Source organism: Frigoribacterium sp. PhB118, from assembly GCF_003751725.1.
Classification (GTDB): domain Bacteria; phylum Actinomycetota; class Actinomycetes; order Actinomycetales; family Microbacteriaceae; genus Frigoribacterium.
The window spans coordinates 1-449776 of the sequence record NZ_RKID01000002.1 but is presented as its reverse complement, the minus strand read 5'-3'; the positions used below and the strand labels follow the sequence as shown (position 1 = coordinate 449776).

Sequence of the window (449776 nt, the reverse complement as noted above, 5' to 3'; positions counted from 1 at the left end):
CGCGATCGGCGGACTGCACGACGTCAGCGGCAACTGGCAGATCCCGATGATCGGCGTCGCCGCGGCGGTCGTCGTGCTCGGCGTCAGCGGCGTGCTGTCGTCGCGACGCGTGCCCTGAGCCGGCCGGGCCGCCGGCCGGGCCGACGACCGGGCGGCCTCCCGGGCCGGGTCAGTGCTGGACGCCTCCGGCGAAGAGCACCTCGAGCGTCAACGGGTCGCGTCCGGTCAGGTCGCGCACGGACGACGTCACCTGCGCCACCTCGCCCGAGGCCATGGACGTGTAGGTGCTGACCCAGGCGTCCGCCTGGAAGGGCTCGGGTTCGAAGACGCGGCGGGACTCGTAGGCCTCGTCGACCGTCTCGTCCACGAACGTGAACGACCGTCCGCCGAGGGCGGTGAGGCGTGCGGCCGCCTCGGTCAGGGTGAACGCCTCCGACCCGGTGAGGTCGTAGGTCGCCCCGGCGTGCGACTCGTGGTCGAGCAGCACGACGGCCGCCACCGCCGCGACGTCGGCCCGGGCCACCGCCGCCACGCGCCCGTCACCGGCCGGGCCGCGGATCACGCCCTGCTCGTCCGCGAACAGCGGGATGAAGTCCAGGTAGAAGTTGTCCCGCAGGAACGTGAAGGCCAGCCCCGACTCGCGGATGTGCTGCTCGGTCGCGAAGTGGTCCCGCCCGAGCGTGAACACCGACTCGGCCGACGCACCGGCGAACGACGTGTAGACCACGTGCCGCACGCCCGCCTCGACGGCGGCGTCGACGAACGAGCGGTGCTGGTCGACGCGGTCGGGGGCCTCGGCCGCCGACACCATGAACAGCGTCTCGACCCCGCGCAGGGCCTCGACGGAGGCCGCCCGGTCGCCGTACGTGGCGACGGCGACCTCGGCCTCGGCCCCGTCGAGTCGGGGTGCCCGGGTGGCGTCGCGCACGACGAGCCGCAGCGGGACGCCCCGCTCGGACAGGTGCGCGGCCACGATGCCGCCCACGGCACCCGTCGCACCCGTCACGGCGACGAGGGACGAGGAGGCGCGGGCGGGTTCCCCGAGGGAGGCGGAGGAGGTCTCGGTCGAGTCGGTCATGCCTCACTGAACCATGCGCGGTGGGGGCGGCTCCCAGGCGGGGCCGACCCGCGCCTCCTCGTCCGCCCGGTGGGCCCCGATCGGCGTCGTTGCAGGGATCGAGACTCGTTATCGACTGCCCGGATCGATGGCCGTCGCCGACGGGCGGCGGTAGATTCGACGCCGGCCCGGAACGCCGGCGGACCGACCCGCCGGGCCGATCGCCACCCCACCCCACCCCACCCCGACGAGAGGCGCCCATGGGCCACGACCACGGACACGGACACGTCGCCGCCGACGGACGACGGCTCCGCCTCGCGATCGCGATCATCGCCCTCGGTTTGGTCGCCCAGCTGGTCGGCGCCTGGCTCTCGGGCTCCCTGGCGCTGTTGGCCGACTCGGGGCACATGCTCTCCGACCTGGCCGGGTTGGTCATCGCCCTCGTGGCCACGATCGTCGCCGCCCGACCCGCGAGCGGTCGACAGACCTACGGCTACCGCCGGGCCGAGGTGTTCGCCGCCTTCGTCAACGGCCTCGTGCTGCTCGCCGTGTCGCTCTCGGTCGCCGTCGCCGCCGTCTCCCGTCTCGTGGCGGTCGACGGGCACGAGGTGCTCGGGCTGCCGATGCTGGTCGTCGGCCTGGTCGGCGGGGCGACGAACGTCGCGGCGCTGCTCGTGCTGCGGGGCGGGGCGACGCACTCGATCAACATGCGCGGCGCCTACCTCGAGGTGCTCGGCGACCTGCTCGGCTCGGCGGCCGTCGTCGTGGCCGCCGTCGTCGTGCTGACCACGGGCTTCACGCAGGCCGACTCGCTCGGGTCGCTGATCATCGCGGCGATGATCGTGCCGAGGGCCTGGTCGCTGCTGCGCGAGGCGATCCGGGTGCTGTTCGGCTCGGCTCCGGGCGACATCGACCTCGAGTCGGTCCGCACACACATCGGCGACACCCCGGGCGTCGTCTCGGCACACGACGTCCACGCCTGGCAGATCACGAGCGGAGCGACCGTGTTCTCGGCGCACGTCGTCGTCGAGCGCGAGGTGTTCTGCGACATGAAGGTCGACGAGACCCTGGACGCTCTCGACCGGTGCCTCGCCGCCCACTTCTCGGTCGAGCACGCGACGTTCCAGCTCGAGCCGGCCGACCACGCCGGGCACGAGCGCGAGACGCACGCCTGACCGGGCCCCCTTCCCCCGGAGGCGCGGGTCGAGTGGGCAGAACGGGTCCCTCACCAGCCGCGGAAGGACCAGATCTGCCCACTCGGCGCGCCTGAGGCCCGGGCGACGAGCCCGTCAGGCGAGCGAGCCGAGCCACAGCCCGAGGGAGGCGACGCCCACGCACGCGACGAGCATGCCGAGGCCGTTCGCGATCGCGGCCCCGCGTCGCCCGGCCGCCAGCAGTCGCACCGTCTCGACGCTGGCGGTGCTGAACGTCGTGTACCCGCCGAGCAGCCCGGTGCCGAGCACGGCCTTCCACTCGGGCGTGACGACCGCCTGCAGGGCGAGGCCGGTCAGCAGCCCCAGCGCGAACGAGCCCGACACGTTGATGACGGTCGTGCCCCACGGGTAGGCGGAGCCGAGGCGGTCCTTGACGAGCCCGTCGACGACGAACCGGGTGGCGGCACCGACCCCGCCGGCCACCGCGACGGCGACGACGAGCAACGGGCTCACGAGGCGCGCCCCGCGAGACGTGCGCCGACCCGGATGCCGGCCGCGGCGGCGAGCACCCCGAGCACCAGGCTCAGCAGCCCGTAGAGCACGGCGACGGCGAGGTCGCCCCCGCCCGCCCCGGCGAGCGCCGCGGTCTCGGTCGCGAGCGAGCTGTAGGTCGTGAACCCGCCGAGGACGCCCGTCCCCACGAGGAGTCGGAGCCGGCGACGCCCGCCCTCGTCGGGCCCGGAGCGCAGCAGCCGCTCGAGCAGGACGCCGAGCACGAACGCCCCGACCACGTTGATCGCGAAGATCGCCGTGTCGAACGCCCCCCACGACGGCACCACGAGCGTGATCCCGACCCGTGCGGCCGTCCCGAGGGCGCCACCCAGGGCGACGAGGGCGATCAGGGACGGACGGAGGTGCGGGGCACGGGGGCGCGTGGCACCCGTCACCGGCGGCCTCGCGTCACAGTTCGTCCTCCCACGGCAGCGTCTGGCTGCGGGGGACAGGGGCGAGCGGCACGACGACGACCGGCCGGTGCTGACGGTGGCTGAGGTGCAGCGCGACCGAGCCGGCGAAGAACTCACGGACGCTGCCCCGCAGGCCGGCCTCGCGGCTGCCGACGACGATCAGCGGGGCGTCGAGCTGCTCGGCCAGGTGCGACAGGCACCGGGCGGGGTCGCCGGCGACGATCGAGGTGCGCAGCTCCACGCCGCGAGCCGAGGCGACCGGCCGCAGCCGCGCCTCCAGGTCGGCGTCGAAGGACAGCGTCTCGGTGTAGTCGTCGGGGTCGAGGGGGTACGACAGGACGGTGCCGTCGATGCCCTCGGCGAAGGCGAGCCGGTCGGGCTCGACCGAGACGCAGAGCAGACCGGTGCCGTACCGTGCCGCCAGGTCGGCCGCGGTCGCCACGACGGCCTCACCCGAGTTCGCCACGACGCCCGCGACGACGAAGCCGCGCGCGGGGTTCTGCTCGTCGGACATGGTCACCACCCTCTCACCGTGTCGCCGTCCCACGCGGCGCCACGGGCACAGTGAACCACCGACACGCCCCTCCGCGGAAGAGCAGACTGTCGGCATGTGCGGTCGCTACGTCGTTGCCCGGGCCACGTCCGATCTGCTGCCGAGCCTGCTCGACGGCCTGGGGCCCCTGCCCGACGACTTCAACGTCGCGCCGACGACCGTCGTGCCGGTCGTCCGGGAGCGGCACGGCGAGAGGCAGCTGCCCGGTGCCCGGTGGGGGTTCGTGCCGTCGTGGTACCCCGACCTGAAGAAGCGTCCGCAGCCGATCAACGCCCGCATCGAGACCGTGGCGACCAGCGGCATGTTCCGCCGGGCGTTCGCGAGCAGCCGGTGCATCGTCCCCGCACAGGGGTACTACGAGTGGGTCGTGACCGAGACCGGCAAGCAGCCGCACTACGTGCACCAGCCCGACGCGGGGCTCGCCATGGCCGGCCTCGTCACCGCGTGGCCCGATCCCGCGAAGGACGAGGACGACCCCGACCGTTGGGTGCTCTCGACGACGATCATCACGCGCGACGCCCACGTGGCACCGGGCGAGGTGCACGACCGGATGCCGGCCTGCCTCACCCCCGACTCGTACGACGACTGGCTGGGCGACGGCCTCGACGCCGACGAGCTGCTCTCGCTGCTCGACCGGGACTCCTTCGAGGTCGCCCACGACCTCGTGCAGCACGAGGTGAGCCGCGATGCGAACAACGTCCGCAACAACGGCCCGCACCTCATCGAGCCCCTGGGCTGACGCCCCTCGGACGAGGAGGCGCGGCTCGCGTCCCGTCCGGAGGCGCGACTCGCGTCCCGGCCGGAGGCGCGACTCGCGTCCCGGCCGGAGGCGCGGTCCGGCGCCTCAGCGCGCGTCGCGGTGGCTCGCCAGGCGTTCGCGCAGGTACGACACGAGTTCGCCCTGGGCCCGTCGGGACTCCCGCGTCAGCCGGTTGAGCGGAACGCGCCCGCCCGCCGCGAGGGCGGGGTCGCGCGGGACGACGACGAGCGAGCGACGGCCGAACTCGTTCTGCAGCGCCTCGCTCGAGCGCGTGGTCCGGTGCTCGCCGAAGACGCCGACGACCACGAGCATCACCCGGCGCAGGCCGCCGACCCCGTGCCGCTCGCGGATGCGGGCGAGGACCCGTTGGGCGTCGGCGAAGCCGACCGGGGTCGTCGGGGCCACGACGACCCCGAAGACGCTCGCGTCGTCGAGCAGGTCGAGGAGTGCGCCGTCGGCGTGGGCGCCGAGGTCGTGCAGGGTCAGCTCGTGGTCGACCCGCGGCGCGTCGTCGCCCCCGGTCAGCCGGGTCCCGAGGTCCCCGCCCGAGTGGTCGATCAGCCGGGGCACCGACTCCCCCGAGAGCTGGGTGAAGAGCAGGGCCGTGACCGTCGTGGTCCCGACGCCCCCGGCGACGCCCGCGACGACGACCGTCCGGCCGGTCACGAGCCCGCTCCGGCGACGTCGGCTCGTCCGTCGGCCTCGAACCGGGCCACCTGGACGATGCGCGGCGCCTGGCCGCGACGGACCAGGCGGCCTCGACCGGCGGTCATCTGCTCGGCGTAGACCTGCGGCACGATCGGTCCCTCGCTGCGTTCGCCCGACATGATGAACGACGACCCACCCGTGTCGCGCAGCGTCTGCAGCGCCGGGTCGTAGAGCGCCCGCGCCGAGCCGGCGACCGGCCTGCTGATCAACACGTGCAGCCGGAGGTCGCGGGCCGAGGGCAGGAAGGGCAGCAGCGGCTTGAGGGGCTCGGTGCCCCCCGAGGCGACGATGTCGTAGTCGTCGATCACCACGACGATGCGCGGACCGGCGTCGCGGTCGCCGGCCTGGCGCTTGGCGAGCTCGTCGGCCACGGCGACGGCGAGCGCGCGGGCGTCCGTGCTGGTCGAGGCATGACCGCCGAGGTAGTCGTCCGGCACCTCGGCGACCAGGTCGCCGCGGAGGTCCATCAGGGCCACGACGAGCTCGTCCGGGGTCGCCCGGTCGACGAAGCCGCGGACCAGTCCGCGCAGCAGGGTCGACTTGCCGGCCTTCGAGTCGCCGAACACGAGCAGGTGCTGGTCGGCACCCGGATCGAGGGCGACCGGCTGCATCGTGTCCTGCCGCAGGCCGAACGGGATCGCCTCGGGCTCGTCCAGCGCGTCGGGCAGCTCGTCCGGCGAGAGCTCGGTGGGCAGGAGGCGGATCGGTGCCGCCGCGGGGCCGTTCCAGCTCGACGCCGACCGGCGGGCGAGGGCCTCGAGGGCGTCGCCGACCTCGTCGTCGTCCGTGTCGTCCAGCACCGGCAGCGCCACCTGCGCGAACAGGTTGTCGTCGGTCAGGGCCCGACCGGCCTGGTCGGCCCGGATGGTCTGGGCCAGCTTGCGACCGATCACCGAGTCCGCGGGATCGTTCAGGTGCAGCTCGACCCGGGTGCCGACCAGCGGTTGCTGCGCCATCCGCAGTTCGTTCCACCGGGTCATCCCGAGCACGACGTGCAGTCCGTAGCTGCCGCCGCGCAGCAGCAGGTCGCCGAACGCCGTCTCGAGCTCGGCGAAGTCCCCACGCAGCTGGCCGGTGCCGTCGACGACGAGGACCACGTCGGCCGAGATCAGCTCGGGCACCTCGCCCGCGGCGTGCAATCGACGCAGCATGGCCAGCGAGTCGATGCCGTGGTCGCGGAACACGCGCTCCCGGGTCGTCAGCATGGCCGCCAGTTCTTCGAGCAGGCGCAGGAGGCGGTCCTTGCTCGCCCGTGTGGCCACGCCGCCGACGTGCGGGAACCCCTCGATCCGGCCAAGCCCCCCGCCCGTGAGGTCCATGCCGTAGATGCCGACCTCCTGCGGGGTGTGGGTCAGGGCCAGCGAGGCGACGAGGGTGCGGAGGAACGTGCTGCGTCCGGTCTGCGGCGCCCCGATCACGGCGACGTGCCCGCCGGCCCGGGCGAGGTCGAGCAGCCACGGGTCCTGCCGCTGCCGCGCCGGGTCGTCGAGCAGTCCCATCGGCACCCGCAGGCCGCCGGCCTGGTCCGCTCCGACCACCCGCGAGAGCGCGAGCCGGTCGGGCAGGGGCGGCAGCCAGACGGGGTCGACGTCGGTGCCGCCGCCCATCAGGCGGTCGACGGCCTCGTCGATGACGGCGCGACCGACGTCGGGCCGCGAGAGCTCGTCCTCGCCGCCGTCGTCGTCGCCGCCCGCGATGCCGTTGAAGGTCGGCAGCAGGAGCGCGGTCGGCCGCACGTCGTCGCCCGCCAGCGAGCGGGCGGCCTCGGTCGGCAGGGGGCCCGACACGTAACCCGCGCGGAACCTCCGGTACACCGAGGTGTCGACCTTGAGGAAGCCGAACCCCGGGACCGCGGGGAGGTGGAACGCGTCCGGCCGGTCGAGCACGATCGAGCTCTCGGCCTCGGAGAAGGTCCGCAAGCCGATCCGGTACGAGAGGTAGGTGTCGAGGCCCCGCAGCTTGCCCGCCTCGATGCGCTGGCTCGAGAGCAGCAGGTGCACGCCGATCGACCGCCCGATGCGACCGATGGTGAGCAGCAGGTCGACGAACTCGGGCTCCGCCGTGAGCAGCTCGCCGAACTCGTCGATGACGACGAACAGGTGCGGCATCGGCGGCAGCTCCGGGCGACCGACGCGCATCTCGCGGTAGTGGCTGATGGACGACGCGCCCCCGGCGTCGCGCAGCTGCTCCTGACGCCGGACGACCTCGCCCTGGATGCTGACCCGGGCACGTTCGGTGAGCTGCGCGTCGTCGGCCAGGTTGTCGATCAGCCCGGCGACGTGCGGCAACCCCGCGAACGGAGCGAACGCCGCGCCTCCTTTGTAGTCGACGAGGACCATGCTGAGGTCGTCGGGCGAGTGCGACAGGGCGAGGCCGAGCACGAGCGTGCGCAGCAGCTCGCTCTTGCCCGAACCGGTCGCGCCGATGCAGATGCCGTGCGGGCCCATGCCGAGTTGCGCGGACTCCTTGAGGTCGAGCAGGACCGGCGCCCCGAAGTCGTCGATGCCGATCGGCACGCGCAGGAAGTCCCGCGGCGAGCGCGGCGTCCACGCGGTCGCCGGCGTCAGCGTCGTCACGTCGTCGATGCCGAGCAGGTCGGTGATCTCGACGGCCTGGGCCGAGTCGACCTCGTCCTGCCTGCTCAGGCTGAGCCGGAGGGGGGTGAGCGTGCGGGCGACGGCCTCGAACAGCTGCGGGGTCGTGGCGTCGATCGTCGCCGTCTGCACGCGGACCTGGCCGTCGTCCTCGACGCGGGCGTCCGTCACGACCGCCTCGTCGCCCTCGACGGTGATGCGCAGCGTGACGTCGGACGGCTCGTGCAGGCGGTCGCTCAGCAGGTGGACGGTGGTCACGCCGAGGTCGGTCAGCGAGAGGTCGGCGTCGGGCACCGGGATGCTCGAGGCGACGTGCCCCCAGTCGTCGATGAAGACGACGAGGCGCGATCCCTCGGTGCGCGCCGTGGTGCCGATCGAGCGCTTCGTCGTGGCGGCCTCTTGCGCCCGGTCCCCCAGTTCGCCGCCGATGACCGAGAGCAACGAGGAGGCGCTGGTCGCGACCCGTCGCGCCGGCACCGGTCCGTCGAAGAGCGAGTCGTCCACGGCGTGCGGGACGAGGTCGAAGCCGCGCCAGTCGTCGGCCGCGCTCTCGGGGAACGCCGCAGCCAGGTGCACGTCGTCGGGCGAGTGCAGGGCGGCGAGCTGCAGGATCATCGAGCGCGCGACCCGCAGCGCGGACTCGCGGTCGCCCAGCACGGCGACCGATCCGGCTCGGTCGAGGTCGACCGTGATGGGCATGCCCCGGACGGTCGAGAGGTGCTCGACCACGGACTCGGCCTCGCTGGCCATGATCGGGTCGAACGGCTGCACGGGGTTCGGGTCCTCGGGGACGGACATCGGGAACCAGGTCAGGTCGCCCTCGCCGATCCGCACCGAGAGGAAGTCGTCGTGCTGGCGGCGGCGTTCCCAGAGTCGCGCGGGGTCGCGCACCAGCTCGAGCAGGGCGGCGGGTTCGGGGTCGAGCACGGCCGCCGTCGCCCGGACGGCCCGGGCCTTCGTGCGCATCCGCGAGCGCAGCCGCTCGAGGAAGTCGAGGTAGCGCTCGCGCTGCAGGCGCCGCTGCCGCGCCGCGTTGCCCCTCTGGCTGAGGGTGACCGCGAGGCCGCCGACCAGGGCGACGATGAGCAGCACGGCGCCGACCAGCAGGAAGAGCGGGTTCGAACTGCCGCGGTAGACGACGATCATCACGACGCTCGAGAGGGCGCCCACGACGGGGAGCAGGGCCTGCACGGGCACGCCGCCGACCTTGCCGTCGGCCAGCTGGGGTGGTGGCGTGATGTCCTCGTGCTCGGCGGGCTGGACGGGTCGCGTGATGCGCGTGGGCCGGTGGACGAGCTTGACGGTCATCGTCGGGCCTCCTGGTCGTCGGCGATCGCCGGGCGGGCGTCCCGCCCGCGGGCCTGGCGGCGTTCCGAGGGGCGACGTTCCGACGGGCCGGGATCGGCCGCCGACGGGGCCGGGCCGGGATCTCCGACGGGCGGGGCGCCCCTCGGGACCGACGCGGCGTCGAGGGGCAGCAGGGCGGCGGCGAGGCGGGCGTAGGCGATGCGGGTGCGCGTGCCCAGTGCGGCGCTCGACACCGGCCGACCGCCGGAACGGGCCGCGTCGTAGGGCACGCGCACGACGGGCACGGTCGGGTCGTCGCCGACCGTGACGGGGGCCGCGCGACCGGCGTCGCCGACGTCGACCAGGGCGATGACCACGTCGGGCCGGTCGGGGTGGTCCTTGATCGCGGGCACGAGGGCCGCGGCCTCCTCGGCGGCGTGGCGATCGGCGCGGGCCACGATGCAGACCGTCCGGCTGGCCGACACCACGTCGGTGAGGTCGGCACGCCAGTCGCGCACTCCCCAGTCGGTCACGACCAGGTCGAAGAAACGGCTGATCGGGGTGACCTCGTCGAACCAGCCCGCCGCGGCGGCCACGGCACGGGACTCGCCCCGGGGGTCGAGCGAGAGGGCGTAGAGGCCCGAGGGCGTGCGGGGCAGACCGTCGACGGCGTCGACCGACCGGCGTGCCGTGCGCCTCCGCGAGCTCGGTGCCGCGCTCGAACCGACCGGCGCGCCGGCCTGCCACAGCATGCCGCGGGGGCCGCGCGACGCGTCCACGCCGAGGACGAGCCCAGGACGGCGACGGGCGAGCAGGGCGGCGACGTAACCGGCGGTCGAACTCGCCCCGGCTCCGCCCCGTGCCTGCACGAAGCCGATGCGGCGCGACACCGGCAGCGGCCGCCGGACGATCTCGTCGACCGTCGTCACCTCGTGCACCCGGGCGCTCACGCTGCCGAGCAGGGCCAGCGGCGCCGACCGGACGAACGCGTCGAACGCGCTCACGAGAAGGCCCCGAGCAGGTCGGCGTAGACGCCGAACACCCCGAGCAGGACGGGAAGCAGGGCCACGACGCCGAGGGCCTCGACGGCGTTGCCCACGCGGCGCAGCGAGGCGCGTTGGTGGGCGACCGGGTCGACGCCGCCGGCCACGACCGCGACCACGACCCCGGTCGCGAACAGGACGACCACGAGCCACCCGGGAGCGAGCGGTTGGACGAGCAGGCCCCCGAGCAGGCCGATCAGGGCGGCGGCCCAGAGCACCCAGCCCTGGGCGGCGATCGGCAGGGCCCGGGTGCGGGCCGCGACGACGAGCACCACGGCGACCCCGAGACCGACCTGCCAGAGATCGGACGACCCGACGGACGAGGCGGCCGTGACCGCCACGGGCCCCGCCACCGCGAAGGTCGACCAGGTCAGGGTGCGGTAGGCGTCGCCGACCGTCAGCAGCACCTCGTCACGGCGACCCCGGCGTCCGTCGACCACCTGGTCGTCGAGACCGGTCAGGCCGGAGGCGCTCATGGCGAACCAGGGCAGCAGGCCGCAGACGACGACGGCGAGCACGGCGCCGACGCCCACGGCCCCCGCGTCCTGGACGCCGAGGGACCGCAACACGATCGGCACGGCCCCGAGCACGACGCCGAGGACGCCGCCCCACCACGCCGACCGGGAGCCGAGACCGGCGCCCGCTCCGAGCGCCAGCGCGACCCAGGCGAGCACGATCACGGCGAGCGCCACGTCGACCGGCGGCAGCTCGAGGGCCGGGACGGCCCCGAGCACGACCGCCAGGGGGGCCGCGCACCCCAGGGCGACCGAGGTCGCGGCGACGGCGAGCCAGCGGCCGCCGAACCGGCCGGACACGAGGGCCACCACGACGGCGAACCCGTAGACGATCGCGAGCGTGCCGACGGGCTCGACGTCGGACGCCCTGGCCAGCACCGTCGAGAGCGCCAGCGAGAGCAGTCCGATCGCGACGGCCGCCGTAGCCGTGCGCGACCGTCGCGTCCACAGGCCCGGGCGGCTGGCGAGCGATTCGGCCAGCACGTCGGTGACGTCCGCGACCTCGGGCGGCGGGGGCGCGGCGTCCTCGCGCAGCAGCCGGAGCAGCTCGCCGTCGACGATGCGCTGTTCGGCGACCGACAGAGAGGTGTCGAGCTGCTCCCCCGTCGAGCGGACGAGGGTCAGCGGGCGCGACACGGCACCGGGACGCTCGTCGAGGAGCTCCATGAGGCGCGGGATCAGACCACCGATCGGCTCGTCGGCGGGCACGACCATCTCGGCCTTGCGCGCCGTGCCGACGATGGTCAGCCGGGTGTAGTCGGTCATCGGGGCTCCGTCGTGGGGGTGGGGTCGGGGACGTCGGTCGACGCGGGAGAGGGCGACGGCGAGCCGGTGACCGGCACCGCGCCTCCTGACCCTCCGGTGGTCTGCGACTGGGTCGCGCGCTGGTCGGCCAGCACCGAGAGCACGAAGGACGTGCCGGCGCAGCCCGCGCAGGCGACCGCAGCGATGACCAGGCTGACGATCAGCCGACGGACGTTGTCGTTGACGAGCCGACGCTCGTCGAGTTCGCCGAACAGGAGGGCCGAGACCAGGCGGGCGCGGTGCGTCTTGACGGTCTCGAGCAGGACGACGTCGCGGTCCCCGCTCATGCGTCCACCACCCCGGACGGTTGGACGGTGAGGGTCCGTTCGCCGAGCTCGACGACGTATCCCGGTGCGGCCGGCCCGCGCAGGCCCGCCACGAGCGGCTGCCGCGTCCCGTCGGGCGCGACGAGCGAGGACCCGTTCGTCGACCCGAGGTCGGTCACCCACAGCACGGCCCCCTCCCACGCGAAGAGGGCGTGGGTCTTGGTGAGGCTGCGGGCGAGGTCCGCCCAGGCGAAGACCGGGTGCTCCTCGCCCTCGCGGTTGACCGGGGCGCGGCCGATCAGCAGGGTCGACTCGAGGTCGAGGCGTTCGCCGCTGTCGAGCTCGAGGACGATCGACGGCGCGGTGGTCGTGGGTCGGCCCTGGCCCGTGCGCCCGAAGGTGTTCTCGTCGGGTCGTCCCGCGGCGTCGAGCGGGTCGGTCGGGTGGAGCGGCAGCGGGGCGGAGGCCGCGACGGGGAGAGCGGGCCTCTGCACGAGCGGGGGCGACGACGTCATGGGGTCCCGGCCACGCCGCAGGTCGACCGTCACCGCCTGACGACGGATGCTGAAGCGTCCGCGGCGGTCGACCCTCAGCACGGCCGGCGGGCGACCGGTCAGGTCGTCCACCGTGCGCAGGGACAGGACCAACCGGCCCACCGAGCGCCCTCCGCGCACGTAGAGCACCACGTCGAGCAGCACGAAGACCAGGGCGACCACCACCACCGCGACCTCGACGGGCACGGGGACGAGCGCCGCGCCGGCCGTGGCGGACGAGGCGCCCGTGGCCACGCCGACGACGAGGACGCCGAACAGGACGAGGGGCACGCCCCAGTCGATGGCGACCGCACCGCGACGCCGCGACGGGGTCGCCGTCTGCACGCCCGCGAGCAGTCCCGAGTAGGTGCCGATGGCGCTGCCGGTCGCCGCCGAGACGATCCGCACGCCGCACCAGAAGCACCAGGTCGCGCCCGCACCGAGCGGTTGTCCGCAGCGTCCGCAGCTTCGCGCGCCGACCAGTGCGCCCACGGTTCCGCCTCTCGCCTGCGGGGTGCCGGACCAGGTCGTCGAGACCGACGAGGAGCGACCGCCCGCGTCCCCGGAGCGCACGATCGGCCCCAGGCTAGCCGACCCCACGTCCCCCGGTGAGACACCCGTTCCGGGGCCGTCACCCGCCCGTCCCCCGCCTCGGTCCCCCGACATGTACCCCGCAGACGGGTGGCGATCGAGACGGAATCGTGATTTCCTCATGAGTCGACCCGTGACGGGTCGCCATCAGATCGAAGCAAGGGGAGAACGACATGATGAAGTTCGCCATGGGGAGCGAGACCCTCACGCAACTGAGCCAGAAGACGAGCGGGGCCGGCGACGACCTCGGCGCGCTCGTCCGCCAGCTCGCCGACGCGGCCGCGCCGCTCGAAGGCCGCTTCAACGGAGCCGGCCGCGCCGCCTTCGACCGCTTCAAGGGCGAGGTCGACGGCATCTCCGTCGAGCTCAACGCCGCCCTGTCCTCGGTGCTGACCGGCATCACGGGCCAGAACCGTGCCTTCGTCGAGGGTGAACAGCAGATCGCCGACGAGACCACCTCGGCCCAGTCCGGTGCCGGATTCGAGAGCGCCCGCTTCGGCGGATCGCGCGCATAAGGGGGAACGACCATGGCCAACGCAACCGACCGCCGCGACTTCGACCTCGGAGCCTCCGGCAACGCCCAGGACAACTTCAACGCCGTCGCCAGCCGCCTCGAGGCGCTCATCACGCAGCGCGACTCCGACGTCAAGACCGCCATGGCGGACTACCAGGCCGACGGCTCCAGCGAGGAGTACGCGGGCAAGGAGCAGCGCTGGAACCGCGTCGCCACCGAGGTGCGCACGATCATCAACACGCTCCGCCAGTCGCTCGCGTCGAACGACGAGTCGGCCCAGACCGCCATGCAGCGGGCCAAGGCCGCCGTCGACGGCATCTAGGCCCGGCCCGTGAGCGACTCACGGGCGACGACCCTGCCCCACCCGCTCGCCGACGCGAGCGGGCCGGGGTGGATCGCGACGATCAGCACCGCCCCCGTCGTCGGCCTGACCTCGGGGCGGCAGGCCTTGCTCACCGACGCGAGCCGCGCTGGCGTCCGCGTCGTCGTCGTCACCCACGACGACGCCCGGCTCAGCTGGGCGCTCTACCAGGCCCTGCGCCTCGTCGCCGGGGCCTGGCTGGTGCGGGACGCCGACGGCCACCTGCGCCACGCCATCGGCGGTGCCCGGGTGGCGTCGTACGACGAGGCCCTGCTCGATCCCCTCGGCGACCCGGTCGACGGATCGGCGCGGGCGACCGCGCCCGCCGACGAGTTCGCCCTCCTGCCCCAGCCGGCGGTCGAGACGACGCGTCCATGGCTGCAGTTCTCCGTGGCCGTGCACCACGCGGCGAGGGCCGAGGCCCTGACCGGCACGACGACGGAGGCGCTGGTCACCGCCGTCGCGGGCGTCGCGCCCACCGTGTGGGGCACCTCCGAACCCCCTGCCACCGTCTGGGACCGCGGTCGCATCACGGCCCTGGCCCGGGCCCGCATGCCGCGGGACTCCCGGGTGCACGTCGCCGGCTCCGCGCCCGACGGCACGGTCTGGACCGGCACGATCCGCATCGCGCGCAGCGAGACCGGCCTGACCGAGGAGACCCGGCTGCTGTTCGCGCTGCCCGAGGCGACCGGCGTCGACGACGCGACCCGCGCCTCCTCGGCTCTCCGCAGCCTGTCCGAGAAGCAGCAGGTGCTGCTGGCGACGGCGTGGAGCCTGCGTGGCGCGGCCGACGCGACCATCACGCCCTACCGGCCGACGACGCCGCAGCCCCTCGCCGCGGTGGTCGGCGCGCGGGCCGTGCGGCGCCTGGGGCTCGACGCGGCCTCCTTCGCCGCCGAACACGGCGGGACCACGACCGGCAACGCCCGCACCCCCTCGCTCGTCGTGCCGTTCGGTGCCGACGCGACCCGGTGGCAGCGCTTCGCGGCGGCCCTCGACGCGATCGGCCCGGGTGTCGTCGCCGACGCCCTCCTCCCCCCGGCGGTGCGCCGTGCCCCGTGAGTTCGTGATCCTCTCCGCCGAGCCCGTGACGGCCGTCGAGGTCGTGACCGCGGCCGCGGCCGTCGACGGCGGCCTCGGTGCCGGGCGCCTCTGGCAGGGCGGCGGCATCCAGATCGCGTCCGGCGAGGGCCTGGTCCTGGCCGTGCTGCGCAGCACACAGCTCGAGGACCCCCGGGAGGCGCGGCGCGGCCTCGGCCTGCGGGTGACCGACCCGGCGTCCCAGGACCACCCCGCGGGCCGACCGAACGACCACCCCGCCACCGACCGCTGGTGGACCGAGGCCTACGGCCCCTTCGACGGGCCGCTCACCCAGGCGCTGGCCCGGCGCCTGGCCGACGACGTGCAGGGCACCCTCGTGACGACAGGAGACGACCGATGACCGCATGGAGCATCGAACCCGACGGCGTGGTGGCCGTCCTCACCAAGGTGCAGGGCTCGGCCGAGACGTTCGCGGGCACCTTCGCCGACGTCGAGACCGCCCAGGGCGAGCTGAACGCCGGCGTGGGCAGCGACATCCTCGTGTCGTCGGCCGTGGCCGTCGTCGACCTGATCTCGTCCGAGACGAACCGTGTGCAGGGCATCAACGCGCGCATCCTCGCCTGCGCGACCGGGGCGGGTGACGCGACGCTGGCCTACGTGAACGGCGACGAGGAGATGGCCGCGCAGACGCAGTCCGCCGCCGTGCAGGCCGCCGAGTCGGGCGACCTCAGCTTCTTCGAGGGGGGTCGCTGATGGCCACGAAGGGGTCGCTGATCGCACCGTCCGAGTTCTACGGTCTCGACATCGTGCCCGAGTCGATCGCGTCGGCGGCGGCGGGCTACAAGACCACGTCGACCGCGGTCACGACGAACGCCGAGGCCGTGATGACCGACTGGTCGGGGCTGTCCGCGTCGTACACCGCACCCGAGGGGCCGCAGTTGTTCGCCTCGATGGACCCGGTGCGCACCGACGCCGAGGCCGTCGCCGGCAAGCTCTCGACGGTGGCCGACCTCCTCGAGACGCTCGCCGAGTCGGTCACGGCACCGGTCGCGCGCATCAAAGAGCTCGTGACCGAGGCGAACGCCTTCCGCGCGTCGGTGGCCGGCGGCGTGACCCTCGACTTCTACGACCCCGACAACCCGCTCTTCCAGGCCAGCCAGATGAGCGGCGGCGGGGTGCCGATCGTGCCCGAGGGCCAGGGCGAGACGACCATCCCGTGGAACGAGCACACACCGTCGGTCGAGCGCAACAACGAGCTGCAGTCGCAGTACAACGCCGAGATCGCGAAGATCGACGCGGCCCGGGTCGAGTTCGAGAACGGCGTCAACGCCCTGCGTGACGACCTCTGCGTGGCTCCGCAGACCGCCGTGACGGGTGAGCAGCTCGACCTCGCCGAGGACAACCCGTGGGGTGCCCAGGGCAAGGGCGAGCGGTCGTGCCAGGAGTCGGTCGGCGACGGACTCGTCGAGTTCGGCACCAGCTTCGTCGAGGGCACCGTGTCGCTCGTCGGCTTCGACGCCGCGAACGGCTGGAAGCACGACTGGTCGTTCGCCGGCGAGGCGTGGACCGGCATGCTGACCGGTCTCGGCGCCCTCGCCATCACGGTGGCCTTCCCGGTGGCGCCCGCCCTCGCGAACCTGCCCGACTCGGCCGTACCGGAATCGCTGCGCGGCCTCCGCGACAACTACAAGCAGACGATGGACGGCATGGTCGGCGGAATCGTCGGCACGCCCGAGCAGTGGGAAGAGGACCCGGTCGCCGCCGGCACCTTCGCGGTGGCGAACGTCGCCTCGTTCTTCATCCCGGGTGCGGGCCAGGTCGGAGCGGGCCTCAAGGTCGGGTCGGGCGCGGCCCGGGCGGCGACCCTCACCGGCCGGCTGGCCGAGGTGGCGGAGGACGCGTCGCACCTGCCGAAGGGCCTGTCACGGGTCGAGGACCTCGTCGCGGAGTTCGGCGAGCACGCCGGCGGCCTGTCGAAACTCGACGACCTCGACGGTCTGACCGACACGATGGCCGCCCTCGAGCGCATGACCGACGTCGAGTTCTCCGGTCTCACCGGCGACCTGAAGGCGGGCGAGACCGTCGACTTCGGCTCGCTGTCGAAGCTCGAGGACTTCGCCGACTACGGCGACCTCGGTCGAACAGCCGAGGAGGCGCGAGCCGCGTCCGCCACGCACGCCGACGCGTCCGCTCACGCGGGTGGTGGCACCGGCTCCGACCCGGCCGCCGGTGCCGCCCGCGCCGCCGACCCCGGATCAGGCGGCACGACGCTGCTCGAACGTGGCGACGGCGGCGGGGCGTCCGATGCCGGTCGGGCCGACGGTGCCGGATCGAGCGATGCAGGTCGGGCCGACGGCCCTGGGACGAGCGACGCAGGTCGCGCGGACGGCCCTGGGACGGACGAGCCCGGTCGGGCCGACGGTCCCGTCGACGGCGCGGGTGCAACCCCTGACCGGTCAGCCGGTGGCGGCCATGACACGGACATCGGGGAGCTCGACCTGTCGGGCCCTGACCGGACGCCCACCCCGACCGAACCGACGCCGCACGCCACACCGGCCGTCGAGCACCACGTGACGGTCTCGGGCTCCGACCTGCCGACGAAGGAGAAGCCGTTCGCCCACGGTCAGGTCCTCGCCCCGGACACGGCGTACACGGTGCCTGGCCGGGGTGTGTTCTCGACCGACGCGACAGGTCGCATCGTCCACGTCGAGACCGAGTACGGCGGCAAGGGCAACCTGAACTACGACCTCATGCAGCCCGCCGCGGACACGACCTACGTCGTCGGTGGCAAGCACGTCTACGTCACGGACCACGCCAGCCGCACGGTGCTCGCCGAGTTCGACGACCTCCAACTCGGCGATGCCGACCGGTCCGAGTCGGTGCAGAAGCGCATCGGCAAGGAGGGCGGTGTCGGGTACGAGGGAGGCCACCTCCTGGCCAACATGTTCGGCGGCGGCGGCGAGAAGATCAACATCGTGCCGATGCTCCGAGAGGTCAATCGCGGCCGGGGCCACTCCTTCGGTAACCTCGAACGCGAACTCCGGCAAGCCCTGACCGCGTCCGACGGAGGCGCCGCCGACCTCAAAGTGCTTCCGGAGTACGAGGGCACGAACACAGTCCCGACCGGTGTCCAAGTCAAGATCCAGGCTCACGGTCAACCGCTACGACAGGAGTTCTACGACAATGTCCGGTGACGACAAGGTGAAGTCGGGTCTCGAAGCAGAACGTGATGCACTGAGAGAACTGGGTTCGCAGCTCCTTGCACTGATTCCTTCGGGTTCCGACCGCATCCGCATGCAGACAAGCATGGCTCGGGGTGTGATGGCCGGCGAGACGTTGCTCTTCGCAGCCGACGGCTCCCAGGAGTCGGCTGCTCCCGCGCGACGCACGTTCGAAGCGGCTCGTCGACTGAGGCGCCTGATGTACAAGCCAGGGGCAGGCACGTGGTTCACCGCCGTCTTCACCGTGACGGCCGCCGGAAAACTCAGCGCACAGTACGACTACGACAACGAACCCGAACTAGGTCACTTCGGTGCCGAGGAATATCGTGCCGACTTCGAGGATTTTCCCCGGACTGCCGAGAACACGCCCGAGTGGCTCGCCGCGATCCTCGCGGGTGCGCCCACCCGGCACGACCTCGTCGGCCGTGACGAGGGTCCCGTCTGAGAGTCGAGACATGGACTCGCGCAACAGGGCTGGAGTCACGTGACGCAGCCGTTGATGCCAGGGCCTCCACTGTCCTCCGCCAGCCTCGACGCCGCTGTCGAGCGTCTTCCCGACGACGTCGTGGCCCTGTGGCGTGACCACGGGCTGGGCGCGACGGCTGACGGGTACCTGCGCATCGTCGACCCCACCGCGTGGCAGGACGTCCTCGCCGAGGTCGCACCTCGATTCGCGGCGGCCACGCCCCTGATGTCGTCCGCCCTCGGAGACCTGGTCGTCTGGCTCGACGGCCGAGCGCACCTCCTCGAATTTCGACGGGGCACGAGCCGGATCATCGCCAACAGGCTCTCGACGCTCCTCGTCATCCTCGGCTACGAGTCGTTCCTGGCCGACCCCGACTACTTCGACTGGAGCCCCTTCCCGGAGGCGCGGGAGCGTCTCGGGGTGCCCCGCTCCGACGAATGCTTCGGTTTCAGCCCGCTGCTCGCCCTCGGAGGCCGACGATCTGCTGCGTCCCTCGAGGTCGTCGACATGCGCGAGCACGTCCTCCTGATCTCCTCCGTCGCGGGCCCACTGCCGTGACTCACGCCAGCGGCACAGACGCCGCATGCTCGCATCCACTTGCACGTGAGGTGGGGCTGTCGGTCGCGACCGCGCAGTCGACGACGGGCGGGACCCTGATCCTCGTCGGAGGCGGCACATCGCCCGATGCCTACCTCGAGGCATGCCTCACGACCTCGAGAGAACTGGCGGACTCAGGAGTACTCGGGCCCGTGCCGTCCGCTCACGACTCGGAGCCCCACGGCATGCCTGCCGAGAGGGACGCACTCCGCATCCTCGGCAAAGCGCTCCATGCCGTCATCCCGCGCGACCACGATCGAGTGATCGCCCGGATCAGCGTGGTCGGCGGAGTGACAGCCGGCACGATCGAGCTGCATGCCGCAAACGGCAGCTCGACCTCTCTCTCGTCCGGTCGTGGCGTCTTCCGGGCGGCCCGCGATCTCCGGAGGGTCATGAGCAAACCCGAAGCCGGGACGTGGTTCACGGGCGTGTTCACCGTCACCGCCGGGGGGAAGCTCAGTGCGAGGTACGACTACGACCACGAGCCCGAGCTCGGGTCTTTCGCCGCCGAGGCGTACCGCGCCGACTTCGACGAGTTCCCCCGCACGCCGAAGAACACCCCCGACTGGCTGGCCGCCATCCTCGCCGGTGCCCCGACCCGCCACGACCTCGTCGGCAGGGGTGGCACACATGAGCCGAAGGGAGAACCCGAGTCATGACACGACATGAGAACCCACCCGGACTCGAGCAAGGGCGCTCTGCGCTGAGAGGGGTCGGTCTGGCTCTTCATGGCGAGATCGCAGCGGGCTTCGATCGCATCGAGGCCGAGATCAGCATCGTCGGTGGTGTCTCCTCCGGAAAGAAGCGCCTCTACCGCCCGGACGGGACGGACGACTCCATCATGGGCACGAGGGACTCCACCCTCCGTGCTCGTGAACTCAGAGAGGCCATGTACAGGCCGAGGGCCGGAACATGGTTCACCGCCTGGTTCACGGTCACGGCGGAAGGGAAGCTCCGCACGCGATTCGACTACGACAACGAACCCGAACTGGGCCACTTCGCCGCCGAGGCCTACCGAGCCGACTTCGATGAGTTCCCCCGCACCCCCGAGAACACCCCCGACTGGCTCGCCGCCATCCTCGCCGGTGCCCCGACCCGCCACGACCTGGCCGGCCGAGCCGACGGTGGCGGCGGGGCCGAGCGATGAGCGAACACGACGACGGCGGTGGCCGCGTGCCGACCGAACGTGATGCCCTCCGTCGGGTGGGTCTCGCCGTCCACCGCATGATGCCTCGAGGCTCCGTCCGGGCGGAGTTCGACTTCTCCGAGGTCGGAGGCGTCCGGGTGGCATCCGTGGGTTTCTTCGACGAAGCCGGCCACGAGTCGTCCACTCCCGACACGGACGAGGCGGGCGCCGCCGCCTCCGACCTCCGACGGCTCATGTACCGAGCCGACGTCGGATCGTGGTTCAGCGCCCGCTTCCGGGTCACCGCCGCCGGCAAGCTCGGCACCTCGTTCGACTTCGACCACCGCGCTCCTCACACCTGGATCGACGACCAGGCCTACCTCGACGATCTCGAGTCGTACCCACGGCCCGCCGAGGCGATCCCTGGCTGGCTCGCCGCCGTCGTCGCCTCGCGATCGGCCGGAGGCTCTCCGTGACCGGCCTGACCGGCTGATCAGGCCGAGACGCCTCAGAGCGGCAGCACGGCTTCGAGGGCGAGCGGGTCGCCGTCGATCGCGATGTCGTTGAGCTGCCGGCCGACGAACTCCGCGGCCTCGACCGTGTCCGTCTCGATCCGGTGCCCCGTGCCCTCGACGACGAGCGCCCAGGTGACCGGCCCCCCGGAGGCGCGGGTCACCTCGAGATGGCAGCGCGTCAGTTCGCGGTCCTGTCCGAATCGCATGTCCGACAGGTCGGCGATGACCATGCACTCGAGGTCGTCGAGGAACCCGTGGAGGGTGGCGTCCCTCGCGATCTCGAGCCGCGCCTCCTCGTCGAGGTCGTCGGCGGACGAGGTGAACCGCGTGCCCTCGACGGTCCGGACGATCCACGCGACCTGGTCACCGACGGTGACGAAGGACTGCATGCTGCTGATCCTCGGCCCGATGTCGGCGTGCGCGTACACCGGGGGCAGGTCGGTGACGCTGACCACGACGCCGTCGCGGCGACCCACCACGCGGCGGTCGGAGTCGACGACGATGCGCTGGTTGCGGGGCACCCACGGGGCCTTCGGGAACTCGTCGAAGAGCACCTCGTCGAACTCGAACACGACCGCGCCCTGCTGGCTCATCGCACCAGACAACCACTGCACGGGCCGACGGCGACGGGTGGGACCAGAGCCGGGAAAGAGAGAAGGCCCACCCGGAGGTGAGCCTTCACGTTCGTGCGCGAGGGGGGACTTGAACCCCCACGCCCTTTCGAGCACTGGCACCTGAAGCCAGCGCGTCTGCCAATTCCGCCACTCGCGCGAACTCGTAGACTTTAGCACGCGTCAGAGGCCCGGAAGAGCAGCGGTGAGTACCTTTCACTCGTTCGGGCTAAGATCGGGCGACCAGAGACCCCGAACCTGGAGACCCATGGGACTGCTCGACAATTTCGAACGCGGGTTGGAGCGTGCCGTCAACGGTGCCTTCGCCAAGACGTTCCGTTCGGGCGTGCAACCACTCGAGATCACGAACGCGCTGCGCCGCGAGCTCGACACCAAGGCCGCGGTGGTCTCGCGTGACCGCATCCTCGTGCCCAACGAGCTCCAGGTGCGCCTCGCCCCCATCGACTACGAGAAGATGTCCGGCATCGGTCCGGCCCTGATCGACGAGCTCACGCAGCTCACGCAGCGTCACGCCACCGCCCAGGGGTACCAGTTCGCCGGGCCCCTCGGCATCCGCCTCCGCCAGGACGACTCGCTGAGCGTCGGCATCATGTCGGTCGACTCTCGCAACCTGCGTGGCGAGGTGCAGTGGAAGCCGTTCGTCGAGATCGACGGCAAGCGCCGTGAGCTCAGCGGTGCCCGCACGATCATCGGCCGCGGCAGCGACGCCGACATCACCGTTCAAGACACCGGTACCTCCCGTCAGCACGTCGAGATCCTGTGGGACGGGTCACGCGCCCAGGTCCGCGACCTCGGCTCGACGAACGGCTCGAAGCTCAACGGCAACCCCCTCACCAAGGCGCCGCTGCAGCCCGATTCGGTGATCCAGATCGGTCGTACGCGTATCGTGTTCCGCGTGCTCCCCCAGTCATCGACGCCCGACCCCTTCGACGGGCCCGACTCCACGGGTGGCCGACGATGACCTCAGCCCTCACCCTGCTGGTGCTCCACTTCGGCTTCCTGGCCGTCCTGTGGCTGTTCGTCTTCGTGATCGTGTTCGCGCTGCGGAGCGACCTCTTCGGGCAGCGGGCGCGCAAGATGCCCGCCGACGCCACACCCGGCAAGGCGAGCTCGACCGCCACCGCGCCTCCTGCCCCCGCCCCGCGTCCCGCGCCCGCCGCGCCGGCACCGACGCCGCAGGGTGACGGGCGCGCCACGCGCCTGGTCATCACCAAGGGCGCCAAGGCCGGCCTCGAGATGCCCCTCGGCGACGGGCCGCTCACCATCGGGCGATCCCAAGAGAGCAACCTCGTGATCCGCGACGACTACACCTCGACCCACCACGCGCGCCTCATGCTCTGGAACGGCCGCTGGGTCGTGCAAGACCTCGACTCCACCAACGGCACGTTCCTCGCCGGTGAGCGCGTGTCGGTCCCCACCCCCGTGCCCACGGGCGCGACCGTGACGATCGGGCAGACGAGCTTCGAGCTCCGGCGGTAGGCCCTCATGACGACGCACGCCAAGAGTGCCGCTCTGTCCAACGTGGGCAAGATCCGGTCCAACAACCAAGACAGCGGCTACGCCGGCACGCAACTCTTCGTCGTCGCCGACGGCATGGGCGGGCACGCGGGCGGCGACGTGGCCTCGGCCATCGCGATCCGACGGATCCGCGAGACCGACCGCGTCTACACCTCGCCGGGTGACGCCGAGTTCGCGCTGCAGTCGTCGTTGATCGCCGCGAACCAGTTGCTGGCCGAGACCGTCTTCGAACACCAAGAGCTCACCGGCATGGGCACCACCGTCAGCGCCATGCTGCGCGTCGGTGACAGCATGGCGATCGCCCACATCGGTGACTCGCGCATCTACCTGTTCCGCGAGGGCGAGCTCAGCCAGATCACCGCCGACCACACCTTCGTGCAGCGCCTGGTCGACAGCGGTCGCATCACGCCCGAAGAAGCGGCGGTCCACCCCCGACGCAGCGTGCTGATGCGCGTGCTCGGCGACGTCGACGCGGCACCCGAGATCGACACGGCGACCCTCGGCACGCAGCCCGGCGACCGCTGGCTGATCTGCTCGGACGGCCTCAGCAGCTACCTCGCCGAGGAGCGCATCAAGAAGGCCATGGCCATGGGTCTCGACGCCGAGCAGACGGCCCGGCGTCTCGTGAAGGAGACCCTCGACCACGGCGCCCCCGACAACGTGACCGTCGTCATCGTCGACGTCGACGAGTCGGGCGACTCGGCACTCGACGAACCCGTCACGGTCGGGTCGGCCGCCGCACCCCTCAGCTTCGACAGCGATGCCGGGCGCAAGCAGCTCCGTCTGCCGACGATCCTGCTGCACCCGCTCAAGGTCGCCACGACGCCGGAAGACAGCCACTTCGAGCCCGAGAGCGACGAGTACCTCGCCGAGCTCATCGCCGAAGACAAACGTCGCCGTCGCCGTCGCCGCATCACCTGGCTGACCGCCCTCGTCGTCGCGATCGCCGCGCTCGTCGCCGGGCTCGTGCTGACCTACCAGTGGACGCAAGACCACTACTACGTGGGCGAAGAGCGGGGCACGGTCGTCATCTACAAGGGCGTGCAACAGAGCCTCGGGCCCATCGGCCTCTCGAGCGTCTACGAGACCACCGACGTCCAGGTCGACGACCTGCCGAACTACACGCAGACCACCGTCGAAGACACCATCAACGCCGGTTCCCTCGCGGACGCCCGGGCCATCGTCGAGAGGTTGGCCGATGCCAGCAACCCCTGACGCACCCGGTGGTGACGCGACCGAGGTCATCGGTCGCGTAGGAGGCGCGCGCAAGCCGTCCGCGAAGGCGTCGCGTCCCACGAACATGACGCAGGCGATCTCGCTGCGCCTGCGCGAACCCGCGCGCCTCCGCAACCTCGAACTGCTCATGCTGCTGATCGCCTGCGGCGTCGCCGCCGGAGCGATGGTGCTGGTCCAGCTCGGTGCGACCGGCGAGGTCGACCCGACCGTGCTGATCGCCGGCTCGATGGTGCTCGGCCTGGCCCTGATCTTCCACGTCGTCCTGCGGGTCGTCGCCCGCGAGGCCGACCCGTTCGTCATGCCGATCGCCGTCACCCTGAACGGCATCGGCATCGCGATGATCTACCGCCTCGACCTGGCCGAGGGGCGTGAGGGCTGGGGCGCGCTGGGCATCAAGCAGATGGTCTGGACCGTCCTCGCGATGGTGATCGCCCTCGCCGTGCTTCTCGTGATCCGCAACTACCGGGTGCTCTCGCGGTACCGCTACATCGCGATGTTCGTGTCGATCGTGCTGCTGCTGCTGCCCCTCCTGCCGGGCATCGGCCGCGAGGGGCTGAACGCCCGCGTCTGGATCGACATCGGACCGTTCTCGTTCCAGCCGGGCGAGATCGCCAAGATCACGCTGGCCATCTTCTTCGCCGGCTACCTCGTCACCGCCCGCGACAACCTCTCGCTCATGGGGCCGAAGATCCTGGGCATGCGGTTCCCGCGACCACGCGACCTCGGGCCGATCCTCATCGTCTGGCTCGTCGCCATGGGCGTCCTGATCTTCCAGCGCGACCTCGGCACCTCGTTGCTCTACTTCGGGCTGTTCCTCGTCATGATCTACGTGGGCACGGGGCGCGCGAGCTGGATCGTGCTCGGCGTCGGCCTGTTCCTCGGAGGGGCCCTGATCGCCAGCACCTTCCTGGGCTACGTGCAGGGCCGTTTCGCCGCCTGGCTCAACCCCTTCGCCCAGTCCGAGTACGACGCCGTCGGCGGGTCCTTCCAGCTCGTGCAGGGTCTGTTCGGCCTGGCGAACGGCGGACTGATCGGCACGGGGCTCGGTCAGGGCCGTCCGCAGACCACCCCGCTCGCCGAGAGCGACTACATCTTCGCGTCGCTCGGCGAAGAACTCGGCCTCACCGGGCTCTTCGCCATCCTGGCGCTCTACCTCCTGCTCGTCTCCCGCGGGTTCCGCATCGGCTTCGTGGGTCAGGACGACTTCGGTCGCATGCTCGGGGTCGGCGTCGCCTTCGTCGTGGCCCTGCAGGTCTTCGTGGTCATGGGTGGCGTGACGAGGGTGATCCCGCTCACGGGCCTCACCGCTCCCTTCCTCGCCGCGGGCGGCTCGTCGCTCGTGGCCAACTGGATCATCGTGGCCCTGCTGCTGCGACTGTCCGACTCCGTGCGCAACCAACCGAGGCTGGTGATCGGCTGATGAACAAAGAACTCCGACGCGTGAGCTACGTGGTGCTCGCCATGTTCGTCGCGCTCTTCCTCTCGACGACCTACATCACGGCGTTCCAGGCCGACGCGCTGAACGCCGACGCCCGCAACTCGCGGGCCCTGCTCGCCAGCTACTCGGCGCAGCGCGGTCCCATCCTGGTCGGCGGCCAGGCGATCGCGCAGTCGACCCCCGTCGACGACCAGTACGAGTTCCAGCGCACCTACTCGCAGCCCGACCTCTACGCACCCGTCGCCGGCTACTACACGCTGGGTCAGGGATCCCGAGGCATCGAGGACGCCATGAACCGGTACCTCACGGGCAACGCGAACTCGCAGTTCTTCGACCAGGTCAACTCGCTGCTCACGGGTCAGGACCCCGAGGGGGCCACGGTCAACCTCACCCTCGACCCCACCGTCCAGCAGGCGGCCTACGACGCCCTCGGCTCGAACTCGGGCTCGGTCGTCGCGATGGACCCGAAGACCGGCAAGATCCTCGCGATGGTCTCGAAGCCCAGCTACGACCCCAACCCGCTCGCCAGCCACGACCGTCAGACCGTCACCGACGCCTACGACTCGCTGATCGCCGACCCCTCGGCTCCGCTGCAGAACCGGGCGATCCAGGGCGACCTGTACGCACCGGGGTCGACCTTCAAGCTGATCACGACGGCGGCTGCGCTCGAGAGCGGCGACTACACGCCCGACAGCGCCTTCCCCAACCCGTCGACCCTGACGCTGCCCGGCACCAGCACGAACATCAACAACGCCGAGGGCGGGAGCTGCGGCGGCGGCGAGACGGCCACCATCGCGACGGCCCTCCGCCTGTCGTGCAACATCCCCATGGCGCAGCTCGGCCAGGCCCTCGGTGCCAAGGCCCTCCAGGATCAGGCCGAGAAGTTCGGCTTCGGCGACGACTCCATCGGCGTCCCCCAGGCCGTCACACCGAGCCAGTTCCCTATCGAGGACTCCAAGGGCCAGGCCATCAACGACGCCACCCTCATGCTGCAGTCCTTCGGGCAGGGCTCCGACCGCGTGACGCCCCTGCAGATGGCCATGGTCTCGTCCGCCATCGCCAACGGCGGCACCGAGATGAACCCGACCTTAATCCAGAGCGTCCTGAACCCCGACCTGAGCCCGGTCGAGGATTTCTCGCCCTCGGAGTACGGCAAGCCCATCAGCTCCCAGACTGCGGCCACGATGACCGACATGATGGTGCAGGACGTCGCGAACGGTGCGGCGAGCAATGCAAGAATTGACGGCGTCGACGTCGCCGGCAAGACAGGAACGGCCGAGAACGGCCCCGGCGAGCCGTACACCCTCTGGTTCACCGGGTTCGCGCCTGCTGCTGACCCCGAGGTCGCGGTCGCGGTCGTCGTCGAGAACGGCGGCGGACAGGGCCAGTCCGCATTCGGCAACAGTGTCGCGTCACCGATCGCGAAGAAAGTACTAGAGGCGGTGCTGAACAAATGAGACCATCCGGCGGAGTCACCTTCGGTGGGCGTTACCAGCTGTCGACCCGAGTCGCCATCGGCGGCATGGGCGAGGTCTGGGAAGCCACCGACCTCGTCATCGGCCGCACGGTCGCCATCAAGATCCTCAAGGACGAGTACCTGGGCGATCCCGGATTCCTCGAGCGCTTCCGTGCCGAGGCCCGTCACGCGGCCCTGGTCAACCACGAGGGCATCGCGAACGTCTTCGACTACGGCGAAGAAGAGGGCAGCGCCTACCTGGTGATGGAGCTCGTCCCCGGCGAGGCCATGTCGACGGTCCTCGAGCGCGACCGCGTCCTGCCGACCGACAAGGTCCTGGACATCGTCGCGCAGACCGCCTCGGCCCTCCAGGCCGCCCACGCCGCAGGTCTCGTGCACCGCGACATCAAGCCCGGCAACCTGCTCGTCACCCCGGACGGCCGGGTGAAGATCACCGACTTCGGCATCGCACGCATCGCCGACCAGGTTCCGCTGACGGCCACGGGCCAGGTCATGGGCACCGTGCAGTACCTCTCGCCCGAGCAGGCGAGCGGCCACCCGGCGTCCCCCAGCACCGACATCTACTCGCTCGGCATCGTCGCCTACGAGGCCCTGGCCGGTCGTCGACCGTTCACGGGCGAGTCCCAGGTCGCCATCGCGATGGCACAGATCAACGAACAGCCGCCCGACCTCCCGTCGACGGTCTCCGAACCCGTTCGTCGTCTCGTCCTGTCCTGCATCGCCAAGAAGCCGGGCGAACGGCCGGCGACGGCCTCAGCCCTCGCCCAGGCCGCTCGGGCCCTCCGCCGCGGCGACGTGGCCGCCGCGACCGTCGCCGTCCCGGCGATCAGCGCCGTCGCCGCCACGCCCGCCGACACGGCGACCCAGGCCTTCAACGCCCAGGACGCCACGACGCAACTGTTCGATCCGATGGCCACCCGGGCCCAGAGCGCCGCCGGCGGTGCTGCCGCGGGCTACGTGGCCGGTTCGGCCGATCCCGACGCCCTGCGCGACGGCGACGACGAACCCGACGAGAAGAAGCGCAGTCCGTGGTTCTGGCCGCTGATCGTCCTCGCCGTCCTGGCCGTCATCGCCCTCGTCGTCGGCATCGTCTTCGCGGTCGGCAACACCGACGATCCCGCACCCGCGCCGACGACCTCGAGCAGCACGCCGACGCCGACCCGGACGACTCCGACGCCGACCCCGACCCCGACGTCCGTGACGGTGTCCTCGGGCGACTACGTGGGGCTGACCGAGGCCGCTGCCCGCGCCTCCCTCGAAGAACTCGGCCTGCAGGTCGACTCGGCCGACGCCGGGTCGAGCGCTCCGAGCCCCGACCAGGTCGGCACCGTCGCCAGCATCGACCCGACGGGTGCCCTCGAGAAGGGCTCGTCGGTGACGATCTACATCTACCGCGCGGCCCCGACCCCTGCCCAGCCCTCGACGCCCACCGCCACCCCGGGCCAGATCGAGGCCGGCGACACCGCCACCATCAACTGGCCCGCCTACACGGGGTGCCCGACCGGTTACTCGCTGACGGGTTACTCGTACACGATCACCGGCGGGACCGACACCTCGGGTCAGTCGGCCGGGGGCCTCGGTGCCAACGCGACGTCCCTCACGGTGACCGCCTCGGCTGCCGGCAACCTCACGGTCAGCTACGTGGCCAACTGCGGTCAGATCGCGTCCGAGCCGTCGCCGGGAGTCACCATCACGGTGACGGCCCCGGCCACGTCACCGGCCCCGAGCCCCTCGGAGGGCACCGACCCTCAGTAGGTCCGATCGTGACCCCGGTCGTGCAGACGACCGGGGTCACGAAGCCCTGACAATCATCCCTTCGGCCTAGGTCCGTACCCAGTCCGGGGGCTACCGCCCCGGTACACTGGCTCCGACCGTGTCGCCAGACAGGGGTGGGTCGTTGGGAGAACAGGCGTGGCTGAAGGTGTGAGAGAGAGCATCCATCTCCTCGCCAACCGGTACCAGATCGGTGACCTGATCGGCCGCGGTGGCATGGCCGACGTCCACGTCGGCACCGACGCCCGACTCGGCCGCAAGATCGCCGTCAAGCTGATGAAGCCCAGCCTCGCGACCGATCCGGCCTTCCGGTCGAGGTTCCGCCAAGAGGCCCAGGCCGCCGCCCGCATGGCCCACCCGACCATCGTCCGGGTCTTCGACGCCGGCGAAGAGGTCGTCCGCGACCGCCGCGGGCTCGACGTGGTCGTCCCCTTCATCGTCATGGAGTACGTCGAGGGGCGTCTGCTCAAGGACATCGTCGCCGAAGGCCCACTCGACCCCGACGAGGCCGTGCGGGTCACCTCGGGCGTGCTGACGGCCCTCGAGTACTCGCACCGGGCGGGCGTGGTCCACCGCGACATCAAGCCCGGCAACGTCATGTTGACCAACTCGGGCCAGGTCAAGGTGATGGACTTCGGCATCGCCCGCGCCATCAGCGACTCGGCGGCCACCGTCGCGCAGACGACGGCCATCCTCGGCACCGCGCAGTACTTCAGCCCCGAGCAGGCGCGCGGCGAGACCGTCGACGCCCGCACCGACCTCTACTCGACCGGCGTCATGCTCTTCGAGTTGCTCACGGGCAAGCCGCCCTTCACCGGCGACAGCGCCGTCGCGGTCGCCTACCGTCACGTCAGCGAGCCTCCCGTCCCCCCGAGCACGCTCGAGCGACAGGTCAGTCCGGCGCTCGACGCCGTCGTCCTGCACGCGCTCACCAAAGACCGCTTCGACCGCTTCCAGAGCGCCGCCGAGTTCCGCGACGATCTCGAAGCCGCGGGCGCCGGTCGTGCTCCGGCCCGCCGGCCGCACGCGGTCGACGCCGGCTCCACGCTCTTCGGCGTCAACCCGCACGCGAATGCGGGCAGCGAGGCCGCGCTGAAAGAACTGCAGTCGGACGACACCGGACGGCCCCAACGAACGCAGACCCGGCCGCCCGTCGCCTGGATCTGGGCGGGCATCGTGCTCGTGGCCGTCGTCATCGTCGCCGTCGTCTTTTGGGTGGTCAACCTGACGCCTCCCACCGTCGACAACGCCCAGTCGTCCCGCATCCCCGACCTCGTCGGGGTCAGCTTCGAGACCGGGTCCGCCCGCCTCGACGACCTGGGCCTGACGGTCGTCCGTGCCGACGCCACCAGCCCGACGATCGACGCCGGCGACATCGTGTCGACCGATCCGGAGCCCGGCACGTCCGTCCCGAAAGAATTCGCCGTCACGGTGACCGTCTCGTCGGGGCCCCAACTCGTCGCCATGCCGTCGGTCACCGGTCAGACCGTCGACGCCGCTTGGCAGGCCATCACCGATGCTGGTCTCGAACGGGGCCAGCAGAGCTCCGACTACTCGCCCACCGTTCCCGAGGGGTCCGTCCTCTCGTCCGATCCGGCAGCGGCTGCGCAGGTCGCCCTCGGCTCGGGTGTCGACATCGTGGTGTCCAACGGTCTCGTGCAGCTTCCCGACGTCACCCGCCAGCCCTCAGAAGAAGCCATCACGACCCTGCGCGACCAGCTCGGTCTGGCGGTCACCCCGCAGGCCGACCCCGGCTGCACCGGTGAGACGGTGTCGGGCATGAGCGTCCCGCCCGGCGACGTGGCTCAGGGCTCGGCGGTCACCCTGCGCATCTGCACCGGCTGAGCCCTCGCAAAAGCCACGGAGGGACGCCGAGGTCCGACGAAGCCAGTTCGACGCTCGGAGCGAGACGCCGGGAGCACGACGCTCGGACTTCGATGTACGGACGACGGGCTCGGACGTTCAGCCCAGGTCGACGAGCGGGTCGAGCCCCCGGGCCGTCACGGCTGCCCCCGGCAAGCCGGCGACCGACAACCAGTTGCCGATCATCTGGTAGCCGCCCTGGGTCAGCACCGACTCGGGGTGGAACTGCACGCCGTAGACCGGCGCGGAACGGTGCTGGAGGCCCATGATGACGCCGCCCGTGGTGCGCGAGGTCACCTCGAGCGTCTCGGGCACCGTCTCGTCCACCACGGCGAGCGAGTGGTACCGCGTCGCGGTGAACGGCTGCGGGACCCCGTCGTAGAACGCGCTGTCGTCGTGTTCGACCTTCGACGTCTTGCCGTGCATCAGTTCGTCGGCGTGCGTCACGGTGGCCCCTAGCGCCTCGGCGATGGCCTGGTGCCCGAGGCAGACGCCCAGCAGCGGCTTGTCGGCCGCCAGGGCGGCGTGCACGACGTCGATGGAGACGCCGGCGGCCGCGGGGGTCCCCGGGCCGGGCGACAGCAGCACGGCGTCGTACTCGGCGATGCGGTCGGCGGTGTCGGCCGCGTCGAACGCGTCGTTGCGCACGACGTCCGTCTCGGCGCCCAACTGCTGCAGGTACCCGTTCAGCGTGTAGACGAAGCTGTCGTAGTTGTCGAGGACGAGGATGCGCGTCATGGTTGCTCCACGGTGACGTCGGGGGTGGGCAGGAGTTCGTTGACGTAGGGGAAGACCCACTCGACGAGGGCGAACAGCACGGCGGCGATCAGGACGAGCACGAGCACGAGCCTGACCCACCAGGGTCCGGGCAGGATGCGCCAGAGGGCGGCGTACAAAGTCAGCCTCCGATTCCGGCAGCGGCGAGCTCGGCGGGTGCGCCGGCCGACAGCGGCTGCCACGAGTCGAACACACCGTAGGCGACGATGCGTTCTTGGGCGGTGAACATCGGATTGCAACTCGTCAGGGTGATCAGGCGGTCGCCCGAGGTCGCCGACACGTCGGGAGCGTCGGGCACCTGCTGCAGCACCGAGACCTGCGTGGCCTGGACGTACTGCAGGTTGCGGAACGAGTACGTGAACCAACCGTCCTGGGTCTGGACGTACATCTTGTCGCCCTCTTGCAGGTCGGCGATCTCGTTGAACGGCGCCCCGTAGGTGGTCCGGTGGGCGGCGATGCCGAAGTTGCCGACCTGGCCGGGCATCTGCGTCTCGTCGTAGTGGCCGATGCCGATCTTGTTGAGTGTTCGCACGGTGCTCGTCCCCCCGGCGATCGGGACCGCGTAGTCGGCGCCGAACCGTGGGACGTAGAAGTTGGCGAACTCCTCGGCCTCGCTGGGCGCCGCCCCCACGGGCGGCTCACCGTACGAGCCGTCGGACGACGGCTCGGGGGCCGCAGTCGCCGCCTGGTCGAACTGCTCGCTCAGCCGTGCCGCCTCGCCCTTGTGGGCGTCGGCGACGACGAGGTCGTTGAACCACTGCTGCCACCCGATGAAGAGCAGCACCAGGACGCCGGCCGTGATGAGCAGTTCTCCGAGGACGCTGACGAAGGAGGCGCGGGATCGACGGCGACGCTTCGTGCGTCTCGAGAGCTGGGCCTCGCCCCCGTGGTCCGTCATGACTCGATTCTAGGCGGGCTCCGCTCCCCCGGAGACTGTGGCGACCACCGGTGGACAACGTGTGGAGAGCATGTGGAGAACGCGGGCGTACCCGGGGACGGACGTGGCGACCCTCCCAGGACCGAAAAGGGCCTCACGGTACACTGTGCGCCATGGCCAAAGACACGAACCGCAGCACGAAGCCCGCCCGCACCGCAGAGGACGCGCCGAACCCCGTGTGGTTCAAGCCGGTCATGTTCGGCTTCATGCTCGTCGGTCTCGCCTGGATCGTGGTGTTCTACGTCAGCCAGAGCACCCTCCCGGTGGCTTCGCTCGGCTCGTGGAACATCTTGGTCGGCTTCGGGATCATGTTCATCGGGTTCCTGATGACCACCCGGTGGCGCTAGAACGCACCTTCGAACTTACACGCCTGTAACTATCCCCATTGTGGGAAACCCTGTGGATAACTTTCCTGTGGATAACTCGGGCGGGTGAGATCGCGTCGGCCGACGAGAAGAGGCGGCTCCCCGATGGGGAGCCGCCTCTCGTCGTTGACCGTCCGGGTGGCCTAGAACAGCCCGACCAGCTGGGCCGATCTGGCCATGAGCACCGCGACGACGATCACGCCGATCGCGACGAGCACGGGGATCTGTACGGCGTGCTTCGAGCGGTGACGGGTCTTCGAGAACAGGAACGCTATCGCCCCGCCCACGACGATGCCCCCGAGGTGGGCCTGCCACGCGATGCCGGGCACGATGAACCCGATCGCGAGGTTGATGCCGACCAGCACCAGGAGCTGGATGCTGCGACCACCGAGGCTGCGGGCGATGACGAAGAACGCCGCCATGAGGCCGAAGATGGCCCCGGAGGCACCGACCACGAAGCTTCCCGGTGCCAGGAGGGCGACAGCGGCCGAGCCGCCGATCCCCGAGAGGAAGTAGAGGGCGGCGAACCGACCTCGCCCCAACTGACGTTCGAGTTCTGCCCCGAAGATGTACAGCGAGTACATGTTGAAGAGGATGTGCAGGATGCTCCCGTGCACGAACATCGTCGTGACGGCGCGCCAGGGCTGCACGATCTCGAGCGGCGGGTAGAACGCCAGGGCCCGCGTGACCACGCCGTTGCCCGTCCCGGTCACGAGCTGCAAGAGGAACACCGCGACGGTCACGCCGATGATGCCGTAGGTGACGACGGGGGCGCCTCGCCGAGACGCGCTACGGACCCGACCGACCACCTGCGGTTGGAGGCGCGGTGCGTTGCCCCGCGCCTCCTTCACGCACTCCGGGCAGTGGACCCCCACCGCGGCGGGCGTCTGGCACTCGCCACAGATGGTGCGACCGCACCTCTGGCAGAGGACGAAGCTCTGCCGGTCGGGGTGCCGATAGCAGAAGTTCGAGCGGTCGTGCGGATCGGTCACCTAGACCTCGTCGATGGTGACGCTCTCGAGCACCACGTCCTCGAGGGGCTTGTCGCGGGCGTCGGTCTTGACGGCCTCGATCGCGTCGACGACCTTCTTGGACTCGTCGTCGGCGACCTCGCCGAAGATGGTGTGCTTGCCCTGCAGCCACGGGGTCGGAACCGTCGTGATGAAGAACTGCGAACCGTTGGTGCCCTTGCCGCCGCGCGAGCCGGCGTTGGCCATCGCGAAGATGTAGGGGGCGTTGAAGTTCAGCTCGGGGTGGATCTCGTCGTCGAACTGGTAGCCGGGCCCGCCGACGCCCTGGCCGAGCGGGTCGCCGCCCTGCAGCATGAAGTCCTTGATGATGCGGTGGAAGACGACGCCGTCGTAGAGCTTGTCGGTGCTGACCTTGCCGGTGGCCGGGTGGGTCCACTCTTTGGTACCGGTGGCGAGGCCGACGAAGTTGGCGACGGTCTTCGGGGCGTGGTCGCCGAAGAGGTTCACCTTGATGGTGCCGTGGTTGGTGGTGAGGGTGGCGACAGCGGTGTGCGTTGACATGTCGTCATTCTTCCACAGCCACCTCTGCGCACCAGCGACTCCCCAGGCACCGTTCCGTGACCTGTCAGGAACCTCCGTGCCACACTGGGACGGGCCAGCAACTCTGGCTCCACTGCCTACTCGTTGGAGGAACGTTCATGGCCCTGTCACGCAAGCAGAAGAAAGAACTCAAGAAGTTCAAGAAGCACGCTGTGGCGGTGTGGGGTGAGCAGCGCGGCGTGATCGACCACGCCGGCAAGGTCATCGGCGGCTACCGCGACGACGCCGTCAAGATCGCGAACAAGAAGGTCGTCCCCCAGATCAAGCACGCGGTGGACTCGAACGTCCGCCCCGTGGTCTCGCAGGGCCTCTCGACCGGGTCGCACTACGCGTCGGTCGCTCAGGACCGCCTGAAGCACGACGTCTACCCGGCGTTCTCGTCGGCTCTCGGCAACCTCGACCTCGCGAACGACCCGAAGGTCGCGAAGGCCGTGAAGAACGCCAAGAAGCAGGGCAAGAAGGCCGCGGCGAAGTACGTGCCGCGCCAGCAGAAGTCGGGCCCCGGCGTCGGCGGCGTCCTGCTGATCGGCGTGGGCGTCATCGCTCTCGGTGCCCTCGTGTTCGCGGCCGTGCAGACGCTCCGTGCCGACGACGAGCTCTGGGTCGCCGACGACGACGCCGACACCAAGGCGTAGTCCCCTACACCCCCCACGAAGGGCCCGCCTCCCCGGAGGCGGGCCCTTCGTCGTCCCTGCCCCCGACGACTGCAGCATTCGATGCTGATCCGGCCCTAGCCCCAGCACCAGCACCAGCACCAGCACAGACACTGCCTTGGGCCCAACGTTGCACGCACGTCGGCGAAGCCGACACGGGCCCGGAGGGCCCCCAGACCAGCAGAAGAGAATTGCCCCTGTCCGCTGACGGAGTCAGCGGACAGGGGCAAGGCAATCCAGTGGAGCCTGGGAGAATCGAACTCCCGACATCCTGCTTGCAAAGCAGGCGCTCTACCAACTGAGCTAAGGCCCCGACCCCCCGGTCACCGGGGGAACGAGCACGATCTCACCACCCTGCGCGTCAGGAGACGCGCGTGATGTGAGACCGGTACTGCGTGGGGCTAATAGGACTTGAACCTATGACCTCTTCGTTATCAGCGAAGCGCTCTAACCGCCTGAGCTATAGCCCCCGGACCGTCGTAAAGCCTACAGCACCACGACGGCGAACTCGAATCGGCGGGTTCAACCGACTCGAATGGTGGATCAGTTGTTGGTGAATCCGACGAGGAGACCGCCGGTGATGCGCACGCTCAGGTTGTAGAGGACGGCGACGATTGCCCCGAGGACCGTGCCGACGACCACGTTGAGGATGGCCACCACGATCGAGAAGAGCATGATCTGGCCGACGTTGAAGGTGTCCTGGATCGAGAAGCTCGAGTCGCCGAGGATGTCCCGCAGCAGGGCGTCGAGGTCGTCGAAGATGCCGGTCTGGTTCAGGATCGCCCAGATGAGGAAGGTGGCGACGACCGTGATGATGCCGATCGCGACCGAGATCAGGAAGGCCAGCTTCACGACCGACCAGAAGTCGATGTAGACCAGCTTGAGACGGACCTGCTTGGTGCCGGACGGTCGTTTCGCCTTCTTCTGCAGTCTCTCGGCGACACTACTCATTGTTCGTTTCCTCTCCGGCGGTTCCGGGGGCCTCGTCGTCGGTCGACTCGGCATCGACCGACGTGACGTCGGTCGTGGGGATCTCGGTGTCGGCGTCGACGGACTCGACGGACTCGACAGACACTACGGCCTCGGCCACGGCGTCCGCACTCTCGTCGACCTCGGCCGCGAGATTGCGCTCACTGTTGCGGGCCACGGCGATGATGCGATCGTCGCTCGCGAAGCGGGCGAAGACGACGCCCATCGTGTCACGGCCCTTGGCCGGCACCTCGGAGACGGCGGAGCGGACCACCTTGCCGCCGGACAGCACCACGAGCACCTCGTCGTCCTCGCCGACGATCAGGGCGCCGGCGAGGTCTCCCCGCGCCTCCGCGAGCTTCGCCACCTTGATGCCGAGACCGCCACGGTTCTGGACGCGGTACTGGTCGGCGGCCGTGCGCTTGGCGTAGCCGCCCTCGGTGACGACGAAGACGTAGCCCTCTTCACCGACGACGGAGGCGCTGAGCAGCGTGTCGTCGTCACGGAAGGTCATGCCCTTCACGCCCGAGGTCGACCTGCCCATGGGACGCAGCGACTCGTTGGTGGCCGTGAAACGCAGCGACATGCCGTGACGCGAGACGAGCAGCAGGTCGTCGTGCTCGTCCACCAGGAGAGCCGAGACGAGTTCGTCGTCGTCGCGCAGGTTTATCGCGATGATGCCGCCGGTGCGGTTCGTGTCGTACTCGGTCAGCGAGGTCTTCTTGATCAGGCCGTCGCGGGTGGCGAGCACGAGGTAGTCCGCGACCTCGTAGTCGCGGATGTCGAGCACCTGAGAGATCTGTTCGTCGGGCTGCATGGCGAGCAGGTTGGCCACGTGCTGGCCCTTGGCGTCGCGGCCGGCCTCCTGCAGCTCGTAGGTCTTGGCTCGGTAGACCCGACCCTTGTTCGTGAGGAACAGCAGCCAGTGGTGGGTGGTCGTCACGAAGAAGTGGTCCACGACGTCGTCGGCTCGCAGCTGTGCTCCGCGGACGCCCTTGCCGCCCCGGTGCTGGCTGCGGTAGTTGTCGCTGCGGGTGCGCTTGACGTAGCCACCCCGGGTGATGGTGACGACCATCTCTTCTTCGGGGATGAGGTCTTCGACGCTCATGTCGCCGTCGAAGCCGAACATGATCTCGGTGCGACGGTCGTCGCCGTACTTGTCGGTGATCTCGGCGAGCTCGTCGCTGACGATGGTGCGCTGACGCTCCGGCTTGGCCAGGATGTCCTGGTAGTCGGCGATCTCGCGCTCGAGCTTGTCGGCGTCGTCCTGGATCTTCTGACGCTCGAGGGCGGCCAGGCGACGCAGCTGCAGGTTGAGGATGGCCGAGGCCTGGACCTCGTCGACGTCGAGGAGGTCCATGAGACCCGCGCGCGCCTCCTCGACGGTCGGCGACCGGCGGATGAGCGCGATGACCTCGTCGAGGGCGTCGAGCGCCTTGAGGTAGCCGCGCAGGATGTGCGCGTCGGCTTCGGCCTTCTTCAGACGGAAACGCGTGCGGCGCTGGATGACGTCGATCTGGTGGTCGACCCACGCCGAGATGAAGCCGTCGAGCGCGAGCGTGCGGGGAACGCCGTCGACGATCGCGAGCATGTTCGCGCCGAAGTTCTCTTGCAGGCTCGTGTGCTTGTAGAGGTTGTTCAGCACGACCTTGGCGACGGCGTCGCGCTTGAGCACGATGACCAGGCGCTGACCCGTGCGACCGGAGGTCTCGTCGCGGATGTCGGCGATGCCGCCGATGCGGCCGTCCTTGACCAGCTCGGCGATCTTGATCGCGAGGTTGTCGGGGTTGACCTGGTAGGGCAGCTCGGTGACGACGAGGCAGGTACGACCCTGGATCTCCTCGACGTTGACGACGGCACGCATCGTGATCGAACCGCGGCCCGTGCGGTAGGCGTCCTGGATGCCCCGGACCCCGAGGATCTGTGCCCCCGTCGGGAAGTCGGGGCCCTTGACGCGCTGCATGAGCGCCTCGAGCAGCTCTTCACGCGTCGCGGTGGGGTTCTCGAGGTACCACTGTGCGCCCGAGGCGACCTCACGCAGGTTGTGCGGCGGTATGTTGGTCGCCATGCCGACGGCGATGCCGACCGAGCCGTTGACCAGCAGGTTGGGGAACCGGCTGGGCAGGATGGCCGGCTCGCGGGTGCGACCGTCGTAGTTGTCCTGGAAGTCGACGGTGTCCTCGTCGATGTCGCGCACCATCTCGAGCGCGAGCGGGGCCATCTTGGTCTCGGTGTACCGCGGGGCGGCGGCGCCGTCGTTGCCGGGCGAGCCGAAGTTGCCCTGGCCGAGCGCCAGCGGGTAGCGCAGGCTCCACGGCTGGACGAGACGCACCAGCGCGTCGTAGATCGCCGTGTCACCGTGGGGATGGAACTGGCCCATGACGTCGCCGACCACGCGCGAGCACTTCGAGAACGCGCGATCGGGGCGGTAGCCACCGTCGTACATCGCGTAGATGACGCGGCGGTGCACGGGCTTGAGGCCGTCACGCACCTCGGGCAGGGCCCGGCCGACGATGACGCTCATCGCGTAGTCGAGGTACGAACGCTGCATCTCGAGCTGCAGGTCGACCTGCTCGATGCTGTCGCGCTTCGGTGCCTCGGCGAAGGTCTGGGCACCCTCGGCGTCGGTGCCCTCGGGGGTGTCTGTCGGCTCGTCGGCCATGATTCTCCGTTTGTCGTGGTCTGCCCCGTGGTGCTCGTCGGGGCGCGGGCGTGCTCCGGATCACCCGGAGGCGCGCATCAGATGTCGAGGAAGCGGACGTCTTTCGCGTTCTGCTGGATGAAGTTGCGGCGCGACTCGACGTTCTCGCCCATCAGGGTGTCGAAGATGGTGTCCGCCGCCACGGCGTCCTCGAGCGTCACCTGCAGCAGCGTGCGGGTGTCGGGGTCCATCGTGGTCTCCCACAGCTCTTTGTAATCCATCTCGCCGAGGCCCTTGTAACGCTGGATCGCGTTCTCCTTCGGGATGCGCTTGCCGGCCGCGCGACCCGACACGAGCACCGCGTCGCGCTCGGCGTCGCTGTACACGTACTCGTGGCTGGCGTTGCTCCACTTGAGCTTGTAGAGCGGCGGCTGCGCCAGGTAGACGTAGCCGAGGTCGATCAGCGGCCGCATGTAGCGGAAGAGCAGGGTGAGCAACAGCGTCGTGATGTGCTGGCCGTCGACGTCGGCGTCGGCCATCAGGACGATCTTGTGGTACCTCGCCTTGTCGGGATCGAAGTCTTCTCCGATGTCGGCGCCGAAGGCCTTGATCATGGCCTGCACCTCGTTGTTGCCGAGGGCACGGTCGAGACGGGCCTTCTCGACGTTGAGGATCTTGCCCCGCAGCGGGAGGATCGCCTGGGTCTCGGGGTTGCGGCCCTGGACGGCCGAGCCACCGGCCGAGTCGCCCTCGACGATGAAGATCTCGCTGCGCGAGGGGTCCTTGCTCTGGCAGTCCTTGAGCTTGCCGGGCATGCCGTTCGACTCGAGCACGCCCTTGCGGCGGGTCTGCTCACGGGCCTTGCGCGCTGCCAGACGGGCCTGCGACGCGAGGATGCCCTTGCGGACGATCTCGGCGGCCTGCTTGGGGTTGCGGTCGAACCAGTCGTTCAGCTGCGACCCGGCGACCTTCTGCACGAACGACTTGGCCTCGGTGTTGCCGAGCTTGGTCTTCGTCTGGCCCTCGAACTGCGGCTCGCCGAGCTTGATCGAGATGACGGCCGTCAGGCCCTCGCGGACGTCGTCGCCCGAGAGGTTGTCGTCCTTCTCCTTGAGGAAGTTCTTCTCGCGCGCGTAACGGTTGATCAGCGTGGTCAGCGCTGCACGGAAGCCCTCTTCGTGCGTGCCGCCCTCGTGGGTGTTGATCGTGTTCGCGTAGGTGTGGACGCTCTCTTGGTACGAGGTGTTCCACTGCATCGCGACCTCGAGCGAGATCTTCTTCTCGGTGTCTTCCTGCTCGAAGGCGATGATGTCGTCGTGGACGGTCTCGACCTTCTTGGTCGTGTTCAGGTACTCGACGTAGTCGACGAGGCCCTTCTCGTAGTGGAAGACGTCGTGGCGGGGCTCGGCGTCGTCCTCTTGCACGCGCTCGTCGCTGAGCTCGATGCGGAGGCCCTTGTTGAGGAACGCCATCTGCTGGAACCGGGTGCGCAGCGTCTCGTAGTCGAACTCGACGGTCTCGAAGATCTCGGAGTTGGGCCAGAACGTGATCGTCGTGCCGGTGGTGTCGTCCTCTTCGCCCTTGGCCAGCGGCGCGACGGGCACGCCGTCGGTGAAGCTCTGGCGGTAGACGTTGCCCTGTCGGCGGACCTCGACGTCGAGTTCGCTGGACAGGGCGTTGACGACCGAGCTGCCGACGCCGTGCAGGCCGCCCGACACGGCGTAACCGCCACCGCCGAACTTGCCGCCGGCGTGCAGCACGGTGAGGACGACCTCGACGGTCGACCGACCCTCGACGGGGTGGACGTCCACCGGGATGCCGCGACCGTTGTCGACGACGCGGACGCCGCCGTCCTCGCGCATGGTGATCTCGATGTGGTCGCAGTGGCCGGCGAGGGCCTCGTCGACGGAGTTGTCGACGATCTCGTAGACCAGGTGGTGCAGACCACGGGGCCCCGTCGAGCCGATGTACATGCCGGGACGCTTGCGCACGGCCTCGAGACCCTCGAGGACCTGGATCGCACTGGCGCCGTAGGTGTCGTCGGGCTGGGCGTCGGTGGGATCAGCTGACATGTGCGTGGGGGCTCCTGCCGGACGGGACGAAGATGTGCCGACCGGTCGCGACCGCTGTCTGGGCGGCCCTCGGACGACCTTCCGAGTCTACCGCAGGCCTGTCCGCCGCGGGGCGAAATCCGCCCTCAGACGGATTTTCCCACCGCACTTGGACGATTCACCCTCGTCAACCATAAGTATCGCGAGGGCCCCGCCCTGGAACCGATCTGGGGCCGCGTTTCCAGGTCGGGGCGTTGGGTGCCAGGAAACGCACCGACTGGATGCCCGCGTCCGGGTACCTCTTCACGATGGTCGTCGTGACCTGCGTGCGCATCAGCCGCAGTTGCGTCGCCCACGCCGTCGAGTCGCACTGGACGGTCAACGTGCCGTCGTCGATCGAGACCGGATCCGAGTGCGCGGCCAGCTCCGCCCCCACCATGTCGGGCCACGCGGTCATCAGCTCGGACTGGGCCAACGGGCTGTTCCAGCCGAGTTCGTTGGTGACGGCCGAGAGGACGTCGGCGATGCCCCGGGGCTCGCGTCCCGTGCCGAAGGGCTGGCTCGGGGAGCCCAACTTGATCGACTTGCGCTTCCGGGCGTCGCGCGACCGCGAGTTGGGGTCGCCGAACACCCGGCGGAACCGCAGATAGACCCGTTGGGCCTCGCTGTCGGGCTGCGCCTCGGGCTCAGGAGGCGCGGGTGGCGTGGACGCCGGAGGCTGCGGTGCGTCGTCGACGCTCACCGCGCCTCCTCGGCGTCGGCGTCGCCGGGCCCCTCGTCGCCGGCCCCCTGGTCGCCGGCCGCCGCGGTGACCACCGCGTCGTCGCCCGTACCGTCGACGACGGGGGCGTCGTCGAGGATCGTCCCCTTGGCGATCCGGACCGTGTGGGCCTTGAGTCGTGAGGGGACGTCGCCCTCGACCGCTGCCGTGATGAGCACCTGCTCGTAGTCGGCGACGGCGTCGGCCAGACGTTCGCGACGGGATCCGTCGAGTTCGGCGAAGACGTCGTCGAGCACGATCACCGGGTCGCCCGTCGGCGAGTCGACCCGCACCACGGCGGCCGAGGCCAGCTTCAAGGCGAGGGCGAACGACCAGGACTCGCCGTGGCTGGCGTAACCGCGCGCGGGGAGCCCGTTGAGCGAGAGGAAGAGGTCGTCGCGGTGCGGCCCGACGAGCGTCAGCCCCCGCTCGAGCTCGGTCGGTCGGACACGGGCCAGTGCCTGACGGAAGACGTCGGGCACCTGGTCGGCGGGGATGGACTCGGTCGGCCCCTCGGCCGCGGTCGTCTCGTCGTCGGGTGTCGCGCCCCGGATGCTCAGCACCGTCGAGAGGTGTGCGGCGTGGTCCGCTCCCGCCACCGCGGCGTAGGCACGGGCCACCTCAGGGGCCAGGTCGGCCGCGAGCCGGTCACGCGCGACGACGAGTTCGCTGCCGAGGGCCACGAGACGTTCGTCCCAGATGTCGAGCGTGCCGAGCTGGCCGGCCTTCACCCCGGAGGCGCGGGCCGACTTCAGGAGCGTGTTGCGTTGTCTGAGCACCCGGTCGTAGTCGGTCTGCACGCCGGCGAACCGGGGCGACCGAGCCACCAGGAGTTCGTCGAGGAAACGACGACGACCGGACGGCTCGCCGCGGACGAGCGCGAGGTCCTCGGGAGCGAAGAGGACGCTCGTGAAGTAGCGCGGAAGCTCGCGAGGCTTGATGGCCCCCCGGTTGACCTGCGCCCGGTTCGGCGACGACCGGTTGATCTGCACCTCGGCCAGCAGTTCGCGCTCGTCGGCGAGTAGTCGCGCCCGCACGACGGCCGAATCGCGTCCCTGGCGGATGAGAGCCGAATCCGACGACACCCGGTGGGATCCGAGACTCGACAGGTAGCCGAGGGACTCGACCAGGTTGGTCTTCCCCTGGCCGTTGCTGCCGACGAAGAGGTTCGGCCCGCGCGCGAGGCTGACTTCGGCAGACGTGTAGTTGCGGAAGTCCGTCAGGCTGAGATGCAGTACTCGCACGCGGGCCGGTGGAGGCGCTAGGCCTTCTTGACGGCGTGGCCGCCGAACTGGTTGCGCAGTGCGGCGACGGCCTTCATCGTCGGCGAACCCTCGCCCTGACGCGAGACGAAGCGCGCGAAGATCGACGCGCTGATCGTCGGCATCGGCACGGCGTGGTTGATGGCTTCTTCGAGGGTCCAGCGACCCTCGCCGCTGTCCTCGACGTAACCCGAGATCTCGGCGAGCTTGGGGTCGGCCTCGAGGGCGAGGACCATGAGCTCGAGCAGCCAGGAACGCACGACGGTGCCGCGCTGCCAGGCCTTGAAGGTGCCGGTGACGTCCTTGATGAGGTCGCTTCGGGCCTCGAGCAGCTCGTAGCCCTCGCCGTAGGCCTGCATGATCGCGTACTCGATGCCGTTGTGGACCATCTTGGCGTAGTGACCCGCGCCGGTGTCGCCCGCGTGGACGAAGCCCTCTTCGCGAGGACCCTCGGGGCGCAGGGCGTCGAAGATCGGCTGCGCCAGGGCGACGTTCTCGGCGGAACCACCGACCATGAGGCCGTAGCCGTTGTCCTTGCCCCAGACGCCGCCCGAGACGCCGGCGTCGACGTACTTGATGCCCTTGCCGCCGAGGAGCTTCTCGTTGGCGAAGTCGCTGGTGAACTTCGAGTTGCCACCGTCGATGACCAGGTCGCCTTCGGAGAGCTCGTTCGAGAGCTCTTCGATGACGCCGGCGGTGATGTCGCCCGCGGGCACCATGACCCAGACGATGCGGGGGGCGGGGAGCGTGGTGGCGAGCTCGGCGAGGCTGGCGACGTCGGAGACGGCGGGGTTCGCGTCGTAACCGGTCACCTCGATGCCGCTGTCGCGCAGGCGGGCGCGCATGTTGTTGCCCATTTTGCCGAGACCGACGAGGCCGATGTGCATGAGGTTCCTTTGTTCGTGGCGGTGGGGCCCGGAGGCGGCACCGTTGCTGGCAGAGCGCTCTTAGCGCAGGAGGAGGTTGGGCTGCAGCAGGTACTTGTAGCTGTCAGCACCGGCCTGGTCTTTCGAGGACTGACTGGTGATCAGCACGGGACCGGGCTTGTTCGGGTTCTCCGTCTTGGTGAAGGAGATGCGGACGAACTCGGAATGAACCGCTCCGAGACCGTCGAGGAGGAACTGCGGTTTCAACGAGACCACCGTGTCCTCTCCCGTCAACAACGCATCGATCGACTCTGACGCCTGCGCTTGTTCGCTTCCGATGGCCTCGAGGGTGAGGCCGTCGATCGTGAACGTGAACCTGAGGGCCGCCTCGCGCTCGAGGACGAGCGAGACGCGGCGGACCGACTCGACGAGCTCGGCCGTGTTGATCACGGCGTAGTTCTCGACGGTGTCGGGGAAGAGACGCTTCACCGGAGGGAAGTTCCCCTTGATGAGCAACGAGGTGACGGTCTTGTTGTCCGCCTGGAACGCGATGAGCTCGCGCTCGTCGGATCCGGTGATCGAGACCGAGACGGTGCCGGCGTTGCCGAAGGTCTTGCCGACCTCTTGCAGCGTGCGTGCCGGGACGAGTGCCGTCGTCGTGGTCGTGCTCGCCACGGTGCCGGGATCGAATTCGATGCCTCGGACGGCGACGCGGTAACGATCGGTGGCGACGAGCGAGAGGGCGTTCTCGGTGACCTCGAGCTGGACGCCGGTGATGACCGGGGTGACGTCGTCGCGGGATGCCGCCACCGCGACCTGGGAGACGGCGAGGGCGAAGGAGTCGCCGGGCACGACGCCCGAACGGTCGCCGACCGTCGGCAGGGTCGGGTACTCCTCGACCGGCATGCTCAGCAGGGAGAAGTTCGCGGATCCGCAGCTGACCGAGATGCGGTTCTCCTCGGTGGAGAAGGTGACCGGCGCGTTCGGCAGACGGCTGGCGATGTCGGCGAGCAGTCGGCCGGAGACCAGGATCGTGCCCGGTTCGTCGATCTCGGCGGGGATGCTCGTCTGGGCCGAGACCTCGTAGTCGAAGGACGACAGGGTGAGCCCGTCGGCGTCGGCCTCGATCAGGACACCGCTGAGGATCGGCAAGGTGGTGCGCTGGGGCAGCAGCTTGACGGCGAAGGAGACCGCATCGCTGAAGACGTCACGGTTGACCTGGAACTTCACGCGGGGACCCCTATCGACTTCGCTCTCGTGGATGGCCGGTTAATAGTGGCACAGCATCGGGGTCCGCCCTTCCGGGAGGCGAAAGCCGAAGCTCCGGGCCCGGATCGATCCACAAGGTTGTCTCTCCATCAATTTCTTGTAACCAGGATTAACAGTCTTAACCGTTGTGCACAGTGTGGATAACCTGTTTAAAACCCCGGGGCTCGGCGGAACTACACGCGTGTGACTTGTGGACGGCGTGTGGAACCGAATGACAAGAATGCTCGGGGTCTGCCGGTCGCTCCGAGTGGGATCCCACAGGTCCCCCGGATCCGTGAACAAGGTCGACACGGTTATCCACGAGTTTCCACAAGTTATCCACACTGTGTGGAACGTGACTCCCCAGGGCCCCCTCACACCCGTCGAGCGCCCCCTGGAACGACGAACGGGCGCCGACACGTGGTCGGCGCCCGGACGGGACGGTCGTGGAGGACGAGCCGGCCTGGCCCGCCGTCCCGTCACTTGTAACGGGTGTCCTGCTTGATGCGGCTGGTGAGTTCGGTCACCTGGTTGTAGATCGAACGGCGTTCCTTCATCAGTTCGCTGATCTTCTTGTTGGCGTACATGACCGTCGTGTGGTCGCGGTTGCCGAACAGCTGTCCGATCTTCGGCAGTGACAGGCTCGTGAGTTCGCGGCACAGGTACATGGCGATCTGGCGGGCCGTGGCGATGGCCTGTGAGCGGGACGATCCGTAGAGGTCGTCGACCGTCAGCTTGAAGTAGTCCGCGGTGTGGTTGATGATGTCGACCGGCGCGATGATGTTGTCCTCGTCGAGCGTGATCAGGTCCTTGAGGACGGTCTGGACGAGGGCGAGGTCGACGGCGGTGCGGTTCAGGCTGGCGAAGGCCGTGACCCTGATGAGGGTGCCCTCGAGCTCACGGATGTTGCTCGACACCTTGGTCGCGATGAACTCGAGGACCTCGTCGCGGATCTGCAGCTTCTCGCTCTGGGCCTTCTTGCGCAGGATGGCGATGCGGGTCTCGAGGTCGGGAGCCTGGACGTCGGTGATCAGGCCCCACTCGAAGCGCGAACGCATGCGGTCCTCGAAGCCGGTGAGGTGCTTCGGCGGCAGGTCGCTGGTGATCACCAGCTGCTTGTCGTGATCGTGCAGGGTGTTGAAGGTGTGGAAGAACGCCTCTTGGGTGCTGTCCTTGCCCTGCAGGAACTGGATGTCGTCGATCAGCAGGATGTCGATCTCTCGGTACCTCTGCTGGAAGAGGCTCGACCGGTTGTTGGCGATCGAGTTGATGAAGTCGTTCGTGAACTCCTCGCTGCTGACGTACCTGACCCGGATCCCCGGGTACATGGTCTCGGCGTAGTGGCCGATGGCGTGCAGCAGGTGGGTCTTGCCCAGCCCCGACTCCCCGTAGACGAAGAGCGGGTTGTATGCCTTGGCCGGAGCCTCGGCGACGGCGACGGCCGCGGCGTGGGCGAACCGGTTCGACGCACCGATGACGAAGTTGTCGAAGCTGTACTTCGGGTTCAGGCGGGAGTCGTTGCGTTTCCCGCTCGCGCTCGTCTCGACCGGCGCCGGCACGAAGGGTGCCTCGATGTAGTGGACCGGCTCCGACTGCTCGACCTGCTGCGTGAGGGTGTCGGGGGTGATGTCGGGGTTGACGGTGATGGCGAAGCTCGAGACCGAGGTGTCGCCCAACCCGGCGATGGACTCGAGGAGGGGCTCACGGATCCGTTGTTCGAGCATGCCGCGGGTCAGGTCGTTGGGCACCTCGAGGTAGAGGGTGCCGCCCAGCACGCCCTTGGGCTCCACGAGGCTGATGAAGCCGTGCAGCTGCGGCGTGATGCGGTCGTCGGTCGTCAGCGTCGCGAGGACGGAACGCCACAGGTCCTGGACCGGGTCGACGGTGTGCGCCACTGGAGTCTCTTTCTCGCGGTTCGGCAGCGGACGGATCCGGCCGCCTCCGCGTGCGGGTCGCGTTCACCCGACGGTGTTCGAAGGGTACGAGTGCGGGACGAGTTATGCACAGCTTTCTCCACCGATCGGTTGGCGCCGTTCGGGCCGGGATCGCTGCGTGTTCCCCGTCGTCACGCGGAAGTACCGCGAGAAGTACCCACCTTAGTTCGACGGGGTGTGGAGTCCGCAATCAGAGTTTTCAACACTGTGGACAAACCTCCTGGGAAGCGGCCGTTTGACCCGGGCTCCGATCACGCGTACTTTTAATCAGTTGATTTCAGCCGCGTTGGCTGTACAAGACTTCTCGGATCGTGGCAACAGGCCTGGTCCGCTTTCCTGGAGGACCACCATGAGCAAGAGAACGTTCCAGCCGAACAACCGTCGTCGGGCCAAGAAGCACGGTTTCCGTGCTCGCATGCGTACGCGTGCCGGCCGCGCTATCCTCGCCGCCCGTCGTGGCAAGGGTCGCACCGAGCTCTCGGCGTAGCCACTTCCGTGTTGGCCCGGGCCAACCGGATCGTCCGCGCAGACGACTACCGAACCACCGTGCGCCGTGGCCGCAAGTCGGGCACGGCGCATTCGGTCGTCTACGTGCGGCGTCGTGACGACGAGCTGGTCCGGTTCGGTTTCATCGTGGCGAAGACCGTGGGCAACGCGGTCGTCCGCAACACGGTCCGGCGCCGGCTCAAGGGGGTGTGCCACGAACTCCTGCCGACGATCCCCGGCGGGCTCGACGTCGTGATCAGAGCCTTGCCAGGCAGCCCCGACGTTGCGTGGTCTACCCTGCTGTCGGACATCTCCGAGGTGGTCGACAGGGGCGTGAGAGCGTGACAAGAGCGGTGCAGTTCGTCGCGTTGCTTCCCCGCAACGCGTGCGTCCTCATCCTCCGCGTCTACCGCGCCGTCGTCTCCCCGCTCTACGGCGACGTCTGTCGCTACTACCCGTCGTGTTCCCGGTACGCCCTCGAGGCCATCCAGCTGCACGGCGTCGTGCGGGGCGTGGCCATGGGCAGCTGGCGCATCGCCCGGTGTCACCCCTGGGCAGCCGGAGGCGTCGACGACGTCCCCGAGCCCCGTACACAGAAGTACCGCGTCACGAAGTCCGGCTTCGTGACACCGCGATCCGGCACCACCGCCTCCGACCTCCTCGGGACGGGCCGCATCGCCGCACAGAGCCACGGAAAGGGCTGACCCGAACACCATGGACTTCATCGGCACCATCCTCTGGCCCCTGAGATGGGTCGTCGAGGCGATCCTCGTCGGCTTCCACAACGTCCTCACGGCGTTCGGCATGGACACCGCGGCCGGCAGCACGTGGGTGCTCTCGATCGTCGGCCTGGTCCTCGTGGTGCGGGCGTGCCTCATCCCGATCTTCGTCCGCCAGATCAAGAGCCAGCGACGCATGATGGAGATCGCGCCCCGGCTCAAGAAGATCCAGGACAAGTACAAGGGTAAGCGCGACCAGTTCAGCCGCGAGGCGATGTCGCGCGAGACCATGGCGCTCTACAAGGACACGGGGACGAACCCGCTCAGCTCGTGCCTGCCCCTGCTGATCCAGATGCCGATCTTCTTCAGCCTCTACACCGTGCTGCACAACGCGCAGCAAGAGAAGGTGGGCATCGGCCTGCTGAACGCGGCGCTCTCGAACTCGTTCGGTGAGTCGGCTCTCTTCGGCGCCCCCCTGAAGGAGACCTTCCTGGGTGCCACCACCTGGGAGGTCCGCCTGATGGCCGGAGCGATGGTGGTCATCATGACCGCCTCGCAGTTCATCACGCAGCTGCAGATCGTCTCGAAGAACATGTCGCCCGAGACCAAGGCGAGCCCCATGTTCAAGCAGCAGCGCATGCTCTTGTACTTCCTCCCCCTCGTGTTCGTCTTCTCGGGCCTGTCGTTCCCCCTCGGCGTCATGTTCTACTGGCTCACCTCGAACGTCTGGACCATGGCCCAGCAGTTCCTGGTCATCCGCAACATGCCCACCCCCGGCAGCGAAGCGGCCCTGGCGCGTGAAGAGCGCCTCGCGCGCAAGCAGCAGCGCAAGGGACTCCCGAGCATCACCGTGACCGAGATCGAGTCGGCGCCTGCGGTGCCGAAGACGACCCAGCGGACCCAGCCCGTCGGCAAGAACCGCTCCAAGAAGCAGAACGGCCCCAAGAAATGACCTCTGACGACTCCACGACCGACATCGTCGAGCCCGCCGCCGAGAACGACGACGCCGTCGTCTCGAACGACACCGAGGAGGCGCAGGTCGCCTCGGGCGACGCCGCCGACGTCCTCGACGAGGGCGACATCGCAGCCGATTACATCGAAGAGCTGCTCGACATCTGCGACTTCGACGGCGACATCGACATCGAGGTCCGCGGTGGTCGTTCGTACATCTCGGTCGACTCGAGTGGTGAGCAGAAGCTGCGCGTCCTGTCGAAGCCCGACACCGTCAACGCCCTCCAAGAGCTGACCCGCATCGCGGTGCAGACCAAGACGGGTGAGTTCTCCCGCCTCATCCTCGACATCGGGGGATCCCGCGCCACTCGCGAGACGGAACTCGGACGCCTGGTCGACCACGCGGTCTCGAAGCTCGAGGACGGCGCCACTTCGGCGGCCCTGCCCCCCATGTCGTCCTACGAGCGCAAACTCGTGCACGACATCGTCGCGGCGCGGGGATTCACCTCGGAGTCCGAGGGCGAAGGCCGCGACCGTCACACCGTCATCACGCGTCCCTGAGCCGGACGAGATGACCGACACGTCGACCCTCGAGGTCGAGCCCGCCGTCGCGGCGACGATCTTCGGCGACCGACTCGACGTCGTTCGCCGCTATGTGGCCGACCTAGCCCAGCACGGCGAAGAACTCGGCCTGATCGGACCGCTCGAGCTGCCGCGTCTCTGGACTCGCCACGTCGTCAACTGTGGCTTGTTGGCACCTCTGCTGGTCGCGGGTCGCGTCGGGGACATCGGGTCGGGAGCCGGCCTGCCGGGACTCGTGCTCGCTGCTGCTCGTCCGGACGCCACGCTCGTCCTGATCGAGCCGATGGAACGGCGCGTCGACTGGCTGACGGCTGAAGCCGATCGAATGGGGCTCGACAACGTCGAGGTCGTCCGTGCCCGTGCCGAGGACGTACAGCTGGAGGGTTGGCTCGACCAGGCGACCGCTCGAGCCGTGTCGGCCCTCTCCAAGTTGATCCCGCTGACGGCGCCGCTGGTGAAGACCGGGGGGCAGCTGCTGTTGATGAAGGGCGCTCGGGTCGACGACGAGATCGCCGCCGCCCGCAAGGTGATCGCCCGCCATCACCTCATCGACGTCGAGGCTCGTGAACTGGGCGTGGGGCTCGTCGACGAGACGACCCGGGTGTTCATCGCCACCTTGGACTGACTGGTCCGAGTGAGCGACGGTAATGTGGCTTTGACCAGGTCATGTTCGACTACTCGGGGTTTGCGCTCCGTGTCGACCGAAGTGGTTCGGCAGGCACGCGGACCTCGGGTCCCCGTCTTTGTCGGGGCCTGCCGATAGACTCGGTCTCCGATCCCCGATGATCACCGTGCCGCCTCGCAGCGGCGTGATCACACCTCCGGGTAGGTCGTTTCACGTGAAACATGGCGATACGGAGACCCTCAGTGAGTTCCTCGGCTGACGACGACAGAAGCACTCCCCTGGCTCGCGAGCTTGCCGACCTGAACCGTCGTAAGAAGGCCCTGTCTCGCGAACCGCTCCCGTCGCCCGCCTCGACCCGAGTGATCACCGTCTCGAACCAGAAAGGCGGTGTCGGCAAGACCACGACCACCGTCAACCTCTCCGCCGCCCTTGCGCGGAGTGGGGCCAAGGTTCTGGTCATCGATCTCGATCCCCAGGGCAACGCCTCCACGGCCCTCGGTGTGGAACACCGGGCAGAGACCCCGAGTGTCTACGACGTCGTGGTGAACGACGGCGAGGTAGCGGACGTCGTCCAGAAGAGCCCGGAGTTCGACACGCTCTTCTGCATCCCCGCGACCATCCATCTCGCCGGCGCCGAGATCGAACTCGTCTCACTCGTCGCTCGCGAGCAACGACTGAGCAGGGCGTTGTCCGAGTACCTCAGCAAGACCGAGGACGCCGGCGATCGTTACGACTACGTCTTCATCGATTGCCCTCCGTCACTCGGGTTGCTCACGATCAACGCGTTCGTCGCAGCCAGTGAAGTGCTCATCCCCATCCAGTGCGAGTACTACGCACTCGAGGGGTTGAGCCAGCTGCTGCGCAACATCCAGTTGATCGAGAAGCACCTGAACCCCAAGCTCAAGGTGTCGAGCATCCTGCTGACGATGTACGACGGCCGGACGAACCTTGCTCAGCAGGTCGTCGCCGACGTTCGCGAGCATTTCCCTGATGAGGCACTGAACACTCTCATACCCCGGTCCGTCAGGATCAGTGAGGCCCCCGGTTACGGGCAGACCGTCATCAGCTACGACACCAACTCCCCCGGGTCGATCTCGTACCTCGAGGCGGCCGCCGAACTAGCACGTCGAGGAGCACCCCAGTAATGGCAACCAAGCGAACCGGTCTCGGGCGCGGCATCGGCGCCCTCATCCCCGTCTCCGACGAGAGCCAGGACCGCCCGGTCGACGTCTTCTTCCCGACGGCACAGCAGACGGCCGACGAACTCATCGCCGTGCCGGGCGCTCGTCTCGCCAACCTGAATCCGCTGGACATCACTCCGAACGCGCAGCAGCCTCGGGCCGAGTTCCGCGCGGAAGAGCTTGCCGAGTTGGTGACCTCGATCCGAGAGGTGGGCCTACTGCAGCCCATCGTCGTCCGCCCGATCAAGAACGGCGGCAAGGGAGCAGCACAGTACGAGCTGGTCATGGGTGAGCGGCGCCTGCGAGCGACCAAAGAGCTGGGGCTCGCGACGATCCCCGCCATCGTCAAAGACACCGCCGACGACGCGATGCTGCGGGATGCCCTGCTGGAGAACCTGCATCGCGCCGAGCTCAACCCCCTAGAGGAAGCCTCTGCTTATCAGCAACTTCTTGCCGACTTCGGCATCACCCAGGATGAATTGGCGACCCGCATCGGTCGGAGCCGCCCCCAGATCACGAACACCCTGAGGCTGCTGAGGTTGCCGGCAGCCGTCCAACGGCGAGTCGCCTCCGGCGTCCTCACTGCAGGCCACGCTCGGGCGATCCTGAGCACGGGTGACCCGGTCCTCATGGCTCGTCTTGCGGATCGCATCGTCAACGAGGACCTCAGTGTGCGAGCTGCTGAGGCCATCGCTGCAGGTGGCAGCGCGAAGCCGAAGTCGACGCGCACGGCCACTCCCGGCAAGCATCAGGCTCATCTGGACGAGGTGGCAGAGACCCTTGGTGACCGGTTCGAGACGCGGGTCAAGGTGTCCTTGGGCGCTCGAAAGGGGTCGATCACCATCGATTTCGCGTCGATGCAGGACCTGAATCGCATCCTCGGCCAGTTGGGACACGACCAGGAGTCGTGACTCATTGCCCTCAGCGTTGAGCGGCATCGGTTTCACGTGAAACATCGGCCGCCCCTGCCTTTGCCGGTAGGGGCGGTTCGTGTTTGTTGGACGGGAACGTCACGTGAGGGCGTTGAGGTGGGGTGTTTCACGTGAAACAGTGCTGCCAGTCTTGCCGCAATCGGCCTCTCCGGCGCGAGGATCTGGCAGGGGTTCTCTCCAGAGGGTGTTGGTGAGCGGCTTTTTTGGCGGTAACGGCAGGCAGGGTTCCTGCTGGAGTGGACCGGTGCTGATTTCGGCCGTGATCCGGTGTCTTCGAAGCAGCACCAGAGGCTTGCGGTGTAAGTGCAGGTGCAGGTGCAGGCGTTCGACGCGCGCAGGTGCAGGGCGGAGGGTGTGCGGTCGCCGGCGCGAACTGCACGCGCACGCGCACGCGCACGCGCACCCGCACGCGCACCCGCACGCGCACCCGCACGCGCACCCGCGGGTGCAGTGCGATGGCAGGGGTACGCCGAGGTGCGGGCGCAGGTGGTTGCATGACTGCCAGTAGGGGCGAATGGACTGACGCGGGGGCGAGCGGAGGTTCTCATGCACGGACAGATGCAGGTTCAGGCCCTGTGGAGATAGAGACACCGTGTCGACGCGGGTCCAGACCCGCCTTCAGGGCAGTGCATACATAGGATGCGCGCGCCGTCAGCTGCACTTCCTGGGCATATGGTGACGCAAAGTGGACTCTGGAAACTGAGCCAGAGTGGTCGACGATGCTACGTCTTCCTCGAGCGGTTCGACATGGAGGCCCGGATGCATGGCTCTGTGCCTGTATGACGGCGCTCTTGGCGGCGGTCGCACTTCGTCTGCGGCAACGTTCCAACTCGGGCCTGATGACCACCGACGGGTTCGTCAGACTTGACGTTTGATGGTTCGTCGTTGCTTCTAGGGAGCCGTCGAGGTTCGATAAAACATACAGTTCACGGGCTACTTCTGTGTCCAGACCACGGGCAGACGACAACGAAGGTGCAGGGATCGTCGATGATCCTGGGTGCGTCCACTCATTGCACCTGTATGCCCAGAAGATCGACCATGGGCTTGCAGTACCCCGGCAGCCCGACGTTTCACGTGAAACGTCGACCACGTGTCGTCAGCGGAGGTGGTCGGTGACGGCCTTTTCAGCCAGAGCGGCGTAGAACATGCCCAGTTCGTAGCCGGCGGACTCCAGGGCCATCGGGACGAGCGACGTCTCGGTCAGTCCGGGCAGGACGTTGACCTCCAGGAACCACGGGGTCCCCGCGGCATCCACGATCAGGTCCACCCTCGACAAGTGGCGCAGCCCGAGGGCCTCGTGGACGGCCACGGCAGCCCGCGCCGCCGACTCCGACGCGACGGCGTCGAGCCGTGCGGGCGTGAAGAACGTCGTCTCCCCCGCGTTGTAGCGCGCCTCGAAGCCGTAGAACCCCTGGCGAGGAACGATCTCCACGGCAGGCAGGGCAAGGGGCCCGTCACCGGTGTCGATGACCCCGACGGCGATCTCGGTGCCCGTGATCTTCTGTTCGACGATGACGTCGTCGCAGTACGTGTACGCGTCGACCATGGCCCTGGGCAACGCCCCGATGTCGTCGACGACCGTGACGCCCTGGGCCGAGCCACCCCGTGCGGGCTTCACGACGACGGGCACCGGGTGTTCGTCGGCGATGGCCGCCAAGACACCGACGGCCCCGAGCTCGCGGAAGGCGTCGTGGGACAGCGTGATGCCGCGCGGTGTGGAGACACCGGCGCGACGTGCGAGCTCCTTGGCGGTCGGCTTGTCCCAGGCCAGTCGCGCGGCCGCCGCCGTGCTGCCGACGAACGGCACGTCGAGCGCCTCGAGCAGTCCGCGAAGGGCGCCGTCCTCACCACTCGCTCCGTGCAGGGCCGGCCACACGACGTCGGGACGTGACGCGGTGAGGTGTCCGAGCAACGAGGCGTCCGGATCGCGGAGTTCGACCTCGATGCCGTGGGTGACGAGGCTGTCGACCACGCGCCTCCCCGATCGGAGGGAGACGTCACGTTCGTGCGAGATGCCGCCGGCGAGGACGGTGACGGTACGCAGTTCGCTCGATGCCATGGTGGAACCTCTTCTTCGTGTCACGACGCAGGACCGTCTCGTGGTCCGGACGGCTACGAGACGATGAAAATGCTGGTCAAATGGTGTTCGGCGGCGGCACCACGACGCTCTGCGGGCGCGCGGCCCGGTTCGACAGGCTGGCTGTCGAGAACGTGCGCAGCAGGTCGAGTTCTCCGTTGACGACGTTCGCCAGGCGCGCGACACCGGTGCGGATGGACTCGGGCGTCGGGTAGCAGAAGGACAGGCGGATGTTCTGACGCCCGTCGCCGTCGGCGAAGAACGCCGTACCGGGGGTGTAGGCCACGAGTTCCTTCACCGCGCGGGGCAGCATGGCCTTCGAGTCGAGTTCGGCCGGGAGTCCGACCCAGACGAAGAAGCCGCCGTCGGGGACGTTCCACGTGAGCGACGGCAGGTACTCCCCCAGCGCGGAGATCATCGCGTCACGCCGTTCGCGGTACAGGCCACGGAAGGTCTCGATCTGCCCACGCCAGTCGGCCTGGTCGAGGTACTCGGTGATGACGAACTGCCCGAAGGAGTTCGGCGAGAGCGTGGCGGACTCGTTGGCGAGGATGAGCTTCTCGCGGATGGCGTGCGGGGCGAGTGCCCAACCCACCCGGAAGCCGGGTGCCAGCGTCTTCGAGAACGACCCGAGGTAGATGACGCCTTCGTCGTCGATCGAGCGCATCGCCTGCGGGGCCGGCTGGTCGAAGTAGAGCAGCCCGTAGGGGTTGTCCTCGAGGACGAGGATGCCGGCCGAGCGGCAGATCTCGAGGATCTCGACGCGTCGGGCCCACGTGAGGGTGACACCGGCCGGGTTGTGGAAGTTCGGGATCGTGTAGAGGAACTTGATGCGACCCCCACGAGCGGTGACGGCCGCGATGGCCTCTCGCAGGGCCTCGGGCACGAGCCCGTGCTCGTCCATCGGGACGTGCACGACGTCGGCCTGGTACGCCTTGAAGACCCCCAGGGCGCCCACGTAGCTCGGCGACTCGGCGAGCACGACGTCGCCCGGGTTCACGAAGAGGCGGGTGACGAGGTCGAGGGCCTGCTGCGAGCCCGTGGTGACGACGACGTCGTCGGCGCTGCCGCGGATGCCCTCCATCGCCATGATCTGCATGATGTGCTCGCGGATGGCCGGGGTGCCCTGGCCGCTGCCGTACTGCATCGCCATCGCTCCCCCGTCGGCCATGACGCGGTCGATGGCCCCCGTGACGAGCTCTCGGGGCAGGGCGGAGACGTAAGGCATGCCGCCGGCCAGCGAGACGACCTCGGGGCGCGAGGCGACGGCGAACAGGGCTCGGACCTCGGAGGCGCTGAGGCCGGCCGTACGGTCGGCGTACGAGTCGTACCACGGGTCGAGGTTGGTGCCCTTGTCGCTCATCGGTGTCCCTGTTCTGTCAGAGGGTGAATCGGTCAAGACTATGCCCGTCCCGACCGGGGACGACGAGAGCCCGCCCAGCGTGTGCTGGGCGGGCTCTCGTCGTGGTGTCGGTGTCGACTACGCGATGAACTCCGCCAGGTCGGCCTCGAGGGCCGGCTTGGGCTTGGCGCCGATGACGGTCTTGACGACCTCGCCACCGCGGTAGACCTTCATGGCCGGGATCGAGGTGATCTGGTACTTCATGGCGGTCTGGGGGTTGTCGTCGACGTTGAGCTTGACGATCTCGATCTTGTCGCCGTGCTCGGCGGCGATCTGGTCGAGGATCGGCGAGACGGCGCGGCACGGGCCGCACCACTCGGCCCAGAAGTCGACGAGGATCGTCTTGTCGGAATTGAGGACGTCGGCCTCGAAGGACGCGTCGGTCACTGCTTTGGCGCTGCTCATGGTGTTCCTTTCGTCAGGGTGATCTGGGTTGGCTTCAGGAGGCGCGGGTCAGGCGACCACGGACTCGGACGTCTCGACGCCCTCGGCCGACCCGACGGTCTGCTCGGCCAGGAAGGTCTGGTCGAGCGAGGCCAGGTAGTGCTCGACGTCGAGCGCGGCGACGGTGCCCGAGGCCGCGGCGGTGGCCGCCTGCCGGTAGGTGGCGTCGATGACGTCGCCCGCGGCGAAGACGCCGGTCAGGTTGGTCTTCGAGCTGCGCCCCTGGACGGCGATCGTGCCGTCCGAGGTCAGGTCGACCTGGCCGTGGACGAGGTGCACGCGCGGGTCGTTGCCGATGGCGATGAAGAGGCCGTCGAGGTCGAGGTCGGTCGTGCTGCCGTCGACCGTGTCGGTCAGGGTGACGCCGGTGGCCTTCTCGCCACCGAGGATGGCCGTGACCTGCTTGTCGAAGAGGAACTCGATCTTGTCGTTGGCGTGAGCCCGGTCTTGCATGATCTTCGACGCGCGCAGGCTGCTCGAGCGGTGGATGACGTAGACCTTCGAGGCGAAGCGGGTCAGGAACGTCGCTTCCTCCATCGCGGAGTCGCCGCCGCCGACGACGGCGATCGCCTTCTCCTTGAAGAAGAAGCCGTCGCAGGTGGCGCACCAGCTGACGCCGCGTCCGCTCAGGCGCTCTTCGTCGGCGAGGCCGAGCTTCCGGTACGCGCTGCCCGTGGCGAAGATCACCGTGAGGCTCTCCTCGACGGTGCCGTTGCCGAGCGTGACCTTCTTGACGTCACCGGTCAGGTCGACGGCGGTCACGTCGTCGAGCAGCACTTCGGCGCCGAACTTCTCGGCCTGCTCCTGCATCTTGAACATGAGCTCGGGGCCCTGGATGCCGTCGGGGAAGCCGGGGAAGTTCTCGACCTCGGTGGTCTTCATGAGTTCGCCACCGGCCTCGACCGAGCTCGCGACGATGAGGGGGCGCAGACCGGCCCGGGCGGCGTAGATGCCGGCCGTGTAGCCGGCGGGGCCGGAACCGATGATGATGACCTGGCGCATGGGCACCTTCCTGGGGGGAGAACTTCACGAGCGGGAAGACGACCCGCGAGCGATGGCTCGTGCGGTCGGATCCCTCGATCGTCTGGTGGAACGCATCCTACCGACGGGGCATTCCCGCCGGCCTGGCAGCGGACGCGGGGCCGCGGGGCTGCGGCGGCCGCCGTGACGGGTCAGCGACGCAGGAGGCGCGAGACGGCGGGTGCGAGACGAGCGGTCACCGGCGTGGTCAGCACCCGCAACTCGGGGATGCGGGCGAACCAGAGCAGGGCGCCGTAGACCAGCCCCATGACGGCCCCGGCCACGACGACCGTCAGCACGCCCGGCACGCGACCGGACTGCGCGAACCCGTCGGCGGCGAAACCACCCAGGACGGTCACGACGACGAGGCCCACGGCACCGGCGACGAGCGAGAAGGCGAAGAACTGGACGTAGCGGCGCAGCACCCAGCGGCCGTCGATGCCGCCCAGCCGTTTCTTGACGACGACGAGCGCGACCACGGCCTGGCTCGAGCCGGCGATCGAGGTGGTGATGGCGATCGCCATCGCGATGCGCTCGGGCGGCACCACGGCGGCCGAGATCGCAACGCCCGCGACGAAGATGCCCGACTGGACGAGCTGCAGGAAGAACGGCGTGCGCTGGTCGTGCATCGAGTAGAACACCCGCTGCACGATGAACAGGACGCTGAACAGGACGAGGCCGGGCATGTAGCCGAGGATGACCTCGGCGGTGCGGGTCGACCCGGCGAAGTCGACCTCGAAGAACCGCGCGAACGGGTAGGCCACGACGCACATGGCGACGGCGGCGAACACCATGAACATGCCGATGGCGCGGAGGGACTGCGACATGTCGGTGCGGACGGCCCGCAGGTCGCCACGCGAGGCGTGGCCGCTCATGCGCGTGAAGTAGGCGGTGCCGATCGACACGGCGATGATGCCGTGCGGCAGCATGAAGAGCAGCCAGGCGTTCGCGAGGACCGCGTTCGACGCCCCCACCTCGCTTCCCAGGGTGGCGACGCGGCTCTGCACCAGCCCGGCCAGCTGGGTGACGAGGACCATGCCGAACAGCCAGCCGGCGGCCTTGCCGGTGGCTCCGAGGCCGACGCCGCGCCAGCGGAAGTCGGGGCGGAAGGTCAGACCCGCGCGGCGCCAGAAGAGCAACAGGAACGCCGCCTGGGCCAGGACGCCGAGGGTGGCCGTGGCCGCGATGACGAAGATCCGGTCGCCGGTCCAGACGTCGACCGCGGAGTTCTCGACGGCACCGCCGAACATCACGATGAAGACGACCAGGCCGGCGATGGCCACGACGTTGTTGAGCACGGGAGCCCAGGTGAAGGGTCCGAACACCTGCCGGGCGTTGAGCACCTCGCTCAGCAACGAGTACATGGCGTAGAAGAAGATCTGCGGCAGGCACCAGTATGCGAAGGCCGTCGCGAGGGCGAGTTGGTCCGAGGTGAACCCCGCCCCGCCGTCCGAGCTCTGCTGAGCGTAGAGGCGGACGAGCACGGGTGCGAGCAGCGTGCCGGCCAGGCCGACGGCCGCGAAGACGATCGTGCCGAGGGTCACGATCTTGTTGATGAACCGCTGGCCCCCGTCGTCGGACGTCGCCGCCCGCACGATCTGGGGCACGAGGACGGCGCTGAGGAGGCCGCCCGCGATCAGCGCGTAGATGTTGTTCGGGAGCTGGTTCGCGAGGGCGAACGAGTCCGCCGCCCGGCTCGCCGACTGCCCGATCGCCGCGGCCAGCACGGCCGCCTTCACGAAGCCGAGGACGCGCGAGACCATCGTCCCGGACGCGAGGAGGATGCTGGCGCGACCGAGACCGCCCTGGTTGCTCACATGGACTCCTGGACGGGCGGCGAGGCGGCCGCATCGGGTGACGGGCCGTCGCCGGAGGACCGGGCCTCGTCGCGCGCCCTGCGGCGCTTGCGGAAGGTGCGGTACAGGCCGCCGAGGAAGAGTGCGGCGAAGGCGACGCCGAAGATCCAGGTGATGGCGGTCTCCCACCCGGCCTGGACCGAGAGCGGGACGTCGACCGGGGTCGCGATCGCCACGCCCGAGAGGCTGACCAGCTGCAGCTGCACGGACACCGTGCCGTTGGCGACGGACTGCACGGGAACGCTGACCCGGGTCTGGGACTGCGGTTGGATCGTGACCTCGATGGGGCTGCGCTCGATCGAGAGGATGGAGTTCGACGGCGTCAGGTTCAGCATCACTGTCGCGACGGAGTCGGTCCGGTTCTCGAGGTAGAGGGGCAGGGCCGAGCGGTCCCCGAGGATGGCGATCGGCGAGCCCTGGACCACCGCCACGAGACCCGACGTCGCCGTCGCGTCGGCCACGGCCGAGGCGACCTCGGCGGGGAACCCGTCGACGTTGTCGCGCCAGGCGTGCGACGCCAGGGCCATCGTCCGCAGCCGGGCCGTCTCGGTGACGAACTGCGGTTCGGCGAGGGCCGTCGAGAAGTCGACGACCTTCTGGTCGGCGGAGACGAGTTCGCTCAACTGGTCCAGTCGGGCGTCGCTCTCGGGGCTGTCGACGACGGTCGCCGTCGAGGGGGTGCTCGCCAACGCGTCGGTCAGGGTCGCGCCGCTGACCCAGGGCAGGCCGTCGACGGCCTGGAGGGTGCGGGTGAGGAACTGGCCGGTCGACGGCCACTCCCGCTCGAGCGTCGTCAGGAGGGTGCGGGCGTCGCTCGGTCGCTCGTAGGCGACGGTGGCGACGGTGGCGGACAGCCGGGCCATCGTGGACTGCCACTCGGCGAGGGAGGTCGCCTCGGCCGCCTGGGTGACCAGCGTCGACAAGGGGTCGTCCGAGACGACGGCCGGGACGCCACCAACCGTGACCGCGGCGTTCTCGGTCGAGTCGCCGTCGACGTCCACGTTGCCGCTGGAGACGATGGTCGACGTGTACGGCCCGGCGGCGAACGTCGTGAGGTCGGCGGACACGACGGACGACTCCCGCGGCCAGACGACGTCGCGCTGCGTCCACGGGAAGTCGAGCAGTTGAGCGGTGGTCGGCAGCACCACGCCGTCGCCGGGCGTGGGCTCGGCGGTCGGCTCGGCGGTGGACCCGTCGCTCGGCAGGGCCGAGGGGTCGGACCCGGCGACGCCCGTGCCCGAGCCGTCGTCCGTGCCCTGGCTCGGGGCCTCGGTGGGCGTGTCGGTCGCTGCCGGCATGCCCTCGAACCGGGCGGGGTCGACCAGGGTGTCGAGCGAGGTCACGGCCGGGACCGACGTGGCGCCGGCCTGACGCAGCCCCGCGACGTCGGCGTCGGCGTAGGCCAGGGGGAACATGTCGTTCGGCAGGGCCTGCAGTTCGGCGAGCCAGTCGACGGCGGACTGCGGGGCCTCGGTGCCGAGCAGGCGGATCGACGCGACGATCATCGGGTCGACGCCGAGGGTCGCGCCCGTGCCCGACACGGCGTCGAGCTCGCGTCGGAGCACCCCGCCGTCGGAGGTGTAGGCGGCGAGGGCGGAGGCGTCGAGGACGCCGGTCTCGCTCTCGGGCGTCGTGATCGGCACGGCGACCGCGACGCGGGTCGGCTGGAAGCTGTCGGCGGGGTACCAGACCACGCTGCTGCGGGTCTGCGCCACCTGGCTGCCCGAGGCGTCGAGCACGCGGGCCCCGAGCGCGCGTGCCCCGAAGGCGCGGCCGGTCAGGGAGAGGCGGTCGGCGGGCACCACGACGGTGTCGAGCGCCACGGACGACCCGGCGGAGACCGCCGGCACGTCGACCTGGACGAGCTGGCGCCCCAGGTAGTCGTCACCCGAGACGTCGTCGGGATCGAGCCACGAGGCGAGCTTGGACCGCGTGGTGAACGGTTCGCGGTCGAGGTAGATCCGGGCTTTCGTCGCCGCGAGGTCGCTGTCGCCGTCGTTCGTCACGGTGACCCCGAGGGTGAGGTCGTCGTCGGGTCGCAGCACGCCGTCGGAGGCCGGCTCGACGGTCATCGTGACGCCGTCGCCCGCAGGGGCGGACGCCGCTCGTGCCGCCGTGGCCGGCAGTCCCGCCGACACGACGAACACCGCCAACAGGGCGGCGATCACGGCGAAGAAGAGTCTCATAGGCGTCAGGTGTCGACGGCGACAGGGGCCGTTCGAGCATGCCGAGTCTAGGCAACGCCGACCAAGAAGCAGCGGCGAAGCGCCTGCGAGGGGGACGACGGGGTCGCGAGGCGCCGTCGGGGACTCAGCCCGCGCCTCCTCGGCTGTGGCAAGCTCTTTCGTCATGGACAGCGTCGCACGGGCCCTGCAGCGACTGGACGATCTGGCCGCCACCCCCCGCATCGAGAAGCTCGCCGCCGCGTTCGCCGCGGCCGGTCACGAGCTCGCCCTCGTCGGCGGTCCGGTGCGCGACGCCTTCATCGGCCGCCCGGTCAACGACCTCGACTTCACGACCGACGCCGACCCCGACGAGATCCTGGCGATCGTCGTCCCCCTCGCCGAGGCGCACTGGGACGTCGGCCGCGCGTTCGGCACGATCGCCGCCCGCGTCGACGGCGAGACCGTCGAGATCACCACGTACCGCAGCGACGTCTACGACGGCGAGACCCGCAAGCCCGTCGTCGAGTTCGGCGACACCCTCGAGGGCGACCTGGTCCGTCGCGACTTCACGGTCAACTCGATGGCGTTGCGTCTGCCCCAGCGCGTGCTCGTCGACCCGTCCGGCGGTGTCGACGACCTGCTGGAGGCGCGGCTCGCCACCCCGGGCACCGCGGTCGACTCGTTCCGCGACGACCCCCTGCGCATGATGCGAGCCGCCCGGTTCACGGCGCAGCTCGGCTTCACGGTGTCGGACGAGGTGCGCGAGGCGATGACCGCCCGGGCCGAGACCCTCTCGATCGTCTCGGTCGAGCGGGTCGCCGACGAGCTGTCGAAGCTGCTCAAGACCGAAACCCCCCGAGACGGTGTCCGGCTGTTGGTCGACACCGGGCTCGCCGACCATGTCGTGCCCGAGCTCGCGGCCATGCGCCTCGAGGTCGACGAGCACCACCACCACAAGGACGTGTACGAGCACAGCCTCACCGTGCTCGACCAGGCCATCGGCTACGAGCGCGAGCGGCACCCGGGCGAGGCACCCGACCTCACGCTGCGCCTGGCGGCCCTGCTGCACGACTGCGGCAAGCCCGCCACGCGGCGCCTCGAGCCGGGCGGCGTCGTCACCTTCCACCACCACGACGTCGTCGGCGCCAAGCTCGCCAAGAAGCGGTTGAAGGCGCTGCGCTTCGACAACGACACCATCGGTGCCGTGTCCCGGCTGATCGAGCTGCACCTCCGGTTCTTTGGTTACACGGAGGGAGGCTGGACCGACTCGGCCGTGCGCCGGTACGTCCGCGACGCCGGTGACCAGCTCGAGCGGTTGCACATGCTCACCCGCGCCGACGTGACCACGCGCAACCGCCGCAAGGCCGACCGGCTCGGCTTCGCCTACGACGACCTCGAGGCGCGGATCGCCGAGCTGCGGGAGCGTGAAGAGATCGACTCGCTGCGGCCCGACCTCGACGGCGACGACATCCAACGCGTGCTCGGCATCGGCCCGAGCCGCGAGGTCGGCGAGGCCTACCGCTTCCTCCTCGAGCTGCGGACCGAAGAGGGGCCGCTGGGGGCCGAGGTCGCCACCGAGCGCCTGCTGGCCTGGTGGAGCGCACGCGAGAGCGCTGGGGCGTAACCAGCCCGACGGGTGTCGACCCGCGCCTCCTCGGCTCTCGGGGGCCGGCGACCGCCGCCCCGGCATTGATTCAGGAGGCGCGCTCGGCTACGCTGGGAAGGTTGCGTCTGCCTCACGGCGGCGCCACGTCATGAACACCCTCCTGTCACAGACCGTCTGTGACCGTTAAGTCCGAAGGAGGTGGGTTAGTCATGCACCAGTACGAACTGATGGTCATCCTGGACCCCGAGATCGATGAGCGCACCGTCGCCCCGAGCTTGGACAAGTTCCTCAACGTCATCCGCAACGATGGCGGAACGATCGACAACGTGGACATCTGGGGACGTCGTCGCCTGGCCTACGAGATCAACAAGAAGACCGAGGGCATCTACGCCGTCGTCAACCTGACCTCGAACTCGGCCGCCACGGTCGAGCTCGACCGCCAGCTGGGTCTCTCCGAGGCCGTGCTGCGCACCAAGGTCCTGCGTGCCGAAGAGGCGATCGCCATGGTCGCCGCCGCCAAGAAGGTCAGCGACGAGAAGGCCGCCCGCAAGGCCGCCAACGCCGCTGCCGCCCCGGCTGCTCCCGCCGCCGAGAAGGCTGCCGAGTAGTCCGATGGCTGGCGAGACCGTCATCACAGTGGTGGGGAACCTCACCAGTGACCCCGAGCTGCGGTACACGCAGAACGGGCTCGCGGTCGCGAACTTCACCATCGCGTCGACCCCCCGCACGTTCGACCGCGCGTCGAACGAGTGGAAGGACGGCGAGGCGCTCTTCCTCCGTGCCAGCGTGTGGCGCGAGTTCGGCGAGCACGTGGCCAGCAGCCTCACCAAGGGCAGCCGGGTCATCGCTCAGGGCCGACTCAAGCAGCGCTCGTACGAGACCAAAGAGGGCGAGAAGCGCACCAGCATGGAGCTCGAGATCGACGAGATCGGCCCCTCGCTGCGGTACGCGACCGCTCAGGTGACGCGCGCTGCGTCCTCCCGCGACGGCGCTGCCGGTGGCGGCTCCTTCGGGGGTGGCAACGGCGGTGGCAACCGTGGTGGCCAGCCGGCTCAGGTCGGCGGCGGTCAGGCGCAAGAGCCGTGGGGTCAGCCCGCCGGCGGCCAGCAGGGTGGCAACACCTCTGGCGGCGACGTGTGGAACACCCCCGGTGGCAACGGCACCTACAACGACGAGACGCCCTTCTAGGCCTCGCCGTTCCCCTTTTAGTACTTCTTCATTCATCGAAAGTAGAAACCAATGGCTGGAAAGAGCAGCGGCGACCGCCGCAAGCCCCTCCGCGGTAAGGGCGGCAAGAACGCCGCGCCCGCGAAGTCGATCCGCGTCGGTGTCATCGACTACAAAGACGTCGCGACCCTGCGCAAGTTCATCTCGGAGCGTGGAAAGATCCGCGCCCGTCGCATCACCGGCGTCTCCGTCCAGGAGCAGCGCCTCATCGCCCGTGCCGTGAAGAACGCCCGTGAGATGGCGCTCCTCCCCTACGCCGGCTCCGGCCGCTGATCGGAAGGACCACCATGTCGAAGGTAATCCTGACCCACGAGGTCTCCGGCCTCGGTTCCGCCGGTGACGTCGTCGACGTCAAGAACGGCTATGCCCGCAACTACCTGGTGCCCCAGGGCTTCGCCGTGGCGTGGAGCCGCGGTGGCGAGAAGCAGGTCGCTCAGATCCGTACGGCCCGCGAGACCCGCGAGCTCAAGACGATCGAAGAGGCCCACGACCTCAAGCAGCGCCTCGAGGCCCAGAAGATCCGTCTCACGGTGAAGACCGGTGCCGACGGCCGTCTGTTCGGCTCGGTCCGCCCGGCGGACGTCGCCGACGCGGTCACCGCCCAGGGCGTCGCGACGATCGACAAGCGCAAGGTCGAGATCCCCACGACCATCAAGGTGACGGGTGAGCACGAAGCCACCCTCCGCCTGCGCGAGGACGTCATCGCGACGATCACGCTGACGGTCGTCTCGGCCAAGTAGCACCCCGGCGCCTCGGCGCCTGCTGTACGCGAGAGCGGCGGTCCCCCTCGGGGGGCCGCCGCTCTTCTGCGTGCTCGGGGGTGCGGGCTTCGGCCGGGGGGCGCGATGAACCCCGTTCACGAAGATGAACCCCGGTGCACCGTGGTTCATCTTCGTGAACGGGGTTCATGGGCTCGCCGGGAAGGGGGGGCCGGGCCGGGAGGGCGGGGGGACGAGGAGGCGCGGGGCGGCTGGGGTGGGCACCGCGCCTCCTCGGGGGCGTCCTGCGTCGCGATGCACCCGGTTTCGAAGGATGCACCCGGTTGCAACCGGGTGTTCGGCTCGAAACCGGGTGCAGCGGCAGGCATCACGAGGCGGCGGCAGCTCGCGTTGACAGGAGGGGGCGGCTCGTCTACTCTCGTGGAATCGGTTCCATGGAATCGATTCCACGCCGGGCGAACACCCTGCGACCCGCACCACTACGACGAGGTAGAGCCCGATGAACACCGTGACGATCAGGGACGTGGCGCAGCGCGCCGGCGTCTCGGCGGCGACGGCCTCGCGCGTGCTGTCGGGCAACCCGGCCACCTCCGCCGAGTCCCGGGCCCAGGTCGAACGGGCCGTGCGCGAGCTCGACTTCCGGCCGAACGCGCAGGCTCGTGCCCTGCGCTCGACCCGCTCCGACACGGTCGGCCTGCTCGTGTCCGACGTCCGCAACCCGTTCTTCGCCGACCTCGCCCACACCATCGAGCAGTCGTTGCTCGAACTCGGCTACGTCACCCTCCTCGGCAACGCCAACGAGAACCGCGAGCAGCAGGACCGCTACCTCGACACCCTCATCTCGCGTCGCGTCGACGGCGTCATCGTCGCCCCGCAGGGCACCGACTCCGCCAGCATCGACTCGCTGCTCGCCCGTGAGGTGCCGACGGTGTTCGTCGACCGCACGATCCCCGGCGTCGACGTGCCGAGCGTGACGACCGACAGCGTCCCCGGCATCCGGGCCGCCGTGCAGCACCTGGTCAACCTCGGTCACGAGCGCGTCGGGTACGTCGCGGGCCCGCAGAGCGTGTCCACCGGACGCGAGCGACTCGAGGCCTGGACCGCAGCGGCCGCCGAACTCGGCCTCAGCACCGACCCCGACCTGGTCTACGTCGGCGACTTCCAGTCCGCCAGTGGCTCGGCCGCCGTTCACGCCCTGTTCGAGCTCGACGAGCCGCCGACCGCCCTGCTCGCGGCCGACAGCCTCATGGCCGTCGGCGCCATCGCCATGCTCAACCGGCTCGGCATGCGCATGGGCACCGACGTCTCGGTCGTCGCGTTCGACGACATCGAGTGGTTCTCGCTGCTCGACCCGGCCCTCACCGTCATCGCGCACAGCGTCGAGGAGATGGGCCGCATCGCCGTCCAGCTGCTGCACGAGGTCATCGACGGGCGCACGCCCGACTCGGTCGTGCTGCCCAGCGAACTGATCGTCCGCGAGTCGACGACCCGCGCCTCCGGCGGAACCGCAGGAGGCGCGGGTCGCGGATCCGCGAGCGGCACCTCGGCGACGCGCAGGTCCACCGCGACCCGCGCCTCCTCGTCCCCGACGGACCCGACGGACCCCACAGAACCGACCGACCCCACCCCACCCCGACCCCTCGGCAGGAACTGACCCATGCCCCATTCGATCGACGACGATCGCCCCCTGCTCACGCTCGAGAACGTCAGCAAGTCGTTCGGCCCCGTGCGGGTCATCGACGACGTCACCGTGCACGTCCGGCCCGGCCGGGTGCAGGTGCTGCTCGGTGAGAACGGCGCCGGCAAGTCCACCCTGATCAAGATGATGTCGGGCGTGTACCAGCCCGACGCCGGCCGCGTGCTGGTCGACGGCGAGGCCGTCCACCTGCCGAACACGCACGCCGCCGAGAAGCTCGGCATCGCGACGATCCACCAAGAGCTCAACCTCGTCGCGTCGCTCAGCGTCGCCGAGAACGTGATGATGGGGCGGTTCCCCACGCGATTCGGCCTGGTCGACCGCAAGGAGCTCAAGAAGCGCGCCCGTGCGGCCCTCGACCTGATCGGGCTCGACGTCGACGTCGACCAGAAGGTCGGCGAGCTCGGCATCGCCCGTCAACAGCTGGTCGAGATCGCGAAGGCGCTGAGCATCGACGCGCGCATCCTGATCCTCGACGAGCCGACCGCGGCGCTGACCCGGCACGAGACCGAGATCCTCTTCCGCGTCGTCGAGCAGCTGCGCGCCCGCGGCGTCGGCATGCTGTTCATCAGCCACCACCTCGACGAGATCGCCGAGATCGGCGACACCGTGGCCGTGCTGCGTGACGGTGCGTTCGTCGCCGAGGTGCCCGCGTCGACCGGCGAGGACGAACTCGTCCGCCTGATGGTCGGCCGCGACATCGAGCACCAGTACCCGCGCACGCCGGGCAGCGAGGGCGACTCCCCCGTCGTGCTCGAGGTCCGCGGACTGACCGGGTCGGTCTTCCGCGACGTCTCGTTCGACGTGCGGGCGGGCGAGGTGCTCGGCATCGCCGGGCTCGTCGGCGCCGGTCGCACCGAGGTCGTCCGCGCGATCGCCGGGGTCGACAAGTACGACTCGGGCAGCGTGACCGTGCGCGGCAAGCGCCTGAAGAAGGGCGACGTCGCCGGGGCCATCGCCGCGGGCGTCGGCCACGTTCCCGAGGACAGGAAGGCGCAGGGGCTCGTGCTGGGCGCCTCCGTCAACGACAACCTCGGCTACGCGACGCTCGCCAGCAGCGCGAAGGGCGGCCTGGTCGACTTCGCCGGCCAGCGTGCGAAGGCCGACGAGGTCGCCTCGACCCTGCGGATCCGCATGCGCGACATCGACCAGGAGATCGGCTCGCTGTCCGGCGGCAACCAGCAGAAGGCCGTGTTCGGCCGCTGGATCATCGCCGGTTCGACGGTGCTGCTGCTCGACGAGCCGACCCGTGGCGTCGACGTCGGCGCGAAGGTCGAGATCTACGAGCTGGTGAACCGCATCACCGACGCAGGAGGCGCGGTCGTGATGGTCAGCAGCGAACTGCCCGAGGTGATGGGCATGAGCGACCGCATCCTCGTGATGCGCGACGGAGTCGTCGCCGGCGAGGTCGCCGCGGCCGACGCCACCCAGGACACCCTGATGACGCTCGCGGCACGCGACGTCCCCCCGACGAACTGACCCGAGAAGCACGGACCCGAGGACGACACCCATGACCACCACCACCGTGAAGGCGCAGCGACGCTCCTTCGACATCAAGACCTTCCTGGCCGCCAACGGAGCCCTCGTCGGGCTCGTCGTGCTGTGCCTGGCCCTCTTCATCGCGACGCCGGACTTCCTGACCGGGCGCAACCTGCTCAACATCGGCATCCAGGTGTCGACCGTCGCCGTGCTGGCGTTCGGCATGACCTTCGTCATCGTCGCGGGCGGCATCGACCTCTCGGTCGGCTCGGTCGCCGCGCTGTCGGCGATGGTCTCGGGCTGGTTCTTCGCCACGGCGGGGCTGCCCGGCGGCCTGGCGCTCGCCCTCGGGCTCGGCACCGGCCTCGTGGCCGGCCTGGTCAACGGGTTCGCCAGTGCGTACGGCAAGCTGCCGTCGTTCATCGCGACGCTCGCCATGCTCAGCGTGGCGCGCGGCCTGACCCTCGTCGTGTCGGACGGTCGCCCGATCGCGACTCCCCCGGCCGTGTCGTTCCTCGGGGGCAACATCGGGCCGGTGCCCGTGCCGATCATCGTGCTCGTGCTGGCCGCGATCGTCGCGTCGTTCATCCTCAACCGCACCGTCATCGGCCGCTCGATGTACGCCGTCGGCGGCAACGCCGAGGCCGCGCGCCTCTCGGGCCTGCCGGTCAAGCGCATCGTCGTCACCGTCTTCGGCCTGGCCGGGCTGTTCGCGGCCCTCGCCGGACTGCTGCTCGCCGGACGCCTCGACTCGGCCCAGCCGCAGGCGGCCTCGGGCTACGAGCTCGACGCCATCGCCGCGGTCGTCATCGGCGGCGCCAGCCTGGCCGGCGGCGTCGGCCGCATCTCGGGCACCATCATCGGCGCCCTCGTTCTCGTCGTCATCCGCAACGGCCTCAACCTGCTGAACGTCACCTCGTTCTGGCAGCAGGTCGTCATCGGCCTCGTCATCGCCCTCGCCGTGGGCGTCGACGTGCTGCGGCGCAAGACGCGCAGCAGCTGAACCCCTCCACCCAACCCAACCCGAAGGACACACGATGAAGTTGACCTCGTTCCGCAAGGCCGCCACCGTCACGGCGATCGCCGCCCTGGTCGCGACCGGCACCGCCGGCTGCAACCGCACCCCCGCCGGAGAGGCGGACCGCCCCACGGTGGTCCTGTCGCTCAGCACCCTGAACAACCCGTTCTTCGTCGAGCTGCGCGACGGCGCCACCGCCGAGGCGAAGAAGCAGAACGTCGACCTCGAGATCGTCGACGCCCAGAACGACTCGGCCACCCAGGCCAACCAGCTGGCGACCGCGGCCTCGACCGCCGACGCCGTCATCCTGAACGCCGTCGACAGCGACGCCGCGGGCCCTGCCGCCAAGGCGCTCAACGAGGCCGACGTGCCCATCGTCGCCGTCGACCGCGCGGTGAACGGTGCCGACGTCGCCTCGTTCGTGGCGAGCGACAACGTCGCCGGTGGCGAGCAGGCCGCCAAGGCCCTCGCCGAGGCGATCGGCGAGAAGGGCGAGGTCATCGTGCTCCAAGGCGTCGCGGGCACCTCGGCCAGCCGCGACCGCGGTGAGGGCTTCACCAAGGGCATCTCGGCCTACCCCGACATCACCGTCGTCGCGCAGCAGACCGCGAACTTCGACCGCGCCACCGCGCTCGACGTGACCACCAACCTGCTGCAGGCGCACCCGAACGCCGTGGGCGTCTTCGCCGAGAACGACGAGATGGGCCTCGGAGCGATCCAGGCGCTCGGCTCGCGCGCCGGCACCGACGTCCAGGTGGCAGCGTTCGACGGCACCGAGGACGGCCTCAAGGCCATCGAGGCCGGTACGCTCTCGAGCACGATCGCGCAGCAGCCCGCCGAGCTCGGCGCCCTCGCGGTCGACCAGGCCGTCAAGGCCGTCAACGGCGGCAGCGGCGACGAGGGCCCCTCGGACCAGGCCGTCGAGGTCATCACCGTCACGAAGGAGAACGTGGGTGACTTCACCGAATGAGTGGTCCTGAATCGCAGGGCGCCGGCACGGTCGTCGTGGTCGGGTCGATCAACGTCGACCAGGTCGTGACCGTCGACCGCCTGCCCCTGCCCGGCGAGACGCTGATCGGCTCGTCGATGACCCTCTCCCCCGGCGGCAAGGGCGCGAACCAAGCCGTCGCGGCTGCTCGTCGCGGCGCCCGCACCGTGATGATCGGCGCGGTCGGCGACGACGGACGGGCCGACGACGCCCTGCCCCACCTCCGCTCGAGCGGTGTCGACGTCAGCGGCGTCGACACCGTCCCCGGGCCCACCGGCCTGGCGATCGTCAGCGTCGGAGGCGACAGCGAGAACACGATCGTCGTCGTCCCCGGGGCGAACGGTGCCGTCTCGGCGTCGTTCGTCGGCGGGCACGCAGGCGCGCTGGCCGATGCCGCGGTGGTCGTCCTCCAGGGAGAGATCCCCGTGGACGGCATCGCCGCCGCCGTGCAGCACGCCGGAGGGCGCGTGGTGTTCAACCTCGCCCCGGTGATCGACGTGCCGACGGACGTGGTGAAGGCCGCGGATCCGTTGGTCGTCAACGAGCACGAGAGTCGGCTGCTGCTGGCCGCGTGGGCTGGTTCTGATTCTGCCTCGGCGTCGGACGAGGAGGCGCGGGTCGACGACGAGTCGGTCGTCGCCTCCCTGCGCGCCCAGGGAGTCACCTCGGTCGTCATGACCCGCGGTGCCGCCGGCGCGATCGTCTCCGACGCGTCGGGCACCGTGCTGGTGGCCTCGCCTCGCGTCGCGGCCGTCGACTCCTCCGGAGCCGGGGACGCCTTCGTCGGCGCCCTCGCCGCCGGACTGGCCGCTGGTGCGTCGCTCCTCGAGGCCGCTCGGGACGCCGTGCGCGTCGGGGCGTTCTCGGTGACGGGCGTCGGCACGCAGGCGTCGTACCCGACGCTGGATGACGAGCTGCCTGCGGCGGCTGCCGCCCCGACGGAGGGGTCGGCGGATGCCGACTCAGCGGACGGAGTGACCTCGTGAAGCGCGGAGGCCTGCTCAACGCCCAGCTGAACCACGCGGTGAGTGGACTCGGCCACGGCGACCTCGTGGTCGTCGCCGACTGCGGACTGCCCCTGCCTGCCGGAGTCCCCGTGGTCGACCTCGCCGTCGTCCACGGCCTGCCGGCCTTCGCCGACGTGCTGGACGCCCTCACCACCGACGTGGTCTTCGAGGCCTGCACGGCCGCGGACGAGAGCCACGACTCCCCCGCGGGTGCGCAGATCACGTCCCGGTTCGACGACGTGGCGTACGTCTCGCACGACGAGCTCAAGCGGCTGTCGGGTGGGGCGCGCCTCCTCGTCCGGACGGGCGAGGCGACCCCGTACGCCAACGTCGTGCTGCGCTGTGGCGTCCCCTTCTGAGGCACCTGCTCCCCCCTCGAACCCCGTTTACGAAGACGAACCCCGATCCCTGGTGGTTCTTCTTCGGAAACGGGGTTCTTCGGCTTGCGGGCCGACCCGCGCGTGGTGCGACCTCCCGGCCGCCCTCTCACCGGCCGTGATCGAGCCCAGGAGGCGCGGTGCCGGTCCCCGATACCGTCCTGACCAGGCTCTTCGCAGGCCCCCCTTCGGGGGTTACGGGAAGCTGAACGCAGGCTGCGTCGCTATCGGTCGAATGGGCCGAAAGTCAAATCCCTTGTGCACAGTCAGAAGTCAAATCGGATGTCTCAACCCCCGGTTTAGACAATTTTCTCCACACGACTGTGGAATCGAGAAAACCCTGGTCAAAGGCGGGTAATCGAACTGAAGTATCTCGTTGTCCACAGCGTGATCCACAGTTCTCCCCAGGGTTGTCCGGCGTTGCTCACCTGTTCTCCCCAGAGTTATCCACAGGTGCATTTGCTGTGGAGAACTTGGTGTCCATAAGGTGTACCCGCGCTCGTCAGGGGTGGGTCACGGCGGTTCGGCAGGGGGATGTCGGGGGTCTGTCGTAGAACTGCCCCAAGCGTCTTCGGTGCTGCCCCGCACCCACCCGATTTCTCGCTGGAGGACCCATGTCGATCGCCCATCTCGGTCTCGCTCCCGATGCGTCGAACGCCCGCGATCGAGACCGTGGTGGCCCCGTCAACATGGACCGCGTCCCGCCTCACGACCTGCTCGCCGAGCAGAGCGCGCTCGGCGGCATGCTGCTCAGCAAGGACGCCGTGGCCGACGTCATCGAGACGGTCCGCGGCATGGACTTCTACGTGCCCAAGCACGAGGTCATCTACGACGCGATCCTGGGGCTGTACTCGCACGGCGAGCCCACCGACGTCATCACGGTCAGCGACGAGCTGATGAAGTCCGCCGACTTGTCGAGGGCCGGGGGAGCGGAGTACCTCCACACCCTCACGGGCGTCGTGCCCACTGCGGCCAACGCGGGGTACTACGCGTCGATCGTCGCCGAGAAGGCGGTGCTGCGGCGTCTGGTCGAGGCCGGCACGCGCATCGTGCAGATGGGGTACGCGAGCGAGGGCGAGGTCGTCGACCTGGTCAACAACGCGCAGGCCGAGGTCTACAACGTGGCCGGTGGCGTGCAGACCGAGGACTACGTGCCGTTGAACGAGGCGGTGACGGTCGCGATCGACGAGATCGAGGCGGCCAAGGGTCGCGACGGTCAGATGACGGGCGTGCCGACGGGGTTCGCGCAGCTCGACGCGCTGACGAACGGGTTCCACCCGGGTCAGCTGATCATCGTGGCGGCGCGACCGGCGCTGGGTAAGTCGACGTTGGCGCTCGACCTGGCGCGGGCGGCGTCGATCAAGCACGGGCAGGCGTCGGTGTTCTTCTCGCTCGAGATGGGGCGCAGCGAGATCGCGATGCGTCTGATGTCGGCCGAGTCGAGCGTGCCGCTCCAGAACATGCGCAAAGGAACGGTCGACGCGCGGGACTGGACGAACATCGCGCAGGTGCGCGGCCGGATCAACGACGCGCCGCTCTTCATCGACGACTCGCCCAACATGACGTTGGTCGAGATCCGGGCGAAGTGCCGTCGCCTGAAGCAGCAGCACAACCTCAAGCTCGTGGTGATCGACTACCTGCAGCTGATGACGTCGGGCAAGCGGGTCGAGAGCCGTCAGCAAGAGGTGTCGGAGTTCTCGCGTGCCCTGAAGCTGATGGCGAAAGAGCTGCAGGTGCCGGTGATCGCGCTGTCGCAGCTGAACCGTGGTCCCGAGCAGCGTGCCGACAAGAAGCCCGCGATCAGCGACCTGCGAGAGTCCGGTTCGCTCGAGCAGGACGCCGACATGGTCATCCTGCTGCACCGCGAGTCCGCCTACGAGAAAGACAACCCCCGTCAGGGCGAGGCCGACTTCATCGTCGCCAAGCACCGCAACGGCCCCACCGACACCATCACCGTGGCGTTCCACGGCATGTTCTCGCGCTTCGTGGACATGCCCAGCTAGCGAACCGCCTGTGAATTCTCACGCGAATCTGCCACTTCTCACCTTTATTTGCCACATGTGAGGCAGGCGCTCTTCGTGGCAAGGACAATGTTGCGAAACGCGAGCGGGGATGGGCTCGGGTGAGATTCATTCATGATGTCAACGGTTCCCAGGCGAAATGTCGGTCACGGGTGCCACCTTCCCCTGACGTGGGAGTGGCAGATCTCTCCGCGCAATTCATTTTGAAGATCTCGGAAGTTGGGGGAGTCGTGGGCACTTGGCAGGGCCTCTCCTACCGCGGTGGCATTCCGGATGATGCTCTCTGACTGCCGCTGAGGGGGCGAACCACTGTCTCTTGTCGTCTGCGAGTTAGTTTGTCGAAATGCTGCCTAGATCGTCGCTTTTGACGAAAATCGACAATCTGATCTGCAGTTAAGCGGGCAGAATCTCGAATCTGCGATGTCCAATCGAGGGTCGCCTAGTGCGACAAGCTTCGGCGCATCAACTCTGCGGGGAGCTACGATTTGAACGGCGGCGGCGGCATCGAGTCGAGCCCCGGGGCCTAGACCGTCCCCGGCCAAACCTCCGGCTCCGGCGAGCTGCGCTCAATCAGCGAGCGGATATCCGCCTCATGCTGCACCGCCCAGGCAACGGCAGCCTTGAGGGTGTCGAACGTCCGCAGCCACGGCCGGCGGCCGCTAGCTTCACGGCAGTGCGCGTAGACGTCGAACACCCAGTGGCCCGTCGACCTGCGCGTCGTGACGTACCCGAGAGGCGGCGCCGGCTGTTGCTGCACGAGCCACAGCCCATGCGCACCTGGGAACACCGGGCGCGCATAGGGGGGCTGTTCCTGTCGCTTGGCGAGGATGCTCCGCATCGTGTCGCCTGATCCATGCACGCCCACAGGCGCACGGTAGGTCTAACCACCGACACGAGTAGTTGCAGAGGCTGCTCGAGCGTCCTTGGCAGAGCTCGGCCCGCCCGGACGTCGTAGCCGACTTGGCGCATAACGCTCGGACCCCGGCGGTAACCGGCTTTTGCTGCACTGCCGCGTCGCCGCTGTAGCGGATCGTTCACTCACGCCCCTCGCGACGGCGAGCGTGGCGCAGCACCTTCGCAACCTCCGGCGTCATCGAGTATTGCTCGCCGTCCCAGTCCCAGACGTAGTGCCAAACGTTGCCAGAGGATGTCTTGTAAAGCGGCAAACCTGCTCGACGAATCGCTTTTCCGACGCCTCCGAGCACACCTGCCACCCGGGCCACGCCTTTGGGGTGACCGAACAGAGCAGCGAGTTCATCTGGAGTGAGACGAACGGTTTCGTCATGAGCCTCGATCATCAGCTTGTTAAGCAGGATTTGGCCCTGGCCTGAGAGGGCCGACCACAGACGGTCGGCGATCGCGTCTGCGCCATCGCTAAGCACCCAGGAGGGAACCGTTCCCGAGTCAAGATGGGTGGGTCGGTCCGGGGTGGGAGTGTCGGCTACAAACTCACCGAAATGGATGTAGAACTCTTCGACACGGTGGTCTGGCACGTGAACAGTGATGGGGATCATCTTGACTCCAAGCTAAGTTACAAGCGAGCTTGTGCCCGCAGCTAAAGCATGCCCCAGGACAACCTAGGTTGCAAGCGAGCTTAGGCAATTCGGCTGTAATTGGTCTTTTGGTAGCTGTAATCGCGTTTCAACGGAAGGTCGTTCAACTGGCCGCCTGCCCCGCGGCGCGTGAATGCCATGCAAAGGACTGGCGAACGCAGTCGACAACTTGCGCGATGATTCATCTTGGGTTCTGAGTGTTGGTCATGAGGCCGAGGGTGGATCGCGCCGCAATTTGGGTGTTGACCGCGCCGGGTGCATTGCCGTAAGTCGCTGAACTCGTCATCAACGAATTAGAGGGGAACTCGTTCAATGGCTGAGCGGAAAATAGTTGAGTGGGACCAACTTCTTGACTTGGTGCTTGACGAGGACAACCCTCGTCACGAACCAACGAGCGACCGGGCTGAGATCATTCGGCAGATGGTGCTTCGCGAGAGCGTCCTTCCCCTTGCCCGCGACATTGTTGAGGTTGGCCTCAGTCCTCTGGAGTCATTCGGTGGCATGCAAGACGGTGACCACATCGTCATTTTGGAGGGTAACCGCCGCCTGACGGCCCTACTGCTTCTGCATGATCCTTCTCTTGCTCCTGTGAAGGAAAGGCCGGCGTTCGTCGCGATGGCTAAAACCTTCGATCCGATGACCGTGACGATTGAAGTCACGGTGCTGCCCAACCGTGCGGAAGCTAACAAGTGGATCACGCGCAAGCACCAAGGGGCTTTTGGAGGCGTCGGACCGCGGGAGTGGGACGCCGTTCAGAAGGCCCGCTTCGCGGGCGAAAGTTCCGGAAACGCTCTTGCTTTGAGCATTCTCGAGTATGCGGAAGAACACGGAGTCATCACTGCGGAGCAGAGGGCCGGCCGCATTTTGACTACCGTCACCCGTTACGTATCGAACCGTGAGGTCCGCGAAGACGGGTTTGGCATCACGACTGGGCGAGACAACGCGGACTTCGAGCTCTCTGTCCCTGAGTCGGTCTTCCGAAAGCGGCTCAGCAAGTTCTTCCTTGATTTGTTCGACAAGGAGAGCTCAGTCGGATCTAGAACGAAGGCCAAGGAGCGCGCTGCGTACGCGCGCGAAACCTTGAGCAAGATTGGCGTCGATACCACGGCGCCGGAAGCGCCAGCGAGTGACAACGGTGGCACCCAGGGTGACGGAGACGAAACAAACAACGAGGGCCATGCACAGGGCGATGGCCGTGATCCGGCAGGTAGACGAGAGAACGCACCCAAAGCGAGTGCAGAGTCGCGGGCTGAGGATTCAGCTGAGGACTTGACGCCCGAGGGCGAAGAGGGCGAAGGGTCGGAAGCCGGTGACGGAGCCGAGTTGAAGCCGACAACAAGGGCGAAACAAGCCTCGCGGAAATACTTCCTTGTGGACGCTCACCGGTTCACCACCCCCAACTCCAAGATCCAACGCATCGTCGAGGAGCTCGCTGTTACCGACAAGAAGCATCCGCTAGGGGCTGCGCTGCTCGCCCGCGTTCTCATCGAGGCGTCGTTCTTCACCTACGCCGAACGAACGACAGGGAGACAATTCGGTGCGAACGACAGCTCCCACGTGGTCATTAAGGACACGTTGGAGGACCTCAGAAAGTCTCAGACATCTGGGGTGGAACTCCTGAATAGAGACCAGAGACAGGCACTCGATCTCTTCAAGACGTACATAACCGACAAAAAGTACGTCCTTAGCCCCTTCTATCTCGGGGCCGTAGCCCACGGTCAAGCCTTTCCCGATTGGGACCACCTCATCAACAAGTGGGACGAGGTGGAGCCGATTGTGGCTTACGTCAGCAACCGCGCCGAGTGATCTCCGCGGGCTGGCCATGAGCGCTCGAGTTCGTTAACCTCAGCTCAGGATCACAACGGCAAGGACCCCCGTATTGGCAACCACCTTCACCCCCCTTCGGTATCCGGGCGGCAAGTCGGCCCTTCGCGGGCTGGCAAGCCGCATATTGGCGGACAACGACTTGCGACGAGCCACGTACACCGAGCCCTACGCCGGGGGTGCCGGCCTCGCCTTGTCACTCTTGTTCGATGGGGAAGCGAGAAGGCTTGTTCTCAATGACCTTGATCCGGCCATTTGGTCATTCTGGAATGCGACCCTGACGCAGACGGACGACCTTGTAGCGAAGATTCGGTCGACCGAAGTCACGATGGACGAGTGGCATAAACAGCATGAGGCTTACCGATCTGCCGAACGCGGCAGTGTCGAGCTTGCCTACGCCACCTTCTTTCTCAACAGAACGAACCGATCAGGCGTCATCACTGGTGGAGTCATTGGCGGCAAGAACCAAACTGGTGACTACAAACTCGACTGCCGGTTCAATCATGCCGATCTCATCTCAAAGATCGAAAGGATCGGGCGATACCGATCGAGCATTGAGCTGCACAACCTAGACGGCGAGCAGTTCCTTTCGCAGCTTGATGGGGACCGGGGGCGACAAGTGTTCTTCATCGATCCGCCCTATTTCCATAAGGGATCGGGTCTTTACGCGAACTTCTACGACGCTGACGATCACGCCTCGCTTGCTCGCACAATCCAGCAGCTCACAGACCCGTGGGTACTTACCTACGACTGGACGCCCGAAATACTTGCCCTCTACGAAGGCTTCGATAGACACCGCTTCGACATCACCTACAGTGCCGCCATCAAGCGAGTCGGCCAGGAGCTGATGGTCTCTAGCCGCGGTCTAAATGTTCTAGACGCACTCGAAGCCCGTGCGGCGGCCGCCTGAGAGACAAGCGTTGCTTGCACGAGAAGGGCGCAGTCGGCGACGGCGGCAGAAGCGAGAGCGCTCGATAGCCGATCGTCCCGCGGGCTCGGCCAAATGTCTCGACTAGTCGCAGGGTCAGCCGGTTGGTAGCTGCACCACATTGACGAGCACTCTCATGCTTTCTGGGGTGGCGTAAACCGCCGCGGCGTTCGTGGGCCGCAGGTCGATCACTTTTTCCACATCGCTCCAAGACGAGTAGACGACATTTTCGTACGCCCGAAGAGGCTGCGGACGGTTCGGGACGGTCGTAGAGATGTCGATCGTCACGTTCACCTCCCCCTCACTACTTGGTGCCCGCGAGGCGTCGAGTTCGACGTCGATACGAGCGGCGGGGAGCCCTTCGCCGGCCCAACCGTTGATCTCGACGCTCCGCACGCTGATGTGTTCAACGTTCACGTCCACGGTGACGGGGAAGGTTGCGTCGGTTTGCCGGTTCAGTCCTGTGATCTGCATGCAGAGACCCTAACGTCGGTGTCTCTCGGACAGGGGCTCGACCGCTTCGTCGCCCCGGCAAGGGATTTCCAAGCAGCAAGACCGCAAACAATGGTTTACGGACCGCGGGTGATCTGCTTGGCTCTCTTGATATGACAGCTCGTCGGGGCAATCCCCTGAAAACCTTCCAGAACAGAGACGACTTCTACGCCGCATACCCGGAGCTGGCAGATGGTTGGGGTGACGTGAAAAAGGCCCCGGGGAGCGCTCCCCTCGGACTGGACGTGGACAACGACGACGACTCCCTGGTCACTCTCTGCACCCCCGAGAAACAAGCCAGTGCGCTGCCAATCAGCGGCGTGACCGGCGTGGCGACCGAATACGACCACAAGACCGGCGAGATCCACGTGCTTGCCGAGGACATCACCCACGCCGCCGCGGAGCAGCGCTTCAAGCCCTAGTGGTGCGGAACCGATCGATTACGGGTGGACTCGGCCGGAGGTCGAATCTAACGGCCAGAAACGGTGACCTGTTCGAAACGGGGTTTCGAACAGGTCCGGGTTTCTGGTAAGCCCGCGTGCCGGGGTGCCCGTTCGACGGTCGTTCATCGGGACACCTCCTCGGGCCTGTTTCGGCCGGGTGAGGCCAAGCGCCGCCTGGCCTGCGGATTTGCGTATACCTGTCCCGCAACGCCCGCGTCTCGACCTCGGGACAGGATCTCGCAGCACAACGTGACGGTCTTGTAGCGCTCGGTGTTGACGATCAACACGTGCAGGTTGACCAGGGCCTCTCGGACACGACTCGAGCCCGGCCGGGACTCCGGGAGGCGCTGGCAGCGTGCCGTGCCGGCGACTTATTGGTCGTAGTCGGTCCAGCCGTGCGCTCTCGTCTCGACGCGGCCCCCGAGGTCCGCCTGGATGCCTTCGATCAGTGCCTTGACCTTCTCGTCTGACTTCGCGGCGGCGACCACGCGGGGCGGTTACCCAGGCTTGGATTTGGGTCGCGTCGAAGGCGATGGCTCGTATATGCCGCTGGTTTCAGCGCACCCCTTCGCAGTGCCGGCACGTGCACCCTGGACGCATCATGTTGTCGGGTTGCCAGCCCTCTACATAGGTTTGTGCGAAGAACGACTCGCCCGAGGTAATTCCTAGGTACATCCCTGTCGCTAGGAGGTCGTCCACAACCCTGACCGTCTTCTCCCGGTCGTAGCCTGGTAGGTGCAGGTGAGCCTGGAGGACGACCCAAAGCGTCATTCGAACCGTGATCTTGTGTGCAGCCGCCTCCTTGCGGCCGGCGCCGTCATCCAGAACAGCAAGCATGCCGCGGTGTTTGGCGACGGCGATGACAGCACACTCGCCCAGGTCACTGGTTCCAATGGTTGCGAGATTGGCCTTCGCCTCTATCTGGGTATCAGCCTCGGGCTCGAGCAACACTGCGAGCTTAACCCAGTCCATATCCTTGATGTCGGGGATTCCTTGATACTCATTCCTGCCAGCGCTGACTTCAAAGCCGACACTGTCTGGCACCACCAGCACACCTGTGGGTGCAAGTAGTTTGAGAATCTCCAGGTGCCCCGCTCGTGCTATATGAGTGAACGCCGAGGTATCGATTACCCACTGCAGCGTCCAAGGGTTCACCCTCTGTCCCCGGCGAGCATCGTTCTCAGGTCAGCCATCGTGGTGTCGTCCTGCGGTGGGAGGTCGTCTTTGACCAGCGTGCCTCGCAGGACCTCGAGCGTGCGCTCAGCGGTGAGCTCACCGCACGTGTAACTCTTCAGGACTCTGGCTTTAAATCCTGACGAGACCCACGGGTACGGCAACTTCTGTGCCACGGTGTAGCCCAGCCTCGCGAACTCACCCCCGACGGGTGTGTGCTCGCTCAGCTCGCGATGCGCATGGCCGTCGATGAGCTCGAGGTTGCGCAGCTGACTGACTGCAGCGCTCCAGCTCACCTGGAAGACCGCTGCGATGCTGATGGCGCGGTCTCGCGTGCTGAGAGCCTGCTTCTTGTTCCAGAGCTTGGTGACCCCGACCCTCGGTGCCAGCAAGTGGATCGAGAGGCTGCCAAGCATCTTCTCCGCGTCCTGCGACACCTCTTTGTCATAGGCGTCACCGGTAAGCCAGTGCCCAAGCTCGTGAGTCATAGTCATGCGGCGACGCCCTGAGGGGGCACGACCGTTTATAACGGCTACGCCGAGCTGGTTGTCGTCCTCGCCCACCTCGACCACCGCGCCATCGGGGCCGTTCTCGCCCAGGTCCGCAGCGAAGGCGATCATGCCGAAATGCTCAGCGAGCGCTCCGACGTCGTCCACTGGCTCGACCAACGAGAGGCCAGCCTGCTCGCGGATTTGCTGCGCCTTGCGCTCGGCGTCCTCGTGCGAGGTCGGGACCCGTAGCCATGCCGCACTGCCGCGCGAACAACCCGTGAGAACACTCCGCTGTAGCAACGTGGCCACGTCGGACGAGAACCACCGCAGCTCCCCGTCGAGCTGCGCGGTGCTCTCGTGCGCCTGCGCACTGTCGGTACGACGGCTCACCACCGCCGGCACCTCCGAGGCCAGGAAGTACGACAGCGGCTTGCCCAGTGCCTCGGCTATGCCCAGCATCTCGACGACGCCGACCTTGCGTCTGCCTTTCTCGATGTCCCCGATCGCGAAGCGATCAAGGCCGATGGCCTCACCGATGGCCCCCTGGCTGATGGCTCTCCGCTCGCGGAGCATCTTGATCTGAACACCCAGTGCCGTCTGATCCATGTGTGAGATTTTCCCACACTCGCCTCGCTGCTGCATGTGGGTCTTCTCGCACATGCTTCGGCCGGCGGCGTAAGCATGCCCTTGTGAACGGCGGCACCTCCTATCTGGGCGCGCTTGTCTGGGCCATGACCTAAACCCGGATAGAAACGGGGAGCAGTACACCTGACCCACCTGCCTGTTGTGCCGTCGCGCTAAACCGGTGGAACCGTTTGCGTTGTAGACCCCCTACAAGTAGGCCGCCAGTGCCAATAGCCGTTCGTTCATCGCTCGCTGGTATTGCGTAGGCGGCACTGGGCCGTTGAGGACTTCAACCGTCTGACGGGTGTCGCTGGGTCGCCGTGGTTCGGGCCGCGGCGACTCAGCAGGGCGAAGCGGCGTTGCTTTGCCGGGCCTCCACCTCGGCCGCAGCTAGGGATCTGCGGGTGCGTGGTGCACGGGTGGAGACGCTTAGATGAGCCAGCCCATGGCTGCTCGAGGGTCCGTGGTCGGCAGGCGTGCTCGGCGTCCGGACACGTGGAGTTCGACGGTCGTTTACAGACTCTCTGATGGTTCACGCGGTTTCGAAGGTGTCCCCGCAATCGCTCTCCGACACGGGAGGCCAGACTGCCGGACACAAACCTGGCGTGTTCCGATCCAATGACGACGCATCCAATGGACCGTCATCTACGCTCACGAGAATCACGAATGGATCTGACGCGTCGAGCGTGACGCCCACCTACTGGCCTCTTGGGATGGCCGACCGGACGATGACTTTTGTCTGGAGGGTTCACGCGACTTGCGTCTGTCGTCGGATAGACCGCCGACCTGACCGCGACAAGACTGATTACTGTCGGCAACACGAATGCAAGGACGAACAGGAACCCGAAAGAAACCCGTAATTCCTCGCGGATTCCCATTTGATAGAGAATCCATCCTTCTATCCCGACGAGATAGACGGCGAGGCTGCTGATAAACCAGAACTGGGACGATTTACTCACGACGCGACTGTGGGACAGGATCGCTAGACCAGCGACAGCAATCAGCAAGACCGGCACAATCTGGGACAGGGTCGAGAGCATGAGGTCCGTGGCGTGCCAGGGCCATGGTGACTGATCAAAGGTGATGTTCACGCCAATGTCTCCTGTCCCCGCTGGAGCTGGCTCAGAGAGAGCTTGACTGGCTTGCGTTGGTACCTGCGGCGGCTGCATGGGTTTCAGTATTCATGTCAAATCGACCTCATCCCCATCGAGCGGCGTATTCGATCACCAGGCTTCAAACTTTGCGCGAAGGCCGCTTAGAGATCTGGCTCTGCCATACATGCCGCAACCCCATAGTTGTGGGGACGGTCTTTCAGGTCGCGACCGGCTCCTTCCGGGCACTTGGGCGCGTCCACTTGTACCTGCAGGAAGGGCGGGTTGGTCCAACGCCTTGGCTAGTGCCCTCGGGGTGGGGCCCGTTTTAGGCCGTACCTAACCCGCGAGACCTTCCGCGAGCTCGTTCGCGACGGCTAGGAGGGCATCCCAGTCATACGAGTCGACTTCGCGGGGGCGGAGGAAGTTCACGCGGATTCGCAGCGGTTCCTCGGTACCGACGAAAAGGGCGTTCCCAGAGGCTTTCGCGAGCTCACCTTGGACGTCCAAGAGGGCTCCCGGCCCGTCGAGGTCGTGGGCCTTGAGTTGCGTCTTCACAGATGCGATCGAGCCCAACAGCGTTCTGCGGGTTGCGGCGTCGAGGTTGCCCGAGCCCCATTCCCTCGCCAGCGTGTGGAGGCCGGCGAGGAATTGAGCGGCTTCGGCGTAAACGATGTCGTCTCGGGCGGCGACCCGGGTGAAACGATTAGCCTCGATGTCGACCAGGCCGTACGTCTGCAGTTGGGCGATGGCTTCACGCACAGGGGTGCGTGAGACGCCGAGCCACTTGACGAGTTGATCATCGTTTAGGCGCTCACCCGGCTCGAGGGTGCCGTCGACAATAGCGGCGAGCATCTTCTCGAACACAACTTCGCGGAGGAGTCGGCGAGGGGCGGCATCAGGGTTTGAGGTGGGAATGGGAATACAGCCAGTCTCTCACATCCAAGGTCTGGTATTCCAGTGCTGATCGCGGCGTGTACCGCGGGATCGCCAACGACGCCCTTGGTGGCTCTGTCAGACGCTGCTGACGACTGTCCGTTCATGATCGCGAAGATGGCACGACGATATGCATACACCTCGAGAAGACCGGCCTTCCACTCCTCGTGGAGCTTGGCCAGGTTCCTTGTTGGATCGGGTGTCGGCCGGAACAGTTCGTACGGGGGTCTCGCCGCTCCTGATCCTCGTATGACTCTGGATCGTTCCGAGGCAGATCGGGAGAGGCCTCTGGAGCTGGCACAGGGGCAGGCAGGACGGGATTGCTCAGAGCGCGCGTGAGGAATTCTGCTCGCTCAGCAGCTGAAATATGGCCTTGGTCGCTCGCCTGGCTAAGCGCTCGAACAAGCTCCGGTGACCCCGGGAGTCGGGCGAGCAGCTCGAGCGCCTCGTCGCGGCTTTGCGGGTCGGGCTCGCTGAGCTTCTGCGTGATCGTGGCGACGTAGCCGGGGCGTTCGGAGTGCAGGTCCCCCACAAAGGTGTTCGCGTCACGTGATTGCCACTCATGTGTCCAGCGAGGCGCTGGATGCGAAGCCGTGTCGGCCACGGGCCACCTTCGTACATGGTGCTCAGTGTGCGGGCGAGATCGGTTCGGGCGGGGATCGGGAGATCCTGCAACAGGTCCTCGCACCACACCAGGACGTACTCGGTCAGGGAACTGGGAAGGCCTCGACTGTCGGACACGTCTGCACCTTCTCTCGGGTCGCGAGCACACTATCTAGGTGAGCCAGGGTGACATGACGATGTCCGTCACCCGTCTCACGTCGCCTCCATCTCGCAACCAAGCCACGGGGGTCTTGTTCCCTTCGCCGTAGAGGTCTTCTTGGGGTGTGCCCATGAGGCCGGCCAGGACGATCCAGCTCTGCTCCGAGCTCGCGGCTGCGATCACCTCCGCTAGTCCCGGCAGGAGCTTGCCGGGCGATGACAGGCTGAGCTGCCACTCGGGAAACCGGAGCCGGCCCGAGATCTCAACGGCGTAGAGCCGACCGTCAGCGACGGCGGTGGTGACCTCGTCCTCACTCCAGTGCAGAAACCCGGCAATCGCCTTGAGCGAGAGGGTTCCTGCGAGGCTCGAAAACCACGACTCAACGACCCGCAGTTGCAGGCTTCCGCGTGCGACGGATCGCCGAGCGGCGTCGTACTCAGTGGCCGAGAAGCGACCCGAGGCGATTAGGAAGGCCCGGTCGCTGTCGTCATCGGGTTCAGGCTTCAGCAGCGGCTCGATGGACAACAGCTTCTCGATCAGTGCGTCTATGAAGTAGTCCGCATCGTTGCCCAGCCGCCCGATTGCCTGGGCGAGTCGACGCACGGCGTCATCGGATGCAGCGCCGACTGGTGCGTTCTTGTCAGTTTTCGACACCGCGTTCTGCGCGTTGGATGAGGGTGAGTCCGTCATGGGCAGAGGCTGCCACAAGACAGCGACAATCCGAACGTCGAGGCCCACAGCAGGCCTCTGAGACATGTTCTGATCGCTGGCTACCGGGCTCGTGGCCCGGTTCGAGGCCTGCCGCGGACGACCCGAGTCTGCTCGAAAACGAGCACATGCATCACGACGACGAAGTACGAAATCTGCGATTTGGCTCGGGCGGGCGGTTTCTGCGAATGAGCTGTGACAAGGAGAAAGCAAGCAAGGGCAACGCCTGCGCCGACCGAATCACCGCTTCAGGACATCAAGAAGCCACCGAGGATGTCCACGAGCAGCTCGACGTCGCCGCCTCGAAGGAGCCACTCCGCGGGAGTCAGCTGAACTCCGTTTAGGTAAGCGTCCTGTTGGCGGGTGTTCATGAATCCGGCAATGCTCGATGGATGCATATCGTTATCGAAGGCCCGGACTAACTGCGCCAGGTCCGGGAGTACGGGCTCATCTCGGTCTCCGGTGAATTGCCACGTCGGGTAACGCAGCTCTCCATCGATGACAAAAGCGAAGAGGTCGCCGGGGAAGAATGCGGTGCTCCTGGGGGAGAGGCCTAGGCGGCTCGCGGCATCACGTGCCGTAGTGGCTCCGTCAAGGCCTTCTCGTTCTGTTCGTCGCTCCAGGCGGGCTAGATCACCTCGGACTACGCGAGCCTGTGCGTCGTTCCACTGCTCGAGGGTCATTGCCCCAGACGTGACGGCAAAGGGTTCCTGCTCCTCCGTGAGGCCACTGGGTTGCGGTGCTCCAACGCTCGGGCGATGTCCAAAATCGAACCCGCCGGCGTGGACTATTACTCGAGCCACCGTGGATCACCTCCCTGTTCGTAATGACTTCGGGCTTGCCGCGCGTTCCACCTGGGCGGCTGATGGCGCTCGGCGGCTGGATGCGGTTCTGCTCGTTTTCGAGTAAGACTGTGGGTGCCGTCACGCCCGATGGCGGCCCAAGTGACTTGCGGAGATGCCCATGGCTAATATGACTTTGGAGCACACCAAGCGGCGGTCTACGTTGACCGTCTTGAACGCGACTTGCCGGTCGCGTCCAGTGCTCGTCATAACCGAAGAAGCCACCCCAGATTCGAGCGAGTTTCGCGTCGGATCATTTCACCTGCCCGTGGGTGATGCAAGGGCCGTTCCGATGCCTCCTCGATGATCGGAACTTCACTGTGACTTCCTCTCCTTCCCGCCGGCCTCTCGGTGCACCCCCCAAGGTTGTGACCGACGAAGCTCGCGCTGCTGCGGTGATGAGCCAACTGCAAGCCGCAGACGATGAGATTCGCGAGGCTACTCGACGCCGCTTGCTTCTTGCGCGAGAGGCAAACGATCTTGGTTTGACGATGACGAAGATCGGCAGTGCCCTGGGCGTGAGCAACGTTGCCGTCTCAAATTGGATACGAGCGGCACGGGAAATAACCGACGATCGAGACGAATGATCTTGAAAGACAACTTGACTTAACTTGACATTGAATTAGTCTGCGGGGATGCATCCGGACCTTTCATCCCCCCAGCCGACTAGCGCGCCGTCAGCCGCCAAAGGTCCTCGACCCGTGTCCTTGCAAGTGGGCAAGACCAGCCGCCATGAAACAAGGCGACACTGACCTTGCGAACGTTTGACGATTTAGTCCTAGTTCAAATCCGCGGCAAATCGGGTCCGGGGAACGATGACTGAGGAGTCGGCGCCGTCTCCTGCAGGTCTGGGTCTTAAAGCCCCGGTCGGTATTCCACCCCGCAACAAGAGCTCGCTGTCATGGTCGGCTGTGCCGGTCAATGAGCTACGAACCGGAGCCTGGGTTCAGTTTCGTCCCAAGAGAGACACCTCGATAAGCAAGCCACTGACCGACTTGCAGGCGAGCGATCTCCTGGACGTCTATCCGGCGAGAGAGCCGGCCAACTACAAAGGCCGCAGGCCCACAACGGGCGCCTTCTGGTCATCCACGATGCAAGACATCGTTCTCTACGAGTCGCTACTTGAGCGTGAAACCGTCATGATGGCGGACTTTGACCCTCGGGTACTTCACGTCATTTCTCAGCCCTTTCGGCTGACGGCACTCGTGGGTGGCAAAGTCAGAACCCACACGCCGGACTATGCGCTCCTAGGAATCGACGCGGCCGTCGACGTCCTGAACTGCAAACCCGAACACCTATTGACTGATCCAAAGGTCGAGGAACTCCACGCGTGGGTGCACAGAGCAATAACCCAGGCTGGTCTTCGCCATCGGGTCGTATCGGAGTTACCCCAGCCAAGATCCACAAATCTGGCCTTCTTGTCGCACATGCGCAATCCCCGCTGGCGCTCGGGTCTCCCGCTTGACGTAGTCGCTGCTGCAGCGGAACAGCCAGTGGCCATCGACGCTCTCGTAAAAGCGATGGCTCCCGACCTTGCTCCCGAAATCTCACTGTCCTGTGTCAGAGCCCTCCTATGGCTGCAGATTCTGGTGACAGATCTCGACACCGCCTTGTCCGGGGCCTCGATTGTCAGGCTTTCGGATGCCTGACGCGCTTGCGCTGATCATTGCGATCGGAAGCACGGTCGTACACCGCGGCCAGAACTGGAAGATTGAGTCGCTCAGCCAAGGCAAGGCGGTCATCACTCGTCGCAACAAAATGCCCGTGGAAATGGATCTCGGTGAGCTAGTGGCTGCTCAGCCACAGGAACACCGGACAGCAGCAGCTCGTCGCCTGAAATACGCTCAGAGCTTCACGACGTTCGACATGATGCCAGCCGACGTCCAATCAGCTGCAGCCGATCGGGCCGGGCACATCCGTGAACTCGAAACCGGCTACCGGTCGGGAACAGCCGCTGTCGCCCTGGCCCACGAACCGCGCGACGAATACAACCCATCTCTCGTGCCGCAGCTAGGCAAACGGCAAGCGGCAAAAGCCACTGAACTCGGCATCTCGCAACGCTCGGTACGCGCCTGGTGTGACGAGTTCCGCAAGGGCGGAGAGCCAGCTCTCACCCGCCAATCCAGATTCCGGCCACGAGTGTCATTCCCAAGTGTGGACCCACGTCTCATCGCCGAAGTCAAAGCCATCGTGGCCGAGGCAAAAACAGAGACGCGACCCGTGACAAGCGTGCTGATCGCGGCCGCCTTCGCGAATCTCCCCGATGTTCCCAGGCCTTCAATGCCGACTATGTACCGCCTGGTGAACGAGTGCCAGAGTGGTTCTGGAATGCAAGCCGGCATCTCCAAGACGAGAGCCAGCATCAACGCCCGCCCGTCAAAACGAAACAACCACCGACACCTGATCTACCCAGGCCAAGTAGTCCAGCTGGACACCACAGTTCTCGATGTCTTCTGCGTCGATCCCGATGGTGGCCAACCGTTCCGCCCTGAGCTGACTGTCGCGATCGACCAGTACACCCGATGCATCCTGGCGATGGTCATCGCCCGAACCACCACATCGGCGCACGTCGCGAGCCTCATAGCCGAGATCCTCCAGCCGAAACCGCTCGACCCCGCTTGGCCGGGCAATCCTGTCTGGCCCTATCACGGTGTGCCAGATGCAGTGCTCTACACGGCTCACGATGAGCAGCCCCGATTTGGGCCCGTGGTCACGCCCGAGACGATCGTCGTGGACAACGGCAAAGTCTTCACCGGGAAAGAACTGAAACGGCTCGCCGCTCTGATCGGTTTCAGCCTCGAACCGACCCGACCTGCAAGCGGCTTCTCCAAAGCACAGGTGGAACGCTTCTTCGGAACCATGACCCGCGGAGCTCTCGCGCCCCTCCGCGGATATGTCGGAGGAGGGACAGAATCCACCCTCGGAGACCCCGCCTCCCAAGCCTTCTTCACCCCGACCGAAGTCCTCGAGTACCTGCGTCAATGGGTAGCGACCGTCTACCACTTGACACCGCAGAAAGACCTCTTTCCCCCAAACAACGAATTCGGCGGCCGATCGCCCTTTCAGATGTACGACGTGGGCATAGCCACCAGCGGCTTCGTCCGCGCTCCCGCCGACGTCAACCTTCGCTTCCAGATCCTTCCCTCGCAGCTGAGAGACATCCGGCACGGACCCATTCGTCTCAATAACCGGAAGTACAACGCCCCAGTCTTACGCGACTTCGCAGGCCGGAAGAGCGCCTACCCGGGAGGTAAGTGGCCCATCCACTGGGACACCAACGACATCAAAACCGTCTGGCTTCAAGACGACGATCACAACTTCCATCCCGTGCCCTGGACCGAGGGCGTGGACCTCCCCGCACCGTTCTCAGACATCGCTCGAAAAATTGTCGATGAGCAGCGCCGTTCCGTCCTCAGCGACCTGCAAACCAGAACGGAAGGCCAGGCGGACCTCCTCAAGTTCAACCGCTACGTCACCGACAGCGTTTACCCGTCTCCGAAGCCGAAGAAGGCAAAGAGGGCGCCCACAAAGCGGCACGTCGAAGCCGCCGCAGACTTCACGACCGCAAAAGGCAAGAGCGTCGTCGAGACGCTCCAGCACAGTGGCGTGGGCAAGGAGGAGCAGCCGCTTCCTCCGGGATTTGATCAAGTCGCTGGCTACCAGACGGGCTCCAAGACGTGACGCCAAATTTGGCAAAGGCCCGGCTAGGCCTTCCTCCTGATCCCCGTACCCATACTGACTGGGTTCGACAGGCAGGTATTCGTCGGACCGAGCCGGACCGGCTCACCGCCGAACAATTCGGCAAACTCACTCGCGTGCAGGCCGAGAAGTGGAACAGGGAACGCGCCGTGTTTCACGCCAACCCGCCGTTCGTCCACACCCCGCAAGCGGACCTGCTTCTCGAAGCCATGGACTTTCTCGTGACGTCCAACCACCAAGCGATCGACGAGGCGAAGCCGGCGCTCCTGTTGGACGGTCGAGCCGGTCAAGGAAAAAGCGCTGTCATGCGTCACTACCTGCACAGCTTTCACAAGGAGCAAGCCGAGCTGCGGCAGCGTGTTCAAGCCCCAGCGCGCGGGAGCCGCCCCATCGACGTCGTACACATCTCTATGCGCTCAGCAACGAACGAGCGAGGTCTCGCAGAGCGGCTCAGGGACTTCCTCGAGCTACCCCCCTTTAAAACCAACGAACGCGCCATGACGAACGCCGTCATCGACGCCCTGTTTGCCTGCAACGTCAAGATCGTCGCCATCGATGAACTGCACTTCATGGGCCGCTCGGTGGCCGCAGGGCACCGAATGAGCAACTACCTGAAAGACCTTCTCAACCAATCCCCCTGCACCTTCTTCTTCGCCGGCAACGACGTACTGGGAAGCGAAATCTTCCGCAAGAACGGTCAGCCCGATGCTGCAGGCGAACAGTTCCTCAGCCTCGTGCAGCCGCATGCCGTCCGCCCATTCGCCATCGGCGACCGCAACCCCGAATGGATGCGCACCCTGGCTGCTATCGAAGGCAACCTCCGCCTCACCCGCCAGCAGGATGGCGACCTCTTCTACCGGTGTGCAGACGTCGTGTGGGCCCTCACCTCCGGAAGCTGGCGGAGCCTGGCACAACTCATAAACCAGGCCTGTGCTCGAGCCATCGCCACAGGGGAAGAGCGACTTACCCCAGAGCTCCTTCTCAAGATCCCCCTGAACGCCCTCTCGGCTACCCAGTCCCCAAAGCTCCTCGCCACCCTCGGCGACGGAACCTGGACGTCCCTCCCCGAACCCGCAAATGCCTAGGGTGCTCCACCTGGCAATAGTTGTCTGGCCGGAAGAGGGGGAGTCCTTCCAAAGCTGGATCAGACGGTATAGCTCACGACTCAAAGTCAGCGCCTTGCAGCTCTACCAGTGCTTCGCTTTCACTCAAGACGAAACGCGTCTTGTAGCCAGCACGCATGGGTTCAAATTCACCGCGGGCATTCTCAAGAAGCTCAGCGAGGCGACAGCCATCCCCGCTGATGTTCTTCGTGCGACGGCATTCGACAGGTTCGACCACATGCCGTCCCTGGAATTCGACGAAGACAACCGCCTTAAGAGGCTTCGAAACTGGGTAAAAGGCACCCACTCTCGCTACTGCCCACAGTGTCTCAGCGAGTCAGGTGGGGCATTTCAATTGACGTGGCAGTTGGGATGGACCTTTGTCTGCACGAGGCATCACTCGGTTCTGCAGGACTGGTGCTGGTCCTGCCAGGGGCCAATATCCGTGATGGCTCCTCCGGGACTGGTCTCACCGGCATCATCATTTTGCTTCCGGGAACTCGAAGCGGGCGAAAACAAACGACGCGAGCGTTGCGACGCCGACCTGACAGAAGGACACGCAGAACCCCTCCCGGTTGACCATCCGGTCGTCCAGGCTCAAATTTTCGTGAGCGCCTTCTTCGAGCAGGGCAACGTGCCCGATCAACGCCTCGACATCTCTGATCTCAGGGCCATGTGCCTTGCAGTTCTCGCGGTGACCGATCGGGCTGCTCTCGAGCAAGCTGCCAACCTGAGCTCAGGAGAACTGGCTGGCCTTGAACCGGACAGCAGAAGGGTTGGTGCCGTCGTCCCAAGCGACGCTCTCTTCTTCGGAGCTCTCATCTGCGCCGCAAAACCACTTCTCACTGGGACTGAAAAGGCCGAGTTTCGCCTCCTTCGGGAACTCGTGTTCAGCAAGACAGGCAAGGGGTCCGCGACTGCGTGGTGGAAGAACGGACCGACCGAGGTCATCAACACTTTCGGTGGATCTGAGCACACACGCAGGAGAATCGCTCATGCCATTGACGCCGATCTGACATCACGGCAACGCATCTGGTTCGCCAGCGCGACCCCTGCCAGCAGCGAGACCGCCGTAGCGGGAGTCGACCTTCCCGACACCCTCTGGGGTGAGTGGTTATATGCCCTCAACCCTGGCGGCCCCCGCCGAATCAACGAAGTGCGGCGCACCCTCGACGCAACGGTGAAGCAGTACGGCGGCGCCTACAAAGCGGGGCGTCCAGAGGAAGGCGGTTTTGCTGCCGCCGAGAAACAAGACACAGCGGCCGACATCAGTTCACTAATCCTTGCCGACAATTCGGGAAGCAGCGGGGACTTCATCGAGGCGATCGCTTATCTCTTCGATGCAGCTGGCAAGACACGCCCGCGGTTGAGTTACAACATCCGTAAGAGTCTGGTCAGAGCGGAAGACCCGAACTTCTTCCCGTTAGAACACTTGGTCGCCCTGCGAAAAAGCGTGGGAGCTCGTGTGGATGTCGCTCCCCGGTACAGTCAGGCCCGGGCTTATGCCTACGAGCGCCTCACAGGGTCCTACCTCGACCTCATGCCACAGAGAATGCGCCGCATCGACGGTCTGACCTATCGTCGCCCCCACATGACCGACTTCCTTCTAGGTCTCAGCGCACAGCTCAAGGAAGCCATAGATCACTACCTCGGGCTCATCCTCGAGGAGGCCGATCTAGAAGCTCCGATCCATGAAATGCCCGCCTTAGACCTACTGCCCACCCGACTGCAACCAGGCGGCCGAATCGACGAGCTCAATCTGAAGTCCTTTCACGAGCTTCTCGAGCGCGGCGTACGGACAGTCGTGGGACTTGGACGGTCGGCTGGCATCTCAGCGGAGACGGTCCCGCTTGTCGCCGCTGCTCGTCCACCGCACTACCGCAGTCAGCATTCATCTACGGCCGATTGGGCGGGACTGCGTCGGGACATTCGCGCGAGCCACGTCGTCAGACACCCCTGCGCGTCGCGAAGCAGGATTTGAGCGACTAGCGGGGCCTTGGTGCGACGCTAGGACGTCTCGCCCTCGACGACTCGGAGGGCGAGGTGGAGATCGGATGCCTCGACCGCATCACCGGTGATGGCGGAGAGGAATCCGGCCACGGTGAGGTGGGCGGCCTCTGAGGCGGGGTAGTCGATGGTGGTGAGACGGGGCACGACGACTTGGGAGATGGGCGTGTTGTCCATACCGATCAGCGCGATCTCTTCCGGGACCTGGCGCCCGCGGATGGTGGCAGCTGAGAGCAGCGCTGTCGCGATGTCGTCGTTGTAGCAGGCGATCGCGACCGGTGCCGGGGCTAGAGAGTCCAGCGCGGCCAGGGCCTCATCCCTGTTCACGCCCAGCTTCAGGATGGTCGGCGAGGGCAGGCCTTGAGCTTGGCACTCGTCGCGGACGCCCGATTCGCGTTCGTCGCCGAAGACATCCTGACGGGCGTCGAGGAGGCGGGCGAAAGCGACCTGACGGTGCCCTCGTTCTGTGAGGTGTCGGACTTGGAGCCGTCCGATGTCGTAGTTGGTTCCACTGTGGCTGTCGAGTGGGGACGAGGCGATGAACTGCACGCCGCGCGAGCGCATGATCTCCTGCTCCTTGACCGAGAAGGGCATGAAGGACAGAACCCCTCTGGGGTTGGCCGTCGAGATGAGCCGGTCGAACATCTGAGACGACGGAGTCGAGAACCTCAGCAGCAGCGTCAGCCCGTGCTCGGCGAGTTCCTCAGTCGCCTTCTCGAGGATGTCCTGCAGGTTCACGCCGAAGGTCGTGTTGGGGATCAGTGCGACCACAAGGTCGCTCGTTCCCCGCACGAGGCTGCGAGCGGCAGCCGATGGGTGGTACTTCAGCTCCCGCGCGGCCTGTTCGACTTTCTCGCGAGTAGCCACTGCGAACTTGCCGCCGCGTCCATTGAGGATCTCGCTGACCGTCGAACGAGACACGCCAGCGTGGAGAGCCACATCGCGACTGGTGGTGACCACGAACTCCCCTTCTCTGGCCTATGACTGCCCCAAGCGTACTGGCGACGAGTGTCGCCAACACGATTTGCTACGTGACAACTGGCTTCTTCATCTGTATTGTCGCGTAACAACACCCGCCGAAGCCCCATCGGCGTGTAGATCTGGCCGAGCCTCCTGCTCGGCGTTCACGACAATGGAGTTCTGATCTATGTCCGGAAAACTCTCTGACGACGCGTCGTCGGCCCCCGCTCCCGATCCTCGTTTCACCGAGATCCCGCTGAACCAGCCAGCGGCCACCCAGGTCGGGGCAGAACGCATCGCGGACGCGATGTCCGACGCCCCTGAGGCGCCGACGAAGAAGCTCCGCACGAGGTACCTCGTGGCGATCTACCTCGCGCAGCTGACCCTCTACGTCGCCTTCATCGTGCCCATCGCCTTCTCGCTCGCGGTGCGGGTCGCACAGGTGGCTCCGGACAACCAGAACTCGGTCCTCGCCCTCGCCGTGGGCCTTCCCGGCCTCTTCGTCGTCCTCGGGACCCCGCTCGTGGGCGTCCTGAGCGACCGGACCCGTTCCCGTTTCGGCCGTCGTCGTCCGTGGCTCCTCTTCGGCAGCCTCCTGGGCCTCGTCGGGTCGTCGGCGATCGCCCTCACCGACGGCATCGCCGGACTCGTCATCGGCTGGTGCATCGCGTACACCGGCTACGGAGTCGTCTCGTCGATGCTGAACACGCACCTGGGTGACTCCCTGCCGGCGTTGCAGCGCGGACGGGTGATGGGGATCCTCGGCGCGATCACCCAGATCGCTCCGATCCTCGGCATCACCGTCGCCGGGGGCTTCGTCGCGAATCCCATCGGTCTCTTCCTGCTGCCGGCCGGCATCGCGTTCGTCGGCGGTCTGCTCTTCACCCTGGTGATGCGCGACCCCCAGTTCACCGGTGAACGTCCGCCGCTGAGACTCGCGAAGGTGTTCCAGGGCTTCTACTTCAACCCGCGCCGCTACCCGAACCTCGCCTGGGTCTGGATCAGCAAGGCCTTCGTCTTCCTCGCCATCTCGATGTCCGGCCTCTACGGCGTCTACCTCCTGACCAGCCGTCTCGAGCTGACCCCCGCGCAGGTCGGCGCCCTCCTGGCCGCCATCGGTATCCCTGGCGTCGTCACCGGCATCCTCGGCGCAGTCGGGGCCGGATTCCTCTCCGACAAGCTCAAGACCCGCAAGCCCTTCCTGGTCTTCAGCGCCATCGTCCTCGGTGCGAGCATGATCGTGACCGGCACTGCGACGTCGATTCCCCAGTACGTCATCGGTGGCCTCATCCTCTCGCTCGCGATCGGGTGCTACGGCGCGGTCGACCAGGCGCTCGCGCTGGACGTCCTTCCGCGCGACACCGATGAGAACGGCCGCTTCCTGGCGATCATCGGCATCGGCAGCACGCTGCCGCAGGCGATCGGGCCCTTCATCGCCGGCGCCGTTCTCGCCCTCGGCGCCGGCAACTACACGGTCGTCTACTTCGCCGGCGCCGCCATCGCCGTGCTCGGAGCCCTCTTCATCATCCCCATCACGGCTGGCCGCCGGGCCGACCTCGCTACCCACAGCATCCAGGTCATGGATTGATCGCGGGTGGCAGGCGGTCACGCCTGCCACCCCACCTCCACGGGGTCCCGACCACCTGACGGACGACCCGTTCGACTTGAGCACGTCCACCACCGAGAGTCGTCGCGCCGCTGAGCACCGGCGCGACGGCCCCGCAGCAAGGAGCACAACCATGACGACCACCGCGTTCAATGACGGCTGGAGCGTCCGAGACAAGACGAGCATCTTCGAGAGCCTCCAGGGCGCCGCCGAGACCACGCCGGTCACGCTCCCGCACGACGCGCTCATCCACCGAGACCGCTCTGCCGCCCCTGGACGCACCTCGCACACCGGGTACTTCCCCAGCGCGACGGTGGAGTACACCAAGACCATCGACATCCCCGAGAACTACCGGGACAAGCGTGTGACCCTCGAGATGCAGGGGGTCCATCGGGACGCGATGGTCTACGTCAACGAAGTCTTCGCCGCCCAGCGCCCGTTCGGATACTCCACGTTCTTCGTCCCGCTCGATGCCTTCCTGCACTACGGAGGCCCCAACACGATCCGCGTCGAGGCCCGCGCCCACGAGGACTCTCGCTGGTACACCGGCGTCGGCATCCACAGGGACACGCTGCTGCACGTCACTGAACTCGTCCACATCACCCCCACCGGCGTGCAGATCACGACGCCGGACATCGACTCGCGACGCGCCGTCGTCGAGATCGTCACGACGGTCCAGAACGAGAGCACCGGGACTGCCCAGCGCACGATCTCCACCGTCCTGCGCGACCCCGAGGGACACGTCGTCGCCACCGACACCGCCCCCCTCACCCTCCGTGCGGGATCGACCTCCGTCGCTCGCCAGCGGCTCTACGTCACGACGCCGCAGCTGTGGGACGTCGACAGTCCCTCCCTCTACACGGCCGCCACCACCCTCGCCGACACGGGGACCTCGGTCGAGGAACGCGAGACGACGTTCGGCATCCGGACGCTCCAGCTCGATCCCGTCGACGGTCTGCGCATCAACGGGACGACCGTCAAGCTCCGTGGGGCGTGCCTCCACCACGACAACGGCATCCTCGGAGCCGCCACCATCGGCCGCGCCGAGGAGCGACGCGTGCAGCTGCTGAAGGACGCCGGGTTCAACTCGATCCGCAGCTCCCACAACCCGCTCAGCCAGGCGATGCTCGACGCCTGCGACCGTCACGGGATGCTCGTGATGGACGAGACCTTCGACATGTGGACCATCGGCAAGTCCGCCTTCGACTACTCCCTGTCCTTCCCGGAGTGGTGGGAGCGCGACGTCGAAGCGCTCGTCGCCAAGGACTTCAACCACCCCTCGGTGATCTTCTACTCCATCGGCAACGAGATCCCCGAGACGGGGAACCCTCTCGGTTCCGACTGGGGCAGGAAGATCGCGGAGAAGATCCGGTCGCTCGACGAGACACGCTTCATCACGAACAGCATCAACGGATTCGTCGCCGCGATCACCGACGTCGCGCGGATGATGGCGGCGCAGCGCGAGGGGGAAGCCCCTGCCGGCGTGAACGCTGCGGGTGACTTCATGGGCGCGATCAACGCCTCCGACATGGTGACGGAGAAGACAGCTGAGTCCTTCGCCGCCGTCGACGTCGCCGGCATCAACTACGGCGAGACCCGGTACGTCGCCGACCGCGACACGTTCCCCAACCGCATCATCGTCGGCACCGAGACCTTCCCCCGGAACATCGACGTCAACTGGCGCCTCGTCGAGGAGAACTCGCACGTCATCGGCGACTTCACCTGGACCGGCTGGGACTACCTCGGCGAGGTCGGGATCGGCCGCATCCAGTACCTCGCCGAGGGGGAGATGCCCGCCTTCGCAGCTCCCTACCCGTGGCTGGCTGCCTGGTGCGGGGACCTCGACATCACCGGCTTCCGCCGTCCCATGTCCTACTACCGGGAGACGGTCTTCGGGCTCCGTCACGAGCCCTACATCGCGGTGCGCCCGCCGCAGCACCACGACGCGCAGGCGTTCCCCAGCCCCTGGGCGTGGTCCGAAGCCGTCGCTGGCTGGACCTGGGACGTCCCGACCGGCTCTCCCACGACCGTCGAGGTCTACAGCGACGCCGACGAGATCGAACTGCTCCTCAACGGCGACAGCATCGGACGCGCCCCCACGGGCCGCGACCACAGCTACCGCACGACCTTCGAGGTGCCCTACGCGCCCGGCCAGCTGACCGCCGTCGCCCTCACCGCCGGAGAAGAAGTGAGCCGGGCGAGTCTGCGGACCGCCGCCGGAAGTGCTCGCCTGCAGGTGCTGGCCGACCGTGACCACCTCGTCGACGACACGTCCGACCTCAGCTTCGTCACGATCGAGTTCCGCGACGCCGACGGCACCCTCATCACCGGTGCCGACCGCGCCGTCCGGGTCGAGGTCAGCGGCGCCGCGGTCCTCCAGGGCCTCGGAAGCGCTCGCCCAGACCCCACCGAGAAGTACGACGCGGACACGCACACCACCTTCCAGGGGCGCCTGCTCGCCATCGTCCGGCCTACCGGAGTCGGACCCGTCAGCGTGCAGGTGACCGCCGACGGTGTCGAGGCCGCCACCCTCTCCCTCGACGTGGCCGCGGCGGGCGCCGAGCCAGCCCACGAGACCGTCCTCGACCCGGCCATCGGCCGATGAGCACCCAGGAGCAGCACATGCCGACATTCCGTCCCGGATTCCTCTGGGGAGCCGCCTCAGCCCCCCACCAGATCGAGGGCAACAACCTCGCCAGCGACTGGTGGCGCAACGAGGGCATCATCCCCGGTCTCGAGCCCAGCGGTGATGCCGTCGACAGCTACCACCGTTACCGCGAGGACATGCAGCTGCTCGCCGCCGCGGGCCTGGACACCTACCGCTTCGGCATCGAGTGGGCGCGGATCGAGCCGCGCGCCGGCCAGGTGTCACGGGCCGAGCTCGCGCACTACCGTCGGATGATCGACACCGCCCTCGAGCTGGGCCTCACCCCGGTCATCACCCTGAACCACTTCACGGTCCCGCTGTGGTTCGCGGAGGAGGGCGGCTGGACCGGTGACACGGCCCACGAGCGATGGAGCAGCTTCGTCGACACCGTGATCCCGATCCTCACCGGAGTCGAGTGGATCATCACCTTCAACGAGCCGAACATGCTCTCGATGATGCTCAACGCGCAGAACGTCTTCGCGGATGCCGACGCGGACACCGGCGACTGGGTCAGCCCCACCGTCGAGGACCAGGAGAACACGGGGCGGGCGGCGATGCTCCCCGACCCGGACCCGGAGATCGGACGCCGTCTCGCCGAGCTGCACCACGCGGTGCGCGACCGGCTGCGCGAGCGCACCGGAGCGAAGGTCGGCTGGAGCATCGCCTGCCTGGCCCTGACCGCAGCCCCCGGCGGCGAGGAGACCCTCGAGAAGGTCCGCTACGTCTGGGAGGACCTCTACCTCGAGGCGTCCCGTGACGACGACTTCCTCGGCGTGCAGGCATACTCCTCGCAAGCTGTCGACAGCAAGGGCCTCGTCGCCCACCCGCCGCACCCGGACAACACCCTCACGGGCGCGGCCTACCGCCCCGACGCGCTGGGCATGGCCGTCCGCCATGCCGCCGACGTCGCACGGGTACCGATCCTGATCACGGAGAACGGCATCGCAACAGCGGACGACTCCCGCCGCATCGACTACATCGACGGCGCACTCGCAGGACTGGCCTCGGCCGTCGCCGACGGCATCGACGTCCGCGGCTACCTGCACTGGAGCATCCTCGACAACTACGAATGGGGCCACTGGGGACCCACCTTCGGCCTCATAGCCGTCGACCGGACCACCTTCGTGCGCACCCCCAAGCCGAGCCTGGCCTGGCTCGGTCAGCGTGCAGCCGCCGAGAAGGCGCCCCATGACGGCTGAGACCCGACGCGGGACCCCCGCAGACACGAGCGGTCTCGAGCGCGGCGCCGAGGTCTCCCGTGGCACCGCCGACCCCGAGACGGATGAGCGCCTCCCGAAGCGGGCGAAGCTGATCATCGGGCTGCTCCTGGCCTCCGCGTTCGTGGTGATCCTCAACGAGACGATCATGGGTGTCGCACTCCCGAGCCTCATCCGCGACCTCGGGATCACCGCCTCCACCGCCCAGTGGCTGACCACCGCCTACCTCCTGACAATGGCCATCATCATCCCCACCACCGGGCAGGTCCTCCAACGCTTCGGCACCAAGTCGGTCTTCATCGCTGCGATGACGCTGTTCACTCTCGGCACGCTGATCGCCGCGGTCGCGCCTGGCTTCCCGGTCCTGCTGGCCGGCCGCGTCGTGCAGGCCAGCGGCACGGCGCTGATGATCCCGCTGCTGATGACCACCGTGCTGACCTTCGTCCCGGCCTCACGCCGGGGACGCATGATGGGCCTGATCTCGATCGTCATCGCTGTCGCGCCGGCGGTCGGACCCACCATCTCGGGCCTCATCCTGAACTCGCTGTCCTGGCGATGGCTGTTCATCGTGGTGCTCCCCATCGCCCTCGTCGCGCTGGTCCTCGGTTCCCTCCTCATCACGGACATCGCCGAGACCCGGAAGACCCGCTTCGACGTTCTCTCGATCCTGCTCGCGGCGGTCGGTTTCGGTGGCCTCATCTTCGGGCTCAGCAGCCTGGGCGAGGCCGCCGGGGGAGAGGCTCACCTCCCGCCGGTGGTACCTGTGGCTGTCGGCGTGCTCGCCCTCGTCGCATTCGTCCTCCGGTCGTTCTCACTGCAGAAGCAAGACCGAGCCCTGATGGACCTACGCCCTTTCCGGACACGAGCGTTCACGATCTCCACGCTCCTGGTCATCGTCAGCATGGCGACCCTGTTCGGGTCGCTGATCCTCCTGCCGATCTACCTCCAGGACGTCCTCGGCCTCGACACGCTGCAGACAGGACTGACACTTCTCCCCGGAGGAGTGGCGATGGGAGTCGCCGCACCGATCGTCGGGCGCCTCTTCGACCGATTCGGCCCCAGGCCGCTCGTCACCCCCGGCGCCGTCCTGCTCAGCGCCTCACTCTGGGGTCTGACCACCGTCGACGAGAGGACCGACGTCGCCCTGGTGATCGGAATCCACGTCGCGCTCAACATCGGCCTCGGATTCATGCTCACCCCCCTGCTGACCTCGGCCCTGGGCTCACTGCCGAAGAACCTGTACTCGCACGGGTCCGCCATCGTGAACACCCTGCAGCAGGTCGGCGGTGCCGCCGGAACGGCCCTGTTCATCACGCTGATGACCACCGGGACCGTGGCCGCGACAGCTGGCGGGTCCGATGCCACCGCCGCACAGGTAGCCGGTGTGCACACGGCCTTCATCTGGGGCGCCTGCATTTCGATCATCCCGGTGCTGCTGTCGCTCCTCGTCCGGCGTCCGACCGGCATCGACCGAAGCGACATGCCCGCGCACTGACAGGCACCCACCACCCCAACTCCCGCGGCGGGCTGCGAGCTCACTGCAGCCGCCCACCGCGGAGACCCTCACGCCCCGCCCCACAAGGAGAACGACATGACGACGAAGTCCGAGAACACCACCCGCGAACGGGCCACTGACGCACAGACCGCGCCCGACACCGCAGGCAGCGATGCGAGGCGCTTCGCCGGGAGGACGATCATCGTCACCGGAGCAGGCTCAGGCATCGGCCGGGCCACCGCTCGTCGTGTCATTGACGAGGGCGGCCGGGTGATCGCCGTCGATGTCGTCCCCGCAGGCATCGACGCGCTGGCGAGCACAGTCACGGATGGCTCGGTCATCGCCGTGACCGCCGACATCACCTCCGCGGACGGGGTCGCGTCCATCGTCGACGCAGCCGGCCCGGACATCGACGGCCTCGCCAACGTCGCCGGGATCATGGACGGGATGACCCCGCTCCACGAGACGGACGATGCCCTCTGGCGCCGGGTCCTCTCCGTGAACGTCGACGGCACCTTCGCCCTGAGCCGCGCGGTACTGCCCTCGATGCTGGCACGCGGCCGCGGATCGATCGTAAACATCGCCTCCGAGGCCGCCCTCCGCGGCAACGCGGCCGGGACCGCCTACACCGCGTCCAAGCACGCGGTCGTCGGCATCACCAAGAGCTCAGCCTTCCTCTACGGGCCCTCGGGCATCCGCACGAACGCTGTCGCTCCCGGACCTACCGCGACAGCCATCGAGGGCTCGATGGCTTCCCAGTTCGGAGCGGAACGACTCGGTCCCTTCTTCGCGATGATTCCCCCGATCGTCGACGCCGAGACGATCGCCGCCTCCATCACATGGCTGCTGAGTGACGACTCCCTGAACGTGAACGGCGTGGTCCTGGCCTCCGACGGGGGCTGGTCGGTCCAGTGACGACACGCGTCACCCAGGACCGGGCGCCACGCGCCCGTCGACAAGACCCGTTCCCGCTGAGCCGGGACTGATCGATGCCACCCCGCCTCACGACCGAGCAACGCCGTGTCGCACAGCTCGGATTTCTGATCAGGGCCAGGCGTTGCGAGCAAGGCATGCGCCAAGAGGACCTGGCTCAGCTCGCCCGCATCGCACCGGCCACCTTGCGTCGCATAGAACGGGGCGAGGGTGCCGGACCCAACGTGTTCGTCGTCCTGCGCCTCTTCGAGGAGCTTGATCTCCCCGTCGATCAGCTAACGCGAGTTCGCGGTTAGGCCACGACCTCGTGGTGCATGCACATATCCGGCTCGAGCCGACGAGCGCCTTCGCCGTCTCAATCGCTATGACTATCTAGAAGGACAACTCGTGAGTACGTTCGACGTCGCCCGCCTCGTGGGAAAGATGACCCTGCAGCAGAAGGTGGCTCAGCTTCGCGGCCTGTTCGCGACTGAGCTCTTCGTCTCCACGCCCGAGATCCAAGGGATCGATCCCGCGCGCGTGTCGATCATCCGTCCACACGGAGTCGGACACATCTCCATGGCGTGGTTCCTCGCAGATGAAGTCAACGAGCTGCGGTCACAGCTCGACGCCGTCCAGGAGCACGTGCGCGAAAGCTCTCCGTTCGGGATCGGCGCAATGGTGCATTTCGAAGCCATCAACGGGGTCGTGCACGATTCCGGACCACAGTTCCCGACAGCCTGGGCACAGGCAGCGTCCTGGAACCCCGGGCTCATCCGGCGGGCGGCCTCGGTCAGCTCCGCACTCACCGAGCAAATCGGCGGCCACGCCGTCTTCTCCCCGGTCATGGACCTGGCGCGCGATCCGCGCTGGGGCCGGGTGCACGAGACCTACGGCGAGGACCCTGAACTCGTGGCGCAGTGCTCCGTGGCGTTCGTCCAAGGCATCCAAGGCAGCACCGGTGAGCGGCCCATCCTCGCCACAGGGAAGCACTTCCTCGGCTACGGCGCGTCTGAGGGCGGTCTCAACCAGGCAATCACTCAACTCGGCCGTCGAGCACTCGTCGACGAGTACGCGGAACCCTTCCGTCGAGCCATCGCCGAAGCAGACCTCGCACTGATGATGAACTCGTACAACGAAGTCGACGGCGTGCCAGCAGCTGCCAACAGGTGGATGTTGACGGACCTCCTTCGCGGCGAGCTCGGGTTCACAGGACCTGTCGTCAGTGACTACTCGTCGATCGCGATGCTGCGAACCGTCTACCACACCGCTCCGGAACCCGGCGATGCAGCACGTCGCGCGCTAGAAGCCGGCCTCGACGCGGACCTTCCGGGCGGCGAGGAGTACGCCATGCTCGTCGAGGAGGTCCAGTCCGGACGCCTGGACGAGCGAGTCGTCGACCTCGCAGTCGAGCGCACTCTGCTGGCGAAGGCGCGAGCCGGGCTCATCCCGGAGTTCCGCAGGGCGAGCAACGAGCCCCACGTCGACCTCGAAGACGCCGCCCAGACTCGGCGCTCCATCGCCGATCAGTCCCTCGTGCTCCTCAGCAATGACGGCGTGCTGCCCCTCTCTGCTGACGAGGGTTCGGACGACCGCACGAAGATCGTGGTCATCGGACCGGCCACGGATGAGCTCCGCATCCACTTCGGGGCATACACGTCCGTTTCGAACATCGAGATGATGCGCGGATCCATGGCCCTCCGGGCCGGGGAGATTCCGGGGATCACGGCCGAGGAGGCGATCTTCACCGACATCTTCCAGGCACGGCTGCCGGGGATCGAGCCGACGTTCGAGGAGGCTGCGAAGAGACTCCACCCGGACGCATCCACCCTGCTCGGAGCCCTCCAGGCCCGGCGTCCCGACGTCACGTTCGTCGAACTCGGCGACCTGATGCCCGACGCTGCTGTCCTCGAGGAGGCGGCGGTCGCCAGTGCCGTCCGCGGTGCAGATCTCGTGATCGCAGCGCTGGGCGAGCGCACCGGGTGGGTAGGCAACAACACGGCGGGCGAGGGACAGTCCACCAGTGAACCCCGCCTGCCCGGGAACCAGGAGCAGCTCGTCGCTCTCCTGGCCGGCACCGGTGTTCCCATCGTGAGCGTCATCGTCACCGGAAGGCCCCTGCTGCTCTCCGACGTCGTGGAGCAGTCGAGCGCAGTGCTCATCGCACCCCTTCTCGGCGAGGAAGGCGGGGAGGCCATCGCTCGGGCGCTGTTCGGCGAAGTGAACCCGAGCGGCAAGCTCCCCAGCACCTTCCCGCGATCGATCGGGCAGATCCCGACCTACCACGGGCACCACTTCGGCAGCGGTTACGACCACCCGACCGGCATCCGCCACGGCTACAACGACCTCGCCTCGCAGAGCCCCCTGTTCGCCTTCGGCCACGGGCTGTCCTACACCGAGTTCGACCTGACCCCAGGAGGGTCCGAGCCGACCGTGACGCCCGACGGCCAGCTGGCGCTGTCGATCACGGTCCGCAACACCGGGGCCCGCGCTGGCGACACCGTCGTCCAGCTCTATGCCCGCGACGAGGAGGCCTCAGTCGTGCGCCCCGTGCGCCAGCTCGTCGCCTTCGAACGAGTCGGACTCGACGTCGGACAGGAGAAGACGATCGAGCTCTCGGCACCGGTCGCGCGACTCGCTTTCACCGGACTCGACGACAAGCGAGTGATCGAGGCCGGGCGGGTGACCCTGAGCGTCGGCTTCGCCTCGGACGACATCCGCGCGACTTCCGAGGTCGAGATCCTCAGTTCTTCCACCTCCCTCTGACATCGCGTCAGGGGCGGGAAGGAAGCGTCGCGACCTCCCCGGCACTGACCACGACGACTCGACAGCCTCACCCGAACAGGAGATCGACCCCCATGACCGACACCACCACGCCCAGCGAGACCGACCCGAGCCACGGGAGCGCCCGCCTGCTCCTGCGCACCGGTCAGCCCACGACCCCGATCAGTCCGACCCTCTACGGCCTGTTCCTCGAGGACATCAACTTCGGCTGCGACGGCGGCCTGTCCGCCAACCTCGTGAACAACTACAGCTTCGAGGGCGTCTACCTCACCAACGGCACACTGCCCTACGCTCCACTGGAGCTCATTCCCGACGGAGCACGCGAGCGCTTCGCGGCCATGGCCCCGGAGGACCTGCCCCTCGAGGCCACCACCCCCGCCGGACGGCACCGGGACCAGCTTCGCCACTGGCGCCTCGAGGGCGGACGCCTCGAGTCCTCCCGGCTCGGAGCCGCCACGCCGGGGGCCTCGTTCGCACGGCTGCAGCTCGACGGCGGCCAGGCGACGCTCGAGAACCACGGCTACCCCGGCGGACGCCCCGGCATGGCCTTCGACACCGAGAGGCCGATGCTGCTGAGCCTGCTCCTCCGCACCGACGCCTTCGACGGAACACTCGAGGCCCGCCTCGTCGACACCGCCGGGACCGTCGTGGCCTCCGGAGCCCTTCACCAGGACGCCCCAGGATGGCATCAGTGCCAGGTCCAGCTCACCCCCGCCACCACCACGCTCGGCTCGCTGCAGCTCGTCCTCACCGGCTCAGGCACCGTCGACGTGGACGAGGTCCGACTCGTCCACGAGGACCACTGGGGTGCAGGTGACCCGCGCTGGAGCCAGGGCCTGCTCCGCCGCGACCTCGTCGAGGCGCTCGGTGCGCTCAAACCGAGCTTCCTGCGATTCCCCGGCGGCTGCATCGTCGAGGGCTGCGGCGACGGCAGCCACTTCGACTGGAAGAAGACCGTCGGCCCCCTCGTCACCCGCCGGGCCGAGTACAACCTCTGGGGTCAGGCACGCGAGGACGGCGACTACAGCCAGAGCAACCAGATCGGCTTCTACGAGTACTTCCTGCTGTGCGAGGACCTCGGCCTGGCACCGATACCGGTCGTCTGGGCCGGCGACAGCTGCCAGACGCGGCAGGACGAGCACCTGCCCCTCGAGAGCGCCGAGTTCGCAGCAGTGATCCAGGACGCCCTCGACCTGATCGAGTGGGCGACCGGTGACGCCACGACGAACCACTGGGCAGCTCTGCGTGCTGCGGCCGGCCACCCCGAGCCGTTCCCGCTCGACCACCTCGGCATCGGGAACGAGAACTTCGGCCCGGAATACCTGGCCCACTTCCAGCGGATCAAGGACGCCGTCGACAGAGCACACCCCGGGCTGACCGTCATCGTCAACGGCGGGGTGATCCGGCCGGACGAGACGGCCGACCCTGCATGGGAGATCTACGGCGAGGACGAGAAGGTCCTGGTCGACGAGCACTTCTACAACTCACCGGCATGGCTGTTCAACGCGACCGACCGCTACGACTCCTACCCGCGCGGTGGTGCCCGTCTCTTCCTCGGCGAATACGCCGCCTACCTCGGCTACGACCTCGGCGACAGGCACCCCGCCGTCCCGGAGGACATGCTCGCGCCCGAGCCGAACACATGGCTCAGCGCACTCGCCGAAGCTGCGTTCCTCACCGGCGTCGAGCGCAACGCCGACGTCGTCGCCTTCAGCTGCTACGCCCCGCTGCTCAACCTCGTCGAGAACGGGCAGTGGCCGCACTGCCTCATCGACTTCAGCCCGAGCCACGTCGTGCAGACCGCGAACTACTTCGTGCAGCAGCTGTTCGCCACCCGCGTCGGCGAGCACGTCGTGCCGCTCGACGGCGAACTGCCGGACGGTGTCTTCGCCTCCGCCACCCTCGGAGACGGGGTCCTGCACCTGAAACTGGTCTCGATCGGAGCGACCCCGGTCACGATCGCACTCGAGGTCGACGGAGCGCAGGACGGGGCAGCTGCCGGCACCGTGATCGGCGGCCGCCTCGACGCCGTCAACAGGCTCTCCTTCGACGGTGAGCCACGGATGGAGGTGGAGCCGCGGACAGTCGAGCTGCAGGTCCGCAACGGTTCAGTCGACGTGGTGCTCGAGCCCACCAGCGTGCTCGCCGTCTCGATCGCCACCGCGGCCCCCGCCCCCGCCGTATAAACCCTGACGAACCTCGAACTGCACACCCCGCACGACCAGTGAGGAAAACACCCATGACGAATCCCGACTCCGGCCTGATCGGTCCCGAGGCCGGTGTGGTCTCGTACCGCCGCCTCCCGATGACTGCGATCCGACGCGCGCCCGATCTCGACCTCGACGGGCGCTGGTCCTTCCAGCTCCTCCCGTCCTGGGACGCAGAGCTGTCCAGTTCCTGGGACGAGGTGACGGTGCCCGAGCTGTGGACCATGCGCGAGGCGATCGACCGCCCGCACTACACCAACATCACGATGCCGTTCGATCTGGTTCCCCCGCACGTCCCGAGTGCGAACCCAACAGGGGTCTACCGCCGGTCGTTCGATCTCGGCGAAGTCGGGGAGGACCGGATCGTCCTCCACGTCGGCGCGGCGGAAGGCTACCTCCAGGTGCGCGTGAACGGAAAGCTCGCCGGTGAGAGCACCGACTCGCACCTCGAAGCAGAGTTCGACATCACGGACGACGTGCGCGACGGCACGAACGACATCGAGCTCCGCGTCGCGAAGTGGTCCATGTTCACCTACCTCGAAGATCAGGACCAGTGGTGGCAGTCGGGTCTGAGCCGGGCGGTGAAGCTCCACCGGACGGCACGCGTGCGACTCCAGGACGTCACGGTCGTCGCCGACTACGACTTCGACACCCAGCTCAGCGCCGCCCGGATCGTCGCCACGGTCAGCGGCGCGGAGGAGAGCTTCGAGAAGACGCACTCGGTCCGAGTGACCCTGGCGGGAAGCGCCCACGAAGGCCCCGTCGGTTCACGTCGGACGGCTCAGACGATCCCCGTCAGCTCTCCTGACCGCAGCCGACGCCCGGAGGCCTTCATCCCTGACGGGGTCATGGACTTGATGAGCCTGCACGCAGCGAAGGCTCCCATGGCGCCCGCAGCGGCCGCTGCCGCTGCCGCGTCGCACGCGGCGATGCATCCCGCCGAACGCCCCGGAGCTGCGATCTTCGAGCTGACCGAACTCGACATCGAGCCCTGGTCGGCCGAGACGCCCCACTTGGAGACCATCCTCGTCGAGCTCCTCGACCTGGACGGCCGCATCGTGGACAGCACCGAGATCCGGACGGGCTTCCGGCGAGTCGAGATCGTCGGACGGGATCTGCTCGTGAACGGCCGCCGAATCTGGATCCAGGGAGTCAACCGCCACGATTTCGAACCGGAGACCGGCCGTGTGCTCCGTCGCGAGGACTACCTCGCTGACCTGTCGCTGCTCAAGCGCTTCAACTTCAACGCCGTGCGCACGTCGCACTATCCCAACGACCCGGTGTTCCTGGATCTCTGTGACGAGCTCGGCTTCTACGTCTTCGACGAGGCCGACATCGAAGGTCACGCCTTCATGGATCTGCTCAGCAACGACCACCGCTACCTCGAGGCGTTCGTCGACCGCGTGTCCCGCATGGTGATCCGCGACAAGAACCACCCCTCAGTGATCGCCTGGTCCCTGGGAAACGAGACCGGCTACGGGGTCAACCACGATGCGGCGGCCGCCTGGGTCCGCGGCTACGACCCCACCCGGCCGCTGCACTACGAAGGAGCGATCGCAGCCGACTGGCACGGGGGACGTGCCGCCACCGACATCGTCTGCCCCATGTATCCGCCGATCTCGGCCCTCGAGGCTTTCTCCGCGCATCCAGAAGCAGACCGACCGCTCATCATGTGCGAGTACGCGTACTCCCAGGGCAACTCCACCGGAGGTCTCGCGGACTACTGGCGCTCCATCGAGTCCCTCCCCGGCGTGCAAGGCGGCTTCATCTGGGAGTTCAAAGACCACGCGCTCGACATCGACGGAGACCGCCATTACCGATACGGGGGCGACTTCGGCGACGAACCGAACGACGGCCCCATCGTGCTGAACGGAATCGTCTTCGCCGACGGCACACCCAAACCGGCGCTCTACGAGGCCCGAGGACTCTTCAGCCCCGTGCGCATCGTCTCCCACATCCAGGACGCGCTCGGCGGAAGCCTGCAGGTCCTGAACCGCCAGACCTTCGCCGACCTGTCCTCCCTCCGATTCGCTCTCGTCGTCGAGACGACGGACGGCCCGACCGAACGCTTCGCGGTGCACGCGGAGGCCGATGCCGGAGGAACAGCGACCATCGAGGTGCCACAGGCTGTGCGCGCAGCACTCGGTGACGACGACGCGCTCGCCCTCACCCTCGACGTCTCGACAGCACACGACACCGTGTGGGCCGAGGCCGGAAACGTCCTCGCACAACACCAGCTGACCCTCACACGAGACACGCCGAGCCCTGCCACGCCGTCCTCGGTCGGCCGTCCCGTCGGAGCCGACGGTCGATTCGTGCACCCCCTGCTGGCGGCAGCCCCGCGGCTAAACCTCTGGCGCGCCTTGGTCGACAACGACACGTCCTTCTTCCTCGACCAGCGATTCGTCCGAACGGGCTTCTTCGAGCTGACGGAGGAGTCGGTGTCGGTCGAGGACGTGCCGAGTGGCGCGGTCCTCATCCGCACCCGCTACCGCACCGCTTTCGGCGAGGAGGTGGTCCATGCCCAGCGGATCACCCAGGTAGCTGCCGATGAATTCGACTTCGTCGAGAGCGTCCAGCTGCCCGAGGGCACGGCAGACGGACTACGGGTGGGCGTCGAGTTCGAACTAGCCGGCACCTTTGACGACCTCGAGTGGGTCGGCCTCGGACCGTGGGAGAACTATCCCGATCGCCAGTCCTCGGCGTTGCTCGGCCGGTGGACCTCCACGATCGACGACGCAGCGGTGCCCTACGTGCTCCCGCAGGAGAACGGCGGGCGGGGCGACGTCCGAACAATGCGTCTCACCGGGCCCGCTGGAGAGGTGACCACGACACACGATTCACCCCTGCAGCTCACCGTGTCCCGTCACACCACCCAGGAACTCGAAGCGGCCACACATTGGTGGAAGCTCTCCGCGAGCCGAAAGACGATCGTGCAGCTCGACATCGCGCACCGGGGACTGGGAACGGCGCAGTTGGGCCCGGACACCCCCCGGGAGTTCCGACTGTCCGAGCTCGAGTACCGCTGGTCATGGCGCCTCCACCTGCGGGCGGCCACGAGTTCCTGAAGCCACTCCGGCACTCGGGAGCATCCCGACACGACCACCACCCGGTGGCCGCCAATCCGACGAATCAACTGAGCCAGGAGCGCATCGTGTCAGCACAACGCCGAATCCCGACCACCATCTCGCCTGAAGCACAAGCGATCCTCAGATCGGTCCACGAGCGTCCTGCGCTGCCGACCCCTGGCCCGACTGACGCGGAAGGCTGGGCCGTGCTCGAGGCTGCGGCTGCTCTCACGGACCCTGAGGTGCTGGAGACGATGGCCATGTCCACCGTCGGAGCCGTTCCATCCGACGAGCAGGTCGACCTCGTCGATCGCACCATCGACGAGGCGACGTTCATCGTCGCCACGCCAGTGTCCTTGGCGTCAGACGACTCGCGAGTCCTGCTGAACATCCACGGAGGAGGTTTCACCTTCGGCGGCGGTGCGACTGCTCGACGGTCGACCCAGCTCGTCGCAGCGAACATGGGCCTCCGCACCTGGGGCATGGACTACCGGCAGCTGCCGCACCACCCTTTCCCGGCCGGGCTCGACGACTGCCTGGCTGTCTATCGAGCGCTCCTGGAGAGCCATGCACCTGAGGACGTCGTCGTCATGGGGCAGTCCGGTGGTGCGAATCTCGCCGCTGCCCTGATGCTGCGCGCGAGGGAGGAGGGGCTTGCCCTGCCCGCGGGACTCGGGCTGGTCTCGCCGCCCACGGACTTCACGTTCCAGGGCGAGACCTGGTACACCAACGATGAAGGAACGACACCAGACGGCTTCGCCCGCATGCTCGCGTTGTACCAGGGCGACTACCCGGCGGAGCACCGGTACATCTCTCCGCTCTTCGGTGAGTACGACGCCAGCTTTCCTCCGACGATCATCACCTCCGGCACCCGCGACATGCTCCTCTCGGACGCCGTTCGTTTCCATCGGAAGCTCGTGAACGCCGGCGTGACGACTGAGCTGCACGTCTGGGAAGGGGCGCCACATGGCTTCTTCATGGGGCTGGCACCTGAGGACCGCGAGCACGTGGGACAGGTGCGTTCATTCCTCCACGCTCAACTCCGGTCAGGAGGGCCTGTCGGTCTATAGACGCATCGTGATGTGGCAGGGGCACTGCCTGCCATCGGCACGGACTTCGAGGAGGTCGCGAGCAACGGCGATGCTCGGAGCGACAAGACGCTTCGACCGAACCGCCTGCTCGCGTCATGGGTCCCACCTCGAGTGGCCACAACTCGGTGAGAAGGCGAGTGGCAGCTCACATGAGAAGAGACCGTACTTACGGGAGCCGTGTGGCAGGCTCACATGAGAAGTCACACCGCCTCGTGTCGACGACGCATGCAGATTGTCTCTCTGCCAGACAGGCTGGCCGCTTTGGGCAGTTAGACAGACTAATTGGCGCTCGCCCACACGTTGAAAGGATTTGCGTTGCTCGGTGATAGCGAGCCCACGGTCCAAGACAAGGTCTTTCCACCCGTGCCACCGGCATGGCTTAGCTCAACAAGAAAGGCAAATCGGGCGCGTACACGCATTGGGCTTGTGGCACTCGTTGTAGATCGGGCAACGCGTTATGCGCGTCCACATACACTTTCCGAGCTCAACGCAGATTCGGTCCTGCAGAGCTTCTATTACGTGCTCCGCAAGCGTAGTTCGCGTCGGAAGCCGGCGAGACCGAAAACTTCTAGTAGAACAAAGAAGGATTTGAGCGTCTTCCGGTTGGGTGAACTTGATGTGACCCCATAGAAACCGCCATAATCCGGAGTCCGCGTATGTGACTCTGCTTGGCAGGCCGCCCCGGAGAAGTCGACCAATTCAGGTCCGCAAAAGTAAAGACGCGGGGTGCCCGAGGAGCGTATACATGAGGGACTCCGGCAGGTAACCGGGCACTCGCAACCAGTTCCGCACCTTTGCGTCGTCGCCTGTAGCTTTGGCGATCTCGATCAGTCGCTGCTCGGCATCCTCGTACAGATGCCCGACGCGGAGCGGTACGCCGTGATCACTGGTCATGAACTGTTCGATGGGACTGGGCTTGGTGCCATCGCGCCGGAATGACCATGCCCGCAGTCGCTCGTTGCCGTACGTCAGGTCGATGACGACGTTGCTGGATTGGGCGCGATGCCATACGTCGAGCACGTTCGTGGCAGGCTCGGATGCATCCTCGCCGATAGCCAGCGCGAGGTAGCGCAGGAATCGTGAAGTGAGAGCGGAGTTGTGCTGGACGAGAACGGGCACTAGGGCGGTAACGACGGCCTTGGCCCCGGCTCGGATGAGGAGGTCGCCGACGCTGACGACGCCTCCGCCCCTCGGGGTCGTGTGGCAGGCGCTGAGGATGACCAATGGAGGCAACTCCCCGAAGTCGTCGCCCATGCTTGGTGTATCCCCGATAATAAGGCCGGCGACATTCAAGGATGTGTCGTGGAACCCGTGGGCGCTGAGAACGAGGACGTCGGGGTGGACCCGTTCGATGGCGTCCCGGACTGCCGTCGGTGTGAGCGTCTCTGCCACGGTCACGTGAACGTGAGGTTGGGTGCTCATCTCCGCCTCGACGGTTGACCATCCCTTGCGGCTGATCTGGCCTACAGGGTCAGCGCCGGGAATGCATTCGGCGATGAGAATGGTCAGGCCGGACGAGAGGTCGGTTGGGTGCTGTGGTGACAGCTCGAACTGCAGAGCCCGCGTCAGGGGATTCAGAGGGCTGTAGCTGATGGGTAGCCGGCCGGCGAGGGGCTCCTGATCGCCGGGGAGGGTGAGCAGCCCGATCGGGAAGTTGCTGTATATGTCCAACCGAGACGCGACCTTAATCGCTTGGACAAGATCTTCGGTCCACAGAGGTGCGGCGGATTCATCAAGGCGCTTGAGAAGCTTCCGGACGCCAGCCGCGCTCGCATTCTCCGCCCAGCCACGTTCCAGATTCGCCAGGGCGACGAACATTGCGGGCGTTAGGGCGTCTTCCAGGACGACGCCGGTGCTGTCCTCGCGGACTGCCGCGTGACCGACGAGTATGGCTCTGACGTCAGGATAGTCATCGCGGAAAGTGCTCTGAGACACCCCGTCAACACCGGAGGCGAACCGGATGTACCGTGGCGCCGTACCCGACACCCCAAGAGTTAGGGGAGTCCTAGTCAGGGCCGCCTGCCGTCGCATCTCTTCTGGAAGTCGTTGAGCGTTCTCATCTGGGGAGATCCCATCGAGCTCCATTTGCACGAGAGCGTTGAGCCGCAGCCACGTGAACCGCAACTCATGCGCCGAACCGAAGGGGGTCTTTGGATTTGGAAGGACGGTCAGCGGCGATCCCATCAACCGGCGAAGGCGTTGTAAGGGGAGTAGGGATCCGTCGCCATCGATCGGCCACGACCACCGCAGCGGAGTCCGGTCCAGGGCTGGTGCGTCTGCTGGCCACTCTGCCGCCCAGCGGTCGGCGAGAGAACCCCAGTGCTTATCGAGCAGGGCTTGATCGATCTCGTCGACAGAGACCGGTGGCAGGGAGAAATCGAGTGAGGCGGCAGCGAGGGCCGCGTCGGCCATCGCGCGATCTGTCGCGATGATCAGCGCTGGCTCGTGGGGGCCGATCAGACGCCGGAGGAAATCGACGTCGCGAAGAAGTTGATCCGGCACTAGAGCGATGTTGTGCGATTTGCTGTATCGGCTGTCTCCGGCCTGCACGCCGCGCAATGGCAAGTCGAGGGTCTCGAACCTGTTCTTGGGCAGGTGCATGGCGTACCAGATGCCAGGAAGGACCGGAAGGAGGTCCTCGTCGAACGTGCCGCCGGGGAGAGTATCGGTCAGATAAGAAGGCTCTCCGTCGTCAAGGCCACCGCTCAGGGGGGCAGCGACAACGTAGAGAATAGGCCGGAACGACACCTCGCCCGGGCGCGGTTCGTGGGGTTGCACTCAATGCCTTCCTGTCGGTGAGCCTACGGTTGGACAGAAGTCCTCACGAGTTTTGTCGACCGTCTAGGTGACGGTCTCGGATATCGGGCCCAACTTTGAGCGAACAACTGATGCCAGCCCAGGGTCTTGCATGAGGCTTACTCTCACGTGCGATTCGTAGTGGGCGACGGAAGCGAAGCCAAGCGCCGAGGCCACGCGGTTCCGGAACGGCGTGTCGCGAATTGGCAGGAGCGCTACAAGTTGCTCCATATCCCCAGCAGAGGCCAATCCCCTAAGCCGTTCCAGAAGCCTTGGGTAGGGAGAAGGAAGTGTTATCTGTATCTGAGTGTCCTGCTCATCAACACTGTCGGGCACATGCTCCAGAGCACGCCGCCGTAACTCTGCGACAGCCAATTTCTTCGCGAGTCGCTCCAGGGTGGCTGGTTCCGTTAACGCAGTCAGGCCCGCGGAACGCGCGGTGCTCAGTAGGTCTGCGGGCTCCAAGCCCAGCGATGCCCCTTGGTGACCTGCGGCTGCCTCCAGACACTCGGGCAGGAAATACAGATTTTCGACTTCACTAACTTCTAAGACCGAAACGGACTTCGAAGCGAAAGAAAATTTTTCTTCGTCGTTTCTCGCATCACCGTCGATGAGCCCATGTGCGTTGATCCAGTGGAGTGCCGCGCTTCCACGGAGGCCTGCAACGTTGCGGCAAACTTCGTCCGCACCGCCGGACGGTTGAACGGTCCATCCGGGCAAGAGGATCTTGTAAAGTTGTGCGTCAACGCTTGAGCCTGCTCCCTCGACGAAGAGCACATCGCGGCGGCCGCCAAGGATTGCTTTGCGGGCTGCATCCGTGAGTGCGCTGTCCGAAGTTAGTTCATCCAAGTCCCAGCCGACGGTTGTTTCACCGCTCCATGTAGCCCCACGGAGGCTAAAGGCCTTTCCTGGCATGCGGTGGAGGACCTCCGCCAACTCCAAATCGTGCGTCACGACGATGAAGTGTGAGTCCGACCTTTGATCCAGAATTGCGCCGATGAGGCCGGCGGATATCGACCGGTGCAGATGTCGTTCCGGCTCGTCGATAATGACGATTCCGTTCTGGGGTGCAACGAGGACGGCACTTGCCAGCAGAACGGCGCTCTTTTCACCGTCGGACATTTGAAAAATCGGGTACGTGGCCCCGTTGGCGCCGTTGTTTGCACGGAACGTGCCGGAGGAGTCGGCAGAAAGCGAGACTGGTAGACCGGCCGCTGTGAGAACCGCGTTGAGTCGATCGATGGGTGCTTGACCGAGGTCGCGATCAATTTCGGCAATTGATACGCCTTGGCGGGCCATCTTCGCCGTAGCGGCGTTGTGGGCATTTATAGCCGACATGACATCGAAAAGAACGAGATTCGTGCGCTGCTCGTCAGAGTTGTCGATGTAGCGCGAAGTCGGTTCCTTTGACCACATTTGCAGATTAGAACCAACACCCTCGCGACTGGCCGCCGTTAATGCGGGCGCCGCGGATTGAAACCAGATTTTACGGTGAGCGATAATTCTAGTCACCGGCACGCCGCTTACCTGCTGGTCGAGCCACGCGCCCAGGGAAGACTTCCCGGCCCCATTTGCGCCAACGATTATGGTGTGCTCGCCTGCCAGAGCGTCGACCTTAGTGTAGGCGCCCTGTGTATTTGGAACTTGCCAGCTCGTCAAGAGTTGTGAGGACAGTTCTTGGGTCATGTCGCGATACTAAGCGTGCCCGGTACGACTTGAGGTTCGCTCGCACTGAAACAGGCAAAAAGGGCTGTAGACGCTTCGCGAGGGTGGCTTGTGAGGCAGAAGTCACTTAGTGCCTCGCGCTATTCTCGGAGCAGCCAAGTACATTCCGCGTCGGACCACCTATTTGGCGGACAACACGGACGAGTTGGTGGCGAAGAGGTGCAAACCTCCGCCGTAAGCGGATTATGTATCTAACTCGTCGACATGTTCTTGAACAGGTGAGAGAAGGTTTTGCGCAAGCAGCTCAGCTTACTCGCCATTCGAACAACGGGGTCGCCGCGCTGACGAAGGCAGGCTCGGGCGTGAAGACCAACACCTCACCATCGATCGTCCAGGTGCCCTCACCGGGCACCACCACGGCGGCGGCGTCGACACCGGAGTGGTCTACGAGACGGAGGGTGGCGGGGGAGACCGGCACCGCGCCTCCGTCATTTTCTGTGACCGTGAGACGCTGGGGGATGCCCTGCTCGCCGGTCGAGGTGTCGGGCCTCGCGACCTCGGTCACCGAGGGCGTCAGGGTGGAGGCGGCGGTCGCTCCGGCCGCGTCGGTCATGACGTAGGGCACCGGCGTCGCCGTTCCCGTGAAGGCGGGCTCGGGCGTGAAGAGCACGGTGCCGGCGGTGCGGTCGCGCTCGTAGCGTCCTTCACCGGGGACCACGACGCCCGTGCCGTCAGCGTCCACCGTCGCCCCGGCGGGCGCCTTGAGGCGGGTGGCCGCGGGGTCGAGCGGCACGAGCGCGTCACCCGCGGTGGCCACGACGGCCAGGGTCTGCGCGTCATTAGATGCGTGACATGTCGGCGTGATCTACGGTAGGCGTAGCTCGTGCTGGGCGGGCTCTGATCAGAGGAGAGATGCCGATGTTCGAGAACGAATTGCGCCGGGTCGAGTGAGCAGGCCGTGTCACGCTACGAATTGCAGTGGGCGGTCGTCCTGAACTGCTCCGTCATCGCTCTCTTCGCCGGTGTCCACGCCGTCGATCCCGAGGGGTCGGTCTTCTGGGGGCTCCTCTTCGTCGGCCTCATGATCGGGCAGATCGTCCAGGCGACACGGCCTGAACGTCACGCGAAAGCCGCGCAGCCCGAGGTGGACGAGATGTCCGAGAGCAGCGAGTGAGCGCCACGAGAAAACAGGCCGTGCTCGCTCTCTAGGCTGAGCAACACCTGTCGCCCACGTCTACCCTGGTGGGCATGACCAATCTGCCCGCCCGCACCCGTTTCGCCACCGTCGACGCCGAGCGCTCGGTCGCCTTCGCCGAGACTGACCTCGAGGCTCCGGGGGAGTCGCAGGTCGTCGTGCGCATCCGGTACACGGGCGTCTGCGCGACGGACACGCACGGGTGGGCGTCCGGCGGGCTCATCCCGGCCGCGGTGTTCGGCCACGAGTGGACCGGCACCGTCGTCGCGGCCGGCAGCCGGGTCACGACCGTCGCCGTGGGGGACCGCGTCGTCGCCAGCGTCGGCCCGCCCTGCGGCACCTGCGCCATGTGCCGCGCCGGACACCCCGACCACTGCGACACCGCCTTCGCCGAGGCCAACGGCATCTCGCCCGACGCCCCCACCCACGGAGCCTTCGCCCAGCACGTCGCCGTCCACGAACGCCGCGTCCAGCGCGCCCTCGACGGCCTCACCGACGAACAGCTCGGCCTCGTCGAACCCACCGCCGTCACCTTCCACGCCGTCCGCCGCGCGAGCCAGCGCCTCGGCGACGTCGTCGTGGTCCAGGGCGCCGGCCCCATCGGCCTGCTCACCGCCCAGCACGCCCGCCACGCCGGTGCCGGAGCCGTCATCATCGTCGAACCCATGGAGGCGCGGCGCGAGACCGCCCGCCGCCTCGGCTTCACCGACGTCCACGCTCCCGGCGATGCCTTCCGCGCCCGCGTCCTCGAGTTGACCGACGGACTCGGCGCGGACGTCCTCTACGAGTGCACCGGCGCCTCCTCGCTGTTCCAGTCGAGCGCCGAGCTGGTCCGGCGCGGCGGCACGCTCGCCCTGCTCGGCTACCCGATGACCACCTCGGAGGTCTCGTACGGCGACTGGCAGAGCCGCGAACTGACCGTCGTCGGCAGCCTCGCCTACACGCACTCCGACTTCGTCGGCGCCATGCGGGCACTGGCCGACGGCTCGGTCGAGGCCGGGCCTCTGATCACGGGGACGGTCGGGCTGGATGAGCTGCCGGGGTTGCTCGTGGAGCTCGACAGCGGCGAGACGCAGCACGCGAAGGTGCTGGTCGCGCCGAACGGGTGAGCCGGGGGTGCGGCCGCCGGGCCCCACGTGCTGCGGGCACTGGGATGATGAGGCCGACTCCCTAGACGTGAGGAAAGCACGAGATGACCGAGCCTGCCGTTCCCTCCCACGAGGTCTCGAATCCGGAGGAGTCGGATGAACTCGCGCCCCCGTCGACGCTTCTCTCCGAGACCACGTTGCGACTCATCACGCCGCTGACCCTTCAGGCCGGACTTCGCCTCATCGGCGTCGTGTGGAACGTCAGCGACAAGGAAGTCGCCGACGGCGCTGGCCTCTATTGCTGGGTGCATGGTGCGCGCGAGGGAGATCCGTTGCGATCAGGCGTGCTCTACATCGGCATCGCCGAGGGTGAAGGTGGGCTGAAGACGAGAACCACCAACGAGGAGAGTTGGCGAGGGGGAGACCACGCGCACGGCATCGCGCTCGAGCGCACGCACGCCGCGGTCGTCGCAGGCAGCGTCAAGACTGACGTCGACGTCGATCTCGGCTGGGTGGACGACCTGATCTCGGACGGTCGACTCTCCCCGACGGCGCGCCCGTTCGTGGATGAATGGCGAGAGGAAAGGGCGTTGAAAGAGGTCGAGGAAGTCGCCATCCGCCTCGCCATCCATCTGGGCGACACCGGTGCTCCCGTCAATTCGTTCCACGCCGGCGCCTGGCGAAACGATCGCCCCGCCGACTGGGTGGCCTTCGCCATCGCGCGCGAGCTCACTCGTCGGCACGGGGGTGGCTGAGGCCATCCACCCTGCGGGACCGCAGGAGGCGCTGGTCGCGTGACCCGCGCCTCCTCGGTTCACTGCTGGTCGGGCACGCAGGCGTAGTCGTCGCCGAAGGCCTCGGTGACGCGGCGGATGGCTTCGGGGGTGCCCCACTGCTCGACGTGCTCGCAGGCGTGGTCCGCCCGGGACGCGTACATGCCGAAGGCCCCGACGTCGACGTAGCCGTAGTCGTAGCGATCCGAGGGGCGTCCGCCGGCGCCGGGCTCGTCGGGCAGGTCGATGACGAAGCCGTCGGGGAAGCGCAGCTCGACCCCGTGCGGTGCGCAGGCCGGCAGCGTCTCCGTCGTGAGGTCGGCCACGATCACCGGCTCGTACGTCGTGCAGTACGGGAGGCGCGCGTCGGACCCCGACAGCACGAGCGGCACGTCCGGGTCGGCCCGCACCGCGAGCACCAGCAGCACCGACACCACGAGCAGCGCGGTCACGATGCCGGCCAGGACCTTCATGAGGTGAACCTACCGCCGGATCGACGTCGTGCGATCACGGGCGGAGCGGTGTTCCTGGGCATCACGTCAATCGACTGGCATCGACCGGCGCGAGCGTCCTAGCGTTTTCCCGACCGATCAGAACCGAGATGAAGGAGCAGTGCTTCTCATGACGAACTGGCTCCGCGCCCTCGCCCCGCTCGCCCTGACCACGATCGCCCTGGTCGTCTTCTTCACGGCCGACCGCACCGTCGGGATGCTCCTGGTCGTGGCCGCCCTCGCCTCGGCGTTCCTCGTCGGAAAGAGCGTCCTCGGCCGCCCGTCCCGGCGCCCCGAGCGTGACGTCGACCCTGCCGAGGTCCGCGCCTATCGCGAAGCCCACCCCGGCAGCACCATCAGTGATGCCGTCAGGGCCGGAGGTGTACCTACCGCCGGATCGACGTCGTGCGATCGCCAGTGATGAAGCACCCTCAAGAGGCGCAGGTCACCCAGTTCTGACGGGCGCGAACGGGGGGCTGCGAGGATTATTCGCTTTCCGCTATGGTAACGCGAGCAGGCAGTGGTGAAGCGGTCGAGGAACTCCCGATCGCCGACTCCTGACCTTCTGGTGCAGTCATCCCCGCTCGGACTCCACCAGGCTCCGCGACGATCCCTCGACGGACGTCCGACGTAGCTGCACGCCCCTGTCGACCCGACCCGAAAGATAGACACTTGCCTCACGAGACGCCCGCCGGGTGGTACCCGGCACCGCACGCCAACAACGAGCCGCGTTACTGGGATGGACAGCGGTGGCACGACGCAGCCCCCATGGTCGCCGAGGTGCCGTCGATGCCCGCCCCGGGTCCCGACGCCATGCAGGTTCCGCCCGCCCAGCCGGGTCCTGACGGGCAGCAGGCTTCGCCCGCCCAGCCGAACGGCGTTGCGCCCGGGGCTCGGTCCAGGAAGCTGGCTCTCGGAGCCCTCTTCGTGGGAATCGCCGCGTTCCTCACGGGCCTCGTCCCTGTGCTCGGCCTGTTGCTGGCACTCGGCGGCGTCGCTCTGGGCATCTCTGCTCTCGTCAAGAAGCAGCAGAAGAACGCCGCCATCACGGGCCTTGCCCTCGGTAGTGTCGCCCTGCTCACGGGCATCATCGCGACGTCCGCCGCTCTGGCAGGCCCCGGCACGACGGCGACCGAAGCAAGCGCGATCGAGACCGCCGAGGCCACGACCGAGGTCAGCGAACCTGCCGAGCCGACGCAGGAAGCGCCCGCGCCCGAGGCCTCCGAGCCCGAGCCGGCGGCGAGTGCGGCACCGGCCGCCACCGGCACGATCGAGAACCCGGCACCCCAGCCCTACGTCGCCAAGGGGTTCCTCGGGGGCGAGAAGTACAGCCTGACCGCGAAGATCGTGGACGCGAACGCCGGCGCACTCGTCGCGCAGTGGAACATGTTCAACGAGGAAGCCCCCGCGGGCTTCAAGTACGTCGTCGCAGAACTCGCCATGACGGGAATCGACCCGGATGGCGTCGAGCCTTCGCTGGCGTCGTACGACCTCTCGCTGGCGACGCCTGAGGGCAACCGATACGACAGCGAATACATCATCTTCGGCGACGGGATGCCGTCGATGAGTGATGGGCCGAAGCTCTATCCCGGCTCGGCCTTCACGGGTTACACGGCCTACATCGTGCCCGAGGCCGCTCAGTCGTTCGTCCTCTACGACAACGGCGAGTACATCGCGTTCTAGCCGCGAACGCGGCAAACGCAGGAGGCGCGGGTCACTCGACCCGCGCCTCCGGGCGCTACGCCGCGACGTCGAAGACGACGACCCGGGCGGACGCGTCGCCGAGGTAGCTCGCCACCGGCTGGTGGGAGGGGTGCGGCAGGTAGCCGTCGCGCGCCGCGGCGTCACGGAACCGCACCACGAGCATCCAGTCGAGGCCGGCCTCGAGCTCCTCGGGGCTGACGCTGCCGCCACTCGACACCGACAGCACGCCGTCGATGCCGGTCAGGTGCTCGGTCGACAGCCGTGACGCCTGCTCGGCCACGTCGGCCGGGGCCCCCTCGGCCCACTCCACCAACACCACGTGCACGATCTCGTCCGTGTCGGCCATCCGCGCATCCCATCGTCGTCGCCGCTCGCCGCGGCAGGTCACCCGATCCTGACACGGGCGTCGTCCCGGCGGTCGGCCCGGGCGACCACCGCACCACGCGAGAACGCAGGAGGCGCGGGTCACGCGACCCGCGCCTCCTGCGTTCCCGTCGTCGCGGCCTAGCGGCGGACGGCGTCGATCTTCAGCATGCGCGCGATGACCGAGTCGAGCTGGCTGTCGTCGAAGATCTTCCTCCAGTCGTCGCGGACGATCGACTCGCGGCCGTAGTCCATGGCGATGTGGCAGGCGTCGCTGAACGGGTTCGAGCCGCGCAGGCCGTTCGTCAGCGCGATCCAGGTGTGGCCGTAGAGCATGGCGCGGGCGGCCTCGTAGGGGACCCCGACGCCCCCGGGTCGCGCCTCCCCCCCCGAGCGGCAGCTCGCCGAACGCCTCGGCGTCGGGCGGTCGGCCGTCCGCGAGGCCCTGGCCGCCCTCGAGATCCTCGGCATCGTCACGGTGCGTCCGGGCTCGGGCACCTACCTGCGCGACCAGACCTCGGAGTTGCTGCCGACCACCCTCAGCTGGGGTCTCATGCTGAACGCGGCACGCACGCGCGAGCTCATCGAGGTCCGGGGCGGGCTCGAGATCCAGGCCGCCGCCTACGCCGCCGAGCGGGCCACCGACGCCGACGTCGACGCCCTGCGGGGGTACATCGAGGTGATGGCCGACTCGCTCGAGGACCTCGACGCGTTCCTCCAGGCCGACATCCGGTTCCACCTGCAGATCGCCGTCAGCGCCGACAACGTCGTGCTCAAGGACCTCCTGCAGAGCACCCGGTCGCTGCTGCGCCTCTGGGTCGAACGCGGGCTCACCGAGAAGGACCAGGCCGAGGCCGCGTACCGCGAACACCGGGCCGTCTTCCGCGCGATCGAGGCACGCGATCCCGACGCCGCGCTCGCCGCGATGCGCGACCACATGGCCGCCGCCGCCGACCGGGTCCGGAGCGCTACGGTCGTCTAGGTCGTCGCCCCCGACGGGCGGGGCGACGTCGTCGTCGCCTCCGCTCGAGCGTCGGTCGGCACCGGCGTCACCGTGCGAGAACGCAGGAGGCGCGGGTCACGCGACCTGCGCCTCCTGCGTTCCCAGCCGCTCGGGTCGCCCGTCAGGCGCGACGGCGCAGGACGCGGTGGGCCAGGCCCGCCAGGGCGCCGCCGACCAGGGGTGCCACGAAGAAGACCCAGACCTGGGCCAGGGCGTCGGGGCCGCCGTAGAGGGCGGCCGCCAGCGAGCGGGCAGGGTTCACCGACGTGTTGCTCACCGGGATGCTGATCAGGTGGATCAGCGTCAGGGTCAGGCCGATCGCCAAGGGTGCCAGGGCCTTGTACTCACCCTTGGCGGTTACCGACAGGATCACGCCGACGAACACGGCCGTCAGCACCATCTCGGTGACGAGGACGGCTCCGAGGCCGAAACCGCCGGGCGACGACGCGCCGAAGCCGTTCGAGGCGAAGCCCGAGTCCCGGGCCGCGGCGAAGTAGCCGGCGGGGCCGTCTGCGGCGACGAGCGCCACGACGCTGGCTCCGGCGGCCGCTCCGACGAGCTGCGCGACGACGTAGCCGGGCACGCTCGACCACGGGGTCCGACGGGCCAAGGCGAAGCCGACCGTCACGGCCGGGTTGAAGTGGCCGCCCGAGATGTGGCCGACGGCGTAGATGCCGGCCATCACGCTCAGGCCGAACGCCAGGGCCACGCCGAGGAAGCCGACCCCGAGCGCGTTGCCGTCGTCCGGGAACGACGACGCGAACACGGCCGTGCCCACGCCTCCGACGACGAGGAGGAAGGCCCCGAACGCCTCGGAGGCGTACCGCGCGAGGGGCGCGTAGGTCTCGGCGTGCTGCGTGCGCTGTTCTTTCGTGGACCGGCTGGCGGGTGTGGTGCGAGGCATGGGGGACTCCCTGGTGTCGGGTTGGGTCGGGTCAGGACGGGGTCGGGTGGGGCCGGGCCGGGACGGGTCGGGTGGGGCCGGGTCGGGCCGGGTTGGGTCGGGTTGGGACGGGGCCCGGTTCGGAGGGGCCGGCGGCTAGTCGGACGACGAGGTGAGGTTCTTCACCGTGTCGACCGGGACCGGCGGGACGCCCCGCTTGACGCCCTTCAGGCCGACGGCGACGAGCACCGCGGTGACGATGGCGAAGGCCGCGAACGTGATGAGCGCGGCGGCCCAGAGGGGCAGGGCCAGGGCCAGCAGGGCGACGGCGGTGCCGGCCAGGAGTATCACGGTCACGATCGCCAGGACGGCCCCGACGGCGAGAAACACGACGCCCGATCGCGCGTCCCGAGCCCGACCGGCGACCTCGTCGCGGGCTGACCTCAGTTCGGCGCGCACGGCCTTGATGATGGGCTCGATCGCCCGGCTGCCGAGCTGGTCGCGGAACCTGCCGGCGAAGCCCGAGTCGGCCTGCTTGTCGTCGTCTGCGCTCATGGTGGTCGTCCTTCTCTCGGCGCGGCCACTCGTCGGTGGCCGGGGATCGCGGTGCCGCGGTGCGGACGCGCTGTGTCTCGGTGACACACCATTCGGACGCGAGCGGCAGCCCACCCGTCATCGACCTCCAGCGAGCTTGCAGACTCGGGTCGACGGGCACTCGCGAAGCGGCCAGGCGGGGGACAGAGCGGGCCCGTCCGGCGGACGGCGTCGGGCGGCGGGCGGCGTGCGTCCGGCGTGCGGCAAGATGGCCTGGTGGCTCGACGCGAACCTCCCGTCATCCGCATCGTCGCGTCGACCAGCGCCGCGGTGCGCCAGGCCGACGGGCCCGACCGACTCGCGCGCACCGACGCCGCCGTCGGCCGGCTGCGCGAGGGGGGACGCTCCCGCGAGGACGCCCTCTACCTGCTGTCGTCCTACTGGACCGGCGAGCACGGCCGACAGCTGCCGAGCCCGCGCACGCTGATGATCACCCTCGTGGTGACGCTGGTCGTCTGCATCGGTGCGGTCGTCGCCTTCGGCTCGACCGGCATCGCCTGGATCGCCGCCGTCTTCTTCGGCGGGGGACTGCTCGTGCGGGGGATCGTCGAGCTGTGGCGTCTCCACCGCAACTGGTACGGCTCGCGCGAGCGGCGCACCGCCGTCCGCTCCCTCGTGGGCGTCGCCCTCGACGTCGTCGGCGTCTACCGCGACGGCTACCGCCTCCCCCGGGAGGCGCGCGCGGCCGACCGGCGCCAGGCCCGGTTCACGAGGTCGAGGCCGTCACCACGACGACGGTGACCGGGCGGCCCCGTGGTCGTCGCCCGGGTCGGCCAGGCGCCGACCGGCGTCGTCAGTCGACCAGGATGCGGAGGGCTTCGACGAGCGCGCGGTTGCCGGCGCGGAGAGCCGCGACCTCGGCCTCGAGGGCGGTGAGGCGGCTGTCGGCGGGTGCGGCGGGTGCGGGTGTGGGTGCGGGCACGGATGCCGGCTCGGGCTGAGGGCCGGGTTGGCTCTCGAGCGTCGGCTCGGGCTCGGGCTCGGCGGCAGGATCGGACGCCGCCCAGGGGTCCTGCTCGGGTTCGGCCTCCGGCTCAGGCTGCGGGTCGGGCTGCAGGTCGGCCTCCGGGTCGGACGCGGCCTCGGTCTGCGGAACGGCCTCGGCCTGCGGCACGGACCCTGTCTGTGCGTCGGACTCGGGCTCGCTCGCGGGCTCCGGACGTGCCGCGGGCTGCGGAGCGTCGATCGCTTCGTCGTCCTCGGGGGACTCGACCCGCGCCTCCTTGGTGGTCTTGACGACCTGCGAGAACTTGGGGCGGGGCTTGCGCTTCGGCTTGGCGGACTCGGGCGAGGCCTCGTCGACCCAGTCGCTGAGGGTCTGCCGCGGGACGTTGAACTCCTCCGCGACGACGGTGAGGACGTTGCGGTCGGTGGGGTTCGTCATCCGCCGCTGCAGCACGCGGGCCGTCGCGGCCTCTCGTGTCTCGTCGTCGTACCACTCGTCGAAAGGCATGCTCCGAGTCTAGGGACGCGCGAGTCCCTCTCCCGTCCGACTCGAGGGGGTGGTCCACGCATGACCGATTGACAGGACATACGGACATGGTTAGCCTCGTCCTGTCGCCGTTGCAGGGCGACGACCCGCACCGACGCGGGAAGCTGTAACCACAACCAATGGAGGAATCGTGGTCACCGACACATCGGGCAGTTCGCCCCGAGTAGCTCTTCCCGCCCTGGTCTCGGGCCCGCACACCAAGCGTCTCGGCACCGTCGCGGTCATCGCCACCTTCGGTGGCCTGCTCTTCGGGTACGACACGGGCGTGATCAACGGCGCGCTCGACTCGATGGAGGAGAGCCTCGGGCTCACGCCGGCCAGTGAGGGCATCATGGTCTCGGCCATCCTCATCGGGGCTGCGGTCGGGGCGTTCTTCATCGGGCGCATCTCGGACGCCTTCGGGCGGAAGCCGACCATCAACACCCTGGCCATCCTGTTCTTCTTCGCCGCGCTCGCCTGCGTGCTCGCCCCCACGTGGGAGTTCCTCACCGGGGCGCGGTTCTTCCTCGGCATCGCGGTCGGCGGGGCCTCGGTCACCGTTCCGGTGTTCCTCGCCGAACTCGCCCCCACCGAGCAACGCGGCGGACTCGTCAGTCGCAACGAGCTCATGATCGTCTCGGGGCAGCTCGCCGCCTTCACCATCAACGCCGTCATCGGCAGCGTCTGGGGCGAGCACGACAACGTGTGGCGCTACATGCTCTCCGTCGCGGTGCTGCCCGCCATCGCCCTCTTCATCGGCATGTTCCGTGTCCCCGAGAGCCCTCGCTGGCTCATCGCCAAGGGCCGCGACGACGACGCGCTCGCCGTGCTCAAGCAGATCCGTGCCGACGACCGCGCGGTGGCCGAGATGGCCGAGGTGCGCCTCCTGGCCGACGAGGAGAAAGAGGCCAAGAGCGCCCGCCTCGCCGACCTCATCGCCGAGCCCTGGCTCCGCAAGATCCTGTTCATCGGCATCGGCCTGGCCGTCGCTCAGCAGCTGACCGGCATCAACTCGATCATGTACTACGGCACCCAGGTGCTGCAGCAGTCCGGTTTCTCGCAGAGCGGGGCCCTGATCGCCAACGTCGGGGCAGGCGTCATCGCCGTCGTCGCGATGCTCGTCGCCCTGCGCATCATCAACAAGGTCGGACGGCGCACCATGCTCATGGCCGGCTTCGCCGGCGTCACGATCTTCCACCTGCTGATCGGCCTGTCGTCGCTGCTGATCCCCGAGGGGCTCGGCCGCGCGATCGTCGTCCTGATCTTCGTCATCGGCTTCGTCGGGACCATGCAGGGCACCATCGGCCCTCTCGTCTGGCTGATGCTCAGCGAGATCTTCCCCCTCAAGCTGCGCGGCGTCGGGATGGGGCTCACGGTGCTCATCCTCTGGTTGACCAACTTCGCCGTCAGCCTGCTCTTCCCGATCCTCGTCGCCGGCATCGGCATCTCGACGACGTTCTTCATCTTCGCCGTGCTCAACGCCGGGTCGTTCCTCTTCGCCGTGAAGAAGGTGCCCGAGACGAACGGGCGGTCGCTCGAGCAGCTCGAAGAGGACTTCAGCACCGGTGCCATCTACGTCGTGAAGAACGGCAAGAAGTGACCGCGACCGCACGCCACGCTCCCGAGAGGACGACCACGTCATGACCGACCACACCGACAACGACACCGCTCCGTACGACGTCCTCACCATGGGCCGCGTGGGCGTCGACATCTACCCGCAGCAGTCCGGCGTCCCGCTCGAAGAGGTCGAGACCTTCAGCAAATCCGTCGGCGGCAGCGCGACCAACGTCGCCATCGCCGCCGCCCGTCACGGCCGGCGGTCCGCGGTGGTCACCCGCACCGGCGACGATCCCTTCGGTCGCTACATCGTCCGAGAGCTCGAGCGGCTCGGCGTCTCGACCCGGCTCGTCTCGACCGTCGACGGGCTCAACACCCCCGTCACGTTCTGCGAGATCTTCCCGCCCGACGACTTCCCGCTGTACTTCTACCGGCAGCCGAAGGCACCCGACCTCATGATCACCGCGGGCTCGCTCGACCTCGCCGCCGTCGAGAAGGCCACGGTCTTCTGGGCCACGGTCACCGGCCTCAGCGAAGAACCGAGCAGACAGGCGCATCACGTGGCCTGGCAGGCCCGGGGTCGTCGGCCCCTGACCATCCTCGACCTGGACTACCGACCCATGTTCTGGAAGAGCCCGGAGGTCGCCACCCGAGAGGTCGGGCGCGCTCTCGAGCACGTCACCGTCGCCGTCGGCAACCGCGAAGAGTGCGAGATCGCCGTCGGCGAGACCGAGCCCGAGCGGGCGGCCGACGCCCTCCTCGACCGGGGCGTCGAACTCGCCGTCGTCAAGCAGGGCCCCAAGGGCGTCCTCGCCAAGACGCGTGACGAGCGGATCGAGGTGCCGGCGCACCTCGTCCAGGTCATCAACGGCCTGGGGTCGGGCGACGGGTTCGGTGGTGCCCTCTGCCACGGCCTGATCGAGGGGTGGTCGCTCGATCGCACCCTGCGTTTCGCCAACGCGGCCGGCGGCATCGTCGCCACCCGGTTCGAGTGCTCCACCGCCATGCCCACCACCGCCGAGGTCGAGGCCGTCCTCCAGGAGGCGCACCATGTCTGATCGCACCGCCCCGGTCCTCGACTTCGAGCGCCTCCGAACCCTGCGGGCCGCCGAGCCGCACCGGGTGGCCGAGATCCTCGCCGCCCGGACGCGACCCGCACCGCTGGGTGCGGACGGACGCCTCTTCATCGTCGCGGCGGACCACCCCGCCCGGGGTGCCCTCGGCGTCCGAGGCGACTCGAGCGCCATGGCCGACCGGTACGACCTCCTCCGTCGCCTGGTCGTCGCCCTCGGCCGACCCGGCGTCGACGGGGTGCTCGGCACTCCCGACATCCTCGAGGACCTCGCCCTGCTCGGCGCGCTCGACGGCAAGGTCGTCGTCGGCAGCATGAACCGCGGTGGTCTCCAGGGCGCCACGTTCGAGCTGGACGACCGGTTCACCGCGTACTCGGCCGCGTCGATCGCCGACTCCCGGTTCGACTTCGCCAAGCTGCTCGTGCGCGTCGCCCTCGACGACCCCGGCACGGCCTCCACGCTGGCCGCGACGGCACGCGCGGTGACCGAGTCGGCCAGGCTGCGCCTCCCGATCATGCTCGAGCCCTTCATGAGTTCGTGGGTCGACGGACGGGTGACGAACGACCTGACGGCCGACGCCGTCATCAAGTCGGTCGCCATCGCGTCGGGCCTCGGCGAATCCTCCGCCTACAGCTGGCTCAAGCTGCCCGTCGTCGACGACATGGAACGCGTCATGGCGGCGACGACCCTGCCCACCCTGCTGCTGGGCGGTGACCCCGCCGTCGACCCGGCCGACACCTACGCCCGCTGGGCCGCGGCCCTCGCGCTCCCGGGCGTCCGTGGGCTCGTCGTCGGGCGCACCCTGCTCTACCCGAGCGACGACGACGTCGCCGCAGCCGTGGACCACGCGGCCGGGCTCGTCCACCCACCCTCGACCACGAACGGATCGGCAGAACGATGACCAGCACCACCAGCACGCACACCGGCACCACCGCCACCGATCGGCCCCTGGTCGCGCACTGGATCGACAACGTCGAGGTGCCCGGCACGAGCGGCCGCACCGCGCCCGTCTACGACCCGGCCCTCGGCGTCGCGACGAAGGACGTCTCGCTCGCCGACGCCTCCGAGATCGAGGCCGCCGTCGCCTCGGCCCACCGCGCGTTCCCCGCCTGGCGCGACCTCTCGATCACGAAGCGTCAGCAGATCATGTTCCGTTTCCGTGAGCTGCTCAACGAGCGCAAGGGCGAGCTCGCCGAGATCCTCACGAGCGAGCACGGCAAGGTGTTGAGCGACGCCCTCGGCGAGATCACCCGCGGCCTCGAGGTCGTCGAGCTGGCGACCGGGTTCCCCCACCTGATCAAGGGCGAGTTCTCGCAGCAGGTGTCCACCGGGGTCGACGTCTACTCGACCAAGGCGCCGCTCGGCGTGGTCGGCATCATCAGCCCCTTCAACTTCCCGGCCATGGTGCCGATGTGGTTCTTCCCGATCGCCATCGCCGTCGGCAACACCGTCGTGCTGAAGCCGTCCGAGAAAGACCCGTCGAGCGCCATGTTCCTCGCCCGCCTCTTCGCCGAGGCCGGCCTGCCCGAGGGAGTCTTCAACGTCCTCCACGGCGACAAGGAGGCCGTCGACGGTCTGCTCGAGCACCCCGACGTCAAGAGCATCTCGTTCGTCGGGTCGACGCCCATCGCCCAGTACATCTACGAGACCGCCGCCAAGCACGGCAAGCGCGTCCAGGCCCTCGGCGGAGCCAAGAACCACATGCTCGTCCTGCCCGACGCCGACCTCGACCTCGTCGCCGACAGTGCGATCAACGCCGGGTTCGGCTCGGCCGGTGAGCGCTGCATGGCCATCAGCGTGGTGGTCGCGGTCGAACCCGTGGCCGACGAGCTGATCGAGAAGATCACCTCGCGCATGGCCGGCCTCACCGTCGGAGACGGTCGCCGCAGCTGCGACATGGGTCCCCTCGTCACCGAACAGCACCGTGACAAGGTCGCGAGCTACATCGACATCGCCCTCGACGACGGAGCCGACGTCGTCGTCGACGGTCGGGGCGTCGAGGTCGACGGCGAGGCCGAGGGCTTCTGGCTCGGACCCACCCTGATCGACAAGGTGCCGCTCACGAGCCGCGTCTACACCGAAGAGATCTTCGGGCCGGTGCTGTCGATCGTGCGCGTCGCGTCCTACGACGAGGGCGTCGCCCTCATCAACGCCGGTGCCTACGGCAACGGAACGGCGATCTTCACCAACGACGGAGGCGCGGCGCGGCGTTTCCAGGCCGAGATCGAGGTCGGGATGATCGGCATCAACGTGCCCATCCCGGTGCCCGTCGCCTACTACTCGTTCGGCGGCTTCAAGGACAGCATTTTCGGTTCGGACAAGGCCTACGGCCTGCAGGGCTTCGAGTTCTTCACCCGCGAGAAGGCGATCACGTCCCGGTGGCTCGACCCCAGCCACGGCGGCGTCGACCTGGGCTTCCCCCAGAACTGACGGCACGCCCGATCTGTCCCCAGGCAGTACCCCGCGGCCCCCGGGCCGCTCCGCTCGATGATGAGGTGGACGACATGAACGACGAACCCCGCTGGTTCTTCCCCCGCGGCGACCTGACCCGCGACGGCTGGCAGACCGTCGTCGACGGCGACCTCGCCGGCTGGCAGCACACCGGCCTGCGCATCGGCGAGCTCCGAGACGGCGTCTCGTCGACCCTCGCCGCCGGCGGGGTCGAGCGCATGGTGGTGCCGCTGGCCGGTGACGTCGTGATCGAGTGGAGTGATGACCGAGGTGGGTCGGGCACCGTCGAGCTCGCCGGGCGGGCGTCCGTCTTCGACGGGCCGGCCGACGTCGCCTATCTGGGCGTCCGGACGGAGGCGGTGGTCACCGGGCACGGTCGGGTCGCGGTCGCCGAGGCACCGGCCGACCAGGTGCTCGACGTGCAGGTGCTCCGTCGCGACGACATCCCCGTCGAGATCCGCGGTGCCGGCCGGTCGACCCGTCAGGTGCACAACTTCGGCACCCCGGACGGGCTGCACGCCCAGAAGCTCATCGTCTGCGAGGTCGTGACCCCCGCCGAGAACTGGTCGTCCTACCCTCCGCACAAGCACGACGAGGCCGTGCCCGGCACCGAGTCCCGCCTCGAAGAGATCTACTACTTCGAATCCGCCGTCGGCCGCGGCCTCGACGCCCCCGAGCAGGCCGACCCGTTCGGCATGTTCGCCACGTACGGCTCACCTGCGGGGCCGATCGACGTGAACGAGCTGGTCCGCACCGGAGACGTCGCCCTCGTCCCGTACGGGTACCACGGCCCCGCCGTCGCCGCCCCGGGCTACGACCTCTACTACCTCAACGTCATGGCGGGGCCCGACCCCGAGCGCGCCTGGCTGATCACCGACGACCCCGCCCACGGGTGGGTCCGTGCCGGCTGGGAGTCGCAGGCCCCCGACCCCCGGCTGCCCTACCTCCCCACCGCACCCTCGAAAGGACCGCGTCGATGACGACGAAGAGACTCACCGTCGGCCAGGCACTCGTCGAGTTCCTCGCCAACCAGTGGACCGTCGACGGCGACGTGCGAGAGCGCACGATCCCGGGCATGTTCGGCATCTTCGGCCACGGCAACGTGGCCGGGGTCGGCCAGGCGCTCAAGCAGTACCACGTGGACCGCCCGGGGCTCATGCCGTACCTGCAGGCCCGCAACGAACAGGCGATGGTCCACCAGGCCGTGGGCTACGCCCGCATGCACCGGAGGCGCGCGACCTACGCCAGCACCGCCTCCGTCGGTCCCGGTGCCGCCAACATGCTCACGGCGGCCGCGCTCGCGACGACGAACCGGCTGCCGGCCCTGCTGTTGCCGAGCGACACCTTCGCCACCCGGGTCAGCGACCCGGTGCTGCAGCAGATCGAGCTGCCCCACGACACGTCCCTGCAGGTGACCGACGCGTTCCGGCCGCTGTCGCGGTTCTTCGACCGCGTCGACCGGCCCGAGCAGCTCTTCTCGATCGCGCTCGCCGCGATGCGCGTGCTGACCGACCCGGCCGAGACCGGCGCCGTCACGATCGCCCTGCCCGAGGACGTCCAGGCCGAGCTGCTCGACGTGCCCGACGAGTTCCTGCAACCCCGCGAGTGGCACGTCAGGCGCCCCGTCCCCGAGCGGGGACCGCTCGAACGCGCCGTCGCCGCCATCAAGGCCGCGAAGCGCCCCGTCGTCGTGGCCGGCGGCGGAGTCCTCTACTCGGGCGCCGAGCAACAGCTCGACGCCTTCGCCCGGGCGACCGGCATCCCCGTCGGCACGACGCAGGCCGGCGGAGGGTCCCTCGCCTGGGACCACCCGCAGTACCTCGGGGGCATCGGTGCCACCGGCACGACGGCCGCGAACCGCATCGCCGCCGAGGCGGACCTCGTCATCGGCATCGGCACCCGGTACAGCGACTTCACCACCGCCTCCCGGACGGCCTTCCAGGACTCCGACGTGCAGTTCGTCAACGTCAACGTCACGTCGTTCGACGCCTACAAGCACGGCTCCCAGCTGCCCGTCGTCGCCGACGCCCGCGAGACGCTCGACGCCCTCGCCGAGGCGCTCGCCGGGCACCGGGTACCCGACGAGCACTCCGCTCGCGTGGCCACCGAGAAGGCGAGGTGGGACGTCCTCGTCGACGAGGCCTTCCAGCCGTCCGGGCTGGCCCTGCCCGGCCAGCCCGAGATCATCGGCGCCGTCCAGGCGGCCAGCGACCCCACCGACGTCGTGGTCCAGGCGGCCGGGTCGTTGCCCGGCGACCTGCACAAGCTGTGGCGGGTGCGCGACGCGCTCGGCTACCACGTCGAGTACGCGTTCTCGTGCATGGGCTACGAGATCGCCGGTGGCCTCGGCGTCAAGAGGGGTGCACCCGACCGCGACGTCATCGTCATGGTCGGTGACGGCTCGTACCTCATGCTGCACACCGAACTGGTCACCGCGGTCGCCGAGGGCATCAAGATCATCGTGGTGCTCGTCCAGAACCACGGCTACGCCTCGATCGGCCACCTCTCCGAGACCGTCGGGGCCGAACGCTTCGGCACGCTCTACCGCAAGCTCGATCCCGACTCCCTCGACTTCCAGGGCACCGAGGTGCTGCCCGTCGACCTCGCGATGAACGCCCGCAGCTACGGGCTCGACGTCGTCGAGGTGGAACCGACGCCGAACGCGGTCGCCGACCTCTCCGCAGCCCTCGCCGCGGCCAAGGCGTCGTCGACCAGCACGCTCATCCACGTGAACAGCGATCCGCTCGTCTACGCCCCGGACGGCGAGGGCTGGTGGGACGTCCCGGTCGCGCAGGTCTCGACCCTCGACAGCACCGCGGCCGCCCTGGCCGACTACCGCCAGCAGCGGGCCGCGCAACGCCCGCTGCTCGGCTGACACCGCCACACCTCACCCGCACCCTCTCGAAAGGCACCGCCGCCATGACCGACACCGTCACCGACCCCGACGCCACGCCCACCGGTCCGGGCGGGCGCGGGCTCCGCATCGGGACCGCACCCGACTCGTGGGGCGTCTGGTTCCCCGAGCACCCCGGTCAGATCCCCTGGCCGCGGTTCCTCGACGAGGTCCAGCAGGCGGGCTACCACTGGATCGAACTGGGCCCCTACGGGTACCTGCCGACCGACCCCCACCAGCTCGAGGACGAGCTCGGTCGGCGCGACCTCAAGCTCTCCGCCGGGACGGTCTTCACCGGGTTCCACAAGGGCGACGACCAGTGGCGACGCGCGTGGGACCAAGCGCTCGCCGTCGCCGGCCTCGCCTCGGAGCTCGGTGCCGAGCACCTCGTCGTCATCCCCGACCTCTGGCGCAGCGACGCCACGAGCGAGGTCCTCGAAGCCCGTACCCTCACCGACGAGCAGTGGGCGGCGCTCGGCGCCGGCCACGACAAGCTCGGCAAGGCGCTCCTCGAAGAATTCGGCGTCAAGCAGCAGTTCCACACCCACGCGGACAGCCACGTCGGCACGTATCGAGAGACCGAGCGGTTCCTGGCCGAGACCGACGTGCGCTACACGAACCTGTGCCTCGACACCGGGCACTTCGCCTACTACGGCGGTGACTCCGTGCGCCTCGTCGAGGAGTACCCCGACCGCATCGGTTACCTGCACCTCAAGCAGGTCGACTCCGACCTGCGGTTCACCGTGCTCAAGAACGACGTGCCCTTCGGGGACGCGGTCGCGCAGGGGGTCATGGTCGAGCCGCCCCGAGGCGTTCCCGAGCTGGCCCCGGTGCTCGACGCGGTCAGCCGCATCGACCCCGAGATCTTCGCCATCGTCGAGCAGGACATGTTCCCGGTCGAATCGATCGACCTGCCCCTCGGGATCGCGACCCGCACGCGTGAGCACATCATGAGCTGCTCGCCTCGCTCCCGTCTCGTCTGACGTCCCGCCGCTGACACCCCCGCCCCGAAGGAGAACACCCGTGACCACCACAACCCCCGACCTCCGCGTCGCCGTCGTCGGTGCCGGCATGATGGGCGCCGACCACGTCGCCCGCATCACGTCCACCATCAGCGGGGCCACCGTCGTCGCGGTCGTCGACCCCGACACCGCTCGTGCCGACGCCGCGGCGGCGACGGCCCCCGGCGCGATCACCGCGGCCGACTTCGACGAGGCGCTCGCCGCCACCGAGATCGACGCCGTCATCATCGCCACCCCGGGCTTCCTCCACGAGGCCGTCCTCCTGCCCGCACTCGACCGCGGCCTGGCGATCCTCTGCGAGAAGCCCCTCACCACCGACGAGGCCGCCTCGCTCCGCGTCCTCGAGGCGGAGCAGAAGCTCGACCGGCCGCACATCCAGGTCGGCTTCATGCGTCGCTTCGACCAGGGGTACCGAGACCTCCGGGCCCTCGTCGCGTCCGGCGAGCACGGTGCCCTGCTCGCACTGCACTGCGCCCACCGCAACGCCACGACGCCGCCGAGCTACTCCGAAGAGATGCTCATCCTCGATTCCGTCATCCACGAGATCGACGCCGTCCCCTTCATCGCCGGTGAGCCGATCGTCGCGGTCGAGGTCAAGAAGCCCCGCCGCAACTCGCTCGCGCCCGAGGGGCTCCGAGAGCCGCAGTTCGTGATCCTCGAGACCGAGTCGGGCACGATGGCGATCGTCGAGATCAACGTCAACATCCAGTTCGGCTACCAGGTCACCACGGACGCCGTCTTCGAGAGCGGCGTCGCCTCCATCGGGCGCGAGACCGGGCTCCAGCTCACCACGGCCGCCCGCTCGGCCGTGGCCGTGCCGCCGACGTTCAAGGAGCGTTTCGGCGCCGCCTACGACACGCAGGTGCAGCGCTGGGTCGACGCCGCGCACCGCGGCACCATCGACGGTCCGAGCGCCTGGGACGGCTACCTGGCGAGCGTCGTCGCCACCGCCGGCGTCGAGGCCCAGAAGACCGGTCGGCGCGTCGAGGTCGACTACGCGATGCCCAAGCCGTCGTTCTACGACCTGCCCGGCGTCGTCTCGCCGGGGGAGTGACCGATGGTGAAGATCGCCCTCGACCCCACTCCGCTGCACCACAGCCACTCGTTGCTCGAACTGCCCGCCAAGGTCGCCGAGCTGGGGTACGACCATCTGCAGCTGACCCCGCACCGCGACTTCATCCCGTTCTTCCGGCACCCGAAGGCCGACGACGACCTCGTCGACGCCTTCGCGGCGGCCTGCAAGGAGGCGCGGGTCGAGATCGCGTCCGTCCTGCCCGTCCTGCGGTGGTCCGGTCCCGACGAGGAGTCCCGTCGGGCCGCCGTCAAGCAATGGAAGCGCGTGATCGAGATCACCGCCCGCCTCGGCGTCGAGGTCATCAACACCGAGTTCAGTGGTCGTCCCGAGCTGTCCGAAGAATCCGAGCGTCAGTTCTACTGGTCGATGGAAGAGTTGCTGCCCGTCCTCGAACGCGAGGGCATCCGCGTGTTCATCGACCCGCACCCGGACGATTTCGTCGAGGACGGACTCGAAGCCCTGCGGGTCATCCGCGGCCTCAACACGAAGCAGGTCGGTCTCGCCTACGTCGCGTGCCACACCTTCCACTACGGCGGCGACATGGCCGGGATCATGGCCGCCGCGGGGCAGTCACTCGGCCTCGTCCACATCGCCGACACGTTCGACCACCGCCGCTCGCACGGGCTGAGGTACATCAGCAATCCGCCCGGCAACGCGGCCCGCGTCCACCAGCACCTGAAGATCGGGGACGGTGACGTCGACTGGGACGGCTTCTTCGGCGGCCTGCACGGGCTGGGCTTCTTCGATCGCGACGACACGATCGCCGTCTCGAGCGTCTTCGCCGAGGACGAAGCCGTCGACGGCGTCAGTCGCTACCAACGAGAGCAGATCCTGGCGCGCATCGACGCCGCGTCACGCGCCTGAGCCGCCGATCCGCCCGGCCCCTGCGGCACCTGCGGCACCTGCGGCACCTGCGGCACCTGCGGCACCTCACCATCCCCGACCACACCCGACGAAAGAAGAACCCATGCCCCTCGTCCGCATCGACCTCCTGCCCGGTCGCAGCCCCGATCAGATCACGGCGATCGCCGACGCCGTCCACGACGCGATCGTCGACGTCTACGGCATCCCGCCTCGCGACCGCTTCCAGGTGATCAACGAACTGCCGGCTGGTCGCATCATCGCCCAGGACGCCGGGCTCGGCTTCGAACGCTCCGGCGGAGTCGTGATGATCCAGATCTTCACCCAGCGGGGACGCACCGACGACGCGAAACAGGCCCTGTACGCCCGCATCGCCTCAGGCCTCGAGGCCGTGGGCGTGGCCGGCGAGGACGTCTTCATCGGCTACGTCGAGAACGGTCCGCAGGACTGGTCGTTCGGCTTCGGGGTGGCCCAGTACGTGACGGGTGAACTGACGGTGCCCTCGGCCGCGGGACAGGCCGGCTGAGCGGCAGGGTCCCGGACCGCGCAACCGATGACGCCCGCCGTCGGGTGCGCGGCGCGCGGTGCCCGGCGGCTACTTGTCGACGAGGGTGATCGAGAACGAGTAGAGGTCGGGCCGGTAGCAGTGGTGCCCGACCTCGACGGCCCGACCCGACGCGTCGTAGGCCGTGCGGGTCATGGTCAGCACGGCCCCGCGCGGCTCGATCTCGAGCAGCTGGGCCTCGTCGGCGTGGGCGGCCCGGGCCCCGATCCGCTGCTTCGCCACCCGGATCGTGACGCCGAGGGCCCGGAGCAGTTGGTACAGGCCCTGGGCGGCGAGGTCGGCGTCCGAGAACGGGGCGAGGTCGAGCGGCAGGTAGTTCTCGAGCACCGCGACGGGGACACCGTCCGCCAGGCGGAGGCGCCGCACGTGGCTGACCCGGTCGCCGACCTCGATGCCGAGAGCCAGGGCGGTCTTCTCGTCGGCCGCGACGACCTGATGGGCGAGCAGACGTGTCGTCGGGGCCTTGCCGCTGTCGGTCAGGTCTTCGAACAAGCTGGTCAGCTCGACGTTGCGGGTCACGGGTCCGTGGACGACCTGGGTGCCGATCCCGCGCCTCCGGACGACGAGCCCCTTGTCGACCAGCTCCTGGATGGCTCGCCGGACGGTGGGCCTCGACAGGCCGAGACGTTCGCCGAGTCCGACCTCGTTCTCGAGTCGAGCGCCCGCCGGCAGCTGGCCCCCGAGGATCGCCGCCTCGAGCCGCGTGGACATCTGGAACCACAACGGGATGGGGCTGCTGCGGTCGAGGTCGGCGAAGAGGTCGGCCGGAAGCTGCGCGTCGGTCATGTGGTCCCCTCAGCCGAACGTATGTCGTGACAACCTTACGGGCGGCACGGGCCGGTGGCCATCTCGGCGCCGGGTCGGTGCCTCGGCCGGTCCGTGGACGGGTCAGTCCCCGGTGAGCGCGGCCGCGTAGGCGCGGACGGAGCGGTGGTAGCGGGGGAGGGTCGGCTCGACGGCCTCGATCGCGACCCGCAGGGCCTCGTCGGAGCGGCCGGCGCTGTGCAGGGCGAGCGCGAGGAAGACCCTCGGCGCGGCTCCGGTGGCGGGGTGCTCGGGAGCGTCGCGCAGCATGGCGATGGCCTCGTCGACCCGGCCGAGGTTGCGCAGGGTCGAGGCGTGCTGCACGACCATCTGCGCAGCCCGGGTCGGGTCGACGGTGTCGAGGCCGGCCTCGGTCGCCGCCGCGTAGTGCCCGTGGGCCTCGGCCTCACGGCCCCCGGAGTCGTGCGCACCCCCGAGTTCGAACTCGCCCAGCGCAGGGTGCGGAGCGTCGGCGGCGAGGGCCGTCATGCGCTCGATGCGCTGCTCGTCGTCGACGGTCTCGTCGGCCCAGAGGGCGGCGACGCGGTCTTCCCAGGCCTCGGTGCTCATGCGCCCACGGTAGCGGGCTCCCCGATCGAGGCGACCCGCGCCTCCTGGTGTCGGAGCGCGGGCTCCGGGGTCGGAGCCGCGGGCGCCGGGCCCCGGCCCCGGGCCTCAGGCCCGCCGTGCGCGGCCGGACCGCGCCAGCTGCACGGCCACCGCCGCGACGGCCGTCGCGACCAGGACGAGAGCGCCCGCGAGGGTGCCGGCGAAGAACGTGAACGACTTGGCCGTGTGGACGTCGGTCGGCAGTCCCCGGGTCGAGGCGACGACCACGACGCCGGCGACGAGGGCCGCGATGAGCGAGCCCCAGAAGGCGAGGCGGATCCGCCGGGTCGAGACGGTGGCCGGTCTGCTGCTCGGCGGCGCCGGCGGAGTGCGCCGGAGGTACCGGGCGGCGGCGATCGCCAGCACGACGAGCCCGCCGAGCGACGAGGCCTACTGCGCCCACTGCGTCCCGACCAGTGGCCCCCACCGTTCGGCCAGGGCCGGGACCAGCGTGCTGCCGAACCGGTCCGGGTGCGTGAACGCGTCCCAGAGCACGTGGGTGACGACGCCGAGGACGAGGGCGAGGAGGGCCCACGGCACCGACCGGACGAGCCCGGTCCGCGAGCCGGCCACGGGCACGCGTCCGGCCTCGCGCCCGTCCCACGACGCGGGTAGGCGCGCCCCGACCGACGTCGGCAGCAGGGCCCGCGCCGCCGGCCGCAGCAGCAGGCGCCAGACGAGGTACAGCAGCACCGCGACGGGCACCGAGAACAGCAGCAGGCTCGGGAACCCGTGGGTCTGCTCGTAGGTCACGCCGACGGGGAAGAACAGCGGCACGTCCGGCGCCATGGAGCCGACCGCGACCGCCCCGAACGGCAGGGGCGTGCGGACGAACGGCAGGGCGACGACGGCATGGCTGGGGGTGAACGGCACATCTCATCGTCGCGACCGGGGGCGAGTGTCGGCATCCACCCGTGGGTTGACACCGTGAGGCCTCGGGGGTGATCCGGCCCGATCGCGGATCCGTCGATCCCCGGTCCTGCGGGCTGGCCGCCACGAGGTCGCCGACCGCTCGCAGCAGCCGGGTCGCCGCCGTCTCGACGAAGGAGCCGCCGCCGCAGACGGTGTCGCGAATCCGGGATACCGAGGACCGTGATACGAGGGTGGTTCCGAGGGATCACCCCAGTAGGGCCGGGCGTGAAACAAAGCGTATTATCGATGTAACCTGTCCGAAACCGATTCCGGGATACAAAGTGAGGACTTCGTGCAACTGACCTCGTCGCCAGTCGCCACTCAACCCTCACCTGCCGTGGAGTCGCTCATGACTGCTGTATCCCGCACCACCGCACCCCCGTCTTCGTCCGGCGCGTCCGTCGCCTCCGTCCTCGACTCGATCGGGTTCACCCGTGCCCAGTTCTGGATCTTCCTGCTGATCCTCGCCGGGGAGTTCTTCAACACCCTCGAGCAGAACTCGGTCGGTGCCATGGGCAGCCACCTGAAGGACTCGCTGCAGATCGGCGACGTCCAGCTCACCGGCATCAACACGGCGACCGTCATCGGCGGCCTGATCGGGCGGCTGCTCGCCGGGTACCTGGCCGACAAGTACGGTCGACGCTTCTCGCTCGGCCTGAACCTGCTGATCTACACGCTGGGCGGTCTGCTCAGCGCGGTCGCCATGAACTACGAGTGGCTGCTCGTCAGCCGACTGATCGTCGGCATTGGCATCGGCGGCGAGTTCATGATCGGCATCGTCATGTTGTCCGAGATGGTGGCCACGAAGTTCCGGGGCACGGCCATCGGCATGATCAACGTCGGTGCGGGCGGCCTGGGCAACTTCATCTCATACGGACTGTTCCTGCTGCTGCTCGGCCCGCTTGAGGTCAGCCTCGGTGGTCCCGACGTCGTCTGGCGCTGGACCTTCGTCATCCTGGCCGTGCCCGCCCTGTTGGTCGTCCTCTACCGGCGGCGACTGCCCGAGACCCCGCGGTTCCTGCTCTCGAAGGGTCGCGTCGACGAGGCCAACCGCTCACTCGCCATCCTCGCGTCGAACTCGTTGCGCCCGACCGATGCGAAGCCGCCCGTGCAGCTGTCGCCGGACGACCTGCCACCCATGCCCGTCCACGCCAACCCCGCCGCCGTGTTCCACCGGTTCGTCCTGCGCCGCACCGTCGCCCTCGGGGTCGCGTCCTGGATGGCCTTCGGATCGCAGGTGACCCTGAACTTCCTGATGCCCACCCTGCTGGTCGAGCGTGGGTACAGCGTCACCCAGAGCCTGCTCTACACGATGATCATGAACATCGGCTCGCTCCTCGGCGCCACCACGGCCGCCCTCATCGCGGGCCGGGTCGGCCGCCGGACGGCGGTCACCACGGCCGGGGTGCTCGGCTGCGTCACCGCCCTCGCCTTCGCGGCGCTCGGCAACGGCACCGGGGCCATCCTGGTGCTGGGTGCCCTGTTCCAGTACTTCACCATGGTCACGAACACGACCCTCGCGACGTGGACCGCAGAGGTCTTCCCGACCGCGATCCGCGCCTCCGGGGCCTCGATCGTCAACGGCATCGGAAACATCGCCGGGGCGATCATGCCGTTCCTCGCCGTGGCGCTCTACGGTTCGTACGCCTTCGCCGGGGTCTTCGGCCTCGCGGCCGCCATGTACGCCGTCCTGGTGGTCGCCGCCCGCTTCGCTCCCGAGACCCGGGGGCGCTCGCTCGAGGACGTCAACGAGAACGCCCTGATGGCCCCGGCCCCCGCACCGACCCCGGTCGCGACCCGCGCGACCGACTGACCCCCCGACGGTGTCGCGGGTCGCCGACACCACCAGAACCGAACACCACCATCCCAGGAGGAACCCCATGGACCAGCTCAACGTCACCGCCACGGCGAACGGCCTGAACTACCTGCCCGAGTACGTCGCCGACGTGGGCGGACTCTTCGCCGCCGCCGGCCTCGAGGTCACCGCCACGGCACGCGACCCGTGGACCGGAGTGCTCGACGACCTCGAGTCGGGCGCGGCCGACGTGGCGTTGGGCGGTCTGTGGGTGCCCGGCATGTACGCCGGCATGGACCGTCGCGTCACGGTCGTGGGACAGCTGAACCACCGGTTCCCCATGACGATCGTCGCCCGGGACGCCACGGGTCCGGTCGGTCTCGACTGGCTCGCCGGGAAGGTCGCCCTCGCCCCGGGGGCCGGCGGCAGCGCACCGTACGAGTTCACGGCGGGCCTCATCCGCGAGGCCGGTCTCGATCCGGCGGCCACCCGCTGGGTACGTGACCTGTCGACCGCCATGATGATCGAGCTCTACCGGGGCGGTCTCGGCGACGCCATCGTGCTCGACCTCCTGTCGGCGTCCGAGTTGGTCGCGGCCGGCCACGGCACGATCGTCTTCAGTCACCTCGCCGAGGGCGGCGTCATGCCGAACAGCGTCTACTACGTGCGCACCGACCGTGTCGACGAGATCGCGGACAAGGTCGAGCGCTTCGTCGGCGCCGTCGAGCAGGGCATGCGGAAGATCACGTCGGGCGACGCGGATGCCGAGATCAGCGCCGTCCTCGCCGCCCGCTGGCCCGAGAAGGACGCCGCGCTGCTCCGCTCGGCCGTCGAGCAGATGGCCGAGGGAGGCGTCTGGGACACGACCGAGATCGACGCCGCCGCCTCGGACCGCTGGATGCGCATCCTCGTCGACGGCGGCCTGATCGGACGCGCACCCACCCTGGACGAGCTCACCGGCGGCCACGCGGTCCGCACGGTGGGCGCCGCGTCGTGACGCTCGTCCTCGCCTCGACCGAGATCGCCGACCTGCTGTCCGGGGTCGACGCGTTCGCCGCCGTCGAGGCGGTGCACGCCGACCTCGGCACCGGGGCCATGGCGCAACCGGCCCCGGTGACGTTGGCCGGGTCGGACGACACGGTGTTCCTGCCCATGGCCGTGCGCTCGGATCGACTCGGCCTGGCCGCCGTCAAGCTGATGGCCGACGTCCCCGGCAACACCGCCCGGGGTCTGCCGTCCCAGCGCTCGACGATCGTCGTCTCGTCCGTCGAGACCGGTGAGTGCGTGGCCGTGCTGGACGGGGCCATGATCACGCGGGTCAGGACGGCCGCCGCGTCCGCCGTCGCCACCCGGCACCTGGCACGTCCCGACTCACGCGTGCTCGGACTGGTGGGGGCCGGGAACCTGGCCGTCGAGCACGTCCGCGCGTTGCGGGCGGCCCGGGTCGCCCCGCAGTTGGACCACGTCGTGGTGTGGTCCCGCTCGTCGTCGACCGTCGACCGCTTCGTGGCCGCCGTGGGCGACTTCGCTCCCCGGCTCGCGGTGACGGTGGTGGACGACGTCCGGACCGTCGTCGAGTCCTCCGACGTGCTCTGCACCCTGACGCCCTCGGTCGAACCGATCGTCCGAGGTGCCTGGTTGCACGCGGGGCAGCACGTCAACGCCGTCGGGGCCCGACCGAGGCCGACCCACCGAGAGTTGGACGGCGCGGCCATGGCCCGGGGCACCCTCGTGGTCGACGGCGCCGCGACCGCCCGGGCCAAGTCCGGCGACCTGCTCGAAGCCCTCCGTGAGGGCGCCCTGCCGACCGACACGCGCCTCCGTGAGCTCGGCGAGATCGTGGCGGGCATCGCACCCGGACGGGTGTCCGCGCACGAGGTGACCGTGTTCGACTCGGTCGGACTCGCGGCGCAGGATCTGGCGGTGGCAGGTGCCGTCATCGACCTCGCCCGGGCCCGCGGGGTGGGTGACGAGCATCGCCTCGCACCCGTCGCGGTGTCGGCGTGACGGGCGGTGTCGGCGTGACGGGCGGTGCCGGGGTGGCCGGCGGTGCCGGCGGGCTCCGCATCGCCGTCGTCAACTGCAACACGACCGAGTCGATGACCGAGACGGCCGTCGCCCGTGCGCGACTCGCCGTCGGGCCCGGCACGACCGTCGTCGGCATCACGCCGAGCTGGGGCGTGGCCTCGGCCGAGGGGTGGTACGACAGCTTCGTCAGCGCGGCGGCCGTGCTGGACACCCTGGGCAGCTTGCCGGGCGACGTCGACGGGGTCGTCCTGGCCGGGTTCGGTGAACACGGCCGCGAGGGCGCCCGTGAACTGCTCGACATCCCCGTGGTCGACATCACCGAGGCCGCGGCGCACGTCGCCATGCTGCTCGGGCGGCGGTTCGGCGTGGTGACGACGGTGCGTCGCGCGGTCGGCCAGATCGCCGACAGCCTCACCACGGCGGGGCTGATGGAGCACTGCGTCGCGATCGAGGACACCGGCCTCGGCGTCCTCGAGCTCGAGGCAGACCCCGTGGCCACCGCCGAGGCCTTCGTCGCCGCGGGACTGCGCGCCGTCGCCCGCGGAGCGGAGGTGGTCTGCCTCGGCTGCGCGGGCATGGCCGGACTCGAGGAGCACGTCGGGGAGCGCCTCCCCGTTCCGGTCGTCGACGGCGTCGCGGCCGCCGCGTCGCTCGTCGAGACGCTCGCCCGGCAGAGGCTGACGACGAGCAAGATCGACAGCTACGCCACCCCGCTGGCCAAGGCGCGCAGCTGGCCCGGTCCGTCCCGGGCGGCGGCTCGTGTTGAATGAGGTGATCCCCCTCCGAACGGACCACGTCATGACCGCCGTCACCCCCGAGTCCTCCCTCGCCGAGCAGACCTACCGGACGCTCCGACGGCGGATCATCCTCGGTGACTACACCCAGGGCGCCCGGCTGGTCGAGGCGACCCTCGCGGCCGAGCTCAACGTGTCGCGCCTGCCCATCCGCGAGGCGTTGCCGCAGCTCGAGAACGAGGGTTTCGTCCGCACCCTGCCTCGACGGTCGTCCCGCGTCGTCGAGTGGACCGAGGCGGACATCACCGAACTGTTCGACGCCCGCCTGAGCCTCGAGACCCTCGCCGCCCGGCTGGCGGCCCGCGCGGCGGCGGGCGGTGCCTCGCTCGAACCCCTGCGGAAGGCGATCGCCGACGAGCACCGGGCGCTCGACGGCAACGACTGGCTCGAGGTCGCCGAGACGTCCACGGTTGTGCACGAGGTCGTCGTCCAGATCGGCGGCAGTGCCCTGTTGAAGTCGCTGATGCGGGCCGTGACCGGTCGGATGACGTGGCTGTTCTACCTGACCTCGGCCCGTGACCAGCGCCAGCAGTCCGACGAACACCACGAGATGCTCGAGGCCATCGGCGCCGGCAACGAGCGGCTCGCCGAGTCCATCGCCTTCACCCACATCGAGAAGGGGCGGGCACCGTCTCTGGGCCTGCTGACGCAGGCGACGACCGCCGAGGGCGACACCGGCGGCGGGCGGCTCACCCGGCCCTGAGGCGTGCTCGAGGCGGGCCGACGTCCGTCACCGACCCGCGCCTCCTGGTTCTCGGTCAGGCCGGGGTGGCGGTCACCGCCGCGGCACCGGTCCGTGTCGCGAGGACGTCGCGCACGGTCGTCCAGCGTGAAGGACCGTAGCGGTCGCCGTCGACGTGCCGCAGCTGCGCGTCGCCGCTGAACATGTTGACGAAGTACTGCATGCCCTGCCAGGCGGGGAAGGTGTCGTCGCCCTTCGACGTGCGACGCATGACGGCCGCCATCGCCGACAGGGTGCCGGTCGTGCCGGCCCACTGCGGCTTGAAGGACGTGCCGGTGAGCTCGCTCATCGTGCGGGCGACCTGGCGGGCCGTGACCCGGTCGCCGGCGACCTCCACCACGCGCGGCGCCTCGGGGTCGAGCGCGACCCGGGCGACGACGTGGGCGACGTCGTCCTTGGTCGTGAAGTCGAGCACCTGGTCGGCCGACGACCAGAACAGCACCCGCTTGCGGTCGAAGAGGACCAGGGGCGCGTCCCCGGTCAGCAGGTCGGTGAACATGCCGTTCAGCACCGACGTCGCCCGGATCGGGGCCGCGTCGACGTCGGCCGCGAACTCGCGACGCAGCTCGAAGTTGCGGTTGCTGCCCGGCGGGATGCTGCGGTAGTCGGCCGAGTAGTCCGAGGGCATGAACCGGGGCACGCCCGCCGCGACGGCGGCCTTGAGGAGGGCGCGCTGCGCGTCGACGATCACGCGGCGGGTGCCGCTGACGGCGGACACGACGACGTCGGCGCCGCGGGCGGCGTCGGTCAGGGCGGGCACGTCCGTGTAGGAGGCGCGGGTCACCTCGACCCGGTCGTCGTCAGCGAACAGCGTGGTCGCGCCGGTGCTGCCGGGGCGGGTCAGGACGCGCAGGCGCACGTCGTCCGTGGCGTCGCGGAGCAGCTCGCGGGCGATGCGCTGGCCGAGGTCGCCGGTCGCGCCGGCGAGGAGGACGGTGGTGGTCATGGGGGAGTGGCTCGTTCCGTCGGAGGGTCAGAGGCCAGTCTGCGCGCTCGACGGCGACGCGGTGCGGTGCGATGCGGCTGGTGGGGTCGGGTGCTGCGGATCGCCCGGCGCCGGGATGTGGGCACGACGCCGGGACGTGGGCACCACGCCAGGTTGTGGGCACGACGCCAGGTTGTGAGCACGACGCCAGGACAAGGGCTGGCGCTGTGCTCACATCCTGGCGTGGTGCGTGGTGCGTGGTGCGTGGGGGAGGCGACGTCCTCGGGGACGCGACCCGCGCCTCCTGCGGCCCGGCGGTGCCGGTCGTGCGCACCCTCATCACCCGGAGGGGAGCACGATGGCGGGGACCCGTGGCGCCCGTGCACGGGCGAACGGAGAGAGCCGCATGAGCACCACCGACCCCGACGACTTCGTCACCCGCGCCGCACGACGGGCCCGTGAACTCATCGACACCTCCGACGTCGTGCCGCCCGTGGCACGCGGTGCCCTGCACGACCTCGCGGGCCGGGCCGAGACCGTGGTGCGCGACGTCACCGACCGGGCCGGGTCGTCGGCCCACGACCTGGTCGACCGCGCCGAGGTGATCGCCGACCGGGCCGAGAAGACCGTGCGCGACGTCGCCGAGACCGTCACGATCGCCGCGATGGAGGCCACCGACCAGGCCCACCAGCGCTACCGCCGCCGGGCCCGCGTCACCAACGCCGTCGGCGCCACCGTCATCACCGGGCTCGTGGTCGCGCTGGTGGCGAGCAGGCGTCGGGGGTAGCAGGCGTCGGCACCGGCGCCGCCGCCGAGCGGCCAGCCCGCCGGCACCGCTGGCCTGCCGTCCCGCAGTCCGGCCGGCCCGCCACCCCGCCACCCCGCCACGAAGTGAACACCCCGCCACGCAAAAAGATGGCGGGGTGTTCACTTCGTGGCGGGAAGACCCGGAGCGGCACGGAACGGCGCTCGGCGTCCGGCGTCCGGCGTCCGGCGTCTGGCGCCCGGTGCTCGGCGCCCGGCGCCCCGACGCCGGGCGGGGCGGCCAGGAGCGTCACGCGGTGTCCCGCGTCACCCAGGCCGCTCAGGCGGCGAGCAGCACCTCGCTCGTGACGACGGTCGCGAAGCTGCCGTCGAGGGCGGCCATGAAGGCGGCGTGCACGTCGCGGCCGGCGACGGTCGTCCCGCCGTGCACGAGGTCGGGGGCCGCGCAGGCGTCGGTGACGACGGTGCAGGCGAAACCGAGCTCGTGCGCGGCCCGCGTGGTCGAGTCGACGCACATGCTGCTCATCATCCCGACGATCACGAGTTCGGTCACGTCGCGCTCGCGGAGGCTGGCCTCGAGTCCTGTGCCCACGAAGCTGTTCGGCACGTGCTTCTCGACGACCAGCTCGCCGTCGCGGGGTTCGACGGCCGGGTGGAACGCGAGGCCGTCGGTCCCGGGGCGGAAGAACGTCGCACCCTCGCCGGTCGAGACGTGGAAGATGTGGACGACGGGCTCACCCGACGCCCGGAACGCCTCGAGCACGTCACCGGCGGCAGCGGCGGCCGCCTCGGGCTCGACGAGCGGGAACGCGCCCCCGGGGAAGTAGTCCAGCTGGATGTCGACGATGAGCAGGGCGCGGGTCATCGGGCCAGCATGCCAGGCCGCGGGGCTCAGGGACGCGCCGGCACCGACGTCGGCACGAGCGTCGTGGCGACCACGGTCACGTCGTCGCTCCGGTCGCGCTCGAGGGCGAGCCGCTCGACGACCTCGACGATGCGTGCCGGCTCGGGCGTCGCGGCGAGCAGTCGCTCGAGGTCGTGCATCGCCTCGAGTTCGACGGGGAACAGGTCGAGCACGCCGTCGCTGACACAGACGAACACGTCGCCCTCGTCGAGCTGCGAGCGGTGCCGGTGCCAGCCGGTGCCCACGCCGATGGGCAGGTCGGCCGAGTTCAGGCGGTCTACGGCCCCCGAGGCTCGACGGATGAAGGCCAGGCCGTGCCCGGCGTCGGCCCAGAGCACCGCGCCGTCGGCGTCGATGCGCGCGTGGAACGACGTCGTGAACTGCGTCTCGGTGTCGTACGCGCTCGTCGTCAACCCCACGGAGGCGCGGTGGAAGGCCTCGGCCGGGTCACCGTCCTCGACGCTGCTGCGGATCACCGAGCGCACCGCCGCCGCGATCATGCCCGCGCCGACGCCCTTGCCCATGACGTCGCCGACGGTCACGGCGATGCCGGTCGAGGTCGGGTACCAGTCGAAGAAGTCGCCGCCGACCTCGCGGGCCGGCACGCAGGCCCCGAACACCGCGAAGGCGTCGGGCAGGGTCGAGGCGTCCGGCGGCAGCAGCGACTGCTGCACCACGGCGGCCCGGTTGAGCTCGCGCTCGAGGGCGTGCTGCTGGGCCCGCGCCCGCTCGAGTCGGGCCTTCGCCTGCCGGGCGAGTTCGTTGACCGCCGCGGCGACGGTCGCGTAGACGACCAGGGCGAACGCCAGCCGGATCAACTCGCTCGGGCCCCGACCGTCCGCGGTGAACAGGTACGGCAGCAGCAGGGTGACGGACGTTCCGACCAGGGGCAGCAGGACGTTGCGCCGACCGGGCCAGGACGCGACCCAGACGACCGCGAGCAGCACGATCGGCAGGAAGACCGATCGCTGGTCACCCGTGCCGTAGCGCAGCAGCCCCACGGCGACGAAGTCGGCCGCGGGCACCAGCAGCTCCCATCGCCGGAGCCGGGTGTGGCGGGCCATCGTGGCGGCGAACGCCAGGGCCGCGACGGCGACCGCCACGCCGAGCCACATCGTGACCGGATCGGTGACGATCAGCCAGGGCAGGGTGGCGCTGAGCACCGCGGCCAGCGCGATCAGCAGGGCGATGAACGACTGCCGGAACAGCGGCACCTTCTCGACGGGCACGCGTCGCAGGGCCGTGTTGAGTGCCCGTCCGATCGCGTCGGCGCCCTCCGTCACGCGTCCCATGCCGGTCCCCTCGCCCCTGGGTCGCCCGTCGACCACAGGTGTCGTCTTGTCTCGTCTCCCGACGACGCTACAGGGTGCCGCCGACGGGCCGCGGACCCGGGGAGGCGCGGTGTGGGCGGAACCGGCACCGTGCCTCCTGGGGGCGAGGCGTCGTCCACAGGCGACGCCTGTCTCACTCGGTCCGGTCGGACCCCTGGGCATCCTGGGCGGAGGAGGAGGAGGAGGAGGCGGCGGCGGCGGCGGTGGTGGCCGTGGCCTCCGGCTCGCGGGCTGGGGCCGCCGCCTCGGGGGCCGCGGCCTCCGGCACCGACGCGACCCGCGCCTCCTGGGCGTGGGCGCCGAAGCGCAGCACGTCGGCGCCGTACGACGCGAACAGCCGGGCGAGGTCGTCGACCCGTGCCCGGGACAGCTTCTTCGTCGGACGCGAGGTCAGTTCGCGGACGACGCCCGCCAGCTGGGACCGGTGCGACACGATCGCCGTGGCCGCGCCTCCGTCGGTGGCGTCGCGCTCGGTCGCGAAGACCGTCGCGTCGCGGTGCGAGTAGAAGACGCAGGTGTCGAACCAGAGCCGGACGCCGGTCTCGGCCTGCACCCGGTCGGACAGCCGCTGCGCCTGGCGCCGCACCTGCGACGCGGGGGCCTCGCGGCCGAGGTGGGTGCGCACGGTCAGCACGGTGGGCGAGTCCTTGACGACCTGCAGCGCGAACGGCGGCGTCATCGTGCTCTCGTCGAACAGGCCCGCGAAGGCCGGGAACACGCTGCTCGGGGTCAGGCCGTCGAAGACGATGCCGTTCCAGCCCTTGTTCTCGATCACCATCACGCCGGTCTCGGCGAGCAGGACGTGGTCGACCTGCGCGACGAACCGCGAGGAGGCGCCGGTCGCCACGGGAACGAAGACCACGTTGGTCAGCAACACCGCGTCCACGCCCAGCTGTCGGCAGGTGTCGGCGATGTCGTCGCGCGAGGTGGCCTCCCACTTGAGGCCGGACGCCACGAGGTCGCGCGCCTGCTTCGCCTCGGTGAGGGCGGCCTGACGCTCGGCGCCCAGGGCGTCGCGCTCGCGGGCGTGGTCGGCGGCGGCCTTAGCGAGGGCGTCGTCGTGGGCCGCGGCGAGGGCCTCGTGCTGCTCGCGGGCGGCCCGGGCCTGCTCGTCGGCGGCCGCCTTCGCGGCGGCCAGGGCCCGCTTCGCCCGCGCCCGCAGCACGACGGCCACGACGATCAGGGCGACGAGCAGAACGGCGGCGATGATCCACGGGACGAGGCTCTGGTCGAACGGCATGCCTCCAGCAGAACACGGGGTGTGGGCGGCGCGAGGATGCCTCGCCGGGTCCCGCCCGGTCGGGGGGGGTCAGGCGGGCAGGGCCCCGAGCAGCAGCCCGCCGGCCGCCGCCACCGCGACGACGGCCCACGGCGGGGTCCGCCACACGACCAGCAGCACGAAGCAGACGAGCGCCAGGCAGAACGGCGCCACCCCGGTGATCGCGGTCGTGACGACGGGGTCGTAGAGGGCGGCGACCAGCAGGCCCACGACCGCCGCGTTGGCCCCGCGCATCAGGGCCCGGACCGGTGCCCGGCTCCCCAGGGCGTTCCAGAACGGCAGCACCCCGACGAGCAGGAGGAACCCGGGCGCGAAGATCGCGACGGTCGCGAGCGCGGCCCCGAGCGCGCCTCCCGGCCCGATGTCGGCCACGGTGCCGAGGTAGGTCGCGAGGGTGAACAGCGGGCCGGGGACGGCCTGGGCGGCGGCATAACCCGTCAAGAAGGTGTCGTCGTCGACGAATCCCGGCTCGACCAGGCCGGCGTGCAACAGCGGCAGGACGACGTGCCCTCCGCCGAAGACCAGGGCGCCTGCCCGGTAGAAGACGTCGACGAGCGCGATCGTCCCCGACCCGGTCGTAGCGGCGACGGCGGGAAGGCCGACCAACAGGGAGGCGAAGGCCACGAGGCAGACGACGCCCGCGGCCCGCGAGACGGGGAACCGGAGGGGCTCGGGATGGACGGCGGGCACCGCCGCTCCGGCCGTCGGGTCGGACCGCCGACAGAAGGCGAGCCCGGCCAGCGCCCCCAGCGCGATCGCCGAGAGCTGCCCGGCCGGGCCGGTCAGTGTCAGCGCGAGGACGGCCGCGGCCACCGCGATGCTCGCTCTCGTCGGGTCCGGTGCCAGTGCGCGGGACATGCCGATCACGGCATGGGCGACGATCGCGACCGCGCCGATCCCCAGCCCCGTGACGATCGCCGAGGCCACCGGGCCCTCGAACAGGCCGACGCCGGTGGCGATGACGAACATGACGAGTGCCGACGGCAGGGTGAAGGCCACGAAGGCGACGAGCGCTCCGACGGGCCCCGCCCGGAGCAGGCCGAGCCCGAACCCGACCTGGCTCGACGCCGGGCCGGGCAGGAACTGCGCGATCGCGACGAGGTCGCCGTACGCGGTGTCGCCGAGCCAGCGTCGTCTGCTCACGGCCTCGGCCCGGAAGTACCCGAGGTGCGCGACCGGGCCGCCGAACGACGTGACCCCGAGCACCGAGAACGCCGCCAGCACCTCACGCACCCGGGCCGCGCCGCGGCTCGACGGCTTCTCGGGTCGGGCCGTCGGATCGGGTGCGCGCTCGGTCACGAGGTCATCGTGGCAGGTGGCCGCCCCGCGCGGTACCGCGGCCACGAGGCCACCCACGAGGAGGCGCGGGTCGTCACCCCGGGAGGCCGCGACCCCGCCAGGTCCCCAGCTCGGCGACCTCCCGCCAGCCGAGGCTCTCGTAGAGGCGGCGACCGTCGACGCTCGCGAAGAGCAGACCCGTCGTCGCTCCTCGGGCGGCGGCCCCGTGCTCGAGGCCGGCCATGACGCGGCTGCCCAGCCCGCGCCTCCGGAAGTCGGGCTCGGTCGCGATGCGGTCGAAGACGACGTGGTCGCCGACGACCGCCGCCTGGCCGCGGGCGGCGACGACGCCGTCGACCTCGACCCGGACGTGCACGACCCGGCCGTCGCCGTCGCCGTCGTCGTCGTCGATCACGCCCGCGGGGAGCGGCCGCACCGACACCTGGCTCGTCATCATCCGCTCGGCATGCGTCACGGCGTCGAGCCGGGCCAGGGTCGCGCGGGCGACGTCGTCGAGGGGGCCGATCACCGACAGCCAGACGTCGGGCGCGGTCGTCTCGTCGACGAGGCGGGTGAGCTCGTCCGGGGTCGGGTGGGCCACGATCCGTTCGACGACGCGGGTCGCGGCGGCGACGTCGACCCGCCAGGCGTCGCCGTCGCGGTGACGGGCGGCGCCACGCGAGAGCGCCCAGCCCTCGACCCACCGGTCGACGAGCGGGATGAGGCCGTCGGTCGTCTCGATCACCCCTCGAGCGTAGGCCGGGTCGGCGGCCACGAGGGGCGGCGAGAGGGCGGCGGGCACGTGGCACGTGGCGAGTGACGGGGGTGGTGGGTAGCGTCGTCGCCACGAACCACCCACGCACCACCAGAGGAGCACCTCATGACCTCGACCGGCACCGACCAGCCGCGCCCCCTCCCCGACGACGTCCGGCCGCCCGCCGTGGGCGCCCCGCTCGACGAGTTGTACCGGCATCTCCACCGACACCCCGAGTTGTCGTTCCACGAGGACGCGACGGCCGCGATCGTCGCGGCCGAGCTCACCGCCCTCGGCTTCGAGGTGCACACCGGCGTCGGGGGCACGGGTGTGGTCGGCGTGTTGCGCCGCGGGGACGGCCCGACCGTGCTGCTGCGCGCCGACATGGACGGACTGCCCGTCGCCGAGGCCACCGGCCTGGACTACGCCAGCACGGCCCGAGGCACCGACCCCGACGGGCGCGACGTGCCGGTGATGCACGCCTGCGGTCACGACGTGCACGTGACCTGCCTCGTCGGTGCCGCACGCCGACTGGCGACCGGCGACACCTGGTCGGGCACCCTCGAGGTGCTCTTCCAGCCCGCCGAAGAGCTCGGTGCCGGCGCCCGCGCGCTCGTCGCCGACGGGCTGCTCGACCGCGTCCCCACCCCCGACGTCGTCCTCGGCCAGCACGTCGCGCCGTTCCCGGCCGGTCTCGTCGCCCTGCAGTCCGGCCCCGCCTTCGCCGCGCAGGACGGCATCCGCATCACGTTCCACGGTCGCGGCGGGCACGGGTCGCGCCCCGAGACGACCGTCGACCCCATCGTGCTGGCGGCCGCGACCGTCCTCCGGTTGCAGACCGTCGTGTCGCGTGAGACGTCGGCGGCCGAGCGGCTGGTCGTCACCGTCGGGTCGATCCACGCGGGCACCAAGAACAACGTGATCCCCGACACCGCCGAGATCCTGATCAGCATGCGGTCGTTCGACGAGCACGTCCGAGAGCGGGCGCTCGCCGCCGTCACGCGAATCGCCGAGGGCGAGGCCGCGGCGGCCGGCGCACCGCAGCCGCCCACCGTCGAGCACTACGAGAGCTTTCCGGCCGTCGTGAACGACCTGTCCGCGGCGGACCGCACCCGCGCCTCCTTGGTGCGTCGTTTCGGCGAGCAGCAGGTCATCGCTCCCGGGCCGGTGACGGGCAGCGAGGACGTCGGCATCCTCGCCACCGCGGCCGGTGCGCCGTGCAGCTTCTGGCTGCTCGGGGGTGCCGACCCCGCGTCGTTCGCCGAGGCGACGTCGGCCGCGGACGTGCCGCGGATCGTGGCTCAGCTGCCGTCGAACCACTCGCCCCTCTATGCGCCGGTCGTCGAGCCGACCCTGACGAACGGCGTGGACGCACTCGTCGCGGCGGCCCACGAGTGGCTGGCGGATCACGGTGCGTCAGGAGGCGCAGGGCACTGAGCGCACGGCCGCGCGCCTCGGTACGTCGTGAGGTCTCGTCGACGAGCTCAGGGCGGCCTCAGGGCGTCGCGTCGTCGTACACGGCGATCAGTCGGTCGAGGAAGCCCTGCACGACCGCCCGCTCGGCCTCGTCCATGCCGTCGACGAGGTGCTCGATGCCGTCGATCATCGGCAGCACCTGCTCGTAGGCCCGGTCGGCCGAGGCTTGCTCGGCCGTGACGATCAGCTTGCGGCCGTCGGAGGGGTGTCGTTCGCGCCGCACGTGACCGGCCGACTCGAGGCGGTTCAACACGAGGGTCATCGCGGCCGTCGACACCTCGACGCGGCGCGCCAGCTCGCTCGGGGTCGCCGGGCCGGTCGTGATCAGGTGGTCCATGGCGTCGAGCCCGGCCCGGTCGACGCCGAGACGCTCGGCCAGGTGCCGCTCGAAGCGCTGCTGCCGGACGGCCACCTGCTGCACGCGGGCACGGATGTCGTCGGCGGGCAGCTCGCGACCGTCACGCCGGGCCCGGGTGCGGTCGTCGCGATCGGGGCGGTCGCGGGGGTCGATGTCGGTCACCACTCAACGATAGCCGTGTAGATTGCCAATATCGTTGATAATCAATCCAGGGAGCAATTAGTGACCATCCCCACCACGCGCACCCGCGTCCTCGTCTCGGGTGCCAGCATCGCGGGGCCTGCCCTCGCCTACTGGCTCGACCGATACGGCTTCGAGACGACGATCGTCGAACGGGCCCCCGAGCTGCGGACCGGCGGGCAGAACGTCGACGTCCGCGGTGCGGGCCGCGAGGTCGTGCGCCGCATGGGCCTCGAGGACGACGTCCGCGCCGCCACCACGGGTGAGGTCGGCACCCGGTTCGTCGGGCCGACGGGCCGCACGGTCGCCGAGTTCCCGGCCGGCACCTCGGACTCCGGAGGCGCGACCGCCGAACTCGAGATCCTGCGGGGGGACCTCGCGCGGCTCCTCGTCGGGCGCACCACGAGCGACGGCAGGGGTCGTGGCACCACGTACCGCTTCGGCGACCGCATCACCGGAATTCGCGAGGACGACGGGGTCGGGGTCGGCGGCGGGGTGGGGGCCGCCGGCGCCGCCGCTGATGCCGCCACGGGAGGCGACCCGACGACCACCGCGGCCTCCGCGCTCGCCGGCACCGCGCCTCCCGGATCCGGCTCGCGGCGCGTCGTCGTCTCGTTCGAGCACGCTCCCGACGAACGCTTCGACCTCGTGGTCGCCGCCGACGGCATCGGCTCGTCGACGCGGCGCCTGGTGTTCGGCGACGAGCCGACGATCCGGTCGCTGGGGCTCGAGACCTCGTACGCGACGATCCCGCGCACGGCCGCAGACGACGACTGGTGGCGCTGGTACAACGCCGCCGGGGGTCGCTCGATCACCCTGCGGCCCGACGCGCACGGGACGATCCGGGCCGCGATGTCGTTCGTCACCGACCGCACCCGTGAGCGGGGCGGGGCCGAGCGCCGCACCGTCGCGGAACAGCGGGCCCGACTGCACGAGATCTTCGACGACGCGGGCTGGGAGGCCCGACGCGTGCTCGACGGCTTCGACCACGCGGACGACCTCTACTCCGAGTCGATCGGGCAGGTGCGGGCGCCGCGCTGGTCGTCGGGCCGGGTCGTGTTGCTCGGCGACGCCGCGTACTGTGCCTCGCCGGTGAGCGGCATGGGCACGAGCTTGTCGCTGGCCGGGGCCTACGTGTTGGCCGGCGAGCTCGCCTCCCATCGTCACCACCGCGACGCCTTCGCCGGGTACGAGCGCCTGATGCGTCCCTACGTCGAGCAGGCGCAGCAGCTGCCGCCGGGGGTGCCGCGGGTCGCCAACCCGAGGTCCCGCGCGGGCGTCGCGGTGTTCCACGCCGGGGTGCGGCTCGCGTCGACCCGGGTCGCGGGTCGGCTCGGCGCACGCTTCTCCACCCCGCCGGCCGACGCGCTCGACCTGCCGGACTACGCGCACCTCGAGCCCTGACGCCCTGACGCTCCCGACGAGTGGTCCCGGATCGTCCTCCACCCCGCCGGGAAGGACGATCTGGGACCACTCGACCGAGCAGTCGGGACGAGGAGGCGCGGTGCAGGCGTCCGACGGAGGGCCCGGACACGCGCGGCGCGGCCCGGACGCGCAGAACGGGCGCGCCCGGGGGAGGCGGGCGTCCGGAGACGCCCGCTCGCACCGGACCCGCCCGTCCTGGCGGGAGGTCGGCCTAGCGGGCCGAGGCGGTCTCGCCGACGCGCGTGCCGTCGGCGTCCGTCGGAGCATCGGCGGAGCCGTCGCCGGCACCGCCGTCGCGGCCACCGGCCCGGCGGGCACGGGCCCGCACGAACAGGCTCGACGCGTAGACCAGCACGAGCGAGGCGAGGATCGCGACGATGACGGCGATCTGACCGCCGGCCAGGCTGATCTGGCCGAACAGGATGCCCACGACGCCGTAGTCCGAGTCGGAGAACGTCGAGTTCGACAGTCCGATGTCGCCGAGCACCGGCAGCAGGAACAGCGGCAGGAACGTGATCGCGAGACCGTTGGCGAAGGCACCGAGCACGGCACCGCGTCGACCGCCCGCGGCGTTGCCGATGACGCCCGACGCGGCTCCGGTCATGAAGTGCGCGACGACGCCGGGGATCACGATGGCGGTGCCGGCGAAGATCATCACCGACATGCCGACGATGCCGCCGACGAAGCTCGCGAGGAACCCGATCAGCACGGCGTTCGGGGCGAACGTGAAGGTGATCGGGACGTCGAGTGCGGGGATCGCGTTCTTGACCAGGCGCTCGCTGATGCCCTTGAACGCGGGCACGATCTCGGCCAGCACGACGCGCACGCCGGCGAGGATCACGAAGACGCCCGCCGAGAAGGTCGCGGCCTGCATGACGACGTAGACGATGTAGTTCTGGCCGTCGCTCAGCTCGGTCTCGACGAAGGCCGACCCGGCGAACAGGGCGACGATCACGTAGATCACGGCCATCGACAGGGCCACGATCACCGTGGTGTCGCGCAGGAACCCGAGCCCCTTCGGGAACGTGATGTCTTCCGTGGACTTCGACCGGGTGCCCTTGCCGCGGGTCAGCGTCGCGACCAGGCCGCTCAGGGCGACGCCGGCACCGCCGGTGTGGCCGAGGGCGACGTCGTTCGAGCCGGTGACCTTGCGCATGAAGGGCTGCACGATCGCCGGCGACAGCGTCGTGACGAGACCCTGCAGCAGCGCACCCCAGAGCACGACGCCCCAGACCGGGAACCCGGCGACGCCGAGGATCACGGCGATCATCGCCGCCATGTAGAAGGCGACGTGGCCCGAGAGGTAGATGTACTTGAAGTGCGTCGTCGCGGCCAGCAGCACGTTGACGATGAACCCGAAGAAGAAGATCAGCGCGGCGGCCGAGCCGTAGTCGAGCAGCACCTGGCCGACGATGGCCTCGTTGTTCGGCACGACGCCCTGGACGTCGAAGGCCTCCTGGAACATGGCGCCGAACGGGTCGAGCGAGGCGACGACCACGCCGGCTCCGGCGGCCAGCACGAGGAACCCGACGAGGGTGCGCACGGTGCCCTTGAGCACGTCGCTGAACGCCTTGCGCTGCAGCAGCAGCCCGACGAGCGAGATCAGCGCGACGATGATCGCGGGCTGGCGGAAGACGTCCAGCAGGACGGAGAGCACGCCCTCCATCAGTTGGCCCCGGCGTCGGGCACGGTCACGCCCTTGCGCACGGCGGTCTCGCGCACCTTGGTGCGCAGCTCGGCCAGGTCGATGATGCTGTCGAGCACCACGACGTCGCCGAGGCCGCCGACGGAGTCGGCCAGGTCGGCGCCGACGAAGATCACGTCGGCGGCACCCGGGCCGACCGAGCCGAGGTCGGCGTGGTCGACGTCGACCCCGGTGATGCCCTGCTCTTTGAGGACCTTCTCGATGTTCATGTGGACCATGAAGCTCGAACCGAGGCCCGAGCTGCAGACGGCGAGGAATTTCATGCGTTCTGTCCGATCTTGGTGAGGACCGCCAGGGTGTCGGCGGGGGTGGAGGAGGCGAGCAGCTCGGCGCGGAGCGTCTCGTCGGAGAGCAGGGTGGCGAGGGCCATCATCGTGTCGAGGTGGCTCTGGGGGTCGGTCGCGGCGAGGCAGAAGAAGAGGTCGATCGGGTGCGCCGCGTCGTCGTTCAACAGCACCGTCTCGCCGACGCGCAGGCTCGAGAGCCCGGTGCGCTCGACGCCGTTCTCGGGCCGGCTGTGCGCGAGGGCGATGCCGAAGCCCAGGTCGATGTAGGTGCCGCCCGCGGCGATCGAGTCGGTCATGGCCGCGACGTAGTGGCTGCTGATGGCGCCGTTGTCGAGCAGGGGCTGAGCGACGCGTTCGACGGCGTCGCGCCAGCCGTCGACGCGGTCGGCGAAGAGGATGGTCTCGGGGGTGAGGAGGTCGGTCAGCACTGTCGTTCCTGGTGGGGGTCGGTGACGTCGGCGTCGGGACGGGCGTCGGTTGCGGTGGTGGGAAGGGGGTTCAGGAGGCGCGGCTCGGCGGGCGAGGCGCGCCCGGTCGGTCAGCCGTGCAGGCCGAAGAAGATCTCGCTGTTCTGCGGGGTGAAGTGGCTGGTCCCGTACGCGACGGCCCGCTCGTCGCCGTCGAACACCGTCGACGCGATCTTCAGCAGGGTCGTCCCGAGGGGGACGTCGAGTTCGTCGGCGTGGAGGGTGCTGGCCCCGTCGAGCGAGACGAGCAGGTCCTGTCGGGCGAGCGTGACGCCGTGCTCGCGGTCGAGGTGCCCGTAGAGCGAGCCGTCGGTGAAGTCGACGGTCGCCGTCTCGGGGAAGAGCGCGTGCGGCAACCAGGTCACGACGAGGTGGTGCAGCGAGCCGTTGACGAAGCGCAGGCGGGTCAGCTCGACCACCTCGTCGGCCGAGTTGATGTCGAGGTGGCTCGCCACCGTCTCGCCGGCCCGGACGACCTTCTGGTCGAGCACGCGGGTGCTGACCGCGAAGCCCTCGCCCGTCTGCTGCGCGTGGAAGCCCTTGACCTCGTCGGCGAAGCGCTCGCGGTAGTGCAGGCGGTACTGCGGCTCGGTGACGAAGGTGCCCCGGCCGTGCTCGCGCACCAGGTGGCCGTCCGCGATGAGGCCGTCGACCGCGTGCCGCAGCGTGATGCGGCTGACGCCGTACTCGTCGCAGAGGACGGGCTCGGCGGGCAGCTGCGACCCGGGTTCGAGCTTCTGGATGCGGGACAGCAGGTGCTCGCGCACGGCCACGTACTTGCTCGTGCCGCTCGTGGTGCTCATCTGGTGCCTCCGCGCCGTTGCTGAAGTGGGTGGTGCCCGCCCGACGACGTCAGGTCGTCGAGTCGTCAGGTCGTCAAGTCGTCATGATGACTTCGACGAGGGTACGTCTCGCCGACCACCGGTGCAAGTCGACAGTCGTCTTGATTCATCATGACGTCCTGATGACCGACGCTACGGTCGTCGGAGACCCAGCCCGCCCCTCCCCGAACCGGAGCCCCTCACGTGATCCACGACCTCGACGCCGCCGCCGTCACCACCGCCCGCCTGCTCGCCCTCGACGCCGTCGAGCGCGCCGGGTCCGGACACCCGGGGACGGCGTCCGCGCTGGCCCCCGTCGCGCACCTCCTCTTCCAGAAGCACCTGCGGCACGACCCGCAGGCACCCGACTGGGCCGGCCGTGACCGGTTCGTGCTGAGCTGCGGACACGCGAGCGTCCTGCTCTACACGCAGCTGTTCCTCACCGGCTACGACGTGTCGCTCGACGACCTCAAGGCGTTCCGGTCGTTCGGGTCGCGCACCCCCGGCCACCCCGAGCTCGGCCACACCCCCGGCGTCGAGACCACGACCGGGCCGCTCGGGCAGGGCCTCGCCACGGCCGTCGGCATGGCGATGGCGATGCTGCACGAGCGTGCCGTCAACGACCCCGACGCCGCCCCGGGCGAGTCCGTCTTCGACCGCCGCGTCTTCGTGCTCGCGTCCGACGGCGACCTGCAGGAGGGCCTCTCGTACGAGGCCGGTGCGCTCGCCGGACGTCACCGCCTCGGCAACCTGACGGTGGTCTACGACGACAACGACATCCAGATCGAGGGCGACACGAGCCTCACCTCGAGCGAGAACGTCGGCGCCCGGTTCGCCGCGCAGGGCTGGCGCGTCGACCACGTCGGACTCGCCCCGGACGGCGACGTCGACGTCGAGGCCCTCGACGAGGTGCTCTCGACGACCGACCGCCGGGGCGACCGCCCGCACCTCGTGGTGCTCAAGTCGCAGATCGCCTGGCCCGCGCCGAACGCCCGCAACACCTCGGCCTCGCACGGCGCCCCGCTCGGTGCCGACGAGGTCGCCGCGACCCGGGTCGAGCTCGGCGTCGACTCCGAGCCCTTCACCGTGGACGACGCCGTGCTCGCCCACACCCGGTCCGTGCTCGAGCGGGGCCGGGCCGCCCGCGAGGCCTGGCAGGTCGCCGCCGACGCCTGGGAGGCCGCCCACCCCGTGGCCGCCGCCGAGCTGCACCGCTCGCGGTCGCGCACCCTGCCCGCGGACCTCGGGTCGCGCCTCCCCGTCTTCTCCCCCGGCGACACGCTCGCCACCCGCGACGCGTCGGGCACGGTCATCCAGGCGCTCGCCGAGGCGCTGCCCGAGCTGTGGGGTGGTTCGGCCGACCTCGCCGAGCCCAACCGCACGGCGATCGCAGGAGGCGCGTCGTACCTCCCCGAGGAAGCCCCCGGCACCGGCCGCGCCGGTCGCAACGTCCACTGGGGCGTGCGCGAGGGGGCGATGGCCTCGGCCATGAACGGCATCGCGCTGATCGAGGGCTCGCGGTTCTTCGCCGGCACGTTCCTCGTGTTCAGCGACTACCAGCGCCCGGCGATCCGGCTGGCGGCGCTCATGCAGCTGCCGGTCACCTACCTCTGGTCACACGACTCGGTCGCCCTCGGCGCCGACGGGCCGACCCACCAGCCGATCGAGCACCTGGCGAGCCTGCGCGCGATGCCCGGGTTCTCGGTCGTGCGCCCGGCCGACGGCGCCGAGACCGCCGCCGCCTGGCTGGCGATCCTCGAGAAGGACGGCCCGGCCGGTCTGGTCCTGGCCCGACAGCCGCTGCCGGTCGCGGCGACGCCCGCCGACGTGGTGCGTGCGGGTGTGCGCCGCGGGGCCTACGTGGTGCAGGACGGCGGTGCTGCGGCCGCGGCTGCGGCTGCGGCTGCGGCCGCGGGCACCGGCACGACCGGCGGCGGCACGACCGAAGCCGGCGCGACCGACGCCGGCACGACCGATGCCGGCACGCCCGATGTGGTCGTCGTCGCCACGGGCAGCGAGGTCGCCCTCGTGCTCGAAGCCGTCGCGCAGATCGACGACCTCGCCGTGCGCGTCGTGTCGATGCCCTGCCGCGAGTGGTTCGACGCCCAGCCCGCCGAGTACCGCGAGCAGGTGCTGCCCCGCGCGGTGACGGCCCGGGTCGTGGTCGAGGCGGCCGCGAGCTTCGGCTGGGAGGGCGTCGCCGGCCCCGACGGCGTGGTCGTCGGCATCGACGAGTTCGGCCTGTCGGCCCCCGCGGCCGACGCGCTGCGCGAGCGCGGCATGACGACCGACCGCGTCGTCGCCGCCGTTCGCGGGGCTGCCGCCCGGGCTGCTGCCGCCCGGGCGGCGACCTCCGTCGCTTCCTGACCCGCGCCTCCTCGTCCTGGCCCGCGAGTGGGCAGAAGGTGCTGCTCGGCTCGCGCTGAAGAGCATCTTCTGCCCACTCGGCGGGGCGGCAGGGGTCGCTGCCGGGCCCGAGCCCGGGACCGGCCTACGGCTGGCTGGGCGAGGTGACCGTCACGGCTCCGCTGGCGATCTGGTCGCGCAGGGCGTCGAGCTCGTCCGACAGCTCGGGGCTGACCGACGACGCCAGGTCGTGGAACGGCGCGAGGCCGACGCCGCCGTTGTCGAGCGTGCCGACGTAGGGCTCGTTGGTGAACGAGTCGTCGGTCGACGAGACGGCGATCTGCTGGACGGCCTTCTCGGTGTCCTTGATGACGCTGGTCAGCACGATCGGCCGGTACTCGGCGGGCAGCGTGTCGTAGCCGTCGTTGTCGACCCAGATCACGTCGACGCCGCCCGTGGCGAGCGCGGCCGACGCCGCCCCCTCGCCGACCTGCCCGGCCACCGGCATGATCACGTCGGCACCCTGGTCGATCAGCGCCTGGGCGAGCTGCTTGCCCTTGTTGACGTCCTCGAAGTCGCCGGTGAACGAGCCGTCCTGCGCCTCCTTCGACCAGCCGAGCAGTTGCACGGTCGTGCCGTTCGCGGCGTTGTAGGCGTCGACGCCGTCCGCGAAGCCGTCCATGAACAGGGTGACCGGGGGCTGGTTGCCGCCGCCGAAGGTCGCGACCTTGCCCGTCTTGCTCACGCCCGCCGCGAGGTAGCCGGCGAGGTACGAGGCCTGCGCGGTGTCGAACAGGATCGGCTTGACGTTCGGGGCCTCGACGGTCTCGTCGACGATGGCGAAGTCGATGTCGGGGTTGGCCGCCGCCTGCTCCTCGGTGGCGGGGGCGAGCTCGTAGCCGACGGTCAGCACGAAGCCGCAGCCCGAGTCGACGGCCTGCGCGACGTTCGGGGCCAGGTCGTTCTCGGTCGTCGAGACGAGCACGCGGGCCTGGATGCCGTCCTCCTTCTCGGCCTTCTGCAGGCCGGCCCAGCTCGACTGGTTGAACGAGCGGTCGTCGAGCCCGCCCGAGTTCGTCACCATCCGGGCGCAGTCCTCGCCCGCGGCGGAGGTGCTGCCGCCGCCCTCGGCGGGAGCGCTGGCACAGCCGGCGAGCAGGGCGAGACCGGCGAGGCCGCCGGCCACCCCGAGGAGGCGCGGGTGACGGAGGCGGGACGACGGGCGGTCCCCGAGGCGGGCGGGTGCGGGGCGTGCTGCCGGGCGTGCGGACGTGGCGGGGCGGACGGACATGAGGCGGGACCTCCGGGAAGGGGTGTGCTGTGGGGGTGCCGGCGGTGCGGGCCGGGCGGGTGGACACAGTCAACTGCCTGCGGGGCTCCGTGCCAAGCGTGTGACGGGGGCGGGCTCCGTCGGCGGCCGGCGCCGCGCCTCCTGCGCTCGCCGCGCCCGGCCGACACCGCGCCTCCTGCCTTCCACGCCACGAGATGGCCACAGCGCCAGGACTGGTCGTGGCGTTGTGACCACATCGTGGCGGGTTGGCGGGCTGCACCAGACCTCTCTGCTCTCGCCGCCACGAAGTGAACATGCCGCCACTTTTTCTCGTGGCGGAGTGTTTAGTTCGTGGCGGGCTGGCGGGCTGGCGGGCTGCGGCGGTGGTGGCGGGCGAGACGGCGGGTCGGGTGCAACGGGTGTTTGCTCGGGACAACACGAATCCACGGCCCGGACCAGCACTGGAGGCACGTCATGCGAGAACTCGGAATCGTCAGGACCCTGACCGCCCTCGAGAACGCCGAGCGGCTGGACCCGCTCGTCGACCGCGTCGCCGGCGTCGTCGACCGGGTCCTCGCGCCGCGCAGCCTGCGCGACGTGCTGCACGGCGTCCCCGCCGGCCACCCGTTGCACCCCGTGATGGTGCTCGTGCCGACCGGCGCCTGGATCAGCGCGGCCGTGCTCGACCTGCTGCCCGGCCAGGACCGGGCCGCCCGGACCCTCGTCGGCGTGGGCGTGCTCGCCGTGGCGCCGTCCGCGCTCGCCGGCTTCGCCGACTGGGCCGCGACGCACGAGCAGCAGAAGCGCGTCGGCCTCGTCCACTCGGCGGCCAACCTCGTCGCGACGGCCCTGTACGGGGCCTCGTACCTGCAGCGCGTGCGAGGACGGTCGCTCAGCGCCAAGCTGCTCGGCTTCGCGGGGCTCGGTGCCGTCTCGGCCGGCGGCTTCATCGGCGGACACCTCGCCTATCGTCAGGCCGTCGGCGCCAACCACGCCGAGGACGTCCCGCACCTGGTCGCGCCCGGCTGGCACGAGATCGCCCGGGTCGACGAGCTGCCCGACCGCGAACTCACCGCCCTCGAGGTGTCGGGCCAGCCCGTGGTGGCGTATCGCCACGGCGACCGCGTCGAGGTGCTGTCGGACACCTGCAGCCACCTGTCGGCGTCCCTCGCCGACGGCCGCGTCGGCACGGAACGCGGCGAGGCCTGCGTCACCTGCCCGTGGCACGACAGCGTCTTCTCGCTCGCGACGGGCGAAGTCGTCCACGGGCCGGCGACCTCGCCCCAGCCGCGCTTCGAGACCCGCGTCGTCGACGGCACGCTGGAGGTGCGGCTGCCGAACGCCGGCTGAGCCCAGCCGTCCGTCGCTCGCCGCGCCTCCCTGCCCTCGCCGCCACGAAGTGGACATCACGCCACGAAGTAAACAAGCCGCCACCTTTTTGCGTGGCGGAATGTTTAGTTCGTGGCGGGCTGGCGGGCTGGCGGGCCGGCGGGTGCGGGTGCGGGTGCAGGTGCGGCGGCGTCCAGGCGGGCGGGGCACACTGTCGGCATGTACCGAGGCCTGCCGACCATCTCGTTGCCCGAACCCGAGCGTCCGCCGTTCGTCGACCGGCTGCAGCGGGCACTCGACCTGGCCGCCGCGGAGGAAAGCGGGCGCCTGCGGGTCGTCCATTCGTGGGTCGGCGACGAGGTGCCGGGCACGACCCTGCGACGCGTCGGCTGGCAGTCGCGCGTGCTGACGATCACCGGGCCACGACGCGCCCCCGTCGACGTCTGGTTCGACGCGGACGACGGGGACGTCAGCGTGATCGGCGACGTGTCCGTGCCGGACTGGTCGCTGCACGACGCCGAGGCCGAGTCCGCCTGCCTCGCCGCGTCCGGCCAGCTGCTGCACGACCTCGCGGCCGGTCGCCTGCCCCGCGGTCGCCGCTCGGACTTCGTCCGGTCGAGCACCGTGCTCGCCCTGATCGGCGCCGGAGCCGTGGTCGGCGCGGTCGTCGTCGACGTGCTGCGCGCCCGGGGTCGGGGCCGCTCGGTCTGACGGGCGGCGCGTCCGCACCGGACGACCCGCGCGTCCTCGCCTGACGACCCGCGCCTCCGCGGACGGGCGGCGCGTCCTCACCGGACGACCCGCGCGTCCTCACCGGACGACCCGCGCCTCCGCTGACGAGCGGCGCGTCCTCGCCTGACGACCCGCGCCTCGTCGCCGGACGAGCCGCGCCTCCTCGGGGCGTCGTGGAGCGCCGACGCGCCTAGCGGGCGTGCCGCTCGAAGAACGCAGTCGACGGCGGCAGCAGCATCAGCAGGGAGGCGATCAGCGCGCAGATCACGGACGCCCACTCGAGCACTCCGCCGCCACTCGCCCCGCTCACGCCGCCCAGCACCTGCAGGATCGTCAGCACGAGCAGCACGGTGCGTGCCCAGCGGCGCCCGTCGCGCATCGACCGCACGACCGCGAGCTGCACCAGGGCGACCACGATCGCGAACACGCCGCCGGCGATGTCCGCCCCGCGCGGGTCGGCCAGGGCCCCGCCGGACGTCGACACCCGGGCCGGCCCGCCGAAGAGCATCAGCAGGACGGCACCGACGACGCCCAGGGCGACGACGGCGATCCACAGGGCGTACGCCGCCGAGATCGTGCGGGGGGCGGGTGGGGCGGCGTCGCGCATCGGGCCTCCTCGATCGGCGGGCGGGGCCTCCAGGGTAGGCCCGGCCGCCGTCGGTGGTGCGGCGTACCCTCGACGCCACGAACCCCGAAGAGCACGAACGAGCAGGAGCGACGGCCGGGCACCGTCCGCCGCCCCACGACGAGCGCAGGAGGCGCGGCGCATGGACCGAGAACCCGAACGACGACCGCAGGGTCGCGACCACCGCGTCGACGCGGCCCGCTACCGGGTCGACGGCGACGTGCCGAACGACGACGCGCCCCGCGACACCCGCACGGCCGCCGAGATGCGGGCCTGGGCCCGCACCGCCATCGACCAGGCGATCGCCCGTGGCGAGTTCGACGACCTGCCGCTCGCCGGCAAGCCGCTGCCCGGCCTGGCCGGCGGCACGGTCGACCCCGACTGGTGGCTCCGCGGTCTGATCGAGCGCGAGGGGCTCACCGGGCTCGCCCCTCCGGCCCTGTCGCTGCGCGCCGAGAGCACGGGTCTGCACGCCGAGCTCGACCGGCTGCGCTCCGAGGCCGCCGTGCGGTCGCACCTCGAGGACTTCAACGCGCGCATCGTCGAGGCCAGGCGCCAGCTGTCCGGCGGACCCCCGGTCGTGACGCCCACGCGGGACGTCGACGGCGAGGTCCTGCTCTGGCACGAGAGGCGGCAGGCGCGCCGGGCCGCCGAGGCCGCCGCCGTGCCGCCACCACCCCCGAGCTGGCGCGAACGGCGGGCCCTGCGACGCGAGCTCAAGCGGCGCCGAGGCGACCCGGGACCGTCGTCCGGGCCGGGTGAGCCGCCGTCATCCGACGAGTGATCACCGCCTGGCCTCGTGACCTGTTCGTGATCTTTTTCCGACGAGAACTACACCTCGAGGATGATGCGCGCTAGGGTCGAGTGTTCGCACCACCCCCAGACGAGAGGACCGCACGCGTGACGAAGCCCGCCTCCCCGACCTCTCCGGATCAGGGTGGCGCGACGGCTGGTCACGTCGAAAGTGCTGGTCAGCGTCCTGCGGGTCAGGCTGGCTCGACCGGTGTGAGGCCGCTCGGAGAGCGTTCGGCCCGCCTCGCCCTCGAGCGTCGCGAACGCCGTGCCCGACGGGACGTCCTCCCCACCTCGCACCGTGAGTCCTTCGTCGAGTGCCCCGCCCTCGTCGGTGCTGCCGAGGCCTCGGTCGCCCCGCGCGTCCGACCCCGACGCGCCGACGCGCCGGTTCAGACCGGCCCCCTGCTCGGTCTCGAAGAGTCCGCCGCCACGGCCAGCGCCGCCGCTCGTCCCGAGGACGCGGCCCGCGCCTCCTCGTCCACCGGCCACCCGGCACCTGTCCGTCCGTCGCGCCGCGCTCGCCGTGCCGCGGTCGTGGCCGCACGTCCTGCGTCGCCGACCCGTGCGGCCGCCGGCCGCCCCGGTGCGGCGCGCAGCGTCGGCACCGCCGTCAAGAAGCTCTCCATCGTCACCGCGATCGTCGGATTCGCCGCCAGCGGCGTCCTCCCCCTGCTCGCGACCACCGGCGACGAGGCCCAGGCCGTCGCCGCGGGTGCGACGGCGCGGTCGTCGCTCGGTTCGCAGACGCTGTCGGTCGACACCGCCTCGCTGACGGACGAGTCCGACGAGACCGCCCGCGACGCCTACTCGGCCACGTCGATGGTCGACGTCGTGACGCAGAACCTGCAGAACCGCAAGGCCGCGGCGAACACGACCTACGAGGGGCCGACCACGGCCGACTACCTCGCGAACCCTCTCTACCCCGAACTGGACCGCGACCAGGTGCTCGCGGTCGCGCTGCAGTACATCGGCACGCCGTACGTTCACGGCGGTGAAGACCCCTCGAAGTTCGACTGCTCCGGCCTCATCACGTTCGTCTACGCGCAGTTCGGCATCGAGTTGACCCACTACGTGCCGACGCAGAACACCGAGGGCCGGACCATCCCCGAGTCCGAGGCGGTCCCCGGCGACCTCGTCGTGTTCGACAACCTGGCCCACGACGGCATCTACGCCGGCAACGGCATGATCCTCGACGCCCCGAAGCCCGGCGGCTTCGTCGACGTCCGCCCGATCTGGAACCAGGCGCACCACTTCGTCCGCATCGACGGCTGAGCCGTCCCTCGGGCTCGGCTGCGTCTGCCGCTCTGACGTCCTGATCTGACGACCCGCGCCTCCGGGGCTCCGCCGTCCGCCTGCCCTGCGGCAAGCACCGTGCCGCGGTGTCGCGTGCGCGTGCTCCGGACCCGCTACCCGAGGCGGCCGGTGAGACGGCCGTGGAACGCCTCGCTGCGATCGTCCAGCCCGACGAACGTCGCCGTCACGCCGTGTGCGCGGAACTTCTCGTCGACCGAGTCGAGGGCGGCGACGCTCGACGCGTCCCACACCTGGGCGCGGGACAGGTCGACGGTGACCGTCGCAGGGTCGTCTCCGTAGGAGAAGTGCTCGACGAGGTCGTTGCTGCTGCCGAAGAACAGCGGGCCGACGACGTCGTACCGCACCGTCTCAGGGGCCGGGGGTCCGTCGACGACGGCACCCGCGCCTCCTGCGCTCGGGGTGACCCCGACGGTGTCCCTGGCGGTGCGGGAGGTGCCGTAGGTGTCGGAGGTGTCGGTGGCGCCCGCGGGGGCCGGCGTCACGTGCCGCTCGACCGTGATCACGTGGGCCACGCGGCGGGCGAACAGCACCATCGCGAGGAGCACGCCGACCGCGACGCCGAGGGCGAGGTTGTTCGTCGCGACGACCACCGCCACCGTGACCACCATGACCAGTGTCTCGGGCACGGGCATGCGGCGGAGGGTCGACGGCTTCAGCGAGTGCCAGTCGACGGTGGTGATCGCGACGATCATCATGACCGCGGCCAGCGCCACCATCGGGATCGTCGACATCACCGCGCTCAGCCCGGTCACCAGCAACAGCAGGAAGAGCCCCGCCGCGATGGTCGACACCCGCGTGCGGGCCCGCCCGATCTTCACGTTGACGACGGTCTGGCCGATCATGGCGCAGCCGGCGATGCCGCCGTAGAAGCCCGCCGCGATGTTCGCGACGCCGAGCGCCCAGGACTCCTTGCCCTTGTGCGACGGGGTCTCGGTGAGGTCGTCGACGAGCTTCGCGGTCAGCAGGGTCTCCATCAGGCCGACGAAGGCGACGCTGAGGGCGGTCGGCCAGATGATCTGCAGCGTCTCGAGGGTGAACGGGGCGAGCCACGGGGTCAGGCCGGGCAGGCCGCCGCCCATCGGGCCCTCGTCGCCGACGGTGTGCACGTCGAGGCGGGCGGCCACGGCGATGACCGTCACGACGACGATGGCGATCAGCGGCGCCGGCACGGCCTTCGTCACCTTCGGCAGCAGCACGACGATCGCGATGGTCAGGGCGAACAGCGGGTAGACGACCCACGGCTGGTCGATGATGTGCGGCACCTGCGCCACGAAGATCAGCACGCCGAGCGCGTTGACGAACCCGATCATGACCGAGCGGGGGATGAACCGCATCAGCCGGGCGAGGCCGGCGAGCCCGAACGCGAGCTGCACGAGTCCGGCCAACACGACCGTGGGCAGCACGTAGTCGGTGCCGTGCTCGCGGACCAGCGGCGCGATGACGAGGGCGACCGAGCCCGCGGCGGCGGTCACCATCGCCGGCCGGCCGCCGAGGACCGACATGACGAGCGCGAGCACGATCGACGCGACGAGGCTGACCATCGGGTCGACCCCGGCGATCACCGAGAACGAGATGACCTCGGGCACGAGCGCGAGCGTCGTGACGACGCCGGCCAGGGCCTCGCGGGTCAGGAGGCGCGGGTTGCGCAACACGGACAGCACCGTGTCGGTGGGGCGGACGGGGAGGACCGACCGCGCGGCGGGTTCAGGGCGCGCGCGGTCGGAGTCGTGGGCAGTGGTCACGGAGGACTCCTGGGGTGTGCGGAAGAATGGGGAGTCGGCGACACTGCCGTACGATGCAACCCTACCCTTACGTGAGGGTAGAGATGAAACGAGATCCCATGCCCGACGAGACCGCCACGATGCAGATCGGCGAGCTGGCCGAGCGCACCGAGATGTCGCTGCGCACGATCCGCCACTACGACGAGGTCGGTCTGCTGACGCCGTCGGGCCGCAGCGAGGGCGGATTCCGGCTCTACACGCACGACGACTACCTGCGGCTCATGGTGATCCGACGCATGAAGCCGCTCGGGTTCAGCCTCGACGAGATGGCCGAACTGCTGCGGGTCGTCGACGCACTCGACGGCGGGGCGGGTGACGAGGGCGGGGCGGGTGACGCGGCCGCCGCGGTCGACGGCGCCGGGGCGGGCGACGAGGGCGACGGGCGCGGTCAGGCGACCCGCGCCTCCTTGGCGGCGTTCATCGACGAGACCGTCGAGCGTCGCGCGAAGCTCGAGCGTCAGCTCGCGATGGCGGACGAGTTCCTCGAGCTGCTGCGCGCCCGCCTGGGCTAGACACCGCCGGCCCGGCCCGGCCCGGCGCGGCCCGGCCCGGCCCGGTCGCTCGGCTCAAGCCGCCACGAAGTAAACACGCCGCCACTCGATGATGTGGCGGCGTGTTCATCTCGTGGAGCGGTGGCGGGGCGGGCCGGCCGACCGCGCGTCAGCTGCGGGCCCACTCGGGGCGGCGGTCGACGAGCATCTCGGCGTACGACGGGTACCACTCACCGGCCGGGGGGCCGTCGTTGCAGGTGCCGTCGCTGATGCCCGGCGTCTTGACCCAGAGCAGGGCGTCGAGGCGGCCGTCGTCGGACACCACGCGGGGGTCCTGGCCGAGGCCGACGTCCTCGGGGTTGCACCACGTCCCCTTCCAGCCGCGGCCGTTGCGGGACACGTCGATCACGTAGCGGCTGCCGCCCGTCATCGCCGCGACCTCCTCGGCGTAGGGCTGCTCGTCGCCCACGGGGTAGAAGCCCGCGACGTTGGTGAAGAAGCCGCGGGCCTGGGCGACGCCCGCCGCCTCGAGCCGCTCGGCCATCACCTCGGGCGGCACCCAGTGCGAGTTGCCGCCGTCGAGGTAGGCGGGCACGCCGGCCGCCGCGAAGTCGGCGACGGCCTGCTTCAGCAGGGGGAGGCGCGTGTCGGCCAGCTGCGGACACCGGCTGAGGATGCCGAGCGAGTCGGGTTCGACGATGACGACGGCCCGGTGCCCGGCGAGGGTGGCCGCGATGGTCGCGTTCCAGGCGGGGTAGCGCTCGACGGACAAGCCGCCGGCCGAGTAGTTGCCGCAGTCCCGGTCGGGGATCGCGTAGGTGACGAACACGGGCGTCGCCCCCTGGTCCTCGGCGGCGGCCAGGTAGTCGGTGATCACCTTCACGAGCTGGGCGTCGTCGTAGCCGTCGCCGATCCACATCGCCACGGGGCGCTCCGCGATGAGGGCCGCGGCCCGCGCGGCGTCCGTCTCGCCGTCGGCGCTCAGCGTGGCCTCGGCCCGGATCGCCAGCGAGTTCGGCTCGAGCGCGATGCCCCCGTGGAACACCGTGCCGGACGGAGCCGTGCGGATCGTCTCGGGCGTCACCCGGGTCGCCTGCGACGTCGGGGTCGGCGTCGGCGTGGCCGGCTCGCCCGTCGGCGTCGGACGGGTGGCGTCGCCCGACGAGCACGCGGTCAGCAGGACGACGGCGGCCGCGGCGATCAGGCCGAGGGTGGTGCGGGCCGGTCGGGACGATGCCATCTGCGCCTCTCTCGGCGCACTCGGGGAGCTGCCCCGACGGTGGTGGAAGGGACAGTCGACCACGGATGCCGGCCGACGCACAGGGGCCGAAAGGGGGACACGACCGTACCTCGCGGGCGCCGGGTCGGCGCCGCGTCGCCGAGGCGTCGGCATCGCTGACGGCGCCGCGTCGACGTCTCGTCCCCAGCCCGGCGACCGCCCCGAGGAGGCGCGGTGCGGGGCGAGCGCGCCGCTTCCGTCCCGGAGCGCCTCGGTAGTGTGGGTGCTCCGCGAGGCCCGAGCGCGGACGCCCCTGCACCACCGCACGCGACGCGTGCACCAGACAGACAGAGAGCCATGTCCCACTCCGTCCGCCCCGTTCCCCTCTCGAGCCCCCTCCGCCGCCGGACGTCGGCAGCCACCGTCGCCCTCGTGCTGGCCGTGCTCGCCACGCTCCTCGTCCCCGATCGAGCGATCGCCGCCGCCCCGACCTGGCAGGCCGTCCTCGCCGCCCGCGACGACGAGTCCGCCAAGAAGAAGGCGCTCGCCGACCTGCAGACGGCGCTCGACGCGGCCTCGGCCCGTGCCGAGGCCGCCCGCACCTCGGCGGACGAGGCCGGACGCGTGCTGGGCGAGGCCCAGGCCGCCGTCGACGAGGCGACCGCACGGCACGAGCGGCTCGAGACGCGCCGGGCCGAGGCCCGCGAGACCGCCGACTCCTCACGACGGGTCGTCGGCCAGGCCGCCGCCCTGCTGGCCCGCCCCGGCAGCGGGGGCATGGTGGGCGACCTGCTCGCGGCCGGCGACGGCGCCCAAGAGGTGCTCAAGGGGCTGAGCCTGTCGAGCAAGCTGGGCGAGAACGTCGGTCGCCTCCGCGAGCGGGCCCAGGCCGCCGACAACCTCGCGACCTCGCTGGCCGACCAGGCCGCCGTGGCGCTCGCCGAACGCGACCGGCTCGCGGCCGACGCGCAGACCGCACTCGACGAGGCGGCCGTGGCCAGCGTGACGGCCGAGGCCGACCTCGCGGCCGTCGACGACGAGAAGGCCACCCTCGCCGCCCAGGTCGCCCTGCTCGAGGACGACCGCATGACGCTCGAGCAGGCCTACGCGCAGGCACAGGCGGCCGCGGCTGCGGCCGCCGCCGCCGCTGCGCGTCCCGCCCCCGCCGCGGGTGGTGGCACGGGCCCCGTCGCGCCGGGCACGGGCGGTCCCGGCCCGGGCGTCACCGTGCCCGACCCGGGCACCGGGTGGGTCGCCGCCATCCGCGCGTTCGGCTCGTACCAGGCCTACGGCTACCGCATCCACCCGATCACGGGCGAGTACAAGCTGCACGCCGGAGCCGACTTCGGGGCCTCCTGCGGCACGCCGATCTACTCGGTCTCGGCCGGTCGCGTCAGCTACGCCGGGCCGTCGAGCGGCTACGGCAACCTGATCGTCGTGGACCACGGCGGCGGGGTCAGCAGCGCCTACGCCCACATGGAACGCAACGGCATCTACGTCTCGGTCGGCCAGCAGGTCGCGGCCGGCCAGAACATCGCCGGCGTCGGCACCTCGGGCGGCTCGACCGGCTGCCACCTGCACCTCGAGGTGCGGCAGGGCGGCGTCCCGACCGACCCCGTGGTCTTCCTCGCGTCGAAGGGCGTCCGCTGACGACCCGAGTTCAGCTCGAGTACTGGTAGCGGCACTGCGCGATCAGGACGTCCGTCTCGGTCACCTTGTAGACCAACCTGTGCTCGTCGGTGATGCGGCGAGACCAGAATCCGTGGAAGCCGTGCTTCAAGGCCTCGGGCTTGCCGATGCCTTCGTTCCCGTTGCGTTCGATGTCGCGGATCAGGGTGTTGATGCGCTTCAGCACCTTCCGGTCTTGCGTCTGCCAGTACACGTAGTCGTCCCAGGCGTCGTCGTCGAAGACGATCCTCATCCGTGCAGTTCTCGCTCGCTCCCGCCGCCCTCGCTCAGACGCTCGATCGCGCCGAGCAGGCGCCGCGCGTTGGCCGGGCTGCGCAAGAGGTAGGCCGCCTCTTTCAACGACTCGTAGTCGTCGAGCGCGACGAGCACGACGGGATCGTGCCCGGCGCGGGTGATGACGACCTCTTCGCGATCGTCGATGACCGCGTCGAGCGTCGCTGCGTAGTTCGCCCGCGACTCGGAATAGGTGAGTGTCTTCATCGTTCCTCCTGAGTACAGGAAATTGTACGTCCGAGAGGTCCGTGTCACAAGACGGCGAGGAGACTTCGCGCGCCTCGTCCATCGGTTCGTCAGATCGACGCGGCTTCGGCCCGGATCTCGTCGACGACGGTGCGGACGGCCGGCCGGGCCGCCCGGTCGGGTCGCATCAGCGCCTCGAGGTGGCGCCCGGCGCGGACGTTCTCGAGCGTCGCGAGGTGGAACCGACCGGGCGCCCGTGAGGCCGACGTGTGACGCGGGACGAGGGCGACCCCGTGGCCGGCCGCCACGAGGTTCTCGATCAGGGGCAGGTGCACCGTGCGGTGGACGACCTCGGGTGCGACGCCCGACTGCAGGGCCATCGACACCAGCACGCGGTCGATCGGGTAGCCCTCGGGCACGCCGATCCACGGCTCGCGGATGACGTCGTCGACGGCCACCCGACTGCGGTCGGCCAGTCGGTGGCCGAGGGGGAGGGCGACCTCGAGCGGTTCGCGCAGCAGCGACACGACGGTCGTCGAGCCTCGGCCCGGCGGCAGCACGCCGTCCGACCGGTGGGCGAGCACCACGTCGAAGTCCGCCGTCAGCGGGGCGAACTCGTCCTCGGAGACGTCGCGGTCGGCCACGTCGAGCTCGATGCCCGGGTGCGACCGCATGCGGTGCAGCACTCCGGGCAGCAGGAGCTCGGCCGCCGAGGCGAACACGGACACCCGCACGACGCCACCCGTGCCTCCGCGGACGGCGTCGAACGCCGCCTCGGCCTCGGCGACCGCGGTCGCGACCCCGACCGACGCCCGGGCCAGCGCCCGGCCCTCCTCCGTGAGCACGACGCCCCGGCCGACGCGACGGACGAGCTCGACCCCGAGTTGACGCTGCACCGTCTTCAGCTGCTGTGACACGGCGCTGGGTGACCGGTGCGTGGCGGTCGCGACGGCGGTGACGCTGCCGCGGTCGGCGAGTTCCCGCAGCAGGTCGAGATGGGACAGGTCCATGAAGGCAGCCTACAAAGTGCACGCGGGGATCTGCGCTGGTCCTGAACGGTCCGGCACGCCACGATGGAGACGTGACCGTCCGTGACCGCCTCCTCGCCCTCGTCGTCGCCGTCTGCTGGGGCATCAACTTCCCCGTGACCGCGATCGCCCTCGAGCACTTCCCGCCGTTCCTGCTCGTGGCGTTGCGCTTCACGTTGCTCGCGGTGCCGACCGTGCTGCTGGTGCCGCGTCCGGCGATCCCGTGGTCGCGCCTCCTGCTCGTGGGGGCGACGCTCGGCATGCTGCAGTTCGCGTTCCTCTACCTCGGCATCGCGGCGGGCATGCCCTCGGGTCTCGCCTCGCTCGTCCTGCAGGCGTCGGCGCCGTTCACGGTCGTGATCGCCGGCTTCTGGCTGCGAGAGCGCATCACCCGCCGACAGGCGATCGGCATCGGCATCGCGGTGGTGGGGCTCGTCGTCATCGCGGGGCACCGGTCGCAGGTCGCCGCGTTGCTCCCGGTCGTGCTGACGCTGTGCGGCGCGCTCGGCTGGGCGATCGGCAACGTGGCCGTCCGACGGGCCGCGCCGCCCAACCCGATGCACCTGACGCTGTGGATGTCGATCGTCGCGCCGGTGCCGATGCTCGCCCTGTCGTTCGTCGTCGAGGGCCCCGAACGCATCGGTGAGAGCCTCGGCACGGTCTTCACGCTCGAGGCGCTGCCGTCGGTGCTCTGCCTGCTCTACCTCGTGCTGATCGCCTCGGTCGTGGGCTACGGCATCTGGACGCGCCTGCTCTCGGTCTACCCCTCGGCCACCGTCGCACCGTTCTCGATGCTCGTGCCCGTGGTCGGCGTGCTGGCCTCGTGGCTGGCGTTCGGCGAGGTGCCCGACCTGGTCGAGCTCGTCGCCGGCGTCGCGGTGGTCGGCGGCGTGCTCTACGCCAGCCGGGTGCCGAGAGCCCGCGCCGCGGACGGCGACCCCGAGGAGGCGCAGGTCGCCCCGCCCGAGCCGGTGCCCGTCCCCGAGACCGACACCGCGCCTCCCGGGTCGCCCCTCAGGCGGTGACGGGCTTCTTCATCTGCACGGCGGTCGTCTCGTAGCCGAGCGATTCGTAGAGGTGGCGGGCGACCTCGTTGTAGCCGAACACATTCAGGCCGAGGGTCTCGGCGCCGTGACGGGCGGCGGCCTGCTCGGCGAGGAGCATCGTCGCCCGGCCGAGTCCGGCACCGCGGTGGGCCTCGTCGATCTCGACGTCGAAGACCCACCAGTCCGACGAGCCGGGCACGCGGGGTGCGATCCAGAGGATGCCGACGGGCTCACCCGGTCGGGCGTCGTCGATGACGTCGTAGACGAGGTGGCCCTCGGCCGGTGCCCCGTCGGGGAAGGCCTCGCCGAACGAGCGTCGGGCGGCCTCGGCGGCCTGCTCGGGGGTCTCGCCGGCGAGCACGCGGGACTTCTCGTACTCGGCGGTCGAGCGTCGCATCAAGGGCACGAGGCGGGAGGTGGGCATGGGCACGAGGCTGAGCGTCATGCCCGCACGCTAGCGCGCCGTGACCATGCGCGGCACGCGACGTCACGAGCCGCAGGCGGACCGGTCGGTCGTACCCCGAAACGCTTCGCCACGCGTACCCCGGCGACGGTCGGAGGGCGCAGGTCGCCCCGGTAACGTGTGCAGCGGCCGGCGGGGGGCGGCCGTGCGGTGCCTCGCAGGGGCACCGTCTCGACCCGCAGGAGAGACCCACCCGATGCCCCAGCAGAAACGTGCCCAGGCGACCCGCGCCGCCATCATCCGAGGGGCCGCCGTCGTCTTCGACGAGCACGGCTACAGCGAGGCCTCGCTCGACCTCGTCGCCGAGACCGCCACCGTGACCAAGGGTGCGCTCTACTTCCACTTCCGCTCGAAGGCCGACCTCGCGAACGCGGTCATCGCCGAGCAGCACGCGCTCTCGCGCGCCTACGCCGACCGGGTGTCCGAGACCGCGGGCAGCGGTGCCGAGGCGCTCATGCTCTCGTGCGCGTCGCTCGCCACGCAGCTCACCACCGAGGTGCTCGTGACGGCGGGCATCCGTCTGACCACCCAGTCGCCGAGCCGCGACCTCCGGGTCGAGCACCCGTACCTCGACTGGCAGGCCCAGATCTCGGGGCTCGTCGAGCGCGCGGTCGCCGAGGGCGACTTCCGGGCCGACACCGACGTCGAGAGCGTCGCCCGCTTCGTCGTCGGGTCGTACGCCGGCGTGCACATCGTGTCGCAGGCCCTGACCGCCCGCGCCGACCTCTTCGACCGGCTGCGCGACATGTGGGCGTTCGTGCTGCCGACGGTCGTGGCCCCCGGGCACGAAGGCCTGACCAGCTCGTTGCCCCCGCTGATCAGGCCGTCGGACGTTCCCCCGTCCCCCGACGTGTCCTCTGTGGACCCAGTTTAGATACTGGCCGACCGGTTTCCCAGTCCCTCGAGGAGGGGGCGGGTCAGGACGGTGGCCGCGGTGGGGTGAGCTCGGCCAGCACCCGCCGGATCTCCGCGTTGTCCGCGGCCAGGGCCGCCGTGTCGATCCCGGAGAGCAGCTCGCCGTCGTCGTGCGGCACGGTGAGTTGTCGCTGCCACTCGGCCTCGTAGAGGGCGTCGCGGTAGCCGGAGGACTCACGGCACCGGGCGTCGGCCGTCGCGATCTCGATCTCGTCGTCGGTCGGCGACGTGCTCGAGTCGAGCGTCTCGAACCGGTCGGCCATCTCGAGGGTCGGCATGCCCGACGGGTCGGAGGCCACGTCGCCCACCCGGGCGTCCTGCATGCACCCGCGCCAGTCGTCCCAGGTCGCCGTCACCGTGGGGTCGTCACGGGCCCCCTCGAACGCGGCGTTGTTCAGGCGGACGAGCGACTGGGTGCGGTTCGAGTAGTCGTCCAGTGACGGCACCGTCCCGCGGGCGCGCTGCACGCAGGTGTCGAACCGGGCGGACCTCTCGTCCGTCCAGGGTTGCGACGAGAACTCGGACCAGGCGGCCGCCCCCGCGTCGATGACCGACAGGGCGTGGTAGCCGCGGGTCTCGGCCGTCGCCAGGTCGAAGGCCCGGAGGCGCAGCGAGCCGTTCATCGACAGCTCGCCCGCCCGGTCGCCCGCCGCCACGTCCCGCCACGGCACCACGAAGTCGTCGTGACCGGCCGCGACCATGCACTGCTGCGCGACGAGCAGGAGGGCGTAGGACGACGAGGTCTCGCCGACCGGCACGTACCGGTCGAGCGGCATCGTCCACGCGTCGACGTCCTTCTCGGGGAGGTCGGGCAGGGCGTAGGCCGCATTGGCCGGGATGCCGTAGGCGACGACGCCGGCGACCACCGCGACCACGGCTGCGAGCGTCACCCGCTTCGCGCGTCGCTGTCGAGGCGAGACGCCGCCGGGCGGGACGTCGCGGGTCGGGACGTTCTCCTCGTCGGTCATCGCGTGGCCCCCTCGTCGTCGCGGGCCGGGCCCACCAGGTCGTTCTCGTAGGCGAAGACGACGATCTGCACGCGGTTGCGCATGCCGAGCTTCTGCAGCACGGCGCGCACGTGGCTCTTGACCGTCGCCTCGCTCAGCCACGCGCTCTCGGCGATCTCGGCGTTGCTCAGGCCCCGTGCCACGAGCAGGAAGATCTCGCGCTCGCGGGGCGAGAGCACCTCGAGCGGTTCGGTCCGCCGCTTCGGCGACGGGGTCGGCACGGCGAACGCGTGCACGACGTCGAGAGCGGCGGCCGTGGTCGGGACGGGCTCGCCGGCCGCCGCCGCGCGGATCGTCGTCAGCACCTCGTCGGGCGTGGCGTCCTTCGTGAGGAACGCGTAGGCCCCGGCCTTCAACGCGCTGAACACGGCCTCGTCGCGCTGGATCGTGGTCAGGGCGACGACGCGCGGGGCCGAGTCGGGGTCGGTGCCGGCCGCCGCCACGATGCGCGTGGTGGCCTCGAGACCGTTCATCACGGGCATGCGCAGGTCCATCAGCACGACGTCGGGCCGCTCACGCTCGACCAGGGCGGCTCCGGCCGCCCCGTCGACGGCCGTGCCCACGCAGACCAGGTCGGCTTGCGCCTCGATCAGCATCTGCAGCCCGGAGGCGAACAGCGGCTGGTCGTCGACGACGACCACCCTCACGAGGGCGGGAGGCGCGGTGCGCGTCGTCGCGGTCGTCACGTCGGTCATGCGGGTTGCTCCGTCCAGGACTGCAGGAGTCCGATCGGTTCGGGAGTCGGCAGGAAGGCGGTGACGACGAAGACGCCGTCGTCGCCGAGCTCGGCCGTCAGCCAGCCACCGGCGAGCCGGGCCCGTTCGGTCATGCTGGCGATGCCGGTGCCCCGGCCGGTGCCGCGGCGGGCGGCGACGAGCGGGTCGTCGCCCGAGGACGTCACCAGCAGGGCGAGGCCGGGCCCCCGCCAGTCGAGAGCGACGTCGACCGTGCTCGACGAGCCGGAGTGCTTGAGGGCGTTGGTCAGGCTCTCCTGCACGATGCGGAAGACCGCGAGCTCTTGCGAGGGCAACAGTTCGGAGGCGTCGCCGAGGTGCCGCAGGGTGACGGTCATGCCCACGTCGCGCATCGTCGTCGCGAGTCGGTCGAGGTCGGCGAGGGTCTCGCGGGGCGTCACGTCGTCGGCGTCCTGCTGGATGCGCTCGACCAGGTGCCGCACGTCGACCAACGAGGTGCGGCCGACGTCGGCGATCGTGCGCAGCGCCTGCTCGACGACCTCGGGACGGGTCGCCGACAACGCGAGGGCGCCCTGCGCCTGCGACACGATCACCGCCAGCGAGTGGGCGAGGGCGTCGTGCACGTCACGGGAGATCCGGGCACGGTCGTGGGCGAGGCGCAGCTCGAAGTCCGTCTCGTGGAAGCGCGTCTCGGTGCGCTCGAGCACCTGCCCGATGCGGCGGACCCGCAGCACGCTCGAGAGGAAGATGCCGACCGCCCAGGCCGCGGCCGCGGCACCGAAGAGCGAGGCCGCCAGGGTGATCACGTCGGTCTTCGTGCCCTGGCCGCCGCCCACCCACGACGACCACACGTACGGTCGCGCGAGGGTGGGCACGGCCATCGCGATCGCGGCGAGTCCAGACGCGAGGCCGGCGGCGGCGAGGGCGACCAGCCGCACGGCGACCGAGCGGGCGAACGCCGCGAAGAACGCCACGAACGCGAGGGCGAGGTACGTCGGCCAGGTGGTGTCCGTCGGGGGCTGCACCCAGCCGGCGAGCTGCAGGGCCGGGATCGTCACCATCAGGCCGATCGACGTCCACGGCATCCAGACCGCGAGGCCGACGGCCAGGCCGAAGAGCCCGAACAGGACGACGTTCTCGACGATCTCGCCCCGGCCGGCCTCGGCGATCGTCCACAGCAGCACGAAGACCGCGGCGCCGACGGGGGCCGCGAGGCGCGGCACCCAGGTGCGCAGGTCGTCGGGGATGGTGTCCATGTCGACGACCGTAAGGCGTCGTCGACCGGCCGCGCGCGCCTCCTGCGGGGTTTTCATCCTTGAGGACGAACGCGCCGGGGTGGGGACGAGCCGTCGGGCCCCGGGGACGCGGCGACGGCGCGCCCCCGGGGGGGGACGCGCCGTCGGCGTGGTGGTGCCGGAGGGACTAGAGCGTGATCAGACCGTCGGTCTTGGTCGTCGCGGCGGCGAGGCGGGCCTCGACGTTGCTCCAGTTCACGATGTTCCAGAAGGCCTTGACGTAGTCGGCGCGCACGTTCTGGTAGTCGAGGTAGTAGGCGTGCTCCCACACGTCGAGCATCAGCAGGGGGACGAGGCCGAAGGGCACGTTGCCCTGCTGGTCGAAGAGCTGGAAGACGCTGAGGCGCTGGCCGAGCACGTCGTACGCGAGCACGGACCAACCCGAGCCCTGCACGCCGAGCGCGGTGGCGGTGAAGTGGGCCTTGAACTTCTCGAGATCGCCGAAGTCGCGGCCGATGGCCTCGAGCAGGTCGCCGGTGGGCTCGCTGGTCTCGGGGGTGAGGTTCGTCCAGAAGATCGAGTGGTTGACGTGGCCACCGAGGTTGAAGGCGAGGTCCTTCTCGAGCTTGTTGACGTTCGCCAGGTCACCCGTCGAGCGGGCCTCGGCGAGGGCGGCGTTGGCCGTGTTCGCGCCGGTGACGTACGTGTTGTGGTGCTTGGAGTGGTGCAACTCCATGATCTTCGCGCTGATGTGCGGCGCCAGAGCGGAGTAGTCGTAGGGCAGATCGGGCAGGGTGTACTCAGCCATGTGGGGTCCTTTCGAATTGACCTGCATCCACCGTACGACCTCCACCCATGCCGGGGTCAACGTTCTCCCAGCGCGGACGCAGCCTCGGGGCCCGGCGCCGTCGGGGGTCGTGCGTAGGCTGACGGGCGTACGACGCACCCGCGAACGACCCCGCTCCACCCCGAGGAGGCGCACCATGGCAGGATTCACCGGCTTCGGCAGGCGACGCGCGGCCGACCCGCGACTGCCCCCGGGGCAGTACCTCGAGAGCGGGTTCCCGGTCCTGTCGGCCGGCCCCACGCCGAACATCAAGCGGTGGGAGCTCCAGGTCGCCACCGAGACCGGGCAGCGCTCCCTCACCTGGGCCGACTTCCAGGCTCTGCCGCACGAGGCGATCGAGACCGACATCCACTGCGTCACGAGCTGGTCGAAGCTCGGCACCCACTGGCGGGGCGTCTCGCTCGACACCCTCTTCGACGGCCTCGAGACCACGCACGAGTTCGCGATGGCGACCAGCCACGGCGGGTACACGACCAACCTGCCGCTCGGCGAGCTGCTCGGGGGCAAGGCCTGGGTGGTCGACACCTACGAGGGGCAGCCGCTGCACGCCGAGCACGGCGGGCCCGCGCGCCTCTTCGTGCCCGGGCTCTACTTCTGGAAGAGCGCCAAGTGGCTGCAGGGCATCCAGACCATGGCCACCGACCGCCGCGGCTTCTGGGAGAGCATGGGCTACCACCCGCACGGCGACCCGTGGAAGGAAGAACGGTACGCGTGAGCGACCCCGTTCCCGACCCCGGGGTCGGCGGCGTCGCCGGGCTCGACCCCGCGGGTGATCCGTACGCCTGGCTGCCCGCCACGATCGTGTCGTCGGTCGCGCAGACGCCGCGGGCCCGGTCGCTCACCCTCGCGGTGCCCGGCCTCCGGCCCGCGCGAGCCGGCCAGCACGTCGACCTGCGGCTGACCGCGGACGACGGGTACACCGCCGTGCGGTCGTATTCGCTGAGCGACGTCAGGGCCTCCGGCGGCCCCGACGGCTCGCGGGGCGCAGGAGGCGCGGGCCCGGTCCCGCAGATCGAGGTCACCGTCGAGCGCCTGGACGACGGCGAGGTCTCGCCCTACCTGGTCGACGCGGCCGAACCCGGCGATCCGATCGAGGTGCGCGGCCCGATCGGCGGCTGGTTCGTCTGGCCGCCGACCGAGTTCGAGCCCGACTCGGCCGTCCACGCGGTGCTGCCCGAGCCCGAGGGGGCGACCCCGCCGACGGCGGCCCCCGTGCAGTTGATCGGTGGGGGGTCGGGCGTCGCACCGCTGATGGCGATGGTGCGGGCCCGAGGCCGGGACGCACCCCCGATGCGTCTGCTCGCCTCGGTGCGCGACCCGGGTTCTCGGTGGTACGTCGGCGAGTTGGACGAGGCCGCGCGCGCCTCCTCGACTCGCGACGCGACCGGGCCTCGGGCGCCCCTCGTGGTCGACTGGGTCTTCAGCCGCACGGCTCCCGAGGGGCACGCGCGGCCGGCGGGCCGACTCACCCGCGACGAACTCGAGCGGCTCGTGCTGCCCGCGTCCGAGCATCCGCTGGTCTACGTCTGCGGGGCGAACTCGTTCGTGGCGGTCGTCGCCGGCTGGCTGGTCGAGCTCGGGCACGCGCCGACCCGCGTCCGCACCGAGCGCTTCGGCGGCGTCTGAGGCCGCCCGCTGCTGGCCCGGGCCTGCGCCGTGCTGGCCCGGGCCCGCGTTGTGCTGGCCCGGGCTCTACGGGACCAGCGAAGAACCCCGTTTCGAACCATGCACCCAGAAGAAAGCGGGTGCATCGTTCGAAACGGGGTTCATGGCCGTCCGGCGGAGGCACCAGCCCCCACCCGAACGCCGGGCGTCAGGCGGGTGTGCCCTTCTCGGGCGCCGTGGTGCGGAAGTCGCCGCGCGTGACGTGCTGCTGCCAGAGCAACTCGGCCAGCGCCTCCGGGCTCTTGTCGCTGCTCTCGGGCTCGATGCCGCCGGGGATGATCAGCTGACCGACGTGGATGCCCTCGCCGGCGAGCTCGTCGTGGAGCAGCTGTGCGTAGGCGGTCAGCCCGGCGAAGGCGATGGAGGTGCCCGTCACCTTCGCGCCGGGCGTGACGGCCGAGCCGCCGTTGACGAAGAGGATGGTGCCGCCGCCGTCGGGCAGGAACCGCATGCCGGGCAGCACCTGGTGCACGGCCGCGACCGGCCCGTAGATCGAGAACTCGACCGGACCGACCAGGTCGGCGGGCATGGTCTCGAGCACGGGACGCATGAAGTCCTTCTGCGGCAGCGGGCTGTACTGCATGACCTGGATCGGTCCGAGCTGCTCGGTCGCCTGCTCGAGCGCGGCGGCGATGCTCGCCGGGTCGCGCACGTCGGCGGTGAAGCCCTGGGCCGTGACGCCGTCGGCCTCGAGTTCGGCCGCGAGGGCGTCGAGCCTGCCCTGGTGGCGGGAGATGAGGGCCACGCTGAAGCCCTCCGCGCCGAATCGTCGGGCCACGGCAGCGCCGAGCCCCTTGCCTGCACCGATGATCGCGAGTGTCGTCATGGGACCCATCCAACCGAGGAGGCGCGGGGCGGCACCCAGCCGGAGGGGTACGCGGGCCGCGTGACCGCGTGACCGCGTGGCCGGGTCGCCGGGTGGCCGCGTAGAGCGGGCAGGGCCGCGTGGCCGAGTCACCGGGGCGAGCGGGCAGGGCCGGCGCTCAGCAGGGGGCTGCGAGCATGGACGCGTCCCCGTCGGCCCCTCACCAGGAGCAGCTCGTGTCGCCTCGCACCCTCTTCCGCTCGTTCGCCGTCGCCGAGGTGGTGACCTGGTCGCTGCTCATCGCGGGCATGATCCTCAAGTACGCGGTGGGGGTCGGCGACTGGCCGGTCAGCGTGGCCGGGCCGATCCACGGCTTCGTGTTCCTCGCGTACCTCGTCGCGGGCGTCGTCGTCGCGGTGAACCAGCGCTGGTCGGGCGGGGTGACCCTGGCCGCCCTCGCCAGCGCCGTCGTGCCGTTCGCCTCGTTGCCCGTCGAGCGCTGGATCGACCGCCGCGGCCTCCTCGCCGGTGCCTGGCGCCGCACGGCGACCGACGACCCGCGCGACCGCCGCCCCCTCGACCGCCTGTTGCGCTGGATGCTCGGGCACCTCGTCCTCGCCCTCCTGCTGCTGGTCGTCGCCGTGGTCGTCGTCTTCGTGGTGCTGCTGATCGCGGGGCCGCCCGTGCAGGTGGGCTGACCGCCCGCCCGCCCGCACCGCGCCTCCTGGGCTGTGCGCCCGGGCTGCACCTTCCGCACCGCGCCTCCTGGGCTGTGCGCCCCTCCCTCGCCGCCCCTTCCCTGACAATCCTCTTAGCAACTAAGAGATCGACCGGCGGGCACGACTAGCGTCCCCCTCATGAGCACCGACACGAGCACCCGACCCCCTGCCGAGACCGCGACGTCGCGTGACGTCGTCCGCCAGATCGTCGTGGTCGTGACCGCGGTCCTCGCGATCGTGCTGGCCGCCTACGGATCGGGCGCGTTCGGCGGCGTCTCGGTGTCCGACGCGGCGGGCGGGGCCCTCAGCGCGACGGCCACGACGGTCGCCCCGGCGACCACGGCCTTCAGCATCTGGAGCGTCATCTACCTCGGCCTCGTCGCCTACGCGATCCACCAGGCCCTGCCCGGTCAGCGCGCCGTGACCCGACACCGTCGGCTGGGCTACTGGGTCGCGGCCTCGCTGCTGCTCAACGCCGCCTGGCTGTTCGCCGCCGTGCAGCTCGGCAGCGTCTGGCTGGGCGCCGTCGTCATCGTCGCGCTGCTGCTGGTGCTCGCGCGCATCTTCGTCATCCTGTTCCACACCGCGTCGAGCGGGTGGGTCGACGCGGTCGTCACCGACGGCACCCTCGGCCTCTACCTCGGCTGGGTCAGCGTCGCGACGGTCGCCAACATCGCCGCCGGCCTGGTCGACGCGGGCTTCGACGGCTTCGGTTTCGCGGCCGGGTTCTGGTCGTCGGTGGTACTCGCCGTGGCCGCCCTCGTCGGCGTCGTGCTGGCCTTCGCCGGGCGCGGTCGCCTCGCTCCCGCCCTGTCGCTCTCGTGGGGACTCGCCTGGATCGCGGTCGGCCGCCTGACCGGCGAACCCGAGAACGTCGTCGCCGGGGTGGCCGCGATCGTCGCCGCCGCCGTCGTGCTGGTCGTCACGATCGCCGTGCGGGTCGCGCGCGGTCGGGTCGGCGCCACCGCCTCGCTGCAGCGCTGAGCCCCCGCCGCACCGCCCGCACCGCCCCGCCCCGCACGGCGCCGCCCCGCCCCCGGGCCCCGGGCACGCCGCCACGAAGTAAACGTCCCGCCACAGGATTGCGTGGCGGGACGTTTACTTCGTGGCGGAGGGCTCGGTCACGTGCCGCTCTACCGCACAGCACCGCGAAATGGTCACGGCGCCAAGGGAAAACCTGGCGCGGTGACCATCTCGCGGTGTCGTGCGGGATGAGCAGCGTGGGGGAGGAGCGGGGACTGCAGGAGGCGCGGTGCCCGCAGGAGGCGCGCCGCGCCTCCTGGTCAGCGGCCGCCGGTGATCTTCCGGTCGCGCTGGGCGACCCCTGCCGTGCCGTAGGGGTAGTCGTCGACCCGGGGTGCGCTCGCCGCGGTGAGGCGGGCGACCTCGTCGTCGGTGAGGGCCGCGGCCAGCGCCGACGAACCCAGGTTGTCGTCGAGCTGCTCGACCGTGCGGGCGCCGAGGATCACCGAGGTGACCGCGGGCTGACGCAGCAACCAGGCCAGCGCGACCTGCGAGGCCGAGGCGTCGTGTGCCGAGGCGATCGAGGTGACCGCGTCGAGGACGGTCCAGGTGCGCTCGTCCGCGTTGCGCGCCTCCCAGGCCTCCATGCCGCGTTTCGGGTCCTCGCCGAGGCGGGTGGCCCCGGTGGGCGCCTGGTCGCGGACGTACTTGCCGCTCAACCAGCCGCCGGCCAGCGGCGACCAGGGCAGCAGCCCGATGCCGGCGTCGAGCGAGGCCGGGACGACCTCGTGCTCGATGTCGCGGACGAGCAGGTTGTACTGCGGCTGCAGCGTGACGGGCGGGGCGAAACCGAGGGCCTCGGCGCGGCCGACGGCCTTCGTCACCTGCCACCCGAGGTAGTTCGAGAAGCCGTAGTAGCCGATCTTGCCCGCGCTGATCGCGTCGTCGAGGAACCTCAGCGTCTCGTCGATCGGGGTGAGGTGGTCCCAGGCGTGCATCTGGTAGAGGTCGACGTGCTCCACGCCGAGCCGGGTCAGCGAGGCGTCGAGGGCCTTCGCGAGGTGACGACGCGACAGCCCGACGTCGTTGGGCCCGTCGCCCATGGGGAAGCGTCCCTTGGTCGCGAGCACCACCTGGTCGGCGTCCGTGGGGTGGCTCGCCAGCCACCGGCCGATGATGGTCTCGCTAGTGCCGGCGCTGTAGACGTCGGCGGTGTCGACGAGCGTGCCGCCTCCGGCCACGAAGGCGTCGAGGATGGCGTGCGAGGTCGGTTCGTCGGCTTCGGCGCCGAAGGTCATGGTGCCGAGGGTCAGCTCCGACACCGAGGCTCCACTGTTTCCGAGGGTTCTGTAGTCCATGACCCGACGCTACGCGGACTGCGACCGCACCCGACCGGGCGGTGCCCTGCCCCAGGATGCGGCGCGCGTCCAGTTCGTCTGTTGGATACTCTCGGGTAGGTCACTCGACACCGACGTCGGGAGGACCACCCGGGACCAACCACCCCGGATCACCGTCCCACCCGAGGGGAACGACCGTGACGTCCACACCGCAGGCGGCCTCACCAGTCGCCGGATCAGCTGCACTCCGCACCACGCCCACGAACACCGCGCCGACGAACACCGCGCCGACGGACACCACGCCCACGGACACCGCGCCGACCGACGCCACCACCGATCCGACCGCGGCGCCCCCCAGGGCGCAGACCTTCGAGGCGCTCGTCGACCCGCGGGTCCGCAGCGTCTCGACCACGGATCGCGAGGTCGCGCACGCGCTGATCCGCAAGAACTACAAGATCACGCGACTCGAAGGCGAAGGCCCCGAGCCGTTCACCTACAGTCGCGCCGTGTCCGGCGACACGCGCTTCGCCCTCTGTCGCTTCGAGTACCGGCGGGGACGCCTGCTGTCCGAGAGCGATCCGACCGGGTTCCTCGTCGCCGGCGGCGTGATGGCCGGCCGGTTGTCGCTGCGGACCCGCGACCACGAGCTCAGGGTCGAGCCGGGCGCACCGTTCTCGTTCCCGTCGCACGACGCCAAGGTCATGCTGTCGTACGACCTCGTGCTCGGGCAGGTGATGCTCGACCGCACCGCCGTCGAACGCGAGCTGGAGGCCATGCGGCTCACCGCCCCCGGGGGGCTCCGGTCGACCGCGGCCGAGGCGGTCTCGCCCTCGCTCGGCCGCTACTGGTCCGACCTCGTCCGGCACGTGCACGAGCACGTCATCCGCAACGACGCCGCCATGGCCAGTCAGCTGGTGCGGGGCTCGGCGTTCCGGTCGCTCGTGGCCGCCTACCTCGAGGCCTTCGAGACGAACGTGGTCGGCGTCGGCGGTGCCGACGGCCTCTCGCCCCTCCCGTCGACCGTGCGTCGGGCTCGCGACTACATCGAGCAGCACGCCCACGACGACATCGGCGTCGTCGAGATCGCCGAGGCGGCTCGGGTGACCCCCCGCGCCCTGCAGTTGGCCTTCCGTCGCCACCTCGACTCGACGCCCATGGCCGAACTGCGGCGGGCGCGGTTGCGCGGCGCGCACGGGGACCTCGTCATGGCCGATCCGACCCTCGGCCACACCGTCGCGGGCGTGGCGCTCAGCTGGGGTTTCGCCCACGCGGGCCGCTTCGCGGCCCAGTACACGGCCGAGTTCGGGCGGTCACCCCGCGACACCCTCGAGGGGTGACGGGTGACTTTTCGCCACCGCTTCGCAACCTGAGCTTTCATTTCGTTTTTCGGACAATGCCGGGTTTGCCCGAGGAGCGGAGAGCCGCAGAATGAAATGGCCTCGCGGTGACAGGTTCAGGACCGCGAGTCACAGCGCACGAGATCGACGTCGGGTTTCTCTCGTGTCGCCGGGGTGCGGAGGGAGTCGGGTTCCTTCCGCACCCCTTTCTCGTCTCCGGAGGAGGCGTCCGTCGGGGACGCGGCCCGCGCCTCCTGCGTTCTCGACGAGCGCGGCGCGAACGCGCAGCGCGAACGCACGGCGCGAACGCGGCGCAAGCGCGGGGCGAACGCGCGCAGCGCGAGCGCGCAGCGGTCAGTCGCGGGCGGAGACGTCCGTGTGCACGAAGCCCTGGAAGGACCGGCTGGCGGTCGGGCCGCGCTGGCCCTGGTAGCGCGAGCCGTACTGGGACGAGCCGTACGGGTGCTCGGCGGGTGAGCTGAGCTTGAAGAAGCAGAGCTGGCCGATCTTCATGCCGGGCCAGAGCTTGATCGGCAGGGTGGCGACGTTCGACAGCTCGAGCGTGACGTGCCCGCCGAAGCCGGGGTCGATGAAGCCCGCGGTCGAGTGGGTCAGCAGGCCGAGGCGCCCGAGCGAGCTCTTGCCCTCGAGGCGGGCCGCGACGTCGTCGGGCAGGGTGACGAACTCGTAGGTGCTGCCCAGCACGAACTCGCCCGGGTGCAGGATGAACGGCTCGTCGGCCTTCGCCTCGACCAGGCGGGTCAGCTCGGGCTGGTCCGCGGCCGGGTCGATGAACGGGTACTTGTGGTTGTCGAAGAGCCGGAACAACCGGTCGAGCCGCACGTCGATGCTCGACGGCTGGATCAGCGTCGGGTCGTAGGGGTCGAGGCCGATTCGGCCGGCGTCGAGTTCGAGCTTGATGTCGCGGTCGGAGAGCAGCACGCGACAAGACTAGTCAGCGCGTGCGGGGCCACGGGGGGAGGATGGACGCATGCGTGCCATCACCGTCCCCGTGCCCGGAGGGCCCTCCGCCCTCGTCGTCTCCGAGGTCGCCGAGCCGGTGCCCGGCCCCCGCGAGGTCGTGATCGACGTCGCCGCCGCGGGCGTCAACCGCGCCGACGTCAACCAGCGGGAGGGGCACTACCCGTCGCCCGCCGGGGCGCCCGGCTGGCCCGGGCTCGAGGTCAGCGGCACCGTCGTCGCGACCGGCGAGCACGTCACCGCCGCGGCCGTCGGCGACTACGTCGTGGCCCTGCTGCCGGGCGGTGGTTACGCCGACCGCGTGCAGGTGGACGAGGGCCTGGTGCTGCCCCTGCCGCGCGGCGTCGACCTCGTCGAGGCGGCGGGCCTGCCCGAGGCCGTCGCGACCGTCTGGTCGAACGTCTTCATGAGCGCCGGGCTGAAGCCGGGCGAGACCCTGCTCGTGCACGGCGGCGCCAGCGGCGTCGGCTCGATCGCGATCCAGATGGCCGTGGCGCTCGGCTCGACCGTCTACGCCACCGCCGGGACGGCCGACAAGACGTCGTTCTGCGAACAGCTCGGCGCCGCGCGCGGCATCGACTACAAGACCGAGGACTTCGTCGCGGTCGTCGACGAGCTGACCGAGGGCCGCGGCGTCGACGTCGTTCTCGACCTGGTCGGTGGCGACTACATCGCCCGCGACGTCGAGGCGCTCGCCGTGAACGGCCGGATCATGGTGATCGCCGTGCAGGGCGGCCCGTCGGCCACGATCGACCTGTCGCGCCTGATGGCCAAGCGCGGTCGGGTCTGGGCCACCACGCTGCGCGCCCGCCCCCTCGACGAACGCCGCGCGATCATGGCCGAGGTGCGCGAGCACGTCTGGCCGCTGGTCGAGGCCGGGTCGGTGCGACCGGTGCTCGACAGCGTCTACCCGCTCGAGTTCGTCGCCACGGCCCACAAGCGCATGGAGTCCGGCGGGCACAGCGGCAAGATCCTGCTCGCCGTCCGCTGAGGCCGAGCCGAGGAGGCGCGGGTCGCGGAGCCGAGGAGGCGCGGGTCGCCGAGCCGAGGAGGCGTGGGTCGCGGAGCCGAGGAGGCGCGGGTCGTCAGGCCACGCGGCTGTCGGCCCCCTTGCGCACGGCCGAGGCGCCGGTGATCTCGACGAGCACGGGCACCGTCTCGCCCAGCACGCGGTCGAGCCCGCGGGCGACGTCGGACGCCGCCGCGACCACGGGCGCCGGGGACGATCCCGCGGTCAGCCGCACCCGCACCTTGAGGGCGGGCCGACCCGCGACCGTCCACGCCGAGACGCCGACCGAGGCCACGTCGCGGCGGTCGCGGAGCGCGTCGGTGATCGCGGTGTCGGCGAACGAGCTCGACACGGCGATCGAGCCGGCCGGGTCGTCCTGGACGACGACGCTGTCGGTGCGACCGTGCCCGTGGGCGGGGATCGCGACGACGAAGACGATGACGAGCAGCAGGCAGAGCAGGGCGAGGGCCACCGGCAGCCAGCTGCCGCCCGTCGCACCGGACGGGTCGATCGGCGTCGCCGCCACGGCGTCGTCGAGGGCCGAGGACGCGGGCGACAGCAGGTCGCGCAGGACGCCGCCGCCGGGCAGGGCGACGATCACGAGGAACGCCCCGACGGCCAGGGCGACGAGGCCGACGACGAACAAGAGGAGGCGGTTCGCGAACCGGTTGCTCGAGGTCATGCGCCGACCCTCCCCGTGTCGGTCGTGCGGACGCGAGCCGTGAGCTCGGGCCGGTAGGCGACCGACTCGAGTTCGGAGCGGGTGGCGGCCTCGACCGACTGCTCGTCGACCGCGAGGCCGGACGCGGGCGTCAGGTCGATCTGGGCCCGACGACGGGACACCCACGCCGAGACCTGCTGGTCCGAGAGGCGCCCCGAGACACGGGCGGCCCGGGCGAGCGAGGACGCGATGACCCGGTCGTCGACGACCACCGCCACGCGGTCGTCGTCGACGGTGTGGCGTCCGCGACGGCCGGGCGTCACGGCGAGGCCGATCAGGACGAGGCCCACGATCGCCGCGACGACGCCGGCGCCGAGCACGAGGCCCGAGGTGCCGCCGCCGTCGACCGACGACGTCAGCGTCGCGAGGACGTCGACCGGGGAGAAGAGCAGGGCCCGTCGACCGAGCGCGGCGTAGACGGCCTCCACCCCGACGTACCCGACGAGGAGCGTGAGCAGCACGAGCACGACGACGGCGCTGCCCGAGCGCGAGGAGTGCTGCTCGCGTCGGAGGACGCGGCGGTACAGGCCGGGGTCGATCCCGCTCACGAGGTGCGCCCCGTCCGGTCGGTGCGGCTGCCGCTGACGGTGACGTCGACGCGGGACACGGTGCGCCCCGCGAGTTCGGAGAGCCGACGGGTCAGGGTGGACTGGAGGTCTCGGACGACGGCGACGACCCCGCCCTCGGGCATGGTCACGGCCTCGGAGAGCATCGGGACGCGGACCGGCGTCGAGACGCGGAGGGCGAGCCGACCGGCGTCGTCCTCGGCCAGGACGCGGACGTCCGCCCGACGCACGTGGAGGGTCTCGGCGACGACGGCCACCGCCACCTTCTGCAGCACCTTGGCGGGGATGCCGACGTGCCCCGCGACGACGCGTCCCGTCTCGGCGAGATCCGTGCCGGCGGTGGTCATGACGACGAGCGCCGTCCGCGCAGGGCGTCCAGCAGCCCGGCCACGTCGGTCCTGCCCGAGACGATGCGCCCGACGAGCGCGCCGACGGCGATGAAGACCGCGACGAGCACGAAGCCCCAGAACCCGAAGGCCAGGGCCGAGACAGCGAGCACGGCGCCGACGGCCATGCCCGTGGTGGTGGCGGTCACGAGACGCGGCTCTCGCTGGTGGAGTCGACGTCGTCGTCACCGGGGATGTTGACGTCGACGATCGCGACGTTCACCTCGGCGACCTCCATGCCGACGAGCTGCTCGATCGCACCGGCCACCGCGGCACGCACCTGTCCGGCCACCGTGTGCAGGGGGGCCGGGTACCCGACGACGATCGTGACGTCGGCGGCGACCTGGGTCTCGCCGACCTCGACGCGCACGCCCTGACCGAGGTCGGTCGTGCCGATCACGTCCCGCAGGGCGCCGAACGCCCGCGCGGTGCCGCCACCGAGGGCGAAGACGCCGGGCACTCCACGGGCGGCGATTCCGGCGATCGTGGCGACGACGCCGTCGGCGACGACCGTCCTGCCGGGCACCCCGACGGTGCCTCTCGGGACGGTGCTCGTCGGGGTGTCGTCGGTGGTGGCCATCGGTGTCTCCTTCTGATCGGACGATGTGCGACGGGTCGGCGTCGCCCTTCGGTCTTACCGGACGCGCCGCCGACGGGTCCGGTCACGGTCTCCCGCGCGCACCGATTCCGGTGTATCCAGGGATGAGACGCCTTCCGTGGCCCGAACGTCACGGAATGCGTCACCATTCATCCACGGGTCGTGACTCATCCACGGGTCGTGACCCGCGCCTCCTCGTCCTGGGGGCCCGGGCGGACGCAGCAGCAGAGGAGGCGGACATGGCGGCGGACCTGACCGAGGCCACCGACGCCGTGCTCGCGTCGCGTGCCGCCGAGGGTGACGAGCGGGCCTTCGAGGTGTTGCTCCGACGCCATCTGGGGCTGATGACGGCGTACGCCACCCGACTCACCGGTTCACGAGCCGATGCGACCGACGCGGTGCAGGAGGCGTCCATCACGATCTGGCGCGAACTCCCGACGCTGCAGACGCCCGCGGCGGTCAAGGGCTGGATGATGCGCATCGTGTCGCGCAAGGCCTTCGACCTGATCCGGTCGCGACGTCTCACCGACGACGTCGACGACCTCGAGCTGCCGGCGGCGACGCCCACGACCGATCCGGAACGCCGGGCGTCCTCGAACGACGCCATGGAGGCGCTGCGTGCGGCGCTCGCGCGGCTCCCGGCCAGCCAACGGCAGGTGTGGGCGCTGCGCGAGGTCGGTGGCGAGTCGTACACCGAGATCGCCGAACGGACCGGCACCACCGTGACCGCGGTCCGGGGGCAACTGGCCCGGGCACGAGAGACCCTGACCCGCGAGATGGAGGCCTGGCGATGAGTGACCGTCCTCACGGCACCGACCACGCCCACGAAGACCCGACCCCGCCCGACGTGCCCGTCGCCCTGGGCGAGTCCGTCGACCCGGGTGGGCCCGTCGACCCGGCTGCGCCCGTCGAGCCGGGTGCGCCGGGCGACGCCGGCCCGTCGCCCGACGAGCCCGTCGACGGTGCCGAGGACGGGGTCTCGCCCGAGCGTCTCGTCGACTACCTCGACGCCGGTCGGCAGCCCTACGACCCCGAGATCGAGGAGTCGCCCGAGGCCCGGGCCCAGCTCGCCGCCCTCGAACGCCTCCGGGCGATGGGGGCCCGACTGCTCGAGTCCGACGCCGCGGCGAGCCCCGCACCGGACCCGAGCTGGATCTCGGGCGTGATGGACCGCGTGCGCCTCGAGTCGCGGGCCGGGAGGCAGATCCCGCTCGCCTCGATCGACGAGCGTTCCACCCTGCACATCACCGAGGGCGCCGTGCGGTCACTCATCCGCGAGGCGGGCGACGGCGTCGAGGGCGCCATGGTCATCTCGTGCACGATCCACGGCGACGTCAGCGTGCCCGGGGCGCTCGTCCGGGTCGAGGTCGTCGTCAGCGGCCTGTTCGGCGAACCGCTGCCCGCGCTCGCCGAGGCGGTCAAGTCGGCGGTGTCGTCGAGCCTGTCCCGTCAGACCGAACTGACCCTCGAGAGCGTCGACGTGGTCGTCGACGACGTCCACCTGCAGAGCGAAGGAGGCGCGGCGTGAGCGACGACGACGGCCTGCGGGCCCCGATCAGCCCGGCCGACCTGTCCCTGCTCGCCGCCGAGCTCGGTGAGATCGCGGCGTCGGTCGACGGCGTCGTGCACGTCCGGGCCCGGCCCGGATTCGGCAGCGTCGTCCGCTCGGCCCTCCAGGGGTTGAGCGCCGTCGTCGGTGGCGGAGGGGTCGTGGGCTCGACCGTGCAGAGCGACGCCTCGATCGCCGGAGCCACGTCGGCCGACCCGGGCGTCCCCGCCTCCGAGATCCCCGACGCAGAGCGCGCCGACCCGGCCTCCGCCGAGGCCGCCGCCCCCGGCCGACCCGTGCCCCTCGTCGGCATCGCCGTGGCCGACCTCGAGACCCGCATCACCCTCGACATCGCGGTCGACGAGAGCGGCTCCGGCCCGCTCGTGGCCCGCGCGGTCGCCCAGGCGCTGCTCGACCGCGTGAGCGGGGAGCCCGTTCCGCCGGCATCGGTCGACCTGCGCATCGTCTCGGTCGCGACCGGGGCCTGAGCGCGCGCCTCCTGCCGGTGGTGCGCGGAGTCGCACCGCCTGCTGGACGTCGCACCGCGGAACTCGGCGGTGCGATGTCCGTTCGTCGGTGCCACACGCTCGGCAGGGCGGAGGGAGCACGGGAGGCGCGGGCCGCTATAGTGGTCTGACGCGCCTCCGAGGCGCCGCGCGAGTGTAGTTCAATGGTAGAACTTCAGCTTCCCAAGCTGATAGCGCGGGTTCGATTCCCGTCACTCGCTCTCTTCTTCTCTGAGGTGACGTGACGGCCGGGCTGACGGCCTGGTCACCACCGCCGTCACGTCTCTTCCCAGATCATCGGGGTACGGGCTCGTGGGGCGTTCGGCCGACGGCGGCCGGGAGCGCCGCCCCCGTACGATGGTCGTCGCCGCTACCGGGGGGAAGCCATGACCGACGATGCCACGACGACCGTCTCGTTGCTGCACCCGATGCTCGACACGCACGGGCCCGGCTGGGTCGAGTCGCGGTCGAGCAAGCCCGTCGTCGGGGTGTCCAGCGGCCTCTCGGCCCTCTTCGTCGACTGTGCCGGGCCGGGCACCCGCGTCGCCCTCGTCACCGATCCCGCATCGCGGCTCACGTACTCGCTGTTCCACCTGCTCGACGTGCTCGGCGGGGTCTGGCTGACCCGCGCCTCCGACGGTTCGCTGCGTCGGGCGGTCACGCTCGAGCCGGTGCGCTCACCGGCCCACGGCCTCGGGGTGACCGAGGACGGCTACCCGCTGCCGCAGGACGAGGCGCCGTCGTCGGTCCGGCTCGACGAGGGACGCACCGTCGACCCCGACGCCGTCCCGTGGACGCAGCTCGCCGTCGTCACCCACCACCGGGCGCGGGCCGAGGCCCGACTCGGTGGCACGCTCGAACGACTCGTCGAGTCACTCGCTCCCGGCACGCGCACCCTGTGGGGGACGACCGAGCCTGCCACCACGGTCTGGGACCGGGACTTCTTCACGGCCGCCGCGCGCAGCCGCATGCCGTCCGAGACGCGGTTCCACGTGGCCGGCGGTGACGCCTCCGGGCCGAGGTACCGGGGCTGGGTGCGTATCGCGCGCAGCGACGACGGCGTGATCGAGGAGACCCGCATCGTCGTGACCGGAGCCGTCGCGCCCGGTGTCGTCGCGGACGCCCTCGCCGACGTGGCCGGTCGACAGCAGGTCCTGCTCGCCACGGCGTGGTCGATGTCGGGTCGGGCCGACGGGACGGTGTCCGCCCACGACCGGGTCGCACCGCAACCGCTCGCCGCCGTCGTCGGGGCGCGGAGCGTCCGGGGCATGCAGCTGGACGTCGAGGGCCTGGTCCGTCGGGTCGGCGGACGGGTGCTCGGGTCGTCGCGGACGCCGTCGGTGCTCGTGTCGTTCCACGAGACGCCGGCCGGTGACGCCGAGGTCGGTGCTGGTGCTGGTGCTGTCGAGGCTGCCGCGGCCGCAGCCCGTTGGCACCGCTTCGCCGACGCGGTCGAGGTCGTCGGCGCCGACGGGATCCTCGCCGCGATGACCCCGCCGGGGGTGCACCGTGCCTCGTGAGTACACCGTGGTGACGCCCGAGCCCGTGACCGCCGTCGACGGTGCCCGCGCAGCCGCCGAGATCGACCCGTACCTCGGCCTGGGCAAGCTCTGGAACGGCGGCGGGCTGCAGATCGCGACCGACGACGGGCTCGTGCTGGCGATCGTGCGCAGCACCTACGTCGAGGACCCGGCCGACGCCTCCGTCCTGCTCGGGGTCGACGTCGAGGCGGGCAGCTGGCTGACCGAGGCGTACGCGCCGGGGACCGACCCGGTGTCGGACGCGGTCGTGCAGGCGCTCGTCCGCAACACCGGGGGGCGCGTCGTGGTCGAGGCGGTCCCGGGTGGGCCGAGGCCCGCGACGGCTGCGCCCGCGACGGCTGCGCCCGCGCCGACCGACGAAGGGGCACGCTCATGAGCTCGTGGTCGATCTCGCCCAGCGGGGCGCAGTCGGTCCTGGCCGAGGTCCAGGTCTCGGCCGGCGACCTCGGCACCGCGGCCGGAGGCCTGGAGACCGGTCACGAAGAGCTGAGCGGTGGTGTCGGCGACCTCCTCGTGGGCGTGGCCAACGCGGTGCTCGGGTTGATCGAGTCCGAGGCGACGACCCTCACGTCGGTGGTGAACCGCATCGAGTCGTGCGGCACCGGTGCCGCCGAGGCGACCATCGCCTACGTCGCCGGCGACGAGGAGATGGCGGCGAACGCTCAATCCGCCGCCGTGACGGCGGCCGCCGAGGCACCCGCTCTGGCGAGCGAGCAGAGCGCCGCCGGCATCCCGCCCGTCTCGACCCCGGGGGTGCCCCGATGAGCCCCTCGCTGATCGTCCCCGGTGCGATCCCCGGCGTCACCATCGACCCGGCGGCGATCTCGACGTCCGCCGCCACCTTCCGCAGCACGGCGACCGCCATCGCCGAGAAGGGTGCGGGCGTCGTCACCTCCTGGTCCGGGCTGTCGGGTGTCTACGCGGCGCCCGAGGCCGAGCAGTTGTTCGTCGCCATGGACCCGGTCGGCACGAGCACGCAGACCCTCGGCGACACGTTCGGCCAGGTCGCGACGTTGCTCGACGACCTCGCCACGGCCGTCGCCGCGCCCGTCGCCCGGCTCAAGGAGCTCGTCACCGAGGCCGAGGCCTTCACCGCCGAGGTGTCCGGCGGCGTCACCTACAGCACCGAGAGCTACAACTCGTACATCTCGAGCGGGCCCGACGAGACCACGGTCGAGTGGTACGACCACATCCCCTCGCGCAACCGCAACGACGAGTTGCTCGGCGAGGTGAACGCCGAGGTCGCCAAGATCGACGCGGCCCGAGCCGAGTGCGAGAACGGCATCAACGCGTTGCGCACCGACCCGATGTGCTTCCCCGAGCAGGTCGGCCTGTCGGCAGAGCAGCTCGACTCGATGAAGGACCTGCCCTACGGCGCCCCGGGCGACCCGCACAAGACCTGTTCCGAGTCGATGGGCACGGGCCTCGGCATGTTCATCGCCGAGGCGGCCTACGGCGCCGGTGCCCTGGTGGGTTGGGACATCCAGGGCGGCACGGGCGTCACCATGGAGTTCGGCCTCAAGGCCTGGGGCGGCCTGCTCCAGGGGCTCGGGGCCATCGCGATCACGAGTCCGGCGACGATCGCGCTGGCGTACGCACCTCCCGGCACGGTGCCGGCGGCCGCCCAGCCGGCCGTCGACTGGTACCGCACCACGATCGAGGGCGTCACGCAGGGCATCGTGGGCACGCCCGAGATGTACGACGAGGACCCGGTCGCGGCCGGCACCTACGCCACCCTCGGCGTGGCCTCGTTCTTCGTCCCGGTCGGAGGCGCAGCCGTCGGCGGGACGAAGGCGGCGACGGGCCTCGCACGGCTCGGCGGCGCCGCGGAACGAGCTGCGCTCCGTGCCCCCGAGGGTTCCCTGTCGCGGATCGGCCTGACGCACGCGGGTCACGCCCTGAACGCCATGTCGGAGACCACGCGTCTGTTGACCGGAGGGCACGGCGAGGCCGGTCGCGGGCCGGACGCCGCGCCCTCGCGGTTCGACGAGCAACTCACCCGCCTCGACGACGTCGTCGGCGTCCGCGCCGACGGCCTCGCGCCACCGCCCACGCGCGTCGACGGTCCCGACACGACGCCCGGGCCGGTCCGTGGTGACGACGCGTCCGCCCCGCCCGTCCGCGACGACGCGTCGGCCCCGCCGGTCCGCGACGACGCGTCGGCCCCGCCGGTCCGCGACGACGCGTCCGCCCCGCCGGTCCGCGACGACGCGTCGGCCCCGCCGGTCCGTGACGACGCGTCCGCCCCGCCGGTCCGTGACGAGGCGTCGGCCCCGCCGGTCCGTGACGACGCGTCCGCCCCGCCGGTCCGTGAGGACGCAGGAGGCGCGGGTCACGCCGACGACGCCCCCGCGGCCGACCAGCCCGGTCACGCCGACGGCGATGCCGGAACGGGTGGCTCGGGCGGCGACGCCCCCGCTCAGCCAGCCCCGGTCAAGGACGCCCCGACGGGTCCGATCACCGACGCCACGGGGACGAGGGACCTCACCCCGATCATCGACGGTAGCTCGATGACCCGTAACCAGCTGGCCGACTACCTGGACGTCATGGACCCGGCGGCGGGCGCCGCCTTCCGCGATCGCGGCGTCTGGCCCTCAGATCAACGCGTCCCGGCTGATGCTCGGTACCTTGGCGCGGACGGGCGAATAGATTGGAACGATGTTCCTCCGATGGGGTTCGCTCTCGATGAGCACGGTGTATCCATCATCGAAAAGGACCCGAGTATTGCTCCGGGATCGCTACTCGACAGGGCTGGCTCAGCCGAAGGAATTTTCGTTTCACCTGTTCCCGACAACGGTGTGCCCTTTAGTCATGAACAGAGGGCCACGCCTTGGGTCCGGGACGAAGGTGTCGAACACGTTTATCAAGTAACGGGCGACCTATCCGACATTCGTGGCGCTTTCGACCGGAGTAACGCAGGGGTCCGTCTAGCATTCGAGACGCAGATGGTCGTCTTCGGCGTCACCTGGGACGACATGCACCTTCTCCGGGGGCCCATCGCGCCGGGCTTCGGCCAGGCTGGGGGAGGCACGCAGATCGTTCTCCCCATGAGCGTCGAGGATCTGATCAGCATCGGCTTACTCAAGGAGATCCATGACTGACGGCGACTGCAACACTTTGGCCTCGTTGCCGAACCGCGTCAACCAACTCGGGCTCGGGCATCTGAACTTTCTGATCGGTGACGGGGAGACACAGCGTCCATACGCACTCGTCATCGCCCAGGGCGAAGATGGCTGGAGCACCTTCGTCAGGGATGAAAGAGGGCTGACCAGGGTCAAGAGCGTCCGGACGTATCCGGACGAGCGGTCGGCAGTCGAGGGGTTCCTCGTTCTGCTCGACGGCATCGCGCTCGTCAAGCGGCTTCGTTCCGAGGCCACGGCTGAGAAGGACGTCTAGCCGGTGCTTGAGGGCTGATGAGTAGGACCGACGTGGACGGACTGAGAGCAGAAGTGGAAGCGGCCGGGCTCGGGCACCTCCGTTTACTCATCGGGAACACGTCCCTGCCCGTCTCCGGCGCGCACGTGATCGGGCAGATCGACGGAGTGTGGGTGACCTTCTTGCGCGACGAACGAGGTCTGGTCGAAGAGCTGACGCTCGTCGAGCATCCGGATGAGGGCTCTGCCGTGACGGAGTTCATGTTCCAGTTACAGAACCTCGCCCGGTTGGAGGAATTGCGGGCCCTCCTCGATGCAGGCGCAGATCCCGATGACTGATTGCCGACCGCGAGGGTGTCGTGCCGACGCTTGACGAGACCCTGGCCGTCCTCAGGGATGAAGCCCTCCTTCGTTACGACCACGTCATCGACGGCGACTACACGGGGAGGATCAACTCATGACGACGCTCCAAGAAACGGTCGCCACGATCGAGGCCGAGGGGCTCGACAGGTTCGCCTACGTGATCGGTGATGATCACGCCAGCTCGGCGGACGCCCTGGTCCTGACCCGACGGGACGGCGTCTGGACCTCCTTCTCGACCAATGAACGTGCCGGTGTCGAGGAGACCAGCGTTCGCACGTACGAGGAACTCTCCGACGCTCTGGACGACTTCCTGCGTCTCATGAGGCTGAGGGCCGACGAGGATGCGCTCATGTCGCGCATCAGGGAGAAGAACAGGCGTGCCCACGAGACGTGGCAGGCGTCACGAGACGACCGACCGGAGAAGGCCTGACATGGCGACGATCGATTCGGTGCGCGCCGTCATGGCGGCAGAGGGACTCGACGACCTGGCGCATGTCATCGACGGTGACCCCGCGAACAGGACGGACTGCCTCGTCGTCACCCGACGCGACGATGCCTGGGTGTCCTTTTCCACCGACGAGCGCGCGGCGGTCGTCGACGGGAGCGTACGGACCTACCCGAGCGAGTCCGAGGCCCTGGAGGACTTCCTCGTCCTGCTCCGGCTGAAGAAGCTCCTCCGCGACCTGCAACGGGAGCGCGACCTCGAGCGCGTTGAGGGGGCGGCGATGAGCCTCGCGTCGTTGCCTGCGCAGATGGAGGCGGAGGACGTGAACCGCATTCGTGTCGCTCTCGGTGACGATTACCTCAGGCGCCCGGACTGTCTCGCCGTGGCGCGACGTGACGGCGTGTGGAGCACTTTCTACGTCGACGAACGAGCTGCCGTGGAGGAACGGAGCCTGCACACGTTCCCCGACGAGGTCTCGGCCGTGGCCGACTTCCTCGACCGTCTGAGGTCCCAGCATCGCAAGCTCGAGATCCAGGACGAACTCCGTGACCGACGCCGACGAGCAGGAGAACCGTCATGACGATGGTCGCGCGCACCCTGGCCGACCTCCGAACCCAGGTGGACGCCCGTGGACTCGGCCACCTGAACGCCGTCATCGGGGACGCGACGACGGGGAAGCCCTTCGCGCTCGTCCTCGCTCGACGGGACGAGGTGTGGCGCACCTACTTCCTCGACGAGCGAGGCCTCGTCGAGGAGCAGAGCATCCGCACCTACGACGACGTCGAGGCAGCCGCAGCCGACTTCCTCCGGTTGCTGGGCAACCTGGCCCGCATCGAAGAGATCGGCGCCGAGCTGGCCGCCCGACGGCAGGCACAGCGTCCTCAGTGATCTCTCGGCAGCGTTCAAGCTTGGTTTGAGGTACGAAACGCTGGTCAGAGGTACATTCGTGTCGTCAACGAGCCGGGGCCACGGGGTCCCGGGTCACACCGATCAACCGAAAGGGGACTCTTCATCATGGCCATGTCTTTCGATCCTTTCACCGAGCTCGACCGCCTCACCGGCGCCCTCACGGGCATGCGACAGGGGCCCAGGGTCATGCCGGTCGACCTCTACCGCGACGGCGACCGCTATGTGCTCAACGCCGACATGCCGGGCATCGATCCGGGGTCGGTCGACGTCGACGTCGACGGTCAGCTGCTGACCATCCGGGCCAACCGCACGCCCGACACCCGTGACGGCGTCAAGTGGCTCGCGCAGGAGCGGCCGCACGGCTCGTACCTCCGCCAGTTCAGCGTGGGCGAGGGCATCGACTCGAGCCGCATCACGGCCCACTACGACAACGGCGTGCTGTCGCTGGTCATCCCGGTCAGCGAGAGGGCGAAGCCGCGCAAGATCGAGGTCGTCTCGGGCCAGGCGCACGAGACCGTCGACGCGATCGACGCGTCGCCGGCTCGCGACACGGCGAGCTGACCCCTCAGGCGGTCTGGTCGTCGACCCCGGCCACGCCGTCGGCCCCACCACCCCGTCACGATCCGTCGTGGCGGGGTGGTCCCCGTTCCGGCGACGCCGGCGCTCGACCGCTCCGCCGGCGCTCGACCGCCCCGTCGTTGGTCGCGGGCGCGCACGTACTCGGCCGCGGGCGCACGAGTACTGTGCGGTGCCCCGGTCGGCCGTGTCACCCGGCACCTGACCGTTGCCTCCGCACGTGGGCGAAGCCGACCCGCGCCTCCTACCGTTCACGGCAGGGCACGACGCCGACACGGCGTCGCCCGACAATTCTGAACACCGTCAGCAAGGAGTGCACCATGGCACAGGCCATCGAGACCATCGACGTCAACGTCCCCGTCAGCGTCGCCTACAACCAGTGGACCCAGTTCGAGTCGTTCCCGAAGTTCCTCGACGAGGTCGAGTCCATCACCCAGACCACCCCCACCCTCACGGTGTGGAAGGTGAAGGTCGGACCGGTCGAGAAGACCTTCGAGGCCGAGATCACCGAGCAGCACCCCGACGAGCGCGTCGCCTGGAACAGCACGGGCGGCGAGGTCGACCACGCCGGCGTCATCACGTTCCACAAGCTGAGCGACGACGTGACGCGCCTCACGGTGCAGATCGACTGGACCCCCGAGGGCTTCCTCGAGAAGGTCGGCAACACGCTCGGCGCCGACAACCACGCCATCAAGAAGGACCTCAAGAACTTCAAGGAGTTCATCGAGCGCGAGGGCAACGTCGACGGCGCCTGGCGCGGAGACGTCCAGGCCTGAGCCCCGGCTCCACCCGACGAGGCCCCCGGTCGGCTCCTGCTCGTAGGACGCCCACCGGGGGCCTCGTCCGTGTCAGCCGCCGAAGCCGAACGAGTGCAGCCCGTGCTCCTCGCTCAGTCGGCGGCTCCACTCGGCACCGCGGACGCTCGTCCCCTGCTCGTCGATGGGCGGGCTGAACACCGCCGCACCCAGCCGGTTCGGCGCCGACAGGACGATCGCCCCCGAGACGCTCGACTTCGCGGGCACCCCGACGCCGCGCATCCAGCGGCCCGACCCGTCGTAGACCCCGCAGGTCGCCATGACCGACACCACGTCGCGGGCGACGCGGGCGTCCACGACCTGCTCGCCCGTCACCGGGTTGCGGCCGCCGAACGCGAGCGTCGCGCCCATCACGGCCAGCGCCTCGCTGTCGACCAGTACCGAGCAGGCCCGGGCGTAGAGCGCGACCGCGTCGTCGGCCGTGTGCTCCAGGCTGCCCTCGGACCGCATCAGGTGGGCTAGCGCGTGGTTGCGGTCGCCGTGCAGCTGCTCGGACTCGCTGACCTCGCGGTCGTAGTCGAGCTCGCGCCCCGCGAAGGCCCCGAGCCCCGCCAGGATGCGCGTCGTGCGGGCGTCGCAGGTGTCGCCGTCGACCAGGGCGGCCGTGAGCAGGGCTCCGGCGTTGACCATCGGGTTCGGCGGTCGGCCGGTGCCGCCCTCGAGCTTGATCGCGTCGAACGCCTCGCCGGTCGGCTCGATGCCGACCGCGTCGAGGGCCGCTCCGCCGGTGTCGGCGAGGGCGAGCGCGAAGAGGAACGGCTTCACCGCCGACTGGATCGAGAACGCGTGGCCCGAGTCGCCGGACGCGACCACCTCGCCGGTGGACCGCACCACGGCGACCCCGAAAAGCTCGGGGTCGGCCTCGGCGAGCTGGGGGATGCTGTCGTCCACCGCGCCTCCTCGGGTCGGGAGGACGGAGGCGCGCAGGGCCTCCAGGGACGCGGCGTCGGACGACGGGATGGGGGACGGCATCGTTCCACCCTGACAGGCCGGGGCCCGTGCGTCCGGGCCTGCAGGAGGCAACGGGGGCCCGGGGTGGGGTACAAGGATCACGCCGGGCCCTCGGAGTCAACCCCTCCCGTTGTCAGGTCGCGTGTCTAACGTGCACCTCGTCGGGCCGCATCGGGGCGGCCCGCGAGAAGGGGCGACCATGCTGAACGACGGTGGGGGACGCCGGTCGGGCACGGCCTGGCCGGGACGGGGCCCGCTCGCCAGTGCCCTCGACCTGAGGCTCGACGTGATCGGCCGCGGCCGCTGGCGCATCGTCGACGTCCGGCGGTCGGAGCGCGGAGCCCCGGTGGTCATCGGATCGGTCGCACAGACCGAAGCGGGCTACGAACTCACCCTCGCCGCGACCCCCGGTCGCCGCCTCTGGTGCACCGACCTCTCGAGCGCCCTCGACACCGTCGTGCGGGCCTCCTGGAACCGTCGCTGACCCGAGGAGGCGCGGCTCCGATCGGTCGGGACCGCCGCCGACCCGAGGAGGCGCGGCTCCCGTCGGTCAGGACGCCCGGCGCACCAGCGCGGCCGGCCGCCACCAGGTGACGCTCCGCCAGGCCCACTCGACCGGGCCGTAGACGAACCGGGCGAGCCAGAGGCGGCTCAGCACGGACTGCACGGCGATCAGGGCGACGCTGATCGCCAGCCCCGGGACGACGCTCGTCAGGTGCCCGAAGTCGATCACGAGGGCGAGACCTGCCACGACGATCGCCGCGACGACGTAGTTGGTCAGTGCCATGCGGCCGAGCGGCTCGAACACCGCGGCGACGACGCGGCGGGCGGGGGTGCGCCAGAGCAGGGCGAGGGCGGTGGCGTAGGCGACGGCCATGACCAGCCCGGCGATGCCGCCCGGCGTCGAGAAGCGTGGGTCGCCCGGGGTCGTGGCCTGCCAGAGCAGGGCCGGCACCGTGAGCACCGCGGCCGCGGCGAAGACCAGGCCGACGCCGCGCCCGGCCGACTCGAGCACGCGGGGCAGCCCGTACGCGGCGGCGCCGGCACCGAGCAGCATGAGGCCGGGAGTCGAGGCGAGGCCGCCACCGGTCAGGGCGTAGGCCGCGACGGTCAGCGCGGCACCGAGGGTCAGGGTCGCCCAGCGTGGGGCGAAGACGACGATCGGCAGCACGACGAGGCCGACGACGCCGTACTCGAGCAGCACGTTGCCGGGGTAGACGAGCATGAGCAGCCCCCCGATCGCGACGAGCCCGATCAGCCGGCGCACCATGACGAGTCCGGGCCGGGGAGCGCGCGCCCGGGCACCGGCGAGCACGAACCAGAGGCTCATGCCGAAGAGGAACACGAAGATCGGCACGAACCGGGTCTGCACCGTGAGGTACAGCAGGTCACGCGCCGGGTCGTCGACCGGGCCGGCGTTCTCGATCGCCAGGTCGATGCCGAGGCGGGTGATGTCGAGCGTGTTGACCAGCAGGATGCCGAACAGCGCGAAGCCGCGCAGCGAGTCGACGAACCTCCAGCGGGTGCCGGTGGTGGGTGGGGAGTCGACGGCGGGCGCAGCGAAGGTCATGTGCCCAGCCAAGCCGACCCGCGCCTCCCGGTCGTCCCCCGCGGCGATGGTGCGCCTCCGTCTGAAGTATCAGATGTGGATCAGGCGAGCGCCCACTCGGCGCGGAACTCGTCGCAGGTGAGTCGGTCGAGGTCCGCCTCGATCTCGACCTTGGACTCGTCGGCGCCGGTGAGGCCCTGGGGCGGCAGCCGGTGGATCTCGCGACCGGTCGAGCGCTCGCGGACCACGACGTCGAAGCCCGGCCACTCGCCCTCGAACGAGCCGAGGAAGAACCCGACGACGACCGAGACGAGCCATCGCCCGGCGACGAGCGGCCGCGGCCGCCGGGTCGTGACGATCTCGGCCTGCCACACCGAGGAGGCGCGGGGCACGTCGTCGGGGTCGGTCACCGGGGGCATGCCCCGAGGCTAACGGCGGGACCGTGCGGGCCGCCTCCGTCGCCCGGGTGACCCGCTGCCGTCGGGTGGGTCAGGAGGCGCGGCTCGTCACGGCCACGCGGGCGGGCGTGAACGAGACGCGCACCGACGACCCCGGCTCGCGCCGTTCGTCGGCCCGGTGGTCCAGCACGAGCAGCGTCTCGCGGTCCACGCGCACGCGGGTGCGGCACACGGCCCCCAGGAACGACACCGACTCGACGACGCCCGCGAGCCCGCCCTGCGCGACGAACGACACGTCCTCGGGGCGCACGTACGCCCAGACCGGTCCCTCGGCCGGCGTCCCCACGACCGGCACCTCGGGGCAGCCCGCCAGCCGCACGAGCCCGCCGATGACCTCGCCGGAGACCCGGTTGCTCGTCCCGACGAACTCGGCCACGAACGCCGTCGCGGGGGCCGAGTAGAGCTCTTCGGGCGTGCCCACCTGCTCGATCGACCCGGCGCGCATGACGGCGACGCGGTCGGCGACGGCGAGGGCCTCCTCCTGGTCGTGGGTGACGAAGAGCGTGGTGATCGACAGCTCGCGCTGGATGCGCCGGATCTCGTCCCGCAGCTGCACCCGCACCTTGGCGTCGAGGGCGCTGAGCGGCTCGTCGAGCAGCAGCACGCGGGGTCGCGTGACCAGCGCCCGGGCCAGCGCGACGCGCTGCTGCTGTCCGCCCGAGAGCTGGTGGGCGTAGCGCTCGCCCAGGTCGCCGAGCCCGACCAGGTCGAGCATCTCGCCCGCCCGGGTGGCGCGGGCGGCCTTGTCGACCCGACGCATGCGCAGCCCGAACTCCACGTTCTGCCGCACGGTCAGGTGCGGGAACAGCGAGTACGCCTGGAACACCATGCCGACGTCGCGGCGGTGCGTCGGCACGCCGACCACGTCGCGGCCGTCGATCGTGATGCTGCCGCCCGTGACGTCCTCGAGCCCGGCGAGGCTGCGCAGCGCGGTGGTCTTGCCGCAGCCCGAGGGGCCGAGCACGGCGACGAGCTCGCCGGGCTGCAGCTCGAGGTCGAGCCCGGTCAGCGCCCGGTGCCCGGCGAACTGCTTCGTGACGTCGTGGAACGCCACGGCGGCGCCCGCGCCCGCACCGGCGGCGGTCGGACTCGTGACGGAGGGGCGGGGGAGCGTGGCGGTCACGAGAGGGCCTTCCGGGTGGGGATCGGGCGGGCGGCCCCGAGGGCTCCGACCCGCCCGATCACGAGCAGCAGCACGAAGGCGAAGGCCAACGAGATCAGGGCGAGGACGACGGCGGCGTAGGGGTCGGATCGGGACACCTGCACCAGGGCGGTCTGCAGGTTCACGCGGTTGAGCAGCGAGGCGATGGTGAACTCGCCGAGCACCACGGCCACGGTGATGAACGCCGCCGCGAGCAGTCCCCGGCGGAGGCTCGGCACGACGACGAGGGCCATCGTGCGCGGCCAGCTCGAGCCGAGCGTGCGCGCGGCCTCGGTCAGCGTGCGGAGGTCGGTGGCCGCGAGGTCGGACTGCACCGCACGGTAGGCGTAGGGCAGCACCGTGACGCCGTACGCGAGCGCGAGCGTCCAGGCGCCCGAACCGGCCACCCGCGAGACGACCGAGTAGACCGGCGCCAGCCCGACCACGAGCACGATCGCGGGCACCGTGATCGGCACGAGGCAGACGAACTCGAGGGGCCGGACGAGGCGCGGGTGGCGGAGGTGCACGAGCACCATCGCCGGCACCAGCAGCACGAGCACGAGCAGGGCCGAGACGACGGCGAGCAGCAGCGAGTTCGTGACCCCCTCGACGAGGTTGCGGTACATCCGCTCGTTCTCGGGGTCGACGATCGCCAGCCAGTGGTTCAGGTCGTGACCCGTGCCGTCGGCGCTGCGCAGCGAGAACGCGACCATCGCCGCTATCGGCACCGCGAAGAGGGCCCCCACGACGACCAGGGCGGCGCGGCGCGCGACCGTACCCGCGCCTCCTGCGCTCGTCGACCGCGGAGCGCTCGTCGTCCGGGGCGTGCGCGTCGTGCGCGTCGGCTCCGTCGTCCGGGCGCTCATCGCTGCCACCGCTCGGTGCGGCGCTGCAGCAGCGAGTAACCCGTCATCAGCACGGCCATGACGACGACCATGCCGAGCGCGAGCGCGCCGGCGACGTTCTCGCGGCCGAGCACCGTCTCGCTGATCAGTGCGGCGCGGATCTGCAGCGGCACGATCTGGGCGCCCTGGCTGATCAGGGCGGCGGCGGTCGCGTACGACGAGAAGGCGTTGGCGAAGAGCAGCAGCAGGCTGCCGACGAACGCCGGGGCGAGCACCGGGACGACCACGCGGACGAGGTGCTGCCACCGGGTGCCGCCGAGCGTGGCCACGGCCTCGCTCCACTGCGGACGGAGGCCGCTGACGGCGGGCATGAAGGTGATCACCATGAGGGGCACCTGGAAGTACAGGTAGGGGAGCAGCAGCCCGGGCACCTGGTAGAACCAGACCCCGTCCGCGTAGAGGTCGACGCCGGCGACGTCGATCAGCAGCCGCGTGACGACTCCCTGGATGCCGATCGTCGCGATGAAGGCGAACGCCAGCATGACGCCGCCGAACTGGGCGAGCACGCTCGACGCGGCGTCGATCGCGTTGCGGACGGCTCCGTCGGGGCGCAGCGAGGTGAGGCCCCAGCAGACGACGGCACCGACGACGGCCCCGGCCACGGCGGTGACGGCCGAGACGGCGGCCGAACTGGCGAAGGCCCGGACGATCAGCGGGTCGCCGAGCGCGGCCAGGTTGTCGAGGGTCAGGGCGCCGTCGCCGTCGACGAAGCCCGTCCCGAGCGCGAGCAGGCACGGCACGATCAAGAAGGCGAGCACCCAGACGGCGAACGGGGTCAGCCCCCACCAGGCCGCCGGACGGCGCCGACCCCGTGCGGGGCCGACGCCGTCGGAGGACGAGGAGGCGCGGGTCGGCAGGCCGCCGCCGTCCCCCTCGTGCGCCGACCGCACGTCGGCGGTCGCGTCCGCCGCGCGGGTCGACGTCGTCACCATCAGCCGATCGCCGTGGCCCAGGTGTCGGCCAGGACCTTCGAGGCGGCCTCGGTCTGCTCCGCCGTGAACTGGACGGTGTCGGAGGGCTGCTCGCCGACCTTCTCGAGGGCGTCCTGGTCGACGGTGCCGGCCTCGGTCATCGCCGCGAGGCGCACGGGGTAGGCGCCGGCCGCGAGGTACAGGTTCTGCGCGTCGTCGCCCATGACGTACTCCTGCCACAGGCGGGCCGCGGCGGGGTGCGGTGCGTCGACGTTGATCGCCTGGTTGTAGTAACTCCCGAGGGCGGTTCCGGGCAGGACGGCCGTCTTCCAGTCGCGTCCGCCGGCGTCGGCCGCGGCGGCCAGGTTGTTGTAGCTCCAGTCGAAGACGACCGGGGTCTCGCCCGAGGCGATCGTCGCCGGGGTCGGGTCGGTGGGCAGGAAGTTGCCGGCGTCGGCGAGCTTCGAGAACCAGTCGACGCCCGTGCTGACGTCGTCGGCGCTGCCGCCGGACTGCAGCGCGGCCCACTCGACGGCCGCGGCGGCGGCACCGGCCTGGGTCGGGTCGCCGTTGATCGCGACCTTGCCCTCGTAGTCCGAGCCGAGCAGGTCGTCGAGGCTCTCGGGGGCCGGCACGGCGTCGGCGTCGTAGCCGACCGACATCAGGCCGGTGTAGTCGTAGACCCATCTGCCGTCGGCGTCCTTGTGGTCGTCGGCGATGTCGTCCCAGGTCGACACCTCGTACGGCGCGAACTGGTCGAGGTTGGCGAGCGTCACGGCCGAGCCGAGGTCGAACACGTCGGGGGCGGTGTCCTGCCCCTTCAGGTTCTGGGCGGCGGTGATCTCCTCGGCGCTCGAGACGTCGGGGCTGTCCGAGTTGACGGTGATGTCGTACTTCTCCTCGAACCCGTCGATGATCTTGCCGTAGTTCGCCCAGGTGTCGGGCAGGGCGATCACGTTGAGCTCGCCCTCGGCCTGCGCGGCGCTGACCAGGGCGTCCATGCCGCCGAAGTCCTCGGCGCTGGTGGCGGTGGCGGCGTCGGTGCCGTTCGCCGCGCCTCCCGAGCTGTCGGCGTCGGCGCTCGCCGAGCAGCCGGTCAGGGCGAGGGCGGCGATGCCGAGGGTGGCGGCCGAGACGAGCAGGCGCTTGTCGATCATGCGGTGGAGTCCTTCGGGTGCGGGGCCGGGGTTCGCCGGGGACGGCGACGGGGGACCGGACGGCCCGCTGGGCACGCTAAGGAGGCGCGACGACGTCCCGGGGGAGGCCGCGTGAACGAGGGGCGAACAGGTGGTGGCGGGGTGGGCGTGCCGACGGGGGCGTCGCCCCGCTGGTGGTCGGCGACGAGTGGGCAGAAGATGCTGCTCGTCGCCGCGGGAGGAGCATCTTCTGCCCACTCGACGAGCGGTGGGGAGGAGAGGAGAGGGCGGGGGTCGAGGGGGCGGGCGGGGTCGGCCGGGTCAGCGGGCGGCGGCGACGGCCGAGAGGGCGACCTCGGCCGCGGCGGCGACGAGGGCGTCGTCGTACGACGCGGCGGGGTCGTTGCGCGTGGTGAGCACCGAGATCACCACGGGGTCGCCCGACGGGGGGACGACGATCGCGACGTCGTTGCGGATGCCGCCCGCGCCTCCGGACTTGTCGGCGACCTGCCAGTCGTCGGGAGCGCCGGCACGGATCAGGGTGTCCCCGGTCGCGTTGCCCGACATCCACTCGAGCAGGGTGGCGCGGTCGTCGGCGGCGAGCCAGTCGCCGTCGCTGATGCGGGCGAGGGTGGCGGTGAAGGCGGCGGGCGTGGTCGTGTCGGCCGTGCTGCCCGGGGTGAGCCGGTTGAGCTCGGGCTCGCCGTGGACGACGTCGGTCACGCCGTCGCCCTGCGCGGCGAGGGCGGCGTCGAGCCCGGCCGGGCCGCCGAGCTCGGCGAGCACGAGGTTCAGCGCCGTGTTGTCGCTCTTCCGCACGGCCGCCTCGGCGAGCTGCCGCAGCGGGAGCCCGTCGGCGACGTGCGTGCTGGTCAGCGGCGAGTACCCCGCGGCGTCGACCTCGGCCTGGGTCCAGGTGACCACGCGGTCGAGGTCGGCGTCGTCGGTCGCCTCGAGCAGGGCCGCCGCGGCGAACGCCTTGAGGCTGGACGCGTACCCGAAGCGTTCGTCGGCGCGGTGGTCGAGGGTCGCGCCCGAGCCGGTGTCGAGCACGCTCAGGCCGATCCGTGCGTCGTACCGCGTCTCGAGGTCGGCCAGTGCGGCCTCGACCTCGGGGGTCGCGAGGTCGGGCGCGACGATCGGGCTGGGCAGGGGGACCGGCGTCGCGGTCGGGCTCGGGGCGGGTGCCGAGGACCCGGGCGTCGAGCAGCCGGTCAGCGCGAGTCCCAGGCCCAGGGCGCTGGCCGTCAGGAGGGTCGTCGTCTTCGTCGTCCGGGAGGTCATCGCTCCAGTCTCGCCGACGCCCCGGAGGCGCGGGTCGGCTCGACGTCGAGAGGTCGGGTTGCGGCACCGGGGTGAGGTTAGGCTAACCTAAGCGCGTGACCACCGACCTGCCCCTCGCGGCCACCGCACCCGCCTCGGCCACCCTCCGTGCCGACGACGTCTCGGTCGCCTACGACGGCGTCGACGTCGTCCGCGGGGCCCGCCTCGAGCTCCGACCCGGCTGCGTCACCGCCCTCGTCGGCCCGAACGGCAGCGGCAAGTCGACCCTGCTGCGCACCCTCGCCCGGCTGCAGAAGCCGCGCACGGGCTCGCTGACCCTCGCCGCGCCTCCTGCGGGGGTCGAGTGGTCCGAGGACGTCGTCCGCGCCTCGGGGAGGGACGATTCGCGCCCGCTCGACCGCCCGAGCGCGAGTGCGAGCACGAGCGAGGACGAGGACCCGGGCGACGAGACGGTCGACGGGTTCGAGCTGTCGCTGCGGCAGTTCGCGCGGCGGGTGGCGCTGCTGACGCAGGGGCGCCCGACCCCCGGCGGCCTCAGCGTGCGCGACGTCGTCGAGTTCGGCCGCTACCCGCACCGCGGCCGCTGGGGGCGCTCCGACCCCGACGGCCCCGCCGCCGTCGACCGCGCGCTCGGACTCACCGGCGTGGCCGACCTCGCCGACCGCGGCGTCGACCAGCTCTCGGGCGGTCAGCTTCAGCGCGTCTGGCTGGCCAGCTGCCTCGCTCAGGACACCGGGGTGCTGCTGCTCGACGAGCCCACCACCTACCTCGACCTGCGCTACCAGGTCGAGCTGCTCGACCTCGTGCGCGACCTGGCCGACTCGGGCCGCATCGCGGTCGGAGTCGTGCTGCACGACCTCGACCAGGCCGCCGCGCTCGCCGACCGCATCGTCGTGCTGAGCGAAGGCCGCATCGTCGCCGAGGGCGACCCCGGGGACGTGCTGACACCGCGCCTCCTGACCGACGTCTGGGGCATCCGCATCGACGTCGACACCGACCCCACCACCGGCCACCTGCGCACCCGCGCGATCGGCCGACACCACACCCGGGCCGAGACGCCCGTCCGATGAGAGAGACACCACCCGTGACCCAGCGCCTGATGACGACGCCCCGCCACACCCCGACCACCGGCGGTCCCGCCCGCCGCCCCGCCCGCCGGCTGCTGACGGTCACCGCCGTCGCCGCGGCCGCGGCCCTGACCCTCGCCGGCTGCGGCACCACCGAGTCGGCCGACGCCGGCTCGACCTCGGGCAGCGGCGAGCAGATCACCCTGACCGACGGCACGGGGGCCGAGATCACCCTCGACGGTCCCGCGACGAAGGTCGTCGGCACCGAGTGGAACGTCGTCGAGGACCTCGTCGCCCTCGGCGTCGAACCCGTGGGCGTCGCCGACGTGAAGGGGTACAACGAGTGGGACGCCGCCGTGCCGCTCACCAACGAGCCGACCGACATCGGCACCCGCGGCGAGCCGAGCCTCGACACCGTCGCGTCGCTCGCACCCGACCTGATCGTCGCGACCGACGGCCTGAGCGCCGACGCCGTCGAGCAGCTGAAGGAGATCGCTCCCGTGCTGCAGATCACCTCGGCCGACGCCTCGCGCCAGATCGAGCACAGCATGGACAACCTCGACCTCATCGCCAAGGCGACCGGCACCGAAGAGAAGGCGACCGAGGTGAAGAAGGAGTTCACCGACGCCGTCGAGGCGGGCGGGCAGGCCCTCGCCGACGCCGGTCTCGCAGGTCAGCCCTTCGCCTTCGCCGACGCCTACGTCGACGCCGGCCAGGTGAGCATCCGCCCCTACGCCAAGGGCTCGCTCGTGTCCGACGTCACCGAGGAGCTCGGCCTGACGAACGCCTGGACCGTCGAGGGCGACGAGGCGTACGGCCTCGCCACGACCGACGTCGAGGGCCTCACGCAGCTGCCGGCCGACGTGCAGTTCCTCTACATCGACAACACCGCCGCCGGTGCCGACGACCCGTTCGCGGTGTCGCTCGCCTCGAACGCCGTCTGGACGTCGCTGCCCTTCGTGCAGTCCGGTGACGTGCACCGTCTCGACGACGGCATCTGGATGTTCGGCGGCCCCGCCGCGATGACCGCCTACGTCGACTCGCTGGTGTCGACCCTGACGAAGTAACCGGCACCGTGAGCACGACCGTCACCCCCACCGACCCCGCGCCGCCCCGGCTCGGCGAGCCCGCCGCCGGGCGCGACGAGCGGGCGCTCCGCGCGGCGCGAGCCCAGGAGGCGCGGCTCGCCGCCCCCCGCCGGGTCACGCTCGGGTCGGTGGGCGTGACGGTCGCGCTGGTCGCCGTCGTCGTGGTGCTCGCCCTCGTGGACGTCACGCAGGGCACCGCCGACGTCGGCGCCCGGCAGGTCTGGCAGGCGCTGACCGGCACCGCGACGGCAGGCGACGCGTCCGTGGTCGTGGCCTCGCGCCTCCCGCGGATGGTCGCCGGTCTGCTGGTCGGCGTCGCCCTCGGAGCCGCCGGTGCGGCCCTGCAACAGATGAGCCGCAACGTGCTCGCCTCGCCCGACACCCTCGCCGTCAACGCCGGCGCCTACGCGGCGCTCGCGCTCGCGGCCGTCACGGGGCTCAGCCTGCCCCTGCTCGCCTCGTCCGGCGTCGCGTTCGTCGGCGGGCTGCTCGCCGCGGGCCTCGTGCTCGCGGTGTCCGGGCTGGGCGCCGGCACCGTGCGGCTCGTGCTCGCCGGCAGCGCCCTCGGCCTCGGCCTGGCCTCGGTGACGAGCGCCCTGCTGTTGCTCTTCCCGCAGCAGACCGCCGGGCTCTACGCCTGGGGCCAGGGCAGCATCTCGCAGAACGGCTTCGACGGCGTCGTCCAGCTCGCCCCGGTGATCGTCGTGGGGCTGCTCGTGCTCGTCGCGATGAACGTCCGCGTGGACGCCCTCGCGCTCGGGGACGACGCCGCCCGCAGCGTCGGCGTCGACGTCCGCACGACCCGCGTGGTCACCGTCCTCGCCGCCGTGCTGCTCTCGGCCGCCGCCGTCACCCTCGCGGGGCCGATCGGCTTCGTCGGCCTCTGCGCCCCCGCCCTCGTCCGCCTGCTGCGTCGGGCCGTGCCCTCCGTCCGCCGCTTCCTCGTCTTCCTGCCCCTCGCGGCCCTGGCGGGCGCCGCCCTCGTGCTCGGCGCCGACGTGCTGCTGCGCGCCCTGGTCGGTGCCGAGACGTCGGTCCAGGTGCCGACCGGCGTCGTGACCTCGCTGCTCGGGGCGGTCGTCCTCGTCGTGCTGGCCTTCCGTGCCCGCGACCACGGCGGCGTCACCCCGACCGACCGGCACCCCGTCGTCTCCCGCCTGCGGTTCGTGGCCGTCGTCGTGGTCGTGCTCGCCGCGCTCGTCGCCGTCGTCCTCGGCTCGGTGCTGCTCGGCGACGCCAAGCTGCTGCTCGGCGACGTCGCCAACTGGGTGGCCGGTCGGTCCGGCCGCGTCGTCACCTACGTGCTCGACACCCGCGTCCCCCGGGTCGTGGCCGCCCTCGCCGCGGGGGCGGCGCTGGCGCTCGCCGGCACGCTCGTGCAGGCCGTCACGCGCAACCCGCTCGCCGAGCCGGGCATCCTCGGCGTGACGGGCGGAGCCGGCCTCGGGGCCGTGCTGCTCGTCACCACCGTGCCGCTCGCGACCGGCTGGGGCATCGCCGGCGCGGCGTTCGCCGGAGCCGTCGTGGCGGCCGTCGTCGTGTTCGGCCTCGCCTCCCGCGGTGGCTTCCCGCAGAACCGGCTCGTGCTGATCGGCATCGGCGTCTCGACGGCGACGGCGGCCGCGATCAGCCTGCTGATCGTCCTGACCGACCCGTTCAACGGCGCGAAGGCGCTGACCTGGCTGTCGGGTTCGACCTACGGCCGCACGCTGGACGATGCGCTGCCGGTGTCGCTGGTGCTCGTGGCCGCGCTCGTCGTGGTCGTGCTGCTGCGCCGTCGCCTCGACCTGCTCGGGGTGGACGACGACACCCCGCGCCTCCTCGGGGTCTCGCTCTCGCGGTCGCGCCTGGTCTTCCTGTCGCTCGCCGTGCTGCTCACGGCGACGGCCGTGGCCGCCGTGGGCGTGGTCGGATTCGTCGGACTCGTCGCCCCGCACGCCGCCCGGTCGCTGGTCGGACGGCGGCACGCGCGGGTGCTGCCCGTGGCCGTGCTGCTCGGCGCGGTGCTGGTCTGCGCCGCCGACGTGCTCGGCCGCACGCTGATCGCCCCGGCACAGCTCGGCGCCGGCCTGCTGACCGCCGTCATCGGTACGCCGTACTTCGTCTGGCTGCTCTGGCGCGGGCGGGCCTCCGCGAGCTGACGCCCCGGCGCGCTGACGCCCGGCGCCCGGGGCCCCGACGCGCTGGCCCCCTGGCCGGTCGAGTGGGCAGAAGATGTCCTTCCCGCCTCGACGAAGGACGTTTTCTGCCCACTCGACCCGCGCCTCCCGGGGTCGGGACGTCAGGAGGCGCGGCGCAGCACCCGGAGCAGCACCAGCCCCGCGACGCCTCCCGCCAGGTACCCGAGCAGGTCGGTCGCCACGAAGGTGGAGCCGAGCACCCACGCGACGGGCGGGAACGCGTCGGCGGCGGCGGGCAGTCCGGTCAGCTGGAGCAGTTCTATGCCGACCGACGCCGCGGTGGCGGCCCCGGCCGCGGCGGGGGCGGCCAGGCGCGGGGCGACGAGGCGCGGGGCGACGAGGCGCGGGGCGACGAGGGCGAGCAGCAGGGCGAGCAGCACGGTGTAGAGCGCCGAGCCGAGCAGGTCGCCCGTCAGCCCGGGGACGGCGAGCTTCGCGACGACGCCGAGGGCGACGGTCGCCGCCGCCGCGACCGCCGTCAGCAGCCGCCGCCGCCGCGCCCGCGGCCGCAGTCGTCGAGCATCCCCCGGATCTGCGGCCCGCGGGTCGAGTGGTCCCGAATCGTCCTTCCGCACAGCGGGAGGGACGCTTCGCGACCACTCGACGGGCGGCGTCACGAGAGGCACCCGGTCTGGACGCCGAACGACAGGCCGTCGGCCGTGCCACGGATGCTCGCCGACTCGATGCCGTCGGGACGGCCGGGAGGCGCGGACCAGTAGTCCCGGCCCATGGCGCGACCGGCCTGGTGGAACCCGTCGGCCGACCAACCGTCGACGACGGCGTCGAACGGGCCCTGCGCGTCGTCGTGGACGGTGAACACCGGCACGACCACCGAGCCGACCACGCGGGTGCCGTACTCGGTCTCGCACAGTTCGCGCCTGGTCTCGACCTCGGCCGGCACTCCCGTCGCCGCCACGGATGCCTCGACGTAGGCGCGCACGGCGGCCTCCTGCTCGGGCAGTTCGGCGAGCGGGCCCTCGTTGACGAACGGGCTCTCACCGATGTCGCCCGGCTGGGGCTCCGGACCGTCGTCGGGCTCGGGCGCGCCGAGCGGGAGGCCGATCCAGCCGGTCTCCGGGGTGGTCGCCCGAGGCTTCCGCACCCAGAACTCGGTGCGGCGGGCGACCCCGGCGTCGGCCTGCTCGTCGGCCGCACCCCGCAGGACGGCGAGCACCGTGTCGGGCTCGTAGGTCGAGACGTCGAGCGACGGTCGACTGCTCGCGGTGACGTCACCGGGGGTGAAGGCCAGTCCGGTGACGCCGTCGAGCGCGAGCACCGCGTCGATCGTCGCGAGCATCGTCGGTGCCGGCGAGGTGGGGCTCAGGGCCACCGACGAAGGGACGGACGTCGTGGTCGTCGCCTGGCCGAGGTGGAGGGAGAAGGTCGGGCCGGCCGTGCCGAGGTGCGGCTGGACCGCCGCCGCAGCGTCCGCGAACGAGTTCCCGGGTGCGACGACCGCCGAGTAGGCGTAGCGGGTGGTGTCGACGGAGGCCAGGGTGCTCTCGCCGCGCAGGTCGCCCGCCAGTCCGACCTGGACCTCCGACGTCGGATCGACGGTGACCGGGGCGAGGCCCGGGCCGCCGGGGACGTCGAGGTCGATGTCGAGGGTGGTACCCGTGACGCCGTCGCCCACCACGCCGTCGACGAGGGCGGCGACCGCCAGGTCGGGGCCGTCGGCGGTGACCTCGACGTAGGCGTCCCAGGTGAAGGGGTCGTCCTTCGCGTCACGCTGCTGCAGGCGGGTCTCGACCGAGGCGACACCGTCGACGGCTGCGATCCGATCGGCGAGCTCGGCCAGGGACTCCTCGGACCCCTCGGGCGGTGGTTCGGCGAAGAAGCACGACGTGAGGCCGCACGCGACGACGACGGTCGCCACCGATGCCGCGATCGCCCGGTGCAGCGTGGGAGAGGCCATCTCTCGAGCCTACGAACGGGCGAGCCGGGTCGCGTCCGTCTCGGGGACCACGCCGCGCGCCGGGAGGACGACCCCGACCAGCCGAACGACGGCGCCACGGGGGCGTTCCTCGCCGACGCGACCCGCGCCTCCTGGGCGGTGGAGCTCAGGAGGCGCGGGTCGCGTGCTGCAGGTCAGGCCGCGTCGACGACGCGCGAGACGTCCGCGCCGACGCGCTCGCCGGCGACGGTGCCCGTCAGCCCAGCGCTCGCCAGGAAGCGGTCGGCGGTGCGCAGGCCGAGGGCCATGATCGTCAGGGCGGGGTTCGCGACGACGGCACTCGGGAAGACCGAGTTGTCGGCGACCCAGAGGTTCGGCACGTCGAAGCTGCGCCCGTCGGGGTCGACCACGGCCGTCGCCGGGTCGGTGCCCATGCGGCAGGTGCCGATCGTGTGCGCCGTGCGGGCCAGGACGCGGATGTCGCGGCCCCCGGCCGCCTCGACGATCGCGGTCATCGTCTCGACGGCGTGGTCGTCGATCGCCTTCTCGTTGTCGCCGGGCGTGAAGGTGACGACGACCTTGGGCATGCCGAACTCGTCGACCTCGTCGGACAGCGTCAGGCGGTTCTGTTCGCTCGGCAGGCACTCGGCGTTGATGCCGACGCCGGCCATGAAGCGGTAGTCGTCGAGCGCCTCCACGAGTTCGGGGCCCCAGAGGCCGGCACCGCGGGCCAGGGTCGTCGCCAGCGTCAACGGCATTGCGCCGAGGCTCTGGATCAGGTAGCCGCCGACGAAGTCGACGCCCTCGGGCCGCATCGTGTCTTCGGTGATGATCGACGACGGGTAGCCGCGGTAGCCGCGCATCTCGGTGTCGAAGGTGCCCCAGACCTGCGTCGCGCCGTGGGCCATGAAGTTGCGACCGACCTGGTCGCTGCTGTTGGCGATGCCGGCGTGCAAGAGCAGGCGCGGGGTCTCGACGCCGCCCGCGCAGAGGAAGAGCGCGGCGGTGCGCTGGCGGTGCTCGACGCCGTCGCGGACGTAGACCACGGCCGACACCTCGCCGGCCTCGTCGAGCTCGATGCCCGTGACCATCGACTCGGGGCGGATCTCGGCCCCGTTCGCGACGGCCATCGGCAGGTAGCTGGTGTCCATGCTGACCTTGGCGCCGCTGCGGCACCCCTGGTGGCAGCTGCCGCAGCCGACGCAGGCCGGGCGGGTGCCGACGTGCTCCTGACGCCAGTCACGGCTGACCAGGGCCGCCGGGGCGTCCGTGGCCCGGATGCCCAGGGCCTCGCACCCGCGGATCATCATGTCGCTCGACGCGTTGCGGGCGGGCGGCGGCATCAGGTACGACCGCGACGGGTCCCACGGGTAGTCGGTCGGGCCGGAGACGCCGACGAAGTGCTCGACCTCTTCGATGTACCCGATCAGCTCGGCGTGGTCGACCGGCCAGTCCTCGCCCTTGCCCGTGAGGGACTTGAGCTTGAGGTCGCGCTCGTCGGGACGGGGGGTGAAGGCGCCCCAGTGCAGGGTCGAACCGCCCACGCCCTTGCCGCTGTTGTTCTGGCCGAACGCGGTCGGGGTCTCGCCGCCGCTGAGGCGCTCGTCCATCCAGTTGATCTTGACGGCCTCGATCTCGTCCTGCGTGTACTCGTCGGGCTCGAAGTTGCGGCCGGCCTCGAGCGCGACGACCGAGAGGCCCTGCAGGGCGAGCTTCGCCAGGATCGGGGCGCCACCGGCGCCGGTTCCGATCACGACCGCGTCGACGACCTCGGACTCGTCGTAGGTGCGTTGTCCGTCGAGCTTCATCGGGTGACCTCCATGGCTGGTTCCCAGCCCTCTCGTTGGCCGGCACCGAGCCGGCTGAATCCTTGCAGGGCGCGACCGGCACGGCCGTTCGCGAAACCGTCGAAGCCGATGCGTTCCATCGTCGCGGGGTGGGCGAGCCAGAGCTTGACCAGGTCGACGCGGCAGTCCTCGAACCACGCGGTGAGCTGCTCGACCGAGAAGGGGTGTGCCTCGTCGGGGCTGGGTTGCCCCGTGCGCCCGGGGGTGCCGCCGGTCATCCCGGCGTCGTCCTGGTCGCCGCCGTGGTGCGAGTCGCCGCCACCGCTGTCGCCGACGGTGCCGAGGGCGTCGTCGGGATCGCCCGCGACGATCGCGGCGAGCCGCTCGTCCTTCTGCTCGTAGGTCAGGCCGGTGAAGTCGGCGAGGGCGTCGAGGCCCAGCGCGTAGGCCTCGGGGTCGCTCGGCAGGTCGGCGTTGCGCCAGCCGTCGCCGTAGCCGGCGGCGAGCTGGGCGTCGACCCGCGCGGCGAGGTCGACCGAGTGGTCGGGGTCGTCCTGCGGCACGACGCGGGAGGCCACGGCACGCAACGTGGTCAGCTGCGCCTCGGTCAGCACCTGTGGGACGTAGCGCGGGTCGTCGGCGACGGCGCGCCGGGCGAGGATGCCGCGGGTGTTCGAGGCGGTGCGGCTCGAGGCGATGACGCGGGCGAAGTCGTCCGACATGACGGGAGCCCGCCCCGCGTCGTCGCGCCAGAAGTCGAGGATGGCCGAAGCGACCTCGGTCGGGCGCTCGAGCGGCAACAGGTGCCCCGCGCCGTCCAGGGTGAGGTGCGTGGCACGCGGGTAGACGGCGCCGTTCAGGCGACGCTGGGCGTCCTCGCCCAACGGCCCGTCGGCGCCCCCGGCGACGATCAGGGCGGGCACGTCGAGGGTGCCGACCTCGGCCGACCAGTCCTCGCGGCTGCCGCGGTCGAACCATGCGGTCCACGCCTCGGGGGAGGTGCGGTGCAGGTCGGCGAGGGCCTGGTCGTCGAGCGGCGTGGCCAGGGGAGCGCCGACGTTGTCGTCGACGAAGCTGCGGGCCGTGTCGGCGTCGAGCGGGCCGTCGGCGGCCGCGGCGATCATCTGCTCGCGGTTCGACTCGCTCATGGGCTCGGGTGACGGCGGGGACGCCGCGAGCAGCACGACCCCGGCGAGGCCGAAGAGCCCGCCCTGCCCGGCGAGCGTGCGCGCGGCGACGATCGACGCGATCTTGCCACCCATGCTGTGACCGACGAGCAGCCAGCGGGTGGCGCCGTGCCGGCGGATCTGCCGGGTGACCTGACGGACCATGTCGTCGACGGTCACCCCGTCGGCCGTGGTGGCGTCGCCGAAGCCGGGCAGGTCGAGGGCGACCACCTCGACGTCGTCGCCGAGCGCCTCGGTGACGGGCCCGTACTCGAGCCGGCTCATGCCGAGCGCGTGCAGGCAGAACAGGGTGGGGCGTGTGGTGGTGTCGCTGGTCACTCGGACTCCTCGGAGAAGACGTGGGGCCGGGTGACGTCACCCGTCGTCCCGGCGGACTCGACGCTACGGCGCGCCACCGTCATCGGGCCGAATGAGGGCGTGCGGACCGTGCCGGTGGTACGACTGACTGCCCACCGCGGGTGGTCCCGACGCTGGGAGGCGTACCCCGAGGAGGCGCTGGCGGCGGATGCTCAGGAGCCGCGCCTTGTGCCCGCCCCGCCCGCCCGGGAGGATGGGCGGATGGAAACCGTCATCATCGCCCTCATGGTCATCGGGTCGATCGTCGTCATCTTCGGCATCGTCTTCTTCCTGGTCGCGGCGGTGTTGCCCACCCGTGCGCCCCGTGCCGACCGCCGGGGCCGCGGCGGACGTCCCGCCGTCCGCACCCGCTAGTCGGGGCCCGGGGTACGACGATGGACGAGGGACTCGTCGTCCACCTCCAGCGGTGTGCCGCCCAGCTGGTCACCCGCGACGAGCTCCGTGATCGGTTCGACCTCGCACGGACCGTCACGCACGCGGCCGACTTCTCGCGCCGATCGGCTGCCGAACGCGCGGCCGACGAACTCCGCACGGCGGGCTACGACGCGACCGTCACCCGGCACGGTCTGCTGGGGGCAGATCTCCGGGCCAGCCGGGAGGACGCGCTCGACGACGACCGCGCCGTGACCTTCACCCGAGAGGTGTTCGACGTCGTGCAGCGATCCGGCGGTCGGTACGACGGCTGGAGCGCCGAGGTCATCGCCGAAGCCCAGGCCTGACCCGCCTGCACCCGCCTGTGCCCCCGGGTCGCACCACCGAGGTGGTGTCGAACCGCCGATGTGCATGGTTCGACACCACGTCGGTGGTTCGACATCGCCTCTCGCCCTACGGGACGATCGCGTCGACGTAGCCGCCGTCGACCCGCAGCGCCCCGCCCGTCGTCGCCGAGGCGAAGCGCGAGCTGAGGTAGACCACCATGTTGGCGATCTCCTCCGGCTCGATCAGTCGCTGGATGAGCGACTGCGGCCGGTGCTTCAGCATGAACTCGTGCTGGGCCTCGTCCCAGGGCAGGTCGTCGCCGACCAGCTCGCGCACGAACTCCTCGACGCCACCCGTGTGCGTCGGCCCGGCGATGACGCTGTTGACCGTCACGCCCGAACCCGCGGCCGCCTTCGCGAACCCCCGTGACACCCCGAGCAGGGCCGTCTTCGACACCCCGTAGTGGATCATCTCGACCGGCGTCACGATCGCCGAGTCGCTCGCGATGTACTGCACGCGGCCCCAGCCGCGCTCCATCATGCCGGGCAAGTAGGCCCGCGTCAGGCGCACGGCCGAGAGCACGTTCGTCTCGAAGTAGCGGCGCCACTCGTCGTCGTCGATGCTCAACGCGTCGGCCGAGCCGAAGACGCCGAGGTTGTTCACCAGCACGTCGACCTCGGGGAAGGCCTCGACCGCCGCCTGCGCGCCCGCCTCGGTGGCCAGGTCGGCCGCGAGCGTGACGACCCGCGCCTCCCGGGTCCCGGCGTCGAGGGCCGCGAAGGCGGCGTCGCCGGCCAGCGAGTCGAGGAGGCGCGCTCGGGCCGCCCCCGTGGTCTCCGTCGAGCGTCCGTTCACGATGACGCGGGCCCCGGCGGCGGCGAGCCCCCGGGCGATCGCGAAGCCGATGCCCTGGGTCGAGCCGGTGACGAGTGCGGTGGTGCCGTCGAGTTCGATCTTCATGGGTCCATCCTGCTCGCAGGAGCCCCGGGGGCCCACCCGACCTCAGCGGCGGCGCGGCACGACCATAGGCGACCCGGTCACGGGGTCGGGCACGACGACGCAGGGCAGGTCGAACACGTCGGTCACCAGCTGCTCGGTCAGCACCTCGGCCGGGGTTCCCGTCGCCACCACTTCGCCGTCGGCCATCACGATCAGGTCGGTCGCGTACCGCGCGGCCTGGTTGAGGTCGTGCAGCACCGCGACCACGGTCGTGCCCTGCCCGTGCAGCCGGGCGAAGAGGTCGAGCAGGTCGTACTGGTGCGCGATGTCGAGGTAGGTCGTCGGCTCGTCGAGCAGCAGCACCGGGGTCTGCTGCGCGAGCGCCATCGCGACCCACACTCGCTGGCGCTGGCCGCCCGACAGCTCGTCGACGGGCACGTCGACCAGCTCGGTGAGGTCGGTCTCGGCCAGGGCCGCGTCGACGGCCTCGCGGTCGGTGCCGGTCCACTGCCGGAAGAGCCCCTGGTGCGGGTAGCGGCCCCGGGCGACGAGTTCGGCGACGGTGATGCCGTCGGGCGCGGTCGAGGTCTGGGGCAGCAACCCGACGATGCGCGCCACCTCTTTCGCCGGCACGCCCGCGAGCTCGCGTCCGTCGAGCAGGACCGACCCCGACCGGGGCTTCAGGAGGCGCGCGAAGGCCCTCAGCAAGGTCGACTTCCCGCAGGCGTTCGGCCCGACGATGACCGTGAACGAGCCGTCGCGCACGTCGGCGTCGACGGCCTCGCTCACCGTTCGCCGGTCGTAGGCGAGGTGCGCGCCGCGGGCCACGAGGCGGGAGGGGCGGGTGTCGTCGGCGTTCACGCGGACCTCCGGGATTCCGAGACGAGCAGGGTGATCAGGTAGACCCCGCCGATCACGAGGGTGACGAGGCCGACCGGCACCGGGTTGGCGGCCACGTGCTGGGCGACGAGGTCGGCGACCAGCAGGAGCACCCCGCCGACGAGTCCGCCGGCGACGAGCGGCACCCCGGCCGACCGCACCAGGCGTCGGGCCAGCTGCGGCGCGGCCAGGGCCACGAACGCGATCGGCCCGGTGCTGGCGGTCACCACGGCGGTCAGCGCGACGCCGACGACGACGAGCGCCAGGCGCGACCGCTCGGCGCCCAGGCCGTGCGACCGGGCGGCGTCGTCGCCGAGCTCGAGCTGCCGGAGGGGACGCGACAACCCCATGACCAGCGGGGTCAGCACGACGAGCAGCACCAGCGCCGGGACGAGCTGCTTCCAGCCGACCAGCGCGAGCGAGCCCGCCCCCCAGAACGACGCGGTCAGGGCGACCTCGTTCTGCGCGCGCAGCAGCAACCAGCTGTTGACCGAGTGCAGCAGGGCCGTGACGCCGATGCCCACGATGATCAGCCGTAGCCCGTGCACGCCGCGACGGTAGGCCAGCAGGTAGACGACCAGCGCGGTGACGAGCCCGCCGATCAGGGCGCCGGCCGCCGTGCCGATCGCCGAGGCCGCACCCGACACGATGACGACGATCGCCCCGGTGTAGGCGCCGGTCGAGAAGCCGATCACGTCGGGCGAGCCCAGCGGGTTGCGGGTCAGGGACTGGAAGACGGCGCCCGAGACGCCGAGTGCGGCGCCGAAGACGAGGGCCGCGAGGACGCGCGGCAGCCGCCAGTTCAGCACGATGGTCGAGGCGAACCCGTCGCCGCCGAACAGCGCCCGCACGACCTGGGGCGGGCTGAGCGGGTAGTCGCCGATGCCGAGGGCGACGATCGCGACGACGACGGCCACCACGACCAGCGTCAGCGTCGCCGTGCGTCGCCGCCCGCCGGTCGAGCGCCACGAGCGCAGGAGGCGCGGGCCGACACCCGGGGAGGCCGACGTCGTCCGCGTACCCGACGACGTGCCCGTGCCCCGGGTCGGGCGCGTGTCCGGCCCCGTGCCCCGGGTCACGCGCCACCCACCCGTCGGCGTCGGGCGATCGCGATGAGCACGGGGGCGCCGACGGCGGCCGTGACGAGGCCCGCGGCCAGCTCGCCCGGGGGAGCGACCACGCGGCCGAGGACGTCCGCGAGCAGCAGCAGCACCGGCCCGAGCACGGCCGAGAGGGCGGTGATCCACGGCTGGCTGGGCCCGACGACGCCGCGGGCGGCGTGCGCGACCATGAGCCCCACGAACGCGATGGGCCCGACCACCGCGGTCGCGCCTCCGGCCAGCAGGGTGACGACGACCAACGAGACGACCCGCACGGCCGGCACCGAGACGCCGACCGAGGCGGCGTGCTCGTCGCCGAGCGCGACGGCGTCGAGCGGGCGCGAGGCGATCAGGGCGACGACGACCCCGGCCGCGACGAAGGGCAGCACCGTGAGCACGGGCTCCCAGCCGCGGTCGGCGAGCGAGCCGACCTCCCACGCGCGGACGGCGTCGAAACGGCGGGGATCGGCCAGCACGATCGACGAGGTGATCCCCGCGAGCACCGACCCGAGCGCGAGGCCGGCGAGGGTCAGGCGGGCGGGACCACCGCCTCCTCGTCCGGCGCCGCCGATCAGGGCGACGGCGACCGTCGCGAGGCCCGCACCGACGAACGAGAACCAGACCCAGCCGCTCGCCGAGGTGACCCCGGCGAAGCCGACCGCGAGGGCGACGGCGAAGGCGCTGCCCGAGGTGACGCCGAGGATGCCCGGGTCGGCCAGCGGGTTGCGCGTCACGGCCTGCACGACGGCCCCGGCGACCCCGAGCCCGGCCCCGGCCACGATCGCGGCGACCGTCCGCGGCAGGCGGAGGTCGAGCACGGCGGTCGCGTCGGCGGTGTCGCGGCTCGCGGCACCGGTGAGGATGCGCAGCACCTCGTCGAACGCGACCGGCCGCGCGCCGACGGCGAGGCCCAACACGACGGCGAGGGCCAACAGGGCCAGGGCGGCCACGAGGGCGAGGAGGCGCGTGCGGGTGCGCCGGGAGCCCCGCGTCGGTCGCGGGGCACGGCCGACCGTGAGCGCTCGGGGCATCGCCATGATGATTAGCTTAGGCTACCCTCACTTGGAGTCCGGCCGGGTGGCGCACGTCGCCGTCCAGGCCCGACCCCCGCACCCGACCTTCCGCCCGACACCACGTCACAGCACCGACGTCACAGCCCTGAGGAACACATGCGCAAGACACTCTCGATCGCCGCCGCCGTCGCGGTCGCCACCCTCGCCCTGGCCGGCTGCTCGGCCGACGCCGACCCGGACGACGCCACCGGCGGCGGAGCCTCGGGCGGATCGGGCGCGTTCCCCGTCTCGATCGACACGAAGTTCGGCGAGGTCACCATCGACCAGAAGCCGACGCGCGTCGTCGCGCTCGGCTGGGGCGACGCCGAGACGGCGCTCGCGCTGGGGGTGCAGCCCGTGGGGGCCTCGGACTGGCTCGCCTTCGGTGACGAGGCCGACGGCGTCGGCCCCTGGGCACAGGGTCTCTACGACCAGGCCCCCGAGATCATCGGCACCCTCGAGCCCTCCTACGAGGCCATCGCGGCCCTCGAGCCCGACGTCATCCTCGACACGAAGAGCTCGGGCGACCAGGAGCGCTACGACCGCCTGTCGAGCATCGCCCCGACCGTGGGCGTGCCCGAGGGAGGCGACAGCTACCTGACCGACTTCGAGGACCAGATGGAGCTCGTCTCGAAGGCACTCGGTGAAGAGGCCAAGGGTGAGCAGCTCGTCGACGAGAACGAGAAGGCCGTCGAGGCCGTCGCCGACGCCCACCCCGAGTGGAAGGGCAAGACGATCACCGCCGCCACGAAGACCAGCGAGGGCTGGGGTGCCTACGTCGAGGACAGCGAGCGGGTCGAGCAGCTCGAGGAGCTCGGCTTCGAGCAGAACCCCGCCATCTCGGCGCTGTCCCCGAACGCCGGTGGCTTCTCGGTGTCGATCTCGAGCGAGCAGCTCGACCAGATCGACGCGGACGTCATCGTGGCCTTCCCGATCTACATCGACATGACCGAGATCACGGACGACCCGCAGTGGAAGGCCCTGTCGGCGGTGCAGGACGGCCACGCCGTCGTCATCGACGGCGACGTCGCCGCGGCGTACTCGCTCGGTTCGGCGCTCTCGCGCCAGTACGCGCTCGACCAGCTGGTGCCGCTGCTCGAGGGCGCCACGGAGTAGTCGCCGCACCCGTGCGGGCCGGATCGCTGCAGAGGGTGAAAGATGTTCTGGTGACCCACGAGCTGCACGACCTGATGACCCCCGAGAAGAACGTCCAACGCATCATGTGGACCGGCACGATCTGGTTCGTCGCCGCGGTCGGCAGCGTGGCGGTGGCCCTGGGGCTGCTGCTCGCGACCGGCTGGCGGCCGGCCCTCCTCTCGGCCGGGCTCGCGACGTTGTTCTGGGTCGGTGCCGCGCTGGTCGCCCTGAGCGTCGGGCTCATCGGGTGGTCGGGCTGCCCGATCCTCGAGGTCGACGTCCCCACGGCCGACCGCAACAAGACCCGCACGATGCAGGCCGGCACGATGCTGTTCATCGTCGGCGGGGCGGCCGCCCTGCTCGCCGTCCTGCTCGGCCCCGCGAGCTGACGCCGACGCCCCGCGAGCTGCGCCCCGCGAGCTGGGCGGGGGACACCTCACGACCGCCCGTCACTAGGGTGGCGCGAATGAGCGAACACGAGTCCCCGACGACGGCCACCGCCCTGCCGGGCCCCTCCTGGACCGAGCACGTCGTGTGGTGGCACGTGTACCCCCTCGGGTTCGTCGGGGCGGACACGACGGGAGCGGACCGCTCGCCGGCACCGCGCCTCCTCGATCTCGTGCCGTGGCTCGACCACCTGGTGGCCCTCGGGGCCAACGGGCTCGCCCTCGGGCCGGTCTTCGCGTCGTCGACCCACGGCTACGACACCATCGACTGGTTCGCGGTCGACCCGCGTCTCGGCACCGAGGCCGACCTCGTCATCCTGATCGAGGCCGCCCACGCGAAGGGCGTCAAGGTCATGCTCGACGGCGTCTTCAACCACGTCGGCCCCGAGTTCCCCGCGCTGGTCGAGGCACGTCGCGACCCCGACTCGAGCGCGGCCTCCCTGTTCCGGCGCGAGGACGACGGCAGCCTGGGCACCTTCGAGGGGCACGGAGGGCTCATCGCCCTCGACCACTCGTCGCCCGAGGTCGCCCGCACGGTCACGGACGTCCTGACGTACTGGGCCGACCGCGGTGCCGACGCCTGGCGGCTCGACGCCGCCTACTCGGTGCCGTCGTCGTTCTGGGCGACCGTGCTGCCGCCGCTCCGCGAACGGCACCCCGACGTGTACGTCGTGGGCGAGGTGCTGCACGGCGACTACGCGGCGGCCGTCCGTGACGGAGGCCTCGACTCGGTGACCCAGTACGAACTGTGGCAGGGCGTCTGGCACGCCCTGGCCGAGGTCAACCTGTTCGAGCTCGAGTGGGCGCTGCAGCGTCACGACGGGTTCCTCGACGACTTCGTGCCGCTGACCTTCGTCGGCAACCACGACGTCACGCGCATCGCCAGCCAGATCGACGACGACCGCCACCACGCCCACGCGATCGTGCTGCTCTTCACCCTCGGCGGCACGCCCTCGGTCTACTACGGGGACGAGTTCGGCCTGCGGGCCGTCAAGGAGGCGCGGGTCGGCGGCGACGACGCGGTGCGTCCGGCGTTCCCCTCGACGCCTGCCGAGGCTCCGGGTGCCGGCGTCCCGGACGCCCTCCCCGAGGTCCTCGCCCTGCACCAGGAGCTGATCGGCGTGCGACGTCGGCACCCGTGGCTGCACACCGCCCGCAGCCGCACCGTGTCGGTCGCGAACGAGTCGCTCGTGCTCGAGGTCACGGGCGTCGGGGCGGGCCGGTCGCTCGTCGTCGCGCTGAACCTCGGCGACGACGAGCTGCGCGTGACCGACCCGGCCCCGGGCGAGTGGGTGGCCGGTCGGGACGCGGGCCTCGACGGCGACGTCCTGTCGGTGGGGCCGCACGGCTGGGCGGTCGTCGCGCGCGCCTGACCCGGCCCGCACGGCTGGGTGGTCGTCGCGCGCGCCTGACCCGGCCCGCGCCTCCGGGGTCCCTCCGACGCTCGTGGGCATCCCCTGGGAGTCGCGACGAACCCGGGCGGGCCGTCGCTACCGTGCCACGCATGGCTAAGACACGAGAGCTACTCATGACCTCGACCCTCGCCGTCGGTGCGCTGGTCGCCGCCACCGGATGCACCTCCGATCCCGCCGTGACGGCCCCGACCGCCGCGGCGACCGGCGTGCCGAGCGCCCCCGCGACGAGCGCGACCCCCGCCGGTTCCGAACAGGACTCGGCCGAGCAGGCGCTCGTCGTCCGCTACCTCGACGCGATCTCGGGCGGCGACACGGCGGCGGCCTGGGCCCTGCTGACCCCCGAGGCGCAGCAGTTCTACGGCGCCGAGCGGACCTTCGCCGAGTACTCGCCGGTGGACGGCACGGTGACGCCCGACGAGGCGTCGGTCCTGGTCGACGCCGACCTGGCCGTGGCCGAGGGGCCCGAGGGCGCGTTCACGCTGGTGAGCGCCACGACCGACGACCTCGCCGACGCCTGGATCGTGCGCGAGACGGCCGACGGCCTGCGCGTCGACGACGCCGGCGTGCCGCCGACCGGCGACTCGGTCTACGAGTGGGACAACCCGGCCGTCGGGGCCGAGGACCAGAGCGCAGGAGGCGCGGTGTACGACACCACGGCCCCCGCGTCGATCTCGTTCGCCAGCCCGTTGAGCCAGGACCAGACCGAGCCGAGCGTCGTCGGCTACCCCGACACGCTCTGGGTCTTCCTCGACGGTCAGCAGCTGCCGTCGATCGAGGCCGTGTCGGCCGGCTCGGGCAAGCGCTTCACGACCGAGGTCGGCGAGTCGAGCGGGGCCGGCCGCGGCCTCACCGTCGTGTGGCAGACGGGTGCCGACTCGCTCGGCTGGCGCAGCAGCACCGTCGTGCTCTGAGCCCTGGGCTCTGAGCCCTGCCCGGCGGGACGTCCGCCGCGAACCCCGTTCACGAAGACGAACCCCGTTCGATCGGGGTTCGTCTTCGTGAACGGGGTTCGTCGTCGGGAGGTGGCGGAGCGCTCAGCGGCGGCGCAGCAGGGCCATCGCCTCGAGGTGCGTCGTCTGCGGGAACATGTCGAACACGCGCGCGGCGACCACGTCGAACGACGGCATCGCGTCGAGGTCGCTCGCCAGGGTGACGGGGTTGCAGCTCGAGTAGACGACGTGCTCGACGCCCGACCCCTCGAGCCAGCCGGCCAGCGTCGCCCCGATCCCGCGTCGCGGCGGGTTGACTATCACGAGCTCGGGAGGCGCGGTGCCGGTACCCGAGGACGCCGCCCCCGCGGACGCGCCCGTCGCGAACCGGGTCGCGTCGTCGGCCGCGAAGCGCACGTGCTCGAGGCCGGCGCGACGGGCGCTGCCCCGGGCGCTGGCCACCGCCTCCTCGCTGGTCTCGATGCCGACGACCTCGCGGTGCGCGTGTCGACTCGTGCGGCCGGCGCCCGGGCGCGCGACGTGCAGGGCGAAGCCTCCGACGCCGCAGTAGAGGTCCCACACCGTGGCCGGGTCGATCGCGTCGACCCACTCGGCGGCCTGCGCGTAGAGCCCGGCCGCGATCGCCGTGTTCGTCTGGAAGAAGCTCTGGGGGCGCAGCTCGAGGTCGACCCCGCCGAGCTGCATGGTGAGCGTCTCGCGCTCGGTCAGCACGATCTCGTCGGTGCCCTCGAGCACGGCCTTGTGCTCGGGCAGCAGGTTGACCGACACGACCGCGACCCCGGGCAGGGCCTCGAGCAGCCAGGGCAGTTCGGACCGCAGCCGGGGCAGGGCCTGCTCGCTGCGCAGCACGAAGCGCACCATCAGCTCGCCCGAGGGCGACTCGGTCACGTGCACGTACTTCGCCTCGCCGCGGCGACGCGGGACGTCGTAGGGCAGGAGGCGCGCCCGGGTCACGAACGCCGCCAGCGTGGGCAGTGCCTCCTGGATTCCTGACGTGTGCAGCCCGCAGCCGCGCAGGTCGACGCCCTGCCCGCGGCCGTCGAGGATGCCGAGCGTCGGCTCGTCGATCGTGCCGCCGACGACCATCTTCGCCTTGTTGCGGAACCCCGACTCGGGGCCGGTCAGCGTCGGCAGCCAGGCCGAGGGCGCATGGCCCTCGCCGAGGAGGTCGCGGACGCGCGCCTCCTTCTCGGCGACCTGGACCGGGTAGGGGCGGTCGAGGAGCGTGCACGAACGGCACAGCCCCGCGTCGAAGTAGTCGCACTGCATGGCGGGCCGAGTCTAGGCGAGGGGCGTGGGGTGGCGACCCGCGCCTCCTCGGCCGGGCGCGGCCGGGTGCGGCCGGGTCAGAGCTGGGTGATGCCGCGTACGAGGGCGAGGGCGCTGCCGACGGCCGCGAGCGTCAGGACGAGGATGCGGCCGACCCGGGCCGGGACGACCTTGCTGAGGTGGTGTCCGACGAAGGCGCCGACGAACAGCAGGCCGAGGGCTCCCGCCCAGACGGGGACCGGCTCGGACGGGATGCCCTTCGTCAGCACCGAGGTCAGGTTGATCGCCAGCAGGAACACCTGGCCGGTGCCGACGAAGACCTCCCGGGGCCAGCGGTCGCTCGTGGCGTGCACCGTCAGCGCCGGACCGCCGACGCCGGCCGTGACGTTCATGAAGCCGCCGAGGGCGCCCGCGGCCACGGCGCCGACCCGCCCGGGCAGGAGGCGCGCGCGGCTCGAGAACGCCATCACGAGCACGCCGACCAGGGCCAGGGCGCCCACCGCGATGGTCAGCGGGCCGGTCGGGGCGGTCTGCACGACCCACGCGCCGATCGGGATCGTCACGAGGGCGGGCAGGACGAGGAGGGCCGCCGTCCGCCACCGCACCGTGCGCCAGGTGCTCGCCAGCACGACCAGCGCGAGCACGGCGGCGAGGGCGTTGCCGACCGAGACGCCGGCCTCGGGGCCGAGCACCACCACGAGGAGGGGTGCGGCGGTCAGCGCGAAGCCGATGCCCGCCATGCGCTGCGTGAGGGCGCCGACCACGATGGCCGCGGCGGCGAGGGCGAGCGTCAGCGGGGTCACGCCGCCACGCTACCCGGCGGGCTGGGCCGGGCTGCGCCGTGCCGGGCGTGCGTGCCGGGCCGGCATGGCGCCAGGAGATGGTCACAGCGCCAGGACTAGTCGTGGTGCGGTGGCCATCTCGTGGTGCTGTGGGGCTGGGGCTGGGGCTGGGGCTGGGGCAGGAGCGGGGGCGCGGCGTCAGTAGGGTGGCGGCATGACCGACTCGTCGAAGACCGTCCAGTTGCGCCGCTACGAGCTCGTCGAGGGGGTGCTCGACGACTTCGTCGCGTGGTTCACCTCGACGCTGATCCCGGCTCGGCTGTCCGAGGGCTTCGCGATCGAGTTCGCCTACGCGGACCGTGACGCCAACCAGTTCGTCTGGGCCGTCAGCACCCCCGGCGACGCCGCACGGTTCGCCGAGGTCGAGGCCGCCTACCTGCAGTCCGAGGCGCGGGCCGCGGCGTTCGCCGGCCAGCCCGTGCGGGTGGCGACGCAGCACGTCGCGCTGGTCGAGCCGATCGCCTGACCGCCCCGCCCCTGCGACACCGCCGAGTGGACAGGACACCGCCGAACGCCGCGGCGTCCTGTCCACTCGGCGGTGCCTCGTCAGCACGGCCGACGTCGGTGCGGTGACGGCTCCGGGCAGGCCCGACTAGAGGGCGTCGACGAACATCTGGGTCGCGAGCGGCACGTTCGTGGCGTTCGACGACGGGTCCCAGCCGACGACCGCGACGGCGTCCCCGCCGACGCGGGCGGTCAGGCCGACCAGGGTGAAGCTGCCGCCGCCGACGGTGCCCGTGACGCGCCAGCCGAGCGACTCGTCGGTGCCCGTGAGGGTCGGCTCGGTGGTCTCGACCGTGGTCTGCACGGGCTGGCCCTGCATCGTGAAGAGGGCGGTTCCGTCCGCGCAGCGGGTCAGGGCGTCGGACGCCTCGGCGACCAGGGCCGAAGCCGCGTCGTCGTCACCCGTGCTCGCGACGACGGTGGTCATCGAGCGGTCGTTGCTCGTGCCGAACTCGAGCGCGCCGTCGGGGGCGGCGTCGTCCCAGCCGACGCCGAACGGGGCGAGGCAGCTCGGGTCGCTCGCGGTCAGCCCCGGGTAGACCGAGTCGAGCAGCTGGTCGGTCGTGTCGAACTCGTCGGGCACGAACTGGATGCCCGTGAAGACGGACGCCAGTTCGGCGTCCGAGAGGGCGGCCGACGAGGCGTCGGCAGTCGCCGTGGCCGACGGACTCGCCGTGGTGGTGGCGCTCGGCGTCGTGGTCGGCTCGTCGCCGGCACCCCCTGAGCACCCGGTCAACAGCAACACGAGAGTGGCGGCCCCGACGGGCAGCGTGGTCCTGATCGACATGTCGTCCCCTCCGTCCGGGCACCCCCGTGGTCCCGCGACGCCCCGAGGCTACCAGCGGGTCGTGATGCTGCTCGGGCCCGCGCGTCGCACCGCGGACCGGACGTCGCACCGTCGAGATCGGCGGTGCGACGTCCGGTTCGTGGTGCGACCCGGGCCGATGACGGGAGGCCGATCGGCCTCGGCCCCGGGCTCAGGGCAGCAGGCCCGAACGGTAGGCCCAGACGACCGTCTGCAGTCGGTCGCGGGTGCCGAGCTTGGTCGTGATGCGGGTGAGGTGCGACTTGACCGTGCTCGTCTCGACCACCAGGCGCTCGCCGATCTCGTCGTTGGACAGCCCCTCGCCGAGCAGGCGGACGAGCTCGCGCTCGCGCTCCGTCAGGACGTCGGGCGACGGCTCGACCGCCGATGCCCGCCGGCGTCGGGTGAACTCGGCGATCACCCGCCGCGTGGTGGCACCGTCGATCGCGGCCCGCCCCGATGCGAGTGCCCGCACGGCGCCGACGAACTCGTCGGGCTCGACGTCCTTCAGCACGAACCCGCTCGCACCGGCCTCGAGGGCGCCGAACACGTACTCGTCGAGGTCGAAGGTCGTGGCGACGAGGACCGCGGGGGTGCTCGCCGACCCGACCCGCGCCTCCTGCCTGTCGACGGCATCGCCGCCGAGGGTCGCATCGCCGCCGAGAGCCGGACCGCCGCCGAGGGGCGCTGACGAGCCGAGGCCGCCGGCAGCGGCCGTTCCGGCGGCACCGGGCCCGACCCGCCCGTCGACGATCGCCCGCGTCGCCTCGATGCCGTCGCCGCCGGGCATGCGCACGTCCATCACGACGACGTCGGGTCGGGTGCGCCGCACGACGTCGACCGCCTCGCGCCCCCCGGAGGCCTCGCCGACGACCTCGATGCCGCCTGCCGTCTCGAGCACGACCCGGAAGCCCGTGCGCACGATCGCCTGGTCGTCGACCAGCACGACCCGGATCACTCGGCACCCCCGCCGGTGATCCCCGTGTCCGGCCCCGGCCGGAGCCCCGAGGTGGGCCCCGAGGCGGCCCCGCCGTCGGCCCCGGTCGCCGCAGCGGTCGCCGACGGCCCGCCCGCCGGGGCCTCCGCCGAGGCCTCGGCCTCGACCGGCAGCTCGAGTCGCACTCGCCAGCGGCCGTCCGCGGTCGCTCCGGTGTCGAGCCGCCCACCGATCAGGTCGGCCCGTTCACGCATGCCGACCAGCCCGAAGCCGCCGCCCCCCGACGTGTCGCGAGCCACGGGCAGGTCGTTCTCGACGACGATCACGAGGGACCCGGCCGTCGCGGTCAGGTGCAGCTCGACCGTCGCCCCCGGCGCGTGCCGACGGGCGTTGACGAGCGCCTCTTGCACGGTGCGGTAGGCCGTGACGTCGGCGAGCGGGGCCAGCGACGGCAGCGTCCCGTCGACGTGCGACGCGACGACGGCCCCGGAGGCGCGGGCCTGGTCGACGAGGTCGGCCACGTCGCCGAGACCGGGGACCGGCACGGTGCCGCTCGGTCCGTCGCCCGTCTCGCGGAGGATGCCCACGATCGACCGCAGCGCGTCGAGGGTCTCGCGGCCCTGGGCGCGGACGCTGCGCAGGGACTCCTTGGCGCGCTCGGGGTCGCCGTCGACGAGGCGTTCGGCGGCACCGGCCTGCACGACGAGCCCGGTGAGGTGGTGCGCGGCGACGTCGTGCAGCTCACGGGCCATGCGGGTGCGCTCGGCGGCGACCGCGGCCCGGGTGAGCGTCGCCTGGTGCTCGACGCTCTCGGCCGCGCGGGCCCGGGCGTCGCGGTCGTGGGCCCGGCGCAGGGCCACCCACGAGCCGACGGCGGCGCTCACGCCGTTGATCAGCACGGCGCTGGCCACGAGGGCGAGCGCCTCGACGACGACGCCGACCTCGCCGAGCCCGGCGGGGGCGCCCAGCTGGTCCTTGACGATCGCCGTCGCCCCGACGGCGGCACCGACGGCCTCGATGCCCACGGCGGCGAGCACCGCCCCGACGACGTCCCGGGTCGGCCGCAGGGTGGCGACCGTGTAGGCCGTGACGACGGGGGCGGCCGTCCAGAGGGCGAGGCCGGTCGGCAGCACGGTGAGCAGGGCGGCCTGCAGGACGGCGACCGCGAGCAGGGCCGTGACGGGTCGGACGCGTCGGAGTGCCAGGGGCACGTGCTGGACGAGCGCCAGCACGATCACGGCGACGATCTGGGCGGTCGGGATGCTGCGGTTCGCGCCGTAGAACTCGCCCGCGGCCAGCAGCGTGGCGAGGAAGGCCACCGTGACGAGCGCCCAGACGCCGGCGAGGGCGACGTCGCGGCCGAGCACCGTGTGCACGCCCAGCCGATCGAGGACGCGGCGCACCGTCGCCATCCCGGGCCCGGCCGAACCGGCCGAACCGGCCTGCCCGGCCTGCCCGGCCTGCCCGGCCGAACCGGCCTGGCCGCGCGGACCGCCCGGAGCGGGCGAGGTGTCGGGGGTCGTGGTCACCGTCCGAGCATGCCAGGTGCCGCGGGCGTCCCGGCCCCGGGCCGACGACGGCTGTGCACCGTCGGCCCGGGTGTCGCGCTGGGGGCGGGTCATCAGAAGCTCACGCTCGGGGCGATGAGGCGGAAGCCGAAGGCGAAGCCGGCGAGCACGACGAGCGACACGAGCACGAGCACGCGTCCGGTCACGACGGCCCAGCCGCGACGCTCGCGCACGGCCTGCCAGGCGACCAGGGCGGCCGGCACGATCGCGACGACGCCGAGCAGCTGCAGTCCCTGGAGCAGGCGCAGGGTGACGGCCGACACCTCGGCGAACGACATGGCCTGCACCGCGACGACCGCCCAGCCGACGAGGGCCAGCAGCGTCGACGCCTGTCCCAGACGCGACAGCAACAGGGTGCGGTCGCGGCGACGCGGGGTGGTGGTCGCCGACCCGGTCGACAGGCCGGCCCGGAGGTCCCGACGTCGGCGTCCCACGCCGGCGAGGGCGGTGGAGGGCCAGGCGATCATCGAGGCGAGCAGCACCACGACGGCCAGGACCACGCTCGGCAGCACGGCCGACGCGGCCTGCCAGGGCTGCGCCCGCAGCATGGTGAAGGAGGCGCCCCACGAGATCGCCTCGACGGACGCGTCCCCCTCGGTGTCGGTGGTCCGCGTCGCGAGCAGGGCGTCCCCGCCGACCTCGCGCCACAGGTCGGTCCCGACCTTCTCGTAGACGCCGGTGGTCATGCCGAGGGGTTTCGGCGTGACGGCGACCGTGCCGTCGGAGCGGGGGACGATCGTGGTCTGACCGCTCAAGGCGAGCAGGGCACCGGGGTTGGTGACGGGGGAGCGCGACGAGAGGTACGTGCCGGCCAGGTCGGCGGCCACGGGGCCGTCGGAGGCGTCGCCGGAGCCGTCAGCGGAGCCGGAGCCGGTCCCCGAGGCGACCGTCTCGGAGCCGGAGGCGTCGCCGTCGACCGTGCCCGCGCCTCCTCGGCTGTCCGTGTCGGCCATGCCGACGGTCGCCGCGTCACGCAGGTACCGGTCGGCGAACCCCTGCAGCACCGTGGTGCGCAGGTCGAGCGAGGCCGTGGCCGATCGTCCGCTGCCGTTCATGCTCAGGAAGATGCCGGTGTCGTGCTCGGGGAACATCCGCATCGCCGAGTGGAAGACCTGCGTGTCGCCGTCGTGGCCGAAGGCGGCCAGGCCGGGCGTGCTGTCGTCGAAGAACGCGAGGTCCATGCGCTGGCCGGCCACGAGCGTGCCGAGGTCGTCGGCGTCGAGGGCGGGACGGTGCATCTCGGCGAGCGTGTCGGGCTGCAGCAGCGCCTGGTCGTCCGGCAGGTCGCCCAGCTGGGCGAGCATGAAGCGGGCCATGTCGGTCGCGGTGGCCGACATCGCACCGGCCGGGGCCGCGTTGACGACCTCGGTGGCGACGGCGGGCTTCGAGTCGTCCGGGTAGCCGTGCGCCAGTCGGGCGTCGAGGTCGGCGGGCAGCGGCTGGGCGAACGACGACGAGGTCATGCCCGCACGGTCGAAGACGTCCTGCTGCAGCAGGTCGGCGAACGGGACGCCGCTGACGCGCTCGGCGACGTACCCGGCCAGGGTGGCTCCGTAGTTGGAGTACGCCGGGGTGGTGCCGGGCGTGAACACCTGGGCGGGAGGCGCCTCCGAGACGGCCTCGCGCAGCGTCTTCTCGCTGCCGGGCGTGCCGATCAGCCCCGCGATGACCTCCTCGAAGCCGGCCGTGTGGGTGAGCAGGTGCCGCAGGGTGACGGCGCCCTTCGGGGTGTCGAGGTCGAAGTCGAGGTACTGCTGCACGTCGGCGTCGAGGTCGAGATCGCCCTTCTCGACGAGCTGCATGATCGCGGTGGCCGAGACCACCTTCGACACCGAGCCGATGCGGAACAGCGTGCGCTCGGGGTCGACCCGGCGCGCGTCGGTCTCGCCGGTGCCGGTGTCGGCCATGCCGTAGCCGCGGGCGGTCAGCACCTTCCCGTCGGCGACGACCGAGACGGTCGCCCCCGGGATGCCGGTCGTCTGCAGGGCCGATCCGACGGCGCCGTCGAGCCACGTGTCGACGTCGTCTTTGGCGAGCGAGTGACCGCCGGGCTGGTGCTGAGGCGGTGCAGGAGGCGCGGGGTCGGCGGTCGCGCCCGTCGCCCCGGACGCGCACCCGGCGAGCGTGACGCCCAGGGCGACGACGGCTGCGGCGGCGGCGAGACGGGTCGTGCGGGTCGTGCGGACGAGGAGGCGCGGGTGGCGCCGCCGGGACGAAGGGGCTTCTCGGGTCGGTGTCGTGATCATGCCTCTACGCTCGCGGCTGCGCCGCGGCCGCACCGGGTGCAGGAGTCGGGACCTGCCGTACGACTTTCGTCGTACGCCGGACGTCGGTGGTCGCGCCTACGGTCGCCGACATGGGCGTGCAGACGAAGTTCGAGAACGCGCGGGCGGCACTGCGCAAGCCGCCGGCCGAGCATCCGTGCGCGATCCCGCCGATCCCGGGCGGGCAGGGGCTGTGGCTGATCCGGCAGGGCGAGGCGGCTCCGCTCGGTTACGTGCGCCAGCGGCCGGTCACGGGCGGCTTCGCGTTCGACGTCTACGCCCACTGTCGTGACGAGGGCGGGCGGCGCCCGTGGTTGCGCACGGCGTCGTCGCTGAACTCGGCCGTGGCGTGGACGCTGCAGCACGACGCCGACGTCCGCGCGCTCATCGCCCGCAGTGCAGCCGAGCCCGACCCGTGGCCGCCCGCCGCGCCTCCCGAGCCTTCCGCCGGTCGCCGCCGCACCCCCTGACCCCGGGCCGGCCCCGGGCGGCAACGGAAAAACCCCGCCCCGTGCGTGAGCACGAGGCGGGGTCCACCGGGATCGCCGACCCCGTCGAGCAGGGCGGGGCCGGTGCGTCGTCACGGAGACGACCCGGGTTCCAGGCCGCACCTCGCGAGGCGGGGTGCGGCCCTGGGGCCGGGCCGGCGGGTAGCCGGCCAGGCAGGTACTACTCCGTGGCGGCGGTGATCTTCGCGACGCCGACGAGCATCTCGTCCTGGACGGCGTCGGTCTTGAAGGTCTGGTTCAGCAGCGACGCGGCGTCGGGGCTGATGTGCACCGTGGTGCCCTCGAGGACGGCGTTGGAGCCTTCCATCTGGATCGGCTTCAGCGTGCCACCCCAGAGGTTGAAGAGGTAGGCGTCTTCGGCGGCGACGGTGCCGTTGGCGGTGACGGTGCCGTAGAGCTTCGACTCGCCCGGGTCGATGCGGAAGTCGGTGAGTTCGACGACGGTGCCGTCGGCCGAGGTCAGCGACAGGCCGGAGCCGTCGTGGTCGATCTCGCCCTGGACGTAGGGTCGCACGTCGCTGTCGGGGCCGTAGTAGTCGACGTTGCCGCCCGTGATGGGGAAGGCGAAGGTGCCGTCGGTGAAGGTCGCGGTGCCGACGACGCCGGGGGTCAGGCCGAGCGAGGTGATCGCGTCGACGAAGGACTGGTCGACGGCGACCTGGGTGTCGACGCCGTTGCTGAGGTCGGCGATCGACGCGGCGGGCGTCGACGCGGCCGAGGGCTCGGACGAGGAGGACGACGACGTCGAGGAGGTGTCGGTCGCGGTGCCCGAGTTGGACGAGCAGGCGGCGAGCGAGAAGATCAGGGCGCCGGAGGCGGCGATGCCGAAGGCGGCTTTCGTGATGCGCTTGCGAGTGAAGGCGTTCATGGTGAAGCTCCTTGTCAGTTGGTCCCGGTGGGGATGTACAGGGTTCGCCACCGAGGGCGAGAAGGTTTGGATCTCGGTCACTTCGTTACCCGCCCGTGACCTTCACCCCCGGACGAGGGGTGGTCGTGTCCGAGGGGTCGACGCCGGTGCGCAGGAGGCGCGGCACCGGTCTCGAGGACCGGCACCGCGCCTCCTGCGGTCGCGTCGGGTTCCGCTCTACTTCTTCAGGAACTCGAGCACGACGCGGTTGAACTCGTCGGCGTCACTGACGTTCGCACCGTGCGGCGCACCGGCGATCACGTGCAGCTCGGACCCGGCGATCGCCGCGTGCGTCCGGGCGCCCGAGCCCTCGTACGGCACGGTCGCGTCGCCGTCGCCGTGGATGACCAGCGTCGGCACGGTGACCTTGGTCAGGTCGTCACGGAAGTCGGTGTTCGCGAACGAGGCCATGGCCTCGAGGGCGGCGGCCTTGTTCGCCTGCTTGGCGAGACGGAGGGCGTCCTGGCGGTCGGCCTCCGACACCTTGAGGACGCCGTCGACCGAGAAGAAGCCGGTCGTGAAGTCGTCGTAGAACGAGTCCTCGTCCTTGGTCAGGCCGGCCGTCATCTCGGCGGCGGCCTCCTTGGTGAGGGGTCCGTCGGGGTTGTCGTCGGTCTTGAGCAGGTACGGCGGCACGGCCGAGGCGAAGACGACGCTGTGCAGGCGCTCGGTGCCGTATTTGCTGAAGTATCGGGCGACCTCGCCGCCACCCATCGAGAAGCCGACGAGCGTGACGTCCTGCAGGTCGAGCTCGGTGAGGACGGTGTGCAGGTCCTCGGTGAGGTGGTCGTAGTCGTAGCCGGTCTTCGGCTTGTCGCTGCGTCCGAAGCCGCGGCGGTCGTAGGTGACGACGCGGTAGCCGGCCTCGACGAACGCGGGGACCTGCTTGCTCCACGACTCGCCCGAGAGGGGCCAGCCGTGGATCAGGACGACGGTGCGGCCCGTGCCGCCGGTGTCGTCGACGTGGAGGTTCGTGTCCTTGAAGAGGCCGTGGTGTGCGGTGATCTCGGTCATGGTCGGGTGCCTTCTCTCTCCCGCCGTCCTGGCGGGTACCCCTCCGTTAGTAGTCGGCCTCCCTGGGGGCCGGGCCGTCTCGGAGGCATCTCGGAGGTGGGGGACAACCGGCGGGCAGGCCTGGCAGGGATACCCCTAGGGGGTATAAGCTGAGGCCCGATCGAGAGGACAGCGCATGACCGACACCACCATCACCACCCTGCAGGTCGACGGCATGACCTGCGAGCACTGCGTCGCGAGCGTCACCGAAGAGCTCTCCGAGGTCGTCGGCGTCGACTCGGTCGAGGTCGACCTCAACCCCGGAGGCGCGTCCACCGTCTCGGTCCAGGCCGACGCCACCGTCGAGCACGACCAGCTGCGCGCCGCCGTCGAAGAGGCCGGCTACCAGCTCTCCGCACGATGACCACCGCCGGAGGCGCGGGTCGGCCGGGCGAGGGCGTCACCGGGAGCACCCTGCCACCCGACGCGGTGCAGTTGGACATCACCGGCATGACCTGCGCCTCCTGCGCCAACCGCATCGAGCGCAAGCTCAACAAGCTGCCCGGCGTCGAGGCCTCGGTGAACTACGCGACCGAGAAGGCGCACGTGCGGGTCGTGGCCGGTGCCGTCGACGATGCACGCGACGGCGACCCCGGGGTGCCCGACGTCGACGCGCTCATCGCCACGGTGGCCGCCGCGGGGTACGGGGCCACCGTGCCCGCGCCTCCTGCGTCCCCGACCGGCGCGGCCGACGGCTCGTCCGACGCTGCCCCGGACGCCCGCGCCACCGAGGTCGACGCCCTCCGCCGGCGCACCCTCGTCAGCGCCGCCCTCGCCCTGCCCGTCGTCGTGCTGTCGATGGTGCCGGCCCTGCAGTTCACGAACTGGCAGTGGCTCGCGCTGACCCTCGCGGCCCCCGTCGCCGTGTGGGGGGCCTGGCCCTTCCACCGCGCCGCCGCCGTCAACCTCCGCCACGGCACCGCGAGCATGGACACCCTCGTCAGCGTCGGCGTGGTCGCCGCCTTCGCCTGGTCGCTCTGGGCCCTGTTCTTCGGCGACGCCGGCCGGCCGGGCATTCACATGTCGTTCAGCCTGGTCGCCACCCACGGCGGTCCGACCGAGCTCTACCTCGAGGTCGCGTCGGCCGTGACCGTGTTCATCCTGCTCGGCCGCTGGCTCGAGGCCCGCGCCAAGCGCCGCTCGGGCGAGGCCCTGCGCGCCCTGCTCGAACTCGGCGCGAAGGAGGCCACCGTCCTGCGCGACGGTCAGGAGGCGCGGGTCGCCACCGCGGGTCTGGTGCCCGGCGACCTCGTGGTCGTCCGTCCGGGCGAGGCGATCGCCAGCGACGCCCTCGTACGCGAGGGCACCTCGGCGGTCGACCTGAGCATGCTGACCGGCGAGTCGGTGCCGGTCGAGGTCGGCCCGGGCGACCGCGTCGTCGGAGCGACCCTCAACGTGGGCGGACGCCTGCTCGTCGAGATCACCCGCGTCGGGGCCGACACCGAGCTCGCCCGGCTCGGACGCCTCGTCGAGGAGGCGCAGAGCGGCAAGGCCGAGGTCCAGCGACTGGCCGACCGGGTCTCGGCCGTGTTCGTGCCGGTCGTGATCGGGCTGGCGGTGCTGACCTTCGTCGGCTGGCTCGCGTTCGGCGGCTTCGTCGGGGGTGCCGGGGGCGGTGGCTTCTTCGCCGGGTCGCTGCAGACCGCGTTCACCGCCGCCGTCGCCACCCTGATCATCGCCTGCCCGTGCGCGCTCGGGCTCGCGACGCCCACCGCGCTGCTGGTCGGCACGGGCCGCGGCTCGCAGCTCGGCATCGTGATCCGGGGGCCGCAGGTGCTCGAGCGCACCCGCACGGTCGACACGATCGTCCTCGACAAGACCGGGACGGTCACGACCGGGCGGATGAGCGTGCGCGAGGTCGTCCTCGACGACGCCGCGGCCACCGGGGTCGACGACGTCCTGGCCCGGGCCGCCGCCGTCGAGTCCGGCTCGGAGCACCCGGTCGCCCGCGCGGTCGAGGCCGAGGCCGCCCGGCGCGGGGTCGTCGTCCCGGCCGCCGAGCAGTTCACCGCCCACGCCGGGGCCGGCGTCCAGGCCCTCGTCGACGGCACGCTCGTGCTGGTCGGCCGCCCCGGGTGGCTGGCCGACGAGTGGTCGGTCACCGCGCCTCCCGGGCTCGAGAGGGCGTTCGCCGCCGCCGAGGCGACCGGTGCGACCCCCGTCGCCGTCGCCTGGGACGGTCGGGTGCGCGGTGTCGTCACCGTCGCGGACACCGTGAAGCCCGGTGCGCGCGAGGCCGTCGAGCGGTTCCGCGGCCTGGGCCTGACGCCCGTGCTGCTGACCGGCGACAACGCGGGCGCGGCGCGGCACGTCGCGGCGCAGGTCGGCATCGCCGCGGCGGACGTCGTGGCGCAGGCGACCCCGCAGCAGAAGGTGGAGGCGGTGGCCCGGTTGCAGGCCGAGGGTCGCGTCGTCGCCATGGTCGGCGACGGCGTCAACGACGCGGCGGCCCTCGCCACCGCCGACCTGGGCATCGCCCTCGGGACCGGCACGGACGCGGCCATCGCGGCCGGCGACCTGACCGTCGTCAGCGGCGAGCTCGCCGGGGTGGCCGACGCCATCCGCCTGTCACGGGCCACGCTCGGCACCATCAAGGGCAACCTGTTCTGGGCCTTCGCCTACAACGTCGCGGCGATCCCGGTCGCGATGCTCGGGCTGCTCAACCCCGTGCTGGCCGGCGCGGCGATGGCGGCGTCGTCCGTGTTCGTCGTGACGAACAGCCTGCGCCTGCGGCGGTTCCGCGCCGGGTGAGGCGGGGCGGGCTCCGCGTGCCCGCGTGCCCGCGTGCCCGCTCGAGTCGCACCGCCGGAACGACCCCCGGGCATGGCGAAGCCCGAGACCGTCCAACCGATCTCGGGCCTCGATGTGCTCTCCGTGAAGAGAACCAGGGACCCAACAGAGATCCCGCTTCATCTCATCGGAAGTGTAATCCCATGACGATCGACGTGCAAACGTCGATCCCACGGGGTGGGTCCCTGGCTCTCTCGCGGTGTTCGCCGGCGCGAACACCGAGAGGAGGGAGCGGATGTCCGACGACCGCCGCCCGCCCGGCTGCTCCGACGCCGCCTAGGGTGAGCGCATGATCATCTTCGGCACCAAGGGCACGAGCGCCCTGCTCGGCGTTCTCTTCTTCGTCTGCCGGGTCTGCGGGAACGAGGCCGCGCAGCGACTGGTCAAGCACCGTCGGTGGTTCACGCTGTTCTTCATCCCGGTGATCCCGTACTCGACGAAGCACGTCTACACCTGCGCCTACTGCGGCGCGGGCACCGAGCTCGACGCCGAGGCGGCCGGCCGGTTCCAGGCCGACGCCGAGCATGCCGCGGCCTCCCGCGGCGGCCGGTCGCAGGGCTGACCGACCGCTCCCGCGGCGGCCGGCCGCAGGGCTGACCGACCGCTCGGCGACACGGGACGCCCAGGGAGGCACGGCCGCGGCGTCAGGGCAGCGCGCGGTACCAGCCGGCCACGCGGGCACGCAGGCCGACGGGGCGGGACCGGAGCCGCGCCTCCTCGGGGGCGTCGGCGACGGCCGGGGCGAAGCCGACGGTCGCGCACGAGGTGCAGACGAGCACGTGACGGTGCACCGAGAGGGCCGTGCCGTAGAACGGGTTGGGCTCGAGACGGGTCGGCGACGCGCACAGCGTGCACAGGGGGAGTTCGCGCGTTTCGTCCATGAGGATCACCACGACTCATGTTCGGCCACGAGGGCCCCCTCGGTTGTCCCCCACTTCGGGTGGCGGGGTACGCAGCGACGGGCGTCGGGGGGACCCGACGCGGCGCCGGCTCGGCCAGGGCGGAGCCCGACGTCGGGACGAGGAGGCGCGGGTCGGCCACCTAGGATCGTCGCGTGACGGACTCCCACGCTCCCGGGCACGCCGCTCCCGCTCACGGTTCCCTCGGCCACGCCCACGGCGGCTGGTCCCCGCTGGCCGGCAGCGCGCAGGCCGTGGTGCTCGACATCCTCGTGCACGGCGCCCGCCCCCGGACCGAGCTCGCCGCCCGGCTCGGCCTGTCGGGCCCGAGCCTCACGCGCATCACCAGACCCCTGCTCGAGAGCGGGCTGCTGGTCGAACGCGCGTCCCTCGCGCCGTCCGGCTCGGGTCGCCCGTCGGTCCCGCTCGACCTCGACCCGGACGCCCACCACTTCGTCGGCGTCAAGCTGACCCGTGACCGCCTCTTCGTCGTCGTGACCGACCAGCGGGGCAGGGTGCTGGACGGGCACGACGACGACCTGCCCGACCCGTCGCCCGCCGCCGTCGTCGCCCAGGTCGCGGCGGTCGTGACCTCGGCCCGCGGCCGGGACGACCGCATCCGCGCGGTCGGCGTCACCGTCGGCGGACAGGTCGTCGACCGTGCCCACGTGCGGCACGCGCCGTTCCTCGGCTGGGACGACGTGCCCCTCGCCGAGTTGCTGACCGCCATGACCGACCTGCCGACCTGGGTCGAGAACGACGTCCGCGCGCTGACCCAGGCCGAGCTCTGGTTCGGCGAGGGACGCGGGCTGCGCTCGTTCGCCCTCGTCACGATCGGCGCCGGCGTGGGGCTCGGCCTCGTCGCCGCGGGCGAGGTGCTCGGCGGGGCGCACTCGTCGGCGGGCAGCGTCGGGCACCAGCGGATCGTGGCGCCCGAGGGCGTGCCCGCGCCCGTGGCCGTGCCCGTGCCGGTGCCGGTGCCGGTGCAAGTGCCCTTGCCGGTGCCGGTGCCCGTGCCGGTGCCGGTGCCGGCGCGCGTGCCCGCGTCGGCCGCCGCTGCGGCCCGCGCCGACGTGCCGGCCCCCACCTGCGACCTCGGACACCACGACTGCGCGAGCGCGTTCCTCACGGTCGCCGCGGTCGAGGCCGCCGCCGCCCGGGCCCTCGGCCGCCCGGTCGCCTACGACGACCTGCTCGTCCTCGCCGCCGACGGACACCAGGAGGCGCGGGTCGTCGTCGACACCGCCGCCGACGTCCTGGGCCAGCTGATCGCGGGCGTGCTGAACGTGCTCGACCCCGAGGTGGTCCTCATGTCGGGCGAGGGCGTGCGGCTCGCGACCGTCGGCGGGGCCGCGGTGGACGCGGCGATCGCACGCGACGCCCACCGGGCGGTCCCGCCGCCCCGCCTGCTCGTCCAGGAGTTCCGGTTCGACGAGTGGGCCCGCGGCGCCGCCGCCGTCGCCATCCAGATGCACGCGCTCGGTCGCTGACGCCGCGCGCGCTCGGTCGCCGAGGCCGCGCGTGCTCGGTCGCTGACGCCGCGAGCGCCCCTCGGGACGCGACCCGCGCCTCCTGCCCGCCCCGCGCCTCCTGCCCGACCCGCGCCTCCTGCCCGACCGTTCGCCGATGAACCCCGAATGCGAAGACGAACCCCGATTCATCGGGGTTCATCGTCGTGAACGGGGTTCCTCGGGCAGCGAGCCGGGCAGCCGCCCCCACCTCACCCCGCGGCGGTGACCCGCAGCAGCACGACCCGCTCGGGGAACGACGACGGCGCCTGCAGCCCGGCGACCGCCAGGGCGCGCCCGTCGAGCACCACCCCGGGGTACGCGCCGCCCTCGTCCGCCGCGCCCCACCACGGCGGGGGCGTCAGGCCGTGGTCGGGCGAGCCGACGGTGACGGGGGCGACCCGGTACCGGCGCTCGGGGTCGAGCCCGGGCAGCAGCACGCGGCCGAGCGGTGCGACGTCCGACCGCCCCACGTAGGCGAGGAAGAACAGGGCCTCGCTCGCGTCGGCCGCGACCGAACCGTAGACCAGCAGCGACGGGTCGGCCTCGTCGACCCGCACGAGGTCGCCCGTGTGCATCAGCTGGCGGTGCTCCTTGTAGAGCGCGATCCACGCGGCGAGGTCACGGTTCTCGGCGTCGGTCGCCCGGGCGAGGTCCCACTCGATGCCGAGGTGGCCGAACAGGGCGGTGCCCGCCCGGAACGACAGCTCGTGCCAGCGGCCGGTCGAGTGGCTGACGCCCGAGGCGATGTGCGAGCCGAGCAGCTCGGGCGGCAGCAGCTGCATCGTCCAGCGGTTCATCTGCTGCCGGTCGAGCGGGTCGATGCAGTCGCTGACCCAGACGCGGTCGGTGCGCTCGAGCACGCCGAGGTCGACGCGGGCGCCGCCGGACGAGCACGACTCGATCTCGAGACCGGGGAACCTCGCCTTGAGCTCGTCCATCAGCCGGTACGCCGCGAGGGTCTGCTCGTGGACGCCCGCGGCACCGGTCGGCCAGGTGCCGGCGTCGACGAGGTCGCGGTTGTGGTCCCACTTCAGGTAGGCGATGTCGTACTCGGTGAGGATCGCCGTCATCTGGCCGAGCACGTGCTCGAACGCCCCGGCGATGCCGAGGTTCAGCACCTGCTGGTCGCGCGACCGCGGGGGCAGGCGGTCGCCGGTCTGCAGGATCCACTCGGGGTGCTCGCGGGCGAGGTCGCTGTCCTCGTTGACCATCTCGGGCTCGAACCAGAGGCCGAACTCCATGCCGAGGCCCGTGACGTGGTCGATCAGCGGTGACAGGCCGTCGGGCCAGACGTCGCCGTCGACCACCCAGTCGCCGAGGCCGGCGTGGTCGTCGCGTCGCCCCCGGAACCACCCGTCGTCGAGCACGTACCGCTCGACGCCGAGGGCGGCGGCCCGGTCGGCCAGGTCGCGCAGGCGGGCGAGGTCGTGGTCGAAGTAGACGGCCTCCCAGACGTTGATCGTCATCGGGCGCGGGCGGGTCGGGTGCTGCTCGCGGGAGCGCAACCACCGGTGGAACCGCCGGGCCTGGTCGTCGAGGCCGTCGCCGTACGAGCCGAACACCCACGGGCTGCGGTACGACTCGCCCACTTCGAGCCGCAGCTCGCCCGGCAGCAGCAACTCGCCGCCGCCCAGCACCTGCGCCCCGGTCGACAGGCGTTCGGCGTAGTGCCGGTGGCCGCCGCTGAACCCGACGTGCAGCCCCCAGACCTCTCCCGAGCCGGCGCCGAAGCCGAACCCGGGCACGCCGACGCTCAGCACGGTCGCGGCGTCCGGGCCGGTGCGGCCCTTGCGTCCCTCGCGTTCGTGCACGCCGACGACGAGCTCGCGGCGCTGGGGCGTGCGCTCCTTGCCCCAGCGGCCCGCGAAGTCGAGGATCTCGCGGGCTCGTGGCGGCACCGGCAGGGCCAGGTGCAGGTCGGTCAGCGTGTACACGTCCGCCGCCGTGCTCGCGGCGCCGGCCGCGGTGCTCGCCGCCCGGTCATCGCCGGGGGTCGACCGACCGCCTCCGCGTCGCCCGGCGACGTTCGTCAGCTCGGCCCGGGTGCGGACGAGCCCGCTCGCCGTCAGCTCGATCTCGAGCACGACGGCGAGCCCGGCGACGTCGTCGTGCGCCTCGACCGTGACGACGGCGGCGCCGGCGTCGACCAGCTCGGGACCCGAGGAGGCGCGGGTCGCCTCCGCCTCGCCCGTCACGTCGAGCGCGTCGACCATGAACCGCGGCGACCAGTCGGCGCCGTCCGAGCGGTGGCCGCCGACGCCGGGCTTGCCCGACCAGCCCGCGTGGTGCTCGGGCAGGATCGCCAGGCGCACCGGCTCGTCCATCAGGTTGTTGACGTACGGCGGCACCGCCGCGGCGGCGAGGGACCGCACGTCCTCGAGCGTCGGCCGGCCGAGGGCGGCGCCCCAGTGCAGGACCGCCGGCAGGCGCGCGTCGGTGACGTCGAGCAGCAGGCTGACGCCGGCGCTGCTCAGGTGGACGAACGCGTCGGGTGCTCGGGACGGCGCGACGACGGTGGGCGACGGGGTGGGGTGCGACACGGGTGCTCCAGACGGCGGCAGATACTTTCGTCCGAAAAGTATCTCCGACGCCGAGCGGGGGTCACAACCCCGGCGGGCGGACCGCGGGCCGGCGGGCCCCGGTCAGCAGGCCCCCGTCAGGAGGCGCGGGGCGAGAACAGCCCGTCGGTCACGTCGGTCGGCTGGTCACGGAACCAGCGCAGCAGGGTGCGGACCTTGTGCGACGACGACGGGGACAGGTTGCTGAAGTCGTCGCGGACGGCGGCACGCGCGACGGAGGCGGAGCCCGTACCGGAGCCGGAGCCGGTGCCGGTGCCGGTGCCGGTGCCGGAGTCGAAGACGTCGGCGTAGCCCGGGAGGACCGTCGCCAGGTCGTCCGTGACGGCCCGGTAGCCCATGGTCCAGGCGGGGAACAGCCGGTCCTCGACGAGTTCGTCGACGATGGTGTGCACGGCCGTGTGCCGGGGGTCGCGCGCGATCACGGCGAGGCGCTCACGGACCGCCTCCTCGGGCCCCTCGAGCACCTGGATGAAGCGGCCCTCGCGGTGCAGCAGCATGCCGGTGATCCCCAGGCGGGCGTTGTTCGAGCGACTGGTCATCAGCAGGTTGGCCAGGTCGTCGTCGGTGAAGGGGTACGACGATCGACTGACGTACACGGTGGACAGCACGGGTGGGCCTCCTCGGGCTCGGGGCTGGACCGATTCTGCACGGCGTCCGGCCCCGCCGCACTCCCCACTTCTGGGCGCTGACAGGTCCGACCCCGGCCCCTACGTCCCGGCCGCGTCCCGGCCACGTCACCGCCCGACCAGTTCGCACCACCGACGTGTCGTCGAACCACCCTCGTGCGTGGCTCGACGACGCATCGGTGGTGCGACCTCACTCGGCCCGGGGCATCGTCCGCCCTCCGCTGGAACCGTGCCGCCGACCCCCGAGCCCGAACCACTCGGCCTGCCCTGACCGGCCGCGCCGCGTCACCGTCGCACCGCCGACCCGGGCTCGCACCGTGACCGGCGGGTGCCCCGAGGTCGCACCACGCTCGCGTCGTCGAACCACCTCGGAACACGGTTCGACGACGCGACGGTGGTGCGACCCGACCCGACCCGACCCGACCCGACCCGACCCGACCCGACCCGACCCGACCCGGTCCGGCACGGACCGGATCAGCTGCCGCGCGGTGCCGCCCCCCGGGCCCGACGTCCCTCGAGCACCCCGGCGAGCAGCACCACGGCCACGCCCACCACGGGCACGAGCAGCAGTCCGTACCGCAGCCCGGCCGAGTCCGCGACGAACCCGACGACGGGCGGCGACGCCAGGAACCCCAGTCGCAGCAGCCAGCTCACCAGCGTCAGCCCCGTGCCGGCCCGGAACCCGGGCAGGTTGTCCGCCGCGTGCATCGCCGCCGGGATCAGGGTCGCGACGCCGAACCCCGCCGCCGCGAAGCCGAGGATCGTGCCGATCACCGACGGGAACGCCAGGGCGATGCCCATGCCCACCGCGACGAAGACGCCCCCGGCCCGGGCGACGGCCTTCTGGCCGAAGCGGTCGACCATGCCGTCGCCCAGCAGTCGTCCGACGAACTGGGCCCCCTGCAGCGAGACGAACCCGAGGGCGGCGACGGTCACGCCGGCCCCGAGCGACCCCAGGTAGAGCGCGGCCCACGTGCTGCCGGCGTCCTCGACGACGGCGCCCGACGACGCGATGACGACGAGGGCCAGCAGCACGCCCCACTTCGCGACGAACCCGGGCGAGACGCGGTGACCGTCACGAGCCGAGGAGGCGCGGGTCGCGTCGTCGACGGAGCCCGCCCCGGTCGCCGAGCCGGCCCGCGCCTCCTGCGCTCCGCCGTCGGGGGCGTCCGTCGCCACGGGTGCGGCCGCCGCCCCGGCGCCCGCGGTCACGTCGTCGCCGGGCAGGACCGCCGCGTCGGCCGTCTCGGACGGACCCTTGGACGGGCCCCCGGCCGCCCCCTCGGCCGGTTCGGGCCCGGCGAGCAGCAGCGGGTAGGCGACGAGCGCCACGACGGCGAAGATCAGCGCCGAGGCCCCGAGGTGCCAGACGATCGGGATGCCGAGTCCCGCCGCCGCCCCGCCCATCAGCCCGCCGAGGACGGCCCCGATGCTCCACACGGCGTGGAACGAGTTGAGGATCGACCGGCGGTAGCGGTACTGCACGCGCAGTCCGTGCGAGTTCTGCGAGACGTCCACGATGGCGTCGAGGGCGCCGGCGAGCAGGAAGCCCGCGGCGAGCAGCCCACCGACCGGGGCGATGCCGGCCAGCAGGACGGCGACCCCGGTGACGACCGTGCCGACCACGGCCACCCGTGACGACCGGAGGCGGCGGATCAGCCATCCGGCACCGAGCCCCGCGACGAGCGCGCCGACGGGCATCGCCGCGACCGCCAGGCCGAAGTCGGCGTTGGACAGCTCGAGGCCGTCCTTGATGGCGGGGTAGCGCGGGAGGAGGTTCGCGATCAGGGCGCCGTTGGTGAAGAAGAGCAGGGCGACGCCGAGTCGGGCTCGGCGGTCCTCGCGCGTCGGTACGGTGCGGGCCGGCACCGCGGGAGAGGTCGTCGATGACGTCATGGTGTACGAACGTACACTAAGGCCGGGCGGCGGCGGACCGCTCGCGGGGACGCGCCGCCGAGGTGATCAGCGAGGCGCCCGCGACCACCACCAGCACGACGATCATCGCGCTGCGCAGGCCCACGTGCTCGCCGACGAAGCCGAGCAGCGGCGGCCCGACGAGGAACGCCACGTAGGCCATCGTCGCGACGGCTCCGACCGCCGTCGTCGGGTCGTCGCCGTCGGCCGCGGCCGAGACGGTCACCGGGAAGCCCAGGGCAGCGCCCAGTCCCCACAGCACGACGGCGACGCCCGCGACGACGACCGAGTCCGAGAAGACGACGAGGGCGATCCCGACCGCCGAGACCAGTGCGCTGGCGCGCAGCACGGTGGCGTGCCCGAAGCGGGCGAGCAGCGGTTCGCCGAGGAAGCGGCCGACCGTCATCGCTGCCGCGAACGCCGTGAAGACGACCGTGCCGGCGGTCGCCGAGACCCCGTGCCCGTCGACGAAGAGCAGCGGCAGCCAGTCGTTGGCCGACCCCTCGGCCAGGGCGAGCGCGAGCACGATCAGGCCGAGCAGCACGAGCCGGCGGTCGTGCCAGACCGCGAGCGACCCGGCGAGCCGGGCCCGCACCCCGGAGGCGCGCTCGGCCCGCTCGTCGGAGCGTCCGGTCGAGCGCGGCACGATCGGTACCGCCCAGGCCAGTGCGGCGCCACCCGCGAGCGCGACCCCGAGCAGGTGCCACTGGACGGGGACGTGCGTCGCCGTCAGCAGGATGCCGAGGCCGGCCCCCGCGACCGTGCCGAGGCTGAAGCAGCCGTGCAGCACGGGCAGCACCGACCGGCCGGAGGCGGTCTCGATGGCGGCGCCCTCGATGTTGACGGCGATCTCGGCCAGGCCGACCCCTGCCCCGACCAGGGCGAGGCCGACGAAGACGCCGGGGGTGATCGAGAGCGAGGCGGCCACGCCGACCAGGGCCACGCCGGCGACCAGCGAGCTGCCGCCGATCGCCACGGCGCGGTGGGCTCCGTGACGTCGCACGATCGGGGCGGACGACACGATGCCGCCCATCGACCCGACGGACAGGCCGAAGATGACGAGGCCCATCTCGCCCGTCGACGCCTGCAGCAGGTCGCGGATGGCCGGGGTCCGCACGACCCACGAGGCGAGCGAGACGCCGACGACCGCCATGAAGACGAACACCGCCGCCCGGCGTCGGGCGAGCTCGGGGCTGAACGGCGGTCGGTTGGTCATGGGTCCAGTGTGTACGTTCGTACGCTCGTCGTCTAGGGTGTCGTGCATGACCACCACCGACCACTTCGCCGGCGACCCGCGCACGAACCACGAGCGGATGCTCGCGGGCGACCTCTACATCGCGGACGACCCCGAGATCGCGGCGCAGCAGCAGCGGGCGATCACCTTGCAGGCGCGCTTCGCCGCGGTCTTCGCCGACGACGTCGACGCCGCGCAGGCCGTCGCGCGCGAGCTGTTCGGCAGCATGCACGAGACGGCCCACGTCCGGCCGCCGGTGTACGTCGACTACGGCAGCTCCATCACCATCGGGGCCGGCACGTTCGTCAACTACGGCCTGACGGCGCTCGACGTGGCCCCGATCACGATCGGGGCCGACTGCCAGATCGGCCCGAACGTCCAGCTGCTGACCCCGACGCACCCGGTCGAGCCGCAGCCGCGTCGCGACAAGCTCGAGGCCGCGAAGCCGATCACGATCGGCGACAACGTCTGGCTCGGCGGCGGCGCGATCGTGCTGCCCGGGGTGACGATCGGCGAGAACAGCGTGATCGGCGCCGGGGCGGTGGTGACGAAGGACGTCCCGGCGAACGTGGTCGCGGTCGGCAATCCGGCCCGCGTGCTGAGGAGCATCTGATCGTGGGCGCCGTGCGACGTACCGAGCCCGACCGTCGTGACCGCCTCATCGACGTGGCGCTCGACGTCGTGGCCGAGGTCGGCGTCGCCGGCGCCTCGCACCGCAAGATCGCAGCGCGCGCCGACGTGCCCCTGGGCTCGATGACGTACCACTTCGACGGCATGGACGAACTGCTGTACGAGGCGTTCTCCCGCTTCGCCGAGACGATCATCGTGCGGTTCGAGCGCCGGCTCGGTGCCGCGACCACCCGCGACGACGCCAAGGAGGCGGTGGTCGCGTTGGTCCACGACGACCTGACCGGCCCTGCCGCGGTCCGCGACCAGGTGCTCAGCTACGAGCTCTACACGCTGGCCGCGCGGGAGCCGAGGTTCCGCGAGATCACCCGCGAGTGGATGCGCCGCAGCCGGGTCGAGCTCGAGCGCCACTTCGACCCGGACACGGCCCGCCAGGTCGACGCCCTGATCGAGGGGCTCTCGATCCACCGCGCCCTCGACCCGTCCCCGCCGAGTCGTGCGCTGACCCGCGAGGCCGTGGACCGCATCACGCGCGCCTCCTGACCGTCGTCCGCCGCGCCTCCTGACCGTCGCCGGCCGCGCCTCCTGCGGTTCCGCTCGACATGGCCACAAACCGAACTGACGTCGCACCGGGATGCGACTCACAGTAGCTAGGCGCTCTAATGGAACCGGTGCAGAAGATGCACGGCGGTGAGAAGGTACGCACCGGATCGGGACGAGAGTCGAGAAACCAGTGGACGCAGAGAGCGACATGTCGCGCCGCGCCCCCGAGGTCGACGCTCCCGGGGCCGCCGGTTCGGACGCCTCCGACACGGCGTTCGGCGACTTCAACGTCGCCAGCGACTTCGGCGAGATCGGCGACGCGACCCGCACAGCGGCGGCCGACCTCTTCTTCGGCGACTTCGCGCCCCCGCTCGACCCCGACCTGGTCTTCGAGTGCTCGGCGTCCATGAACGGCGAACACGGTGCGGTGGCCCTCTACGAGGACCGCGTCATCGTCGAGAGTCCCGACGAGCCCGACGGCGAGGCCGTGTTCTCGACCGAGACGGTGCGGGCCTGGTGGCTGGTCGAGGGCGAGACGTTCTTCGCGCTGGTCGTCGAGGCCGACGTGCTGCACCGCACGCGGCTGCCGACGGGCTTCAAGGCCGTGCTCAAGGCGGCGTTCACGAAGGCCTTCGGCCCGGCGACGAGCCCCGCCGGCGCGTGAGCCCCGCGCACCTCCGCCCCCGCTTCGGGGCTTCGGCCCGGTCAGGGCGTTCTTTCAGGGGCCCGGTCATGGCAGGATCACTGTGATGGAACCCGAACAGACCCTGCCCCCGGTGCGTTCCGAGATGGGCGGCCGCGACATGGACCAGGCGCGCGCCCTGTTCGAGGACACCTACAACGGCGCCGGGTTCCGCACCGACACCCGGCAAGAGACGTTCGCCTACCGCTACACGACGGCGGGCGACGAGGACATGACCCTGCGGTCGGCGATGTTCCTCGGGGACATCCGCGGGGCCATCCAGCCCGAGCGCGAGTACGTCGTCGCCTGGATCACCGCGGGCGAGGGCCGGGTCGACGTGGGCGCCGAAGAGGCCGCGTTCGAGATCGGCCGTCCGCTGATGTTCCCGACCGGCAAGGCCTTCGAGTTCGAGGTGCGCGAGTACCGCCAGAACCTGGTGCACTTCGACGCCGCCTACCTCGAGCGCATGGCCGCCGAGCACGAAGGGGCCCTCGCCGGGCCGTTGCAGTTCGACCACACGGCCGTGCCCGACCTGGCGAACCTGCGTCGTTGGCAGTCCACCATCACCAACGCCGCGAAGACCATCCTCGGCGGCGAGTCCACCGAGCTGCTGCGCTCCGAGCTCAAGCGCGAGTCGGCGTTCGCCCTGCTCGACACGTTCTCGCACCGGTCGATCGACCTGCCGCCCGCCCTGCTCGTGCCGCGCAACGCCCGGCTGCGCGAGGCGGTCGAGTACCTGCACACGCACTCGCACCTGCCGGTCAACATGACCCAGCTGGCCGAGTCCGTGCACCTGACGCCGCGAGGGCTGCAGCAGGCCTTCAGCCGACAGCTCGGCGTGACGCCCACCGAGTACCTGCGCACCATCCGCCTCGACCACGTGCGGGCCGAGTTGATCGAGCTCGCCCCGGGCGAGGCCACCGTCGGCGCCGTCGCCCAGCGCTGGGGCTTCACCCACCTGAGCCGCTTCACGGCGTCGTACGTCGGACGCTTCGGCGAGTACCCCAGCGCGACGCTGCAGCGCTGAGCCCCCGCCGTCAGCCGCGCCGGCGCGAGCAGGCCGCGCCGCGCCTCCTCGAGTGGGCACGCCGCCACGATGTAAACAGTCCGCCACGTCTTTGTGTGGCGGACTGTTTACTTCATGGCGGGATGGGGCGTGGCGCGACCAGCCCACCAGCCACCACGCCAGGAGGTGGTCACCGCGCCACGGGAAAACCTGGCGCCGTGACCACGTCCTGGCGCCTTGACCACCTCCTGGCGTGGTGCCCGTCACCCGGCGGCGTGCGCGCGACGCGGGGCAGCCTCCTGGAGGCGCGGGTCGCCACCCGACGCGGGTCGCGCCCGACGGCGCGCGGGTCGCGGACCGCGGGTTGTGCCCGATGGTGCGCGAGGCGGGTCGCGTCAGCCGCGTAGCGCGCCGGCGACCCGGTCCCACCAGGCGGCCGACGCCGCGCGGGTACCGTCGAGGCGGTCGGCCCACGCCGAGCGCACCGCGTCGCGTCCGGCCCAGGCCGCCAGCGCGACCGCGTCGGCCTCGCCCGCGAGCAGCTGCGCGGCCGAGACGACGCTCGTCTGCCCGAAGTTGCCGAGCGCCCCGGTCAGCTTGATCGTCGTGTAGTCGTCGACCGCGAGCCCGACCGTCGGCACGCCGCCCGCGACGGCGAACACGGCCGGGTGGTAGCGGCTCGTCAGGTGGAGGGCCGCCCCGCGGGCGAAGCGTGCGGCCGCGGGGGAGTCGGTCGTGGGTTCGACCCGCGCCGGCACGGTCAGCTGGTCGAGCACGGCCCGGTGCAGCAGCGAGTCGCCGCGCTCCTCGGTCGGGTCGAGCGAGCCCCAGTGCGCGAGGAACACGACCTCGAGCCCCGCCTCGCCCGCCGCCCGGTCGAGCAGTCGGGCGACGGCCGTGGCGAAGGCTCCCCGGTCGGCGTCGCCCACGTGCGCGGACAGGCTGACGGCGAGGTACGGCGCCGCCGCGCCCGCCACGGACGCCGCGCCCGCCGCACCCGCCGCACCCGCTACGGACGCCGCACCCCCGGCAGTAGGCGCGGCCTCGAACCCGAGGAAGCTCGCGTCGTCCACCGTCCCCACGGTCGTCGTCGGGTCGACGCCGAGCGACCGCACGAGCTCGAGAGACGCGCCCTCGCGCAGGCCCACGAGTGCGGCGGCGTCGAGCAGTTCGGTGACGAGCTCGCGGTCCTCGCCCTCGAGCACCGGCCCGATGGTCTGCCCGCTGACGACCAGCGGCTTGTCGAAGCGTCGGGCGATGAGCCCGAGCGTGTTCCGCTCGTAGACGTGCATCGGCCAGAGCGAGGCCATGTTGCCGCCGCCGGCGACGAGCACGCCGTCGGCTTCGCGGACGGCCTCGACCACCTGCCAGGCCGGGTCGTCCTGCGGGAGGTGACCCGCGCCTCCGTCGATCGCCGACAGCACGCGGGCGCGTCGCTCGCGCTGGCCGAGCCGGCCGCCGGTCGTCGCGGGGTGGAAGCCGATCGCGGGCACGGCGTCGATGCCGTAGCGCTCGGCGGTCTCGGCCGGGTTCGACGAGACGCCGGTGATCGTGGCGCCGCGGGCGCGCAGCTGCACGGTCGCCTCGTGGAACATCGCCTCGTCGCCGATGTGAACCATGCCGTCGAGCACGCCGACGTCTCCGATGGTGACGATTCGCACGGGTGTGACCTCTCGCTGCGGGACTCGGCAGCGGGATCGATGCCGCCCACGACGGTACCGGACCCCCGCGGCGTCGAGCACACCGGCCCGCCACCGGGCGGCCACCGGGCGGCGATAGGCTCCACCAGGCCCCGGGCTCCCCGGGCCGGGCACCGCACCACCACCCCGCCGCACCCGAGAGGCACCGCCATGGGCATCCAGACCTCGCTCGACGCGATCCACGAGGCCGACCGCCTGGTCGACTCGATGCGCCTCGCCGACGACCTCGCACTCGACGCCGCGCGCACCGGCGGGGCCCGGACGATCCGGGTGCTGCGCGGCGCCCTCGGCAGCCCCGACCAGCTCGTCGCCATCGCGGCGACGAACGCCCTCGCGCAGGTCTTCGACGAGCAGGCCGACGTCGTGCTGAGCGACCTGCTGTCGAGCGACCGCACCTTCCTCCGCGAGCACGCCGCGTCGGCGCTCAGCCAGCGGCTGCCCCGCTACGACACCGTCGGTCGGCTGATCGGGCTCGTCGTCGCCGGGGGCTTCACCGGCATGGTCGCCCAGCGCACCCTCGAGCAGTGGTCGTCGGCCGCCCCCGCCGTGGTCGGCGTCGCCCTCGAGGGCGCCCTGATCGGCGTGCACGAGCCCGACGCCCGGTACCGCCTGGTCGAGACGCTGGGCCTCGTGCGCGCCCGCATCGCCTCGCGCCCGCTGCTGACGATCGCCCGCGACCGGGGCGAGGACGAGCACGTCCGCGTCGCCGCCGTCTCGGCCCTCGGCCAGCGTCGTGGCGACCAGGCGGTCGCCGCCGTCGTCCACGAGCTCGCCCGCCACGACGGCTACCTCGGCGACGTCGCGCGCCTGTCCGCGATCGACCTGTCCGCCCCCGACGAGGTGCCGGACGGCCACCGGGTGCACGACCGCGGAGTCGAGGACGGGCCCGACGGCGACCACCCCGCCGGGCGCGACGGCCTCACCATCGCGCAGCTCTTCCTGCACGCCGACATCGACGCCGGCCTCACCCACGCCGGCAGCGGCGACAACGGCGGCATCGCGACGCTGCTCGTGCGGCTCGGCGACGCACTCGCCGCGGGCGGCGTGCTCCCCGCCGGAGCCGTGCTCCCCGCAGGAGGCGCGGTGCCGGCCCTCGGCGACCGTCGCGTCGAGCGGGTGGTCACCCTCTCGCGCGGGTCGGCGGACGCGGCGGTCGAGAGCGTCCACGACCTGGCGACCCGCGCCTCCGGACACGTCTACGGACGCGTGCCGCTGCTCAGCGACCCCGTCTCGTCGGCGACCGCGTGGCCGCTGCGGGTGGCGGCCCGGCGCGGCATCCGGCGGGTGCTGCGCGCCGCGGGCGGCGTCGACCTGCTGCACCTGCGGATGGCCGACGTGGGCAGCCTCGCGGCGGCAGACGTCGCCCGCGAGCTCGACATCCCCGTCGTGTTCACGGTCGCGCCGGACCCGCACGCCGTCATCCAGTCGCTCGACCTGTCGGGCGCGCTGACCCGGGAGACCTTCGGCGACGTCGACGAGGTCGAGCACTTCTGGTTCCGCACCCGGCTCGTCCAGCAGCTCGCGTCGAACGCGTCGCACACCGTGCTGTTCCCCCGGCCCGAGCTCGAGCGCGACATGCGCGAGCTCGTCGGCATCGACGTCACCTCGCACCCCGAGCGCCACACGATCGTGCCCGAGGGCATCGACCTCGGCGTGGTCGACCGCTCGGTCGCCGAGGCCGCCGAGCACGCCGCGGGCCTGCCCGCGACCCCGCCGCTCGCCGAGCTGGGCGCGCTGCTCGAGACCCTGCCGCCCGAGCGTCGCGGCCTGCCGCTGCTGGTCAGCGTCGGACGACTGCACCGGGTCAAGGGCATGGCGACGATCGTCGAGGCCTGGGCCGACGGACCCCTGCGGGACCGCGCGAACCTCCTGCTGATCGGCGGCGACCTCGAGCACCCGAGCGCCGACGAGCGCGAACAGCTCGACCTGATCGACGCGATCGTCCCCGCGAGCCGGCACCGTGCCTCCGGACTCCTGTTGCCCGGCCACCGGCCGAACGACACGGTCGCCCGGTGGGTCGCCGCGGCCCGCTTCGGCCTGCCCGGGCTCGCGGCGCCCCGCGGCGTCTACGTCTGCGGCAGCCTGAAAGAAGAGTTCGGCATCGCCCTGCTCGAGGCGATGGGCTCCGGTCTGCTCGTCGTCGCGCCGCAGGGCGGCGGGCCCTCGACCTACGTGCGTCAGGGCGACACCGGCTGGCTCACCCGCACCTGGGACGTCGACGCCCTGCGCCTCGCGATGGGCGAGGCGCTCACCGCGGCCTCGGTCGAGACGACGGAGGCGCGCGCGGCCCGGTCACGCGACACCGTCGAGCGGTCCTTCACGATCCAGGCCATGGCGCGGTCGCTGTCGGGCGTCTACGACACGGTGCACCACGACGAGCTCGAACAGCGCGAGTGGAGCGTGAGCGCACGATGACCCTGCTCGTCGTCAGCCCCGACTACGCGTCGCACCTGCTGCCGCTCGCGACCCTGGCCACCGAGTGGCGCGACCGGGGCGAGCGCGTCGTCGTCGCGACCGGCCCGGCCACCGCCGCCATCGTCGAGTCGTTCGGCTTCGAGCGCGTGCACCTGCAGCTCGGGCGCGGCTCGAACCCCGGGGTGATCCGTGCCGAGGAGCAGGTGGCCGAGGAGGACGCGTCGCTGCGCGGCTTCTTCGACGCCACCCGGCTCGGCATGGTCGAGACGCTCTCGTACCAGGCGCGCGAACGCCTCACCGACCTCATGTGGCAGCCGGTCGCCACGGCCCGGGCGGTGCTCGACGTGGTCGCCGCCGTCCGGCCCGACCAGATCGTCGTGGACCACCTCGCGTTCAGCGCCCGGCTCGCGCTCGTGGCCGGCGGCGTGCCGTTCGCCGACGTCGTGCTGGGGCACCCGACCGCGCTGCCCGTGGGCGACGAGGTGTACGGCTGCCCGCCCGAGTGGCCCGCGGCGTTCGGCGGTGCCGGCGCCGGTGCCGACCCGGCGCTGGCCGGAGGCCGCACCACCGTCGAGTCGTCGAACCGCCCCGGAACGTGGTTCGACGACGCGAGCGTGGTGCGAGCTGCCGGAGATGCGTCGGTGGCGCGGGCCGACGCCGGCGCGGCGCCCGACGGCGTCGCCGGGCTGCGCGAGTTGTGCGAGCGGGTCGACGCCTCGTTCACCGCCGAGTGGAACGCCGCGCTGGCCGAGCTCGCTCCGCACCTGCCGCCGTCGACGAGCGCCTTCGGCGAGCACGGCGACCTGCTGCTCTACAACTACCCGGGCGAGCTGGCCGACCCCGAGCGCGAGGCCCTGCTGCCCCCGCACGTCTGGCTCGGATCGGCCGTGCGTGCCGAGCCGGTGGACGCCGAGGTCGCCGCCTGGCTGGCCGGCGGCGCCGACCGCGCGCCCGCGCCAGCGCCCGACCTCGACCCCACCCCCGATCGCGACCCCACGTCCGATCCCGACCCCGACCCCACGCCCGCCCCGTTCGTCTACGTCAGCTTCGGCAGCTTCCTCTCGGTGCGGTCGGACGTGCTGGGGCGCGTGGCCGAGGCCCTGCGTCGCGTGGGGGTGCGGGCCGCGATCGCGCTCGGCTCGGGCGACCGGGCCGATCTCGGCGAGGTGCCGAGCGACTGGCTGGTGCGGGAGTTCCTGCCGCAGGTGACGCTGCTCGACGCGGCGACCGCGGCCGTCACGCACGGCGGCAACAACAGCGTGACCGAGGCGATGACCGCGGGCGTGCCCGTCGTCGTCCTGCCGTTCTCGACCGACCAGTTCGCCGGGGCCGCCGCCCTCGAGCGCACCGGGGTGGGCGTGGCGCTCGCCCCGAACACGGCGACGGTCGACGAACTGGCGGAGGCGCTGCGGCACGTGCTCGACCTGCCGACGCGCGACCCCGGTGCGGCCGGGCGCCTGGCCGGGCTGGCGGCGTCCCTGCGCGAGACGCCCGGACGGGCACGAGCCCACGCGGCGCTGACCGGGCGCGGCTGACCGAGACGCCCGGACGGGCACGAGCCCACGCGGCGCTGACCGGGCGCGGCTGACCGAGCCGGCCCGCGCCTCCTCGGCTCGCCCCACCTCTCGGGATGTCACGACGTGCCGCTCGCCTTCGCAGGCGAACGGCACGTCGTGGTGTCTGGTCCGTCCGGCCGAGGGCCGACCGGCAGGAGGCGCGGGTCGGCCTACATCGTCCGGGTGTGGAGGATGCCGCCGTCGACGTCGAGCAGGGCCCCGTGCACGAAGGCCGCCTCGTCCGACGCCAGGTACCGCACCGCGTGGGCGATGTCGACGGGACGCACGGGTCGACCGGCCGGGGTGGCCGCGGTCAGGCTGTCGAGGACGGCCGCCGACCCGGCGTTGCCCGGAGTCGACGTCGCACCGGGTGCGACGCTGTTGACGCGGACGCCGCGGGGGCCGAACTCGGCCGCCCAGGTGCGGGTCATCTGCTCGACGGCGGCCTTCGACGCGGTGTACATGGCGCCGAACGGCACCCCGACCCGGGTCATCCACGAGCCGATGTTGACGATCGAGCCGTCTCCAAGGTCGGCCATCGCCGGGGCGAGGGCCCCGACGAGCACGTGCGGCGCCCGGACGTTCGTCGCCAGGATGGCATCGAGGTCCGCGTCGTCGAGGGCGTCGGTCGGCATCGTCGGGTAGACGCCGGCGTTGTTGACCAGGATGTCGACGCGACCGCCGAGCACCTCGGTGGCCCGGGCGGCGAAGGCGCGGAGGTCGGCATACGGGCCGGCGAGGTCGGCGGGCACGGCGTGGGCCGAGCCGCCCCGGGTGGTGATCGCGTCGACCACCCGTCGGGCCCGGGCGTCGTCGCGGCCGCTGACGACGACGGTGGCACCGGAGGCGGCGAGCACGCGGGCGATCGCCTCGCCGATGCCGCTGGTCGAGCCGGTCACGAGGGCGGTGCGACCAGCCAGGCGGTCGTCGGTGGGCAGGGAGTCGAGGACTTCTTCATTGGACTGCATGGTCCATTGCTAGCACGGACTGGACCATCGAGTCCAGTGTTCGTGGACCGAATGGTCCAATCGACGTAGGATCTCTCCGTGGACGAGACGAAGATCACCGAGCGCGGGCGGCTCACCCGCCAGAGGATCATCGACGAGACCGGTCGGCAGATCCTCGCCGCGGGCATCGGCGGGACGACGCTCGACACGGTGCGGGCCGCGACGCTGACCAGCAAGAGCCAGCTGTTCCACTACTTCCCCGGCGGCAAGACCGAGCTGATCCACGAGGTCGCCCGGTGGGAGGGGCGCCAGCTGCTCGAGGCGCAGGAGCCCGAGATCCACGACCTCGGCACCTGGGAGTCGTGGGAGCGCTGGCGCGCCGCCCTGGTCGAGTACTACATCAGCCTCGGCCGCTGGGCGTGCCCGATCGGCACGCTCGCCGCCCAGGTCGCCGCCACGGACGCCGAGGTCGAGCGCAGCGTCAAGGCGAGCTGGGACGCCTGGCGCGAGCAGCTGGCGGCGGGCATCCGGCGGCTGCAGGCCTCGGGCTCGGTCGACGCCTCGGCCGATCCGGTGCGCGTCGCCACCGCGATCATCGCCGCGATCCAGGGGGGACTGCTGCTCAGCCAGTCGGAGCGGGCGGGCTGGCCGCTCGAGGCCGCACTCGACCACGCGCTCGGCCCGTTGCACACCGTCCGCCGCGACTGACGCGGGTCGTCCGCCGGACGTGCCCCGCGCCTCCTGCCCTGTCGCCCTCTTGCTCTGTCGCTCTGTCGCTCTAGCCGCCGAAGACGACCGCGCGCATCGCGTCCTCGCCGACCGCCGCGTCGCGGTACCGCTGCATGAGCGCGGCGTTGGCGTCGTACTGCGGCCCCTCGCGCACCTCAGCCTGGTGGTGCAGGGCGAAGACCATGCCCTCGTGCCGTCGCGGGGCCTCGCCGAGCAGGGTGGTGTGGGCGAGGTACCAGGCGGCGTCCTCGAAGCCCCAGCCCCGGAAGCGTTCGTCCTGCCCACCGTGACTGCGCCACGAGGAGGCGCGGGTCACGTAGACCCCCGAGCAGGCCCCGCGCACGAGCTCGAAGTCGCACCGCTCGAGGGGGGTGCCCGCGGCCGCCTGCGCGGTGCCGTCGCGTCCCAGCCAGTGGTACTCGGTGTAGGGCAGGTGCACCCGGCCGCTCGTGCGGGCCGCCTCGATCGCCGCGAGCAGGGGCTCGCGTTGCGGCAGGGTGTCGGCGTCGCCGATCACGGCGACCTCGTCGTCGGCCAGGCCGGCGATCCCGAGGTTGCGGCACTGGGCCAGGTTGAACACCGGGTCGGGGGAGTCGATCGTGCGGATCTCGGCCTCGGGCAGAGCGTCGGCGTACCAGGCGCGGACGACCTCGAACGCCGCGACGCGACTGGGTTGCGGACGCCAGGGGAGCACGACGGTGACCATCCCGCGAGCCTAGCGGCGTGCGCTGGGCCGCCCCGCGCCTCCCGCCCCGCCGCGCACCGCGTCTCCCGCGCCGCGCCGTCCCGCCCCGCGCTGTACCTCCCGCCGCGACGAACGATGCACCCGGTTTCGAACGATGCACCCGGAAGCAACCGGGTGCATCGTTCGAAACCGGGTGCATCGCCGTCCGATCGCACGCCGAGCAGGCCTCAGGAGGCGCGGGTCGCGTCCGCCGCACCCGGCAGCGTCAGCTCGAGTGCGTGGCCGCGCACGTGCGCCAGGGCCCGCTCGACGGCGCCCGTGGTCACGACCGCGTCGCCCAACGTCGAGGCGACGACCTCGGGCGCGGCCCGGTGCGTGAACCGGCTGAGCCACGGTGTCGTCCGGTCGAGCAGCAGTCCGAGGGAGGGCGCCACGGCCCCGGCGACGACGATGCGGTCGACGTCGAGCATGCCGCTGAGCATGGCGCAGACGCGTCCGAACCGTTCGGCGGCCTTCTCGACCAGGCGCAGGGCGGTCGGGTCGCCGGCGTCCGCCGCGGCCAGCACGGCGGGGGCCTCGAGCTCGTCGAGCGGGATCGCCCGCAGCGGCGACGAGGCCGGCACGGTGCCGAGCTCGCGCGCGGCCCGGGCCCAGTCGCGCAGCAGGGCTCCGAGGCCGTCGGCCGATCCGACGCCCTCGACCAGGTCGAGGAGGCGCATCTCGCCCGCGGCACCGCGGCTGCCCCGCACGAGGGCTCCGTCGAGCACGAACCCGGCGCCGAACCGCTCGCCCGCCAGCAGGGTCACGAACGACGTGGCGGCGCCGGCGCCACCACCGACCTCGCGGTCGGCACGGGACGCGGCCGCCGCCTCGGCCACGGCGGCCAGGTTGGCGTCGTTCTCGACGACGACGGCCCAGCCGCGCTCGGCGAAGAGCCCGGTGTAGTCGGGGTTCATCAGCACCCAGAAGTCGGCGCCGACCTCGATCGGCGACCGGCCCTCGGAGTCGGTCGGCGCGGGCACTCCGAGTGCCACGGCGAGCACGTCGGCGTCGCCCAGCGAGGCCTCGCCGAGGACGTCGTCGACCAGCCGTGAGACCGTCCGGCGGCGGTCGTCCGCCGTCCCGTCGGGGTCGATGCGCCGTGCGACGCGGGCCACGACGTCACCGCGCAGGTCGGCCACGACGGCGGTCAGGTGGTGGCGGCCGGCGTCGACGCCGACGACGTGCCCGGCGGAACGGGCCAGGGCGTAGCGACGAGCGGGGCGGCCCTTGCGGTACTCGCCGGTCGAGCGGGCGTCGGCGAGCGACACCATCCAGCCGTGGTCGATGAGGTCGTCGCAGACCCCGAGCACGGTGGACCGGGTGAGTCCGGTGAGGGCGATCAGGTCGCTCGCCGTGACGGCGTCGGCGGACCACGCGTGCCGCAGCACCTCGGCCGCGTTCATGCGGCGGAGCAGGCTCGGCGACGACACCCCGGTGCTCAGCGCCACCCGCGCCTCCTCGTGCTGTGGCCGGTGCCTCGCGACACGGCGGATCTTTTCGACGACGACCCATGGTGCCACGCCGCGAATTGATCTAGGGTCTAAATCTACACACCAGATCAACTCGGTCCCGACGCTGTCGTCGGGGTCGCGACCCGGGAGACGACGACGTGCCCACACCCCCACTGCCCTCCGGTGCCGGCCTCAGCCGACGCACCCTCCTCGGCGGGATCGGTGCCGCCGGGGCGGCGCTCCTCCTCGCCGGCTGCGCCCCGTCCGGCTCCGGCCGCGGGCGCACCGAGATCACCTTCTACGCGACCAAGCCCGAGGCGATCCCGTACTTCTCCGACCTGGTCTCGCGCTTCAACGAGTCGCAGTCGGCGGTCCGGGTGATCCACGACTCGACCTCGGGCATCTCGGCCGGTTTCGTCCGGGGCAACCCGCCCGACGTCGCGGCCTTCACGTACAACCTCGAGATGGCCCGCTTCATGGAGCGCGGGGCGCTGAGCGACCTGGGCGACCTGCCCGAGGCGCGCACGATCCGCCCCGAGGTGCAGGAGCTGGTCGACCAGTACGCGACGTACCCCGGCCGGACGAGCGTGCTGCCGTACTCGATCACCGCCGCGTCGGTGATCTACAACCAGCAGGTCTTCGCCGACCTGGGCGTCGAGGTGCCGACCACCTGGGACGAGTTCCTCGCGGCGTGCGACACCTTCACGGCGGCCGGCGTCACGCCGATCTACAGTACCTTCCGCGAACCGTGGACCGTCGCGCAGGGCCTGTTCGACTACACGACCGGCGGGTCGCTCGACGTCGCGGCCTTCTACGAGAAGATGAACGCCGAGGGCACGAGCGTCGGCCAGGGCGGCTCGGTCTCGTTCGAGAAGGACTTCCGCGAACCCGTCGAGCGCATGGTGCAGCTCGGACGGCTGTCGAACGCCAACCGCAACAGCCGCGGTTACGGCGACGGCAACCTCGCCATGGCGCAGGGCGAGGCGGCGATGCTCATGCAGGGGCCGTGGGCACTCGGTGAGATCACCAAGGCGAACCCCGAGGCGAGGGTCGGCACGTTCCCCTTGCCGATGACCGACGACCCCGCCGACCGCAAGGTGCGGGTCAACCTCGACCTGGCCCTGTGGGTGCCCGAGCAGTCGCGCAAGCAGGACGCCGCCCGCGAGTTCCTGACCTACCTGATGCAGCCCGAGATCCAGGACGCCTACAACCGCGACTTCCTGGCGTTCGGCACCACGAGGTCGGCCCCCGCCGTGACCGACGAGCGCATCGTCGGCATGCAGGGCTACTACGACGACGCGCGGTTCTACCAGGGGGCGTCCAAGGCGATCCCGCTGACGATCCCCGCCGAGAACTACGTGCAGGGCATCGTCACCGGCGCCAGCGTCGAGGGCACCCTGCGCACCATGGACGCCGACTGGCGCCGCCTGGCACTCCGCGCATGAGCGCGATCGACGGCGCGGGCCGCGCCACGGCCCCGGCCACCCCGACCACCGCCCGAGTCGAAGGAGACCCGATGGCCACCACCACCCCCACGGCCGTGCGAGGCGCCCGCACCTCGCTGAGCGGCAGCACGACCGGCAACCCGCGGCGCCGCGGCAGGCGCGTCGACCCGGTCTTCTACTTCTTCCTCGTGCCGACGCTCGTCCTCTTCTCGCTGGCGATCACCCTGCCGGCCGTGATGGGCGTGTTCTACAGCTTCACGAACTCGATCGGCTTCGGCGAGTTCGACATGGTCGGCGTCACCAACTACCTCGCGATGGCGACCGACCCGGCGATCCTCGGCTCGTACGGCTTCACGATGGGCTTCGCACTGGTCACGGTGATCGCCGTCAACGTGATCGCCCTGCTGTTGGCGATCGGCCTGACCTCGCAGATCAAGGCGAAGACCGCGCTGCGGGCCGTGTTCGTGATCCCGATGGTCATCTCGGGCATCATCATCGCCTTCGTCTTCCAGTTCCTCTTCTCGAACTCGCTGCCGGCCCTCGGCACCTCGCTCGGCATCCCCGGGCTGCAGGACAGCATCCTCGCGAACGCCGACACCGCCTGGATCGGCATCGTCGTGGTGACCGCGTGGCAGGCGATCCCGAGCACGCTGCTGATCTACATCGCGGGCCTGCTCGCGATCCCCGGCGAGGTGTACGAGGCGAGCAGCCTCGACGGCGCCTCGGGCTGGAAGCAGCTGCGGTCGATCACGCTGCCGCTCGTCGCGGGCTACGTCCTGATCAACACGATCATCGGCTTCAAGAACTTCCTGAACTCGTACGACATCATCGTCGGCCTGACGAACGGCGGCCCCGGCACGTCGACCCGCAGCATCGCGATGACGATCTTCACGGGCTTCACCGGCGGCGACTACGCCTACCAGATGGCCAACGCGACCATCTTCTTCGTGATCGCCGTCGCGATCGCGCTCGTCCAACTCCGGATCACCCGCGGAAAGGCGGCCGTCTGATGGCGAACACCGCACTCGTCACCCCGGCCGCCTCGGCGGCCCCCACCCCAGGAGGCACGGGTCGCGACGCCGACGCCGTCACCCGTCGTCGACGCGGTCGCGTCGGTCGGGAGCGCCCGAACCGCCTCGTCACCGTGCTGCTCGTGCTCGGCACGATCACCGTGCTGATCCCGATCTACGTCACCGTCACGATGTCGCTCAAGACGTCGGCGCAGGCCGTCGACGGCAACGCGTTCAGCCTGCCGGCACCGATCGACTTCTCGAACTTCGCGACCGCCTGGCAGCTGACCGACTTCCCGCGGGCGTTCGGCATCTCGACCCTCGTGACGGCCGCGACCGTGGTCGGCACGGTCGTGCTCGCCTCGATGGCGTCGTACGCGATCTCGCGCAACTGGGACCGCAAGCTGTTCCGCTTCTCGTTCTTCTACCTGCTGGCCGCGATGTTCCTGCCGTTCCCGGTCGTCGCGCTGTCGCAGATCAAGTTGACCGGCATCGTCGGCCTCGACAACCCCGCCGGCGTCGCGCTGCTGCACGTCATGTTCCAGCTGTCGTTCTCGATCCTGCTGTTCACGGCGTTCCTGCGGTCGTTGCCCGAAGAGCTGGAGGAGAGCGCGCGGCTCGACGGCGCCACCACCTGGCAGGTCTTCTGGCGCCTGGTCTTCCCGCTGCTCGCCCCGATGAGCGCCACGGTCGGCATCTTCGCCTTCCTGGCCTCGTGGAACGACTTCGCGATGCCGTCGCTGATCACCGCCGACCCGTCGCTGCAGACCCTGCCCGTGCTGCAACAGATCTTCCAGACGCAGTTCAGCAACGACTACAACGTCGCCTTCGCCTCGTACCTCATGGCGATGGCCCCGGCGATCGTCGTCTACCTCTTCACCCAGCGCTGGGTGATGGCGGGCGTGACGCAGGGCGCGATCAAGTAGGCGTCCGTCGGGGGCGCGGCCCGCGCCTCCTGACCCCCAGGCAACCCACCACCACCGAGAGGACCTCGCTCCACGATGACCGACACGCTCCGCACCGCACCCTCGACCGAGCTGCTGACCGACGACCCGACCTGGTGGCGCCAGGCGGCGGTCTACCAGATCTATCCCCGCAGCTTCGCCGACTCGAACGGCGACGGCATCGGCGACCTGCCCGGCATCACGGCGGCGGTGCCCTACCTGCAGCGGCTGGGCGTCGACGCGGTCTGGCTCAGCCCGTTCTATCCGTCGGCCCTCGCCGACGGTGGGTACGACGTCGACGACTACCGCGACGTCGACCCCAAGATCGGCACGCTCGCGCAGTTCGACGAGATGATCGACGCGCTGCACGCGGTCGGCATCCGGGTGATCGCCGACCTCGTGCCGAACCACTCGTCCGACCGGCACGTCTGGTTCCAGGAGGCGCTGGCCGCTCCCGCCGGATCGCCCGCCCGGGCGCGCTACATCTTCCGCGACGGTCTCGGCGAGACCGGCGAGCTGCCGCCCTCGGACTGGACGTCGATCTTCGGCGGCCCGGCCTGGACCCGCGTCGCCGACGGCCAGTGGTACCTGCACTCGTTCGCGAGCGAGCAGCCCGACTGGGACTGGGACAACCCGGAGGTGCGCGAGGACTTCCTGACCACGCTGCGGTTCTGGTCGGACCGCGGGGTCGACGGCTTCCGGGTCGACGTGGCGCACGGGCTGGCGAAGAGCCTGCCCGAGGTGCTGCCGTCCACGGCCGAGCTCGAGGCGCTGCCCAAGGCCGACGGCGACCACCCGCTGTGGGACCGCGACGAGGTGCACGAGATCTACGCCACGTGGCGTGAGGTCTTCGACGAGTACGACCCGCCGCGCATCGCCGTGGCCGAGGCCTGGGTCGAGCCGTCGCGCCGTGCCCGCTACGCCAGCGCCGAGGGCCTGGGCCAGGCGTTCAACTTCGACCTGCTCGAGGCCGACTTCGACGCCACGCAGTTCCACGACATCATCACGTACAACCTCGACGCCGCCGAGGCCTCGGGCTCGTCGACGACCTGGGTGTTCTCGAACCACGACGTCGTCCGTCACGCGACCCGGTACGGCCTGCCCGCCCTCGACGGTCGCGACGTCAAGCAGGGCGCCGAGTGGCTGCTCTCGGGCGGCACCTCGCCCGAGGTCGACGTCGAGACCGGCCTGCGTCGGGCCCGTGCCGCGTCGCTGTTCATGCTCGGCCTGCCCGGTTCCGCCTACGTCTACCAGGGTGAGGAGCTCGGGCTGCCCGAGGTCGCCGACATCCCCGCCGACGAGCGCCAGGACCCGTCCTTCTTCCGCAATCCCGGCGTCGACATCGGTCGGGACGGCTGCCGCGTGCCGCTGCCCTGGACCCGGTCGGGGCCGTCGTTCGGCTTCGGCGCGGGCGAGGCGCACCTGCCGCAGCCCTCGTGGTTCGGCGAGTACTCGGTCGAGGCCGAGGAAGCCGACGCGACGTCGACGCTCGCGCTCTACCGGGCGGCCCTCGCGGCGCGGCGCGACCTGCAGACCGACGAGACGCTCGACTGGCTGCCCGTCGACGGCCGCGACGACGTGTTGCACCTCGTCCGCCCCGGCGGATGGCACGTGGTGTGCGTGTTCGGCACCGAGCCCGTCGACCTGGCAGCGCTCGGGCTGGGCTCGGGCGAGGTGCTCGTCGCGAGCGGGCCGCTGACGGATGCCGGGCAGCTGCCGGGCGAGACGGCGGCCTGGCTGCGCGGCTGACGGCGGCCTGGGCTGCGCGGCTGACGTCGGCCGTCCCCGGCCGGGAGGCGCGGGGCCGGTCAGGCGGGGACGTCGTCGCCGGCCGTGGAGCGGCGCTGCTCGACCTCGGCCTCGAGCTTCGCCAGACGGGCGAGCCGCTCGTAGTGCTCGGCCTCGCGGTCGAGGTCGGCGAGCTGCTGCTCGGTGCTGCGGACGCGGTGGTCGAGCGTGCGGGCTGCGGCCTCGTGGTACCGGCTCTGGTCGCGGGGCCCGATCTGCTCGACTCGGCTGCCGTACTCGCGGCCCGCGGCGAACCAGACGATGCTGCCGATCAGCGGCAGGAACAGCACGATCATGATCCACAGGCCCTTGGGCAGGTGTCGCACGTCGCCTTCTGGACGCGTGACGATGTCGACGAGCGCCCCCACGATCAGCAGGAGGGGCAGGGCAGCCAGCACGAAGGTCACGGCCCGAGGGTAGGGGGTGCCGCCTGCCCGGCGGAAGCCCCGCGAGGAGGGGTGACCGCGCCCCCGCCTGTGCCGCGTTCTGGGTGTGACGGGCCCTCCGGACGGTCGGTAGCGTCACCCGCATCACGGCGAGCGACCCCGGTCAGGAGGTGCGGTGCCGGTCGACCACGAAGGGTGCAGCTCCTGAAAATTCGCCTCCACCCCTGGTCAGCGGGCGGCTCTGATCGTAAGGTGGGTCGGTCCGCCCCATCGAGGAGAACCGTGAGTCGACGCGCCGTCCGTCCCAGGAAGCGCTCATGACCGACCCCTCGAACACCCGCGAGACCGTGGCGCCGGCCGAGCCGACCTCGCCCGCCGCGCCGACCGCTGCGGCCGTCGAGCAGGCGCCGGGTGCCGCCGTGCCGCTGACCCGCCGTGAGGCCCGCGCCCTCGAGCGCGCCGCTGCCGCCGCTGCCGACGCTGGTTCTGCTGCTCCCGCCTCCGCACCGTCCTCCGTCGCTCCTGCGACCAGCCCGACGATGAACCCGGTTCCGAACGATGCACCCACGAGCAACCGGGTGCATGGTTCGGAAGCGGGTGCGACGGCCACCGAGGCGGCCCCCACGACCAGCGTCGCGCGCCGACCGCGGACCTCCGTGCCGGCCGTGCTCCGTCGGACCCGAGAGGCCGGCCGCCCGAACCCGAGCCCCCGGGCGACCCCCGGCCGTTCGCGGCTCCGGGCCGTCTCGTCGCGCGTCCGTGCCGCGACCTTGCCGGTGCTCGGCGTCTGCGCCGTCATGCTCTTCTTCACGTCGAACCTCACCCCGGCCTCGGCCAGCGACCTGGGCGGGTCGAACATCCCGACCGCCGGTGCCGCTCCGATGCCGACCCAGACCCTCGCGGCGTCGCTCGTCGTGCTGACCGTGTCCGACCGCGACGCCTTCGGGGTGACCGACGCACCGCCGCCGCCGCCTCCGCCGCCCGAGCCCGAGCCCGTCGTCACCTCGAAGAACGTCGCGGGGTCGACGAATTCGTACCGCGCCTCCTCGGGGGCCGGCACCATCGTCAACTCGGGCATCGGTGACATCCGCTGGCCGTTCCCGGGCTCGGTCGTCCTCAGCTCGGGCTTCGGTCCCCGTGCGGCTCCGTGCGCGGCGTGCTCGAGCATGCACATGGGCCTCGACATGACGCCCGGCGGTGGCACCCCCATCGGTGCCGCGGCCGCGGGCGTGGTGCGCACGTCTGGCATGCACGGTCAGTTCGGTCAGTACGCCGTGATCGACCACGTGATCGACGGTCAGCGCGTCAGCACCCTGTACGCGCACATGCAGATCGGTTCGAGCCCGCTCGTCGCCGGGCAGACGGTCCAGGTGGGCGAGCTGGTCGGCAAGGTCGGCCGCAGTGGTGTCGCGACCGGCGAGCACCTGCACTTCGAGGTGCTGCTCGGCGGCACGACGCAGGTCGACCCCAAGGCCTGGCTCGAGGCCAACGCCGGCCGCACGCTCTAGCCAACAGCGACGCCTGACCGACCGGAACGCACGGCGCCTCCGCACGTCTGCCCTGCCGCCCGTCTGCACCGCCGCACGTCTGCACCGCCGTCTGTGCCAGCAAGGGTGCCGGTTCAGATGCGCGGACCGTCGGCGGGCCGGTTCGTCGACACCGGTCCGTCGTGGCGGCCCGTCCGGCACGAACTCGCCCGCTCTCGCGTGCGTCGGCGCCCACCCCCTCGGGCCCGGCGCCTCAGGCTCCGCGCCGCAGGCCGCGCGCTTCAGGCCGCGCGACGCGCCTCGCGCCAGGCCTGCACCTCGGCGGTGAGTTCGGCCTTGCGGTCGGCGTCGGCGAAGGACGCCTCGACCGAGTTCGTCGCCAGCAGGGCGAGCATGTCGTCGTCCAGCCCGAGCACGTCGCGCAATGCCTCGTAGTTGTCGCCCACGTAGCCGCCGAAGTAGGCGGGGTCGTCGCTGTTGACCGTGACGAGCAGCCCGGCCTCGAGCATGCGGGGCAGCGGGTGCTCGGCCAGGTCGGACACCACCGCGAGCCGCAGGTTGGACAGCGGGCAGACGGTGAGCGGCACCCGGTCGGCGACGAGGCGGGCGACGAGGGCGTCGTCCTCGAGGCTGCGCACCCCGTGGTCGACGCGTTCGACGTGCAGCAGGTCGAGGGCGTCCGTGACGTACGACGGCGGCCCTTCTTCACCGGCGTGGGCGACGACGTGCAGCCCGAGCGCGCGGGCGCGGTCGAAGACGCGGGCGAACGCGGCGGGCGGGAACCCCACCTCGGACGAGTCGAGTCCCACCCCGATCAGGTCGGAGGCGCGGTGCGCGACGGACTCGAGGGTCGCGGCCGCGTCGCCCACCGGCAGGTGCCGCAGGAAGCAGAGGATGAGCCCGCCCGTGATGCCGAACCGCTCGCGCGCCTCGCCGAGCGCCTGGGTCAGCCCGTCGATGACCTCGTCGACGTCGACGTCGCGAGAGGTGTGCGCCTGGGGGTCGAAGAACATCTCGACGTGACGCAGCCCCTGGGAGTGGGCGCGTTCGAGGTAGGCCCAGGCGAGGTCGTGGAAGTCCTGTGCGGTCTGCAGCACGGCCGTGCACGCGTAGTAGAGGTCGAGGAACTCCTGCAGCGAGCCGAAGGAGTACGCCGCGCGCAGCTCGTCGACCGAGGCGAAGGGTAGGTCGACGTCGTTGCGGTCGGCGAGGGCGAAGACGAGCTCGGGTTCGAGCGTGCCCTCGACGTGCAGGTGCAGCTCGGCCGTGGGCGGCGTTGCGAGCACGGTGCCCGAGAGGGGCGAACCCGAGAAATCCGTACCCGAGGAGCTGGTGCCCGACAGGGGCGACCGCAGGTGGTCGCTGCTCGTCGGGGTCGTGCCCGTGAGGGGCGTGCCGGGCGCGGGGGCCGCGGTCGTCGGGGAGGTGTCGATCGCCGTCATCGGGCCACCGTAGCGGCAGCGTGCCTCCCGACGAAGCCCCGTGCACGATCGTTCACCGTCCCGTCACCCGGCTACCGTCTGGGGACGAGACGAGGAGGCGCGGGGTGGCTCCTCGAGGACGCCACCCGCGCCTCCTGCCCGGACGTCGAGGAGGCGCGGTGCGCGACGACCGCACACCGCGCCTCCTGCAGGTGGCTAGGCCGTCAGCACGACGGCGAGCGTCTCGGGCTGGTCGTGCCCGGTCCACGTGCCGGTGAGGACCTCGACCCCGTGGTCGCCGCTGTGGCCGCCGGTCGAGGCGAGGGCGCCGGCGTCGTGTCGACCGAGGACGCGGGCGACGACGATGCGGACCGCCGCGCCGGTGACGACCGTCCGGCCCTCGACCTGGTCGACGGTGAGGCGGTCGACGTCGGGCACGGGGGTGCCCGGGGTGCCGCTGCCGACGACGGTCGAGTTCGGCTCGCGGACCTGTCGTTCGCCGTCGACCTCGAACCAGGCCTCGGCCTGGGTGCCGCCGGTCAGCACGGCCGTCGCGAGGGCCGCGGCCCAGACCGGGTCGGCCGTGCCGTCGTAGACCCAGCGCGTGCCGAGCACCGAGTGCTCGGTCGTCCCGACGAGGTGGTCGTCGGCACCGGCCAGGGGAGCGTCGCGATACGTGAGGGGCACCTGCAACTGCACGCCGTCGGGCGTGGCGACGATGATCGTCTCGACGCCGACCTCGCCCGCCGGGTCGTCGAAGCGGAAGGCCGCGACGCTGCGCAGGCCCTCGTCGGCCGTGCCCTCGGACCGGGGTGGGCCCTCGAACCACGGCTGGGTCGGCACCCAGGCGTCGAGCAGGTCGATCTTGGAGGGGCTCATGCCGGCCCGGTGCAGGTGTGCCATGCCGTCGATCGTAGGGCCGACCACCGTCACTGTCGGTCACCGCCACCACCACGCCCCGACACCGCCGGCGGCACGGCCCCGACCGCGCCCCGACGCCTCCAGTAACGCGACACCTGTCGTGCGTTCTCCAGCAGTCGGGCGTAGCCTGCGGCCCATGAAGGCACTCCAGTACACCCAGGTCGGTCAACACCCCGAAGTCGTCGAGATCGAGAAGCCGTCACCCGGCCCCGGGCAGGTGCTGCTGAAGGTCACGGCGGCCGGTGTCTGCCACTCCGACGAGTACGTCATGAGCCTCGGTGAAGAGGACTACACCGCGCAGGGCTACCCGCTGCCGCTCACGCTCGGGCACGAGGGCGCCGGCATCGTGGCCGAGCTCGGCGAGGGCGTCGAGCACCTGCAGGTCGGTGACGCGGTCGCCGTCTACGGCCCGTGGGGCTGTGGGCGCTGCCACCAGTGCGCCCAGGGCAAGGAGAACTACTGCGTCAACGCCGCCGCCGAGGGCATCAAGCCTCCCGGGCTCGGCGCTCCCGGGTCGATGGCCGAGTACATGATCGTCGACGACCCGCGCCACCTGGTGCCGCTCGGCGACCTCGACCCGGTCGAGAACGTGTCGCTCACCGACGCCGGCCTCACGCCGTACCACGCGATCAAGACCTCGCTCCCGAAGCTCGGCGCCGGCACCTACGCCGTCGTCATCGGCACCGGAGGCCTCGGGCACGTCGGCATCCAGATCCTGCGGGCGCTCTCGGGTGCGCAGATCATCGCGCTCGACGTGAGCGACGACAAGCTCGAGCTGGCGAAGCACGTCGGTGCGCACCACACGGTGATCAGCGACGAGCACGCCGCCGACGGCATCCGCGAGATCACCGGAGGCCTCGGCGTCCAGGCCGTCTTCGACTTCGTCGGGGCGGGGCCGACGATGGCCACGGCCGTCGCGGTCGCCGCGGCGGACGCCGACGTGACCATCGTCGGCATCGGTGGCGGCACCGTCGAGCTCGGCTTCGGCGCGATCGCCTACGACGTCGCCGTGCGCATCCCCTACTGGGGCAGCCGCAGCGAACTGATCGAGGTCCTCGACCTCGCCCGGGCCGGCCAGGTCGAGGTCGCCACGCAGCGCTACTCGCTCGACGACGGCCCGAAGGCCTACGAGGCCCTCGCCGCCGGCACCGTCCGCGGCCGGGCCGTCATCGTCCCCTGACGCGACCACCCCGAGGAGGCGCGGTGCCGGATTCCGCGCACCGCGCCTCCTGCAGGTCGCAGCGGCCGATCGGCCGCACCTGACCCCGTCGTCGCGACGGGGAACGGGGTCCTGGCGCCGGCGAGCACCGCAGGAGTGAGCGTCGACACGTTGTGGCTGGGAACGCTGTGTGGCGTGATTCCGACGATGCTGTGTGGCCTAGCTCGCCCTGTCGGCGTGGCCGGTCGGGTCAGGGCTTGCCGTGCTCGGCGTGTGCCTGGTCGTGGGCATCGGGGTGGTCACCCATCATGCGGAGCATGGGCCATGAGCCGCTGCGGGTGAAGACGACGAGCAGGAACGCCGCGACGAGCAGGAACACGATGTTGAGCCAGGTGGTGTAGTTCCAGCTGATCGAGGTCGTCACGATGGTGAGGTGCCGGTTCGTGGGGACGAGGTGCAGCGGGGTGAAGAGCAGTTCGACGGCGTAGCCGGCGAGGACCATGGCGCCGTAGAAGATCCCGGTGATGCGGAGGGCTGCTCTCCAGCCGTAGTACTTCCGGTAGATGATGATGATCGGGATGATGATCAGGTCGGCGAAGATGAAGCTGATCACACCGCCGAAGCTGATCCCACCGTTCCAGAGGACCGCTGCGAGGGGGACGTTGCCGACGGAGCAGACGAAGCTCACCATCGCCAGGATCGGCCCGATGAGCGGGTCGATCAGGAACGCGAGCGTCGGGTGTCCATCGAGGAACAGTGCTTGCAGCCACGCCTTCGGGACCCAGGCGTCGAAGGCGCCGGCGATGAGTAGCCCGATGACGATGTCGCGGATGACGGATGCCCAGTCCATGACGAAGTACTGCGACACGCTCGTGAGCCCGGGCCTCGAGAACAGTCGCCGCCAGAAGCCCTGGTCGCCCTGCACGGACATGTCCATGGCTGCATGGCCCTCCATCGCGCCGGCGAGTCCCTTGTCGGCCTGTTCGCGGGCGGCGTCGACGATCTTCCCGCGCATCCAGAGCCGGAACCCGAGGGCGATGAGGATGATCATCAGTGGTCCACCGACGAACTCCGCTGCGGTGAACTGCCAGCCCATGACGAACGCGAGGATCAAGCCGAGCTCGACGACGAGGTTCGTGGAGGCGACCTCGAACGCCATGGCCGACGACAGGCTCGCGCCCTTGCGGAAGAGCGTCCGTGCGAGGGCGACGGCGGCGTAGGAGCAGGACGAGGACAGTGCGCCCAGGCCGGTTGCGACGCTGATCGCTCGGGGGGAGTCGTCGCGCATGAGCTTGGTGATCTGGTCGGTGCGGACGACGGCTTGGATGACGCCGGAGAGAGTGAAGCCGAGGATGAGGGGCCAGAGGATCTCCCACCCCATCGAGCCGGCTGCTACCAGGGCGTCACCGACTGCGTTGATCACGAACACGTACACCTGCTTCTTCACGTCGCGGGCATGTTCTGCAGCGACAGGGTGGTCACAAAGGGGGGAAGAACCGGTCTCGGGCCGAGGCGGACTGCGTTGCCCGCCTCGACCCTCGACTGGTGTCACGTGGACGCGAGCATGTCCTTCATCTGCGTGATCTGCTCGGTCTGGCTCGACACGATCGACTTCGCCATCGCGACCGCGTCGGTGTTCATGCCCTTGTCGACTTCGCTCCTGGCCATGTCGACGGCGCCCTCGTGGTGCTGGACCATCTGCTGCAGGAACAGCTTTCCGGCGTCCTTTGCGGATGCCTGGTCGAGGTCGGTCATGTCGGAATCGGACATCATCCCGGACATGGAGTGCCCCGACTCCGTGGGCTCACCCCAGCCCTGCAGCCAGCTGGCGAGCTGAATGATCTCCGGACCCTGCTCGGCCTTGATCTGCTCCGCCAGGGTGGCGACGTCGGGGTCGACACCGTCGCCCTTGGCGAGGAGCGCGTCGCTCATCTCGACGGCCTGCTCGTGGTGCGGCAGCATCATCTGCGCGAACATCACGTCCTGGTCGTCGTGCGCCGACGCGGCCGAGCTCGACGAGGCGGACGAGCCCGCGTCGGAGCTGCTGTCGTTCGTGGAGCAGCTCGCGAGGGTCAGGCCGAGGGTGAGCGAGGCGGCGATCGCGAGGGTGCGCGTGGTCGTGGTGGTGTGCATGGAAGGTCCATTCCCGTGGATGCGTCAGCTGGTCCGGGCAGGCGGATGCCTCCCGGTTCTGGGCATGCGGGAGCCGCCCTGCGGCGGTGTGGTCCCGCAGGGGGCGGATCAGATGCGGATGATCTGCAGTGCCGTCAGTGACGGTGGTTTCGGTGCTGCGATGTGGCGCGGCAGCCGGTCAGCCAGCGCAAGCAGTCGCGACAGCAGCGCGATGACACCGCCGGTCCGTGCGCGCAGTAGCGCCCATGCGAACAGGGCGATCGTCAGCGCGCACGCCATCCCCATCAGCGAGCACATCAGCGCGCACAGGCCGCTGTCGCAGCCGGCGTCGGTGAGGACCGTCAGCACCGCGGCCGCGGGAGCGGCATGCTCCCCGTGGCGGTTTCCGACGGCATGGACGTGCTCGGTGGTGGCGGCGGGAGCTGCCATCGGGTGCTCGTGGCCGTCGGTGTGGCCGGCCATCGTGTGCATCAGGACCGTGAACCCGACCAGCAGCAGCAACGCCAGCGTCGCCGTGACCTGCAACAGCAGCCGGCGACGCGGGGAGGCGGTGGTGGCGAGCATCGATTCTTCGATCAGGACGAGGGGTGGGGGATCGTCGGGCTGCAGCGGAAGCACGTTCCGTTGCGAGGTCGACCGAATCGAACTGTACCCCCTGGGGGTATGCGCTGTCTCGGGCGGCCAGCCGATCGATCAGCACAGGGTAGGCATCGCGCGACCGTGCCGTGCCAGAGGGACATTCACTAGCCGATCCCAAGAACGACGGATGTGTGACAGCGGTGCCCTTGGTACAGGGTCGTCACCCGCGTCTGCCACCCGTTTCGCCGGGAGTGAGGACGGCTGCCTGCGACCGCCGATCTTTTTCGGCCTTTTTCGGCCGCGGATGAACTCCTGGATGAGCTGCGTCGTGTTCGTAGTAAGCGGGCTACCTGGGCCGGCGTACCAGCAGGAGGAAATATGCACAAGCGAATGACCATCACGCTCACGACGGCCGTCTTGGCCGCGGCCGCTCTCTCCGGGTGCGCCACATCTGCCGAATCATCCACGACGACCGACTCCACCGAGCCGGCCCCCGCCGAGACCACCGCGGCAGCGGCAGTCCTCGGCACCGCAACGTCTCCCTTGGGCGAAATCATCACCGACGACGCCGGGTACACGATCTACACGTTCAAGATGGACGAGCAGGACTCGGGCACCAGCAACTGCTACGACGAATGCGCCATGACCTGGCCGGCAGTCGAAGCCTCCGACACGTCCTCCCCAGACGGCATCACGGGCAAGATCGGTTCCCTCACCCGCACGGACGGGACAACCCAGCTGACCGTCGACGGCTGGCCGGTGTACCGGTTCGCGAAGGACACCGAACCGGGACAGGTCAACGGACAGGGCGTGAAGGATGCCTGGTACGTCCTCCAGCCGGACGGCACGATCAACATGGAAGCAGGCACTGAGGGCTCAGCAACCCCAGCGTCCTGATCGCGCGCGTGCCTGCCGGACAGAACTCTCCGGGTTGCAGGCCCTCGCAGCTCCACGACCCCACCCGAGCAAAGGAGCCACAAGGCAGTGCTCATCGACATGAAAGCAGAGACAGTGGGTGCGAATGCGTCGACTCCTTCCGCTCAGACGGTGAACCCATGTCCTGGCCATGTCGATGGCATGAGGTTCGACCGCTGGTGCGCATCGGCGTTTCCCGTTGCGCTCGCTACAGGCACGATGAAAGGCGGTCCTGGATCAGGCACTGGCCGGACTTCACCGGCGCGAGGCGGTGAAGGTCATGACCCGAGCCAGTGACGAGCTCTTGTCGGCATTGTTCGAGTGCCACGGCGGGGCGCTTCGCCGTTACACACACAGCCTCACTCGGAACGCGGCGCTGACCGAGGACATCGTTCAGGAGACGATGCTGAGAGCATGGCAGCGTCCCAAGGTGCTGGAGCTCGACAAGGATGCTGCTCAAGCGTGGCTGTTCACCGTCGCTCGGCGCCTCGTCATCGACGACGCACGATCTGCCCGGAGTCGACGAGAAGTGGCAGCCCCTGGCGAGGGAGAAGGCGCTGCTCTCGATCGCACTGATGCGGTCCTGGACAGCATCATGGTTGCGGACGCGCTGGCGTCGCTCTCCGACCAGCACCGTCAAGTCGTCGTCTGTGCGTACTTCGCTGGTCAGAGCATTCCTGAAATTTCGAGACGGCTTGGCATCCCAGAAGGAACCGCGAAATCGCGGCTCCACTACGGGTTGCGCGGGCTGAGGCTAGCCCTCCAAGAAAGGGGCGTCACACGATGACTGAGCATCCCGATCTCCAAGCTCACGAGGACCGTTACCAGGACTGGGACGCGTCCTACGTCCTCGGAGCGCTCCCCACCGATGAACGTCGCGAATACGAGCAGCACCTCAGTACCTGCGCCAACTGCCGTGAAGCGGTGACGGAACTTGCGGGTCTCCCAGGCATCCTGAGCCAGATCTCGCCGGAAGAGGCCCTTGCCATCCATTCACCTCTGGGTTCGGACGACACTCCGGCGCCATCAGAAACGTTGTCGCTGATGGCCCACCGCGTCCGCAAGAGTCAACGCCGCCGCCGAGGAGTCATGGCTCTCGCAGTTGCCGCTGCTGTTGCTGCCGCCGTCTTCGGGGGGCTCGCCGTAGGCGCAAGAAACGACGTCGGCCCAGCGACGGCCCAGATGACGTTCCAGCCAATGGACCCCGGAACCGACTCCACCACCCTTACTGCGGGTCTGCAGATCGAGGAGAAATCTTGGGGCACGAGGCTCGATTGGAACTGCGACTACGGCGCGGACGCGCCAGACAACTCCGGATACGAGCTCGTGGTCACACAAACGGACAACACCACGCTCACCGTCGCGACGTGGGACGCAGCCGGCTCGCGTGCCGCAGATCTGTCTGCGTCGACAGCCATTCCCAGCCTGAAGATCGCGAGTGTAGAAATCCGCTTGAAGGGATCCACGGTCGCGTTGGCTCGGCTAGACACCTGAGTACCTCGCGAACGAGACGCCCGTTAGACGGTCGTCATCCGGTCGCGTAGAAAGTCAAGGGCGCAGCTACGGCAGCCGTGAAGTATGGATACTCTCTGGCCGAAACGGCCGGAGCAATCATTTCGGAGGGATAAGCCCGTGTATGCAGCTGGTGCAAATGGTTGGTGGCCCATCGCCGTCGCCATCGTCACGATTGTCTTCATCGCCGTGTTGGTCATCCAGCATCGCAAGAAGAAGTAGCTAGACAGGAAAGGTCGGGCCTAGCTTCGGCTAGGCCCGCTTTACAGTTCCGTCAATCCACGAGTCGATGCGTCGCGCGACTTCGTGCCCTCTGCCCGCAGGGCGACGAGACGTTGGCTGCAAAAAGCTCAGCATGAGGGCCAGCACGGGTGTGGAGTGTCCGAAGCCCAGCTCATCCGTCCACTCGAGATATGCGTGCTCTCGCAACAACCTGACGTGCTCCCGATTGATGCGAGTCGTTCGGAACAGGCCACGGATGACAGCTTCGTCGTCAGAAAGAGTGAGGGATAAACGCAGGAGGCGAACAAGTAAGACGATGCACGCGCCTGCCAGAACACCGAACGCGATTTGCCCGGGAAGCCCAGAAATGAAGATGGTCGTGCCCCCGAAAACAACGACCATCCCAGCCGCCAGAAGACCGTAAAACGCTCTTGCCGCTGGGTCTAGGGAGATGATCTCGGGTGCCGGCACGTCCCCAACTATGCGGTACGGCCGCGACTGGCAGACCGACAATGCGCCACATGCGTCGGAATACCCGCACCTCGAATGTGCACCGGGGTCTCTACGTTTCGATTTCAGTGTCCGATAGACGGTCGTTCATCGGGACACCTGCTCAAGCCGGTTTCGACTGCCGGAGGTCAAGTAGTGTCTGGCCTGCGAATTCGCGTATGCCTGTCCCGCAAAAAAGCCCGGTGAAGGGGGTCTAAACGCTACAGTCGTCGGATGCTCATCGGATACGCGCGTGTCTCAACTTCGGGACAAGATCTCGCAGCACAACGTGATGGTCTCGCAGCACTGGGTGTTGACCATCAACACGTGCATGTTGACCACGGGCTGTCGGGCACGACTCGAGCGCGCCCTGGACTCCGCGAAGCCCTAGCCGCATGCCGCGCCGGCGACGTGCTCGTGGTGACGAAGCTCGACCGCCTCGCCCGCTCGCTGCGGGACGCGACCGATATCGCGGACGAGCTGACGAAGAAGGGCGTCGCCTTGAACCTCGGGGGAGCGGTCTACAACCCCACCGACCCCGTCGGGCGTTTGCTCTTCAACGTCCTCGGCATGGTGGCGGAATTCGAGGCCGACCTCATCCGTGCACGAACCCGCGAGGGCATGGCGATCGCCAAAGCCGCAGGAAAGCTCCGCGGCCGCAAGCCCAAGCTCACCGCCTCGCAAGAGAAGCACCTGGTGCAGCTGCACCGCACCGGCGCCCACACCACGAGCGAGATCGCTGAGCTCTTTGGCGTCGCCCGCTCAACGGTCTATCGAGCCGTCCAGCGTTCCACAGAGGCCTGACTAGGGGTTGATGGAGCAGTAGCTATCGCTGCGTGCTCCAGGCCCAGTCATTGCAGAGGAATTTCAAACCTGCGAATTCGAGGTCGACTGTTCCCGCGGAATGGAAGCCCAGCGACCTGCACAGTGCATTCGACGCGTCGTTCGAGGTCGATGGGTACGCGTGGATCTCGCCGTAGTCGCTTTCGCTTAACGATTGCAAGAACAGGCGTAAGGCAATCTTCATGAGACCCCGGCCTTGCCAGCGCTCAAGAAGCATCCATCCGATCTCGGCGTTCATGGCGTGAGCGCGAACCAGGGTTATGTTGCCCGCCGGCACCCACTCCTCTCCTTCGGCACACTCCACGATGACCACGAAGGCACGGCCAGCCGCGGTCTCCTCGATCTCTCGGAGAAGGCTTCTGCGGATCTGCGAGGGAGGCAGCGGGCCACCTAATTCCTTCATCATGCTGCTGCTGCCGCGGAGGCGTTGGTAAAGACCTTCGTCGTCGAGACTTACTGGCCTAAGACGGACGGCTGCGGGTTCCGATGGGGGGTTGTCTCCAATCATCTCCACGAGACGAGGTTACGACTGCTAGTGAGTGAAACGCGCCCGATAGCCGATCGTCTGCCGGCACGAAGTTCAGTCGTCGCTCTCGGTTTTGTGCGAGGGGCCCGAATTGATCGAAAGGCCTCGGAACACGAAGAGAGAGCTGGCGACACTCCTCACGCTGATCGCTGTGCTCACCCAAGGTGTTGAGTGGTCGAGCACGAATGCGTCGGATTCAAGGCCGACTTGGGGGAGCGGCCAAGGTGGATTCTTCGTCGTTAGCCCTCGCTACGCGGGTGGTTCCACGCCTACGGGAGGTGCGTGGGGGAGGTGCCGGTTTACGGTCAGTGGATGACCAAGGAAGTGCATGCACCGGGCGGCAAAATCGTGGGGCCCTCTTCGCAGGTGATGATGATCCCCTCTTCCGTTTTCGGCGGACTTCTTGCCGCACTTGCAGCTTCGGGAGACGGTGTCACTGGCGTCACATTTGGCGTGTCCGTGACTCTTGCTGCTGTTGCTGTGGTGTCCGCGATCTTGGGGTGGCGAAGAGCCAAGTCCGTCGAGGCTCTGTCACCGTTCCTCCTTTGGAGCAGCGCCGACTATCCCTTCTCGCAGCTCGACCCGGACAGGCGACGACTCCTGGTCCGACAGATGTTCGGACGGGAACCGGTGACAGCTGAGAACGCGGAGTTAGTCCGTTTCTTGATTCGCCGTAAGCGGCGTCGTGCGACCGCGCTGATGCCGTCGCTTTTAGCTATGTTTCTCATCCTGGCCGCGCTGGCGATCGCAGCGGGCTATCCGGGGTGGGGTTTGCTTGGAGCAGTTTTCCTACTTGCGGTCTTGGTTACGGCAACCCAGTACGAGAAGCGACGCGAGGACCGAGTGCTCAGGCTCACGGACGAGGCCAACCTAGATAAGGAGTGATGTACTCCGAAGCCGACTCTGGCAACTTTGCAAGCTGTTTTTTCCGTCGATAAGGAGCAATTGATGTCGTCCAAGATGCCTCGCTGGCGAAAGCGCATGGGTGTGGCCACGATCTTCTACGCGCTCGGCGCCACGCTGTTCATTGTCAACGTGTTCATTGACCTGCCCAAAGGGCTGAGTCTTCTGGGCGTGGCGCTCATCGCGATCGGCCTTTACTTCAACATTCGCGCTATGGCTGAAATGCGTCGCTGACGTCCGTCACTCGACGCCGGTCTCATCCGCGGGCGGCGAAGCCGTAAGTGGAGTAAGTGAAAGACCACCCGCCCGATAGGGGATCCGTGCCTGGAATGCTTGCGAGGTCGGGTCAGGTTCGTCGTTCCATGCAGATCAGGTCAGGACGCGGGTCCCATGAGGCAACGGCTTGAAAGCCGCGTCGGGAGTAGAGCCTGATCGCGTCATCGCGCCACCTCCACACTGTCAGCCGGAGCGGGCGCTGCTTGTCACGTGTCAGCGCTGCGTTGAGGAGTGCGGATCCTGCGCCAGTTCCGCGAGCAGCTGGATCGACCCACACTCTCTTCAGTTCGTCCGCGTCCTGGTCGCCAAGGACCACAGCGACGCCGACTAGGTGGCCCTGCAACTCAGCCACGTACACGTCGGCAGAGGCATACGCGGAGCAAGGCTCGTCGACCTCATGGCGGTACTTCTCAGGCAATGGCGTCGGACCGTGGGCGCCGTCTAGGTGCTCGGCCTTTTCCCGCTCGGTCTGGATGAGGTAGTCGGCGACGAGCTTTCCTACCTGCGCTGCGTCACTTCCGGTGGGATCCGCACGACGGACGGTCGGCACGAGTTGCTCGGGGGTGGACATGCCACCATCATTTCGTGCCGCGCGGAACAAACGTGCACTGCCCGATAGACGATCAGCTTCCGGACGCGCCCATAAGTCAGAGGTCGAATTCCCCGTTGTCCCTACGGAAGCTGGGACGGGGGCTACTGCCCCCAGAACGGGTTACGCGATAGTGACGCGGATACCGTCCTCGCTTGCTACGTAGCGCTCATCTGACGTCCCTCTTTCGATCGCGAAGGATTCGCCGGAAGAGTAAGGAGTTAGAACGACTAATTGGTGCAAGCCGCCCTTTTCTCGTTCCCAGACCTGGTTGAGAGAGTCGTCTGCCGTGAACCCGGCATCGGTGAGGCCCTGAGCTACTTCTTCTCCCACGTCCGTTCCTTCGAGGAAGTACTGCAGAGTTGTTGGCGTTGGGCCGCCTCCCGTGCCGGAAACTGCAGCAACGGAGTCGGAGTCGTCAAGACCAATGTCAATCGCAATGAGCAGTTGTGAGGAAAATCGCTCTTCGAAGGTGTCCCTACTGCACGCGCTCAGTCCGAAGGTGCTTGCCACGAAGGCAAGCAGGGCAACGACAAGTCGAACGCGTCGAGACATGACTCCCCTTGGCTTGTGGCCTAGTTGGCAATCATGCACCACGACACCGTGTCGTCAGCCATGGACATCAATGGCTCGACCGAGTACATCGACTCCGGTGGCAACACTGATCAGAAGACAGGCCCAAGCGACTCGCCCCAAGAATTAATTGACATAACGAAAATTGTCGGTCAAGCAGGTTTATGGATGAGCATGCTTCTGATTGCTCCATGAGCGATCGTTTCTGACTGCCTGATAGGGGATCGCCAAAAGGGACGTGGTTTGTGCCGTCGCGAGGACGGCCAGTCCTGGGGACGCTTCCTCGACTAGGGGCCATTGGAGGGCGTTGGATCATCGGCCTGGACGGTGGGCTCTCGAGGGCTATTCTTCCGACGTGAACGAGTACGCCCGTCCTGTCTTCGCAGGCGTCCGCGAAGGGGAGCGTTCCCACAACATGGGCGACCAGCCGACCTGGGATTCTGGGGAGCGGTTCCGCCCCGTTGGCGCTGTTGCGCAGGCTCTCATCGAGTATGTCGATCGTGAGTACGACGTCGTCGTCGATGCTCCGGTCGCGCTGCCGCCCACACACGCCCGTGGGCTCGGTCACGACGTGTCACGCATTGTTCGCATCTCGTCGGGTCGTTCCGGCGAGGTCACGGTGTGGCTGGTATTCGGCGCGGCGCCAGGAGTCATCTCTGTTTTCGCAGGGCTCTTCAGCCAGTTCGACATGTGGTTCTGCGGTTGTGACTTGTGCGATGAGACCTGGCAGGAGGTCGCCGACGCCTTGGAGGAAGTGTTCCTGCAGCTGGCCCGCGGTGGCGTGGCTGAAGGCCTTAAGCCGGGGCGGTCTGGACAAGCTCGGTGGTCTTTGACTAGCTCGAGCAGGGACTGGTCAGGCGTCATGCCACTCAAGGGCGTTCGCAGGCGTGAGCGACGCCTCTGGGCTGAGCGTCTGACTGAGTTGTCCGAAGGTCGTTGGTCCGGGTGGACCCCACGCCCGTAGGCCCTGCGCCACGCTGATCAAGACCACGCAACTTAACGCGAGGTGCTCCGTTCCGATAGGGGATCGCCCACTGAGTCACTTGCTGTGGTGCGAGCGCACTCGGAGTGGAGGCCGTCGTGGTCGTTCCGCATCGTCGGTGAACGTGGGCGGAAACGGTGCTCACGGTCGTACCGTCGAGGGATGCAGCAGCCCAGCGGCCTCGATCGGCTCGTATCGGAATGGCGGAGCTCCGGACCAGGAGGTGCGCGCTTCGTGCCGGGCTTCGACCCATCAGGTGGAGGAGCAGCGGCGAAAGTTCTCGTGCTGATGGAATCACCCGGTCCTGCCACGATCAGGCAGGGCGAGGACGCGATCAGCAGTGAGGACAACCCGGGGCCGACGGCGTCAGCGTTCAGGCGAGCACGGATCGAGTCGGGTCTGGGCAGGAGCGTCTACCTGCGATGGAACATCGTCCCGTGGGCCCTTGGTCGGGCGCCGACCGTCACCGATCTCGAAGACGCACGCCCTGCCCTCGCTCAGCTGCTCGGTTCTCTGCCGCAGCTGCGAGCGATCGTGACCTTCGGCACTCCAGCCCTGACGGGCGTGATGAGGTACTTCACCCTGGAACCGCGTGCGAGGGTCCTTCCCGTGCTCGCGGCACCCCATCTGTCGCCGGCGAACGCCACCCGTGCCGGCGAGAAGCACCTGCGGGCCGTCACGGCCCTACGGCACGCATCGCTTCTCTGATCATCTCGCCGAGGAGTGGGGGCTGTGCTGCAACGTGGCTATCACGGCGAGGAGATCCCGTGCCCCGGCGCTCGGACTTGCCGACCACACGGCGCGAAACGGTCGCCTCAGGTCGACGGCTGCCGGGACGGTGACGAGGCGCCCGGCGCGGAGGTCGTCCTCGACCAGCAACGAGCTGATGACTCCCGGGCCCACACCGCCGGCGATGGCCGCCCGGATGGCGCCCGTCGACGACAACTGCGCAGCGGGTTCTGCCATCAGGGCAGGGTCGATCCCCAGGGCGAGCTCGAGGGTCCGGCGGGTGCCCGAGCCCGACTCCCGAGACACGAGCGGTGTGGATGCGAGATGCGCTGCCGTCACGGGCTCGGACTTCGATGCCCATGCGTGCCCGGGCGAGACGACGACGAGCAGTTCGTCGACACCCAGGACGGTGCTGGCGAGCCCGTCGGCCTCATCGGGGGTCTCGGTGAACCCGAGGTGCGCGCGCCCCGAACGGACCTCGTCGACGACCCAGTCGCTGTTGCCCGATTCCAGGCGCACCCGGACACGATCCGCTGCCGCTGTCATCCAGCGGGGCATCAGCGCCTCTGACACCGTCTGACTCGCCGCGACGAGGAGAGCGTCGGAGGCGCCGGTCATCAGGGTGTGCAGCGATCGTTCGAAGGTGGTCGCCGCCTCGAGCAGGGGTCGGCCCCACTCGCACACCAGGAGTCCGTGCTCGGTGAGCGCCGAGCCGGCCCGAGAGCGGACGAGCAACGTGCGACCCAGCCGCCGCTCGGTGCTCGTGATGCGAGACGATGCCGCCTGCTGGCTGATGCCCACCGATGTCGCGGCACGGCCAAGACTGCCCGATCTCGAGATCGCCTCCAGCAGTCGGAGCGTCTCGAGGTCAACAGGGAGTCCGGTCACAAGAGTCGATTGTGACACCACAAGCATCCGCCCGTATCGGCAGCCGGACGCACGTACGAAGATCGAGGCATGCCTGCCACGATCACACCGGATGTCGCCCCACCCCGCACACGCGGTCTGTTCCGCCAGCTCGAGCACCGCGGGCAGATCGTGTCGAACCTGACCCCGAACTGGTTCGCGTCGATCATGGGGACGGGCATCGTCGCCAACGCCGCGGCGACCCTGCCGTTGCAGTTCCCGGGGCTGCGCCCCGCCGCGACCATCGTCTGGGCACTGGCCAGCGTGTTGTTGGTCGCTCTCAGCACGGCGACCGTCCTGCACTGGGTGCGTTACCGGGCCACCGCGCGGGGGCATCGACTCAATCCGGTGATGGCGCACTTCTACGGGGCACCGCCCATGGCGCTGCTGACCGTCGGCGCGGGCACCCTGCTCTTGGGGAAAGACGTCCTCGGTACGCCCCTGGCGGTCGGCATCGACTGGGTGTTGTGGACCATCGGTACGGTGCTCGGCCTCGTCAGCGCGATCGCGGTCCCGTACCTGACGTTCACCCGGCACGACACGGCCCCCGACAGTGCGTTCGGCGGCTGGCTCATGCCCGTGGTTCCTCCGATGGTGTCTGCCTCGACCGGTGCGCTGCTGCTGCCCTTCCTGCCCGCGGGGCAGGCAAGGCAGAACATGCTCTGGGGGTGCTACGCGATGTTCGGCTTGTCGTTGCTGGCGTCGATCGTGATCATCACGCTGATCTGGTCACGCCTGGCCCAGCACAAGATCGGCCCGGCCGGCATGGTCCCGACCCTCTGGATCGTCCTCGGCCCCCTGGGGCAGTCGATCACCGCGGCCAACCTTCTCGGTGGCAACGCCCACCTCGCCGTCGACCAGGAAACCTCGCACGCCCTGTTCGTCTTCGGGCTCGTCTACGGTGTGCCCACCCTGGGATTCGCCCTGATGTGGGCGGCACTGGCATCGGCCATCACCCTCCACACCATCCGCCAGGGGCTCCCGTTCTCACTCACCTGGTGGTCGTTCACCTTCCCCGTCGGCACCTGCGTGACAGGCCTGAACGGTCTGGCCCTGCACACGGGACTCGTCACGCTGCAGGTACTGGCGGTCGTGTTCTACATCGGGCTCGTCGGGGCCTGGATCACGGTCGCCGCGCGCACCTTCCACGGCAGCGTCATCCGCGGAACGCTCCTCGCGCCTCCCCGTCCCCTGCCCTGACCACGGACGACGAGGGTGCGTGGGGGGAGCGACTCAGATCGAACAGGCGTCGTTCCAGTCACGGCGATAGGCCTCGGGGTCACTGACGTCGACGATGGCCGAGGCGGCGCCCTTGGGCTCGTCACGCGACCGGTAGCTCTCGAACGCCACCGCACTGCGGTCGTTGCTCGCCGGATCACGCACCCCGGAGGCCTCGACCCACAGAGTCCAGTTCCACCGCGTCCGGACGCCAGGCTGCAACGCGCCTTCGCCGACGACCAACAGCACGTCCGTGCCGGCGGGTGAAGACTCGAAGTCTGCGCCCGTGAATGATCGGACCGACGACGTGAGGCCTCTCGCGCTGATCTCCCGAGCCAACTGACTGCCCATGTCCGAGAGTTGCTCGCCAGCATCGCCATCCACAGCCACGATGCCTCCACCGGACGGAAGCCGACCCAGCATCTCGGAAACCAAGTCATGGATGACGGTGTTGCTCATGATGCTTTCTCCTGCGCACTTGTATGTCGAAACGGAAAGGGGAGTCGGCGGCCGCCGACTGGTGCGGCTGCACGAAGCGGCCGCGAACCTGATGCAACCACGAGCATGCCCCGACGGCAGCCCCCACGAGCATTCGCGACTCGTCAGCAGAAGGGTGTCATGACGTGCCAATGGTGAGGCCGACGAGCCCGGCAGCGACGGCGAGCAGCAGCATGCCCGCGCCGTTGGCGATTCCCGCGACCCATTTCTTCTCGGCTACGAGGCGCACGGTCTCGACGCTTGCGGTGCTGAACGTGGTGTAGCCGCCCATGAGCCCGCCGCCCGCGACGAGCAGCCACTCTCGGGGCATCCCCGCGTGGTCGGCGAGACCGGTGAGCAAGCCGAGCACGAACGACCCGCTGACGTTGATGACCAGGGTCGCCAGCGGGATGGGGGCCGACCACGTGCTGCGGACGACGCCGTCGACGACGAGGCGCAGGGCCGCACCCACGCCACCGGCGACCGCGATCGCGACGAAGAGCCACGGGGCGATCACGACGCCGCCTCAGAACGGCGATGGAGGGCGGCACCGCCGGTGATGCCGGCCCAGGAACCCACGGCGCCGAGCACGACCGATCCCACACCGTAGGCGATCGCGATCGGCAGCGCGTCACCGAGCAGGGTCGCGGTGTCGACCGCGAGGGCGCTGTAGGTGGTGAACCCGCCGAGAACGCCTGTTCCGACGAGGAGGCGCAGGTCGCGTCGGCGACCCGCGTCCGGCCCTCGTCGCACCAGCGACTCAAGGAGCAGCCCGAGCGCGAACGCACCGACGACATTGATCAGCAGGATCGTGACGGGGATGCTGCCCGGGGCCGCGGGGAAGCTCAACGCCAGGGCTTCGCGCAATCCCGTGCCGATCGTGCCGCCGAGGGTGACGAATCCGATGAACCGCCACCGCAGGTGCACGGGCCTTTCGGTGCCCGTGGAGTCGTCGACATCGAGGTCCGGGTTCTGGCCCAGCCCGTCGAACTCGTCGCCTCTCCTCGAGGGCAGCGGCGGAAACGGTGAGTCGGGTGAGGGGGTGGTCATGCATCGTCCTTCGTGCTGAGGCCGTAGGGGAGTCCGGGCTGATCGGCTTCGATGTCGGTGAGGCGGTTGTACTTGCAGACCCGCTCCCCGCGTGCGGGGGCACCGGATTTGATCTGGCCGACCCCGGTGCCGACGACGAGGTCGGCGATGAACGTGTCGGTGGTCTCCCCGGAGCGGTGCGACACCATGCAGGCCATGCCGTGCGACCGAGCGGTGGCGATCGCGTCGAGGGTCTGGCTGACGGAGCCGATCTGGTTCGGCTTGATGAGGACGGCGTCCGACCAGCCCTTCTCGGCACCTTCGGCGATCCTTTCGGGGTCGGTCACGTAGAGGTCGTCGCCGACGAGCTGCACGCGGCCGCCGAACCTCGACGCCATCAGCGCCCACCCGTCGTGGTCGTCCTCGTGGAACGCGTCCTCGATGCTCCTGATCGGGTACGCGTCGAGCAGTGCACCGTACCGGTCCGCGAGGGCCGCACGGTCGAGGTCCTGCCCGGCGACCCGGTACCGGCCGTCTCCGTCGCCGAACCCGTTCGCGGCAGGGTCGAGGGCGATCGCGACGTCGTCGAGCGCCGCCCGGTGGCCGGCGTCGGTGATCGCCTGGACGATGAGGTCGAGGGCGTCCTCGGGGCTGCTGATCGCCGGGGCGAAGCCGCCCTCGTCGCCGAGGCCCGCGGTGTTGTAGCGGGTCTGTACGAGCGCTTTCAGGGCATGGTAGACCTCTGCGCCGGTCTGCACCGCTTCCTCCTCACTGGTCGCCCCGACGGGAGCGATCATGAACTCCTGGAAATCGAGGTCGTTGGCTGCATGGGCGCCTCCGTTCAGGACGTTGAAGTGCGGGACGGGGAGCGATTCGTTCGCCCCCGACAGCAGGGCGATCCACCGGTGCAGGGACAGGCCGGCTTCGCGGGCCAGCGCTCGGGACGCCGCGATCGACGTGGCGACGACGGCGTTGGCGCCGAGCCGCGACCAGTTCGGGGTGCCGTCGAGGTCGGCGAGGGCACGGTCGATCTCGCTGATCCCGGCCCACGGGCGTGAGGTCAGGAGGTCGCTGATCTCGGTGGTGACCATCTCTGCCGCTTTCCGGACGCCCTTGCCACCGAACGCTGCACCTCCGTCTCGGAGTTCCACGGCCTCGTGGGCACCGGTCGAGGCTCCCGCAGGGGCGGCGCCCGAGACGAGGGTGCCGTCGGCGAGTTCGAGGTCGACCTGGACGGTGGGGAATCCGCGTGAGTCCAAGATCGACCGCCCGAGGGCGGACACGATCTGGACGGGGTGTGCACCGCCGTGGGTGACGTAGGTGCCGACGTCATGGGTGTGGATGGTGCGGTTGCTGATGTAGTCGTTCATGTCAGGTTCCTCCTTCGTGGGTGATGACCGCGGCGGCGAGGGCCGCTGCGGCCGGGTCGAGATACGTGCCGCCCCGCGTCAGCGGATGCCCGTCGGAGGCGAGGTCGTAGATCAGGGGGTGGCCGGTCGGGATGTTGAGCGCGGCGACCTCGAGTGGGGTGAGCGCGTCGAGCAACAGGCAGAGTGCGCGGAGGCTGTTGCCGTGGCCCACCACGAGCACGGTGCCGCCGGGGGCACCGGCCTTGACCGCCTCGGCGACGGGGCGGACCCGGACGATGACGTCGAGCAGGCTCTCGGCCCGGGTGCGGTTCGAGGGATCCACCTGACGAAGGGCGTCCTGAGCCCACAGCTTCGCGAACTGCGCGTCGGAGGACGGCGGGGGCGGGATGTCCAGTGAGCGCCGCCACAGGGTGAAGTCCTCCTCGCCGGCTGAGCGGCGAACATCCGCCTTCGTCCGTCCGGTCAGGTCGCCGTAGTCGCGTTCCCGGAGTCGCACGTCGACGGTGGCGGGCACGGTCCACTGGTTCTCGGACACCATGATGCAGGCAGTCTCGGTCGCACGGGCCAGCGGTGAGCACAGGATCGATGCCGGGCGGAAACCCGTCTCGTCGAGCAGGTGTGCAGCACGGCGGGCTTCTTCACGGCCTCCGGTCGTGAGGGGTGAGTCGGTGATGCCTGTGAACAGCCCGTCGGCATTGGCCTGGCTCTGGCCGTGTCGCACGAGGGCGATCCGGGTCGTCACGGCCGGGCCTTCGAGACCGGCACCACGAGCACCGGCACGGGTTGATGGTGCATGAGGAACGATGCCGTGGACCCGTGCAGTGCAGCCTTCAGGCCCGCGGCGAGACCGTTCGAGGATCCGACGACGATCATCACGGCGTGCGTGTCGGCGGCGACGCGGGCCAACGCCTTAGCGGGGTCACCGGCGAGGACACGGACGTCGACCGTGATCTGCGCGTCGGTGCGGAGCCGGGCTGCCGTCGCCTCGAGGGCAGATCTGTCGGCGGCGACGTCGTCGTACTCGTCTGGGTCGAGGGGAACGGTCGCCCCTCGGCCGCTGGCGTCGTCGGGGTCAGCGGGGACGCGGGAGTCGTCGACCTGCACGACGACGAGTTGTGCCGACAGCCGGGCCGCGAACCGGGCGGCGTTCGAGAGAACGGTGTCGGCCGTCCGGGTATGAGCTCCGACGACGATGGTGTCGGTGGTCATCTGGTCTCCTATCTCGGTTCCTGGGCACGCCAGTGGATGAGATAGGGACTGTTGTCGACCTGAGTCGAGGTTGGTGACGGCGAGCCCCACCGCCGTGGCGTCTCCGCCAGGCTCAGTCAAGCACTGATCCGACCAAGCTGCACCTGCTGATACAACATTCTTTTCGACCAAGAAAAGGGTGTGGTGGCCTGTCCTGATAGGGGATCGTTCACCGGGAGCTGAGCAGACGTAGGGTCTTGCTCTCTACTTGGAGTTTCGGTCAAGCGCCCTCGCCGTCTCTATCGGGAATCGGCATACTGAGGTCGTGCCGATCCCGCCCCATCACGAAGCCACATTCGGGCGGCTGACCGACGCAGCCAGGAGGACGTTCGGGACGGACCACGTCTCCGCGACCCTGCTCGATCCCGACACGGATCGCCTGCCGTTTCTGGAAGTCCCCGGACTGTCATTCATCGGTGAGCAATGGATCGTCGTCGAATTCGCCGGCGGCCGAAGACTAGAGCTCGAGTGGAACGTAGCCGGTGTCGGCCGGGCATTCAGTCTGCTCGAACGACGGCAGCTGAGGATGACCATCGACAAGACCGCCCCAGAGGGCCTGCCAGGCTGGATCGAGGCACTCGTCGGCACTCACGGCCGGGTGACGGTCCACGCTCCCGTCGCTGAGTTCGACCTGGAGGTGCGGGTGGTTCCTGACCGGGGTTCCGCTTTGCCCTTCTCCGTTCACGTGCGGCATGACGGCAATGTTGTGGTCGAGGGCTCGCAGCTTCACTGGTGGACCTTCGGTGCCGGACGCACTGACGATGACGGCATGGCGGCAGCGAAGGACCTGATGGAACAGGTCGTGCTCTACGCCGGCAGCATCAGACGCACGTGGCGAGGCGTCACCTTGCTCGACGAACACGGTGACTACTTCTCAGGGCCGATTCCGGGGCCGAGGCTGCCATTCCGGCCCCAACGTCTCTACTTCCGCGCCTACAGCTAGCCTCATCCTGCCCGCACAGAACGCAATTACGTTCAATTCAGATGTTCTGCATTTTCGACGGCCGCCCGATAGGGGATCGATCATCGGACTGGATCTTCTGCCAGAGGCTGCGTCGGGTAGAGGTGACGATCGCCACTACCCGCCGTGAGCTCATCCGTCGCAGGGGTGTTGAGTGCCTGTCGGGTCAGTGCCGTGGACCCTGGAAGGGGCGCGATTGTTGAACTCGCTGCGAAGGAGGAGCTGCCTAGTTGAGCCCATTGATCGCCGATGGAATGAACCGGATGATCGAGCTGAGCGTCAGGCCGTACGCAAGTGTCAGGCCCACCGAGGCCAGGGCGATGCCGCGGGATCTCGTCCGCTTGATGTCCTGCAATGCCAGGTGTCCCAGCCCGGCACCAAATGCGGTCACAAGGGTTGGCGCACCAAACGCCCAGAGCAAGACCAGCGCCAGGACACCTACAGCGACGGATGCCACCGCATAACGGCTGAGACGGTCGGAAGTTTCTTGGGGCATATCACTTACCTCGTCGATAGGCAACGCATGTCGTCGAGGTTCGAAGCCTATTCAGTTTCGTTCCGAAGCGGGTTGCGAAATGTGGGTCTGTCGCCACGGCCGGGCGTCGCACTAGGGGATCGGCCATCGAGACTCCGCCGCGCTTGCTGTCGATCTCGTAGCGCCTCGGCCTGGAGGGGCCATTCAGGTACCCCGCGGCTCGACGAGGGGTTCGGAGCCGATGACTTCCAGCAGGGCGAGTTTCTCAGCGTCTCGAGAGCCCGCTGGTGCGGTGTAGAGCACGAGGTGCTGGTCCCGCTCGGTAATGGCGAGGGAATCGCAGTTAACGGTGATCGGCCCGGCTGGTGTGTGGCGGAACGTCTTCTGTAGGGGCGGTGGTGTCTGGACGTCGTGTCGCTCCCAGAGTTGTGCGAACTCGGCGCTGCCGGCGTTGAGGTCGTCGATGAGTTCGCGGACGCTCGGGTCTGATGGGTAGACAGTCTGGGCGCTACGGAGTTGGGTCATGACACCTTGCCGGAATGCGGCCTCGTCGGAGATCCCGTAGATCACCTCTGACGGCTGCCCACCGTTGAGGAAGGTCTTCCTCGCGAGGTTGCGATCGCGGGGAACGAGCAGGGAGAAGTCCTCCATGAGAGCTGCCGCCAGGTCGTTCCAGGCGAGCACTTCGAAGGTGGCCGACAGGACGATGCCGGCGGTAAGGGGGAGCCGTTCGAGCAGGGTCAGGATGCTCGGTCTGACGTCGCGGCGATGCAGTCCCGTCAGGGTGGGGGCGGTGCCGGCCAGCCGGTGGAGGTGGTCGGACTCTTCGGGGGTGAGACGCAGTGCGCCCGCGATGCCTGCGAGGACGACGTCTGAGGGCCGAGGCGCGCGGCCCTGTTCGAGTCGGGCGTAGTACTCGGTCGAGACATGGGCGAGGACGGCGACCTCCTCGCGCCGAAGACCCGGTGTCCTTCGCCGAGACCCAGACGAGAGGCCGACGTCTTCGGGGTGGAGACGCTCGCGGCGACTCCGGAGAAAAGCTGCGAGCTCACCTTTGTCCATGCCGCCATTCTCCGCCCGGTCAGGCCGCGGACCCTCGTACCGTTTGTGCCTGGATGCGGATTCCGGAGGCGAAGACGCTCATCACATGACGAACAACAACGAGAACATGCCGGTCGGCCTGCTGACCGGGAAGGTCATCTTCATCACCGGAGCCAGCCGCGGTATCGGCGCCGCAGCGGGCCGTCTCTTCGCGAGAGAGGGAGCATCTGTCGTGCTGGCAGCCCGCAGCATCGGGGCGCTCGACGCCCTCGTCCGCGAGATCCGCACCCAGGGTGGCACGGCTGACACCGTCGTGATGGACCTCGCCGATCGAGCCAACGTCCGCGCGGCCATCGATCGCGTCGAGGAGCTCCACGGACGCCTCGACGGGGCATTCAACAACGGCGGCGTGAACCAGCAAGAGACCGGTCCGCTCGACACCACGTCTGACGCCGACATCGACGAGCAATTCGCCGTCAACTTCCGCGCACACTGGGTCGCGATGGTCGCCGAGGCGGCCCTCATGCGGAAGTCAGGCGGCGGCGCGATCGTGAACACCTCGAGCATCGGCAGTCGACGTGCTGTGCCGCCGCTGCCGGCGTACGGGGCCATGAAGCGGGCACTGAACAGCATCACGGAGACCGCGGCGGTCACCTGGGCTGCCGAAGGAATTCGGGTGAACGGCCTGATGCCCGGTGGAACCGCGACCGAGATGATGGACGAATGGGAGAGGAAAACCCCAGGGATCATCGAGGCGAACAACGCAGCCAGCCCCATCGGCCGCATGGCAACCGCTCTCGAAGTCGCCGAGGTCGCGGGGTTCTTCCTCAGTGATCGCGCCTCGGCAGTGACAGGTTCCATCGTGCCCGTCGACGGCGGCGCCGGCGCCTGAGACGGGGACGCGCACCCGTCCTGCGGCCGCACCTGAGTGGGCCTGTGGCCGTTCTCGCGGACAGGATGAGGCGATAACAGAGCTGTAAGGCGCCGCCGTGGTCGTCGCGCCCCTGTTCGCGATCTTCGGCGTCTGCTTCATCGTGTTCCACGAGCACATCTCCGACGCCGCCCGCAGGGCCTACGAGGACCAGGGGCGGCGAATCGGCCCCCAAACCCAGTCGCCAGGACTGATGATCGTCGGCGAAATCGGCATGCTGTTCATCCCGACGGTCATCGTGCTCTACGCCTTCACCAACGTGTTTCCGCCGCCGCCTCCTCCGCAGTAGCTCTCGACGGGAGCGCTGCCCGATAGCCGATCGTCGATAGGACGCCTCAGGCTGTGAGATGCTGCGTGATGCTTCCCTGGCCGTTGACCAGGGTGACGTCGGCGAGAGCGCCGTTGACCAATGGCATTTGCGGGGGCTGGTGGCCGGTGTCGAAATCGAGGACCACCGGGACATCGATGTCTCCTAGTGCTCGTCGCACGGCAACTTCCTGACTTAAGTCCGGGGTGTCCGGGCTGTTCGTGCGCCCGATCAGGATGCCTTTGGCTGCGTCGAACCATCCGGCCAGCCGGAGGGACCGAAGCATGCGCAGTACGCCGATCGCGTCGGACCCCGCGGCCTCGAGGTACACAAGGGTGCCTTCGGGGGCGTGCTCGAGAGCGAACCGGGGCACGTCTCCGTATGGTGTGCCTGCCAAGAGCGACACGGTCTCTAGGCAACCGCCGATGAGGCGCCCACTGATGCTGAGGTCGCTTCGGCCGTCGATCGCACGCCACCTGGTCAGGGTCTCGTACGCACGGTCCCGGTCGAGGGGCTCCTCGCTCCAGGCGGCCCACGGGCGTGATCGGCGCCGCGGTGCGCTCCGTTGCTGGAACGAGCTCCCGGCCGCCATGCTCGCCACGTCTGTCCAGCGGTGGAACTCCGTCGGCAGCTCCCATGGCTCGTCCATGAGGTTCGCACCGTGCATGGTGGCCAGCCCGGTGAGGGTGGTCAGCGGCAAGAGCAGGGTCGAGATGTCGGACCAGCCAACGAACCAGGTCCGGGCGTCCGCAAGGGCCGCCCAATCGATGCCGTCGAGCAACTCGATGGCTAGCTCACCTCCCCAAGGAGGCAGTACTGCGTCGCCGGAGCGGAACGAGGTGTGGAGGTCCTGGACGCGGTCGGCAGCGGACGCGGGAACGAGGCCGCCGGTGGTGGCGTGATCTCGGACGTGCACGTCGAGACCCTGGCCTGTCAGCGAGGCTACGGCTGCACGGAGACGCTCGTGGAGTTCTTCAGGGACACCCATCGACGGAGCGGGCACTTCAATGCGCCCTCCTGCCTGGAGCGGTGTCGGGTACGTGATGCCAGCCATTCGTCGACGCTAGCAATGCGCCCCCTGCTCCCGCCTCACCGTCCCGGTAGGGGATCGATCAGCAGACCGGCAGGACTCGCTACCGGGGCGCTTTGCCAAGACTGATCCAAATGACCGTGCCACCGCCGATCAGGCAGATCGTTGCGATTAGAGGAGGCAACCACGAGACGAAGCCCGTGGCGGCGGCGAAAATCGTAAAGCCGAGGAACAAGATGGCAATGGGCCCAAGAATCCAAGCGAGCATGCGTCTGTACTTGTTCACGGTCGACCCCCAAGAAGTTCCTTCGTTGCTCAGGACGATATCCGTCAGTGACGGCGGTCGCGCATCGGAAACGACCGTGGTGCCCGATAGACGATCGACGTCCGGGTACGCCTGCTAGATGGCGGATAACACCCTCAAAGTGCTGTTAGACGATCGAGTCGGGGCGACACTTCCGTTCCCTCACGCGGGATGACGTCGAATCCGAGCCGATCCAATTCGGCGACTGCTGTCATGGGGTCGTCGGAGACCGCAGCGGCAAGCTGTCTGACGCGCCATCGACGGCGTCCCTCGTGAAGCGCTGCACTGGCGCTGTTGACGGTGTCAATGCCGAACTCGATGATCATCATCTCGAGTACGTCCTCAAGGCAGGGGCGGAACCGATGGCCGCCCGTAGGGAAATGCACATCGCCGAATCTCGGCATGTCCCCCTTCGCCACACGTTTTTGGTAGATCTTGCCGCAACGTCGCCCACCCGTAGCAATGAGCGCGTCTGTCATGTCTTGACGCTCGGCATGGACGTTGTAGTGCGCCGACGGGACGTCGCTGCCGCTGTCTCGGAGGTAGTCGACGGTGAAGAGGGGTCGCGCAGAGCCGTGCACGTTCACCTTGAAAGTCGAGCGATCCACCGACACGAGATGGCTCACTGGGCTCAGAACGAGCCGATACTGAACGATGAGTCGGAAAGTCTCGGCACCGTCGATGTCCAGTCGAAGGCCGAGCTCCTCGCTCGGCTCGACGGTGACGGCAACGCCGCCGCCGCGAGTCCGGACGACAGTGCTGTCCAGGCCGACGAGCCCGTTGGGAATTACTGCGGCGAGCATCTCCATGATCTCCAACATGAAGTCGAAGACCTTCTCTTGAAGGTTCCCATCGGCCTGGCCGCTGGAGTCAGCGCTCGGCATGCTCCTGCAGGTAGGTCAGGTCCTCAAGTTTCCGAAGGATTGCTTGTCCCTCCTGCGAGAGCTCGTAGCGGTCGGCCCGACGGCGCAGCTCGTCAGCCGACGCGCCTGCGCGTGCCTCGAGCTCGGCTAAGCGACTGCGGATCTCGGGAATCGTGAGCATCTCGAGTGTGGGGACCATTCAGCCATGGTGACACGGACCCCCGTCAGTCGTTCGCAACTCGCCTCAACTGCTGGACATGTACGGATTGCCAACCTGCGGAGCCGCCCGATAGCCGATCGGTCAGCGGTCGGTGCCCGAGGGGCCCGTCCCGCGGATCGTCCCTCCGGCTCAGGCCCCTAACAGAGAGAAGGGCAGGGGAGGCTGGCTGTGAGCACAAACATGCTCACGTGGAAGGCCACAGCAGCAGCGCCAATCAGCCAGAGCGCCGGAACAAGTGCGCGGTGGCCACGTAGCATGCGGTGCCCAGAAAGTGCGGACGCCAGGAGCCACAGCGACAACTGCACGCCTACCAGAATTGGCCTAGCCCACAGGAAGACGTCGCCCATGATGTCGCGCCAGAGAACTGCGACGACGATGACGACCAAGGTCGCTGCGAAGCCGACGATCAGGACCGTGATCGCTCTCGCGTCGAGACTGGCTGGGAGTCGCGGCGGCGCCAGCGGCTCGGCAGTGCTCATCATCCGAGCCTAGACCGCTCGTCAATGTCGCCGACAGCCCCGCAGAGCCTCACAAGAAGGTGCCCGTTAGACGATCGTCTACCGCTTAACCACGATGAGGAAGTGGTTGCTTTCCTCCTCGACGAGCTCACCTGTCCAAGGAGACTCGAGGTGTCCGTCGTCTTCGTCGTCGAAGCCTCGCAGCGCTGCCCCGCTGGGGAGTCGGAGGATCGGCGTCGTCGAACCGTCGTCGGCGAGGACGAGGATGTCGACGACCCGCCCGCGGACGTGGGTTTCAGGGCGGGAGTCGTGGTGGGTCTCGATCAACCGCACCTGTCCGCCGGCGTCTTGGAATCGGCTGCAGCCCAGGTCGACCAGGTCGTTGCGCTCGATGGCTTCACCGCAGCACTCGTGCTCCCAGTCGCCGATCTCGACCGTGACGTTCATGGGTGCTCCTTGAAGGGCTTTCACTTGGTGGTCAGTGATGTCGTGCCCGGTTATGACCATGAGGCCGTCATCCCCATCCGCTGTTCGAACCCCCGGGGCCGACTGCTTCCATAAAATGCTCGTGTTCTCCGGGATTGTCGAGCCGCCAGCCGTAGGGGGCCGCCCGTACGTAGCTTTCTCCGTCGTGCTCGACTCGAGCGCGCCCCACCATCAGCCCGCTCGTGAATACTTCCTCGTCGATCCAGAGGAGTAGTTGACCGACCCCGTCGTCGGCGTCCGCCGGTGTTGCGTAGAGCCAGAACTGAGGCGCGCCGCTGGAGGGGAGCTGGATCACCAACCGTCCGGAGTGCCCATCTCGTTGCCGCAGCTCGAGGTCGACACTCCCCGTCCCAGGGCGAAGATCGAGGATCGCGTAGTCGAGGTAAGTCAGTGCGGGGCCGGTTGACCGGTATTGCCACAAGACCTTCCGCAGGGCGACCTCGATCTCCTGATCCTTCAGCACGCCCACATGATGGCAGAGCGAATTCTCATCCCACGTGCCCCGTCGCGGTGTTCCGGCGGCAGCCGTGCTGAAAGCATCCCCATAGCCGATGGCGCATCGGGTGGGGCGATATAATAAGGGGAACAAACCTCTACCGGCCCGGTGGAGGTTTTCTTGTATGACCAATCCTGCTTCCCTCACGATCGCCACCGCCGACGAGCGGCATCGCCCCGAGCTCGAACAGCTCTGGACGATGTTCCGCCACGAGATGTCCGCCTTCACCGGCACGCTTCCCGACGAACGTGGCCGCTTTAGACAGGAACGACTCGACGCCGGTCTCTCGGAACCGGGCTGGTCGGCCCACGTCTTCCGCCTGGGACCACACCCGGTCGGGTTGGCGGTCCTGCGCGGATTGGACGCCGAGGAGCGCGTGATCAGCAGCTTCTTCGTCGCGCACGGCGCGCGGCGCTCTCATGTCGGGCGGACCGCTGCGACAGAACTGACCGCAGCGCACCCTGGGAGGTGGGCCGTTGCCTACCAAGAACGCAACGCCGTCGCAGCGAGGTTCTGGCGCACGGTCGCCAGCGGGATCGACCCACAATGCAGTGACGAACAGCGCGACGTCCCCGGCCGCCCCGAGTTGCCGGCCGACTCCTGGCTTCGATTCTTCGTCTGACCGAAGATCATCCAGCGGGCTTGGTCAGCGCGCGCACGTCCGAGGCGAGCCGTCCTGGTGTCCGGACCCGCGCCTCCTCGGCTGCGACGGCGAGGCCGAGCACGGGCCGACGCCGAGGACGAGAGGGGTTTCGCTTCGGCTGATTTGGCTCGGGCTGGCCTGCCGGGGATGCTTGCAGGACGACCGAGGGAGTTTCATGATGGCGCGTTTCCGTACTCTGCCTTTGCCGGCCCTCCTCGTGGTCTTGTTCGTGGTCACAGGAGCCTTGTGGTTCGGGATCGGTGTGATCGTGATGCCCGGTGACCAGCCTGTTCTCGTGCGACTGATCGGGACGGTCTTCTACGCGGGAGCGATGACCGCGGTCTTCGGTTTCATGATCGCTCGAGCACGGCGTCTCGCCGGCGGAGTCACCGACCTGGCCGAGATGCGGGCAGCCTTCAAGGCCGGCAGCATCCCTCCTGGGGTCGAGCCGGGCAGGTGGGTTCCGACCTTCGAGAAGTGGGAGCGTCAATACCGGTTGAATCGGTGGTTCGGGCCCGTCACGTTCGTCGCCTTCACGGCGCTGACCGCTTGGTTGGCCGTCTCCGAGGGGCCCGTCTGGTGGCTTTTCACGGTGTTCTTCGTCGCCGCCATGATCTGGTCGACGGTCGATTCCTGGAGAGGGTTGGCGAAGGTGACCGTGATGCTCGCTGAGCTTCGTCGCCGGCCGCCCCTCCCTCCACGGACGGATGTGCCCGTCTCGCCTGCGACGAAGTAGCACCTCCACTGGGCGGCATCGGAATGCCCGTTCAATCCTCGGCGTCGAGGATGGGCTCTTGACGGCTATTCTTCCGGCGTGAACGAGTACGCCCGCCCTGTCTTTTCGGGCGTCAGAGGAGTGGTGCGTTCGCACGACATGGGCGATCAGCCGACCTGGGATTCTGGGGAGCGGTTCCATCCTGTTGGCGCTGTTGCCCAGGCTCTCATCGAGCACGTCGATCGGGAGTACGACGTCGTCATCGATGCTCCGGTCGCGCTGCCGCCCACACACGCCCGTGGGCTCGGTCACGACGTGTCACGCATTGTTCGCATCTCGTCGGGTCGTTCCGGCGAGGTCACGGTGTGGCTGGCATTCGGCGCGGCGCCAGGAGTCATCTCTGTCTTCGCCGGGCTCTTCAGCCAGTTCGACATGTGGTTCTGCGGTTGCGACATGTGTGATGAGACTTGGCAAGGGGTCGCGGACGCACTCGAGGAAGTCTTCCTGCTGCTGGCACGCGGTGGCGTCGCTGAGAGCCTCGAGCCTGGACGGTCCGGACGAGCTCGGTGGTCTTTGACCAGCTCGAGCATGGACTGGTCAGGTGTTATGCCGCTGAAGGGCGTTCGCAGGCTTCAGCAACGTCACTGGGGTGAGCAATTGAGTCAGTTGGCCGATGGTCGGTGGTCCGGTTGGACACCACGTCTGCAGTCGCGTGACCACGTGGAGGAAGACCACGCATCCGAACACCAGGGTACTCCGTCCCTCTAGGCGAAGTTCCGGTGGCGTGACGGTCAGTCGTCGCTCTTCATGCTCCGAGAAGGTGCCGAATTGATCCACAGGCCGCGGAACACGAAGAGGGAGCTGGCGATGCTTCCCGCGCCGAGTGCCATGCTCACCCACGTCGACGAGTAGTCGAGCACTGGAGCGCCGAGAGCGACGAGGCCCACGAGGGCCCAGACGCACAGGGCGCCTTGGAACCACCTCTGGTGCAGCGCTCGTCGAAAGTCTTCCACCACGTGGCGAACCTACTGCCTGCGTCAGCGTCTCGAAGAGCGTCGTTGACCGCGACCCATCCCACTGGGATGCTTCTCGCAACCGTCGGAGGTCGTCATGTTCGAAGAACGCGGGTGGTTCGCCGAGGCTGACGCGAGAGCGCTCAGGCCGATCGACTCGGTGAACGACGTGGATCATCGTGGTGATGCTCCCCGGGCCGAGCACCGGCCTGAACCCGTCCGCCTCCGTCCGCTCGATCGCCTCCTGCGTGGCTTCCCGTGGCATGACCGAAGTCAGCGACCGCACCGTTGGTTCGCAACCCGCGTCCGCCCGGCAAGGGATACCCAGCGGGCCGACCGGCGGTAGCTCGCGGCACTCGTGAGTGGCCTGCCCGAACGGTCCCGCTCGTCTTCTACGGTGGCAGGGTGCGTTCCCTGATCCGACTCGACGACCTGGCCCCCTCCGACATCGACCGGGTGTTCGCGCTCGCCGACGCCTACCGCGACGGACGCGGCCCGGTGACAGCGGGCTGTGCCGTCATGTTCTTCCCACCGGCCAGCCTGCGCACCCGGGTGACGTTCGAACGCGGTGCCGCCCTGATGGGCCTCCAGCCGGTCGTGCTCCCGGAAACGACGCTCGACAAGTCCGAGGCCCTCGAGGACGTCGCCGAGTACCTCGGCGCCTGGGCCGACGTCATCGTCGCCCGACACCGGGATCTCGCCGTCCTGGAGGGGCTGGCTGCAGTCGACACGGTCCCGGTCGTCAATGCGATGACCGACCGGAACCACCCGTGCGAGGTGCTCTCCGACCTCTGGTCCCTCCGGCAGCAGAGCGAGCTGGGGTCCCTGCGGTTCCTGTTCGTCGGGGCCGACGGCAACATCGCGGGCGCCTGGCAGGAGGCGGCCCGTGCGCTGCAGCTCGATCTCGTCCAGTGCTGCCCTGCGGGGCTCCGGAGTCCCGGCGCCCGATGGACCGACGACCTCGAGACGGCGATCCGATCCGCCGACGTGATCCTCACGGACGGTCCGGGCGAGCACGAGGAACTCCTCGCGCCGTACCGGATCACCTCGGCTCTGCTCGACACGGCGCCGACGGGGGCACGTCTGAACCCGTGTCCGCCGTTCCTCCGCGGCGTCGAGGTGAGTGCCGACGCCATCGCGCACCCCGCCTTCGTCGGCCACGCCTTCAAGGCATCCCTCCTGCCGGTCCAGCAAGCCGTCATGGCGTTCTGCCTGGACCTGGGATGACCGAGGACCTCGAAGCCGGCTACTACACCGACTGACCACGGACGAGGCGTGGGACGACCCGGACGAAGACGATCATGCCGACGAGTTCGACGAGGGTCTGGGTCACGACGACGACCGGCGCGAGCGAGAGCGACGACGGCAAGGCCAGCGCCAGCGGCAGGACCACGAGCGAGTTGCGCGTGGCTCCGCTGAACACCAGAGCCCGCGTGGCCGGGACGTCCAACCGTGAGAGGCGGCCGACGCCGATGCCGAGTGCAGCCATGACGACGAGGAATCCGGCGTAGAGCGGCACCAGCACGAGAAGCTGCGCCAGGGACTCTCCGACGGCACCGGCCTGTGAGGCCACGACCGTGAACAGCGTCGCCGTCATCAGCGGGACCATGAGGCCCAGCATCGTGCGCTCCACCAGGGCGCCTGCCCGGTGTCGCCGGCCGAGGGCCTGCACGAGTGCGGCCCCAACGAGCGGGACGACGATGAGGAGCAGGAACGCTCGGGCGAAGGGTCCGACCTCGACGACGGCGACGCCCTCGGGGCCGACGAACAGCAGCAGGTAGAGCGGCAGGAGGAGGATCTGCGCCAGCATCAGCAGCGGCGCGGCGGCGAGGAGTCGTTCCGACGCGCCGCCGGCGAGGCCGGCGAACACGATCACGTAGTCGATGCACGGGGTCAGCAGCACCAGGAGCACCCCGAACAACAGGGCCGGCTCGTCCGCGACGAACCGCGACAGCCCGAACACGACGAGCGGCACGACGACGAAGTTCAGCACTCCGACCGCGGCGAGGAACCGTCCGTCTCGGAGGGACCGCCCGATCGCGGCGAACGGCACGCCGAGGAACGTCGCGAACAACAGCAGCCCGAGGACGGGCTCGATCGCTCCCTCGAGGTGGTGCGCTCCCGGCACGGTGAGGCCGATCGCACCGGCAGCCGCGATCGCCACCAGGTAGAGCCCGATCTGTCGACGTCCGAGCCAGGACTCGGCGGCGGTCAGCATCGGACCTGCGGGGAAGAGGAAGGCACCCAGCGACAGTAGAGCGTCACACCGCTCGACGGTCGGGCGGAGCCCGTCGCTCCAGGGGCACGGTGCCCGGTGGGCGTGTGGTGTCCGTGAGGAAGACGGCGTTCGGCGTAGGGAAGTCGTAAGGGCCCGCGATCGGCGCTGCGGCGAGGTGTCTACTGACTCGCTGTGCCCACGACGGGCACCGGGCCGTCCGGCCCGTCGATCGTTCCTCTTGGAGTCGTAGTGCTCGACATCGTGTACGTGCTCGCCGTCATCGCTGTGTTCGCAGTGGTGTCCCTCGTCGCGAAGGGGGTCGAGAAGCTGTGATCGTCTTCAGCATCGGGGCCGCCGTCCTCGCCGTGGCCGCCTTGGCGTACCTCGTGTACGCCCTCGTGAAGCCCGAGCGCTTCTGATGGACGCGCTGTTCGGCATCCTCCAGATCCTCACGGTCGTCGTCGTCCTCGTCGTCGTGTACCGCCCTCTCGGCGACCACATGGCGAGGATCTTCACGACGGCGAAGGACACCCGCGTCGAGCGCGGCTTCTACCGCCTCATCGGCGTCGACTCCGCCTCCGAGCAGACCTGGCCCGCGTACCTCCGCGGCGTGTTGGCGTTCTCGCTCGTCGGCGTGCTGTTCGTCTACGCGATCCAGCGCCTCCAGGCGTTCCTGCCCTACTCGCTCGGCTTCCCCGCCGTCCCCGAGGGCCTGTCGTTCAACACGGCAGCGTCCTTCGTCACGAACACCAACTGGCAGTCGTACTCTCCCGACGTGACCCTCGGGTACGCGGTGCAGCTCGGCGGACTCGCCGTCCAGAACTTCGTCTCCGCGGCCGTCGGGATCGTGGTCGCCGTGGCCGTCATCCGAGGGCTCGCCCGCGCGAAGAGCGGCACGCTGGGCAACTTCTGGGTCGACCTGACACGCACGCTCGTCCGCCTGCTGCTCCCCCTGGCCGTCGTCGCGGCCTTCGTGCTCGTCGCGGGTGGGGTCGTCCAGAACGTCGCCGGGTTCACCGACGTCACGACCCTCACCGGAGGGACCGCGACGATCCCCGGCGGGCCCGTCGCCTCGCAGGAGGCGATCAAGATGCTCGGCACCAACGGTGGCGGCTTCTTCAACGCCAACAGCTCCCACCCCTTCGAGAACCCCACGCCGTGGACGAGCCTGTTCGAGATCCTCATGATGCTCGTCATCCCGTTCTCGCTGCCGCGCACCTTCGGCCGCATGGTCGGCTCGACGAAGCAGGGCGTCGCGATCGCCGCCGTCATGACGACGATCTTCGCCGTCTCGCTGACCGCCATGACCTGGTTCGAGCTCCGCGGTGCCGGCACCGCCACCCAGCTCGCCGGAGGCGCGATGGAAGGCAAGGAGGCGCGGTTCGGCATCTGGGGATCGACCCTGTTCGGTTCCACCTCGACCCTGACGTCGACGGGGGCGGTGAACTCGATGCACGACTCGTACACCGCCCTCGGCGGCATGATGCCGATGATCAACATGATGCTCGGCGAGATCGCCCCCGGCGGCGTCGGATCAGGCCTCTACGGGATGCTCGTCCTGGCCGTCATCACGGTGTTCATCGCGGGCCTGCTCGTCGGCCGCACCCCGGAGTACCTCGGCAAGAAGATCGGGCCGCGCGAGATCAAGCTCGCCAGCCTCTACATCCTGGTCACGCCGACCATCGTCCTCGCCTTCACGGCGCTGAGCTTCGCGATCCCCGCGGTGCGTGCCGACGTCGAGGGCACGTCGATCTGGAACCCGGGCCTGCACGGCTTCAGCGAGGTGCTCTACGCCTTCACCTCCGCCGCGAACAACAACGGCTCCGCCTTCGCCGGCCTCACGGCGAACACCCCCTGGTTCAACACCACCCTCGGTGTCGCGATGCTGCTCGGCCGTTTCCTCCCGATCGTGCTCGTGCTCGCCCTCGCCGGCTCCTTCGCCGCACAGGACAGGGTCCCCGCCACCGCCGGGACCCTGCCCACCCACCGCCCGCAGTTCGTGGGCCTGCTCACCGGCGTCTCGGTGATCATCACCGCGCTGACCTACTTCCCCGTCCTCGCACTGGGACCGCTCGCCGAAGGGCTGAAGTGACCATGTCCATCACCACCGACACACCGACCACCGACCACGAGCGCGAGGGTGACCAGACCCCGACGAACCGAGGAGGCGCGTTCGGCGCCGCCCAGCTCGTCGCGGCCCTGCCCGGCGCGCTCCGCAAACTCGACCCGCGCGAGATGTGGCACAACCCCGTCATGTTCATCGTCGAGGTCGGCGCCGCCTACACGACGATCCTCGCGATCGCCGGCCTCTTCACCGGTCCCGAGACCTCGGGCGGCTCGCCCGTCCCCGGCTCCTTCACCTGGGCCATCGCCGTCTGGCTCTGGCTCACCGTCGTCTTCGCCAACCTCGCCGAGTCCGTCGCCGAGGGCCGCGGCAAGGCACAGGCCGAGACCTTGAAGGCGACCCGCACCAGCACCACCGCCCAGCGCGTGGTCTCGTACGACGCGACGTCCGACGCCGGTGCCGAGCGCGCCTCCTCGGAGTCGGTGTCCTCGGCCGACCTCACGCTCGGCGACACGGTCGTCGTGACCGCCGGCGAGCTGATCCCCGGCGACGGCGACATCGTCTGGGGCATCGCCAGCGTCGACGAGTCGGCCATCACGGGCGAGTCCGCCCCGGTGATCCGCGAGTCGGGCGGCGACCGCAGCGCGGTCACCGGCGGCACCCGCGTGCTGTCCGACCGGGTGGTCGTGCGCATCACGAGCAAGCCCGGCGAGACCTTCGTCGACCGCATGATCCGCCTCGTCGAGGGCGCCTCCCGCCAGAAGACCCCGAACGAGATCGCGCTGAACATCCTGCTCGCGAGCCTGTCGATCGTGTTCGTCGTCGTGACCCTGACGTTGAACCCCATCGCGGCCTACAGCGACGCGTCGGTGAGCATCCCCGTGCTCATCGCCCTGCTGGTCTGCCTCATCCCCACGACGATCGGCGCGCTGCTCAGCGCCATCGGCATCGCGGGCATGGACCGCCTGGTGCAGCGCAACGTGCTCGCCATGTCGGGCCGCGCGGTCGAGGCCGCCGGTGACGTCACCACGCTGCTGCTCGACAAGACCGGCACCATCACCTACGGCAACCGGCAGGCGGCCGAGTTCACGCCGCTCGACGGCATCGCCCGGGCCGAACTCGTCGACGCCGCCGCCCGGTCGTCGCTCAGCGACCCGACCCCCGAGGGCAAGTCGATCGTCGACCTCGCCCTGACGACGGGGTGGCACGACGCCGACGGTCAGCCGGGTGAGATCGTGCCCTTCACCGCCCAGACCCGCATGTCGGGTCTCGACCTGCCCGACGGCACGCAGATCCGCAAGGGTGCCGGCAACTCCGTCATCGCCTGGGTCGAGGAGGACCGCCGTCTCGCCAGCACCGAGCACGACGAACTGCAGACCCGCATCGACGAGATCTCGAACGCCGGAGGGACCCCCTTGGTCGTCGCGATCAAGACCACGGCCTCGGAGGCTCGCGTCCTCGGCGTCGTGTACCTCAAGGACGTCGTCAAGACCGGCCTGCGCGAACGCTTCGCCGAACTGCGCAGCATGGGCATCCGCACGGTCATGATCACCGGCGACAACCCGCTCACCGCCAAGGCGATCGCGGCCGAGGCCGGCGTCGACGACTACCTCGCCGAGGCCACCCCGGAGGACAAGCTCGCCCTCATCCGCCGGGAGCAAGAAGGAGGCGCGCTCGTCGCGATGACCGGCGACGGCACCAACGACGCCCCCGCGCTGGCCCAGGCCGACGTCGGCGTCGCGATGAACACGGGCACCTCGGCCGCGAAGGAGGCCGGCAACATGGTCGACCTCGACAGCGACCCGACGAAGCTGATCGACATCGTCCGCATCGGCAAGCAGCTGCTCATCACCCGCGGCGCCCTCACGACGTTCTCGATCGCCAACGACATCGCGAAGTACTTCGCGATCATCCCGGCCATGTTCGCCGGGGTGTTCCCCGGGCTCGGGCTGCTGAACGTCATGCAGCTGTCCTCGCCGGCCTCGGCGATCCTCTCGGCGATCGTCTTCAACGCCCTCGTGATCGTCGTGCTCATCCCGCTCGCCCTGCGGGGCGTGAAGTACCGGGCGGCGTCGGCGTCGTCGATCCTGTCGCGCAACCTCCTCGTCTACGGACTCGGCGGCGTCGTCGCCCCGTTCGTCGGCATCAAGATCATCGACCTGATCGTCAGCCTGCTCCCCGGCTTCTGAACCGACGCAGACGACGAACGAGAGAGAGACCATGAACACCCGCACCCTGCTCCGCCAGTACGGTGTCGCCCTCCGCGCGATGCTCGTCTTCACCGTCGTCCTCGGCGTGGCCTACACGGCCGTCGTCACCGGGGTCGGCCAGCTCGTCCTGGGCGGCAAGGCGGACGGTTCCGCCGTCCGCGTCGACGGTGAGACCGTCGGCTCGTCACTCATCGGGCAGTCCTTCACCGACGCCGACGGTGTCGCCCTGCCCGAGTGGTTCCAGTCGCGGCCCTCGGCTGCCGGTGACGGCTACGACGCCTCCGCCTCGAGCGGCAGCAACTACGGGCCCGAGAACGAGGACCTCATCGCGGCCGTCGAGGAGCGGCGGGCGGCGATCGCCGAGAGCGACGGAGTCGCCCCGGAGGACGTCCCCGTCGACGCGCTCACCGCCTCCGCGTCCGGGCTCGACCCGCACATCAGCCCCGAGTACGCGCGCATCCAGGTCGAGCGGGTCGCCGCGGCACGTGACCTGCCGGTCGCGGACGTCGAGGCGCTCGTGGAGGAGCACACCCAGGGCCGCGACCTCGGCTACCTGGGCGAGCCCACCGTGAACGTGCTCGAGCTCAACGCGGCCCTGGCCGAGACGGGACGCTGAGACCGTGAAGCGGGGGCGGCTCCGGGTGCTGCTCGGCGCCGCCCCCGGCGTCGGCAAGACCTACACCATGCTCGAAGAGGGGACCCGGCTCGCCCGAGAGGGCAAGGACGTCGTCGTCGCCGTCGTCGAGACCCACGGCCGCGAGGCCACGGCGTCCATGCTCGGCGATCTCGAGGTCGTCCCGCGGACGACGACCCTGCACCGCGGCGTCGAGCTGACGGAGATGGACGTCGACGCGGTCCTCGCCCGGAGACCCGACCTCGCCCTCGTCGACGAGCTCGCCCACACCAACGCTCCGGGCTCGGCCCGGCAGAAGCGGTGGCAGGACGTCCAGGTCCTCCTCGACGCGGGCATCGACGTCATCTCGACCGTCAACGTCCAGCACATCGAGTCACTCAACGACGTGGTGGAGAAGATCACCGGGGCCGCCCAGCGCGAGACCGTCCCCGACAGCATGCTCCGGAGCGCCGATCAGATCGAGGTCGTCGACCTCGCCCCCCAGGCGCTCCGCGACCGTCTCGCCGAGGGGAACGTCTACCCGGCGGCCCGCATCGACGCCGCGCTGTCGAACTACTTCCGCCTCGGCAACCTGACGGCGTTGCGGGAGCTGGCTCTGCTGTGGCTGGCCGACGAGGTCGACAGCGCCCTGAAGGCCTACCGGGTCGAGAACGGGATCGACAGCAAGTGGGAGGCGCGGGAGCGGGTCGTGGTCGCCCTCACCGGCGGGCCGGAGGGCGAGACCCTCATCCGTCGTGGCGCCCGCATCGCCGCCCGGTCGTCCGGGGGCGAGCTCGTCACCGTGCACGTCATCGCCCAGGACGGCCTCCGCGATGCGCACCCGGGTGCTCTCTCGGCGCAGCGCGCCCTGACGGAGAAACTCGGCGGCACCCATCACCAGGTCGTCGGTGGTGACGTCCCCGTCGCCCTGGTCCAGTTCGCGAAGGCGATGAACGCCTCCCAACTCGTCATCGGCGTCAGCCGCCGGAGCCGTGTCGCCGCAGCCCTGACGGGCCCGGGGATCGGCGCCACCGTCATCCGCGAATCGGGTGACATCGACGTGCACATCGTGACCCACTCCGCCGCCGGCGGCCGGTTCACCCTCCCCCGGGCAGGAGGCGCGCTGACGCTGCGGCGTCGCCTCCTGGGGGGCGGTCTCGCCGTGGTGCTCGGCCCGATCGTGACCTGGCTGCTCGTGATGTTCCGCAGCGACGAATCGCTCACGAGCGACGTGCTCGTCTACCAGCTGCTCGTCGTGGTCGTCGCGCTCGTCGGCGGGATCTGGCCGGCCCTCTTCGCGGCGGTGCTCTCGGGAGTGACGCTGGACTTCTTCTTCGTCGAGCCCTACGACAGCATCACCGTCGGCCGGCCGCTGCACCTCCTGACCCTCGTCCTCTACGTCGTCATCGCCCTGCTCGTCAGCTACGTGGTCGACCAGGCTGCCCGTCGATCCCGGGCGGCGGCGCGTGCCGTCGCCGAGTCCGAACTCCTCGCGGCCGTCGCCGGGGGCGTCATCCGCGGCCAGGACGCGCTCCACGCGCTCCTGTCCCGCACCCAGGACGCCTTCCGCCTGCGGACGGTCTCCGTCATCGACGTCGACGGTGACGTCGTCGACTCCCTCGGCGCACCCCGGGCCGGCGACGAGACGACGATCGTCCCCGTCGGCACCCGTGCGCGCCTCGAGATGACAGGACCACCGATGGCGGCGTCCGAGAGGCGCCTCCTCTCGGTCATCGCGGCCCAGGTCGAGACGGCCCTGGAACACAAGGCCCTGTCGGCGACCGCCGACTCCGCGGGGCCGCTGGCGCAGGTGGACCAGGTCCGCACGGCACTGCTCGCCGCCGTCGGACACGACCTGCGGCGGCCGCTCGCCTCGGCCACGGCGGCCGTGACGGGCCTGCAACAAGACGACGTCGTCTGGGCGGACCGCGACCGCGACGAACTCCTCACCACGGCCCACGAGAGCCTCGACGCGCTGTCGGCCCTCGTCACGAACCTCCTGGACGTCAGCCGCGTCCAGGCGGGAGCCCTCGCGGTGTCACGCCAGCCCGTCGACGTCGACGACGTCCTCTTCGCGTCCGTGGACGAACTCCAGGTCGACCCCGGACGCATCGAGCTCCGGATCGGCGAGGACGTTCCCCAGGCCGACGCCGACCCGGTCCTCCTCCAGCGCGTCCTGGTGAACCTGCTCGACAACGCCCTCAAGTACGCCCCCGGGGGGACACCGGTGCGTCTCTCGAGCAGCACCTTCGGGGACGCCGTGGAGATCCGCGTCGCCGATCAGGGGCCGGGGATCAGCCCCGAACGCCTGGACCTGGTGTTCGTCCCCTTCCAGCGCCTCGGCGACACCGACAACACCGCCGGCCTCGGGCTGGGACTCGCCATCTCCAAGGGCTTCACCGAGGGCATGGGGGGCACCCTCCGAGCCGAGGAGACCCCGGGAGGCGGGCTCAGCATGGTCGTCTCCCTTCCTGTGGCTCATCAGACGACCGGGACGGACCACTCGTGAAGATCCTCATCGCCGACGACGATCCGCAGCTCGTCCGGGCACTCACCCTGACCCTCGGGGCGGTCGGCTACGACATCGCCACCGCCGCCGACGGAGCCGAGGCGCTCCGCGCCGTCGTCGAAGAACATCCCGACGTCGTCATGGTCGACCTCGGCATGCCGCACGTCGACGGGCTCGGCGTCATCGAAGGCCTCCGCGGCTGGAGCAACATCCCGGTCCTCGTCGTCTCGGGCCGAGCCGGCGCCGCGGACAAGGTCGAGGCGCTCGATGCCGGCGCCGACGACTACATCACCAAGCCGTTCGCCATGGACGAGCTGTTGGCCCGCCTCCGGGCGCTGACGCGACGGACGACTCCGACCCCCGATCAACCGTCCGAGACGTTCGGGGGCATCCGGATCGACTTCGTCGCCAAGAGCGTCGTCCGCGAACCGGACGAGGCGATCCGCCTGACTCCCACCGAATGGCGCATCCTCGAGATCCTGGTCAGGAACCCGGGGCGTCTCGTCACACGGGAGGACATCCTCACCCGGATCTGGGGTCCGGCACACACCACTGACGGCGGGTACCTGCGGCTGTACGTCTCCCAACTCCGGAAGAAGCTCGAAGCGGTCCCGGCTCAACCTCGCTACCTCCAGACCGTGCAGGGCATGGGCTACCGCTTCGTGCCCGACGAGCCGAGCAGCTGACCTCGGATGCCACGCGCCTCCTGCCCCCGTCGTCAGGGAAGTACACGATGGCGGTCAGAGGACGGGTGCGCTGAGGGACTCCCTGAGACGTCCGACCCGAACGGGGACGTGGTGATCGAGGACGACGCCCGTCGCCTGGAGGGGGCGGTGCCGCACGAGGTCGAGCACGTCCGGTTCCGACAGGGCGTCGGCTCGAGAGGCAGGCAAGAGCAGCGCGTTGGTCGAGACGTCCATGCCGTGGGTGTTCGCCGCCACGGCCCGCGTGCGCGACAAGACGCCGCGAAGGGTCGAGAAGTGAGACCCCGAGACGCGTCCGGAGGCGCGGATGCGTTCCAGGAGGAGGATCTGGCTCACCGGTCGGAGGTGCCGCAGCTGCGTCTCCAACACGTCGGTCAAGAACCGGCCCGCGTCCCGGGAGTCGCGTCGCGATGCGGCCGAGAAATCGTCGACCTCCAGGGCGAGGGCATCGAACTGCGGCCCCGTTCCGTAGAAACGAGTGGCGACGGGGACCGACGTCTTCGACGTCATGTCCGGTTCGAATCCGCCGGCAACGCGGTGTAGACCTCGTTCCAGCGCGCGAGGTACCGCTCGAGCGAGAGGTGGCCTGACGCGAGTTCCCGCTCGAGGGCGACGAGCCGCGCAGCCGTCGCGCGGACGCAGGCGGCGTCACCGAGCACGACCAGACCGCCCGGGGTGCACGTCGAGGACGCCGTCAGCTCTCGCACCGTGGCCCGGAGCCGTGTCGTCATGACGTCGAGGCACAGGAACCCGAGACCGTAGAGGGCCAGAGCGATCGAGGCCGCCACCGGAGCCGGGACCCGGGATGCCAGGACGAGGAGCGACACGGCCGAGCAGATCGCCCCGGCGACGGGCCAGATCTGCCGGAGATGGAGGAGCCTCCTCTCGCGGAGGCTCGTTCCCGGTCGGAACACCCGGAGGGTGATCTGCTGCACGACCGTCGACCGAGCCGGAGCCTGGTCCAGCGTGCCCCACGAATGAGCACCGTCCACGACGTCGTGCACGGCGTGACGCATCGTCGGGAGGGCGCCAGGGGTCGTCATCGTCGGCTCTGGTGCCGGCGCAGACGCCCGACCGTGATGTCGCCCGGGCACGGGACCGCCAGGAGGTCGCCGATGCGAAGGTCTCCGGGCAGGTCGGCCACGGCGAGATCGGGCCCCTCGTCCTGCAGGCCGATCACCATGGCCACGTCGTGGGCCGTCGAGATCCGCCCGATCAGACGCAGCTCCCCGATGGCGACGGGCACCGCACCCAGTCGGGCGTCCACCTGGACGACGATCGCACCGGAGCTGTGGCGACAGACGTTGCTGACGGTGACGACGATCGCCGTGGCGTCGTCGACGGTCGACACCCGGCCACCGGAGCGGGGCACGAGGGCAGCGCCCGTGTGGACGCACGGCGTCTCGCAGATGCTCGCCAGGCGGACGAGGGACACCCCGCCGATGACGACGTCGTCCAGGGTCGGACGAGTCCGTTCCGGCCAGGCGTCGGGGACGAACGGGTCGGCGATCACCCGTCGCATCGAGGGAAGGATGTCCGTGAGGGTCATGAACGGACCTGACGCGCGACACGGCGGTCGCAGGTCGTGTCAGGGGTGGCCGGCGATGAGTGCATGAGACAGTCCTAAGCGGCCCAGCCGCGCGAGACGGAGTCCCTTGCGACATCTGAACGCCGTGGCCCCACATCCTGACGCAACCCGTGCGCGAGGACCTCGTCACCCTTCGACGCGGGCCGCCATCCGGGCCGCCCAGGGAGTCTCCGACCGGGCCCCGGCCGCGGTCTGCCGGGGGGCCCCGACCGTCAGTCGGTCGACGGCAACCGGAGCGCCGCGGTGTAGTCGGTCCCGTGCCTCGGGTGGGAGGCGAAGCGGCGCAGGTCCGAGTGATCACCACGGCAGATGGCCGCCGCCATGCGATGGGCGCGGGCGGCGTTGCGGACGGGAGAGTACTGGTCCGCATCCGGTTGCACGGCGGTGAGATCGGCAGCGAGGCGATCGTGGTGCGAGGCCGCGACCTCGAGGTCCCCGCCGCTGTCCCGCGTGATGGTCGCCGCCAATCGCAGCTGCGACTCGAGGGTCTGCACTCCGACGTCGGTGGGCTCGTTCGTCCTCAGGACGCGGACCAGCTCGCCGAGGGCGAGCGTCCGGGCCCAGGCGGTGAGGCGAGACGACTCGCTCACCGGTGACCTGGCCATGTAGCGCTCGATGCGTTCGAGCAGGGGGTCCGTCATGACGTCATCCTCGCAGCCGCCCGTCGTCGTCCCGGGTCAGTCGTAGACGCGCCCCAGCACCCAGCCGCCGTCGGTGCCGAGGACGACCTCGAACATGTGGGTCGTGTCGTCGTCGTCGGTGGCCTGGAAACGCCAGCCGACGAAGCGACGGGGCGGGTGCGTGATGAAGGGGGGCGTCACGGCCGGCTCGACCCGCAGCTCGGTCGGGGTGTCGCTCACCCGCCACCGTCGGCAGGACCAGACCAGCCGCGCCGGCAGGTCGCGCTCGAACCACAACGCGACGGGCTCGTGGGTGGTCTGGGTGCTCATGTCGTCCTCCTGCACGTTCGAACGTGTGTTCGAACGGATCGAGTGTAGGTCAGGCCGGGAGGGCGGGCAACCAGATCACGATCGTCTTCCCGGACAGGGGGTCGAGCGGGGTGCCCGGGGCTGGATATGATCCGGCGTGACCCGGTGATCCGACCGCCCGGTCCACGAAGGGGACGACCGTGAGCACACCGATCGAGCCGGGCGCACCCGAGCAGCGACCGCAGGGATGGCAGCAGCCCGAGCAGCCGCAGCCGCAGCCGCAGCAGCAGCCGCAGCAGCAGCCGCAGGGGTGGCCCCAGCCCGGGTCCGAGTCGCCCGGGTGGCCGCAGCAGCAGCAGCAGCCCCAGCCCCAGCCGCAGGCCCAGGCCCCCTGGCAGGCGTGGCCGACGCCGGACCCCTACGCCGCGCCTCCTGCGTTCCTCCCCGCCCTGCCGTCGCAGCCGTCGAGGACCCCCTGGGTCCTCGCGATCGTCGGTGCGGCGGTCGTCGCCCTGATCGTCGGCGGCGGGGCCGGCCTGCTCGGCGGGATGTCGCTCGCCGGCGGGGCGGCCGGCTACGGATACGACGACGGTTCGTCGTACGCCGACGAGGACCCCACCACGTACTTCGGCTCGGACGCGGTCTACGGCGACTACCTCTACCCCCTCGACTTCTCGGGCGTGACCAGCGTCGACGGGCTCGACGTCGGCACCTGCTTCACCGTCGGCGACCTCGGTCGCGAGGGCACCGGCGACGTCGAGACCGCCTCGTGCGACGAGGCCCACGACGAAGAGGCCTACCTGGTGGACGAGCTGGACGGCGGGGCGTTCCCCGGCGGCTACGAGGTCCTGGACGAGGCGGCCGACCTCTGCGACGCGGCCTTCAGCGACTACGTCGGGGCCTCGTACGACGAGTCCCTCGCCGACTACGGCGTGCTCGCCCCCACCGAGAAGGGCTGGGACGACGGCGAGCGCTCGGTCGTCTGCTACGCGTACACCTACGGCACGACCCGCGTCGGCAGCCTGGCGGACTCGGGCGTCTAGGCCGGGACTCCCGGCTCGGCGTCGGTCTCGTGCCGCGCCTCGGCGGCGGTGACGCCCCCGAGCGACCTCACCACGGCCGGCGCGATCGCCTGCCCCCAGCGCCGGTGCATGGTGGCCCACGACAACAGCTCCTGGTGGTACAGCCCCTCGGACCGCCACTCGGGGAACGGCACCCACGACGCGCCGGGCGTGGTCAGGGCGACCCGGGCCGTCAGCGCGTTCAGTCGTTCGATCTGGCGGGTCAGCAATCGCTTGGCGACCGGGGGGATCGGCCGGAACTCGGCCATCGGCGGGATGCCGACGTAGACCATGCGGCAGTCGGGGCCGGCCGTCTCGCGCACCCGGTCGGCGAGACGGCGGAGGTCGGCCTCCCAGGAGGCGCCCCCGGTCGCCAGCAGGACGTCACAGATGCCGAGCAGCACCACCGCCGCCTCCGCGGGGTCGGTCGGCAGCTCGACGCGGGCGGCCTCGGCGGCGGTGAGCACGGGTGCCGAGACCTCGCGCCAGGTGACGCCGCGGCCCCGGGCCGAGCCGACGAGGCGGGCGGTCTGGCTGGCGCAGGTCAGGTCGTGCGCGAGCACGCCGAAACCCTCGACGGCGATGCTGCCGACGAAGAGCAGGTGCACGGGGTCCGGGCCGTCGATGGTCATGCGGCGGGCGTCGCGGGGGTAGGGCGCCCGCGCCACCTCGCGCCGGTACAGCGCGAGGTGCAGGCGGAAGAGGGGTTGGGAGGCGCGCAGGACGGCCGCGATCAGGCGGCCGTGCGGGCGGGGGGTCGGGGTCTCGACCAGGGGCATGTGCGTTCGCAATCCGTGCAGTGCAGGAGGCGCGGCCTCCGGCGGTCTCGTCCCGAGACCGAGGTCAGTCTGCCGGTCCCCCGAAATGAGGACATTCCCCTTTCGGGGGTGGGTGGCGCAGAAGGCCGGGGAATCAGGCCTCGGAGCCGGCTTGGTCGACGACGGAGAGGGGGCGCTGTCCGCAATGCGAACAGCCCGGTCGAGTAGTTAGAGGGACTAGCTATCCCGTGGTTTCATTCCTATGCACCGACTTCACGGGCGGTGCGGGACGCGACCGGGTCGCGCCCCCTCCGGCAACAGCATCACGGGCAGGCAGCACAGGGCTGCCGAGATCGGACACACCATGACACTCCTCACGCCGTCGCGTCGCCGCATCGACGCGGACCAGAGCCCCTTCTCCGAGGTCCGCGAGACCGAACGCCAGGCGACCCTCTTCGTCATCGCCACGGCGGCCGTCGGCGCCAGCGCGAGCCTCGTCGCCGCCCTCTTCCTCAGCAACGGGCTCTTCCTGTGAACGACGACCTGGTCTACGTCGAACTGGCCCCCACCGAGCCCCTCGACCTGTCGATGCTCTTCGCGGCCGAAGCGGCCTGACCCCTCGAGGCGGGTTGACCCGACGAGGCGGCCCGAGCCGTCCAGGCGGCCCGCCTCGGCCGGCCGGCCACCGCGGGACGTGACGTCCATGCGGTTCCGAGCCGGCGCCTCCTACCCTTGACGCCATGCAGACCCTCGACCCGGCGCGCGCCGATCCGGCCTCACGGCTCGACAGTCGGTACGGCCGGCGGCCGGGCCGGACTCGTCGATCGCGGCTGATCGCCCTCGTCGCGGGTGCCGTCGTGGCCGTCGTGGTGGCGGCCTGGGTCGTGCTCGTCGCGTTCGACGGCGACTCGGCCGAGCTCGAGGTGAGCCACTACGGCTTCACCGTCGCGGGCGACGACGCCGTCCAGGTGCAGTACACGATCAACGTCGCGGGCGGCACGGACGTCGGCTGTGCGGTGCAGGCGCTGAACGAGAACCGCGCGGTGGTCGGGTGGAAGGTCGTCGACCTCCCCGCGGTCGACACGTTCACGCAGACCTACACGACCTCGCTCGTGACCAGCGAACGCGCGGTGACCGGTTCGGCCTACCGCTGCTGGGTGCTCTGACCGGCACCTCCACGAACGACGCGACCCGCGCCTCCTGCAGGAGGCGCGGGTCGCGTTCGTCGGGCGGCGTCACCGCCCGGCCGGGTCAGGAGGCCTGCGGCACCCGGTTCGCCTTCGCCAGGTTGGCGACGAGCTCGTCCTTCGTCTGACGGACGACGTAGGCCGGGCGGTCGCGCTCCACGCGCCAGCTCTCGGACAACGGGCTGACGTCGACGGTGTCGAAGCCGAGCTCGTCGTAGAGGTCGGTCATCAGGGCGACGGCCTCGGGGGAGTCGCTCGACGTGGCCAGCGCGCGGCGGTCGGGGGTGCCGGCCGGGGCGGTGTCGGTCGTGATGTCGTCGGCCGGGATGTGGTTGAAGCCCTTGACGACCGTGCTGGTGGGCAGGTGGCGCTGCAGCATCTCGGCGGTCGTGTCGGTGCCCTCGTCGAGCGCGGTGATGTGGCCGTCGCGCTCGAAGTAGTAGTTGTTCGTGTCGATCACGGTCTTGCCCGCGAGCGGCTCGACGGGCACCTGGTCGACGTTCTTGAGGGGGACGGTGACGACGACGACGTCGCCCGCTTCGCCGGCCTCGGTCGCCGTGGCGGCCCGGGCCTTGGGGCCGAGGTCGGCCACGAGGTCGGCCAGGGTCTCGGGGCCGCGCGAGTTGCTGATCACGACGTCGTGGCCGTGGGCGATGACCGCCCGGGCGACCTGGCTGCCGATGTTGCCTGCTCCGATGATTCCGTAGGTTGTCATGAGCAACTCAACCGGCGGCCCGCTCGATGCCTTCCCGACGACGCCCTTCTCCCAGGGCATCGCAAGGTCCGCAGGGCTCGTCCCGTGGCGACGGGTCGTGCTCGTGACCCCGTCGTGATGCGATCGTCACCCGCGCCATCGTCACCTCGGGGTCCCGCATGCGACAGGATGGACCCCACACCAGTCACGAGGGGGAGGCGATGGCCGCGCCACAGCAGGACGACGCGCTCGATCGCGTCCTCGCCGAGCGCTACCGCCTGCAGTCCGTCGTGGGCCGGGGTGGCATGGCGACCGTCTACAAGGCCGTCGACGAGAGCCTCAACCGCACCGTCGCGATCAAGGTCTTCCACAGTGCGATGGTCGACCCGGCCCGACAAGAAGCCGAGCTCGGCGTGCTGTCGAGCCTCGAGCACCACGGCCTCGTCGGTCTCTTCGACGCCGGTGTCGAGCAGGGGCCGAACGGTCCGCAACGCTTCCTCGTGATGCCGCTGATCGCCGGCCTCAACCTCGAAGACCGTCTGCGGCACGGCGCGCTCGCCCCGCGGCACATCGCCGAGATCGGCTACGACATGGCCGAGGCGCTCGACTACATCCACGGCCACGCGGTGGTGCACCGCGACATCAAGCCGTCGAACATCCTGCTCGTCGACTACGGCGACCACGAGGCGGCCCGCGCCCGGGCCAAGCTCGCCGACTTCGGCATCGCCCTCACCGAGGACGTCGAACGGCTCACCGCCGAGGGCGTCACCACCGGCACCGCGGCGTACCTCAGCCCCGAGCAGGCCGTGGGCGGCCAGGTCGGCCCCCCGAGCGACGTCTACAGCCTCGGCCTCGTGCTGCTGCAGTGCTTCACGCGTCGACGCGAGTTCCCGGGGTCGCTCGTCGAGTCGGCCGTGGCCCGGCTGTCGCGCGACCCGGTGCTGCCCGACCCGCTGCCCGAGCACTGGCGTCACGCCTTGCGGGCGATGACCCGCCGGGACCCCGCCGAGCGGCCGACGCGGGCCGAGCTCGTCGCGATGATGCGCGACGTGGTCATCACCGAGACGACCGAGCACCGCGACGCCGTGGGCGACCTGTCGACCGGCGACGGCTCGATGCGCGGGGGCGACACCGAGCCCTTCGACCACAGCGAGGTGCTCGACACCCTGCCCAACGAGGCGCTCGACCGCGTCACCGCCATGGCGGCCCGCCTGTTCTCGGCGCCCATCGCCCTGGCGACCGTGATCGACGACGACCGCACGTGGTTCACGACCCACTACGACCCCGCCGTGGGCGACATCGCCCGGCACATCGACCTCTCGCTCGGGGCCGTCCACTCGTCCGAGCCGCTCGTCATCGAGGACGCCGCCACCGACCGTCGCGTGGCGTCGAGCCCGCTGGTCACCGGTCCGCTCGGCATGCGGTTCTACGTCAGCGTGCCCCTCACCCGGCGCGACGGCCACACGATCGGCACCCTCTCGGTGATCGGTCGCGAGCCGGGCACGGCCAGTGACGAGCAGGTCGCCAACCTCGCCGACCTCGCGGCGCTCGTCGTCGCCCAGCTCGAGCTGCGACAAGAGAGCCTGCGCATCGCCGGCACGACCACCGGCAGCGTCCCGCACGCCGAGCGCGTCGACCTCGACTCCCGCACCCGGAGCCCGTCCGACCGCTGACGTGCGGCAGACTTGCCCGGTGACCGTCGAGCTCGTGCCCTCCGCCGCGAGCCGGCCCACCGTGAGGCAGTCCTCCGCGACCGGGGCCGCCACGGCGACCGGGGCCGCCCCCGTGCCCGCCCGCGTCGCCGCCTTCCCCCGCCTGCGCTACATGGGCTCGAAGTACGCGCTGCTGCCCGTGCTGCACGACGTCTTCTCGAGCGTCGCGCCCGTGTCGAGCCGCGAACCCGGAGGCCGAGGAGGCGCGGTGCGGCCCTCGACCGCGATCGACGCCTTCAGCGGGTCCGGCGTCGTCTCGTACCTGATGAAGGCGGAAGGTCGCCAGGTCGTGAGCAACGACTTCCTGGCGTTCCCCGCGGTCATCGCCCGCGCCTCCGTCGTCAACGGGTCGACGACGCTGTCCGACGAGCTCGTCGACGAGATCTGCGGCCCGCCCGCGGACGACCGCGACGTCGTCCGCCGCACCTTCGACGGCGTGTTCTTCTCGGCCGACGACCGGGCGTTCCTCGACTCGGCCTGGTCGCACGTCGACCGGCTCGTCGGTGCCGAGCGCGACCTGGCGATCGCGGGCCTCGTGCTGGCCGCGGCGCGCAAGCAGCCCCGGGGTGTCTTCACCTTCACCGGGGCGCGCTACGACGACGGACGCCGCGACCTGCGGCTGACCATGGCCGAGCAGTTCCGGGCGGCCGTCCGGGCCTACGGCACCACCGTGTTCGACGACGGGCTCGCGCACGAGGCCGTCGAGGGCGACGTCGCCGACCTCGGGCGACCACCCGCCGACCTGGTGTACCTCGATCCGCCCTACGCGCCTCCTCGGGACGACGCGGACTACATGAAGCGGTACCACTTCCTGCAGGGGCTGGCCGTGTACTGGCGGGGGCAGACGATCATGACCGAGACCAAGACGAAGAAGATCGCCAAGCTGTTCACGCCGTTCGCCTACCCGCGCACGGTCGACGACGCCCTCGTGCGCACCTTCGAGCAGTTCGCCGACGCCGGGGCGCTCGTGCTGTCGTACTCGTCGAACGCCGTGCCGAGCCGCGAGCGCATCGAGCAGCTGATGCGCACGGTCAAGCCGCACGTCGAGGTGCGCGTGGTCGACCACACCTACAGCTTCGGCACGCACCGCGCGGCGACCCGCACCGCGGCCACCGAGTACGTCTTCGTCGGGAGGGACCGACCGTGACGATCCCCACCTTCGACGAGTACGTCGCCTCGCTCGGCCGCATGACCCCGCACGTCGACCCGACCGCTCCGTCGACCGCGGCGACCGACCTCGGCCGGGCCGCCGCGAGCCTCGGCGACCTGCCCGTCGTCGACCGCGACCACCTCGCCGAGTGGGCCCGGCAGCACCCGGCGTGGGTGCCCGCCCTCGGCCTGGCCGTCGGGCTGTCGCAGGAGAAGCTGCGCAACTCGCTGCGGCACGCCTTCGACACCCCCAGCTGGCTGACGCTCGCGCGGGGACGGGCCGACGAACTGGTCGCCCACCTCGACGACGAGTTCGAGCTCGTCCGCCTCGTCGCGTCCCAGCGGCACCGCACGTACGACTTCGGCGACCTGCTCTCGGCCCGGGCCGGCACCCGGGCGTCGGCGATCCGCGCCGGGGTGTCGGGTCGGCGGCTCGAGGACGAGATCGAGGCCATCGCCCGTGACCTCGGACTCGCCTGCGGCACGCGGACGCGGTTCACCGGCCGGGCGAACCGCACGGCGCCGTGCGACCTGGTGATCCCCTCGGCGCAGGAGCCCGCCATCGTGGTCGCGGCGAAGGGGTTCGACTCGACCGGTTCGAAGCTGACCGACGCCGTCCGCGAGATCGAGGAGATGGCCGACGTGCGGCTGCCCCGACAGACCGTCATGGCCGTGATCGACGGCATCGGCTGGAAGAGCCGTCAGGCCGACCTCAAGCGCATCCACCAGCTCTGGGTCGACCAGCAGATCGACGGGCTCTACACGCTGTCGACGCTCGACCGCTTCCGGGTCGACCTGGCCGACGCCGCACGCCTGCGCCGCCTCATCCCCTAGGCCCGCGGCCCGCAGCCGAGGCGGGTCAGGCGGGTCAGGCGGCGGCGTGGGGCGCGTCGCGCGTGCCGACCCCGTGGCGGTCGAACGCCCGGCCGAGGTCGAGCAGCGTGTCGGCGAGGGCACCGTGTCGCGACGCCGGCACGACCTCGGCGAACGCGGCGGCGTAGGCGCTCGCGATGGCCGTCGTGACCTCGACGCCGCGCGGCGTGCGGCTGACGATGACGCTGCGGCGGTCGTCCGGGTTGCGGCGCCGGTCGAGGTGCCCGGCGTCGACGAGGCGGTCGACGAGGTTGGTCATCGCACCCGACGAGAGGTCGAGGTGCTCGGCCGCCCGCTTCGGGGTGACCAGGTCGCCGGTGGCCCACACGTAGAAGAGGAACCGGATGTCGGTGTCGCCCAGCCCGAAGAGGTCGCCCTGGTGGTCGAGCACCCGCGAGTGGTTCAGCATCAACAGGCGGAACGAGTCGAGCAGGCGGCCGAGGTCGCCGGGGGCGAGGCCGGGGTCGGGCGTGAGGCCAGGGCCGGGGCCGGGGGTGAGGCCGGGGTCGGCCCGGGGTGGGGAGATGAGCAAGGGGGTCCTCCGTGACGCGTGTGGGCGTGCCGTCCATGGCACCGGCTCAGTCAACAAGAATCTCGACGATCGTGACACCCCCACCACTGGGGACATGGTTCGCCTTGCGTGCCTCTCGGAGTCCAAGTAATTTGATTGTCGTACCACTTGAGAACAACGACCACTCGAAACCGGAACGGTTCGGGAGGTGAGCTTCTCACCGGCGAAGCCCCTGAATCACCTCGCCGGGGTGGCCCCCGACATCCCCCCTTCCCCCCTCTCGCCCTGGAGCACACCATGTCCCGTCCCACGCCCCGCATCGCCCGCATCGCCGCCTGGATCGCCATCCCCGCCGCCCTCGTCGCCTCGGGCATCGTCGTCTCGACGGCGTCGTACTCGGCCTTCTCGTCGACCACGGTCAACCCCACCAGCAACTGGACCGCCGGCACCGTCGCCCTGACCGACGACGACAGCAACACCGCGCTCTTCACCGCCACGAACCTCAAGCCCGGCCAGACCGGCAGCAACTGCATCGCCGTCACCAGCACGGGCTCGCTCGCCTCGGCCGTCAAGCTCTACGGGACGGGCGCCGCCACGACCAACAACCTCGCGTCGAACATCACGCTGAGCGTCGTGCAGGGCACCGGCGGCGGCTTCGGCTCGTGCACCGGCTTCACCCCGCTCTCGGCGGGCTCGAGCCTCTACAACGGCACGCTGGCCGCCTTCGGCACCAGCTACACCAACTACTCCAACGGCGTCGGCACCTGGGCCCCCACCGGCACCGCGTCCGAGACCCGCACCTACCAGGTGACCTACACCGTCTCGAACACCGCCCCCAACACGACCCAGGGCGGCACCGCGAGCCTCGGCCTCACCTGGGAGGCCCAGAACAGCTGAGGCCCGTCCCGCGGCTGACCCCCGCGTCACGGCGACACCGCACCAGCACCGCGCACCACCGCACCAGGCGGCCCGACACCGCATCATCCGCACCACCCCCCCCGAGTAGAGGCACCCATGAGCACGATCGACCTGAAACTGCGGCCCACCACCGCGGCCGCGGCCTCGATCACCGTGCCCCTGGGTGCCTCTCGTCCGTGGCTCGACTGGACGCGCCTGGCCCTCGGCACCGCGTCACGCGTCGTGCTCTACTCGCTGCTCGGCCTGATGGTCTACGCGGCCGCCCCCGCCGCCCTCGGCTGGAGCCCCACGACCGTGATGACCGGCTCGATGGAGCCCCGCATCCACCCCGGCGACGTCGTCGTCGCGAAGCCCGTGGCGGCGTCCGACGTGCACCGCGGTCAGGTCCTCCTCTTCGACGACCCCGACCAGGCCGGGCACCTGCGGCTGCACCGCTACCACGACAACGGCCAGGCCGGGCAGATCGTCACCAAGGGCGACGCCAACCCGAGCGTCGACTCGACGCCGATCGACCGCAGCGCCGTCATCGGCGTCGGGTTCCTGCGCGTGCCGTACGTCGGAACGCCCTTCGTCTGGGCCGCGGCCCACCAGTACGGCCACCTGCTGGTCACCGGCGGACTGCTGATCCTCGTCGTCCTGCTCAGCCGCAACGACCGGTACCTGCTGCGTGACGAGCGTCCCGCGTCGCCTCGGGTGACCGCCCCCGCCGGCCGCCGCGTCCAGCGTCGTCGCGAGCGGCGCCTCCGTCGCCTGAGGACCGCAGGAGGCGCGATCGGCCTGGCAGCGATCGGTGGCGGTCTCGCACTCACCCTCGTCGTGTCCGGTGGCGCGCACGCCGCGTTCGCCGCCCCGACCGCCAACCCGACCTCGAGCTTCGGTGCCGGGAACTACGACTGCCTGCAGGACACCTACAACTCGCAGACCTCGTACGGTTTCCCGTACAACGAGACGTCCGGCACGACCACCACCGACGGCAGCTCGTTCGCCCGAGTGGGCACCCTGAGCGGCGGGGCGACGTTCGTCGCCGGCTCGTGCGCCACCAACCAGAGCCCCTACCTGCAGCTCGACGGCACGGGTCAGGTCACGACCGCGGTCAACCTCACCGGCCAGGCCGCCTTCACGATCGAGACCTGGTTCCGCACGACCAGCACGGCCGGGGGCACCCTGGCCGCCTTCACGACGGCACAGACCGGCACGAACACGACCGCCGACCGCGCGCTGTACCTGACCACGGCGGGCAAGATCGTCCTCGGCGTGCGCCCCACCACGACCACGACCAAGGCGACGACGACGCCCGCCTCGTACAACGACGGCGCCTGGCACCACGTGGTCGCCACCCTCTCGGGCACGAGCACGGTGGTCTACGTCGACGGCGTCGCCGTCGTCACCGACAGCACGAACAAGACCGTGCAGACGGCCACCGGTTACTGGCGGGTCGGCTACGCCCCGCTCAGCGGGCTGCCGTCGGCTCCGACCAACGGCTACTTCGTCGGCTCGGTCGACGGCACGACGATCTACAACAACTCGGCCCAGAGCGCCTCGGCCGTGCAGGCCCGGTACGCGGCCGGCCACTGAGCGACCGCAGCGGGTCTGCTCAGCCGGCCAGCGCCTCCTCGATCACCGCGACGACCTCGGGGGCGTCGGGCTCGGTCGTGGGACGGAAGCGGTGCACGGCGCCGCCGGGCGTGATCACGAACTTCTCGAAGTTCCACTTGACGCGGCCGGCCTTGCCGTCGGCATCGGTGGCCTTCTTCAGCTCGGTGTAGAGCGGGTGCTCACCCCGGCCGTTCACCTTGACCTTCTCCATCATCGGGAAGGTCACGCCCCAGGTCGCCGAGCAGTACTCCTCGATGGCCTCGCCGCTCGAGAGCTCCTGGAAGAACTGGTTGCTGGGGAAGCCCAGCACCGTGAAGCCCTGCTCGCCGTACTGCTTCTGCAGCGCCTCGAGCTTCTCGTACTGTGGCGCGAGGCCACAGCGGGAGGCCACGTTCACGACCATCACGACCTTGTCGGCGTAGGCGCCGAACGTGGTGGACTCGCCGCGGATCGTGGTCAGGGTGATGTCGTCGAGCGTCATGGGTCCGACCGTAGGCCCGCCCGCTGCGAGCCGGCCCTCAGGCACGTCGCCGAGCGACTGTCAACCCCCCTGGGATCGACTGGTGCGGGGTTTGGAGCGCGTGCAACAATTCGCTGAGATGGCTGCCCGCGACGACAAGATGCGCTTCGACGCGCGGGGGCGCGATCTCGACGAGGCGGTCGACATCCTGCAGGCCGGGTACAACGGCCGGGGTTTCCGCGTCGCTCCCACCGAGGCCCCTTTCTCGTTCCGCCACACCATCGTCGGCGACGGGGCGATGACCCTGCGGTCGACGATGTTCATGGGTCGCGTCGACGGGCAGGCGGCCGCGGGTGACGAGCACGTCGTCCACTGGCTGCTCGACGGGCGTTCCACGATCGACAACGGTCGCGACGAGGTGGCCGGAGCCGTCGGGCGACCGATCCTCTTCCCCGAGGGGCGGGACTTCGAGTTCACCACCGAGGACGTCAACCAGAGCCTGCTCCACCTCTCCAAGTCGGTCGTCGACGAGGTCGCGGCCGAGCAGCACGGCATCATGCCCGGCACGCTCCGCTTCGACCACGCCGCCCCCGTCTCGTCCGCCGCGATGCAGGCCTGGCACGCCACGGTCCGTCTGATCGGACGCGCCTACCTGGGCTCGGGCGAGCCCAGCGACCTGATGCGCACCGAGATGGCCCGGATGGCCGCGGTGGCCCTGCTCGACACCTTCGCCCACACCTCGAGCCAGATGCCCGCGGCGTTGCTGGCACCGCGCAACGCGAGCCTCCGCCTCGCCGTCGAATACATGCACGCCAGCGCCCACCTGCCGATCTCGGCCGTGGACATCGCCCGGGAGGCCGGGCTCACCCCGCGCGGGCTGCAACAGGCGTTCAGTCGTCACCTCGACACCACGCCCACGGCCTACCTGCGCGAGATCCGCCTCGAGCGCGTGCACGACGCGCTGCGGGCGGCCGCCCCGGACGCCACGACCGTCGCCGACGTCGCCCGACACTGGGCCTTCGCCCACCTCGGCCGGTTCTCGGCCGCGTACCAGCAGCGGTTCGGCGAGTACCCCCGCGAGACGCTGCACCGCGGCTGAGGTCGGGGGTGCCCGGAGCGTGCGGCCGCCTCGCCGCCGAGCGCGCCTCCCGGCTCGAGCCGGCGGTCAGCGACCGGGTGCGGCGAAGACGCGCAGGGCGCCCGGGACGACCTCGACCGTGACGGGCAGCGGCCCGACGCGCTCGCCGTCCGCGTAGGCGGCGACCCCGTCGGCCTCGATCACGCACCGACGCACGCGCTGCACGGTCACGTTCGGGTGGCTCAGGTGGGTGCCGCGGAACACGCTCGGGAACAGCCGGACGAACTGCCAGCGCGTCAGCCGCTCCACCACGAGCACGTCGAGCAGCCCGTCGTCGAGCACGGCGTCGGGCGTGACCTTCATGCCGCCGCCGAGCGACTGGCCGTTGCCGACCGAGATCAGGGTGCCCTCGACCGTCGAGGCGACCCCGTCGAGCTCGAGGCGGTACGAGATGCGCGGCAGGCGCACCAGCTCGATGGCGAGCGCGACGTCGTAGCGGCGGCGCCCCTTCGGCCAGCTCAGCCGGTTGGCCCGCTCGTTCACGACGGCGTCGAAACCGGCCGAGACCATGCAGGCGAACCAGGTGGCCCGGCCGTCGGCCTGCAGCACGCGTCCGGCGTCGATCGTGGTCGGCTCGCCCTCGAGCAGTCGGACCAGGAGGCGCGTGGCCGCCTCGGCGTCGTCGTGGGGCAGCCCGAACGCCCGGGCCGTGTCGTTGCCGGTGCCGGTCGGCACCAGTCCCAGCGGCACGTCGGTGCCCGCGACGAGGTTGGCCCCGAGGTTCACCATGCCGTCGCCGCCGACGACGATCAGGGCGTCGGGACGCTCGCCGTGGTCGGGGTCGAGCTCGCGACGGGCGGCGGCCACGAGGTCGTCGTAGCTGGACTCGGTGAGCGGCACGACCGTGTGGCCGGCACCGCGGAGCCCGGCGAGCACCCCGTCGGCGAGGTGCTTCCGGCCGCCGGCGGAGGCGCCGGGGTTGATCGCCACGACCAGGCGGAGGGGCGTCGGGGTCATGGCGTCGATCTTGCCAGCCCCGCGCCCCGCGCGGGGGGGGGGGGGGGGCGCGGGGGGGGGGGGGGGGGGGGGGGGGGGGGGGGGGGCGCGCCCCCCCCCCCCCCCCCCCCCCCCCCCCCCCCCCCCCCCCCCCCCCCCGCGCCCCGCGGGCCGCGTGACACCCCTGTTCCGGCGCGACACCCCGCGTTCCCGGGGTGTCACGCCGGCCCGGGGGTGTGACGCCGAGGCGGGTGCGTCGCACGGCGGGCATACTGGACGCTGACCCACGGACGAGAGGCATCTTCACCATGAGCAGCACCCACGGCACCACGACGACCGCGACCCCGGCCCCCTACGAGCCGACCATCCGCGAGTCGCCCAACCGCGGGGCCGGCCTGTTCGTCGGCACGGTGTTCCTCCTGCTCGGCGCCATCGGGTTCCTCGTCGAGGACATGGGCACGTTCTTCTCCACGCAGGGCGCGTCGCTCTGGTTCGTCTGGAACCTCAACCCCGCGCTGGTCGTCGTCTGGGTGCTGGCCGGTGCCGCGCTGATCATCGCCGGCGCGTCGTCGCGAGCGAGCGCGCGGTACATCAACACCTGGATCGGCCTGATCTTCGTGGTCTTCGGCGTCGCCGGCTTCTTCCTCGAGGGCACCGACGTCAACTTCCTGGCCTTCAACCTCGGCGACAACGTCACGCACCTCGTCGGCGGCCTGCTGCTGCTCGCGACCGCCGTGGGGGCCGAGCGCCGCCGCCGCTGACCCCTGCCGCAGGGCGCCGCACCTCTCGACGGGCTGCGATCCGGCTGCACGTCCGCCGGGATCGGCCCCGGGGGCTACCGGCGCCGCGCCTCCCTGGCTAGGGTTAGGGTCACCTAACCCAGGTGACCCAGGAGGTGCGCACCATGACCGTCGTCATCCCCTTCTCCGAGGCGGTGCGGGAGCGCACGGCCGAGCGGGTCCCCGCCGACGTCGGCTGCTCGTTCATGACCGACCTGCTGATCGGCCGGGGCACGCGGGACGACTACGTGCAGCTGCTCGCTCAGCACTACTTCGTCTACGCCGCCCTCGAGGACGCCGCCGCGGGGTGGTCCGGCGACGCGGTGGTGGCTCCGTTCCTCGCGCCGGGGCTGACCCGGTTGCCGGCCATCGAGGCCGACCTGGCGTTCCTGCTCGGTGCCGACTGGCGGGCCCGGATCTCACCGCTGCCGACCACGCGGGCGTACGTCGATCGGATCGAGCAGGCGTCGGCCTGGGCCGGTGGCTTCATCGCGCACCACTACACGCGCTGCCTCGGTGACCTGTCGGGCGGGCACCTGATCCGCAGCATCCTGCAGCGTCGGTTCGGATTCGACACGAACGGCGTCGGGTTCTTCCTGTTCGCCGAGATCGCCGAGCCGAAGTCGTTCAAGACGACCTACCGCCGCCAGCTCGACGCCGTCGCCTGGTCGGCCGACGAGCGCGAGCACGTGCTCGACGAGGTGTGCGCCGCGTACCGCTTCAGCACCGAACTGTTCGCCGACCTCGCCGCCGCGAAGGCCGCGGCCTAGCCGATCGCCGACGGGGTGGGTCCCGGGCCACCGCGTGGTCGGATCGGGTCGTCAGCCCGTGGCGGCCGTCGTCGCGTCGTCGCCCACGCCGGCGTCGGCTGCGGCCTCGATGGCCGGCACGCGTGACGCCTCGCTCATGAAGCGGCGCACGTCGAGGTCGACGATGATGTCGGCCGGTCGCAGCGGGCGCGACAGGTACAGCCCCTCGAGCGAGGTGATGCGGCTGAGGGCGACGTAGGTCTGCCCCGCGCTGAACACCCGTGAGCCGAGGTCGACGATGGCCCGGTCGTAGGTCTTGCCCTGGGACTTGTGGATCGTGACGGCCCAGGCGAGGCGCAGCGGGAACTGCGTGAACTCGGCCACGACGTCCTTCTTGAGCTGCTTGGTGGTCGCCGAGTACGAGTACTTGTGCTTCTCCCACACGACGGGCTGCACCTCGTGGACCTCGCCGTCGACCTCGACGAAGACCGTGTCGCGCACCCGGGTGACGACGCCCGTCGTGCCGTTCACCCAGCGTTGCTCGGAGTCGTTGCGGAGGAACATCACCCGGGCCCCGACCTTGAGCTCGAGGGCCTCGTCGGCCGGGTAGGCCCGGCCGCCGAACTCGCCGCTGACCTCGGCCTTGGCGGTCATCACCTTGCCCGACAGGCGATCGAGCTCGACCTTGTTGATGCGGTTGACGGTGTCGTTGCGCGTGGCCAGGGTGATGGCCCCGCCGTCGGTCGGAACGGGTCGTGCCCCGGCGCCGTTGAGGGCCCCGGCGATCTCGGCCGTGACCCGACCGTGCCGCACGGCGTTGAGCATCTCTTTGAAGTCGCCCTCGGTCTGGCGGTGGATGAAGGCCAGCTCGTAGATGCGCAGGCTCGCCTCGGCCCAGACCTTGGCGTCGAAGAACCACATCGAGCGGTAGTTGTCGCGGAAGTACTCGCGCTCTTCGGCGTCGCCCGGCACCGGCGGCAGCTGGTACGGGTCGCCGAACAGCACGACCTGGACGCCGCCGAACGGCTCGTGCTTGCGCTGCCGGGCCTGCCGCAGCGAGCGGTCGATGGCGTCCATCAGGTCGGCGTTGACCATCGAGACCTCGTCGATGACGAGGGTGTCGATGGTGTTCAGCAGCTTGCGCAGCTCGGCGTTCTGCTCGATGTCGTGGTCGGCGATGAGCCCCACCGAGAGGCGGAACAGCGAGTGGATCGTCTGGCCGCCGACGTTGAGGGCGGCGACGCCCGTGGGGGCGCAGATGACGATCTGCTTCGAGGTGTTCCACGACAGGTGGTTCAGCAGGGTCGACTTGCCCGTGCCGGCCCGACCCGTGACGAAGATGTGCTCGCGGGTGTTCTCGATCGCGTCGTACAGCGCCTGCTGTTCGGCGGAGAGGGCCACGCTCACGACGACGAGCACCTTTCGGGAGGGGGCGGGGGAGGCCACCAATCTACCCGTGACGGGCGTGACGCTCGGTTCTTCGTGACCCGCGCCTCCTATTGTTGTCGTCATGTCGTCGTCTGTGGGGGAGGAGACGCGCCCACCGCTCGGCTGGCCCTTCGTCGCGATCTGGGGCGGAGCGCTGCTCTTCGTGCTGATCGGTTTCTGGGTCACCGTCGTGGCCCTGAACGCCACCGTCTACAGCGGCGCCGGTTTCGTCCGCGGCTACGTGGCGGCGGTCGACCGCGGCGACACGTCGAGCGCGTTGACCCTCGCCGGCGTCACGCCGACCGACCAGCTGGCCGACGCCCTGCTCGAGGTGCCCTCGCTCGGCGGCGTCGACGACGTGACCGAGGTGGGCGACGTCGACCTCGGCGACGACACGCACGCGATCACGCTCTCGTACTCGATGCAGGGCACGTCGGCCACGGCCGAGGCGCCCGCGCAGTCGCAGTTCGTCGTCCAGCGGGCCGGCACCCGGTTCGGGCTGTTCCACGCCTGGCGCTTCGTGCAGGCACCCACCGCGCAGCTCGACGTGACGCCCCAGCACGACTCCCGCTTCACGGTGGACGGCCGCGACGTCACGACCGACGCCCCCGACGTCGCGACCCGGTTCACGGTGCTCGCCCCCTCGCGGTTCGAGCTCGACCATGCGTCGCGCTACCTCGAGGCGCCGACCGTCGAGGCCGACGTGCTCAGCGTGGGGGCGACGTCGGGGGTGTCGATCGAGGTGCAGCCCCGGGACGCGTTCGTCGAGGCCGTGCAGGACATGGTCGACCAGCAGCTCGACGAGCAGTGCGTCCCGCAGCAGGTGCTGCTGCCGGCCGGGTGCCCCTTCGGCCGCCAGGTCGACGACCGGGTCACCGACGACCCGACGTGGACCGTGCCCGTCCACCCCGTCGTCTCGATCGTGCCCGGCCCGTCGGGTCAGTGGCAGGTGCCCGGAGTGGCCGGCACCGCGCACCTCGTCGTCGGGGCCCAGTCGCTCTTCGACGGGAAGCGCTACACGATCGACGAGGACGTCCCGTTCACCGTCACGTACCTGATGCGCATCAGCACGTCCGACGAGCTGACGTTCGACTAGGCCCGCCCGTGGCCGCCCGGTAGCCACCCGGGGTCGACCGGACGCGGGGAGCGCGGGTCGGCCCGTCGAGGACGGTCCCGCTCAGGCGGTGGCTGCCCCGGCCCGCTCGAGGTCGCGCAGGTCGTCGACGCCGCCGAAGGTCGCTCGGTAGGCCCGCGGGGTGGTGCCGAGGACGCGGGCGAAGTGGTGTCGCAGGACGGCTGCCGAACCGAAGCCGACCTCGTCGGCGATCGCGTCGATGCCGAGCCCCGTCGCCTCGAGCAGCTCCTGCGACCGCAGGAGGCGCTGGCGGGTGAGCCACGCCCCCGGCGTCGCCCCCAGCTCGGCCTTGAACCGTCGGGCGAAGGTGCGCGGCGACATGTGCGCCCTCGCGGCCAACCCCTCGATGCTCAGGTCGTCGCGGAGGTGTCCGAGCATCCAGTCGGTCAGGGGCGCGAGCGAGTCGTCGACCTCGACCGGGAGGGGCGTCTTGATGAACTGGCTCTGACCGCCGTCGCGGTGCGGCGGCACGACCATCCGGCGGGCGATCACGTTCGCCGCGGCGGCGCCGTGCTCGCGGCGGACGAGGTGCAGGCAGGCGTCGATGCCGGCGGCCGTGCCCGCGCTCGTGATGATCCGGCGGTCCTCGACGAAGAGCACGTCGGCGTCGACCTCGATCGCGGGGTGTTCGCGCTGCAGGGCGTCGGAGTACCGCCAGTGCGTCGTCGCCCGGCGGCCGTCGAGCAGCCCGGCCTCGGCCAGGACGAACGCCCCGCTGCAGACGCTGAGCAACCACGCCCCCCGGGCCTCGGCCGCGACGAGCAGCTCGCGCACCGCCGGGGAGACGAGCTCGGCCTGGTCGGGACGGGTCCACAGGGCCGGCACGCACACGACGTCGGCGTCGGACGCGGCGCCCAGGTCGAGGTCGACCGTGATCGAGAAGCCCTGGTTCGTGCGGACGAGCCCCGGGTGCTCGGTCACGATGCGGTGCTCGAACGGAGGCGCGCCCTCGTCGGTCCGGTCGAGGCCGAACACCTCGCAGAGCACGCCGAACTCGAACGGCGCGACGCCGTCGGCGACGATCGTGGCGACGGTGCGGAACGGGGGCATCGGGGCTCCTGGGGTGGGTCGAGCCGCACGCCGCCACGAAGTGGTCACAGCGCCATCTTTTCTCGTGGCGTGGTGATCACATCGTGGCGGGCTGGCGGGCTGGCGGGCTGGCGGGCTGGCGGGTGGCCGGCTGGCGGTGTCGCGGGAGGCCGGGGTGGCGGAATGTCGACGGGTGGTGGCAACACTGCCACTCGTGGCAGGACCTGTCCACCCGTAGGGTTCCTGCCATGCCCACCGAGCCCCGCCCGACGCCCGAGCCCCGCCCGACGCCCGAGCCGCGATCGACCGCCGCCGTCCTCGACGAGCTGCTCGCACCTCCTTCGCTCGTCGCCGCCCGGGCCCTCGGGGCCGCCGCCGCCGTGTCGAGCGTGGCCCTGCTCGCGCACAGCCGTCGCTCGGCGGCGCTCGCCGTCGACCTCGGGCGACGCGAGGGGCTGGCCTTCGACCACGAGCTGCTGTTCGTCGCGGCGGCCCTGCACGACGTCGGGCTGGCGTCGCCGTTCGACAGCCACACCGAGCCGTTCGAGAGAGCGGGGGGCGAGGTCGCCCGGGTGTTCGCCGCGGGGGCGGGCTGGTCGGCCGCACGCGCACAGCGGCTGGCGGACGTCATCGTGCGGCACATGTGGCCCGCGGTCTCGGCCGACCTCGACGTCGAGGGTCACCTGCTCGAGCGGGCGACGAGCCTCGACGTGTCGGGGGTGGGCGGTGAGGACTGGCCGGCCGAGCTGGTCGCCGCCCTGGTCGAGCGGCTGCCCCGCGACGGGTTCGGTGCCGAGTTCGGCGGGCTGATGTCGACGCAGGCGCACCGGAAGCCCGGCTCCGAGGCCGCCCGCACGATCCGGGGCGGCATGCGCGACCGGATCGCCGCGAACCCGCTCGACCGCCTCTGACCCCGGTGTCGACACGCCCGGGCCCCTCCCACGATCGCGCTCCATCGGTTAGAATGATGCGAACGTATGAATCAGGAGAGCATCCGCATGGCACACCCCCTCGAGTTCGGCCTCGACACCTTCGGCGACATCACCGACCGCCTCGGTGGCAGCCCCGTCACGCACGCCCAGGCCATCCGCAACCTGGTCGACCAGGCCGTCCTGGCCGACGAGGTCGGTCTCGACTTCATCGGCGTCGGCGAGCACCACCGCAAGGACTTCGCCGTCTCGGCCCCCGAGGTCGTGCTCGCCGCGATCGCCGCCCGCACGAAGACCATCCGCCTGGGCTCGGCCGTCACCGTCCTCAGCTCGGACGATCCCGTGCGCGTGTTCCAGCGCTTCGCCACGGTCGACGCGATCTCGAACGGCCGTGCCGAGGTCATCCTGGGCCGCGGCTCGTTCACCGAGTCGTTCCCGCTCTTCGGCCTCGACCTGCAGGACTACGAGGTGCTCTTCGAGGAGAAGATCCAACTCTTCGCCGAGCTGCTGAAGGAGGGCCCGACGACCTGGTCGGGCACCGTCCGCGCCGGCCTCGACGCGCAAGAGGTCTACCCCAAGACCGAAGGCGGCTCGATCCGCACCTGGGTCGGCGTCGGCGGATCGCCGCAGTCGGTCATCCGGGCCGCACACTACGGTTTCCCGCTCTTCCTCGCGATCATCGGAGGCCAGCCGGCGCAGTTCGCGCCGTACGCCGACCTCTACCGACGCGCCCTCGGCGAGTTCGGCCACGACTCCCAGCCGATCGCGATGCACTCGCCCGGTTTCGTGGCCGAGACCGATGCCGAAGCCAAGGAGGCGCTGTTCCCCTACCAAGAGGAGCAGACGAACCAGCTCGGTCGCGAACGCGGCTGGCCCCCCTACAGCCGCGCGCAGTACGAGGCCAGCGCCAGCTCGACCGGCGCGCTCTACGTGGGCTCGCCCGAGACCGTCGCCACGAAGATCGCGCAGAACATGCGCCTGCTCGGCGCGACGCGTTTCGACATGCGGTACAGCATGGGCCGCCTGCCGCACGAGCTCATGATGCGCAGCATCGAGCTGTACGGCACGAAGGTCGTCCCGCTGGTGCGCGAGATGCTCGCCTGACGCGACCCGCGCCTCCTCGGGGCTCGTGCCCGACGACCCCGACCAGCGCACCGCGTTTCGTGCACCGCACCCCGACTAGTCGCGGTGCCCTGCACGAAACACGGTGCGTTGCTGTTTCACGGCTCGCGGCCCGCGGCTCACGGCTCGCGTCAGCGGGTGCGCTCGCGCTGGTGGGACAGCGCCTCGAGCTGTTCGTTGTACGCCCGGAGCTCGGCGTCGTCGTCGCGCTCGGCCTGGCGGTCCTTGCGGACGGCTTCTCGGCCGTCGCTGCGGCTCCACATGATGGCGACGGCGATGGCCATGACGATCGTGGGGATCTCGCCGACGCTCCAGGCGATGCCGCCGGCCACGTACTGGTCCTGCATCGGCGTCGGGCCCCAGGTGCGCCCCATGGCGCCGTACCAGTCGGCGAGGAAGAGCCCGGTAGCACTCATGATGCCCAGGCCGAAGAACGCGTGGAACGCCATGGTCCCGAGCAGCACGACGAGTCGGGCGGGGTAGGGCAGTCGACCCTTGACGGGGTCGATGCCGATCATCGACTGCACGAAGAGGTAGCCGGTGATCAGGAAGTGCACGATCATCCAGTAGTGGCCGATGTGCGTGGTCGTCGCCCAGCTGAACAACGGCGTGTAGTAGAAAGCCCACAGCGAGCCCGCGAACAGCACCGCCGAGATGATCGGGTTGCTGACGAAGGTCGCGAACCGGGAGTGCACCAGGATCATGATCCACTCGCGGCCGCCGCGGGTGCCGTCGCTGCGCTTCTTGATGGTGCGCAACGCGAGCGTCACGGGCGCGCCCGGCACGAGCAGCACGGGCACGAGCATTCCCAGTGCCATGTGCGCGAGCATGTGGGTGCTGAAGAGGTACTCCTCGTACACGTTCGGGGCGCCGCACGTGATGTAGAACAACACGACCAGGCCCGCCACCCACGACACGGTGCGGCCGACCGGCCAGCGGTCGCCGCGGCGGTGCAGGCGCACGACGCCGGCCAGGTAGAAGAAGACGCCGAAGGCGCAGAGCAGCCCCCAGAGCAGGTCGACGTTCCATTCGGTGAGGTAGCGCAGTGGAGTCAACTCGGGTGGCAGCGCCTCTTCGGTGAGGATGACCGCGGGGGTCGGGTCGGCCAGGTCGGCTGCGGCGACCTGCTCGACCGGGGTGGCCGTCCGGGCGAGTGCGGCGGCGACGCCGGAGGCGAGCCCCATGAACGCGAGCTCGGCGGTGACGAACCACCAGAAGGCCTTCGTCGTCGCCTTGGGGTGGGTCGTGAGGCGGCCGACGAGCCAGCGCCGTTGCACGACGCCGAACAACCCCAGCGCGACGAGGGCGAACGTCTTGACGAGCACGAGCACGCCGTAGCCCGACGTCAGGGCCGACCAGTCGCCGATGCGGATGGCGGCGCTGCCGATGCCCGACACCGCGACGACCACGAAGCAGACGATCGCCACGCTCGAGTAGCGCGCGAGCACGATCGCCAGCCGCCCGCTCGAGAGGTGCCCGCGCAGCAGCACGATGGCGAGCAGGCCGCCCAGCCAGACCGACGCCCCGACCAGGTGCAGGGCGAGGTCGGTGACGGCGGCGTCGTGGCCACTCGTGCCGGCCGCGTGGCCCTGCTCGGCGATGGGGATGAGCCCACCGGCGGCGAGCACCGTGACGGCGACGATCAACCAGATGTTGCGGACGATGAAGCAGAGCACCGTGACGGTCGCCGCGATCAGCGTCGTGATCAGCCAGGCGATGCCGAGCTCGGTGTTCGTCAGGAAGAACGCGAGCGTCCGCCCGAACTGGTCGTCGAAGGTGACCGGCACGTTGGCGACGCTGAGGAAGGTGAAGAAGGTGGTGATCGCCGAGGCGACGGCCCAGAACCCTGCCGCGGCGGCGGCGACGTCCATGGCGCGGTCGTACTCCGCTTCGCGTCGGGTGAGTGCGAAGCAGGTCAGGAAGAGCGTGCCGATGGTGAGGGCCGCGCCGACGTTGCCCAGCATCTTGGCCATGGGCAGCCCGTAGCGTACGACCTCGCCGGGGTCGACGACGAGGGGCGCGTCGGCCGCCCCGCCGAACTTCAGAGCGGCGAGGAGGGACGCGAACGCCACCAGCACGAGCAGTGCGGGCGCCGTGGTGCGGGCGAGTCTGGGCATCGTCTACCAGGGTAAGTCGGATCGCCTGGTGAACGGGTGCGGGTGGGGGGCGTCGCTCGACGTCGAGTGATCCGTCCGGGCGACCGGCGCACGGACGACCGAGCCTGTCGGCGGGGCGGGACGAGACGAGGGGGAACGAGAGAAGGGGCGTGACGACCGATGGTCGTCACGCCCCTTCTCGGGTGCTCGTGAGAGCGAGGACTACTTGACCGCAGCCTTGAGCTTGCTGCCGGCGCTGACCTTGACGCTGTCGCTGGCGGCGATCTCGAGGGCCTCACCCGTCTGCGGGTTGCGGCCGGTACGAGCGGCGCGGTGCGTCTTCTCGAAAGCGATCCACCCGGGGATGGTGACCTTCGTGCCGTCGGCGACCGACTTCGAGACGACGGAGAAGAACGCGTCGACGACGCCGCTGACGGCGGCCTGGCTCTGGCCGGACTCGGATGCGACAGCTGCGACGAGCTCGGTACGGTTCAGTGACTTGTCAGCCATGTAAATGTCCTCCTCGGACTTCATTCGGTGTGACGAGACACGGCGTTCACCATGCCTGTGCGGTCGAGACCAGAGAGCCGAGGGCCCTGTGGAACCGGTTGAAACCTACCAGGAAGACTTCGTGATGCCCGGCAACTCGCCACGGTGGGCCATGTCGCGGAAACGCACGCGGCTGATGCCGTAGGCCTTGAGGTGACCGCGGGGGCGGCCGTCGACCGAGTCGCGGTTGCGGAGGCGGACCGGCGACGCGTTGCGCGGCAGCTTCTGCAGACCGAGGCGAGCCGCCTCGCGGCTCTCGTCGGAACCGTTCGGGTCGATCAGGGCCTTCTTCAGCTCGAGACGCTTCTCGGCGTAGCGGGCCACGATCTCGGCGCGCTGGTTGTTCTTGGCGATCATGCTCTTCTTGGCCATTTTTAGCGCTCCTCGCGGAATTCGACGTGCTTGCGAATCACCGGGTCGTACTTCTTCAGCACGAGACGGTCGGGGTTGTTACGACGGTTCTTCTTGGTCACGTACGTGAAACCGGTGCCCGCCGTCGAGCGGAGCTTGATGATGGGACGGACGTCCTGCTGACGAGCCATTAGATCTTCTCCCCACGAGCGAGCAGGTCCTTGACGACCGACTCGATGCCACGAGCGTCGATGACCTTGATGCCCTTGGCGCTGAGCTGAAGGGTCACGTTACGACGAAGCGACGGCACGTAGTACGTCTTCTTCTGGATGTTCGGGTCGAAACGACGCTTGGTGCGTCGGTGCGAGTGCGAGATGTTGTGTCCGAAGCCGGGAACGGCTCCGGTCACCTGGCAGGTTGCTGCCATGGTTTTCCTCCGTAGATACCGTGAGGGCAGGAGCCCTCACCCAAGGTCACTTGTCGGCGCGCCGGTCCCCCTGCCCGATCGAAGGATCGGGCGGTGTAGCCGGGAGGCGGTGCACATGGGCGCAGAGAGCGTCCAACCAAAGGGAGAGCTTACGCGACACGCCCGGACCCACGCAACCCGCGCCTCCCCGACTGGGGGTCGGGGCTCGGGGCTCGGCGCTCGGAACCCGGGGCTGCGGCCACGCGATCGCCTCGGCGCGCGCCGACGGGACGAGGAGGCGCGGCTCAGCGGATCGAGGAGGCGCGGCTCAGCGGATCGCGGAGGCGTCGGCTGCCGCGCGGGCCTCGGCCGTGCACGCGGGGCACAGGCCGAACACGTCGACCACGTGCTGCGCCTCGGTGAACCCGTGCGTCGCGGCGACGTGCTGGGCCCAGGTCTCGACCTCGTCGGCCTCGATCTCGACGGTGGTGCCGCAGTTGCGGCAGATCAGGTGGTGGTGGTGCGTGCCCGGGGTGCAGGCGCGGTAGAGGCTTTCGCCTTCTTGCTGCAGCGAGTCGGCCGAGCCGTCGGCGGCGAGGTCGGCGAGTGCCCGGTAGACCGTGGCCAGGCCGATGCCGGTCTCGCGCAGGTGGGCGTGCAGCGCCTGCGCGCTGACGAACCCCTCGCTCGTGCCGAGTGCTTCTCGCACGGCCTCGCGTTGCCACGTGTTGCGTCGGACCACCACGGCGTCCTGCCTCTCTGTGTGTCGGACCTCTGTGCGTCGGACCTCGGTGCGTCGGGTCCCGGTGCACCGGGACCAGGTGTGTCGGACCCCGGTCTGCCTCAGACGCCGGTCGGTGCCAAGGGTACCCGCGGGCCCCTGCGCGGCTTCACGGCGGCGGCCGTGCGACGCCAGCCGACCAGGCGGCAGACGAGCCAGATCGTGAACGAGATCGTGGTGACGTAGGGGCTGATCGGCAGGCCGCCGCCCAGGGCGAGCAGGATGCCGCCGACGACCGAGACGACGGCGAAGGTCACGCTCAGCACGGGCACGAGTCGCGGGTTCACGGTCAGCCTCAGCGCGGCCGCGGCGGGTGTGACGAGCAGCGAGAGGACGAGCAGCGCCCCGATGATCTGGACCGACACCGCGACCGACAGACCCAGCACGAGCATGAAGACGATGCCGAGCGTGCGCACGGGGACGCCGGCCGCCGCGGCGACGTCGGGGTCGACGCTGGCGAAGGTCAGCGGACGCCAGATGACGATCAGCGTGACGATCACCACGGCCGAGATGGCGACGAGCCAGCCCAGCTGCGGATTGTCGACCGACACGATCTGGCCGGTCAGCAGCCCGAACTTGTTGGCCGACCGCCCTCGGTAGAGCGCCAGGAAGAGGATGCCGAGGCCCAGGCCGAACGGCATGAGCACCGCGATGATCGAGTTGCGCTCCCGCGCCCGGGTGCCCAGCAGCCCGATCAGCAGGGCGGCGATCAGGCTGCCGACGAGCGAGCCGCTGACGACGTTCACGCCGAGCAGCAGGGCGGCGGCGGCACCGGCGAACGAGAGCTCACTGATGCCGTGCACCGCGAAGGGCATGTTGCGCGTGATCACGAAGGGCCCGATCAGGCCGCCAACCAGGCCGAGCACGGCGCCCGCGACGACGCTGTTGCGCACCAGCACGAGCAGCTCGCCGAAGTCCTGGAAGCTGAACAGCTGCGACCACAGGTCGGTCATCGGACGAGTCCTTCGTCGTCGAGGTGTTCGTCGACGTGGTGGTCGTGCCCGTCGTGGCTGCCGACGATCACGATGCGCCCCATGGTGCGGATCACGTCGACCGGAGTGCCGTAGAGGTCGCTCAGCACGTCGGCGCGCAGCACCTCGTCGGGTGTTCCGATGCGGAACCGGCCTCCGGCGAGGTAGAGCACCCGGTCGACGACGTCGAGGATGGGGTTGACGTCGTGCGTGACGAACACGACCGCGGCGTTGCGGGCCCGCCGCTGCTCGTCGATCAGGCGGGTGACCTCGCGCTGGTGCCGCAGGTCGAGCGAGATGAGGGGCTCGTCGCAGAGCAGCAGGGCCGGTTCGGCGGCCAGCGCCTGGCCGACCCGGGTGCGCTGCTGCTCGCCGCCGCTGAGGCTCGCGACCGGAGAGGTCGCGAACGAGGTGGCGCCGACCTCGTCGACCAGGGCGTCGATGCGGGCTCGTTCGGTGGGGGTCTCGCGGCGCGGCCCCCAGCGGTGGCCCGTGACGCCGAGCGCGATCATGTCGCGGGCACGCAGCGGGGTGCCGGACTCCATCAGTCGTTGCTGCGGCACGTAGCCGATGCGGCGGTGGCCGCGCCCGACCGGCCGGCCGAGGAACTCGATGCTGCCCTCGGTCAGGTGCTGCTGCCCGAGGATCGTGCGCAGCATCGTCGTCTTGCCCGCACCGTTCGGCCCGAGCACCGCGATGAACTCGCCCGGCCGCACGTCGAGGTCGAGACCCGACCAGAGCGTGCGGGCGCCGAACGAGACCCCGGCGTCGCGGAGGCGCAGCACGGCGTCGCCGCCGCCACCGGCCGAGGAGGCGCGGGTGGCGGCGGCGACGGAGGTCGCGCCGGACGGGTCGGTCACTCGCCGAGGGCCGCCGAGATCGCGTCGATGTTGCTCTGTTGCCATGCCACGTAGTCTTCCCCCTCGGGCAGCAGCTCGGTGACCGGCACGATGGCGACGCCGGCGTCGGTCGCGGCCTTCTCGACCTGCTCGGTCTCGGGACTCGAGGTCTGCTCGTTGTAGGCGAGCAGGTCGACCTTCCCGTCGGTGAAGAGCTTCAGGGTGTCGTTGAGCACGGCGGGCGACACGTCGTCGCCCTCCTCGATCGCCTCGGAGAAGGGCTCGGGCGTCACGTTGACCAGGCCCATCGCGTCGAAGAGGTAGCCGGGCACGGGCTCGGTGTAGGCGACCGGGTCGCCGTCGTGGGCCGTCTTGATCGAGGCGGCCTGCGCCTCCAGGTCGGCGATCTTCGTGCCGAAGGCCTCGGCGTTCGCGGTGAAGGTGTCGGCGTTCGCCGTGTCGACCCGGCCGAACTCGTCGGCCAGGGCCGTGGCGAGCTTCGCCATGCTCGGCAGGCTGTAGAACACGTGCTCGTTGAACGCGGCGTGGTCGTGGTCGTCGTGCTCGTCGGCGTCGGCGTCGGCGTCTGCGGTGGCGTCGTCGCTCGCGGCGTCGGTGGCCTCGTCGGCGTGGTCGTCGTGCCCGGCCTCGGGGTCGAGGCCCGAGACGTCGACGGCGTTGATCACCGTGGCGTCGGTTCCGCTCGCGTCGACCATCGTGTCGACGAACGAGTCGTAGCCGCCGCCGTTCTCGACGACCACGTCGGCCTTCGAGACGGCCAGCTGCGTGCGGGCGTCGGCCTCGTACGAGTGCGGGTCCTGCGAGGGGTCGCTGATGATGCTGGTGACGTCGACCAGGTCGCCTCCGACGGTCGTGGCGATGTCGCCGTAGACGTTGGTCGACGTGACCACCGAGATCGCGCCTCCGTCGGTGGAGTCGGTCGAGCCCGAGGCGCCCGTGGCGCAACCGCTCAGCACGAGGGCCGCGGCGGCGGGCAGGACGAGCAGGGTCGGCAGCGAGCGCATCTTCATGGCCGTCACGCTATTGCTACTGATAATGATTGTCAAAACGAGGAGGCGCGGGTCGGCCGAGCGCGCCTCCCGCGTCCCGAGACAGCGCGACACCCCCTGCTCGGCACGACACCCCCTGTTCCGAGGGTGTGATGCCGGACAGGGGGTGTCGCAGCGCGCCTAGGCCTTCGTGGCGGCCTCGACGGACTCGGCGCCGGCGGCGTCGTCGTCCTCGCGGCCGGGCGTCTTGAGGTTCCACTTCTTGATAACGAAGCTGAACAGGACGTAGTAGACGACCGCGTAGCCGAGCCCGATCGGGATGAGCCAGATCGAGTTCTGCGAGATGTTGAAGTTCAGCACGTAGTCGATCAACCCCGCCGAGAAGGTGAACCCGGTGTGGATGTCGAGTGCGTTGACCAGCATCATCGACGTGCCGGTCAGCACCGCGTGGATCACGTACAGCGGCCAGGCGACGAACATGAACGAGAACTCGAGCGGCTCGGTGATGCCCGTGATGAACGCCGTCAGCGCGGTCGACAGCATGATGCCGCCGATCAGCTTCTTCTTCTCGGGGCGGGCGTGACGCCAGATCGCCAGGGCCGCGGCGGGCAGGGCGAACATGAAGATCGGGAAGAACCCGGTCATGAACACCCCGGCGCTCGGGTCGCCGGCGAAGAAGCGGTTCAGGTCGCCCCGGACGATCTCGCCGCTGGCGTTGGTGTAGTCGCCGACCAGGAACCAGACGACCGAGTTGAGGATGTGGTGCAGGCCGGTGGGGATCAGCAGGCGGTTGGCGACGCCGTAGATGCCGCTGCCGACCACGTCGTTCGACGCGACCGCCTGGCCGATGCCGGTGAGGGCGTTGTTGAACAGGGGGTAGATGAACGACATGACGACGCCGACGACCAGGCCCGTGACGGCGGTGAGGATCGGCACCATGCGACGGCCCGAGAAGAACCCGAGGAAGTCGGGCAGCTTCGTGCGGTAGAAGCGCTGCCAGATCATCGCCGAGAGGATGCCCATCACGATGCCGGCCAGCACGCCGTAGTTGATGACCTCGGGGTCGCCCGTCGGGGTCTCACGGCCCGCGAGCACGACCGGCGACATGGCCTTGAAGACGCCGTCGATCACCATGTAGCCGACGACCGCGGCGAGGGCCGTCGAACCGTCCGACTTCTTCGCCCAGCCGATCGCGATGCCGACCGCGAAGATCAGCGGCAGCCAGGTGAAGACCGCCTGCCCGGCGGCGCCGATCACCGAGGCGCCCGTCTCGAAGCCGGGGATCGCGCCGAGCAGGTCGGCCTGCCCGAGTCGCAGCAGGATGCCCGCCGCCGGGAGCACCGCGATCGGCAGCATGAGGCTGCGCCCGAGGCGCTGCAGCACCGCGAAGGCGGCCGAGCCCCTCTTCTTGGTCGGGGCCGACTCGGTCGTCGTCGTCATCAGGTGGTCCTCTCGTCGGTGAGCAGCCGGGGTGCGGGGTGGGTCGGGTGTCGTGCGGGTGGGGCGGTTCCGGAGGCGCGGGTCGCGTCGAGCGCGGAGCCTCCGGTCCTGTCCGGTCATGACCAGTGAGTGGTAGTTTCCTCAGACCGACGGGTGGTGTCAACTAGGACGACACCCTCGTCGCCGCGAGCGACCGACCCACGGAGGAGAACAGCTCATGTCGAAAGCACAGGCCATGATCGACGGACTCGGCGGCGCCGACAACATCGAGGAGATCGAGGGCTGCATCACGCGCCTCCGCACCGACGTCCGGGACATCTCGCTCGTCGACGACGCCGCCCTCAAGGCCGCGGGAGCCACCGCCGTCGTCCACGCGGGGGGCAGCGTCCAGGTGATCGTCGGCACGATCGCCGACTCGCTCGCCGAAGACATCAACGACCTGCTGCCGTGACCACGGTCCTCTCGCCCGTCGCCGGCCGGGTGACGGCGCTCGCTGAGGTGCCCGACGCCGTCTTCGCCGGGCAGCTCGTGGGCGCGGGCGTCGCGGTCGAGCCGAGCGCGCCTCCTGGAGGGGGTGTGGTCTCCGTCGTCTCGCCGGTCGCCGGCGAGATCGTCAAGCTGCACCCGCACGCGTTCGTGGTGGTGGGCGGGTCGGGCACCGGCCTGCTCGTTCATGTCGGCATCGACACGGTCAAGCTCGGCGGCGAGGGCTTCGAGCTCGTCGTGGCCGAGGGGGCGACCGTCGCGGCGGGCGACGTCGTCGTCCGCTTCGACCCGGCCGTCGTGGCCGAGGCGGGCTACTCGGCCGTCATCCCGGTCGTCGTGCTCGACAGCGCCCCGGACAGCGTCCCGCAGCAGGCCGTCGGCACGACCGTCGCCTCGGGGGAGCCCCTCTTCGACCTCTGAGGCCGACGCCTCGCGGCCGTGAGTCAGTCGGGCGTCGTGCCCGATTCGACCTGCATCTGCAGGCGGTAGCGGTCGGAGCGGTACCAGCTCTTGGCGTGTTCGAGCGGGACGTCGCCGGCGAACGAGATCCGGTCGAAGTACATCACCGGGGCGCCCTCGCTCGTGCCGAGCAGCGTGGCGACGTCGGCGTCGGCCCCCTCGGCGCTGACCGTCTGGGTCGCGCGGGTGATCGGCGTCGCGTAGTCGCCGTCGAGGGTCCGGTAGAGCGAACGGCTCAGGTCGTGGTCGAGCAGCCCGGGCAGTCGGTCCGCGGGGTACCAGCCGTCGTCGATGCTGACCGGCACGCCGTCGGCCAGGCGCAGGCGCTTGACGTGGAACGCCGAGGCGCCGTCCTCGAGTCCGAGGGCCGCGGCCGTCTCGGGCGGCGGAGTCGTCTCGGCCTTGACCAGCACCACCGTGCTCGGCACGTGGCCGAGCTTGGTCATCTCGTCGGTGAACGAGGCGAGGTGCAGCGTCGACTGGACCACGCGGTGGGCCACGAAGGTGCCCTTGCCCCGCACGCGGGTCAGCCAACCCTCGTTCACCAGCTGCCCCACGGCCTCGCGGACCGTGATCCGGCTGACGCCGTACTCGAGCATGAGCTGGCGCTCGCTGGCGATCGCCGAGCCGGGCTGCTGACCGGCCGCGAGCCGCTGCACGATGGAGCGCAACTGCTCGTGCTTCGGCACGGCTCCGTCGGTGATGCGGTCGGTCATGGCCCCCCTCGTCCGTCGCGCCCGAGGGTGGTCCCATCTGGTCATGACCGGTCGTCCTGACCTCGACGTTACTGCACGCCGTCCGTCGCCAGCCAGGTCGGGGCCCGGCTGCCCGCGGGGTTCCCAGGAACGGACGAGGAGGCGCGGGCTCAGTCGAGCAGGAGGGCGGGCTCTTCGAGGACGCTCGCCACGTCGGCCACGAACCGGCTGGCGACGTCGCCGTCGACCACGCGGTGGTCGAAGCTCGCCCCGATCGTCGTCACCATGCGCGAGCGGACCTCGCCGTCGACCACCCAGGCCTTGGGCTTGATCGTGCCGAGGGCCACGATCGCGACCTCGCCCGGGTTGAGGATCGGCGTGCCGGTGTCCATGCCGAAGACGCCGATGTTGGTGATCGTGATCGTGCCGTCCCGCATGTCGGCCGGCGTCGTCTTGCCGTCTCGGGCGGTCAGCGTCAGTTGTTCGAGGGCCTGGGCCAACTCGAGCAGGCTCATCGACTGGGCCTCCTTGACGTTCGGCACGATGAGGCCACGTGGGGTGGCCGCGGCGATGCCGAGGTTGACGAAGTGCCGGACGAGGATCTCGCGGTCGGTCCAGGCCGAGTTGACCATCGGGTTGCGTCGCACGGCCCAGATGATCGCCTTGGCCATGATCAGCAACGGCGAGACCTTGACGCCGGCGAACTGCGGCGACGCCTTCAACCGCTTGACGAACTCCATCGTGCGGGTGGCGTCGACGTCGACGAACAGGCTGACGTGCGGGGCGGTGAACGCCGACGACGTCATGGCCGCGGCGATGGCCTTGCGGACGCCCTTGACGGGGATGCGCTCGACGCGTTCCTCGCCCCACTCGGGCGTCTCGATGTTGCGGAAGACGCTGGCCTGCTGGGCGTGACGGATGACGTCGTCGCGGGTGACCTCTCCGGCCAGGCCGGTCGGCTGGACGACGGCGAGGTCGACCTCGAGGTCTTTGGCGAGCTTGCGGATGGGCGGCTTCGCGATGATCGGCAGGGCCTGCGCGGCGGGCACCGACGTGGTCGGGCGCCGCCGGGCCTGCTCGGCGACGCGCAGCTGCCGGGCGTCGACCTCGGTCTGCGACGGTCGGCGGCGACGGGTCGAGCCGTGACCCCCCGCGGCGCCGTAGCCCACGAGCACGGCACCCGACCCCGAGTCGGCCGGGGCCTCGGGGGCGTGCGCCACCGAGCCGGTGTCGCCGTCGGCGCTGACCGCGTCGGCCGAGCGGGCCGGGGCGGCGGGGGAGGAGCTCTGCACCGGGGTGGCGGACGCCACGGGCTCGGCCTGGCGGGCGCGCTGCGCGGAGAGTGCTTGTTCGTTCTGCGACACGACCTGCGCCGTGCGGGCGAGTCCGCCCGACTCGAGGGACTCGGACTCGGCGGCCCGACCCGACGGGGTCGCTGGTGCCGTCGAGTCGCCGACCCGGATGATCGGGGTGCCGACGTCGACCGTGGTACCCGGTTCGACGAGGATGCTCTCGACCACGCCGGCGTAGGGCGAGGGGAGCTCGACGAGCGACTTCGCGGTCTCGATCTCGACGAGCACCTGGTTGATCTCGACGCTGTCGCCGGGAGCGACCTTCCATTCGACGATCTCGGCCTCGGTCAGGCCCTCGCCGACGTCGGGCAGGGTGAATTCGCTGGTCATGTCGTGACTCCTAGTAGGCCAGGGCCCGGTCGACCGCCTCGAGCACGCGGTCGGCGTCGGGCAGGTACTGCGTCTCGAGCTTGGCGGGAGGGAAGGGGGTGTCGAAGCCGCTGACGCGCAGGACGGGTGCCTCGAGCGAGTAGAAGGCCTTCTCGGCGACGGTGGCGGCGATCTCGGAGCCGACCGACACGAAACCGGGGGCCTCCTGCGCCACGACGAGGCGCCCGGTCTTCCGGACCGACTCGAGGATGGGCCCGTAGTCGACGGGTGAGAGCGACCGCAGGTCGACGACCTCGGCCGAGACGCCCTCGGCGGCCGCGATCTCGGCCGCCTGCAGCAGCACGCTGACCATCGCGCCGTGCCCCAGCAGGGTGACCTCGGTGCCCGTCCGGACGACGCGGCTCGCGTGCAGCGGTGCCTGCGGGTCGCTCAGGTCGACGTCGCCCTTGGGCCAGTAACGGCTCTTGGGCTCGAAGAACATGACGGGGTCGTTCGACGCGATCGCCTCCTGGATCATCCAGTAGGCGTCGTGCGGCGTGCTCGGGCTGACGACGCGCAGGCCCGCGGTGTGGGCGAAGTACGCCTCGGGGCTCTCCTGGTGGTGCTCGACCGCGCCGATGTGCCCGCCGTAGGGCACGCGGATCACGACGGGCATCGTCAGGGTGCCCTCGTGCCGGTTGGTCAGCTTGGCGAGCTGCGACGTGATCTGGTCGAAGCCGGGGTAGATGAAGCCGTCGAACTGGATCTCGCAGACCGGGCGGAAGCCACCCATCGCGAGTCCGATGGCGGTGCCGACGATGCCGGACTCGGCGAGGGGGGTGTCGATGACGCGTTTGTCGCCGAACTCGGCCTGCAGCCCCTCGGTCACGCGGAAGACGCCGCCGAGCGTGCCGATGTCTTCTCCCATCAGCAGGACGCGGGGGTCGTCGGCCATGGCCTTGCGGAGGCCGGCGTTGATCGCCTTGCCGAGCGGCATGGACTGCACGGAGGCGCGGGTCGACGCGGTCGTGCCGGTCGGGTTCTCGACGGTGTCGGTCATGCTGCCCCCTCGTCGGTGGTCGCGGTCTCGCCCGCGCCGCCGAAGCTCTGCTCGTAGGTCGCCAGCCACTGCTTCTGCTCGGTCATGAGCGGGTGCGGCTCGGAGTACACGTGGTCGAAGATGAGGCCGCGGTCGGGGTTCGGCAGCGAGACCGTGCGCCGACGGACGTCGGCTCCGAGGTCGTCGCCCTCGGTCTCGAGGTCGGCGAAGAACGCGTCCCCCTCGCCTCGGTTCCGCAGGAAGGCCTCGAAGCGCGTGATCGGGTCGCGGGCGATCCAGGACTGCAGCTCGTCGTCGGTGCGGTACTTGGTGGGGTCGTCGGACGAGGTGTGCGCGCCGACGCGGTAGGTGAGCGCCTCGATGAAGCGGGGCCCGCCGCCGCCGCGGGCGGCCTCGAGGTCGCGGCGGCTGACGGCGTAGCTCGCGAGCACGTCGTTGCCGTCGACCTGCGTGCCGGGGATGCCGAAGCCGCCGGCCCGGGCGACGAGCGGCGTGCGCGACTGGCGCGCGACCGGCACGCTGATCGCCCACTGGTTGTTCTGGAGGAAGAACAGCTCGGGGGTCTGGAAGCTCGCGGCGAAGACCAGGGCCTCGCTGACGTCTCCCTGGCTGGTCGCCCCGTCGCCGAAGAACGTGACCACGGCCTGGTCGACCTCGGGATCGCCCGTGCCGCTCTTGCCGTCGAGGCCGAGCCCCATGGCGAAGCCGGTCGCGTGCAGCGTCTGCGAACCGATCACCAGCGTGTAGACGTGGAAGTTCTGGTGCTCGGCAGGGTTCCAGCCGCCGTGCGTGTGACCGCGCAGCAGACGCAGGATGTCGACCGGGTCGATGCCGCGGGACAGCGCGACGGCGTGCTCGCGGTAGGACGGGAAGAGGTGGTCTTGCGGGCGGGTCGCGTGGGCCAGGCCGACCTGGGCCCCCTCTTGGCCGTGGCTCGGCACCCAGAGGGCGAGCTGCCCCTGGCGCGCGAGTGCCGCGGCCTCGCGGTCGAATCGACGCGTCAGCACCATGTCGCGGTGCAGGGCGCGGAGTCCGTCGTCGCCGAGGGCGTCGACGTAGGGGCGGAACTCGTCGGCCGCAGCCGACTCGACCACCTCGCCCGACGGCGACAGGAGCTGGACGGGCGGCGGCGCGTCGGTCGCTTCGGAGGAAGACATGGCGTCCAATCTATTCCGCGGCATATGCCGTCACCGGGATGTGAGGTCGACGATCTGCTGGGCGGCGTGCAGCAGCTTGTCGACCGACGACGGCTCGCCGATCGTGACGCGCACGCCCTCTCCCGCGAACGGCCGGACGACGACCCCGTGGTCGGCGAACACCTGGGCGGCGGCCGCCGTGTGCTCGCCCGTGGCGAGCCAGACGAAGTTGCCCTGCGCCTCGGGCACCGTCCACCCCTGGTCGATCAGGGCGCGTCGCACCTGGTCGCGTAGCAGGACGATGCGGTCGACCCGCCCGAGCAGCTCGTCGGCGTGGTCGAGCGAGGCGAGGGCCGCGGCCGCGCCCTGCTCGGTGACGGCGAGGGGGATGGCCGTGGCCCGCGCGGCGTCGAGCAGGTAGGAGGCGCCGATCGCGTACCCGACGCGGAGTGCGGCCAGCCCGTACGCCTTCGAGAAGGTGCGCAGCAGGACGAGGTTCGGGTGCAGCTCGGTGAGCGTCTCGCCGTCGACGGCCGTGCTGTCGGTGACGAACTCGGCGTACGCCTCGTCGAGCAGCACGAGCACGTCGTCGGGCACCGCGGCCATGAACGACTCGAACTCGCCCGTCGACACCGTGGTGCCCGTCGGGTTGTTGGGGGAGCAGACGATGACGACGCGGGTGCGGTCGGTGACGGCCGCGGCCATGGCCTCGAGGTCGTGGCCCCCGTCGGCCCGCAGCGGCACCTGGACGCTCGTCGCTCCGGCCACCGTGACGAGCCCCGGGTAGGCCTCGAACGAACGCCAGGCGTAGACGACCTCGTCGCCGACCGAGGCCGCGGCGAGCACGAACTGGGCCAGCAACGAGACCGACCCCGCGCCGACGTGCACCTCGTCGACGGTGACGCCGAACCGGGTGGCGAGGGCGGTCCGCAGGGCCGTCGCCGAGGCGTCGGGGTAGCGGTTCAGCGAGACGGCGCCACGGACGGCCTCGACGACCGAGGGGAGGGGCTCGAACGGGTTCTCGTTCGACGACAGTTTGAAGGCGTCGGGGGACGCCTGCTTGCCCTGGCGGTAGGGCGGGAGGGCGGCGATCTCGGGACGGAGTCGGACGGGAGTGGTCACGCGGCCAGCCTATGGGGCGGGGGCCGCGTCGCGGCAGGGCACCGCGCCTCCTCGGGGGATCCGGTCGGGCACTACCGCCCGTGGAGGAGAGGTCGGCATGATGGGGGGATGACCCGATTCGTCGTGAGGCTGCTCATCAACGCGGTGGCCCTGTGGCTCACCACGCTGCTCGTGTCGGGGGTGACGGTGACGCCCTACGGAGCAGGGGGCACCCTCGAGACGATCGTGACCTTCCTGCTGCTCGCCCTGGTCTTCGGAATCGTCAACGGCGTGGTCGGCACGGCGATCCGGGTGGTGGCCTTCCCCCTCTACATCCTGACGCTCGGCCTGATCGCGTTGATCGTGAACGGGCTGCTGCTGCTGATCGTGGCGTGGATCTCGGATCTCTTCGGCTTCGGGTTGACGATCGACGGTTTCTGGTGGGGCGTGATCGGTGCCGTCGTGCTCGCGGTCTTCGCCTGGGCCATCGGCGTCGTCGTCCGCCCCGTGGTCGGGCGGGGTGACCGGAAGCGGTGAACCGGTTCCGCATCTGCTTCGTCTGCACGGGCAACATCTGTCGCTCGCCCATGGCCGAGACCGTGCTGCGCTCGCTCGCCGACGACGCCGGCCTCGGCGACCGGGTCGAGGTCACGAGCGCGGGCACCGGCGACTGGCACGTCGGCGAGGGGGCCGATCCCCGCACCGTCGAGGCCCTGGAGCGCCGCGGCTACGATGGTTCCCGGCACCGGGCGAAGCAGTTCGAGGCCGACGACTTCGCACGCTACGACCTCGTGGTGGCGTTCGATCGCGGCCAAGAACGCATCCTCCGGGCCTGGGCAGGCGACGACGCCGACCGCTCGAAGGTGCAGCTGCTGCTCACCTTCGCTCCCGACGCGGCGCCGGCGGGTGGCGGTCTCGACGTCCCCGACCCGTACTACTCCGACGCAGCACTCTTCGACGAGGTGCTCGACATGGTCGAGCGCGCCTGCTCGGCCCTCTTCCGCCAGATCGAACCCGCACTCCGCAAGGGACAGTCATGACGTTGCCTCCTCAGCCCCTCAGCCCGCTCGACGGCCGCTACCGCTCGTCGGTCGGCACGCTGGGGGACCACCTCAGCGAGGCGGGGCTGAACCGGGCCCGCGTGCACGTCGAGGTCGAATGGCTGATCGCCCAGACCGACCGCCGCGCGTTCGGCTCCACGCCGCTCGACGACGAGCAGAAGCGGGCGCTGCGGGCCGTCGTCACCGACTTCGGCCAGGCGGCGATCGACGAACTCGCCGGGCTCGAGGCGACGACCCGTCACGACGTCAAGGCCGTCGAGTACTTCGTGCGGGCACGGCTGGCCGAGCTCGGGCTGGACGGGATCGCCGAACTCACCCACTTCGCCTGCACCAGCGAGGACATCAACAACCTGTCGTACGCGGTCACCGTCAAGGCGGCCCTGTTCGACGTCTGGCTCCCGGCCTTCGACGCCGTGCTCGCCGCCCTCACCACCTGGGCCACCGACGCCCGCGACGTGCCGATGCTCGCGCACACCCACGGGCAGCCGGCGACGCCGACCACGGTCGGGAAGGAGTTCGCCGTGTTCGCGCACCGCCTGCAGCGTCTGCGCTCGCAGATCGTCGGCACCGAGTTCCTCGGCAAGTTCAGCGGGGCGACCGGCACGTTCTCGGCCCACGTCGTCGCCGACCCCGGGCTGGACTGGCCCGAGACGGCCCGCTCCTTCGTCGAGGACGCCCTGGGGCTGACCTTCAACCCGCTGACGACGCAGATCGAGTCGCACGACTGGCAGGCCGAGCTCTACTCGCGCGTCGCCCACGCCAACCGGGTGCTGCACAACCTCGCCACCGACGTGTGGTCGTACATCTCGATGGGCTACTTCACGCAGATCCCGCAGGCGGGGGCGACCGGCTCGTCGACCATGCCCCACAAGATCAACCCGATCCGCTTCGAGAACGCCGAGGCCAACCTCGAGATCTCGTCGGCGCTCTTCGACTCGTTGGCCTCGACCCTGGTCACCAGCCGCCAGCAGCGCGACCTCACCGACTCGTCGGCCCAGCGCAACATCGGGGTCGCGTTCGGCCACTCGATGCTCGCGCTCGACAACCTGCGTCGCGGCCTCGGCGAGATCGCCGTCGGCACCGTGACCCTCGAGTCCGACCTCGACTCCAACTGGGAGGTCCTCGCCGAGGCCATCCAGACGGTCATCCGCGCCGAGGTCGTCGCCGGACGATCCTCGATCGACGACCCCTACGCCATGCTCAAGGAGCTGACCCGCGGCAAGCGCGTCGGCCAGGCCGAACTGGTCGCGTTCGTCGAGGGTCTGGACGTGTCCGACGAGGCCAAGCAGCGCCTCGTGGCCCTGACCCCGGCGACCTACACGGGCATCGCGGCCCAGCTCGTCGACCGCCTGGCCTGACCCCAGGAGGCGCGGGTCGGCCCGTCAGGACGGCCCGCGCACCCGAGGGCGCCGCGCGACGGATCAGCGGCCGACGGGCCGCGACGGAGTAGCGGCCGACGGTCAGCGACGGGGCAGCGGCCGACGGTCAGCGACGGGGCAGCGGCCGAGAGGCCGCGGCGGTCGACCAGCGTCAGTGGCCCCGCGGCTTGTCGGCGTCGTCGATCTCGTGTCGCTCGTCGTCGTTGGGCTTGGCCGCGAGGGCGAGCATGGCGATCGTGACGAGCGCGACGATGAAGCCGATGCAGAGGAAGATCAGCGCCAGCTGGAGGTCGCGCGTCGTCATGAGCACGACGAGGCCGACGAAGGCGGCGAAGACGCCCGACAGTCCGAGGAACTCGGCGGGGCGGAACCGGTCGCGCCAGGTGGGGTGGGTCATGACGTTCGTCCCTTGTCGTCAGGGGTGTCGGCAGGGGCCGGGTGCCCGGTCTGCCATTTGAGCGAGAGGCCGGCGATCACGAGGAACACGCCGACCAGGGCGCCGTAGGCGCCCAGGATGCCGACGAGCACGGTCGAGGAGGTCAGTTCGCCCTCGATCTGCTCGATGCCGCCGAGCTGCTGGCTGTAGTCCGGCGGGACGACCAGGAAGACCAGGGCCAGGACCAGGGTGAGCACGCCGACGGTCGTCCAGTCACGGGCGAGCGGCGAGCGACGACGACGTCGCAGGCCGGTGAGCAGTTCGAGGCCGCCGGTCAGCACGGCCCAGGCCGTGACGAAGGCGACCAGCACGGGCAGCTGACCGTGCGAGAAGACGAGGCAGAGGGCGCCGATCACGGCACCGACGACGCCCTGCAGGACGGCGATGGTGCGGCTCGAGCGGTCGTGGAGGCGCAGGGCCGATCCGACGGCGAGCACGACACCGCCGGCGACCGCCGCCGCCCCGAAGGTCAGCAGGCCGACCTGGGGCGAGTGGTCGGGGTTGAAGGTGATGGCCGCCGCGGCCGAGAGGGCCGGGACGGCACGCAGCACGGGGACGGGCCAGTACGCGGAGAGCGACGGGTCGACGCCCCTGCCCGAGGGGTCGGGCGACGCCACGGGGGCGGTCGCGCCGGAGTCGTGGTGCGCAGGCGTCACGAGACCTCTTTCACGGGTGGGGGACCCGCCGAGTTTACCGCGCGCTCCTGAACGCCAAGCGGCGGACGGTGCCGAGCGTCAACGGCCAGCCGCGGCCCCTGAGCGTCCCGAGCTGACGTGCCATGTGGGCAGGCGTCACCCGCAGCACCCCCTCGGCCTCGAGCGACAACCCCGCGAGCACACCGTCCAGCGAACGTCGGGTGGAGGCCAGCCCCTCGGCCGTGTCCAGCCCCACCGCGATCCGCACGCCGGTCGGCAACCGGCTGACCCGGGTGTAGGCGGTGGTCGTGTCGGCCCACGTGGACCGCCAGCCGGGCCGGACCTCCTTCACGCACTCGAGGAGGCGCACCGTCGCGACGTCGGGGTCGGGGTGGTCGGCGGTGAGCAGTCGGTAGTAGGTGCGTCGGGCGCCCTCGGTGCTCACGAAGAGCAGGTCGGCGTAGCCCGCCACGACCGTGGCGGGCCGTGGCCCGATGCCCACCACGGTGCCGCCTCCGAGCCATGAACCGTGGCCGTCCTTCGCGTCGGGCCAGAGCCCGACGAGGACCTCGAGCCCGGAGATCTCGATCTCGTGCGCCGGTGCGTCCGACGCCGCCGCCCCGAGGGCGGAGTCCCGCAGGCCGTGGCCCTGATGGGCGTCGCGTTCGCCCGTCCTGTAGGGCACCTGCTCGAGGTCGTGCACCACCCCGCGGAGCCGCTCGACGAAACTCGCTGTCATCGACGATAGGTTACGTGTGAAATACGAGAAGCCGCAACCCTCCTGCACGGCGACCTCCCGACACCTTCCCAGCCCACGCCGTTACGTTCGCACCATCTTCGGGCCGCCTCCGGCCCATCCACCCGGCTGAGAAGTCGACCAGCCGCGGGAGCCCGATGACCGCCACCGTCCCCACGACCCCCCGAACCGCGTACCCGCGCATCGTCCACGCACCGGCAGGTGCGGCACCCGCCGGGTTCCGCCCCACCGTCGCCGGACAGGTCGGCAAGCCGACCAGCACGTACTCGAGCCTGCTCAAGTCCGTGCGCGAGGCGGGCCTGCTGCAACGCCGCACCGGCTTCTACGTGACGGTCTTCGTCGTCCTCGTCGCGTGCCTCGGCGGCGCGGCCACCGGGTTCGTCCTGTTGGGCTCGAGCTGGTTCCAGCTGTTGATCGCCGCGGCCCTCGGCGTCATCCTCACGCAGTTCGCGTTCCTCACGCACGAGGCCGCGCACCGCCAGGTGTTCGAGTCGGGCACGCGCAACGACAAGGTCGGTCGCGTCCTCGCGGCCGGCGTCGTGGGCATCAGCTACGCGTGGTGGATGACCAAGCACAGCCGCCACCACGCCAACCCGAACACCAAGGGCAAAGACCCCGACATCGCGTTCGACACGATCTCGTTCCTCGAAGAGGACGCGGCGAAGCAGCGCGGCGTGCTCGGCTTCATCACCCGCCGTCAGGGCTACTTCTTCTTCCCCCTGCTGCTCGGCGAGGGCGTCAACCTGCACGTGACCTCGTTCCGCACGCTGCTCGGCCGTGACAAGGTCGAGGGCCGCGCGCTCGAGATCACGCTCATCGCCGTGCGCCTCGTCGCCTACTTCGGCGTCGTCTTCTGGTTCCTGCCGCTCGGCATGGCCTTCGCCTTCATCGGCGTGCAGATGGCCGTCTTCGGCCTCTACATGGGGTCGTCCTTCGCCCCGAACCACAAGGGCATGCCGATCATCCCCGAGGGTGCGAAGGTCGACTTCCTGAGCAAGCAGGTGCTCACCTCGCGCAACATCACGGGTCGGTACTCGACCGCCTTCATGGGCGGGCTGAACTACCAGATCGAGCACCACCTCTTCCCGAGCATGGCGCGTCCGAACCTGCGCGCGGCCAGCGCCCTGGTGAAGGCGCACTGCGCCGAGCACGGCATCCCCTACACCGAGACGACGATCGGCAAGTCGTACGCGATCGTCATCCGGTACCTCAACCGCGTCGGCCTCTCGGCCCGCGACCCGTTCGACTGCCCCGCGGCGTACGCGATGCGTCCGCGCTAGGCGGCGTCGAACAACAGGACCGCAGGAGGCGCGGGCCGGGTCAGGCGATCCGGCTCGCGCCTTCGTCGTCCCCCGAGGAGCCCTCGTCGTCCCCGGAGGAGCCCTCGTCGTCCGTCTCGCTCAGGTGGGCCAGGCGGCCAGCTGCCAGCCCAACCAGGGCGAGAAGGCGAAGGGTGCCGCCGCGACCGCGTCGCGCAGCTCTCCGGGCTCGACCCACGCCCACTCGGCGACCTCGTCGGGCGAGGGATCGGGCAGGCCGACGGCGCGGGCCGTGAAGACCGGGCAGATCTCGTTCTCGACCACGCCCGAGGCGTCCGTGGCGAGGTACCGGAACTCGGGCAGGATCACCTCGACGTCGCGGACCTCCATGCCGAGCTCTTGGTGGGCGCGCCGCATCAACGCCTCGGCGGGCGTCTCGCCGGGGGCGGGGTGGCCGCAGAACGAGTTGGTCCAGACGCCGGGCCAGGTCTTCTTCGACAGGGCTCGACGGGTGACCAGGACGCGGCCGAGGTCGTCGGTGACGTGACAGCTGAACGCCAGGTGCAATGGCGTCGTGGCGGTGTGCACGGTCGCCTTCGCGGTCGTGCCGATGGGCGTGCCCTCGTCGTCGAGGAGCACCACGAGCTCGTCGTGCGCGCCCGGGCGGTCACCGGACGTCGGCTGGGGATGCGTCGAGATCTCACGGGTCATGAGAGGTAGTCTGCCCTGGTGGACGGTGATCACCTGCACGCAGGCACGCGGGCGAGACACGATCGTGTCGACGCCGTCCTCGACGACTTCTTCGCGTTGGCCAAGCGCCGCGCCGAGTCCGTGGGCTGGCGTTACGTCGATCTCTGGTCGGTGCTCGAGCGCAACAGCGCCGGGGGCAAGCGCTTCCGGCCCCGCATGGTCTTCACGGCCTACGACGCCCTCGGGGGCACCGACGACGAGGCCGTGGCCCGGGTCGGCGCGGCCTTCGAGCTGCTGCACACGGCCCTGATCGTCCACGACGACGTCATCGACCGCGACTTCTCGCGACGCGGCATCCCCAACGTCTCGGGCAGCTACCGCGACACCGCGACGACGGCGGGCATCCCGACCCCCGCGGCCGAACACCGGGGCATGTCGGCCGCCGTCATCGCCGGCGACCTCGCCCTGACCGGGGCCAGTCGCATGCTGCTCGGCATCGGCTGCCAGGACCACGTCCGCACGCGCTTGCTCGACCTGCTCGACGAGGCGATCTTCGTCAGCGCGGGCGGAGAGATGGTCGACGTCGAGTTCTCCCTGGCCGCCGAACTGCCGACCGTCGACGAGATCCTCGACATGGAGCGCGCCAAGACGGCCGTCTACTCGTTCGAGGCACCGCTGCAGGCGGGTGCCGTGCTGGCGGGCGCGGGCGAGGCCGTCGTCACGGCGGTCGGCGACTTCGGCCGCGAGGTCGGGGTCGCGTACCAGGTGGTCGACGATCTGCTCGGGGTCTTCGGCACCGAAGAGGCCACCGGCAAGACCACCCGCGGCGACCTCCGCGAGGGCAAGCGCACGGTGCTCGTCGCCCACGCCGCGACGACCGACGAGTGGTTCACGATCCAGCCGTTCATCGGCAAGGCCGACCTCAGCGAGGCCGAGGCCGAGCACGTCCGTGGTCGCCTCGAGGTCTGCGGCGCCCGCTCCTTCGCCGAGGGACTCGTCGAGCAGCACGCCCGCCGTGCGCTCGACGTGCTCGACCGGGCCGAGGTGCCCGAGTCGTTGCGCGAGGCGTTGACGCCGGTCGTCCAGGACGTCCTCGAGAGGGTGCGATGACGGGCTTGTCGTTGTACGACTCCGTGGCCGACGCGACCGCGGGAGGCGTGATCCGCCGCTACTCGACGTCGTTCGGACTGGCCTCGCGCCTGCTGGGCGGCGAGGTGCGGCAGCACGTCGAGAACGTGTACGCGCTCGTGCGCGTGGCGGACGAGATCGTCGACGGCCCCGCGACCGAGGCCGGTCTGGGCGCCGACGCGGCGGGCCGGTTGCTCGACGGCTTCGAGGCCGAGACCGAGCGGGCCCTGGTCGAGGGCTTCAGCCCCAACCTGGTCGTGCACGCCTTCGCCCGCACCGCCCGCGCCACCGGGTTCGGTGCCGAGCTCACCGCACCGTTCTTCGCGTCGATGCGGGCCGACCTCAGTGCCCGCGAGCACGACCAGGCGTCGTTCGACGCCTACGTGTACGGGTCGGCCGAGGTCGTCGGCCTGATGTGCCTCAAGGCGTTCCTCCACGGGCACCCCTTCCCCCCGAGCACGGTCGCCGAACTCGAAGAGGGCGCCCGGCGCCTCGGCGCGGCCTTCCAGAAGGTCAACTTCCTGCGTGACCTCGCGGCCGACTTCGAGCAGCTCGGCCGCAGCTACTTCCCCGGAGTCGACGTGACCACGTTCGACGAGCAGACCAAGACGAGACTGGTGCGAGACATCGACGACGACCTCCGCGTGAGCGGCGAGATCATCCCCGTGCTGCCGACGTCCTCGCGTCGGGCGGTGGCACTGGCCCACGGCCTGTTCGCCGAGCTGAACCGGCGTCTCGAGGCGACCCCCGCCTCCTCGCTGGTCCGGGCGCGCGTGCGCGTTCCGAACCCGGTGAAGGTGCGCATCGCCGCGGGCGCCGCCGCCGGTCGCGTCACCCGGCTGCCCGAGGCCCGCGCATGAGCCGCGACACGGTCGACCGCGGGGCGACGGGTGCGGGCACCGGGGCGTCCGACGAGTCGCACGGCCTGAGCGTCACCCGCCACGGCCGCCGCGTCGTCGTGATCGGCGGCGGCATCAGCGGCCTGGCCTCGGCTGCGCTGCTCGCCCGCGAGGGCCACGAGGTCACCCTGCTCGAGAAGAACGACGAGGTCGGTGGCCGTGCCGGGTCGTGGAGCCACGAGGGCTTCCGCTTCGACCTCGGCCCGAGCTGGTACCTCATGCCCGAGGTCTTCGACCACTTCTTCCGCCTGATGGGCACGTCGGCCGCCGAGCGCCTCGACCTCGTCGAACTCGACCCGGGCTACCGCGTGCTGTTCGAGCCGACGCCCGACGCCCCCGCGGCGAGTGCGCCGATCGACGTCCCGCGCGGCCTGGAAGAGAACGTCGAGCTGTTCGAGCGCGTCGAACCGGGCAGCGGTGAGCGCATGCGCCGGTACCTCCGGTCCGCCCGCGACACCTACGAGATCGCCAAACGGCGGTTCCTCTACACGAGCTTCGGCAGCCTCACGCCCCTGCTGCGCGGAGACGTGCTGGTCCGCCTGCCGAAGCTGGCCCGGCTGCTGCTGACGAGCCTCGACTCGTACGCGTCCCGCACGGTGACCGACCCGCGCCTCCGTCAGATCCTGGGGTACCCCGCGGTCTTCCTCGGCTCGTCGCCGTTCGACACGCCGAGCATGTACCACCTCATGAGCACGCTCGACCTCGACGACGGCGTGCTGTACCCGCAGGGCGGCCTCATCTCGGTGATCGAGGCCATCCGCGACGTGGCCGTCGAGGCCGGGGTGACCGTCGTGACCGGCGCGACCGTGACCCGGATCGTGACGCAGCCGCTCGGGGTCGAGGGCGCAGCCCTGCCGCGCGGTTCGAAGGCGACCGCCGAGGCGACCGGGGTCGACTGGACCGACGCCGAGGGAGCGACGCACCGCGTCGACGCCGACCTCGTCGTGAGCGCGGCCGACCTGCACCACACCGAGACACGGCTCCTGCCCCGCGAGCTGCGCACCTACGACTCGTCGTACTGGGCGAAGAAGAACCCCGGGCCGAGCGCCCTGCTGCTCTACCTGGGCGTCGAGGGCGAGATCCCCGAGCTCGAGCACCACACGCTGCTCTTCGCCCGCGACTGGCACGAGAACTTCGAGCGCATCTTCGGCGCCGACAAGCGCATCCCCGACCCCCCGTCGCTGTACGTCTGCAAGCCGAGCACCGTCGACCCGTCGACCGCGCCCGCCGGGCACACGAACCTCTTCGTCCTGGTGCCACTGCCCGCCGACCCGGCCCTCGGTTCGGGCGACGTCGACGGTGACGGCGACCCGATGATCGAGCGTCTCGCGGACGGCGTCATCGCCCAGATCGCCGAGTGGGCGCACGTGCCCGACCTCGCCGAGCGGATCGTGGTGCGGCGCACCCGTGGTCCGCGCGACTTCGTCGACGACGTCAACGCCTGGAGCGGCAGCATGCTCGGCCCCGCGCACACGCTCGCCCAGAGCGCCCTGTTCCGCACCGGCAACGTCTCGACCCACGTCGACTCGCTGTTCTACGCCGGCGGGTCGGTCCGTCCGGGCATCGGCCTGCCGATGTGCCTGATCAGCGCCGAGGTGCTGCTCAAGAACCTGCGCGGCGACACCAGCACCGAGCCGCTCCCCGAGCCCGCCGTCGGCTGATGGGCTTCGTCTACCTCGCGGCGTTGCTCGTCTCGTTGTTCGGCATGGTGATGCTCGACCGCAGGTTCCGCCTGTTCTTCTGGCGCGACGTGCCCCGGGCGGCGGTGACGCTGCTGGTCGGCGTCGTGTTCTTCCTGGTCTGGGACGTCGTCGGCATCGACCTCGGCATCTTCTTCCGCGGCGAGACCTCGTTCATGACCGGCGTGCTGGTGGCGACCGAGCTGCCGCTCGAAGAGGTCTTCTTCCTGACGCTGCTCTGCTACCTGACGATGAACCTGCTGGCCGCGGCCCGGATGGCTGCGGCCGTCGTGCTCGACCGGCGTGGCGCGAGCTCCACGCAGTCCGGTCGACCGGTGGACGGCGTGGCGTCGTGACCTACTGGGCCGTCAACGCGGTGTTCCTGTCGATCGTCGCGGTGCTCGGGGTGCTGGCGCTGGTGACCGCAGGCGTGCGTGGCCGGGCCGCGCGCGCCTCCTCGTCCCCGGCCGAGAGGTCGCGGCGGCGGCGCGAGCAACTGCTGGGGGCGGGCCTGGCGACCGGCGTGCTGCTCGTGATGACCGCCGTGTTCGACAACGTCATGATCGGGATCGGGCTGGTCGGCTACGACGCCGCCCGGATCAGCGGGGTCTTCGTCGGCATCGCCCCGCTCGAGGACTTCGCCTACGCGGTCGCGGCACTCGTCCTGCTGCCGTCGGTGTGGGTGCTGCTCGGCGGCCCGAAGACGCCCCGCGGCCCCGCGGCGCCGGCGGCCGGCGGGTCGACGACCGTCGAGGAGGCGCGCTCGTGAACACGATCAAGGCCCTGTTCGTCTCGTCCCGGCCCCTGAGCTGGATCAACACGGCGTTCCCGTTCGCGGCGGCGTACGTGCTGACCTCGTTGCTCGCGCCGGTGACGACCGGCTACCTCGGGTCGTACCAGCCGCTCTCCCAGGTCGACGTGACGCCGACCGGCACGGAGGCCGTCCTCTTCGCCACGGCGGAGAACGCCCTCGGCCCGGTGAACTGGCTCGTGCTGATCGTCGGCGCCCTGTACTTCCTGATCCCCTACAACCTCGCGATGTACGGCATCAACGACGTCTTCGACTACGAGAGCGACCTGCACAACCCGCGCAAGGGCGGCGTCGAGGGTGCGCTGCTCGACCGCAGCCTGCACCGCACGACGTTGCGCGCCGCAGTGATCACGAACGTGCCCTTCCTGGTGTTCCTCGTGGCGGTCGGCGACCCGCTCAGCTGGCTCGTGCTCGCCGTCAGCGTCTTCGCCGTGATCGCCTACTCGGCTCCCGGCCTGCGCTTCAAGGAGCGCCCCTTCGTCGACTCGGTCACCTCGAGCACGCACTTCGTCAGCCCGGCCGTCTACGGTCTCGTGCTGGCCGGGGCGACGTTCACGCCCCAGCTGTGGGCGCTGCTCGGGGCGTTCTTCCTCTGGGGCGTCGCGAGCCACGCGTTCGGAGCCGTGCAGGACGTGCTCGCCGACCGCGAGGGCGGCATCTCGTCGATCGCGACCGAGATCGGCGCCCGGGCGACCGTCCGCCTCTCGGTGGTGGCCTACCTGCTGGCGGGCGTGCTGCTGACCTTCACCGAGTGGCCCGGCCCGCTGGCGGCCCTGCTCACCCTGCCCTACGCGATCAGCTGCGGACCCTGGTGGAACGTGACCGACGACCGGGCCGAAGAGGTCAACCGGGGGTGGCGACGCTTCCTGGCGCTCAACTTCGTCAGCGGGTTCGTCGTGACGATGCTCATGATCTGGTGGGTGTTCCTGCGGGGCTGACGCCGCGCCTCCTGCGGTCGTCGGCCCTCGCCCCTAGCCCCTCGGCCCTCGGCCCGCGGGCAGGCCGGGCGCTCAGGGGCGCCAGCCGAGGTTGAGTGCCGCCCTGCGCAGGAAGCGCACCGTGGTCGCGTGGGCTCCCGGCTCGGCCCCCCGGACCGTCTCGTCGCGGATGCCTTCGACCACGTCGACGAGCTTGCGGTGCGCGAGGCTCCCGCGCTCGGTGAGGGCGTAGCGATCGTCACCGACCCCGTCGGTCGCGAGGCTCACCCAGCCGCTCTCGACCAGCTCGGCGAGGTGGTCCGAGCTGGACTCGCCCGTGGCCGGGTCGAGGAAGGGCGCGACGGCTCCGTCGAGTGCTGCGCGGGTCGTTGGGCCGCGCTCCAGCAGGTTGAGCAGCTGCCACTGCCGGCGGGTGACCCCGTGTTCGTCGAGGACCTCCTCGAAGCGCCGGTCGATCAGCCCGTCGACGAGCCTCAACCAGAAGCCGATCGGGCGCCCCCGGTCGACGGCCAGGTCGTCGTCGACGCTTCCGAGCTCGTCGGGTGCGTGCGTGTCGTCGGTCGGCGGGGTGACCTCGCCTGCGTCTGCGGAACGTCGTCGGTCCATGGTCGGCACCGTACACCGGTCGGACCTCCGTCTCGAGAGTGATCTTCCGATGGATTCACCTGCCGGAAAGACAACGGCAAGGACGCGGCCGTACATTCGAGGCGTGACCACCTCGAGCGCCGTCGCGCCTGCGCCCCTCCCCACGCGCCTCCGCCGGACCTGGTCGCGCGTGCAGGCGCATCCGCGCGGGCTGCTCTACGGCTTCGTCGCCGTGCACGCCGCCGTGTTCCTGGCGCTGACGCCGCTGATGATCGGCGGCGGGGTCAGCGGCGACCTGCCGCTCTACCGCCTGTGGGCGACGGGGGCCCTGAGCGAGGGCGTCTGGCCGGTCCTCGACTTCTCGTGGGTCTACCCGGCCGGGGCGATCGTCCCGATCGTGTTGCCGAACGTCTTCGGCGAACAGCACTACCAGTTCGTCTGGCTGGCCCTGCTGACCGCCCTCAACGCCGTCGCGCTCTGGCTGCTGACCGACCGCGGTCGTCGCACGGTCGACAACCGGGCAGCCTGGTGGTGGCTGCTCGTGACGCTCGTGCTCAGCCCCGTGGCCTTCCTCCGGCTCGAGGGGTTCAGCGCGCCGCTGGTCGTCGCCGCCCTCATGCTGCTGTCCACGCGTCCGCGGGTGGCCGGGCTGCTGCTCGCCGCGGCGACCTGGATCAAGGTCTGGCCCGCCGCCGTCATCGCGGCGGTCGTCGTCGGGTCGCGTCACCGGGCGGTCGTGCTGCGCGGGGGCGTGCTCGTCACCATGGTCGTCGTGTCGTGCGTGTTGCTCGGCCGCGGGGCCGACGACATCACGAGCTTCGTGACGATGCAGTCGGGACGGGCGATGCAGCTCGAGGCGACCCTCTCGACGCCCTGGCTCTGGATGGCCATGCTGCGCGTCCCCGGCGCCTCGGTCTACCAGAACGTCGCCCTCGCCACGCGCGAGGTCATGGGCCCGGGCGACACCTGGATGATCAACGACAGCACGCAGGTCATGCTCGCCGTCCTCGTGCTGCTGGCCGGCGTGCTGGCCGTGGCGACCTTCGGGCTGCCCCGGTGGGCCGAGCCCGGGAGGCGCGGGTCGGCGGGCTCCGGGCGCACCGCGGCCGTCGTCCCGGCTCGCGATCGCGGCGACGAGTTCGGCACGGTGCTGCTCGGCGCCCTCACCCTCACGCTCGCGTTCGTGGTCTTCAACAAGGTGGGGTCGCCGCAGTACCTGCTCTGGATCGTGCCGATCGTGGCCGTGGGCTACGCCTCGCGTCCCGAGGCGTTCCGGACGCCCGCCGTGTTGACCGCCTGGGCCTCGGGGCTCACGACGCTCGTGTTCCCGATCCTCTACCGGCCGCTGATCGAGCTCAACCCGGTCGCCGTGCTCGTCCTGGGTGCCCGCAACGGCCTTCTCGTGGTGCTGTTCTGCTGGTGCGCGGTGCGCCTCGTGCGACTGGCGGTCGCCACGGTGCGCAGCGACGGGCTCGAGGTGGGCGTCCCGCTCGTGGCGGCCCGCGCCTCCTGACGTGGTGTCGGGGGCGGCTCGTCCCCAGGTCGGCGCCGGGCGGCGTCGTCCCCGGTCGCCCGGTCAATCTGAGCCGTCCACGCCGGGTCGTGCCAGCGTGGAAGGCCTACCTGCCACCACGAGCCAAGGAGCACTCATGAAAGGCAAGATCCTCTTCGTCGCAGGAGCGGCTGTCGGATACGTCCTCGGAGCCCGCGCGGGTCGCGGCGCGTACGTCAAGATCAAGGACCAGGCCGAGAGCCTGTGGGAGAACCCGACCGTCCAGAAGGGCGTCCAGCAGGCCGAGGGCTTCGTGAAGGAGAACGCTCCGGTCGTCGCCAAGAAGGCGCAGGACGTCGCGAACGACGCCGCCCACGCGGTCGGCTCCAAGGCCAAGTCCGTCTCGGGCAAGGGCTCGGGCGCCACCGACAAGGTCGCCGCCAAGGCCACCGAGGCAGCCCACAAGGCCGCCGACAAGGTGGACGAGAAGGCCGACGACGTCAAGAAGCAGACCTCGGGCACCAGCCCCGACGACGACAAGCTGCCGGGGGTGACGGTCGGTGAGTGACCTGAAGGCACCCGAACAGAGCACCAAACGTTCGCTCGGCTCGTTGATCGGCAGCCTGCCCGAGTTGATCTCGCGCCTCATCCGCGGCGAGATCGCGCTGGCCAAGACCGAGCTCGCCACGAAGGCCAAAGAGGCCGGGGTGGGTGTCGGCTTGTTGGTCGGAGCCGCACTGTTCGGCTTCTTCCTGCTCGCCGTGCTCATCACGGCCGGCGTCCTGGGGCTGGCGACGGTCGTCGCCCCCTGGCTCGCGGCGCTCATCGTCGCCGCCGTCCTGCTCGTGATCACGGCCGTCCTGGCCCTGCTCGGCATCAAGGCCCTCAAGAAGGGCGTGCCGCCGACCCCCGAGAAGGCCGTCGCCAGCGTGAAGGCCGACGTCAGCGCGTTGAAGGGGCAGGGCAGCTATGACTCCGAGAAGCACTGACGCGAACGGCCACGGCACGGGCGGTGAGCCCGACCCCCGTGCCGAGCTCGCCGAGGCGCGTGCGGCCGAAGAGCGCGACGACGCCCACGGCAGCACGTCTCCCGACAAGGACGCCGAGAACGCGGCCGGGCCACGCCCCGGCGCGAGCATCCCCGAGATCGAGCTCGACCTCGCCCGTACCCGTGAAGAGTTCGCGGCGACGCTCGACGCCATCGAGGACAAGCTGAGCGTCCCTGCCCACGCCCGTCGGCTGAAGGCGAGCGTCTCACGGCGCCTCGACCGCGACCCGAAGCCCGTCGTGGCGGCCGCGGCGGCCGGCACCATCGGCGTCGTCGCGCTCGTCGCCGGCATCGTCAAGACGATCAGGCGCTGACCCATGGCGCAGAAGAGCACCGAGCGCGAGCAGCAGTCACCCGACGCGGACGACTCGCGCAAGCCGCAAGACCTGTCGGACGTCTCCAAGCCCTCGTGGGGGTACGTGCTGGGCAAGACCCTGCGCGAGTTCACCCGTGACCAGTGCACCGACCTCGCCGCCGCACTCACGTACTACGCGGTGCTGGCGATCTTCCCGGCGCTGCTGGCGATCGTGTCGCTGCTCGGCGTCGTTGGGCAGGCGGACTCGACGGCCAAGACGCTGCTCGACCTGGTCTCACAGTTCGGGTCGGAGGACGTCGCTGCTCTCCTGCGGGGTCCCGTCGAACAGCTGACCGAGTCGTCGGCCGCCGGTGTCGCCCTGATCGTCGGTGTGCTGGGTGCCCTCTGGTCGGCCTCCGGCTACGTGGGCGCCTTCGGGCGGGCCATGAACCGCGTCTACGGCATCGACGAGGGGCGTCCGATCTGGAAGCTCCGCGCGACCATGCTCGGCGTCACGGCGTTCACGGTGGTGCTCATCGTGGTCGCCGCGCTCATCCTGGTGATCAGCGGCCCCGTGGCCGAGACGGTCGGCGACCTCGTCGGACTGGGCAGCACCGCGGTGTTCGTCTGGGACATCGCGAAGCTGCCGATCCTCGCGATCATCGCCGTCGTGATCGTGGCGGTGCTCTACTACTGGGCCCCGAACGTCAAGCAGCCCAAGTTCAAGTGGATGAGCCTCGGGTCGCTCGTGGCCCTGGTCATCTGGTTGGTCGCGTCCGTGGGGTTCGCGTTCTACATCGCGAACTTCTCGAACTACAACAAGACGTACGGCTCGCTCGGGGCGGTCATCGTGTTCCTGCTGTGGGTCTGGATCACGAACAACGCCCTGCTCTTCGGGGCCGAGTTCGACGCCGAGCTCGAACGTGGTCGCGAGTTGCAGGCCGGCCTCCGGGCCGAGCGCGACATCCTGTTGCCACCCCGTGACACGGCCCAGAGCGAGAAGAAGGCCGCGGCCCTCGCCAAGGACGAGCTCGCCGGCATGCGACTGCGCCAGGCCGCCGCCGCGACGATCGAGCGGAACGGCGACGAGGTGCCCGAGCCGGACGGCGAGGGCGGCTCCGAGGCGTCCGAGTCCGACCGGAAGAAGGACGAGCGCGCCGAGGGCGGGCACTCGAAGGGCGACCGTTCGACAGGCGATCGCGACGACTAGGCGACGTCCCTTGACGACGCGACCCGCGCCTCCTCGGCTCTCACGAGCTCGGGAGGCGCGGGTCGCGTCGTTCGTCAGCCGGTGGGCGAGCCCCGCCCGCACCGGCCGTCGGTCAGAACGAGAAGCCGAGCTCGGCGGGGTAGTCGCCCCGCGCGGTGAGGGTGGTGGCGGCGTCGCGCAGGTGCGAGAGCGTCAGGCCCATCGTGGTGGGCCCGAAGCTGACGCGCGAGACGCCGAGCTCGGCCAGGCGGGCGAGCGGCACGGACGACGGGTTCGAGATGACGCTGACCTTGCCGTCGATCCGGTCGAGGGCGGCCTTCACGAGGTCTTCGGTGCCCAGGCCGAGGACGAAGGCGCAGTCGGCGCCGGCGTCGAGGTAGGCGTTGGCGCGGGTGACGGCGTCGTCGAACGAGTCGGGGTCGCCGGCCAGGGCGTCGACCCGGGCGTTGATCACGATCGGCACCCCGGCGCGGTCGCCGGCACGGCGGGCGGCGGCGATCTTCGAGACCTGGGTGTCGATGTCGTAGAGGGGCGCCTTGGCCTGGCCGATGCTGTCCTCGATGTTGAGGCCGGCGGCGCCCTCCTCGATCAGGCGGAAGACGTTGTCGAGCGTGCCGGCGGCGTCCGTCGCGTACGCCTTCTCGAAGTCGACGGAGACGGGCAGGTCGACCGAGCGGATCACGATGCGGGCGGCGGCCAGCATGTCGTCGACGTCGAGGCCCTCGCCGTCCTCGACGCCGTGCGCCTCGCTGATCGAGTGGGAGGCGGTGGCCAGGGCCTTCACGCCCGGTGCGCCCGCGACGATGCGCGCGGTGATGCTGTCCCAGACGTTCGTCACGATCAGCGGGTCGCCGGGGACGTGGAGGGAGCGGAGGAGTTCGGCCTTCTCGGCCGTGCTGGAGATCGACATGCGCCCAGCCAACCAGCCCGGGCTGGCAGGCACCAGCCCGGGCTCGCCTCGCCGAGCTGCTAGTCGCGCCGCAGGACGAGCTCGCTGAGCGGCAGGCGCTCGCGAGGGGCGGTCTCGCGCTCGGCGAGGGCCTCGATCAGCTTGTCGGCCTCGTCGACGACGCCGACGGCCGTGACCGTCACGGGCTTGAGGTTGTCGGTCAGGCCGAACGCGGCGACGATCTCGTCCCACTCGACGCCGGCCATCTGGTGCGTGTGGAAGCCCTCGGCGTGTGCCTGCACCGTGAGGTGGGCGACGGCCTGGCCGAGGTCGTACTCGGCCCACTGGCGCACCTCGCCCTCGACGGTCGAGGTCTCGGCGACGGCGACGACGAGTGCGGACGCATTGCCCGCCCAGGCGGCGTTGAAGCCCATGAGCGCCTTCACGATCGTGTCGAACGTGGCCGTGCCGCGACGGCCGACGACGAAGCGACGCGGCTGCGTGTTCGCGGCCGACGGTGCCCAGCGGGCGGCCTCGAGCAGGGCGTCCAGCTGACGGTCCGAGATCTCGGCGGTCGGGTCGAACGAGCGGGGGCTCCAGCGCTCGTCGAGCAGCGGCACGAGCGGCACGCTCGTCTCGGCGGTGCGGAGGGTGGACGGGGCGGCGGTGGTCTCGGAGATCGACATGACGACGCTTTCTTCTCGGAACGGGACGGGGGAGGCGAGGCGCGTCATCGGGCCCCGACCACGGTAACCCTCGGTGTGGGCCGGTGATTCCCGACCTCAGGAGGCGCGGGTCGCCTCCGCGAGGATCGCCGCCACCCGGCCGGGCACGGTCTCGTCCTGCAGGCTCGTCGTGTCGCCGAGCGGGCGGCCGTCGACGATGTCGGCCAGTAGCCGCCGCATGATCTTGCCCGAGCGCGTCTTGGGCAGGTCGGGCACGACGAACACGGTCGCGGGCTTGGCGATCGGCCCGATCTGGTCGGCCACGTGGGCGCGCAGCACGGGGGACAGCGACCCCGCGAGCGGAGCCCACACCGACGGCTCGGCGACGTCGCCGGCGTCCCGCACCGCGCCTCCTTCCGGCCGTGTCGACGGCACCACGAACGCCGCGATCGCCTGGCCGGTGCGGTCGTCGGCCACGCCGACGACGGCGGCCTCGGCGACGGCCGGGTGCGACACGAGCGACGACTCGATCTCGATGGTCGACAGGCGGTGCCCCGACACGTTGATCACGTCGTCGACCCGGCCGAGCACCCAGATGTCGCCGTCCGCGTCGTACTTCGCGCCGTCGCCCGAGAAGAACCAGCCCTGCCGCCAGTAGGTCGCCCAGTAGCTGTCGCGGTACCGCTCGGGGTCGCCCCAGACCGTGCGGGCGAGGGCCGGTCCGGTCCGCTGCACGACGAGGTAGCCGCCGCTGCCGTTCGGCACGCGCTCGCCGGCGTCGTCGACCACGGCGGTCGAGAGCCCGGGCAGTGCCCGCAGCGACGAGCCGGGCTTGAGGGTGTCGGCACCGGGCAGCGGGGCCATGACGGCGGCCCCCGTCTCGGACTGCCACCACGTGTCGACGATCGGGCACCGGCCCCGGCCGAACTGCTCGTGGAACCAGACCCACGCCTCGGGGTTGATGGCCTCGCCGACCGTGCCGAGCAGGCGCAGCGACGACAGGTCGTAGGTGTCGGGCAGTCCCTCGGGGAACCACGACGACAGGGTCCGCACCAGCGTCGGCGCCGTGTAGTACGTGGTGACGCCGTAGCGCTCGATGATCTCGAGGTGGCGGGCCGGGTGCGGGGTGTCGGGCGTGCCCTCGTAGATCACCTGGGTCAGGCCGTTCGACAGCGGACCGTAGATCTCGTAGGTGTGCGCCGTCACCCAGGCGAGGTCTGCCGTGCACCAGTGCACGTCGTCGGGCTTCGCGTCGAAGACGGCCCAGTGGGTCCAGTTCGCCTGCGTCAGGTAGCCGCCGCTCGTGTGCACGAGTCCCTTGGGCTTGCCGGTGGTGCCGCTCGTGTACATGATGAACAGCGGCGTCTCGGCGCCGAAGTACTCGGGTTCGTCGGTGTCGGGTTGCGCGTCGACGACGTCGTGCCACCAGAGGTCGCGGCCGTCCGTCCACGGCACGTCGGGCGTCTGCTCGCCGGTGCGCCGCACGACGAGGACGTGCTCGATCTCGTTGTCGCCGCTGACGGCGTGGTCGGCGTTCGCCTTGACCGGCACCGCGGACCCTCGTCGGAACTGCCCGTCGGTCGTGACCAGCAGCTTGGCCCGGGTGTCCTCGACGCGGAACTTCAACGCCTCGCCCGAGAAGCCGCCGAAGACCAGCGAGTGGATCGCGCCGAGTCGGGCGATGGCGAGCGTCACGACGATCGTCTCGGCGATGACCGGCAGGTAGACGACCACCCGGTCGCCCTTCTCCACGCCGAGCGATCGCAGGCCGTTGGCGGCCTTCACGACCTCGCGCTGCAGTTGTGAGTAGGTGATGTCACGACGGTCGCCGGGCTCGCCCTCGACGTGCAGGGCGACCTTGTCGCCGAGGCCGGCGTCGACGTGCCGGTCGACGCAGTTGACGGCGACGTTGAGCGTTCCGTCGGCGAACCAGGTCGCCTCGGGCACGGTGAGCGTGCCGTCCGGCCCCTCGGTCACGGGCTTCCAGGTGTGCGCGACCGTCCACGGCGTGTGCCAGTCGAGCCGCTGCGACGCCTCGGCCCAGAATGCGACGGGGTCGGCGGCCGCGCGGGCGTGCTCGGCCAAGGTGACGTTGGCCCCCTCGACGAGCGCAGGAGGCGCGGCGAAGGTCCGTCGCTCGTCGAGCAGGTTCGAGATGGTGTCGCTGGTGGCCATGCGTCCCACGCTACGGGCGGCACGCCGGTGGCGGGCGTCGCGGGGCAACGCTGCGTAACGCGCGGGGACCGTGGCGGCGACGGGCGAGACCGTCGGCTCTTGTCGTTCAGGATGCGACGTGAGATATTGGTATGTCACGTGATTCCGACCCGAGAGAGAAGCATGTCCGACTCGACCCCCCACCGTCCTCCGTCCGCTCCCTCGTCGTCGCGTCGGGGCGGTGCTTCCTCGACGGGCGGCGGGTCGGCAGGATTCCGTCGCGACGTCCAGGGGTTGCGCGCCGTCGCCGTCGTCGCGGTCGTGCTCGAGCACGTCTCGGGCTGGCCGCACGGCGGCTTCGTGGGCGTCGACGTCTTCTTCGTGATCTCGGGCTTCCTGATCACCGGGTTGTTGCTCCGTGAGCACGCTCGGACGGGCCGCATCTCGCTGGCCGACTTCTACCGTCGCCGGGTCCGACGCCTCCTGCCGGCGGCGCTCGTCGTCGTCGCCGCGACCCTGCTCGCCGCGACGGTCCTCCTGCCCGACCGCCGCGTGGTCGGGCTCGGGATCGACGCCCTCCACTCCCTCGCCTTCGTGGCCAACTGGCACTTCGCCGCCGTGGGCACCGACTACTTCACCGCCGACGGACCCGTCTCGGCCTTCCAGCACCTTTGGTCGCTCTCGGTCGAAGAGCAGTTCTACGCGTTCTGGCCGCTCCTCGTGATCGTCGTCCTCGGCTTCGGCCTGCGGCGTCCGGGGCGCCCCGCGGCCGTCTCCCGCGAGGCGGGCACGGGGTCGGGGTCGGGCCGACGGCTCGTGCTCGCGGCCGTGATCACCGCCCTCTGCGCGGCGTCGTTCGTCTGGGCCGTGGTCGACACGGCGGGCGACCCGACGGGCGCCTACTTCTCGACGCTGACCCGGGTCTGGGAACTCGGGCTCGGTGCCCTGGCGGCGCTGGCCGTTCCGCTGACCCGGCGGTTACCGCGGGCGATCGGCACGACGCTCGGCTGGCTCGGTCTCGTCGGCATCCTGGCGAGCGTCGTGGTCGTCGACGGGCAGACCGCGTTCCCGGGCCCGTGGGCAGCGCTTCCCGTGGTCGCGACCCTGGCGGTCGTCGTGGGCGGCGGCGTGCCCGGGGCCGTCGCACCGGCGCCCCTGGCGAACCGGGTCACCGACTACCTGGGTGCGATCAGCTACTCGCTCTACCTCTGGCACTTCCCGATCGTCGTCATGATCCGCGCGGTCGTGCCCGAGGGCGAGCTGCTGGCCTACCCCCTGTCGCTCGGCTTCGCCGTGGTGGGTCATCACCTCGTCGAGAAGCCCTTCATCTCGTCGCCCCTGCTCGCCCCGCGACGGGGCGAGGGCCGTCGTCGGCTGTGGCGTCGCTGGGCCGACGACCAGGCGCCGTCCGCCGGTCGGGCCGCCCTCGGGGGCCTCGGCATGCTGGCCGTCGTGATGGTGGTGGCCGCGGTGGTCTCGGTCCGGCCCGTGGCGGCGCCGCCCGTGCTCCCGCCCGTCGCAGGGGGCACCGGCCTCGGGGCCTCCGTCGAGGCCGGGGCGTCCGACGGCGGTGCCGACGGCGACGGCTCCTCCGGTCCGGTCGGTCCGGCCGAGGGGGCGATGGCCGAGTCGGTCCGGGCCGCGCTGGCGGCGACCTCGTGGCCGACGTTGACCCCCGACCCGGGCGACACCATGCCGTTCGGGGCGAACAACGACTGCGGTCGCGTCGATCTGCCCCTGCCGCGCGCCGAGTGCACCTTCGGCACCGGCGACAAGACGGTCGTCCTCGTGGGCGACTCGACGGCCGCCGCCGAGCTGGATGCCGTGGTCGAGATCGTCGAACCGGACGACAGCGGGTGGCGCCTGGTCGCGCTGCCCCTGTTCGGCTGCCCGTTCGTCGATCTCGCCGTCGCCCAGAATTCCGACCCCGAGAGCTGTACCACCCACCAGGCCGACGCCGTCCGGACGATCGTCGAGACGGCACCCGACCTGCTCGTCGTCACGAACTCCTTCGTCCCGTTCGAACACGCCGACACCGGCGCACCCGTCACGCCGCGCGAGTACGCCGAGGCACTGCAGCGCCAGCTCGAGTCGGTGGGCGGCGCGGCGACGCGCACCGTGTTCGTCACGCCCCCGCCGGCACACCGGTCGCTCGACGACTGCTACCGCCCGGGCGGCTCGCCCGTCGACTGCATCTCGTCCGTGTCGGCGGATCACGCCGCCAACCTCGTCGAGACGCAGAAGACGATGAGCGCCCTGGGCGGTTCCCTCGTCGACACGTCGCGGTTCCTCTGCGTCGACGGGCTCTGCCCCGCCTTCGTCGACGACGTGCCCGTCAAGCGGGACTTCACCCACTACACGGGGGCGTTCGACGCCAAGCTCGCCCCCGTGCTGCGCGAACTCGTCTTCGAAGCCGAGGCCGAGGCCGAGGCCGAGGGCGAGGGCGACCCGGCCGCCTGACGCCCGGACGAGCACGGGCCGCCGGTCCGCCGGTCCGCCGGTCCGCCGGTCCGCCGGTCCGCCGGGCCGCTGGTCCGCCGGGCCGCCGGGCCGCCGGGTCGACGCGCGGCCGGGTCGGCGAGTCCCTCGAACGGGAGGCGGGATCGTGACCCCGTCGTGACCGGTCGCCGCCTATCGTTGCCAGGTGACCCACAGCCCTCGACGCCGTCCCGCTCGTCGATCGACCCGTGCCGTGGGTGGGGCAGCGCTCGCCGCGGTCCTCGTGTTCGCACCGGTCACGGCCGTCGCCGCGGACGCCCCGGCGACCGCCGCCTCGTCACCGGCCCCGACCGCCTCCGCGTCACCGGCCCCGACCGTCTCTTCGTCACCGGCCCTCGCGGCCGACGTGCCCGAGCTCTCCGCGCCCGCCTCGAGCGCGACGCCTGCCGCAGCCCCCGCCGCGGCTGCCGTCGATGCCATGAACTACGTCGTCAACGCGGTGCCGGGCGCCGTCACGACCGAGGCGGCCTCGGCCGCGGTGGTCGCCGCGGGCGGTACCGTCCTCGCCCGGTGGGACGAGATCGGGGTGGTGACCGCACGGTCGACCGCCGCCGGTTTCGTCGACCGGGTCCGCGCCTCCTCGTCCGTCGAGTCGGCCGGTCCGACCCGGACGGCCGCCGTCCGTGCGACGCCCGACGCCGACACGGGTGGCGACGCCGGGTCCGCTGCCGTCCCGTCGACGGGAGTGCAGGCGACCGGTCTGGCCGAGCGGGTCGCCGACGTCGCCGATCCCGGCGAGGAGCGTCGGTGGAACGACCAGGCCGTCCACGCCGCCGAGGCGCGCGCGGTGCAGCCCGGGAGCCCCGACGTGCTGGTCGGAGTGCTCGACAGCGGCATCGACGCGACGCACCCCGACCTCGTCTCGCAGGTCGACCCGGCCGCCTCCGTGGGCTGCAGCGTGGACGGCGTCGCCGACACCGACCCCGCCGCCTGGGCGCCGTCGTCCGACGCCGCGACGAGCACCCGCGAGCACGGCACGCACGTGGCGGGCATCATCGCCGCGGCCGACGACGGCAGGGGTGTCGTCGGGGTCGCCCCGGGCGTGCGGCTGGCCAGCGTCAAGGTCGTCGACGCGGACGGCTTCATCTACCCCGAGTACGCGATCTGCGGTTACATGTGGGCGGCGCAGCAGCAGATGGACGTGACGAACGCGAGCTTCTTCGTCGACCCGTGGGCCGCCTGGTGCTCGGCCGACCCCGACCAGGCCCCGGCCCTCGACGCGGTCGCGCGGGCGGTCGCCTGGTCCCAGCACGAGGGCGTCCTCGACGTGGCGGCCGCCGGCAACGCCACGGTCGGTGCCGTCGCCGTCGACCTCGCCCACAAGACCGCCGACTCGCTCAGCCCGAACGACTCGACCCCGCAGCCGGGGCGCGACGTCTCGCAGGGGTGCTCGCAGCTGCCCGCCGAGGTCAACGGCGTCGTCACCGTCTCGTCGGCCCAGCAGGGCGGCAGCTCGATCGAGAAGTCCCGGTTCTCGAACTACGGTGCGGGCGTCGTGGACCTGACGGCCCCCGGGGCCGCCGTGCTCAGCACGGTCCCCGGTGGCGGGTTCGCCGCCCTCAGCGGGACCTCGATGGCGGCTCCGCACGTCGCCGGGGTCGCGGCCCTGCTGGCGAGCGTGCACCCGGGCGCGACCCCGGCCGAACTGCGGGACCTGCTCGCCCGGCAGGCCGGCGGCGAGACTCCCTCCGAGTACTTCGGGGCCGGCATGGTCGACGCCTTCGCGGCCGTGACCGAAGACCGGGGACGCGGGGCGGTCGCCGTCGCCCCCGACGGCGTGCTGCAGGCGGGCGCGGCGGCCACCCTGCGGGGCGCCGGCTTCGTGCCCGGTGAGACGGTCCGGGCCGAGGGCGACGCGTTCGACGACTCGACGTCGACCGTCGCCGATCAGCGTGGCCGGGTCCAGCTGCCCGTCCGGCTCTCGCCCGGCACCCCGACGGGTCCCCTGTCGTTCTCCGTGGTCGGGTCGTCGGGCTCGAGCGCGGTCGTCGACGTCGAGATGCAGGAGGCGCTGGCCGGCCCGGTCGTCACCTCACCGGCCGACGGCGACCGTCTGCCCTCGGGGCAGGCCGTGGTCGTCGAGGGCACCTCGGTCGACTCCGCCCGCGTCACCGTCACCGTCGAGCCCGCCGGGAGCCCGCTCGCCGGGGACCTGCCCGCCGGGGACCTGCCCGCGACGGCCCGGGCCTCCGCGGCAGCTCCCGACGCTGCCGAGTCCTCGACGGTCCGTGCCGAGCAGGACGGCACGTTCCGCGCGACGTTCGCCGGCCTCGCCGCCGGTGACTGGCGGGTCTCGGCCGTCACCTGGACCGTGGACGACGTCGTCTCGGCGACCGGTCCCGCCGTCCTCTTCGCCGTCGACCCGGTCCCGGCTCCCGTGCCGGGTGACGAGGCCGGCGTCCCGGCCGAGCCCGGGGCCGCACCGGCCGGTCCGGGGTCGGCGTCGCCCACGCCGGGCTCCTCGCCGGGCGAGGGCGTCGTCCCCACCGGTGCCCCGGGGCGCCCGCTCGCCGCCGACCCGGCCCGCGCCTCCTCGGCCGCTCTCGCGTGGACCGGTTCGGAGCCGGGTCCCGTGGCCCTCGCCGCCCTGTTGATCGTCGCGGTCGGCGTGGTCGGCGTCGGCGTCGGGCGGCGTCGTCCCGGCGACGAGCCCCGGTAGGGGCCGCCCGCCCGCTCGTCAGTCCAGCACGGGTCGTCGCACGAGGGAGGTCGGTCGACGGCTCGTCAGGGCACTGCCGGCGGCGACGACGAGGGGAAGCCCGACGGCCACGACGGCGAGCACCCACCACGGTGGGGCGAACGGCAGGTCCGAGGCCCAGACCATGGCCCCCGTCGGCACCAGCCCCAGGATCGTGCCCAGCACGGCACCCGTGCCCACGACCACCACGCCCTGCCAGAACGACATGGCGCGTCGCTGGGCGTCCGTGCCTCCGACGGCCTGCATGGTCACCTGGTCGCTCAGCCCCTCGGCGCGGGCCAGCCCCAGGGCGACCGCGGCCGCCGCGGCGCAGACGAGGGTCGTGGCGAGGAGTGCCAGGACGAGGGCCAGGTCGAGGCCCCGATCGACGGGACTCGTCTCGACCGTCGCCCGGCCGTCGGTGGCGGTGGTGACCGCGGCCCGGAGGCCGGCGGCCTCGTCCTCGGTCGGTTGCCGGTCGGTGACCATCACGACGGCACGCTGGGTCAGCTCGAAGCCCAGCCGCTCGGCGGTGCCGGGGCTCATCAGGACGGCCCCGGTGCTGAGCGTCGTCGGACGCTGGACGACGGCCGGGAGCGACACGGACGTCGAGGGGGTGGCCGAGGCGTCGAAGCCGTCCGCGACCTCGGCCGGGGTGGCGAGACCGATGGTGGCCTCGCCGTCGACGACGAGCGACGGGTCGAAGGCGATGACGCCGCCCGACTCGAACGCGGCGCGGGCGGCCGTGGACGGAGCGGCCCCCAGGGTCACGCCGAGGCCGTCCTCGTCGGTCACGATGATGTTGTCCTGTGACGTGAACGACCCGAGCGGGTAGTCGCAGGCAGGGTCGGCATCGGTGATCCGCTGCGCCTCACGGGACGACAGGCCCTCGAGGCGCCCCGTCGACGAGTCGCAACGGTCGGGGACGGTCAGCACGGCCCACGGCGTGACCGCGTCGACGGCGACCGGGGCGCCGTTCGAGTCGTAACCGCTGGGGACCGGGGTCTGCCACACGGCACGGTCGCCCACCGGGAGGTCGCGCGCGACGGCGGCGACGGCCGCGGAGTCGAGCGAGGCCGCCTCGGGGGAGCCGCCCGGCACGCGGAGGTCGGACGCCTGGTCGTACGAGATCGCCACGGTGCCCGCCGGGTAGGGGCGGTAGAAGGAGTCCTCGGACTGTCGTGCGGCCGCGGTCGACATCGAGACGCCGAACACCGCGACGAACGCCGCCGTGGTGACGGCCGCGACGGCGGGAGCGGTGCGGGCGACCCCGTGGGAGGCGTCGCGCAGGGCGAGCCGCAACGGCACGGGTGCGAGCGTGGACGCGCGCCCGAGCCGACGGACGAGCGCCGGCACGAGCAGCAGGACGCCGACGAGGGCGGCCACGGCGGAGACCGCGAGGCCGACGAACGCCGCCCACCACCAGCGTGAGCCGACCGGGACCGAGGTGGCGTACGAGACCCATCCCGCCCCGAAGCAGGCGAGGACGCCGCCGACGACGAGGACGCCGGCGAGCACCGCGGATCGTCGGCCGCGGCCGCGGTCCGACGCGGCGTCCACCGCCCCCGAGGCCGTCCCGCCGCGCAGCGAGTCCATCACGTCGACCCGGGCGGCACGGCGCGCGGGCACCACGGCCGCGATCCACGACACGGCGACGGCGAAGAGTCCGATGCCCGCGACCACGACGCCGGGGACGTGGACGCCCCAGAAGGCGAACGGGCCCACGTCGACGCCGGCTCGACGGGCGAGGGCCACGACGCCGATGCCGAGGTCGACTCCCACGGCGAGACCGGTGACCGCGGCGACGACGCCGACCCACACCCCCTGCCGCGTCACGATCCGGGTCAGCGTGCGCTGGTCGGCCCCGACCGCGGCCAGCACGGCCAGCGTGCGGCGTTGCCGACGGGCCCCGACCCCGAAGGCCGCCCCCGCGAGCAGGGCGACCTCGGCGCCGGCGAACACGGCGAAGACCACGCCGAGGGCGGCGTAGGTGCCCGTGCTGCCGTAACCCGCCTCGCTCTCGAGCCCGGGGGTGCCCTCGGGCGGGGGGTCGGCGACGACCGCCGCCGACCAGACGACGAATCCCGCGCGTCCCAACTCGCGCACCTCGCCCCAGTCGACGGCGTCCCCCACGAGGTACTGCTCGGACGACGTCGACGACGCCGAGGCCGTCGACGACGGATCGGGCAGGCCCGCCGCCAGGTCGTCGCGGGCGAACACCTGCCGGTCGTCCGTGCCGCCGCCGACCTCGGACATGATGCCGACGACCGTGACCTCGAGGTCGCGCGGGCCGTCGGCGCCGGGGACGCGGTGCACGGTCGTGGTCGATCCCGTCTCGAGCCCGTCGTCGCGGGCGAGGGCGGGCGTGACGAGCACTTCGTCGCCCCGCTCGGCGGCCCGCCCCTGCTCGAGCACGTAGCGGCCCTCGAAGGCCGGGTCGGTCACCGGTCCGATCACGACGCCGGCAGGGGACGTGCCGACCCGGGTCCAGAGGGTGCGCAGGGTGAGCGTCCGCTCGACCCCGGGCACGACGTCGGCTGGCTCGCGGTAGGTCACCTCGTCGCCCGACCACTGGTTCAGCCCCCGGACGGACTGCCGTGTCTCGTAGCCGGTCCAGTGCACCCGGGCGGCCGTCTGGCCCAGCGTCGAGGTGATCTCCTGCCGGGTCGTGGGCATCGCGCTCGCGACGAGCACCGCCGCCCCCGAGGCGCCGGCCACGGGCAGCGCGATCAGCAGCACGACCATCACGTACTCGCGCAGGCGCCTGAGCACCTGTCGACGCGCGACGAGGCCGCCGGCCGTCACCGCGCCTCCGGGGTCAGCAGCGACTCGGGCCCCCGCGGCGCGGACTCGTCGACGAGGCGCCCGTCGCGGAGGAACACGATCCGGTCGGCCCAGGCGGCGTGACGGGCGTCGTGCGTGACGAGCAGGCCCGCGGCACCCGCGTCGACCCGTTCGCGCAACAGGCCCATGACCTCGTCGCCCGTGCTGCTGTCGAGCGCGCCGGTCGGCTCGTCGGCGAGCACCAGGCGACGGCTGCCGACGAGGGCGCGGGCGATCGCGACGCGCTGCTGTTCGCCACCCGAGAGCTCGGCGGGGAAGGCGCGCCCTCGACCGGACAGGCCCAGGGTGGCCAGTGCGTCGTCGGCGGCACGCCGGGCGGCACGGGTGCCGATGCCGTCGAGTTCGAGCGGCAGGGCGACGTTCTCGGCCGCGGTCAACGTCGAGACGAGGTTGAACTGCTGGAACACGAAGCCGACCGACCGTCGTCGCACCCGCGCGACCTCGGCCGCGCTCAGGTCGGCGAGCCAGGTGCCGTCGACCTGCACGTGCCCGGCGGTCGGCGTCGTCAGGCCGCCCGCGATCGCCAGCAGGGTCGACTTGCCCGAGCCGGACGCGCCCATGACGGCGACCAGCTCGCCCTCGAGGACGGTCAGGCTCACGCCGTCGAGGGCGGTGCGGGCGAGGTCGCCGGTTCCGTGTTCGTGCCCCACCGCGAGCAGGGTCAGCACCTCGGCGCGCTCGGTCACGACCGACCTCGTGCGGCCCGCGCCGGCCCCGGCGTCCGGGCAGGGGACCCGGGCCCGCTCGTCGTCACGGCCACGGCCTCGACCGCCCACTGCCGTTCGGCGAGCGACGCCCGGCGCAGGCTCGACTCGACGTGGTCGAGCCAGCGCACCTCGGCCTCGGCCGCGAAGATCATCGAGTCGACGACGAGGCGCCAGGCGAACTCGCCCGGCGCCTCCGGGTCGCCCCCGGCGTGCTTGGTGCGGGTGAGTCGCTGCAGCTTCGTCAAGGAGGCGCGGCGCTGCGTCTGCACGAGCGTCGCCACGTCCACCCCCGGCAGGGTCGCGGCGAGGGCGAACTTGAGCGGCAGCTCGTCCCGGGTGGCGTCGGGGGTGTCGACGGCCGTTCCGAGCCAGTGGGCGACCTCGGCCCGTCCGGCGGCCGTGATGCGCCAGAGTCGCTGGTGTTCTCCGGCGGCCTGCCCGGAGCCCGCCGCCGAGGCCTCGGCGGCGGGCGACCCGTCGGACCCGGGCGACCCGTCGGCCTCGGGCGACGTGTCGCGGGGCGAGGGCTCGTCACGCTCGACGAGGCCGTCGCGGTCGAGCCGGTCGAGGGTGGAGTACACCTGGCCGACGTTGAGCGGCCAGGTGGACCCGGTGCGTCGGTCGAACTCGCTGCGCAACTGGTAGCCGTACCCCGGGCCCTGGTCGAGGATCGCCAGCAGGCCCAGTCGCACGGTCACGGGGCCGCCTCGCCGTCCGGTCGTGCCGTCACGTCGCCTCCTGTGGTCGAGTCGCGGCGTCGCCTCGTGGCGCCCCGTGCATACCGAGTATGCCCCGCATCGTCGACTCCGACAAACGGCACCCGCGACGTCCGTCGACGTCGCCTCGACGGCGCCCGCGTCGACGTCCGCGCCGGCGGCACCCGACGGCCGTCCTGCACCGGCCGGGGGCAGGAGGCGCGGGTCGGCCCCGGGCACCGACCGACCTAGGATGGTCCGCGACCCGCCGCCGCCCTCCTGGAGGACCTCTCGTGACCAAGGCCCCGACCGTCTACGACGTGGCCGCCCACGCCGACGTGTCGATCGCGACGGTGTCGAGGGTGCTGCGCCGTCCCGACGACGTGCGCCCCGAGACCCGCAGCCGGGTGCTCGAGTCGGTGCGTGCCCTCGGCTACGTGCCGAGCGGCGCGGCCCGCGGCCTCGCCGGCCGACGCACGGGCGTGCTCGGCCTCTTCCTGCCGGGCCACGACGGCATCGACGGCCCCGAACCCGACTGGGCCCGGGTGTCGGACGCCTCACGCATCCCGCTGATCGACGACCGTGAGCGGGCGGACCCGCCGACCGTCGTCGACCCGGGCCGCGGTGCGACGACCCTCACCGCGCCTCCCGAGGTCGACCCCGGGTCGAACCCGGCGAACCTGTACTTCGACGAGGTGCTGCGCGGCGCCGAGGTCGAGGCCTGGCGACGGGGCTTCGCCCTCATGGTCGCCGCCGGGCGGGGGTCGAGCCGCGAGGTGATGGTCAACGACATCGCGGGCCGGGTCGACGGGCTCGCGGTGCTGGCCCAGACGGTGCCGGGCGATCTGCTGGCGCACGTGTCGCGACGCATCCCGGTCGTCGTGCTGGCCGACTCGCGCCCGGGCGACGACCTCGACCACGTGGGCGTCGACAACGTCGCCGGCATGCACGCCCTGACCGACTTCGTGCTGGGGTCGCGGGGGGTGCGCGACGTCGCCTACGTCGCCGGACCGTCCGACTCGCCCGACGAGCTCGACCGTCACGCCGGTTTCGACCGGGCCCTCAAGGCGCACCGCGCGGCCGGCGCGCGCGTCACGGTCCGGGTCGAGCCGGGCGAGTTCTCCCGTGCCGGCGGTCGTCGCGCGGCGGCGGCCCTGCTCGAGGCCGGCGACCTGCCCGGAGCCGTCCTCTGCGCGAACGACCAGTCGGCCCTCGGCGTCCTCGACGTCTTCGGCGAGCAGGGCGTCGACGTGCCCGGTCGCGTGCTCGTGACGGGGTTCGACGGCATCGACGCCGGCCGGTTCTCCCGGCCCCGGCTCACCACGGTGCGTCAGCCGATGGGCGAGCTCGGCCGCATCGCCGTCCGCACGGTCGTCCGGCGACTGACCGACCCGGGAGCACCGGCGCAGCGGGTCACCCTGCCGGTCGAGGTGCTGCTCCGCGAGAGCTGCCCCGCGCTCTGAGCGTGGCCCGCCCGCGAACCCGCCGGCGCCTCCGCCCGCGAGCCCGCCCGCGCCCCCGCCAGCGAACCCGCCGGCGCCTCCGCCCGGTCCTACCCCAGCCCGCGCTGCCCGGTGTCGGCACCCGTGACGCTGCCGTCGTCCGGCCCGAAGACGAAGTAGTGCACGCGGTCGGCGTCGACGCCGTGACCGATCAGGGCCGCCCGGGCGATCGCCATGAACGGCACCGGCCCGCACAGGAACACCCGGTGCGACGCGGTGAGGTCGACCCGGGCCAGGTCGATCGGGTCGAGGTAGACCCCGGGCCCGTCGATGGACGCCTCGGCCAGCGCGCTGAGCGCCGACAGCGACCCCTGCGTGTAGCTGACCCGCAGCGTCGCGTTCGGCATCGACGCGACCAGCGCCTCGAGCTCGACGCGGTGGGCGTGCCGCTCGGGGGTGCGCTCGAAGTGCAGGACCGTCACGACGCGGTCGGGCTCGGTGCGGGCCAGGTGGTCGAGCATGCCGAGCACGGGCGTGCAGCCGATGCCCGCCGAGACGAACAGCAGCGGGGCGTCGTCGAGGTCGTCGATCGTCAGCGACCCGATCGGGGGCGAGACGCTCACCACGTCGCCCACCCGCAGCTCGCGCATCAGGTGCGACGAGACCTCGCCGTCGGGGGCGGGCGGTTCGCCGACCAGCAGCCGTGCGCTGATGCGCCACTGCTCGTCGTGCCCGCCGCGCAGGCTGTACTGCCGGATCTGCCGGGCTCCGTCGGGCAGCCGCACCTGCACCGACGCGAACTGGCCGGCACGGTACCGCGGCAGCGTCTCGCTGTCGGCCGAGACGAGGGTGAGTGCGACGACGTCCTCGGCCTCGACGCGGTGTTCGGTGACGAGGGCCTCGCGCCACTCCTCGCCCGGCTCGAGGTCGGCCTGCCGGTAGATCGCCTCGACCGTCGTCACCATCTCGTCGCGGGCCTGCCGGTAGACGGCCGACCACGCGTCGGCGACCTCGGCCGTGAGCCGGGGGCCGAGGGCGGCCGCGAACGCGTCGCCGAGGTGCCGCTCGAACAGGTCGTACTCGTCGCGGGTGACGCCGAGCGCCGCGTGCCGCTGGGCCAACCGCGAGACGATCTCGCCGGGCGTCGCCGGTGCGAGGGTCGGCGCCCCGGCCTGGCCGACGGCGTCGGCGTCGCCGTCGACGCCGGACGGTCCGCCCCCCGAGGAGGCGCGATGCCGGTCGCCACCGGCGGCACGCGTCGACCCCGGGGCCGCGTCGAGGACGGCCTGGGCGAGCGCCACGATCGTGCGGGCGAGCTCGCGCTGCTGCCGCCCCTGGGCGAGGTCGCCCCGGTTGAACTGGTCCCGCAGCAGATCGGGTCGCGTCGCGAACAGGCGGCGGTAGAAGTCGTCGGCGATGTCGTGCGCCCGCTCGGCGACCACGGGCAGCGAGGCGCGGAGCGCTCGCAGCTGCGTCGTGCTGGCCATGCGGGTCCCTCCGGTCGGCCGGGGTGCCGTGACCGGCACCCGACGCCGATTCTGGCGTGCGGGCCCTGGCATCCCCTGACGGTTGGCTCGGCGTCGAACGACCTCGCGCCTCCTCGGGGCCCCTCGACGGAGCCGACCACTTGCGCCCCTGCGATGTATGCGCTTACAGTGGGCCCAGCTCACCTCGACGACGAATGAGAGAACGTGGCGATGACGCACGCGACACCCCCTCGGCGACACCCACGCCGACGCTTCCGCACGCTCGCGGCCCTGGCAGCGGCCACGGCCGCCGTGCTCGTGGCCACCGGCTGCAGCATCCAGATCCGCAGCCAGCCCGACCCCAGCATCGGGGCCGACACGATGCTGATCAACGCCGACAAGGGCAACCCGCAGTTCGAGCGCAACTTCAACCCGTTCCTCACGAACAAGCGCACGGCCTCGACCTGGATCTACGAGCCCCTGCTCGAGATCAACCCGCTCGACGGCGAGATCACGCCCTGGCTCGCGAGCGAGACCGTCCTGCCCGACGCGCGCACGATCGACATGACGATCCGCGACGGCGTCGAGTGGTCCGACGGCACGCCCATGACCCCGGCCGACGTGGTCTACACGTTCGACCTCATCAAGGCGAACCCCACGCTCGACCTCAAGGGTGCGTGGCAGCACATCGACACGATCGAGCAGCAGGGCGACCACGTGGTCTTCCACCTGCAGACCGACGACGTGCCGGCCATGGAGATCATCGGTCAGACGACGATCGTCCCCGAGCACCTGTGGAAGGACGTCGACGACCCCACGACCTTCCGCAACCCCGACCCGGTGGGCACCGGACCGTTCACGCTCGGCAACTACTCGCCGCAGCAGTACTCGATGGACAAGAACGAGGCCTACTGGCAGGCGGACAAGATCGAGATCGGTCACCTGATCCTGCCCGCGACGAACAACCAGCTCGACACCGTCACGCGCGGTTATGACTGGTCGTACTCGTTCATCAGCGACGTCGAGGGCACCTGGGGTGCCGCCAGCCCCGACAACCAGTTCTGGTTCCCGCCGGGCGGCGTGATCGGGCTCGTGCCGAACCTCACCAAGGCGCCCTTCGACGACGTGAACGTGCGTCGTGGCATCGCGCTGGCGCTCGACCGCGGCCCCATCGCCGAGTCGGCCACCGAGGGCTACCTCGAGCCGGCCGGTCAGACCGGGCTCATCCTGCCCAACCAGCAGGACGACCTCGACCCGTCGATCCCGAACGCCGGCATCCTCGAGCAGGACGTCGACGGCGCCCTCGCGGCGTTCGCCCGGTCCGGCTACACGCAGCAGGGTGACGAGCTGGTCGGCCCCGACGGCCAGCAGCTCAAGATCACGATCCTGACGGCCAACGGCTACACCGACTGGCTGCGGGCCGTGCAGGAGGTGCGGAGCCAGTTGGGCGCGATCGGCATCGACGTGCAGATCCAGGCTCCCCAGCCGGCCGGCTACCAGTCGGCCATCGCGAACGGCGAGTTCGACATGGCGATGGGCGGCATGGGCAACGGCAACGTCTACCAGGCCTACAACAACCTGCTCAACAGCCAGTTCGCCACCCCGGTCGGCGAGACCACGGCGGCCAACTTCGAGCGGTTCAGCGACCCGGCGGTCGACCAGCTGCTCGACGACTGGAAGGCCACGACCGACCCCGAGCAGCAGAAGCAGTACGCCTACCGGTTGCAGAACGTCGTCTACGACCAGCTGCCCGTGATCGGCCTCTACTACGGCGGGCTCTGGGGTCTGTTCAACGACTCGAAGTTCACCGGCTGGCCCACCGCCGAGAACCCGTACATGGCACCGCAGAACTACGACCAGGCACCGCTGCTGATCTTCACGAAGCTCAAGCGCGTCGACCAGAAAGAGGGCGACCAGTGAAGTACGCAGCCCAGAAACTCGGCCTGTTCGTGCTCACCCTGTGGGCCGCGGTCACCCTGAACTTCATCCTGCCGCGGCTGATGCCCGGCAGCCCCACCGACGCCGCGATCGCCAAGCTGTCGCAGAACGGCCCGGTCAGCGCGGCGACGCGCGCCGCCATCGAGGCCCAGCTCGGCGTGCCGAGCGGCAACGTGCTCCAGCAGTACGTCAGCTACCTCGGTCAGGTCGTGCGCCTGGACTTCGGCACGAGCTACACGTTCTTCCCCGAGACGGTCGGCCACCTGGTCGGCCAGGCCCTGCCGTTCACGCTGATCCTCGTCGGGGTCTGCACGATCATCGCCTTCGTGCTCGGCACCCTGATCGGCGTCGCGGCGGCCTGGAAGCGCGGCACCTGGCTCGACTCGCTGCCCACCCTGTCGGGCAGCTTCATGAGCACGTTCCCGTACTTCTGGACCGCTCTGCTGCTGCTGTTCTTCCTGGGCTACGTGCTGCACTGGTTCCCCACCACGGGGGCCTACGGCGCGACGACCACGCCCGGGTTCACGCCGGCCTTCGTCGGCGACGCCCTGCAGCACGCGGTGCTGCCGGCCATCACGATCCTGCTGACGAGCCTCGGCGGATGGATCCTCGGCATGCGCAACGCGATGATCTCGACGCTGGGCGACGACTACGTCACCTTCGCCGAGGCCAACGGGCTCAAGGGCCGCACGGTCGCCGTGCGCTACGCCGCCCGCAACGCGATCCTGCCCAACCTGACCGGCTTCGGTCTCGCCCTGGGCGGCGTGGTCGGCGGCTCGATCCTCGTCGAGCAGGTGTTCGGCTACCCCGGCATCGGCTACCTGCTGTTCAACGCCGTCATCGGCCAGGACTACCCGCTGATGCAGGCCCTCTTCCTGATGATCACGGTCAGCGTGCTCGTCGCCAACTTCCTCGTCGACATCTTGTACGGCGTGCTCGACCCAAGGACCCGCCGATGACCTCCACCGTGTCCGTCCACCTGCCCGAAGGCGCGCCTCCCACCGGGCCCGCCGAGCAGAAGGCGCCCAGTCGCTGGCTCACCATCGGCCGCATGGCCGCGACCATCTGGTCGAACCCCAAGGCGAAGATCGGCGTCGTCATCTTCGGCGTCTTCGTGCTCGTCGCGATCTTCGCCCCGCTGCTCGCCCCCTACGGCGCCAGCGAGAACGGCTTCGAGCGCAACGCCGACGCCAGCTGGGCCCACTGGATGGGCACGACGGCGGCCGGCGAGGACGTCCTCAGCCAGCTGATCTACGGCGCCCGCATCAGCGTCTTCGTCGGTGTCGTGGCGGGCGTGCTGTCGACGCTGGTCGCCGTGGCGATCGGGCTCAGCTGGGGTTACATGAAGGGCTTCGGCGGCGACGTCGTCGGCTTCGTCGTCAACCTGTTCCTCGTGATCCCCGGTCTGCCCCTGATGATCGTCATCGCGGCCTACCTGCAGAACGGCGGCATCACCGTGATCCTCGCGGTGATCGTCATCACGGGCTGGGCGTGGGGAGCCCGCGTGCTGCGCAGCCAGACGCAGTCCCTGCGTTCGCGCGACTTCGTCACGGCGGCACGGTTCTCGGGCGAGAGCGCGGGACGCATCGTGTTCCGCGAGATCCTGCCCAACATGACCTCGCTGATCACCGGCTCCTTCTTCGGCGCCGCGACCAGTGCGATCCTCGCCGAGGCCGGCCTCGAGTTCCTGGGGCTCGGCGACTCGTCGATCGTCAGCTGGGGCACGATCCTCTACTGGGCCCAGAACTCGAACGCCCTGCTCACCGGCCAGTGGATCCTGCTCTTCGCGCCCGGCCTCTGCATCGCCCTGCTGGCGATGAGCCTGACCCTGATCAACTTCGGCGTCGACGCCGTCGGCAACCCTCGACTTCGCGAAGGCGCGAAGCAGAAGAAGGAGGCGCGCAAGTGACCGCCACGGACCTCACCACCGCCGACCGCGCCTCCTCGTCGTCCGACGACGTGCTGCTCGACGTCCGCGACCTCAGCGTCGTCTACGAGAGCGCCGGCGCCGAGCCCGTGCAGGCCGTCGACCACGTGTCGTTCCGGCTCAAGCGGGGCGAGTTCGTCGGCCTGGTCGGCGAGTCCGGCTCGGGCAAGTCGACGCTCGGCTACGCGCTGACCCGGCTGCAGAAGCCGCCGGCGCGCACCAACGGCGGCAGCATCTGGTTCGACGGTGCCGACGTCCGCGACCTCGACACCGAGGCCCTGCGTCAGCAGCGTCAGGGCGGCTTCGCGATGGTGCTGCAGTCGGGCATGAACGCGTTGAACCCGGTGCGCACGATCCGCAACCACTTCGTCGACGTGTTCAAGGCCCACGGCCACGTGCCGCGCGACCGGTGGCACAGCCGCGCCGCCGAGCTGGTCGCGAAGGTCGAGCTCGACGCGGGCGTGCTCGCCCGGTTCCCCGGCGAGCTGTCGGGCGGCATGCGCCAGCGCGTCTCGATCGCCCTCGCCCTGTCGCTCGAGCCGCAGCTGATGGTCTTCGACGAGCCGACCACGGCGCTCGACGTGCTCGTGCAGCACGCCGTGATGGACACGATCATCTCGCTGCAGCAGAGCGAGGGCTTCACCGCCGTCCTGATCAGCCACGACCTCGGGATCGTGCTCGAGTCGGCCCAGCGCGTGCTCGTGATGCACGAGGGTCGCATCGTCGAGGACGGCCGCTCGGCCGACGTGCTCGCCGACCCGCAGGACGACTACACGAAGATGCTGCTGTCGCACTACGCCGACCCTCGTGCCGAGGTCGTGTCGCTGCCCGGTTTCGAGGACCGCTCGGTCCGCCGGGCCCGGGGCGACCGCCGCGTCGACACGACGACCTCGGTGCCGACCGTCGCCACGCGCGGCCAGCGCACGGCGCAGCACGCGATCACCGTGAGTGGCATGACCAAGACCTACGCGCCTCCTCGTCGGGGCGACGACCCCGTGCGGGCCGTCCGCGACGTGTCGTTCACGCTCGAACCGGGCCAGTCGCTCGCCCTCGTCGGGCAGAGCGGCTCGGGCAAGAGCACGATCGCCAAGCTCGTCACGGGCGTCGAGAAGCCGACCAGCGGCAGCGTCACGTTCGGCGACACCGACGTCACGGCGCTCCGCGGCCGCGCCCTGCGCAGCTTCCGCAGCGACGTGCAGATGGTCTTCCAGGACCCGTACGCGGCGCTGAACCCGCTGCACACGGTCGAGTACACGCTCACGCGTCCCGTCGTGAACTACACCGGCCTGACCGGTCAGGAGGCGCGGCGCCGGGTGCTCGAGCTGCTCGAGACGGTCGGTCTGACGCCGGTCGAGCAGTTCGCGGCCAAGCTGCCGCACCAGCTGTCGGGTGGCCAGCGCCAACGTGTCGTGATCGCCCGGGCGCTCGCGAGCGACCCGCAGGTGATCATCGCCGACGAGCCCGTCTCGATGCTCGACGTCTCGCTGCGGGCCGGCGTGCTCGCGCTGCTCGAGGACCTCCGCGAGCAGTGGGGCGTCTCGATGCTCTACATCACCCACGACCTGCTCAGTGCCCGGCTGATCACCGACGACATCATGGTGCTCAACCAGGGCGCCGTGGTCGAGCGGGGGCACACGGCCGAGGTGCTCCAACGGCCGACCGACCCGTACACGGTGAAGCTGCTCGACGCGGTGCCGAACCCGCGCCGCACGCACCGCGCCTCCTGAACTCCTCGACCTCCTCCGAAAGGACCCCCTGTGCTCACCTTCCCCGACGGCTTCCTGTGGGGTGCCGCGACCGCGGCGCACCAGATCGAGGGCAACAACGTGAACAGCAACTGGTGGGTGCACGAGCACGCGCCGGGCACGACCATCGTCGAACCGAGCGGTGACGCGGCCGACAGCTACAACCGGTTCCGCGACGACATCCGACTGCTCGCCGAGCTGGGGCTCAACAGCTACCGCTTCAGCATCGAGTGGGCCCGCATCGAGCCCGAGCGCGGCGTCGTCAGCAAGGCGCAGATCGCCCACTACCGCCGCATGGTCGAGACCTGCCATGAGTTCGGCATCGAGCCGATCGTCACGCTGATGCACTTCACCGTGCCGCGCTGGTTCGAGCGCGACGGCTTCTGGCGCGCGCCCGACGCCGCCGACCTGTTCGCCCGGTACACCGAGCTCGCCCTGCCCGTCGTCGCCGAGGGCGTCGAGTACGTCTGCACCATCAACGAACCGAACATCGCCGCGATGCTCGCCGGCGGGGAGGACGCCTCGAACCTCGTCGCCTACGGCCTGCCGAACCCCGACCTCGAGGTCGCCGACGCCCTGCTCGCCTCGCACAAGCGCAGCCGCGAGGTGCTCTCGCAGCTGCCTCGGATCAAGTCGGGCTGGACCGTCGCGACCCAGGCGTTCAAGGCCCTCGACGAGCCCGGTGCCGCCGAGAAGACTCGCGAGTACGGCTACGTCCGTGACGACTGGTACAGCGAGATGGCGGCCGGCGACGACTTCGTCGGCGTGCAGGCCTACACGCAGACCTTCGTCGGGCCCGAGGGGCCGCGGCCGGTCGCCGAGGGGCTCGAGACGACGCTGACCGGGTGGGAGTTCTACCCGCCGGCCGCCGCCGAGGGCATCCGCAGCGCGTGGGAGCTGTCCGGCCACGTGCCAGTCATGGTCACCGAGAACGGCATCGCGACCGCCGACGACACCCGGCGCATCGCCTACACGCAGGGCGCGCTCGAGCACGTCCACGACACCATCGACGAGGGCATCGAGGTGCTCGGCTACCAGCACTGGAGCGCCCTCGACAACTACGAGTGGGCCAGCGGGTTCCGCCCGACCTTCGGCCTGATCGGGTGGGACCGCGACACCTTCGAGCGGACGCCGAAGCCGAGCGCCCGCTGGTACGGCGAGGTCGCGCGCGCGAACGGGCTGGCGCGGGCGTAGCGCCCTCCGGCCCTGCCGGACCGGTACGGCGCGGGGCGCACGAGGACGCAGGAGGCGCGGGTCACCCGACCCGCGCCTCCTACGTCTCGGCCCCGGGGCCGATGCGGTGCCTAGAAGTACGTGATGCCGTGCAGGGGTCGCTCGGGCAGCAGCATGGCGCGGAACTTCTGGACGGCACCCTTGCGTCGCTCGCGCACCAGGCCGGCCGAGGCCAGCGTGACCGGGTCGGAGCCACCGAGCCAGAGCGAGCCGAGCGTCGCGACGTCGAGTTCGAGGTCGGCCCGGCGGACGGCCGCTTTCTTCACCGTCGCCTCGCCTGCCTCGCTCGTGACCCGGTACGTGCCGGCCGCGTGGCCCAGCGCGTCACCGATCGCGATCGTGACGACGCCGTCGGCCGCCCACGGGCGAGCCTGCAGGGCCGCGACCGGGTCGAGGACGCGGAACCACACGTGGTCCTCGTCGTGGCTGATGGTCAGGGCGCGACCGTCGACGACCGCGTGCGCCAGGGGGTCGTGCTGAGGGGCGTTCGAGTACCGGACGACCCGGACCAGGTCGACCGCGAGCAGCAGCTGCCAGAGGCCGAGGTAGGCGTCGTCGGTCGCGGCCACGAGGTCGACGACGACGAGGGTCTGGACGCCGGTGGAACCGGGGCCGCCCCCGGCCGACTCGACCCGGTACGTGACGTAGCCGTCGACGGTGCCGGTCGCGTCGCGGTGCACCGCGGCCCGGACCGCGGGGTCGGGCGTGCCGTCGGCGCGCTCGCGGCCGAGGGCGTGGTTCCAGGCGCCTTCGTGCCGGTCGATGGAACCGGGGCTGCGGACGTGGAAGCGGGCGAAGACGTCGGGGGCGACCTCGGCGAGCGAGGCCGTGGTGACGAGCTCGGTGCTGCCCTCGGGCTCGCTGAGCAGGCCACCCGCGCGACGGACGTCGACCTCGATGGTGCGCTCGCGGACGCCCACGCCGAAGCCGAAGCGCCGGTAGATCGACGCCTCGCTGGCGGTGAGGGCGGCGACCGGGGTGCCGGCCGCCTTGGCGCGGGCGAGGTCGTCGGTCATCATCCGACGCAGGATGCCCTTGCGGCGGTGGGTCGGTTGCACGGTGACGCCGGCGACCAGGTCGGCTTCGATCAGACGGCCGCCGCCGACGTGCAGGGTCTTGTCGAACGACGCGAAGGTGGCGACGGGGCGACCCTCGGCGTCGAGCGAGCCGGGGGTGGCCTCGCGGCGGTAGACGCCCGTGAGACGTCGCCCGTCGGCGACGAGGCGACGCGCGGCACGGCCGAGGGAGTCGTCGTCGCCCGCCGGTTCGTGGAAGCCCATCGACTCGGCGTCGACCCAGGCGGCGGTCGCCACGTCGGCCCGCGGGGAGTCGTCGCTCGCCTCGGGGTCGAGCGCGGCCGCGAAGGTGCGGAGGTCGTAGTCGTCGTCGAGGGTGCTCACCCGGTCAGCCTACGGAGGACGGCCGACGTTGTCGTCGGTCTCGAGGAGGAGCGGCGGCCGCCGGGCGCGTCGGCGTCGGGGACGGGGGAGGGCCGGCCCCGCGGGTGCGGAGCCGGCCCTGGTGGTGATGGTGCCGGTACTGGTGGTGGTGTCAGCGTCCGGTGACGAAGTCGATCCCTGTGGTGGTCTTCGTCGTGCCGTCGGTGGCCTTCTGCTCGAAGGTCAGCTGGTAGGTCGTGCCGGCGGGCCCGACGTAGCGGTCGAACGCGAACGCGCCGGTGGACGAGGCGGTGGTGCTGCCGAACGGCGTGCCCCACTGGTTCTTGCCGACGACCGTGGCGAAGGGCGTGGCGGTGCCCCGGAACGTCACGGTGCGGTGGGCCTCGGTGATGCCGCCGTCACGGATGACCGGCGAGGACATCGTGACGTCGACCAGGGCGTCCTTCTGGTGCGTCAACGTCACGACCTTCTCTTGCACGTCGGTGCCGTGGGTCGCGACGAAGGTCAGGACGTAGCCGGGGTTCGTCGGTCCGAGGTTGCGCGAGAACGCCCAGGTGCCGTCGCTGCCGATGGTCGCCTTGCCCATCTGGGTGCCCCACTGGTTGGTCGAGACGAGCTGGGCGCCGACGGTGCCCGTGCCGGTGAAGCGGGCGATGCCCTCGCGGTAGGAGTCGCCGTCCACGTGACTGCTGACGGTCAGCGGCCGCGAGGGAGCCTCGTAGTCGAGGTGCAGGGTCACCAGTGTGGGCGCACCGGTGGTGGGCGTCATCGTGAAGGTGATGTCGTAGCCGGCGCTGGTCGGGCCGAGGTTGCGGCTGAAGCTCCAGTCGCCGTCCTCGTCCACGCGGGTCGAACCCATGGGCGTGCCCCACTGGTTGGCGGCGGTCAGGCGGGCGTCGGGCGTGCCGCGGCCGCTGAACGTCGCGATGCCGGTGGTGTAGCGGCCACCGTCGGTGTGGCTGGTCACGGTGAGGTCGGCCAGGTCCTCGTCGTCGGAGTCGTCGGAGCCGTCGGAGCCGTCGGACACGGTGAACGAGCGCGTCGAGGTCAACGGCGCGAGGGTCCGCCAGTAGGGCGTCTCGGTGACCGTCATGGTCTGCGGGCCGGACGTCAGGGGCGCCTCCAGCTCGCAGGTCCAGGTCCCGTCGCTCCCGACGAACGCGGCGCAGGCCTCGCCGGCACGCGCCAGGTCGGTCGCGATCGCGATGCGGGACCCGGGGATGCCCTCGCCGGTGATCGAGGTCATGTCGGTCGAGATGGTCTCGCCCTCGGCGATCGAGGTCACCTCGAGGGGGAACGTCTCGGGAGCCGAGTTCTTCTCGGTCGCCTCGACCGTGATCGTGGTGGCCTCGGACAGCTCGCCGTTCCGGACGGTGTAGAGGTCGACGTCCTGCCCGGCGAACGAGGTCGGGATGCGCAGGATGTACGCGCCGTTCCAGGTGGACTCGGTCGCCACGACGAACTCACCGTCGATCTGGGCGATCACCGTCGGCACGAGGTACTCGTCGGCGAAGTACGAGGTGGTGCCCTGGACGTAGAAGGTGCTCGACTCCTCGGAGATGCCGTGCATCAACGGGGCCGAGAGCGGTGAGCCGGCCGGGGCCTCGAGCGGCGTCAGGTCGATCTCGAGGGAGTCGCCGTCGCCGTCGCCGTCGTGGGACAGCCCCGTGATGGTCGCGGTCTGCCCGGCCAACGACCCGTCGAGCAGGAACGAGAACCGGCCGTGCTGCCCGCGGAGGCGGGTCTCGCTGTGGTCGCCGACGTCGATGCGGGCCTGGCCGGCCCCGTGGATGATCGTTCGGACGGTCAGGCGGCCGTCGGGGCCCTCGGTCACCGATGACAGGAGGGGGGTCGAGGGGCGACCCGGCGTCTCGGACCCGGGGTCGGGCATGGTGTCGGCGACGGAGAACGCCGTCCCGGCGGTCTGCTTCGGTGCCGCGGCCCAGACGGGCGTCTCGGTCACGACGGTGTCGTAGCTGCCGGCCGGCAGCGTCGGCGACGTGCAGCTCCAGTCGCCCAGCGACGTGACGCGGGTCTCGCAGAGCGTCGAGGAGGCGCGGTTCGTCTTCTCGTCACGCGTCACGACGATCTGCGAGTTCGGGATGCCGGACCCGGCGAACGTCGCCTCGGGGGCCGCCAGCACGTCGCCCGCGGTAGGCGATGCGACCTCGAGCGGGTGGACGTCCGAGGCGGTGTTGCGTTCGGTGGGGACGAGCTCGACCTGAGCTGTCTCGCTCCCGTGGCCACGGTAGTAGGCCGTCACCTCGATGACCTCGCCGGCGCGCGAGGCGGGCACGGTCAGCGAGAACGATCCGTTCTCGGACGGGAAGTCCCACGACATGCCGGAACGGTTGGCCCACACCTCGGTCTTCGAGAACAGGTCGGGCTGGTGCGCCACGGTCCCCTCGATCACGAAGTGGCCGTCGTCGTACTGGCTGACGGCGTGGATGACGGGCGTGCCGGGTGCCTCGTTCTCGCCCTCGGCGTACTGGGTCTCGAGGACGAACTCGACCTCGACCTTCCCCTGTGGGGTGTACGAGACGAGTGTGGCCTTCTTGCCCCGGTCGGCGACGTCGACGAGCGTGGCGAAGCGGTCGTTCCAGACGGCGGCGCTGTAGCTGCCCCCTCCCTCGACGATGACCCCCGCGAGTCGGGCGCCCGGCGCCATGCCGGCGACGGACAGCTTGTCGTCCTCGCTCGGTTCGACGAACGTGATGCGGGGTGCGGACGGGGCCTTGGGCGACGCGGACGGCGCCTCGGCCGGGGCCTGGTCGGTGATGGCGGGGGCCGCGTGGGCTGCGGCGGGGGCGAGGGTGCCGACCGCGAGGGCTGCGAGGCCGACGGCGGTGAGGCCTGATCTGATCGTGCTCATGTCTTCTTCCGGATGGGGGAAAGGGAAGACCGATCGGGACGGCCGACCGATACTCTACATTCCACGCGCCCGAGAAGCGACTTCAGGCCCGGCTCAGTCGATCGAACGCTGCACTCCCTTGACCGGCAGCATCAACACGAGTCCGGCCAGCAGCACGAGCGCGATGCCGACGATGCCGAACCGGGTGTCGCCCGTCGCCGAGACGAAGAGCGTGAAGAGCCCCGGCGCGAGGAAGCTCACGGCTCGCCCGGTCGTCGCGTACAACCCGAAGATCTCTCCCTCGCGCCCGGGTGGCGTCACCCGCGCGAGGAACGACCGGCTCGCGGACTGGATCGGCCCGACGAAGAGGGCCAGCGCCAGGCCGAACACCCAGAACAGGTTCGTCGCCGTCCCGATGGCGAGCACCGCGAAGGCGGCGATCACGAGCCCCACCAGCGAAGCGACGATGATCGTCTTGGCGCCCAGGCGGTCGTCGAGCCACCCGCCGACGAAGGTGCCTATCCCCGCGACGAGGTTGGCGCCGACGGCGAAGTAGATGACCATGCTCGGCGAGAACCCGAACACCTGCGCCGCGATGATCGCCCCGAAGGTGAAGACGGCCGCGAGGCCGTCACGGAACACGGCACTGGCCAGCAAGAACAGCAGCACCTGGCGGTTCGTGCGCCACAGCTTGGCGATCGTCGACCCCAGGAGGCGGTACGAACGCCACAAGCCCACCCGGGCCCGTGCGGCGGTGGCGGGCAGCTCGGGCACCGACAGCAGGACCGGCACCGCGAAGATCGCGAACCACGCCGCGGCGACGACGATCGAGAGGCGGACGTCCCACGCGCCTCCTGCCGTTCCCGTGGAGACGCCGAACAGGCCGCCGCGTCCTTCGGTTCCGAAGCTCTGGAGGAAGGCGACCAGCAGCAAGAGCAGGAGGACGATGCCGCCGACGTAGCCGAGGCCCCAGCCGAAGCCCGACACCTTGCCGATCGTCCTGGGCGTCGAGACCTGCACGAGCATCGCGTTGTAGTTGACGCTCGCGAACTCGAAGAAGAGGTTGCCGACGGCCAGCAGGGCGGCGCCGAAGACGAGGAGGTCGGGCACGGGGGCGACGAAGACCATCGCGGCCATCGCGAGCACGACCAGGCCGGTGTTGACCGCGAGCCAGAGCTTGCGGCGGCCCGAACCGTCGCTGCGCTGGCCGAGCACGGGCGCCAGCAGGGCGATCAGCACGCCGGCGATCGTCAGGGCCGTCGAGATGACCGTCGCGTTCTCGGCCTTGGCCAGCACCAGCGCCGGGTTGCGGGTGTCGTCTCCGGCTGCCGCGACGATCGCCGGGTCGACGAAGGCGCCGCTCGCCAGGTAGGTGCTGAAGACGAACGAGGTCACCACCGCGTTGAAGGCGGCCGAGCCCCAGTCCCAGAGGGCCCACGAGATCACGCGGCGGCGCGGGATCGGGGTGCTGTCGGCGAGCGTCTGCGCTGCGGTCATGGGGGTCAACCTAATGGGCGTCCGTGGCCGACGGGGGCCGCGACTCATCGTCCGGGGCGGTCGCGACGACCCCCGTTCGAGACTTGAGTCTTTCTGGCTCAACTTTCAGGTTCGCAGCTTGACGTCGGCCGCAGCGTGAGTAAAGTTGAGCCAGGCCGACTCAAGGCCGGCCCCCAAGGCTTTCGTCACACCGCACCACGAAGGAGAAAAGCACATGGCACGTGCAGTAGGAATCGACCTCGGCACCACCAACTCGGTCGTCAGCGTCCTCGAGGGTGGCGAGCCCACCGTCATCGCGAACGCCGAGGGTCTGCGCACGACCCCCTCGGTCGTCGCCTTCACCAAGGACGGCGAGGTGCTGGTCGGCGAGACCGCCAAGCGCCAGGCCGTCACCAACGTCGACCGCACCATCGCGTCGGTCAAGCGTCACGTCGGCACCGACTGGAAGGTCGAGATCGACGACAAGAAGTACACCCCGCAAGAGATCAGCGCTCGCATCCTCGGCAAGCTGAAGCGCGACGCCGAGCAGTACCTGGGCGAAGAGGTGACCGACGCGGTCGTCACCGTCCCGGCGTACTTCAACGACTCCGAGCGCCAGGCCACGAAAGAGGCCGGCGAGATCGCGGGCCTGAACGTCCTGCGCATCATCAACGAGCCGACCGCGGCCGCCCTCGCCTACGGCCTCGACAAGGGCAAGGAAGACGAGCTCATCCTGGTCTTCGACCTCGGTGGCGGAACGTTCGACGTCTCGCTGCTCGAAGTGGGCAAGGACGAAGACTTCTCGACCATCCAGGTGCGCAGCACCTCGGGTGACAACCGCCTCGGTGGCGACGACTGGGACAACCGCATCGTCGAGCACCTCATCAAGAAGTTCAAGGACGCCCACGGCGTCGACCTCTCGACCGACAAGATCGCCAAGCAGCGCCTCAAAGAGGCCGCCGAGCAGGCCAAGAAAGAGCTGTCGTCGAGCACCTCGACCAGCATCCAGCTGCCGTACCTCACGCTGACGGCCGACGGCCCGCTCAACCTCGACGAGACCATCTCGCGCTCGCAGTTCGAGCAGTGGACGAGCGACCTGCTCGACCGCACCAAGAAGCCGTTCAACGACGTCATCAAAGAGGCGGGCGTGAAGGTGGGCGACATCGCGCACGTCGTGCTCGTCGGTGGCTCGACCCGCATGCCCGCCGTGACCGAGGTCGTCAAGCAGCTCACCGGTGGTCAGGAGCCCAACAAGGGCGTCAACCCCGACGAGGTCGTCGCCGTGGGCGCCGCCCTGCAGGCCGGCGTGCTGAAGGGCGAGCGCAAGGACGTGCTGCTCATCGACGTCACCCCGCTCAGCCTCGGCATCGAGACCAAGGGTGGCGCGATGACCAAGCTCATCGAGCGCAACACGGCCATCCCGACCAAGCGCAGCGAGACCTTCACCACGGCCGACGACAACCAGCCGTCCGTCGCGATCCAGGTCTTCCAGGGCGAGCGCGAGTTCACCCGCGACAACAAGAACCTCGGCACCTTCGAGCTGACCGGCATCGCCCCGGCCCCCCGCGGCGTCCCGCAGATCGAGGTCACCTTCGACATCGACGCCAACGGCATCGTGCACGTGTCCGCGAAGGACAAGGGCACCGGCAAGGAGCAGTCGATGGTCATCTCGGGCGGCTCGTCGCTGTCGAAGGACGACATCGAGCGCATGGTGCGCGAGGCCGAGGAGAACGCCGCCGAAGACAAGGCGCGTCGCGAGGCCAACGAGACCCGCAACTCGGCCGAGCAGCTCGTCTACTCGATCGAGAAGCTGATCAAGGAGAACGACGAGAAGCTGCCCGCGGACGTCAAGTCCGAGGTCCAGGCCGACGTCGACTCGCTCAAGTCCGCCCTCGCCGGCGACGACGAGTCCGCGATCAAGCCCGCCTTCGACAAGCTCAACGAGAGCCAGCAGAAGCTCGGCCAGGCGATCTACTCGCAGAGCCAGGCCGACCAGGCCGGCGCTGCCGGTGCGGCCGGTGCCGAGGGTGCTCCCGCCGACGGCCAGGCCCAGGGCGACGACGAGGACATCGTCGACGCCGAGGTCGTGGACGACGACGACAACGACAAGAAGTAGAGGCGGTCGGCATGACTGACGACAACAAGACGCCCGACGACGAGCCGCGTCCCGCGACCCCGTCCGAAGACGGCGGCACGGCCGACGTGGTCGAGCCCGACGAGCTCGTCGACGCCGAGGCTCCCGACGTCGAGACCCCGGCCGACGCCGAGGCCCCGGCCGGGGCCAAGGCCGCCGCCGAGTCGATGGCCGAGGCACCCGAGGGCACCGAGACGCTGAGCGCCGACGACGAGGCGATCCTCGACGCGGCCAGTGCCGACCTGGTGGCCGACATGCGACAGGACATGCTGCGGGCCCAGGCCGAGCTGGTGAACTTCCGGAGGCGCGTCGAGCGTGACCGCGAGGCCAACCGCGAGGCCGTGGTGGCCGAGGTCGTCCGTTCGCTGCTGCCGGCGCTCGACGACCTGGCCCGTGCCGAACAGCACGGCGACCTGGCCGAGGGCCCGATGACCGTCATCGCGCAGAAGATCCGCGGGGGGCTCGACAAGTTCGGCCTGGCGCAGATCGGCGCGAAGGGTGACGTCTTCGATCCCAGCAAGCACGACGCCCTCGTCCAGCTGCCGAGTGCCGACGTCACGGTCAACACCGTGGCCGACGTGATCGAGCCGGGCTACACGATCGGCGACCGGGTCATCCGGGCCGCCAAGGTCGCGGTGCACACCCCCCAGTAGCACCCCGGTGACGGGCGGCCCCCGGGCTGCCCGTCACCACCCCCCTGCGACGCGAGTCGCGATCGGCGGTGGGCTCCTCGACGAGGTGCCCACCGCCTCCCCCGTTCTCTTCCGGTCGCTGCCAGGCAGCGACCTCCAGTCAAGGAAGGAGGTGCCGCATGGCGAGTCAGGACTGGTTCGACAAGGACTTCTACGCCGTCCTCGGTGTCTCCAAAGACGTCACGCCCGCCGAGCTCAAGAAGGTCTACCGCAAGCTCGCGCGCAAGTACCACCCCGACTCCAACCCCGGCGACGCGGCCAGCGAGGCGAAGTTCAAAGAGATCAGTGAGGCCCACTCGGTGCTCTCCGATCCCGAGCAGCGTCGCGAGTACGACCAGGTGCGCGCCATGGGCGGCGGTGCCCGCTTCGCGGCCGGCAGCGGCGGCCCCGGAGGCGCGGGCGGCGGCTTCGAGGACGTCTTCGGCGGCATGTTCAACCAGGGCGGACAGCGCACGCAGTTCCGCCAGGGCGGCGGTGGCGGTGGCTTCGACGACATCTTCGGCGGCATGTTCGGCGGTGGTGGATTCGGCCAGACCAGCGGCGGCTACCGCGGCTTCGGCGGCCCGCAGAAGGGCCGCGACATGACGGCCACGACGACCCTCGACTTCCAGACCGCCATCGTCGGCGAGACCATCACGCTGCAGGCCTCGAACGGCAAGCCGATGAAGGTCCGCATCCCGGCCGGCGTGCACGACGGCCAGAAGATCAAGCTGCGCGGTCGCGGCGAGCAGAGCCCCGACGGCGGCGAGGCCGGCGACATGGTGTTGACCGTCGCCGTCCGCAAGCACCCCGTCTTCGAGCTCGACGGCAAGAACCTGCGCCTCGACGTGCCGGTCACCTTCGCCGAGGCGACGCTCGGTGCGACCATCGAGGTGCCCACCCTGGGCGGCGACCCCGTGCGCCTGCGCGTCGCGCCGGGCACGCCTTCGGGTCGCGTCCTGCGCGTCAAGGGTCGCGGCGTGCACGCCAAGGACGGCGTCGGCGACCTGCTCGCCACCGTCCAGGTCGCGGTGCCGGCGCACCTCAACGACAAGGCGCGCGAGGCCGTCGAGGCCCTGGCCGCCGCGCTGCCGGCCGAGAACCCGCGCGACGACCTGATCGCCCGCGCCCGGGCCTGACGAGACCGACCCGACCCGCGCCTCCTCGGCGGCAGGCCACGAGCGACGAGACAGGAGACGAGATGGACCGACCGGACCCCACCCAGTGGCCGATGGACGAGCACTCGCCCCTCTTCGCGATCGCGACCGCCGCCGAGCTCTCGGGCCTGCACGCGCAGACCCTGCGGCAGTACGACCGGCTCGGCCTGGTCGTCCCGCAGCGCACCGCGGGCAAGTCGAGGCGCTACTCGATGCGGGACGTCGTCCAGTTGCGCGAGATCGCCCGACTCGGGGGCGAGGGCATCTCGCTCGAGGGCATCAAGCGCATCCTCGAACTCGAGAACCAGGTCACCTCGTTGCAGTCCCGGGTGCGCGAGCTCGAACGGGCCCTGGCCGACGAGATGGTCAACCGGCCCGGCGCCCGGGTCTTCGCCGCGGGCGAGAGCGGCGTCGTGCCGCTGCGACACGGCACGCGCCCGTCGCGGCAGACCTCGGTCGTCGTCTGGCGGCCGCTGCGCTGACGCGCGGCCCCGAGAGGTCGCGACCTCCAGTGCGCACCGGGAGGTGGGCGGCAGGTCGTGACAGGTCGGCCGCGCGGACTAGCGTTGGCGGGTGATCGACTTCGAGCAGCTGCGCCGGTGGCCCGACATCGAGGCCCCCGAACTCGTCGCGCACGACGCCACCGACCGGCTGCTGCTCGACACCGCCGACGAGGCGCTCACCGCCCACCCCGAGGCCGTGACCGTCATCGGCGACCGCTACGGCGCGCTGACCCTCGGGGTCGCGGCCCTGTCGCCCGGCACCCCCGTCCGCGTGCACCAGGACGCCCTCTCGGGCGAACGCGCGCTCGACGCCAACGCCGGCCGCCTCGGCGTCACCGCGACGTGGACGCACCACGGTCTCGACGAGGCCCTCCTCGAGGGCGCGCGGACGGTGCTGGTGCAGCTGCCCCGAGGGCTCGACGCGCTCGACGAGATCGCGGGGTCGATCGCCCGGTACGCCCACCCCGACGTCCGCGTCCTCGCCGGGGGACGCGTCAAGCACATGACCCTCGCGATGAACGACGTCCTGGCGCGCCACTTCGGCGAGGTGACCGCCGGCCTGTCACGCCAGAAGTCCCGGGTGCTGACCGCGACGACCCCGACCCCGGGAGGCGCGCTCGGCTGGCCGCGCACCTCGCGTCACGGCGACGTGGTCGTCGTCGCCCACGGTGCGGCGTTCGCGGGCACCTCGATCGACGTCGGCACCCGAGCGCTGCTCGCCGTCCTCGACCGCGCGGCTCCCGAGGCCCGGGACGTCGTCGACCTGGGGTGCGGCACCGGAGTGCTCGCCGCCTCCTTCGCCCTCGCCCGACCGGACGCCCGGGTGGTCGCCACCGACCAGTCGTGGGCGGCGGTCGAGTCGGCGCGGGCCACCATGACGGCGACCGGCGTGGCCGATCGGGTCGTCGTGTCGCGCGACGACGCCGGGTCGTCGTTGGCCGAGGCCTCCGCCGACGTCGTGCTGCTGAACCCGCCGTTCCACGTCGGGGCGACGGTGCACACGGCCATCGCCCACAAGCTGTTCGAGGCGGCCGCCCGTCTGCTGCGCCCGGGCGGCGAGCTCTGGTGCGTGTGGAACTCGCCCCTCGGCCACCGGCCGGTCCTCGAGCGCGTCGTGGGACCGACCACCCAGGTGGCCCGTGACCGGCGGTTCACGGTGACGCGGTCGGTCCGTCGGGGCTGACCCGGGGCGGGGCCCGGGTCGGGTCCTGTCAGCGGGCCTCGGCCTCGGTCTCGACCTCGACCTCGTCGAGGCGCAGCGACGCGTCGATGTAGGCGAGCAGGGCGTGCGCGTAGGCGTCCTCGGCGACGGAGGCGCGGTGCCGGAGGTCCGTGTCGCCCCCCGTCGGGCGGGTGGTCACCTCGTAGACGGTTCCGCCACCGTCTCCGTCACCGCTGATGTCGGGGTCGCCGCCTGGGTTGGTGGTGCTGTCGCTGTCGCTGCCGGGGCGGGAGCCGGTGTCGACGTGTCGCGCCAGCCCGCGAAACACGGGGCCGAGGAGCTCGCGCAGCTGGTCCTCGCGGGGCAGCCACAGGCTGTCGTCCGCGGCCACCGAGTCCAGGGCCCACTCGGTGGTGCCGTTGAAGCCGAGCTCCGTACCCGTGGGGTACTCGTGGACCTCGATGGTCATGTCGCTGAGCGTGAAGACGTCGCCGTCGAATCCCGGGGTCTCGATGGCGAAGCGGTCGCCGGCACGGGGCCGCCAGCGCAGTCCGGCGTCGCGCAGGCGGCGGGCGAGGGCGTGGTCGAGCATCGGCCCATGATGCACCGTCGAGGTGGGAGGGAGCGCCGGGGTACCGACCCGCAGAGATTCGCACCCGATTGCTCGGGCTCGGGCTCGGGCTCGGGCTCGACTCGGACTCGGGCTTGGGCTCGGATGCGCGCGTGCGGCGGAGGGCCTGTCCGGTCCGCCGCGTCAGCGAGTGGTGACGACGTTGCCTGTGCCGTCGGTGTTGAGCAGGGGTTGCAGGTCGTCGTCGAGCCGGATGGTGTTGTCGTCACCCATCGCGTCGACCTGGTCGACGCGGGGCACGTCGACGGAGTTGCGGTCGCCCATGACGACCACGACCCGGGTCGGACCGAGGGTCAGCTCGGCGTCGCTGCCGTTGACGATGACGGTGTCGCAGCCGTCGGGCAAGGTCTTCGTGCGGGGTTCGCCGTCGCCGAACTGCATCCAGGCGAAACCGTCGACGCAGGTGTCGTCGGCGGGATCGGTCGCGGTCGAGGCGCTGCCCGCGATGGAGGGGCCGCCCGCTGGCGGTGCGGTGGTGGTCGACGTGGTGGTCGCGGAGGGGCCCGGGTCGATCGTCGAGGAGGCGCTCGTGCAGCCGGCGAGGCCCGCGCCGAGGGCGACAGCTGTCACGAGGCTGATCATCAGGGTCGAGGTCGTCGTCATGGGGTGCTCCGGGTGGGGGTGGAGGGTGGGTGGTGCGGTTCGGGGGCGTCAGAGCACGAAAGGGCGGGTCCAGCCAGGGACTGGACCCGCCTCCCGGTCACTCCGCGGCGGGTTCGGCCGCAGCGGTGACGGTGTTGGCCTGGCCCTGGTCGTCGACGGCCGGGGCCTCGCCGGCGTGGTGGACCGTGTTGCGGTCCCCGGCGAGCTGGACGGTGTCGACGTCCTGCACCGAGACGGTCACGTCGGAGCCCTCCACGACGAGCGTGCTGACTTCGTCGAGCACGACGGTCCCGGTCGAGCCGACGATCGAGACGAGGTCGCAGCTGCTCGTGTCGAGCGAGGGCGCGACGTCGTCGGTGGCCCCGAGATCGACCAGCATGAAGCCGTCGTCGCAGCTGCCGACGGGGGCGGCGTCCAAGGAGGCGGTGCTGCTCACGGTCGGGCTCGGTGTCGCGTCGGTCTCGGCGGAAGAGCACGCTGCGAGCGTGAGGATCATCGTGGTCGCGACCAGGGCGGCGGAGGCCGGCCCGCGCCGGCGGAGGAGGCCGACCATCAGCGTGCGGTGACGGTGTTGTCGGTGGTGCCGTTCTCGTTGACGGTCGGAGCGGCCCCGGTGTGGCTGACGGCGTTCCCGTCGCCGGCGAAGTCGACCGTGCCCACGGCACCGGCCGTGACGGTGACGCCCTGGCCCTCGACCACGAGGTGGCTCACGTCGGCGAGGGTGACGGTGCCGTCGCTGCCCACCACGTTGATGCTGTCGCAGGGCTCGGTGAAGGTGACCTCGGGCGTGTCCTCGTCGAGGACGACGACGGCGTTGCCGTCGATGCAGGTCTCGGTGACGGCGGGTTCGGGGGTGACCTCGGCGAGGGGTGTCGTCCCGGCCTCGGCCTCCGTGTCGGCGTTCGAGGTGCAGCCGGCGAGGACGGCGACGAGCGCGACGCCGAGGGCGGCTGTCCGCAGGGTGGAGGTGCGCATGGTGGTTCCCTTCGGGAGGTGGGGGGACGGTGCGGGGGCGTCGGCTCGGGATGCGGCCGGCGGATGGTTTGGGGGGGCCGGGGAGACACCGTGTCGGTGCCTCCCCGGCGGGGTGGTGCGGTGTCGCTGTGGTGCGGGTGTAGCGGTGTGGTGCTAGTTGCCGCTGGGGTGCCAGGCGAAGCCGCTGATCGGGTCACCGGTCTGGCCGTCGAGGGCCTTCTGGGTGATGTTCAGCGTGTAGTTGTGGCTGGGGCCCCAGGCGCGGCTGAAGGACCAGTTGCCCTGGGCGTCGGCCTGGACCTCGCGGTAGACCGTGGAGCTCGTGGCGGAGCTGACGGTGACGGTGGCGAACGGCGTGGCGGTACCGGTGAAGGTGGCGGCCACCCCGTTCTCGTAGGTGTCGCCGACCGCGGGGCTGGTCAGGACGAGGGGGGCGAACCGGGGTGCCTTGACGTTGACCGTGGTCTCGGTGGTCGATTTGTCGGGGTTCGTCTGGGTGACCTTGATGGCGTAGTCGTTGGCCGGGCCCCAGTTGCGTTCGGGCAGGGCCCAGTTGCCTTCGGAGTCGACCTCGGCCTGGCCCATGGGCACGTTCCAGTTGTTCGTGGCGTTCACGGCCCGAACGGTGGCGCCGGGGGTGCCGGTGCCCTTGAGCACGTTCATGCCGGGGCGGTAGGTGTCACCGTCGGCGATGCTCGTGACGGCCACGGGGACGTTGGTCTCGCGGTAGTCGAGGTGGATTGTCTGACGTTGGACGTCGGTGCCCTTGGTGGCGACGAAGGTGATGTCGTAGCCGGCCGAGGTGGGGCCGAGGTAGCGGTCGAAGGCCCAGTCGCCCTGGAGGCTCGCGGTCGTGCTGCCCATGGGGGTGCCCCACTGGTTCGTGGCGGCGATCGCGGCGTTGGGTGCCGCGGTGCCGCGGAACGTGGCCGTGCCCTCGGTGTAGGTGCTGTTGTTCGTGGGGCTGGTGATCTGGAACGCGACCACGTTCTCGTAGTTCAGCTTCAGCGTCACGACCTGAGGGGTGCCCACCGGCGGGGTGGCGGTGAAGGTGATCAGGTAGCCGGCCGTGGTGGGCCCGAGGTTGCGGTTGAAGGCCCAGGTGCCGTCGGCGGCGTTCGCGGCGCCCATGGGGGTGCCCCACTGGTTCTTGGCCGTCACGGTCGAGCCGATCGGCGCGGTACCGCGGAACGTGGTCACGCCTGCTTCGTAGAACTGGTCGTTCACGTGGCTCGTGACGCTCAGGGGCAGTTCTGCGGCCACGCGGTTGATGGTGTGGGTGATCTGCTGCACGTCGTCGCCCACCGTCTGGGTGACGACGAGGTTGCTCGTGCCGAGGCTGAGCCCACGGGTCGGCGTGATGGTCCACTCGCCGTCGACGACGGTGCCGGTCCCGATGATGCTGTTGGGCCCGTAGCCGATCGTGACGGTGGCGCCGTCCTGGCCGTGACCGGAGAAGACCGGGCGGCTGGTCGTGACCGTGGAACCCGCTTCGGGGGTCTCGACAGTCGGGGCGACGATCACCGGGGGCTGTTCGCCGTTCTCGGGGTTGAGGGTCACCGTCGAGGTGGTGGTGTTGTTGCCCTTGCCGGTCTGGCTGGCCTCGAGGACGTGCTTGCGGTCGTCGACGTCGGTGGTGCGGATGGTCCACTGGCCGTTGGCGAGCACCTGGGCGCTGCCCAGGACGGTGCTGCGGCCCTCTTCGCGGACGGTGACCTGGGCGCCGACCTCGCCGGTGCCGCGCAGGGTGACCGGGCCGCCGTCGTGGGCCATGCCCTCGACCGGAGCGGTGATCGCGACACCGGCGCCGTAGGCGACGGTGACGACGATCTCACCGTTGGCCTCGCCGTCGATCTCTTGGTGGACGCGGACGTCGTAGTCGCCGCCCGCGTCGGGGGCGCCGATCGGGGTCGACCAGGCACCCGAGCCGAGGCGCGCCTCGGTGCGGGCGATCTCGTCGCCGTCGACGTCGCGGATCACGACGGTGGAGCCGGGGTGGGCGGTGCCGGACAGGACGGCGTCCTGCTCGAGGTCGGCCGGGAACGACACCGAGCCGCGCACAGGGGAGACGTCGAGCACGACGTCGAGGGTGGTCTCGCCGGTCTTCTCGCCGTTCTCGTACTGCGAGAGCGGGATCGGGTTCGAGCCCAGCGTGAGGTCGGTCACCGTGTGCGACCAGCGCCCGTCGGTGCCGGCCTGCACCTGGTCGGGGATTGCAGTGTCGATCAGCACGAACGACCCGGGGACGGCGGTGCCGGAGATGACGGCCGTCCGGTTGGGGATGTCGACCGAGTCGACCTTGCCGGAGAACCCGTTGATGGCGATCTCGGTCCGGACGCCCTGGATGTAGCTGTAGATGTAACCGGTGCTCAGAGCCGCGGCGGCGTCATTGAGCACGAACGAGAACGTGTTGTCCGCGGCCGCCTTCTCGATCTGGACCGCGTTGGGCGAGAGGCGGTCGGGGCCGACGTAGACGTTCGCACCGGCCATCCCGGATGCCTTGCCACTGACGGTGACCCTGCCGTCATCGCCACGCACGACCTGCAGGTCGCCGATGGCGGGCAGGCGCCCGGTGGAGATGGTCTCCCACGTGCCCGACTCGCCGTACTTCAGGCGTACCGTCTCACCGGCACTGAGCAAGGGGGACAGGGTGATCGTCGCGTCGCCGTCGTCGTTCGTTCGACCCGTCGTGCCGTTGCCGCCGGACATGTCCTCGACGAACACGTCCGCGTCATTCTCGCCTCCGGTGATCGTCAACGTCACCGTGTCGTCCGCCTCGTTGTACGACGGGGCATACGACTTCGATTCGATTCCCTGGAAGGAGAGCGGAGATGAGTTCGACAGGCCGAAGAACGAGTAACTACCGATTCGAACCGGGGCGCTCATCGGTGTGCCCGTGACTTTGTTCACTACTCGGGAGTTGCCGTCGATCGAGAACAGAGTCGCGTCGGAGCCGCACCTTCCGCCCAGGGCGACGTAGGGCGTGGACGAGCTCTGGTTCTTGAAGAGGCAGCGATTGGCGTCGCCGTCCACGGCCTCCGCGTAGAAATAGTCCCCGACCCTGGTGGTCGTGAAGACCATCGAATTGGACTGTGCGTCAGCGAGGGTCTGATAGGTGCGGACGTTCCAGGCCGTCGGCGATGCCTGACCGTAGATCGTCCCGTCTGCGCCTTGTCCGACGAACTGCACCTGAGATCCGTCGACGGGTGAGCTGGTAGGGGAAGGGGCTGCGGCCACGGCCGCGGGGCCGAAGCTGAGGCCGGTGACGATCGTGGCTGCGGCCAGCCCGATCGCGCCGGTGCGCTTGAGAGTTTTCTTCATGTGAGAGAGGTGTTCTTTCATGTCTGGGCAACGCGATGCGCCGCCAGGCGAACAGATGGTGAAATGTTAGACACAAAACAAGGCATGCACAACATGACGGGTGCGAGGGCTTGCGATCCGGGCGTGTCGGCGTAAACTTGAGCCAGCTCCACTCAAGTTTCGAGAAAGGCACATCCATGGCGAACATGCAGGGCGCTCCGGCCTCCACCGAGAAGCAGAAGACGGCCCTCGAGAAGTACGGCGTCGACCTCACCGCCATCGCCCGTAGTGGCAAACTCGACCCCGTCATCGGCCGCGACGCCGAGATCCGGCGCATCAGCCAGGTGCTCACCCGCCGCACCAAGAACAACCCGGTCCTGATCGGCGAACCCGGCGTCGGCAAGACCGCTGTCGTCGAGGGCCTCGCCCAGCGCATCGTCGAGGGGGACGTCGCCGACAGCCTGAAGGACAAACGCCTGATCAGCCTCGACCTCGCCGCCCTCGTCGCCGGGGCCAAGTACCGCGGAGAGTTCGAAGAGCGCCTGAAGGACGTGCTGAAAGAGATCACCAAGAGCGACGGCCAGGTCATCACCTTCATCGACGAGTTGCACACCCTGATGGGTGCCGGCGGGGGCGAGGGTTCGGTCGCCGCGTCGAACATGCTCAAGCCGATGCTCGCCCGCGGCGAGCTGCGCCTCATCGGCGCCACCACCCTCGACGAGTACCGCCAGTACATCGAGAGGGACGCGGCCCTCGAGCGCCGCTTCCAGCAGGTCTACGTCGGCGAGCCCAGCGTCGAGGACACCGTCGCGATCCTCCGCGGGCTCAAGGAGCGGTACGAGGCGCACCACGGGGTCACGATCACCGACGGCGCCCTGGTGGCCGCCGCCTCCTTGTCCAACCGCTACATCCCCAGCCGTCAGCTGCCCGACAAGGCGATCGACCTCGTCGACGAGGCGGGTTCCCGCCTCAAGATGGAGATCGACTCGTCGCCCGTCGAGCTGGACCAGCTCTACCGGGGCCTGGTGCGCCTCCAGATCGAAGAGCTGGCCCTCAAGAAGGAGACGGACGACGCCTCGCAGGCCCGCCTCGCCACCCTGCGCGAGACCATCGCCCAGCAGCAGGCCGCCTACGACGACCTCGACGCCCGCTGGCAGGCCGAGAAGGCCGCCCTGCAGGGCGTCGGCACGCTACGCAGCGACCTCAACGAGGCCCGCATCGACGCCGACCGCGCCCTGCGTGAGGGGCGCTACGAAGATGCGGCGCGTATCAGCTACGAGCGCATCCCCGACATCGAGAAGCGCCTCGCCGACGCCGAGTCGTTCGAGAAGTCGGGCGACCGGCTGGTCAGCGACTCGGTCACCGACGCCGACATCGCCGAGGTCGTCGCCGCCTGGACCGGCATCCCGGTCGGTCGTCTGCTCAGCGGCGAGACCGAGAAGCTGCTGCACCTCGAGAGCGAACTCGGGAGGCGCCTCATCGGTCAGAAGGCCGCCGTCCAGGCCGTCAGCGAAGCGGTGCGGCGCACCCGCGCGGGCATCAGCGACCCCGACCGCCCGACCGGTTCGTTCCTCTTCCTCGGCCCCACCGGGGTGGGCAAGACCGAGCTCGCCAAGGCCCTCGCCGACTTCCTCTTCGACGACGAGAAGGCGCTCGTCCGCGTCGACATGAGCGAGTACGGCGAGAAGCACAGCGTGTCCCGCCTCGTGGGCGCGCCTCCCGGGTACGTGGGCTACGAAGCCGGTGGTCAGCTGACCGAGGCCGTGCGTCGTCGCCCGTACAGCGTCGTGCTGATGGACGAGGTCGAGAAGGCCCACCCCGAGGTCTTCGACGTCCTGCTGCAGGTGCTCGACGACGGCCGGCTGACCGACGGGCAGGGCCGAACCGTGGACTTCCGCAACACGATCCTGGTGCTGACGTCGAACCTCGGCTCGCAGGTCATCACCGATCCCGGCCTCAGCGACCCCGAGAAAGAAGAGCTGGTGCAGGGCCTGGTGCGCCAGGCGTTCAAGCCCGAGTTCGTCAACCGGCTCGACGACATCGTCGTGTTCTCGACCCTCAGCACCGACGACCTCGGCCAGATCGTGTCGCTCTACGTCGACCGCCTCGGACGACGGCTCACCGATCGCCGCCTCGCGCTCGCCGTCACCCCCGACGCGCGGGCCTGGCTCGCCGACCGCGGCTACGACCCGATCTACGGCGCCCGGCCGTTGCGCCGCCTCATGCAGCGTCAGATCGACGACAAGCTCGCGATGGCGCTGCTCGGGGGCGAGATCGCCGACGGCGACACCGTGCGGGTCGACGTGGCCGACGGGGGCGAGGGGCTGACGGTCGTGCGGCACGACGTCGGCGAGCCCACGCCCGGCGACCTGGACGACCTGCCCGCCTGAGCCCGGCAGACTGGAACCATGCGCACCTGGGTGAAGATCTGCGGCCTGTCCACGCCCGAGACGGTCGACGCCGCCGTCGAGGCCGGGGCCGACGCCGTGGGGTTCGTCTTCGCGGCCGGCAGTCCGCGCACGATCGACCCCGAGGGTGCACGCGCGTTGGCGGCGCGCGTGCCGGCGGGCGTCGAGACCGTCGGCGTGTTCCGCGGGCAGGGCATCGAGACGGTGCTCGAGTCGGCCCGCGCCTCCTCGGTGTCGACCGTCCAGCTGCACGGCGACGAGACCCCGGCGGACGTCGCCGCCGCCCATGCGGCGGGCTTCCGGGTGATCCGTGCCGTCAGCGCCGCCGCCTACGCGGCCGAACCCGAGGAGGCGCGGGTCGCCTTCCGAGAAGACGCCCTGCTCCTCGACGCGATCGACCCCGGTGCCGGCGCCACCTTCGACGTGGGGCCGCTGCTGTCCGCGCCGCCTGCCCGGGAGTGGCTGCTGGCCGGGGGGCTCACCCCGGACAACGTCGCCGGGCTGCTGGCCGGACTCCGACCCCATGGTGCCGTCGGGGTCGACGTCAGCTCGGGCGTCGAGTCGTCGCGCGGCGTGAAGAGCGTCGACCTGATCCGTGCGTTCGTCGAGGCCGCCCGAGCCTGAGCGAACCCGGCCGGAGCGGACCTGGCCTGACCCGACCTGGCCTGAGCGGACCCGGCCTCAGCCGACGAGCGTGCGGGCGTCCTCGACGAACCGGTCGACGTGCGCCTCGGTGGTGTCGAACGAGCACATGAGTCGCACCTCTCCCGTGGCGCGGTTCCAGTCGTAGAAGTGGTGCGCGGCGCGGAGGGGCTCCACGGCCTCGGGCGGCAGGACGACGAAGACGGCGTTGGCGTCGACCGCCTGGGTGACAGCGACGCCCGGCAGGGTGGCCAAGCCGTCGGCGAGACGGGCGGCCATCGCGTTGGCCCTCGTCGCCGACCGCAGCCAGAGGTCGCCCTCGAGCATGGCCAGGAACTGTGCCGAGACGAAGCGCATCTTCGAGGCCAACTGTGCGTCCATCTTGCGCAGGTAGACCAAGCCGGCCCGTGCTTCCTCGGAGAAGGTCACGACCGACTCGCCCAGCACCAGGCCGTTCTTCGTGCCGCCGAACGAGACCGAGTCGACGCCGGCGTCGCGCGTGATCGCGCGGAGCGGGACGCCGAGGGAGGCGGCGGCGTTCGCCAGGCGCGCGCCGTCGAGGTGCACCCGCATGCCGAGCGTGTGCGCGTGGTCGGTCACGGCCCGGATCTCGTCGGGCGTGTAGACCGTGCCGAGCTCGGTGCTCTGCGTGATCGTGACCGCGAGGGGCTGAGGGCGCTGCTGGTCGCCCCAGCCGTAGGCCTGCCGGTCGATCAGCTCGGGCGTGAGCTTGCCGTCGGGGGTCGGCACGGTCAACAGCTTGATGCCGCCCAGGCGTTCGGGAGCGCCGCCCTCGTCGGTGTAGACGTGCGCGGTCGTCGCGCAGATCACGGCCGCCCAGCGCGGGGTGAGGGCCTGGAGGGCCGCGACGTTCGCACCGGTGCCGGTCAGCACGGGGTCGATGGTCGCCCCCTCGCCGAACGTCTCGACGACGACCTCGGCCAGCCGCTGCGTGTACGGGTCGGCGCCGTACGAGCCGACGTGGCCGCCGGCGGCGTCGACGATCGCCTGCAGCACCTCGGGGTGGGCTCCGGCGTAGTTGTCGCTGGCGAACGTGTGGACCGAGGGATCGTGGAGGCGCGTCACCCGTCGATTCTGCCCGACGGCCGGGGCCCGGGGCGTCAGGAGGCGAGGGGGGCGCAGGGGAGTGCAGGGCCTGTTCGGAACGGTGACGGCCGCGACGTCTTGTGCAATGTAAATGTCACACGTAGAGTAGTACGTGACGCATCGTCGACTCGATGTCCCGCCCGGTCGGACCCGCCGGGCGCTCCTTCCACCCCGAGAGGCCCCGTCATGCTGTTCGCCCACGCCCCGAAGCTCGTCCTCGCCGGTCCGTACCCGGTGATCCGTCCCGTCGCCGATCGGGCGGCGGCACTCGACGCCGAGGTCGTCGTGCTCTCGTGCGAGATGGCGACCCCGATCGACGACGTCGTCGGCTTCGACTGGGCCGTGGTGGCCGTCGACGCCGCCACCCCGACGGCGGTACAGCTCGACCGTGCGGTCGACAGCCTCGCGGACGGCCTGCGTCGCGGTGCCCTCGTCGTCGTCGCGTCGGATCGCCCGGTCGCCCAGGCGGCGAGGCGTTTCGCCGACGACCTCGCCCGCGCCAGCGGGCTCCCGACCGGCGAGGCGTTCGCCGTCGCCGCGTGCGAGGCGGGTGTCGTCACCTGGGCCGTCGACGCCCAGGCCGAGGACGAGGCGGCGCATCTGCTCGAACGCATCGGCGCCCCGGTGGGGGACGGCGTGCCCGTGGCCTGACCCGGTCGTCCCGCCGGCCCCCGGGGCGTGCGACAGGATGGACCCATGGGTGGAGTGCTGATCGGGTTCGCGATCATCGGCGTGATCATCGTGACCGGCTACGTCGTCGGTCGCATCGACCTGCTCGGAGAATCCGGCCACCGGGTGCTCTCGCGCCTCGTCTTCTTCGTCCTCACGCCCTGCCTGCTGTTCTCCACCATCTCGCAGGCCGACGTCCACGTGCTGTTCTCGCGGTTGTTGGTGGTCTCGGCGCTCGCCTCGCTCCTGGCCGCCGTCCTCTCGGTCGTCGTCCTGAAGTTCGTCCTCCGACGCAGTGCGGCGCAGACGGCCATCGGGACGATGGGTGGCGCCTACGTCAACGCGAACAACATCGGCCTGCCCGTGGCGACCTACGTGCTGGGCAGTGCCACCTTCGTCGCCCCCGTCCTGCTCTACCAGCTGCTCGTGCTCACGCCGATCGTGCTCGCCGTCATGGACACCGTGACGAACCGCGGCAGCAGCCTCGGGCGCACCATCGCCCGACCGTTCACGAACCCCCTGCTGATCGGGTCCGCCCTCGGTGTGCTCGTGGCGGTCACCGGCCTCGAGATCCCCCAGGCCGTCCGCGAGCCGTTCGAGTTGGTGGGCGGTGCCGCGGTGCCGGTCGTCCTGCTGTCGTTCGGCATGTCGTTGTACGGCTCGAAGCCGTTCCAGGCAGGGCAAGGGCGCGCCGACATCGTCGTCGCCGTCGTCCTCAAGCTCGTCGTCATGCCGGTCGCGGCCTGGCTGCTCGGGGCGTTCGTCTTCGACTTCGACCGCGACGAGCTCTTCGTGGCGGTCGTGCTGGCCGGTCTGCCGTCGGCCCAGAACGTCTTCAACTACGCCCAGCGCTACCAGACCGGGGTCGTCGTCGCCCGAGACACGGTCTTGGCGACGACCATCCTCTCGGTTCCCGTGCTGGTGCTGGTGGCGGCGTTGCTCGCCTGACCCGCGCCTCCTGGTGTCGAGCGCCGCAGGCGAGCGGGGCCGGGGTTCAGAAGATCATCGGGCGGTCGTCGTCGAGCTCGGTCTCGAGGTCGAGGTCGACGACCACGGGGACGTGGTCGCTCGGGGCGTCGCCCTTGCGCTCGTCGCGGTGGATGGCCGCGGACGTCACGAGGCCGTCGAAGGCCTTCGAGCCCAGTATGAAGTCGATGCGCATGCCCTCGTTCTTGGGGAAGCGCAGCTGCTTGTAGTCCCAGTAGGTGTAGCCCTCGGGCAGGCGCGAGCGGACGACGTCGGTCAGGCCGACCTCCTCGAAGCGGAAGAAGGCGTCGCGCTCGGGCTGGCTGACGTGGGTGTGGCCCTCGAAGACCGACATGTCCCACACGTCGGTGTCGAGCGGTGCGACGTTCCAGTCGCCCATCAGGGCCAACGGGTGGTCGGGTCGCTCGGCGAGCCAGGCCTCGGTCTCGGCGGCGAGCGCTGCCAGCCAGTCGAGTTTGTAGTCGTAGTGCGGGTCGCCCAGCTCGCGGCCGTTGGGCACGTAGAGGCTCCACAGGCGGACGCCCTCGACCGTGACGCCGATCGCCCGCGCCTCCTTGGGCTGGTCGGGGCCTTCCTGGCCCTTGGCGAAGCCCGGCTGCGACGGGAAGGTGATCTCGACGTCCTCCATCGGAAGGCGGCTGACGAACGCGACGCCGTTCCACTGGCTGAGCCCGTGCAGTTCGACCTCGTAGCCTGCCTCGCGGAAGGCGTCGTAGGGGAACTGCTCGGGCTTGCACTTGATCTCTTGCAGTCCCGCGACGTCGACGTCCTCACGGACGAGCCAGTCGACGACCCTGCCCACTCGAGCCCGGACGGAGTTGACGTTGTAGGTCGCGACGCGCATGCCGACCACGGTACCGGCCCGGCACCGGCGGGGTCCGAGGCCGCCGCCGTCCACCGTCGGGGCGTCGAGCCGTGTCCGCCCGCCCCGACGTTCGGAGCCCGCCTGCTCTACCATGGGTCACCGTGACCGACGCACGCACGCAGCTCATCGACTACATCGGCTCCGAGGCCGTCTTCCACGGCGACTTCACGCTGACCAGCGGCAAGAAGGCGACGTACTACATCGACCTCCGCAAGGTCAGCCTCGACCACCGGGTCGCGCCCCTGATCGGCCGGGTCATGGTCGACCTGATCGACGAGGTGCCCGACGTGTTCGCGGTCGGTGGCCTGACGATGGGCGCCGACCCGATCGCCGCCGCCGTGCTGCACCAGGGCGTGGCGCTCGGCAAGGACTACGACGCCTTCGTCGTCCGCAAGAAGCCCAAGGACCACGGCCGCGGCAAGCAGGTCGAGGGCCCCGACCTCGAGGGCAAGCGCGTCATCGTGCTCGAGGACACCTCGACGACCGGCGGTTCGCCCCTCGCCGCCGCCAAGGCCCTCGAGGCCGTCGGAGCCGAGATCGCCGCCGTCGCCGTCGTCGTCGACCGCAGCACCGGGGCCCGCGAGGTGATCGAGGCGGCCGGCTACCCCTACTTCGCCGCGATCGGGCTGGAAGACCTCGGGTTGACACCGTGACCGACGACCGGCCCAGGGGCGACGACGGCGACGACGCCGGGCGCGACGACGCCAGCGACTGGCTCGCCGCCCAGTTCGACGGTGCCGACGACGACGACGCGACCGACACCCCGTCAGGAGGCGCGGGTCGTCTTCCCGACACCGCCCCCGAGGACGTCCCCACCCAGGCCCTCGACCTGCCGCCGGCCACCCGAGCGGTCGACGTCCCCCACGACGACGACGACCCCGAGCGACCGGCTGACCCGGGTGGTGCGTCCGTGCCCACGGGCTCGGCCGAGGTGTCGCCTCCGACCCCCTTGCCGTTCGTCGTGCCCGAGTCCCCGGCCGGGACGCCTCCGCCGAAGACCTTCGGTCACCCCCAGGCACTCGACCTCGGAGCGCTGACGGGGTCCGTGCCGCCGCCGCCTCCGTCGTCCGTGCCCGTTCCCGACCTTCCCGCTCAGCCCGAGTCGAGGCGACCCGAGTCGCCGCCGTCCGACCCCGAGGACGCCGATGACGCCGGTGATGCCGCTCAGGCGTCGGGTCTCGCCGACGTCGAGGAGCGTGCCGGCGTGAGCGACGAGCCAGGGCCCTTCACCGCCCTCATCTCGGCACCCCGGGCCGAATCCGCCGAACCAGCGACCTTCGACTGGGATGCTCTGCCCGAGCCCGAGCCCGAGCCCGAGCCCGAGCCCGAGCCCGAGCGCCTCGTTGAGCCGGAGTCCCAAGGAGAGCCGGAGCAGACGCCCGAGCCAGAGCCGATGCCCGAGCCCGAGCCGGAGTTCCAGGCAGACCCCGAGCCCGAGCCGGCGTCCGATGTCGAGCCCGAGCCCGAGCCGGCCGTCGATTCCCGCGAAGGCGGTGTCGAGGCGCCGTGGTGGGTCGAAGAGCACCACGAGATGACGCGGCGTGAGCGTCGTCTGGCCGAGGCAGCCGCAGCCGCAGCTGCTGCGGCCGCTGCCGCCTCGGCGGCCTCCCGTGGCGGGGTCGAGCCCGGCGTCCCCGGCGCCGCGGCGGTCCCCTCGACGCCGACGCTGACGCCGACGCCGACGCCGTCCCCCACGACCCAGGCGTCGTCCGTCCCGGAGCCCAGGGCCGACTCCGGCTCGAGGGGGGACCGCGAGCCCACCTTCACCGAGATCCTCGGCGTCGTCCCGTCAGGTGCCGGCACCGCGGCCGTCGAGCCGCGGGGCGCACGTCCCGAGAGCGAGCACGAGCCCGAGCACGCGACGAACGCGGACGACGCCCCCGGCGCCTGGTCGCTGTCCGGCTCCGGCGACGTTCCGCCGTCCGAGGTCGGGCCCGTGCCCGACGTCGAGCAGTCGTCCCGCGCCGACCGAGACCCAGACGCCGACGCCGACGACGAGGGCCTGGACGACGGGGCCGAGGTGACGACCGCGACCGCGCTGTTCGCGCCTCCTCGTTCCGCCCTCGACGAGCGCCCCGACGTCGACGACCCCGGGGTCGATGCCACGCAGGTGCTGCCCGGCGTCTCGATGAGCGCCACCTCGGCCCTGACGGGTGAGCGGCCGCGCCGTGAGGTCGGCGGAGCCGGCGTGTTCGTGCCGCAGACCCGTCCGGTGGACGAGAGGCCCGCCACCACACCGCGCACGGCAGGCCTGGCCGAGTGGGTCCGGTCGCACAAGGGCTTGGCCGCCGTGGGTGCCGGGCTCGTGATCCTGTTGCTGCTGGTCGCGCTCTTCTTCCTCTCGCGATCGCTCTTCGCCTCCACCGACGACCTGACGAGCGACGCGTCGGCCGCCGCCGCGGCACCGACCGCGGCCCGGACCGTGACGGCTGCGCCGGTCGAGCCCGCCGCCGAGGTCGCCCCGGCCGGGCCGCTCGCGGCAGGCACGCACTCGTACGCCGACCTGCAGGGCGGCGAGTGCTTCTCGGCGTTCGAATCGGCCTGGCAGCAGGACTACGAGGTCGCCGACTGTGCGCAGCCGCACGTCGCCCAGCTCACCCGACTGGGCACCCTCGACGGGGACGCGGCCGCGGCCTACCCGGGTGCCGACGTGCTGCAGAGCCAGATGAACCTGCTCTGCACGGGCGCGGACGCGCTCGACCGGCAGGCCGCCGCGGCCTACCCCGACGTGCAGTTGCTCGCGAGCTTCCCGGCCGACGCCGACGCGTGGGCCGCCGGCGACCGCACGTACTCGTGCTTCGTCAACCGCAGCGGCGGCGAACCCCTGACGACCAGCCTCGTCGCCGTCGCGGGCTGACGCGTCGAGGCTGCCCGCGCCTCCGGAGGCCTCAGGCCTCGGACGGCACCACGTCGGACTCGATCGGCTCGCTGCGCACCAGTTCGTGCACCCCGGCCAGGATCTCGTTCGGCCGGAACGGGTAGCGGTCGATCTCGGCCTGGTCGCTGATGCCCGTCATCACGAGGATGGTGTGCAGCCCGGCCTCGATGCCGGCCATGATGTCGGTGTCCATCCGGTCGCCGATCATCGCCGTGTTCTCGCTGTGCGCGCCGATGCGGTTCATCGCCGAACGGAACATCATCGGGTTGGGCTTGCCGACCACGTAGGGCTCCTTGTTGGTGGCCTTCGAGATCATCGCGGCGATCGCGCCCGTCGCGGGCAGCACGCCGTCGGCGCTCGGGCCCGTGGCGTCGGGGTTCGTGACGATGAAGCGTGCACCGCCCAGGATGAGCCGCACGGCCTTGGTGATCGAGTCGAACGAGTAGTTGCGCGTCTCGCCCACGACGACGTAGTCGGGGTTGGTCTCGGTCATGATGAACCCCGCCTCGTGCAGGGCGGTGGTCATGCCGGCCTCGCCGATGACGAAGGCCGAGCCGCCGGGCATCTGTGACCGGCAGAAGTCGGCGGTGGCGAGGGCGCTCGTCCAGATGCGCTCCTCGGGCACGTGCAGCCCCGAGGCGCGCAGACGGGCCGCCAGGTCGCGCGGGGTGAAGATCGAGTTGTTCGTCAGCACCAGGTAGGGCGTGCCCTCGTCCTGCCACTGCTGGATCAGGTCGGCCGCGCCGGGCAGGGCGTGGTTCTCGTGGACGAGCACGCCGTCCATGTCGGTCAGCCAGCATTCGACGTCTTCGCGTGCACCCATGGCGCTCACCTTAGCGAGGTGCCCTGACGACGAGGAGGCGCGGGTCGCCTCCGCCCACCGCCTACCCTGGTCGGATGCCCCAGGACGAGTCCCCGACCCCGCCGAGCGACGAACTCACGCACGGGGTGGGCCCCTGGCCGGGCGGCGAGGAGGCCTGGCCCGAGGGGGACCACTTCGACCCCGAGCTGCTGCGCGAGGGTGACCGACGCAACGTGGTCGACCGCTACCGGTACTGGACGATGGAGGCCGTCGTGGCCGACATCGACGCGCACCGGCACGGCTTCCACGTCGCCGTCGAGAACTGGCAGCACGACATGAACATCGGGTCGATCGTGCGCAGCGCCAACGCCTTCGCCGCGGACACCGTGCACATCATCGGTCGCCGCCGGTGGAACAAGCGGGGGGCGATGGTCACCGATCGGTACCAGCACGTGCTGCACCACCCGGACGTCGAGACGTTCCTGGCGTGGGCCCGTGAGCAGCGCCTCCCCGTCCTCGCCGTCGACAACGTCGAGGGGTCGGTGCCGATCGAGACGTTCGACCTGCCCGAGCGCTGCGTCCTCGTCTTCGGGCAGGAGGGGCCGGGCCTGTCGCCCGAGGCGCTCGCGGCGGCCGAGGCCGTGCTCGAGATCTCGCAGTTCGGCTCGACGCGCAGCATCAACGCCGCGGCGGCCGCCGCCGTGGTGATGCACTCGTGGGTCGTGCGTCACCGCTTCTGACCCCTCGTGTCGGTCGACCGTTGACCTGACTCATATTTCACACCTATACTCTTGATGATCGGTCTGAGGGTCGATCACTTCCTGTCTCCCGAACAGAAGCGAGAGTGCTCCGTGCCGTCGTCCGCCCCGTCCCCCGCCGCCGACGGCTCCCGCTCGGCGCCCCGGGTCCTGCTCGTCGCGGCGCCGTTGATGGCCCGCAGCGGGGTCTACCGCTCGACCCACGACCTGGTCGCCGAAGCGCGGGGCCGGGGGTTCGACTGGCGAGCCGTCGTGGGACTGCGCCCGACGGCTGGCGGCACGGTCGCGACCACCCCCGGCGTCCGCGAGGTGACGGTCCATGCGCACGGTCGCGCGGTCGTCGACGAGGTCGCCGGTCTCGTGACGAGCGCCCCCGAGGCCGATGCCGCGGACGTTGTCGTCACGCTCGTCACGCAGAGCGACGTCGCCCTCGCCCGGCTGCGCCGTCACGGGTCCACGCCCTGGGTGGCGTGGGTCCGCGGACTGCCGTGGCCCGCTCCCGGTGAGCAGGCGCGCCTCCGTCGGGTCGCCCTCCGCCTCGTCGAGGGTCGCGCCCTCCGCGGGGCCGACGACGTCTGGGCGACGACGCCGGTCCTCGCCGACGAGGTGGCGCGGGCGCGCCGGCCCCACCTCGTCCCGGCCGGCATCCGTCTCTCGGCCCGCAGCTCGTGGGGCGAGGCGGCCACGCCTCTCGTCTGGGCGGCCCGGTTCGACGTCGACAAGCGGCCTGCGGCGTTCGTCGACCTCGCGGCACGGGCGGGCGTCCCCGGCCGCCTGCACGGGCAGGGTCCGCTCGAGGACCGGCTCCGCGCCTCCTTGCCCGACGGCGTGACCATGCCCGGGTGGGTCGACCCGGCGAGGCTGTGGGACGACGCCGGACTCTTCGTCGGGACGGCCTCACGAGAGGCCTTCGGCCGCAGCGCCGTCGAGGCCGCCGCCGCGGGCGTGCCCGTCCTGCTGGGTGACAGCTACGGTGCCGCACCCCTCCTCGTGACCGACCCCGACCTGCGACGACGACTCGTCCTGCCCGTGGGCGAACCCGACCGGTGGCTGTCCGCCGTCCGCGACCTGACCGCCGACCGCGCGCTGCGCCGGACGGTCTCGGACCACGTCGCCGCGAACGCCTCGCTCCTGTCCGTCGGTGCGTCGGTCGACGCCGTGGTCGACCGGCTGTCCCGGCTCGGCATCACGGCGGCCGCCCGATGAGCGGCCCGTCCGGTCGTCCGACCCGAGCGCCTCGCCCCGGCACCGCTCCGCTCCGGGTCCTCCAGTACGGGGTGCACGACACGGGCTACCCCCGCAACGTCCGCGTGCGGGCCCATCTCGAAGGACGGCTCGGCGCGTCGGTCGTCGTCGCGCCGCGGTCGCGTGCCGCGGGTCGGCTGCGTCGTGCGATCGAGGACGTCCGCTCGCTCGTCCGGGGCGCCCGGCGCGCCGACGTCGTCCTGCTCTCCGAGTTCCGGCTCAGCCACGCGCCGCTCGCGTGGCTCGTCGCCCGTCTGCAGGGTGCCGCTCTCGTCGTCGACGGGTTCGTCGGTCTCCACGAGACCGCGGTCGACGACTGGCGGCGGGTCTCCCCGGCATCGCCCGCGGCCCTCCGGTTCCGTGTGCTCGACGCCGCGGCCGTGAGGTGCGCGGATCTCTACCTGATCGACACCGAGCCACGGGCCGCCGAGATCGTCCGGCGCCACGGCCCCTCGGCGACGGTCGTCCCCCTCGCCGTCGGTGCCCCGACCTGGGCCACCCGGCAGCCGCCCGCTCCGCCTCACGACGCGCTCCGGGTCTTGTACTACGGGGGGTACATCCCCCTCCACGGCGTCGATCTCGTCGTCGACGCCCTCACACTGATCGGGGCCCGTCGCCGGGTCGAGGTCGTCCTCGTCGGCGACGGTCCCGCCCGCCGGGCCGTCGAGGCCCGGGTCCGTCGAGCGGGCCTCGGCGACCGGTGCACCTTCGTCGACGCGGTGCCCGAGGGCGAACTCCTCGCCCACATCGCCCGGGCCGACGTCGTCCTGGGGGTCTTCGGCTCCTCGGCCAAGGCCCGCGGCGTCGTGGCGAACAAGGTCTGGCAGGGGCTGGCGTGCGGTCGGACCGTCGTCACCCAGCGATCGAGCGCCCTCGACGACGTCCGGTGCGCGGCAGGGGGCCTGCTCGTCCAGACCGAGCCGGCCAGCGCCTCCTCGATCGCCGACGCGTTGGTGGGGGCCCCGCTCGCCCACCAGGCGGAGTCGCCGCGCGACGTCGCCGAGCGCCTCGAGTCGGTGGTGCAGAGATCGTACGACCGGTTCACGGACCACCTGTCGGCCCTCGGCCCTCGGCGGGTCCACTCGTGAGGGGATTCGGGCGGCAGGTCGGCCGTCTCGCCCTCCACCTGCTCGTGCCGGCCCTCGGTGCGGCCGCCCCGCTGGCCGTGATCCCCGCGATCACCTCGACCCACGGGGCGTCGGGCTGGGCGGCGGTGGCCGTCGGCCTGTCCGTCGGCATCGCCACGGCGGTCGTCGCCGAGCTCGGCTGGAGCATCGTGGGCCCGCAACGCGTCGCCCGGGCGACCCGGCCACCCGGTGACCTCTTCGCCACCGCATCGGCCAGCAAGCTCGTCGCCACCGCCGTCCTGCTGCCCGTCGCGGCGGCCGTGACGCTCGCCGTCGTGGACGAGCACCGCCCGGCGGCCGCGCTCGTCTCCGTGGGTGTCGCGCTCGGCGCACTCAGCCCGACCTGGTACTTCATCGGCCTCGGGCGCCCGCTGTTGGTCCTCGTCGCCGAGACGTCGCCGCGCGTGCTGGTCTCGCTGGTCTCGGCCGTCGCGATCGCCGCCGGTGCGCCGCTCGAGGTCTACGGCGCCGGCATGGTCCTCGCTGCCGTCGTCACGTTCGGCGTCGCGCCTCGTCTCGGGGGCGCCCGTCTGCCCGGGGCGGACGACTTCCGCGCGGTCCCGGCCGTCGTGCGCTCCCAACTCGTCCTCGTGCTCGGGAGGGGCGTGGCGACGACCTACAAATCCCTGCCTGTGGCCCTGCTGGGCGCCGTCTCGCCCGGTTCCGTCGCCGGATTCGCCGCGGTGGACCGACCCTTGCGCATGGGGCTGCAGGTCGTGTCCGCGATTCCCGACCGCCTGCAGACGTGGGTGGGCGTGCCCTCCGCCGAACTCGCGCACCGTCGCAGCCTGGTCTCCCTCGGTCTCAACGCCGGGCTCGGTCTCGTGGTCGGCGTCGGTTTCGCGCTGTCCATGCCGGCCGTCGCCGTCGTCCTCTTCACGGGCGCCGTCCCGGTGTCGCCCGACCTCGCCCTGGCGGGCGGCGTGCTCATCGCCGTCATCTGCACGTCTCGTGGCGCCGGCCTCGCCCTGGTCAGTGCAGGGCGCCACGCCCAGACGACGACGGCGTCGATCGCGTCGGCGGTCGTCGGCGTTCCGGGAGTCCTCGTGCTCGGGGCCCACCACGGCGCGCTGGGTGCCGTGTCGGCACTCGTGTCGGCCGAGGCCGTGGGGCTCGTCGTCCAGCTCGTCGTCCTCGCGCGGTCGCGCCGCGCCTCGTCCGTGTCGGCCGTCGAGCCCGCCGCCGAGCCCGCCCCGGTCGGTCCGTCGAGTCCGGACGCTCGAGGGGAGGCGTCCCGATGATCATCGTCCTCGCCGGTGCCGTCGCGGCGGCCCTGGTCGCATTCGTCGGCGGGTTGCTCCTGCCGGCCGACCGGCGACGAGGCGCGGCGCTCGTCGTCGCCTTCGCCGTCCTGATCTCGACGACGTCGGGTTCCGCGCCCGACATCGTCCGCCACGCCGCCGTGGCCGCCGTGGCCGGCGTCTCGGTGGCGGCACTCGTCTCGCCCCGGTCGTGGTCGATCGGCCGCCCTCGGGCCACACTGGCGACGACCGCGTTCTTCGCCTTCTCGATCGTCTGCGTGCTGGCGCTCGCCCCGTCGACGATCGTCCTCATGGCCGAGCTCGCGGCGATCGGGGTCGCGATCTCGTGGCTCGTGTCGACGTCGTCGTCCCGCGACCTCCTCGTGTTCGTCCGCGGTCTCGTCGTCCTCGGCCTCGCGCAGGTCGTGGTCGGAGTCGTCGAGCTCACGATCACCCATCGTCCGATCCCCTTCGGGTACAAGGTCCTTGCGACGGGCCGCTCGTTCGTCAGCGACAACAAGATCCTGCCCGGTGGTCTCGTCCGGGTCGAGGGCACCCTCGGCCACCCCATCCCGTACGCCGTGTTCCTCGCGGTCTGCCTGGTCCTCGTCCTCGTCGCGCGGCGGGCCTTCCCCGTCTGGTTCCCGCCGTTCGCCGTCCTCGTGCTGTCGGCGGGCATCCTGCTGTCGGGAAGCCGAAGCGTCGTCGCCGCCGTCCTCCTCGCCGTGACCTACGTCCTGATGACCTCCGAGGCGCGGTCCCGGGCCGCGAAGATCGTCCTGACCGTGCTCGCAGCCCTCGCAGGTGCCGCCGCCCTGGCGTCCGAGATCGTCGAGGCGGTCGGGACGCTCGTGGCCTCCGGCTCCTACGAGAACCGGATGGGGGCGGTCCGATCGGTCCCCGGACTCCTCGCGCGGCCCGCGCTCGAGGCACTGGCCGGCAGCGGCTTCGGAAGCGAGGCCGAGTTGTACGCCCGGGGCCTCCTGCCCCAAGAGGGGTTCACGGTCGTGGACAACCAGCTCGTGACCACCCTCGCCACGTTCGGGATCGCCGGGATCGTCTCACTGGTCGCGGCGCTCGTCGTCGGGTTCGTCCACGCCTCCCGGGCCGGGCGGGCAGTCCTCGTCGTCATGATCGTCACGCTCTTCTCGTTCGACTACTTCGTCTGGTTCTCGACGTCCGCGGTCTTGTGGGCCTTCTGCGCCTTGCAGGACCGTCCGGGCGACGACCGAGCCGCGCTGGACCCGGCCGGAGCGGACCCGTCCGGGTCGCACCGGGCTCGCGACGACCGGGCTCGCGACGACCGGGCTCGCGACGACCGGGCTCGCGATGGCCGGGCTCGCGACGACCGCGTCCTCGGCGACTCGTCGGACCGGCCCGGCCTCGTCGTCGGCACCCTCACGGCAGCCCGCTGAGCCAACGGGACCGTCCCCGTCGCGGGACCGTCCCGCCGCGCGGTCGTCCCCGCCCACGACGAAGCGCCCCGACGACCTTGTCGTCGGGGCGCGTGGTCGGAGGCGGGCGGGGCGGGGTCAGGCTCTCAGGGCTCGCCCGAGGTAGGCGAGGACGTCGTTCGTCGCGTCGACGATCTGGGCGGTCGACTTCGCGTACACGTCGGCTCCGAGCCCGAAAGGGTCGACGACGTCGTCCTCGTCGGGCGTGACGAGGGCGCCGGAGCCGCGGTGCGCCGCGGCGAGGGCGACGACCCGGTCCAGACGCTCGGCGGGGTCCGGGGTCGATGCGATCGCGCGTGCCGTCTCGTGGGGATCGATGAGACGGCTCAGGCGTGCGAACTCCCGCAGGGTGAAGGTCGTGCGGTTCGCCCTCGGCACCAGCGAGACGACGGCCCGGCGGTGTTCCCGGGCGAGCGCCAGGACGAGGGGAGCGCGACCCACGACGTCGGCCGTCAGCTGACGGGCACGATGGGTCGACAGGTCGAGCCCGAGGGACTCGGCGGCCTGCAGGGTGGGGCGGGGCGGCGGTTCGCCCACCACGGCCGACGTCCCGAAGCTCTGGACGGCCGCCGACGTGGCACTGCGCACGAGTTCGGCGGCCAGCGGCGAGCGGCAGATGTTCCCGGTGCACACCATCGCGAGGGGCGGGATGGTCATCGGGCCGCCGCCCTCGAGGCGGGGACCGAGTTCTCGGTCACCGAACCGTAGTAGCCCCCGTAGGCGCCGTACCCGTAGGCACCCAGGCCCTTCGTCGGGGCCATCGTGAGGACGACCCCCAGGGTGCGGCTGCCGATCTCGGAGACGGCGGCGAGGGCCTGCTTCAGCTGGTGGCGCGACGATCGCTGGGCGGCGGTCGCGACGATCACGCCGCTCACGCAGCGGCTGAGGACGGCGGCGTCGGTCACCGGCAGCAGGGGTGGGGTGTCGATGATGACGAAGTCGTAGTCGACCTCGACCGTCGAGACGAGGCTCGCCATGGCGAGCGAGCCGAGCAGTTCGCTCGGGTTCGGGGGAACGGTGCCCGAGGGCAGCACGTGGAGGCCCAGGCGTCCCCACGGCTGCACGACGTCGACGAGTTCTGCCCGCCCGACGAGCAGGTCGGTCAGTCCGACGGCGCTCTCGAGGCCCATGACCTCGGCGACGCGGGGCCGGCGCAGGTCGGCGTCGACGAGCAGCACCGAGGCACCGGTCTCGGCCAGGCAGACGGCCAGGTTCGCCGCCGTCGTCGACTTGCCCTCGCCGGGCATGGCCGAGGTGACGATGAAGGTCCGGCTGCGTCCCTCGAACGAGACGAACTGGAGATTGGTGCGGAGGGCGCGGTAGGACTCGGCGAGTGGGCTGCGCGGATCGTTGTTGACGACCAGCGGGGCCGAGGAGGCTTCTGTGTGGAAGCCGATGCCACCGAGCAGCGGCGCGTTCGTCACCCCCTCGACGTCGGCCTTGCTGCGGATGCGCGTGTCGAGGGTGTTGCGGAGGAGGGCCAGGGCCGTGCCCGACAGGATGCCCAGGCCGAGGGCCAGGCTGATCCAGAGGACGGGCTTGGGGTTGGCCGGGCTCGTCGGCACGACGGGAGCGTCGATGGACTCGACGGTGACCAGCCCGCTGCCGCCGCCCACGGGTTGTTCGAGTTGCTCTTCGACCACCTTCTCGAAGCTCGTGGCCACGGCGTCGGCGAGTCGTGCCGCCTGCGCGGGGTCGCCGTCGGTGACCGAGATGTCGATCAACGACGTGTTCACCGGGCTGGAGGCCGAGATCTTCGAGGCGAGCCCCGCGGGGGTGGTGTCGAGCCCGAGATCGGCGATGACGGGTTCGAGCACCCGACCTGACGTGACGACGGAGACGTAGGAGCGCACCTTGGCCTGCGCGGCGCTGCTGCCCTGGACGAGGTCGCCGGCGTCCGACGAGCCGATCGACGAGACCGAGACGAAGAGCTGCGTCGACGACGCGTACGACTTCGCCGTCGCGAGCGACGCGGTCGCCCCGAGCAGCACGGCGCTCAGGGTCACGACGACGATGAGGACCCACCGCGTCCGGACGACGGTGATGAAGGTCTTGAGTTCCATGGAGTTCTTCCCTGCTGAACGGCGTGGTGTCGGATCGGGGGCTGATCGGGTCTAGGACGGTCGGCGGGCCGGCAGGCGGAGCGCGTCGCGGACGACGTCGGCCTTCTGCCGCCACGTGGCGTCGGGAGGGATGGCACCCGGGAGCCGGGGCACCCGCCCGTCGGAGCCTGCGGCGAGTGCGGCGAGCACCGAGGCGTGCTCGGCGGTGTCGGCGACCGTCACGCCGTCCAGACCGCGCGCCTCGATGCCGCAGACGGCCGTGCTGAGGACGGGGAGACCCGCCGCGCGGTACTCGTAGGTCTTGATGACGTCCCCGCCGACCTCGCGCTCGCCGACGTGGTGGGGCACCCAGCCGACGTCGAAGGTCTGCAGCAGGGCCGGCACGCGGTCGTAGTGCACGTCGCCCAGCAGGGTGACGTTGGGCGAGTCGGCCAGCACCCCGTACTCGGCGTCCAGCACCGGGCCGGCGAACACGAACGACACGTGGGGCAGGGCGGCGACGGTCGCCAGGATGCCGGCGAGGTCGAGCCTCCGCCCGATCTTGCCCACGTACCCGACGGTGGTCGGGCCGGTCGCCCGGCTCGTGCCGTCGAAGCGGTGGGGGTCGCAGCCGTTGGGCAGCAGGACGACGTCGGTGCGTCCGTGTCGGCGGGCGAGGTCGGCGGTGCCCGCGCCGTTGGCCGTCACGACGTCAGCGAGGGCGAAGGCGGCCGCGTAGGCCTCGTCGACCTCGGCGCGGATGCTCTCGAAGGCGTAGTGCCGGCTCCAGTCGTCCAGCAGGTCGAGGACGACCCGCCGGGGACCGGCGAAGGGATTGGCCGCGACCGGGGCGACGGCGGCGAAGGGATTCCAGACGAGGGCCGGCACGGATGCCGCCGACGGGGGCAACGAGGGGTAGGCGCGGGCGGACGCGACCCACCAGCGTCGTCGGTCGCGCGGGTCGGGAGCCCGGAGCGTGATCGGGTCGACCGACCGGGTGCCGACGGCCGGTGCCCCGATCGGGCGGCGGCGGGCGATCGAGGTCACGAGGGGCTCCGGCCTCGAGACGACGGTGACCCCGCCACGGCCCGCGAGGTCGTGACCGAGCCATTCGATCAGGTGACCGTCCCGGGTGCGGTAGCCCTCGTCGAGCAGCTTGCGCTGGCCGTGCATCGGGTACGCCAGGAGGGCGGGGGAGTCGAGGGCGGCGCGGCGCGGTCGGGTCGTGGGCACGGTGGTCTTTCGTCGAGAGCTCGCGGGCACCGTGGCGCCCGACACGGCCGATGACCGTGTGTGATATCTCAGTATTGCACGACGAAACGAGTTATACCAGGGTCGCGACGGTCCCCGGGACGGACGTCGGGGATGATGGGGGGATGACCGCAACGAACCTGCTCGGCGTGCCCGAGACCCGCCTGCCCGCCGAACCCGACGTCGTCGCCGACCTCGAGACGCTGACGACGGCCGAGGTCGTCGTCGCCCACCCCACGTCGTCGCTCGCCTGGGCACTGCTCAGCGACGAGGCCGACGCCCGCGGCGCCGAGCTCGAGGCCTACGCCTATGCCCGCGTCGGCTACCACCGCGGTCTCGACGCGCTGCGCAAGGCGGGGTGGCGCGGACAGGGCCCCGTGCCGTGGTCGCACGAACCCAACCGGGGCGTGCTGCGGTCCCTCTTCGCCCTCCGGCGAGGTGCGGCCGCCATCGGCGAGGTCGACGAGGTCGAACGCCTCACGACGTTCCTGCACGACGCCGACCCCGCCGTGCTCCCCACCCTCGAGACCCGCACCGACTAGCGGCGCGACCGCGCGAGGACGCAGGAGGCGCGGGTCACGCGACCCGCGCCTCCTGCGTCCTCGGCGGAAGCGGCGGTCTCAGCCGATCAGCGAGGGCCGCAGGTCGCGCATCGTGCGCGCCCGCGTCATGCGGGAGGTCGCGACCCAGGTCAGCACGAGCGCGCCGAGCAGCCAGGCCGCCAGCACGCCGGCGTCGCCCCAGGCCGCGGCCGAGCTGCCGCCGTACATCACCTGGCGCAGGCCGTCGGTGGCGTAGCTCATCGGCAGCACGAAGTGGAGGGCTGCGAGCGGCGCGGGCAGGGTCTGCCACGGGAAGGTCCCGCCGGCCGTGACGAGCTGCACGACCATCAGCACCAGTCCGAGGAACTGCCCGACGCTGCCGAGCCAGACGTTGAGCGTCATGATGATCGCCGCGAACGCCGCCGAGGCGAGGGCCATCAGCCCGATCATGCCGAGCGGGTGGGCGACCTCGAAGCCGAGCGCCTGCGTGACGATGACGTAGAGCGCGACCATCTGCACGACGCCGAGCACCACCGGGGCCAGCCAGCCGGCCAGCGAGATGCGCACGGGGGCCTTGACGGCGGTGATGGCCCGCTTCGAGATCGGCTTCACGATCAGGAACAGCGCGTACATGCCGATCCAGGCCGCGAGGCTGATGAAGAACGGTGCCAGTCCGGCGCCGTAGGTGCCGGCACTCGTGAGGGCGGCGTCCTTGACCGCGACCGGGTCGCTGATGGCGCTCGCCTGGTCGTCGCGCGTCCGGTCGGTGCTCGCGGGGATCTCGCCGAGTCCGCTCTGCAGTCCGTCGCGGAGCTGGGTGGTGCCGGTGTCGAGGCTGACGACGCCGTCGCGCAGCGAGGTGGACCCGCTGCTCAGGGTGTCGAGACCGGTCGCGAGGGTCGAGGCGCCCGAGGCGGCGCTCGCCGCGCCCGTGGCGAGTTGCGACGAGCCGGTCGCGGCCGACGAGATGCCCTGGGTCAGGGCCGGTGTGGCGGCGGCCAGGGTCGCGGCACCGGTCGAGACCTGGTCGGCACCCGTGGCGAGCTGCCCCACCTGGGTGTTCAGCCCCTGGATCTGGGTGTTCGCGTCCTGGAGGGCGGTGGTCAGCGACTCGGTCGCGGGGGCGAAGGTCGCGGCGATCTGCTGGATCTGCTCGTCGGTGTAACCCTGCTGGCGCAGGGCTTCGGCGATCTGCTGCTGCGCCTGCTGCTGGGCGGCGGGCAGGCCGGCCGCGGCCGTCGCGCTCGTCGTTGCAGCGTCGGCCACGCCGGTGGCCAGGGCATCGTTGCCGGCCGCCACCTGGGCGGCACCGTCAGCCAGGGTCTGGGTCTGCGCGGGCAGGTCCGTCGTCTGGGTCTTCAGCGTCTGAAGCCCCGTGTCCAGCGCGGACGCCCCCGAGCTGAGCTGGCTCGTCCCGTCGGCGAGGGTGTGGGCCCCGGTCGCCGCGTCGGCCGCACCGTCGGCCAGCTGGTTCGCTCCGGCGACGGCCGAACCGGTGCCGGCGACGAGCTGGTTGGCCCCGTCGACCGCACTGCCCAGGTTCGTGCGCACGTCGGCCAGGCCGACCAGCAGTCGGCCCGCCGCCTCCTTGCCGACCTTCTCGGTGACCGAGGCCCGGATGGTCTTCGCCGCCTGCTCGGCGATCGTGGACGAGAGGTAGCTGTTGACGTCGCTCGTCGCGAGGGTGATCTGGGCCCGCTTCGGGTCGTCGCCGCTCGCCGAGGTGAGGTCGTCGCTGAAGCCCTTCGGGATCGTGAAGGTGAAGTCGTAGGTCTGGTCGCGCAGGCCCGCCGCGGCCTGGGCGGCCGAGACGACGTGCCAGTCGAAGTCGCCGCCGTCGGTGATCTGGTCGGTGACCTCGTCGCCGTAGTTCACCGTCTCGCCGTCGACCGTGGTCCCTGCGTCGGTGTTCACGAGGGCGGCCGGGATCTGGTCGAGCTTGGCGTACGGGTCCTGGTTGGCCCAGAGGTACAGGCCGCCGTAGAGCAGCGGCACGGTCATCAGCGCGACGAGTGCCAGGCGGGCGAGCGGGGTGGCGGTGAGGCGCTGCAGCTCGGAACGGACGAGGGCGTAGATCTTCACGGCTGGTCGCTTTCGACGGAGGTGTCGGGGGTGGCGGCGACCGCGGTGTCGTCGGGGGAGGAAGGAGGGGCGGTGTCGGTCTCGGGCACGGCGTCGGTCCCGGCCGCGGCGGCCGGGGCGAACTCGGGCGTGGGCAGCGACTCGATCGTCGCGAGGGCCGCGAACCCGGTGATGGTCAACACGGTGTAGTCGCGTCCGACGAGGTCGTGGACGACCGAGAGCCAGGCGGCGACGTCGCCTCCGTGCCGTTCGGGGGTGGTCACGACCAGCCCGCGCACCTCGGGGCGCAGCACCGCCAACTCGCAGAGCAGGCGGACGCGCAGCTCGGTGGGCAGGGCGCTCAGGCGGGTCCGCTCGTGCTCGTCCAGCCCGATCTCCTCGAGCAGCAGACGAGCCGAGGCCTTGTCGGCGCGGAGCCCGGCGAGGGCGAGCTCTTCGCGGGCGACCTGGACGACCGTGAGGGCGGCGAAGGGTTCGGCGACGGTGGGGGTGTCGACGAGGGCGAAGGAGGCGCGGATCGCCGCGTCGTCCGCCCGACCGTCGACCGTCACCCGTCCGGTCTCGGGGCGCATGCGGCCCCCCGCGACGAGTGACGCCAGGGTGGGCGCGTTCTCGGTCTCGACCGCGACGAAGCCCGGGACCCAGCGGTCGGCGACCGCGCCGAGCCGGGGGAGTGCCGCGCCGGGGCCGTCGCCGATCGCGACGTCGTGCAGTTCGAGTCTCATGCGGGTTCTCCGGTCGGGGGCATCGAGGAGGCGCCGGTCGCCGGTTCGGGAGGGAGCGCGAGTTCGGGGGCGGTCGCGACGAGGTCGCCGGCGGTGCGCCAGTCGAGGCCGACGACGCCGAGCACCGCCAGCATGACGAGCCGGTGGCCCTCGGAGCGGCTGAGCCGCTGCGTCGTGGCCTCGTCGAGCACGGACAGGGCGGCGCCCTCCACCAGGTGGGCCAGCGTGTGGGGAGCGATGTCGTCGCGCATGCGTCCGGATTCCACGCCACGACGGACGACGTCGCGGACGGTCTTCCGCAACGGGGCGAGCGCCTCGCCGACCTCGTGGGCCATCGGGCCGCGCACGGTCAGCTGCGCCATGACGCGCACGTGCTCGACCTCGGCCCAGAGTCGGGCGGCCAGGGAGGCGAGTTGCACGACGGGGTCCGCGATCGGTGCCGGTCGCGCGGCGACGCCGATGCGGGCGGCACCGCGCAGGCTGACCTCGCGGACGAGGTCGTCCCGCGTGGCGAAGTGGCCGTAGACGGAGCGTCGGGACAGGCCCGCCTCGGCCGCGATGGCCTCGAGCGACACGGACGGATCGCGGTTGAGCAGCAGTGCCGCGGCAGAGATCAGCGCGTCGCGGTTCGCGGTGGCGTCGCGGCGTGGCGCACGGGTGGCGCGGACGGGGTCATCGGCGGCAGGCATGACCCGATCGTACGATCTTGCACACCTTTGTGCAAGTTATTGTGCGGGGGGATCGTCGGTCAGCGCGAGCGGGGCAGGGTCGCTCGCAGCGCCTCCTCGTAGGCGTCGCAGACGGACTGCCAGGTGTAGGCGTCCGCGGCACGAGCGAGGGCCGCCGCGCTGAGGCGTTCCTGCTCGGCCGGATCGTCGAGCAGCGCGGTGACGGCGGCGGCGATGGCGGCGGGCTCGGGCGCCACGAGGGTGCCGGCTCCGTCGAGCACCTCGCGGTTGTAGACGGTGTCGCGCGCGACGACGGGCGCCCCCGCGAACATGGCCTGCACCAGCGCCGGGTTCGTGCCGCCGACGCTGTGGCCGTGGAAGTAGGCCCCGGCGTGCTGCCAGAGGGCGTGCAGACGATCGTCGTCGCTGACGTGGCCGAGCCAGGTCACGCGGTCGTTCGCCTCGGCCAGTCCGCGCACGAGCTCGTCGAGTTCGCCGCCGTAGCCGGTCGAGCCGACGATGACCACGTCGTGCCGCTCGGCGATCGAGCGGGCCGCCTCGACGAACTCGACGACGGTGTTCTCGGGGACGAAGCGCGCGACGACCAGGGCGTACCCGCGGTGTCGCTGGCCCGGCTCGACCGGCAGGTCGCGGACCGGGTCGCCGCCGTAGGGGATGAACAGGCCGTCCACGCCGAAGTCGGCCTGCCAGCGCCGGACGATCTCGCGGGCGTCGCAGATCAGCCCGTTCGCGAAGCGCGCGCTGGCCTTTGCTCCGAGACGGAACACCGTCTTCGCCGCGCGTCCCCACTTGGCACGCTCCCACTCGATGCCGTCGACGTTGACCAGCACGGGGATGCCGCGCAGCCTGAGCAAGGGCAGCCAGAAGCCGTTGGCCACGTTCATGACGAGGGCCGCGTCGGGCCGGCGCACGAGGGCGTCCAGCACGGCGGTGAGGCCGTAGCTCAGGGTGCTGAGCGATTTGCTCTCGACGCCCTTCGTCAGGCGGGAGGTGACCCGACGGTCGCGGGCGGGGTCGTCGTCGCGGGTCGACCCGTCGCGACCGTAGACCGTGACGTCCCAGCCGGCGTCGACCAGGGCGGGGGCGATCCGGCGCACCGCGGTCTCGAATCCGCCGTAGTAGCTGGGGTAGCCGCGGGTGCCGATGACGGCGACCGACGGTCGATCGGTCGCCGAGCGGCGGGGGCGCAAGGGGCGGGCAGTCATCGAGGTCGATCCGTTCGGCCGGTCTTCAGAGCAATACTCGTAATATACCGGATTCCTGCCCCCTGCTGGTGCCGCCGGGTCGGCCGCCCGACGGGACGGGGCGCGTCGGCGCTCGCGATGCGAACGCCGACGCGCCGGGCTCTAGCCTCGAGCACCCATCAGGTGCTCGAGGGCGAGCTGCTGCAACCGCACGAAGCCGTACCCGTGTCCACCGAAGTGGGCGTCGGCGTCGAAGTCCTCGTAGGAGGCGCGGTCGGCGAGCAACTGCTCGTAGCCTTCACCGTCGGCGAGGGTGTTCACCGAGAGCTCGGCGACCTGGCTGGCGGCCAGGGCCTCCTGCACCTCGGGGTCGGCGCGGAAGGCCTGCGCGCGCTCCTTGAGGAGCAGGTACATCCGCATGTTGGCGGCCGCGGACTCCCACACGCCGTCGATCGTCTCGGTGCGCGAGGGCTTGTAGTCGAAGTGGCGCGGGCCGTCGTAGGTCGGTCCGCCCTGGGGCGAGCCGTGCTCGAGCAGGTCGACGAGCGAGAAGGCGTTCTGGAGGTCGCCGTGGCCGAACACGAGGTCCTGGTCGTACTTGATGCCACGCTGGCCGTTGAGGTCGATGTGGAAGAGCTTGCCCTGGTAGAGCGCCTGGGCGATGCCGGCCGTGAAGTTCAGTCCGGCCATCTGCTCGTGACCGACCTCGGGGTTCACGCCGGCCATCTCGGGGTGCTCGAGCGTCTCGATGAACGCGATCGCGTGACCGAGGGTCGGCAGCAGGATGTCGCCGCGGGGCTCGTTGGGCTTGGGTTCGATCGCGAAGCGCAGGTCGTAGCCCTTGTCGAGCACGTACTGCGAGAGCATGTCGACGCCCTCCTTGTAGCGCGAGAGGGCGGCCTGCACGTCCTTCGCGCTGTCGTACTCGGCGCCCTCGCGACCACCCCACATGACGAAGGTCTTCGCGCCGAGCTCGGCGGCGAGGTCGATGTTGCGGAGCACCTTGCGCAGGGCGAAACGTCGCACGCCGCGGTCGTTCGAGGTGAAGCCGCCGTCCTTGAAGACGGGGGCGCTGAAGAGGTTCGTGGTGACCATCGGCACGACGATCCCGGTCGCGTCGAGGGCGCCCTTCAGGCGGTCGATCTGCTTCTGGCGTTCGGCGTCGCTTGAGCCGAAGGCGAACAGGTCGTCGTCGTGGAAGGTCAGGCCGTACGCGCCGAGGCGGTCGAGGTTCTCGACGGCCTCGACGACGTCGAGCTGCGGGCGGGTCGGGCCGCCGAAGGGGTCCGAGCCGTTGTAGCCGATCGTCCAGAGGCCGAACGAGAACTTGTCTTCGCGGGTGGGGGTGGTGGACATCGGTGTCCCTTCCAGGGTCGAGCGGTCGGTCGCGTGGGGCGATCCCGCCCCGACGCGAATGTTGTGAGCCTCAACATATCCCGTCTTTCGTCGGCGCGGAAGAGGTCGGGGCCATTTGTCGCGGGCTCCCACAAAAGACTTGCGCGCCCCGTCGCGGCTGACGTAGTGTCTCGACCCGCGGCAGTCGAAGCGCTTCCGCACCCGTTCGGCAATCGACAGCGAGGTCATCATGACGACGATCCACGACGTGGCCCAGGCCGCCGGTGTGTCGATCTCGACGGTCTCGTACGCCCTGTCCGGCAAGCGGTCGATCGCGGCGTCGACCCGGCAGCGGGTCACCGACGCCGTCGAGCGGCTCGGCTACCGGCCGCATGCCGGAGCCCGCATGCTCGCCGGTGCCCGGACCAACATCCTGGCGCTCAGCGCGCCGATCCGGCCCGACAACCACCAGCCCACCCAGATGCGGTTCGTCACCGCCGTCGTCGAGGCGGCCCGTCGTCGGGACTACGACGTGCTGCTCCTCGCCACCGACGACGAGGTGTCCGGCATCCGGCGCGTGGCCTCGAGCTCGCTCGTCGACGGCGTCGTCGCGATCGGCGTCGCGACCGTCGACGAGCGCGTCGACCTCGTGCGCGAACTCGACCTGCCGGCCGGGTTCATCGGCATCCCGCAGGGCGTCGACGACCTCGCCTGCATCGACCTCGACTTCGCGGCCGCAGCCGCCGAGAGCGTCGACCGTCTGGCCGACGCCGGGCACCGGACCATCGGCGTCATCGGTCACCCGGCCTCCTACGGCGAGCGCGACACCGGCTTCATCCGACGTTTCGACGACGCCTTCGCAGGCCGGGCCGACAGCCGCGGCGTCGAGACGCTGACCGTGGCGGCGGACCTCGGGCGGGCGTCGGCCGTCAGGGCGTTCGACGACCTCCGCGAGAGGCTGCCCGGCATGACCGCGCTCGTGCTGCACTGCAGCGAGCCCACCGCCGAGGCCGTCCTCCAGCGCGTCCGCCGCCTCGGGCTCGAGATCCCCCGCGACCTCTCGGTGCTGGCGGCCTGTGCCAGCTACCCCGCCGACGAGTTCGAGCCGGCCCTCGACACCATCCCGCTGCCGATCGACGAGATGTGCTCGCGGGCGGTCGGGGCCGCCTTCGAGCGGATCGACGGTCGTCTCGACACGGGCGTCGAGTTGATCGCGCCCACCTACCTGGCGAAGGGCTCGGTCTCCGGGCCGGCCCGCGCCTCCTGAACCCCCACCGACCGCACCACCGCACCACCGCACCACCGCACCACCGTCATCCGACGGCCAGATCACATCGCTCCACGCCGATCGTCGAAACGCTTCGACGATCGGCACGGGGCCTCTACGAGGAGGTAGACACATGAAGAAACGACGCATCGTCGCCGTCGGGGCGGCCCTCGCGGCCACCGCGGCGCTGCTGACCGGGTGCTCGGCAGGCAGCTCGGGGTCGTCCGACCCCGACGTGCTGAAGCTCTGGCACTTCGAGAGCGAGACCAGCGCCATGGGCATCGCCTGGGACCAGGCCATCACGACCTTCGAGGAAGAGACGGGTGCGAAGGTCGAGTTCGAGGAGAAGAGCTTCGAGCAGATCCGCTCGACCGCGAGCCAGGTGCTCAACTCGAACGAGGCGCCCGACATCCTCGAGTACAACAAGGGCAACGCCACGGCGGGCCTGCTCGCGAGCCAGGGGCTGCTCGCGAACCTCGACGACGCCGTCGACGAGTACGGCTGGGACGACGACCTCGCCCCGTCGATCGCCACGACTTCGAAGTACGACGAGAAGGGCGTCATGGGCTCGGGCAGCTGGTACGGCATCCCGAACTACGGCGAGTACGTCGAGGTGTTCTACAACAAGGACGCCTTCGCCGAGCAGGGCATCGCGGTGCCCACGACGTACGACGAGTTCGAGACGGCCCTGCAGACCTTCGCCGACGCCGGCATCACGCCGCTCGCCGAGGCCGGTGGCGAGTACCCGCTCGGGCAGTTGTTCTACCAGCTGGCCCTCTCCAAGGCCGACCGTTCGTTCGTCGACGACTACCAGCTCTACGAGGGCGACGTCGACTGGCAGGGCCCCGAGCTGACCTACGCCGCCGACAAGCTGAAGGAGTACGTCGACAACGGCTGGATCTCGAAGGACGTCACCGGCATCAAGGCCGAGGACATGGGCACGACCTTCATGAGCGGCGGGGCGCCGATCATGGTCTCCGGCAGCTGGTGGGCCGGACGGGTCGCCGACGAGGCGACCTTCGACTGGGGCACGTTCCTGTTCCCCGGCAGCGACATGGCACCCGGGTCGGGCGGCAACCTCTGGGTCGTCCCCGAGAACGCGGCCAACAAGGACCTCGCGTACGAGTTCATCGACATCACGATGCGCCCCGAGATCCAGAACCTCATCGGCAACAACGGCGGCGTGCCGGTGAAGGCCGACCCGGCCGACATCACCGACCCGAAGAGCCAGGAGTTGATCGCGAACTTCAACACCTTGCTCGACCGCGACGGCCTGGCGTTCTACCCGGACTGGCCCACGCCGACCTTCTACGACCAGCTGGTCGCCGGCACCCAGGAGCTCGTCAACGGCACCGCCACGCCGGACGAGATGCTCACCACCCTGGGCGACCAGTACCAGAGCGGCGTCGACGACATCACCGGGAAGTAGCCGTGACCTCCCTCGACACCCGCCCCGGTGCCAGGGAGGCGCGCCCCCGTCGCGAGGGCCGACGCACGTCGTCGGCCCTCCCGCCGGAGGAGAGCCTCCTGCCCGGAGCCCGCCGCGCGGGCTTCTGGCTGTACCTGATCCCCGGCTTCGTCCTGTTCGCGGTCGTGATCCTGGTCCCGCTGATCTGGAACGTCTACCTCAGCTTCACCGACTACCGGGGCATCCGCCCGCCGACCTGGGCGGGGCTCGACAACTGGCGCGAGCTGATGAGCGACGACCGCTTCTGGACGTCCTTCCTCAACAGCGTCTTCCTCATCATCGCCATGGTGGTGGTCCCCACCGTGCTGGGCCTCCTGCTCGCCGCGATGCTGTTCGACCTGATCGGCCGGAAGTTCGGCGGCCGTCTGGCGTCGTTCCTGCGGGCGACCTACTACCTGCCGCAGATCCTGCCCGTGGCGATCGCCGCGATCGTCATCGGTTGGATACTCCGACCCGAGAACGGCGCGCTCAACACCGTCCTCGACGCGGTGGGGCTGGGCGCCCTGCAGCACAACTGGCTCGGCAGCCCCGACACCGCGCTGCTCAGCATCATGGTGGTGATGGTCTGGGTGCAGCTCGGCTATCCCGTCGTCATCTTCATGGCCGCACTGCAACGGGTCGACCCCGAGCTGTACGAGGCCGCCGAACTCGACGGCGCCGGCTGGTTCCAGCGGTTCCGGGCGATCACGGTGAGCATCATCCGCCCCGAGATCTTCGTCGTCGTGCTGACCTGCACGATCGCCGCGTTGAAGGTGTTCGGACCGATCTACGCCCTGACCCGCGGCGGCCCCGGCGACTCGACGATCGTGCCGAGCTACTACGCGTACAGCGAGTTCTTCCAGAGCCAGCAGGTCGGCTACGGCGCGACCATCGCGACGGCGCTGACGCTTGTCATCGTCGTCATCACCATCTTCTTCATCCGGGCACAGAACCGGGTCGAACGAGCAGAGAGGGAACGCTGATGGCCACGACCGTCGTGCCGCCGGTGAAAGACGACCGCATCCGTCCCGCGGTGCCCAGCCCGCGCCTCCCGAAGGCCAGGCAACGGGGGCGCAAGAAGACGGCCACCGACTGGCTGATCCTCGCCGCGGCGATCGCCTTCGGCGTGCTGATCGCCCTGCCGTTCCTGTTGATCTTGGTCAACTCGTTCAAGTCGCCCGCCGACTACACGACCGGAGGGCCGCTCAGCCTGCCGACGTCGCTGTACTTCGACGGCCTCGTCGACTTCTGGAACCGCGTCGAGTTCCCGGCCAAGCTCTGGAACAGCTTCGTGATCGCCGGGCTGGTGGCCCTGTTCGCCGTGGTCATCTCGGTCTTCAACGCCTACGCGCTCGGCATCGGCCGGGTGCGCGGTCGCACCTGGATCATCGTGCTGTTCCTGCTCGCGAACATGCTGCCGCAGGAGGCCCTGCTCTACCCGCTGTACTTCATGTTCAAGCAGGTGGGCCTCTACGACAACATCTGGGCGGTCATCATCATCTTCACGGTGATCCAGAGCGCCTTCGGCACCTACCTGCTCTCGAGCGTGTACGGCACGTTCCCGAAAGAGGTCCTCGAGGCGGCGTCGCTCGACGGGGCGAGTCGGTGGCAGATCCTCTGGCGGGTCATCGTGCCGATCAGTCGGCCGACCCTGTCGGTGCTCGCGATCTTCTTCTTCATCTGGACGTGGAACGAGTTCCTCATCCCGCTCACCTTCCTCGTGTCCAACGGCAACCAGACGGTCCCCGTCGCCATCACCGCCCTGCAGGGCGACCGGCTGATGGACGTCACCACGACGAGCGCGTCGGCCCTGCTCGGGTTGATCCCCACGCTCGTCTTCTTCCTGATCTTCCAGCGCACCCTGACCCGCGGCATCACGGCCGGCGCGGTCAAGTGACGCGTTCCACCCCGAAAGGCTCCACATGAAGTTCACCGACGGTTTCTGGCAGATCCGCCCGGGGGTCGAGTCCCTCTTCGCCCAGGAAGCCCACGACGTCGAGCCCCGGGCGGACGGACGCTCGATCGAGGTCACCGCACCCACCAAGGTGATCGGCTCGCGGGGCGACACCCTCAACCGCCCGACGCTGACGATCGCGCTGAGTTCGCCGATGGAGGGCGTGATCGCCGTCGACGTCACGCACTTCGCCGGTGGTCGTGACGAGATCGGGTTCGACCTGGTGGGCTCCGAGGGCGGCCCCGCCGGGGTCGGGGTCGTCGAGACGAGCGAAGGAGGTGCGACCCTGACCTCGGGACGCCTCACGGCCACGGTCGGTCGCGGAGCGCCGTTCGAGCTGACGTTCCGCGACGGCGACACCGTGCTCACCCGGTCGGGCCACAAGTCGGTCGGCTACCACCGGGTCGCCGCGGACGCCCAGGTCGACGGGGCGATGCTCGGCAACGCCCGGGCCGGCACCGGACGCGTCCTCGCGCCGAGCTACGTCTCGCAGCAACTCTCGCTGGGCGTCGGCGAGCTCGTCTACGGCCTCGGCGAGCGGTTCGGCCCGCTGGTCAAGAACGGCCAGACGGTCGACGTGTGGAACGCCGACGGGGGCACGTCGAGCGAGCAGGCCTACAAGAACGTCCCGTTCTACGTCACGAACCGCGGGTACGGCGTCCTGGTCGACCACCCGGGTCACGTCTCGTACGAGATCGGCTCCGAGTCGGTCGAGCGGGTGCAGTTCTCGGTGGCGGGCGAGACCCTGCGCTACCTGGTGATCGCCGGCCCGACGCCCGCCGACGTGCTCGACCGGTACACGCGCCTGACCGGTCGGCCGGCCCACGTGCCGGCCTGGTCGTACGGTCTCTGGTTGTCGACGTCGTTCACGACCGACTACGACGAGGCGACGGTCACGGGCTTCGTCGACGAGATGGCCCGCCGCGACATGCCGATCAGCGTGTTCCACTTCGACTGCTTCTGGATGCGCGAGTTCCAGTGGTGCGACTTCGAGTGGGACCCCCGCGTGTTCCCCGACCCCGAGGGCATGCTCGCCCGGCTGCACGAGCGCGACCTGCGCGTCTGCGTCTGGATCAACCCGTACATCGGTCAGCGCTCGGCACTGTTCCGCGAGGCGGCCGAGGCCGGTTACCTCGTGCGGAACCCCGACGGCAGCGTCTGGCAGTGGGACCTCTGGCAGGCCGGCATGGGCCTGGTCGACTTCACGAACCCCGAGGCGACGGCCTGGTTCCAGGGGCACCTGCGTCGGCTGCAGGCCCAGGGGGTCGACGCGTTCAAGACCGACTTCGGCGAGCGCATCCCCACCGACGTCGTCTGGCACGACGGCTCCGACCCCGAGCGCATGCACAACTGGTACACGCAGCTCTACAACCAGGCGGTCTTCGAGGTGCTCGAGGAGGTGCGCGGCGAGGGCGACGCCGTCGTCTTCGCCCGCTCGGCGACGACGGGCGGTCAGGCGCTTCCCGTGCACTGGGGTGGCGACTCGACGTCCACCTTCGAGTCGATGGCCGAGACCCTCCGCGGCGGACTGTCCCTGGCCATGAGCGGCTTCTCGTTCTGGAGCCACGACATCGGCGGCTTCGAGGGGACTCCCGACGCCGAGGTCTACAAGCGGTGGACGGCCTTCGGCCTGCTGTCGAGCCACAGCCGGTTCCACGGCAGCTCGTCGTACCGGGTGCCGTGGGCCTTCGACGACGAGGCCGTCGAGGTCACCCGCCGCTTCACGAAGCTGAAGCTGTCCCTCATGCCCTACCTCTACGCCGCCGGGCTCGCGTCGTCGCGCTCGGGACTGCCGGTCATGCGTCCGATGGCCCTGGCCTTCCCCGGCGACCGCGGCGCCGCCCACGTCGACACGCAGTACCTGCTCGGAGACGACCTGCTGGTCGCACCGGTCTTCTCGGCCGACGGCACCGTCGAGGTCTACCTGCCGGCGGGGCGCTGGACGAACTGGTTCACCGGCGAGGTCGTCGACGCGGGGTCCGGGACGTGGCGCACCGAGCGACACGACGTCATGAGCCTGCCGCTCTACGTGCGCGAGGGGGCGGTGATCCCGATCGGAGCGCGGGACGACCGGCCCGACCACGACTACCTCGACGGTCTCGTGTTGAAGGTGTTCCCCGGGGGTGACGGCACCCGCTCGATCACGGTGACCACGCCCACCGGCGAGTCCGCCGACTTCGTCGTCACGCGGTCAGGAGGCGCGGTGTCGGTCGACACCGCCGCCACCGGCTGGCGGGTCGACGAGGTCTGACGCCGGGGCCGGGGCCGGGGCCGGCGGGCGACTCAGGCACCGGGCGGCGTGGCGTCCTCGACGCGCCGCCCGGCGAGGTCGAGGTAGCCTCGACCGACGAAGGGGCGCGGGCGTGACGACTCAGCAGGGCGACGGTGAGGGCGCAGCGGCTCCCGACCTCGGTGCGCGGTTCGACCGGGTCCGGCGGGAAAACCTCGCGACGGTGCTCGGCATCGTCCACACCGACGGGGCCGCGTCGCGGTCGGCCCTCACCCAGGCGACCGGGCTCAACCGGTCGACGATCGCGGCGCTCGTGGGTGAACTCGTCGACCGGGGACTCGTCGTCGAGACCGACCCGGTCGGCACCAACCGGGTCGGGCGGCCCAGCCCGGTCGTGGCGCCGGACCCCCGTGTCGTCGCGATCGCGGTCAACCCCGAGATCGACGCCGTCACGGTCGGCGTGGTCGGGCTCGACGGCGTCGTGCAGCATCGAGTCCGTCGCGAGACCGACGGGGTGCCCAGCGCGCCCCGGGCCGCGGCGCTCGCCGCTGAGGTGATCGCCGGGCTGCGCTCCGGCGCGCTGTCTCCCGACGTGCGGGTGCTCGGGGTGGGTCTCGCGGTCCCCGGGCTGGTCGGGTCCGACGGGGGAGTCGTGCGGCTCGCCCCGCACCTCGGGTGGATCGACGAGCCGTTCGCGGCCGTCGTGGCGTCCGCGACCGGCCTGCCGACCCGCGCGGCCAACGACGCGTCGCTCGGTGCGATCGCCGAGGGCCGCTTCGGGGCCGGGCGGGGCGTCGACGACCTCGTGTTCCTGAACGGCGGTGCGAGTGGTGTCGGCGGGGGAGTCCTCATCGGTGGCGGTCCGGTGACCGGCGTGGGGGGTTTTGCCGGCGAGATCGGGCACACCCTCGTCAACTCCGTCGGCGAGCTCTGCCACTGCGGCGCCGTGGGGTGCCTCGAGACCGAGGTCGGTCAGGCCCGGTTGCTCACCGTCACCGGACTCGACCGTGGTCAGGCCGACCAGCTGGACGCGGCGCTCGCCGGCGCCGAGCCCGGGTCGCCCGTGGCCGTCGAGGTGCGGCGTCAGATCGACTTCCTGGCCGTGGCCCTGCGAGGCGTCGTGAACTCGTTCAACCCGGCGCTGATCGTGCTCGGCGGCTTCCTCGGATCGCTGCACGCGGCCGACCCCGGCCGTCTGGCCGAGCGGGTCCGCGGTCAGTCCCTGCCCGGCGCCCGCGACGACGTGCGGATCACCCGCGCCGCCCTCGGCGTGGACCGGCTGACGATCGGAGCGGCCGAACTGGCCTTCGCCGCCGTCTTGGCCGACCCTGCGTCCGTGACCCGCGCCTCCTGACGTCGTCCTCGTGGCGTTCGACCCGCCACGAAGTGAACGACCCGCCACGCAATCGGGTGGCGGGTTACTCACCTCGTGGCGGGCAGGCGGGCACGCAGGGCCGCCCGCCCCCGCGTCAGGCGTGCGTGTGCGGCTCGGAGTTCGCCCACACCGACGCCGCGGCGACGCCGGCCAGTTCGACGCTGCCGACCGCCCGGTCGTGCGCGTCGGTCAGCACGACCTGCAGCGAGCCGGCGTAGTCGCGACGCTCGCCGACGCGCACGTGGGCGCCGACCCGCAGGTCGAGCGAGCTGAGGTAGCGCAGCAGCTCGGGTTCGTCGTCCGAGACGCGCACGACGAAGCCGCACTCGCCCTCGACGAAGTCGCCCAGCGGATGGGCGGCAGGCCGCACGACCGTGCCGTCGGCCGCGGGGATCGGGTCGCCGTGCGGGTCGGCCGTGGGGTGTCCGAGCTCGACGTCGAACCGGTCGAGCAACCGATCGCTGACGGCGTGCTCGAGCACCTCGGCCTCGTCGTGCACCTCGTCCCAGCCGTAACCCAGGCGTTCGACCAGGTACGTCTCGATCAGCCGGTGTCGCCGGACCATCGACACGGCGATCGCACGGCCCGCGTCGCTCAGGGCGATGCGCCGGTAGGGCTCGTAGTCGAGGTAGCCGTCGCGGTCGAGTTTGCGGAGGTTGCCCGAGACGGTCGACGCGCTCACGCCGAGCGTCGCGGCGATCTCGTTGGTCGAGATGCCGGCGCCGACTCCTGCCTCGGCCCACTCCTCGGCCTTCCAGATGACCTTGAGGTAGTCCTCGGCCATGGTGGTGCGCGTGCTGGCCGGGTCGCTGGGCATGGTCCGATCCTAGGCGGCGCCACCCGCGCCTCCTGCTGTCGTCCGCGCCCGGCGCACCGGGGTCACGGGCGGGGCAACGACCCCAGCCCCTGCGCGGCCCGGTAGCGCTCGCCGACGGCGGGTCGCAGGTCGGCCTCGAAGGAGGCGCTGGTCGCCGGGGTCCAGGTCGGTCGCGTCCCCGAGAGGGCCCAGCCCGCCTGTCGTGCCGCGCCGTCGGCGACGTACTCGCCCGGCTCGGGCACGACGACGGGCAGGTCGAACACCTGGCGGGCGACGGCCTGGACGGCCGGGTTGAGCGCGGCCCCGCCGATGAGGAGGACGCGGGTGGCCTGGACGCCCTGTCGGCGGACGGCGGCGGCACCGTCGGACAGTGCCGACAGCATGCCCTCGACGGCGGCGCGGGCCAGGTTCTCGCGGGTGGAGTTCGCCAGGGTCAGGCCCGAGAGCGTCGCCGTGGCGTCGGGCAGGTCGGGGGTGCGTTCGCCCTCGAAGTAGGGCACCAGCGTGACCCCGCCGGCGCCGGGCTCGGCCGCGAGGGCCAGACGGGCCAGTTCGTCGTGGTCGACGCCGAGCAGTCCGCCGACCGACGACAGCACCCGGGCCGCGTTCAGCGTGGCGACCAGGGGGAGGTAGCCACCCGCGGCGTCCGCGAAGCCGGCCACCGTGCCACCGGGGTCGGTCACGGGCCGGTCGGTGACGGCGAAGGCCGTCCCGCTCGTGCCGATGCTGATGACGAGGTCGCCGACCGTGGCGTCGAGGCCGAGGGCCGCCCCGGCGTTGTCGCCCGCGCCGGCGCCGATCACGATGCCGGCCGGGATCGGGCCGTCCGCGACCGTCGTCCCGGCCGCCTGGTCGGCCTGCAGCACCCGCGGCAGCACGACGCGCCCGGCATCGCCCGCGGGGGAGCCGGTGGCCTCGCGTGCCCCGCGACCGAAGGCGTGCTCGAAGAGCTCGAGGTCGTACGCCTCCCCGGTGGGGCTCCAGTACGAGGTGCCGCTGGCGTCCGAGCGGTCGGTGACGAGGGCGTCGAGGTCGGGCCCGAGCGGGCTCTCGTCGGCGGGACCGAAACCGAGGAGGCGCCAGGTGAGCCAGTCGTGCGGCAGGGCCACCGCGGCGACCCGCGCGGCGTTCTCGGGCTCGGCGTCGCGCAGCCAGCGCAGCTTGGTCGCGGTGAACGACGCGACGGGGACGGAGCCCGTGCGTCGGGCCCACTGCTCGGCCCCGAGCTCGTCGATCAGATCGCGGGCGGCCGGGGCGCTGCGGGTGTCGTTCCAGAGCAGGGCGTCGCGGACGACGCGTCCCTCGGCGTCGAGGGCGACGAGGCCGTGCTGCTGACCGGCGACCGAGAGCGCGGCGACGTCGTCGAGGCCGCCGGCGTCCACGATCGCCGCGAGCAGCGCCTCCCACCAGGCCGCCGGGGGCACCTCGGTGCCCTGGGGATGCCCGGCCGACCCCTGCCGGACGAGTTCGCCCGTCGAGAGATCACGGACGACGACTTTGCAACTCTGGGTCGATGAGTCGACCCCGGCGACGAGACTCATGGGCACAGTTTGTCGTACGTGACCACAAATGGCCACCGGCGGTGTCCCGCGGGTCGCGCGCCGCGCCTCCGCGACGGGACCCGGGCCGTCCGGGCGGCCCGGACGAGCCTGTCGGTAGACTCAAGTGCACCTCACCCGGTGCGTTCCCCCGACGTGAGGAGAAACCCATGCCAGCAGTGGTGATCATCGGAGCCCAGTGGGGCGACGAGGGCAAGGGCAAGGCCACCGACCTGTTGTCGAGCCGCATCGACTACGTCGTCAAGTTCAACGGCGGCAACAACGCCGGCCACACCGTGGTGATCGGCGACCAGAAGTACGCGTTGCACCTGCTGCCCTCCGGCATCCTCTCGCCCGGCGTGACGCCCGTCATCGGCAACGGCGTCGTCGTCGACATCGAGGTGCTCTTCGACGAGCTCGACGCGCTGATCGCGCGCGGCATCGACGTCTCCCGGTTGCGGGTCAGCGCCAACGCGCACGTCATCACGCACTACCACCGCACCCTCGACAAGGTGACGGAGCGCTTCCTCGGCAAGCGCCAGATCGGCACCACCGGTCGAGGCATCGGCCCGACCTACGCCGACAAGATCAACCGCGTCGGCATCCGCGTGCAGGACATCTTCGACGAGGGCATCCTGCGGCAGAAGGTCGAGGCGGCCCTCGACCAGAAGAACCACCTGCTCGTCAAGATCTACAACCGTCGTGCGATCGAGGTCGACGAGGTCGTCGAGTCGCTGCTCTCGTACGCCGAGCGGCTCAAGCCGATGGTCGCCGACACGGCGCTCGAGATCCACCAGGCGCTCGAGGCCGACAAGACCGTCCTCTTCGAGGCGGGCCAGGCGACCATGCTCGACGTCGACCACGGCACCTACCCGTTCGTCACCTCGTCGTCCGCCACCGCAGGAGGCGCCTCGACCGGCTCGGGCATCGGGCCGGGCCGCATCGAGCGCGTCATCGGCATCGTCAAGGCGTACACGACCCGCGTCGGCGCCGGGCCGTTCCCGACCGAGCTCTTCGACGCCTCGGGCGAGTTCCTCCGGGCAAACGGCTTCGAGTTCGGCACGACCACCGGCCGTCCTCGCCGCTGCGGCTGGTACGACGCCCCGATCGCGCGCTACACGGCGCGGATCAACGGCGTGACCGACTTCGTGCTGACCAAGCTCGACGTGCTCACCGGCCTCGAGACGATCCCGGTCTGCGTGGCCTACGACGTCGACGGCGTCCGGCACGACGAGGTCCCCGTCTCGCAGAGCGACTTCCACCACGCGACGCCGATCTACGAAGAGTTCCCGGGGTGGAGCGAAGACATCACGGGGGCGCGCGACTTCGACGACCTGCCGAAGGCCGCGCAGGACTACGTGCTCGCCGTCGAGGCGATGAGCGGCGCCCGCATCTCGGCGATCGGCGTGGGCCCGGGCCGTGACGCCATCGTGCAGCGGCACGACCTGCTCGGCTGAGCCGCGCTACCACACTCACCCGCCACCGAGCCAACTCCCAGAATCTAGGTATGGTCTTCTCCTCATGACACTCGACATCGCCTACACCGCCATCGCCCACGCCACCGGTGGGGGTCGTGACGGCCACGTCCGCAGCGAAGACGACCGACTCGACTTCGACACGCGGCCCCCCAAAGAACTCGGTGGCTCCGGCGAGGGCACCAACCCCGAGCAGCTGTTCGCCGCGGGCTTCGCCGCCTGCTTCCTCAGCGCCATGCACGGCGCCGGCAAGACGCTCGGCGTCGACACGAAGGACGCCGAGGTCTCGGCGAGCGTCGGCATCGGCGGCAACGGCGAGGGCGGATTCGGCCTCGCGGTCGAGCTCGACATCTACACGCCGAACGTCGAGCCCGAGCGTCGTCAAGAGCTGGCCGACGCGGCCCACCACGTGTGCCCGTACTCGAACGCCACGCGTGGCAACGTCGAGGTCACGCTCACGCTGGTCGACTGATCCCGGCCCGCCCCGCGCGGGGCGACCCGGCCGTGAAGGAGGCGCGTCCTGCGAGAGCGGGACGCGCCTCCTTCGTCCGTGGCGGTCCGTCGGCGGCCCCGTCGTCGGGCGCGCCGATAGGGTCGGTGCATGGCACTCGACAGTCCTCTCGGGGCGGACAGCCCCCTCAGCTCGGCCGACCAGGGCGCGATCGACGAACTCTCGGGCATCCGCCAGAGCATCGACAACATCGACGCCGCCCTCGTCCACATGCTCGCCGAGCGGTTCAAGTACACGCAGTCGGTCGGCCTGCTCAAGGCGGCGGCGGGCATGCCGGCGAGCGATCCCGAACGTGAGCGCGTGCAGATCCAGCGCCTGCGTCGCCTGGCAGAAGAGGCCCGGCTCGACCCGGCCTTCGCCGAGTCCTTCCTGAACTTCATCGTCGCCGAGGTGATCCACCACCACGAGCGCATCGCCGCCGGCGACGACCCCACCGCCGGCCGCGCATGAGCGACCTCGGCCCGTCCGGTCCCCAGCGTCTCTACGTCGGTTCGTACACCGCGGTCAGCGGTGGCCACGGCCTCGGCATCACCGTCCTCGAGCGGTCGAGGGCCGACGGTCGCTGGCAGGCCGGGCAGGTCGTCGAGGCCGACGACCCGTCGTTCCTCGTCGTCACCGAAGGAGCCCTGCACGCGGTCGCCGAGACCAACGAGGGCCGCGTGCTGTCGTACACGATCGCCGCGGGCCGCCTGGTCGAGGCCGGCGTCGCGGCGTCCGGCGGTGCCTCGCCCTGCCACATCGCCCACGACCCGGCCTCGAACGCCCTGCTCGTCGCGAACTACGTCGGCGGCACCTTCGGCGTGCTCAGCTCCGAGGCGACCGACCCGGCACGCGTGACGGCGACCGTCGCGCTCCCGTCGGGTTCCGGCCCGGTCGCCGACCGCCAGGGCGGGCCGCACGCCCACCAGATCGTCGCGACCCCGTGGGGCACCCACCTGGTGAGCGACCTCGGCACCGACCGGCTGGTCGAGGTCGCCGTCGACGTCGTCACGCTCGAACCGTCGATCGTCGGCGTGCACCCGATGCCCGCCGGCTCGGGCCCGCGGCACCTCGCCTTCCTCGGCGACGACCTGCTCGTCGTGGGCGAGCTCGACGCCCGTCTGTACGTCGTCCGGAGGCAGGGTGACGACCTCGTCATCCCGTACTCGGTGGCGGTCGTCGAGGGCGAGCCCAACGAGCGGGGAGACCTCCCGTCGCACCTGGCCGTCCACGGCTCGCGGGTCTACGTCGCCACGCGCGGCCGCGACACGATCAGCGTGCTCGAGACCTCGGTCGACGCCGAGGGCGGGTCCGACGGCGGCGAGCCCTCGCGGCTCCGCCTGGTCGGTCAGGTGCCGTGCGGCGGCGAGTGGCCGCGGCATTTCACCATCGCCGACGGCCTGCTCTACTGCGCCAACCAGGGTTCCGACACCGTCTCGGTGCTGCCCGTCGACGAGGCCACCGGTCTGCCCGGGGCCCCCGTCGACCTGTTCACCCTCGGCAGCCCCGCCTGCATCGTCGCCGTCTGACCGGACCGCAGGAGGCGCGGGTCAGCGTCGCGGCACGAGCCGCTGCAGCACGGCGATGACGTCGTCGATCGACGTGTCGTGGCGCGGGTCGCCGCCCGAGTCCACCGGTGAGAAGGGCCGCGGCGTGAAGTAGAGCCCGTCGGAGACGAGCGACACCACCCGGGCGACCGCGGGGTCGCCGACGGCGTCGAGGACGACCTGGTGCCAGCGGGACTGCATGGCGGTGAGGGCCTCGAGTGCCCGGGGGTGGCGTCCGCTCGCCGCGAGGTTCGAGACGGCGGTGATGCAGCGGTCGAGCGGGTCGTCGGCCGGGATGGCCGCGGGTGACGAGGTGCGGACGAAGTAGTCCACGACGCCCTCCGGCGCGCTGGTCATCGCCGCGACGTCGTCGTCGAGCAGCGCGGTGAGGCGGTCGACGAGGGCGTCGACCAGCGCCTCGCGCGTGGGGAAGTGGTAGAGCAGGCCGCCTTTCGAGACCCCGGCCGCGGCGGCCACGGCATCGAAGGTCGCGGCGCGTTCGCCGTCGTCGACGACGAGCGTCTCGAACGTGTCGAGCATCGATTCCCGGGCTGACGGTCGAGGGCTCATTCTGTTACTGTACCGTCTGGACGGTGTAACTGTACCGTCCGGACGGTCGGCACCCGCGCCTCCTGCCCTCGTCGGCCGCCGGCGTCAGGCGGTACGCGCACCGTCGATCGACCCACGACTCCACCGACCGCGAGAGAACGCCATGACCCGCCCCGCCACCGTCACCGCCACGACCCCGACCGGCGTCCCGCCGCGTGCCGGCCGACGACAGTGGGCCGCGCTGGTCGTGCTCATGCTGCCGGTGCTGCTCGTCTCGGTCGACAACACGGTGCTGAGCTTCGCCCTGCCCGAGATCTCGACCGCCCTGCAGCCGAGCGCCGCGGGCCAGCTCTGGATCGTCGACGTCTACTCGCTCGTCCTCGCCGGCCTGCTCGTGGCCATGGGGTCGATGGGCGACCGGTTCGGCCGCCGCAAGCTGCTGCTGACCGGTGCGAGCGGATTCGCCGTCGTCTCGGTGCTCGCCGCGTTCTCCACGAGCGCCGAGCAGCTCATCACGGCACGAGCGGTGCTGGGCTTCTTCGGCGCGATGATCATGCCGGCGACCCTCTCGCTGCTGCGCAGCACCTTCCTCGACCGTGAGCAGCGCCGGCTCGCGATCGCCGTCTGGGCCTCGGGCTTCGCCGCCGGATCGGCCCTGGGCCCGATCGTCGGCGGCGTGCTCCTCGAGCACTTCGCCTGGGGCTCGGTGTTCCTCGTCGCGGTGCCCGTGCTCGTCCCCCTGCTGATCGCCGGCCCGCTGCTGCTCACCGAGAGCCGCGATCCCGCGCCGGGGCCCGCCGACCCGTTCTCGGTTCTGCTGTCGCTCGCGGCCATGGCGCCGGTCGTCGCGGCGATCAAGCTGCTCGCGACCGACGGCTTCGTCTGGCCCGTCGCCGCCCTGGCGGTGGTCGGCGTGGGCTCGGGCTGGCTGTTCGTCCGGCGTCAGCTCGCCCGCCCGCGTCCGCTGCTCGACGTGCGGCTCTTCACGAACCCGGTGTTCGCCGGATCGGTCCTGGTCAACCTGCTCGCCGTCGTGGCGCTCGTGGCCTTCCTGTTCTTCACGACCCAGCACCTGCAACTCGTCGTGGGGCTGCAGCCGTTGCAGGCCGCGCTGACGCTGGTGCCCGGTCTCGCGGTGATGATCCTGGCGGGCCTCGGCGTCGTGCGGGTCGTCCGGTGGCTCCGCCCGCGCACCATCGTCGCGATCGGCCTCGCCTCGGCCGCCCTCGCCTACGCGGCGGTCTTCGCCACCGGCGCCGGGGCCCCCGTGGTCGTGTTCGTCGTGGCCTTCGCCTTCGTCGGCCTGGGCGTCGGCGCGGCCGAGACGATCTCGAACGACCTGATCATCGCGGCCGTGCCCGCGAATCGGGCCGGGGCCGCCTCGGCGGTGTCCGAGACCGCCTACGAGGTCGGTGCCGTCCTCGGAACCGCCGTGCTCGGCAGCATGTTGACCGCCATCTACCGGGGTGCCCTGGTCGTGCCCGCCGGCGTGCCCACCGAGGCGGGCGAGGCCGCCCGCGAGACCCTGGGAGGCGCGGTGGCGGTCTCCGACGGGCTGCCCGACTCGCTCGCGGGCCCCCTGCTGCACGCCGCCACCGACGCCTTCGACCACGGTCTCGTCGCCACGGCCGGGGTCGGGGCACTGGTGATGGTCGCCGCGGTGGTGGTCGCCCTCACGACCCTCCGCCGCGCCTCCTCGGCCGACTGAGGCCCCGGGCCGTCCGGGCCACCCCGGCACGGGTGGCCCGAGCCGGCCGCAGCGCCCGCGCGGCCCACCTGCCCACGGGTAAAGTGTGGCGAGCCCCCCGAGACGCCAGGAGAACCATGCCCCGCACCGTCAGACTCGCCGCCATCCCCGGAGACGGCATCGGCCCCGAGGTGGTCGCGGAGGCCCTCAAGGTGCTCGAGGTCGCGGCCGGCGACGACGCGACGTTCGAGGTCACGACCTTCTCGCTGGGTGCGGCGCGCTACCTCGAGACGGGCGACATCCTGACCGACGACGACCTGACGGCCGTCGCGTCGCACGACGCGATCCTGCTGGGAGCGGTGGGCGGCGACCCCCGCGACCCGCGACTGGCGGGCGGCATCATCGAGCGTGGCCTGCTGCTGAAGCTGCGCTTCGCCCTCGACCACTACGTCAACCTGCGGCCCACCAAGGTCCACCCCGGCGTCCCGTCGCCGCTCTCGGCGCCCGGCGAGGTCGACTTCGTCGTCGTCCGCGAGGGCACCGAGGGTCCCTACGTCGGCAACGGAGGCGCGCTGCGGCAGGGCACGCCGCACGAGATCGCGAACGAGGTCAGCGTCAACACGGCGCACGGCGTCGAGCGCGTCGTGCGTTTCGCCTTCGAGAAGGCCCGCGGTCGTCGTGGGCACCTGACCCTCGTGCACAAGACCAACGTGCTCGTGTTCTCGGGCAGCCTCTGGCAGCGCACCGTCGACGCCGTGGCCGCCGAGTACCCCGACGTCGCCGTCGACTACCAGCACGTCGATGCGGCCACCATCCACCTCGTGGTCGACCCCTCCCGGTTCGACGTCATCGTCACCGACAACCTCTTCGGCGACATCCTCACCGACCTCGCCGGCGCCATCAGCGGCGGCATCGGGCTCGCGGCATCGGGCAACCTCAACCCCGACGGCGCTTTCCCGAGCATGTTCGAGCCCGTGCACGGCTCGGCCCCCGACATCGCCGGTCAGCAGAAGGCCGACCCGACGGCGGCGATCCTCTCCGTCGCCCTCCTGCTCGACCACCTCGGCCTGCCCGACGCGGCCGCCCGCGTCACCCGGGCCGTCGACGCCGACATCGCCGACCGCGCCTCGCGTGACGCGTCCGTCCCCGCCCGCCGCACGGACGAGATCGGCACGGCGATCGCCGACCGCGTGCGCACCCTGTCCCCGTCTGCCTCCGCCTGAAGGGCATCATGACCACCACCGACAACGTCTCCGCCCCGACCGACGACTCGGCCGACTTCCCGCTGCAGTTCGAGCTGACGCCGTCCGAGACGGCACGCGACGACGCCGAACGCGAGACGATCCTCAGCGACCCCGGCTTCGGCAAGCACTTCACCGACCACATGGTGACCATCGAGTGGACCCTCGCCGACGGGTGGCACGCGGCGTCCGTCCACCCGTACGGCCCGCTGCAGCTCGACCCGTCGGCGTCGGTGCTGCACTACGCGCAAGAGATCTTCGAGGGCATGAAGGCCTACCGGCACGCCGACGGTTCGGTCTGGTCGTTCCGGCCGGACGCCAACGGTCGCCGCCTGCAGCGCTCGGCCCGCCGACTCGCGCTGCCCGAGCTCAGCACCGACGACTTCGTCGAATCGGTCCGCCAACTCGTGCGGGCCGATCTCGACTGGGTGCCGTCGGCCCCCGAGACGAGCCTGTACCTCCGGCCGTTCATGATCGCCACCGAGGCGTTCCTGGGGGTCCGGGCCGCCCACGAGGTGTCGTACCACGTGATCGCGAGTCCGGCCGGGGCCTACTTCAGCGGCGGCGTCTCTCCGGTCTCGATCTGGCTGACGACGAACTACGCGCGAGCAGGCAAGGGCGGCACGGGTGCGGCCAAGACCGGCGGCAACTACGCGTCGTCCCTGCTGCCGCAGCAGGAGGCCTACGAGAACGGTTGCCAGCAGGTGCTGTTCCTCGATTCGTCCGAGAGCAACTACATCGAAGAGCTCGGCGGGATGAACGTGGTGCTCGTCAAGAAGGACGGCACCCTCGTCACTCCCGACAGCGACTCGATCCTCGAGGGCATCACGCGCGACTCGATCCTCGAGTTGGCCGAGGCCCGGGGCCACCGCGTCGAGCGTCGTCGCGTGACGATCGACGAGTGGCGTGACGGCGTCGAGTCCGGCGACATCGTCGAGGTCTTCGCGTGCGGCACGGCCGCCGTCGTCGTCCCGATCGCCGAACTCAAGGGCGAGGGCATCCACATCGGGTCGCCCGCCGCGACCGGTGGAGAACTGACCATGTCCCTGCGCGAAGAGCTGACCGACATCCAGTACGGCCGCCGTCCCGATGTCCACGGCTGGATGACTAGGCTCGACGCGTGAAGATCGCCCGTTTCGCCACGCCCGGAGAAGACCCCCGCTACGGCATCGTCGACGAGCGCGAGCTCATCGTCCTCGCCGGTGATCCCATGTACAGCGGGTACGAGACGACGGGCGAGCGGGTGTCCCTGCGTCAGGCCAAGTTGCTCGCGCCGGTGATCCCGCGGTCCAAGGTCGTCGGAGTCGGCCTGAACTACCAGGACCACGCCGACGAGCTCGGCCAGTCCGCGCCCGAGGCGCCCATCCTGTTCCTCAAGCCCAACACGACGGTCATCGGTTTCGGCGACTCGATCCAGCTCCCGCCCGACGTCGGCCGGGTCGACTTCGAAGGTGAACTCGCCATCGTGATCGGGTCGATCGCCAAGCGCGTGAAGGCCGAGGACTACCAGGACGTGGTGTTCGGCTACACCGTCGCCAACGACGTCACGGCCCGCGACGTGCAGAACGCCGACGGCCAGTGGACCCGCGCGAAGGGCTACGACACCTTCCTGCCCCTCGGCCCCTACATCGAGAACGAATTCGACTGGACGGACGCCACCATCGAGACCCGGGTGGACGGCGAGGTCATGCAGCGTGAGTCGACGATGCAGATGATCCACAAGATCCCCGAGCTGATCGAGTACGTCACCGACGTCTTCACCCTGCTGCCGGGGGACGTCATCCTGACCGGCACGCCCGCCGGCATCGGTCCGTTCACGTCGGGCCAGACGGTCGAGGTCGCGATCTCGGGCCTCGGCTCGTTGATCAACCCCGCCAAGAACCGGGTCTAGGCCCGCCCGGTGAGCCCCGCCGCCGTCGACGCGCCGCCGCGCGCGAATCCGGTGCCGGGGCTCCTGCTGGCCGGGGTCGCCTACGGGGTGGCGTGGGGCCTGCACCTCGTGTTGCCGGCGGTCCCCGTCCTGACCTGGTGCGTCCTGCTCGGCATCGCGGCCGCCCAGGTCCGGCCCCTCCGCCCGGTCATCGACGGCAGCGGCAAGCCCGGACTGACCTTCGCCTCGAAGCGACTGTTGCGCATCGGCGTCGTCTTGCTCGGGCTCCAGCTCAGCCTCGTCGACGTCGCCGGGCTCGGGTGGGCGACGGTGGTCGTCGTGATCGCGATCCTCGGGCTCACGTTCGCGGTCACCTACCTGCTCGGCCGATGGGCCCGGCTCCCCGGTGACCAACCCCTCCTGCTCGCGGCCGGCTTCTCGATCTGCGGGGCGTCGGCGATCGGCGCGGTGAGTGCCGTGACCCGCGATCGTGGCAAGGACGCCGCGACTCCCGTCGCTCTGGTCACGTTGTTCGGCACGCTCGCGATCGCCGTCCTGCCCCTGATCGGCGGGTGGGTCGGTCTGAGCGACCTCGAGTTCGGTGCCTGGGTGGGGGCGAGCGTGCACGACGTCGGTCAGGTGGTCGCCACGGCGCAGACCGCCGGAGCGGCCGCACTCGCGATCGCGGTCATCGTCAAGCTCACGCGGGTCCTGATGCTCGCCCCGATCGTGGCGATCACGTCGACCGTGGTCCGCCGACGGGGTGCCGACGCCGGCGCCCGGCCGCCGATCGTGCCGTTGTTCGTCGTCGGCTTCGCCGTCGCGGTCGTCGTCCGGACGGTGGTCCCGGTTCCGGAGGCGCTGCTCGCGACCGCGGGGACGGTCCAGTCGGTCCTGCTCGGGCTCGCACTCGTCGGCCTCGGGTCGGGCATCCGCCTCGAGCGCCTCGTCCGCACCGGCGGCCGCGCCTTCCTCGTGGGCCTGGCCTCGTGGATCGTCATCGCCTCGGTGTCGCTGGGCGCCGTGCTCGTGCTGCCCCTGGGGTAGCGGCGACGTCCCCGCGGGGACGTGGCGGGCGACACGCCCGGGATGCACGAAGTTTGGCCATACCCGTCTCGGGCTGCGTAAAGTAATCACTTGTCACCCCAAAGGTGCGGGCGGAGCGAAGCTTCCCCGGCCCTCAAGTGGGACCAACTTCCAAGTCCTCGAGTTGCTTCACAGCCTCGGACCAAGTGAGTTGCGAACACTGATCAAGATGATGTAGAGTTACGGCTCGTTCCGCAAGGGACGTCGGCACGGTCTCGGCATCGTCGGTCAGTGCAAAAGGTTACAGAACTGCTCAGGGCAAAGGTCTTTCAAGGCTGGGTCCCTGGTGCGTTTGGTCCTTGAGAACTCAACAGCGTGCACATTGTCAAATGCCAAATTATACCCTGGCATTGCTTGTGGCTTCATCTTTGGTGGGGTTGTGAGTGGTGTTTAGGTTTCTTTGAGATTGATGGACAACAACAATCGTCAGATTGTTTTGTTCTTTAGTCAGCATCAA

General features: G+C 70.7%; 441 protein-coding genes, 4 tRNA genes and 1 pseudogene (1 of these 446 cut by a window edge). 239 read left to right on the top strand and 207 right to left on the bottom strand.

Annotation, left to right across the window (positions count from 1 at the left end; translation table 11 throughout):
- Positions 1 to 118, top strand: partial view of a CynX/NimT family MFS transporter gene (locus EDF21_RS09180; RefSeq protein WP_233568433.1) — the 3' end only. 1184 nt of this gene lie to the left of the window's left edge; 118 of the gene's 1302 nt are visible here — the last part of the coding sequence; the start codon falls outside the window, past its left edge; it ends in the stop codon at positions 116 to 118.
- A gap of 51 nt (positions 119 to 169) precedes the next feature.
- Here EDF21_RS09180 and EDF21_RS09175 read toward each other — a convergent pair whose 3' ends face one another.
- Positions 170 to 1078: an SDR family oxidoreductase gene (locus tag EDF21_RS09175; RefSeq protein WP_123571131.1), complete on the bottom strand. Its 909-nt coding sequence runs from the start codon at positions 1076 to 1078 to the stop codon at positions 170 to 172.
- A 239-nt stretch (positions 1079 to 1317) separates the two neighbouring features.
- On the opposite strand from EDF21_RS09175, the gene EDF21_RS09170 reads away from it, so the two are divergent.
- Positions 1318 to 2232: a cation diffusion facilitator family transporter gene (locus EDF21_RS09170; RefSeq protein ID WP_123571130.1), complete on the top strand. Its 915-nt coding sequence runs from the start codon at positions 1318 to 1320 to the stop codon at positions 2230 to 2232.
- A 114-nt stretch (positions 2233 to 2346) separates the two neighbouring features.
- Here the strand turns inward: EDF21_RS09170 and crcB are convergent, their stop codons facing one another.
- The 3 genes from crcB to EDF21_RS09155 are packed head-to-tail and all read right to left on the bottom strand — an operon-like array spanning position 2347 to position 3690.
- A complete protein-coding gene (gene crcB / locus EDF21_RS09165; RefSeq protein ID WP_123571129.1) occupies positions 2347 to 2724 on the bottom strand; it encodes a fluoride efflux transporter CrcB in 378 nt (125 codons plus the stop codon).
- Complete coding sequence (locus EDF21_RS09160; protein ID WP_199736304.1) at positions 2721 to 3158, bottom strand: CrcB family protein; 438 nt, start codon at positions 3156 to 3158, stop codon at positions 2721 to 2723. Before EDF21_RS09160 ends, crcB begins: the two co-directional genes overlap by 4 nt.
- Positions 3159 to 3171: 13 nt before the next feature.
- On the bottom strand, positions 3172 to 3690 hold the full coding sequence (locus tag EDF21_RS09155; RefSeq protein ID WP_158612896.1) for a universal stress protein: 519 nt from the start codon (positions 3688 to 3690) through the stop codon (positions 3172 to 3174).
- Between the two features lie 94 nt (positions 3691 to 3784).
- On the opposite strand from EDF21_RS09155, the gene EDF21_RS09150 reads away from it, so the two are divergent.
- A complete protein-coding gene (locus EDF21_RS09150; RefSeq protein ID WP_123571127.1) occupies positions 3785 to 4468 on the top strand; it encodes an SOS response-associated peptidase in 684 nt (227 codons plus the stop codon).
- A gap of 105 nt (positions 4469 to 4573) precedes the next feature.
- On the opposite strand, the gene EDF21_RS09145 is transcribed toward EDF21_RS09150, so the two are convergent.
- The 6 genes from EDF21_RS09145 to EDF21_RS09120 are packed head-to-tail and all read right to left on the bottom strand — an operon-like array spanning position 4574 to position 12647.
- Entirely contained in the window at positions 4574 to 5155 is a 582-nt protein-coding gene (locus tag EDF21_RS09145) for a hypothetical protein (protein WP_056044171.1), read from the bottom strand.
- A complete protein-coding gene (gene eccCa / locus EDF21_RS09140) occupies positions 5152 to 9099 on the bottom strand; it encodes a type VII secretion protein EccCa (RefSeq protein WP_123571126.1) in 3948 nt (1315 codons plus the stop codon). The genes EDF21_RS09145 and eccCa overlap by 4 nt, the downstream gene beginning before the upstream one ends.
- Positions 9096 to 10082, bottom strand: a complete 987-nt coding sequence (locus EDF21_RS09135) for a hypothetical protein (protein WP_056044176.1) — start codon at positions 10080 to 10082, stop codon at positions 9096 to 9098. The genes eccCa and EDF21_RS09135 overlap by 4 nt, the downstream gene beginning before the upstream one ends.
- Positions 10079 to 11401: an EsaB/YukD family protein gene (locus EDF21_RS09130; RefSeq protein ID WP_123571125.1), complete on the bottom strand. Its 1323-nt coding sequence runs from the start codon at positions 11399 to 11401 to the stop codon at positions 10079 to 10081. The genes EDF21_RS09135 and EDF21_RS09130 overlap by 4 nt, the downstream gene beginning before the upstream one ends.
- Positions 11398 to 11727 (bottom strand): hypothetical protein, encoded by a 330-nt coding sequence (locus EDF21_RS09125; RefSeq protein ID WP_055975719.1) that lies wholly within the window; start codon positions 11725 to 11727, stop codon positions 11398 to 11400. The genes EDF21_RS09130 and EDF21_RS09125 overlap by 4 nt, the downstream gene beginning before the upstream one ends.
- On the bottom strand, positions 11724 to 12647 hold the full coding sequence (locus EDF21_RS09120; protein WP_158612895.1) for an FHA domain-containing protein: 924 nt from the start codon (positions 12645 to 12647) through the stop codon (positions 11724 to 11726). The genes EDF21_RS09125 and EDF21_RS09120 overlap by 4 nt, the downstream gene beginning before the upstream one ends.
- 356 nt (positions 12648 to 13003) lie before the next feature.
- Between EDF21_RS09120 and EDF21_RS09115 the strand changes: the two genes are divergently transcribed.
- The 11 genes from EDF21_RS09115 to EDF21_RS09065 all read left to right on the top strand — a co-directional run bounded on the left by EDF21_RS09115 (position 13004) and on the right by EDF21_RS09065 (position 20632).
- On the top strand, positions 13004 to 13345 hold the full coding sequence (locus EDF21_RS09115) for a WXG100 family type VII secretion target (protein ID WP_307785006.1): 342 nt from the start codon (positions 13004 to 13006) through the stop codon (positions 13343 to 13345).
- A 12-nt stretch (positions 13346 to 13357) separates the two neighbouring features.
- The gene (locus EDF21_RS09110) at positions 13358 to 13666 is read left to right on the top strand and encodes a pore-forming ESAT-6 family protein (protein WP_043595262.1); all 309 of its coding nucleotides are present in this window, start codon (positions 13358 to 13360) and stop codon (positions 13664 to 13666) included.
- A 9-nt stretch (positions 13667 to 13675) separates the two neighbouring features.
- The gene (locus tag EDF21_RS09105; protein WP_123571123.1) at positions 13676 to 14767 is read left to right on the top strand and encodes a DUF6177 family protein; all 1092 of its coding nucleotides are present in this window, start codon (positions 13676 to 13678) and stop codon (positions 14765 to 14767) included.
- 4 nt (positions 14768 to 14771) lie between these two features.
- Positions 14772 to 15146 (top strand): hypothetical protein, encoded by a 375-nt coding sequence (locus EDF21_RS09100; RefSeq protein WP_148053680.1) that lies wholly within the window; start codon positions 14772 to 14774, stop codon positions 15144 to 15146.
- Entirely contained in the window at positions 15143 to 15499 is a 357-nt protein-coding gene (locus EDF21_RS09095) for a DUF6507 family protein (protein ID WP_123571121.1), read from the top strand. The genes EDF21_RS09100 and EDF21_RS09095 overlap by 4 nt, the downstream gene beginning before the upstream one ends.
- On the top strand, positions 15499 to 17940 hold the full coding sequence (locus tag EDF21_RS09090; protein WP_123571120.1) for a DNA/RNA non-specific endonuclease: 2442 nt from the start codon (positions 15499 to 15501) through the stop codon (positions 17938 to 17940). The genes EDF21_RS09095 and EDF21_RS09090 overlap by 1 nt, the downstream gene beginning before the upstream one ends.
- Entirely contained in the window at positions 17930 to 18412 is a 483-nt protein-coding gene (locus EDF21_RS09085; RefSeq protein ID WP_137846903.1) for a hypothetical protein, read from the top strand. Before EDF21_RS09090 ends, EDF21_RS09085 begins: the two co-directional genes overlap by 11 nt.
- 54 nt (positions 18413 to 18466) lie before the next feature.
- Entirely contained in the window at positions 18467 to 18991 is a 525-nt protein-coding gene (locus EDF21_RS09080) for a T6SS immunity protein Tdi1 domain-containing protein (RefSeq protein WP_148053679.1), read from the top strand.
- Positions 18992 to 19215: 224 nt separating this feature from the next.
- A complete protein-coding gene (locus tag EDF21_RS09075) occupies positions 19216 to 19689 on the top strand; it encodes a hypothetical protein (protein WP_137846901.1) in 474 nt (157 codons plus the stop codon).
- A complete protein-coding gene (locus tag EDF21_RS16510; RefSeq protein ID WP_148053678.1) occupies positions 19686 to 20177 on the top strand; it encodes a hypothetical protein in 492 nt (163 codons plus the stop codon). Before EDF21_RS09075 ends, EDF21_RS16510 begins: the two co-directional genes overlap by 4 nt.
- Positions 20174 to 20632, top strand: coding sequence for a hypothetical protein (locus tag EDF21_RS09065; RefSeq protein WP_056228025.1), 459 nt, complete (start codon positions 20174 to 20176; stop codon positions 20630 to 20632). The genes EDF21_RS16510 and EDF21_RS09065 overlap by 4 nt, the downstream gene beginning before the upstream one ends.
- A 32-nt stretch (positions 20633 to 20664) precedes the next feature.
- On the opposite strand, the gene EDF21_RS09060 is transcribed toward EDF21_RS09065, so the two are convergent.
- Complete coding sequence (locus tag EDF21_RS09060; protein WP_123571117.1) at positions 20665 to 21264, bottom strand: hypothetical protein; 600 nt, start codon at positions 21262 to 21264, stop codon at positions 20665 to 20667.
- A 94-nt stretch (positions 21265 to 21358) separates the two neighbouring features.
- Positions 21359 to 21442: transfer RNA gene (locus tag EDF21_RS09055), tRNA-Leu, on the bottom strand.
- A gap of 108 nt (positions 21443 to 21550) precedes the next feature.
- On the opposite strand from EDF21_RS09055, the gene EDF21_RS09050 reads away from it, so the two are divergent.
- The 7 genes from EDF21_RS09050 (at position 21551) to pknB (ending at position 30590) form a co-directional block, all read left to right on the top strand.
- Complete coding sequence (locus EDF21_RS09050) at positions 21551 to 22264, top strand: DUF3662 and FHA domain-containing protein (RefSeq protein ID WP_123571116.1); 714 nt, start codon at positions 21551 to 21553, stop codon at positions 22262 to 22264.
- A complete protein-coding gene (locus tag EDF21_RS09045; protein WP_043595274.1) occupies positions 22261 to 22782 on the top strand; it encodes an FHA domain-containing protein in 522 nt (173 codons plus the stop codon). The genes EDF21_RS09050 and EDF21_RS09045 overlap by 4 nt, the downstream gene beginning before the upstream one ends.
- Before the next feature lie 6 nt (positions 22783 to 22788).
- Positions 22789 to 24036: a PP2C family serine/threonine-protein phosphatase gene (locus EDF21_RS09040; protein WP_043595276.1), complete on the top strand. Its 1248-nt coding sequence runs from the start codon at positions 22789 to 22791 to the stop codon at positions 24034 to 24036.
- An 85-nt stretch (positions 24037 to 24121) separates the two neighbouring features.
- On the top strand, positions 24122 to 25477 hold the full coding sequence (locus tag EDF21_RS09035; RefSeq protein WP_043595278.1) for an FtsW/RodA/SpoVE family cell cycle protein: 1356 nt from the start codon (positions 24122 to 24124) through the stop codon (positions 25475 to 25477).
- On the top strand, positions 25477 to 26952 hold the full coding sequence (locus tag EDF21_RS09030; protein WP_123571115.1) for a penicillin-binding protein 2: 1476 nt from the start codon (positions 25477 to 25479) through the stop codon (positions 26950 to 26952). Before EDF21_RS09035 ends, EDF21_RS09030 begins: the two co-directional genes overlap by 1 nt.
- Positions 26949 to 28727, top strand: coding sequence for a protein kinase (locus tag EDF21_RS17065; protein WP_123571114.1), 1779 nt, complete (start codon positions 26949 to 26951; stop codon positions 28725 to 28727). The genes EDF21_RS09030 and EDF21_RS17065 overlap by 4 nt, the downstream gene beginning before the upstream one ends.
- 156 nt (positions 28728 to 28883) lie before the next feature.
- Positions 28884 to 30590, top strand: a complete 1707-nt coding sequence (gene pknB, locus EDF21_RS09020; RefSeq protein WP_123571113.1) for a Stk1 family PASTA domain-containing Ser/Thr kinase — start codon at positions 28884 to 28886, stop codon at positions 30588 to 30590.
- A 117-nt stretch (positions 30591 to 30707) separates the two neighbouring features.
- On the opposite strand, the gene EDF21_RS09015 is transcribed toward pknB, so the two are convergent.
- The 3 genes from EDF21_RS09015 to EDF21_RS09010 are packed head-to-tail and all read right to left on the bottom strand — an operon-like array spanning position 30708 to position 32283.
- Positions 30708 to 31346, bottom strand: a complete 639-nt coding sequence (locus EDF21_RS09015; protein WP_123571112.1) for an aminodeoxychorismate/anthranilate synthase component II — start codon at positions 31344 to 31346, stop codon at positions 30708 to 30710.
- A complete protein-coding gene (locus tag EDF21_RS16875) occupies positions 31343 to 31504 on the bottom strand; it encodes a hypothetical protein (RefSeq protein ID WP_173154031.1) in 162 nt (53 codons plus the stop codon). The genes EDF21_RS09015 and EDF21_RS16875 overlap by 4 nt, the downstream gene beginning before the upstream one ends.
- Before the next feature lie 2 nt (positions 31505 to 31506).
- Positions 31507 to 32283 carry a class E sortase gene (locus EDF21_RS09010; RefSeq protein ID WP_123571111.1) on the bottom strand — a complete coding sequence of 259 codons (777 nt, stop codon included), beginning with the start codon at positions 32281 to 32283 and terminating at the stop codon, positions 31507 to 31509.
- 152 nt (positions 32284 to 32435) lie between these two features.
- On the opposite strand from EDF21_RS09010, the gene EDF21_RS09005 reads away from it, so the two are divergent.
- Complete coding sequence (locus EDF21_RS09005; protein WP_043595289.1) at positions 32436 to 32669, top strand: cell division protein CrgA; 234 nt, start codon at positions 32436 to 32438, stop codon at positions 32667 to 32669.
- A gap of 161 nt (positions 32670 to 32830) precedes the next feature.
- On the opposite strand, the gene EDF21_RS09000 is transcribed toward EDF21_RS09005, so the two are convergent.
- Together EDF21_RS09000 and EDF21_RS08995 are read right to left on the bottom strand one after the other, a co-directional pair.
- On the bottom strand, positions 32831 to 33679 hold the full coding sequence (locus EDF21_RS09000) for a rhomboid family intramembrane serine protease (protein ID WP_123571110.1): 849 nt from the start codon (positions 33677 to 33679) through the stop codon (positions 32831 to 32833).
- Positions 33680 to 34219 carry a peptidylprolyl isomerase gene (locus EDF21_RS08995; protein WP_056044214.1) on the bottom strand — a complete coding sequence of 180 codons (540 nt, stop codon included), beginning with the start codon at positions 34217 to 34219 and terminating at the stop codon, positions 33680 to 33682. It lies immediately after the preceding gene.
- Between the two features lie 137 nt (positions 34220 to 34356).
- Here EDF21_RS08995 and EDF21_RS08990 point away from each other — a divergent pair, with 137 nt between their 5' ends.
- Positions 34357 to 34893 carry a hypothetical protein gene (locus tag EDF21_RS08990; protein WP_123571109.1) on the top strand — a complete coding sequence of 179 codons (537 nt, stop codon included), beginning with the start codon at positions 34357 to 34359 and terminating at the stop codon, positions 34891 to 34893.
- Between the two features lie 258 nt (positions 34894 to 35151).
- Here EDF21_RS08990 and EDF21_RS08985 read toward each other — a convergent pair.
- The 10 genes from EDF21_RS08985 to dnaA all read right to left on the bottom strand — a co-directional run bounded on the left by EDF21_RS08985 (position 35152) and on the right by dnaA (position 46603).
- Positions 35152 to 35224, bottom strand: a tRNA-Ala gene (locus EDF21_RS08985).
- An 83-nt stretch (positions 35225 to 35307) separates the two neighbouring features.
- A tRNA-Ile gene (locus EDF21_RS08980) sits at positions 35308 to 35381 on the bottom strand.
- A 73-nt stretch (positions 35382 to 35454) separates the two neighbouring features.
- Positions 35455 to 35862: a DUF3566 domain-containing protein gene (locus EDF21_RS08975; protein WP_043595295.1), complete on the bottom strand. Its 408-nt coding sequence runs from the start codon at positions 35860 to 35862 to the stop codon at positions 35455 to 35457.
- Positions 35855 to 38542 carry a DNA gyrase subunit A gene (gene gyrA, locus EDF21_RS08970; RefSeq protein ID WP_056044217.1) on the bottom strand — a complete coding sequence of 896 codons (2688 nt, stop codon included), beginning with the start codon at positions 38540 to 38542 and terminating at the stop codon, positions 35855 to 35857. Before gyrA ends, EDF21_RS08975 begins: the two co-directional genes overlap by 8 nt.
- 77 nt (positions 38543 to 38619) lie before the next feature.
- Positions 38620 to 40593 (bottom strand): DNA topoisomerase (ATP-hydrolyzing) subunit B, encoded by a 1974-nt coding sequence (gene gyrB, locus EDF21_RS08965; protein WP_056044219.1) that lies wholly within the window; start codon positions 40591 to 40593, stop codon positions 38620 to 38622.
- Positions 40594 to 40759: 166 nt separating this feature from the next.
- Positions 40760 to 41314, bottom strand: coding sequence for a DUF721 domain-containing protein (locus EDF21_RS08960; RefSeq protein ID WP_082460102.1), 555 nt, complete (start codon positions 41312 to 41314; stop codon positions 40760 to 40762).
- On the bottom strand, positions 41311 to 42576 hold the full coding sequence (gene recF / locus EDF21_RS08955; protein WP_123571108.1) for a DNA replication/repair protein RecF: 1266 nt from the start codon (positions 42574 to 42576) through the stop codon (positions 41311 to 41313). Before recF ends, EDF21_RS08960 begins: the two co-directional genes overlap by 4 nt.
- Positions 42577 to 42593: 17 nt before the next feature.
- On the bottom strand, positions 42594 to 43481 hold the full coding sequence (gene gnd, locus EDF21_RS08950) for a phosphogluconate dehydrogenase (NAD(+)-dependent, decarboxylating) (RefSeq protein ID WP_056044222.1): 888 nt from the start codon (positions 43479 to 43481) through the stop codon (positions 42594 to 42596).
- A 60-nt stretch (positions 43482 to 43541) separates the two neighbouring features.
- On the bottom strand, positions 43542 to 44690 hold the full coding sequence (gene dnaN / locus EDF21_RS08945; protein ID WP_056044224.1) for a DNA polymerase III subunit beta: 1149 nt from the start codon (positions 44688 to 44690) through the stop codon (positions 43542 to 43544).
- A 497-nt stretch (positions 44691 to 45187) separates the two neighbouring features.
- Positions 45188 to 46603 (bottom strand): chromosomal replication initiator protein DnaA, encoded by a 1416-nt coding sequence (gene dnaA, locus EDF21_RS08940; protein ID WP_056044226.1) that lies wholly within the window; start codon positions 46601 to 46603, stop codon positions 45188 to 45190.
- Between the two features lie 388 nt (positions 46604 to 46991).
- Here dnaA and rpmH point away from each other — a divergent pair, with 388 nt between their 5' ends.
- From rpmH to EDF21_RS08900, 8 genes are all read left to right on the top strand, one after another.
- Positions 46992 to 47129: a 50S ribosomal protein L34 gene (gene rpmH, locus EDF21_RS08935; RefSeq protein WP_043595303.1), complete on the top strand. Its 138-nt coding sequence runs from the start codon at positions 46992 to 46994 to the stop codon at positions 47127 to 47129.
- 8 nt (positions 47130 to 47137) lie between these two features.
- On the top strand, positions 47138 to 47473 hold the full coding sequence (rnpA, locus tag EDF21_RS08930) for a ribonuclease P protein component (RefSeq protein ID WP_056044228.1): 336 nt from the start codon (positions 47138 to 47140) through the stop codon (positions 47471 to 47473).
- On the top strand, positions 47470 to 47832 hold the full coding sequence (yidD, locus tag EDF21_RS08925) for a membrane protein insertion efficiency factor YidD (protein WP_123571107.1): 363 nt from the start codon (positions 47470 to 47472) through the stop codon (positions 47830 to 47832). Before rnpA ends, yidD begins: the two co-directional genes overlap by 4 nt.
- 10 nt (positions 47833 to 47842) lie before the next feature.
- Positions 47843 to 48799, top strand: coding sequence for a membrane protein insertase YidC (gene yidC / locus EDF21_RS08920; RefSeq protein ID WP_056044230.1), 957 nt, complete (start codon positions 47843 to 47845; stop codon positions 48797 to 48799).
- Entirely contained in the window at positions 48796 to 49359 is a 564-nt protein-coding gene (locus EDF21_RS08915; RefSeq protein ID WP_123571106.1) for a R3H domain-containing nucleic acid-binding protein, read from the top strand. Before yidC ends, EDF21_RS08915 begins: the two co-directional genes overlap by 4 nt.
- Positions 49360 to 49369: 10 nt before the next feature.
- The gene (rsmG, locus tag EDF21_RS08910) at positions 49370 to 50005 is read left to right on the top strand and encodes a 16S rRNA (guanine(527)-N(7))-methyltransferase RsmG (RefSeq protein ID WP_123571105.1); all 636 of its coding nucleotides are present in this window, start codon (positions 49370 to 49372) and stop codon (positions 50003 to 50005) included.
- A gap of 221 nt (positions 50006 to 50226) precedes the next feature.
- Positions 50227 to 51150, top strand: coding sequence for a ParA family protein (locus EDF21_RS08905; protein ID WP_123571104.1), 924 nt, complete (start codon positions 50227 to 50229; stop codon positions 51148 to 51150).
- A complete protein-coding gene (locus EDF21_RS08900) occupies positions 51150 to 52097 on the top strand; it encodes a ParB/RepB/Spo0J family partition protein (protein WP_123571103.1) in 948 nt (315 codons plus the stop codon). The genes EDF21_RS08905 and EDF21_RS08900 overlap by 1 nt, the downstream gene beginning before the upstream one ends.
- Positions 52098 to 53214: 1117 nt before the next feature.
- On the opposite strand, the gene EDF21_RS08890 is transcribed toward EDF21_RS08900, so the two are convergent.
- The 6 genes from EDF21_RS08890 to EDF21_RS08865 form a co-directional block, all read right to left on the bottom strand.
- Positions 53215 to 54177 carry a D-alanine--D-alanine ligase gene (locus EDF21_RS08890; protein ID WP_123571101.1) on the bottom strand — a complete coding sequence of 321 codons (963 nt, stop codon included), beginning with the start codon at positions 54175 to 54177 and terminating at the stop codon, positions 53215 to 53217.
- A 76-nt stretch (positions 54178 to 54253) separates the two neighbouring features.
- Positions 54254 to 55558, bottom strand: a complete 1305-nt coding sequence (locus EDF21_RS08885) for a PLP-dependent aminotransferase family protein (RefSeq protein WP_123571100.1) — start codon at positions 55556 to 55558, stop codon at positions 54254 to 54256.
- A 117-nt stretch (positions 55559 to 55675) separates the two neighbouring features.
- Complete coding sequence (gene trxA / locus EDF21_RS08880; RefSeq protein WP_043595317.1) at positions 55676 to 56002, bottom strand: thioredoxin; 327 nt, start codon at positions 56000 to 56002, stop codon at positions 55676 to 55678.
- A gap of 48 nt (positions 56003 to 56050) precedes the next feature.
- Positions 56051 to 57043: a thioredoxin-disulfide reductase gene (gene trxB, locus EDF21_RS08875; protein WP_123571099.1), complete on the bottom strand. Its 993-nt coding sequence runs from the start codon at positions 57041 to 57043 to the stop codon at positions 56051 to 56053.
- 170 nt (positions 57044 to 57213) lie between these two features.
- The gene (gene murJ / locus EDF21_RS08870) at positions 57214 to 58878 is read right to left on the bottom strand and encodes a murein biosynthesis integral membrane protein MurJ (RefSeq protein ID WP_123571098.1); all 1665 of its coding nucleotides are present in this window, start codon (positions 58876 to 58878) and stop codon (positions 57214 to 57216) included.
- Positions 58875 to 61103 (bottom strand): DUF6049 family protein, encoded by a 2229-nt coding sequence (locus EDF21_RS08865; protein ID WP_123571097.1) that lies wholly within the window; start codon positions 61101 to 61103, stop codon positions 58875 to 58877. The genes murJ and EDF21_RS08865 overlap by 4 nt, the downstream gene beginning before the upstream one ends.
- A gap of 163 nt (positions 61104 to 61266) precedes the next feature.
- Here EDF21_RS08865 and EDF21_RS08860 point away from each other — a divergent pair, with 163 nt between their 5' ends.
- From EDF21_RS08860 to dnaB, 12 genes are all read left to right on the top strand, one after another.
- On the top strand, positions 61267 to 62706 hold the full coding sequence (locus EDF21_RS08860) for a CCA tRNA nucleotidyltransferase (protein ID WP_123571096.1): 1440 nt from the start codon (positions 61267 to 61269) through the stop codon (positions 62704 to 62706).
- A gap of 191 nt (positions 62707 to 62897) precedes the next feature.
- Positions 62898 to 63296: a 30S ribosomal protein S6 gene (rpsF, locus tag EDF21_RS08855; protein ID WP_054145729.1), complete on the top strand. Its 399-nt coding sequence runs from the start codon at positions 62898 to 62900 to the stop codon at positions 63294 to 63296.
- Positions 63297 to 63300: 4 nt separating this feature from the next.
- Positions 63301 to 63876: a single-stranded DNA-binding protein gene (locus tag EDF21_RS08850; protein WP_043595325.1), complete on the top strand. Its 576-nt coding sequence runs from the start codon at positions 63301 to 63303 to the stop codon at positions 63874 to 63876.
- A gap of 51 nt (positions 63877 to 63927) precedes the next feature.
- Positions 63928 to 64188, top strand: a complete 261-nt coding sequence (gene rpsR / locus EDF21_RS08845; RefSeq protein WP_043595327.1) for a 30S ribosomal protein S18 — start codon at positions 63928 to 63930, stop codon at positions 64186 to 64188.
- Positions 64189 to 64202: 14 nt separating this feature from the next.
- Positions 64203 to 64655 carry a 50S ribosomal protein L9 gene (gene rplI / locus EDF21_RS08840; RefSeq protein ID WP_043595329.1) on the top strand — a complete coding sequence of 151 codons (453 nt, stop codon included), beginning with the start codon at positions 64203 to 64205 and terminating at the stop codon, positions 64653 to 64655.
- Positions 64656 to 65133: 478 nt separating this feature from the next.
- Positions 65134 to 66288, top strand: coding sequence for a LacI family DNA-binding transcriptional regulator (locus EDF21_RS08835; protein ID WP_123571095.1), 1155 nt, complete (start codon positions 65134 to 65136; stop codon positions 66286 to 66288).
- Positions 66289 to 66291: 3 nt separating this feature from the next.
- The gene (locus tag EDF21_RS08830; RefSeq protein ID WP_123571094.1) at positions 66292 to 67809 is read left to right on the top strand and encodes a sugar ABC transporter ATP-binding protein; all 1518 of its coding nucleotides are present in this window, start codon (positions 66292 to 66294) and stop codon (positions 67807 to 67809) included.
- Positions 67810 to 67840: 31 nt separating this feature from the next.
- Complete coding sequence (locus EDF21_RS08825; protein WP_043595333.1) at positions 67841 to 68812, top strand: ABC transporter permease; 972 nt, start codon at positions 67841 to 67843, stop codon at positions 68810 to 68812.
- A 34-nt stretch (positions 68813 to 68846) separates the two neighbouring features.
- Complete coding sequence (locus EDF21_RS08820) at positions 68847 to 69797, top strand: substrate-binding domain-containing protein (protein WP_043595335.1); 951 nt, start codon at positions 68847 to 68849, stop codon at positions 69795 to 69797.
- Complete coding sequence (locus EDF21_RS08815; RefSeq protein WP_123571093.1) at positions 69794 to 70801, top strand: ribokinase; 1008 nt, start codon at positions 69794 to 69796, stop codon at positions 70799 to 70801. The genes EDF21_RS08820 and EDF21_RS08815 overlap by 4 nt, the downstream gene beginning before the upstream one ends.
- Positions 70798 to 71181, top strand: coding sequence for a D-ribose pyranase (rbsD, locus tag EDF21_RS08810; protein WP_056227974.1), 384 nt, complete (start codon positions 70798 to 70800; stop codon positions 71179 to 71181). Before EDF21_RS08815 ends, rbsD begins: the two co-directional genes overlap by 4 nt.
- A gap of 632 nt (positions 71182 to 71813) precedes the next feature.
- On the top strand, positions 71814 to 73202 hold the full coding sequence (gene dnaB / locus EDF21_RS08805) for a replicative DNA helicase (protein ID WP_043595340.1): 1389 nt from the start codon (positions 71814 to 71816) through the stop codon (positions 73200 to 73202).
- Between the two features lie 541 nt (positions 73203 to 73743).
- Here the strand turns inward: dnaB and EDF21_RS08800 are convergent.
- Positions 73744 to 74058, bottom strand: a complete 315-nt coding sequence (locus tag EDF21_RS08800; protein WP_123571092.1) for a hypothetical protein — start codon at positions 74056 to 74058, stop codon at positions 73744 to 73746.
- A gap of 196 nt (positions 74059 to 74254) precedes the next feature.
- A complete protein-coding gene (locus tag EDF21_RS16505; RefSeq protein WP_148053677.1) occupies positions 74255 to 74734 on the bottom strand; it encodes a hypothetical protein in 480 nt (159 codons plus the stop codon).
- Between the two features lie 351 nt (positions 74735 to 75085).
- Here EDF21_RS16505 and EDF21_RS08795 point away from each other — a divergent pair, with 351 nt between their 5' ends.
- A complete protein-coding gene (locus EDF21_RS08795; RefSeq protein WP_123571091.1) occupies positions 75086 to 76579 on the top strand; it encodes a hypothetical protein in 1494 nt (497 codons plus the stop codon).
- Positions 76580 to 76652: 73 nt separating this feature from the next.
- Complete coding sequence (locus tag EDF21_RS08790; protein ID WP_123571090.1) at positions 76653 to 77507, top strand: DNA adenine methylase; 855 nt, start codon at positions 76653 to 76655, stop codon at positions 77505 to 77507.
- A 114-nt stretch (positions 77508 to 77621) separates the two neighbouring features.
- Here the strand turns inward: EDF21_RS08790 and EDF21_RS08785 are convergent, their stop codons facing one another.
- Positions 77622 to 77999: a hypothetical protein gene (locus EDF21_RS08785; protein WP_123571089.1), complete on the bottom strand. Its 378-nt coding sequence runs from the start codon at positions 77997 to 77999 to the stop codon at positions 77622 to 77624.
- Between the two features lie 263 nt (positions 78000 to 78262).
- Here EDF21_RS08785 and EDF21_RS16725 point away from each other — a divergent pair, with 263 nt between their 5' ends.
- Both EDF21_RS16725 and EDF21_RS08780 read left to right on the top strand, forming a co-directional pair.
- Positions 78263 to 78439: a hypothetical protein gene (locus tag EDF21_RS16725; RefSeq protein ID WP_158612894.1), complete on the top strand. Its 177-nt coding sequence runs from the start codon at positions 78263 to 78265 to the stop codon at positions 78437 to 78439.
- Between the two features lie 200 nt (positions 78440 to 78639).
- Entirely contained in the window at positions 78640 to 78930 is a 291-nt protein-coding gene (locus tag EDF21_RS08780; RefSeq protein WP_370274459.1) for a recombinase family protein, read from the top strand.
- Positions 78931 to 79015: 85 nt separating this feature from the next.
- On the opposite strand, the gene EDF21_RS08775 is transcribed toward EDF21_RS08780, so the two are convergent.
- The 6 genes from EDF21_RS08775 to EDF21_RS16495 all read right to left on the bottom strand — a co-directional run bounded on the left by EDF21_RS08775 (position 79016) and on the right by EDF21_RS16495 (position 84929).
- The gene (locus EDF21_RS08775) at positions 79016 to 79615 is read right to left on the bottom strand and encodes a hypothetical protein (protein WP_148053676.1); all 600 of its coding nucleotides are present in this window, start codon (positions 79613 to 79615) and stop codon (positions 79016 to 79018) included.
- Positions 79612 to 80730 carry an XRE family transcriptional regulator gene (locus EDF21_RS08770; protein WP_158612893.1) on the bottom strand — a complete coding sequence of 373 codons (1119 nt, stop codon included), beginning with the start codon at positions 80728 to 80730 and terminating at the stop codon, positions 79612 to 79614. The genes EDF21_RS08775 and EDF21_RS08770 overlap by 4 nt, the downstream gene beginning before the upstream one ends.
- A 659-nt stretch (positions 80731 to 81389) precedes the next feature.
- Positions 81390 to 81839, bottom strand: a complete 450-nt coding sequence (locus EDF21_RS16500; RefSeq protein ID WP_148053675.1) for a hypothetical protein — start codon at positions 81837 to 81839, stop codon at positions 81390 to 81392.
- A gap of 339 nt (positions 81840 to 82178) precedes the next feature.
- Positions 82179 to 82706 carry a GntR family transcriptional regulator gene (locus EDF21_RS08765; protein WP_233568432.1) on the bottom strand — a complete coding sequence of 176 codons (528 nt, stop codon included), beginning with the start codon at positions 82704 to 82706 and terminating at the stop codon, positions 82179 to 82181.
- Between the two features lie 844 nt (positions 82707 to 83550).
- A complete protein-coding gene (locus EDF21_RS08760; RefSeq protein ID WP_148053674.1) occupies positions 83551 to 84228 on the bottom strand; it encodes a hypothetical protein in 678 nt (225 codons plus the stop codon).
- Between the two features lie 266 nt (positions 84229 to 84494).
- Positions 84495 to 84929: a hypothetical protein gene (locus tag EDF21_RS16495; protein ID WP_148053673.1), complete on the bottom strand. Its 435-nt coding sequence runs from the start codon at positions 84927 to 84929 to the stop codon at positions 84495 to 84497.
- A 974-nt stretch (positions 84930 to 85903) separates the two neighbouring features.
- Between EDF21_RS16495 and EDF21_RS08755 the strand changes: the two genes are divergently transcribed.
- The 4 genes from EDF21_RS08755 (at position 85904) to EDF21_RS08740 (ending at position 91871) form a co-directional block, all read left to right on the top strand.
- Entirely contained in the window at positions 85904 to 86737 is an 834-nt protein-coding gene (locus tag EDF21_RS08755) for a TnsA-like heteromeric transposase endonuclease subunit (RefSeq protein ID WP_123571083.1), read from the top strand.
- Positions 86730 to 88769 carry a Mu transposase C-terminal domain-containing protein gene (locus EDF21_RS08750; protein WP_123571082.1) on the top strand — a complete coding sequence of 680 codons (2040 nt, stop codon included), beginning with the start codon at positions 86730 to 86732 and terminating at the stop codon, positions 88767 to 88769. The genes EDF21_RS08755 and EDF21_RS08750 overlap by 8 nt, the downstream gene beginning before the upstream one ends.
- A 134-nt stretch (positions 88770 to 88903) precedes the next feature.
- The gene (locus EDF21_RS08745) at positions 88904 to 89872 is read left to right on the top strand and encodes an AAA family ATPase (RefSeq protein WP_158612892.1); all 969 of its coding nucleotides are present in this window, start codon (positions 88904 to 88906) and stop codon (positions 89870 to 89872) included.
- Positions 89865 to 91871 (top strand): TniQ family protein, encoded by a 2007-nt coding sequence (locus EDF21_RS08740; RefSeq protein ID WP_082454653.1) that lies wholly within the window; start codon positions 89865 to 89867, stop codon positions 91869 to 91871. Before EDF21_RS08745 ends, EDF21_RS08740 begins: the two co-directional genes overlap by 8 nt.
- Positions 91872 to 91897: 26 nt before the next feature.
- On the opposite strand, the gene EDF21_RS08735 is transcribed toward EDF21_RS08740, so the two are convergent.
- Positions 91898 to 92857 (bottom strand): LacI family DNA-binding transcriptional regulator, encoded by a 960-nt coding sequence (locus EDF21_RS08735; RefSeq protein WP_123571080.1) that lies wholly within the window; start codon positions 92855 to 92857, stop codon positions 91898 to 91900.
- 187 nt (positions 92858 to 93044) lie between these two features.
- Here EDF21_RS08735 and EDF21_RS08730 point away from each other — a divergent pair, with 187 nt between their 5' ends.
- The 10 genes from EDF21_RS08730 (at position 93045) to EDF21_RS08685 (ending at position 109863) form a co-directional block, all read left to right on the top strand.
- Positions 93045 to 94445: an MFS transporter gene (locus tag EDF21_RS08730; RefSeq protein ID WP_055975887.1), complete on the top strand. Its 1401-nt coding sequence runs from the start codon at positions 93045 to 93047 to the stop codon at positions 94443 to 94445.
- A gap of 151 nt (positions 94446 to 94596) precedes the next feature.
- Positions 94597 to 97068 carry a glycoside hydrolase family 2 TIM barrel-domain containing protein gene (locus EDF21_RS08725; RefSeq protein ID WP_123571079.1) on the top strand — a complete coding sequence of 824 codons (2472 nt, stop codon included), beginning with the start codon at positions 94597 to 94599 and terminating at the stop codon, positions 97066 to 97068.
- Between the two features lie 17 nt (positions 97069 to 97085).
- On the top strand, positions 97086 to 98309 hold the full coding sequence (locus EDF21_RS08720) for a family 1 glycosylhydrolase (protein WP_123571189.1): 1224 nt from the start codon (positions 97086 to 97088) through the stop codon (positions 98307 to 98309).
- A complete protein-coding gene (locus EDF21_RS08715) occupies positions 98299 to 99822 on the top strand; it encodes an MDR family MFS transporter (RefSeq protein ID WP_123571078.1) in 1524 nt (507 codons plus the stop codon). Before EDF21_RS08720 ends, EDF21_RS08715 begins: the two co-directional genes overlap by 11 nt.
- 96 nt (positions 99823 to 99918) lie before the next feature.
- Entirely contained in the window at positions 99919 to 100737 is an 819-nt protein-coding gene (locus EDF21_RS08710) for an SDR family NAD(P)-dependent oxidoreductase (RefSeq protein WP_082454656.1), read from the top strand.
- A 74-nt stretch (positions 100738 to 100811) separates the two neighbouring features.
- On the top strand, positions 100812 to 101051 hold the full coding sequence (locus EDF21_RS17225) for a helix-turn-helix domain-containing protein (protein ID WP_055975893.1): 240 nt from the start codon (positions 100812 to 100814) through the stop codon (positions 101049 to 101051).
- 91 nt (positions 101052 to 101142) lie between these two features.
- Complete coding sequence (locus EDF21_RS08700) at positions 101143 to 103500, top strand: glycoside hydrolase family 3 N-terminal domain-containing protein (RefSeq protein ID WP_233568431.1); 2358 nt, start codon at positions 101143 to 101145, stop codon at positions 103498 to 103500.
- A 92-nt stretch (positions 103501 to 103592) separates the two neighbouring features.
- Positions 103593 to 105704 carry an alpha-L-arabinofuranosidase C-terminal domain-containing protein gene (locus tag EDF21_RS08695; protein WP_123571077.1) on the top strand — a complete coding sequence of 704 codons (2112 nt, stop codon included), beginning with the start codon at positions 103593 to 103595 and terminating at the stop codon, positions 105702 to 105704.
- A 53-nt stretch (positions 105705 to 105757) separates the two neighbouring features.
- Positions 105758 to 108793: a glycoside hydrolase family 2 TIM barrel-domain containing protein gene (locus EDF21_RS08690; protein WP_123571076.1), complete on the top strand. Its 3036-nt coding sequence runs from the start codon at positions 105758 to 105760 to the stop codon at positions 108791 to 108793.
- Between the two features lie 44 nt (positions 108794 to 108837).
- Entirely contained in the window at positions 108838 to 109863 is a 1026-nt protein-coding gene (locus EDF21_RS08685) for an alpha/beta hydrolase (protein ID WP_158612890.1), read from the top strand.
- Between the two features lie 720 nt (positions 109864 to 110583).
- On the opposite strand, the gene EDF21_RS08680 is transcribed toward EDF21_RS08685, so the two are convergent.
- The 3 genes from EDF21_RS08680 to EDF21_RS08670 all read right to left on the bottom strand — a co-directional run bounded on the left by EDF21_RS08680 (position 110584) and on the right by EDF21_RS08670 (position 115210).
- Positions 110584 to 112662 carry a CHAT domain-containing protein gene (locus EDF21_RS08680; RefSeq protein ID WP_148053672.1) on the bottom strand — a complete coding sequence of 693 codons (2079 nt, stop codon included), beginning with the start codon at positions 112660 to 112662 and terminating at the stop codon, positions 110584 to 110586.
- A 63-nt stretch (positions 112663 to 112725) separates the two neighbouring features.
- Positions 112726 to 114366: an AAA family ATPase gene (locus EDF21_RS08675; RefSeq protein ID WP_123571073.1), complete on the bottom strand. Its 1641-nt coding sequence runs from the start codon at positions 114364 to 114366 to the stop codon at positions 112726 to 112728.
- 283 nt (positions 114367 to 114649) lie between these two features.
- Entirely contained in the window at positions 114650 to 115210 is a 561-nt protein-coding gene (locus EDF21_RS08670) for a hypothetical protein (RefSeq protein ID WP_123571072.1), read from the bottom strand.
- 93 nt (positions 115211 to 115303) lie between these two features.
- Between EDF21_RS08670 and EDF21_RS08665 the strand changes: the two genes are divergently transcribed.
- From EDF21_RS08665 to EDF21_RS08655, 3 genes are all read left to right on the top strand, one after another.
- Positions 115304 to 115519 carry a hypothetical protein gene (locus tag EDF21_RS08665; protein WP_123571071.1) on the top strand — a complete coding sequence of 72 codons (216 nt, stop codon included), beginning with the start codon at positions 115304 to 115306 and terminating at the stop codon, positions 115517 to 115519.
- Between the two features lie 74 nt (positions 115520 to 115593).
- A complete protein-coding gene (locus EDF21_RS08660; RefSeq protein WP_123571070.1) occupies positions 115594 to 116649 on the top strand; it encodes a zinc-binding dehydrogenase in 1056 nt (351 codons plus the stop codon).
- 83 nt (positions 116650 to 116732) lie between these two features.
- Positions 116733 to 117383, top strand: a complete 651-nt coding sequence (locus EDF21_RS08655; protein WP_123571069.1) for a hypothetical protein — start codon at positions 116733 to 116735, stop codon at positions 117381 to 117383.
- 59 nt (positions 117384 to 117442) lie between these two features.
- On the opposite strand, the gene EDF21_RS08650 is transcribed toward EDF21_RS08655, so the two are convergent.
- Positions 117443 to 117874: a hypothetical protein gene (locus EDF21_RS08650; RefSeq protein ID WP_123571068.1), complete on the bottom strand. Its 432-nt coding sequence runs from the start codon at positions 117872 to 117874 to the stop codon at positions 117443 to 117445.
- Between the two features lie 148 nt (positions 117875 to 118022).
- Here EDF21_RS08650 and EDF21_RS08645 point away from each other — a divergent pair, with 148 nt between their 5' ends.
- Together EDF21_RS08645 and EDF21_RS08640 are read left to right on the top strand one after the other, a co-directional pair.
- The gene (locus EDF21_RS08645; protein ID WP_123571067.1) at positions 118023 to 118313 is read left to right on the top strand and encodes a hypothetical protein; all 291 of its coding nucleotides are present in this window, start codon (positions 118023 to 118025) and stop codon (positions 118311 to 118313) included.
- 251 nt (positions 118314 to 118564) lie between these two features.
- Entirely contained in the window at positions 118565 to 119575 is a 1011-nt protein-coding gene (locus EDF21_RS08640; protein WP_123571066.1) for a DUF2510 domain-containing protein, read from the top strand.
- Positions 119576 to 119630: 55 nt separating this feature from the next.
- On the opposite strand, the gene EDF21_RS08635 is transcribed toward EDF21_RS08640, so the two are convergent.
- Positions 119631 to 119942 carry a Dabb family protein gene (locus EDF21_RS08635; RefSeq protein WP_123571065.1) on the bottom strand — a complete coding sequence of 104 codons (312 nt, stop codon included), beginning with the start codon at positions 119940 to 119942 and terminating at the stop codon, positions 119631 to 119633.
- Positions 119943 to 120100: 158 nt separating this feature from the next.
- Positions 120101 to 120322: pseudogene (locus tag EDF21_RS08630) on the bottom strand (phosphogluconate dehydrogenase C-terminal domain-containing protein); the annotation flags it as partial.
- A 190-nt stretch (positions 120323 to 120512) separates the two neighbouring features.
- Between EDF21_RS08630 and EDF21_RS08625 the strand changes: the two are divergent.
- Complete coding sequence (locus EDF21_RS08625; RefSeq protein ID WP_233568447.1) at positions 120513 to 120941, top strand: FadR/GntR family transcriptional regulator; 429 nt, start codon at positions 120513 to 120515, stop codon at positions 120939 to 120941.
- 142 nt (positions 120942 to 121083) lie between these two features.
- Here the strand turns inward: EDF21_RS08625 and aqpZ are convergent, their stop codons facing one another.
- Positions 121084 to 121866 carry an aquaporin Z gene (gene aqpZ, locus EDF21_RS08620; protein WP_123571064.1) on the bottom strand — a complete coding sequence of 261 codons (783 nt, stop codon included), beginning with the start codon at positions 121864 to 121866 and terminating at the stop codon, positions 121084 to 121086.
- Positions 121867 to 122001: 135 nt separating this feature from the next.
- Positions 122002 to 122400, bottom strand: a complete 399-nt coding sequence (locus EDF21_RS08615; RefSeq protein ID WP_123571063.1) for a phage holin family protein — start codon at positions 122398 to 122400, stop codon at positions 122002 to 122004.
- A 255-nt stretch (positions 122401 to 122655) separates the two neighbouring features.
- Between EDF21_RS08615 and EDF21_RS08610 the strand changes: the two genes are divergently transcribed.
- Positions 122656 to 123180 carry a hypothetical protein gene (locus EDF21_RS08610; protein WP_123571062.1) on the top strand — a complete coding sequence of 175 codons (525 nt, stop codon included), beginning with the start codon at positions 122656 to 122658 and terminating at the stop codon, positions 123178 to 123180.
- A 52-nt stretch (positions 123181 to 123232) separates the two neighbouring features.
- Here EDF21_RS08610 and EDF21_RS08605 read toward each other — a convergent pair whose 3' ends face one another.
- Positions 123233 to 123892 (bottom strand): hypothetical protein, encoded by a 660-nt coding sequence (locus tag EDF21_RS08605; RefSeq protein WP_123571061.1) that lies wholly within the window; start codon positions 123890 to 123892, stop codon positions 123233 to 123235.
- A gap of 169 nt (positions 123893 to 124061) precedes the next feature.
- On the opposite strand from EDF21_RS08605, the gene EDF21_RS08600 reads away from it, so the two are divergent.
- The 10 genes from EDF21_RS08600 (at position 124062) to EDF21_RS08555 (ending at position 135368) form a co-directional block, all read left to right on the top strand.
- Positions 124062 to 125510: a sugar porter family MFS transporter gene (locus EDF21_RS08600; RefSeq protein WP_082460110.1), complete on the top strand. Its 1449-nt coding sequence runs from the start codon at positions 124062 to 124064 to the stop codon at positions 125508 to 125510.
- Positions 125511 to 125550: 40 nt separating this feature from the next.
- Complete coding sequence (gene iolC / locus EDF21_RS08595) at positions 125551 to 126525, top strand: 5-dehydro-2-deoxygluconokinase (RefSeq protein WP_123571060.1); 975 nt, start codon at positions 125551 to 125553, stop codon at positions 126523 to 126525.
- Positions 126518 to 127441 (top strand): deoxyribose-phosphate aldolase, encoded by a 924-nt coding sequence (locus EDF21_RS08590; protein ID WP_123571059.1) that lies wholly within the window; start codon positions 126518 to 126520, stop codon positions 127439 to 127441. The genes iolC and EDF21_RS08590 overlap by 8 nt, the downstream gene beginning before the upstream one ends.
- The gene (locus tag EDF21_RS08585; protein WP_123571058.1) at positions 127438 to 128970 is read left to right on the top strand and encodes a CoA-acylating methylmalonate-semialdehyde dehydrogenase; all 1533 of its coding nucleotides are present in this window, start codon (positions 127438 to 127440) and stop codon (positions 128968 to 128970) included. Before EDF21_RS08590 ends, EDF21_RS08585 begins: the two co-directional genes overlap by 4 nt.
- Before the next feature lie 74 nt (positions 128971 to 129044).
- A complete protein-coding gene (iolB, locus tag EDF21_RS08580) occupies positions 129045 to 129971 on the top strand; it encodes a 5-deoxy-glucuronate isomerase (RefSeq protein WP_123571187.1) in 927 nt (308 codons plus the stop codon).
- Positions 129968 to 131866 carry a 3D-(3,5/4)-trihydroxycyclohexane-1,2-dione acylhydrolase (decyclizing) gene (gene iolD / locus EDF21_RS08575; protein ID WP_123571057.1) on the top strand — a complete coding sequence of 633 codons (1899 nt, stop codon included), beginning with the start codon at positions 129968 to 129970 and terminating at the stop codon, positions 131864 to 131866. The genes iolB and iolD overlap by 4 nt, the downstream gene beginning before the upstream one ends.
- Positions 131867 to 131910: 44 nt before the next feature.
- A complete protein-coding gene (locus tag EDF21_RS08570) occupies positions 131911 to 132867 on the top strand; it encodes a sugar phosphate isomerase/epimerase (protein ID WP_123571056.1) in 957 nt (318 codons plus the stop codon).
- A 40-nt stretch (positions 132868 to 132907) separates the two neighbouring features.
- Entirely contained in the window at positions 132908 to 133960 is a 1053-nt protein-coding gene (locus EDF21_RS08565; protein ID WP_255416435.1) for a Gfo/Idh/MocA family protein, read from the top strand.
- A 6-nt stretch (positions 133961 to 133966) separates the two neighbouring features.
- Entirely contained in the window at positions 133967 to 134845 is an 879-nt protein-coding gene (locus EDF21_RS08560; protein ID WP_123571185.1) for a sugar phosphate isomerase/epimerase family protein, read from the top strand.
- Positions 134846 to 134948: 103 nt separating this feature from the next.
- Entirely contained in the window at positions 134949 to 135368 is a 420-nt protein-coding gene (locus EDF21_RS08555; protein WP_056044305.1) for a tautomerase family protein, read from the top strand.
- Positions 135369 to 135437: 69 nt separating this feature from the next.
- Here EDF21_RS08555 and EDF21_RS08550 read toward each other — a convergent pair whose 3' ends face one another.
- The 4 genes from EDF21_RS08550 to EDF21_RS08535 form a co-directional block, all read right to left on the bottom strand.
- Positions 135438 to 136193, bottom strand: a complete 756-nt coding sequence (locus EDF21_RS08550; RefSeq protein ID WP_123571055.1) for a GntR family transcriptional regulator — start codon at positions 136191 to 136193, stop codon at positions 135438 to 135440.
- A gap of 102 nt (positions 136194 to 136295) precedes the next feature.
- Positions 136296 to 136781, bottom strand: a complete 486-nt coding sequence (locus EDF21_RS08545) for a tetratricopeptide repeat protein (RefSeq protein WP_123571054.1) — start codon at positions 136779 to 136781, stop codon at positions 136296 to 136298.
- A 105-nt stretch (positions 136782 to 136886) separates the two neighbouring features.
- Positions 136887 to 137186 (bottom strand): hypothetical protein, encoded by a 300-nt coding sequence (locus EDF21_RS08540; RefSeq protein WP_123571053.1) that lies wholly within the window; start codon positions 137184 to 137186, stop codon positions 136887 to 136889.
- Between the two features lie 24 nt (positions 137187 to 137210).
- A complete protein-coding gene (locus EDF21_RS08535) occupies positions 137211 to 137693 on the bottom strand; it encodes a DUF4184 family protein (RefSeq protein ID WP_123571052.1) in 483 nt (160 codons plus the stop codon).
- Positions 137694 to 138081: 388 nt separating this feature from the next.
- Here EDF21_RS08535 and EDF21_RS08530 point away from each other — a divergent pair, with 388 nt between their 5' ends.
- The 5 genes from EDF21_RS08530 to EDF21_RS08510 all read left to right on the top strand — a co-directional run bounded on the left by EDF21_RS08530 (position 138082) and on the right by EDF21_RS08510 (position 143052).
- Entirely contained in the window at positions 138082 to 139545 is a 1464-nt protein-coding gene (locus tag EDF21_RS08530) for an MFS transporter (protein WP_233568430.1), read from the top strand.
- Positions 139546 to 139612: 67 nt separating this feature from the next.
- A complete protein-coding gene (locus EDF21_RS08525; protein ID WP_123571051.1) occupies positions 139613 to 140524 on the top strand; it encodes an ABC transporter substrate-binding protein in 912 nt (303 codons plus the stop codon).
- Positions 140521 to 141534: an ornithine cyclodeaminase family protein gene (locus EDF21_RS08520; protein WP_123571050.1), complete on the top strand. Its 1014-nt coding sequence runs from the start codon at positions 140521 to 140523 to the stop codon at positions 141532 to 141534. Before EDF21_RS08525 ends, EDF21_RS08520 begins: the two co-directional genes overlap by 4 nt.
- Positions 141531 to 142325 (top strand): aspartate/glutamate racemase family protein, encoded by a 795-nt coding sequence (locus EDF21_RS08515; RefSeq protein ID WP_233568429.1) that lies wholly within the window; start codon positions 141531 to 141533, stop codon positions 142323 to 142325. The genes EDF21_RS08520 and EDF21_RS08515 overlap by 4 nt, the downstream gene beginning before the upstream one ends.
- Positions 142326 to 142353: 28 nt before the next feature.
- A complete protein-coding gene (locus EDF21_RS08510) occupies positions 142354 to 143052 on the top strand; it encodes a GntR family transcriptional regulator (RefSeq protein ID WP_123571182.1) in 699 nt (232 codons plus the stop codon).
- Positions 143053 to 143107: 55 nt separating this feature from the next.
- Here the strand turns inward: EDF21_RS08510 and EDF21_RS08505 are convergent, their stop codons facing one another.
- A complete protein-coding gene (locus EDF21_RS08505) occupies positions 143108 to 144037 on the bottom strand; it encodes an NmrA family NAD(P)-binding protein (protein WP_123571049.1) in 930 nt (309 codons plus the stop codon).
- A gap of 385 nt (positions 144038 to 144422) precedes the next feature.
- Between EDF21_RS08505 and EDF21_RS08500 the strand changes: the two genes are divergently transcribed.
- Positions 144423 to 144803, top strand: coding sequence for a hypothetical protein (locus EDF21_RS08500; protein WP_043597691.1), 381 nt, complete (start codon positions 144423 to 144425; stop codon positions 144801 to 144803).
- Positions 144804 to 145100: 297 nt separating this feature from the next.
- Here EDF21_RS08500 and EDF21_RS08495 read toward each other — a convergent pair whose 3' ends face one another.
- The 5 genes from EDF21_RS08495 to EDF21_RS08475 all read right to left on the bottom strand — a co-directional run bounded on the left by EDF21_RS08495 (position 145101) and on the right by EDF21_RS08475 (position 150318).
- Entirely contained in the window at positions 145101 to 145646 is a 546-nt protein-coding gene (locus EDF21_RS08495; RefSeq protein WP_123571047.1) for a cysteine hydrolase family protein, read from the bottom strand.
- 26 nt (positions 145647 to 145672) lie between these two features.
- Positions 145673 to 146977: a PP2C family protein-serine/threonine phosphatase gene (locus tag EDF21_RS08490; RefSeq protein WP_123571046.1), complete on the bottom strand. Its 1305-nt coding sequence runs from the start codon at positions 146975 to 146977 to the stop codon at positions 145673 to 145675.
- Between the two features lie 172 nt (positions 146978 to 147149).
- A complete protein-coding gene (locus EDF21_RS08485; protein ID WP_123571045.1) occupies positions 147150 to 148256 on the bottom strand; it encodes a nuclease-related domain-containing protein in 1107 nt (368 codons plus the stop codon).
- 69 nt (positions 148257 to 148325) lie between these two features.
- Positions 148326 to 149594, bottom strand: coding sequence for a chromate efflux transporter (chrA, locus tag EDF21_RS08480; protein WP_370274457.1), 1269 nt, complete (start codon positions 149592 to 149594; stop codon positions 148326 to 148328).
- Positions 149595 to 149667: 73 nt separating this feature from the next.
- Positions 149668 to 150318 (bottom strand): GNAT family N-acetyltransferase, encoded by a 651-nt coding sequence (locus EDF21_RS08475; RefSeq protein ID WP_158612888.1) that lies wholly within the window; start codon positions 150316 to 150318, stop codon positions 149668 to 149670.
- A 135-nt stretch (positions 150319 to 150453) separates the two neighbouring features.
- Between EDF21_RS08475 and EDF21_RS08470 the strand changes: the two genes are divergently transcribed.
- Positions 150454 to 151764 (top strand): amidohydrolase, encoded by a 1311-nt coding sequence (locus tag EDF21_RS08470; protein ID WP_123571043.1) that lies wholly within the window; start codon positions 150454 to 150456, stop codon positions 151762 to 151764.
- Between the two features lie 58 nt (positions 151765 to 151822).
- Here the strand turns inward: EDF21_RS08470 and EDF21_RS08465 are convergent, their stop codons facing one another.
- Entirely contained in the window at positions 151823 to 152323 is a 501-nt protein-coding gene (locus EDF21_RS08465; RefSeq protein ID WP_233568428.1) for a MarR family winged helix-turn-helix transcriptional regulator, read from the bottom strand.
- A gap of 60 nt (positions 152324 to 152383) precedes the next feature.
- On the opposite strand from EDF21_RS08465, the gene EDF21_RS08460 reads away from it, so the two are divergent.
- Entirely contained in the window at positions 152384 to 153745 is a 1362-nt protein-coding gene (locus EDF21_RS08460; RefSeq protein ID WP_233568427.1) for an FAD-dependent monooxygenase, read from the top strand.
- Positions 153746 to 153977: 232 nt separating this feature from the next.
- Here the strand turns inward: EDF21_RS08460 and EDF21_RS08455 are convergent, their stop codons facing one another.
- The 4 genes from EDF21_RS08455 to EDF21_RS08440 form a co-directional block, all read right to left on the bottom strand.
- On the bottom strand, positions 153978 to 155423 hold the full coding sequence (locus EDF21_RS08455; protein ID WP_347342489.1) for a PTS ascorbate transporter subunit IIC: 1446 nt from the start codon (positions 155421 to 155423) through the stop codon (positions 153978 to 153980).
- Between the two features lie 8 nt (positions 155424 to 155431).
- A complete protein-coding gene (locus EDF21_RS08450) occupies positions 155432 to 155734 on the bottom strand; it encodes a PTS sugar transporter subunit IIB (protein WP_056044337.1) in 303 nt (100 codons plus the stop codon).
- A complete protein-coding gene (locus tag EDF21_RS08445; RefSeq protein WP_158612887.1) occupies positions 155731 to 156186 on the bottom strand; it encodes a PTS sugar transporter subunit IIA in 456 nt (151 codons plus the stop codon). The genes EDF21_RS08450 and EDF21_RS08445 overlap by 4 nt, the downstream gene beginning before the upstream one ends.
- Positions 156187 to 156296: 110 nt before the next feature.
- Complete coding sequence (locus tag EDF21_RS08440; RefSeq protein WP_056227873.1) at positions 156297 to 157028, bottom strand: GntR family transcriptional regulator; 732 nt, start codon at positions 157026 to 157028, stop codon at positions 156297 to 156299.
- A gap of 222 nt (positions 157029 to 157250) precedes the next feature.
- Here EDF21_RS08440 and EDF21_RS08435 point away from each other — a divergent pair, with 222 nt between their 5' ends.
- Positions 157251 to 159413 (top strand): transketolase, encoded by a 2163-nt coding sequence (locus EDF21_RS08435; RefSeq protein WP_123571039.1) that lies wholly within the window; start codon positions 157251 to 157253, stop codon positions 159411 to 159413.
- A gap of 124 nt (positions 159414 to 159537) precedes the next feature.
- Here the strand turns inward: EDF21_RS08435 and EDF21_RS08430 are convergent, their stop codons facing one another.
- Positions 159538 to 160683, bottom strand: a complete 1146-nt coding sequence (locus EDF21_RS08430) for a BMP family protein (protein ID WP_123571038.1) — start codon at positions 160681 to 160683, stop codon at positions 159538 to 159540.
- Positions 160684 to 161136: 453 nt separating this feature from the next.
- Between EDF21_RS08430 and EDF21_RS08425 the strand changes: the two genes are divergently transcribed.
- Both EDF21_RS08425 and EDF21_RS08420 read left to right on the top strand, forming a co-directional pair.
- The gene (locus EDF21_RS08425) at positions 161137 to 162012 is read left to right on the top strand and encodes a Rieske 2Fe-2S domain-containing protein (RefSeq protein ID WP_123571037.1); all 876 of its coding nucleotides are present in this window, start codon (positions 161137 to 161139) and stop codon (positions 162010 to 162012) included.
- A gap of 198 nt (positions 162013 to 162210) precedes the next feature.
- Positions 162211 to 162702: a hypothetical protein gene (locus EDF21_RS08420; RefSeq protein WP_123571036.1), complete on the top strand. Its 492-nt coding sequence runs from the start codon at positions 162211 to 162213 to the stop codon at positions 162700 to 162702.
- Positions 162703 to 162913: 211 nt separating this feature from the next.
- On the opposite strand, the gene EDF21_RS08415 is transcribed toward EDF21_RS08420, so the two are convergent.
- A complete protein-coding gene (locus EDF21_RS08415) occupies positions 162914 to 163330 on the bottom strand; it encodes a hypothetical protein (protein WP_123571035.1) in 417 nt (138 codons plus the stop codon).
- Positions 163331 to 163490: 160 nt separating this feature from the next.
- On the opposite strand from EDF21_RS08415, the gene EDF21_RS08410 reads away from it, so the two are divergent.
- Both EDF21_RS08410 and EDF21_RS08405 read left to right on the top strand, forming a co-directional pair.
- A complete protein-coding gene (locus EDF21_RS08410; RefSeq protein ID WP_123571034.1) occupies positions 163491 to 164132 on the top strand; it encodes a DUF1992 domain-containing protein in 642 nt (213 codons plus the stop codon).
- Positions 164133 to 164353: 221 nt separating this feature from the next.
- On the top strand, positions 164354 to 165415 hold the full coding sequence (locus EDF21_RS08405; RefSeq protein WP_123571033.1) for a C40 family peptidase: 1062 nt from the start codon (positions 164354 to 164356) through the stop codon (positions 165413 to 165415).
- 134 nt (positions 165416 to 165549) lie between these two features.
- On the opposite strand, the gene EDF21_RS08400 is transcribed toward EDF21_RS08405, so the two are convergent.
- Positions 165550 to 167199: a SulP family inorganic anion transporter gene (locus EDF21_RS08400; RefSeq protein WP_199736302.1), complete on the bottom strand. Its 1650-nt coding sequence runs from the start codon at positions 167197 to 167199 to the stop codon at positions 165550 to 165552.
- Positions 167200 to 167297: 98 nt separating this feature from the next.
- Between EDF21_RS08400 and EDF21_RS08395 the strand changes: the two genes are divergently transcribed.
- Positions 167298 to 167750 (top strand): MerR family transcriptional regulator, encoded by a 453-nt coding sequence (locus EDF21_RS08395; protein WP_123571032.1) that lies wholly within the window; start codon positions 167298 to 167300, stop codon positions 167748 to 167750.
- A gap of 148 nt (positions 167751 to 167898) precedes the next feature.
- Here the strand turns inward: EDF21_RS08395 and EDF21_RS08390 are convergent, their stop codons facing one another.
- Entirely contained in the window at positions 167899 to 168969 is a 1071-nt protein-coding gene (locus EDF21_RS08390) for a glycoside hydrolase family 6 protein (protein WP_158612886.1), read from the bottom strand.
- A 336-nt stretch (positions 168970 to 169305) separates the two neighbouring features.
- On the opposite strand from EDF21_RS08390, the gene EDF21_RS08385 reads away from it, so the two are divergent.
- Positions 169306 to 170598, top strand: coding sequence for a M23 family metallopeptidase (locus EDF21_RS08385; protein WP_123571030.1), 1293 nt, complete (start codon positions 169306 to 169308; stop codon positions 170596 to 170598).
- 10 nt (positions 170599 to 170608) lie between these two features.
- On the opposite strand, the gene EDF21_RS08380 is transcribed toward EDF21_RS08385, so the two are convergent.
- The 3 genes from EDF21_RS08380 to EDF21_RS08370 form a co-directional block, all read right to left on the bottom strand.
- Positions 170609 to 170869, bottom strand: a complete 261-nt coding sequence (locus EDF21_RS08380) for a Txe/YoeB family addiction module toxin (RefSeq protein WP_123571029.1) — start codon at positions 170867 to 170869, stop codon at positions 170609 to 170611.
- Positions 170866 to 171117, bottom strand: a complete 252-nt coding sequence (locus tag EDF21_RS08375; protein ID WP_054145051.1) for a type II toxin-antitoxin system Phd/YefM family antitoxin — start codon at positions 171115 to 171117, stop codon at positions 170866 to 170868. The genes EDF21_RS08380 and EDF21_RS08375 overlap by 4 nt, the downstream gene beginning before the upstream one ends.
- A gap of 89 nt (positions 171118 to 171206) precedes the next feature.
- Positions 171207 to 172106: a LysR family transcriptional regulator gene (locus EDF21_RS08370; RefSeq protein ID WP_123571028.1), complete on the bottom strand. Its 900-nt coding sequence runs from the start codon at positions 172104 to 172106 to the stop codon at positions 171207 to 171209.
- A gap of 71 nt (positions 172107 to 172177) precedes the next feature.
- Here EDF21_RS08370 and EDF21_RS08365 point away from each other — a divergent pair, with 71 nt between their 5' ends.
- A complete protein-coding gene (locus EDF21_RS08365) occupies positions 172178 to 173149 on the top strand; it encodes an EamA family transporter (RefSeq protein ID WP_123571027.1) in 972 nt (323 codons plus the stop codon).
- On the opposite strand, the gene EDF21_RS08360 is transcribed toward EDF21_RS08365, so the two are convergent.
- A complete protein-coding gene (locus EDF21_RS08360; protein WP_123571026.1) occupies positions 173139 to 173615 on the bottom strand; it encodes an N-acetyltransferase in 477 nt (158 codons plus the stop codon). The two genes, EDF21_RS08365 and EDF21_RS08360, sit on opposite strands and share 11 nt — an antisense overlap.
- Positions 173616 to 173829: 214 nt before the next feature.
- Between EDF21_RS08360 and EDF21_RS08355 the strand changes: the two genes are divergently transcribed.
- The gene (locus tag EDF21_RS08355) at positions 173830 to 174507 is read left to right on the top strand and encodes a ScbR family autoregulator-binding transcription factor (RefSeq protein WP_158612885.1); all 678 of its coding nucleotides are present in this window, start codon (positions 173830 to 173832) and stop codon (positions 174505 to 174507) included.
- A gap of 43 nt (positions 174508 to 174550) precedes the next feature.
- Here the strand turns inward: EDF21_RS08355 and EDF21_RS08350 are convergent, their stop codons facing one another.
- The 4 genes from EDF21_RS08350 to EDF21_RS08335 form a co-directional block, all read right to left on the bottom strand.
- The gene (locus EDF21_RS08350) at positions 174551 to 175516 is read right to left on the bottom strand and encodes a hypothetical protein (protein WP_123571024.1); all 966 of its coding nucleotides are present in this window, start codon (positions 175514 to 175516) and stop codon (positions 174551 to 174553) included.
- On the bottom strand, positions 175513 to 176250 hold the full coding sequence (locus EDF21_RS08345) for a response regulator transcription factor (RefSeq protein WP_123571023.1): 738 nt from the start codon (positions 176248 to 176250) through the stop codon (positions 175513 to 175515). Before EDF21_RS08345 ends, EDF21_RS08350 begins: the two co-directional genes overlap by 4 nt.
- Positions 176247 to 177506 (bottom strand): sensor histidine kinase, encoded by a 1260-nt coding sequence (locus EDF21_RS08340; RefSeq protein WP_056044365.1) that lies wholly within the window; start codon positions 177504 to 177506, stop codon positions 176247 to 176249. Before EDF21_RS08340 ends, EDF21_RS08345 begins: the two co-directional genes overlap by 4 nt.
- A 166-nt stretch (positions 177507 to 177672) precedes the next feature.
- Positions 177673 to 178293 carry a superoxide dismutase gene (locus EDF21_RS08335; RefSeq protein WP_055976080.1) on the bottom strand — a complete coding sequence of 207 codons (621 nt, stop codon included), beginning with the start codon at positions 178291 to 178293 and terminating at the stop codon, positions 177673 to 177675.
- Positions 178294 to 178468: 175 nt separating this feature from the next.
- Between EDF21_RS08335 and EDF21_RS08330 the strand changes: the two genes are divergently transcribed.
- A complete protein-coding gene (locus tag EDF21_RS08330; RefSeq protein ID WP_056044367.1) occupies positions 178469 to 179047 on the top strand; it encodes a molybdopterin-dependent oxidoreductase in 579 nt (192 codons plus the stop codon).
- Positions 179044 to 179958: an oxidoreductase gene (locus EDF21_RS08325; protein ID WP_233568426.1), complete on the top strand. Its 915-nt coding sequence runs from the start codon at positions 179044 to 179046 to the stop codon at positions 179956 to 179958. Before EDF21_RS08330 ends, EDF21_RS08325 begins: the two co-directional genes overlap by 4 nt.
- A gap of 187 nt (positions 179959 to 180145) precedes the next feature.
- Here EDF21_RS08325 and EDF21_RS08320 read toward each other — a convergent pair whose 3' ends face one another.
- Entirely contained in the window at positions 180146 to 180823 is a 678-nt protein-coding gene (locus EDF21_RS08320) for an SDR family NAD(P)-dependent oxidoreductase (protein WP_056044369.1), read from the bottom strand.
- A 215-nt stretch (positions 180824 to 181038) separates the two neighbouring features.
- On the opposite strand from EDF21_RS08320, the gene EDF21_RS08315 reads away from it, so the two are divergent.
- Positions 181039 to 181500 carry a DUF3817 domain-containing protein gene (locus EDF21_RS08315; RefSeq protein WP_233568425.1) on the top strand — a complete coding sequence of 154 codons (462 nt, stop codon included), beginning with the start codon at positions 181039 to 181041 and terminating at the stop codon, positions 181498 to 181500.
- Positions 181501 to 181659: 159 nt separating this feature from the next.
- Complete coding sequence (locus tag EDF21_RS08310) at positions 181660 to 182505, top strand: tryptophan-rich sensory protein (protein ID WP_123571021.1); 846 nt, start codon at positions 181660 to 181662, stop codon at positions 182503 to 182505.
- Between the two features lie 299 nt (positions 182506 to 182804).
- Here EDF21_RS08310 and EDF21_RS08305 read toward each other — a convergent pair whose 3' ends face one another.
- Positions 182805 to 183842 (bottom strand): aldo/keto reductase, encoded by a 1038-nt coding sequence (locus EDF21_RS08305; RefSeq protein WP_123571020.1) that lies wholly within the window; start codon positions 183840 to 183842, stop codon positions 182805 to 182807.
- 176 nt (positions 183843 to 184018) lie between these two features.
- Between EDF21_RS08305 and EDF21_RS08300 the strand changes: the two genes are divergently transcribed.
- Complete coding sequence (locus tag EDF21_RS08300; RefSeq protein WP_123571019.1) at positions 184019 to 185158, top strand: helix-turn-helix transcriptional regulator; 1140 nt, start codon at positions 184019 to 184021, stop codon at positions 185156 to 185158.
- A gap of 354 nt (positions 185159 to 185512) precedes the next feature.
- On the opposite strand, the gene dcd is transcribed toward EDF21_RS08300, so the two are convergent.
- Positions 185513 to 186100 carry a dCTP deaminase gene (gene dcd, locus EDF21_RS08295; RefSeq protein ID WP_123571018.1) on the bottom strand — a complete coding sequence of 196 codons (588 nt, stop codon included), beginning with the start codon at positions 186098 to 186100 and terminating at the stop codon, positions 185513 to 185515.
- 49 nt (positions 186101 to 186149) lie between these two features.
- Between dcd and EDF21_RS08290 the strand changes: the two genes are divergently transcribed.
- A complete protein-coding gene (locus EDF21_RS08290) occupies positions 186150 to 187130 on the top strand; it encodes an NAD(P)H-quinone oxidoreductase (RefSeq protein ID WP_123571017.1) in 981 nt (326 codons plus the stop codon).
- A gap of 94 nt (positions 187131 to 187224) precedes the next feature.
- Here EDF21_RS08290 and EDF21_RS08285 read toward each other — a convergent pair whose 3' ends face one another.
- From EDF21_RS08285 to EDF21_RS08265, 5 genes are read right to left on the bottom strand one after another with little or no spacing between them, the layout of a single operon-like run.
- A complete protein-coding gene (locus EDF21_RS08285; protein WP_123571016.1) occupies positions 187225 to 187830 on the bottom strand; it encodes a hypothetical protein in 606 nt (201 codons plus the stop codon).
- On the bottom strand, positions 187827 to 188417 hold the full coding sequence (locus EDF21_RS08280; RefSeq protein WP_123571015.1) for a DUF6286 domain-containing protein: 591 nt from the start codon (positions 188415 to 188417) through the stop codon (positions 187827 to 187829). The genes EDF21_RS08285 and EDF21_RS08280 overlap by 4 nt, the downstream gene beginning before the upstream one ends.
- Positions 188414 to 188782 (bottom strand): hypothetical protein, encoded by a 369-nt coding sequence (locus tag EDF21_RS08275; protein ID WP_123571014.1) that lies wholly within the window; start codon positions 188780 to 188782, stop codon positions 188414 to 188416. Before EDF21_RS08275 ends, EDF21_RS08280 begins: the two co-directional genes overlap by 4 nt.
- Positions 188779 to 188970, bottom strand: a complete 192-nt coding sequence (locus EDF21_RS08270) for a DUF2273 domain-containing protein (protein ID WP_123571013.1) — start codon at positions 188968 to 188970, stop codon at positions 188779 to 188781. The genes EDF21_RS08275 and EDF21_RS08270 overlap by 4 nt, the downstream gene beginning before the upstream one ends.
- Positions 188967 to 189401, bottom strand: coding sequence for an Asp23/Gls24 family envelope stress response protein (locus EDF21_RS08265; RefSeq protein WP_123571012.1), 435 nt, complete (start codon positions 189399 to 189401; stop codon positions 188967 to 188969). Before EDF21_RS08265 ends, EDF21_RS08270 begins: the two co-directional genes overlap by 4 nt.
- Positions 189402 to 189658: 257 nt before the next feature.
- On the opposite strand from EDF21_RS08265, the gene EDF21_RS08260 reads away from it, so the two are divergent.
- The 15 genes from EDF21_RS08260 (at position 189659) to EDF21_RS08190 (ending at position 199458) form a co-directional block, all read left to right on the top strand.
- On the top strand, positions 189659 to 190213 hold the full coding sequence (locus EDF21_RS08260) for an RNA polymerase sigma factor (RefSeq protein ID WP_056044391.1): 555 nt from the start codon (positions 189659 to 189661) through the stop codon (positions 190211 to 190213).
- Complete coding sequence (locus tag EDF21_RS08255) at positions 190210 to 190947, top strand: Asp23/Gls24 family envelope stress response protein (protein ID WP_123571011.1); 738 nt, start codon at positions 190210 to 190212, stop codon at positions 190945 to 190947. The genes EDF21_RS08260 and EDF21_RS08255 overlap by 4 nt, the downstream gene beginning before the upstream one ends.
- Positions 190944 to 191456, top strand: coding sequence for a hypothetical protein (locus EDF21_RS08250; protein ID WP_123571010.1), 513 nt, complete (start codon positions 190944 to 190946; stop codon positions 191454 to 191456). The genes EDF21_RS08255 and EDF21_RS08250 overlap by 4 nt, the downstream gene beginning before the upstream one ends.
- 168 nt (positions 191457 to 191624) lie before the next feature.
- Positions 191625 to 191695, top strand: a tRNA-Gly gene (locus EDF21_RS08245).
- Positions 191696 to 191860: 165 nt separating this feature from the next.
- Positions 191861 to 192994 (top strand): DUF6177 family protein, encoded by a 1134-nt coding sequence (locus tag EDF21_RS08240; RefSeq protein WP_123571009.1) that lies wholly within the window; start codon positions 191861 to 191863, stop codon positions 192992 to 192994.
- Entirely contained in the window at positions 192984 to 193391 is a 408-nt protein-coding gene (locus tag EDF21_RS08235) for a hypothetical protein (RefSeq protein WP_123571008.1), read from the top strand. The genes EDF21_RS08240 and EDF21_RS08235 overlap by 11 nt, the downstream gene beginning before the upstream one ends.
- The gene (locus EDF21_RS08230; RefSeq protein ID WP_123571007.1) at positions 193388 to 193780 is read left to right on the top strand and encodes a DUF6507 family protein; all 393 of its coding nucleotides are present in this window, start codon (positions 193388 to 193390) and stop codon (positions 193778 to 193780) included. The genes EDF21_RS08235 and EDF21_RS08230 overlap by 4 nt, the downstream gene beginning before the upstream one ends.
- A complete protein-coding gene (locus tag EDF21_RS08225; protein ID WP_123571006.1) occupies positions 193777 to 196116 on the top strand; it encodes a glycohydrolase toxin TNT-related protein in 2340 nt (779 codons plus the stop codon). The genes EDF21_RS08230 and EDF21_RS08225 overlap by 4 nt, the downstream gene beginning before the upstream one ends.
- On the top strand, positions 196109 to 196411 hold the full coding sequence (locus tag EDF21_RS08220; protein ID WP_123571005.1) for a hypothetical protein: 303 nt from the start codon (positions 196109 to 196111) through the stop codon (positions 196409 to 196411). The genes EDF21_RS08225 and EDF21_RS08220 overlap by 8 nt, the downstream gene beginning before the upstream one ends.
- A gap of 32 nt (positions 196412 to 196443) precedes the next feature.
- The gene (locus EDF21_RS08215) at positions 196444 to 196728 is read left to right on the top strand and encodes a hypothetical protein (RefSeq protein WP_148053671.1); all 285 of its coding nucleotides are present in this window, start codon (positions 196444 to 196446) and stop codon (positions 196726 to 196728) included.
- A gap of 118 nt (positions 196729 to 196846) precedes the next feature.
- Complete coding sequence (locus EDF21_RS08210) at positions 196847 to 197182, top strand: hypothetical protein (protein ID WP_123571003.1); 336 nt, start codon at positions 196847 to 196849, stop codon at positions 197180 to 197182.
- Position 197183: 1 nt separating this feature from the next.
- The gene (locus EDF21_RS08205; protein WP_123571002.1) at positions 197184 to 197777 is read left to right on the top strand and encodes a hypothetical protein; all 594 of its coding nucleotides are present in this window, start codon (positions 197184 to 197186) and stop codon (positions 197775 to 197777) included.
- Complete coding sequence (locus EDF21_RS08200; RefSeq protein ID WP_148053670.1) at positions 197774 to 198085, top strand: hypothetical protein; 312 nt, start codon at positions 197774 to 197776, stop codon at positions 198083 to 198085. Before EDF21_RS08205 ends, EDF21_RS08200 begins: the two co-directional genes overlap by 4 nt.
- 126 nt (positions 198086 to 198211) lie before the next feature.
- Positions 198212 to 198667, top strand: a complete 456-nt coding sequence (locus EDF21_RS08195; protein ID WP_071255858.1) for an Hsp20/alpha crystallin family protein — start codon at positions 198212 to 198214, stop codon at positions 198665 to 198667.
- 335 nt (positions 198668 to 199002) lie between these two features.
- On the top strand, positions 199003 to 199458 hold the full coding sequence (locus EDF21_RS08190; RefSeq protein WP_056044418.1) for an SRPBCC family protein: 456 nt from the start codon (positions 199003 to 199005) through the stop codon (positions 199456 to 199458).
- 72 nt (positions 199459 to 199530) lie between these two features.
- Here the strand turns inward: EDF21_RS08190 and glsA are convergent, their stop codons facing one another.
- Positions 199531 to 200469, bottom strand: a complete 939-nt coding sequence (glsA, locus tag EDF21_RS08185; RefSeq protein WP_123571000.1) for a glutaminase A — start codon at positions 200467 to 200469, stop codon at positions 199531 to 199533.
- 178 nt (positions 200470 to 200647) lie between these two features.
- Between glsA and EDF21_RS08180 the strand changes: the two genes are divergently transcribed.
- Entirely contained in the window at positions 200648 to 200932 is a 285-nt protein-coding gene (locus tag EDF21_RS08180) for a hypothetical protein (RefSeq protein ID WP_056044422.1), read from the top strand.
- Between the two features lie 66 nt (positions 200933 to 200998).
- Here the strand turns inward: EDF21_RS08180 and EDF21_RS08175 are convergent, their stop codons facing one another.
- The 7 genes from EDF21_RS08175 to bla all read right to left on the bottom strand — a co-directional run bounded on the left by EDF21_RS08175 (position 200999) and on the right by bla (position 207832).
- A complete protein-coding gene (locus EDF21_RS08175; RefSeq protein ID WP_123570999.1) occupies positions 200999 to 202018 on the bottom strand; it encodes a DUF418 domain-containing protein in 1020 nt (339 codons plus the stop codon).
- An 80-nt stretch (positions 202019 to 202098) separates the two neighbouring features.
- Positions 202099 to 202416 (bottom strand): hypothetical protein, encoded by a 318-nt coding sequence (locus tag EDF21_RS08170; RefSeq protein WP_123570998.1) that lies wholly within the window; start codon positions 202414 to 202416, stop codon positions 202099 to 202101.
- Between the two features lie 70 nt (positions 202417 to 202486).
- Positions 202487 to 203578: an ABC transporter ATP-binding protein gene (locus EDF21_RS08165; protein ID WP_123570997.1), complete on the bottom strand. Its 1092-nt coding sequence runs from the start codon at positions 203576 to 203578 to the stop codon at positions 202487 to 202489.
- Positions 203575 to 204462 carry an ABC transporter permease subunit gene (locus EDF21_RS08160; protein WP_123570996.1) on the bottom strand — a complete coding sequence of 296 codons (888 nt, stop codon included), beginning with the start codon at positions 204460 to 204462 and terminating at the stop codon, positions 203575 to 203577. Before EDF21_RS08160 ends, EDF21_RS08165 begins: the two co-directional genes overlap by 4 nt.
- Entirely contained in the window at positions 204459 to 205433 is a 975-nt protein-coding gene (locus EDF21_RS08155; RefSeq protein ID WP_199736300.1) for an ABC transporter permease subunit, read from the bottom strand. The genes EDF21_RS08160 and EDF21_RS08155 overlap by 4 nt, the downstream gene beginning before the upstream one ends.
- A complete protein-coding gene (locus EDF21_RS08150) occupies positions 205433 to 206569 on the bottom strand; it encodes an ABC transporter substrate-binding protein (RefSeq protein WP_056044427.1) in 1137 nt (378 codons plus the stop codon). The genes EDF21_RS08155 and EDF21_RS08150 overlap by 1 nt, the downstream gene beginning before the upstream one ends.
- Positions 206570 to 206869: 300 nt before the next feature.
- On the bottom strand, positions 206870 to 207832 hold the full coding sequence (gene bla / locus EDF21_RS08145) for a class A beta-lactamase (RefSeq protein ID WP_123570995.1): 963 nt from the start codon (positions 207830 to 207832) through the stop codon (positions 206870 to 206872).
- Between the two features lie 95 nt (positions 207833 to 207927).
- On the opposite strand from bla, the gene EDF21_RS08140 reads away from it, so the two are divergent.
- From EDF21_RS08140 to EDF21_RS08130, 3 genes are read left to right on the top strand one after another with little or no spacing between them, the layout of a single operon-like run.
- The gene (locus tag EDF21_RS08140) at positions 207928 to 208902 is read left to right on the top strand and encodes an ABC transporter ATP-binding protein (protein ID WP_199736298.1); all 975 of its coding nucleotides are present in this window, start codon (positions 207928 to 207930) and stop codon (positions 208900 to 208902) included.
- 14 nt (positions 208903 to 208916) lie between these two features.
- On the top strand, positions 208917 to 209966 hold the full coding sequence (locus EDF21_RS08135) for an iron-siderophore ABC transporter substrate-binding protein (RefSeq protein WP_304984864.1): 1050 nt from the start codon (positions 208917 to 208919) through the stop codon (positions 209964 to 209966).
- 8 nt (positions 209967 to 209974) lie between these two features.
- Complete coding sequence (locus EDF21_RS08130) at positions 209975 to 212128, top strand: iron ABC transporter permease (protein ID WP_123570994.1); 2154 nt, start codon at positions 209975 to 209977, stop codon at positions 212126 to 212128.
- Between the two features lie 140 nt (positions 212129 to 212268).
- Here the strand turns inward: EDF21_RS08130 and EDF21_RS16720 are convergent, their stop codons facing one another.
- The 4 genes from EDF21_RS16720 to EDF21_RS08115 form a co-directional block, all read right to left on the bottom strand.
- Positions 212269 to 212742, bottom strand: a complete 474-nt coding sequence (locus EDF21_RS16720) for a DUF2809 domain-containing protein (protein ID WP_158612884.1) — start codon at positions 212740 to 212742, stop codon at positions 212269 to 212271.
- Positions 212743 to 212780: 38 nt separating this feature from the next.
- Positions 212781 to 214082 carry a hypothetical protein gene (locus EDF21_RS16715; RefSeq protein ID WP_158612883.1) on the bottom strand — a complete coding sequence of 434 codons (1302 nt, stop codon included), beginning with the start codon at positions 214080 to 214082 and terminating at the stop codon, positions 212781 to 212783.
- 173 nt (positions 214083 to 214255) lie between these two features.
- A complete protein-coding gene (locus tag EDF21_RS08120) occupies positions 214256 to 215869 on the bottom strand; it encodes a GMC family oxidoreductase (RefSeq protein ID WP_123570992.1) in 1614 nt (537 codons plus the stop codon).
- On the bottom strand, positions 215866 to 217353 hold the full coding sequence (locus tag EDF21_RS08115; RefSeq protein WP_123570991.1) for an alpha/beta hydrolase: 1488 nt from the start codon (positions 217351 to 217353) through the stop codon (positions 215866 to 215868). Before EDF21_RS08115 ends, EDF21_RS08120 begins: the two co-directional genes overlap by 4 nt.
- 240 nt (positions 217354 to 217593) lie before the next feature.
- Here EDF21_RS08115 and EDF21_RS16710 point away from each other — a divergent pair, with 240 nt between their 5' ends.
- Both EDF21_RS16710 and EDF21_RS08110 read left to right on the top strand, forming a co-directional pair.
- Positions 217594 to 217746 carry a hypothetical protein gene (locus EDF21_RS16710; RefSeq protein WP_158612882.1) on the top strand — a complete coding sequence of 51 codons (153 nt, stop codon included), beginning with the start codon at positions 217594 to 217596 and terminating at the stop codon, positions 217744 to 217746.
- A gap of 20 nt (positions 217747 to 217766) precedes the next feature.
- A complete protein-coding gene (locus EDF21_RS08110) occupies positions 217767 to 218111 on the top strand; it encodes a ribonuclease E inhibitor RraB (protein WP_123570990.1) in 345 nt (114 codons plus the stop codon).
- Positions 218112 to 218217: 106 nt separating this feature from the next.
- Here EDF21_RS08110 and EDF21_RS08105 read toward each other — a convergent pair whose 3' ends face one another.
- The 4 genes from EDF21_RS08105 to EDF21_RS08090 are packed head-to-tail and all read right to left on the bottom strand — an operon-like array spanning position 218218 to position 222046.
- Entirely contained in the window at positions 218218 to 219051 is an 834-nt protein-coding gene (locus tag EDF21_RS08105; protein ID WP_056044436.1) for an SDR family NAD(P)-dependent oxidoreductase, read from the bottom strand.
- A 42-nt stretch (positions 219052 to 219093) separates the two neighbouring features.
- On the bottom strand, positions 219094 to 219891 hold the full coding sequence (locus EDF21_RS08100) for an ABC transporter ATP-binding protein (protein ID WP_123570989.1): 798 nt from the start codon (positions 219889 to 219891) through the stop codon (positions 219094 to 219096).
- Complete coding sequence (locus EDF21_RS08095; protein WP_233568424.1) at positions 219888 to 220988, bottom strand: iron chelate uptake ABC transporter family permease subunit; 1101 nt, start codon at positions 220986 to 220988, stop codon at positions 219888 to 219890. The genes EDF21_RS08100 and EDF21_RS08095 overlap by 4 nt, the downstream gene beginning before the upstream one ends.
- Entirely contained in the window at positions 220985 to 222046 is a 1062-nt protein-coding gene (locus tag EDF21_RS08090) for an iron ABC transporter permease (protein WP_123570988.1), read from the bottom strand. The genes EDF21_RS08095 and EDF21_RS08090 overlap by 4 nt, the downstream gene beginning before the upstream one ends.
- 132 nt (positions 222047 to 222178) lie before the next feature.
- Here EDF21_RS08090 and EDF21_RS08085 point away from each other — a divergent pair, with 132 nt between their 5' ends.
- From EDF21_RS08085 to EDF21_RS08070, 4 genes are all read left to right on the top strand, one after another.
- Entirely contained in the window at positions 222179 to 223177 is a 999-nt protein-coding gene (locus EDF21_RS08085) for an iron-siderophore ABC transporter substrate-binding protein (RefSeq protein WP_123570987.1), read from the top strand.
- Between the two features lie 50 nt (positions 223178 to 223227).
- Positions 223228 to 223587, top strand: a complete 360-nt coding sequence (locus tag EDF21_RS08080) for a hypothetical protein (RefSeq protein WP_043595969.1) — start codon at positions 223228 to 223230, stop codon at positions 223585 to 223587.
- A 77-nt stretch (positions 223588 to 223664) separates the two neighbouring features.
- On the top strand, positions 223665 to 225017 hold the full coding sequence (locus tag EDF21_RS08075) for an alpha-amylase family glycosyl hydrolase (protein WP_123570986.1): 1353 nt from the start codon (positions 223665 to 223667) through the stop codon (positions 225015 to 225017).
- A gap of 131 nt (positions 225018 to 225148) precedes the next feature.
- Positions 225149 to 225970 carry a hypothetical protein gene (locus tag EDF21_RS08070; RefSeq protein WP_148053669.1) on the top strand — a complete coding sequence of 274 codons (822 nt, stop codon included), beginning with the start codon at positions 225149 to 225151 and terminating at the stop codon, positions 225968 to 225970.
- Positions 225971 to 226093: 123 nt separating this feature from the next.
- Here EDF21_RS08070 and rlmC read toward each other — a convergent pair whose 3' ends face one another.
- Together rlmC and EDF21_RS08060 are read right to left on the bottom strand one after the other, a co-directional pair.
- A complete protein-coding gene (gene rlmC, locus EDF21_RS08065) occupies positions 226094 to 227278 on the bottom strand; it encodes a 23S rRNA (uracil(747)-C(5))-methyltransferase RlmC (RefSeq protein WP_123570984.1) in 1185 nt (394 codons plus the stop codon).
- A 77-nt stretch (positions 227279 to 227355) separates the two neighbouring features.
- A complete protein-coding gene (locus tag EDF21_RS08060) occupies positions 227356 to 228081 on the bottom strand; it encodes a sulfite exporter TauE/SafE family protein (protein ID WP_056044452.1) in 726 nt (241 codons plus the stop codon).
- A 193-nt stretch (positions 228082 to 228274) separates the two neighbouring features.
- Here EDF21_RS08060 and EDF21_RS08055 point away from each other — a divergent pair, with 193 nt between their 5' ends.
- Complete coding sequence (locus EDF21_RS08055; RefSeq protein WP_123570983.1) at positions 228275 to 228586, top strand: hypothetical protein; 312 nt, start codon at positions 228275 to 228277, stop codon at positions 228584 to 228586.
- Positions 228587 to 228712: 126 nt separating this feature from the next.
- Here the strand turns inward: EDF21_RS08055 and EDF21_RS08050 are convergent, their stop codons facing one another.
- From EDF21_RS08050 to EDF21_RS17185, 4 genes are all read right to left on the bottom strand, one after another.
- Positions 228713 to 229411 carry a hypothetical protein gene (locus EDF21_RS08050; RefSeq protein WP_123570982.1) on the bottom strand — a complete coding sequence of 233 codons (699 nt, stop codon included), beginning with the start codon at positions 229409 to 229411 and terminating at the stop codon, positions 228713 to 228715.
- Positions 229412 to 229601: 190 nt separating this feature from the next.
- Positions 229602 to 230387 (bottom strand): response regulator transcription factor, encoded by a 786-nt coding sequence (locus EDF21_RS08045; RefSeq protein WP_123570981.1) that lies wholly within the window; start codon positions 230385 to 230387, stop codon positions 229602 to 229604.
- Positions 230384 to 231895, bottom strand: a complete 1512-nt coding sequence (locus tag EDF21_RS08040) for a histidine kinase (RefSeq protein WP_233568423.1) — start codon at positions 231893 to 231895, stop codon at positions 230384 to 230386. Before EDF21_RS08040 ends, EDF21_RS08045 begins: the two co-directional genes overlap by 4 nt.
- 92 nt (positions 231896 to 231987) lie before the next feature.
- Complete coding sequence (locus tag EDF21_RS17185; protein ID WP_123570980.1) at positions 231988 to 234180, bottom strand: serine hydrolase; 2193 nt, start codon at positions 234178 to 234180, stop codon at positions 231988 to 231990.
- A gap of 110 nt (positions 234181 to 234290) precedes the next feature.
- Between EDF21_RS17185 and EDF21_RS08030 the strand changes: the two genes are divergently transcribed.
- Positions 234291 to 234668 carry a hypothetical protein gene (locus tag EDF21_RS08030; protein WP_123570979.1) on the top strand — a complete coding sequence of 126 codons (378 nt, stop codon included), beginning with the start codon at positions 234291 to 234293 and terminating at the stop codon, positions 234666 to 234668.
- A 199-nt stretch (positions 234669 to 234867) separates the two neighbouring features.
- On the opposite strand, the gene EDF21_RS08025 is transcribed toward EDF21_RS08030, so the two are convergent.
- Positions 234868 to 235575 (bottom strand): hypothetical protein, encoded by a 708-nt coding sequence (locus tag EDF21_RS08025; protein WP_123570978.1) that lies wholly within the window; start codon positions 235573 to 235575, stop codon positions 234868 to 234870.
- 216 nt (positions 235576 to 235791) lie between these two features.
- Positions 235792 to 236628, bottom strand: coding sequence for an alpha/beta fold hydrolase (locus tag EDF21_RS08020; protein WP_043596618.1), 837 nt, complete (start codon positions 236626 to 236628; stop codon positions 235792 to 235794).
- Positions 236629 to 236803: 175 nt separating this feature from the next.
- Here EDF21_RS08020 and EDF21_RS08015 point away from each other — a divergent pair, with 175 nt between their 5' ends.
- From EDF21_RS08015 to EDF21_RS08005, 3 genes are all read left to right on the top strand, one after another.
- Positions 236804 to 237031 (top strand): heavy-metal-associated domain-containing protein, encoded by a 228-nt coding sequence (locus tag EDF21_RS08015; RefSeq protein WP_123570977.1) that lies wholly within the window; start codon positions 236804 to 236806, stop codon positions 237029 to 237031.
- Entirely contained in the window at positions 237028 to 239418 is a 2391-nt protein-coding gene (locus tag EDF21_RS08010) for a cation-translocating P-type ATPase (RefSeq protein WP_123570976.1), read from the top strand. The genes EDF21_RS08015 and EDF21_RS08010 overlap by 4 nt, the downstream gene beginning before the upstream one ends.
- A 328-nt stretch (positions 239419 to 239746) precedes the next feature.
- Positions 239747 to 240019: a zinc-ribbon domain-containing protein gene (locus EDF21_RS08005; protein WP_043596621.1), complete on the top strand. Its 273-nt coding sequence runs from the start codon at positions 239747 to 239749 to the stop codon at positions 240017 to 240019.
- Between the two features lie 82 nt (positions 240020 to 240101).
- On the opposite strand, the gene EDF21_RS08000 is transcribed toward EDF21_RS08005, so the two are convergent.
- Entirely contained in the window at positions 240102 to 240338 is a 237-nt protein-coding gene (locus EDF21_RS08000; RefSeq protein WP_148053668.1) for a hypothetical protein, read from the bottom strand.
- A 173-nt stretch (positions 240339 to 240511) separates the two neighbouring features.
- Here EDF21_RS08000 and EDF21_RS07995 point away from each other — a divergent pair, with 173 nt between their 5' ends.
- Positions 240512 to 241846, top strand: coding sequence for an ROK family transcriptional regulator (locus tag EDF21_RS07995; RefSeq protein WP_123570975.1), 1335 nt, complete (start codon positions 240512 to 240514; stop codon positions 241844 to 241846).
- Between the two features lie 230 nt (positions 241847 to 242076).
- On the opposite strand, the gene EDF21_RS07990 is transcribed toward EDF21_RS07995, so the two are convergent.
- The 4 genes from EDF21_RS07990 to EDF21_RS07975 form a co-directional block, all read right to left on the bottom strand.
- Positions 242077 to 244407 carry an alpha-galactosidase gene (locus tag EDF21_RS07990; RefSeq protein ID WP_123570974.1) on the bottom strand — a complete coding sequence of 777 codons (2331 nt, stop codon included), beginning with the start codon at positions 244405 to 244407 and terminating at the stop codon, positions 242077 to 242079.
- Positions 244408 to 244523: 116 nt separating this feature from the next.
- The gene (locus EDF21_RS07985) at positions 244524 to 245054 is read right to left on the bottom strand and encodes a BLUF domain-containing protein (RefSeq protein ID WP_123570973.1); all 531 of its coding nucleotides are present in this window, start codon (positions 245052 to 245054) and stop codon (positions 244524 to 244526) included.
- Between the two features lie 492 nt (positions 245055 to 245546).
- Positions 245547 to 246968 carry an MFS transporter gene (locus EDF21_RS07980; protein ID WP_123570972.1) on the bottom strand — a complete coding sequence of 474 codons (1422 nt, stop codon included), beginning with the start codon at positions 246966 to 246968 and terminating at the stop codon, positions 245547 to 245549.
- A gap of 16 nt (positions 246969 to 246984) precedes the next feature.
- Positions 246985 to 248202 (bottom strand): MFS transporter, encoded by a 1218-nt coding sequence (locus EDF21_RS07975; RefSeq protein WP_123570971.1) that lies wholly within the window; start codon positions 248200 to 248202, stop codon positions 246985 to 246987.
- Between the two features lie 46 nt (positions 248203 to 248248).
- On the opposite strand from EDF21_RS07975, the gene EDF21_RS07970 reads away from it, so the two are divergent.
- From EDF21_RS07970 to EDF21_RS07955, 4 genes are all read left to right on the top strand, one after another.
- A complete protein-coding gene (locus EDF21_RS07970; RefSeq protein ID WP_123570970.1) occupies positions 248249 to 248833 on the top strand; it encodes a sugar O-acetyltransferase in 585 nt (194 codons plus the stop codon).
- Positions 248834 to 248844: 11 nt separating this feature from the next.
- The gene (locus EDF21_RS07965) at positions 248845 to 249390 is read left to right on the top strand and encodes a TetR/AcrR family transcriptional regulator (protein WP_123571175.1); all 546 of its coding nucleotides are present in this window, start codon (positions 248845 to 248847) and stop codon (positions 249388 to 249390) included.
- Between the two features lie 190 nt (positions 249391 to 249580).
- On the top strand, positions 249581 to 250054 hold the full coding sequence (locus EDF21_RS07960) for a hypothetical protein (RefSeq protein WP_123570969.1): 474 nt from the start codon (positions 249581 to 249583) through the stop codon (positions 250052 to 250054).
- 85 nt (positions 250055 to 250139) lie between these two features.
- Complete coding sequence (locus tag EDF21_RS07955; RefSeq protein WP_056044714.1) at positions 250140 to 251099, top strand: helix-turn-helix domain-containing protein; 960 nt, start codon at positions 250140 to 250142, stop codon at positions 251097 to 251099.
- Positions 251100 to 251473: 374 nt separating this feature from the next.
- On the opposite strand, the gene EDF21_RS07950 is transcribed toward EDF21_RS07955, so the two are convergent.
- Complete coding sequence (locus tag EDF21_RS07950) at positions 251474 to 252739, bottom strand: polysaccharide pyruvyl transferase family protein (protein ID WP_123570968.1); 1266 nt, start codon at positions 252737 to 252739, stop codon at positions 251474 to 251476.
- 189 nt (positions 252740 to 252928) lie between these two features.
- Between EDF21_RS07950 and EDF21_RS07945 the strand changes: the two genes are divergently transcribed.
- Both EDF21_RS07945 and EDF21_RS07940 read left to right on the top strand, forming a co-directional pair.
- The gene (locus EDF21_RS07945; RefSeq protein ID WP_123570967.1) at positions 252929 to 255193 is read left to right on the top strand and encodes a glycosyltransferase; all 2265 of its coding nucleotides are present in this window, start codon (positions 252929 to 252931) and stop codon (positions 255191 to 255193) included.
- A complete protein-coding gene (locus EDF21_RS07940; protein ID WP_233568422.1) occupies positions 255190 to 256728 on the top strand; it encodes a glycosyltransferase in 1539 nt (512 codons plus the stop codon). The genes EDF21_RS07945 and EDF21_RS07940 overlap by 4 nt, the downstream gene beginning before the upstream one ends.
- 191 nt (positions 256729 to 256919) lie before the next feature.
- Here the strand turns inward: EDF21_RS07940 and EDF21_RS07935 are convergent, their stop codons facing one another.
- Positions 256920 to 257717 (bottom strand): SDR family NAD(P)-dependent oxidoreductase, encoded by a 798-nt coding sequence (locus EDF21_RS07935; protein WP_123570966.1) that lies wholly within the window; start codon positions 257715 to 257717, stop codon positions 256920 to 256922.
- 78 nt (positions 257718 to 257795) lie between these two features.
- Here EDF21_RS07935 and EDF21_RS07930 point away from each other — a divergent pair, with 78 nt between their 5' ends.
- On the top strand, positions 257796 to 258404 hold the full coding sequence (locus EDF21_RS07930) for a TetR/AcrR family transcriptional regulator (protein WP_056044705.1): 609 nt from the start codon (positions 257796 to 257798) through the stop codon (positions 258402 to 258404).
- 70 nt (positions 258405 to 258474) lie between these two features.
- Here EDF21_RS07930 and EDF21_RS07925 read toward each other — a convergent pair whose 3' ends face one another.
- Positions 258475 to 259131: a hypothetical protein gene (locus tag EDF21_RS07925; RefSeq protein ID WP_123570965.1), complete on the bottom strand. Its 657-nt coding sequence runs from the start codon at positions 259129 to 259131 to the stop codon at positions 258475 to 258477.
- A gap of 206 nt (positions 259132 to 259337) precedes the next feature.
- Entirely contained in the window at positions 259338 to 260600 is a 1263-nt protein-coding gene (locus EDF21_RS07920; protein ID WP_123570964.1) for an ROK family protein, read from the bottom strand.
- A 161-nt stretch (positions 260601 to 260761) separates the two neighbouring features.
- Here EDF21_RS07920 and EDF21_RS07915 point away from each other — a divergent pair, with 161 nt between their 5' ends.
- From EDF21_RS07915 to EDF21_RS07900, 4 genes are all read left to right on the top strand, one after another.
- Positions 260762 to 262048, top strand: a complete 1287-nt coding sequence (locus EDF21_RS07915) for an ABC transporter substrate-binding protein (RefSeq protein WP_123570963.1) — start codon at positions 260762 to 260764, stop codon at positions 262046 to 262048.
- Positions 262049 to 262119: 71 nt separating this feature from the next.
- On the top strand, positions 262120 to 263058 hold the full coding sequence (locus EDF21_RS07910) for a carbohydrate ABC transporter permease (protein ID WP_123571173.1): 939 nt from the start codon (positions 262120 to 262122) through the stop codon (positions 263056 to 263058).
- Complete coding sequence (locus EDF21_RS07905; RefSeq protein WP_056044699.1) at positions 263058 to 263984, top strand: carbohydrate ABC transporter permease; 927 nt, start codon at positions 263058 to 263060, stop codon at positions 263982 to 263984. Before EDF21_RS07910 ends, EDF21_RS07905 begins: the two co-directional genes overlap by 1 nt.
- Positions 263985 to 264059: 75 nt before the next feature.
- Complete coding sequence (locus EDF21_RS07900) at positions 264060 to 265751, top strand: glycoside hydrolase family 13 protein (RefSeq protein WP_123570962.1); 1692 nt, start codon at positions 264060 to 264062, stop codon at positions 265749 to 265751.
- A 59-nt stretch (positions 265752 to 265810) separates the two neighbouring features.
- Here EDF21_RS07900 and EDF21_RS07895 read toward each other — a convergent pair whose 3' ends face one another.
- Positions 265811 to 266197, bottom strand: a complete 387-nt coding sequence (locus EDF21_RS07895) for a PLD nuclease N-terminal domain-containing protein (protein WP_233568421.1) — start codon at positions 266195 to 266197, stop codon at positions 265811 to 265813.
- A 296-nt stretch (positions 266198 to 266493) separates the two neighbouring features.
- On the opposite strand from EDF21_RS07895, the gene EDF21_RS07890 reads away from it, so the two are divergent.
- Positions 266494 to 267684 (top strand): M23 family metallopeptidase, encoded by a 1191-nt coding sequence (locus tag EDF21_RS07890; protein ID WP_123570961.1) that lies wholly within the window; start codon positions 266494 to 266496, stop codon positions 267682 to 267684.
- 260 nt (positions 267685 to 267944) lie between these two features.
- Here the strand turns inward: EDF21_RS07890 and EDF21_RS07885 are convergent, their stop codons facing one another.
- Positions 267945 to 269105 (bottom strand): adenosine deaminase, encoded by a 1161-nt coding sequence (locus EDF21_RS07885; protein ID WP_123570960.1) that lies wholly within the window; start codon positions 269103 to 269105, stop codon positions 267945 to 267947.
- Positions 269106 to 269300: 195 nt separating this feature from the next.
- Entirely contained in the window at positions 269301 to 269987 is a 687-nt protein-coding gene (locus tag EDF21_RS07880; RefSeq protein ID WP_056044693.1) for a hypothetical protein, read from the bottom strand.
- A gap of 154 nt (positions 269988 to 270141) precedes the next feature.
- On the opposite strand from EDF21_RS07880, the gene EDF21_RS07875 reads away from it, so the two are divergent.
- Complete coding sequence (locus EDF21_RS07875; protein WP_123570959.1) at positions 270142 to 271185, top strand: NAD(P)-dependent alcohol dehydrogenase; 1044 nt, start codon at positions 270142 to 270144, stop codon at positions 271183 to 271185.
- A 229-nt stretch (positions 271186 to 271414) separates the two neighbouring features.
- Here the strand turns inward: EDF21_RS07875 and EDF21_RS07870 are convergent, their stop codons facing one another.
- The 3 genes from EDF21_RS07870 to EDF21_RS07860 all read right to left on the bottom strand — a co-directional run bounded on the left by EDF21_RS07870 (position 271415) and on the right by EDF21_RS07860 (position 273915).
- Positions 271415 to 272611 (bottom strand): permease, encoded by a 1197-nt coding sequence (locus tag EDF21_RS07870; RefSeq protein WP_199736295.1) that lies wholly within the window; start codon positions 272609 to 272611, stop codon positions 271415 to 271417.
- A gap of 101 nt (positions 272612 to 272712) precedes the next feature.
- On the bottom strand, positions 272713 to 273297 hold the full coding sequence (locus EDF21_RS07865) for a DUF305 domain-containing protein (RefSeq protein WP_056044689.1): 585 nt from the start codon (positions 273295 to 273297) through the stop codon (positions 272713 to 272715).
- A 108-nt stretch (positions 273298 to 273405) separates the two neighbouring features.
- A complete protein-coding gene (locus tag EDF21_RS07860) occupies positions 273406 to 273915 on the bottom strand; it encodes a hypothetical protein (RefSeq protein WP_056044687.1) in 510 nt (169 codons plus the stop codon).
- A 351-nt stretch (positions 273916 to 274266) separates the two neighbouring features.
- Here EDF21_RS07860 and EDF21_RS07855 point away from each other — a divergent pair, with 351 nt between their 5' ends.
- From EDF21_RS07855 to EDF21_RS07840, 4 genes are all read left to right on the top strand, one after another.
- Positions 274267 to 274773 carry a hypothetical protein gene (locus EDF21_RS07855; protein ID WP_158612881.1) on the top strand — a complete coding sequence of 169 codons (507 nt, stop codon included), beginning with the start codon at positions 274267 to 274269 and terminating at the stop codon, positions 274771 to 274773.
- A gap of 298 nt (positions 274774 to 275071) precedes the next feature.
- On the top strand, positions 275072 to 275578 hold the full coding sequence (locus tag EDF21_RS07850; protein WP_082460175.1) for a sigma-70 family RNA polymerase sigma factor: 507 nt from the start codon (positions 275072 to 275074) through the stop codon (positions 275576 to 275578).
- Positions 275575 to 276285: a zf-HC2 domain-containing protein gene (locus EDF21_RS07845; protein ID WP_123570957.1), complete on the top strand. Its 711-nt coding sequence runs from the start codon at positions 275575 to 275577 to the stop codon at positions 276283 to 276285. Before EDF21_RS07850 ends, EDF21_RS07845 begins: the two co-directional genes overlap by 4 nt.
- A 963-nt stretch (positions 276286 to 277248) precedes the next feature.
- Entirely contained in the window at positions 277249 to 277818 is a 570-nt protein-coding gene (locus EDF21_RS07840) for a recombinase family protein (RefSeq protein ID WP_123570956.1), read from the top strand.
- Positions 277819 to 277840: 22 nt separating this feature from the next.
- Here EDF21_RS07840 and EDF21_RS07835 read toward each other — a convergent pair whose 3' ends face one another.
- Complete coding sequence (locus EDF21_RS07835) at positions 277841 to 278365, bottom strand: GNAT family N-acetyltransferase (RefSeq protein ID WP_233568442.1); 525 nt, start codon at positions 278363 to 278365, stop codon at positions 277841 to 277843.
- Positions 278366 to 278695: 330 nt separating this feature from the next.
- Here EDF21_RS07835 and EDF21_RS16490 point away from each other — a divergent pair, with 330 nt between their 5' ends.
- Together EDF21_RS16490 and EDF21_RS16485 are read left to right on the top strand one after the other, a co-directional pair.
- Positions 278696 to 279268 carry a hypothetical protein gene (locus EDF21_RS16490; RefSeq protein WP_148053667.1) on the top strand — a complete coding sequence of 191 codons (573 nt, stop codon included), beginning with the start codon at positions 278696 to 278698 and terminating at the stop codon, positions 279266 to 279268.
- A 63-nt stretch (positions 279269 to 279331) separates the two neighbouring features.
- Positions 279332 to 279520 carry a hypothetical protein gene (locus EDF21_RS16485; RefSeq protein WP_148053666.1) on the top strand — a complete coding sequence of 63 codons (189 nt, stop codon included), beginning with the start codon at positions 279332 to 279334 and terminating at the stop codon, positions 279518 to 279520.
- 112 nt (positions 279521 to 279632) lie between these two features.
- Here the strand turns inward: EDF21_RS16485 and EDF21_RS07825 are convergent, their stop codons facing one another.
- On the bottom strand, positions 279633 to 280133 hold the full coding sequence (locus EDF21_RS07825; RefSeq protein ID WP_123570953.1) for a GNAT family N-acetyltransferase: 501 nt from the start codon (positions 280131 to 280133) through the stop codon (positions 279633 to 279635).
- 141 nt (positions 280134 to 280274) lie between these two features.
- Entirely contained in the window at positions 280275 to 280664 is a 390-nt protein-coding gene (locus EDF21_RS16480; protein WP_148053665.1) for a hypothetical protein, read from the bottom strand.
- 415 nt (positions 280665 to 281079) lie between these two features.
- On the opposite strand from EDF21_RS16480, the gene EDF21_RS07820 reads away from it, so the two are divergent.
- On the top strand, positions 281080 to 281688 hold the full coding sequence (locus EDF21_RS07820; RefSeq protein WP_123570952.1) for a DUF6226 family protein: 609 nt from the start codon (positions 281080 to 281082) through the stop codon (positions 281686 to 281688).
- A 180-nt stretch (positions 281689 to 281868) separates the two neighbouring features.
- Positions 281869 to 282414 (top strand): uracil-DNA glycosylase family protein, encoded by a 546-nt coding sequence (locus tag EDF21_RS07815; RefSeq protein ID WP_123570951.1) that lies wholly within the window; start codon positions 281869 to 281871, stop codon positions 282412 to 282414.
- Here the strand turns inward: EDF21_RS07815 and EDF21_RS07810 are convergent, their stop codons facing one another.
- Complete coding sequence (locus tag EDF21_RS07810) at positions 282415 to 283323, bottom strand: LysR family transcriptional regulator (protein ID WP_199736294.1); 909 nt, start codon at positions 283321 to 283323, stop codon at positions 282415 to 282417.
- Between the two features lie 69 nt (positions 283324 to 283392).
- On the opposite strand from EDF21_RS07810, the gene EDF21_RS07805 reads away from it, so the two are divergent.
- Positions 283393 to 284541: a TDT family transporter gene (locus EDF21_RS07805; protein ID WP_123570949.1), complete on the top strand. Its 1149-nt coding sequence runs from the start codon at positions 283393 to 283395 to the stop codon at positions 284539 to 284541.
- 33 nt (positions 284542 to 284574) lie between these two features.
- On the opposite strand, the gene EDF21_RS07800 is transcribed toward EDF21_RS07805, so the two are convergent.
- The 6 genes from EDF21_RS07800 to EDF21_RS07775 all read right to left on the bottom strand — a co-directional run bounded on the left by EDF21_RS07800 (position 284575) and on the right by EDF21_RS07775 (position 288644).
- Positions 284575 to 285018, bottom strand: coding sequence for a hypothetical protein (locus tag EDF21_RS07800; protein ID WP_056228989.1), 444 nt, complete (start codon positions 285016 to 285018; stop codon positions 284575 to 284577).
- Positions 285019 to 285175: 157 nt separating this feature from the next.
- Positions 285176 to 285553, bottom strand: a complete 378-nt coding sequence (locus EDF21_RS07795) for a CrcB family protein (RefSeq protein WP_307785063.1) — start codon at positions 285551 to 285553, stop codon at positions 285176 to 285178.
- Positions 285550 to 286086 carry a CrcB family protein gene (locus EDF21_RS07790; protein WP_082460666.1) on the bottom strand — a complete coding sequence of 179 codons (537 nt, stop codon included), beginning with the start codon at positions 286084 to 286086 and terminating at the stop codon, positions 285550 to 285552. The genes EDF21_RS07795 and EDF21_RS07790 overlap by 4 nt, the downstream gene beginning before the upstream one ends.
- A complete protein-coding gene (eno, locus tag EDF21_RS07785) occupies positions 286083 to 287435 on the bottom strand; it encodes a phosphopyruvate hydratase (protein ID WP_082460667.1) in 1353 nt (450 codons plus the stop codon). The genes EDF21_RS07790 and eno overlap by 4 nt, the downstream gene beginning before the upstream one ends.
- 1 nt (position 287436) lies before the next feature.
- On the bottom strand, positions 287437 to 288177 hold the full coding sequence (locus EDF21_RS07780) for a 2,3-bisphosphoglycerate-dependent phosphoglycerate mutase (protein ID WP_158612880.1): 741 nt from the start codon (positions 288175 to 288177) through the stop codon (positions 287437 to 287439).
- Positions 288174 to 288644, bottom strand: coding sequence for a universal stress protein (locus EDF21_RS07775; RefSeq protein ID WP_056049983.1), 471 nt, complete (start codon positions 288642 to 288644; stop codon positions 288174 to 288176). The genes EDF21_RS07780 and EDF21_RS07775 overlap by 4 nt, the downstream gene beginning before the upstream one ends.
- A 304-nt stretch (positions 288645 to 288948) precedes the next feature.
- On the opposite strand from EDF21_RS07775, the gene EDF21_RS07770 reads away from it, so the two are divergent.
- Positions 288949 to 289626 carry a hypothetical protein gene (locus tag EDF21_RS07770; protein WP_056049987.1) on the top strand — a complete coding sequence of 226 codons (678 nt, stop codon included), beginning with the start codon at positions 288949 to 288951 and terminating at the stop codon, positions 289624 to 289626.
- Between the two features lie 244 nt (positions 289627 to 289870).
- Here the strand turns inward: EDF21_RS07770 and EDF21_RS07765 are convergent, their stop codons facing one another.
- On the bottom strand, positions 289871 to 290164 hold the full coding sequence (locus EDF21_RS07765) for a DUF4190 domain-containing protein (RefSeq protein ID WP_148053664.1): 294 nt from the start codon (positions 290162 to 290164) through the stop codon (positions 289871 to 289873).
- Positions 290165 to 290323: 159 nt separating this feature from the next.
- Positions 290324 to 291181, bottom strand: a complete 858-nt coding sequence (locus EDF21_RS07760; protein WP_123570946.1) for a helix-turn-helix transcriptional regulator — start codon at positions 291179 to 291181, stop codon at positions 290324 to 290326.
- Here EDF21_RS07760 and EDF21_RS07755 point away from each other — a divergent pair.
- Together EDF21_RS07755 and EDF21_RS07750 are read left to right on the top strand one after the other, a co-directional pair.
- Positions 291180 to 292052: an SDR family NAD(P)-dependent oxidoreductase gene (locus EDF21_RS07755; protein WP_199736292.1), complete on the top strand. Its 873-nt coding sequence runs from the start codon at positions 291180 to 291182 to the stop codon at positions 292050 to 292052. The genes EDF21_RS07760 and EDF21_RS07755 overlap by 2 nt on opposite strands.
- A 97-nt stretch (positions 292053 to 292149) precedes the next feature.
- Positions 292150 to 292380: a hypothetical protein gene (locus tag EDF21_RS07750; protein ID WP_123570944.1), complete on the top strand. Its 231-nt coding sequence runs from the start codon at positions 292150 to 292152 to the stop codon at positions 292378 to 292380.
- 46 nt (positions 292381 to 292426) lie between these two features.
- On the opposite strand, the gene EDF21_RS07745 is transcribed toward EDF21_RS07750, so the two are convergent.
- The 6 genes from EDF21_RS07745 to EDF21_RS07720 all read right to left on the bottom strand — a co-directional run bounded on the left by EDF21_RS07745 (position 292427) and on the right by EDF21_RS07720 (position 296222).
- Positions 292427 to 293452 (bottom strand): S66 peptidase family protein, encoded by a 1026-nt coding sequence (locus EDF21_RS07745; protein WP_123570943.1) that lies wholly within the window; start codon positions 293450 to 293452, stop codon positions 292427 to 292429.
- A gap of 396 nt (positions 293453 to 293848) precedes the next feature.
- Positions 293849 to 294616, bottom strand: coding sequence for a hypothetical protein (locus EDF21_RS07740; RefSeq protein ID WP_123570942.1), 768 nt, complete (start codon positions 294614 to 294616; stop codon positions 293849 to 293851).
- Positions 294603 to 294794, bottom strand: coding sequence for a hypothetical protein (locus EDF21_RS07735; protein WP_056228998.1), 192 nt, complete (start codon positions 294792 to 294794; stop codon positions 294603 to 294605). Before EDF21_RS07735 ends, EDF21_RS07740 begins: the two co-directional genes overlap by 14 nt.
- 158 nt (positions 294795 to 294952) lie before the next feature.
- Positions 294953 to 295294 (bottom strand): hypothetical protein, encoded by a 342-nt coding sequence (locus EDF21_RS07730; RefSeq protein ID WP_148053663.1) that lies wholly within the window; start codon positions 295292 to 295294, stop codon positions 294953 to 294955.
- Positions 295295 to 295372: 78 nt separating this feature from the next.
- Entirely contained in the window at positions 295373 to 295720 is a 348-nt protein-coding gene (locus EDF21_RS07725) for a DUF6578 domain-containing protein (RefSeq protein WP_123570940.1), read from the bottom strand.
- Between the two features lie 67 nt (positions 295721 to 295787).
- On the bottom strand, positions 295788 to 296222 hold the full coding sequence (locus EDF21_RS07720) for a hypothetical protein (protein ID WP_148053662.1): 435 nt from the start codon (positions 296220 to 296222) through the stop codon (positions 295788 to 295790).
- Positions 296223 to 296379: 157 nt separating this feature from the next.
- On the opposite strand from EDF21_RS07720, the gene EDF21_RS07715 reads away from it, so the two are divergent.
- The 3 genes from EDF21_RS07715 (at position 296380) to EDF21_RS07705 (ending at position 298381) form a co-directional block, all read left to right on the top strand.
- Entirely contained in the window at positions 296380 to 296877 is a 498-nt protein-coding gene (locus EDF21_RS07715; RefSeq protein WP_123570938.1) for a GNAT family N-acetyltransferase, read from the top strand.
- A gap of 196 nt (positions 296878 to 297073) precedes the next feature.
- Positions 297074 to 297634: a hypothetical protein gene (locus tag EDF21_RS07710; RefSeq protein WP_123570937.1), complete on the top strand. Its 561-nt coding sequence runs from the start codon at positions 297074 to 297076 to the stop codon at positions 297632 to 297634.
- Positions 297635 to 297712: 78 nt separating this feature from the next.
- Entirely contained in the window at positions 297713 to 298381 is a 669-nt protein-coding gene (locus EDF21_RS07705) for a DUF6226 family protein (RefSeq protein WP_148053661.1), read from the top strand.
- A gap of 23 nt (positions 298382 to 298404) precedes the next feature.
- Here the strand turns inward: EDF21_RS07705 and EDF21_RS16475 are convergent, their stop codons facing one another.
- A complete protein-coding gene (locus EDF21_RS16475) occupies positions 298405 to 298629 on the bottom strand; it encodes a hypothetical protein (protein ID WP_148053660.1) in 225 nt (74 codons plus the stop codon).
- 402 nt (positions 298630 to 299031) lie between these two features.
- Here EDF21_RS16475 and EDF21_RS07700 point away from each other — a divergent pair, with 402 nt between their 5' ends.
- Positions 299032 to 299853 carry an ornithine carbamoyltransferase gene (locus EDF21_RS07700; protein WP_233568420.1) on the top strand — a complete coding sequence of 274 codons (822 nt, stop codon included), beginning with the start codon at positions 299032 to 299034 and terminating at the stop codon, positions 299851 to 299853.
- Positions 299854 to 299875: 22 nt separating this feature from the next.
- Here the strand turns inward: EDF21_RS07700 and EDF21_RS07695 are convergent, their stop codons facing one another.
- On the bottom strand, positions 299876 to 300844 hold the full coding sequence (locus EDF21_RS07695; protein ID WP_123570935.1) for an arsenic resistance protein: 969 nt from the start codon (positions 300842 to 300844) through the stop codon (positions 299876 to 299878).
- 192 nt (positions 300845 to 301036) lie between these two features.
- On the opposite strand from EDF21_RS07695, the gene EDF21_RS16705 reads away from it, so the two are divergent.
- Genes EDF21_RS16705 through EDF21_RS07665 form a run of 7 tightly spaced genes read left to right on the top strand, consistent with a single transcriptional unit; the run spans position 301037 to position 308927 of the window.
- On the top strand, positions 301037 to 301177 hold the full coding sequence (locus tag EDF21_RS16705) for a hypothetical protein (RefSeq protein ID WP_157485569.1): 141 nt from the start codon (positions 301037 to 301039) through the stop codon (positions 301175 to 301177).
- Positions 301174 to 301263 carry a K(+)-transporting ATPase subunit F gene (gene kdpF / locus EDF21_RS07690; RefSeq protein WP_071257733.1) on the top strand — a complete coding sequence of 30 codons (90 nt, stop codon included), beginning with the start codon at positions 301174 to 301176 and terminating at the stop codon, positions 301261 to 301263. Before EDF21_RS16705 ends, kdpF begins: the two co-directional genes overlap by 4 nt.
- Positions 301263 to 302936, top strand: coding sequence for a potassium-transporting ATPase subunit KdpA (gene kdpA, locus EDF21_RS07685; RefSeq protein WP_123570934.1), 1674 nt, complete (start codon positions 301263 to 301265; stop codon positions 302934 to 302936). Before kdpF ends, kdpA begins: the two co-directional genes overlap by 1 nt.
- A gap of 2 nt (positions 302937 to 302938) precedes the next feature.
- Positions 302939 to 305098, top strand: coding sequence for a potassium-transporting ATPase subunit KdpB (kdpB, locus tag EDF21_RS07680; RefSeq protein WP_056049831.1), 2160 nt, complete (start codon positions 302939 to 302941; stop codon positions 305096 to 305098).
- Between the two features lie 31 nt (positions 305099 to 305129).
- A complete protein-coding gene (gene kdpC / locus EDF21_RS07675; protein WP_055976368.1) occupies positions 305130 to 305735 on the top strand; it encodes a potassium-transporting ATPase subunit KdpC in 606 nt (201 codons plus the stop codon).
- Positions 305736 to 305739: 4 nt separating this feature from the next.
- Positions 305740 to 308241 (top strand): DUF4118 domain-containing protein, encoded by a 2502-nt coding sequence (locus EDF21_RS07670; protein WP_123570933.1) that lies wholly within the window; start codon positions 305740 to 305742, stop codon positions 308239 to 308241.
- Entirely contained in the window at positions 308238 to 308927 is a 690-nt protein-coding gene (locus tag EDF21_RS07665) for a response regulator transcription factor (protein ID WP_056049824.1), read from the top strand. Before EDF21_RS07670 ends, EDF21_RS07665 begins: the two co-directional genes overlap by 4 nt.
- Before the next feature lie 54 nt (positions 308928 to 308981).
- Here the strand turns inward: EDF21_RS07665 and EDF21_RS07660 are convergent, their stop codons facing one another.
- The 5 genes from EDF21_RS07660 to EDF21_RS07640 all read right to left on the bottom strand — a co-directional run bounded on the left by EDF21_RS07660 (position 308982) and on the right by EDF21_RS07640 (position 311483).
- A complete protein-coding gene (locus EDF21_RS07660; RefSeq protein ID WP_055976375.1) occupies positions 308982 to 309455 on the bottom strand; it encodes a hypothetical protein in 474 nt (157 codons plus the stop codon).
- Positions 309452 to 309988 (bottom strand): DUF6611 family protein, encoded by a 537-nt coding sequence (locus EDF21_RS07655; protein WP_056049822.1) that lies wholly within the window; start codon positions 309986 to 309988, stop codon positions 309452 to 309454. The genes EDF21_RS07660 and EDF21_RS07655 overlap by 4 nt, the downstream gene beginning before the upstream one ends.
- Complete coding sequence (locus EDF21_RS07650) at positions 309985 to 310494, bottom strand: hypothetical protein (protein WP_055976379.1); 510 nt, start codon at positions 310492 to 310494, stop codon at positions 309985 to 309987. The genes EDF21_RS07655 and EDF21_RS07650 overlap by 4 nt, the downstream gene beginning before the upstream one ends.
- Before the next feature lie 251 nt (positions 310495 to 310745).
- Positions 310746 to 311174, bottom strand: coding sequence for a hypothetical protein (locus EDF21_RS07645; protein ID WP_055976381.1), 429 nt, complete (start codon positions 311172 to 311174; stop codon positions 310746 to 310748).
- Positions 311175 to 311210: 36 nt separating this feature from the next.
- Positions 311211 to 311483 carry a hypothetical protein gene (locus EDF21_RS07640; protein ID WP_148053659.1) on the bottom strand — a complete coding sequence of 91 codons (273 nt, stop codon included), beginning with the start codon at positions 311481 to 311483 and terminating at the stop codon, positions 311211 to 311213.
- A gap of 179 nt (positions 311484 to 311662) precedes the next feature.
- On the opposite strand from EDF21_RS07640, the gene EDF21_RS07635 reads away from it, so the two are divergent.
- Positions 311663 to 312505: a septum formation family protein gene (locus EDF21_RS07635; protein ID WP_123570931.1), complete on the top strand. Its 843-nt coding sequence runs from the start codon at positions 311663 to 311665 to the stop codon at positions 312503 to 312505.
- Here the strand turns inward: EDF21_RS07635 and EDF21_RS07630 are convergent.
- Positions 312502 to 313302: a GDSL-type esterase/lipase family protein gene (locus tag EDF21_RS07630; protein ID WP_123570930.1), complete on the bottom strand. Its 801-nt coding sequence runs from the start codon at positions 313300 to 313302 to the stop codon at positions 312502 to 312504. The genes EDF21_RS07635 and EDF21_RS07630 overlap by 4 nt on opposite strands.
- A 343-nt stretch (positions 313303 to 313645) precedes the next feature.
- Between EDF21_RS07630 and EDF21_RS16700 the strand changes: the two genes are divergently transcribed.
- Both EDF21_RS16700 and EDF21_RS07625 read left to right on the top strand, forming a co-directional pair.
- Positions 313646 to 313816 (top strand): hypothetical protein, encoded by a 171-nt coding sequence (locus tag EDF21_RS16700; RefSeq protein ID WP_157485568.1) that lies wholly within the window; start codon positions 313646 to 313648, stop codon positions 313814 to 313816.
- A 205-nt stretch (positions 313817 to 314021) separates the two neighbouring features.
- Positions 314022 to 314447, top strand: coding sequence for a DUF4307 domain-containing protein (locus EDF21_RS07625; protein WP_056049814.1), 426 nt, complete (start codon positions 314022 to 314024; stop codon positions 314445 to 314447).
- Positions 314448 to 314532: 85 nt separating this feature from the next.
- On the opposite strand, the gene EDF21_RS07620 is transcribed toward EDF21_RS07625, so the two are convergent.
- A complete protein-coding gene (locus EDF21_RS07620) occupies positions 314533 to 315183 on the bottom strand; it encodes an NADPH-dependent F420 reductase (RefSeq protein WP_056049913.1) in 651 nt (216 codons plus the stop codon).
- A 200-nt stretch (positions 315184 to 315383) separates the two neighbouring features.
- Between EDF21_RS07620 and EDF21_RS07615 the strand changes: the two genes are divergently transcribed.
- The 3 genes from EDF21_RS07615 to EDF21_RS07605 are packed head-to-tail and all read left to right on the top strand — an operon-like array spanning position 315384 to position 318857.
- Positions 315384 to 316835 carry a GAF domain-containing serine/threonine-protein kinase gene (locus EDF21_RS07615; protein WP_082460653.1) on the top strand — a complete coding sequence of 484 codons (1452 nt, stop codon included), beginning with the start codon at positions 315384 to 315386 and terminating at the stop codon, positions 316833 to 316835.
- Positions 316836 to 316854: 19 nt separating this feature from the next.
- Complete coding sequence (locus EDF21_RS07610) at positions 316855 to 318021, top strand: DNA adenine methylase (protein ID WP_233568419.1); 1167 nt, start codon at positions 316855 to 316857, stop codon at positions 318019 to 318021.
- Positions 318018 to 318857, top strand: a complete 840-nt coding sequence (locus tag EDF21_RS07605; protein WP_233568418.1) for a hypothetical protein — start codon at positions 318018 to 318020, stop codon at positions 318855 to 318857. Before EDF21_RS07610 ends, EDF21_RS07605 begins: the two co-directional genes overlap by 4 nt.
- 34 nt (positions 318858 to 318891) lie before the next feature.
- Here the strand turns inward: EDF21_RS07605 and EDF21_RS07600 are convergent, their stop codons facing one another.
- Positions 318892 to 319428 carry a MarR family winged helix-turn-helix transcriptional regulator gene (locus EDF21_RS07600; RefSeq protein ID WP_158612878.1) on the bottom strand — a complete coding sequence of 179 codons (537 nt, stop codon included), beginning with the start codon at positions 319426 to 319428 and terminating at the stop codon, positions 318892 to 318894.
- Positions 319429 to 319704: 276 nt separating this feature from the next.
- Between EDF21_RS07600 and EDF21_RS07595 the strand changes: the two genes are divergently transcribed.
- Positions 319705 to 320304: a hypothetical protein gene (locus EDF21_RS07595; protein ID WP_056049806.1), complete on the top strand. Its 600-nt coding sequence runs from the start codon at positions 319705 to 319707 to the stop codon at positions 320302 to 320304.
- Positions 320305 to 320421: 117 nt separating this feature from the next.
- On the top strand, positions 320422 to 321900 hold the full coding sequence (locus EDF21_RS07590; RefSeq protein ID WP_123570928.1) for a signal peptidase I: 1479 nt from the start codon (positions 320422 to 320424) through the stop codon (positions 321898 to 321900).
- A gap of 19 nt (positions 321901 to 321919) precedes the next feature.
- Here the strand turns inward: EDF21_RS07590 and EDF21_RS07585 are convergent, their stop codons facing one another.
- Positions 321920 to 322402, bottom strand: coding sequence for a glutathione peroxidase (locus EDF21_RS07585; RefSeq protein ID WP_056049801.1), 483 nt, complete (start codon positions 322400 to 322402; stop codon positions 321920 to 321922).
- A gap of 118 nt (positions 322403 to 322520) precedes the next feature.
- Between EDF21_RS07585 and EDF21_RS07580 the strand changes: the two genes are divergently transcribed.
- Positions 322521 to 323480, top strand: a complete 960-nt coding sequence (locus EDF21_RS07580; RefSeq protein WP_056049799.1) for a helix-turn-helix domain-containing protein — start codon at positions 322521 to 322523, stop codon at positions 323478 to 323480.
- 66 nt (positions 323481 to 323546) lie between these two features.
- Here the strand turns inward: EDF21_RS07580 and EDF21_RS07575 are convergent, their stop codons facing one another.
- Complete coding sequence (locus tag EDF21_RS07575) at positions 323547 to 324476, bottom strand: diacylglycerol kinase family protein (protein WP_123570926.1); 930 nt, start codon at positions 324474 to 324476, stop codon at positions 323547 to 323549.
- Positions 324477 to 324763: 287 nt separating this feature from the next.
- Here EDF21_RS07575 and EDF21_RS07565 point away from each other — a divergent pair, with 287 nt between their 5' ends.
- The gene (locus tag EDF21_RS07565; RefSeq protein ID WP_056049797.1) at positions 324764 to 325216 is read left to right on the top strand and encodes a DUF4383 domain-containing protein; all 453 of its coding nucleotides are present in this window, start codon (positions 324764 to 324766) and stop codon (positions 325214 to 325216) included.
- 143 nt (positions 325217 to 325359) lie between these two features.
- Positions 325360 to 326004: a heme oxygenase (biliverdin-producing) gene (locus EDF21_RS07560; protein WP_123570925.1), complete on the top strand. Its 645-nt coding sequence runs from the start codon at positions 325360 to 325362 to the stop codon at positions 326002 to 326004.
- 51 nt (positions 326005 to 326055) lie between these two features.
- Here EDF21_RS07560 and EDF21_RS07555 read toward each other — a convergent pair whose 3' ends face one another.
- Complete coding sequence (locus tag EDF21_RS07555; RefSeq protein ID WP_233568441.1) at positions 326056 to 327390, bottom strand: ATP-dependent RecD-like DNA helicase; 1335 nt, start codon at positions 327388 to 327390, stop codon at positions 326056 to 326058.
- Between the two features lie 103 nt (positions 327391 to 327493).
- Here EDF21_RS07555 and EDF21_RS07550 point away from each other — a divergent pair, with 103 nt between their 5' ends.
- The gene (locus EDF21_RS07550; RefSeq protein ID WP_148053657.1) at positions 327494 to 328507 is read left to right on the top strand and encodes a hypothetical protein; all 1014 of its coding nucleotides are present in this window, start codon (positions 327494 to 327496) and stop codon (positions 328505 to 328507) included.
- 81 nt (positions 328508 to 328588) lie between these two features.
- Here EDF21_RS07550 and EDF21_RS07545 read toward each other — a convergent pair whose 3' ends face one another.
- Positions 328589 to 329596: a GlxA family transcriptional regulator gene (locus EDF21_RS07545; RefSeq protein ID WP_123570923.1), complete on the bottom strand. Its 1008-nt coding sequence runs from the start codon at positions 329594 to 329596 to the stop codon at positions 328589 to 328591.
- Positions 329597 to 329823: 227 nt separating this feature from the next.
- Here EDF21_RS07545 and EDF21_RS07540 point away from each other — a divergent pair, with 227 nt between their 5' ends.
- Complete coding sequence (locus tag EDF21_RS07540) at positions 329824 to 330486, top strand: HD domain-containing protein (RefSeq protein WP_123570922.1); 663 nt, start codon at positions 329824 to 329826, stop codon at positions 330484 to 330486.
- Positions 330487 to 330573: 87 nt separating this feature from the next.
- Positions 330574 to 331608 (top strand): LLM class flavin-dependent oxidoreductase, encoded by a 1035-nt coding sequence (locus EDF21_RS07535; protein WP_123571168.1) that lies wholly within the window; start codon positions 330574 to 330576, stop codon positions 331606 to 331608.
- A 149-nt stretch (positions 331609 to 331757) separates the two neighbouring features.
- On the opposite strand, the gene EDF21_RS07530 is transcribed toward EDF21_RS07535, so the two are convergent.
- The 10 genes from EDF21_RS07530 to EDF21_RS07485 all read right to left on the bottom strand — a co-directional run bounded on the left by EDF21_RS07530 (position 331758) and on the right by EDF21_RS07485 (position 340069).
- Positions 331758 to 333743, bottom strand: a complete 1986-nt coding sequence (locus tag EDF21_RS07530; protein ID WP_123570921.1) for a cytochrome c oxidase assembly protein — start codon at positions 333741 to 333743, stop codon at positions 331758 to 331760.
- A gap of 201 nt (positions 333744 to 333944) precedes the next feature.
- Complete coding sequence (locus tag EDF21_RS07525) at positions 333945 to 334232, bottom strand: HU family DNA-binding protein (protein ID WP_043595940.1); 288 nt, start codon at positions 334230 to 334232, stop codon at positions 333945 to 333947.
- A 105-nt stretch (positions 334233 to 334337) separates the two neighbouring features.
- On the bottom strand, positions 334338 to 334643 hold the full coding sequence (gene rpsN / locus EDF21_RS07520) for a 30S ribosomal protein S14 (RefSeq protein WP_043595941.1): 306 nt from the start codon (positions 334641 to 334643) through the stop codon (positions 334338 to 334340).
- Positions 334644 to 334645: 2 nt separating this feature from the next.
- Positions 334646 to 334813 carry a 50S ribosomal protein L33 gene (gene rpmG, locus EDF21_RS07515; RefSeq protein WP_043595944.1) on the bottom strand — a complete coding sequence of 56 codons (168 nt, stop codon included), beginning with the start codon at positions 334811 to 334813 and terminating at the stop codon, positions 334646 to 334648.
- Positions 334813 to 335049 carry a 50S ribosomal protein L28 gene (gene rpmB / locus EDF21_RS07510; protein ID WP_043595945.1) on the bottom strand — a complete coding sequence of 79 codons (237 nt, stop codon included), beginning with the start codon at positions 335047 to 335049 and terminating at the stop codon, positions 334813 to 334815. The genes rpmG and rpmB overlap by 1 nt, the downstream gene beginning before the upstream one ends.
- Before the next feature lie 307 nt (positions 335050 to 335356).
- Complete coding sequence (locus tag EDF21_RS07505) at positions 335357 to 335770, bottom strand: Fur family transcriptional regulator (RefSeq protein ID WP_054145907.1); 414 nt, start codon at positions 335768 to 335770, stop codon at positions 335357 to 335359.
- A 101-nt stretch (positions 335771 to 335871) separates the two neighbouring features.
- Positions 335872 to 336762 (bottom strand): metal ABC transporter permease, encoded by an 891-nt coding sequence (locus EDF21_RS07500; protein WP_056049779.1) that lies wholly within the window; start codon positions 336760 to 336762, stop codon positions 335872 to 335874.
- Positions 336759 to 337640: a metal ABC transporter ATP-binding protein gene (locus EDF21_RS07495; protein WP_369794407.1), complete on the bottom strand. Its 882-nt coding sequence runs from the start codon at positions 337638 to 337640 to the stop codon at positions 336759 to 336761. The genes EDF21_RS07500 and EDF21_RS07495 overlap by 4 nt, the downstream gene beginning before the upstream one ends.
- On the bottom strand, positions 337637 to 338650 hold the full coding sequence (locus tag EDF21_RS07490; RefSeq protein WP_123571167.1) for a metal ABC transporter solute-binding protein, Zn/Mn family: 1014 nt from the start codon (positions 338648 to 338650) through the stop codon (positions 337637 to 337639). Before EDF21_RS07490 ends, EDF21_RS07495 begins: the two co-directional genes overlap by 4 nt.
- 159 nt (positions 338651 to 338809) lie before the next feature.
- On the bottom strand, positions 338810 to 340069 hold the full coding sequence (locus EDF21_RS07485; RefSeq protein WP_056049777.1) for a PTS transporter subunit EIIC: 1260 nt from the start codon (positions 340067 to 340069) through the stop codon (positions 338810 to 338812).
- A gap of 217 nt (positions 340070 to 340286) precedes the next feature.
- Here EDF21_RS07485 and EDF21_RS07480 point away from each other — a divergent pair, with 217 nt between their 5' ends.
- Together EDF21_RS07480 and EDF21_RS07475 are read left to right on the top strand one after the other, a co-directional pair.
- Positions 340287 to 340520, top strand: coding sequence for a glucose PTS transporter subunit EIIB (locus EDF21_RS07480; RefSeq protein ID WP_054145886.1), 234 nt, complete (start codon positions 340287 to 340289; stop codon positions 340518 to 340520).
- Positions 340517 to 340975, top strand: coding sequence for a PTS glucose transporter subunit IIA (locus EDF21_RS07475; RefSeq protein ID WP_123570920.1), 459 nt, complete (start codon positions 340517 to 340519; stop codon positions 340973 to 340975). The genes EDF21_RS07480 and EDF21_RS07475 overlap by 4 nt, the downstream gene beginning before the upstream one ends.
- 23 nt (positions 340976 to 340998) lie before the next feature.
- Here EDF21_RS07475 and EDF21_RS07470 read toward each other — a convergent pair whose 3' ends face one another.
- The 5 genes from EDF21_RS07470 to EDF21_RS07450 form a co-directional block, all read right to left on the bottom strand.
- The gene (locus EDF21_RS07470; RefSeq protein WP_123570919.1) at positions 340999 to 341730 is read right to left on the bottom strand and encodes a GntR family transcriptional regulator; all 732 of its coding nucleotides are present in this window, start codon (positions 341728 to 341730) and stop codon (positions 340999 to 341001) included.
- A gap of 149 nt (positions 341731 to 341879) precedes the next feature.
- Positions 341880 to 343391: a dihydrolipoamide acetyltransferase family protein gene (locus EDF21_RS07465; protein WP_123570918.1), complete on the bottom strand. Its 1512-nt coding sequence runs from the start codon at positions 343389 to 343391 to the stop codon at positions 341880 to 341882.
- Positions 343392 to 343401: 10 nt separating this feature from the next.
- Positions 343402 to 344367 carry an alpha-ketoacid dehydrogenase subunit beta gene (locus EDF21_RS07460; protein ID WP_370274458.1) on the bottom strand — a complete coding sequence of 322 codons (966 nt, stop codon included), beginning with the start codon at positions 344365 to 344367 and terminating at the stop codon, positions 343402 to 343404.
- A gap of 59 nt (positions 344368 to 344426) precedes the next feature.
- On the bottom strand, positions 344427 to 345587 hold the full coding sequence (locus EDF21_RS07455; RefSeq protein WP_056049763.1) for a thiamine pyrophosphate-dependent dehydrogenase E1 component subunit alpha: 1161 nt from the start codon (positions 345585 to 345587) through the stop codon (positions 344427 to 344429).
- Between the two features lie 30 nt (positions 345588 to 345617).
- The gene (locus EDF21_RS07450) at positions 345618 to 346688 is read right to left on the bottom strand and encodes a histidinol-phosphate transaminase (RefSeq protein ID WP_123570916.1); all 1071 of its coding nucleotides are present in this window, start codon (positions 346686 to 346688) and stop codon (positions 345618 to 345620) included.
- A 108-nt stretch (positions 346689 to 346796) separates the two neighbouring features.
- Here EDF21_RS07450 and EDF21_RS07445 point away from each other — a divergent pair, with 108 nt between their 5' ends.
- The 3 genes from EDF21_RS07445 to purB are packed head-to-tail and all read left to right on the top strand — an operon-like array spanning position 346797 to position 349086.
- Positions 346797 to 347204 carry a phage holin family protein gene (locus tag EDF21_RS07445; protein WP_056049758.1) on the top strand — a complete coding sequence of 136 codons (408 nt, stop codon included), beginning with the start codon at positions 346797 to 346799 and terminating at the stop codon, positions 347202 to 347204.
- A 50-nt stretch (positions 347205 to 347254) separates the two neighbouring features.
- Entirely contained in the window at positions 347255 to 347707 is a 453-nt protein-coding gene (locus EDF21_RS07440) for a low molecular weight protein-tyrosine-phosphatase (protein ID WP_199736314.1), read from the top strand.
- Positions 347704 to 349086, top strand: a complete 1383-nt coding sequence (purB, locus tag EDF21_RS07435) for an adenylosuccinate lyase (protein WP_123570915.1) — start codon at positions 347704 to 347706, stop codon at positions 349084 to 349086. Before EDF21_RS07440 ends, purB begins: the two co-directional genes overlap by 4 nt.
- A gap of 172 nt (positions 349087 to 349258) precedes the next feature.
- Here purB and EDF21_RS07430 read toward each other — a convergent pair whose 3' ends face one another.
- From EDF21_RS07430 to EDF21_RS07420, 3 genes are read right to left on the bottom strand one after another with little or no spacing between them, the layout of a single operon-like run.
- Entirely contained in the window at positions 349259 to 349504 is a 246-nt protein-coding gene (locus tag EDF21_RS07430; protein ID WP_043594098.1) for a hypothetical protein, read from the bottom strand.
- A complete protein-coding gene (locus EDF21_RS07425; RefSeq protein ID WP_233568417.1) occupies positions 349501 to 350199 on the bottom strand; it encodes a DUF308 domain-containing protein in 699 nt (232 codons plus the stop codon). Before EDF21_RS07425 ends, EDF21_RS07430 begins: the two co-directional genes overlap by 4 nt.
- 34 nt (positions 350200 to 350233) lie before the next feature.
- Positions 350234 to 350917 (bottom strand): hypothetical protein, encoded by a 684-nt coding sequence (locus tag EDF21_RS07420; RefSeq protein ID WP_148053656.1) that lies wholly within the window; start codon positions 350915 to 350917, stop codon positions 350234 to 350236.
- A 155-nt stretch (positions 350918 to 351072) separates the two neighbouring features.
- Here EDF21_RS07420 and EDF21_RS07415 point away from each other — a divergent pair, with 155 nt between their 5' ends.
- The gene (locus EDF21_RS07415; RefSeq protein WP_123570912.1) at positions 351073 to 352215 is read left to right on the top strand and encodes an acyl-CoA desaturase; all 1143 of its coding nucleotides are present in this window, start codon (positions 351073 to 351075) and stop codon (positions 352213 to 352215) included.
- 120 nt (positions 352216 to 352335) lie between these two features.
- Here EDF21_RS07415 and idi read toward each other — a convergent pair whose 3' ends face one another.
- Entirely contained in the window at positions 352336 to 352905 is a 570-nt protein-coding gene (gene idi / locus EDF21_RS07410) for an isopentenyl-diphosphate Delta-isomerase (protein ID WP_123570911.1), read from the bottom strand.
- A gap of 18 nt (positions 352906 to 352923) precedes the next feature.
- Between idi and EDF21_RS07405 the strand changes: the two genes are divergently transcribed.
- The 6 genes from EDF21_RS07405 to EDF21_RS07385 are packed head-to-tail and all read left to right on the top strand — an operon-like array spanning position 352924 to position 358339.
- The gene (locus EDF21_RS07405; protein WP_233568416.1) at positions 352924 to 353994 is read left to right on the top strand and encodes a polyprenyl synthetase family protein; all 1071 of its coding nucleotides are present in this window, start codon (positions 352924 to 352926) and stop codon (positions 353992 to 353994) included.
- On the top strand, positions 353991 to 354872 hold the full coding sequence (locus EDF21_RS16870; RefSeq protein ID WP_056049749.1) for a phytoene/squalene synthase family protein: 882 nt from the start codon (positions 353991 to 353993) through the stop codon (positions 354870 to 354872). Before EDF21_RS07405 ends, EDF21_RS16870 begins: the two co-directional genes overlap by 4 nt.
- Entirely contained in the window at positions 354869 to 356572 is a 1704-nt protein-coding gene (gene crtI, locus EDF21_RS07400) for a phytoene desaturase family protein (protein ID WP_199736290.1), read from the top strand. The genes EDF21_RS16870 and crtI overlap by 4 nt, the downstream gene beginning before the upstream one ends.
- Positions 356572 to 356946 (top strand): lycopene cyclase domain-containing protein, encoded by a 375-nt coding sequence (locus EDF21_RS07395; protein WP_056049747.1) that lies wholly within the window; start codon positions 356572 to 356574, stop codon positions 356944 to 356946. Before crtI ends, EDF21_RS07395 begins: the two co-directional genes overlap by 1 nt.
- Positions 356943 to 357359, top strand: coding sequence for a lycopene cyclase domain-containing protein (locus EDF21_RS07390; RefSeq protein ID WP_199736288.1), 417 nt, complete (start codon positions 356943 to 356945; stop codon positions 357357 to 357359). Before EDF21_RS07395 ends, EDF21_RS07390 begins: the two co-directional genes overlap by 4 nt.
- Positions 357356 to 358339 (top strand): prenyltransferase, encoded by a 984-nt coding sequence (locus EDF21_RS07385; protein WP_233568415.1) that lies wholly within the window; start codon positions 357356 to 357358, stop codon positions 358337 to 358339. Before EDF21_RS07390 ends, EDF21_RS07385 begins: the two co-directional genes overlap by 4 nt.
- Before the next feature lie 72 nt (positions 358340 to 358411).
- Here the strand turns inward: EDF21_RS07385 and EDF21_RS07380 are convergent, their stop codons facing one another.
- Positions 358412 to 358945 (bottom strand): MarR family winged helix-turn-helix transcriptional regulator, encoded by a 534-nt coding sequence (locus tag EDF21_RS07380; RefSeq protein WP_123570910.1) that lies wholly within the window; start codon positions 358943 to 358945, stop codon positions 358412 to 358414.
- A 103-nt stretch (positions 358946 to 359048) separates the two neighbouring features.
- On the opposite strand from EDF21_RS07380, the gene EDF21_RS07375 reads away from it, so the two are divergent.
- The 5 genes from EDF21_RS07375 (at position 359049) to EDF21_RS07355 (ending at position 362969) form a co-directional block, all read left to right on the top strand.
- Positions 359049 to 360437 (top strand): glycosyltransferase 87 family protein, encoded by a 1389-nt coding sequence (locus EDF21_RS07375; protein ID WP_158612877.1) that lies wholly within the window; start codon positions 359049 to 359051, stop codon positions 360435 to 360437.
- A 136-nt stretch (positions 360438 to 360573) separates the two neighbouring features.
- Positions 360574 to 360984, top strand: a complete 411-nt coding sequence (locus tag EDF21_RS07370; protein ID WP_123570908.1) for a YtxH domain-containing protein — start codon at positions 360574 to 360576, stop codon at positions 360982 to 360984.
- Positions 360977 to 361405 carry a phage holin family protein gene (locus EDF21_RS07365; RefSeq protein WP_056049738.1) on the top strand — a complete coding sequence of 143 codons (429 nt, stop codon included), beginning with the start codon at positions 360977 to 360979 and terminating at the stop codon, positions 361403 to 361405. Before EDF21_RS07370 ends, EDF21_RS07365 begins: the two co-directional genes overlap by 8 nt.
- Positions 361386 to 361778, top strand: a complete 393-nt coding sequence (locus EDF21_RS07360; protein ID WP_123570907.1) for a DUF3618 domain-containing protein — start codon at positions 361386 to 361388, stop codon at positions 361776 to 361778. The genes EDF21_RS07365 and EDF21_RS07360 overlap by 20 nt, the downstream gene beginning before the upstream one ends.
- Positions 361779 to 361781: 3 nt before the next feature.
- Positions 361782 to 362969, top strand: a complete 1188-nt coding sequence (locus EDF21_RS07355; RefSeq protein ID WP_123570906.1) for a YihY/virulence factor BrkB family protein — start codon at positions 361782 to 361784, stop codon at positions 362967 to 362969.
- Between the two features lie 112 nt (positions 362970 to 363081).
- Here the strand turns inward: EDF21_RS07355 and EDF21_RS07350 are convergent, their stop codons facing one another.
- The 3 genes from EDF21_RS07350 to acs form a co-directional block, all read right to left on the bottom strand.
- Positions 363082 to 363879: an isocitrate lyase/phosphoenolpyruvate mutase family protein gene (locus tag EDF21_RS07350; RefSeq protein WP_056049731.1), complete on the bottom strand. Its 798-nt coding sequence runs from the start codon at positions 363877 to 363879 to the stop codon at positions 363082 to 363084.
- A 59-nt stretch (positions 363880 to 363938) separates the two neighbouring features.
- Positions 363939 to 364544, bottom strand: coding sequence for a nitroreductase family protein (locus EDF21_RS07345; protein ID WP_123571164.1), 606 nt, complete (start codon positions 364542 to 364544; stop codon positions 363939 to 363941).
- Between the two features lie 96 nt (positions 364545 to 364640).
- A complete protein-coding gene (gene acs, locus EDF21_RS07340; protein ID WP_123570905.1) occupies positions 364641 to 366698 on the bottom strand; it encodes an acetate--CoA ligase in 2058 nt (685 codons plus the stop codon).
- Positions 366699 to 366860: 162 nt separating this feature from the next.
- Here acs and EDF21_RS07335 point away from each other — a divergent pair, with 162 nt between their 5' ends.
- Together EDF21_RS07335 and EDF21_RS07330 are read left to right on the top strand one after the other, a co-directional pair.
- Positions 366861 to 369137: an acyltransferase family protein gene (locus EDF21_RS07335; RefSeq protein ID WP_158612876.1), complete on the top strand. Its 2277-nt coding sequence runs from the start codon at positions 366861 to 366863 to the stop codon at positions 369135 to 369137.
- A gap of 184 nt (positions 369138 to 369321) precedes the next feature.
- Entirely contained in the window at positions 369322 to 371835 is a 2514-nt protein-coding gene (locus EDF21_RS07330) for a S8 family serine peptidase (protein ID WP_148053655.1), read from the top strand.
- A gap of 18 nt (positions 371836 to 371853) precedes the next feature.
- On the opposite strand, the gene EDF21_RS07325 is transcribed toward EDF21_RS07330, so the two are convergent.
- Genes EDF21_RS07325 through EDF21_RS07315 form a run of 3 tightly spaced genes read right to left on the bottom strand, consistent with a single transcriptional unit; the run spans position 371854 to position 376102 of the window.
- A complete protein-coding gene (locus EDF21_RS07325) occupies positions 371854 to 374658 on the bottom strand; it encodes an FtsX-like permease family protein (RefSeq protein WP_123570902.1) in 2805 nt (934 codons plus the stop codon).
- Positions 374655 to 375383, bottom strand: coding sequence for an ABC transporter ATP-binding protein (locus tag EDF21_RS07320; RefSeq protein WP_123571163.1), 729 nt, complete (start codon positions 375381 to 375383; stop codon positions 374655 to 374657). Before EDF21_RS07320 ends, EDF21_RS07325 begins: the two co-directional genes overlap by 4 nt.
- Positions 375380 to 376102 carry a PadR family transcriptional regulator gene (locus EDF21_RS07315; protein WP_123570901.1) on the bottom strand — a complete coding sequence of 241 codons (723 nt, stop codon included), beginning with the start codon at positions 376100 to 376102 and terminating at the stop codon, positions 375380 to 375382. Before EDF21_RS07315 ends, EDF21_RS07320 begins: the two co-directional genes overlap by 4 nt.
- Before the next feature lie 290 nt (positions 376103 to 376392).
- On the opposite strand from EDF21_RS07315, the gene EDF21_RS07310 reads away from it, so the two are divergent.
- On the top strand, positions 376393 to 377562 hold the full coding sequence (locus EDF21_RS07310) for a LacI family DNA-binding transcriptional regulator (RefSeq protein WP_233568414.1): 1170 nt from the start codon (positions 376393 to 376395) through the stop codon (positions 377560 to 377562).
- An 89-nt stretch (positions 377563 to 377651) separates the two neighbouring features.
- Here EDF21_RS07310 and EDF21_RS07305 read toward each other — a convergent pair whose 3' ends face one another.
- Positions 377652 to 379028 (bottom strand): globin domain-containing protein, encoded by a 1377-nt coding sequence (locus tag EDF21_RS07305; protein WP_056049708.1) that lies wholly within the window; start codon positions 379026 to 379028, stop codon positions 377652 to 377654.
- A gap of 210 nt (positions 379029 to 379238) precedes the next feature.
- Here EDF21_RS07305 and EDF21_RS07300 point away from each other — a divergent pair, with 210 nt between their 5' ends.
- The 5 genes from EDF21_RS07300 to EDF21_RS07280 are packed head-to-tail and all read left to right on the top strand — an operon-like array spanning position 379239 to position 385811.
- A complete protein-coding gene (locus EDF21_RS07300) occupies positions 379239 to 380927 on the top strand; it encodes an ABC transporter substrate-binding protein (protein WP_123571162.1) in 1689 nt (562 codons plus the stop codon).
- A complete protein-coding gene (locus EDF21_RS07295) occupies positions 380924 to 381904 on the top strand; it encodes an ABC transporter permease (RefSeq protein WP_056049705.1) in 981 nt (326 codons plus the stop codon). Before EDF21_RS07300 ends, EDF21_RS07295 begins: the two co-directional genes overlap by 4 nt.
- The gene (locus EDF21_RS07290; protein ID WP_123570899.1) at positions 381901 to 382854 is read left to right on the top strand and encodes an ABC transporter permease; all 954 of its coding nucleotides are present in this window, start codon (positions 381901 to 381903) and stop codon (positions 382852 to 382854) included. The genes EDF21_RS07295 and EDF21_RS07290 overlap by 4 nt, the downstream gene beginning before the upstream one ends.
- A complete protein-coding gene (locus EDF21_RS07285; protein ID WP_199736286.1) occupies positions 382851 to 384599 on the top strand; it encodes an ABC transporter ATP-binding protein in 1749 nt (582 codons plus the stop codon). Before EDF21_RS07290 ends, EDF21_RS07285 begins: the two co-directional genes overlap by 4 nt.
- A gap of 30 nt (positions 384600 to 384629) precedes the next feature.
- On the top strand, positions 384630 to 385811 hold the full coding sequence (locus EDF21_RS07280) for a glycoside hydrolase family 1 protein (protein WP_123570898.1): 1182 nt from the start codon (positions 384630 to 384632) through the stop codon (positions 385809 to 385811).
- A gap of 110 nt (positions 385812 to 385921) precedes the next feature.
- Here EDF21_RS07280 and EDF21_RS07275 read toward each other — a convergent pair whose 3' ends face one another.
- The 3 genes from EDF21_RS07275 to EDF21_RS07265 all read right to left on the bottom strand — a co-directional run bounded on the left by EDF21_RS07275 (position 385922) and on the right by EDF21_RS07265 (position 391598).
- On the bottom strand, positions 385922 to 387250 hold the full coding sequence (locus EDF21_RS07275) for a GNAT family N-acetyltransferase (protein ID WP_123570897.1): 1329 nt from the start codon (positions 387248 to 387250) through the stop codon (positions 385922 to 385924).
- 151 nt (positions 387251 to 387401) lie between these two features.
- A complete protein-coding gene (locus EDF21_RS07270; protein ID WP_123570896.1) occupies positions 387402 to 390122 on the bottom strand; it encodes a hypothetical protein in 2721 nt (906 codons plus the stop codon).
- Between the two features lie 93 nt (positions 390123 to 390215).
- A complete protein-coding gene (locus EDF21_RS07265; RefSeq protein ID WP_123570895.1) occupies positions 390216 to 391598 on the bottom strand; it encodes an MFS transporter in 1383 nt (460 codons plus the stop codon).
- A gap of 214 nt (positions 391599 to 391812) precedes the next feature.
- Here EDF21_RS07265 and dnaK point away from each other — a divergent pair, with 214 nt between their 5' ends.
- The 5 genes from dnaK to EDF21_RS07240 all read left to right on the top strand — a co-directional run bounded on the left by dnaK (position 391813) and on the right by EDF21_RS07240 (position 397225).
- On the top strand, positions 391813 to 393693 hold the full coding sequence (gene dnaK, locus EDF21_RS07260; protein ID WP_056049689.1) for a molecular chaperone DnaK: 1881 nt from the start codon (positions 391813 to 391815) through the stop codon (positions 393691 to 393693).
- 11 nt (positions 393694 to 393704) lie between these two features.
- Positions 393705 to 394364 (top strand): nucleotide exchange factor GrpE, encoded by a 660-nt coding sequence (locus tag EDF21_RS07255; protein ID WP_233568413.1) that lies wholly within the window; start codon positions 393705 to 393707, stop codon positions 394362 to 394364.
- A 158-nt stretch (positions 394365 to 394522) separates the two neighbouring features.
- Complete coding sequence (locus EDF21_RS07250) at positions 394523 to 395521, top strand: DnaJ C-terminal domain-containing protein (RefSeq protein ID WP_056049686.1); 999 nt, start codon at positions 394523 to 394525, stop codon at positions 395519 to 395521.
- Positions 395522 to 395613: 92 nt separating this feature from the next.
- Positions 395614 to 396021 carry a heat shock protein transcriptional repressor HspR gene (locus EDF21_RS07245; RefSeq protein ID WP_056049862.1) on the top strand — a complete coding sequence of 136 codons (408 nt, stop codon included), beginning with the start codon at positions 395614 to 395616 and terminating at the stop codon, positions 396019 to 396021.
- A gap of 91 nt (positions 396022 to 396112) precedes the next feature.
- Positions 396113 to 397225, top strand: a complete 1113-nt coding sequence (locus tag EDF21_RS07240; RefSeq protein ID WP_123570894.1) for a class I SAM-dependent methyltransferase — start codon at positions 396113 to 396115, stop codon at positions 397223 to 397225.
- A gap of 28 nt (positions 397226 to 397253) precedes the next feature.
- Here the strand turns inward: EDF21_RS07240 and EDF21_RS07235 are convergent, their stop codons facing one another.
- The 5 genes from EDF21_RS07235 to EDF21_RS07215 form a co-directional block, all read right to left on the bottom strand.
- Positions 397254 to 397796 carry a pilus assembly protein CpaE gene (locus EDF21_RS07235; protein ID WP_123570893.1) on the bottom strand — a complete coding sequence of 181 codons (543 nt, stop codon included), beginning with the start codon at positions 397794 to 397796 and terminating at the stop codon, positions 397254 to 397256.
- A 162-nt stretch (positions 397797 to 397958) separates the two neighbouring features.
- Complete coding sequence (locus EDF21_RS07230) at positions 397959 to 398438, bottom strand: DUF3060 domain-containing protein (RefSeq protein WP_056049678.1); 480 nt, start codon at positions 398436 to 398438, stop codon at positions 397959 to 397961.
- Between the two features lie 97 nt (positions 398439 to 398535).
- Positions 398536 to 398991 carry a DUF3060 domain-containing protein gene (locus EDF21_RS07225; RefSeq protein WP_123570892.1) on the bottom strand — a complete coding sequence of 152 codons (456 nt, stop codon included), beginning with the start codon at positions 398989 to 398991 and terminating at the stop codon, positions 398536 to 398538.
- Positions 398991 to 399413 carry a DUF3060 domain-containing protein gene (locus EDF21_RS07220; RefSeq protein WP_056049657.1) on the bottom strand — a complete coding sequence of 141 codons (423 nt, stop codon included), beginning with the start codon at positions 399411 to 399413 and terminating at the stop codon, positions 398991 to 398993. Before EDF21_RS07220 ends, EDF21_RS07225 begins: the two co-directional genes overlap by 1 nt.
- A gap of 153 nt (positions 399414 to 399566) precedes the next feature.
- Positions 399567 to 402734 carry an Ig-like domain-containing protein gene (locus EDF21_RS07215; RefSeq protein WP_148053654.1) on the bottom strand — a complete coding sequence of 1056 codons (3168 nt, stop codon included), beginning with the start codon at positions 402732 to 402734 and terminating at the stop codon, positions 399567 to 399569.
- 176 nt (positions 402735 to 402910) lie between these two features.
- Between EDF21_RS07215 and EDF21_RS07210 the strand changes: the two genes are divergently transcribed.
- Together EDF21_RS07210 and EDF21_RS07205 are read left to right on the top strand one after the other, a co-directional pair.
- Positions 402911 to 405103: an ATP-dependent Clp protease ATP-binding subunit gene (locus tag EDF21_RS07210; RefSeq protein ID WP_123570890.1), complete on the top strand. Its 2193-nt coding sequence runs from the start codon at positions 402911 to 402913 to the stop codon at positions 405101 to 405103.
- Positions 405104 to 405121: 18 nt separating this feature from the next.
- Positions 405122 to 405745 carry a phosphoribosylanthranilate isomerase gene (locus EDF21_RS07205; RefSeq protein WP_123570889.1) on the top strand — a complete coding sequence of 208 codons (624 nt, stop codon included), beginning with the start codon at positions 405122 to 405124 and terminating at the stop codon, positions 405743 to 405745.
- Between the two features lie 57 nt (positions 405746 to 405802).
- Here the strand turns inward: EDF21_RS07205 and EDF21_RS07200 are convergent, their stop codons facing one another.
- Positions 405803 to 406849 (bottom strand): low specificity L-threonine aldolase, encoded by a 1047-nt coding sequence (locus tag EDF21_RS07200; RefSeq protein WP_055978224.1) that lies wholly within the window; start codon positions 406847 to 406849, stop codon positions 405803 to 405805.
- Positions 406850 to 407056: 207 nt separating this feature from the next.
- Between EDF21_RS07200 and EDF21_RS16865 the strand changes: the two genes are divergently transcribed.
- Together EDF21_RS16865 and EDF21_RS07195 are read left to right on the top strand one after the other, a co-directional pair.
- Positions 407057 to 407521, top strand: a complete 465-nt coding sequence (locus tag EDF21_RS16865) for a hypothetical protein (protein WP_055978226.1) — start codon at positions 407057 to 407059, stop codon at positions 407519 to 407521.
- A gap of 45 nt (positions 407522 to 407566) precedes the next feature.
- Positions 407567 to 408487 (top strand): AEC family transporter, encoded by a 921-nt coding sequence (locus tag EDF21_RS07195; protein ID WP_055978228.1) that lies wholly within the window; start codon positions 407567 to 407569, stop codon positions 408485 to 408487.
- A 46-nt stretch (positions 408488 to 408533) separates the two neighbouring features.
- Here EDF21_RS07195 and EDF21_RS07190 read toward each other — a convergent pair whose 3' ends face one another.
- Complete coding sequence (locus EDF21_RS07190) at positions 408534 to 409370, bottom strand: exodeoxyribonuclease III (protein ID WP_123571160.1); 837 nt, start codon at positions 409368 to 409370, stop codon at positions 408534 to 408536.
- 122 nt (positions 409371 to 409492) lie between these two features.
- Between EDF21_RS07190 and pyrE the strand changes: the two genes are divergently transcribed.
- Positions 409493 to 410044, top strand: coding sequence for an orotate phosphoribosyltransferase (pyrE, locus tag EDF21_RS07185; protein ID WP_123570887.1), 552 nt, complete (start codon positions 409493 to 409495; stop codon positions 410042 to 410044).
- On the top strand, positions 410041 to 412248 hold the full coding sequence (locus EDF21_RS07180) for a septum formation family protein (RefSeq protein WP_123570886.1): 2208 nt from the start codon (positions 410041 to 410043) through the stop codon (positions 412246 to 412248). Before pyrE ends, EDF21_RS07180 begins: the two co-directional genes overlap by 4 nt.
- A gap of 31 nt (positions 412249 to 412279) precedes the next feature.
- Here the strand turns inward: EDF21_RS07180 and EDF21_RS07175 are convergent, their stop codons facing one another.
- Positions 412280 to 413092 carry an HAD-IIA family hydrolase gene (locus EDF21_RS07175; RefSeq protein WP_056049640.1) on the bottom strand — a complete coding sequence of 271 codons (813 nt, stop codon included), beginning with the start codon at positions 413090 to 413092 and terminating at the stop codon, positions 412280 to 412282.
- A gap of 74 nt (positions 413093 to 413166) precedes the next feature.
- Here EDF21_RS07175 and EDF21_RS07170 point away from each other — a divergent pair, with 74 nt between their 5' ends.
- Genes EDF21_RS07170 through EDF21_RS07150 form a run of 5 tightly spaced genes read left to right on the top strand, consistent with a single transcriptional unit; the run spans position 413167 to position 418857 of the window.
- On the top strand, positions 413167 to 413811 hold the full coding sequence (locus EDF21_RS07170; RefSeq protein ID WP_056049637.1) for a TrmH family RNA methyltransferase: 645 nt from the start codon (positions 413167 to 413169) through the stop codon (positions 413809 to 413811).
- Positions 413812 to 413865: 54 nt separating this feature from the next.
- On the top strand, positions 413866 to 415035 hold the full coding sequence (locus tag EDF21_RS07165; protein WP_123570885.1) for a glycosyltransferase family 4 protein: 1170 nt from the start codon (positions 413866 to 413868) through the stop codon (positions 415033 to 415035).
- The gene (locus EDF21_RS07160; protein WP_123570884.1) at positions 415032 to 416162 is read left to right on the top strand and encodes a glycosyltransferase; all 1131 of its coding nucleotides are present in this window, start codon (positions 415032 to 415034) and stop codon (positions 416160 to 416162) included. Before EDF21_RS07165 ends, EDF21_RS07160 begins: the two co-directional genes overlap by 4 nt.
- Positions 416159 to 417442 carry a hypothetical protein gene (locus EDF21_RS07155; protein WP_123570883.1) on the top strand — a complete coding sequence of 428 codons (1284 nt, stop codon included), beginning with the start codon at positions 416159 to 416161 and terminating at the stop codon, positions 417440 to 417442. The genes EDF21_RS07160 and EDF21_RS07155 overlap by 4 nt, the downstream gene beginning before the upstream one ends.
- Positions 417439 to 418857: a hypothetical protein gene (locus EDF21_RS07150; protein WP_123570882.1), complete on the top strand. Its 1419-nt coding sequence runs from the start codon at positions 417439 to 417441 to the stop codon at positions 418855 to 418857. The genes EDF21_RS07155 and EDF21_RS07150 overlap by 4 nt, the downstream gene beginning before the upstream one ends.
- A gap of 117 nt (positions 418858 to 418974) precedes the next feature.
- Here the strand turns inward: EDF21_RS07150 and EDF21_RS07145 are convergent, their stop codons facing one another.
- Genes EDF21_RS07145 through EDF21_RS07135 form a run of 3 tightly spaced genes read right to left on the bottom strand, consistent with a single transcriptional unit; the run spans position 418975 to position 422171 of the window.
- The gene (locus EDF21_RS07145; protein ID WP_123570881.1) at positions 418975 to 419553 is read right to left on the bottom strand and encodes a low molecular weight phosphatase family protein; all 579 of its coding nucleotides are present in this window, start codon (positions 419551 to 419553) and stop codon (positions 418975 to 418977) included.
- Positions 419550 to 420959 (bottom strand): polysaccharide biosynthesis tyrosine autokinase, encoded by a 1410-nt coding sequence (locus EDF21_RS07140; RefSeq protein ID WP_123570880.1) that lies wholly within the window; start codon positions 420957 to 420959, stop codon positions 419550 to 419552. Before EDF21_RS07140 ends, EDF21_RS07145 begins: the two co-directional genes overlap by 4 nt.
- Before the next feature lie 51 nt (positions 420960 to 421010).
- Complete coding sequence (locus EDF21_RS07135; RefSeq protein WP_148053653.1) at positions 421011 to 422171, bottom strand: glycosyltransferase; 1161 nt, start codon at positions 422169 to 422171, stop codon at positions 421011 to 421013.
- Between the two features lie 143 nt (positions 422172 to 422314).
- Between EDF21_RS07135 and EDF21_RS07130 the strand changes: the two genes are divergently transcribed.
- On the top strand, positions 422315 to 422731 hold the full coding sequence (locus EDF21_RS07130; RefSeq protein WP_056049619.1) for a DUF3151 domain-containing protein: 417 nt from the start codon (positions 422315 to 422317) through the stop codon (positions 422729 to 422731).
- Between the two features lie 78 nt (positions 422732 to 422809).
- Here EDF21_RS07130 and EDF21_RS07125 read toward each other — a convergent pair whose 3' ends face one another.
- The 5 genes from EDF21_RS07125 to xylA all read right to left on the bottom strand — a co-directional run bounded on the left by EDF21_RS07125 (position 422810) and on the right by xylA (position 428767).
- Complete coding sequence (locus EDF21_RS07125; RefSeq protein ID WP_055978250.1) at positions 422810 to 424813, bottom strand: YhgE/Pip family protein; 2004 nt, start codon at positions 424811 to 424813, stop codon at positions 422810 to 422812.
- On the bottom strand, positions 424810 to 425538 hold the full coding sequence (locus EDF21_RS16695; RefSeq protein WP_158612875.1) for a hypothetical protein: 729 nt from the start codon (positions 425536 to 425538) through the stop codon (positions 424810 to 424812). Before EDF21_RS16695 ends, EDF21_RS07125 begins: the two co-directional genes overlap by 4 nt.
- Positions 425535 to 426227, bottom strand: coding sequence for a TetR/AcrR family transcriptional regulator (locus EDF21_RS07115; RefSeq protein WP_056049609.1), 693 nt, complete (start codon positions 426225 to 426227; stop codon positions 425535 to 425537). Before EDF21_RS07115 ends, EDF21_RS16695 begins: the two co-directional genes overlap by 4 nt.
- Positions 426228 to 426286: 59 nt before the next feature.
- Entirely contained in the window at positions 426287 to 427432 is a 1146-nt protein-coding gene (locus tag EDF21_RS07110) for a glycosyltransferase (protein ID WP_123570878.1), read from the bottom strand.
- A gap of 141 nt (positions 427433 to 427573) precedes the next feature.
- Positions 427574 to 428767 carry a xylose isomerase gene (gene xylA, locus EDF21_RS07105; RefSeq protein WP_123570877.1) on the bottom strand — a complete coding sequence of 398 codons (1194 nt, stop codon included), beginning with the start codon at positions 428765 to 428767 and terminating at the stop codon, positions 427574 to 427576.
- A gap of 229 nt (positions 428768 to 428996) precedes the next feature.
- Between xylA and EDF21_RS07100 the strand changes: the two genes are divergently transcribed.
- The 6 genes from EDF21_RS07100 (at position 428997) to EDF21_RS07075 (ending at position 436998) form a co-directional block, all read left to right on the top strand.
- The gene (locus EDF21_RS07100; RefSeq protein ID WP_055978259.1) at positions 428997 to 430013 is read left to right on the top strand and encodes a LacI family DNA-binding transcriptional regulator; all 1017 of its coding nucleotides are present in this window, start codon (positions 428997 to 428999) and stop codon (positions 430011 to 430013) included.
- Between the two features lie 133 nt (positions 430014 to 430146).
- Positions 430147 to 431442: an ABC transporter substrate-binding protein gene (locus tag EDF21_RS07095; protein ID WP_123570876.1), complete on the top strand. Its 1296-nt coding sequence runs from the start codon at positions 430147 to 430149 to the stop codon at positions 431440 to 431442.
- Between the two features lie 2 nt (positions 431443 to 431444).
- Positions 431445 to 432443, top strand: coding sequence for a carbohydrate ABC transporter permease (locus tag EDF21_RS07090; RefSeq protein WP_082454854.1), 999 nt, complete (start codon positions 431445 to 431447; stop codon positions 432441 to 432443).
- Entirely contained in the window at positions 432443 to 433357 is a 915-nt protein-coding gene (locus EDF21_RS07085; protein WP_056049601.1) for a carbohydrate ABC transporter permease, read from the top strand. Before EDF21_RS07090 ends, EDF21_RS07085 begins: the two co-directional genes overlap by 1 nt.
- Before the next feature lie 25 nt (positions 433358 to 433382).
- Positions 433383 to 435665: an alpha-xylosidase gene (gene yicI, locus EDF21_RS07080; protein WP_123570875.1), complete on the top strand. Its 2283-nt coding sequence runs from the start codon at positions 433383 to 433385 to the stop codon at positions 435663 to 435665.
- A 112-nt stretch (positions 435666 to 435777) separates the two neighbouring features.
- Positions 435778 to 436998 (top strand): ROK family transcriptional regulator, encoded by a 1221-nt coding sequence (locus EDF21_RS07075; protein ID WP_123570874.1) that lies wholly within the window; start codon positions 435778 to 435780, stop codon positions 436996 to 436998.
- 115 nt (positions 436999 to 437113) lie between these two features.
- Here the strand turns inward: EDF21_RS07075 and EDF21_RS07070 are convergent, their stop codons facing one another.
- Both EDF21_RS07070 and EDF21_RS07065 read right to left on the bottom strand, forming a co-directional pair.
- On the bottom strand, positions 437114 to 437836 hold the full coding sequence (locus EDF21_RS07070; protein ID WP_055978265.1) for a metal-dependent transcriptional regulator: 723 nt from the start codon (positions 437834 to 437836) through the stop codon (positions 437114 to 437116).
- Between the two features lie 62 nt (positions 437837 to 437898).
- A complete protein-coding gene (locus EDF21_RS07065; RefSeq protein ID WP_123570873.1) occupies positions 437899 to 439377 on the bottom strand; it encodes a xylulokinase in 1479 nt (492 codons plus the stop codon).
- 167 nt (positions 439378 to 439544) lie between these two features.
- Between EDF21_RS07065 and EDF21_RS07060 the strand changes: the two genes are divergently transcribed.
- From EDF21_RS07060 to EDF21_RS07045, 4 genes are all read left to right on the top strand, one after another.
- A complete protein-coding gene (locus EDF21_RS07060; RefSeq protein ID WP_055978268.1) occupies positions 439545 to 440831 on the top strand; it encodes an adenylosuccinate synthase in 1287 nt (428 codons plus the stop codon).
- A gap of 64 nt (positions 440832 to 440895) precedes the next feature.
- Positions 440896 to 441321, top strand: coding sequence for an organic hydroperoxide resistance protein (locus EDF21_RS07055; RefSeq protein WP_123570872.1), 426 nt, complete (start codon positions 440896 to 440898; stop codon positions 441319 to 441321).
- A gap of 129 nt (positions 441322 to 441450) precedes the next feature.
- Complete coding sequence (locus EDF21_RS07050) at positions 441451 to 441810, top strand: chorismate mutase (RefSeq protein ID WP_123570871.1); 360 nt, start codon at positions 441451 to 441453, stop codon at positions 441808 to 441810.
- Positions 441807 to 442868, top strand: a complete 1062-nt coding sequence (locus tag EDF21_RS07045; RefSeq protein WP_123570870.1) for a beta-propeller fold lactonase family protein — start codon at positions 441807 to 441809, stop codon at positions 442866 to 442868. Before EDF21_RS07050 ends, EDF21_RS07045 begins: the two co-directional genes overlap by 4 nt.
- 21 nt (positions 442869 to 442889) lie before the next feature.
- Here the strand turns inward: EDF21_RS07045 and EDF21_RS07040 are convergent, their stop codons facing one another.
- The gene (locus tag EDF21_RS07040) at positions 442890 to 443456 is read right to left on the bottom strand and encodes a TetR/AcrR family transcriptional regulator (RefSeq protein WP_199736284.1); all 567 of its coding nucleotides are present in this window, start codon (positions 443454 to 443456) and stop codon (positions 442890 to 442892) included.
- A 142-nt stretch (positions 443457 to 443598) separates the two neighbouring features.
- On the opposite strand from EDF21_RS07040, the gene EDF21_RS07035 reads away from it, so the two are divergent.
- The 5 genes from EDF21_RS07035 to EDF21_RS07015 all read left to right on the top strand — a co-directional run bounded on the left by EDF21_RS07035 (position 443599) and on the right by EDF21_RS07015 (position 449280).
- Positions 443599 to 445143, top strand: a complete 1545-nt coding sequence (locus EDF21_RS07035; protein WP_123570868.1) for an MFS transporter — start codon at positions 443599 to 443601, stop codon at positions 445141 to 445143.
- Between the two features lie 116 nt (positions 445144 to 445259).
- Positions 445260 to 446345, top strand: coding sequence for a 3-isopropylmalate dehydrogenase (locus EDF21_RS07030; RefSeq protein WP_055978277.1), 1086 nt, complete (start codon positions 445260 to 445262; stop codon positions 446343 to 446345).
- Positions 446346 to 446353: 8 nt separating this feature from the next.
- Positions 446354 to 447487 (top strand): branched-chain amino acid aminotransferase, encoded by a 1134-nt coding sequence (locus EDF21_RS07025; protein WP_055978278.1) that lies wholly within the window; start codon positions 446354 to 446356, stop codon positions 447485 to 447487.
- Positions 447484 to 448254: a fumarylacetoacetate hydrolase family protein gene (locus EDF21_RS07020; protein ID WP_123570867.1), complete on the top strand. Its 771-nt coding sequence runs from the start codon at positions 447484 to 447486 to the stop codon at positions 448252 to 448254. The genes EDF21_RS07025 and EDF21_RS07020 overlap by 4 nt, the downstream gene beginning before the upstream one ends.
- A gap of 9 nt (positions 448255 to 448263) precedes the next feature.
- Positions 448264 to 449280 (top strand): YeiH family protein, encoded by a 1017-nt coding sequence (locus EDF21_RS07015; protein ID WP_123570866.1) that lies wholly within the window; start codon positions 448264 to 448266, stop codon positions 449278 to 449280.
- The last annotated feature ends 496 nt before the right edge of the window (positions 449281 to 449776 follow it).

What these genes read in the sequence shown, in the direction of transcription:
- EDF21_RS08645 (WP_123571067.1), top strand. Translation starts at nt 118,023, where the DNA reads ATGACGAACTGGCTCCGCGCCCTCGCCCCGCTCGCCCTGACCACGATC.
- EDF21_RS07595 (WP_056049806.1), top strand. Translation starts at nt 319,705, where the DNA reads ATGTCCCGTCCCACGCCCCGCATCGCCCGCATCGCCGCCTGGATCGCC.
- EDF21_RS07560 (WP_123570925.1), top strand. Translation starts at nt 325,360, where the DNA reads ATGACCGTCGTCATCCCCTTCTCCGAGGCGGTGCGGGAGCGCACGGCC.
- dnaB (WP_043595340.1), top strand. Translation starts at nt 71,814, where the DNA reads ATGTCGATCGCCCATCTCGGTCTCGCTCCCGATGCGTCGAACGCCCGC.
- EDF21_RS08155 (WP_199736300.1), bottom strand. Translation starts at nt 205,433, where the DNA reads ATGGTGACGACGTCGACCCGCGCGGCGGACGCGACCGCCGACGTGCGG.
- EDF21_RS07615 (WP_082460653.1), top strand. Translation starts at nt 315,384, where the DNA reads ATGGCCGCGCCACAGCAGGACGACGCGCTCGATCGCGTCCTCGCCGAG.
- EDF21_RS07145 (WP_123570881.1), bottom strand. Translation starts at nt 419,553, where the DNA reads ATGACCATCCCGCCCCTCGCGATGGTGTGCACCGGGAACATCTGCCGC.
- EDF21_RS07030 (WP_055978277.1), top strand. Translation starts at nt 445,260, where the DNA reads ATGCCCCGCACCGTCAGACTCGCCGCCATCCCCGGAGACGGCATCGGC.
- EDF21_RS07445 (WP_056049758.1), top strand. Translation starts at nt 346,797, where the DNA reads ATGACCCGATTCGTCGTGAGGCTGCTCATCAACGCGGTGGCCCTGTGG.
- EDF21_RS07415 (WP_123570912.1), top strand. Translation starts at nt 351,073, where the DNA reads ATGACCGCCACCGTCCCCACGACCCCCCGAACCGCGTACCCGCGCATC.
- EDF21_RS07040 (WP_199736284.1), bottom strand. Translation starts at nt 443,456, where the DNA reads ATGAGCCCTCGACCGTCAGCCCGGGAATCGATGCTCGACACGTTCGAG.
- EDF21_RS08695 (WP_123571077.1), top strand. Translation starts at nt 103,593, where the DNA reads ATGACCGACACCACCACGCCCAGCGAGACCGACCCGAGCCACGGGAGC.
- EDF21_RS08900 (WP_123571103.1), top strand. Translation starts at nt 51,150, where the DNA reads ATGGCAACCAAGCGAACCGGTCTCGGGCGCGGCATCGGCGCCCTCATC.
- EDF21_RS07980 (WP_123570972.1), bottom strand. Translation starts at nt 246,968, where the DNA reads ATGACGTCATCGACGACCTCTCCCGCGGTGCCGGCCCGCACCGTACCG.
- EDF21_RS07550 (WP_148053657.1), top strand. Translation starts at nt 327,494, where the DNA reads ATGTCGTCGTCTGTGGGGGAGGAGACGCGCCCACCGCTCGGCTGGCCC.
- EDF21_RS08350 (WP_123571024.1), bottom strand. Translation starts at nt 175,516, where the DNA reads ATGACCGACGAGGAGAACGTCCCGACCCGCGACGTCCCGCCCGGCGGC.
- EDF21_RS07070 (WP_055978265.1), bottom strand. Translation starts at nt 437,836, where the DNA reads ATGCCCAGCGACCCGGCCAGCACGCGCACCACCATGGCCGAGGACTAC.
- EDF21_RS08650 (WP_123571068.1), bottom strand. Translation starts at nt 117,874, where the DNA reads ATGAAGGTCCTGGCCGGCATCGTGACCGCGCTGCTCGTGGTGTCGGTG.
- EDF21_RS08020 (WP_043596618.1), bottom strand. Translation starts at nt 236,628, where the DNA reads ATGACCGAGATCACCGCACACCACGGCCTCTTCAAGGACACGAACCTC.
- rpsN (WP_043595941.1), bottom strand. Translation starts at nt 334,643, where the DNA reads ATGGCCAAGAAGAGCATGATCGCCAAGAACAACCAGCGCGCCGAGATC.
- EDF21_RS07695 (WP_123570935.1), bottom strand. Translation starts at nt 300,844, where the DNA reads ATGCTGACCGCCGCCGAGTCCTGGCTCGGACGTCGACAGATCGGGCTC.
- EDF21_RS17225 (WP_055975893.1), top strand. Translation starts at nt 100,812, where the DNA reads ATGCCACCCCGCCTCACGACCGAGCAACGCCGTGTCGCACAGCTCGGA.
- EDF21_RS08820 (WP_043595335.1), top strand. Translation starts at nt 68,847, where the DNA reads ATGAAGTTGACCTCGTTCCGCAAGGCCGCCACCGTCACGGCGATCGCC.
- EDF21_RS08240 (WP_123571009.1), top strand. Translation starts at nt 191,861, where the DNA reads ATGACCGACGATGCCACGACGACCGTCTCGTTGCTGCACCCGATGCTC.
- EDF21_RS09130 (WP_123571125.1), bottom strand. Translation starts at nt 11,401, where the DNA reads ATGACCGACTACACCCGGCTGACCATCGTCGGCACGGCGCGCAAGGCC.
- EDF21_RS08485 (WP_123571045.1), bottom strand. Translation starts at nt 148,256, where the DNA reads ATGCCGTTCGACCAGAGCCTCGTCCCGTGGATCATCGCCGCCGTTCTG.
- EDF21_RS17065 (WP_123571114.1), top strand. Translation starts at nt 26,949, where the DNA reads ATGAGACCATCCGGCGGAGTCACCTTCGGTGGGCGTTACCAGCTGTCG.
- EDF21_RS07300 (WP_123571162.1), top strand. Translation starts at nt 379,239, where the DNA reads ATGACGCACGCGACACCCCCTCGGCGACACCCACGCCGACGCTTCCGC.
- EDF21_RS08265 (WP_123571012.1), bottom strand. Translation starts at nt 189,401, where the DNA reads ATGGCCACCACCGACGACACCCCGACGAGCACCGTCCCGAGAGGCACC.
- kdpB (WP_056049831.1), top strand. Translation starts at nt 302,939, where the DNA reads ATGTCCATCACCACCGACACACCGACCACCGACCACGAGCGCGAGGGT.
- EDF21_RS08430 (WP_123571038.1), bottom strand. Translation starts at nt 160,683, where the DNA reads ATGTCCGTCCGCCCCGCCACGTCCGCACGCCCGGCAGCACGCCCCGCA.
- EDF21_RS08495 (WP_123571047.1), bottom strand. Translation starts at nt 145,646, where the DNA reads ATGACCCGCGCCCTGCTCATCGTCGACATCCAGCTGGACTACTTCCCC.
- EDF21_RS09175 (WP_123571131.1), bottom strand. Translation starts at nt 1,078, where the DNA reads ATGACCGACTCGACCGAGACCTCCTCCGCCTCCCTCGGGGAACCCGCC.
- EDF21_RS16510 (WP_148053678.1), top strand. Translation starts at nt 19,686, where the DNA reads ATGACACGACATGAGAACCCACCCGGACTCGAGCAAGGGCGCTCTGCG.
- EDF21_RS09035 (WP_043595278.1), top strand. Translation starts at nt 24,122, where the DNA reads ATGACGCAGGCGATCTCGCTGCGCCTGCGCGAACCCGCGCGCCTCCGC.
- EDF21_RS07760 (WP_123570946.1), bottom strand. Translation starts at nt 291,181, where the DNA reads ATGGACAAAGGTGAGCTCGCAGCTTTTCTCCGGAGTCGCCGCGAGCGT.
- EDF21_RS08720 (WP_123571189.1), top strand. Translation starts at nt 97,086, where the DNA reads ATGCCGACATTCCGTCCCGGATTCCTCTGGGGAGCCGCCTCAGCCCCC.
- eno (WP_082460667.1), bottom strand. Translation starts at nt 287,435, where the DNA reads ATGAACGACTACATCAGCAACCGCACCATCCACACCCATGACGTCGGC.
- EDF21_RS09170 (WP_123571130.1), top strand. Translation starts at nt 1,318, where the DNA reads ATGGGCCACGACCACGGACACGGACACGTCGCCGCCGACGGACGACGG.
- EDF21_RS07380 (WP_123570910.1), bottom strand. Translation starts at nt 358,945, where the DNA reads ATGGACCGACGACGTTCCGCAGACGCAGGCGAGGTCACCCCGCCGACC.
- yidC (WP_056044230.1), top strand. Translation starts at nt 47,843, where the DNA reads ATGGACTTCATCGGCACCATCCTCTGGCCCCTGAGATGGGTCGTCGAG.
- EDF21_RS09075 (WP_137846901.1), top strand. Translation starts at nt 19,216, where the DNA reads ATGCCTGCCGAGAGGGACGCACTCCGCATCCTCGGCAAAGCGCTCCAT.
- EDF21_RS08055 (WP_123570983.1), top strand. Translation starts at nt 228,275, where the DNA reads ATGACCGACTCGTCGAAGACCGTCCAGTTGCGCCGCTACGAGCTCGTC.
- EDF21_RS07480 (WP_054145886.1), top strand. Translation starts at nt 340,287, where the DNA reads ATGTCGAAAGCACAGGCCATGATCGACGGACTCGGCGGCGCCGACAAC.
- EDF21_RS07940 (WP_233568422.1), top strand. Translation starts at nt 255,190, where the DNA reads ATGACCCTGCTCGTCGTCAGCCCCGACTACGCGTCGCACCTGCTGCCG.
- EDF21_RS07225 (WP_123570892.1), bottom strand. Translation starts at nt 398,991, where the DNA reads ATGGTCGGCCTCCTCCGCCGGCGCGGGCCGGCCTCCGCCGCCCTGGTC.
- EDF21_RS08190 (WP_056044418.1), top strand. Translation starts at nt 199,003, where the DNA reads ATGGCACAGGCCATCGAGACCATCGACGTCAACGTCCCCGTCAGCGTC.
- kdpA (WP_123570934.1), top strand. Translation starts at nt 301,263, where the DNA reads ATGGACGCGCTGTTCGGCATCCTCCAGATCCTCACGGTCGTCGTCGTC.
- EDF21_RS08490 (WP_123571046.1), bottom strand. Translation starts at nt 146,977, where the DNA reads ATGGGACGCGTGACGGAGGGCGCCGACGCGATCGGACGGGCACTCAAC.
- EDF21_RS07645 (WP_055976381.1), bottom strand. Translation starts at nt 311,174, where the DNA reads ATGACGGACCCCCTGCTCGAACGCATCGAGCGCTACATGGCCAGGTCA.
- EDF21_RS08000 (WP_148053668.1), bottom strand. Translation starts at nt 240,338, where the DNA reads ATGGACGAAACGCGCGAACTCCCCCTGTGCACGCTGTGCGCGTCGCCG.
- EDF21_RS08180 (WP_056044422.1), top strand. Translation starts at nt 200,648, where the DNA reads ATGCTGAACGACGGTGGGGGACGCCGGTCGGGCACGGCCTGGCCGGGA.
- EDF21_RS08320 (WP_056044369.1), bottom strand. Translation starts at nt 180,823, where the DNA reads ATGACGACACTCGCGATCATCGGTGCAGGCAAGGGGCTCGGCGCTGCC.
- EDF21_RS07465 (WP_123570918.1), bottom strand. Translation starts at nt 343,391, where the DNA reads ATGACCAGCGAATTCACCCTGCCCGACGTCGGCGAGGGCCTGACCGAG.
- EDF21_RS07115 (WP_056049609.1), bottom strand. Translation starts at nt 426,227, where the DNA reads ATGCCTGCCGCCGATGACCCCGTCCGCGCCACCCGTGCGCCACGCCGC.
- iolB (WP_123571187.1), top strand. Translation starts at nt 129,045, where the DNA reads ATGAACGACGAACCCCGCTGGTTCTTCCCCCGCGGCGACCTGACCCGC.
- EDF21_RS07730 (WP_148053663.1), bottom strand. Translation starts at nt 295,294, where the DNA reads ATGAGCACTGCCGAGCCGCTGGCGCCGCCGCGACTCCCAGCCAGTCTC.
- EDF21_RS07165 (WP_123570885.1), top strand. Translation starts at nt 413,866, where the DNA reads ATGATCGGTCTGAGGGTCGATCACTTCCTGTCTCCCGAACAGAAGCGA.
- EDF21_RS16865 (WP_055978226.1), top strand. Translation starts at nt 407,057, where the DNA reads ATGCTGTTCGCCCACGCCCCGAAGCTCGTCCTCGCCGGTCCGTACCCG.
- EDF21_RS08330 (WP_056044367.1), top strand. Translation starts at nt 178,469, where the DNA reads ATGGCAGGATTCACCGGCTTCGGCAGGCGACGCGCGGCCGACCCGCGA.
- EDF21_RS08030 (WP_123570979.1), top strand. Translation starts at nt 234,291, where the DNA reads ATGGGCGTGCAGACGAAGTTCGAGAACGCGCGGGCGGCACTGCGCAAG.
- EDF21_RS07255 (WP_233568413.1), top strand. Translation starts at nt 393,705, where the DNA reads ATGACTGACGACAACAAGACGCCCGACGACGAGCCGCGTCCCGCGACC.
- EDF21_RS07910 (WP_123571173.1), top strand. Translation starts at nt 262,120, where the DNA reads ATGGCCACCACCACCCCCACGGCCGTGCGAGGCGCCCGCACCTCGCTG.
- EDF21_RS07140 (WP_123570880.1), bottom strand. Translation starts at nt 420,959, where the DNA reads ATGGAACTCAAGACCTTCATCACCGTCGTCCGGACGCGGTGGGTCCTC.
- rpmG (WP_043595944.1), bottom strand. Translation starts at nt 334,813, where the DNA reads ATGGCTCGTCAGCAGGACGTCCGTCCCATCATCAAGCTCCGCTCGACG.
- EDF21_RS08440 (WP_056227873.1), bottom strand. Translation starts at nt 157,028, where the DNA reads ATGAGCACCACGAGCGGCACGAGCAAGTACGTGGCCGTGCGCGAGCAC.
- bla (WP_123570995.1), bottom strand. Translation starts at nt 207,832, where the DNA reads ATGACCTCCCGGACGACGAAGACGACGACCCTCCTGACGGCCAGCGCC.
- EDF21_RS16715 (WP_158612883.1), bottom strand. Translation starts at nt 214,082, where the DNA reads ATGGCCTCTCCCACGCTGCACCGGGCGATCGCGGCATCGGTGGCGACC.
- EDF21_RS09005 (WP_043595289.1), top strand. Translation starts at nt 32,436, where the DNA reads ATGGCCAAAGACACGAACCGCAGCACGAAGCCCGCCCGCACCGCAGAG.
- gyrB (WP_056044219.1), bottom strand. Translation starts at nt 40,593, where the DNA reads ATGTCAGCTGATCCCACCGACGCCCAGCCCGACGACACCTACGGCGCC.
- rpmH (WP_043595303.1), top strand. Translation starts at nt 46,992, where the DNA reads ATGAGCAAGAGAACGTTCCAGCCGAACAACCGTCGTCGGGCCAAGAAG.
- EDF21_RS07540 (WP_123570922.1), top strand. Translation starts at nt 329,824, where the DNA reads ATGCCCACCGAGCCCCGCCCGACGCCCGAGCCCCGCCCGACGCCCGAG.
- EDF21_RS08210 (WP_123571003.1), top strand. Translation starts at nt 196,847, where the DNA reads ATGACGACGCTCCAAGAAACGGTCGCCACGATCGAGGCCGAGGGGCTC.
- EDF21_RS07170 (WP_056049637.1), top strand. Translation starts at nt 413,167, where the DNA reads ATGCCCCAGGACGAGTCCCCGACCCCGCCGAGCGACGAACTCACGCAC.
- EDF21_RS16700 (WP_157485568.1), top strand. Translation starts at nt 313,646, where the DNA reads ATGACACTCCTCACGCCGTCGCGTCGCCGCATCGACGCGGACCAGAGC.
- EDF21_RS16710 (WP_158612882.1), top strand. Translation starts at nt 217,594, where the DNA reads ATGGAAACCGTCATCATCGCCCTCATGGTCATCGGGTCGATCGTCGTC.
- EDF21_RS07025 (WP_055978278.1), top strand. Translation starts at nt 446,354, where the DNA reads ATGACCACCACCGACAACGTCTCCGCCCCGACCGACGACTCGGCCGAC.
- EDF21_RS07050 (WP_123570871.1), top strand. Translation starts at nt 441,451, where the DNA reads ATGGCACTCGACAGTCCTCTCGGGGCGGACAGCCCCCTCAGCTCGGCC.
- EDF21_RS07305 (WP_056049708.1), bottom strand. Translation starts at nt 379,028, where the DNA reads ATGGCCAGCACGACGCAGCTGCGAGCGCTCCGCGCCTCGCTGCCCGTG.
- EDF21_RS07580 (WP_056049799.1), top strand. Translation starts at nt 322,521, where the DNA reads ATGGCTGCCCGCGACGACAAGATGCGCTTCGACGCGCGGGGGCGCGAT.
- gyrA (WP_056044217.1), bottom strand. Translation starts at nt 38,542, where the DNA reads ATGGCCGACGAGCCGACAGACACCCCCGAGGGCACCGACGCCGAGGGT.
- EDF21_RS09060 (WP_123571117.1), bottom strand. Translation starts at nt 21,264, where the DNA reads ATGAGCCAGCAGGGCGCGGTCGTGTTCGAGTTCGACGAGGTGCTCTTC.
- EDF21_RS09085 (WP_137846903.1), top strand. Translation starts at nt 17,930, where the DNA reads ATGTCCGGTGACGACAAGGTGAAGTCGGGTCTCGAAGCAGAACGTGAT.
- EDF21_RS08085 (WP_123570987.1), top strand. Translation starts at nt 222,179, where the DNA reads ATGCGCAAGACACTCTCGATCGCCGCCGCCGTCGCGGTCGCCACCCTC.
- EDF21_RS09080 (WP_148053679.1), top strand. Translation starts at nt 18,467, where the DNA reads ATGCCAGGGCCTCCACTGTCCTCCGCCAGCCTCGACGCCGCTGTCGAG.
- EDF21_RS07855 (WP_158612881.1), top strand. Translation starts at nt 274,267, where the DNA reads ATGACCATCACGCTCACGACGGCCGTCTTGGCCGCGGCCGCTCTCTCC.
- EDF21_RS07100 (WP_055978259.1), top strand. Translation starts at nt 428,997, where the DNA reads ATGACGACGATCCACGACGTGGCCCAGGCCGCCGGTGTGTCGATCTCG.
- EDF21_RS08730 (WP_055975887.1), top strand. Translation starts at nt 93,045, where the DNA reads ATGTCCGGAAAACTCTCTGACGACGCGTCGTCGGCCCCCGCTCCCGAT.
- EDF21_RS09090 (WP_123571120.1), top strand. Translation starts at nt 15,499, where the DNA reads ATGGCCACGAAGGGGTCGCTGATCGCACCGTCCGAGTTCTACGGTCTC.
- EDF21_RS08800 (WP_123571092.1), bottom strand. Translation starts at nt 74,058, where the DNA reads ATGCGGAGCATCCTCGCCAAGCGACAGGAACAGCCCCCCTATGCGCGC.
- EDF21_RS08760 (WP_148053674.1), bottom strand. Translation starts at nt 84,228, where the DNA reads ATGACGGACTCACCCTCATCCAACGCGCAGAACGCGGTGTCGAAAACT.
- EDF21_RS07360 (WP_123570907.1), top strand. Translation starts at nt 361,386, where the DNA reads ATGACTCCGAGAAGCACTGACGCGAACGGCCACGGCACGGGCGGTGAG.
- EDF21_RS08195 (WP_071255858.1), top strand. Translation starts at nt 198,212, where the DNA reads ATGGCCATGTCTTTCGATCCTTTCACCGAGCTCGACCGCCTCACCGGC.
- EDF21_RS07265 (WP_123570895.1), bottom strand. Translation starts at nt 391,598, where the DNA reads ATGACCGCAGCGCAGACGCTCGCCGACAGCACCCCGATCCCGCGCCGC.
- EDF21_RS08275 (WP_123571014.1), bottom strand. Translation starts at nt 188,782, where the DNA reads ATGACCACCGCCGGCACGGATCTCGCCGAGACGGGACGCGTCGTCGCG.
- EDF21_RS07840 (WP_123570956.1), top strand. Translation starts at nt 277,249, where the DNA reads ATGCTCATCGGATACGCGCGTGTCTCAACTTCGGGACAAGATCTCGCA.
- EDF21_RS08585 (WP_123571058.1), top strand. Translation starts at nt 127,438, where the DNA reads ATGACCAGCACCACCAGCACGCACACCGGCACCACCGCCACCGATCGG.
- EDF21_RS09150 (WP_123571127.1), top strand. Translation starts at nt 3,785, where the DNA reads ATGTGCGGTCGCTACGTCGTTGCCCGGGCCACGTCCGATCTGCTGCCG.
- EDF21_RS07630 (WP_123570930.1), bottom strand. Translation starts at nt 313,302, where the DNA reads ATGCCCCTGGTCGAGACCCCGACCCCCCGCCCGCACGGCCGCCTGATC.
- EDF21_RS07970 (WP_123570970.1), top strand. Translation starts at nt 248,249, where the DNA reads ATGACCACCACCGACCACTTCGCCGGCGACCCGCGCACGAACCACGAG.
- EDF21_RS07045 (WP_123570870.1), top strand. Translation starts at nt 441,807, where the DNA reads ATGAGCGACCTCGGCCCGTCCGGTCCCCAGCGTCTCTACGTCGGTTCG.
- EDF21_RS08110 (WP_123570990.1), top strand. Translation starts at nt 217,767, where the DNA reads ATGGACGAGGGACTCGTCGTCCACCTCCAGCGGTGTGCCGCCCAGCTG.
- EDF21_RS08750 (WP_123571082.1), top strand. Translation starts at nt 86,730, where the DNA reads ATGCCTGACGCGCTTGCGCTGATCATTGCGATCGGAAGCACGGTCGTA.
- EDF21_RS08675 (WP_123571073.1), bottom strand. Translation starts at nt 114,366, where the DNA reads ATGACCCAAGAACTGTCCTCACAACTCTTGACGAGCTGGCAAGTTCCA.
- EDF21_RS07355 (WP_123570906.1), top strand. Translation starts at nt 361,782, where the DNA reads ATGGCGCAGAAGAGCACCGAGCGCGAGCAGCAGTCACCCGACGCGGAC.
- EDF21_RS08795 (WP_123571091.1), top strand. Translation starts at nt 75,086, where the DNA reads ATGGCTGAGCGGAAAATAGTTGAGTGGGACCAACTTCTTGACTTGGTG.
- EDF21_RS07060 (WP_055978268.1), top strand. Translation starts at nt 439,545, where the DNA reads ATGCCAGCAGTGGTGATCATCGGAGCCCAGTGGGGCGACGAGGGCAAG.
- EDF21_RS08655 (WP_123571069.1), top strand. Translation starts at nt 116,733, where the DNA reads ATGACCGAGCCTGCCGTTCCCTCCCACGAGGTCTCGAATCCGGAGGAG.
- EDF21_RS07055 (WP_123570872.1), top strand. Translation starts at nt 440,896, where the DNA reads ATGACACTCGACATCGCCTACACCGCCATCGCCCACGCCACCGGTGGG.
- crtI (WP_199736290.1), top strand. Translation starts at nt 354,869, where the DNA reads ATGAGCCGCGACACGGTCGACCGCGGGGCGACGGGTGCGGGCACCGGG.
- EDF21_RS09010 (WP_123571111.1), bottom strand. Translation starts at nt 32,283, where the DNA reads ATGACGGACCACGGGGGCGAGGCCCAGCTCTCGAGACGCACGAAGCGT.
- idi (WP_123570911.1), bottom strand. Translation starts at nt 352,905, where the DNA reads ATGACCCGTGAGATCTCGACGCATCCCCAGCCGACGTCCGGTGACCGC.
- EDF21_RS08905 (WP_123571104.1), top strand. Translation starts at nt 50,227, where the DNA reads ATGGCGATACGGAGACCCTCAGTGAGTTCCTCGGCTGACGACGACAGA.
- EDF21_RS08570 (WP_123571056.1), top strand. Translation starts at nt 131,911, where the DNA reads ATGACCGACACCGTCACCGACCCCGACGCCACGCCCACCGGTCCGGGC.
- EDF21_RS07500 (WP_056049779.1), bottom strand. Translation starts at nt 336,762, where the DNA reads ATGACCGACCTGTGGTCGCAGCTGTTCAGCTTCCAGGACTTCGGCGAG.
- EDF21_RS16490 (WP_148053667.1), top strand. Translation starts at nt 278,696, where the DNA reads ATGACCAAGGAAGTGCATGCACCGGGCGGCAAAATCGTGGGGCCCTCT.
- EDF21_RS16695 (WP_158612875.1), bottom strand. Translation starts at nt 425,538, where the DNA reads ATGAGACTCGAACTGCACGACGTCGCGATCGGCGACGGCCCCGGCGCG.
- rpmB (WP_043595945.1), bottom strand. Translation starts at nt 335,049, where the DNA reads ATGGCAGCAACCTGCCAGGTGACCGGAGCCGTTCCCGGCTTCGGACAC.
- EDF21_RS07460 (WP_370274458.1), bottom strand. Translation starts at nt 344,367, where the DNA reads ATGCCGCTCGGCAAGGCGATCAACGCCGGCCTCCGCAAGGCCATGGCC.
- EDF21_RS08890 (WP_123571101.1), bottom strand. Translation starts at nt 54,177, where the DNA reads ATGGCATCGAGCGAACTGCGTACCGTCACCGTCCTCGCCGGCGGCATC.
- EDF21_RS08410 (WP_123571034.1), top strand. Translation starts at nt 163,491, where the DNA reads ATGGACCGAGAACCCGAACGACGACCGCAGGGTCGCGACCACCGCGTC.
- EDF21_RS16505 (WP_148053677.1), bottom strand. Translation starts at nt 74,734, where the DNA reads ATGATCCCCATCACTGTTCACGTGCCAGACCACCGTGTCGAAGAGTTC.
- rlmC (WP_123570984.1), bottom strand. Translation starts at nt 227,278, where the DNA reads ATGCAGTGCGACTACTTCGACGCGGGGCTGTGCCGTTCGTGCACGCTC.
- trxB (WP_123571099.1), bottom strand. Translation starts at nt 57,043, where the DNA reads ATGCGCCAGGTCATCATCATCGGTTCCGGCCCCGCCGGCTACACGGCC.
- EDF21_RS08715 (WP_123571078.1), top strand. Translation starts at nt 98,299, where the DNA reads ATGACGGCTGAGACCCGACGCGGGACCCCCGCAGACACGAGCGGTCTC.
- EDF21_RS07725 (WP_123570940.1), bottom strand. Translation starts at nt 295,720, where the DNA reads ATGAACGTCACGGTCGAGATCGGCGACTGGGAGCACGAGTGCTGCGGT.
- EDF21_RS08825 (WP_043595333.1), top strand. Translation starts at nt 67,841, where the DNA reads ATGACCACCACCACCGTGAAGGCGCAGCGACGCTCCTTCGACATCAAG.
- EDF21_RS16485 (WP_148053666.1), top strand. Translation starts at nt 279,332, where the DNA reads ATGTCGTCCAAGATGCCTCGCTGGCGAAAGCGCATGGGTGTGGCCACG.
- EDF21_RS08230 (WP_123571007.1), top strand. Translation starts at nt 193,388, where the DNA reads ATGAGCTCGTGGTCGATCTCGCCCAGCGGGGCGCAGTCGGTCCTGGCC.
- EDF21_RS09115 (WP_307785006.1), top strand. Translation starts at nt 13,004, where the DNA reads ATGATGAAGTTCGCCATGGGGAGCGAGACCCTCACGCAACTGAGCCAG.
- EDF21_RS07245 (WP_056049862.1), top strand. Translation starts at nt 395,614, where the DNA reads ATGGACGAGCACTCGCCCCTCTTCGCGATCGCGACCGCCGCCGAGCTC.
- EDF21_RS07110 (WP_123570878.1), bottom strand. Translation starts at nt 427,432, where the DNA reads ATGACTGCCCGCCCCTTGCGCCCCCGCCGCTCGGCGACCGATCGACCG.
- EDF21_RS08010 (WP_123570976.1), top strand. Translation starts at nt 237,028, where the DNA reads ATGACCACCGCCGGAGGCGCGGGTCGGCCGGGCGAGGGCGTCACCGGG.
- EDF21_RS08335 (WP_055976080.1), bottom strand. Translation starts at nt 178,293, where the DNA reads ATGGCTGAGTACACCCTGCCCGATCTGCCCTACGACTACTCCGCTCTG.
- EDF21_RS08090 (WP_123570988.1), bottom strand. Translation starts at nt 222,046, where the DNA reads ATGGCGATGCCCCGAGCGCTCACGGTCGGCCGTGCCCCGCGACCGACG.
- EDF21_RS07655 (WP_056049822.1), bottom strand. Translation starts at nt 309,988, where the DNA reads ATGACGACCCCTGGCGCCCTCCCGACGATGCGTCACGCCGTGCACGAC.
- EDF21_RS08370 (WP_123571028.1), bottom strand. Translation starts at nt 172,106, where the DNA reads ATGGACCTGTCCCATCTCGACCTGCTGCGGGAACTCGCCGACCGCGGC.
- EDF21_RS08260 (WP_056044391.1), top strand. Translation starts at nt 189,659, where the DNA reads ATGGCGGCGGACCTGACCGAGGCCACCGACGCCGTGCTCGCGTCGCGT.
- EDF21_RS07535 (WP_123571168.1), top strand. Translation starts at nt 330,574, where the DNA reads ATGGCACACCCCCTCGAGTTCGGCCTCGACACCTTCGGCGACATCACC.
- EDF21_RS08205 (WP_123571002.1), top strand. Translation starts at nt 197,184, where the DNA reads ATGGCGACGATCGATTCGGTGCGCGCCGTCATGGCGGCAGAGGGACTC.
- kdpC (WP_055976368.1), top strand. Translation starts at nt 305,130, where the DNA reads ATGAACACCCGCACCCTGCTCCGCCAGTACGGTGTCGCCCTCCGCGCG.
- EDF21_RS08885 (WP_123571100.1), bottom strand. Translation starts at nt 55,558, where the DNA reads ATGAGCGACAAGGGCACCAACCTCGACCCGTGGTACGACTCGTACGCC.
- EDF21_RS08415 (WP_123571035.1), bottom strand. Translation starts at nt 163,330, where the DNA reads ATGCGCGACGCCGCCCCACCCGCCCCCCGCACGATCTCGGCGGCGTAC.
- EDF21_RS08050 (WP_123570982.1), bottom strand. Translation starts at nt 229,411, where the DNA reads ATGTCGATCAGGACCACGCTGCCCGTCGGGGCCGCCACTCTCGTGTTG.
- EDF21_RS08505 (WP_123571049.1), bottom strand. Translation starts at nt 144,037, where the DNA reads ATGACCACCACCGTCCTCCTCGCCGGCGCGACCGGCGACCTCGGCCAG.
- EDF21_RS07210 (WP_123570890.1), top strand. Translation starts at nt 402,911, where the DNA reads ATGGCGAACATGCAGGGCGCTCCGGCCTCCACCGAGAAGCAGAAGACG.
- EDF21_RS07745 (WP_123570943.1), bottom strand. Translation starts at nt 293,452, where the DNA reads ATGGCTGGCATCACGTACCCGACACCGCTCCAGGCAGGAGGGCGCATT.
- EDF21_RS07490 (WP_123571167.1), bottom strand. Translation starts at nt 338,650, where the DNA reads ATGAAGATGCGCTCGCTGCCGACCCTGCTCGTCCTGCCCGCCGCCGCG.
- EDF21_RS08740 (WP_082454653.1), top strand. Translation starts at nt 89,865, where the DNA reads ATGCCTAGGGTGCTCCACCTGGCAATAGTTGTCTGGCCGGAAGAGGGG.
- EDF21_RS08850 (WP_043595325.1), top strand. Translation starts at nt 63,301, where the DNA reads ATGGCTGGCGAGACCGTCATCACAGTGGTGGGGAACCTCACCAGTGAC.
- EDF21_RS07220 (WP_056049657.1), bottom strand. Translation starts at nt 399,413, where the DNA reads ATGCGCACCTCCACCCTGCGGACAGCCGCCCTCGGCGTCGCGCTCGTC.
- EDF21_RS08220 (WP_123571005.1), top strand. Translation starts at nt 196,109, where the DNA reads ATGACTGACGGCGACTGCAACACTTTGGCCTCGTTGCCGAACCGCGTC.
- EDF21_RS07395 (WP_056049747.1), top strand. Translation starts at nt 356,572, where the DNA reads ATGGGCTTCGTCTACCTCGCGGCGTTGCTCGTCTCGTTGTTCGGCATG.
- EDF21_RS07900 (WP_123570962.1), top strand. Translation starts at nt 264,060, where the DNA reads ATGACCGACACGCTCCGCACCGCACCCTCGACCGAGCTGCTGACCGAC.
- EDF21_RS08635 (WP_123571065.1), bottom strand. Translation starts at nt 119,942, where the DNA reads ATGGCCGACACGGACGAGATCGTGCACGTGGTGTTGGTGGAGTGGGCC.
- EDF21_RS08555 (WP_056044305.1), top strand. Translation starts at nt 134,949, where the DNA reads ATGCCCCTCGTCCGCATCGACCTCCTGCCCGGTCGCAGCCCCGATCAG.
- EDF21_RS07420 (WP_148053656.1), bottom strand. Translation starts at nt 350,917, where the DNA reads ATGACAGCGAGTTTCGTCGAGCGGCTCCGCGGGGTGGTGCACGACCTC.
- EDF21_RS08175 (WP_123570999.1), bottom strand. Translation starts at nt 202,018, where the DNA reads ATGACCTTCGCTGCGCCCGCCGTCGACTCCCCACCCACCACCGGCACC.
- EDF21_RS07660 (WP_055976375.1), bottom strand. Translation starts at nt 309,455, where the DNA reads ATGACGTCGAAGACGTCGGTCCCCGTCGCCACTCGTTTCTACGGAACG.
- EDF21_RS08550 (WP_123571055.1), bottom strand. Translation starts at nt 136,193, where the DNA reads ATGACCGACGCGCAGCTTCCGGCCGACCTCTTCGCCGACCTCGACCGC.
- rpsR (WP_043595327.1), top strand. Translation starts at nt 63,928, where the DNA reads ATGGCTGGAAAGAGCAGCGGCGACCGCCGCAAGCCCCTCCGCGGTAAG.
- EDF21_RS08865 (WP_123571097.1), bottom strand. Translation starts at nt 61,103, where the DNA reads ATGAGACTCTTCTTCGCCGTGATCGCCGCCCTGTTGGCGGTGTTCGTC.
- EDF21_RS07945 (WP_123570967.1), top strand. Translation starts at nt 252,929, where the DNA reads ATGGGCATCCAGACCTCGCTCGACGCGATCCACGAGGCCGACCGCCTG.
- EDF21_RS07190 (WP_123571160.1), bottom strand. Translation starts at nt 409,370, where the DNA reads ATGCGCGTCGCGACCTACAACGTCAACTCCGTCCGGGCTCGAGTGGGC.
- EDF21_RS08770 (WP_158612893.1), bottom strand. Translation starts at nt 80,730, where the DNA reads ATGGATCAGACGGCACTGGGTGTTCAGATCAAGATGCTCCGCGAGCGG.
- EDF21_RS07755 (WP_199736292.1), top strand. Translation starts at nt 291,180, where the DNA reads ATGCCGCCATTCTCCGCCCGGTCAGGCCGCGGACCCTCGTACCGTTTG.
- EDF21_RS08470 (WP_123571043.1), top strand. Translation starts at nt 150,454, where the DNA reads ATGACCTCGACCGGCACCGACCAGCCGCGCCCCCTCCCCGACGACGTC.
- EDF21_RS08835 (WP_123571095.1), top strand. Translation starts at nt 65,134, where the DNA reads ATGAACACCGTGACGATCAGGGACGTGGCGCAGCGCGCCGGCGTCTCG.
- EDF21_RS07890 (WP_123570961.1), top strand. Translation starts at nt 266,494, where the DNA reads ATGACCGACCCCTCGAACACCCGCGAGACCGTGGCGCCGGCCGAGCCG.
- EDF21_RS07350 (WP_056049731.1), bottom strand. Translation starts at nt 363,879, where the DNA reads ATGTCGATCTCCAGCACGGCCGAGAAGGCCGAACTCCTCCGCTCCCTC.
- EDF21_RS07035 (WP_123570868.1), top strand. Translation starts at nt 443,599, where the DNA reads ATGACCCGCCCCGCCACCGTCACCGCCACGACCCCGACCGGCGTCCCG.
- purB (WP_123570915.1), top strand. Translation starts at nt 347,704, where the DNA reads ATGACGTTGCCTCCTCAGCCCCTCAGCCCGCTCGACGGCCGCTACCGC.
- dnaK (WP_056049689.1), top strand. Translation starts at nt 391,813, where the DNA reads ATGGCACGTGCAGTAGGAATCGACCTCGGCACCACCAACTCGGTCGTC.
- EDF21_RS08225 (WP_123571006.1), top strand. Translation starts at nt 193,777, where the DNA reads ATGAGCCCCTCGCTGATCGTCCCCGGTGCGATCCCCGGCGTCACCATC.
- iolC (WP_123571060.1), top strand. Translation starts at nt 125,551, where the DNA reads ATGACCGACCACACCGACAACGACACCGCTCCGTACGACGTCCTCACC.
- EDF21_RS07790 (WP_082460666.1), bottom strand. Translation starts at nt 286,086, where the DNA reads ATGACCACCCCCTCACCCGACTCACCGTTTCCGCCGCTGCCCTCGAGG.
- EDF21_RS08170 (WP_123570998.1), bottom strand. Translation starts at nt 202,416, where the DNA reads ATGCCCCCGGTGACCGACCCCGACGACGTGCCCCGCGCCTCCTCGGTG.
- EDF21_RS08385 (WP_123571030.1), top strand. Translation starts at nt 169,306, where the DNA reads ATGTCCCACTCCGTCCGCCCCGTTCCCCTCTCGAGCCCCCTCCGCCGC.
- EDF21_RS08830 (WP_123571094.1), top strand. Translation starts at nt 66,292, where the DNA reads ATGCCCCATTCGATCGACGACGATCGCCCCCTGCTCACGCTCGAGAAC.
- EDF21_RS08355 (WP_158612885.1), top strand. Translation starts at nt 173,830, where the DNA reads ATGCCCCAGCAGAAACGTGCCCAGGCGACCCGCGCCGCCATCATCCGA.
- rplI (WP_043595329.1), top strand. Translation starts at nt 64,203, where the DNA reads ATGTCGAAGGTAATCCTGACCCACGAGGTCTCCGGCCTCGGTTCCGCC.
- EDF21_RS07370 (WP_123570908.1), top strand. Translation starts at nt 360,574, where the DNA reads ATGAAAGGCAAGATCCTCTTCGTCGCAGGAGCGGCTGTCGGATACGTC.
- rpsF (WP_054145729.1), top strand. Translation starts at nt 62,898, where the DNA reads ATGCACCAGTACGAACTGATGGTCATCCTGGACCCCGAGATCGATGAG.
- EDF21_RS07875 (WP_123570959.1), top strand. Translation starts at nt 270,142, where the DNA reads ATGAAGGCACTCCAGTACACCCAGGTCGGTCAACACCCCGAAGTCGTC.
- EDF21_RS07850 (WP_082460175.1), top strand. Translation starts at nt 275,072, where the DNA reads ATGACCCGAGCCAGTGACGAGCTCTTGTCGGCATTGTTCGAGTGCCAC.
- gnd (WP_056044222.1), bottom strand. Translation starts at nt 43,481, where the DNA reads ATGCACATCGGCCTCGTCGGTCTCGGCAAAATGGGCAACAACATGCGC.
- EDF21_RS08015 (WP_123570977.1), top strand. Translation starts at nt 236,804, where the DNA reads ATGACCGACACCACCATCACCACCCTGCAGGTCGACGGCATGACCTGC.
- EDF21_RS08525 (WP_123571051.1), top strand. Translation starts at nt 139,613, where the DNA reads ATGGACCAGCTCAACGTCACCGCCACGGCGAACGGCCTGAACTACCTG.
- EDF21_RS08510 (WP_123571182.1), top strand. Translation starts at nt 142,354, where the DNA reads ATGACCGCCGTCACCCCCGAGTCCTCCCTCGCCGAGCAGACCTACCGG.
- EDF21_RS08450 (WP_056044337.1), bottom strand. Translation starts at nt 155,734, where the DNA reads ATGAAATTCCTCGCCGTCTGCAGCTCGGGCCTCGGTTCGAGCTTCATG.
- EDF21_RS08025 (WP_123570978.1), bottom strand. Translation starts at nt 235,575, where the DNA reads ATGAACGCCTTCACTCGCAAGCGCATCACGAAAGCCGCCTTCGGCATC.
- EDF21_RS07925 (WP_123570965.1), bottom strand. Translation starts at nt 259,131, where the DNA reads ATGGTCACCGTCGTGCTCCCCTGGCGTCCGCAACCCAGTCGCGTCGCG.
- EDF21_RS08420 (WP_123571036.1), top strand. Translation starts at nt 162,211, where the DNA reads ATGTACCGAGGCCTGCCGACCATCTCGTTGCCCGAACCCGAGCGTCCG.
- EDF21_RS08345 (WP_123571023.1), bottom strand. Translation starts at nt 176,250, where the DNA reads ATGACCGACGTGACGACCGCGACGACGCGCACCGCGCCTCCCGCCCTC.
- EDF21_RS07800 (WP_056228989.1), bottom strand. Translation starts at nt 285,018, where the DNA reads ATGAGCAACACCGTCATCCATGACTTGGTTTCCGAGATGCTGGGTCGG.
- EDF21_RS09125 (WP_055975719.1), bottom strand. Translation starts at nt 11,727, where the DNA reads ATGAGCGGGGACCGCGACGTCGTCCTGCTCGAGACCGTCAAGACGCAC.
- EDF21_RS07585 (WP_056049801.1), bottom strand. Translation starts at nt 322,402, where the DNA reads ATGACGCTCGACGACATCACCCTGACCACGATCCGCGGCGAGTCCACC.
- EDF21_RS07470 (WP_123570919.1), bottom strand. Translation starts at nt 341,730, where the DNA reads ATGACCGACCGCATCACCGACGGAGCCGTGCCGAAGCACGAGCAGTTG.
- EDF21_RS08305 (WP_123571020.1), bottom strand. Translation starts at nt 183,842, where the DNA reads ATGGACTACAGAACCCTCGGAAACAGTGGAGCCTCGGTGTCGGAGCTG.
- EDF21_RS07640 (WP_148053659.1), bottom strand. Translation starts at nt 311,483, where the DNA reads ATGAGCACCCAGACCACCCACGAGCCCGTCGCGTTGTGGTTCGAGCGC.
- eccCa (WP_123571126.1), bottom strand. Translation starts at nt 9,099, where the DNA reads ATGACCGTCAAGCTCGTCCACCGGCCCACGCGCATCACGCGACCCGTC.
- EDF21_RS07545 (WP_123570923.1), bottom strand. Translation starts at nt 329,596, where the DNA reads ATGCCCCCGTTCCGCACCGTCGCCACGATCGTCGCCGACGGCGTCGCG.
- EDF21_RS07290 (WP_123570899.1), top strand. Translation starts at nt 381,901, where the DNA reads ATGACCTCCACCGTGTCCGTCCACCTGCCCGAAGGCGCGCCTCCCACC.
- EDF21_RS08310 (WP_123571021.1), top strand. Translation starts at nt 181,660, where the DNA reads ATGAGCACCGACACGAGCACCCGACCCCCTGCCGAGACCGCGACGTCG.
- EDF21_RS07455 (WP_056049763.1), bottom strand. Translation starts at nt 345,587, where the DNA reads ATGTCTTCCTCCGAAGCGACCGACGCGCCGCCGCCCGTCCAGCTCCTG.
- EDF21_RS07740 (WP_123570942.1), bottom strand. Translation starts at nt 294,616, where the DNA reads ATGCCGAGCGCTGACTCCAGCGGCCAGGCCGATGGGAACCTTCAAGAG.
- EDF21_RS08690 (WP_123571076.1), top strand. Translation starts at nt 105,758, where the DNA reads ATGACGAATCCCGACTCCGGCCTGATCGGTCCCGAGGCCGGTGTGGTC.
- EDF21_RS08545 (WP_123571054.1), bottom strand. Translation starts at nt 136,781, where the DNA reads ATGAGCACCGAGGCCTGGGAAGACCGCGTCGCCGCCCTCTGGGCCGAC.
- EDF21_RS08710 (WP_082454656.1), top strand. Translation starts at nt 99,919, where the DNA reads ATGACGACGAAGTCCGAGAACACCACCCGCGAACGGGCCACTGACGCA.
- EDF21_RS07590 (WP_123570928.1), top strand. Translation starts at nt 320,422, where the DNA reads ATGAGCACGATCGACCTGAAACTGCGGCCCACCACCGCGGCCGCGGCC.
- EDF21_RS07955 (WP_056044714.1), top strand. Translation starts at nt 250,140, where the DNA reads ATGGAACCCGAACAGACCCTGCCCCCGGTGCGTTCCGAGATGGGCGGC.
- EDF21_RS08530 (WP_233568430.1), top strand. Translation starts at nt 138,082, where the DNA reads ATGACTGCTGTATCCCGCACCACCGCACCCCCGTCTTCGTCCGGCGCG.
- EDF21_RS08815 (WP_123571093.1), top strand. Translation starts at nt 69,794, where the DNA reads ATGAGTGGTCCTGAATCGCAGGGCGCCGGCACGGTCGTCGTGGTCGGG.
- acs (WP_123570905.1), bottom strand. Translation starts at nt 366,698, where the DNA reads ATGGCCACCAGCGACACCATCTCGAACCTGCTCGACGAGCGACGGACC.
- EDF21_RS09045 (WP_043595274.1), top strand. Translation starts at nt 22,261, where the DNA reads ATGACCTCAGCCCTCACCCTGCTGGTGCTCCACTTCGGCTTCCTGGCC.
- EDF21_RS07715 (WP_123570938.1), top strand. Translation starts at nt 296,380, where the DNA reads ATGACCAATCCTGCTTCCCTCACGATCGCCACCGCCGACGAGCGGCAT.
- EDF21_RS07710 (WP_123570937.1), top strand. Translation starts at nt 297,074, where the DNA reads ATGATGGCGCGTTTCCGTACTCTGCCTTTGCCGGCCCTCCTCGTGGTC.
- EDF21_RS08995 (WP_056044214.1), bottom strand. Translation starts at nt 34,219, where the DNA reads ATGTCAACGCACACCGCTGTCGCCACCCTCACCACCAACCACGGCACC.
- EDF21_RS08725 (WP_123571079.1), top strand. Translation starts at nt 94,597, where the DNA reads ATGACGACCACCGCGTTCAATGACGGCTGGAGCGTCCGAGACAAGACG.
- EDF21_RS07270 (WP_123570896.1), bottom strand. Translation starts at nt 390,122, where the DNA reads ATGAGCACGATCAGATCAGGCCTCACCGCCGTCGGCCTCGCAGCCCTC.
- EDF21_RS07485 (WP_056049777.1), bottom strand. Translation starts at nt 340,069, where the DNA reads ATGACGACGACGACCGAGTCGGCCCCGACCAAGAAGAGGGGCTCGGCC.
- EDF21_RS07835 (WP_233568442.1), bottom strand. Translation starts at nt 278,365, where the DNA reads ATGATTGGAGACAACCCCCCATCGGAACCCGCAGCCGTCCGTCTTAGG.
- EDF21_RS07175 (WP_056049640.1), bottom strand. Translation starts at nt 413,092, where the DNA reads ATGGGTGCACGCGAAGACGTCGAATGCTGGCTGACCGACATGGACGGC.
- EDF21_RS09030 (WP_123571115.1), top strand. Translation starts at nt 25,477, where the DNA reads ATGAACAAAGAACTCCGACGCGTGAGCTACGTGGTGCTCGCCATGTTC.
- EDF21_RS08425 (WP_123571037.1), top strand. Translation starts at nt 161,137, where the DNA reads ATGCGAGAACTCGGAATCGTCAGGACCCTGACCGCCCTCGAGAACGCC.
- EDF21_RS07575 (WP_123570926.1), bottom strand. Translation starts at nt 324,476, where the DNA reads ATGACCCCGACGCCCCTCCGCCTGGTCGTGGCGATCAACCCCGGCGCC.
- EDF21_RS07650 (WP_055976379.1), bottom strand. Translation starts at nt 310,494, where the DNA reads ATGACCCTCACGGACATCCTTCCCTCGATGCGACGGGTGATCGCCGAC.
- EDF21_RS07935 (WP_123570966.1), bottom strand. Translation starts at nt 257,717, where the DNA reads ATGCAGTCCAATGAAGAAGTCCTCGACTCCCTGCCCACCGACGACCGC.
- EDF21_RS08915 (WP_123571106.1), top strand. Translation starts at nt 48,796, where the DNA reads ATGACCTCTGACGACTCCACGACCGACATCGTCGAGCCCGCCGCCGAG.
- EDF21_RS07775 (WP_056049983.1), bottom strand. Translation starts at nt 288,644, where the DNA reads ATGACCACCGACACCATCGTCGTCGGAGCTCATACCCGGACGGCCGAC.
- rsmG (WP_123571105.1), top strand. Translation starts at nt 49,370, where the DNA reads ATGACCGACACGTCGACCCTCGAGGTCGAGCCCGCCGTCGCGGCGACG.
- EDF21_RS08380 (WP_123571029.1), bottom strand. Translation starts at nt 170,869, where the DNA reads ATGAGGATCGTCTTCGACGACGACGCCTGGGACGACTACGTGTACTGG.
- EDF21_RS08605 (WP_123571061.1), bottom strand. Translation starts at nt 123,892, where the DNA reads ATGCCTTTCGACGAGTGGTACGACGACGAGACACGAGAGGCCGCGACG.
- EDF21_RS09065 (WP_056228025.1), top strand. Translation starts at nt 20,174, where the DNA reads ATGAGCGAACACGACGACGGCGGTGGCCGCGTGCCGACCGAACGTGAT.
- EDF21_RS07430 (WP_043594098.1), bottom strand. Translation starts at nt 349,504, where the DNA reads ATGACCCACCCCACCTGGCGCGACCGGTTCCGCCCCGCCGAGTTCCTC.
- EDF21_RS07880 (WP_056044693.1), bottom strand. Translation starts at nt 269,987, where the DNA reads ATGGCACACCTGCACCGGGCCGGCATGAGCCCCTCCAAGATCGACCTG.
- EDF21_RS09110 (WP_043595262.1), top strand. Translation starts at nt 13,358, where the DNA reads ATGGCCAACGCAACCGACCGCCGCGACTTCGACCTCGGAGCCTCCGGC.
- EDF21_RS07250 (WP_056049686.1), top strand. Translation starts at nt 394,523, where the DNA reads ATGGCGAGTCAGGACTGGTTCGACAAGGACTTCTACGCCGTCCTCGGT.
- EDF21_RS07975 (WP_123570971.1), bottom strand. Translation starts at nt 248,202, where the DNA reads ATGACCAACCGACCGCCGTTCAGCCCCGAGCTCGCCCGACGCCGGGCG.
- EDF21_RS08360 (WP_123571026.1), bottom strand. Translation starts at nt 173,615, where the DNA reads ATGACGCTCAGCCTCGTGCCCATGCCCACCTCCCGCCTCGTGCCCTTG.
- EDF21_RS08120 (WP_123570992.1), bottom strand. Translation starts at nt 215,869, where the DNA reads ATGAAGCTCGACGGACAACGCACCTACGACGAGTCCGAGGTCGTCGAC.
- EDF21_RS08005 (WP_043596621.1), top strand. Translation starts at nt 239,747, where the DNA reads ATGATCATCTTCGGCACCAAGGGCACGAGCGCCCTGCTCGGCGTTCTC.
- EDF21_RS07230 (WP_056049678.1), bottom strand. Translation starts at nt 398,438, where the DNA reads ATGACGACGACCTCGACCCTGATGATCAGCCTCGTGACAGCTGTCGCC.
- EDF21_RS08160 (WP_123570996.1), bottom strand. Translation starts at nt 204,462, where the DNA reads ATGAGCGCCCGGACGACGGAGCCGACGCGCACGACGCGCACGCCCCGG.
- EDF21_RS08200 (WP_148053670.1), top strand. Translation starts at nt 197,774, where the DNA reads ATGACGATGGTCGCGCGCACCCTGGCCGACCTCCGAACCCAGGTGGAC.
- EDF21_RS07150 (WP_123570882.1), top strand. Translation starts at nt 417,439, where the DNA reads ATGATCATCGTCCTCGCCGGTGCCGTCGCGGCGGCCCTGGTCGCATTC.
- EDF21_RS08500 (WP_043597691.1), top strand. Translation starts at nt 144,423, where the DNA reads ATGAGCACCACCGACCCCGACGACTTCGTCACCCGCGCCGCACGACGG.
- EDF21_RS08590 (WP_123571059.1), top strand. Translation starts at nt 126,518, where the DNA reads ATGTCTGATCGCACCGCCCCGGTCCTCGACTTCGAGCGCCTCCGAACC.
- aqpZ (WP_123571064.1), bottom strand. Translation starts at nt 121,866, where the DNA reads ATGCCTCGCACCACACCCGCCAGCCGGTCCACGAAAGAACAGCGCACG.
- EDF21_RS07825 (WP_123570953.1), bottom strand. Translation starts at nt 280,133, where the DNA reads ATGTCCACCCCCGAGCAACTCGTGCCGACCGTCCGTCGTGCGGATCCC.
- EDF21_RS08395 (WP_123571032.1), top strand. Translation starts at nt 167,298, where the DNA reads ATGCCCGACGAGACCGCCACGATGCAGATCGGCGAGCTGGCCGAGCGC.
- EDF21_RS08375 (WP_054145051.1), bottom strand. Translation starts at nt 171,117, where the DNA reads ATGAAGACACTCACCTATTCCGAGTCGCGGGCGAACTACGCAGCGACG.
- EDF21_RS08660 (WP_123571070.1), top strand. Translation starts at nt 115,594, where the DNA reads ATGACCAATCTGCCCGCCCGCACCCGTTTCGCCACCGTCGACGCCGAG.
- EDF21_RS09050 (WP_123571116.1), top strand. Translation starts at nt 21,551, where the DNA reads ATGGGACTGCTCGACAATTTCGAACGCGGGTTGGAGCGTGCCGTCAAC.
- EDF21_RS07815 (WP_123570951.1), top strand. Translation starts at nt 281,869, where the DNA reads ATGCAGCAGCCCAGCGGCCTCGATCGGCTCGTATCGGAATGGCGGAGC.
- EDF21_RS08615 (WP_123571063.1), bottom strand. Translation starts at nt 122,400, where the DNA reads ATGAGCGCAGACGACGACAAGCAGGCCGACTCGGGCTTCGCCGGCAGG.
- EDF21_RS09155 (WP_158612896.1), bottom strand. Translation starts at nt 3,690, where the DNA reads ATGTCCGACGAGCAGAACCCCGCGCGCGGCTTCGTCGTCGCGGGCGTC.
- EDF21_RS07160 (WP_123570884.1), top strand. Translation starts at nt 415,032, where the DNA reads ATGAGCGGCCCGTCCGGTCGTCCGACCCGAGCGCCTCGCCCCGGCACC.
- EDF21_RS07440 (WP_199736314.1), top strand. Translation starts at nt 347,255, where the DNA reads ATGGCCGAGACCGTGCTGCGCTCGCTCGCCGACGACGCCGGCCTCGGC.
- EDF21_RS09015 (WP_123571112.1), bottom strand. Translation starts at nt 31,346, where the DNA reads ATGACGCGCATCCTCGTCCTCGACAACTACGACAGCTTCGTCTACACG.
- EDF21_RS07215 (WP_148053654.1), bottom strand. Translation starts at nt 402,734, where the DNA reads ATGAAGAAAACTCTCAAGCGCACCGGCGCGATCGGGCTGGCCGCAGCC.
- EDF21_RS08785 (WP_123571089.1), bottom strand. Translation starts at nt 77,999, where the DNA reads ATGCAGATCACAGGACTGAACCGGCAAACCGACGCAACCTTCCCCGTC.
- EDF21_RS07885 (WP_123570960.1), bottom strand. Translation starts at nt 269,105, where the DNA reads ATGACGGCGATCGACACCTCCCCGACGACCGCGGCCCCCGCGCCCGGC.
- EDF21_RS08975 (WP_043595295.1), bottom strand. Translation starts at nt 35,862, where the DNA reads ATGAGTAGTGTCGCCGAGAGACTGCAGAAGAAGGCGAAACGACCGTCC.
- EDF21_RS08150 (WP_056044427.1), bottom strand. Translation starts at nt 206,569, where the DNA reads ATGATCGACAAGCGCCTGCTCGTCTCGGCCGCCACCCTCGGCATCGCC.
- trxA (WP_043595317.1), bottom strand. Translation starts at nt 56,002, where the DNA reads ATGAGCAGCGCCAAAGCAGTGACCGACGCGTCCTTCGAGGCCGACGTC.
- EDF21_RS07130 (WP_056049619.1), top strand. Translation starts at nt 422,315, where the DNA reads ATGACCGCAACGAACCTGCTCGGCGTGCCCGAGACCCGCCTGCCCGCC.
- EDF21_RS08390 (WP_158612886.1), bottom strand. Translation starts at nt 168,969, where the DNA reads ATGGCATCGTCCCGACCGGCCCGCACCACCCTCGGCCTGATCGCCGCG.
- EDF21_RS07620 (WP_056049913.1), bottom strand. Translation starts at nt 315,183, where the DNA reads ATGACAACCTACGGAATCATCGGAGCAGGCAACATCGGCAGCCAGGTC.
- EDF21_RS08340 (WP_056044365.1), bottom strand. Translation starts at nt 177,506, where the DNA reads ATGGACACCATCCCCGACGACCTGCGCACCTGGGTGCCGCGCCTCGCG.
- EDF21_RS08625 (WP_233568447.1), top strand. Translation starts at nt 120,513, where the DNA reads ATGCTGAACGCGGCACGCACGCGCGAGCTCATCGAGGTCCGGGGCGGG.
- EDF21_RS07530 (WP_123570921.1), bottom strand. Translation starts at nt 333,743, where the DNA reads ATGCCCAGACTCGCCCGCACCACGGCGCCCGCACTGCTCGTGCTGGTG.
- EDF21_RS08860 (WP_123571096.1), top strand. Translation starts at nt 61,267, where the DNA reads ATGGACAGCGTCGCACGGGCCCTGCAGCGACTGGACGATCTGGCCGCC.
- iolD (WP_123571057.1), top strand. Translation starts at nt 129,968, where the DNA reads ATGACGACGAAGAGACTCACCGTCGGCCAGGCACTCGTCGAGTTCCTC.
- EDF21_RS08070 (WP_148053669.1), top strand. Translation starts at nt 225,149, where the DNA reads ATGGCTAAGACACGAGAGCTACTCATGACCTCGACCCTCGCCGTCGGT.
- EDF21_RS16870 (WP_056049749.1), top strand. Translation starts at nt 353,991, where the DNA reads ATGACGGGCTTGTCGTTGTACGACTCCGTGGCCGACGCGACCGCGGGA.
- EDF21_RS07565 (WP_056049797.1), top strand. Translation starts at nt 324,764, where the DNA reads ATGAGCAGCACCCACGGCACCACGACGACCGCGACCCCGGCCCCCTAC.
- EDF21_RS08075 (WP_123570986.1), top strand. Translation starts at nt 223,665, where the DNA reads ATGAGCGAACACGAGTCCCCGACGACGGCCACCGCCCTGCCGGGCCCC.
- EDF21_RS16495 (WP_148053673.1), bottom strand. Translation starts at nt 84,929, where the DNA reads ATGACCCTCGAGCAGTGGAACGACGCACAGGCTCGCGTAGTCCGAGGT.
- EDF21_RS07095 (WP_123570876.1), top strand. Translation starts at nt 430,147, where the DNA reads ATGAAGAAACGACGCATCGTCGCCGTCGGGGCGGCCCTCGCGGCCACC.
- EDF21_RS07335 (WP_158612876.1), top strand. Translation starts at nt 366,861, where the DNA reads ATGTCCGACTCGACCCCCCACCGTCCTCCGTCCGCTCCCTCGTCGTCG.
- EDF21_RS08990 (WP_123571109.1), top strand. Translation starts at nt 34,357, where the DNA reads ATGGCCCTGTCACGCAAGCAGAAGAAAGAACTCAAGAAGTTCAAGAAG.
- EDF21_RS07195 (WP_055978228.1), top strand. Translation starts at nt 407,567, where the DNA reads ATGGGTGGAGTGCTGATCGGGTTCGCGATCATCGGCGTGATCATCGTG.
- EDF21_RS08105 (WP_056044436.1), bottom strand. Translation starts at nt 219,051, where the DNA reads ATGAAGATCGAACTCGACGGCACCACCGCACTCGTCACCGGCTCGACC.
- EDF21_RS07845 (WP_123570957.1), top strand. Translation starts at nt 275,575, where the DNA reads ATGACTGAGCATCCCGATCTCCAAGCTCACGAGGACCGTTACCAGGAC.
- EDF21_RS07065 (WP_123570873.1), bottom strand. Translation starts at nt 439,377, where the DNA reads ATGAGTCTCGTCGCCGGGGTCGACTCATCGACCCAGAGTTGCAAAGTC.
- EDF21_RS07525 (WP_043595940.1), bottom strand. Translation starts at nt 334,232, where the DNA reads ATGGCTGACAAGTCACTGAACCGTACCGAGCTCGTCGCAGCTGTCGCA.
- xylA (WP_123570877.1), bottom strand. Translation starts at nt 428,767, where the DNA reads ATGTCCACCACCCCCACCCGCGAAGACAAGTTCTCGTTCGGCCTCTGG.
- EDF21_RS07905 (WP_056044699.1), top strand. Translation starts at nt 263,058, where the DNA reads ATGGCGAACACCGCACTCGTCACCCCGGCCGCCTCGGCGGCCCCCACC.
- EDF21_RS08290 (WP_123571017.1), top strand. Translation starts at nt 186,150, where the DNA reads ATGCGTGCCATCACCGTCCCCGTGCCCGGAGGGCCCTCCGCCCTCGTC.
- EDF21_RS07085 (WP_056049601.1), top strand. Translation starts at nt 432,443, where the DNA reads ATGGCCACGACCGTCGTGCCGCCGGTGAAAGACGACCGCATCCGTCCC.
- EDF21_RS08755 (WP_123571083.1), top strand. Translation starts at nt 85,904, where the DNA reads ATGACTGAGGAGTCGGCGCCGTCTCCTGCAGGTCTGGGTCTTAAAGCC.
- EDF21_RS07625 (WP_056049814.1), top strand. Translation starts at nt 314,022, where the DNA reads ATGCAGACCCTCGACCCGGCGCGCGCCGATCCGGCCTCACGGCTCGAC.
- EDF21_RS08285 (WP_123571016.1), bottom strand. Translation starts at nt 187,830, where the DNA reads ATGACCTCGAGCAACCGGTTCGCGAACCGCCTCCTCTTGTTCGTCGTC.
- EDF21_RS17185 (WP_123570980.1), bottom strand. Translation starts at nt 234,180, where the DNA reads ATGATCACGACACCGACCCGAGAAGCCCCTTCGTCCCGGCGGCGCCAC.
- EDF21_RS07205 (WP_123570889.1), top strand. Translation starts at nt 405,122, where the DNA reads ATGCGCACCTGGGTGAAGATCTGCGGCCTGTCCACGCCCGAGACGGTC.
- glsA (WP_123571000.1), bottom strand. Translation starts at nt 200,469, where the DNA reads ATGCCGTCCCCCATCCCGTCGTCCGACGCCGCGTCCCTGGAGGCCCTG.
- EDF21_RS09040 (WP_043595276.1), top strand. Translation starts at nt 22,789, where the DNA reads ATGACGACGCACGCCAAGAGTGCCGCTCTGTCCAACGTGGGCAAGATC.
- EDF21_RS07235 (WP_123570893.1), bottom strand. Translation starts at nt 397,796, where the DNA reads ATGCTCGACCACGCCCTCGCCCGCCGCCTGCGCGACGCCGGACTGCGC.
- EDF21_RS07345 (WP_123571164.1), bottom strand. Translation starts at nt 364,544, where the DNA reads ATGTCGATCTCCGAGACCACCGCCGCCCCGTCCACCCTCCGCACCGCC.
- EDF21_RS09095 (WP_123571121.1), top strand. Translation starts at nt 15,143, where the DNA reads ATGACCGCATGGAGCATCGAACCCGACGGCGTGGTGGCCGTCCTCACC.
- EDF21_RS07805 (WP_123570949.1), top strand. Translation starts at nt 283,393, where the DNA reads ATGCCTGCCACGATCACACCGGATGTCGCCCCACCCCGCACACGCGGT.
- EDF21_RS08255 (WP_123571011.1), top strand. Translation starts at nt 190,210, where the DNA reads ATGAGTGACCGTCCTCACGGCACCGACCACGCCCACGAAGACCCGACC.
- yicI (WP_123570875.1), top strand. Translation starts at nt 433,383, where the DNA reads ATGAAGTTCACCGACGGTTTCTGGCAGATCCGCCCGGGGGTCGAGTCC.
- EDF21_RS07735 (WP_056228998.1), bottom strand. Translation starts at nt 294,794, where the DNA reads ATGGTCCCCACACTCGAGATGCTCACGATTCCCGAGATCCGCAGTCGC.
- EDF21_RS07865 (WP_056044689.1), bottom strand. Translation starts at nt 273,297, where the DNA reads ATGCACACCACCACGACCACGCGCACCCTCGCGATCGCCGCCTCGCTC.